Raw genomic sequence first — 446,451 nt, 5'->3', positions numbered from 1 at the left:
GTCCTGCTGGCCAGCGCGGACGGGCCCTTCGCCTTCAACGAGCGCGACAGCTGGCTGCTGTTCCACTCCATCTCCTTCGACTTCTCCGTCTGGGAGATCTGGGGACCGCTGTCCACCGGCGCCCGCTGCGTGGTGCTGCCCGCCGGCGTCGCCCGCTCGCCCGAGGCCACCCTGCGCTTCGTCGAGCAGGAGGGCATCACCGTCCTGAACCAGACACCGACCGCCTTCGGCGCGCTCACCACCATCGTGCTGCGCGAGGACACCGCCCTGCCCGCCCTGCGCTACGTCATCTTCGGCGGCGAGAAGCTCACCCCCGAGACGGTCCGTCCCTGGTCCAAGCGGTTCGGGCTGTCCCAGCCGGCCCTGGTCAACATGTACGGGGTCACCGAGGCCGCCGTCCTCAGCACCTACCACCCGGTCACCGAGGAGGACCTCGACCGCGACGACCTGCCCGTGGGCATCCTGCTCTCCGGCAGCGCCCGCGTGGTCACCGAGGACGGCCGCGACGCCGCCCCCGGCGAGGAGGGCGAGCTGTGGCTGGCCGGGCCGCAGGTCGCCGACGGCTACCTCGGCCGCCCCGAGCTGACCGCCGAACGCTTCCCGACGGTGGACGGCGTCCGCTACTACCGCAGCGGCGACCTCGTCAGCCGCCGCCACGACGACCGGTTCGTCTACCGCGGCCGCGCCGACCTCCAGGTCAAGCTGCGCGGCCACCGGATCGAACTCAGCGACATCGAACTCGCCGTCCAGGCCCACCCCGCCGTCACCGACGCCGTGGTCTGGGTGCACGCCTTCAAGCCCGGCGACGACCGGCTCGCCTGCGCCTACCTCGTCGCCGAGGGCGCCGAGGACCCCCGGGCCCGCACCCTGCGCGCCCACGTCCGCGACCTGCTGCCGTCGTACATGCACCCGTCCGTCTACCAGGCGCTGCCGCTGGCCTACCTGCCGCGCACCGTCAACGGAAAGGTCAACCGGGCCGAGGTGGCCCGCATCTGGGAAGAGCAGAGGAGCCAGTCCGCATGAGCATCCCCCAGCACCACACGACCGCCGCCGCACTGCCCGAGGAGGTCCGCGAGGCCACCCGCGCCTGGGTGGCCGAGCTGCTCGAAGAGCCCGACGTCACCCTGGAGGACACCTTCCTCGAACTGGGCGGCCACTCCGCCCTCGCCCTCCAGCTCGGCCGGTACGCCCACGAGCGCTTCGGCATCGAGTACGACCTGCTGGTCCTCTTCGAGCGCCCGCTCGGCGAGGCCGCCGACGAGCTGACCGAGCGGATCGCCCGGATCACCGCCGCCGACGCGGAAGCCGCCTGAGGCCGCCGTGACCGACATCGGCATCGTCTCCTTCGGCTACGCGTTCGGGGAGGACCAGAGTGTCGCGAGCGCCGCCGCGGACTACGTCAGCGACCCCGAGCGGGTCGTGAAGTGGGGCTACCACACCTTCCACCGCGCACCCGACGGCGTCACCGGCACCGACCTCTCGCGCGACGCCGCCGAACAGGCCCTCTCCCGCGCCGGGATCAGCGCCGACGCCCTCGACCTGGTCGTCGTCGCGATCACCGACATGCCCGAGTACTCCTACTGGGACAGCGCCTCCGCACTGGCCCGCGAACTGAAGATCGGCCGCACCCAGACCCTGCTGCTGCAGGAAGGGTGCGGGTCCGGGGTCAACGGCCTCTTCTACGTCGCCTCCACCTTCGCCCTGCAACCCGAGGCGGAGTACGCCCTGTTCGTCGTCGTCAACCGGGTCAGCGAGTTCCACCGCAACCGGATGAACGTCATCAACACCGTGCTGTCCGACGCCGCCGTCGCCGTCGTCGTGCGGCGCGGCCACACCGCCAACCGGTGGCTGGCGAGCGAGCAGTTCACCGACCCCGAGTACAGCGACCTGCTGCGCCTGGACTTCGGCGGCGCGGTGACCCCGCTGCCCCCCGTCGGCTGGACCAGCGCCGACGCGCCCTCCGCCTACGACCAGGTGCGCGAGCAGTTCGGAGGCAACCCCGCCGCCCTGCGCACCTTCATCGGGGAGCGCTACACCCGCCTGGTGGAGGTCGTCGAGGGCGCCTGCCGCCGGGCCGGCGTCGCCCGCACCGACATCGACCACGTCATCTACCTCAACGACGTCCCCTCCAGCATCGCCGCCGTCGCCGGACCGCTCGGCATCCCGCTGGAACGCACCAACGCGGCCATCGCCCCCGGCCACGGCCACATGGGCGGCGCCGACCAGCTGATCTCGCTCGGTCTCCAGGTGGAGAGCGGCGAACTGAACCCCGGCGACCTGGTGGCCCTCTGCGGGATCTCCACCGGCCGCTGGTGCGCCACCTTGATCCGCGTCTAGCCGCGTCCTGCACCAGCACGCCCGGTCACCCGGGCCACCAGACCAGCGCGTACGCCGGCGGGGCCGTCCATTCCCCCGTGCCGGGCCCCGCCGGCGTACCCGCTGCCCTGCCCGAAGGAGACCACCGTGCCCGCGCCCGCCCACCCGATCCTGGACCTTCCGTACGACGTGACGCCCGATCCGGACGAGTTCCTCCAGGCCGCGATGGAATGGCACTTCAATCCGGAGACCGGATCGCCGTTCTGGCTGCGGCGGGCCGAGACCCTCGACTTCGACCCGCGCCGCGACATCAAGTCCCACGCGGACCTGAGCCTCTTCCCCAACGTCACCGGCGAGCTGCGCCACGTGCGCGCCGAGGACCTCATCCCGCGCGGCTACGGCTCCGACGCCGACGTCGTCGGCGTCTTCGAGAGCGGCGGCACCACCGGCGCCCCCAAGCGGGTGGTCCTGACCCGCGACTGGCTGGAGCGCATGGTGGCGTGGTCCAACGCCAACATCGACGCCCACGGCTTCCCGCGCGGCGCGAACTGGCTCGGCCTGGTCCCCACCGGCCCGCACATCGTCGGCGAGTTCTTCCACCGCTCCGCCACCACCCACGGCGCCCGCGGCTTCACCATCGACCTCGACCCCCGCTGGGTGAAGAAGCTCATCGCCCAGGGCCGCGGCGCCGACGCCGGGGCCTACGCCCTGCACCTGCTGGAACAGGCCGAGTTCGTCCTGCGCTCCCAGGACATCGGCGTCCTGACCATCACCCCGTCCGTCCTGGAACGGCTGGCCGGCCGCGAGGACCTCGTCGAACTGGTGAACCACAAGGTCAAGGCGATCCGCTGGGGCGGCACCCAGCTCGACCCCGACTCCCGCCACCTCTACAAGACGGAGATCTTCCCCGACGTCGCGTTCTGCGGGAACTACGGCAGCACCATGATCCTCGGCTTCGCGGGCGAGCGGGCCGGCCTGCCCGACGACGAACCCTGCGTCTTCGACCCGCTCAGCCCCTACGTCACCTTCTCCGTCGTCGACCCCGGCACCCGCGAACCCGTCCCCTACGGCGAGCGCGGCCAGGTCCTGGTCAGCCACGTCAGCAAGGGCTTCCTGCTCCCCAACAACCTGGAGCGCGACCTCGCCACCCGCCTCCCCGCGGCCGGCGCCCTCGTCGGGGACGCCGTCGCCGACATCGCCCCCGTCGCCACCTTCGAGGACGAGCCCGTCATCGAAGGGGTGTACTAGTGAGCACCGTCCCGCGCCTCGACGCGCTCGGCCCGCGCGGCCCCTTCCGCGCCCGCAAGCGGCTCTCCGTCACCGACGTCTCGGGCGCCCCGGCCGCCGAACTCAGCCTGGTCCCGGCCCTGTTCGTCGACCGCGCCGCCAAAGCCCTGCACCGGGCCCGGCCCCTCGACGCCGACGCCCGCGTCGCCGCCGTGCTGCGCGCCGCCCACCTCTTCGCCACCGCCGAACTCGACGGCCGGACCATCGACGCCCACGAGCGCGCCGTCAGCCGCGTCGGCGGCGTCCCGCTCCCCGTCGTACGGGCCACCACCACCGCCATCGCCGCCCGCCTCACCCGCGTCTACGACAGCCTCGCCCAGGCCCGCCCGGCCGGCGCCGCCGAGGACTGGCGCTCCCCGCTCACCCGCACCGGCCGCGCCGTGTGGACCCGCCGCGGCGAGACCTTCGGGGTCCTCGCCGCCGGGAACCACCCCGGCACCCACAGCCTGTGGCCCGAGGCCCTGGCCCTGGGCTACCGGGTCGCCGTCCGCCCCTCCCGCCGCGAACCCTTCACCCCGCACCGGCTGGTCACCGCCCTGCGCGCGGCCGGCTTCGGCGACGACCACATCGTGCTGCTGCCCACCGACCACGCCGAGGCCGACACCCTCGTACAGGCCGTGGACCGCGCCCTGGTCTACGGCGGCGAGGACGTCATCCGCAAGTACGCCGGAAACCCGGCCGTCCACCTCCAGGGCCCCGGCCGCAGCAAGATCCTCATCACCGCCGACACCGACTGGAGCGAGCACCTCGACACCGTCGTCGCCTCCGTCGCCGGACACGGCGGCACCGGCTGCGTCAACACCACCACCGTCCTGGTCGAAGGCGCGGACGCCGCCACCGCGCTGGCCGAGCAGCTCGCCGAGCGCCTCGCCGTCCTCCCCGCCCTGCCCCCCGAGGACGACAAGGCGGTGCTGCCCGTCCAGCCGCTCGACAGCGCCCTCGCGATCGAGCGCTACCTGCTCTCCCACACCGGGGGCGCCAGGGCCTGGCTCGGCGGCGACGGCATCGCCGAGGAACTGGGCGACGGCAGCGCCGCCCTGCGCCCCGCCGTCCACCAGCTGGAGCGCGCCGACGCCCCGCAGGCCGGCATCGAACTCCCCTTCCCCTGCGTGTGGGTGGCCCCCTGGGACCCCGCCGACGGCATCGGACCCCTGCGCGGCAGCCTCGTCGTCACCGCGCTCACCCGCGACGAACGCCTCCTCGACGACCTCGTCGCGGAGCCCTCCATCGGCAATGTCCACGCCGGCGACCACCCCACGTACTGGATGGGCCCCGGCCTCCCGCACGACGGCTACCTCGCCGAATTCCTCATGCGCAGCAAGACCGTCATCCGCGACTGAAAGGAGCGGCCATGTGTACCAGGTGCGGACTCTCCGACGTCGGCTGGAACATCCCCTCCGCGTGATCCGCGGCCCGAACAGAAGGATCAGCCATGCAGCACAGCCACGCCCAGATCTGCATTGTCGGGGCAGGCCCCCGCGGCCTGTCCGTCCTGGAGCGGATCTGCGCACAGGAGCGCAAGTCCCCGGCGCACGACGCCCTGACCGTCCACATCGTCGACCCCGCCCCGCCCGGCGCCGGGAACGTGTGGCGCACCGCCCAGCCCCGCCACCTGCTCATGAACACGGTCGCCTCGCAGATCACCCTCTTCACCGACGACAGCGTGCGCATCGAGGGCCCCATCGAGGAGGGCCCCAGCCTCTACGCGTGGGCCCGTCGCCTGGACCCCTCCGACCCCGGGCACGAGGAGCGCTACGGCGCCCAGACCCTCGCCGAGGCCCGCGAGCTGGGCCCCGACACCTACCCCACCCGCGCCTTCTACGGCCACTACCTCCAGTGGGCCTTCGAGGAGGCCCTCGACGCGGCCCCCGCCCACGTGGACATCCAGGTCCACCGCACCCGCGCCATCGCCCTCCACGACTCCGAGACCCCCGGCGGCGCCCAGTCCGTCGAACTCGCCGACGGGGTCCGCCTGTCGGGCCTGTCCGCGGTCGTCCTCGCCCAGGGCCACCTGCCCGCCAAGCTCACCCCCGAGGAACAGCGGCTCTCCGACTTCGCCACCGAGTACGGACTCTCGTACACCGGCCCGTCCAACCCCGCCGACACCGACCTGACCGCGATCACCCCCGGCCGTCCCGTCCTGATGCGCGGCCTCGGCCTCAACTTCTTCGACTACATGGCGCTGTTCACCCTCGGCCGCGGCGGCTTCTTCGAGCGCAGAGCGGACGGCCGCCTCGTCTACCGGCCCTCCGGCCTGGAGCCCAAGATGTACGCCGGGTCCCGCCGGGGCATCCCCTACCAGGCGCGCGGCGAGAACGAGAAGGGCCCCGACGGCCGCTACGCCCCCCGCCTGCTGACCGTCGCCCGCGTCGACGCGATGCGCGCGGCCGCCAAGGACGGCGACTGGATCCACTTCGGCATCCACATCTGGCCGCTGATCCAGAAGGAGGTCCAGAGCGTCTACTACGAGCGCCTGCTGGCCAACCGCGGCGAGGAACCCGCCGCCGTCGCCTCCTTCATCGACCGCTACCTCGCCGCACCCGACGAGGACGCCGAAGACCTCCTGTTGCTCGAAGCGGGCGTCGAGGAGGGCCAGCGCTGGAACTGGGAGACGCTCTCGCGCCCCTACGGCGACCTGCGCTTCACCGGCCGCGACGACTTCCGCCGCTGGATGCTCGCCTACCTGCTGCGCGACGCCCACGAAGCGCGCCAGGGCAACGTCAGCGGCCCCCTCAAGGCGGCCCTGGACGTGCTGCGCGACCTGCGCAACGAGATCCGCATCGCCGTCGACCACGGCGGCCTCGAAGCCACCTCGCACCGCGACGAGCTCGAAGGCTGGTACACCCCGCTCAACGGCTTCCTCTCCATCGGCCCGCCCGTCTCCCGCATCGACGAGCTGATCGCGCTGGCCTCCGCGGGCATCGTCGAGTTCACCGGCCCCGGCCTGCGCGTCACGGCCGACCCCGACGGCCCCGACGGCCCCGCCTTCGTGGCCACCGCCACCGGCGTCGACGCCCCCGACATCCGGACGACCGCCCTCATCGAGGCCCGGCTGCCCCACCCCGACCTGCGCCGCACCACCGACGCGCTGCTCGTCCAGCTGCTGGAGAGCGGCCAGTGCCGCCCCTACCAGATCCGCGGCGCCTGCGGCATCGAGTACGAGACCGGCGGCCTGGCCGTCTCCGAGCGGCCCTACCGCCTCGTCGACGCAGAAGGCCGCGAACACCCGCGCCGCTTCGCCTACGGCGTCCCCACCGAATCCGTGCACTGGGTCACCGCCGCCGGCATCCGCCCCGGGGTCGGCTCCGTCACCCTGGAGGACTCCGACGCCATCGCCCACGCGGCCCTGGCCCTGCCGGCCGTCACCGCGCCGCTCGCGAACGCCTCCGGCGGCTCCGGAGCGGAGGCCCGGCCGTGACCCCGCCCCGCCCGGGAGCCGCCACCGGGGCCGACACCGACGTCGGACTGCTCTCCCCGGTACGGGCCGGCACCCCCGCCGAAGCCACCACCTCGGACACCGCCTGGCTCCAGGCCATGCTGGACGCCGAAGCCGCCCTCGCCCGGGCGCAGGCCCGCCTCGGCACGGTCCCCCCGGACGCCGCCGCGGCGATCACCGCAGCCGCCCGGGCCGACCGCTTCGACGCCCGCGCCCTGGCCCTGGCCGCCCGGGAGACCGCCAACCCCGTCGTCGGCCTGGTCGCCGCCCTCACCGCACACCTCGACGGCGGGAGCGCCGCCGAGTACGTCCACCGCGGCTCCACCAGCCAGGACATCCTCGACACCGCCATGATGCTGGTCGCCGCCCGCACCCTGGTCCCGCTCCGCGCCGACCTGCTGCGCACCGCCGACGCGCTGGGCCGCCTCGCCGCCGCCCACCGCGACACCGTCATCGCGGGCCGCACCCTGGCCCTGCACGCCGTGCCCACCACCTTCGGGTTGAAAGCGGCGGGCTGGCGGCACGGGCTGCTCGACTCCGTGCGGCGCGTCGACCGGCTGCTCGACGGGGGGCTGCCCGTGTCCCTCGGCGGGGCCGCGGGCACCCTCGGCGGCTACCTGGAGTACGCCCGTACCGCCGCCGCGCACAGCGGCGCCGGCCTCGACACCGAGGCGTTCCACGAGCGCCTCGCCGAGGCCTTCGCCGCCGAGACCGGCCTCGCCGCGCCCCTGCTGCCCTGGCACGCGCTGCGCACGCCCGTCGCCGACCTCGGCGCCGTCCTCGCCCACATCACCGGCACCCTGGGCAAGTTCGCCGCCGACGTGCTGCTGCTCGCCCGCACCGAGACCGCCGAGGCCGCCGAACCCGCCCCCGCGGGCCGCGGCGCCTCCTCCGCCATGCCCCACAAGCGCAACCCCGTCCTGGCCACCCTGATCCGCTCGGCGGCCCTCACCGTCCCCGCCCTGGCCGCCGTCCTCGCCCAGGCGCTCGTCTCGGAGGAAGAGCGCTCCGCCGGCGTCTGGCACAGCGAATGGCACGCCCTGCGCGAATGCCTGCGGCTGGCGGGCGGCGCCGCCCACACCGCCGTCGAGCTCGCCGAGGGCCTCGAACCCGACCCCGCACGGATGCGCGCCAACCTCGCCCTCACCGGCAGCGGCGTCGTCACCGAGCGGCTCGCCGCCGTCCTCGCCCCGCACCTGGGCAAGGCGGCAGCCCGCCGGCTGCTCACCGAGGCCACGGCCTCGGCGCGCGCCACCGGCACCCCCCTGTCCGCCACCCTGTCCGACCTGCTGACCGAGACCCTGTCGGGCACCACCGACCTGACCCCGGAGCACCTGCGCGACCTGCTGGAACCCGCCCAATACACCGGGGTGGCCGGTCCGTTGACCGACCGGGCCCTGAAGCGAGGAGCGAGTACACGATGATCACTGCCCCCAGCGGGACACTCCATTCGGCTCAGCAGCCGGACTGGCCCGACCCCCGGATCCTCGCCACCGTCACCGACCGGCTCGCCGGACTGCCGGCCCTCGTGCCGCTGTCGGAAGCCGACGCCCTGCGCGAGCGGCTGGCCGCCGCCGCCCGCGGGGAGGCACTCCTGCTCCAGGGCGGCCACTGCGCGGAGGAGTTCGGCCCCCGCGCCCTCGGCGAGGCCGAGAGCACGGTCACCACCCTGCGCCAGATGGCGGAGATCGTCTCCTACGGCGCCGCCGTGCCCGTCGTACCGCTCGGCCGGATGGCCGGGCAGTACGCCAAGCCGCGCTCCAGCCCCACCGAGACCCGCGGCGGCGTCGAACTCCCCGCCTACCGCGGCGACTCCGTCAACGGCCTCGGCTTCACCGCCGCCGACCGCGCGCCCGACCCCTGGCGGATGGAGACCGCCTACCGCACCGCCGCCCGCACCCTGGAACGCATCCGGCAGCTGCCCGGCTCCGACGACGACCTCATCGGCCCCGACGGCCTCGCCGAAGGCACCGCCGGAGCGCCCTTCCACGTCAGCCACGAGGCCCTGCTCCTCGACTACGAGACCCCGCTCGTGCGCACCGACCCCGCCAGCGGCCGCCGCTACGCGGGCTCCGGCCACCTCGTGTGGATCGGCGAGCGGACCCGCCAGCTCGACGGCGGCCACGTCGCCTTCGCCGCCTCCGTCGCCAACCCCATCGGGGTCAAGGTCGGTCCGACGGCGAACGCCGACGAACTCCTGGCCCTCACCGACATCATCGACCCCGACCGCGAGCCGGGCCGCCTCACCTTCATCACCCGCATGGGCGCCGACCGCATCCACGACGTCCTGCCCGCCCTGGTGGAGAAGGTCACCGCCTCCGGCGCCGACGTGCTGTGGGTGTGCGACCCGATGCACGGCAACACCCAGGTAGCCCCCGGCGGCCTCAAGACCCGCAGCCTCGGCGACATCACCGCCGAGATCCGGGCGTTCGTCGAGATCCACCGCTCGCTCGGCACGCACCCGGGCGGCCTGCACCTGGAACTCACCGGCAGCCACGTCACCGAATGCGTCGGCGGCACGGACCCGGTCACCCTCGACGACCTCGACCGCAACTACACCACCGCCTGCGACCCGCGCCTCAACCGCGGCCAGGCACTCGACATGGCCTTTCTGGCCGCCGACCTGTGGAGGCCCGCGCGATGAGCACCAACCACGTGAACGAGCACGTCCCGCCGCTGTCGGAAAGACCCGCAGCCTTCCTGCTCACCGGATCCTTCCTGGCCATCTGCCGGGCCCCGCGCTACCTGAGCGAACTCACCGCGCGCGGACTCAAGATCCTCGTCATCACCCCGTCCGCGTGGCGGGAGCAGGCCCTGGCCGGCCTGAGCGAGCCCGGTCACCCCGCCGCCGACATCGCCGCCATCGCCTTCGTGGACGGCTCCGTCGACCGCGAGGGGTCCTTCACCCCCGGGGTCATCGCCGCCGTCCGCGCCTGGGAGTCCACGTACGAGATCATCGGCGCCTACGCGGCGGGCGAGACCCTCGTCGAGCCCACCGGCCTGATCGCCGACGCCCTCGACCTGCCGGGACCTGGCCTGCGCGCCACCCGGGTCTGCCGCAGCAAGTACCTCCAGCGGTTCCACCTGGGTGAGTTCAACCCGGCATCCGTGGTCCTGCCGCCCGGCGCCCGGGAAGGCTTCGACCCCTCGTCCCTGCCTTTCCCCGTCGTGGTCAAGCCCGCCACCCGGCACTCCAGCTCCGGCGTCGCGACCGCCGCCGACGCGGCGCAGCTCACCGAACTGCTCGCCGGGTACCCGGAACACGAGACGATCCTGGTCGAGGAGCGGGTCTCCGGGCAGGAGTTCTCCGTCGAGGCCCTGGTCCAGCACGGCAAGATCGTCTTCGAGTCGGTCACCGTCAAGCGGACCACCGACTCCCACGCCGACACCTTCGTCGAGCTGTCCCACACCGTCTCCAGCGCCGTCGGCCTGGAACGCAGCACCCTCCTCAAGGCCAACCGCTGCACCATGAAGCTGCTGGACTTCAAGGACGGCATGACCCACTCCGAATGGCGCCTGGACGCCAACGGCCGCCCCAAGCTGATGGAGGTCGCCGCCCGCACCCCCGGCGACGGCCTGACCGTTCTCTACCACCTGGCCACCGGCCGCCCGCTGGAGCCGGAGATCATCAAGATCGCCCTCGGTGAGCCCGCCGAATACCCCAAGCCCATCCGGCACGCCCGCCAGGTCTACCTCGAACACGACCCCGGCATCCTCGACGAGATCAGCGTCGACTGGCCCGGCACCGTCGTCGAATGGGCGGGCGAGGGCGACCTGTGGCCCGAGGTGCCGGTCGGCCGCCCGAACGACCCGCCGACCCTGCGCGCGGTCTTCGCCCAGAAGGAGAAGGGCGCCGAGGTCGGCCCGCTGCTCAGTTCCGAGGACCGGGTCGCGAACTTCTTCATCGACGCCCCCACCGGCGTCGCCCTCGACGCCCTGGAGGCCCGCGTCCGGGCCGCCATCACCATCCGCACCTCGCCCGCCGGGCCCGCGCCGGAGGCGGTGGCCGGGGCGTGACGCACACCGCACCAGGGCCGGACACCGGGACCCCCGACGCCCCGGACACGGCCACCGGACCCCGCGCGGCCGTGCCCCCGGCCGCGCGGGCCTCGGTACGCGCGACCTTCACCGAAGCACCGCTCGCCGTGAAGACCCTGCTCGCCGGGGTGTTCATCAACAGGCTCGGCGGGTTCCTCAACATCTTCCTCGTCCTCTACCTGACCTCGCTCGGGCACGCCCCGGGCCGGGCCACCCTCGCGCTCGGTGCCTACGGCGCGGGCACCGTCCTCGGCGTGCTCATCGGCGGTTCGCTCTCCGCGCGCCTCGGCGCCCGCAACACCACCGCCGTCAGCATGGCCGGCTCGGCCGCGCTCACCGCGGCCCTGCTCTACCTCACCGACTACGGCGCCCTGCTGGCCGTGGTCGTCCTCGCCGGTCTGGCCGGGCAGATGTTCCGGCCGGCCTCGGCGGCCCTGCTCTCCGAACTCGCGGGCCCCGAGCGCCAGGTCATGGTCTTCGCCATGTACCGCTTCGGGCTGAACCTCGGCGCGATGGCCGCGCCGCTCGTCGGCTTCGGCCTCTTCCGGCTCGGCCACGACTCCTACGACCTGCTGTTCTGGGGCGAGGCGCTGATCGCCCTGGCCTTCGCCGTACTGGCCTGGCGCACCCTGCCCGCGGGCAGGGCGGCGGCCCAGGACCCCTCGGCGCAGGACTCCTTGGCCAAGGACTCCTTGGCCAAGGACCCGGCCGGGGGCTACCTGGCGGTCCTGCGCGACCGCCGCTTCACCCTCTACCTGCTCGCCACCGTCCTGCACACCGCCGTCTACGCCCAGTACCTGTCCACGCTGCCGCTCGACGTGGACGCCGCCGGACTGGGCCTCATCTGGTACACCGCCGCCGTGTCCCTCAACGGCCTGCTCGTCATCGCCTTCGAGCTGCTGCTCACCAAGGTCACCCAGGACTGGCCGGTACGGGTCACCATCGGCCTGGCCTTCGCCCTGCTGGGCGCCGGAGTCGCGCTGTACGGGCTCCCGATGGGCCCGGCCGTCATCGTCATCGCCACCCTCGTCTGGACCCTGGGCGAGATCATCGGCGGGCCCGCGATCTTCTCGTACCCGGCGGTGATCGCACCCGCACCCCTCAAGAGCCACTACCTCGGCAGCTTCCACTTCGCCTTCGGCCTGGGCTCCGCCCTCGGCCCGGTGGCGGGCGGATGGCTGTTCGCCGCCCTCGGCCACTCCTTCTGGTACGCCGTCGGCGCGATCTCCCTCCTGGCCACCGTGCTGGCGCTGCTCGCGCTGCGCGGCGCCCCGGCGACACCGGGGCCGGGGGAGGAGTGAGCACGGACGCACCACGGGCCGCGCGGGGATGCTGCATCCCCGCGCGGCCCTGCCCGTATGTCCCGGCGCCCCACCCGCCCGCCCCTCCGTCAAGCGACCCGTCACGAAAGTCATCACAAAAGTCATCACGAGAGCCATCACGAGAGGCCACGCCATGAACACCACCCAGGGAGCCACCTCCACCATCGACCCGCTCGACACCCTGCTGCGGATGGCCGACACCCTCGGCAGCCTCTCCCGGTACGCCGCCGAGAGCGCCGAACACGCCACGGCCACCGGCATCCTCCCGCCGCTCCCCGCCGCCGCCCCCGGCATCGAGTACCTGCACGGCGGCGACGACATCACCCGCGCCATCCACGAGGCGCTGCGCGGGGCCCGCCACGAGATACTCACGGCGCAGCCCGACGGGCCGCGCCCCGACGCCACCCTCGACGAGGCCTACGAAGCCGTCCGCGGCCACCTGGACCGCGGCGTCGCCATGCGCACGCTCTACCAGCACAGCTCCCGCTTCCACGAGGCCACCAAGCGGTACGTGGGCTGCGTACAGGCCCGCGGCGCGCAGGTCCGCACCCTCCCGGAGTTCTTCAACCGGATGATCGTCATCGACGGCGAGGTGGCGTTCATCCCCGCCGACGACGCGCGCAGCTCCGCCGTCCTGGTCCGCGACCCCGCCGTCAGCCGCTTCCTCGTCGACGTCTTCGAGAAGGCCTGGGACCGCGCCGAGCCCTACCCCTTCCGCCCGGTCCGCGCCGCGGACGCCGCCTGCGAGGTCATCCCCGACATGCGGCGCGCCATCCGCAAGCTGCTCATCGAGGGCCGCTCCGACAAGGCCATCGCCCGCCGGCTCGGCATCAGCCTGCGCTCGGTCCAGGGCCACGTGTCCAGCCTGCGCGACGAGTTCGGCGCCGAGCACCGCTTCCAGCTCGGCTACCTGATGGGCCTCGCCGAACGCGACGGGTCCTGAGCGCGCTCCCGCCCCCGCCCGCATCCCGCGTCCCGCACCACCGCACCCCTTCCCGAAAGGACCCCGCCGTGTACCTGCTCGCCGCCAACGAGAACCCCTACCCGCCGCTGCCCTCGGTCGCCGAGGCGCTCGCCGAAGCCGCCGGCCGGGTCAACCGCTACCCCGACCGCTTCTCCACCGAGCTCACCGACCGCCTCGCGGACCGCCTCGGCGTCCCCACCGGGCAGCTCGCCCTCGGCGCGGGCTCGGTCGGGGTGCTCCAGCACCTCCTCCAGTCCTTCGTGCGCGAGGACGGCGACGAAGTCCTCTTCGCCTGGCCGTCGTTCGAGGCCTACCCGCACCTCACGGAGCTCGCCCGCGGCGTCGCCGTGCGCGTCCCGCTCGGCCCCGGCGCCGTCCACGACCTCGACGCGATGGCCGCCGCCGTCGGCGAGCACACCCGCGTGGTCCTCGTCTGCAACCCGAACAACCCGACCGGTACCACCGTCCCCGGCGCGGACCTGGAACGGTTCCTGGACCGGATACCGGCCGGCGTGCTCGTCGTCCTGGACGAGGCCTACCGCGAGTTCGTCACCGACCCGCTCTCGGCCGACGGGGTGGCGCTGCTGCCCGGCCGCCCCGACCTGGTCGTCGTCCGCACCTTCTCCAAGGCCTACGGCCTGGCGGGCCTGCGCATCGGGTACGCCGTCGCCCACGAGCCGGTGGCCGCGCGGATCCGGGCGGCCGTCGTGCCCTTCGGGGTGAACAGCGCCGCCCAGGCCGGGGCGGTGGCCTCGCTGGACGCGGAGGCCGAGCTGCTCGCGCGGGTCGAGACGCTGGTCAAGGAGCGGGAGCGGACCGCGCTCGCGCTCACCGACCTCGGGCTCGCCCCCGCCCGCAGCGAGGCGAACTTCCTGTGGCTCGGACTCGGCGCCCGCGCCGCCGCGTTCGGCGCCGCATGCGCGGAAGCCGGGGTGGCCGTTCGGGCCTTCCCCGGCGAGGGGGTCCGGATCACGATCGGTGACCCGGAGGCCAACGACACCGCTCTCGCGGTGGCCGCCGCCTTCGCGCCCCGGCCCTGATCCGGCCCCCGTTCCGCTCTGCCGCCGCCCTGTCCCGGTCCGCCCCTCGCCGGGCCGGGACAGGGCCGTCCCATGTGGTTGCGCTCAGCCCGCCGCCGCGAGCGTCTTGCCGGTACCGGCCCGGAGGTAGCTGCCGAGGTCGGCGTACTTCTCGCGCAGCTTGCGCTTGAGCACCTTGCCGGTGACACCGACCGGGAAGTCGGCCTCGTGCGCGGCGACTTCGAGCAGGCGCAGCGTCGGGTGACCGGCCGCGGCCAGCGCCTCGTTCGCGCGGATCAGCAGCTTCTCGACGTCGTCGGCGCCCTCCTTCGTGGTCACCACGGCGACCGGGACGATGTCCTGGCCCTCGCCGCCCGCGACCACCGCGACGTCCTCGAAGGCCGGCACGTCGTTCAGCAGGACCTCCTCCATGAGCACCGAGTACGCGGGCCCCTGGGCGGTCTGGATCTGGTCGGCGGCGCGGTCCACGAGGTAGAAGTCGCCGTTCGCGTCCTTGTACGCCATGTCGCCCGGCAGCCAGTGCCCCGCCAGCTTGTAGCGGTAGGTGGTGGCCGAGTCGCCCCAGTAGCCGGGGGTGATCGCCGGGCCGCGCGCGGCCAGGAAGCCGACCTCGCCGACGTCCGCGTGGCTGCCGTCCTTGCGCAGGATCGCCACCTCGGCGACGCCCACCGGCTGGCCGGCGCAGCGGTCGTTGCGCTCGGAGTCCCGGGTCCGGATCTTCAGCAGGACGCCCCAGCCGAGCTCGGTGGTGCCGAGCCGGTCGAAGAACTGCGCCGAGTCCAGCTCCGCCGAGCGCAGCGAGAGCACCTTGTTGATGTGCGCCTGGTGCACCGCGTCGCCGATGGACACCCAGGAGTTGACGCTGTCCAGGGCGCCGTCCGCGCTGTCCAGGGAGGCGAGTTCGGCGTAGGAGTGCGCGAAGGCCATCACCGCGGTGGGCCGGTGCGCGGCCACCGTCGCCGCCAGGTCGGCGCCGTCGCGGTCGCTGTGCGCGACGACCGGGGTCCCGGCCAGCACCGCGTACACGGTGAAGGCGATGCAGCCCAGGTGGGACTGGGGAAGCGCGGTCAGCATCAGCGCGCCCGGGTTCTCCTTGAAGTCCACCAGGCGGAACTGCGGGCCCGCCACGATGGTCTTGTGCGTGTGGATCGTCGGCTTGGGGCGGCCGGTGGTCCCGGAGGAGTGCAGGATCACCACCGGGTCCTCGCCCACGTGCCGCCAGTACGCGTCCTCGGGCAGTTCCGCCGCCGGCGGCGCGGGCAGCGCCTCCTCGGTCTCGGTCCAGACCAGCCCGTCCAGGGCGGAGCCGGTCGCGGCGAGCCCGTCCAGCCGCGCCCGGTCGGCGTACAGGCCCACCGGGGCGGTCTGCTCGATCAGGGACTCGGCGATCGCCGGGGTGGCCTTGCTGTTGATGAGGACGGCGATCGCGCCGATCTGGGCGATCGCGTAGAAGTGCACCGAGTAGGCGAAGGAGTCCTCGAACCACACGGCCACCCGGTCACCCGGCTGCACGCCGCGGCTCAGGTACCAGGCGGACCAGGACTGGGCGAGGCGGTCGATCTCCGTCAGGCTGTAGTCGTACTGCTCCACCCCGTCCAGGTTCGTGATCGGCCGGGTGGAGTGGACGAAGGGGGTCGTCGGGCTCGGGCTGGCGGCGAGCGCGGAGCGCAGCAGGTTTCCGCCGCCGACGCTCTCGTCGGCCGCGAGCGCGGCGCGCTGGGCGGGGTTGAGGACGGTGTCGGCGAAGCCCGGGCGGGAGTCGGTCATGTCTCTCGTGCCTCTCAGTCGGTGGCTGTACGGGGGTACGGCGGACCGGGACGGCGCCGTACGGGGTGCGGGGTCCGGGGTCAGACCGAAGCGAAGATCCGCGCGCAGAGCTCGCGGTAGTTGTCGAGTTCGGCGCCGAGGGCGCCGCGGACCGTGGCCATCAGGGCCGCGAAGTCGGCCTCGTCGCCGTCCTTGACGGTGTCGGCGAGCCGCCGGGCCGCCTCGGCGAGCGCCGTACGGGCGCCCGCCGCCTGCGGGTTGGCCGCCTGGACGTCCCAGTACACCTCCGGGGTGCCGGAGGAGACCCGGGCGAGCAGCGAGGCGAGGGTCTTGTGCGGCGGCGGGGCGATCCGGCCGACCTCGACGCTGTCGGTGCCGAGCCCGTGCAGGGCCAGCCCGAAGGAGAGGACGGTCGCGTGGGTCAGCGCCTGGGAGACGGCGGTCAGCCGGTCGTGCTCGACGGCGTCGACCCGGACGACCCGGGCCCCCCAGGACTCCACCAGCCCCAGCAGTTCGGTGGTCAGCGGCCCGTCGTAGGTCACCGACGCGGCTACCACCCGGCCCTCGAAGCCAAGGGCGGGGGCGAACATGGGGTTCAGGCCGAGGCCCTCCACCCCATCGAGGTGCGCGCTCAGTTCCTCGGCGATGCGCTGCTTCACCGAGAGGGTGTCGACGAGCAGGGTGCCCGGCCGCATCACGGCCGCCACCCCCTTGATGGAGGCGAGCGCCACCGGTTCGGGCACCGCCAGCATCACCACGTCGGCGAGCCGCAGCTCCTTCTCCAGGGCCGGCGAGATGTCGGTGATGTCGCCGTGGATGCGGCGCGCACCGCCCGCGGCGGGTTCCCCGGCGCCGGCCGGGTCCACCACGCAGATCATGATCCCGCTGCCGAACAGCTTCTCGGTGAAGAGCCTGCCGACCGCGCCCTGCCCGCCGACGATGACCGCGCGGCGGATCACGCCGCGCTCCCGGAGCTCCGGGCGGCCGAGGAGGCCGCGGGCGGGGCGGCGGCGGGCGGGGCGGTGCCGGCGGGAGCCGCGACCGGGTGCAGGGCGGTGCCCACCACGGCCTGGACCATGGCCCGGGACTTCACCACCGTCTCCTCGAACTCCTCGTCGGCGTCCGAGAGCGCGATGACGGCGCCGCCGACACCGAAGGTGACCCGGTCCTCCGTCGCCACCAGGGTGCGGATGACGATGTTCAGGTCGGCGGCGCCGGAGAGCGCGAACCAGCCGAGCGAGCCGGAGTACACCCCGCGGGCGCCCTCCTCCAGCCGGTCGATGATCTCCATCGTGCGCACCTTGGGCGCGCCGGTCATCGAACCGCCGGGGAAAGCGGCCCGGACCGCGGTCACCGCGGACTCGCCGTCGCGCAGCGTGCCGCGCACGGTGGAGACCAGCTGGTGCACGGGCGCGTACGTCTCCACGTGGAACAGCTTGGGCACGTGGACCGAACCCACCTCGGAGACGATGTTGAGGTCGTTGCGGATCAGGTCGACGATCATCAGGTTCTCCGCCTGGTCCTTCTCGTTGCCGAGCAGGTCCTGGCGCAGCGCCTCGTCCTCGGCCGGCGTGGCACCGCGCGGCCGGGTGCCCTTGATCGGCTTGGACTCGGCGGTGCGGTCGGTGCCGATGGTCATGAACCGCTCGGGGGAGCCGCTCAGCACCGACACCCCGGGGAAGTCCAGGAGCGCGCCGTAGGGGACGGGACTGATCCGGCGCAGCGCCGCGTAGGTCTCCAGCGGGTCGATCCGCGCCTTGATGCCGACCTGGTTGGTCAGGCACACCTCGTAGCTCTCGCCGTCGGTGATCTCCTGGTGGATCTCCGCGATCCGGTCCAGGTAGCCGGTCCGGTCGTGCCGCATCCGGATGATGCCGGCGAGCGCGGGGTCGGTCATCCCGGTGGTGGCGAAGCGGCGCGGGGCGCCGCCGGCGGCGGCGGCCGGGGCCGGGCCCAGCGCCATCAGGCGGGCCGCCGTGCGGTCGAGCCAGTCGGCGGCGTCGCTCTCGGTGGCCGCGCCACGGGTCAGGGCGAGCAGGTAGGTGGCGCCCTCGGCGTGGTCGAAGGCGACCATGCGGTCCGCGAAGAGCAGGGCCGCGTCCGGGGTGTCGGCCTTGTGGGCCCGGTGACCGCCGGTGTCCGCCTTCAGCTCGTAGCCCAGGTAGCCGACGTAACCGAGATTGAACTCGAAGGGCAGCCCCTCCGGCACCTCGATCCGGCGCCCGGCCAGCTGCTTCTCCAGGTAGTCGAAGACGCTCTCCTCGACGAGTTCGTCGCGGCCGTCCCGGCGCTGGACCCGGACGGTGCGCTCCAGCACCTGGTAGGTGAGGTATTCGGCGAGGGGGCCGGTGCCGTCGCCCATGAAGGAGAACCGCGACAGGCCCTCGGTGACGTTGCTGCTGTCCAGCCAGAAGCCGTGGTCGTTCCCGGCGAACAGCTCCCGGTAGGCCTCCTCGGTGTCGGGCAGCATCGTCACCTTGCGGACCTGGACGGCGTACGCCGCCGCGCCCGGAGCCGCGGTGCGGCGGGCGCCCTCGGCCAGCGCCAGGTCGCGGAAGTTCGCGAGGAGTTCGCGGCCGTACCCGCTGCTGATCGACTCGGGGTGGAACTGCACCCCCCACACGGGCAGGCTGCGGTGGCGCACGGCCATCACCACGCCGTCCGACGTCCAGGCGGTCGGCTCCAGCTCCTCGGGCAGCCGGATCGCCGCCAGCGAGTGGTAGCGCACCACCGGGTAGGGGGAGGGGATGCCCGCGAAGATCTCCCCGCCGGTGTGGGTGATCTCGGAGACCCGGCCGTGCATGGGCTGCGGCGCGTGGCCGACCTCGCCACCGAAGAGGTGGCAGATGCCCTGGTGGCCGAGGCAGACGCCGAGGACGGGCAGCCCGCTCTCCAAGATGGCGCGGGCGCTGATGCCGAAGTCGCGGGCGCGCTCGGGGCGGCCGGGGCCGGGGGAGATCACGATCGCGTCGTAGTCGTCCATCGACAGCGTCGACCACTCGGTCTCGTTGGTGACGACGACCGGCGGGCGGCCGTTGACCTCACCGAGCAGCTGGTAGAGGTTGTAGGTGAACGAGTCGTGATTGTCTATCAGGAGCGTCCGGAGGGTCCGCGGGGCGAGGGGCGTCCGCGGGGCGGGTGCAGTGTTCATGATCCGATCACCAAGTCCTCGACCCGGCAGGTCTCCTCGATCACCAGGTCATAGAGTGCGCGAAGGAAGTCCCGGTCGATTCCGTGGGCGGTCCCGAAGGCCGCGGCACGTTCCTGGACCAGCCCGATGCGGTGCGGCTGCATCATCGGAATGCCCTGGTCCTTCTTCACGAGGGCGATCTCGACACACACGCCGATGCGCGCCCGTAAGTCCTCTAGGAGCCGCTCGTCGATCCGGTCGAGCTTCGCGCGCAACTCGTCTATGCCGGCAGTGGCTTGCGCCGTGCCCTTCATGACTACCTCCCGGTCGATCCGCGTCACGGATATCGCTTCATGCACTCAGCGTGACGCGCCGGGACGGGCGGTGAAAGGGAGGCCAAGGCTCAGGTCTGCGCACTGCGCATGAGGGAACGTTCCGCCGCGCGGAGCCCGTGCAGGCCCCGGACCGCGCCGAAGGCCCCCGGGACGGCGGGGGGCCGTCGGCGGGCACGAGGGCCTCGCCCTCGCTGCCGCCACCGTGCGTTGCGCAGTTCCCGGGGTCGATCGGTCCGCACCCGCCCGGCACGGGGGTATGGAAGCAGTCCCCCAAGGCGGTGTGTGTGCGCACCTGTTGGTCAGCGGGGCCCGAGGACGATGACGCTGAAGATGCCGATGACGATCAGGACGTACAGGGCCTGGCGCACCCACTCGTTCACCGGGCTTGTTCCTGTGCCTGCCGTGCGCTGCGGCGGGCTTGGCGCCGGTCTTCTTCGGCGAGCAGGTCGTGGATCGCTTCGGCGAGGGCGACGGCCTTCGGCCAGCCGTCCGGGAGACGGGTCGCGATATGCCATGCGGCCAAGGCGGCCGCGGCCTCCATGGTCCGGAGTCCGTCCCTCTGGAAGTGGACGCACCGGACGCCGTGGGCTACGAGCCTACCGGCGTCGCTCAGGTACGCCAGGCAGTCCGCGGTGATCGCGCTGTCAGGTGGCCGGTCCGCGTGAGCGAGTACATACGCCGCCTCCTGGGCCAGCCGTGACTCCCGGCTCACCGCGCGAGCCGCCGGACCGGCTTGCACGATGGGTCCCGCAGGTCGTGCGCCCAGTCCGAGGGGCGAGCACCGGATGCCGAGTGGCGGATGAACTCCCGCCCGCCGGTGCGGATCGGGCGGTCGCAGACGGCACAGATCCGCACCGGGGTCGTGCTCACAGCCGCTCCAGGGTGTCCGGCGCCGCGGTGAACTCCAGGCCGCTCGCCGCCCGGACGTACGCGGTCCGGGTGTGCTTCGCGGCCCCGGCGACCGTGCCGAGGTACTCCTCCACCACGGCCATCAACTCGCCCTCGCGGCCGGATTTGGGGTCGCGGACTCGCTGGTGCAGGAGGGGGTGGTCGACGTGTCCGAAGGTTTCGACCGGCCTGTGCTCGCGTACTTCCATCGCAGCGCTCCCTAGCGTCATCAGCGGGTGGTGGCTTCAGCCTCCCTTCAGTGGACAAGTCCATCGAGGACGCAGAGCGGAAGTTCAGCGGCAGTTCGGCGGCATTGGGCACCCGGACCGGAAGGGAATTGCCGCACAGAACGCATCTGCCGATTCACTCCGGATACGTTGTGTCACGTCCCTACGGCAGGAGCAGAGTCATGCGGACCCCCGCCAACGAGAGGCTGTTCGCGGCCAGGACCGCGAAGGGCTGGTTTTCCCAGGAGCAGGCCGCCGAGGAAATCTCGAAGGCCGGAGCCGCAGCACTCGGCCGGCCCGGGTACGCGATCAGCGTGCGAACCTACCGCGCCTGGGAGTCGAAGAACCCCCCATGGCCACGCCCCGATCAGGCGACCGCGCTCCGGGCCGCGTTCGGCCGCGGACCGGAGGTGCTCGGCTTTCCCGGCCTCCAGGAGGGCATGTTTGACAGCCCGGCGGGCCTGCGGGAGATGATCCCGCCTGTGGACCGACGAACAGCAATGGGTGCTGGCGTGGCCGTGATCGGCCTGCCCTGGCTCAATCCCTCATCCGCCCGTGCGGCCACCGAGCTACGCATCGGCCGCGAAGAAATCGATCTCCTCACCGAGACCGCCACGGACCTCGACGCCATCGACCAGCGATTCGGCGGGGACCGGCTGTGGCGCACGGCCAAGATGCACCTGTCATGGGTGCATCACGTGATAGATCACGGCGTCTACAGCGACGACATCGGCCAGGAACTCCACACCATCGCCGGGCAGCTCACAACGTCGCTGGGGTGGTTCTGCTACGACGCAGAGCAGCAGACCGAAGCACGGGTGTACTTCTCCGAGGCCCTGAACACCGCGATGATCTCGGGTGACGACCAGTTGGCGACCCGGACCCTGTCGAACATGGCCCGCCAATCGGTGGATCTCGGCAAGCCGCGCGAGGCGATCCGCTTCGCCCGTACCGCCGAGCGTCATGCGGTGCGGTGGAATGCCCCGGCCCGGGTGGGTGCGCTCCTCGCGATCAGGCTGGCCCAGGGCTACGCACGGCTCGGTGACGAGATGAACACCTCGTATTCGGTCAAGCGGGCCTGGCAGGCCTTCGACCGGGGCATCAGCGATTGTGATCCGGAGTGGACCAGCTTCCTCAACGAAGCCGAACTGGTCTGTCTGGAAGGCATGTGCCGCTCCGATCTCGGACAGCACAAGAGGGCCGTTCGGCTCCTCGACCGGTCCGCTGCCCTGCAGGACATCCAGCACTCCCGCAACCGGGGCATGTGCCTTGCCCGGCTGGCCGATGCCGCCGTCCAGGCCCACGAGCTGGACCGCACCGCCGAGGCCGCGCGGGAGTCGCTGCGGCTCATCCGGGGTGGGCAGTCCTCCATGCGCAACCGGAGGCAGCTCACCTTGGTCAAGGACAGGCTTCACGGCAATCCGAGCCCTTCGGCCCGGGAGACGGCTGATTTGATCGCCACGCAGATCGCCTAGCGCGAGCACGGAAGGAACCCACCACATGACCCATCGCACCACGCCTCGGCTCGTCTTCACCCGCCATGCTCCCGAGGCGGCGCGCGCCCTCATCGGCGAGTTCCTCGCTGTGTACAGCGAGGTGTACGACGTACCTCCGTACATCGGTGACCCGTTCTTCTCCGTGACGACGTACGGCGAGCGGCTGACTGCCGCCTTCGACATGGAGGGCTTCGAGGTCGTCACCGCCCACCTCGATGACGGCACCCTGGCCGGATACGTTCACGGCGTCACGCTCACACCGGACCGGGCTTGGTGGGCGTCCCTCGTCGACGAGCTTCCTGCCGACGTTACCGATGCGGCCGAGGCCGGGAAGGTGTTCTGGCTGCGGGAATTGATGGTTCTGCCGAAGCACACGGGACAGGGGATCGGCCGGGCCCTGCACGATGAGATGGTGGCCGGGCGCGGCGAGCCGTGGACCACGCTGACGTGCATCACCGACAACGAACCCGCCCGCTCCGCATACCCGCGCTGGGGCTACGAGGTCTTCGGCCAGATCAAGCACGCCGCCGAATCCCCGGTCTATGACGCCATGCTCCTGCGACCTTCGTCCTAGCTCTGGAAGTTGTACTGCATCACGTAGGAACCGGCGTCGAGAAGCATGTGGTTGACCTCTACCGGGTTTCCCTCGGCCGTGAGGGCCGTCCGGTAGATCTCCACGACCGGAGTACCAGGCAGCAGGTCGAGGGCCTCGGACTCCTCCGGACTGGGCATCCGGGCCCGCAGCTCCTCCACGAAGTCGACCGGCCCGTGGCCGATGTCGGCGAGCCGGGCGTAGACCCCGCCGGGGCCGGGGTTCGGTTCGGCGATCGGGGTGGTCCGCACCAGGTCCGCAGCGAGATACGACGTGGCCTTCTGCACCGCCGAGCCCTCCATCAGGTAGCGGCGACTACGCACCAGCACCGCCGCGCCTTCCTCCAGGGCGAGGGCGCGCGCCACCCAGCGCGGCGCGACGGACTCGTAGACCTCGATGTCCACGACGTCCATCGGACGGCCGCTCACATCGGCGGACCAGACCGAGTTCCCGGAAGACCACTGCGACCGGGCCAGCCGCTCGGCCGCCACCCGGCGGACCGGCGTGAACTCGCGAACGTACGTCCCGGCACCCGGGCGTGCGTAAGCGGCGCCTTCGCCGATGAGGAGCTTCAAGGCGTTGGCCGCCGTCATCTTGGCCACGCCGTACTGCTTGACCAGTGCTGGTTCGCCGGGCAGCCGAGCACCGGGACCGAACTCGCCGGAGTCGATCCGTGCCCGCAAGTCGTCGGCGATCTGTCGCGCCGTCTCGGGCATGATCGACCTCGATTTCTCCCTAGGGTGGCACCACGTTAGCCAACGTCCTGCGCGTTCGCTAAGCAGCTGCCCGGGACGGGTCGGACACGCCCGGGGAGCCAGGGATGGCCGGCGTCAGCGGGCGACCGCCGACAAGTGCATGCCGCGGCGCTCGGTGCGGGCCGCGTGGGACCCGTACAGCGTGATCGAGACGACGCCCGCCACCGCGAGCAGTGCGATCCCGGCCGTGGCCCCCCAGCCCGCCCAGTGGTAGGCGAGCGCGCCGAGCGTGCCGCCCGCGCTGCTGCCCAGGTAGTACGCCGACTGGTACAGCGCGGAGGCCTGCGCGCGGCCGGACTTCGCGGTCCGGCTCACCGAGGACGAGGCCACGGCGTGCCCCGCGAAGAAGCCCGCAGTGATCAGCACCAGCCCCGCCAGGATCGCGGCCAGCGCGTCGGACAGCGACAGCAGCAGCCCGAGCGCGGTCGTGGTCACCGCCAGGTACAGCGCGCCCCGGCGCCCGGTCCGGGCCACCAGCTGCCCGGCGGCCGCGGAGGAGACGGTACCCACCAGGTACACCAGGAAGACCGAGCCGATCACGCCCTGCCCGAGCGCGTACGGCTCCTCCGCCAGCCGGTAGCCGATCACCGTGTACACCGCCCCGAAGACGGTCATGAACAGCGCGCCGATCCCGTACAGCCGCACCAGCAGCGGATCGCGCAGGTGCCCGGCGACGGTACGTCCGACCGCGCGCGGGTTCAGCGACGCCGGACGGAAGAACCGCGCCCGGGGCAGCAGCACCAGGAAGGCCACCGCGCAGAGCAGCGACATCACGCCGACCGTGAGCAGCCCGCTGCGCCAGCCCCACGCCTGCGCCGCCCAGCCGGTGACCAGACGGCCGCTCATCCCGCCGATGGAATTGCCCGCGACGAACAGCCCGATCGCCCCGACCAGCGCCTTCGGCTTGACCTCCTCGGCGAGGTAGGCCATCGCCGAGGCCGGGATCCCGGCGATCGCCGCGCCCTGCACCGCGCGCAGCGCGACCAGCCATTCCAGGTTCGGCGCGAAGGGCACCAGCAGGCCCACCGCGACCGCCGTCACCATCGACCAGGTCATCATCCGGGTCCGCCCGAACCGCTCCGACAGCGCGCTGAGCGGCAGGACGAAGAGGGCGAGCGCGCCGGTGGCGGCGGAGACCGTCCAGCTGGCCTGACCCGCCGTCACCCCGAAGCCGTCGGAGATCGCGGGCAGCAGCGCCTGCGTGGAGTAGAGGAGGGCGAAGGTGGCGAGCCCGGCGGCGAAGAGCGCGAAGCTCATCCGGCGGTAGCCGGGGCGGCCGGGGGAGCGGGGCTCCGGAGCGGGGAACGACGGGGTGGAGGCGGCCACGGTGGTGGACGCCCCGGTATGAGCGGGAGGCATACCCCGAAAGTAGGCCCGTTCTTTTTATGCGTCCAATGCGCGGAATGGCGATAATCGATACATCCACGCATGAGTGCAGCTCAGGGGAGCGCCTGTCAATGACTCGTTACGAAGAAGACATGAGCGTGACAAGTTCGCTGGCCCCGCGCCTCGCGTACTTCGCCGCCGTCGCGCGGCACGAGCACGTCACCCGCGCCGCCCAGGAACTCGGCGTGCCGCAGCCCACCCTCTCGCGGGCCATCGTGCGCCTCGAACAGGACCTCGGCGTCGCCCTGTTCGCCCGCCGGGGCCGCACCGTCGCCCTCACCACCGCGGGGCGCACCTTCCTCGCCTCCACCGAGAAGGCCCTCGACTCCATCGCCCGCGCCGCCGCGTCCCTCCAGCGCGACGCCGACCCCGAGGCCGGCAAGGTCGCCTTCGGCTTCCTCCACACCCTCGGCTCCGAAACCGTCCCCGGCCTCATCCGCGCCTTCCGCGCCGACCACCCCAAGGTCCGCTTCTCCCTCGTCCAGAACTACGGCGAGGCCATGCTGGAACGGCTGCGCGCCGGCGAACTCGACCTCTGCCTGACCTCCCCGCTGCCCGTCGCCCCCGACCTGGTCGCCCGCCGGCTGGACGAACAGCGGCTGCGCCTGGTGGTGCCGGACGACCACCGGCTCGCCGGCCGCAAGCGGATCCGGCTCGCCGAGGCCGCCGAGGAAACCTTCGTCACCCTCGAATCCGGCTACGGGCTGCGCCGGATCACCGACGACCTGTGCGCCGAGGCGGGCTTCACCCCGCGGGTCGCCTTCGAGGGCGAGGAGGCCGAAACCCTGCGCGGCCTGGTCGCCGCGGGCCTCGGCGTCGCCCTGCTGCCCCCGCCCGCCGTGCCGCGGCCCGGCGTGGTCGAACTGACCGTCACCGCCCCGCGCGCGGTGCGCGAGATCGGCCTCGCCTGGCTGGACGGCCACCCGGACACCCCGCCGGTGGCCGAGTTCAAACGCTTCCTGCTCTCGCGCCGCGGCCGCCTGATCCCCGAACTCTGACCTACGCCCCGCCGGCGGTCTCCCCTTCCGCCCCTTCCGCCCCGTCCGCCTCGGCCCCGTCCGCCCCCGCTTCCTCCGCGCCCGCGGTGGCCAGCAGGTACCCCGCGTGGAACCGGGACTTCGCCCCCACCGCCCGCATGACCTCCGCGATGTGCCGCTGGCACGTCCGCTCCGACATGCCCAGGCGCCGTGCGATCACCTTGTCCTCCAGCCCCTCCGCCAGCATCCGCACGATCATCCGGCGCAGTTGGTCCGACAGCAGCCGCGCCTGGTCCGGCCCGACGCTCGACGCGAAGGGCTCCGCCTGCACCCACGCCCGCTCGAACGCCTCCCGCATGAAGTGCACGACCGCCGGTTCGCGCACGAGCAGTGCCGCCCCCGCCGCGTCCGGGACCGCCATCAGCGCCGTACGCCCGTCGATCACGATCATCCGCATCAGCCCGTCACCGAGGGTGCGGACCTGCGCCCCGCGCGCCGTCACCCGGTCGACGTATGCCGCGGTCGGCCGGGAGTAGCGCGCCGTGTGCTGGTAGAGCGTCCGCATCCGCACGCCGCGCGCCAGCACCGATTCGTCCCGCCCGATCGCCTCCTCCAGCGCCTCGGCCGGGCGCCCGCCGCCGGGCTGCGAGGTCAGCACCTCCCGCTCGCAGGACGCGACCAGCTCCCCGATCAGCCCCCGTACGGCGCCCAGGTCCGTCACCAGCTCCAGCGGGGCCGGCCCGCCCAGGTCCCGCCGGGCGATCCCCGCCTCGTACTCCGGCACCAGCGCGTCCAGCCGCCGGCGCACCCGGTCCATCTCGTCGTGCGTCTCGCGCACCCGCAGCGCCAGCGGGGCCAGCGCCCGCGCCACCGCCGCCCGCGGCGACACCACGCTCCAGCGGGGCGCGCCGTCCTCGCCGGGCCCCGCCGGATCGGGCTGCAGCAGCCGGGCGGCCACCAGCTCCGTGACCGCGGCGGCCGCCCGCACGCCCAGGGCCGCGGAGGCCTCGGCCGCGCCGAAGGCGTGCCGCTCGACGGCGTAGGCGTACAGGCGCCGGGCGGCCGGACTCAGGCCATCCGCATCGTCATCGGCAGGCATATGCGTATTCGTCCCGGAAACGAAGGGGTTGTAAACCCCTCGGGTTCTCGCAGGGCGCCAAGACGAGGCCTGGCAGCGGCCCCGCGGCATATGCCGAACCGGCAGGCTGAACCCACGGCCCCGGCCCTCCGGCCGGCGGCGCGAGCAGGACCCGGGGGTGGACACGGTGCACAGCGAAAGCCCCAGACCCGTCGCCCTCCTGCTGAGCCCGCGCCCCGCCGTGGTCGCCGCCGCCCGCCGGGCGGGCGCGCGTCCCGTGGTGGTCGCGCCGGCCGCGTCCGTACCGTCCGTCCGTGAGGGGGCGGAACGGCCGGTACGGACGGACTGGCGCGACCACCGCTCCCTGACCGCGGACCTCGCCCGGCTGGCGGCGGTCCGCGACCGGCGGGCCGCCGTCTTCGGGTTCGACGCGGCCGGCTCCCTCGCCGCCGCCCGCGCCAACGAGGCCCTGGGCCTGCCCGGCACCTCCAGCGACGCCGTCACCGCCCTCATGGACAAGGCCGCCCTGCGCGCCCGTACCAACACCGTCCTGCACCCCGGCCACCCCGTCTCCTTCGCCCGCTGCGGACGCGCCGCCCTGCTCCCCTTCATCGCCGATCTCATCGGCTACCCGTGCGTGGTCAAACCACGGGCGGGCGCCGACGGCGAGGGCGTGCGCGAACTCACCGGCCCCGCGGACGCGCGGGCCGCCTCCCGCTTCTACCCCGAGATCACCGACCTGCTCGTGGAGGAGCTCCTCGAAGGCCCCGAACTCACCGTCGAAGCCCTCTCGCGCGGCGGCCGCCACCGCATCCTCGGCTGGACCCGCCGCTTCCCCGGCCCCCGGCTCACCACCGCGGGCCACCAGTTCCCGGTGCCGCTCGCACCCCGGCCGGCCGCGTCCGTACGGGCCTACGTGCGCCGGCTCCTCGACCTGGCCGGGCACCGCGACGGCCCCTCCCACACGGAGGTCATCCTCACGCCCCGCGGCCCGCGCCTGGTGGAGGCCCACGCCCGCCCCGGCGTCATGGAACCCGACCTGCTCCGGCTCGCCACCGGCATCGACGTCCTCGCCCTCGCGGTCGCCGCGGCCCTGGCCCTCCCGCCGCCGCCCCTGCACCCCCGCGCGGCCCACGCGGGGGTGCGCTACGTCGACGTCCCCCCGGCCCCGCCCCGCCCCACCGCCCTGGCCGCCGCCCGCGCCGTCCCGGGCGTCATCCGCATCCACCTGTCCACCCCCCGCCCCTACATCCTGGCCACAGCCCCCACCGCCCAAGCCCTCACCACCACCCTCACCCAAGCCACCACCCTCCTGAACTGACGCCCAGCCACATCAGCCCCGCCCAGCAAAATCAGCCCCGCCGGCGTTTGAGGCGCGGGGCCCGGGGCGGAGCCCCGCAACGAACCCGCACCCACCCGGAGGCCGTCCCGCACAGGGCAGAGGGAACCTCCGGGTCCGGGACGAGACGCCCCGCCCCTACCCCCGCCCGAAGCCGGAACCCAACGGCATGCGCAACCCCAAAGGCGGCGGAGCCGCAAGCGCATCCACCACCGGCCGCGCATACCGCCCCGCCCCCACCGTCCCGAGGACGAAGTCCACGCCCAGCGCCACCACTTCCGCCCGGTGCTCCCGCAGCCCGTGCCCGTCCGAGTGCACCTCGAACCGGCAGGTGGCCCGGTTCGCCTTCTTCGCCCGCGCCGCCAGCCGGAACGACGCCTCCGGATCACAGCGCGCGTCATCGGTGCCGTGCACGATCAGGACGTGCCGCCCCGACAGCTGCTTCACCGGTTCGGGCGCCCCGCCCGCGTCCGCCTCCGGCAGCCGCGGCGCCAGCGCCACCACGCAGGTGACGGCCTCGTGCCCGGCCGCCGCCAGCGCCGCCCGGCCGCCCGCGTCGTAGCCGACCAGGCACACCGGCACGTCGCCGTAGCGGCGTAACGCCTCCTCCACGGCCCACCGCGCGGCCTCCTCCCGCCCGTCCGCGCCGTGCCGGACGGTGTGCGTGACCAGCCCCTCGGCCCCGCCCGCCCGGGCCAGCGCCCGCGCGAGCGGCCGCACCGGGCCGGAGGAGAACCAGGACGCCCCGGGAAGCAGGAGCGCCACACCATTGACTGTCGAGCCCGGCCCGTTCGCGCCGGCCGCCCGCCCCAGGCGGGCCCCGCGCGCCGGCGGCGCATGCTGTGCCATGGCGGAACATTCTCAGACCGTCGGGTGTACGCCACCCGTCCGCACGGTCACTGTTACGTATCGACCCCGTCGGCCTGTCCCGCGCTCTACGCGCGTAGGAGCTAGAGTGCCCAGATGACGAGCGAGACCCCCAACCTGCCCACCCCGGATCAGATCCGCCGCTCCCCGAAGGTGCTGCTCCACGACCACCTCGACGGTGGCCTGCGCCCCGGGACCATCATCGAGCTGGCGGACAAGGCCGGTTACGAGAACCTCCCCGAGACCGACGCCGCCAAGCTGGGCGTCTGGTTCCGGGAAGCGGCCGATTCCGGCTCCCTGCCGCGCTACCTGGAGACGTTCGCGCACACCTGCGCCGTCATGCAGACGAAGGAGGCCCTCTTCCGGGTCGCCTCCGAGTGCGCCCAGGACCTGGCCGAGGACGGCGTCGTGTACGCCGAGATCCGGTACGCCCCCGAGCAGCACCTCGAAGCCGGCCTGACCCTCGAAGAGGTCGTCGAGGCGGTCAACGAGGGCTTCCGCGAGGGCGAGCGCCGCGCGCGGACCAACGGCAACCGCATCCGCATCGGCGCCCTGCTCACCGCGATGCGCCACGCGGCCCGCGCGCTGGAGATCGCCGAGCTGGCGAACCGCTACCGCGACAAGGGCGTCGTCGGCTTCGACATCGCCGGCGCCGAGGCCGGGTTCCCTCCCACCCGCCACCTCGACGCCTTCGAGTACCTCAAGCGCGAGAACAACCACTTCACCATCCACGCGGGCGAGGCCTTCGGCCTGCCGTCGATCTGGCAGGCCCTGCAGTGGTGCGGCGCGGACCGCCTGGGTCACGGCGTGAAGATCATCGACGACATCGAGGTCGCCGCCGACGGCTCGGTCACGCTGGGCCGCCTGGCCTCGTACGTCCGGGACAAGCGCATCCCCCTGGAGATGTGCCCGACGTCGAACCTGCAGACGGGTGCGGCGCTCTCCTACGCCGAGCACCCCATCGGCCTGCTGCGCAAGCTCCACTTCCGGCTCACGGTCAACACCGACAACCGGCTGATGAGCGGGACCAGTATGAGCCGGGAGTTCGAGCACCTGGTCGACACCTTCGGGTACTCGCTCGACGACATGCAGTGGTTCACGGTCAATGCGATGAAGTCCGCGTTCATTCCTTTCGATGAACGGCTGGCCATGATCAACGACGTGATCAAGCCGGGCTATGCGGAGCTGAAGTCGGAGTGGCTGTTCCAGCAGACCGCTTCCACCAGCGGTTCCGTCTCGGCATAGGCCATGGCTTGACGTACTGAAAGCGCCCGGGAGGAGCAATTCCCGGGTGCTTTCTCATATTTACGGATGTTTGCGGGAGGGGGTTTGAAGTGACTAGTTTGCGGAGCCGCTCAATTCCCCGTCGCAAGGACTCTTCATGAAGAAGTCAGCCAAGACTCTCGGTGTCGCCGTCATCGGTGCCGCCTTCGCCGCGGCCGCCGCCGGTACCGCCTCCGCCGCCGTGCCCGCGATCGGTGTCACCGACGCGCTCGGCACCGTGACCGCCGCCGCCCAGGGCATCACCAGCCAGCAGAAGGTCGCCGCCGGCGAGGAGGGCCAGAGCCAGTCGAGCGACCCGGCGGAGGCCCTCAAGCCCGTCACCGGCCTGCTCGGCGGCCTGCCGACCAGCAACCTCCCCGGCGGCCTCGGCGGCTGACCCCGCCGCAGGGCGGGTCCGCACATCGCACAGGGATTCGCGCGTACACACGCGGGGCGCACACCCCTTCGAGGGGGTGGGCGCCCCGCCGCCGCCTGTGCCACGATCACCCCGAACTGCTCACCGCCGCACCGGGTACGAGGTCGAGGACATGCGCATGAAGGCACGAGCGGCCGCGGTCGCATCGCTGGCACCCTTACTCCTGGCCGCCGCCGGCTGCACCTCCGCGGGCGGCCCGGCAGCGGACGGGACCCCGGACCCGAAGGGCTCCGCGGCCACGCGGGCCGCCGGCGCGCCCGGTTCGGCAGGCGCCACCGCGGGAGCCTCCGCGGGCGCCTCCGCCGCGCCGCGCACCGGCACCGTGCTGGAGAAGTCCGCCCTGGAACAGGGCGACCTCGTCGGCTACCAGATCTCCGCCCAGGGCAAGAACCCCAACGCCCCCGACGGCCAGCCGCAGGCCGACAAGAAGCCCTGCCAGCCCCTCGCCGACGTCATGGGCGACAAGCCGGACCCGGCCGCGCGGGAGATCGTGAACCGGGGCGTCGGGTCCCAGACCCAGATGGGCCTCGCCATCTCGGACACGCTCAGCGCCTACGGCGAGAGCGACGCGAAGCGGCTCATGGCCCGGCTGAAGACGGCCGTCGCCGCCTGCGGCGGGGGATTCAACGCCACCGTCGAGAAGCAGACCGGCAGCTACCGCCAGGTCAAGGCCGTTCCGTACAGGACCGGGGGCGACGACAGCGTCAGCTGGACGGTCGTCGCGGCCGCCCAGGGCGTTTCGGCCCACGTCCACCTGGTCCTCGTACGCCAGGGTTCGACGATCGTGCGGCTGATGGCGCTCAACGTCGCGGACGCCCGGCGCGGGACGGAAGTGCCGCACGACCTCACGGACAAGCAGGTCCAGAAGATCAAGCAGACGATGCGCTGAGCCGGCCGTCGGCGGCCGAAGGCGGCGCTACCAGGAACCGGTTCCGGCGGCGCCGGTCCTGTCGTTCGGCAGGACCACCCACAGGGCCAGGTAGATCAGGAACTGCGGGCCCGGCAGGAGGCAGGAGACGGCGAATATGAGACGCATCGTGTTCGCGGACATACCGAAGCGTCGCGCCAGACCGGCACAGACTCCGCCGATCCATCGTCCGTCACGGGGGCGGGCAAGGGCGCTCATGGTTTCTCCTTCGTAGGGATCGCTTTCTCGCGATGCCTCAATACTCCCGGGGAATCGCCGACAGCACCTCGGTCCACGGGCCGATACCGACCCTGGCAACTCTCGGGGTCGGCCCCTGAGAACGCACCGGAGAGGCGGCCGGAGAAGAAGCGGGGGACGAGACCGGGGACGGCGAGACCGGGGACGCGGGCCGCGAGGCGACCCGCCGCACCGAGCGCCGCAGCCGCGCGCGCAGGGCCGGTACGACGGCCAGGTGCGCCAGCACCACGCCCGCCACGTTCAGCAGCACCGCGTCGACGTCGACCACCCGCCCCGGCACCGCCGTCTGGAGCATCCCGATGCTGACGGAAATCAGCGCACCCGCGGCGACGGTCCGGCTCAGCGAGGCCCACGCCGCCAGCGGCGACGGCGCCAGGCGGCCGCTGACCAGGGGGAAGAGCACCCCGAGCGGCGCGAGCAGCACCAGCGAGGACCCGATCCGGCGCGCCGCCTCCAGCGGCCCGTAGGCCAGGTCGGCTCTGATCCCCTCGAAGAGGGTCAGATTGGCGGAGGCGGCCCATGGCACGTCCAGGGGTCGCAGGGTCACCCAGGCGACGAGCAGGAGGTGGGCGGCCAGCAGACCGCTGCCCACGAGCCGGAGCCGGAGTTGAATGGCGGCGCTGCCGCCGGCTTCATGACGCTGCACAGCTGCGAAGACGCGACAGACGGTAGCCGCGGTTCCGGCCGGTTCAGCGTGTGGCGAGGAGCACGATCAGAGCGACCGCTCCGATCACCGCCGGCGCGATGATCTCGTACGACCAGCGCACCGTCACGCTGCCCTGCGCCCCGGCCCGGGAGGTCCCGCGCTCGGCCAGCTCCGACAGCTCGCTCACGGCTTTGTCCGCCCCGGCCTGAACCGGATCCTTCGCGGCCGCCGCGTCCGCACCGGCGGCGCGCCCGGCCCGGCGGTTGGCCTTCTTCCGCTCGCGCAGCGAGACCGGGATCGACCACAGCTGGTACTTGGTCCCCTCGGCCAGCGCCTCCGCCGAGTAACCGGCGCGCACCGCGTCCACGGCAGCCCAGGGCAGCTCGATGGTGCGGAAGGGGTTCCGTACGCGCATCCGGTTGTCGTTCGCGAAGACCGCGGGCCGCAGCGTGAACGCGACGATCAGCGGCACCCCGCACACCAGCACGGCCCCGGCGATCCACCGCGCCGACCCGGACCCCTGGAACAGGGCGTCCCCGCACAGCCAGGCGATCAGCGCCAGCAGCAGCACCCCGGTGACCATGGCCATGGGGGAGCGGTAGACCCGGTCGTCGTAGACCGGCTCGTCGGCAGCGGGGGGCACGGGGCTCGTCATGCCCCTGATTCTGCCGCACGGCGGTTCGGCGCGGGTGTCCCGGCCCGGCTGCGCCGAGGAGCGGCTTCGCCGCTCGTGGGTAGGTTTCGAGCTTCGGGGTCGGGTTGGTTCCGGGGGCTGCCCGTCAGTTCAACTGTCTCTCCGGGGTGGGCCGTGCCCTCAAGGGCGCTCCTTCGTCGCGTCGCTGCGCGATGGCCTGCGGCCACCCTTGACCGCCCAGCCCACCCCGGAAAGCCAAGAACTGTCGGGCCGCCCCCGGGGGAGGCAGGGGGGAGGCTGCCCATTGCCTGAGGCCCGTCGCCCGGCCGAAGGCCGAGTGGGCCTGATGCCCCGCCCTTCGGGCGGAAAGAACACCACTAATCGCTACGCGCTCCCCCGAGAGAAGCGTCTGCGAGCTGCGTGGGGCTGAGACTTCGGTCAGATGGGTGTTGGTCCGGGTCTGGTGCCCGGCCGCCCCAAAAGTCGAGATCAAAGCATTACAAAAGGGACGCATTGAGCGGCTGTTGAGCGTCGACGGCTGCTTGACCCTCGTGAACTCTCGTCTGGCCGAGCTTTGAGTCCCGCCGCGCCCCTCACCAGCCCAAAACAATCCGCAGACGCCTCTCTCGGAGGAGCGCGTAGCGATTAGGGGCGCTCTTGTCGCCCGAAGGGCGGGGCATCGGCCCCACTCGGCCTGCGGCCGGGCGCGGACCGCCAGGCAGCGGGCACCCTCCCCCATGCCTCCCCCCGGGGGCGGCCCGACAGTTCTTGGCTTTCCGGGACGGGGTGGCATGTCAAGAGTGGCCGCAGGCCATCGCGCAGCGACGCGACCGCAGGGAGCGCTCTTGACGGGACGCCCCGGCGCGGGAAGACAGTGGAACTGACGGGCAGCCCCCGGAACCACCCCGACCCCGAAGCGCGAAACCCAGCCCCCTCGCGGCGAAGCCGCTCCCCACCACCTCAACCCACCAGATCCGCGTACAAGATGATGTTGTCCGGGCGGTGGCCCGCGGTGAGTTCGCCGCCGCAGGTGATCAGGCGCAGCTCCGGGCGCGCGGTGTTCCCGTAGACCTTCGCGGTGGGGAAGGTCTTCTTGTCCACCTGCTCCAGTGCGCGCACCCGGAAGACCGCGGTGGTGCCGTCCGCGCGGTCAACCGTGATCTCGTCGCCGGTGTGGACCTTCGCGACGTCCTTGAGCACGGCCGGGCCCCGCGCGGTGTCGAAGTGGCCGATCAGCACGGCGGGACCGGTCTCGCCGGGGGTGACGCCCTTGGTGTACCAGCCGATCTTGTTCCCGTCGGCCACGGACGGCACCTCGACGGTGCCGTCGGCGGCCAGCCCGAGCTTCAGCACCGGGGAGGTGTCGACCCCGGCCGCCGGCACGCGGATCCGTACGGGCTCGGAGGCGGCCATCGGCGCGGCGGTCGCGGCGGCCGGCCCCGGGGCGGGGGGAGCGGTGGCCGCGGCCACGTGCGGGGGCTGGGTCACCGCCGGGGCGGCGGTCGGGGCGGCACCCGTACAGCCGGTGAGGACGGCCAGGGCGAGCGGCGCGAGCAGCGTGGCGGTGCGGCGGGCGGCACGGGACATCGGGGAACTCCAGGACGGGGACCGGCGGGCCACCACGAAGGTGGCCCGCCGAAGGAGGGTGTGGGGCGGGGAGGCCGCGTCAGCCCTGGCTGCGGCGGCGGCGCAGGGCGACCGTGCCGAGCGCGGCGAAGAGCGCGAGGAGACCGGCACCCGCCGCCAGGGTGGCGGTGTCGCCGGTGTCCGCGACCGTCGCGACCGGGATCTCGGCGCCCGCCGCGACCGCACCCTGCGGAACCACGGTGGTCTGGCCCTTGGTCTGGGGGGAGATGTTCGCGGGGGTGACGGGCTTCGGGGTCGCGGCCGGGGTGGTGGCCGGGGCGGGCTTCGGCGCGGCGTCGTCGTGGACCTCGTACGCGGCCTTGCAGCCCTTGGGGAGCGCGGGGAAGGAGCTCTTGAGGACGGGGGAGTCGCCGCCCTGGGTCTTCCACTCCAGGACCGGCGCGGCACCGCTCGGGTTCGCGATGTGGAGGTAGTACGCGCGGGTTCCGGTCGGGCTGGTGCGGGTCAGCGTGACCGACCACGGGTCCGCCTGCGGGTCGGTGACGTGCACGTAGGCCTTCGGGCCCTGGGGGGACATCGTCAGGTCGGCGAAGTGGTAGCCGCCGAGCTGGACCTGCTTGACCTCGGAGACGCACGGCTCGGTGGGCTCGGCCGGGACGGCCTTGCCCTTCGGCAGCGGGTAGGAGGCCGTGGTGCCGTTCTCCGTGACCGTGAGCACCGGGACGGCCTGGTCCGCGTGCGTCAGCTTCAGCTGGAGGACGTCCACCGTGGCGCGGAGGTGGGTGCGGTCCAGCTTCTCCACCACGCGGACCATGTAGGTGTCGCCCGGCTTCCAGCCCGCGCCGACGAAGCGGATCCAGGCCTCCGGACCCTCGGCCCCGTTGCGCAGCACCGCGACCAGGCCCTGGCCTATGTAGACCGGCTTGCCCTCGTAGCGGGAGTCGTCCGACGCCGTGCCCGCCGCCGACACCGCCGATGCCGCGACCTGCGGCGCGGTAGCGGCCGCGAACGCCGAGGTGGCGGCCGGTGCGAGCAGGGTCCCCGCGACGGCGGCGGTGACGAGGGAGGTGCGGAGGGCGAGGGCGGAACGCATAACGACTCCTGAAGCATGGTGAAGCGGATGGAGGAGAGTCGCATGCCTCGTTGAGTCTGTTCGGTGTGTCTTCCACCGGGTCAGGTGTGGCGGGCTGCTGAAGAGAAACCTACGGATCTTGTGCGTGTGGATCATCTGCTTCCTGTCACCAAGGTGTCACAGCGGACCCGTGTGCGACAGCGGTGGAGTTTCGGGCGATTTCAGCCCAGGGGGGTGACAGGCCGCTACGCGCGTAGATATGCTCATCTGGTGACCATGCCCACCACACTCCCCGCATTCGCTGACGTGACGACGTCCGACAGCGCGCTGCGCCGCTTCCTGCACGGGCTGCCCGGCGTAGACGCCGTCGGCCTGGAAGCGCGCGCCGCCGCCCTCGGCACCCGTTCGATCAAGACGACGGCCAAGGCGTTCGCCATCGACCTGGCCATCTCGATGATCGACCTGACCACGCTCGAGGGCGCGGACACCCCGGGCAAGGTCCGGGCGCTCTGCGCCAAGGGCGCGAACCCCGACCCGACCGACCGGACGACCCCGCGCACGGCGGCCATCTGCGTCTATCCCGACATGGCCGGCATCGCGCACGAGGCCCTGGCCGGGACCGGCATCAAGGTGGCCTCCGTGGCGACGGCGTTCCCCGCCGGCCGCGCCGCCCTGCCGGTCAAGCTCGCGGACACGCGTGACGCCGTGGCGGCGGGTGCGGACGAGATCGACATGGTCATCGACCGTGGCGCCTTCCTCGCGGGCCGCTACCTCGACACCTTCGAGCTGATCAAGGCCGTCAAGGAAGCGTGCGTGCGCCCCGACGGCACCGCCGCCCGCCTCAAGGTCATCTTCGAGACCGGCGAGCTGTCGACGTACGACAACATCCGCCGCGCCTCCTGGATCGGCATGATGGCCGGCGCCGACTTCATCAAGACCTCCACCGGCAAGGTGGGGGTGAACGCCACTCCCGCCAACACCCTGCTGATGCTGGAGGCCGTCCGCGACTTCCGCGCGCAGACGGGCGTGCAGATCGGCGTGAAGCCCGCGGGCGGCATCCGCACGACCAAGGACGCGCTCAAGTTCCTGGTCCTGGTCAACGAGACCGTGGGCGAGGACTGGCTGTCCAACGAGTGGTTCCGCTTCGGCGCCTCCAGCCTGCTGAACGACCTGCTCATGCAGCGCCAGAAGCTGAGCACCGGGCGATACTCCGGTCCCGACTACGTGACGGTGGACTGAGACCATCATGAACAAGCCTTCCCTTTTCGAGTACGCCCCGGCCCCCGAGTCCCGCTCGGTCGTCGACATCGCCCCGTCCTACGGGCTCTTCATCGACGGAGAGTTCACCGAGGCCGCCGACGGCAAGGTCTTCAAGACCGTCTCGCCGTCCTCCGAGGAAGTCCTCGCGGAGGTCGCCCAGGCGGGCGCCGCCGACGTCGACCGCGCCGTGAAGGCCGCCCGCAAGGCCTTCGAGAAGTGGTCCGCGCTGCCCGGTTCCGAGCGCGCCAAGTACCTCTTCCGGATCGCCCGGATCATCCAGGAGCGCAGCCGCGAGCTGGCCGTCCTGGAGACCCTGGACAACGGCAAGCCGATCAAGGAGACCCGCGACGCGGACCTCCCGCTGGTCGCGGCGCACTTCTTCTACTACGCGGGCTGGGCCGACAAGCTCGACCACGCGGGCTACGGCGCCAACCCGCGCCCCCTCGGCGTGGCCGGCCAGGTCATCCCCTGGAACTTCCCCCTCCTGATGCTGGCGTGGAAGATCGCCCCGGCGCTCGCCACCGGCAACACGGTGGTGCTGAAGCCGGCCGAGACCACCCCCCTCTCGGCGCTGTTCTTCGCAGACATCTGCCGCCAGGCGGGCCTGCCCAAGGGCGTCGTCAACATCCTCACCGGCTACGGCGACGCGGGCGCGGCCCTCGTCGAGCACCCGGACGTGAACAAGGTCGCCTTCACCGGCTCCACCGCCGTCGGCAAGGCCATCGCGCGCTCGGTCGCCGGTACGGACAAGAAGGTCACCCTGGAGCTGGGCGGCAAGGGCGCCAACATCGTCTTCGACGACGCCCCCATCGACCAGGCCGTCGAGGGCATCGTCACCGGCATCTTCTTCAACCAGGGCCAGGTCTGCTGCGCGGGCTCGCGCCTGCTGGTCCAGGAGTCGATCCACGACGAGCTGCTCGACTCGCTCAAGCGCCGCCTGTCCACGCTGCGCCTCGGCGACCCGCTGGACAAGAACACCGACATCGGCGCGATCAACTCCGCGGCCCAGCTGGCCCGGATCACCGCGCTCGCCGAGACCGGCGAGGCCGAGGGCGCCGAGCGCTGGTCCCCGGCGTGCGAGCTGCCGTCCGCCGGTTACTGGTTCGCCCCGACGCTCTTCACCAACGTCACCCAGGCGCACACCGTGGCCCGCGACGAGATCTTCGGACCGGTGCTGTCCGTGCTGTCGTTCCGTACCCCGGACGAGGCCGTCGCCAAGGCGAACAACAGCCAGTACGGCCTCTCCGCCGGCATCTGGACGGAGAAGGGCTCCCGCATCCTCGCGGTCGCCAACAAGCTCCGCGCGGGCGTCGTCTGGGCCAACACGTTCAACAAGTTCGACCCGACCTCGCCCTTCGGCGGCTACAAGGAGTCGGGCTTCGGGCGCGAAGGCGGCCGCCACGGCCTGGAGGGCTACCTCGATGTCTGACCAGCAGCGCAGTACCGACAAGGGCGGCTCCGCCGCCGGGCGTCTGAGCGTCTTCAAGACCTACAAGCTGTACGTCGGGGGGAAGTTCCCCCGCTCCGAGAGCGGCCGGGTGTACGAGGTGACCGACAGCAAGGGCACGTGGCTGGCCAACGCACCGCTGTCCTCCCGCAAGGACGCCCGCGACGCGGTCGTCGCCGCCCGCAAGGCCTTCGGCGGCTGGTCGGGCGCGACCGCGTACAACCGCGGCCAGATCCTCTACCGCGTCGCCGAGATGCTGGAGGGCCGCAGGGACCAGTTCGTCCGCGAGGTCGGCGAGGCCGAGGGGCTGTCCAAGTCCAAGGCGGCCGCCGTCGTGGACGCGGCCATCGACCGCTGGGTCTGGTACGCGGGCTGGACCGACAAGATCGCGCAGCTCGTGGGCGGGGCCAACCCGGTCGCGGGGCCGTTCTTCAACCTCTCGACGCCCGAGCCCACCGGTGTGGTCACGGTCGTGGCCCCGCAGGACTCGTCCTTCCTGGGCCTGGTCTCGGTGATCGCCCCGGTGATCGCCACGGGCAACACGGCCGTCGTCATCGCGAGCGAGACGTCCCCGCTCCCGGCCCTCTCGCTCGGGGAGGTGCTCGCCACCTCCGACCTGCCGGGCGGCGTGGTCAACATCCTGTCCGGCAAGGCCGCCGAGATGGGCCCGCACCTGGCCGCGCACCAGGACGTCAACGCGATCGACCTGGCCGGCGCGGACGAGGCGCTCGCCAAGGAGCTGGAGATCGCGGCGGCGGACAACCTCAAGCGCGTGCTGCGCCGGTCGTCCGCCGACGACTGGACCGCCGACCCGGGAACGAAGCGGATGACGGCGTTCCTGGAGACCAAGACGGTCTGGCACCCCACGGGCTCCCTGGGCGCCTCCGGGTCGGCGTACTAGCCGGACCCGCCCCCCTGACCGGCCCCGACAGCGACCCCCGTGCTGTCGGGGCCTTCCCGTACCCGCTCCCGGCGGCCCGCCCGCTTCCGCGCCCCTACTTCACCGCGCCCGGGAGCAGCGGCCCGAGCAGCGAGGAGGCCGCCGCGGCGGGGAGTTCGCCGACCTTGGCGCCCTTGGTCACGCTGTCGGTGACCATGGTCGTGCCGACCGCCGGGAAGTCGGCGACCTTCGTGCCGACGCCGTTGTTCAGCGGGTCCACGCCGGTGTTGGCCAGTGGGTTGACCTGGAGGTTCGCGATCGGGTTGGTGACCCCGGCCAGCGCGGCCGGTACGTCCAGCTCGCCCGCCTGGGCCCCGCCCGTGGCCAGGGTGAGGGCCGCACCGGCCATGGTCAGGGTGAGGCCTGCGGTGCGCAGGACCGACGAGGGGGCTGCGTGACGTGCCATGGAGTTCCACCTGTGGTTGCGTCTGCGGTCGTAGTCGTGTGCGCACGCAGCGTAGTTGAGGTGTGATCCTGGATACCAACCGGCCACCGGGAGGACCCCCTGCGCGGGTTAATGGTTCACACTGGTGTCCCGTGAGCTGTTCCTCTCCCTCCCCGACCCGAGTCGTCCTGCTGACCGGTCCGTCGGGCTCCGGAAAATCTTCGCTGGCCGCGCGCTCCGGGCTGCCCGTGCTGCGCCTCGACGACTTCTACAAAGAGGGCGACGACCCGAGCCTGCCGCTGGTGGAGGGCAGCTCCGACATCGACTGGGACTCCCCGCTGTCCTGGGACGCGGACGCGGCCGTCGAGGCCGTCGCCGCCCTGTGCGCGGGCGGCCGGACCGACGTGCCGGTCTACGACATCGCCACCAGCTCGCGGACCGGGTCCGAGACCCTGGACATCGCGCGCACCCCGCTGTTCATCGCGGAGGGCATCTTCGCGGCGGACATCGTGGCGCGGTGCCAGGAGCTGGGGCTGCTGGCCGACGCGATCTGCCTGCGCGGGCGCCCGGCGACCACCTTCCGGCGCCGCCTCGCGCGCGATCTGCGCGAGGGCCGCAAGTCGGTGCCGTTCCTGCTGCGCAGGGGCTGGCGGCTGATGCGGGCCGAGCGCGGGATCGTGGCGCGGCACACCGCGCTGGGCGCGCACGCCTGTGCCCGGGACGAGGCCCTGGGCCGGCTGGCGGCCGCCGCGGCCGGGCGCCACCGTACGACGCGCAGCGGCGCCCCGGCCTGATCCGGCCGCGCCGCATCCTCGGGGCGGGCACGCCCCGCACGCACGCAAAACGCACGCACGCAAAAACGAGCGGGATCAAGCGGACCCCCGGCCGCCTGATCCCGCTCGTTCCCCCTCCGTGGCCGCCGTCCCACCCCCGTAGGACGGTCCCCCCGGCCGTGTGGTCTCCGTGGCGTTACGCCACCAGCTCCTTGAAGGACTCCGCCTCGTCCGCGCCGAAGCTCAGGGCCTGGTCCTCGCGCAGGCGGCGCAGGGAGCGCCAGATGCTCGACTTGACCGTGCCGACGCTGATGTCCAGGATCTCGGCGATCTCCGGGTCCGTGCGGCCCTCGTAGTAGCGCAGCACCAGCATCGTGCGCTGCGGCTCCGGAAGGCGGGTCAGGGCCTGCCACAGGACCGCGCGCAGCTCGGTGCCGCGCATCGCGTCCGTGTCGGAGGCCGTCTCCGGCAGCTCCTCGGTCGGGTATTCGTTCAGCTTCCGCCGGCGCCAGGCGCTGATGTGCAGGTTCGTCATGGTGCGGCGCAGGTAGCCGCCGACGGCCGCCTTGTCGCTGATCCGGTCCCAGGCGCGGTAGGTGGAGAACAGCGCGCTCTGGAGCAGGTCCTCCGCCTCGTGGCGGTCACCGGTGAGGTGGAAGGCCGTCGCGTAGAGCGAGGCCCGGCGCTGCTGGACGTACGCCGTGAACTCGGCTTCCGCCGACGCGGACGGTGCGGTGACGGCCGCGGGAGCCGCGGCGGGGGCGGCGTACTGCTGTGCGTCGATGGCTGCCGTGTGTGCCGGCCGCTGCCGGGCGACGCTGACCTGACGGACACCCGCCCGTCGGTTCACATCGTGCAGCCGCGTGACAACCGCGCTGGTCGTGGTGCCGTACAGCGTGTTCATCTCGCGCCCCCCGTCGTGGAGTGTGTCTGCTTCGGTTCTCCGAAGGTTCTTCTTCCGTGCGTTGGTAGAAGACTGCCCCGGGCAGATAACCGGGGTGTCCTTCGACTGTCACAGGCCTGTCACAGGCGCCTGTGGACGGGCCGCGGCGGGAGTTCGCCGCACGACGGTCGTACGCCCGACGGCCGATGGGACAGAATGAGCCCGTGCCTTTCCTGTTGCTGATCGAGGACGACGACGCCATCCGCACGGCCCTCGAACTCTCCCTGTCACGCCAGGGCCACCGTGTGGCCACCGCGGCGACGGGTGAGGACGGCCTGAAACTGCTGCGCGAGCAGCGGCCGGACCTGATCGTGCTGGACGTGATGCTGCCCGGGATCGACGGTTTCGAGGTGTGCCGCCGGATCCGGCGCACCGACCAGCTGCCGATCATTCTGCTGACCGCGCGCAACGACGACATCGATGTCGTCGTCGGCCTGGAGTCGGGGGCCGACGACTACGTCGTCAAACCCGTCCAGGGCCGGGTGCTCGACGCCCGGATCCGGGCCGTGCTGCGCCGCGGCGAGCGCGAGGCGACCGATTCGGCGGTCTTCGGGTCGCTGGTCATCGACCGCGCCGCGATGACGGTGACCAAGAACGGCGAGGACCTCCAGCTCACGCCGACCGAGCTGCGGCTGCTCCTGGAGCTGAGCCGGCGACCGGGCCAGGCCCTCTCGCGCCAGCAGTTGCTGCGGCTGGTCTGGGAGCACGACTACCTCGGCGACTCCCGGCTGGTCGACGCGTGCGTCCAGCGGCTGCGCGCCAAGGTGGAGGAGATCCCTTCCTCGCCGACGCTCATCCGTACCGTGCGCGGCGTCGGCTACCGCCTGGACTCTCCGCAGTGATCCGTACGGCACTGGGCCCGCTGCTCTCGGGCCGCCGTTGGACGAGCCTGCGGCTGCGGCTGCTCCTGGTCTTCGCGCTCGTCGCGCTGACGGCCGCGGTCTCGGCGTCGGGCATCGCGTACTGGCTCAACCGCGAGGCGGTCCTCACCCGCACCCAGGACGCGGCGCTGGGCGACTTCCGGCAGGAGATGCAGAACCGGGCGGCGGCGCTGCCGGCCGACCCCTCGCAGGAGGAACTCCAGCGCACCGCCGAGCTGATGGCGGGCAGCAGCCCCGGCTACAGCGTGCTGCTGGTGCGCGAGGGCAAGGACGGGCGCAAGGTGTTCGGCACCGCGGGCCCCGAGTCCTTCGGGCTGGACGACGTACCGAAGTCCCTCCAGCAGGCGGTCGGCGACCGGCAGAAGACCACCTCGGCCAACAACGCCGAGTACCACATGTACTGGCAGCGCACGAAGCCGCGCGGCAACCCCTACCTGGTCGGCGGGACGCGGATCGTGGGCGGCGGGCCGACGGGGTACATGTACAAGTCGCTCGCCCAGGAGCGGGACGACCTGAACGCGCTGGCCTGGTCGCTGTGCATCGCGACCGGGCTCGCCCTGCTGGGCTCGGCGCTGCTCGCGCAGGCGGCGGCGCGCACCGTGCTCAAGCCCGTGCAGCGGCTCGGGGACGCGGCGCGCAAGCTCGGCGAGGGGGAGCTGGACACCCGGCTGGAGGTGTCAGGGACCGACGAACTGGCCGATCTGGCGCACACCTTCAACAAGACCGCCGAGGCACTGGAGAAGAAGGTCGCCGACATGAGCGCGCGGGAGGAGTCGAGCCGGCGGTTCGTCGCCGACATGTCCCACGAACTGCGCACGCCCCTGACGGCGCTGACGGCCGTGGCCGAGGTGCTCGAAGAGGAGACCGACACCCTCGATCCGATGATCGCACCGGCGGTCGCGCTGGTCGTGAGCGAGACGCGGCGGCTCAACGACCTGGTCGAGAACCTGATGGAGGTCACCCGCTTCGACGCCGGAACGGCCCGGCTGGTGCTGGACGACGTCGACGTCGCCGACCAGGTCACGGCCTGCATCGACGCGCGCGCCTGGCTGGACGCGGTGGAACTGGACGCGGACCGCGGCATCGTGGCGCGCCTCGACCCGCGCCGCCTCGACGTGATCCTCGCGAACCTGATCGGCAACGCCCTCAAGCACGGCGGCTCGCCGGTCCGGGTCTCGGTGCGCGTCAGCGACCCGTCCGAAGACCGCGAGGAGGGCGTGTCGTGGCTGGTCATCGAGGTCAAGGACAACGGGCCGGGGATCCCCGAGGAAGTGCTGCCGCACGTCTTCGACCGGTTCTACAAGGCGAGCGCCTCGCGGCCGCGTTCGGACGGCAGCGGACTGGGCCTGTCCATCGCGGTGGAGAACGCCCACATCCAGGGCGGTGAGATCACCGCCGCCAACGGCGAGGGCGGCGGCGCGGTGTTCACGCTGCGGCTGCCGGTGGACCTGGGAGGAGGTGTGGGCGGATGAGGAGCACGAAGCGGATGACGCGGCTGCGGGACGGTCTGCTCCTCGGCGCGGCCGTCGCGGGGCTGGTGGCCGGCACGGCCGGCTGCGGGATCCGGGCCACGACGGTCCCGGTCGACGTCGGGGCGGCGCCCTCGCGGGTGTCCTGCGACACGCCGGCCGCCGGGTCGGTCACCGAGGGCCAGTCCTTCCGGGCCAGCGTGCAGCTGGTGTGCGGATCGCAGCTGGTGGGCGTGGACCGGCTGGTGCCGCTGCCGGAGAAGCGCACGGCGCGCGACCCGGCGGCCCTGGTCGCGCAGGCCCTGCTGGAGACGCTGGAACGGGCGCCGTCCGCGCAGGAGGCCGACGCCGGGTTCAGCACCGGAGTGCCCCAGGGCCTCTCGGCGGCCGCGCCGCGCCCGGGCGACCCCAAGGGCGCGCTGCGCCTGAGCCGCAAGCCGGAGGACCTGCCGCCGATCGCCCTGTCGCAGATCGTGTGCACCCTGGTGGGCACCGAAGCGGTGGGCCTGTCCTCGGGCCCGGTGGTCCTGGGCGGCCCGGACGCGGACCCGCCGCGCGCGTGGGAGTGCACGGACGCCGTCCGCGCCCGCCCGGAATCCGTCCCGACCCTGGGCGACGTGGTCCGCCAGTCCCCTTCCCCCACCCCGACCGCCTCTTCCTGACGCCCCGCTCGCGCGCCTCGGCGCGGGGGCGCCGCCCCGGCCGCGCGGAGCCGAGGCGCCCGTCCTCAGCGGACGACGGGCCCCCGACCGGCCCTCCAGTCGGTGATGCGTTTGCGGATGCTGGGCACCATGGGGAGGGCGTCGGTGGCGTCCGGCGCGAACCACGCCACCTCGAACGACTCGTCGGACGTCCGGAGCGTGCCCCCGGTGGGGCGGGCGAGCAGGCAGATCGAGAACTCCTGTCGGACCTCGCCGTCGTCGTACGCGAAGACGTGGCCGGGGTCGGTGTACGTCCCGACGATGCCGGTGATCTCGACCGTCATGCCCGTCTCTTCGAGCGTCTCCCGGACCGCGCAGTCCGCGAGGGACTCCCCGAGCTCCATCGTGCCGCCGGGCAGGGCCCACATGCCGTTGTCCGTACGGCGCTGCAAGAGCACCCGCCCCTGGCCGTCGACCACGACCGCCGACGCGGCGGGCACCAGACTGTTCGCGCGGGGCGCGTCGGGATCGTCCTCGTAGTCACGCCTGCCCATCTCGCGTTCCCTCCCTGATGTCACGCCCTCTGCTCCACAGCTCTTCGACGTGAGCGGCGAACCGGTCGAACATCCCGTCCGCCTGCCGACGTCGTAGGTGCATCATCGGCGAATCGTGACCGACTCTGCGGGCCAGGATCGGCGTGACGATCATCTCGCTGTCGAACCGGAAGACGGACAGGTTGACGTGGCCGGTCTCGAACCGGCCCTCGATGTTGCTGACATCGCGCAGCTGCTCCAGCTCGTTCAGCGTCACGGCGATACGGGTGGACAACGTGAGCGGTACGCCTTCCTCGGCTTCCCGTGCCGCGGTGACGGGGCTGTCCGGGTCACCGATCAGGAACCTGACCCTGCATCCGTCCTGGGCCTTTCGGCGCAAGGCGCCCGCGAGGTTGGCTTGTTCCAGCCACAGGAAGTAGTTGGTGTACCCGGCGAAGACGAGATCTCGTCGGGCCTTTGTCACCAGGGATCGCCAGAGACTCGCCGGTGCGGATGAGCGATATGGGTAGACCTGGACGATCTCTCTGTCCGGGCCGGTGGTGAGTGCCGATCGGATGGCGTTGGGCCACAAGGCAGTTTCCTCCTCGCCTAAGGCTTCACAGGCTGCCCATCGGTGGCGGGCATGAGGGATGCGGCTCGACTCGGTGATCCAACGGCCAATCGTCTTCGCGTCGACGCCGCAAGCGTCTGCGAGCTGCTTCTCGGTCATCTTGGCATTTGCCATCGCACGGCGCAGTGCGTGATTCACAGTTCGCCTCCGTGGGCCGTTGCGGACGGAACGAACGGTAAGGGCGAGACGTCCCAAACGTCCTGCAAACGCGGTAGCAACGCTCTGACGTGCGATGGAGCATCGGTGCATGCCCGGCTCATTTCGCCCATCGGTGTCGTAGGACCGGGACTCGACATCACATCCGTGGACAGGGAGAGCTGTGGTGCGAACTCAGACAGTCGCGGGCCGACGCATGAGTGGCCCGCGTGCGTGGATCGGCGATCTCGTCGAGGACGAAGACGGTCAGCCGGCCGTCGTCCAGACGCGCGCCGATCGCCTGCGTCTCCACCGTCCGGTGGCCGCTGCGTCGGGAACGCGGCTGTGATCCGGGGCTCGGGTGACCGCGAACCACGCGTGCTGATGACCGTGCGGGTGTCCAGGGATTCGGGTCGGACCTGGGGGCGCGTGGTCGAGGTGCGCGAGGGGGACTCGGTGGTGGTCCTGTCGGACCCGGGCCGGTACCCGCCGTGCGAGTGCCCGCGGTGTGCGGGGCGGCGCTCGGTGTCGGCCAGGTCGCTGCGGCCCGCCTCGTGAACGTCCTGAAGGATCAGAACAAGTCGGAGGAGACTGCGATGGGTTGGGGAACAGGAAAGGGCGGCGGCGGTGGCGACGGCAAGCACGCGGGGAAGAAGGACCCCGGCACGGCCAAGCCGTCGTCGGACACCGCGCAGCCGAAGCAGGAACCGAAGCACAAGGGAAAGTAGGCCGCGGGTATGCCATTGATCGGAGCGACCGAGCGGGCCGCCATGCGCGGCCTGCTCGGCTCGGTGAACGAGAGTCTCGGGGCCCCGCTGGCCCCTGCTTGGGAAGCCGCGTTCTGGGCCGTGCCCCGGCATGCCTTCCTGCCCGAGACGGTCTGGCTCGACGGTGACTTGGCGGAGTGCTCGCGGGGGACGGCGCCGGAGGTCTGGCTGCGCCATGCGTACGCGGACAGGCCCGTGGTCACGCAGGTCAACGACGGGCAGCCCGCGGAACCGGAGGACCGCTTCGCTTCCTGTTCCGCCTCGGCCCCCTCCATCGTCTTCCGCATGCTCGACATGCTGGACGTGACCCCAGAGCAGAGCGTCCTGGAGATCGGCACCGGGACGGGGTGGAACGCGGGCCTGCTCGCACACCGCCTCGCGCCGGAGCGCGTCACCACGATCGAGGTGGATCCGGAGCTGGCCGCTCAGGCTGCCGTGCGCCTCGGGAACCTGGGCCTGGAACCGCGGGTGATCTGTGGTGACGGTGCCTTCGGGTACGAGGAGGGCGGCCGGTACGACCGGGTGATCGCCACGTGCTCGGTGCGATCGATCCCGTCGGCATGGAGAGAACAGACCAGGCCGGGCGGCGTGATCCTGGCGCCGTGGGAGTCACCGTGGTTCTGCTACGGGCTCGTGCGGTTGACCGTGGACGGCTACGGCGGCGCCTCGGGCTCCTTCTCTCCGCACTCGGCCTTCATGCTGATGCGCGGTCAGCGCACGGACCTGAGGATCTACCGGGACGTGCTGCGCGACGAGCACGTCCCGGCGGAGTCGTCCACGCGACTGTCCCCGTGGGCGGTGTCCGGGGACGACTGGGCGGCGCAGTTCGCGGTCGGTCTCCAGCTCGGCGACCTCTGGCGGACCTGGCACGACGACCCCGACGTCGAGGGCGTTGCCTCACGACTGTGGCTGGCCACGACTGATGCGACGTCCTGGGCGGCGGTGGACTGGGACGGGAAGAACCCGGAGAACTCGAACCGCTTCACCGTGTGGGAACACGGCCCCCGGCGCTTGTGGAAGTCGGTGGAGGCCGCCTACGGCTGGTGGAGCGGTGCGGGCCGACCCGGACCGGAGCGGTTCGGGCTGACGGTCACTCCCGAGGGCCGTCACGTGCCGTGGCTCGACAGCCCGGACAACCCGGTTCCTCGCCCGGCCTGACGCCCGTACGGCCCCCGTACGCCGACGGCCCCCTCGGGGAGCCGAGGAGGCCGTCAGGTGTCCGCGTCGAAGGGCTAAATGCCCGCCGCCTCGGCCAGGTCCTTCTTGATCGCGTCCAGGACCTCCTGGCCGCGGGTGCGGGCCGGGGTGAGGTCGGCGGGGTCCGCCACCGGGACGACGACCTCCAGGTAGCACTTGAGCTTGGGCTCCGTGCCGGAAGGGCGGACGATGACCCGGGCCTTGTAGGCGCCGTCCAGGTAGTAGCGCAGGCCGTCCGTGGGCGGCAGCGACGCCGTGCCCTCGTTCAGGTCCTCCGCCGAGACGACCGGCAGGCCCGCCAGCGAGACCGGCGGGCGGGCGCGCAGCGCCGCCATCGCCGAGGCGATGACGGAGAGGTCCTCGACGCGGACCGACAGCTGGTCGGTGGCGTGCAGGCCGTGGGCCAGCGCCAGGTCGTCCAGCAGGTCCGTGAGGGTGCGGCCCTCCTCCTTGAGGACGGACGCCAGCTCGGCGACCAGCAGGGCGGCGCTCACGCCGTCCTTGTCGCGGACGCCCTCGGGGTCCACGCAGTAGCCGAGCGCCTCCTCGTAGCCGTAGCGCAGGCCCTCGACGCGGGAGATCCACTTGAAGCCGGTCAGGGTCTCCTCGTAGCCGACGCCGGCCGCTTCCGCGATCCGGCCCAGCAGGCTGGAGGAGACGATCGACTCCGCGAAGACGCCCCGCGCGCCCTTGGCCACCAGGTGCGCCGCCAGCAGCGCGCCGACCTCGTCGCCGCGCAGCATCCGCCAGCCCGACGCCGAGGCGGCGTCCGGGACGGCGACGGCGCAGCGGTCCGCGTCCGGGTCGTTCGCGATCACGATGTCCGGGTTCACCCGGGCGGCCGTCGCGAAGGACAGGTCCATCGCCCCCGGCTCCTCCGGGTTGGGGAAGGCCACCGTCGGGAAGGCCGGGTCCGGCTCGGCCTGCTCGGCGACGAGCACCGGCGCCGGGAAGCCGTGCCGGGCGAAGGCCGCCGTCACGACGTCCTTGCCGACGCCGTGCATGGCCGTGTAGACGGTCCGCACGGTCCGCGGGGACCCGGGGGTCAGGACCGCGTCCGTACGCGCCAGGTAGGCCTCCAGGACCTCGTCACCGAGCTCCTCCCAGCCGCTCTCCGGGCGCGGTACGTCGGCCAGCGCGCCGATCGCGCCGATCCGCGCCGCGATCTCCGCGTCCGCCGGGGACACGATCTGGGAGCCGTCGCCGAGGTAGACCTTGTAGCCGTTGTCCCGGGGAGGGTTGTGGCTCGCGGTCACCTCGACGCCGGCGACGGCGCCCAGGTGCCGTATGGCGAAGGCGAGGACGGGCGTCGGCAGCGGGCGGGGCAGGACGGCCGCGCGCAGACCGGCGCCGGTCATCACGGCCGCGGTGTCCCGGGCGAAGTCCGCCGACTTGTAGCGCGCGTCGTAGCCGACGACCACCAGGCCGCCCGCGTGCCCCTGGGCCAACAGGTAGGCCGCGAGGCCCGCCGCGGCGCGGATGACCACGTTGCGGTTCATCCGCATCGGGCCCGCGCCCAGCTCGCCGCGGAGCCCGGCGGTGCCGAACTGGAGGAGGCCGGAGAACCGGTCCGCCAGCTCGTCCAGGTCCCGCTTCTCGATGAGCCGGGCCAGCTCCCCGGCGGTCTCCGGGTCGGGGTCCTCCGCCAGCCAGGCCTGCGCCCGGGCGATCAGGTCGTCCTGTTCCTGCACTGCTTGCGCCTGCACTGCTTCCGCCTTACCTCTCGTGACCTCACGTACCGCCGGTTCGGATGGGCTCAGATCCTGGCGAGGACCCGGGTGAGCAGCTGGCCCATGCGGGCGGCCGAGTCGCGGCCGGCCTGGAGGACCTCTTCGTGGTTGAGCGGCTCGCCCGACAGGCCCGCCGCCAGGTTGGTGACCAGGGAGATCCCGAGGACCTCGGCGCCGGCCTCGCGGGCCGCGATGGCCTCCAGCACGGTGGACATGCCGACCAGGTCCGCGCCCATGACGCGGATCATGTTGATCTCGGCCGGGGTCTCGTAGTGCGGGCCGGGGAACTGGACGTAGACGCCCTCTTCCAGCGACGGGTCGATCTCCTTGCACATCGCGCGCAGGCGCGGCGAGTACAGGTCCGTCAGGTCCACGAAGTTCGCGCCGATGATGGGCGAGGTGGCCGTCAGGTTCAGGTGGTCGCTGATCAGGACCGGCTGGCCGGGGCGCATGCCCGCGCGCAGGCCGCCGCAGCCGTTGGTGAGGACGATGGTCTTGCAGCCGGCGGCGACGGCGGTACGGACGCCGTGCGCGACGGCGGCGACGCCGCGGCCCTCGTAGTAGTGGGTCCGGCCGAGGAAGAGCAGCGCGCGCTTGTCGCCGATCTTGTACGAGCGGATCTTGCCGCCGTGTCCTTCGACGGCGGGCGGGGGGAAGCCCGGGAGTTCGGTGACCGGGAACTCGGCCTCGGGAGCGCCGAGCGCCTCGGCGGCGGGCGCCCAGCCGGAGCCCATCACGAGGGCGACGTCGTGGGATTCGGCGCCGGTGAGCTCACGCAGACGCGCGGCCGCGGCGTCGGCGGCGGCGTGGGGATCGGTAACAGATGCGTTCACGCGGACGAGCGTAACCGCTCCGCCCCTACGCGCGTAGATGGCACAGCTCACGGTGTTCGGATCGTTGCCTTGTCGTTTCCGACCAAATGTCCCGCCGGGGCCGCCTGGCCCCGGCGGCGGGGGTCAGCAGGGCCGCTTGCGCAGTTCCATCACGTAGTCGTGCGGCGCGCCCGCGGATTCGGCGGCGTCCGCCAGTTCTCCGAGGTACCGCGCGGAGGGCAGCCCGCCCTCGTAGCCGTTCAGGACGTACACCCAGGCGGCCTCCTCGCCGTCCAGGGTGTGCACCCGCACGCGCATCCGGCGGTAGATGTCGAGACCGACGCCCTCCCACCGGTCCATGGACTCCTCGTCCGGCGGCGCGATGTCGTACAGGGCGACGAATACCTGGTGGCGGGGTGCTTCCACGATCGTGGCGAGCGCGCCTTCCCAGCCCATCTGTTCCCCGCCGAAGGTCAGCCGCCAGTCGTTCAGCCACCCCGTTCCGCGCAGCGGGGAATGCGGAGCGCGGCGCGTCATCAGCCGCGGGTCGAGGTTGCCGGCGTACGCGGCGTAGAGCGACATGAGGTCGAGGGTACGGGAGGGACGGGCCCGTGCGCGTGCCCGGATGGCGGACCGGGCGCGAAGCACCGGGAAGCGTGCGGGACAATGGGGCACGGAATGCATCCCCCGGGGAGGACCCCCGGAACCCCCGGCCGGGGGGCAGCCGGCCGGGTAGACGTGAGGCGGACTTTTCGTGACCCGGATCGTGATCATCGGCGGCGGCCCCGGCGGCTATGAGGCGGCCCTGGTAGGCGCCCAGCTCGGCGCGGAGGTGACCGTCGTGGACTGCGACGGTCTGGGCGGGGCGTCGGTCCTGACCGACTGCGTGCCCTCCAAGACCCTGATCGCCACCGCCGAGGTGATGACGACCTTCGACTCGTCCTACGAGGAGCTGGGCATCGTCGTCGCCGACGACACCCCACCGCTGGAGCAGGCGGCCCGGGTGGTCGGCGTGGACCTCGGCAAGGTGAACCGACGGGTCAAGCGCCTCGCGCTGGCCCAGTCCCACGACATCACCGCCTCCGTGACCCGGGCCGGCGCCCGCGTGCTGCGCGGCCGCGGCAAGCTCGGCGGCCCGCAGGGCATCGACGGCACCCGGGACGTCATCGTGACGGCCGCGGACGGCACGGAGACGATCCTGACCGCCGACGCCGTCCTGATCGCCACCGGCGGGCACCCGCGCGAGATCCCGGACGCGATGCCCGACGGCGAGCGGATCCTGAACTGGACCCAGGTCTACGACCTGGAGGAGCTGCCCGAGGAACTGATCGTGGTCGGCTCGGGCGTCACCGGCGCCGAGTTCGCCGGCGCCTACCAGGCGCTCGGCTCCCGGGTCACCCTCGTCTCCTCCCGCGACCGCGTGCTGCCGGGCGAGGACCCGGACGCCGCGGCCGTCCTGGAGGACGTGTTCCGCCGCCGCGGCATGAACGTCGTCGGCCGCTCCCGCGCCGAGTCCGCCAAGCGCGTCGGCGACCGCGTCGAGGTCACCCTCTCCGACGGCCGCGTCATCACCGGCTCGCACTGCCTGATGGCGGTCGGCGCGATCCCCAACACCCGGAACATGAACCTGGAGGAGTCCGGGGTCCGGCTCACCGACTCCGGGCACATCTGGACCGACAAGGTCTCGCGGACCTCCTCCCCGGGCGTGTACGCCGCCGGCGACGTCACCGGGATCTTCGCGCTGGCGTCCGTCGCGGCCATGCAGGGCCGGATCGCGATGTACCACTTCCTGGGCGACGCGGTGACCCCGCTGAACCTCAAGACGGTCTCCTCGAACGTCTTCACCGACCCCGAGATCGCCACCGTCGGCTACACGCAGGCCGACGTGGACTCCGGCAGGATCGACGCCCGCTGCGTGAAGCTGCCGCTGCTGCGCAACCCGCGCGCCAAGATGCAGGGCATCCGCGACGGCTTCGTGAAGATGTTCTGCCGCCCCGGCACCGGGATCGTGGTGGGCGGCGTGGTCGTGGCCCCGCGCGCGAGCGAGCTGATCCACCCCATCTCGATCGCCGTCGACAACAATCTGACCGTCGAGCAGATCGCAAACGCGTTCACCGTGTACCCCTCGCTGTCCGGGTCGATCGCCGAAGTGGCCCGCCAGCTGCACACCCGCAAGGCCGCCGGAGAGGCGTAACGCCGGTCCCCCTTCCGGCGCTTCCGGCTACGGCCGGTCGCGCCGGAAGCGCGCATATCACACCGGTGCCCGATCTGTTCTCGTCTTCTGCATTTCGGTGCCGAGGACTGAAAGGAACGGACTGGTTGCGTTACTGTCAGTTTCGTGTTCGCTGCAGAACGTCGTCAATTGATCCTCGAAATGGTGCGCGCCAACGGAGCGGTTTCGCTGCGTGAGCTCGCCCGCGTCGTCCAGACCTCCGAAGTGACCGTACGGCGGGACGTGCGGGCACTGGAGGCAGAAGGACTCCTCGACCGCCGGCACGGCGGTGCGGTTTTGCCGGGCGGCTTCACGCGGGAGTCCGGCTTTCCGCAAAAGTCCCATCTCGCGACGGCGGAGAAGACCGCCATTGCCGATGTCGCGGCGAGCCTCGTCGAAGAAGGCGAGGCCATCGTCGTCGGCGCGGGCACCACGACCCAGGAGCTGGCCCGCCGGCTCGCCCGGGTGCCCGGTCTGACCGTCGTCACCAATTCACTGCTCGTCGCCCAGGCACTGGCGCACGCCAACCGGGTCGAGGTCGTGATGACCGGCGGCACCCTGCGCGGCTCCAACTACGCGCTGGTAGGCAGCGGGGCCGAGCAGTCCCTCCAAGGGCTGCGCGTCTCCCGGGCCTTCCTGTCCGGCAGCGGCCTGACCGCCGAACGCGGGCTGTCCACGTCGAACATGCTCTCCGCGAGCGTGGACCGGGCGCTCGTCCAGGCGGCCGCCGAGGTCGTGGTCCTGGCCGACCACACCAAGCTCGGTACGGACACCATGTTCCAGACGGTGCCCACGGACGTCATCACCCGGCTGGTGACGGACGAACCGCAGCCGCACGACGAGCGGGCCGGCACCGAACTCCAGGCGCTGGCCGACCAGGGCGTGCAGATCACGGTCGCGGGGGCCGGCGCCCCGGCCGCCGACGGCATGCAGGGCCGGCGGCCGCGCCGCGACTCCCCGCTGCCCGTACAACGCCGTGGCGGCCCCACCGCCCAACTGCGCAGCGCCCCCGCGGGGATGCTGGAGCAGCAGGCAGGGGAGCGCGCCAGGGTCGCGGACATGCGCCGCCGCTAGGGCGCGTGAACGCGTGGGAACGCCGACGGGGCCGGAGTGATCCGGCCCCGTCGGCGTGCGGTGCTGTGCGGCGCGATCGTGCGGTCGGGGACCGCGCGGTCCCCGGACCTCAGTCCTTGATCTCGCAGATGGTGGCGCCGGAGGTGACCGAGCCGCCGACGGCGGCGGCGAGGCCGACGACGGTGCCGGAGCGGTGGGCGTTGAGGGGCTGTTCCATCTTCATGGCTTCGAGTACGACGACCAGGTCGCCCTCGTTGACCTGCTGGCCCTCTTCGACCGCGACCTTGACGATGGTGCCCTGCATCGGCGACGCGAGGGTGTCGCCGGAGGCGGCCGGGCCGGACTTCTTCGCGGCGCGCCGCTTGGGCTTGGCGCCGCCGGCAGCCGCGGTGCGGGCCAGGGTCATGCCCAGGCTGGAGGGCAGCGAGACCTCCAGGCGCTTGCCGCCGACCTCGACCACGACGGTCTCGCGGCCCGGCTCGTCCTGCTCCTCGTCGGCCGCGGGGACCACGAACGCGGGGATCTCGTTGACGAACTCGGTCTCGATCCACCGGGTGTGGACCGTGAACGGAGCGCCGCCGGCGGGTGCGAACGCGGGGTCGGTGACGACCGCGCGGTGGAAGGGAACGGCGGTGGCCATGCCCTCGATCTCGAACTCCGCGAGCGCGCGGGCCGCGCGCTGCAGGGCCTGCTCACGGGTGGCGCCGGTGACGATCAGCTTGGCCAGGAGCGAGTCCCAGGCCGGGCCGATGACGCTGCCGGACTCCACGCCCGCGTCCAGGCGCACGCCCGGGCCCGAGGGCGGGGCGAACTTGGTGACGGTGCCGGGGGCGGGCAGGAAACCGCGGCCCGGGTCCTCGCCGTTGATGCGGAACTCGATGGAGTGCCCGCGCAGGACCGGGTCGCCGTAGCCGAGTTCCTCGCCGTCGGCGATCCGGAACATCTCGCGGACCAGGTCGATCCCGGAGACTTCCTCGGTGACGGGGTGCTCGACCTGCAGGCGGGTGTTGACCTCCAGGAAGGAGATCAGGCCGTCGGCGGAGACGAGGAACTCCACCGTGCCGGCGCCGACGTAGCCGGCTTCCTTCAGGATCGCCTTCGACGCCGCGTACAGCTGCGCGTTCTGCGCCTCGCTCAGGAACGGGGCGGGCGCCTCCTCGACCAGCTTCTGGTGGCGGCGCTGGAGCGAGCAGTCACGGGTGGAGACGACGACCACGTTGCCGTGGGTGTCGGCCAGGCACTGGGTCTCCACGTGGCGCGGCTTGTCGAGGTACTGCTCGACGAAGCACTCGCCGCGTCCGAAGGCCGCGACGGCCTCGCGGACCGCCGAGTCGTAGAGCTCGGGGATCTCCTCCAGGGTGCGGGCGACCTTCAGGCCGCGGCCGCCGCCGCCGAAGGCGGCCTTGATCGCGATGGGCAGCCCGTGTTCGGCGGCGAAGGCGACGACCTCGTCGCTGCCGGAGACCGGGTCGGGGGTGCCCGCGACGAGCGGGGCCCCGGCGCGCAGCGCGATGTGCCGGGCGGCGACCTTGTCGCCCAGGTCGCGGATGGCCTGCGGGGGCGGGCCGATCCAGGTCAGGCCCGCGTCGATGACGGCCTGCGCGAAGTCGGCGTTCTCCGACAGGAAGCCGTATCCGGGATGGATGGCGTCCGCGCCCGAATCGGCTGCCGCCTGGAGGACCTTCGCGATGTCCAGGTAGCTGGCGGCCGGGGTGTCACCGCCCAACGCGAAAGCCTCGTCGGCCGCGCGGACGTGCAGAGCGTCCCGGTCCGGATCCGCGTACACGGATACGCTGGCGATCCCGGCGTCCCGGCAAGCCCGAGCAACGCGGACAGCGATTTCGCCACGGTTGGCGATGAGCACCTTGCGCACGATGACTCCCTCCTTGAAAAACAAGCTGAGTTTAGGGACAGCCGACACGGCCTTTCGACCCGTCCCCAGAGGTGAGCTTGCCCACACGGAGCGTTAATCGAGGCTTCCTAGAGCGTCGACACCCCTTGTGGCGCCCCAGGTCAGCGGGATCCCCGACTGCACCCTAGCCGGGCCGTGTGTCCAAGGTCTCTGCGTTCGGGGTCAGCGGGTCACCGGGTTTCTTTGTGGACTCCCTACCAACGGGTACGGCTTTCTTTGCCCGCAACCCGGCCGCCCCCACCCCTTGTCCGCGGGTTTACCCGTGAGTAGCCTCCAGGAGTCGAACGCTTTTGTGGACGCATGCGGATCGGGTGGGGGCGCCGTGCTGCGCAGACTCGTGGCCTCGGTGGCCGCGATCGTGCTTGTGGTGGAAGCGGCGGTGCTGGTGCTCGTGCACATCGTGCTGGGCGCCACCACGCACAACCAGGCCATGTCGATAGCGGGCATGGACCCGGACGTCATGTCCGCTGCCACCTACGCCATGGGCGCGGGCATCGGGGTGTTCCTGCTGGCCGGGGCCGTGCTCCTGGCCATTACCGCGATCCGTGACCGGCCGCCGGGCCGCTTCGCGCGGGTGCTGTTCGTCGTCACGGCCGTCACGCACGTCGTGCTCGGCGCCCTGGCCGCCGCGCTGGTCGGCTGGGGCGCCTTCGCCGCCACGATGGTGATCTTCTGCCTGCTCGTGCTGGTCCTGACGCTCTACGCCCGGGCCGTCGGGGAGAGCCCCCGCGAGGGCGCCGGGGAGATGAAGGTCACGTCCACAAGTCCGTGATGGACACGCCGAGTTCGCCCAGCAACGAGCGGAGCAGCGGAAGCGACAGCCCGATCACGTTGCCCGGGTCGCCGTCGATGCCGTCGATGAAGGGCGCCGAGCGCCCGTCCAGGGTGAACGCCCCGGCCACGTGCAGCGGCTCGCCGCTCGCCACGTACGCCGCGACCTCCGCGTCGCTCGGCTCGCCGAAGCGGACCGTCGTGGACGCCGTGGCCGACACCCGGGCCCCGCTCGCGGTGTCGATCACGCAGTGCCCGGTGCGCAGCACGCCCACCCGTCCGCGCATCGACTTCCAGCGGGCCGTGGCCTCCTCGGCGTCGGCGGGCTTGCCCAGTGCCTCCCCGTCCAGCTCCAGCACGGAGTCGCAGCCGACCACCAGGGCCCCCGCGGCCTCCGGCAGGGCCGCCACCACGGCGGCCTTGGCCTCGGCCAGGACGAGGGCCAGCTCGGCCGGTGTGTCGGCGTCCAGGGCGTCCTCGTCGACCCCGCTGACGATCACGTGCGGGGCGAGGCCGGCCTGGCGCAGCAGGTTCAGCCGGGCGGGCGAGGCGGAGGCGAGGACGAGGGCGCGCGGCTGCGCGGGCGTGGCGGTCATGGGAGCCATCGTAGGAGCCGCGGGGGCGCCCGTCGGCACGCTCTAGCGCAGACCGTGCACGCCGAGGACGTAGACGACCACCACCATCGCCAGCGCCAGGACCACGCCCATCCGGCGGAGCATCGACTGCGCCTCGCGCATGTCCCGCGGCGGCTCGTTCTTCGGATCGGACCAGAGCATTCCACGATCGTGCTCCGCGGACGCCGGTGGCGCCTGAGTACGGGTACTCAGGCGCCACCGTCCGTTCACTCGGTCCGCGGGTCAGGAGGGCCAGTACGTACGCCCCCACGCCCGCGGTCCCGGCTGCGGCAGCCGCCGCCGGGCCACCCGCGAGGGCGCCGCCCACTCGTCCTCGACCCGGGGCGCGGCCGGCGCCGCCGCTGCCAGCGCCGCCGCGCGCGCCTGGACCACCGCCAGAGCGGCGGCCAGCTCCTCGGCGGTCGGATTGCCCTTGACGACCTTGATCACCACAGAGACCTCCAGGGTCCGGTCCGGGGTCCTACAGGGGAATGTTGCCGTGCTTCTTCGGCGGCAGCGACTCGCGCTTGGTGCGCAGCTGCCGCAGCCCCTTCACGATGTGCGCCCGCGTCTCGGACGGCATGGTCACCGCGTCGATGTAACCGCGCTCGGCGGCCGTGTACGGGTTGAGCAGGGTGTCCTCGTAGTCGGCGATCAGCTCGGCCCGCTTGGCCTCGCGCGCCGCGTCGTCCGGGGCGGCCGCGATGGTCCGCCGGTGCAGGATGTTCACCGCGCCCTGCGCGCCCATGACGGCGATCTGCGCGGTCGGCCAGGCCAGGTTCAGGTCCGCGCCGAGGTGCTTGGAGCCCATGACGTCGTAGGCGCCGCCGAAGGCCTTGCGGGTGATCACGGTGATGAGCGGCACGGTGGCCTCGGCGTACGCGTAGATCAGCTTCGCGCCGCGCCGGATGATGCCGTTGTACTCCTGGTCCGTGCCCGGCAGGAAGCCCGGGACGTCGACGAAGGTCAGCACCGGCACGTTGAAGGCGTCGCAGGTCCGCACGAACCGGGCCGCCTTCTCGCTCGCGTCGATGTCGAGGCAGCCCGCGAACTGCATCGGCTGGTTCGCCACGATGCCCACCGGGTGGCCCTCGACCCGGCCGAAGCCGGTGAGGATGTTCGGCGCGAAGAGCGCCTGGGTCTCCAGGAACTCGCCCTCGTCCAGGACGTGCTCGATCACGGTGTGCATGTCGTAGGGCTGGTTGGCGCTGTCCGGGATCAGCGTGTCCAGCTCGCGGTCCTCGGCCGAGATTTCCGTGTCCGCCTCCTCGGGGAAGGCGGGCGGCTCGGAGAGGTTGTTCGACGGCAGGTAGGCGAGGAGCGACTTCACGTACTCGATCGCGTCCTTCTCGTCCCCGGCCATGTGGTGGGCCACGCCCGAGACGCTGTTGTGCGTGCGGGCGCCGCCCAGCTCCTCGAAGCCGACGTCCTCGCCGGTGACCGTCTTGATGACGTCCGGGCCGGTGATGAACATGTGCGAGGTCTGGTCCACCATCACCGTGAAGTCGGTGATCGCGGGGGAGTACACGGCGCCGCCCGCGCAGGGCCCGACGACCAGGCTGATCTGCGGGATCACCCCGGAGGCGTGCACGTTGCGGCGGAAGATCTCGCCGTACATGCCGAGCGCGCTCACGCCCTCCTGGATCCGGGCGCCGCCGGAGTCGTTGATGCCGACCAGCGGGCAGCCGGTCTTCAGGGCGAAGTCCATGACCTTCATGATCTTCTGCCCGTAGACCTCGCCCAGGGCGCCGCCGAAGACGGTGAAGTCCTGCGAGAACACGGCGACCGGACGTCCGTCGACCGTGCCGTAGCCGGTCACCACGCCGTCGCCGTAGGGCTTGGTCTGCTCCAGCCCGAAGTTCGTCGAACGGTGCCGGGCGAAACCGTCCAGCTCCACGAACGAACCCTCGTCCAGCAGCAGCGCCACCCGCTCACGAGCCGTCAGCTTGCCCTTGGCGTGCTGCTTCTCCACGGCGCGTGCGGAACCGGCATGGGTGGCTTCGTCGATCCGGCGCTGCAGATCCGCGAGCTTGCCCGCGGTGGTGTGGATGTCGATGGGCTCTGAGGGTTGAGACATCGGGGTCGCGGCTCCCTGGGTGGTCAACTGCCGTGGTCAATGGGGTGACTGCTGCTGGCTACTGGTTGGCTACTGGTGCGTAGCGTATCGGCGGGCATGGCGCTCGGCAGTGCGGCGTTTGCCACACCTACTGTGGGTTGCATGACGCCATCAGATGCCTCATCCGGAGCCTTCGCCGGCCGCTGGTCCAGCCTGGACCGGCCGCCGCTGTCCGCCGCCGCGCTGCGCAAGGCCCTCGTGGTCCCCGGCGGGCTGTGGACCTCCGTCGAGGTGACCGGATCCACCGGCTCCACCAACACCGACCTCGCCGCGCGGGCCGCGGGGCTGCCCGAGGGGGCCGTGCTGGTCGCCGAGGAGCAGACCGCCGGGCGCGGGCGCCTGGACCGCAGCTGGACGGCTCCGGCCCGGTCGGGGCTGTTCTTCTCCGTCCTGCTGAAGCCCGGGCCGCAGGTCCCGCAGGAGCGCTGGGGGTGGCTGACCCTGCTCGCCGGGGTGGCCACCGCGACCGGGCTGTCCCGGGGGGCCGGGGTGGACACCGCACTCAAGTGGCCCAACGACCTGCTGGTCACCGTGGACGGCGACGAGCGCAAGGCAGGCGGCATCCTCGCCGAGCGCACCGGCGACGGGGTGGTCGTGGGCATCGGGCTGAACGTCTCCCTCACCGAGGACGAGCTGCCCGTACCCACCGCCGGTTCGCTGCTGCTCGCCCGGGCCACCGTGACCGACCGCGAACCGCTGCTGAAAGCCGTACTGCGCTCCCTGGAGCAGTGGTACGAGCGCTGGCGGGCGGCCGGCGGCGATCCGGCGGCCAGCGGCCTGCAGGAGACGTACGCGGCGGGCTGCGCGACGCTGGGCAAGCACGTACGGGCGGAGCTGCCCGGCGGGCGGCAGCTGACCGGAACGGCCGAAGCGGTCGACGCGGACGGCCGGCTGGTCATCCGGACGGCGCAGGACGCCCACGAGGCGGTGGGCGCGGGCGACGTCGTCCACCTGCGGTCGGTGCACTAGGGGCTCCGGCCGGTTCCTGCGGCCCCCGGTTGCCGTCGGCGGCGACCGGCGGGTGGAGTGGGGAGTGAGCTACGGCACACCTGCCGTATGGTTTAGGCGATCCCGGTGCTCCCGGTGATCACCCGGTTCGGCAGGGCAGTGCGCACGGAATGGACAGGAGGCGGCCCTTGACCGTCGACGACCCTACGTCCAGCGCGTCCGGCTCCCAGGGTGCCGGGCCGGTGAGCGGTCCGGGCACGCCGATCGGGCGTGATCAGCACACTCCCCATCACGAGGTCGACCACACGGCCCAGCCGACCGCGGATCCGCTCGCGATCCGGCTGGAGCAGCTCATCCTGGGCGCCGAGCGCCGGTACACGCCCTTCCAGGCGGCCCGCAGCGCCGGCGTCTCCATGGAGCTGGCGTCCCGTTTCTGGCGGGCCATGGGCTTCGCCGACATCGGCCAGGCCAAGGCGCTCACGGAGGCCGACGTACTGGCCCTGCGCCGGCTCGCCGGTCTGGTGGAGGCCGGACTGCTGAGCGAGCCGATGGCGGTCCAGGTGGCCCGTTCCACCGGGCAGACCACGGCGCGGCTGGCGGAGTGGCAGATCGACTCCTTCCTGGAGGGGCTGACGGAGCCGCCGGAGCCGGGGATGACCCGTACCGAGGTCACGTACCCGCTGGTGGAGCTGCTGCTGCCGGAGCTGGAGGAGTTCCTCGTCTACGTGTGGCGGCGCCAGCTGGCGGCGGCCACCGGGCGGGTGGTGCAGGTCGCCGACGACGAGGAGATGGTCGACCGGCGGCTCGCGGTGGGCTTCGCGGACCTGGTCGGCTTCACCCGGCTGACCCGGCGCCTGGAGGAGGAGGAGCTGGGCGAGCTGGTCGAGGCCTTCGAGACCACGGCGGCGGACCTGGTGGCCGCGCACGGCGGCCGGCTGATCAAGACGCTCGGCGACGAGGTGCTGTACGCCGCCGACGACGCGGCGACGGCGGCGGAGATCGCGCTGCGGCTGATCGAGACGATGGAGGAGGACCCGCAGATGCCCGAGCTGCGGGTGGGCATCGCCTTCGGCACGGTGACGACCCGGATGGGCGACGTCTTCGGGACCACGGTGAACCTGGCCTCGCGGCTGACCTCGATAGCGCCGAAGGACGCGGTGCTCGTGGACGGGGCGATGGCCCTGGAACTGGGGCGCACCGGGGCCGCGCCGGTCTCCGAGAAGGAGGCGGCCGAGGCGCGGGCGGAGGCGGGAGAGGGCGCGGACGGGGAGACGTACCGCTTCGCGCTCCAGCCGATGTGGCAGCGGCCGGTGCGCGGACTGGGGGTCGTGGAGCCCTGGTTGCTGACGCGCCGGACACCTAAGATCCCCGGGTAACGTTCGTTAACCAGGAGGGTGTGGGCGCTGTGGGCACTGGCGGCGGGGCGGAAGTCCGGTTCGGGGAGTTCGTCGCGGTACGGCGGCACGGGGCCGGCGTTGAGGTGGCGGAGCTGGTCCTGGACCGCCCCAAGGCCATGAACGCCGTCTCCGACGCGCTGGCGCGCGCGCTGGGCGAGGCCTGTGCGGCGCTCGCCGCCGACGCGGGGGTGCGGGTGACCGTCCTGACCTCGACGCACGAGCGGGCCTTCTGCGTGGGCGCCGACCTCAAGGAGCGCAACTCCCTGACCGACGCGGAACTGGCCGCCCGGCGGCCCGCCTCGCGCGGCGCCTACGGGGGCGTGCTCGCCCTCCCGATGCCGACGATCGCGGCGGTGCACGGCTTCGCGCTCGGCGGGGGCTTCGAGCTGGCCCTGTCCTGCGACGTGATCGTGGCCGACACCACCGCGGTGGTGGGCCTGCCGGAGGTGTCGGTCGGCGTGATCCCCGGCGGCGGCGGTACGCAGCTGCTGCCGCGGCGCGTCGGGGCGGCGCGGGCCGCCGAGCTGATCTTCACGGCGCGGCGGGTGGAGGCGGCGGAGGCGCTGTCGCTGGGCCTGGTGGAGTCGGTGGTCCCCGCGGGGACGGACCGGGAGGCCGCCCTGGAGCTGGCCGGGCGGATGGCGGCGAACTCGCCGGTGGGGCTGCGGGCGGCCAAGCGGGCGCTGCGGCTGTCGCAGGGGCTCGACCTGGCGGCCGGGCTGGACGTCGAGGACGCCGCCTGGTGGGGCGTGGCCTTCTCCGCGGACCGTGCGGAGGGCGTGGCCGCCTTCAACGAAAAGCGCCCCCCGAACTGGCCGGCAGCCAGGTCCTGACCCCGGGGTCCGCAAGCCCGCCCCGGGGCCTGGCCTGGCGTCCCCGAGCCCGCCCAGGCCCGGCACCCCGGGTCCCCGGCTTCCTGCGTCGGCCCTCCGGGCCAGGGGAGTCAGCCTCGCTGGCGGCCTCCGGGCCAGGAATTTCAGCCTCGCCGGCGTTTGAGGCGCGGGGTCTGGGGCGGAGCCCCAAGGGTCGCCTGCGGGTCCGCTTCTCAGGGCTCCGCCCCGAACCCCGCGCCTCAAACGCCGGCGGGGCTGGATGGGGCTCCGCCCCGAAGCCTGCGCCTCAAACGCCGGCGGGGCTGGATTTGGCTCGGCCATGCTGGATTCGTCCCCGGCGGGGGCTGGGGTGGCCGCCCGGCGGGGGACGAAAAGGGGGAAAGGTCCCTAATCTGGGGGGATGGGAGTTGACGGGCGGCTGCGGGCCGTGGTGGGACTCGCGCAGGCCATGGCGGCTGCGCACATGCCGCGCGACAGCGTCCGCGCGGCCGCCCGCGGAGCGAGGCTGGCACTGGACGGGTCCTTCGCCGCCATCTCCGCCTGGGAGCGCGAGCACGGCCGCCTGCGCGTCCTCGTCAACGAGGGCGAGCGCCGCGCCGGCGAGGAGGAGTTCCCCGAGGACGAGTCCTACCCCGTCCACGACTTCCCCGAGATCACCGAGTTCCTGCACGAACGCTGGGCCGGCGGCGGCTGCCCGCACGCGTGGGTCGAGAGCGCGGCCGGCGCCCGCCCCGGCCGCCGGGGCGAGGTGCTGCGCCGCCGGGGCCGCGGCACCTGCGTCGTGGCCCCCGTCGTGCTCAGCGGCCGCGCCTGGGGCGAGCTGTACGTCGCCCGCGACGAGGGGCTCCCGGACTTCGACGAGGACGACGCCGAGTTCGCGACCGTACTGGCGGCCGTGGTCGCCGCCGGGCTCGCCCAGAACGAACGCCTCGAAGAGGCCCGCAGGCTCGCCTTCACCGACCCCCTGACCGGCCTCGCCAACCGCCGGGCCGTCGACATGCGCCTCGACGAGGCGCTGGAGGAGCACCGCACCAAGGGCGCCGTGGTCAGCCTGGTGGTCTGCGACCTCAACGGCCTCAAGCGGGTCAACGACACCCTGGGGCACGCCATGGGCGACCGGCTGCTGGAGCGGTTCGGGTCGGTGCTGAGCCTGTGCGGGGCGATGCTGCCCGGCGCGCTGGTGGCGCGGCTCGGCGGGGACGAGTTCTGCCTGGTGAGCGTGGGTCCGACGGCCGACGAGGTGGTGCGGGTCACCGAGGAGCTGTGCCTGCGGGCCGCCGAGCTGGAGCTGGGCGAGGGGGTGGCCTGCGGGGTCGCCTCGACCGGCGACGACATCGGGGTGGTGCAGTCCTCGCGGCGGCTGTTCCGGCTGGCCGACGCGGCCCAGTACAAGGCGAAGGCGGCCGGGCTGCCCAAGCCGGTGGTGGCGGGGCGGGACACGGCCGTGCTGCGGCTGGCCGACGCGCCGCCCGCGGGGTCCGGCGAACGCCGCCGGTTCAGGGGCCGGTGAGACCCGGGAAAGCCGCCTAGTGACATGTTGGGATTCAGTCCGTAGGGTGCTGAATATGGATATGCACACTGTCGTGATGGGGACGTCCGGGACCACCGCCGAGGACGTCATCGCCGTCGCCCGCCAGGGCGCTCGCGTCGAGCTGTCCGCCGAGGCGGTCGACGCCCTCGCGCGTGCCCGCGCGATCGTGGACGCCCTCGCCGCCAAGCCCGAGCCCGTCTACGGGGTGTCCACGGGCTTCGGCGCACTCGCCTCCCGGCACATCAGCCCCGAGCTGCGCGCCCAGCTCCAGCGCAACATCGTCCGCTCGCACGCCGCGGGCATGGGCCCCCGCGTCGAGCGCGAGGTCGTCCGCGCCCTGATGTTCCTGCGGCTCAAGACCGTCGCCTCCGGGCACACCGGGGTCCGCCCCGAGGTCGCCCAGACCATGGCCGACGTCCTGAACGCCGGGATCACCCCGGTCGTCCACGAGTACGGCTCGCTCGGCTGCTCCGGTGACCTCGCGCCGCTCTCGCACTGCGCCCTCACCCTGATGGGCGAAGGCGACGCGGAAGGTCCCGACGGGGTCGTGCGCCCCGCCGGCGAGCTGCTCGCCGAAGCCGGGATCACCCCCGTCGAGCTGCGCGAGAAGGAGGGCCTGGCCCTCCTCAACGGCACCGACGGCATGCTCGGCATGCTCGTCATGGCCATCGCCGACCTGAACAAGCTGTACACCTCGGCCGACATCACCGCCGCCCTCACGCTGGAGGCGCTGCTCGGCACCGAGAAGGTCCTCGCGCCCGAGCTGCACGCCATCCGCCCGCACCCCGGGCAGGGGGCCTCCGCCGCGAACATGGCCGCCGTGCTCAAGGGCTCCGGGCTCACCGGGCACTTCCAGGAGGAGTCGGCCCCGCGCGTGCAGGACGCGTACTCCGTGCGCTGCGCCCCGCAGGTCGCCGGCGCGGGCCGGGACACGATCGCGCACGCCGCCCTGGTCGCCTCGCGCGAGCTGGCCGCCGCCGTCGACAACCCGGTCGTCCTGCCCGACGGACGCGTGGAGTCCAACGGCAACTTCCACGGGGCGCCCGTCGCCTACGTCCTGGACTTCCTCGCCATCGTCGCCGCCGACCTCGGCTCGATCGCCGAGCGCCGCACCGACCGGCTGCTCGACAAGAACCGCTCGCACGGCCTGCCGCCGTTCCTCGCGGACGACGCCGGCGTCGACTCCGGTCTGATGATCGCCCAGTACACCCAGGCCGCCCTGGTCAGCGAGATGAAGCGGCTGGCCGTACCGGCCTCCGCCGACTCGATCCCGTCCTCCGCGATGCAGGAGGACCACGTCTCCATGGGCTGGTCCGCCGCCCGCAAGCTGCGCACCTCGATCGACAACCTGACCCGGATCGTCGCCATCGAGCTGTACGCCGCCACCCGGGCCATCGAGCTGCGCCACGGGCTGACCCCCGCGCCGGCCAGCCGGGCCGCGATCGCCGCCGCGCGGGCGGCGGGTGTCGAGGGCCCCGGCCCGGACCGCTTCCTGGCGCCCGACCTGGCCGCCGCGGACGCGTTCATCCGTTCGGGTGCTCTCCTGGAGGCCGTGGAGCCGGTCACCGGCCCGCTCGCCTGACCTGCGCGTTCTCCCGCAAGGGCCGCCCCTCGGGGCGGCCCTTGCGGCTGTCCGCGCCCCGGGTCAGCGTTCGGAGCGGGCCCGGCGGGCCGAGAAGGCGACGAACCCGGCCCCGACCCCGAGGCAGAGCGTGCCGCCCAGCACGTACGGGCCGGTGTCCACCCCGCCGGTGTCGGCGAGCAGCAGCCGCGGATCCTGGCCGCGCTCCTCGGCGAGGTCCCGGGACTGATCGGCGCGCACGCCGGTGACCTGGGTGTTCGCGCTCACGGGCGCGCCCGGGGCGGCGTCCTGCGGCGAGACGGAAGTGGCGCCCGCGTTGGGGACGAACCAGAGGGCACCGAGCAGCGTGGTCGCCCCGAGAGCGGTGAGCAGCGGTCGACGTGCGGACACAGTTCGATCCCCCTTGTGGCAGCAGCGAATTGGCCGTGTGGGCAGATGCTAGTTAAAGGGGCGGGTCGTGGGAAACCCGGGGGTTCGCGAGCCTTACCCTCCGTCGTATGAACGCTTCTGAAGAATCACGTTACGTACGGCTTCGCGTCGATTTGGTGCTGGAGGTCCCGGAACCGGACGCCCTGACCGGAGCCGCCCTCGCGCACATCAAGGCCGACGAGTTCATGCCCGAGGAGGAGCGCGGCCACGCGGAGGCGGCCGTGCGCGAGGACGCCGCCGAGGCGCTCGCGTACCTCATCGACCCCACCGACCTGGTCGCCGAGATCCCCGGGGTCGAGCTGGCGCAGGCCTCCTGGAGCACCGAGCCGGTCGAATACGACCCCGAGTCGATGGAGTGGGACCTCGACGAGGAAGATGGGGTATTCGACGAAGAGGACGACAACGCCTGACCGTGCGGTGGCCCACATTCGGAACGGATGTGGAACCGGCCCGGCACGTTGACGCGTTGTCCGTACGAGGCAGGGATCGACGCAGGGGAGCCAGCTCCCCTGCCCTGCTGATGCTCGGTGATCCGGCAACGATGGAGTGGCGTGTGAGGACGGACAGCAAGCGGCGCAGGCGGGGCCTGGCGGCCGCAGCGGCGGTGCTCGGTGGGGTACTGGTGCTCTCGGCGTGCAACGGCGGCGATGACAAGGCCGGGGGCGGCAGCGGAGACAAGACCGCCAAGTCCCAGGCGGACGTCGACGCGGCGGCGGCCAAGGACACGTCCAAGGCCCGAATAGTCATCGCGCCGAAGGACGGCGCCACCAACGTCGGTCTGAACAACGCGGCCGTGACGGTGACCGACGGCACCCTCACCAAGGTGGAGCTGAAGACCTCCGAGGGCACCGCGGTCGAGGGCAAGATAGCCGCCGACGGCAAGAGCTGGAAGCCCGAGGCCGCGCTCAAGCGCTCGCAGAAGTACTCCCTGTCCGCGTCCGCGAAGGACGACGGCGGCAAGGAGGCGCACGAGAACGCCTCCTTCACCACCGTCTCGCCGGAGAACAGCTTCATCGGCTCGTTCACGCCGGAGGACGGCTCCAAGGTCGGCGTGGGCATGCCGGTCTCGATCGACTTCAACAAGCCGATCAAGGACAAGAAGGCGGTCCAGGCCGCCATCAACGTCACCTCCAGCAGCGGCCAGGAAGTCGTCGGCCACTGGTTCGGTGACCAGCGCCTGGACTTCCGCCCCGACCAGTACTGGGCCGCGAACTCCACCGTCACGATGAAGATGAAGCTGGACGGGGTCCAGGGCGCCCCCGGCGTCGTCGGCGTGCAGGACCGCACGGCCACCTTCCAGATCGGCCGCAGCCAGGTCTCCACGGTCGACGCGAAGACGAAGAAGATGACCGTCACGCGCGACGGCCAGGTCGTCAAGACCATCCCGATCTCGGCGGGCTCCCCGGCGAACCCCACGTACAACGGCCAGATGGTGATCTCCGAGAAGTTCAAGGAGACCCGGATGGACGGCGCCACCGTCGGCTTCAAGGACGGTGACGGCAAGGGCGAGTACGACATCAAGGACGTCCCGCACGCGATGCGGCTGTCCAACTCGGGCACCTTCATCCACGGCAACTACTGGGGCGACGACTCCATCTTCGGCAGCGCCAACACCAGCCACGGCTGTGTCGGCCTGAACGACGCCAAGGGTGCGAACGACCCGAACCAGCCCGGTGCATGGTTCTTCGACAACTCGCTCATCGGCGACGTCGTCACCGTGGTCAACTCCCCGGACAAGACCATCAAGCCGGACAACGGCCTGAACGGCTGGAACCTCAGCTGGGCGGACTGGAAGGCCGGTTCGGCCGTCTGAGACGCCTGATCCGAGTCACCGCGACGGCGGGGAAGCCCTGGGGGCCTCCCCGCCGTCCGTGTTCTCGTCCGACGTTCTCATCCGACGTTTATCCGCCGCTTATGCCGCCATCACGGCCGGTGCCTAGCGTCGCCGCATGTTCTTCACCTACCTCCGGCGCGAGCTGCGCCGCCGCAGGAAGGCGGCGTTCGTCGTCGCCTCCGGGCTCGCGCTGGGCATCGCCCTCGTCATCGTCGTGACCTCCGTGTCCGCGGGCATGGGGCAGGCGCAGGCCAGGGTCCTCCAGTCCCTCTACGGCCTCGGCACGGACATGACCGTCACCAAGGCCCAGACCCCGCCGGGCGAGGGCGGCGCGCCGCAGCGCCCCCGCTTCCGGTTCGACGCCGAGGACGGCGCCACCGGCGCGGCCGGCGCCGAGCAGAGCCGCGACATCGTGATGCCGCAGGGCTTCCAGACCCTGGACGCGGCCACCGTCACCGAGGTCTCCGGCCAGCACGGGGTCGCCGACGCCGTCGGCGGCCTCAGCCTCCAGGTGATGAAGGTCAACGGGCAGTTCAGCCGGGGCGAGTTCCGGCGCGCCGAGGGCTCCGGCCAGGGCGGCGCACCGGGCGGCCGCAGCGGCGGCGGCCAGGGCGCGGGCGGCGCGGGCGGCTCCGTACAGGGCGGCGGCGCCGACTTCGACGTCAACTCCTTCACCGTCTACGGCACCGATGTCACCAAGCCGGAACTCGGCCCGCTGACCACCTCCAAGGTCACCTCCGGGCGCACGTTCCAGAAGGGTGAGACCGACGCGGCGGTGGCCGTCGCCGACAGTGCCTACGCCACGAAGAACAAGCTGGCCGTCGGGTCCGACGTCACCGTCAAGGGCGCCGCGTTCAAAGTCATCGGCATCGCGACCGCCGACAGCGGCGACGCGGCCGCCAACCTCTACGTCCCGCTCAGGCGGGCCCAGGTGCTCGCCGAGGCCCCGGACAAGATCACCACGGTCTACGTCCGGGCCGAGGACTCGCAGGCCATCGGCCCGCTCAAGACGGCCATCCAGGCGAACGTCCCCGACACCACGGTCACCACCTCCGCGGACCTCGCCGACACCGTGTCCGGCTCGCTCTCCACGGCCTCCTCGCTGGCCTCGACCGTCGGCACCTGGCTCTCGTACACGGTCCTGGCAGCGGCGTTCCTCGTCGCGGGCCTGCTCACCTCCTCGGCCGTCAGCCGCCGGGTGCGCGAATTCGGCACGCTGAAGGCGCTCGGCTGGAAGAGCGGCCGGGTCACCGGCCAGGTCGCCGGTGAAGCCCTGGTCAACGGCCTCATGGGCGGCGCCCTCGGCATCGGGCTCGGGCTCGGCGCCGCCTACCTGATCACCGCCGTCAGCCCCACCCTCACCGCGCAGCTCGCGGGCGGCGGCGCGCGCGGCGGCGGCCGGGCGGGCGGCTTCGGGGGCGGGGGCGTGGGCGGCGGCTTCGGCGGCGCCCGCCGCACCGCGGCCAAGGCCCTGGACGTCGCGCTCACCGCGCCCGTCTCCCTGTCCACCATCGGCCTCGCCGTCGCCCTCGCGGTGGCGGGCGGCCTGATCGCGGGCGGCTTCGGCGGCTGGCGCGCCTCCCGGCTGCGCCCGGCGGACGCCCTGCGCCGCGTCGAGTAGGCCCGGATCGCGGCCCGCCACGCACCGTCGCACGCACCGTCGCACGCGCCGCCGACCGCCGCCGACCGCCGCCGAACGCGCCGCACCGGCGCACGTACGAGAGGAACCCCCGCACGATGTACCACCTCACGGGTGTCACCAAGAACTACCGGCGCGCCAAGGACACCGTCACCGCGCTCGCCGGGATCGACCTGACCATCGAGGACGGCGGCCGGCTCGTCATCCAGGGCCCCACCGGCGGCGGCAAGTCCACGCTGCTCCAGATGCTCGGCGGGCTCGACCGCCCCACCGCCGGTTCCGTCGTCCTCGACGGCCTGGACCTCGCGACGCTCCCGGAGGCCCGGCTGACCCGGGTCCGTGCCGAGAACATCGGATTCGTCTTCCAGTCCTTCAACCTCATCCCCACCCTCACCGCGCAGGAGAACGTCGAGACGGCGCTCGTCCCGCTCGGCCTCAAGGCGAAGGTCCGCCGGGAGCGGGCGGCCGAGGCCCTCGACTCGGTCGGCCTGGCCGAGCGCGCGGGCCACCTGCCCGGCGAGCTGTCCGGCGGGCAGCAGCAGCGCGTCGCCATCGCCCGTGCGCTGGTGAAGAAGCCGAAGGTGCTGCTGGCCGACGAGCCGACCGGCAACCTCGACGAGTCCACGCGGGACGAGGTGATGGACCTGCTGGAGGGGCTGTGGAGGGAACACGGCCTGACCTTCGTGATGGTGACCCACGACAGCGCGCTCGCGAAGCGGGCGCCCCGGGTGGCGACGATCCGGCGCGGCCGGGTCACGGTGACCGAGAACGCCTGAGGCGGGGGGCGCGGCGAACTGGTACGAGCGGGAAAAGCCTTGGCGGCGCGCCGCGGGCCGCGGTTACGGTCGCCTGATGACCGAACCCGCGCCCACCGCGCCCGCCCGTCCGCTCGCCCCGGCTCCCGCCGTGGTTCCGCTCTCCGTACCGCCCACCGATGCCGAAGTCGACTCCTGGACCCGCCTGTTGGGCGCCGTCCGCGCGGCGGACCTGCCCGCGGTGCCCGCGCCGGGCCGCGTGGAGGTCTGCGGCCGGCTCAGGGTCTCCTCGATCCGGGGGCGCTCCGTGCACTGGGCGGTGCCGGGGGAGGGCGGCGAGCTGGACGGTGTCGCCGCCCTGCTGCTCTTCACCGACGAGGGCAACACGCACGGCGCCTTCCTGAACGACCTCGCGGTGCGTCCCGCCGCCCGCCGCCGGGGCCTCGGCCGCGCCCTGTGGGAGGCGGTCCTGGCCGAACTGCGGGCGCAGCAGCGGACCTCGCTCGCCGTCCTGGTGGAAACCGGCACCCCCGCGCAGGTCTTCGCGGAGCGCCTCGGTTTCGAGAACGTCCTGCCGATGGGCTGGCACGTGCAGCGGGTCCCGGCCGGACCGGTCGAGGCGCCCGAGGCCCCCTCCGGCTACCGGCTCGTGAGCTGGAGCGGGGAGGTTCCCGACGCGTGGGCGGACGCTTCGGCCGTCGCGCACGGGTCGATGGAGGACGCGCCCACGGGCGACCTGGACGAGCGCGCCCCGGCCTGGACCGGGGAGCGGGTGCGCCTGGCGCAGCGGCTGGTCGTGGACCGGGGCGGGGTGATCCTCTCGGTGGCCGCGCTGACCGCCTCCGGCGAGATGGCGGCGTACACGGAGCTGGTCCTCGCCGATCCGGCGGACACCCGGGCCCTGCAGTACGACACGGTCGTCGTCCCCGCCCACCGGGGCCGGGGCCTTGGCCGGCTGGTCAAGCGGCGGATGCTGGCCGAGGTGGTGACGGCGTACCCGGCGCTGCGGGAGATCGCGACGACCGTCGCGGACGAGAACGCGCCGATGCTCGGCGTGAACGAGGCCCTGGGCTACCGGCACGAGCGCGACGTCGCCCTGTTCCAGCTCAAGCTGTAGGGATCAGCCCGAGGACGAGGGAGCGGACGGGGCGGACGACGACGGCGCCGGGGCGGCCCAGGAGCCGAGCATGCGCAGGGCGTCCGCCGACGCCGATCCCGGCTCCGCGTGGTAGGTGACCAGGGACTGCTCCGGGTTGTCCGGGAAGGTCAGCGTCTCGAAGGACAGGGTGAGCGGACCCACCAGCGGGTGGCGCAGCTCCTTGGTGCCGTGCGACTTGTTGTGGACGGTGTGCTCGGCCCACAGGGTGCGGAACTCGGCGTTCTTCACGGACAGTTCGCCGACCAGCGCGGACAGCTGCGCGTCGTCGGGGTACTGGCCGGCGTAGAGCCGCAGGTTGCTGACCACCTCGCAGGCCCGGCACTCCCACTCGCCGTACAGCTCGGCGGTCGCGGGGTCCAGGAACACCATCCGCACCAGGTTGCGCTCCTGCGGCGGCAGCGCGCCGAAGTCACCGAAGACGGCAGCCGCCATCCGGTTCCAGCCGACCACGTCCTGGCGCCGCCCCACGATGTAGGCGGGTACGCCGTCCAGCGCGTCCAGCAGCCGCAGCAGCTCGGGGCGGACCTTCTCGGGGCGGTGGCTCTGGCTCTGGCGGCGCTTGCGGCCCTTGGGCTGGGCCAGGTGCGTCAGGTGCGTGTACTGGGTGTCGTCCAGGCGCAGGGCGCGGGCGAGCGAGTCCAGGACCTCCGCCGACACGTTCTGCCCCTGCCCCTGCTCCAGGCGCGTGTAGTACGCGACCGAGACCCCGGCCAGCTGGGCCAGCTCCTCGCGGCGCAGCCCCGGGACGCGGCGGTGGCGACCGTAATCGGGCAGCCCGACGTCCTCCGGGCGCAGCCGCGCCCGGCAGGAGCGCAGGAACTCGCCGAGCTCGCTGCGCGGGTCGAGCGGGTCGATGCGGGCGGCGGGACGGTCCGCCGCGCGCGCGGCGGGCCGCTGGTCGGTGCGCTGGTCGTCGGCCTGGTCCATCCGTCCAGTATCCCCGGGCCGGGGGGCCGGGGACGGCCGTGAGCCTGACCCCGCCAGGGGTAGGTTCGCCAGTCCTAGCCCCGACAGGGGTCTGGGTGCGGGGCCGGGAGCCGGGCATCGTGTCCTCATCACCACACGTGCACCACACCCGTACCACCTGCGCGGCACACGCCCCGCGCGCACTTCCCAAGGAGCACCCCCCGTGCCGAACCCCACCGCCGCCGTGTCCGTCCCCACCCGGGTCGCCGCCTACGCTGCCCCCGCGCCGAAGGCCCCGCTGGAGCGCACCACCGTGCCGCGCCGCCCGGTCGGCGAGCACGACGTCCTGATCGAGATCAAGTACTCCGGCATCTGCCACTCGGACATCCACCAGGCCCGCGACGGCTGGGGCGAGGGCATCTTCCCGATGGTCCCGGGCCACGAGATCGCGGGCATCGTGACCGCGACCGGTCCCGGCGTGACCAAGTTCGCCGTCGGCGACCGGGTGGGCGTGGGCTGCTTCGTCGACTCCTGCGGCGAGTGCGCGAACTGCGTGGCGGGCCAGGACCAGTTCTGCGTCCGGGGCGCGACGGGCACGTACAACGCGACCGGAACCGACGGCGAGCCCACGTACGGCGGCTACTCCACGCACATCGTGGTCGCCGAGAGCCACACCCTGCGCATCCCGGACGGCATCGCCCTTGACGTGGCGGCGCCGCTGCTGTGCGCGGGCATCACCCTCTACTCGCCGCTCAAGCGCTGGGGCGCGGGCCCCGGCAAGAAGGTCGCCATCGTCGGCCTGGGCGGTCTCGGGCACATGGGCGTCAAGATCGCCGCGGCCCTCGGCGCCGAGGTGACCGTCCTGTCGCAGACCCTGCGCAAGAAGGCGGACGGCCTGGAGCTGGGCGCCGCGCACTTCCACGCCACGAACGACCCGGCGACCTTCACGGAGCTGGCCGGCACCTTCGACCTCATCGTCTCGACGGTCTCGGCCCCGCTGGACCTGGGCGCCTACCTCGGCCTGCTGAAGGTGGAGGGCGCGCTGGTGAACGTCGGCGCCCCCGAGGAGCCGGTCTCGCTGAACCTGTTCTCTGTCATCGGCGGCAACAAGACGCTGGCCGGTTCGATGATCGGCGGCATACCGCAGACGCAGGAGATGCTGGACTTCTGCGCCGCGCACGGGCTGGGCGCGGAGATCGAACTGATCGGTGCCGACCAGATCAACGAGGCGTACGGCCGGGTCGAGGCGAGCGACGTCCGCTACCGCTTCGTCATCGACGCGTCGACGATCTGAGGCGGGCCCGGCCCCCGGCCGGTGCACGCGGCTCGACGGGCGGGGCGGCGGAAGCTGGGGGAGGATGTCCTCAATGCCCCATCCTGTCGGGGCAGTCGAGGATGTGAGTGACCGTGGTACTGCAGTGGATCGACGCGGGGGACGGCCTTCCGGAGAACGGCGCCGGGGTACTGGGGGCGGTCGCCGGCCGCTACGCCGAGGGTCCGGGATCGGACTTCTGGGTGGTGCTGCCGATGCGGTTCCTCGCACGGCACGTGAGCGGGCCGGACGGCCGAGAGTTCCACGACTGCTTCGTGGACGGCGGGGCCGCCGTCCGCCTCCCGTACACCGCCGGGGCCCGCGGGCCGGAGGGCGTCACCCACTGGGCCTACCTCCCCGAGCTCCCGGGCGCGGCCCGCAATCACCTCGTCGGCCACACGGTGGCCCCGGCCCTCCAGGCGGCCTTCGGCCTGCTGTGAGCCCGGCCGCCCCGCGGGCCCGCCGACGCCTGACGCGGCGGGCCTGCGGGCCCCCGGTCAGGCGTCCGGGGACGCGGGCTTCGCCACGCCGATGGGGCAGGAGACGCCCGTGCCGCCGATGCCGCAGTAGCCCGTGGGGTTCTTGTCCAGGTACTGCTGGTGGTACGGCTCCGCCGGCCAGAACGGGCGGTCCGCGGCCGGGAGGACGGCCGTGGTGATCGCGCCGTAGCGGGCCGCGGTCAGGACCTGCTGGTAGGCGTCGCGCGAGGCCTCGGCGACGGCCTGGTGGGCGGGGGAGTGGGTGTAGGCCGCGGAGCGGTACTGGGTGCCCACGTCATTGCCCTGGCGGAAGCCCTGCGTGGGGTCGTGGTTCTCCCAGAACACCGTCAGCAGCTCCTCGTACGGCAGGACGGCCGGGTCGAAGACGACGCGGACGGCCTCCGTGTGGCCCGTGCCGCCCGAGCAGACCTCCTCGTACGACGGGTTCTCGGTGAAGCCGCCCTGGTAGCCGACCAGGGTGGTCCACACGCCCGGGGTCTGCCAGAAGATGCGCTCCGCGCCCCAGAAACAGCCCATCCCGAAGTCCGCGACCTCCAGGTGCGCCGGGTAGGGACCGGCCAGCGGGTTGCCGAGCACCGTGTGGCGCGGCGGCAGGTCGAACTGCGGGGTGGGGCGGCCCTTGAGGGCCTGCTCCGGGGTGGGGAGTTCGGGGGAACGGCGGTAAGTGAACACAGGGTGCCTCCTCGGCGGCGGTCGCACAGGCGTCAACCGGACGGGGCGGTCCGGGATTCCCCCGCGGAGAGATCCCGGACCGCCCCGTGGGCCGTCGCGCGTCAGGCGCCCCGGGTCACCCGTCCCACGCTGTAGTCGCGCGCCTTCAGGTAGCGGGACGCGGGGTCGGAGACGTAGGTCCACGGCGCCGTGCCGATGTACCCGTCGATGTGGCGGAACTGCTCGACCGCCTCCGGGTAGCGGTCCTGCCAGTACAGGACCCACGCCAGCATGTGCCGCAGCCGCACCGCGCGCCGGTCGCCCGGGGCGGCCGCCGCGAGGTCCGCCAGGGCCGCCGTCGCGGCCGCGACGATCTCCGGCTGCTTGTAGTAGGTGTCCGGGTCCAGGTCGGCCTCGTGCGTCTCGTGCTCGAAGTACGCGTACAGCGGCAGCAGCGAGAGCAGGTCGCCGGGGCCGCCCAGCGCCGCGGCCTCCTTCGCGTAGGTCAGTGCCTGCGCGTGCGAGCCGTGCCACTTGTGGCACCAGTACTGCAGCGCCCGCACGTGCGCCGACAGGTTCTTCGGGTCCCGCTCCACGATCTCCCGCGACAGTGCGCGGAAGCGCTCGTGCGGGTAGCTCAGCCCGAGCGCGATCGGCTGCTCCAGGACGTACGGGGTGGAGTCCGCCGGGTCGGCCAGTGCCTGCGCCTCTTCGACGAGGGCCTGCGCCTTCGCCTGGAGCTCGTGGAAGACCCGGAACTGCTCCCGCGAGGTCTGGCTCGCCCGCAGCGCGCCCCGTACGTTCGAGGCGACGGTGAGCGCCGAGTCCGCGTCGACGGCGGCCGCGGCCGCGTCGTCGGGGCGGGCCGCGCGCCAGGCGCGCAGCCAGGTGTCGTCCTGCGCGGCCTCGTCGCCGAGGACGTAGACGCGCGTGTAGCGCTCCTCCCAGTCCCGGCCCGCCGCCTCGACCCAGGCGGCGCCCGCCCGCCAGTCGCCGGAGCGGACGGCGGCCAGAACGGCGCCGTGCTCCTCGGGTACGGGCCCCGCGCGCCCGGTGTCGAGCCGGTCGCCCGGCAGGAAGCCCCGGGCGACGGACAGCTCCGCGGCCCGGGCGCCGACGGCCTCGGCCTCGGCGGTCAGCCGCCCGGCCTTGCGGATGTGGTGGACGCCGCGCAGTACGTACGCGGCCACAGCCAGCAGGGCAAGGCCCAGCACGCCCAGGAAGATCAGCACGCCCGCACCAGCTTGCGCAGCGGCCCGGTGTCGCCCCGGTCGGCCACGGCCGCGTCCAGGGCGGCGTTCAGCTCGGTCCCGAAGCCGCCGGTGCGGTACTCCAGCGACGCCGAGTCCGCCCACGACAGCTGCCAGCGGGCCTCCCCGCGGCCCGTCAGCTCCACCGTGACCAGCTGGTTCAGCGCGCGGCGCAGCCCCGGCCGGGCGAACTCGCGGGCCGCGCGACCGGTGGCCGCCGCGGCCTCCGGGGACTTCGGCAGCCGGTCCGCGACCCGCCACAGGGCGGCCGGGTCGGCGTCGATCAGGTCCAGGAACGCGTCCAGGTCCCCCTGGCCGCCCGGGCGCTCGGCGGCCACGGCCGCACGGATGTCCTCGGCGCCCCGGGCGACGTACGCGCTCATGCTCTCGTGGACCAGGTCCGACCAGTCGGCGCGCCGCAGCCCCAGCGCCTCGGGCGTGAGCACCTCCTGCTCCAGCGCGGCGAAGGCACCGGCCGCGGAGACCAGCAGGTCCAGCGCGGGACGGGCGGCGCCGGCGCCGCGGCCGTCGTCCGGCAGCGCCTCGATCCGGGCCACCCGGTCGGCGATGGGCGGGTGCGTGTCGTACGGGGAGGCGGGGCGCTCCGGCAGCTCCTCGCGCAGCCCCGCCAGCTCCTCCTCGCGGGCGCGCAGCAGCTCGCCGAAGCCGCCGAAGACCTGGCCGGGGGCGGGCAGCAGGCCCGCGCCGACGCCGAGGGTGGCATAGGAGCCCATGTAGAAGTCGTGGGCGGACACCAGCGCGGGCAGCTCGCGCAGCGCGGAGGCGTAGGCGTCGCGCCCGGCGATCCGGGCGGCGGCCAGGTCGGCGGCGTACTCCTGGCGGCGGAAACCGGAGAGGGTGGCGCGCATGAAGAAGGACCCGTAGGCCGTGTAGATCCCGGCCATCACGCGGTACAGGACGCCCGAACCGGTGGTGTTGACCTCCTTCGCCTTCTTGCCCTTGGCGATCCGCTTGCCGGCCTGCTTCTCCTGCTTGGCGCGCTCCTTGGCGACGGTGTGGTCCGCCCGCTCGTGGAAGTGGGCGATGGTCCGGGCGATCTGGGCCCGGCCGCGCACGATCAGCGGGGTGAAGCGGGTGTCGGCGTTGCCGTAGTGGCCCAGCTCGTGCGCCAGGACCGCGCGCAGCTGCATCTCGTCGAGACCGGTCATCAGCGGCAGGCCGATGTACATGCGGCGCGGTCCGGGCAGCAGGCCCAGCAGCCGGGAGTCCTCGCTGACGGCCGCGTTGACCTCGTCGGTCAGGACGATCTCGTCCGGCGCGCGGGTGCCGACGGCGGCCGCCAGCTCGCGGACGGTCGCCCACAGGTGCGGTTCCTGCCGCTCGGTGGGGCGCAGCCCCGCCATCGGCTCGCTCTTGGGCGTGCGGAGCATGAACATGCCGCGCACGACCGGGAAGGCGAGGATCAGGCTGACGAAGACGAGCTTGGCGACCACCGGTCCGTGCCCGCCCGAGGCGATCACGGCGTAGTCGATGCCGGCGAGGGCGCCGAGCAGCACGAAGCCGAGCAGATAGAAGCCGGACAGGAGTACGAGCGCGCGCACGGCGCGCAGCGAAGCGCCCATTTGGAAGGATCCCCCCACGGGATGTGATGCGAGGCGGCACGGCGCGCAGCGCAGCGCGGCGCCTCGGAAAGAGTGTGACGAGTATGCCGGTCCCGCCCCCGGGCGGCGGAACGGGGTCGCCGTCCACCGCGGCGCCGGGTGCCGTCAGCCGCGCGCGCCGTACGCGGCGCGGCCGCGCGCGTGGTCGAAGGCTGCGACGGCGCCCGCCGGGTCCTCGTTCCAGGGGCGCGCACCGCAGTACGGGCCGATGCGGCGGAACTGCTCCAGCGCCTCCGGGTACAGGCCCGCCGCCAGCAGGTGGTGGGCGAGGCGGTGGCGCAGCCGCGGCAGGGCGTCGTGGTCCGCCGCGAGGGTGTCCAGCCGTACGGCCACGTCCCGCAGCCGCGCCTTGACGGTGAGGTCGGCGCGGCTGCCGCGGAAGCCGTCCCGGCGGGCGACCTCGTCGAGGGCCTGGAGGTAGAGGCCGGGCAGCGGGCTGCCCGCCGGGGCCCCGGCGACGGCGCGCACCGCGAAGTCGAACATCGAGGCGTCGGAGCCGCTCCACTTGGCGCACCAGTACTGCAGGGCCTGGGTGTGGGCGGCCATGTGGTGCGGGGCGCGCGCCTGAAGGTTGCGCCACAGGTCGCAGAACTGGCTGTGCGAGTACCCCATCGCGCGCGCCGCCGTCAGCATCACGACCCACGGGCCCGGGTCGTGCGGGGCGAGGTCGGCCGTCCGCTGGGCCGCGGCCATCGCCGAGGGCAGCATGGCCAGGAACCGGCGCATGTCCGCTTCGGGGACCTTGTGGGCGTACTCCGCCCCGCGGACCGCCCAGGCGCGGCTCACCAGCAGCATCGCGTGCACGGTGCCCGCGTCGCCGTTGCCGGGCTGGGCGGCGCGCCAGTCGGTCAGCCAGCGGTCGTCGTTCCCCGCCACGTGGACCAGCAGCTCGATCCGCGACCACCGCTCGTCCCAGTCGCTCCCGGCGGCCTCGCAGTAGGCGGCGGCCGCCCGCCAGTCGCCCTCGCGGGCGGCTTCGGCCGTCCGCAGGGCCTCGGCCCGCCGCGCCGGGTCCGGCTCCGGGCCCGCGCGGCGGGGGTCCAGGGCGGCGGTCGGGGGAAGGCCGAGGGCGGCGGGGTCGAAGCGCGTGCGGATCCAGCGCGAGGCGAGCGGGCCGCCCCGGACGGCGCCGGCGGGCCGGTTCGCGCGCAGGCGGCTCCTGACGACGATCCCGCAGAGGAAGATGACGAGGCCTATGAGGAGGCAGGTGGCGATCACCACGGGATCATGCGGCCGCGGCCTCGCTTACGGCAACCTTATTCACCGAGGTGAGGACGTGCGCGAGGCGCCTGTCCGGCGACCTCGGCACGCCCCCGGTCCGGGGCCTGGCACCGGCGCGCGCTCAGTGCGGCAGCGTCGCCGGCGAGCCGCCGTTCGCCTCGTAGCCCGCCACCGCCAGCGCCCGGTACACCGCGTAGTGCGCCGCCGGGTCCGCGCTGTGCGACCAGGGCAGCGCGCCGACGTAGCCGTCGACGTGCCGCAGCTGCTCCATCGCCTCGGCCCACCGCTCGCCGTTGACCAGGAAGAGGATCAGCAGGTGCCGTACGTGCGCGAGCATCGGATCGTCCGCGCGCGCCGAATGCACGGCGTACAGCGCGCCCTCCACGGCGCGGGTGACCACCGCGCTCCGGTAGAAGCTCTGCACGGTCGTGAACTCCGGCAGGTGCTCGTACACCGCGAACAGCGGCAGCGCGGCGAGCAGCGAACCGCGCGGGGCGCGGGCGGCCGCGTGGTGCGTGAAGGCGTCGGCCTTCTCGCGGGAGCCGTGCCACTTCTCGCACCAGTAGTGCAGCGCCGCCAGGTGCGCGCCCATGTGCTCCGGCGCGCGGTCGATGACCTTTGCCCACAGGGCGTCGAACTCGGCCTCGGAGTAGCCCAGTCCACGGGCGACGGCCAGCTCGGTGATGTACGGGACGGGGTCGCCGGGAGCCAGCAGCGCGGCCCCGGCGCACGCCGTACGGGCCTCCTCCAGGATGATCCGGTGGTCCGTCGTGCCCACGCCGCCCGACTGCCGCCACGCCTGCTGGACCAGCAGCTCGGCGTGCACCTGCGCGCCGCCCGCGTCCTTGGGGGCCTCCAGCCGCCACGCCTTCAGCCACGGCGCCCCGACCCCGGGCCGCTGCGCCAGGTCCAGCGCCGCCGCCCCCGCGAAGGCCTGCACGCGCTGCCAGCGCACCTCGCCGTCCCGCGGGGTGCCGGCCAGCAGCATCGACGCGGCCTGCCACTGGCCGCTGCGCTCGACGTTGCCGAGGGCGTCCATCAGGTCCGGGTCCGGGCCGGGGACCCGGATGTCGAGCTGTTCCTGCCGGGCGAAACCGTAGTTCTCGGGGTCGGCGGCGTCGGGGCTGCCGGGCGCCACCAGGCGCAGCCCGGAACGCCGGCGCCGGACGTACGGCGCGACGACGGCGGCGAGCATGCCCACCGCGAGCAGGAACCACAGAATCTCCATGCGCCCAAGCGAACCAGACGCGGCCCCCCGGACGCGAACGAGGGTGCCACCGGCGCCCCGGACCGGCGCCGGCGGACTCCGCCCGGGCCGCCCCGCGCACCCACCGCCCCCGCCACCAGCCGCTCACCGCGGACACCCCCCGGCAGCCCTTAGGCTCTGTCCATGAGCGACGACAGCCACGAGCACCAGAGCTTCGAGACCCGTGCCATCCACGCGGGCAACAAGGCGGACCCGCTGACCGGCGCGGTCGTACCGCCGATCTACCAGGTCTCCACGTACAAGCAGGACGGCGTCGGCGGCCTGCGCGGCGGCTACGAGTACAGCCGCAGCGCGAACCCGACCCGCACCGCCCTGGAAGAGAACCTGGCGGCGCTGGAAGGCGGCCGCCGCGGGCTCGCCTTCGCCTCGGGCCTGGCGGCCGAGGACTGCCTGCTGCGCACGCTGCTCTCCCCGGGCGACCACGTGGTCATCCCGAACGACGCGTACGGCGGCACCTTCCGCCTCTTCGCGAAGGTCGTCTCCCGCTGGGGCGTGGAGTGGTCGGTGGCCGACACCTCCGACGCTGCGGCGGTCCAGGCGGCCATCACGCCCAAGACCAAGGTCATCTGGGTGGAGACCCCCTCCAACCCGCTCCTCGGCATCACGGACATCGCCGTGATCGCCGACATCGCGCGGACGGCGGGCGCCAAGCTCGTCGTGGACAACACCTTCGCGTCCCCCTACCTCCAGCAGCCGCTGGCGCTGGGCGCGGACGTGGTGCTGCACTCCCTCACCAAGTACATGGGCGGGCACTCGGACGTCGTCGGCGGCGCGCTGATCACGGCCGACGCCGCCCTCGGCGAGGAGCTGGCCTACCACCAGAACGCGATGGGCGCCGTCGCCGGCCCCTTCGACTCCTGGATCGTGCTGCGCGGCATCAAGACCCTGGCCGTCCGCATGGACCGGCACTCGGAGAACGCCACGCGCGTCGCCGACATGCTGACCCGCCACGCGAAGGTCACCCGCGTCCTGTACCCGGGCCTGCCGGACCACCCGGGCCACGAGATCGCCGCGAAGCAGATGAAGTCCTTCGGCGGCATGATCTCCTTCCAGGTCGCCGGCGGCGAGGAGGCGGCGGTCGAGGTCTGCAACCGCGCCAAGCTCTTCACCCTGGGCGAGTCCCTGGGCGGCGTCGAGTCCCTGATCGAGCACCCGGGCCGGATGACCCACGCCTCCGTGGCGGGCTCCGCCCTGGAGGTCCCCGGTGACCTCGTCCGCCTGTCGGTGGGCATCGAGGCCGCCGACGACCTGATCGCGGACCTCACCCAGGCCCTGGGCTAGACAGTTCCGAAAGCGCCGGTCCGTCCGGTGGACGTGGTCCTACCAGCCCCGCAGGGGCGGGGCCACGTCCGTCGGCGGGACCTCCCACGGGTGGGCGAGCGAGGCCCACACCGTGAAGGCGACCGCCGCCGCGAACACCAGGGCCCACCCGAGCCTGCGCAGCGCCCGGCGGCGCCGCAGCAGCCGCGCACCCCGGGCCGCGGCGACGGCCGCGAGGTCCACGGGCACCACCGGGTGCGGGCCCTCCAGCAGCCGCCGCACCTCCGCCTCCCTGCGGTCGGGGGCGCCCATCACGCCGCCCGCCCGGTCGGCGCCGGACCCGGCGCACCCGCCCCCGTGCCACCGGCGGCCCCCGTGTCCCCGCCGCCCGCCGCCGCGGCGGCCCGCAAGGCGGTCATCGCCCGGTGGCACACCGCCCGGACCCGGACCGCGGGGATCCCGAGCAGCGCGGCCGCCTGCTCCTCCGCCACCCCCTCGTACACCCGCAGCACGATGACGAGACGTTCCTGCGGACTCAGCCTCGCCAGCACCCCCGCCTCCGCGCCCGGCCGGGGCCGCGCGTGGTGGCGCCAGGCGGAGCGGGCGAAGGCCGCGCACAGTTCGGCGCGGGTCGCGGCGTAGGGGTCGTCGCCGCGCAGCCGCCGCCAGTCGGCGAACGTACGCGCCAGCGCGCCCGAGAGCAGCCGCCGGGCGGCGGGCGCAGCCCGCTCGGGCTCGGCGGTCAGCAGGACGGCGACGTGCAGGAGCCGGCCCGCCGCACCCGCGACGAAGGCCTCGAACTCCGCGTAGGGAAGCGTGCGGGAACCGGGGAGTCCGCTGAACTCCCCCTGTCCGTACGCCGGTCGGTGGTCCACAACCCACATAGTGCGGGCAGCCGGACCACCCGGGTCAAGAGGTCGGACCGCCCTCGGCGACCGCCGCCATCAGTTCCGACAGCGACAGGTTGAAGCGCGTGAGGAGTGCGGTGAACACCTCGCGCTCCTCCTGCGTCCAGCCCTCCGTCACCCGCGACATCAGCTCGCGCCGCGAGGAGCGGACCTCCTCCAGCCGCGCCAGCCCGCGCGGGGACAGCGCGAGGACCACCGCGCGCCCGTCCTCCGGGTGCGAGGTGCGCTTGACCAGCCCCGTGTCGACCAGCGGCGCGACCTGGCGGGTCACGGTCGAGGAGTCGATGCCCATGCCGCCCGCGAGCGCCTTGACGCCCATCGGACCCTCCAGGTCGAGGCGGTTCAGCAGCAGGTACGCGGCGCGGTCCATCGAGTTGCGGGCCTGGCCGACCCCGCCGAGGCGGGTCTGCTCCGCCCGCCGGGCGAAGACCGCCACCTGGTGCTGGAGCGCGTCGAGGAGACCCGCCCCGGCGGGCGCGTCCGGCGCCGCCGGGAGGTCGGAACTGGCCGGAGTGGAAGGCATGGCCGTGGGCTCTCTTCACATGGGGGCCGACAAGGATGGGGGACAGAGTACGCGGCCGCGCTGCGGCTCGTACGCCTCGTGCGAGAACTGGTGCGGCCGTTCCGGGGCGGACATCCGCCGCCCTCCGCCCCGGTCTCGGATGGCGAGATTTCGCCCCCCGCCCCGAGGGGGCGTCCGGTCCGCCCCCCCGGACGCACCGGGCCGGGTCCGCGCGCAGCTGCCAGACTTGGCGCCATGAACTACCGCGTGCCGGAGCCCGTTCCCCAGGTCATCCTCGACGACGTCCGGGGGGCCCAGAAGATGCTGTCCGGCGTCTCGCGGGTGACCGCCATGGAGGGCAGCCGGTACCTCACCTCGCTCGTCGGCGCCCCCGTCCACTTCAAGTGCGAGAACCTCCAGCGCACCGGCTCCTTCAAGCTGCGCGGCGCCTACGTACGGATCTCCGGGCTGCGGCCCGAGCAGCGCGCCGCCGGGGTCGTCGCCGCCAGCGCCGGGAACCACGCCCAGGGCGTCGCCCTGGCCTCCTCGCTGCTCGGCGTCCGCTCCACCGTGTTCATGCCGGTCGGCGCCCCGCTGCCCAAGGTCGCCGCCACCCGCGACTACGGCGCGGAGGTCCGCATGCACGGCCAGGTCGTCGACGAGACCCTCGCCGCCGCCCAGGACTACGCGGACCGCACCGGCGCGGTGTTCATCCACCCCTTCGACCACCGCGACATCATCGCGGGCCAGGGCACGGTGGGCCTGGAGATCCTGGAGCAGTGCCCCGAGGTCCGCACGATCGTCGTCGGCATCGGCGGCGGCGGCCTGGCGGCCGGCATCGCGGTCGCGGTCAAGGCGCTGCGCCCGGACGTGCGGGTCGTCGGCGTGCAGGCGGCCGGCGCGGCCGCCTATCCGCCCTCGCTCAAGGTCGGCCACCCGGTCTCCATCGAGGCGCCGCAGACGATGGCCGACGGCATCAAGGTGGGGCGTCCCGGCGACGTTCCCTTCAAAATCATCGGCGAACTCCTCGACGACGTGCGTACGGTGTCCGAGGACGCGCTCTCCCGGGCGCTGCTGCTCTGCATGGAGCGGGCCAAGCTCGTCGTGGAACCGGCGGGCTGCAGTCCCGTCGCCGCGCTGATGAGCGAGCCCGAGCGGTACGGCGACGGCCCGGTCGTCGCCGTCCTGTCCGGCGGCAACGTGGATCCGCTGCTGCTCCAGCGGATCCTGCGGCACGGCATGGCCGCCGCAGGCCGCTACCTGTCGCTGCGGCTGCGGGTGACGGACCGGCCGGGCGCGCTGGCCGGGCTGCTGGCGGTGCTGTCGGGAGTGGACGCGAACGTGCTGGACGTGAGTCACGTGCGGACCGATCCGCGGCTCGGGCTCACCGAGGTGGAGGTGGAACTGCACCTGGAGACCAAGGGCCAGGAGCACTGCGCGGAGGTCGCGCGGTCGCTGCACAGCGCCGGGTACAAGGTGATGGGGTAACCCGTCCCGCCCGGCCCGACCCACCCCGGCCCGCTCAACCAAGAGATTTGCGCAGGAAAGATCCTTTTCGCTAGGAGATATCCATATGCCAGGCGCCATCTACGCCGAAGGTCTGGTGAAGACCTTCGGTGACGTACGGGCTCTGGACGGGGTGGACCTCGATGTCCCCGAAGGCACCGTCCTCGGTCTGCTCGGCCCCAACGGGGCGGGCAAGACCACTGCCGTGCGCGTCCTGACCACGCTGCTCCAGCCCGACAGCGGCAAGGCCGTCGTCGCCGGGATCGACGTCCTCAAGCACCCCAACGAGGTGCGCCGGGCGATCGGCCTGTCCGGCCAGTTCGCGGCCGTCGACGAGTACCTGACCGGCCGCGAGAACCTCCGGATGGTGGGACAGCTCTACCAGATGAAGGCCAAGGCGGCGAAGGTCCGCGCGGACGAGCTCCTCGAACGCTTCAACCTCGGCGACGCCGCCGACCGCACGGCCAAGACCTACTCCGGCGGCATGCGCCGCCGCCTCGACCTCGCGGCCGCCCTCGTCGTCAGCCCACCCGTGATGTTCATGGACGAGCCGACCACCGGCCTCGACCCCCGCAACCGCCAGCAGCTGTGGGGGATCATCCAGGAACTCGTGGCCGGCGGCACCACCCTGCTGCTCACCACCCAGTACCTCGAAGAGGCCGACCACCTGGCCCACGACATCTGCGTCGTCGACCACGGCAAGGTCATCGCCCGCGGCACCTCCGACCAGCTCAAGGCCCGCACCGGCGGCGAGCGCGTCGAGGTGGTCGTGCACGAACGCGAGCACATCGCCACCGCCCGCGAGGTCCTCGCCGCGTTCGGCAAGGGCGAGACGACCGTCGAGGAGCACACCCGCAAGCTCACCGTGCCCGTGACGGGGGGCGCCAAGCTGCTCGCCGAGGTCATCCGCGAACTGGACGGCCGGGGCATAGAGATCGACGACATCGGCCTGCGCCGCCCGACACTGGACGACGTGTTCATCTCCCTGACCGGCCACGCGGCCGAACTGGCGGACGAGGAGGAAGCCAAGTGAGCATCACCTCCCGCACTCCGGAGCTGACCGCCCCGCGCCCGCGCGGCGGCATCGTCCAGGGGGTCAACGACTCACTGGTGATCGCCAAGCGGAACCTGATCCGGATGTCCCGCATCCCCGAGATGATCATCTTCGGGGTCATCCAGCCGGTCATGTTCGTCGTGCTGTTCAGCTACGTCTTCGGCGGCTCCATCAGCGTCGGCGGCAACACCTCGCCCGCCGCCTACCGCGAGTTCCTGATGGCGGGCATCTTCGCCCAGACCGTCACCTTCGCCACCGCCGGAGCCGGCGCGGGCATCGCGGACGACATGCACAAGGGCCTCATCGACCGCTTCCGCTCGCTGCCCATGGCGCGCGGTGCGGTCCTGACCGGGCGCACCCTGGCGGACCTGGTCCAGACGGCCCTGACCATCGTGGTCCTGGCGGTCGTCGCGCTGATCGTCGGCTGGCGCACCCACGAGAACCTGGGCAAGGTGCTGGCGGGCTTCGCCCTGCTGCTCCTGCTCGGGTACGCCTTCTCGTGGATCGGGGCGCTGATCGGGCTCTCGGTGCGCACGCCGGAGGCGGCGACCTCGGGCGGGCTGATCTGGCTCTTCCCGCTGACCTTCATCTCCAACGCGTTCGTCCCGTCCGACAACATGCCGGCCTTCCTGCGGCACATCGCGGAGTGGAACCCCTTCAGCGCGACCGTCCAGGCCGCCCGGGAGCTCTTCGGAAACCTGCCGCCCGGCTACGAGGCCCCGGCCGCCTGGCCCATGCAGCACCCGGTCCTGGCGTCCGTGATCTGGTCCGTGGTGATCATCGTGGTCTTCCGGACCCTGGCGGTCCGCAAGTACCGCTCGGCGACCGCGTAGCGCCGGTCCGCCCGTACGCCCGTACGTCCGTACGCGAGAGCCCCCGCCGGAGCGCGTCCGGCGGGGGCTCTGCTGTGCGCACGGCATCGGCCGCGGCGTGGTCTCAGCCGTTGAACGGCGTCACGGCCAGGATCTTGACCTGGGCCTTCTTGCCGTTCGGCAGCTCGTACTCGGCGTCCTCGCCGACCGACTTGCCCATCACGCCGGAGCCCAGCGGGGACTGCGGCGAGTAGGTCTCGAAGTCCGAGGAGGCGTACTCGCGGGAGGCCAGCAGGAACTCCAGCGTGTCGTCCTCGTCTCCGTCGAAGGCGATGGTCACGAGGGTGCCGGGCGCGACCACGCCGTCGGAGGCGGGCGCGGTGCCGACCTTGGCCTTCTCCAGGAGCTGCGTCAGCTGGCGGACGCGCAGCTCCATCTTGCCCTGCTCCTCCTTGGCCGCGTGGTAACCGCCGTTCTCCCGCAGGTCGCCCTCTTCGCGGGCGGCTGCGATCTTGACCGCGATCTCCGTGCGTGCGGGACCAGAGAGGTAGTCCAGCTCGGCCTTCAGCTGGTCGTACGCCGCCTGGGTCAGCCAGGTGACGCTCTCGCTCGTCTGGGTCACAGGTGCTCCTCGTCGGTACAGGGGGACTCGGGGGGACAACAATGTCGCCGGCAACGGGCGAAACCACGAGCCTAACAATTCGGGAAGAAAAGGGGGAGGACACCGAGCGTGTGAAGTGTGTCAGGCCCCGGGAGCGCGGCCCCCGGGCACTTCATGATCACCCGTACGGCGGCCCGCGGGACGGCCCCGGGCTCACGGTACGGCGGCCCCGGACCGGACCGGCTAGCGCGCGGAGCCCTCGGACTGCTGGCAGCCGACCAGCTCGATCATCACGGCGCGGCCGGTGGTCTTCAGCGAGACCAGCTCGTCGACCCGGTCCGTCTCCTGGGCGAAGGTGTAGTCCGCCCGGCCGACCTCGCCGTGCCCCTTGTCCTGCGAGCTGAGCGTGCACACGCCGGTGATCGAGGCCTCCTTGCGGACCTCCAGGTGCACCCGCACCTCGGAGTCCGAGACCACCTGGAACTTGATGATCTCGCCGCTGACGCTCTGGCCGCCGACGTAGCCCCAGCCGATCCAGCCGATCACACCCAGCAGCACGACCCCCAGCAGCGAGCCGACGATCTTGAGCCTGCGGTCGGTCCGCTCCTCCGCCGACCGGCCGTACCGGCCCTCGGGGAGTCCCTCGCGCACCGTGCTCATGATCGTTCCTCTCCGGAGGGCCCGGAACCTTCCGGTGCCGCGATTCGGTCGCCTCACCGGAGGATCCCATGCCCCTCAGGCGGGAGCGGAATCGGGGTTCCCGCGCGACGGCCGCGCAGGGCGCCCGGGATCCACCCCGGGGCCCTCGGCACCGAGGGAGCCCTCCAGGAGGTAGACGAGATCGGCGTTGAGTGACCGCCTCTCGCACTTCGCGTGAGCGGCCAGGCGGGCGTGCAGGTCTGCTGGGAGCCGGAGAGTGACGCGCACTTCGGAATTCATGCCTGCATGATGACATAAGAGTGTTATTTTGACACCATGGCGACACCAGATGGAGAGGAAGCCGGGTACGCCCGGTACACCTATCGGCTGCGCGTGTCGTCCACTGCATCGGTGGCGTTGCTGTCGGAGTGGGATCGGTGCCGCTGGGTCTGGAACCAGTGCGTCGAGCAGTCCAGGGCGGCACACAAGGCCGGGGACGCTTGCGGGCCGGGCGGGCTGGACAAGCGGCTGACGGGCTGGCGAGCCGAGCATGAATGGCTACGTGACGGCGGGTCCGTGCCCCAGCAGCAGACCATTCGTGACTTTGCGAAGTCACGCAGCAAGGCGCTGAAGGACATCAAGGAACGGCTGCCGGTCGGCCGACGGGCCGGGATGCCGCGGTTCAAGAAGAAGGTCGGGGCGAAACCGACGCTCAACTACACCCGTCGCGGTTTTCGTCTGAAGGGTGGCCGTCTGTACTTGGCCGGAGGCCTCACCCTGACCGTTGTGTGGTCGCGCGCTCTGCCCGCCGCGCCGTCCAGTGTCCGGGTCTACCGGGACAGTCTTGGCCATTGGTATGCCTCGTTCGTAGTTCCCGCCGAAGTCCAGGTGCTTCCCGAAGTCGGGCGGGCGATCGGTATCGACTGGGGTGTGAAGCAGACTGCGACCACCACCAGTGAGGCGCACGACCTGCCCCACCCCGAATACGGGAAGAGGGCATCTGGCCGGTTGGCCCGCTATCAGCGGATGATGGCCCGCCGGAAGCCGAAGCGGGGGCAGGCCGCCTCAAGGGGCTACCGCAGAGCGCGCGCGCAGGCCGCGAAGGTGTACAAGAAGGCCGCCCGACAGCGTCAGGACACGGCCCGCAAGTGGGCCAAACGGGTAACGACCGACTTCGACCGAATCGCGGTGGAGGACTTCCGTCCGAAGTTCCTCGCCAAGTCGACCATGGCCCGCAAGGCGGCCGACGCGGCGATCTCGGCCGCGAAGCGCGAGTTGATCAACATGGCGCGCAAGCACGGGCGGACGGTCCGGCTGGTGCGTCCCGCCTACACCACCATGGACTGCGGGCAGTGCGGAGCGAGAGCCAAGCACGCACTACCGTTGTCGGAGCGCACGTACACCTGCGACGCGTGCGGATGGTCCTCCCCCAGGGACCGGAATTCCGCGCGCGTGATGCTGGTCCGGGCTGGTCTCGACCCGGCTGGCGCCGAGCACGTAAGACCCGGGGGACCGCCGGTCCGTCGGGCAGTGTGAGCCAGGAATACCCCTCACAGGACTCTTGCTGAGGGGGAGGAGTCAATATAGAAGGCCCCGCCCGACCCGAACGAGGATCCTGTCTTGACCGAGCAGCTTCGACTGATGGCCGTCCACGCCCACCCCGACGACGAGTCGAGCAAGGGCGCGGCCACCATGGCCAAGTACGTGTCCGAGGGGGTGCCCGTACTGGTCGTCACCTGCACCGGCGGCGAGCGCGGCTCGATCCTGAACCCCAAGCTCCAGGGCGACACGTACATCGAGGAGCACATCCACGAGGTGCGCGCCAAGGAGATGGACGAGGCCCGCGAGATCCTCGGCGTCGAGCAGGAATGGCTCGGTTACGTGGACTCCGGCCTCCCCGAGGGCGACCCGCTGCCGCCGCTGCCCGAGGGCTGCTTCGCCCTCGCGGACGTCGACGAGGCCGCCGGCGAGCTGGTGAAGAAGATCCGCGCGTTCCGCCCGCAGGTCATCACCACCTACGACGAGAACGGCGGCTACCCGCACCCCGACCACATCATGACCCACCAGATCTCCATGGTGGCCTTCGAGGGCGCGGCCGACACCGAGAAGTACCCCGAGGACGAGTTCGGACCGGCGTACCAGCCGCTCAAGCTCTACTACAACCAGGGCTTCAACAAGCCGCGCACCGTCGCCCTGCACGAGGCGCTCCTCGCGCGCGGCATGGAATCCCCCTACGGGGAGTGGCTGGAGCGCTGGAAGGAGTTCGAGCGCAAGGAGCGGACCCTGACCACGCACGTCCCCTGCGCCGAGTTCTTCGAGATCCGCGACAAGGCCCTCATCGCGCACGCCACCCAGATCGACCCGGACGGCGGCTGGTTCCGCGTGCCCATGGACGTCCAGAAGGAGGTCTGGCCCACGGAGGAGTACGAGCTGGCGAAGTCGCTCGTCGATACGTCCCTCCCCGAGTCCGACCTCTTCGCGGGCATCCGGGAGAATGCGTAGCTATGAGCGCTACGCACGCAGCACTGACCCAGCTCCTTCCGCTGGCGGGTGACACCTTCGACAAGAACAAGGTGACCCCCGGCCTCCTCGGCTTCATCGTGTTCGCGGCCCTCGCCGTCGGCGTGTGGTTCCTGATGAAGTCGATGAACCGCCACATGGGCCGGGTCGCCTTCGAGGAGGCACCCGACCCGGCCGCCACCGACCCCGCCGCGACCGAGGCCCCGCGGGCCCCGTAGGCCCCCGCGACCCGCCGCTCCGGCCCCGTCCACGGGGGCGGAGCGGCGGGTTTCGCCTGCCCGAGCCGGCCGTCGAGGGGGCCGCCCGCGCCTACGCCGACGGGGCCGCCACCGGGACGCCCATGATCTCCCGCGAGTGCCGGTCCGGGACCATCGACAGCCGCCACCCCTGCCAGCCCTCCGCCGGGTCCACGCCGCGCGCCAGGATCACCCCGTACGGCTCCAGGCAGTCCTCCAGCTTCCCGTCCCGCGCCGGGTGCGCGTCGGCGAGCAGGGCTTCGAGCTCCGCGCGGGCCGCCGCCAGACCCTCGGGGCCCGGGACCGCGTAGGCCAGCATCGTGCAGCGCAGGAAGCGCGCCCAGTCCGCGCCCCGCAGGTCCCCGTACGAGGCGAACAGCCGCCCCGCCTCCTCGCACAGCCCCACCGCCTGGGCCAGCCGCCCGTTGCCCGCGTCCACCACCGCCAGCTCCAGGCACGTCCAGCCCTCGCCGTGGGCCAGCCCGATCCGCCGGAAGTCCGCCCGCGCGTCCACCAGCAGCTGCCGCGCGAAGCCGGAATTGCGCAGGTTGCCGGTCTGCGCCGCCCGCTGGTCCCGGGTCACCCGCCCCGAATGGTGGCGCGCGCACGCCAGCCCGTACACGTCCCGCATCCGCGAGAACATCGCCCGCGCGCGCTCCAGCTCCCGCACCGCCGGATCCCGCTCCCCGCTCTCCTCCAGCGCCTGCCCGAGGTAGTACAGCGTCCATGCCTCGCCGCGCGCGTCCTCCGCCTCCCGGTGCAGCGCGAGCGCCTCCCGCAACTGCTCCACCGCCGGCTCCGGATCCCCGTCCACCACCCGGGCCCGCCCCAGCTGCGTCAGCGCCCACGCCCTTCCGCGGCCGTCGTGCGTGCGCCCGTACAGCTCCAGCGCGAGCCGCAGCTCCGCCTCCGCGCGCGGCACGTCGTCCATCCGCAGACACACCTGCCCCAGCTGGAAGTGCGCCCACGCCTCGCCGTGCACGCTCTCGTTCTCCCGGTGCAGCGCCAGCGACCGCTCCAGCAGCGTCAGCGCCTCCGCCAGGTGCGCCCGGTCCCGCTCCACCGCCGCCAGCGCGTGCAGCGCCCACGCCCGGTCACCCGCCAGCTCCGGCGGCTCCTGGAGCGCGATCGCCTCCCGGATCCGCGCCGCCGCCTCCGGCAGGTTCCCCTGGTGGTGCAGCGTGATCCCCAGCGACACCAGCGCCATCGCCGCGCCCGCCTCCTGGTGCGCCTCCATGTACTGGTCCACCACCGACGTCAGCGTGGTGCGCGCCCGGTCCAGCTCACCCAGCTGGCGCGCCGCGATCCCTGTGCGCCACTGCACCGAACGCACCAGCAGCCCCTGGTCGACCGCCTGCGCCAGCTCGTTGATCTCCCCGAGCCGGTACAGGTCCCCGCGCAGCAGACAGAAATCGCACAGCGCCCCCAGCAGCTCCAGCACCGCCTGCTGGTCCACGCCCTCCGACTGCCGCAGCGCCGAGGTGATGAAGCTCGACTCCTCCTCCAGCCAGCTCAGCGCCGCGTCCAGCGAGGCGAAACCGTGCCCGTCGAAATGGTTCGCCCGCGTCGAGGTCTTCCCGTCGACCATCCGGATCACCGAGTCCGCCAGCTGCGCGTAGTTCCGTATCAGCCGCTCGTGCGCCGCCGTCGCCTCGGCCCGCTCCTCGTCCGCCGCCAGCCGCGCCGCCGCGAACGCGCGCACCGCGTCGTGCATCCGGTACCGCTCCCCGCGCACGTGGTCCAGCAGCCCCGCCTTCGCCAGCTCCCGCAGCAGCCGCGCAGCCTCCGCCCGGTCCGCCCCGATCAGCGCCCCCGCCGCGGCCGCCCCCAGCGAGGCCCGTCCCGCGAGCGCGAGCCGCCGCAGCAGCCGCCGCCGGTCCTCGGGCAGCCGTACGTACGCCAGCTCCAGCGCCCGCTCCAGCAGGCCCCCCTCACCGGCCCGTACGCCGCCCAGCGGAGCCAGTACCCGCAGCGCCAGCGGCAGCCCCGCGCCCAGCGCCAGCAGCCCCGCGGTCACCTCGTCCGCGTACGGGCCCGTGCCCGCCGCCTGCGCGCCCGCCCGCACCACCTCCGCGGACTCCGCCGCCCCCAGCCGCTCCACCGCCAGGTGGTGCACCCACGCCGGAGTGTCCGCGGGCAGCTCCAGCGCCGTCCGCGCCGTCACCAGCACCAGGCCGTCCGAACGCTCCGGCACCAGCGTGCGCACCTGCGCCGCGTCCACCGCGTCGTCCAGCACCACCGTCACCGGCATCCCCCGCAGATGCTGGTGGTACAGCTCCGCCAGCCTGCGCACCTGCTGGTCCGCCGACGCCCGCTCCCGGAACAGCAACTGCTCGCGCGGCGCGCCCAGCCGGTTCAGCAGGTGCAGCAGCGCCTCCCGCGTCGGCAGCGGCGCCTCGCCGCTCCCGCCGCTCCCGCTCAGCGCCACCACGCACGCGCCCCGGAACTGGTCCCGCAGCTCGTGCGCCGCCCGCACCGCCAGCGCGGTGCGCCCCACCCCCGGTTCGCCGTGCAGGACGACCACCACCGGGCGGGTCTGCGTGCTCGCCCGCGCCGCCTGCACCCACTGCGCGATCTGCCCGAGCTCCGCCCGCCGCCCCGCGAACGGCCCGGCGGGCTCCGGCAGTTGCCCGAACGACTGCTCCAGCATCCTGCGCTGCCGCGCCTGCGCACTGCGGTCCACCCCGCGCAACTGCGGGGCCCGCGCGGGGCGCTGGGGCTGGGCCGCCACCGTCACCTGCCGCTGCCGCTCCAGGAACGGCCGGATGCCGCGCACCTCCAGCGCCGACAGCCACTGCAACTTCAGCTGCTCCGGGCCCCCGGGCTGCCCCAGCGCACCGGCCCGGCGGCTCGCCGCGGGCAGATGGGTGCCCGTCACCTTGGCGACCGTCGCCAAGGCGCCCGCGAGCAGGGCCGCGGCCCCCGTGGCCGCCGCCGTCGCCGGAGCCGCGTCGAGCGCCAGGTCCGTCCCGAAGGCGGCCACCGCCGCCACCGCGCAGGCCAGCATCGCCGTGGACGCGCTCTGCCGCCGGAAGGCCTCGCGCAGCGAGTACTCCCCGGCCGCGGCCTCGTCCAGGGCCGCCACGTACGCCGCGTACTCCTCGGCGGCGCTGGCGGCCAGCGCGTCGAGCGCCTCCCGCCCCCGCGCGAGCAGCGCGGCCTTGTCCCCGGCCGCCCCCGACCGCAACAGCTCCTCGTCGACGGCCCGCACCAGCAGGCGCTCGGCCTCACCACGATGACTGACCCGCATGCGCATCCTCCTCGAAGAGCCCGCCGCGAAGCCCCAAGTGTCCTGCGCCCGCCCCGGGAGCGCGAGCGGATCTGAGCGAGTTCAGAGGTACCGGCCTTGTGGGGCACGCCAATTGACGCTCCGTCGCGCCGCTGGGTGACCGACAATCACCTCATGGGGCGACGCGGACGAGGCGGACGATTCGGAAGACGACTACGGACGCTGAGCGCGACGGCGGTCCTGGCGGGCCTGGCGCTGCCGGCCGGCTGCACCGCCGGACGCGTCGAAGGCCCGCCCGCCCGCGGCGCCTTCCGCGTCCACTACGAACCCGCCGCCGCGCCCGACCGTGCGGAGGCGGACCGGCTGCGGGCGGGGCGCGGCGCCGAGGAGGCGGCCGACCGCCTGAACGCGTTCCTCGTCCTGCCGTACGACGTGACCGTCGTGGCCAGGTCCTGCGCGGGCGAGGGCTCGGGCTACGACCCCGCGACCCACCGCATCGAGCTCTGCTACGACGACGCCGTCGACGACCGGGCCCTGTTCGAACGGGCCGGTGACCGCCCGGCCGACGAGGCGGTCGGCGCGGTGTGGACCGAGACCCTCTTCCACGAGGCGGGCCACGCGGTCGCCGACGCCCTGGACCTGCCGGCCGAGGACCGGGCGGAGGAGGACGCGGCGGACCGCTTCGCCGCACTGATGCTGCTGCGCCAGGGCCCACCGGGCGAACGCGCCCTGCGCCTGGCGGCCCGGGAGTACGAACTGGCCGCCGCCACCGGCTCCGGCCCGCACGCGGACGACCAGGACGAGCACGCCCCCGACGCGGCCCGCGCCGCCGCCCACCTGTGCCACCTGTACGGCGCGGCCCCCACCCGCCACCCGGACCTGGCCCCCCGTTTCCCGCACTGCCCCTCCACCTGGACCACCACCCGCACGTCCTGGCTGGCAGACCTGACCCCCCTGCTCCGCGACTGAGCACGGAGTCGATGCGCACCCTGCTGCCCGAGGTGTCGTAGGTCTGCCTGGCGACCCCTGGGGCTACCGCTCCGTACGACGTAGAAACTGCCAGCCCAGCACGGCCAAGGCGAGCGTCTGCCCGAGAGAAGCGAGCACGAGCAGGGGCCGAACGACGGGAGAGCACCAGAACGCGGTCGTGCAGACCATGGGCAGGACCAGGTACGTGAACAGGTCCACCGCAGTCTGAAGCCGCTTGCGCATGGTGCGGCCCGCAACGTTGCGGTGGTAGACCTCCCAGCCGAACACCGTGCCGCGTGCGGAGGTGAGTTCCCCCAGGCGGGGTCCTAGCCGGTCGCGGACGTAGCAGCCGATCGCTGAAATCTTCTCGTCATTGACCAGGTAGGTCCAGCCCAGGATCAGACAGATCACCGGGACACTGAGCAGCAGCCGGGACTGGCCGCTCTGGACTGTGATCGCCACGACCGCAGTAGCTGCGGCGAGCGTGAAGTAGAGCAAGTTGTCGCGGAACCCTATGCGGGTCTTCTGTTCCTCCTTGAGACGGTCATACTCGGCCAGCAGGATTGTGCTCTCGGTGACGGCATCCGTGGGTGTCACAGGCGCTCCTAGTCGAGTTCCGGATCAGCCGGCGACCTGGAAGGGCGCCAGGCCGTGGGTGCCGTGCCGTTCGATCCAGCTCTTCCCGTCCGCTGCTACCCCCTCGAGGAGGCGGAAAGTGTGGGCGGAGCCGGCCGCGCTGAGATTGATCTGGGAGATTTCCTCGGCATTCTCGGTCGGTGCCAGTTGGTGGGCGTCGGCGTCCATGACGCGGATCTTCCTGGCCGGTCCGTTGGTCAGGACGAGTTCCAGGTCGTAGCCGACATCGGCGTTCTCCGTCACCTGCACGGAGGTCAACGCGTCGAACCGGTAGTTGCTCCGCTGCTCGTTCCTACGCGTTGCGTCGGAGAAGTTGAACTCGGAGCTGATCTCGCGGATGCCGTCCTGGGTGAACAGGAACAGGCGGAAGACATAGTGCGAATACCGCCATGGGCCGCCTCGGACGCGGCCCCGTTTGTAGGAAGCAGCCGGGGCCACCAGGATGGTGTGAGTGATCAGGTCGCGCCAGGAGAGCCGGTGGTGCCGGAGTGCTTCATCGACGAACGAAGTCTTATCGCAAGTGAGCCAGGTCTCCATCTCCAGTTCGCTGGGGCGCGTAGCGTCCAAAAAGGACCGCCAGCGCTGATAGGCGATCTGGCGTGCAGCCAGTTGTTCCTGGTACTCCTGAGCCTCCCGGTCCAGCCGGAACTCTTCACGCCGCACCTCCAGCCATCGGGAGGCGGTCGCGTGTCCGGACCAAGCCGCACCGAGCACGGCCAGGAACGCCCACAGGGGCCGCGGTGGGGCGGCACCTGAGACCGCCGTGCTGAACGCGGCCAGAGCCGCCGCGCCGAGAACAGCGAGGGCCACCATGGTCAGGGCCTTCGTCCTGCGTGGAGTCTGGTCCTGGAGGTGCCGATCGAGCGGGATGCCGTTGTTGTGGCGATTTCGAGCGTCTTCCGCGAGGTGCCGGATCAGCCAGTCGACCCGCTCCACACCGATTCGGTTCTCCCGGTACAGGTCCGCGATCTCAGCGGAGAGGGAACTGCGGATCTGAACCGTGTGGGCGAGCCAGGTATCCGAGGTGAACTCATGGGGCCTGCGAACGCTGAAGTAGTGATCGAATGAATGGCGGACCCGCTTGGTGAACCCGTCCTCGGCGGTGGTGGGGTCGCGCGGGTGTGGGAGGCGGGTTCCGGCCGCGAGGCCCGGCCCGGGCACCCGTCCCCACCATCGGACGGCGAAGCGGGCCGCGGTCAGGCCCGCGCCGAGTGCCACCGGTAACTCGACGATCGCCCGGGCTGGATCCGCGATCAGTGCCAGGGCCCAGAGGAGCCCACTGCTGACGACGAACAGGGCCGCCCGGACAGGGAGCGCTGCCTTTGCGGCAGCGGCAGTGCTCGGGCGGGGTGGAACGGCCCTCGGCCCGATGGGAGGGGGAGCGAAGTAGGCCCAGACCCGCCTGCTTCGGTCATTGCTGAAGCGTTCTGCCCTGGCCTGTGCGAGGGTCTCCGCCCACAGGTCGTCCTTCAGCCCTCCGGTGAGCATGAGGTCGAGGTGGCGGAGGATCGCGTCGTGTTGGCGGCGGGGCAGGTCCTGCAGCTGCTTCAGCACGGGGCCGGTCTCGCTGCCGGTGGTGCTGAGTACCGCCAACAGGTCGAAAGTGACGCGCAGGGCTTCCTTCCACGCGTCCTCTGCGAAGGTCCGTATGAGCCTGGAGGTGTAGCGCAGCTGCTGGACCTCTTCGGTGCTGAGGTCGTGGTGAGTGCGTGCGCTGAGCATGGCGAGCACCCAATGGAAACGGACCTCCGTGCCGTCGTGGCCTCGGGCGATCGCATCAGTGATCATTTCTCGGGCTCGGCTGGGAACGCCGTCCTCCAAGAGCTGTAGGCCGACCCGGTACTTCTCCGACGGTGAGGCGTCCGGGTGGACGATGTAGATGTTGGAGTCGTGTACGGTCTCGGCCTGGATCCCGATGGTGGAGTTATAGGCGGCCGAGCTGTACGCGGCACCGTCATCGTGGCTCATGTCAGGTCACCGGCCGCAGCAACCATGGGGGCCAATGTGGCCACCAGCGCGGGGCAGTCCGCGACCAGTCCACGCAGCCTCTTGAGCGTCATGACCGTCCGCTTCGACGATTCGGGGTAGCGCTCTCCGGCCGACCGGAGGGCGGATTGCAAATCGGTCAAGGCTTCCCGGTAGCTGTCCTCGTCGAGGGCGCCCTCAGTACGGTGCCACTCCAGCTGAGCGCGGAAGCCACTGAGTTCTGCGATCAAGTCCGTCGGGCCGGATGCCTTCGGGGCCGTGTTCATATGGACGCTGCTGCCCGTGACTGAGCTGGCCATGATGCCGACGGTGCTGTTGTGGGCGGTGTTGCTGACGCGCCGGTCGAACCGGCCGACCGAACGGGCGTGGTCGTCCTGCGGCATTGCGGTCTCCTCCTGCTCGCCCACTAGTTCCACTGCTAGCCGGATGGCGAACGCCGCTGCGTTGGCCGCGGCCCGCGGTTGCCAGGTGCGGTCGTCCGAACTGTTCTTCGTGCCGTCCGCCCGGTCGCTGATCCCCCGGATGATGGCCACCGGCGCTCCGCTGAGGTGGCCTGCCTGGGCCACACCGGCCGCCTCCATCTCGATGGCGAGCGCGTCGTTGTAGTGCTGTCGGATCCACTTCGCCTCGGCCGAGATCCTTGAGTTCTGGACGATCTCACCGGCGGCGATCGCCCCGAAACGCACCTGCGGTCCATCCCCGGGAACGGGTGTGGGGTCCGCCCAGTCGTTCAAACGGGCCAGGTGCGAAGCGAGCTGGCTGATGCCGTGCGGCGCTTCCCACGCCCGGGGACGGGCTTTGAGCCCGTCGTCCTCGCTGGTCCCGCCGTGATAGGCGTACACGTGTGACGCCATTACCACGTCACCCAGCTTGGTGGCGTCCCACAAGGCGCCGGCGACTCCGACGAACAGCACGGCCACCGGCGAGAACTCCTGGATGGCGCGTTCGGCGATCACCGCAGCGGAATGGTTCCCCTTGTTCGTCAGGCCGAGCGCGATACGGCACGATGTGCCCCGTGCGGTGCCCACTTCGAACCGGGTACCGCGCTGATGGCGATGCACCTGCACCTCTGCCAGCCTCTGGCGCACGGACTGATATTCAAGATTCAGGGCGGTGAGAATCACCACCGGGCCTTTCGGCATCTACTCCTCTTCCCCTGTCGTGGTCTCTTCCGTCACAGACGGCGCAGGTCGGATCAGCGGTGGGAACAGCACGGTGTTCGGACCAGCCCGATACAGCCGTGCAGGCCGTCCTCCCGTGGTCCTGCGGTCAGTGCCGGCGGGGACGATGAACCCCTTCGCGGCCTGGACCTTCCGATAGAAATTGCGGGTGTCGAGTGCGGTGCCCCAGACGGCCTCGTACACCTGTTGCAGCTCTGCGATGGTGAAGCTCTCCCCGCAGAACGCAGTGGCCAGTGCCGAGAATTCAATCTTGGTGCGTGCGCGTTCGATCCCGTCCTCGGCGATTCGACGGTGGTCGAAGGCGAGGGGAGTTTCGCCGGACAGGACGGCTTCTGCGGCTACCCACGCGGCGTCGGTGGCATCCGTTCCCGCCACAGGGTTGGGCAGCCCCGGTGCGATCGCCAGGTGCGCTACGGAGACGACTCGGCCCCGCGGGTCGCGACCCGAGCGTCCGTACACGGCCAGCTGTTCAAGGTGCACCCAGCCGGAAGTCAGGGCGGTTTCCTCACTCAGTTCGCGGTGGGCGGCATCCAGAATCTCCTCGCCATCGTGGCTCAAGAATCCTCCGGGCAGCGCGAGCATCCCCTGAAAGGGATCTTCGCCTCGCTCCACCAAGAGAACGTGCAGACGGCTCTCCCGCAGCGTAAGGATCACCAGATCGACCGTCAGCAGGACAGAAGGTGGTGACCAGGCATCATCTTGCATGTACAGCAAGGTACTTCAGTTATTGTCACTCACACAAGAAGGGGGATGCTGGGATCGCAGTGCTGCTCGTCAGCAGGTGCTCGAACATGTGGCCTCGTACCTGCTCACAACACTCCGCTCCAGCTGGCGGCCGTGAATCAGTCCCTGACCGGGCGCGGCTGAACGAGGGCGTGCCGGCTGCCATGGCATGACATCCGCTGGGTGGGTGCACCCGGCTGGAGGGCGGAGACCAAATCGCTCGCCAACAACGACTATTCGAGCGCTATCGGTCGGATCTCGAAAGCGAGACCTCTCCGTCCTTATAGGACCCCGAGGTCGACCATGAAAGAAAAGGGTGCGGTGGCCTTCACCGTGCCGGTGAACATCTCGCCGTCCCTGTACGCCTTGGTGGCGGGGTCCAGGACGTAGGTGTAGACGATCGGGACGCCGGTGGCGGCCTGCTCGATGCGCCAGTAGAAGGGGATGCCGGCCTTGGCGTACTGGTCCACCTTCACGATCCGGTCGGTGGTCTCCGAACCGGGTGATACGACCTCGACGACCAGGAGGACGTGTTCGGGGCGGGTGGGTGTGAGGTCGATCGTCTCTGCCCGGTAGACGATGACGTCAGGGCGGCGGTTGGTGAGCGGAACGTCCTGCAGGCGGACGTCGAAGTCCGTGTCTGCGTTCCAGTCGGGGCCTGCGGTTGCGTCCAGAGCATTGGCCAGAATCCGAGCCAGCCGGTTGTGCTGCTTCGAGGCGGTCGGGCTCAGGACGACCATTCCGTCCACGATCTCGATGCCGGCGCACTGGTCCTCGGACCAGGAGTCGTACTGTTCCGCGCTGATCTGCGTGTGCATCCACGTGGGCACCGCGATGTCGGGGGGCATGGTGTCCCTTCTTCGAGGAGCCTCGGCAGGTCCAGCGCTGCCGTCCCCAGCCTATTGTTCCGAGCAGAAGGGGCTGCCCCGGATGTAGTGGGCCCACAGGTGTAATTCGGCCAAGCGGAGTGCCCACGTGAGGGTTTCGCCGCTCGTGGCAGGCGCTGTGAGAGGCTGGGGCGTATGAACCGGCTGGCTGGCATGACCTCCCCTTATCTGCTTCAGCACGCTGACAACCCGGTCGACTGGTGGCCCTGGGGGCCCGAGGCGTTCGAGGAAGCGAAGCGGCGCAATGTACCCGTTCTGCTTTCGGTCGGTTACTCCGCGTGCCACTGGTGCCATGTCATGGCGCACGAGTCCTTCGAGGACGATCCGACCGCCGCCTACATGAACGAGCACTTCGTCAACGTCAAGGTCGACCGCGAGGAGCGGCCCGACGTCGACGCCGTCTACATGGAGGCCGTCCAGGCGGCCACGGGTCAGGGGGGCTGGCCCATGACCGTCTTCCTCGACGCCGACGCGCAGCCCTTCTACTTCGGGACCTACTTCCCGCCCGAGCCCCGCCACGGGATGCCCTCCTTCACGCAGGTGCTGGAAGGCGTGCAGGCGGCCTGGACCGGGCGCCGCGACGAGGTGGGCGAGGTCGCGGAGCGGATCACGCGCGACCTGGCCGGGCGGCAGCTGGAGTACGGCAAGGCCGGGCTGCCGGGGGCCGACGTGCCGGCGCAGGCGCTGCTCGGGCTGACCCGGGAGTACGACGAGGCGCGCGGCGGGTTCGGCGGCGCACCCAAGTTCCCGCCGTCCATGGTCATCGAGTTCCTGCTGCGCCACCACGCGCGCACCGGGGCCGAGGGCGCGCTCCAGATGGCCGAGCGGACCTGCGGGGCGATGGCCCGGGGCGGGATCTACGACCAGCTCGGCGGCGGCTTCGCCCGTTACTCGGTGGACCGTGAGTGGGTGGTCCCGCACTTCGAGAAGATGCTCTACGACAACGCGCTGCTGTGCCGGGCGTACGCGCACCTGTGGCGGGCCACCGGCTCCGCGCTGGCCCGGCGGGTGGCCCTGGAGACCGCAGACTTCATGGTCCGGGAGCTGCGGACCCGCGAGGGCGGTTACGCCTCGGCGCTGGACGCGGACAGCGAGGACCCGGCGACGGGCAAGCACGTCGAGGGCGCGTACTACGCCTGGACGCCGGAGCAGTTGACGGCGGTGCTGGGGGAGGCGGACGGCACGTTCGCCGCGGCGCTGTTCGGGGTGACCGAGGAGGGCACCTTCGAGCACGGGACGTCCGTCCTCCAGCTCCCGGCGCGCCACCCCCACGGCGAGGACGACCGCGACGGCGCCGACGGCGAGGACGGCCGTGACGACGACGGCCGCGACGACGACGGTTACGGCGCCGACGCCGAGCGGGCCGCCGGCATCAGGGCGCGGCTGCTCGCCGCACGCGCCGAGCGGCCCGCGCCCGGGCGGGACGACAAGATCGTGGCCGCCTGGAACGGGCTGGCCATCGCCGCCCTCGCCGAGTGCGGGGCGTACTTCGAGCGGCCCGACCTGGTCGAGCGGGCCACCGAGGCCGCGGACCTGCTGGTCCGCGTGCACATGGACGGCCGCGCCCGCCTCGCCCGGACCAGCAAGGACGGCCGGGTCGGCGTCAACGCCGGGGTGCTGGAGGACTACGGCGACGTCGCGGAGGGGTTCCTGGCGCTGGCGTCGGTCACCGGGGAGGGGGTCTGGCTGGAGTTCGCCGGCTTCTTGCTGGACCTGGTCCTGGACCGGTTCACCGCGCAGGACGGCTCGCTGTACGACACCGCGCACGACGCGGAGCAGCTGATCCGGCGCCCGCAGGACCCGACCGACACCGCCGCGCCCTCGGGGTGGACCGCGGCCGCCGGGGCGCTCCTGTCGTACGCCGCGCACACCGGCTCGCAGGCGCACCGGACGGCGGCGGAGCGGGCGCTCGGCGTGGTGGGGGCGCTCGGGCCGCGCGCCCCGCGCTTCATCGGGCAGGGGCTGGCGGTGGTCGAGGCGCTGCTGGACGGGCCGCGCGAGGTGGCGGTGGCCGGGCCCCCGGAGGACCCGGCGACGGCCGCGCTGCACCGGACCGCGCTGCTGGCGACGGCTCCGGGCGCGGTGGTGGCGGCGGGGACGCCGGGCACGGCGGACGGCGGTGTGGGGGAGTTCCCGCTGCTGGCGGGCCGGGACCTGGTGGGCGGCCGGCCGACGGCGTACGTGTGCCGGCATTTCGTCTGCGCGCTGCCGGCGACGGACCCGGCGGAGCTGGTCGCGCAGTTGGCCGCGGACCGCTCCTGACCTGCGTCACGCCGACGGTCCGCCCCCGAGTCCTCAAGGCCGGTGGCGGGCCGTTCGCATGCGGCCGGGCGTGCTAAGCGACCCGGGCGGCCGCCATCGCGATGCCCACGAAGTGGGTGACGAAGGCGACCAGGGTCAGCGAGTGGAAGACCTCGTGGAAGCCGAAGTAGCGGACCGAGGGGTTGGGGCGCTTCATCCCGTAGATGACCCCGCCCGCGCTGTAGAGGAGTCCGCCGACGATCACCAGGACGAGGACGGCGATCCCGCCCGTCCGCATGAAGTCGGGGAGGAAGAAGACGGCGGCCCAGCCCATCGCGATGTAGCAGGGCGTGTAGAGCCAGCGCGGGGCGCCGACCCAGAAGACGCGGAAGGCGATGCCGGCCGCCGCGGCGATCCAGACCGCCCACAGGAGCGTCCGTCCGGAGGAGGCCGGGAGCAGAAGCACCGTCAGCGGGGTATAGGTCCCTGCGATGATCAGAAAGATGTTGGCGTGGTCGAGGCGGCGCAGGATGGCTTCGCCGCGCGGCCCCCAGGTGCCCCGGTGGTAGACCGCGCTGACTCCGAAGAGCAGGCAGGCCGTGAGGACGTACACCCCGACGGCCACGCGGGCCTTGGTCGAGTCGGTGAAGGCCATGAGCGCCACGCCCGCGACGACCACGGCGGGGAACATCCCGGTGTGCAGCCAGCCGCGCATCAGCGGCTTGATCTCGGCGTCGGCCTGCGGTGCGGTCATGGGTCCGGCCTGGGGCCCGATCATGGGTCCGGCCACGTCGGCGGCGTCAGAAGTCATGGTCCTCATGCTATCTACGGGTCCGTAGGTTTCGGTTAGCGGCCTTTGCCGAAGATTGACACGAGTGGTGATGCTCACGTGAGAGGCCCCCTGGACATATGCGCAGAGGCACCCGATGATCAGATGAGTGCGGTCGGCACCGGATGAGCGGAGCGCGAAGCGTCCGGGTCGCAGCCCCCACGGGGCAAACACCAAACAAACCCCTCAACAAGGAGCAATCGTGGCGCGCGACAACGCGGCTCCCACCACCCACCCGACGGTCCTCCCCACCGATCACGCCGAACTGATCGCCTGGGTCGACGAGATCGCGGCGATCACCGAGCCGGACCGGATCGTCTGGTGCGACGGATCCGAGGCCGAGTACGAGCGCCTGTGCGAGGAGCTCGTGGCCCGGGGCACGTTCAAGAAGCTCGACCCCGCCAAGCGCCCGAACTCGTACTACGCCGCCTCCGACCCCTCCGACGTCGCGCGCGTCGAGGACCGGACCTTCATCTGCTCCGAGAAGGCCGAGGACGCGGGCCCCACGAACCACTGGAAGGCTCCTTCGGAAATGAAGGAGGTCTTCGCGGGCGAGAAGGGGATCTTCCGCGGCGCCATGAAGGGCCGCACGATGTACGTCGTCCCCTTCTGCATGGGCCCGCTCGGCTCCGAACTGTCCGCGATCGGCGTCGAGATCACCGACTCCGCCTACGTCGCCGTCGCCATGCGCACCATGACCCGCATGGGAGCCCCCGTCCTCGCCGAACTCGGCACCGACGGCTTCTTCGTCAAGGCCGTCCACACCCTCGGTGCGCCGCTCGCCGAGGGCCAGGCCGACGTGCCGTGGCCGTGCAACACCACCAAGTACATCTCGCACTTCCCCGAGACGCGCGAGATCTGGTCCTTCGGCTCGGGCTACGGCGGCAACGCCCTGCTCGGCAAGAAGTGCTACGCCCTGCGCATCGCGTCCGTCATGGCCCGCGACGAGGGCTGGCTGGCCGAGCACATGCTGATCCTCAAGCTGACGCCGCCGCAGGGCGAGGCGAAGTACATCGCCGCCGCCTTCCCGTCCGCCTGCGGCAAGACCAACCTCGCCATGCTGGAGCCCACGATCCCCGGCTGGACCGTCGAGACGGTCGGCGACGACATCGCCTGGATGCGCTTCGGCGCCGACGGGCGGCTGTACGCGATCAACCCGGAGGCCGGGTTCTTCGGCGTCGCCCCCGGCACCGGTGAGCACACCAACGCCAACGCCATGAAGACGATGTACGCGAACACCGTCTTCACCAACGTCGCGCTCACCCCGGACGGCTCCGACGTCTGGTGGGAGGGCATGACCGAGGAGGCGCCGGCGCGCCTGATCGACTGGAAGGGCAACGACTGGACTCCGGAATCGGACACTCCGGCGGCCCACCCCAACGCCCGCTTCGCGGTTCCCGCCTCGCAGTGCCCGACGATCGCCCCGGAGTGGGAGGACCCCAAGGGCGTCCCGATCTCCGCGATCCTCTTCGGCGGCCGCCGTGCCTCGGCCGTGCCGCTGGTCACCGAGTCCTTCGACTGGAACCACGGCGTCTTCATCGGTTCGAACATCGCCTCCGAGAAGACCGCCGCCGCCGAGGGCAAGGTCGGCGAGCTGCGCCGCGACCCCTTCGCCATGCTGCCGTTCTGCGGTTACAACATGGGCGACTACATGGGCCACTGGGTCAACGTCGGCGCGACGGCGACGGCCCGCGGGGACGAGGCCAAGCTCCCGAAGATCTACTACGTGAACTGGTTCCGCAAGAACGACGCGGGCAAGTTCGTGTGGCCGGGCTTCGGCGAGAACAGCCGCGTCCTGAAGTGGATCGTCGAGCGCCTCGACGGCACCGCCGAGGGCGTGGAGACCCCCATCGGCATCCTGCCGACCGTGGCTTCCCTCGACACCGACGGCCTGGACCTCCCCGCCGAGGACCTCGACTTCCTGCTCACGGTCGACAAGGAGATCTGGCGCGACGAGGCCGCACTGGTCCCCGAGCACCTGAACACCTACGGCGACCACACCCCCAAGGAGCTGTGGGACCAGTACCACGCGCTGGTCGAGCGCCTCGGCTAGTCACCTCGGCTCAGCCCACCTCCCGCCGGCCCTCGCGGCCGGCCCCCCGGGCCACCACGCGGTGGCCCGCCCCGGCCACCACGCGGTGGCCGCCCCCTGAACCGCGGCCGGCTGTCCCCGGCCGAGGACCGACGCGGGATGTCCCGACCAGGACTCTCCGCGGCCTTCCCCGGAAGACCGTGTGCGTCTGCCGACGGCGGGCCTCTGCTCTGGCGGAGGCCCGCCGTCCGGCGTTTCCCGGCGGGCCTTGCACGATCTTCAGGGGCCCGGTTTCGCCGCGCGGTTGAGTGAACGTCGCCCGAGCGGGTGGTCGCCGTGGGGCCGCGGGTGAATCATCGGTGCCATGAGGCAAGGCTCAGGCATGGATGCGCGTCCCGTGAGGCGGTCATGAGGCAAGTGAGCGGGTGGCTGGCCGCGCTGGTGATGGTGGCCGCGGGAATGGTCTTCGTCCCGTTCGGCCTGTACGTGTGGGCGAGCAGCGGTCCCGGCCCCTCCGGGGCGGCGGGCGCGGCGGCGCGGCCGGTGGCCGAGGACGTGGCGGTGACGGGCTGCCGAATCGATCCGGCAAGCCGTCGGGTGCTGGCCCGGGTGGAGGCGGTGAGCCGGACCGCGCGGGCGGGCGCGTACGTCGTGACCGTGGAGTTCCGCCGGGGCGGTGACGCGCGCGGGTCCGCGGCTCCGGTCACGCCGGACCAGGGGGACGACGTGCCGGTGCGGGCGCAGGTCACCGTGGCCGCCGGGGCGCCGGGCGAGGTCGGCCGGGCGGAGGCCGCCGGTCCGGTGTGGCCCGCGGGCGTGGTGCCGTGGTGCGGGGTGGCGGGGGTGGAACTGTCCGCGACGCCGACCGCGGGCTGAGGCGTACGCGGGCACGGGCGCCGGCGGCGCGACGCGCCGGGCGGAGCGGAACGCGCGGGGGAACATGGCACCCGGTCCGAGGCCTCCGCGGCCCCGGACCGGGGCCGTCTAGAGGGCGCCTGCCGGGTCGGCGGCGGCGGAGTGCGCGTCCATGCGCTCGGCGGCGAGGATCGCCACGGCGGTGTCGGCGCGCGAGGCGGCGACCACGAGCGCGCGGGCGGCGAGGTCGTGGGCGCGCTGGTGCAGGGCCCCGCGGTCGGCGTCCCCGGCGGCGGCGGGCCTGCCCTTGATGCGGGCGGGCACGCGGCCGCGCAGCCGGGCGACCTGGCCGGAGATCCGCTCGGCGGCCTCCTCCAGTCCCAGCTCGTCGGTGACGGCGAGCAGGGCGGCCAGGTGTGCGGCGAGCTGGGTGTCCAGCGCTTCGCCGCGGCTGCTGTGCGGGTAATCGGCGCGGCCGCCGCTCATGCGGTGGACCGACTTGGTGCGGATCGGCTCGTACACGAGGGGGCCTCCTGCGGGGTCAGGAGACCATCCTACATTGGATTCGTTCTAAAGTTGAGTTGAATCCGGCTGTGCCTGGCGGGCGGTGCTAATGCTGCCCGTAGCCGTCCAGGAAGGTGCCGATCCGGGTCACCGCGTCGGCCAGGTCCTTGGCGTTGGGCAGGGTGACGATGCGGAAGTGGTCGGGCTCGGGCCAGTTGAAGCCCGTACCGTGCACGACCATGATCTTCTCGGCCCGGAGCAGGTCAAGGACCATCTGCCGGTCGTCCTTGATCTTGTAGACCGTGGGGTCCAGCTTCGGGAAGAGGTACAGCGCGCCCTTGGGCTTCACACAGGTGATCCCGGGGATCTGGGTGAGCAGGTCGTACGCCGTGTCGCGCTGCTCCAGCAGCCGCCCGCCCGGCAGCACCAGGTCCACGATCGACTGGCGGCCGCCGAGGGCGGTGGCCACGGCGTGCTGCGAGGGCATGTTCGCGCACAGGCGCATGTTGGCCAGGATCGTCAGGCCCTCGATGTAGGAGGACGCGTGCTGCTTGGGGCCGCAGACCGCCATCCAGCCCGACCGGTACCCGGCGACGCGGTAGTTCTTGGACAGCCCGTTGAAGGTCAGGGTCAGCAGGTCCGGCGCGATGGCGGCGGTCGGCGTGTGCGTGGCGCCGTCGAAGAGGATCCGGTCGTAGATCTCGTCCGAGCACACCACGAGGCCGTGGCGGCGGGCGATGTCCGTCAGCCCGCGCAGCATCTCGTCGTCGTAGACCGCGCCGGTCGGGTTGTTCGGGTTGATGATCACCAGGGCGCGGGTGCGGTCGGTGATCTTCCGCTCGATGTCGGCGAGGTCCGGCATCCAGTCGGACTGCTCGTCGCACCGGTAGTGCACGGCGGTGCCGCCCGCGAGCGACACGGAGGCCGTCCACAGCGGGTAGTCGGGCGCCGGGACGAGCACCTCGTCGCCGTCGTCCAGCAGCGCCTGCATGGACATCTGGATCAGCTCGGAGACCCCGTTGCCGATGTAGACGTCCTCGACGTCCAGGTCGATGCCCTTGGTCTGGTAGTGCTGCATCACGGCGCGGCGCGCGGACAGCAGCCCCTTCGCGTCCCCGTACCCGTGGGCCGTGCCCAGGTTGCGGAGGATGTCCTCAAGGATCTCCGGCGGGCACTCGAAGCCGAAGGCCGCCGGGTTGCCCGTGTTGAGCTTGAGGATGCGATGACCTGCCGCTTCGAGCCGCATGGCCTCTTCGAGCACGGGCCCGCGGATCTCGTAGCAGACATTGGCGAGTTTCGTTGACTGGATCACCTGCATGGCGGGAGCTTACGGCGCCGGGCGCCGCGGCGCCGGGGGATTGCGCCCGTCGGGTGAGGGGCGAATTGCCCCGGTTCGCGGGATCGGCGGGTACGGGCGCTCCCCGCCCTTGGAAACGGGGGCGCGCCCGTGCTCCCGCCTGTGGAATCGGTGGGGGACACCGGGCTCCGAGGAAACGGGTGTTGCGCTCGTCACGCGGGTGCGGCCGCCCCGCTACAGCACGGCGTACGTCGTCTGCATGAACCCGGCGTCCAGCACCTTCGCGGCGGTGAGCTGGAGGTCGACGTCCCGGTCGAGCGCGCCGAAGAGGGGCAGGCCCTCGCCGATCAGGACCGGCGCCGTGGTGATGACCAGCTCGTCCAGGAGGCCCTCGCGCAGGAAGGTCTGGATCATCTTGCCGCCGTCCACGTACACCTTGCGCGCGCCCTGCTCGGCCAGCCCGGCCAGCAGCTCCGCCAGCGAGCGGTAGACCGTGACGCGCGGATCGTCCGTGGTCAGCCCGGTGCTGAGGACGGCGACGCGCTTGTCCCCGTACGGCCAGAAGCCGAAGGTCAGCACCTTCTCGTAGGTGTTGCGGCCGAGCGCCAGGGTGTCGATCCCGGCCATGAACTCCTCGTAGCCCGTGTCCCCGGCCTGCGCGCCCCGCATCGTGAGCCACTCGATGTCGCCGTCGGGGCGGGCGATGAACCCGTCGAGGCTCACCCCGATGGTCACGGCGGTCCGGAACGGCCGGCCGCCGCGCGGCACCCGCGGGGACCGCTCGGCGGGGTCGATGCGGTAGCTGGTGGGATCGCCGTCGCCGTTGCCGGCGTCGCTGACATCGCTGCCGCTCATGAGGGGTCCTCCCCGGATCGTGGACGGCCCGCCCGCCGCACTGCCGGGGGGCCGGAGACGGGCTCCACCGTCTCATGCGCGCGCGAAGCGCAGGCGCGGGGGCCCGGGCGGGGGCCCTGGCGAAGGGTCAGCGCTGGATGATCACCAGGGGGACCTCGCGGCCGGTGCGGGGCTGGTCGTCCTCGAAGGGGGGCCACAGGGCCGTCAGGGCCGGCCAGTAGGCCTCGCGTTCCGCGCGGGTGGCGGGGCGGGCTTTGGCCTGGAAGGGGGCCGGGCCCCGCTGGACGCGGACTTCGGGGTCGGCCTCGACGTTCTTGTACCAGTGCGGGTGGTCCGGCCGGTCCGGGGAGCCCGACGCCGTCGCGGCGACGATCAGGCGGTCCTCGTCCTCGGCGTAGATCAGCGGGGTGCGGACCGGGCGGCCGGTGACGCGGCCGAGGGTGGTGAGCAGCAGGGTGGGGACGCCGTGCCAGAGGTGCCCGTCGGCGCCGCCGGTGGCGGCGTACGCGCGTACGTGCGCCCGCTCCCGCTCGCCCGGGGGGTCCGCCGGGTGGTCCCAGTCGACGTCCGTCTGCTGCATGGGGTCCTGCCCTTCGTACGGCGGCGGTGTGCGCGGCTAACGAGGGGCCGCCGGGTCGCGTCACGGCGGGCGGCCCGGCGGTGCCGCGCCGGGCGGACGGAAGGCCCCGGGGCCGGGGCCCCGGGGCCGTCGGAGCTACGGGAGGTAGCGCTCGATGACCTCCGGCCCCTCCTTCTCCATCAGCTCGCGCGCCTTGCGGAGCCGCTCCGGAGTCGGCTCCTGCCCGCGCGCCATCACGAGGTCCTCGGGGTCGTACGGCCGTTCCCCGCCGGTGTAGAGGTGGGCCGGCCGTTCGGGCTGCTGGTCCGCTTCGCTGTCCATCGCGTACCTCCTCCAGTGTTCCCTGGCCCCATCCTCCGGCGGTCCGGCCTTGAACGCATGTCGGCCCCGCGGCGGCCCGGCGCCGCCCCGCCGCGGCCGGACCCCGGGCGTCCTACACCGAGGCCAGCGTCAGCAGCGCGCCGCCCACGACCAGGGCCCCGCAGAGGGCCAGGTTGACCACCTTGTGCTCCATGAACACCGCCGCGAACTCGCGGATCGTCGCGCTCGGCCAGAAGTACGCGGCCGTCGGCGAGCCCAGCACCTGGCCGTTGACCCGCGCCTTGCGCGCCATCATCGCGGCCCGGAAGGCGTGGAAGTTGTTCGTGACCACCACGCACCGGTACCCCGGCACGGCCTCGGCCATGATCCGCTCGCTGAACCGGAGGTTCTCCTCCGTGGTCCGGGACCGGTCCTCCAGCCGTACGTGCTCGGCCGCCGCGCCCCGCGCGATCAGCCAGTCCGCCATCGCCCGGGCCTCGGCGACCTGCTCGTCCGAACCCTTGCCGCCGGAGGTCAGCAGGACGGGCGCCGCGCCGCCGCGGGCCCGCTGGGCCTCGTAGATCCGCAGGCCCTTGCGCAGCCGGGAGGCCAGCAGCGGCGGCACCTGGTCCCCGCCGACCAGGCCCGAGCCCAGCATCACCACGAAGTCGACGTCGCCGCGCACCCTGATCCGGCCGTACAGGAAGGCGTAGCCGAGGAAGCAGAGGAAGAGGAAGGAGACGTAGAGCGCGACCAGGACGACCGTGACCACCGGCCCGGTGAAGCCGGTCGAACCGACGGAGAGGGCCAGCCCGGTCAGCACGAGCAGCGCCACGATCGCCAGCCCGGCCAGCAGCGACAGCAGGTTGCCCAGCGCGCGGCCCTCCTTGCGCGCCATCGTCACCCCGTTGGCGATCAGGAAGAACGCCAGCGCGACCACCCCGAGCGCCGGGAGCGCGAGCACCGCCACGGCCACCACCTCGGCGGTCCCGGCCGGCAGGTGCCTGATCTGCGCGAGCAGCGCCACGGAGACGCTGATGCAGGTCAGGCCCAGGTAGACCGCGTTGCGAAAGCGCCTGCGGTCCTCCCGCACGCTGATCCAGAAGAGTGCGAACAGCAGGACGGCCGGAGCGAAGACGAGCATGCGGTCATCGTAGGCGGCGGGGGTGGCCGGGGCGGCCGGGGCGGTGGCGGGCGCGGGCGGTCCGCGGGCGTGCGCGGCTCAGGGTGTGCGCGGATCAGGGCGTGCGCGGCTCAGAAGAAGGTCCGGACGAACTCGCCGACCGTGCCGTCCGCCTCCACGACCGGGATCAGCTGCCACTTCTCGAAGATCGTGCACGGGTGGGACATGGCGAGCCCCACCAGGTCGCCGACCTCCAGGTCCGCGGCGGCGTCGCTCTCCAGCCAGGCGTGCTGGTCGGAGAGCTTCACCAGGCGCACGCCGTCGGCCGGGCGCTCCGCCCCGTCGCGGGCGCCGCGCACCCGCTCGGGCACCGGCAGCCCGAGGTCGTACGCCACGTCCCGCTTGCCCGCGTTCAGGAAGGCCTGCGTGGGGGAGGGCCGGGAGACGACCTGGGCCCACAGCCGGAAGGCGGGCAGCAGCCGGCCCTCCTCGGGCACCCGGTTGAAGGGGGTCAGCTTGCCGTACCAGTCGTGGTCGTGGGAGACGTAGGCGCCGGAGCGCAGCAGCTTGAGGACGGGCGCCGACAGCGGCGGCAGCTCGGCGAAGACCTCGGCGACGCTGTCGAACCAGGCGCTCCCGCCCGCGCTCAGCACGATCTCCTCGCCGGGGGCGAGGGCGCCGAACCGGCCCTCCGCGTCCAGCGCGACGGTCAGGGCGCTCAGCCGCCGCAGCCAGGCGGTGACCTTCGCGGCGTCGGCGCCGGGGACCTCGGCCTCGTAGCCCGCGACGCCGACCAGGCGCAGGGTGGCGGTTCGGGCGACCGCCGCCGCCAGCGCGTGGCACTCCTCCTCGGTCCGGGCGCCGGTACGGGCCCCCTCGCCCGCGCCGAGTTCGATGACGACGTCGACCGGGCGGGTGCCGACCGGCTGCGCGCCCGGTGCCTGAGCCGCCCCCGCACCGGCTGCCGCTTCGGTCAGCGCCTGGTCCATCAGCTCGATGCCGCGCAGGGAGTCGACGTAGCAGACGAACCGGAACTCGGGGTCGGCGGCCAGCTCGGCGGCGACCCAGCGCAGGGCGGCCGGGTCGACGAGCTGGTTGGCCAGGAAGATCCGCTGGATGCCGAAGGCGCGGTAGACGCGGGCCTGGTGCGGCATCGCGGCGGTGATGCCCCAGGCGCCGTGGGCCAGCTGGCGCTCGAAGAGCTGCGGGGACATGCACGTCTTGCCGTGCGGGGCGAAGGCGAGGCCGTGGCGGGCGGCGTAGTGGCCGAGGAGGGCGAGGTTGTGCGCGAGGGCGTCGGCGTCCAGGGTCAGGACGGGGGTGGTGAACCCGCCGGTGTGCAGGTCGCGGCGCTGGGCGGCCAGCTGGCCCACGGTGAGGCCGGCTGCTTCGGCGTCCGGGGGGAGGCCCTTGAAGCGGTGGTCGACCGGTTCGTCGGCGAGGCGGGTGACGGCGTCGGCGGTGGGCCTGGCGGCGGCTGCGGGGGCGTGGGGCATGGTGCCTCCTCGCGTTGCGTGAGCGGCAACGGTCGTTGCGGGTGGTGGCTCCCGCTGTCTAACATCCCTGGTGACGGCGGGTCAACGTGGCCCGTCCGGGCCGGGGCCGGGCCGGTGGTCCGGGTGTGGTGTGGTGTGCGGGTGCGGGCCTTGCCCGTTCCCTCCGGGGGCGCCTCAAACGCCGGCGGGGCTGGATGTGGCTTCGCTGGGGTGCCTGGCGCGCGGCCGGCGGGGCTGGATGTGGTTCCGCTGGGGTGCCTGGCGCGCGGCCGGCGGGGCTGGACGTGCTGGACGAAAGGACGCCGTATGAGCCAGTCGGTCGACCGGGCGCTCGGCATTCTGCCGTTGCTCGCGCGGGGGGCGGCGGACCTGGGGGAGGTCGCGCGGGAGCTGGACGTGCACAAGAGCACCGCGCTGCGCCTGCTGCGCACCCTGCACGCGCACGGGCTCGTCTACCGGCAGCCCGACGGGCGCTACCGGCTCGGCGCGCACCTCTTCGCGCTCGCCGCCGAGGCCGTCGAGAACCTGGACGTGCGCGAGATCGCCCACCCCCACCTCGCCGAACTCGGCGCCCGGACCGGGCACACGGTGCACCTGGCCGTCCACCAGGACGACGAGGTCGTCTACATCGACAAGGTCGACAGCCGCTACCCGGTCCGCATGTACTCGCGCATCGGCAAACCCGTCCCGCTGACCGTCGCCGCCGTCTCCAAGGTGCTGCTCGCCGACCTGCCGGAGGCGGAGCGCCGCGCGCTGGCCGCGCGCATCGAGTACCCCCGCTACACGGCCCGGTCGGTGCCGGACGCCGATGCCTTCCTGCGCGAGCTGGCGCTCGTACGGGACCAGGGATGGGCCGCCGATCTCGGCGGGCACGAGGATTCGATCAACTGCGTGGGCGCGCCCGTGCGCGGGGCCGACGGGCGGGTCGTGGCCGCGATGTCGGTGTCCGCGCCCAATGTGGTCGTCTCCGCCGAGGAACTGCTCGACCTGCTGCCGCTGGTGCGGCGCAGCGCCGAGGTCATCGGCCGGGAGTACGCGGGTTCCGGGTCCCCACCGGTCGACGAGGAGCGCTGACGCGGGCGGGGCGCCCCTCCCGTGGTGGAGGGGCGCCCCGTGCGGACGTGCGGACGCGTGGGTGCGCGGGCCGTGATCGTTACGCCTACGGGCAGTACTGCGCCGCCTTGCCGATCGAGCGGTACATGCAGTCGGCGTTCTCCAGGAGCTGGAGCACCGCGTCCTTGTTGCGCGCGGTCTCGCGGTCGATGACCTCGTCGGGCGGGTAGAACCCGCCGCCGCTGCCGGACTCGCCGGGGTACATCTCGAAGGTATAGGTGAAGATCTTCTGCGCGCCCCACAGGTAGTCGTCGATCGTGCCGTCCGTGATGTACAGGTCGCTCGACTGCTCGGGGGTGTAGCCGTTGCTCGCGGCCATGCTGGTGCCGATCTTCTTGTAGACCGCGAGGTCGTCCGCCGTCAGGCCGGGGGCGGTGTCGTTGTAGGTCCAGCCGTAGGGCCACAGGACCAGCTGGCTGTAGGTGTGGAAGTCGATGGACGCCTTGATCTGCTGCTTGCCGCCGATGACCCGGCTGCGGGCGAAGTCCGCGACGACCTTGACCTCGGGGGCCGACTCGGCCGCCGCGCCGCGGTAGGTCTCCGAGCTCTTGCTGCTGCTGGAACCGCCGCAGCAGCCCCACTTGTAGTTCCAGTTGCGGTTCAGGTCGGTGCCGACGTACGAGGAACCGGAGTTGGGCTGCCGGTTCTTGCGCCAGGACCGGTAGGAGCCGGAGGCGATGTCGTACTCGCCGCCGTCGGGGTTGAGGTCGGGAACCACCCAGATCTCGCGGCCGTTGACCATGTTGGTGATCCGGGAGTCGCTGCCGTACTTGGAGCCGAACTCCTTGAGCAGGTACAGGGCCATCTCGACGGTGAGGTGCTCGCGCGCGTGCTGGTGCGCGGTGAAGAGCACCTCGGGCTCGTTCTCGTCGGTCGCGACGTTGTCGCTGATCTTGATGGCGACGATGTCGCGGCCCTGGTAGGACTTCCCGATCACCTGCTTGCTCATGATGCCGGGATAGGCCGCGATGTCCTGGTCGATCTCGGCGTTCGCCTCGGCGTAGTTGTGGTACTTCGAGTCGGCCGAGGGGAAGTCGAAGGGGAGGGCGGCGATGCCGGGCATCGAGCGGTCCGGCGGGCCGGCCAGCGCGGTCAGTTCGTAGCCGCGGGCGCGCAGGGTCTTGGCCTGCATGGTGTCGGCGCTGACCACGACGGTGTGGTCGTCGACCTCGTCGATCGAGACGCCGGTCGCGAGCAGCGCCGTCCGGTCGACGGCGGAAGAGGGGCCGTGGATGCGGTACTGGACGATCGCCTCGTCCTGGGTCTGGGTGGACGGCGTGGGCGGGGGCGAGGCCGTGGCCGCGCTCATGCCGTAGGCGGGTGCACCGAGCGCGAGCGCGAGCAGGGCCGCCGTGACGGCGGCCCTTCGGCGGGCGTGGAGCCGCATGCGTTCTCCTGGGTGGGGAGTGTGGGGGTAGCCGTGCGGACGCATGCAGCGTCCGCCCGTGGCATGTCCCGGTCAAGAGTCGGAAACCGGTCACGGGCCGGGATTCGGCCACCCCCACAGGTACCCGCTACGGCAGGGCGTGGACGTGCGGACCCACCGCGTTGGACCAAGCGCTACCCGCTTTGGCGTCCCAGTTCGTCGACCAGGTCATCGCGCCGCGCAGCCCCGGGTAGGTCTTGGACGGCTTGAAGGAACCGCAGTTCGTGCCCTTGGCCAGGCAGTCCAGCGCGTTGTTCACGACGGTCGGCGAGACGTAGCCGCTGCCCGCGCCGCTCGGCGAGGCCGGGACGCCCAGGCCCACCTGCGAGGGGGCGAGGCCGCCCTCCAGCTGGATGCAGGCCAGCGCGGTGAGGAAGTCCACCGTGCCCTGGGAGTAGACCTTGCCGTCGCAGCCGTTCATCGAGCCGCTGTTGTAGTACTGCATGTTGACGACGGTGAGGATGTCCTTGACCGCCAGCGCCGTCTTGAAGTAGGCGCCCTGCGTCGACTGCATGTCGATGGTCTGCGGGGCCATGGTCAGGACGAAGGACGGGCCGGCCTTCTGGGCCAGGGAGTGCAGCGCCTGCGTCATGTAGGTCGGGTTGAGGCCGTTCTCCAGGTCGATGTCGATCCCGCTGAAGCCGTACTCCTGCATCAGGGCGTAGGCCGAGTTCGCCAGGTTGTTGGCCGAGGCGGAGTCGTTGACCGAGATGGTGCCCTTCTCGCCGCCGATCGAGAGGACGACCGACTTCCCGGCCGCCTTCTTCGCCGCGACGTCCGCCTTGAACTGGGCGACCGTGTAGCCGCCGAGCCCGGCCGAGTCGAGGTTGAAGGCGATGGCGCCGGGCGTGGAGGTCGCGTCGGCGAAGGAGACCGCGATGATGTCGTACTGCGCCTGCACGTCGGAGAGCTTCTGGACGGTCGCGCCGTTGTTGAAGTTCTGCCAGTAGCCGGTCAGCGCGTGCTTGGGCACGGACGGGTTCGGGTTAGGGTCGCCCCCGCCGCCGGTGGTGGTGGCGCTGACGGGCGCCGAGCGCGGGCCCTCGCCCGCCTGGTTGTACGCGCTCACCTGGAGCGAGTACGTCGTGGACGCGGCCAGGTTCTGGAGCTGGGCGGAGGTGGCTCCGGTGACCGTCTTGACCCGGACGCCGTCCTGGTAGACGTAGTAGCCGCTCGCGCCGCTGACCGCGCCCCACGAAAGGGTGAGCGCGTTCTGGCTCTGGCCGGAAACCGCGAGCCCGGCCGGGGCGCCGGGGACCGAGGGGCCGGGGTCGGTGCCGCCGCCCCCGTCGGGCCCGAAGACGCTGAAGTCGTCGGCGTAGTAAGCGGGCTGGCCGTACCAGCCGTGCGTCCAGACGGTCACCTGGGTGGTGTTCGGGCCGGTGCTGAAGGTGGTGGAGAGCTTCTGCCAGCCGGAGCCCGAGCCGGGCGTCCAGGTGGAGACGTCCTGGGTGCCGGTGCCGGTCGCGCCGAGGTAGACGTAGGAGCCCTGGACCTGGGTGCTCAGGGTGTAGGTCGAGTTCGGCTTGACCGTGACGCTCTGGCTGCACTGCGCGTTGTCCTGGCCCGCCGGGGTCGCCTTGAGGGCGCCGGAGCCGGCGAAGACGGGGGAGGCGACGGCCGCGCCGGTGGAGCCGGTACAGCTCCAGCCGGAGAGACCGGACTCGAAGCCTCCGTTGCGGGCGACATTGACGTCGGCGGCCTGTGCGGTGCCGGTGGCCAGGGCGGTCAGGCCGGCGGCGGTGAGGGTGGTGGCGCCCAGCAGGGCGAGCGTGCGGATCCGGTTCACGGACGACTCCGGTGGGGGGGAGTGGGATGGCGGGGAAGGGGAAAGCGGTGGGGAGTTGGCGGGTGCGGGACACGTGGGGCGTCCCGCAGCCAAGTTGGTCCAGACCAATCTTGGTGTCAAGGGTCTGCGCGATCTGGCTGGAATTGATGCGCCGCGGGTTCCTTGTTGTTCGGGTTTTTGGCCACCTGTGACACGTGCCCGTGGCACGGGAATCGGCAAGGCCCTGCCCCGCCGGGGAGGACGCGGATATGGTGCTCGGGCAAGGGGGAAGCGCGTCGTCACGTGCGGTCGCGCGGCACGGGGGCGGACGCGAGGGCCGCGGCGACGCCCGGGGCGTACGGGGTGAACAGGGGGACTCGGATGCCGACCGCCATCGCTGTCACCAGTGCCGATCTGATGCTGCCCGCCCCCGACCGGCACACCCCCGCCGCGGCCGTCTTACGCCCGCCGGCGCAGCTGGACCTGGAGGGCTCGCTCGCCGAGACCGCGGCCCTGCTGGAGCGGCACGGGCACGTGGTGGCCGTCGTACCGTCCTGGCTGCCGGTCGCCACCGTCCGCCGGCTGCACACCGTACGGGCCATCCTGGAAAGCGACCGGATCGCGCTCGTCGGCACCGATCTGCCGCCGCTCGGCGCGGCCCTGCTGGTGCGTCAGCTGCGCCAGCTCAGCGTGTGCGACTTCAGCCCCGGGGTCATCGCCTCCGCGGCCCGGCTGCTCTCCCACTACATCTACGCGGGCGCCCTGCTGGGGAGCGTGGCCAAGCTCGACCGGATCCCCGTCGGCCTCAAGGCGCACGCAAAGTCCTGGAGCCCCGGAGCCCAGTTCGCCGTACTCGCCCACCCCGAACCCCACCTGGTCAGACTCGGCTCCTCCGGCGGGGGCGGCGGGGCGCACGGCGCGGGAGCGGCCGCCCTGCCGCCCGGACCCGGCTTCGCCACCCACCTCCTCTTCGCCCGGGGCCAGCTCGCCTCCGACTGGGTCACCGCCGAACTCGCCCCGGCCTGGCAGGTGCAGGGGGTGCTGGAGAACCCGCTGCCCGCCGACTCGCCCGCCTGGTGGGCCACCGGCAAGCTCGTCGAGTTCGCCGCGGCCATCCCCGACATCGCCATGCTCTACCAGCTGGTCGCCTCCGTCCGCCGCGAGCAGTGCCGCTGGTGCGGGGCCGAACTCATCGGCGACCGCTGCGGATTCTGCGCCGCCCCGCTCGTCGCCCCACCCGCCGCCGTCCCCGGAGCCCGCTCCGGGAACGGCCCCGCGTCCCGTCCCAGATCCTGACCGGCCCGAACGACGAACGACGAGGTAGTCCCGGCCATGAACTCACGCCAGCGCCGCGGCGTCATCCTGCTGCTCCTCTCGGTCCTGTGCGCCCTCGGCGCCATCGCCGGGGTGCTGATGGTGATCGGCGACGTCAACTCGAAGGTCGGCCCCGAGGTGGTGGCGTACCGGGCCAAGGGCGACATAGCGCCCTACAGCCCCTTGAACGCGGGCCAGTTCGAGGAGATCAAGGTGCCCAGGCGCTGGCTCTCCACCACCGCCGTCACCGACCTGGGCGCGGTCCGGGACAAGATCGCGCTCACCACCCTACGCAAGGGCTCGCTGCTCCAGAGCGACATGGTGGTCGACAAGCCGCAGCTCCAGCCCGGGGAGCAGGAGATCGCCATCATGATCGACGCGGCGACGGGAGTGGCCGGAAAGATCTACTCCGGCGCCAAGGTCAACATCATCGCCACCTTCAAGGGCGCCAAGGAAGCCGACCCCGCCCGCTCGGTGATCATCGTCGCCAGCGCCCGCGTCATCAACGTCGGCAAACTGACCTCCCTCGACAAGGACGGCACCCGCACCGGACCGGCCGAGGTCGTCCCGATCACCTTCGCCCTGAACACCAAGGACACCCAGCGCGTCGCCTACGCCGAGTCCTTCGCGGCGCACGTCCGCCTGGCCCTCGTGGCCCCCGGCACCGAATCGGTGCCCGCCCCGAGCGACCGCACGTACACCCTCGACGGGGACAAGTGAGGCCCGGATGACCACCCGAATCCTCCCCGCGGTCAGCGACCCGGACGCCGCCCGCTCCATCATCACCCTGCTCAGCCAGCTCCCCGAGGCCGAGCCGGCCGCTCCCGTGCCCGACTCCACCTCGCTCCTGGACACCCTCGCCCGGCTGGCCGCCGAGTCGCTGGACGAGCTGCCCGAGGTGGTGCTCGTCCACGAACGGATCGGCCCCGTCCCCGCCCTGGAACTGATCCGCGAAGTGGCCCTGCGCTTCCCCGCGGTCGGCGTCATCCTGGTCAGCTCCGGCGCGGGCCCCGGCCTCTTCTCCGCCGCCATGGACTCCGGCGCGCGCGGACTGATCGGGCTGCCGCTGGCCTACGAGGAACTCGCCGCCCGGGTCCAGGCCGCCGCCCAGTGGTCCGTCGGCGTACGCCGCCACCTGGGCCGCGGACCGGACGTGCTGCCCGGCCCCGGCGGCCGGGTGGTCACGGTCACCGGAGCCAAGGGCGGGGTGGGCACCACCTTCACCGCCGTCCAGTTCGCGCTGGCCGCGGCCGCCTCCGGGCGGCGCACCGCGCTGGTCGACATGGACCTCCAGGCGGGTGACGTGGGCTCCTACCTGGACGTGCAGTTCCGGCGCTCGATCGCCGACCTCGCCGGGATCCAGGACATCTCGCCGCGGGTGCTCCAGGACGCGGTGTACGACGACCGCTCCGGCCTCGCCCTGCTGCTGGCCCCCGGCGAGGGCGAGCGCGGCGAGGAGGTCGACGAACGGGCCACGCGCCAGATCGTCGGCGCCCTGCGCGGCCGCTACGACCTCGTCGTCATCGACTGCGGCAGCCAGCTGACCGGAGCGAGCGCCACCGCGGTGGAGGGCGCGGACGTGGCGGTCCTGGTCACCACCCCGGACGTGGTCGCCGTACGCGGCGCCAAGCGGATGGTGCGGATGTGGGAACGGCTCCAGATCCGCAAGGCGGAGGAGACCTCCCTGGTCGTCAACCGCTGGACCCGGCACACCGAGATCCAGCCCCCGCTCATCCAGAAGATCACCAAGACCAGGCCCACCCGTACCCCGGTCCCCGCGGCCTTCAAGGAACTCCAGGCCGTCGTCGACGCGGGCCGCGTCCAGGACCTCGACAACCGCTCCACCGTCAAGCAGGCCCTGTGGACCCTGGCCGGGGAACTGGGCCTGCTGACCGCCGCCGACGCCGAGGAGCCCGCGGCCGCCCCCGGCGGCGCCCTCGCGGTGCGCGGGGGCGCCGGGGTGGCCCGGCTCCGCGGCGGCGACCGGGGCGCGCTGGGACCGTGGCGGCGCCGGGGCGGGGAGGGCTGAGGCGTGCGCGCCGGGGGGCGCGGGCCGGGCGGACGGTTCGAGCGGGGCGACCGGGGGCAGGTGGCCATCGAGTTCCTGGGGACGGTCCCGCTGATCCTGCTGCTGGTGGTCGCGGCGTGGGAGTGCGTGCTGATCGGCTACGCCTTCTCGCTCGCGGGCAACGCGGCGGACGAGGCGGCCCGCGCGGGCGCGGCCCGCGGCGACGGCGCGTGCGCGGCCGCGGCCGGCCGGCACATCGGCGGCGCCTGGGGGATGAAGGCCGACTGCGGGACCTCCGGCGACATCTACAAGGCGACCGTCACCCTCAAGCTCCCGGTGCTCATCCCGGGGCTGAACATCGACGTCCCCCTCGTCGGCGAGGGCGGCTCGGCCAGGGAGAGCGCGAGGTGAGGAGGGCGATGAAGGGGTACCGGATCAGGGGCCGCGCCGACCGGGGCCAAGTGGCCCTCGAATACATCGGGTTCGTGCCCATCGTGCTGTTCGTCGGGCTCTGCGGCATCCAGCTGGGCTGGATCGGCTACGTCCACGAGCAGGCCGACACCGCCGCCCGGACGGCCGCCCGCGTGGAGGCCCGTACCGGCGGGGGCGGCGAGGCGGCGGGCCGGGCGGCCATCAGCGGCGGCCTCGCCTCCCGGGCGGCGATCACGGTCTCCAAGAACGCCGACGCGGTGACGGTGACGGTGACGATCTCCGTGAACTCCATCGTGCCCGGGCTCGACGTCCCCGACGCCACCCGCACCGCGGTCATGCCCAACGACGACCCGAAGGTGACCGCACCATGAGCCTGCGATCCCGGGTCAACACCCCCGACGACAGCCGCGGTCCCCGCGAGGACGGCCGCCTGGTCTCCGCGTACCGCGCCAAACTGCTGGAGGAGATCGACCTCGCCGAGATGTCCGCGCTCGCGCCCGCCGAGCGCCGGGCGCGCCTGGAGCGCGTGCTCGGGCACATCATCAGCCGCGAGGGACCCGTCCTGTCCACCGTCGAGCGCGCCCAGCTGATCCGCCGGGTCGTCGACGAGGCCCTCGGACTCGGCGTGCTCGAACCGCTCCTCGAAGACCCCTCGATCTCGGAAATCATGGTCAACGGACCCGACCAGATCTTCGTGGAGCGCGGCGGCCGGGTCGAGCGGCTCCCGCTGCGCTTCGCCTCCCACGAGCAGCTGATGCAGACCATCGAGCGGATCGTCTCCACCGTCAACCGCCGTGTGGACGAGGCGAATCCGATGGTCGACGCCCGGCTGCCGAGCGGCGAGCGCGTCAACGTCATCATCCCGCCGCTCTCCCTGACCGGCGCCACGCTCACCATCCGCCGCTTTCCGCGCGCCTTCACCCTGCACGAGATGATCGGCCTCGGTTCGCTCGACGAGCAGATGCTGCTCCTGCTGTCGGGGCTGGTCCAGGCGAAGATGAACGTGATCGTCTCCGGGGCCACCGGCACCGGCAAGACCACGCTCCTCAACGCCCTCTCCGGGCTGATCCCCGAGGGCGAACGGATCATCACCATCGAGGACTCCGCCGAACTCCAGCTCCAGCAGCCGCACGTGATCCGCCTCGAATCGCGCCCGGCGAACGTCGAGGGCAAGGGCCGCATCACCATCCGCGACCTCGTCCGCAACTCCCTGCGCATGCGCCCCGACCGCATCATCGTCGGCGAGGTCCGCGGCGGCGAGACCCTCGACATGCTCCAGGCCATGTCCACCGGCCACGACGGCTCCCTCGCCACCGTCCACGCGAACAGCTCCGAGGACGCCCTGATGCGCCTCCAGACCCTCGCGTCCATGTCGGAGGTGGAGATCCCCTTCGAGGCGCTCCAAGACCAGATCAACAGCGCCGTCAACATCATCGTCCAGCTGACCCGCTTCGCCGACGGCTCCCGCCGGATCACCGAGATCTCCGTCCTCGACTCGCACGGCCGCGAACCCTTCCGGATCACCACGGTGTGCCGGTACGCCGCCCAGCCGCCGGGGCCGGACGGCCGCGTCCTCGGGTACTTCGAGTACCGCCCGCTGCCCCGCCGGGTCGCGGACCGGCTGTACATGAACAACCAGCCGGTGCCGCAGGCCTTCGGTGTGGCGGAGAGCGCCGGCGGCCCGGCGCCGTACGGGGCGCGTGCGTCCCACCCGTCCCAAGCACGCCCCGCTCCGCACGAGTTGACGTACCCGCACGATCCGCACGATCCGCTCGACCCCCGGACGATCCTGTGAACACTCTCGTGCTCCTGACCCTCGGAGCCACCCTGCTGGCCGGCCTGCTGGTCGTCCTCGGCGCGCACGCGTACGCCGCCGGACGCGCCCAGCGCGCGGCCCTCGTCGAACGGCTCTCGGCGAGCGGCGAACCCCCGCCCACCGGGCGCCGACGCCGCTTCCGCGCCGTCGACCGCAGGCTGCGCACGACCTCGCTCGGCCGCCGCATCGAGCGGAAGCTCGCCACGACCGGGCTCGACCTGACCCCCGGCGAGTTCTTCGTCGCCGTCCTGGCCGGCGTCGCGGGCGTCTGGCTGCTCTCCGCCGCCTTCCTCGCCCCCTTCTTCGGCCCCGTGGCCGGCCTGACCGGCCTCTGGGCGGCCAACGCCTTCCTGAACTGGCAGCGCGCCCGGCGCACCGAGCGCTTCATCAACCAACTCCCCGAACTGGCCCGGATCCTGGCCAACGCCACCCAGGCGGGCCTGGCCCTGCGCACCGCCATCGGCCTCGCCGCCGAAGAGCTGGAGGCGCCCGCGGGCGAGGAGCTCTCCCGGGTCGCGGACCGGCTGGCCGTCGGGCACTCCATCGAGGAGGCCCTGGGGGAGATCGCCGAACGGCTGCCCTCGCGCGAGCTGATCGTCCTGGTGTCCACGCTGGTGCTGTCCGCGCGGGCGGGCGGCGCCATCGTCGGCAGCCTGCGCAACCTGACGGTGACCCTGGAGCAGCGCAAGGAGACGCGGCGCGAGATCCGCACCCAGCTCTCGCAGGTCACGGTGACCGCCTACCTGGTGCCCGCGATCGGGCTGGCGTCGCTGCTGCTGGTGGACGCGATGATGCCGGGCGCGCTGGACCGCATGACCGGCGCGTTCATCGGGCAGAGCGCGGTGCTCGTCGCGCTCGGCCTCTTCGCCCTGGGCTTCGTCCTCATCCGCCGCCTGTCCAAGATCGACGTGTGAGGGCCGCCGGATGACTTCCCCCACGAGTGTCACGCTGTCCGCCGCGGTGGCGGCCACCGGGTGGATCGGGCCCGTACTGGCCCTGGTCGTCGGCCTGTGCGTCTTCGGCGCCTTCCACGGCCTGCGGCTCTACCGCGCCGACACCGCGCTCCCCACCGACCTGGCCCTCGCCCTGGAGGTCGGCGCCTCCCGCACCACCGCCGTCGGCTCCCTCGTCGACCGGCTGGGCATCCGCTGGGCGCCGCTGGTGCTGCGCCTGATGGGCCGGGAGCGGGTGGCCCGCAAGCGCCGCCAGATCGACATGGCGGGCAACCCGGCCGGCCTGACCATCGACCGCTACGCGGCGCGCCGCGCGGTGTACGGGGCCCTCGGCGCCCTCGGCGCCTTCGCGATGCTGATCAACGGCCAGCTGGTCGCCGCGCTGCTGATGGTCGCGTTCGGGCTTTTCTGGATCGAGGTCGGCCTGTGGTCGGCGATCCGGGTCCGGCGCGACCACATCGAACGGATCCTGCCCGACTTCCTCGACGTCCTCGCCGTCGTGGTCAGCGCCGGACTCGGCTTCCGGCAGGCGCTGGAACGCGTCGCGGACAAGTACGAGGGCCCGTGGGCCGACGAGGTGTGCATCACCCTCCAGCAGATGAACATGGGCGTCAGCCGCCGCCAGGCCTTCGACGAACTGCGCCGGCGCAACGACTCCGAACAGGTCGCGCAGTTCGTCACCGCGCTCCAGCAGGGCGAGGAACTCGGCTCGCCGATCGTCGACACGCTGATCGCGATCGCCGAGGACATGCGCCGAACCGATGCCCAGAACGCCCGCCGCCGGGCCGCCCGCGCGGTGCCCAAGGCGACCTTCGCCGTCACGATGTTCATGCTGCCCGGCACGCTGATCCTGCTGGTCTGCGGCTTCGTCTACGGGGCGAACGTCGACTTCGGCGCGATCCTGGGGGGCGGGTGAGGGCCATGGCCGCACTGTCGTTCACGGGGCCGCCGCCGCGGTCCGGCGCGGCGGGCGCGCGCGGGCGGTACGGGGCCGCCCGCGGGCCCGGGGGCGGCCCGCCCCCGCCCGTCCCGCTCCCCCTCCAGGTGAACGCGCTCCAGGCCCTGTGCCGCCAGGTCTTCGCCTTCCGGCTGGTGATGATCGCCCTCGGCGCCCCGCTCGCGCTCGCCCGCACCGCGCCCGGGCTGCCGCTGTGGCTGGTCTCGGGGGCGCTGCTGAGCGTGTTCATGTTCTCGTACGGCCTGTTCCGCGACTGGGAGCGCTTCGGTCCGTTGCTGCTGCGCCACCCCTGGCTGCTCGCGGTGGACATGACCGTCAGCGCGCTGCTGCTGATCACCGCCGGGCCCGAATCCCCGGTCGGCTTCGTCGCGGTGTGCACCCCGCTGCTCGCCGGGCTGGTGCACGGGTGGCGCGGCTCGGCCCTGTACGCGGCCTTCCAGGCGGTGGCCGTGGCCGCTCTGGCCCACCACCTGTCCGCCGCCTCGGCCCTGGCCACCCTGTGCCTGCTGGCGGGCGCGGCCGGATCCGGCCTGCGCGGCCTGCTGCTGCGCGTCGGCGAGGCGGGGCGCGCCCTGACCGAGACCCGGGCCCGGCTGGCGGTGGCGGAGGCGGTCCGCGACGAACGCGCCCGGCTGGCACGGGAGATGCACGACTCGGTGGCCAAGACCCTGCACGGCCTGGCCCTGGCGGCGGACGCCCTGGGCCGGACCACCGACCCGGAGGCGGTCCGCGGCCAGGCCGCCCTGATCGCCCACGCCGCCCGGCGCGCGGCGGCGGAATCCCGCGAGCTGCTGTGCGACCTGCGCGCGGCGGACACCGCGCCCGGAGTGCCGCTGGGCAGGGAACTGGCCGCCTGCGCGGCGGAGTTCGAGGCGGTGTCCGTGGCCGTGGCGCCGGACCTGCTGCCGGACTGCCCCGCGCGGGTACGCCGTCACCTGCTGGCCATCACCGCGGAGGCCCTGGAGAACAGCCGCCGGCACGCGGGGGCGACCCGGACCACGCTGACCGCGTCCGTCACCGGGGGCCTGCTCACGCTCGCGGTCAGGGACGACGGCCGCGGCCCCGCCGCGGACACGACCCCGGCGGTACTGCGCTCGGCCGGCCACTTCGGTCTGCTGGGCATGCGGGAACGCGCGGCGGCGATCGGCGCGGACCTCGTCATCGCCCGCGCCGCCCCGGCGGGCACGGAGGTCCGGGTGACGCTGGCGGTGCCGGGGGCCTGGGCGGGGGCGGGGGCCTGGCCGGTGGCGGGCGCGGGCGCGGGCGCGGCGTCGGCGTCGGCGTCGGGGGAGGACCCGGTATGACACGCCCCGCGACCCCCCTGCGGGTCCTGATCGCGGACGACAACGCGGTCGTCCGGGCGGGCCTGGCCGCGCTGCTGGCCACGCACGAGGACCTCCACGTGGTGGCGGAAGCGGCCGACGGCCGCGGCGCCCTGCACCTCACCCGCCTCCACCGCCCGGACGTGGTCCTGCTGGACGTCCGGATGCCGGGCGTGGACGGCATCTCCGCCCTTCCCCACCTGGTCCGGCTGGCGCCGGTGCTGATGCTGACGTACAGCCGGGAGTCCGACGTCATCCGCGAATCCCTCCTGCTGGGAGCGGCGGGCTACCTGGTCCACGGCGAATTCACCCCGGACCAGCTGACCTCGGCGGTCCGCGACGCCCACGGCGGCCGGGCGAACTTCACCTCGACCCCGTCGAGCATCCTGCTCGCGGACCTCCGGGGGTCTTCGCAACAGCAACGAACTATGGCACAGTCTTCGATACAGCCCCACAACCACAGCACGCACGGCCTGAGTTCGAGGGAGGTGGAGGTCATGGACCTGATCGCATCCGGGATGAGCAACCAGCAGATCGCCGCCACCTGCTTCATCAGCGAGAAGACCGTCAAGAACCACATCAACCGCATCTTCGCGAAGCTCCACAGCACCACCCGCAGCGAAGCCATAGCCCGCTGGCTGGGAACCGCCCGTCCAGGAGTGACCGGCCATGGGTAGACGCCGAGCGCATTGGGCCCGTAATTGGGCCCCGGGACCCTTGGGTTCCCCCACCCCCACGCCGTACGGTCCGCAAATCGACAGCGGCACCGGACCGGGAGGGAACGCCCATGCCGAACAGCATGCTGCTCAAAATGTGGATCGAGGCGAGGCTTCGGATGACGGACAGGAGCGAGGGGGACCGGGGACAGACGGCCTTCGAGTACCTGGGCATCATCCTGGTGGTCGTAGTGATCATCGGCGCGATCATCGGCACGGGTATTGGGCAGTTGATCACTGCGAAGATCGCAGGCTTGGTGGGAACGATCTCGGCTGGCAAGTGACGGGGCGTAGCGCCGCGCACGATCGAGGGCAGGCCTTCCCCATCTATATCGTGGTGGTGGTGGGTCTGCTCTTCGTTGCATTCGCCTTCTTCGTTATTGCGCAAGCGGCCGTCACTCGCAGCAACGCGCAAGGTGCGGCAGATGCGGCGGCGTTGGGTGCGGCTCGAGAGGCGAGGGACACGCTGTTGCCCGGCCTGGATCTGGCAAAGCTCAAGCCGGAGGATTGGCGGAACGTACTTGACGGCAACCTGCTCGATGCCGGGCGGGCCTGCGGTACCGCTCGGGACTTCGCCGCCCGGAACGATGCGACGGCGGCAACGTGTACTCACGGTGCGCTCCGATTCACTGTTGCGGTGCGAACGACCGGCACAGTGGGGCGTTCGGTTGTCCCTGGCACGGAGAGCGTCCATGGAACCGCCGAGGCTACGGCCCAGATCGAACCGCGTTGCCATCTAGGAACGTTGCCCGGCCAACCGAGCGGTGAGCCCCAGCCCCGACCTTCGAACGATGCTGCGGAGAAAGGGGGTCCGATCAAGATCGAATGCGACAGCGGTGCTGACATCACCTTCGACCCTCTGCATCCCGAGCAATGGAGCATGCTGGCCAGAGGTCTGTTCAGCGTGCGCCTAGTCGACTGACGGCGAACAAGAGACAAGGAAACGGCGTACATGAGCATGCGGCACATGGCAAAGGTCCGCGGGGGATCGGTCGTGGTGGTGGCCACGACCTTGGCCCTTGCACTGGCCGGGTGCGGGGGTGACGCCAAGGAGAAAGCGAAAGAGCCGCAGAAGTCACCCGTCAGCCAGCCGCAGGGTGGCGTCACGCAGGCGCCTCCCAGTAGTGGTGACCCGAAGCCCACTCAGGTCCTCGCGACTTCGAACGGCGAGGACGGCATGGTCATGACGATCAACTCGGCTACCAGGGATGCCGGTGGATTTCTGACCGTGAGCGGCCAGTTCAAGAATGGCGGCGCCGCGGACTATACGAAGACGCCGCTTTGGAGGGGCAACGAACTCACGCAAAGCGGCACATCGATCGCCGGCGTAACCGTCATCGACAAGGCTGGCAAGAAGCGGTACTACGTGCTTCGCGACACGGATGGCCGATGCCTCTGCACGACGGGAATCGTGATCATCCAACGCGGGGCGACCACGCCGTTCTTCGCCCAGTTCCCCGCACCCCCCGCCAACACCACGGAGGTCGACTTCAACCTCCCCACCTTCGCCACGGCCACCATCAAAATCTCCGGGTGACCCCATGACCACACGCGCACGCACACGCACAGGCCACCGCGCGGCCGCCGCCACCACCCTGACGGTGGTGATCATCGCCGGGGCGCACCTCCTCGGCGCGACGAGCGCCCACGCCGACGACAAGCCGAGCCCCCCGCCCGCGACCACCGCACCCCCCGGCACCGCGCCCAGCGGCACCACCCCGCCCAGCGGCACCACCCCGCCCGGCACCGCCCCACCCGGCTCCACCCCCACCGGCACCGTGCCCCCCGGCACAGAGGCGTCCAGTGCCGCGCCCGTGCCCATCGACTCCAACTCGCCCGGGCTCAAGATTCCGCAGGGCGGCACCCTCGCGCCCGCCAAAGTGCTCGACATCGCCGAGGTGGTGGAAGACCTCGGCGGGGAGCAGCGGCGTCAGGAGACCAACCAGAACGTCATGATGGCGCTCCAGTCGGAGGTGCTCTTCCCCGAGAACAGCGCCGTCTTCAACGCCCAGGCCGCGGCCCGCATCCTGGCCATCGCCAACGAGATCAACCAGCAGAAGGCCACCCGCGTCCGCGTCTTCGGCTTCACCGACGACCAGGGCAGCTACGAGCACGGCCAGGAGCTCTCCAAGCAGCGCGCCGACGCCGTGCACGCCGAGCTGGCCAAGACGGTCACCAACCCGGCCGTCGTCTTCGACATCCGCGGGTACAGCGAGGACTACCCGATCGCCGACAACGGCACCGAGGAAGGCCGGAAGAAGAACCGCCGCGTGGAGATCACCTTCCCCCGCGGCAGCGACAAGTAGCGGCCCGGGACCGGACCCGGACCCCGCCCCGGCTCCCGGCCCCGCCCGCCCCTACTGGTGCTGGTGCGCCCGCGTGATCAGGTCCGTGGCGACCTCCAGGGCGGCCAGCCGGGTCTCCTCCGGATCGGCCTCCACGTGCTGGAGGAACATCATCCCCGCGTGCAGGGTGAAGATCGCGCTGACGCAGCGCACCTGGTCCGGGAGCGGGGCGTCCTCCGTGCGCAGCAGTTCGACCATCGTCAGCATCCGCTTCTTGACGATCTCGCCGATGCTCAGCTCGCGCATCGTCGCCTGGTTCTCCTGCATGAAGCGGTACAGCTGCGCGCCCGAGCACATCGCCTCGCTGTAGCGGCGCAGCATCTCCTGCTTCGTCGCCAGGGTGCGGGGCTGCTCCCCGGCCCAGGCGATCAGCTCGTCGATCGGGCGCGTCGTGTCCTCGAAGATGCTGATCAGGATCTCTTCCTTGGTCTTGAAGTGGTAGTACAGCGCCGCCTTCGTGACCTCGAGCCGCTCCGCGATCTCCCGCAGCGACGTCTTCTCGTACCCCTGCTCGGCGAAGAGCTCCAGTGCGACGTCCTGGATGAGCTGGCGCGTGTTGCCACGGCGCGGCTGCGGACTGCTGCTGGACATGGGGCACGCTCCAATTACTTACTTGACGCCCGGCTAGTTACGGGTCTACTTTCCCCAGTGTAGTGAACTAGTCGGGCGGCAAGTAAGTGCCCGGGCACCATGGGGAGTGGGACGGACATGAGCAAGACATCGCAGGCAGAGCCCGGAGCGGAGGCGGCGGTGACCCCGGACGGGCCCAAGCCGCGCAGTGTGCGCGTCGTACTGCTCGCGCTGATGATCGCCATGCTGTTGGCGATGCTGGACAACATGATCATCGGTACGGCCATGCCGACCATCGTCGGCGAGCTGGGCGGGCTGGAGCACCTCTCCTGGGTGGTCACGGCCTACACCCTCGCCACCGCCGCCTCGACCCCGATCTGGGGCAAGATCGGCGACATGTACGGACGCAAGGGCTCGTTCCTCACGTCCATCGTGATCTTCCTGATCGGCTCCGTGCTCAGCGGCATGGCTCAGAACATGGGCGAGCTGATCGGCTTCCGCGCGATCCAGGGCCTCGGCGCCGGCGGTCTGATGGTCGGCGTCATGGCCATCATCGGTGACCTCATCCCGCCCCGCGAGCGCGGCAAGTACCAGGGCATGATGGCCGGCGTGATGGCCCTGGCCATGATCGGCGGTCCGCTGATCGGCGGCACCATCACCGACCACTGGGGCTGGCGCTGGTCCTTCTACATCAACCTGCCGCTGGGCGTGATCGCCCTCGCGATGGTCACCGCCGTCCTGCACCTGCCCAAGAAGAAGACGCAGGGCAAGATCGACTACCTGGGCGCGGCGCTGCTCACCCTCGCGATCACCTCCACCGTGCTGGTCACCACCTGGGGCGGCACCGAGTACGGCTGGGGCTCCGCCGAGATCATCGGCCTGATCGCCGTCGGCGTCGTCTCCATCGCCGCCTTCCTCTACGTCGAGACCCGCGCCGCCGAGCCGGTCATGCCGCTGCACATCTTCCGCAACCGCAACTTCACCCTCATGTCGGTGATCGGCTTCCTGACCGGCTTCGCGATGTTCGGCGGCGTGCTCTACCTGCCGCTCTTCCAGCAGTCCGTGCAGGGCGCCTCGGCCACCAACTCGGGCCTGCTGCTGCTGCCCATGCTGCTGTCCATGATGGTCGTCTCGCTCATCGCGGGCCGCATCACCACCAGCAGCGGCAAGTACAAGATGTTCCCGATCGCGGGCGGCGCCCTGATGGTCGTCGGGCTGTTCCTGCTCTCGCAGATGGACACCGGCACCAGCCGCCTGGTCTCCGGCGTCTACATGGCGGTCCTCGGCGCCGGCCTCGGCTTCCTGATGCAGATCACCATGCTCGTCGCGCAGAACAGCGTCGAGATGAAGGACATGGGCGTCGCGTCCTCCTCGGCGACCCTCTTCCGGACGCTCGGCGGCTCCTTCGGCGTGGCCCTGATGGGCTCGCTCTTCACCAGCCAGGTCACGCAGACCATGACCGACCGGCTCGGCCCCGCCGCCGCCGCGAAGTCCGGTTCCGCGCAGCTCGACGCGGCGCACCTGGCGCAGCTCCAGCCGGTGGTCCGCGAGGCGTACCAGCACGCGGTGGCCGCCGGTACGCACTCCGCGTTCCTGCTCGGCGCGGCCATCGCGCTGATCGGCTTCGTCGCGGCCTGGTTCGTCAAGGAGGTGCCGCTGCGCGGCGCCGGCCCCGCGACGGGCGGCTCCAAGGACGGCGACGCGGACCAGGGCGCCGCGGCCGCGGCCGCGCAGGCCTCCCTGGCCCACTGACACCCGCAGCACGGCAGAAGGCCCGGCTCCGCGGAGGGAAACCTCCGCGGGGCCGGGCCTTTCGCCGTGCCCCCGCGGCCCGTCCCTGACACGCCGTCGGGTGGCGAACGGGTGAGGGTCGGCCCCCGCCCGGCGCCCCCGGTGTTCCCTGGTCGCGCGGGTAGGCGCACACCGGTGGACCGTGCGCACGCGGACCGTCCGTACGCCCACCCGCAGCCGTGTCACAGCCGTGCCGCGGCCGTGCCCGTGTCCGTACCCGCGCCCGTGTCCGTACGCCGACCAGGAGGCCCCCCGTGACCATCGCCCCCGAGCAGCTGACCGACCCAACCGTCCGCGCCTTCGTCACCGCCGTGAACGCGGGTGACAAGGAGGCGGTCCTCGCGCTCCTCACCCCCGACGCGACCATGTCCGACGACGACGCGGAGCGCGACCTGCGGCAGTGGACCGACAAGGAGATCTTCGACTCGAACGGCCACATGGACGTCGAGTCCGAGTCCGCCAACGGACACAACATCGTCGTCGACTACCGCAACTCCACCTGGGGCGAGATGCGGACCTCCTGGCGGTTCGAGATCACGCCCGAGGGCCGGATCCGCCGCTTCGAGACCCGTCAGGCCTGAGCCGCGGCCCGGGCCGCCTCCAGCACCGCCGCCGTCAGCGGCCCGTTCTCCGCGCCCAGGCCGCCCGGGAAGCCGAAACGGCGGCGCGTGTACCCGTACGCCACCCCGGTCACCGGATCGGCGAAGCCCAGCCCGCCCGAGGCCCCGCAGTGGCCGAAGGCCTGCGGCCCCACCTGCGGCTGCCGCTCGAAGCCCAGACCGAAGTGGTCCTTCTCCGCGGTCACCCGGTCCTCGCCCGGGGTGTGCAGCCGCGCGAACTCCGCCGCGGTCTCCGGCGTCAGCAGCGCGGGCCGCCCGGCCTGCTCGCCGATCGCCGCCGCGTACATCCCCGCGACGCCGCGCGCCGAGCCGACGCCGCCCGCCGACGCGGGTCCCCGCGACTTCACCGCGGGGTGGTTCGCGTAGGCCACCAGGTCCATCGGCGGCTTGACGTGCCAGTTGAACGCGGTCTCCATCAGCTCCGGCGGCAGCGGGCTGCCCGCCAGCGCCGCGATCCCCTCGGCCGTCGGCACCTGCCGCAGCACCGGCTTCCAGCGCGGCTCCAGCTCCGCCGGGAAGCCGATGTAGAGGTCCAGCCCGTAGGGCGCGCGGATCCGCTCCTCGTAGATCTGCGCCAGCGTCCTGCCGGTCGCCCGGCGCACGACCTCACCGGTCAGCGCGCCGATCACGAAGGCGTGGTAGCCGTACGCCGTTCCCGGCTCCCAGTACGGCTCCTGCGCCGCGAGCCGGGCCGCGATCAGCGCGTCGTCGGCGACCTCGTCCAGGGTGAAGCCCTCCGGCGTGTTGATCAGACCGGCCTGGTGCGAGACCAGCTGGCGCAGCGTGAGGCGCTCCTTGCCGTATCCGGTGAACTCCGGCCAGTACCCCGACACCGGCCGCTCCAGGTCCAGTACGCCGTCCTGCACGAGCAGGGCCACCACCAGGTGCGCCGCGCCCTTGGTGATCGAGTAGACGCCGGTCAGGGTGTCCGCCCCGGTGTCCTCGCCCGCCCACAGGTCCACCACGCGGCGGCCCCGGTGGTGCACCGCCAGCTGCGCCTCGGGGGAGACGGCGGTACCCGTCGTGAAGGCCGCGAACGCCTCCCGCACCCGCTCCCAGCCCGCCGCCACCGTTCCGTGCACCTCTACCGCCATGCCGTCCCCCTGTGTGGTCCGCGGGCCGTGGCCCGTGGTGCGTCGGTCCGCCGGTTCGCCCGCCGGTCCTTCAGCAGCGCAACGGGGTCCGGTGGGGTCATATTCCTGGCGCGCCGCGATGCGTCACCTCGGCGCGCTCCCGTACGGGTGAACGCGCGCCCGGCGTCGTTCCGGCGCGGCGCGGGGGCCCGTTGGGCAGCGCATGAAGCGCACCCGTATCGCCGCTCTCGCCCTGGCCACCGCCGCCGCGGCCCTCGCGCCCGTCCTCGTGGAGGCCTCCGCGGCCGAGGGCACGTCCTTCCTCCAGGACCCGGCCGGCGGCGAAAAGACGATGAAGACCCGGTGGACCAAGGACGAGATGCACAAGCTGGAGGCGCAGTTCCGCTTCCACCCCGGGATCCAGTACAAGACGACGGCCGCCCCCGGGCCCGCCGGCGCTCCGGAGTGGGAGACGAAGAAGGCCGACCCCAAGACGCTGGCCTGGCAGCCGAAGTTCGAGTTCGCCTGGGCGGTGTCGGACTCCACGCTGGTGAAGAAGGCGGTCACCACCAAGAACGGCAAGCACCCCATCACCCTGTACGCGGTGGTGCGCCGGGCCGACGGCACCACGGCGGCGCAGGTGACGAGCGACTCCAAGAGCCGCCCGGCCACCGGCCGCGCCACGGTCGAGGGGAACCAGCGCATCGCCTGTGACACGGGCGAGTACACGGTCGAGTGGAAGGCCACCCGCTCCGGCTACGGCACCCTCGGCGGCAGCCTGCGCTGGGACTCCAGCTGCGAGCAGTACCGCACGGCCTTCGCCGGCAACAACGGGCGGCACTAGCCGGTCGTCGTCGCCCTCAGCGCTGCTTCGAGGACTCGCGGGCCTTTTGCGCGATGGCCTCCAGGACGCCCTTCGGGTCGCCGGACGGGTCCACGGCGTGGCCGATGTTGCGCTTGATGGTGTCGCTGACCGTCACCCAGGAGGGGTCGTTGACCGGGTAGAGCTGCGCACCGCGCAGGGCGGTCAGGAACTGCTCGTCGCCCTTGTCGAGGCCGCCGCCGGCCGGGGTGCGGGAGGCGGAGATGGTGGACGGCAGCAGGTGGTAGCGGTTCGCGAAGTCGCTCAGGTTCTTGTCCTGGTAGACGAAGTCCAGGAACCGGCCGATCTGCTCGCGGTGGCCGTTCTGCTTGAAGGCCATCATCCAGTCGGCGACACCGACCGCCGGCGGCGTCTCGCCGTTGCCCAGGGTGTCGTTGACGGGCATCGTCACCGTGCCGACGCTCATGCCCTTGGCCCGCGCCTCGTGCAGCAGCGACGGGTAGCCGTTGAGCATGCCGACCTCGCCGCGCACGAACGCGTCGAAGGCGTCCTGCCGGTTGAGCTGGGCGGGCGGCACCGGGCCGAGCAGGCCCGGGGTGACCAGGTTGTCCTTGATCCAGCGGAAGGTCTGGACGTTCTGGTCGGAGGCGAGGCTGTAGTTGCCGCTGCTGTCGGCGTAGCCGCCGCCGTTGCTCAGCTCCCAGATCATCGCCTCCGCGTGGGCCTCCTCGGGGCCCAGCGGCAGCGCGTACGGGAACTTGACGCCCTTGTCCTTGAGCGCCTTGGCCGCGCTCTTGAGGTCCGACCAGGTCCGCGGGGCGCCGACACCCGCCTTGGTGAACAGGCTCTGGTTGTAGAAGAGCAGGCGGCTGCTCGCCACGAAGGGCAGCCCGTAGAGCGTGTTGCCGACCGAACCCGCCTCGGCCAGCGGAGCCAGGAAGTTCGCCTCCGCGTTCACCGACAGCAGTTCCTCGGCCGAGTAGAGCTTGCCGTCGGCCGCGAAGTCGGAGTAGGCGCCCATGAGTGCCATGTCGGGCGCCTTGTCCGCCTTCACCATTTTGCTGACCTCGCGGTCGATGTCGGCCCACGGCAGCAGGGTGACCTCGACCTTGACGCCGGGGTTCTGGGCGGCGAAATCGCCGGACATCTTGTCCCAGAAGGCCTTGGAGCCGGTACCCGGGGCGTCCCCGTATTCGGCGGCGACCAGCCGCAGCGTCGTACCGTCGGCACCCGCACCGGAACCGCATCCGGCCAGCGGCACGAGCAGACCGAGCACGGCCGCACCGGCGGCCGTTGCGCACATTCTTCGTCGCACGAGACAATTCCCCGAGTTTCTTTTGTAGCCCGACGTTACTTATGGGTTGCTCCGGTCGGGGTGTTCCCGCGCGGCCCGTTGGCCGGAATTCTCTCCTGGGGAAGGGGGATTGATTCCGTTGGGGCGGCACTTGTGGGCAATGCTCCAAGCAATGCTTTTCGGACTGGTGTTTTCCCATATGTGATCGGCAATTCCGACGCGCGTAGACGTGCGAAAAGCCCGTTTCCGGTGGGGAAACGGGCTCGGGCCCGGAGCGGAGCGCGGCGGCGCGAAACGGCCGAACGGCCGGCCGTCAGTCGGCGAAGTCGCCCGCGTACGGGTCCGGCTCGCCCGTCTCGGGGTTGCGGCCCTCCTGCCAGCGCCGCTGCGCCTTGCGCCAGTGCACGAAGCCGAGCTGCTCGCCGTCCCAGAAGGTGATCCCGACGGGGCTCATGTCGAACTCGTCCGAGCACATCCGCAGCAGGAACTCCGCCATGCCGTACGGGTACACCGCGAAGACGTCGGCGGTGTGCCGCCCGCAGACCAGCACCGGCCAGCGGTCCGGATCGGGGTCGGTGGTCAGCCAGCACAGGATGTCGGCGCCGCCCACCACGCCCCACGCCAGGATCGCTTCCGGGTCGACGTCGAAGGCGGCCCGGCCGCCCTCCGCCGCCCACAGCGCGCGGGCGTTCGCGGTCTCCTCGGCCATCTCGGCCGGGTCCCACTGCGGTCCGGACGCGGGCAGGGGCAGCAGGACCGTCGCCTCGCCGTTGATGGTGCCCGCGCCGAACCGGCCCATGAACGCGACGTAGTCGGCGGGGAAGCGCGTGCCCCAGACCGCCTCGGCGGCCTGCCAGTCGATGTCCTCGTCAGCGCCGTGTGTCGCGGACATGATCTGTTCCAACGCCTTGACCTGCGCGTTCTCTGCCACAGCCGCTCCCCGACGATCCCGCACCCCGCCTGATGCCCAACCGTCCCAACCTACCGTGCGCCGGGGGCCGGTCCCAGTGCCGCGGTCACCCCGTCCCCGCCCCCGCTCACCGTCACCGTCACGCCCGGCCGCAGCCCCCAGCCCGCCATCGCCCCCGCCGCCGCCTCCAGCACGTGCCGCGAGCGCGCCCGCGGCAGCCCGAGCCGGCCCGGGACCATCGTGCGCACCGCCAGCACCCGCAGCCGCCGGTCCAGGTAGGCCACGTCGATGGCGAACCGCATCCCGAAGGTGTGCACGCTCCCGGCCGGGGTCAGCAGCAGCGCCTCGGCCGCCGAAACCCCGGACGCCGTGGCCCCCGCAACCCCGCCCGAGGCGTCCCCCGCCCCCGCGCCCCCCGCCCCGATCCCGTCCCGCCCCAGCAGCCCCCGGGTCCGCGCGCGGTACGAGGCCGCGATCTCCAGGGCCACCTCGCCGCCCCCCGGGAGGCCCAGCGTGCCCGGTCCGTCCTGCCAGCGCCGTGCCATCCGCGTCCCTCGCTCCCGGCCGGCGGGGGTGCCGGCCCGGGGACCAGTCTCCGCCGGGGGCGGGCGGCCCGGCCATGGGTCCCCGGGCCCATGACCCCCGCCGCACGGGGGCCTACGGTCGGCGGGATGGGCGTGGTCGTGATCATCCTTGCCGCCGGGTACGGCGTGGCCGCCGGGCTGCTCCTGCCGCGGGCCGCCTACCGGCTCGGGGTCGAGCCGGGGGAGCCGTGGCGGGCGAGCTGCCCCCGGGGGCACCCGCTGGGCCGCGGGCCGCGCGGCTGGCTGGGCCCCGCACGGTGCTCCGGCCGCCCCTACGGACCGCGCGCCACCCGTACGGCCGTACTCACCGCCCTGGTCTGCGCGGCGCTGGCGGCGGCCGCCGGGGTCCGGCCCGAGACCGCGGTCTTCGTCGCGCTGGCGCCCGTACCGGTGCTGCTCGCCCTGGTGGACCTGGCCGTGCACCGGCTGCCCGACGTGCTGACCCTGCCGCTGGCCGCCGCGGTGGCCGCCCTGCTCGGGCTGGCGGCCCTCGCCCCCGGGGCCGCCGGGTCCTGGCGGCTCGCGCTGCTGGGCGGGGGCGCGCTCGGGGCGGCGTACCTGGTCCTCTTCGCGGTCAACCCGGCCGGGCTCGGCTTCGGGGACGTCAAGCTCGCGCTCCCCCTCGGGGTCGCTCTTGGGTGGTACGGGTGGGGGGTATGGATGGCGGGTGCGTTCCTGGGCTTCCTCTACGGCGCCCTGTACGGCCTCGCCCTGCTCCTGCGGGGCCGCGCCCGAGGCCGCGACCCCTTTCCCTTCGGCCCCTTCATGGCGGCCGGCGCGCTCACCGGAATGTTCCTCGGCGGTCCCGGAGCGTAGTCGTGGCGCGGCAATGCACGCATCAGGCTTTACGAAGGGTTATGGTGGAACCCCCCCCTCGGGCCGGTCCGTATCCCCCCCACGGACCGGCCCGTTTTTCGTCTCCGGCCCCCCGCCCCCGGCGGGACGGGGAACCGCAGGTCATCCCCGCTGGGCCCAGATGTTGGCCCCGGGCGTCGAGACCGCGAAGGAATCGATCTCCTTCAGCTCCTGCTCCGAGAGCGGAGCGCCCGCCAGCGCGGCCACGTTCTCCTCCAGCTGCCGCACGCTGGAGGCGCCGATCAGCGCCGAGGTCATCCGCTCGTCGCGCAGCACCCAGTTCAGTGCCAGCTGCGACAGCGACTGCCCGCGCCGGGCCGCGATGCCGTTCAGCCCGTTCAGGCGCCGGACCACGTCCTCGGAGAGCAGGTCCGGGCTCAGGGACTTGCCCTGGGTGGCCCGTGAGCCCTCCGGGATGCCGTTGAGGTACTTGCCGGTCAGCAGGCCCTGGGCGAGCGGCGCGAAGGAGATGCAGCCCATCCCCGCGTCCTCCAGGGCGTCCAGCAGGCCGTCCTCCTCTGTCCAGCGGTTGATCATGGAGTACGAGGGCTGGTGGATCAGCGGGCGCACGCCCAGCTCGCGCAGGATCCGCACCGCCTCCGCCGTCTGCTCCGCCGTGTAGGAGGAGACGCCGACGTACAGCGCCTTGCCCTGCTGCACCGCGGACGCCAGCGCGCCCATGGTCTCCTCCAGCGGGGTGTGCGGGTCGAAGCGGTGCGAGTAGAAGATGTCGACGTAGTCCACGCCCATCCGCTTCAGGGACGCGTCGAGGGAGCCGAGCAGGTACTTGCGGCTGCCCCATTCGCCGTAGGGGCCGGCGTGCATGAGGTAGCCGGCCTTGGTGGAGAGCACCAGTTCCTCGCGGTGGGGCGCGAAGTCCTGGGCGAAGAGCTTGCCGAAGTTCAGCTCGGCGGAGCCCGGCGGAGGGCCGTAGTTGTTGGCCAGGTCGAAGTGGGTCACGCCCAGGTCGAAGGCCCGGCGCAGGATCGAGCGCTGGGACGCCAGGGACGTGTCGTCGCCGAAGTTGTGCCAGAGTCCGAGCGAGATCGCGGGGAGCTTCAGGCCGCTGCGGCCCGAGCGCCGGTACTCCATGGAGTCGTAGCGCGAGGGCTCTGCCCGATAGGGATTGGTATCAGTCACGATGTCCTCCCTATCACGGACTTGTGACGGACCGAGTTGGGTGAGCCCCGCGCGGGCGCAGTAATGTTGCGGCCCTGAGGGGGACCGCAATTCGCACGGGGGCATTGCACGGAGGGGCTGGAAGATCGTGAATCTGCGCGACCTGGTGTACAGGCTCTACGCACGCCGGGTGGAAGGCCGCATCGACCATGACGCGGCGCCCAAGCACATCGGCGTCATCCTGGACGGCAACCGGCGCTGGGCCAAGGCCTCCGGCGGCACCACGGAACAGGGCCACCAGGCCGGAGCCGAGAAGATCTCCGAGCTGCTCGGCTGGTGCGACGAGTCGGACGTCGAGGTCGTCACGCTGTGGATGCTCTCCACCGACAACCTCGACCGGCCCGAGAACGAACTCGGCCCGCTGCTGACGATCATCGAGAACACCGTGCGGGGCCTCGCCGCCGACGGGCGCTGGCGGGTGCACCACGTCGGCAACATGGACCTGCTGCCCGCCCGCACCCAGTCCGTGCTCAAGGAGGCCGAGCAGGCCACCCTCGACCGCGGCGGAATACTGGTCAACGTCGCGGTGGGCTACGGCGGCCGCCAGGAGATCGCGGACGCGGTGCGCTCGCTGCTCCTGGAGCACGCCTCGAAGGGCACCTCCTTCGAGGAGCTCGCCGAGATCCTCGACATCGACCACATCGCCGAGCACCTCTACACGCGCGGCCAGCCCGACCCGGACCTCGTGATCCGCACCAGCGGCGAACAGCGGCTGTCCGGATTCATGCTCTGGCAGAGCGCCCACTCCGAGTACTACTTCTGCGAAGTGTTCTGGCCGGCCTTCCGGAAGGTGGACTTCCTGCGGGCCCTGCGCGACTACGCGGCACGTCACCGGCGCTACGGGACCTGACCCCCCCCGCTCCTGTCGGCCCCTCGCCGCCCCGACCCGCACCCGGGCCCCGGACTCCTGTCCGGGGCCCGCTGCGCGTCCGCACCCGCCCCCGCGCTCCCCGGCCGCACCCGTCCGCGCGAGGCCTTCACCAGGGATTCACTCAGCGTCCGTCATATGCCGTGGCATGGCAGCGCGTGTTCGAGGGCATACCCCATGCAGGTCGACGTCCGGTCCACGGGTGTCGAGTCTCAGCGGACGGCACAGAGCCGTTCGCCCGGGAGGCCCTTTGCACCAGGACGCGCGTGCGGTTCGCACGGACGGATTGGAGGGCCGGAAATCGGCCCTGGCACGGGGGCCGATGACCGGTCCGGTCTTCATGGCCCGACCTCTTCCGAGGGGGTACGTCCTTCCGTGGTGACCAGCACCAAGCGCCGCCTGCCCGACAGGCGGACCTACGTCCTCGACACCAGCGTCCTGCTGGCAGACCCCAACGCGGTCTCCCGATTCGACGAGCACGAGGTCGTGCTCCCGATCGTGGTGATCACCGAGTTGGAGGCCAAGAGGCACCATCCCGAACTCGGCTACTTCGCCCGGCAGGCGCTGCGCCTGCTCGACGACTTCCGCGTTCGCTACGGTCGCCTCGACGCCCCCATCCCGTTGGGCGACCTCGGCGGCACCCTGCGTGTCGAACTGAACCACTCCGATCCGGGCATCCTGCCCGCGGGCTTCCGGCTGGGGGACAACGATTCGCGCATCCTCGCGGTCGCCCGCAACCTGCAGGCCGAGGGGTACGACGTCACGGTCGTGTCGAAGGACCTCCCGCTGCGCATCAAGGCCTCCTCCGTGGGGCTGATCGCCGAGGAGTACCGGGCGGAACTCGCCATCACCGACGCCGGATGGACCGGCATGAGCGAGATCGCCCTCTCCGGCGAGCAGGTGGACCTCCTCTACTCCGAGGACCGGCTGTACGTCCCCGAGGTCGCGGAACTGCCCGTGCACACCGGCCTGGTCATCCAGTCCGAGCGCGGCAAGGCGCTGGGCCGGGTCACCGCGGACGGCAACGTACGGCTCGTGAAGGGGGACCGCGAGGCCTTCGGGCTGCACGGCCGCAGCGCCGAGCAGCGCATCGCGCTGGACCTGCTGCTCGACCCGGAGATCGGCATCCTCTCCATGGGCGGCCGGGCCGGCACCGGCAAGTCGGCGCTCGCGCTCTGCGCGGGCTTGGAAGCGGTACTGGAACGCAGGCAGCACCAGAAGGTGATGGTCTTCCGGCCGCTGTACGCGGTCGGCGGCCAGGACCTCGGCTACCTGCCCGGTGACGCCTCCGAGAAGATGAGCCCCTGGGCCCAGGCGGTGTTCGACACCCTCTCGGCGGTCGCCGGCCGCGAGGTCATCGAAGAGGTCCTGGGCCGCGGGATGCTGGAGGTGCTCCCGCTCACCCACATCCGGGGCCGCTCGCTGCACGACGCCTTCGTGATCGTGGACGAGGCCCAGTCGCTGGAGCGCAACGTCCTGCTGACCGTGCTCTCCCGGATCGGGGCGAACAGCCGGGTCGTCCTGACCCACGACGTCGCCCAGCGGGACAACCTGCGGGTCGGCCGGTACGACGGAGTGGTGGCCGTGGTCGAGAAGTTGAAGGGTCATCCGCTCTTCGCCCACATCACGCTCAGCCGCTCCGAGCGGTCGCCCATCGCCGCCCTCGTGACGGAGATGCTGGAAACCATCTGAAAGGACCCATAGCGGTACGGAAGTTGGCGCCGTCCGGCAAAGGCGAACGAGCCTAGTCGGGCGGCGCACCGCTGCACAGGGCTTCGGCGAAATCGGCGCGGTCGCAGCAGGTGTGACCTTTCCCACGCAACGGAGAATTGCCTCGCGGCGTCACGGTCCGGCAGAGTCTGCTTTCCGTAAGGCCCCGCATACGGCACACGTGTATCCCTCGTGGCTGCACAGCTCGGCAACAACTCCACAAACGACCGCCGTATGCCGCCCGCAAGCACCACGCGGCACTCCCGCAAGGGAGTTGCCCACGGGCCCGCGCCTCCCGTGACCACAGCACCATGGAGGCCAGCGTCAGGGGCATTCCTGCGTCCGCGGGGTCACCGTTGTGGACGCTGCTGGAAGGACACCGTGTGAGCCGCATCTCGGTACGGGGATTCGCCGTGGCATCAGCCACCGCGGTCACCACCGTCGGCGCCGTCGTGGGTGTTGCCACAGGCGACCCCCAGAACTCGAACAGCCTCGAGACGACCGCGTCGGGAGCGACTCTCCTCGCAGACATTCCCGCGGGCGAGCAGGCCCGCGTGCAGAACGCCTCGCTGACGGAGCAGGCCGACGCCATCTCCCACGCCGCCGACACCGATGCCAAGCGCTCGGTCGAGGAAGCGGCGCGGATCCAGGCCGCCAAGGACGCGAAGGACAAGAAGTCCGCGGCCGAGGCCAAGGAGAAGGCCGACCTCGAGGCGAAGGCCGCGAAGGAGCGCGAGGCCAAGGAAGAGGTCGCCAGCCGGTCCTCCGCCCGCGACGCGTCCTCCTTCACCCCGAAGAGCTCCTACACGGTGGCCGAGGTCAAGGCGATCGCGCGGCAGATCGTGCCCGCGAGCCAGTTCCAGTGCTTCTCCAACATCGTCGACGCGGAGTCGACCTGGAACTACTTGGCCGTCAACTCGTCCTCGGGCGCCTACGGCCTGGTCCAGGCGCTCCCGGGATCGAAGATGAGCTCGGTGGCCTCCGACTGGCGCACCAACCCGGCCACGCAGATCCAGTGGGGTCTGAACTACATGAACGAGACGTACCACAGCCCCTGTGGCGCCTGGACGTTCCACCAGGCCAACGACTGGTACTAGTCGCCGGCCCCCCGCACCACCGCGAGGAGCCCCGCACCGTTCTACGGTGCGGGGCTCCTCGCGTGTACCGTCGTCCCAGGCGCGCGTAGGGACGGGCGGGGGGAAAGGGACGACATGTCGAAGTGGTCAGCCTTGCTGGGCAGGATCGGACGAGGGCTGAGCCAGGTCGAGGCGAAGCTGGACGAGCGGCGGGCCGAGGTCGAGGCCGAGAACGCGGACCCGGCCCTCGGCGGGCCCGCTGCGGCCCGCACCGCCGCCGTGCACCGCGCCGAAGAGGCCGGGGCCGCGGCCGAGCCGTATCCGGCGCGGCCGCGGCCCGACCCGGTCGCGGTGGTGCCCTGGGGCATGCGGGTGGCCGCCGAGGTCAGCTGGCGGCTGCTGCTGGTCGCCGGGATGCTGTGGGTCGTGATGAAGGTGATCAGCGAAGTCCGGCTGGTCGTCCTCGCCTTCGCCGCCGCGCTGCTCGTCACCGCGCTGCTCCAGCCCTTCGTGGTGCGGCTGCGCCGGCTGGGCCTGCCGCGCGGGCTGGCCACCGCCGTCACCGCCATCCTCGGCTTCGTGGTCATCGGGCTGGTCGGCTGGTTCGTGGTCTGGCAGGTCATGGAGAACCTCGACCAGCTCTCCGCCCGGGTCCGCGACGGCATCGAAGAGCTGAAGCGGTGGGCCCTCAACAGCCCGTTCCACGTGACCGAGCAGCAGATCAACGACATCGCCAAGAACCTCAGCGACACCATCGGCACCAACACCCAGGAGATCACCTCCGCCGGGCTCCAGGGCGTCACGGTGATGGTCGAGGTGCTGACCGGCATCCTGCTCGCCATGTTCTCCACCCTCTTCCTGCTGTACGACGGCGCGAAGATCTGGCACTGGGTGCTGGGCCTGGTGCCCACCGCCGCGCGCGCCGGAGTGGCGGGCGCCGGACCGCGCGCCTGGCGCACCCTGACCGCCTACGTCCGGGGCACGGTCCTCGTGGCGCTCATCGACGCCATCTTCATCGGCCTCGGCCTGTGGTTCCTCGACGTGACGATGGCGGTGCCGCTGGCCGTCTTCATCTTCCTGTTCGCCTTCATCCCGCTGGTCGGCGCGGTGGTCTCGGGCGCCCTCGCGGTGGTCGTGGCGCTGGTCACCCAGGGGCCGTTCACCGGCCTGATGGTGCTGGCCGTCGTCCTCGCCGTCCAGCAGATCGAGGGGCACGTGCTGCAGCCCTTCATCCTGGGGCGCGCGGTACGGGTGCACCCGCTGGCAGTGGTGCTCTCGGTGGCCGCGGGCGGCATGATCGCGGGCATCGGGGGCGCGGTGGTCGCCGTACCCCTGGTGGCCGTCACCAACACCGTCGTCGGCTACCTGCGGGTGTATTCGCGGGAGCAGTACGCGCAGTTCGGCCCCGGCCCGCACGGGGCGACGGCCTTGGAACCGGCGGCGGCCGAACCGGGGGAGTAGAGCGGTGATATCCGAGCCCGAAGCCGATTCCGGCTGGACGACCGAGCTGTCGGGTCCCCCGGAGCCGCCCGCGCAGGCCGCTTCCGGGGCGGAGCCGGGCGGCGGCGCCCGGCGCGGCGGCCGCTGGGCGTGGGCCCTGGGCGGGGCGGCGCTGGCCTCGGCCCTGTGGGCGGGCGGCCTGTACGCCTTCGGGGACCGACTGGACGCGCCCCCCGTGGCCTACGGCATGCCGGAGAAGCTGTGCGACAGCCTGAAGGCCACGGCGCTCACCGCCGCCCTCGGGGACCTGCGCAAGGACGCCCCGATCAGCCAGCGGTCCGATCACCCCGCGGTGGACTGGGCGATGTGCACGCTGAGCACCGCGGAGCGCAACGACGGCAGTAGGAACAGGTACGGCAGCTTCAACGTGTGGGCGACCGCCGAGCTGCACAAGAAGACCGACCCGGAGCCGGAGTTCGGCGTCGAGGACCCCTGGGAGCGGGGCGGGAACCCGGTGGAGCGGGCGGCCGTACCGGACCTCGGCGAGCGCGCGGTGATGACCCCGGCGGACGACGGACAGGGGCCCCGGCTGAAGGTGCTGGACGGCGGAGCGGTCTTCACCCTCATGGTCATGCCGTTCGGTACCGCCGACCCGATGCGGCCCCCCGGGACGGGCCCGGTCGACTACGTCCCGATCGAGGCGGCGATGATCGCCGACATGCGCGAGCTGCTGGCGGCCCTGAAGAAGTAGCGCGCCTCCGGACGCGGCGCGGACGCGCCACACGAACGCACACGGGGCCCCGCGGCCGTGGATGACGGCGGCGGGGCCCCGTGCTGTGCACGCGCTGTTCGCGCGGGTCCGGCGGTGGAGCTGCGCGGCGGCGCCGCGCGGTGGTGCCAGGTGGTGGTGCTAAGCGGTGGCGGTGGCCTCGGTGAGGGCCGCCTCCGCGTCGAGGGTGACGGCGACGGCCTGGATCACCGAAGCGATCTTGAAGGCCTCCTGGACCGTCTCGCGGTCGACGCCGGCCTTGCGCAGGACCTGCTCGTGCGAGTCCAGGCACTGGCCGCAGCCGTTGACCGCGGAGACCGCGAGCGACCACAGCTCGAAGTCGACCTTCTCGACGCCCGGGTTGCCGATGACGTTCATCCGCAGGCCCGCGCGCAGCGTCCCGTACTCCGGGTCGGAGAGCAGGTGGCGGGTGCGGTAGAAGACGTTGTTCATCGCCATGATCGCGGCGGCGGACTTGGCGGCGGTGTAGGCCTCCGCGGACAGGTTCGCCTTCGCCTCGGGCTCCAGCTCACGCAGGACGCGCGGGGAGCGGGCGGCGATCGCGCAGGCGAGGACGGTGCCCCACAGCTGCTGCTGCGAGAGCTTGTCCTGGTTGCCGATGACCGAACCGAGGTTCAGCTTCAGGTCCTTGGCGAAGTCCGGGACGGACGCCTTCAGCGTGTCGAGGGACACGGGTCACTCACCGGCCAGCAGCGCGCCGGCGTCGAGGGTGCCCTCGCCCTTGTTCCAGTTGCAGGGGCACAGCTCGTCGGTCTGCAGGGCGTCGAGGACCCGCAGGACCTCCTTGGGGTTACGGCCCACGGAACCGGCGGTCACCATCGTGAACTGGATCTCGTTGTTCTGGTCGACGATGAAGACGGCGCGCTGCGCGAAGCCGTCCTCGCCCTGCACGCCGCAGGCCTGCATCAGCTCGCGCTTGGAGTCGGCCAGCATCGGGAAGGGCAGGTCGCGCAGGTCGGCGTGGTCCTTGCGCCAGGCGTGGTGGACGAACTCGGAGTCGCCGGAGACGCCGAGGACCTGGGCGTCGCGGTCGAGGAACTCGTCGTTCAGCTTGCCGAAGGCGGCGATCTCGGTCGGGCAGACGAAGGTGAAGTCCTTCGGCCAGAAGAACACCACGCGCCACTTGCCTTCGTAGGCCTTGTGGTCGATCTGGGCGAACTCGTTGCCCGGCTCCAGGGAGACGCAAGCGGTCAGATCGTACGAGGGGAACTTGTCACCGACAGTGAGCACGTGCACTCCAAGCGGACGGGAAAGTTGCCTTTTTGGGGGCTTTCCGAGGGGGTTGGACGGATCCCACATGCTGGCACACCTGGATTGATTACAGAAATAGCTACTCTTGTGGCGGGTGATCGGAGCTGCCTATCAGTGGCAGCCGGTAAGAGGGGAGCGCAGGGCGGCGTGAAGATCAACACCAAGGGCGGCGTGAAGACCGTGGTCAAGGGTGGCTCGAAACAGCCCACGCTCGCCCAGCTGCGGGCGTTCGCGGCCGTCGCCGAGCACCTGCACTTCCGGGACGCCGCCGCCGCCATCGGCATGAGCCAGCCCGCCCTGTCCGGCGCGGTCTCCGCGCTGGAGGAGGCCGTCGGCGTGCAACTGCTGGAGCGGACCACCCGCAAGGTGCTGCTCTCCCCGGCGGGCGAGCGGATCGCGGCCCGCGCCAAGGTGGTGCTGGAGTCCATGGGCGCGCTGATGGAGGAGGCCGAAGCCGTACGGGCCCCCTTCACCGGAGCGCTGCGGCTCGGCGTGATCCCCACCGTGGCCCCCTACCTGCTGCCGACCGTCCTCGGGCTCTTCCAGCGGCGCTACCCGCTGATGGACCTCCAGGTGCACGAGGAGCAGACCTCCTCGCTGCTCGACGGACTCACCGGCGGCCGGCTCGACCTGCTCCTCCTCGCGGTTCCGCTCGGGGTGCCCGGCGTCACCGAACTGCCCCTCTTCGACGAGGAGTTCGTCCTGCTGGCACCCCGCGAGCACCCGCTCGCCGGGCGCCGGGACATCCCGCGCGAGGAACTGCGCGGCCTCCAGCTGCTCCTGCTCGACGAGGGGCACTGCCTGCGCGACCAGGCCCTGGACATCTGCCGCGAGGCCGGCCGCGGCGAGGGCGCGGACGTCACCACGACCGCCGCCGGGCTCTCCACCCTCGTCCAGCTCGTCGCCGGCGGCCTCGGCGTCACCCTGCTGCCGCGCACCGCCCTGCGCGTGGAGACCACCCGCAACGAGTACCTCGCCACCGGGTACTTCGCCGAGCCCGCGCCCACCCGCCGGATCGCGCTCGCGATGCGGACGGGCACGGCCCGCGCCCAGGAGTTCGCGGCGATCGCCCACTCCCTGCGCCAGGCCGTGCGCCCCCTGCCGGTCTGGCCGGCCGACCACTGACCCCGGCTACTCGGTGCGCAGGCCGTCCGGGCGCATCATGCGCAGCAGCGCGGGCATGCTGAGCAGCGTCACCAGGAGGACCAGCGCGCCGCCCGCCCCGGCCATCGCGAGGACCACGTTCCACTCGATCACCACCGGCAGTTCGGTCATCCGCAGCAGGACCGAGCCGAGGGCCAGGCCCACTGCCGAGGCCAGGACCAGGGCCAGCGCGATCGGCAGCGCCGTCTGCCACAGGACCGACAGGCACAGCGTGCCGCGCGGGGTGCCGAAGGCCACCAGCGAGGACAGCAGCCGCTTGCGCTCCCGCAGTTGCTCCAGCTGCGCGACCAGCAGGCTGAGCCCGATCAGCACCAGCACCAGGACCGCCCCGATGTACAGCCCGGCCCGGATCGTGCCGTACTGGCCGTCGGGCCGGGAGAACTGGAGGGTCTGCACCTCGGCGAGCGGATCCGCCCGGTAGGCGGCGGTGCGGACGTTCTCCACCGCCTCCGCCTCCGCCACCGCGGGGTCGAGCAGGACGTAGACGCTCGCGTTGACCTGCGCGTCGGGGACCGGGGGCGCCGCGGACGGGGTGGCGAGCAGGCCCGTGGCCAGGTCCCCGTCCGGGCCCGGGCGGGCGGCCACCGTGCGGGCCCCGGCCGGGACCGTCCACCGGACCGGGGGCTCGTCCCCGGGGTTGCCGAACACGGAGCCGGCGAAGAGCTGGTCACCGGCCCGGGCGGTGTTCCCGTACGGGGCCGCCTCCGGGCTCGTACCGCCCGTCAGGACGAAGGAGTCGCCGTCCGCGCAGGATTCGATCACCGCGATCTCGCGCAGCGCGTCGCAGGCGCCCACGGTGACCTGGATCATCCCGTCCTCCGCGGGCACCGTGGCGGCGGCGGTCGTCCTGGTCAGGGCCACGGCCTTGGTCACGCCCCGCGCGCCCGCGACCTTCGCGCCGATGTCCTCGATGCGCTGGTCGGACCCCGGCTGCCGGTGGGCGGTCACCGCCATCTGGGCCCGCGCCGGATCGACGCCGATGAGGGTGGTGTAGGCGGATTCGGTGCCCGCGAAGAGGATCTGCAGGGCGATGGCCCCGGCGACCGCGACCGCGACGCCGTTGACCAGCCGCGCCGCCGTACCGCTGCCGACCTGTAGGCGGCGTACGGCGAGTTGCCAGGACACGGGGCCCCGGGACAGCCCGGAGACGCTCCGTTCGACCAGCCAGGGCAGGACGGCGGTGATGCCCAGGAGCAGCAGCACGACGCCGGCCCCCACCCGCACCTGGTTGTACGTCGCCGCGTCGGAGTCACGGGTCGCCAGCGGCGCCAGCAGGGCGATCCCGCCGAGCGGCGGCAGCAGCCGCCACCAGATCCGGCGCCCGGCCGGGCGGGCGGTGCGTACGATCCCCAGCGGTTCGATGACCACCCCGCGCAGGGTGAAGAGGGTGACCGCGACCGCGAGCAGCGGCACGGCGGCGGCGACGAGCGCTGCCAGCCAGGGGCTCGGATCGAGGTCGGCGGGGAAGACGCTGCGCCGGCCCAGGGCGGCGCTGGCGACGAGCCGCCGGGAGACCAGGAAGAAGAGGGTGCCGAGGAGCAGCCCGAACACGGCCCCGGCCAGTGCCTCGCCCGCGGCGATCCGCCGGACCATCCTGGCGTCGGCACCGACGAGGCGCAGCGCGGCGAGCCGGCGGTCGCGCTGCTCGCCGCCGAAGCGGATGGCGGCCGCGATGAAGACGGTGACCGGCATCAGGAGGGCGACGAAGGTGAGCAGGACCATCAGGGCGAGGACCGGGTCCAGCCGGTCGGGTTCGTCGTCGGCGCCGAAGGCGTTGAAGCGCTGGACCGCGCCGTAGCGGGTGCCGTCGCTGCGGAGGCTGTCGCTGCCCGCGTAGAAGAAGAGTTCGCCGGGGCCGATCAGGCCCGCGTCGCCGATGAGGGCCACGACCTTGCCGTCGAAGCGCTCGCGCAGCGGTGCGCCCTCGTCGGACTTCAGCAGGGCGTCCAGCGCGGGGGAGAGGGCGAGTTCGCCCGGGCCGGGCAGCCGCGCGAGGCCGGGCGGGGCGGGGGCGCGGGGGCCTTCGGCCCGGACGTAGGCACCATCGATCGACTTGTGGTGGAAGTCCCGGCTGGCGCGGGTGATCAGGAAGGTGTCCGCGGCGGCCCGTTCCGGACCGGTCAGGGACATGCGGGAGCGGGCGTCGCCCCGGTCGGTGCGGGCCGTCAGCGCGCTCGGCAGCGCAGCCGTGACCAGCAGCAGGGCGACGCCGAGCCCGACGCCGACGGCGGTGAGCGCCGTACGGGTCCAGCCCTGGCGGCCGCCGGTGACGGCGAACCGGGCCCCCATGAGCAGCTCGCGGAGCCAGCCGCGGACGGCGCTCATACGATGCGTTCCATGTCGCGGGACTTGCCGTCGCGCACGACGATCTCGCGGTCGGAGTAGGCGGCGACCCGCGTCTCGTGCGTGACCAGCACCACGGCGGTACTGGCGGCCCGCGCGGCCTCGGTGAGCAGCTGCATGACCAGTTCGCCGTTGAGGGAGTCCAGGGCGCCGGTCGGTTCGTCGGCGAAGACCACGCGGGGGCTGGTGACCAGGGCGCGGGAGACGGCGACGCGCTGGCCCTGGCCGCCGCTGACCTCGCCGGGGCGCCGGGCGGCCGTGTCCTCGACTTCCAGGCGGGTCATCCAGTGCAGGGCGGTGGCCTCGGCCTGTTTGCGCCGGACCCCGTTCAGGCGCAGCGGCAGGGCCACGTTCTCCACGCAGGTCAGCTCCGGCACGAGCTGCCCGAACTGGAACACGAAGCCGAACTCGCTGCGGCGCAGGGCGCTGCGCTGGGCGTCGTTGAGGGCGGACAGGTCCCGCCCGGCGTAGGTGACGGTGCCCGCGTCGGGCGTGAGGATCCCGGCGAGGCAGTGCAGCAGGGTCGACTTGCCGGAGCCGGAGGGCCCCATGACGGCGACGACCTCGCCGGGGTGGATGGAGAACTCGGCGCCGGTCAGGGCGGCGTTGGAGCCGTAGGACTTGTAGAGGCCCTCGGCGCTCAGGAGCGAACCGTCCGGGATCACCGGCGGACCTCCCGGGCGAGCTGGTCCAGCCGGGCCGCGGCCAGCTCCAGCCAGCGCAGGTCGGCTTCCAGGTGGAACAGGGCGTGGTCGCAGATCAGCTGGTCGGCGAGGTCGCCCTTGCGCTTTCGGGTGGTCAGCAGGCGCATCGTCCGCAGGTGTTCGGCGCGCTGGGTGTCGAGGAGCCGCTCGGCGCTGCGGCAGGTGAGCAGGGCCAGGACGACCTTGGTGTAGAGGGTCGAGTGGAGGTACGGCTCGGGCTTCTCGGGGGAGCCCAGCCAGACCTCGACGTCGGTGATCCCGGCGTCGGTGATGGCGTACCGCTTGCGCTCCGGCCCGCCGCCGCTCTCGACGCCGTCGACCTCGACGAGGCCGTTCTTCAGGAGCCGGGACATGGTCGAGTAGACCTGCCCGTAGGCGAGCGGCCGGTCGTGGCCGAACGTCTCGTCGAAGGCACGCTTGAGGTCGTACCCGTGCCGCGGACCGGCCTCCAGGAGGCCGAGCAGTGTGTGACCGATGGACATGGCCGCGACTGTACACACGGTGTATAGCCGCGGCGTATGGGGGGCGGGCGTCCGCCCAAGCACGGGCCGGACCGTCATCCAGTGGACTTCGGCGGGCGGCCGCGGCGGGGGAGGGGGCCCGGGGAGGAGGGGAGGCGGCCGGACTCCGCGAGGGCGCGGCGCAGCAGGAACTCGATCTGGGCGTTGGCGCTGCGCAGTTCGTCGCCCGCCCAGCGGGCGAGCGCGTCGTACACCTGCGGGTCGAGCCGCAGCAGCACCTGCTTGCGCGGCGCGCGCCGGGCCGGGCCCCCGGCCGCGCCGGCGGCGGGGGCGCTCCCCTCCTCCTCGCCCGGCCCCCCGGGGGCCGTCGGCTCGCCTCCCGGCATCACTGGTAGAGGGTGCCGGTGTTCACGACGGGCTGGGCGGCGCGGTCACCGCAGAGGACGACCATGAGGTTGGAGACCATGGCGGCCCTGCGGTCGGGGTCCAGATCCACGACGTCCTCTTCCTGAAGGCGGGTCAGGGCGAGCTCGACCATACCCACCGCGCCCTCGACGATCAGGCGACGGGCCGCGACGACCGCGCCGGCCTGCTGGCGCTGGAGCATGGCCGAGGCGATCTCGGGGGCGTACGCGAGGTGCGTGAAGCGGGACTCGATGATGTGGACGCCGGCCGCCTCGACCCGGGCGTGCAGTTCGACCGCGAGCTTCTCGGTGATCTCCTCGGCGTTGCCGCGCAGGGAGAGGCCGCCCTCGTCGTGGGCGTCGTAGGGGTACTCGATGGCGATGTGCCGGACGGCGGCCTCGGTCTGGGTCTCGACGAACTCGGTGAAGTCGTCCACCTCGAAGGAGGCCCGTGCGGTGTCCTCCACCTTCCAGACCACGACCGCGGCCAGTTCGATCGGGTTGCCGTAGGCGTCGTTGACCTTCAGGACGGCCGTCTCGTGGTTGCGGACGCGGGTGGAGATCTTCTCGCGGGAGGTCAGCGGGTTGACCCAGCGCAGGCCGTCGGTGCGGATCGTGCCCTTGTAGCGGCCGAAGAGCTGGACCACGCGGGCCTCGCCCGGGGCGACCGTGTTGAGCCCGCACATCGCGTAGAGGGAGCCGAGGATGACGACGACCCCGAAGGCGATCAGGCCCGCCTTGGCGCCCACGGCGGTGAGGACGGCGCCGGTGGCGATCAGTCCGCCGCCGAGCACCAGCCCCAGCAGTCCGAGCAGCAGGGCCAGCCCGCCGCCCACGCTCTGCGCCGGGTACTCCCGTACCTGCGGTTCCGGCATATCGGTGTTGTTTGTCATGGTTCGCCCCGTTTCGGTCCGTCGGAGTCGGTCCGACTCCTTAGCAAATTGATATCACTTTTTTGGCGCACCGCAACTCTTCTGGTCTGCTAGGCGTCGGTTCGTTGAGCGTGGGTGCTGATTCTCACGTCCGGATTGACCTTTTTTGATCAGGATTGTGCAGCCCTTGTCACAGCCGCCGGTGTTAGCTTTCTGAGCTGACGTCGGGGGTTATTGAGCGGAGCGGGAGCGATGGGCCGAGCAGAAGCGCGACGGGCGCAGCAGCAGCGCGGGACACGGCGTGCGCCGCGCGGACGCGCGCCGAAGAGCGGCCGCGGGAAGAGCGGTGCGGGAGCCGGCACCGGCAAACGGACCGGCATACGCAGGTTCTTCACCTGGAAGAAGATCCTCGGCGCGTTCTTCGGCATGATCCTGCTCGGCATGGCCGCGGCGGTCGGCCTCTACTTCTACGTCGACGCGCCCAAGCCCAACGAAGAGGCGACGCTCCAGAGCAACGTCTACCAGTGGTCCGACGGCTCCGTCATGACCCGCACGGGCAAGTACAACCGCGAGATCCTCCCCTTCGACAAGGTCCCGGAGGACGTGCGCACCACGTTCATCGCGATCGAGAACAAGAACTTCTACAAGGACCAGGGCATCGACTTCAAGGGCCTGGTGCGCGGCTTCCTCTCCACGGTGACCGGCAAGGGCAAGGCCGGTGGTTCGACGATCACCCAGCAGTACGTCAAGAACTACTACCTGAACCAGGACCAGACGGCGACGCGCAAGCTGAAGGAGATGGTGATCTCCCTCAAGACCGACCAGAAGCTGGGGAAGAACGAGATCCTCGAGGGTTACATGAACACCAGCTACTTCGGTCGCGGTGCTTATGGGATCCAGGCGGCCGCGCAGGCCTACTACGGCGTCGACGCCCAGAAGCTGACCCTGGAGCAGGGCGCCTACCTGGCGGCCGTCCTGCAGGCCCCCAGCTCCTACGACTGGGCGACCGCGGGCCCCAACGGCAAGCGCCTCGTCATGGTCCGCTTCAACGCGACCCTCGACAACATGGTCGGCATGGGCAAGCTCGACGAGGCCAAGCGCAAGACCCTGCACTTCCAGGAGCCCATCAAGCCCAAGCCGGCCCCCGGCCGCGAGGGCCAGAAGGGCTACCTGATGGAGGCCGCCGACGCCGAGCTGAACCGGCAGGGCGTGCCCAAGGCCGCGATCGACGCCGGCGGCTGGACGATCAAGCTCAACATCGACAAGAAGAAGCAGGCCGCCCTGGAGAAGGCCGTCAACGACGAGCTGGAATCCAAGCTGGAGCGCAAGAACACCGCGGAGCGCCCCATCGACCAGAACGTGCAGGCGGGCGCCACCTCGGTGGACCCCAAGACCGGCGCGATCGTCGCGATGTACGGCGGCACCGGCCAGGGCGAGAAGTGGTCCAGCAACGCCCTGCGCACCGACTTCCAGCCCGGCTCGACCTTCAAGCCGGTCGTCCTCGCCACCGCCCTGCAGAACGGCGCCAAGACGCAGGACGGCAAGCCGATCACGCCGAGCACCCTCTACGACGGCACCAGCGGCCGCCCGGTCGTCGGCAGCGACACCCCGTTCTCCCCGGAGAACCAGGACCAGCAGAACTACTGGGACATCGGCCACAACGTCACCGTGCAGAAGGCGACCAACTCCTCCGTCAACTCCGTCTACGCGCAGATGACCGTCGACGCGAAGCCGGAGAAGGTCAAGGAGATGGGCCTCAACCTCGGCATGAGGGACCGCGACGGCTGGCCCGCCGACAAGCCCGCCATGGCGCTGGGCACGATGAGCGCGAGCACCGTCGAGATGGCCGGGGTCTACGCGACCTTCGACCACCACGGCAAGAAGGTCACCCCGTCGATCATCAAGAGCGCCCAGAACCACGCGCGCACCTACAGGCCGGTGCAGACCATCGGCGACCAGGTGATCGACACCTCCACCGCCGACACCGTCACCAAGGTGCTCACCGGCGTCGTCACCGACGGTTCCGGCAACAAGGTCTACAGCGACGCCTACCAGGCCGCGGGCAAGACCGGTACGACCGAGTCCAACGTCGCCGCCTGGTTCACCGGCTACACCCCGGAACTGGTCACGGTCGTCGCGATGTTCGGTGAAGAGGTCGGCACCGGCAAACAGGTCACCCTGACCGGTACCGCCGGTCTCGGCCGCGCGGGCGGTTCCAGCTTCCCCGCCGCCATCTGGAAGGCGTACACGCTGGCCGCGCTCTCGGGCGTGGACACGGTGAAGTTCGAGCTGCCGGACGCGGACATGGGCACGCCGCCCCCGAGCCCGACGCCGACCCAGACGGCCTCGGCCAGCCGCACCCCGTCGCCGAGCAGCACCCGTAGCGCGTCCGCGCCGGTCACGCCGAGCCCGACCGCCACCAGCTCGCGCAGCGTGAACCCGAACCCGGGCACCTCCTCGCCGAACCCGGGCCACTCCTCGCCCAACCCGGGCCACTCGTCGCCCAACCCGACGCGCACCAACCCGTTCCCGCCGTTCCCGTAGGGGAGGCCCAGGACACGAAAGCGCCGCCCGGCAGCATCCCCGCTGCCGGGCGGCGCTTTCGCGTACGGACGGACGGCCGGCCGGAGCCGGACGCCGGTCAGCGCCGGTCGGGCGCCCCCGGCAGCGCGAGCTCGAACCACACGACCTTGCCGCTGCTCAGCCGGGTCGCACCCCAGCGCCGTGCCATCCGGTTGACCAGGAACAGGCCGCGGCCGCCCTCGTCGGTGTCCCGGGCCCGGCGCTGGCGCGGCAGCTGCGGGGAGTCGTCGCCGACCTCGCAGCGCAGGACGTCCGTACGCAGCAGGCGCAGCGTGACGGGCCGCTCCGCGTACCGCACGGCGTTGGTGACCACCTCGCTGACCAGCAGCTCCAGCGAGTCGCTCAGCTCCTCCAGGCCCCAGCGGGACAGGGCGCGGCGGGCGAAGCGCCGGGCGCGGCCCGGAGCGGTCTCCTCCGGGTCCAGGAACCAGTAGGCGACGTCGCTGGGCGCGATCCCGTCGAAGCGGGCCGCCAGCAGCGCGATGTCGTCGTCCCGGTCACCCGGCCCGAGCATGTCCAGGACGTCGTCGCAGAGCGCTTCCAGCGGCGGCGGGTGGTCCAGCCCGGTCAGCTGCGCGGTCGTGGCGAGCCGCTCGCGCAGCTGCTCGATGCCGGTCCAGACGTCCCGCAGCCGGGACTCCACCAGGCCGTCGGTGTAGAGCAGCAGGGTGGCTCCGGCGGGCGCGTCCAGCTCGACGGCCTCGAAATCCACGCCGCCGACCCCGATCGGGGCGCCGGGCGGCACCCGCAGCACCTCGGCGCGGCCGCCCAGGTGCAGCAGGACGGGCGGCGGGTGGCCGGCGTTGGCGATGGTGATCCGGTGCGAGACGGGGTCGTAGACGGCGTACAGACAGGTCGCCATCCGGTCCGAGCCCAGCCGCTGGGCCTGCTCGTCCAGGTGGTGCAGCACCTCGGCGGGCGGCAGGTCCAGCTGGGCCAGGGTCTGCGCCGTGGTGCGCAGCTGGCCCATGATCGCGGCGGAGGTCATGGAGTGGCCCATGACGTCGCCCACGACCAGGGCGACCCGGCTGCCGGGCAGCGGTATGGCGTCGTACCAGTCCCCGCCGACCCGGGCCGTCTCGGCGGCCGGCAGGTAGCGGCTGGCCAGGCGGACCCCGGTGGGCTGGGGGAGGCTGTCCGGGAGCATGGTGCGCTGGAGCTCGTCGGCGATGTAGGCCTCGCGGCCGTACAGGACGGCCTTGTCGATGCCGAGCGCGGTGTGCGTGGCCAGCTGGGCGGCGACCAGCAGGTCGTTCTGCTCGAAGGCGGGCCGCTCGGGGGTGCGCAGGAACACCGCCGCGCCGATCACCCGGCGGCGGCCGCGCAGCGGCGCCAGGATCGCCCGCTGGCCGCGCGGTACGGGGTGCTCCGCGCCCAGCAGCTCGGGCAGCGCGGCGCGGGCCGCCGCGGAGGACCCGAAGACGGGCCGTACGCCGCGCAGCACCTCGGCCAGGGCTCCGCCGGAGCGGATCTCGCACAGCTCGGCCGCGGGCAGGTCGCCCTGCGGACCGACGAGCGCCAGCTGGCTGAAGTCCAGCTCGCCCCCGGCTCCGGTGACCGCGGAGAGGTCGAGCCCGGCGCCGGTGGTGTCGCCGCCGCGCACGGCGTCGGTGAGGTCGTCGATCGGGCGCAGCCGGTCCGTCCGGCGCAGCCTTAAGACGACGGGGCCGACCGGGCGCTCGTCGCCGACGGGGAGCGGATCGCGCAGGTACACGAGGATCGCGTCGGAGAAGGTGGGCACGGTGGCCCGGCACAGGCCGAGGACGATCTCGTCGAGGTCGATGCCGCGGGCGATCCTGCGGGTGGCGGCGCCGACGAAGCGGAGCCGGTCGCCCTCGCGGCGCGCGGCGCTCATGTCCGGGACACCGGTCAGTCCGCCGTGGTCGCCGGAACCGGAGCCCGTTGCGGAACCCGTACCGGAATCCGGCGCGGAGGGCGCCGCCGGGTCGTGGCCGAGCGGTACGGCGGTCCCGGCGGGTACGGCGCTCCCCGGCCCGGGAGCCGGCGCGGCGCCGTCGGGGCCGCCGGGGGACGCGTCCGGGGCCGCGCCGGCGTTGCGGGCGGCGCCCACGTCCCGGGCGCTCCCGTCCCGCCCCGGGCCGGCGTCACCGCGGCGGGCGGCGGGGATCCCGGAAGCGGACCCGGACCCCGAGGCGGACCCGGAGCCAGAACCGGAACCCGCATCGGAAGCGGAGTCCGGCGGGCCGGGCCGGGTGTCCTGGGCGGCCGGGGCGGGCGCCTTGCCGTGGCCCTGGTCATCGGATCGGGAAGGGGAACCGGCGCGGGGGCCGGCGGGGGAACCGGCGCGGGGACCGGGTCCGGTGTCCGCACCGGCAGCGGTCGCACCCCGCCGGACCGGGCGGGGCCCGGGCAGGTCGGAGCCGCCCGGCGCCGGTGTCGCGGCCGCCGCGGCAGGCTGCGGGCCCTCGTAAGAGGTGGGGTACTCCGTCACGCGTGGAATTCCGTCCGTTTGCGCTGGATGTGCGCTGCACTCAACTCGGTCAGTCGCGGTATACCCGTTCAGCGGCCGGGGCACCGTCGCCCGCGGTACCTCCCCCGCCTCGTCCGGGGGCCCCGCGCCTCTCGTTCCCTCTCGCCTCGCGTTGACCTCCGGTCAAGTCCCGCGCACAGCACGTCAATTACGGGTGTACACCCTCGCAGGAGGCCCTGTCTGCACGCTTGCGGAGGACGATCCTACGTTTGGAACCCGTGGGCGCACCAAGGGTCTCATGAGGTCATATGGGCCGGAGTGCGGTCCCAGTCCCCGGGCAGTACCGGAACCTTCCAGCCCGGGTCGGGGCGCCAGTTCTCCCAGCCGTCCGAGAACGGTGCCCCCCACTCCTCGATCAGTGCCACCGCCGCGCGCCCGGCCTCCCGCACCCGGTCCGCCGTCGCGTCGTCCATCAGCCCGCACCGCACCGCCTGCGCGAACTCGTCCTCGTCCCGCCACGTCCAGGTGCGGTCGGGGTACACCGAGATGTCGAGGAAGTGGTCCACGGAGTCGATGCCGCCGGACCACCGGGTCCTGGGCTCCTCAAGGTTCACGTACCAGCTCTTGAAACGCCAGCCGTGGTCCCAGAACAGCCACACCGACCACGGATCGCCTGGCCGGGCCAGCTTGAGCACGCCCGTGCCGAACCACCGCGAGCGCACGGTGGTGCGCGGGGCGGTGTAGCGGGTGGCCAGCGGCTCCTCGTGGACCGGCGTCCCGTCGGTCAGCACCGGCCGGACGAGTTCGGTGTCCGGGGCCATCCACACGGCCAGCACCTCGGGCGTGTCCCGCACGACGGTCACCGGGCGGCAGATGTGGACCGGCCCCTTCAGGCCGGGGGCGTTGTCCCGGTAGCGCCACAGGATGTGCTCCCCGGGCGCCCAGCGCGGGCCCCGGCCGCCGTACGCCCCGGCGCCGTCCGTGCCGTCGTACGGGCCGTCGTATGCGCCGTCGTACGCGCCGCCCCCGCGGCCTCCGGTACCTGTCATGCGCAGATCTTAGGGCGGAGCCCCCCGGGCCCGCTGCGTTGCAGGTCACGGAGGGGTTGGGGGACGGCATTCGACCGAAATCCGGCCCTCGTCCGGGGAACTCAGGGGCGGGTCATGCGCAGCACGTCGAGGGCCTCGTCGAGCTGTTCGAGGGTGAGCGAGCCGCGTTCCACATAGCCGGACTCCAGGACGACCTCGCGGATCGTCCTGCGCTCCGCGAGCGCCTTCTTGGCGACCTTGGCCGCCTCCTCGTAGCCGATGTAGCGGTTCAGCGGGGTCACCACGGAGGGCGAGGACTCCGCGTACTCCCTGGCCCGGGCCGCGTTGGCAGTGATTCCGTCGACCGTGCGGTCGGCCAGCAGCCGGCTCACGTTGCCCAGCAGCCGCACCGACTCCAGGAGGTTGCGGGCCATCACCGGCAGCATCACGTTCAGCTCGAAATTGCCCGCCGCGCCCGCCACCGCGACCGTGGTGTCGTTTCCGGTCACCTGGGCGGCCACCATGAGGACGGCCTCCGCGACGACCGGATTGACCTTTCCGGGCATGATCGAAGAGCCCGGCTGGAGATCCGGGAGATTGATTTCGGCCAATCCGGTGCGCGGTCCCGAGGCCATCCAGCGCAGATCGTTGGCGATCTTCGTGAGCGAGACGGCGATCGTACGGAGCATGCCGGAGGTCTCCACCAGCGCGTCCCGCGCCCCCTGGGCCTCGAAGTGGTTGCGCGCCTCGGTGAGCGGCAGCCCGGTCGCGGCGGCCACCTCGGCGATCACCGCGGCGGAGAACCCGGGCGGGGTGTTGATCCCGGTGCCGACCGCGGTGCCGCCCAGCGGCAGTTCGGCGAGCCGGGGCAGCGCCGCCCGGAGCCGCTCGACGCCGTAGCGCACCTGGGCCGCGTAGCCGCCGAACTCCTGTCCCAGCGTCACCGGGGTGGCGTCCATCAGGTGGGTGCGGCCCGCCTTGACCACCTCGGCGAAGGCCTCGGCCTTGCGCTCCAGGGCGGCCGCGAGGTGCTCCAGGGAGGGGATCAGCTCGCCGGTGACGGCGGCGGTGGCGGCGATGTGGATCGAGGACGGGAAGACGTCGTTGGAACTCTGCGAGGCGTTGACGTGGTCGTTGGGGTGCACGTCGCGGCCGAGCCGCTCGGTGGCCAGCGTCGCGATCACCTCGTTGGCGTTCATGTTGGACGAGGTCCCGGACCCGGTCTGGAAGACGTCCACCGGGAAGTGCGCGTCCCAGCGGCCCTCGGCCACCTCGGCGGCGGCCGACCGGATGGCCCCGGCGATGTCCGCGTCCAGGACGCCCAGCTCCGCGTTGACCTTCGCGGCCGCGGACTTGACCCGGGCGAGGGCGGCGATGTGCGCGCGCTCCAGGCGCTGCCCCGAGACGGGGAAGTTCTCCACGGCGCGCTGCGTCTGGGCGCGCCACTTGGCGTCGGCGGGAACCCTCACCTCGCCCATCGAATCGTGCTCCACGCGGAATCCGGCGTCCTCGCGGCCCTGCTGGTTCTCGGTCATGTTCGTGGCCTCCTCAAAAAGTTGAGCAATTGTCGTGTTCGAAGTGTTCCCAACTCCCCTACCGGCCAGTAAATACCGGGGGTAACACCTGACACCGGGGAGACATCCATGGCCCGCACCACACCCAGGCTCAGATCTACCTTCGCCGCGGCCGCCGCGATCGCGGCCGCCCTCGGCGGCGTCACCGCCATCACCCCCATGGCCCAGGCGGCCACCGCCGCCCCGGCCGCGGCGACGGCCCTCCCGCCCGAACTGGAGGCGATCCGCGCCGCGGAGGCCACCAGGATCTACGGGGACCCGGCGATCCGCCCGGTGGCCGACCGCAAGACCGGTCTCATCTCGCTCGGCGACAGCGAGATCTCCGGCGAGGGGGTGGGCGCGTACGACCCCGCGACCAACACCTCCTCCAACCAGTGCCACCGCTCGCCCGACTCGGCCATCCACCGCACCGGCATCCCCGCCGACCTCACCTTCAACGTGGCCTGCTCCGGCGGCTACACCGGCAACATCCGGATCGGCGGCAGCAAGCAGTACGCCGACGAGCTGGTCCAGAGCGACAACCTCGCCATCAAGGCCCGCAACACCCGGATCAAGATGGTCCTGCTGGTCGCCGGGGCCAACGACGACCTCCAGTTCGGCCCCGTCATGACCGACTGCGTCACCCGCTGGGTGCTCAGCCAGGGCACCTGCGAGCCCAAGTACGGTCCCGGCTGGCAGGCCCGGGTGGACGGCCTGCGGCCCAAGGTCGAAGCGACCGTCGCCGACCTCAAGACCGTCATGCGCGGCGCCGGTTACGCCGACACCGACTACAAGCTCGTCGTGATGGGCTACCCGAGCCCGATCGGCCCCGACTTCAACGACAACCCGAACTTCCCCGGCAAGCTCCCCGGCGGCTGCGCGGGTTACGACTCGGACGCCTCGTGGGGCCGCAACCACGCGGTACCCGCCTTCGAGAAGGGCATGCGCGCCGCCGCCCTCGCCTCCGGCGCCACCTACCTGGACAACTCGCGGCTCTTCAACGGCCACGAGGTCTGCATGGAGGACGCCTGGGCCCGCGGCCTCTACCTGGACCTCGGCGACCACTTCCCGTGGGACGAGAACACCGCCCGCCAGTCCTTCCACCCCAACGCCCGCGGCCACGCCGCCTTCGCGTCCTGCCTGACCCAGCTCTACGGCTCGGGCCTGCGCGAAGCCTCCTGCGCCGACCCGGCGAGCACCGGCACCCCCGTCCTGCAGGCCGGGGCCTGGGACGACCTCTACAAGCCGCTGAAGAACGCCGGGACCGGCACCTGCGTCGACACCAACGCCGGCTCCAGCGCCAACGGCACCGCGCTCCTCGGCTGGGACTGCCACGGCGGCCGCAACCAGGGCTGGTGGTACGACGCCCCCCGCAAGTCGCTCCACGTCGAGCTGACCCAGGACCGCTGCCTGGACGCCCCCGGCGGCAACTACGGCGCGGGCACCGCCCTCGTCCTCTGGAACTGCCACGGCGGCGCGAACCAGCAGTTCGTCCGTGACGGAGCCACCCTCCACCCGCAGGCGGCCCCCGGCATGTGCCTCACCGTGGCCGCCGCCCACGACCCGGTCCGCCTCCAGCCCTGCAACGGCTCGGCGAACCAGCGCTTCGCGTAACCACCCCGGCGGGCCGACACCCCCGTAGGCCCGCCAGCACCCCCGCACCCCCACCCGGCCGGCGCACCCCGGCCGGGTGTTTCCGTACCGCCGGGGCGGTAAGGGCTACGCCAGGCCCGGGCCGCGGACCGGGATGTGGGTGAAGGTGGGCTCCGGGGCCGGGTTCTGGAAGAAGTCGTTGCCCTTGTCGTCGACCACGATGAAGGCGGGGAAGTCCTCGACCTCGATCCGCCAGACCGCCTCCATGCCCAACTCCTCGTACTCCAGGACCTCGACCTTCTTGATGCAGTCCTGCGCGAGGCGGGCCGCCGGGCCGCCGATCGAGCCGAGGTAGAAGCCGCCGTGCGCGGCGCACGCGTCGGTCACCTGCTGCGAGCGGTTGCCCTTGGCCAGCATGACCTTCGAGCCGCCGGCCGCCTGGAACTGCTCGACGTAGGAGTCCATCCGGCCGGCCGTGGTCGGGCCGAAGGAGCCGGACGCGTAGCCCTCGGGGGTCTTCGCCGGGCCCGCGTAGTACACCGGGTGGTCCTTCAGGTACTGCGGCATCGGCGCGCCCGAGTCCAGCAGCTCCTTGATCTTGGCGTGCGCGATGTCGCGCGCCACGACCAGCGGGCCGGTCAGGGACAGGCGGGTCTTGACCGGGTGCCGGGTGAGGGTGGCGAGGATGTCGTCCATCGGCTGGTTCAGGTCGATGGAGACGACGTCCGCGGACTCGTTCAGGTGCTCGTCGGTGGTCTCGGGGAGGAACCGGGCCGGGTCGCGCTCCAGCTGCTCCAGGAAGACGCCCTCCGCGGTGATCTTCGCGGTGGCCTGGCGGTCGGCCGAGCAGGACACGGCGATCGCGACGGGCAGCGAGGCGCCGTGGCGCGGCAGGCGCACCACGCGTACGTCGTGGCAGAAGTACTTGCCGCCGAACTGGGCGCCGATGCCGATCTTCTGCGTCAGCTCGAAGACCTGCTGCTCCAGGGCCTCGTCGCGGAAGCCGTGGCCCAGCGCCGAGCCCTCGGTGGGCAGTTCGTCCAAGTAGTGCGCCGAGGCGTACTTCGCGGTTTTGAGCGCGTGCTCCGCCGAGGTGCCGCCGACCACGATCGCCAGGTGGTAGGGCGGGCAGGCCGCCGTACCGAGCGAGCGGATCTTCTCCTCCAGGAACTTCATCATGGAGGCCTCGTTGAGGACCGCCTTGGTCTCCTGGTAGAGGAAGGACTTGTTGGCCGAGCCGCCGCCCTTGGCCATGAAGAGGAACTTGTACGCGCCGCCGTCGGTGGCGTACAGCTCGATCTGCGCGGGCAGGTTCGAGCCGGTGTTCTTCTCCTCCCACATGGTCAGCGGGGCCATCTGCGAGTACCGCAGGTTCAGCCGGGTGTAGGCGTCGTAGATGCCGCGCGAGAGCGCCGCCTCGTCGCCGCCCGAGGTCAGCACGTTCTGGCCGCGCTTGCCCATCACGATCGCGGTGCCGGTGTCCTGGCACATCGGCAGCACGCCCGCCGCCGCGATGTTCGCGTTCTTCAGCAGGTCGAGGGCGACGAACTTGTCGTTCGCCGACGCCTCGGGGTCGTCGATGATCCGGCGCAGCTGCGCGAGGTGCGCGGGGCGCAGGAAATGCTGGATGTCGTGGATGGCCTCTTCGGCGAGCAGGCGCAGCGCCTCGGGCTCGACCTTGAGGAACGTACGGCCGTCGGCCTCGAAGGTGGAGACGCCCTCCGCGGTCACCAGCCGGTAGGGGGTGGTGTCCTCGCCCAGGGGCAGCAGGTCGGTGTACGCGAACTCCGGCATCGTGTGGCCATTCCTCACTCGGCAGACAGCGCGCTGACGCCCGATTGGCAGCGCGCCCACCAGCCTAGGACCTCTTTCCCCGGCTTCCTCTGTGAGGTAAGGCTCACTCGCCAGTATCGCGATCTATCGTGTCTCGCTATGCTGGCGGACGTGGACCTCGAAAAGCACCCCGCCGCGCCCGTGCCCGTCGCCGCGCCCGCGCCCGCGGCCGACTCCGCGTCCGTCGCGCTGCGCGCCTCCGACGCCGACCGCGACCGCATCGCGGGGATCATCGGCGACGCCCTCGCCGAGGGCCGGCTGACCGCCGAGGAGCACGCGGAGCGCCTCGACTCCCTCTACGCCGTCAAGACGGTGGCCGAACTGGAGGTGCTGGTGCGCGACCTCCCGGCGGCCCCGGGAGCCGCTCACGCCCCGCCCGCGCCCGCAGCCGGTCCGGCCTGGCCGGTTTCCGGCCCGCCCGCTGGCGCGTACGCCGAGAACGTGGTGGCGGTCTTCAGCAGCTCGGCCCGCAAGGGCCGCTGGCGCCCGGCGGCCCGCACCCGGGCCGTCTCGGTCTTCGGCGACATCACCCTCGACCTCAGCGAGGCCGTCTTCGAGCAGCAGGTCACCGAGATCAACGTGACCTGCGTCCTCGGCAACGTCGAGGTCCGCGTCCCGGAGAACGTGACCCTGCGGGGCTACGGCAGCGGCGTGCTCGGGAACTTCGAGGTCCGCGGCGAGGGGGAGTCCGCCACCGACCCGCAGGCGCCCGTCGTGATCGTCCGCGGCTTCACCGTCCTCGGCAACATCGAGGCGCGCCGCAAGCGGGGGGCCCGGCTCGTCGACCTCGCGGACCGGTTCCGCAAGCGGCTGGGCTGACGGCGGATGGCCGGGCGCGTCCGGTGGTGCCGGGGGCGCCGGCGGTCGCGGGCGCGGCCGAAATGGTTCCGTTTGGCTTCCGCATACGGCGGATTCCGGTCGAACTTCCGCCGGGTGGCACACAGTGCATAGGGGCGCGTACAGCGGGTAGGGACAGGTGCATCGTCTCTCGCTCGCGAATACGTCGTCAGGAGTAGACCGTGCAGCATCCGCCGCATCAGTCCCTGCAGGTAGCCACCGTGCAGAGCGTCCGGGGTATTCCGGGCCCACGGACGCCCGCGAGGGAAGAGGACGGCCCATGGCACGCGGAGGCGGTGTGCCGCAGGGATGAGGCGGGGCTCTTCTTCGCCCCCTCGAAGGAACCGACCGCGGCGCGGCTCGCGCGCGAGGAGGCGGCCAAGCGGGTCTGCGCCCGCTGCCCCGTGATGGTGGCCTGCCGGGAGCACGCGCTGCTCCAGCCGGAGCCGTACGGGGTGTGGGGCGGGCTCACCGCCGCCGAGCGGCGCGTGGTGCTGGCTCGGCGGCGGCGGCGGGCCGCCGAGCTTCGGCAGGGGCCGGGGTCCGAGCCGGTCGCTGCCGCGGGCTGAGCGGGTCGCCGGCCGCGGGCCGAGCCGGTCGCTGCCGCGGGGTCGCCGGTGCGGCGCCGTTGCCGGGGGCTCCGCCCCCGGACCCCCGCGCCTCAAACGCCGGCGGGGCTGGATGTGCCGCGCGGGGGCCGTGGACGCGAAGGAGGGGCGGTCCCCGCCGCACGCGGGGGCCGCCCCTCCTTGTCCTGCCGGTCGCAGGCCTACTGCGCGCGGTCGAAGTCGATCGCGCTGTACGCCCGCAGCTTGGACAGGCGGTGGGTGGAGTCGATCTGCCGGATCGTGCCCGACTTCGAGCGCATGACCAGCGACGAGGTGGTCGCCGTCTCCGAGCGGTAGTGGACGCCGCGCAGCAGCTCGCCGTCCGTGATGCCGGTCGCGACGAAGAAGACGTTGTCGCCGGAGACCAGGTCGTTGGTGTGCAGGACGCGGTCCAGGTCGTGGCCCGCGTCGATGGCCTTCTGGCGCTCGGCCTCGTCCTTCGGCCACAGCTTGCCCTGGATGGTGCCGCCGAGGCACTTGATCGCGCAGGCCGAGATGATGCCCTCGGGGGTGCCGCCGATGCCCAGGAGCAGGTCCACGCCGGTGCCCTCGCGCACCGCCATGACCGAGCCCGCGACGTCGCCGTCCGAGATGAACTTGATGCGGGCGCCGGTCTCGCGGATCTCCTTGACGATGCCCTCGTGGCGGGGGCGGTCCAGGATGACCACGGTGACGTCCTCGACGGCCATGTTCTTGGCCTTGGCGACGCGCCGGATGTTCACCGAAACGGGTGCGTTGATGTCGACGAAGTCGGCGGCCTCGGGGCCGGTGACCAGCTTCTCCATGTAGAACACCGCGGACGGGTCGAACATGGTCCCGCGGTCGGCGGCCGCCAGGACGGCGATCGCGTTCGGCATGCCCTTGGCGTTCAGGGTGGTGCCGTCGATCGGGTCGACGGCGATGTCGACCTCGGCGCCGGTGCCGTCGCCGACCCGCTCGCCGTTGAAGAGCATGGGGGCCTCGTCCTTCTCCCCCTCGCCGATGACGACGACGCCGTTCATCGAAACGGTGGAGATCAGGGTGCGCATGGCGTTGACCGCGGCGCCGTCGGCGCCGAGCTTGTCACCGCGCCCGACCCACCGGCCCGCGGCCATGGCGGCGGCCTCGGTGACCCGGACGAGCTCCAGGGCGAGGTTGCGGTCGGGTGCCTCCGGAGAGACTTCGAGCTGGGGCGGCAGGTTGTGCTCGGTCATCGGAGCGCACCTTTCTGTACGGCGACGGCCGGAAGTGAGGGTGCTGGAACTCTATCGGTACGTCGATAAATTGAGCAGGGCGGGGCACGTATGAGCGGTATATCGGTCAGCGGATTGGCCTGAGCGGACGGTTCGCGCCCGCCGTGCCCCGGGCCGCCCGGCCTCCCGGGGCGACCCTGGTGATGATCGCGTACCGCGATGCGGGACGATGGTGGCGTGGCAGGCATGAAAGGCAAGCAGACGATCTGGGACATGGTCCGGTCGCTGGCGGTCATCGGCGTGGTCGTGGGGGGCATCTACCTGGCCGTCCCGCACGACGACAAGGCCGACCCGACCGTGGTCGTGGACTACCGGATCGAGACCCTCACGGCCCGCCGCGCGGCGCCGTACCCCGTGGGCTCGCCCGTCGGGCTGGGCAAGGAGTGGCGCGCGACCTCGGTGACCTACGACCGCCGCGCCGCGAACGCCTGGCACCTGGGCCTCCTCGACCCGCGCGGCCAGTACGCGGCGGTGGAGCAGTCGAGCGACACCTCGCAGAAGTACGTGGAGAAGGTCACCCAGAAGGCCGGGGCCACCGGGGCGACGCAGCGGGTCGGCGAGCTGACCTACGAGCGCTGGGACGGCCCGAAGTACGACGCCCTGGTGCGCCGGGAGCAGGGGTACGTGACCGTGGTGACCGGCACCGGCTCCTTCGAGGAGCTGGGCGAGCTGGCCGCGGCGCTGGAGTTCAAGCAGGGCGGCTGAGTCGCGGCCGCCTGGGCGGCCGAGCCCACGGTGCGCCGCCCGCGGCCGGGCCCACGACGCGCGTAAGGCCGCCCGCCCCGGGGAAACCGGGGTGGGCGGCCTTCTCGCATTCTGCGGCGCGGGGGCGCGGCGCGGGGCTCAGACGGTCGTGACGACCTGGTCGAACTCCAGGCGCGGGGAGCGCGGGTACCAGGCGTTCTCGCCCGGCTTGCCGATGTTGATGACCATCAGCGGGGTGTGGTCGGCGTCCAGGAACTCCTTCTGGACACCGGCGAAGTCCAGGCCCGTCATCGGACCGGCGGCCAGACCGGCGGCGCGGATGCCGACGATGAAGTACGCGGCCTGGAGGGCCGAGTTCACCAGCGCGGACTGCTCGCGCACCGGGCGCTCGGTGAAGAAGAGGTCCGCGGCCTGCGGGAAGCCGGGGAGCAGGGCCGGCAGCTCCTCGTGGAACTCGTTGTCCGCGGAGAGGATCGCGACCAGCGGGGCGGCCAGGGTCTTGGGCTGGTTGCCCTCGGCCATGTGCTTCACCAGGCGCTGGCGGGCCTCGGGGGAGCGGACCAGCGTGATGCGCAGGGGCGTCTGGTTGAAGGCCGTCGGGCCGAACTTGACGAGGTCGTAGATCGCCTGGACCTGCTCCTCGGTCACCGGCTCGTCGGAGAACGAGTTGGCGGTACGGGCCTCGCGGAACAGGAGGTCCTGGGCGGCGGCGTCAAGAACGAGAGACATCGGAAAGCCTTCTTCCATACGAATACGGGGGTGAAGCGATGACACCGACGGTACGCCCAAGAGATTTAAATTTCAACTACTCGGGTGTCGCGGTGACCGGCCTCACAGCCCCGTCGTCGCCGCCGTGCTAGGCGTCGTCCCCGCCGGACCCGCCCGCCGCGCCGTCCCCCGCGCGCTCCGCCAGCGCCGAGTCCAGCCGGGCGCGGGCGCCCTCCAGCCAGTTCCGGCAGACCTTCGCCAGGTCCTCGCCCCGCTCCCAGAGGGCCAGGGACTCCTCCAGGGAGGTGCCGCCCGCCTCCAGCTTGCGCACGACCTCGATCAGTTCGTCGCGCGCCTGCTCGTACCCCAGCGCCGTACCGGCCTCAGCCATTCCCCGCTCCGATCTTATCTGCGTGACACAACGAAAACATTGCGGGAGCGTGTCGCCTATCCGGCGTCCGCGCCGCCCCCGGCGCCCGCGACGCGGACGGTGAACTCGCCCTCCGCGACCCGCGCGCGCAGCACTTCCTCCGCCCCCAGCCCCTCCGGCGAGCGCACCACGTGCCCGTCCGCCCGCTGGAGCACCGCGTACCCCCGCTCCAGCGTCGCCGCCGGGGACAGCGCAACCACCCGGGCGCGGGTGTGCGAGAGCTCCGACTCGGCGCGGTCCAGCAGGTGGCCCAGGGTCCGCCGGGACCGCGCGAGCAGCGCGTCCAGCTCGTCCTCCCGGGTCTCCACCATCCGCTGCGGGTGGACGAACACCGGCCGGCCCAGCGCGTGCGCGAGCCCCCGCTCCTCCCGGTCGAGCAGCCCCCGCACCGCGCGCAGCCCGCGGCCCTGCAGCTGACGTACCCGCTCCAGCTCCTCGCCGACGTCCGGGACCACCTTCTTCGCGGCGTCGGTCGGCGTCGACGCCCGTACGTCGGCCACCAGGTCCAGCAGCGGCGAGTCCGGCTCGTGCCCGATCGCCGAGACCACCGGAGTGCGGGCCGCGGCCACCGTCCGGACGACCTCCTCGTCGGAGAAGGGCAGCAGGTCCTCCACGCTGCCGCCGCCGCGCGCCACGATGATCACGTCGACCCCGGGCAGCGCGTCCAGCTCCTTGACCGCCTCGATCACCTGCGGCACCGCGTGGACGCCCTGCACCGCGACGTTGCGCACCTCGAAGCGGACGGCCGGCCAGCGGCGGCGCGCGTTCTCCAGAACGTCCCGCTCGGCCGCCGAGGCCCGCCCCACCACCAGCCCGATCAGCTGCGGCAGGAACGGCAGCGGCTTCTTGCGGTCCAGCGCGAGCAGGCCCTCGGAGGCCAGCGACCGCTTGAGCTTCTCCAGCCGCGCCAGCAGCTCGCCGATGCCCACGGGCCGTATCTCCGTGGCCCGCAGCGACAGCTGCCCGCGCGGCGCGTACCACTCGGGCTTGGCCAGGACCACGACCCGCGCGCCCTCGGACACGACGTCCGCCACCTCGTCGAACACCTGCCGGAAGCAGGTCACGCTCAGCGAGATGTCGTGCGACGGGTCGCGCAGCGTCAGGAACACCACCCCGGCCCCCGGCCGCCGCGAGAGCTGGGTGATCTGGCCCTCCACCCACACCTGGCCGAGGCGGTCGATCCAGCCCCCGATCAGGCGGGACACCCGACCGACGGGCAGTGGCGTCTCCGGCGATGAATTCAGACCCATGCACGCAGGCTAGCCGCCGGGACCGACAGAGCCGACGGCTCCGGCGGGTCGTGCGCCGGGTCCGTCAGGTCGGACCGGGTCGGCTCCGTCACGTCGGACCGGGTCGGCTCCGTCGGATCACGCGCCGGGTCCCGCGCCCGTGCGCCGCCCCCGCTGTGCCACCAGCACCACCAGCCCCACGGCGAGCCAGAGCGCGCCCACCCACTGGGCGGTGGGCGACGCCCCGACGATCACCGCGACCGTCACCGCCGCGCCGAGGACCGGCACCACCAGGTGCTGCCACCAGCGCGGGGCGCCCCCGGAGCGGCGTACGACGAACCAGCCGACCACGGAGGCGTGCAGCAGGGTGAAGGCCACCAGCGCCCCGACGTCCACCACGGAGACCAGGTGGTCGAGCCCGTCGTCGCGCCGGGCCGCCCAGACCGCCGCGACCAGCGTCACTGTCGCCGCGACCAGCAGCGCCGGGCGCGGGGTGCCGCCCCACGTCCGGGCGAGGACCCGCGGCAGCCGCCGGTCGCGCGCCATCGCGAACAGCAGCCGACCGGCCGCCGCCTGCCCGGCCAGCGCCGCGAAGGCCGCCCCGATCGCCTTGCTGACCGCGACGAGGTCGTGCAGCCAGGGCCCCACGGCCGACTCGGCGGTGGCGTAGAACGCCGGGCCCTGGAGCGCCGGCTCCGCCGCCAGCTCGGCGGCGGACACCGGGGTCAGCAGCGCCGCCAGATAGGTCTGGGCGATGAAGAGCACGCCGGTCAGGGCCAGGCAGAAGAGCACCGCCCGCGCGACCTTCGCGCTCCCGCCCGTCACCTCCTCCGCGAAGGACGCGATCGCGTCGAACCCCAGGTAGGACAGGACCGCCACCGACACCGCCCCGACCACCGCCCCGAGCGAGAAGCCGAGCGAGCCGTCCCCGGTCAGCGGCGAGAGCCAGCCGCGCCGTGCGCCGTCCTGGACCAGTGCGGTCACGGCGGCGACCAGGAACACCAGCAGGACCAGGATCTCCAGGGCCAGCACGGCGAAGCCGACGCGCGCCGCCGCCCGTACGCCCCACAGGTTCAGCAGCGTGGTGACCACCACGGCCAGCGCCGTCCACACCCAGCGCGACACCTCGGGCACCAGCGCGTTCATCGCGATCCCCGAGAAGAGGTACGCCACCGCCGGGATCAGCAGGTAGTCGAGCATCGCCATCCACCCGGCGATCAGCCCCGCCCCCTCGCCCAGGCCCTTGCGGGCGTAGGTGAAGACCGAACCGGCCTGCGGCGCGACCCGCACCATCTGCGCGTACGAGAAGGCCGTGAAGGCCATCGCGACGGTGGCCGCGAGGTAGACCAGGGCCACGGCGCCGTGCGACTTCGCGTCGAGGGTGCCGAAGATGCCGACCGGGGCCATCGGCGCGATGAAGAGCAGGCCGTAGACGACCAGGTCGCGGAAGCCCAGACTGCGCCGCAGCCGCCCCTCGGGGGCGCCGTCGGGCGCCGGGCCGGCCACCGCGGCGGCATCCGTATCGCTATCCGTACCGGACACCATCCGCCCTCCGAGCGACGCTGTGGACACGCTTTCGGTCCAGTCTCTGCCGAACGGGCGACGTCCGGCCTGTTGGACACCCCCGTACGATGGACGCCATGACTGCTGCCGCTTCCCGCCGTGTCCTCCTCGCCGCCCCGCGCGGCTACTGCGCGGGCGTCGACCGCGCCGTGATCGCCGTCGAGAAGGCGCTGGAGCAGTACGGCGCCCCGGTCTACGTCCGGCACGAGATCGTCCACAACAAGTACGTCGTCCAGACGCTGGAGAAGAAGGGCGCCGTCTTCGTCGAGCGGACCGAGGAGGTCCCCGAGGGCTCCATCGTGATGTTCTCGGCGCACGGCGTGGCCCCCGTCGTCCACGACGAGGCCGCCGAGCGCAAGCTCGCGACGATCGACGCGACCTGCCCCCTGGTCACCAAGGTGCACAAGGAAGCCGTCCGGTACGCGAACGAGGACTTCGACATCCTCCTGATCGGCCACGAGGGCCACGAAGAGGTCATCGGCACCTCCGGCGAGGCCCCGGACCACATCACGATCGTCGACGGCCCCGAGGACGTCGCCAAGGTCACCGTCCGCGACGAGTCCAAGGTCGTCTGGCTGTCGCAGACCACGCTCTCCGTCGACGAGACGATGGAGACGGTCGACGCGCTGAAGACCAAGTTCCCGCTGCTGGTCTCGCCGCCGAGCGACGACATCTGCTACGCGACCTCGAACCGGCAGGCCGCCGTCAAGGTGATGGGCGCCGACTCCGACCTCGTCATCGTCGTCGGCTCGAAGAACTCCTCGAACTCGATCCGGCTGGTCGAGGTCGCCCTGGACGCGGGCGCGGGCGCCGCGCACCTCGTGGACTTCGCGAGCGAGATCGACGAGGCCTGGCTGGAGGGCGTCACCACGGTCGGCCTGACCTCGGGCGCCTCGGTGCCGGAGGTCCTGGTCGAGGAAGTGCTGGAGTGGCTCGCGCAGCGCGGCTACGCCGACGTGGAGATCGTCAAGACGGCCGAGGAGTCGATCGTCTTCTCGCTGCCGAAGGAGCTGCGCCGCGACCTGCGCACCGAGGCCGCGAACCTGCTCGCGGGCGGCTAGCCGCCCCCCTGGGCCGGGTCACCTCACCCCGGCCCGCTGTTTTTCGTACGGTGGGTCCATGCAGATCTTCGGTGTGGACATCGGCGGTTCCGGGATCAAGGGCGCTCCCGTGGACCTTGACCGCGGCGACCTGGCGCAGGAGCGCCACAAAGTACTGACACCGCATCCGGCCACTCCCGACGGGGTGGCCGGCTGCGTCGCGGAGGTCGTACGGCACTTCGACTGGAGCGGCCCGGTCGGCGTCACCTTCCCCGGGGTCGTGACCGGCGGCATCACGCGCTCGGCCGCCAACGTGGACGAGGGCTGGGTCGGCCTGGACGCCGCGAAACTGCTCTCGGAACGCCTGGACGGCCTCCCGGTCACGGTCCTGAACGACGCGGACGCGGCGGGCGTCGCGGAGATGACGTACGGAGCGGGCCGCGGCCGCGGCGGTACGGTCATCCTCCTGACCCTGGGCACGGGCATCGGCAGCGCCCTCTTCACGGACGGCCACCTGGTTCCCAACAGCGAACTGGGCCACCTGGAACTGCGCGGTCACGACGCGGAGAGCCGCGCCTCGGTGAAGGCCAAGGAGGACGGCGACCTCAGCTGGGAACGCTGGGCCCACCGGCTGCAGAGGTACCTGGCCCACGTGGAGATGCTGTTCTCGCCGGACCTCTTCATCCTCGGCGGCGGCGTGAGCCGCAAGCCGGAGAAGTTCCTGCCGCTGATCGAGGGCATCCGCGCGGAGATCGTCCCCGCGACCCTCCAGAACAACGCGGGGATCGTGGGCGCGGCGATGGCGGCGCGGCCCGCCTCGGCGTGAGGGGGCGCGGTCTGCGCACGTGAGGGGGCGGGTCGGGCTACGCGGCGGGGCTTCGTCAGGCGACGCGGCGGGGCGGGGTGCGCCTCCGTCCGATGAGCACGGCCTTGCGCACCACCGCGATCAGAGCGGCGATCAGGGTCCCGGCGTACAGCCACCCGGCGTGCAGGGACAGCGCCGTGACCACGCCCATCAGCTGACCGCCGAAGCCGCCGGAGCCGCCCGCGAGGGGCCATACCCCGGCGGTGAAGGCGATCGGCGCGGCGATCGGCGCGGTGACCAGGTCGGCGGGGCGCACCCAGAGCGCGGTCGCGGCGGCGACGGGCAGGAAGAGCAGCCCGTACCCGAGGAACGACGCGTCGAAGAGCAGCCAGTCGATCCCGGAGGCCAGCACCATCGCGGCGCAGGCGAAGAGCCCGCCGCCGAGCCCGGTCAGCCGGGGCCGCGGCAGCCGCCGGGCCACCCGGGGGCCGGGCCGCGGTCCGGGCCGGGGCCCGCCGGCCTGCGGGGGTACGGCGGCGGGCCGCCGCGCCGCCGCCGGCTGTCGCTGCGGGTGATATGCCGATCGCATCCTGTCTCGCTCCACTGGACCAAGCTAGGCGGCGCGGGCCCCGGACGGGTGCCTGGACACGCGTACATCCACCGGCGCGCATCGGAAAGTAAACTGTCCGATGGCCCGTACCCGGGCCAGCCCCCTCCACTACGGGAAGTCGCCAACGTGTCGCTCACGATCGGAATCGTCGGCCTGCCGAATGTCGGCAAGTCGACCCTTTTCAACGCCCTGACCAAGAACGACGTGCTGGCGGCCAACTACCCGTTCGCCACCATCGAGCCGAACGTCGGCGTCGTCGGCGTCCCGGACGCCCGCCTCGCCGTCCTGGCGGGCATCTTCGGTTCCCAGAAGGTCATCCCGGCGACCGTCGACTTCGTCGACATCGCGGGCATCGTGCGCGGCGCCTCGGAGGGCGAGGGCCTCGGCAACAAGTTCCTCGCGAACATCCGCGAGTCCGACGCGATCTGCCAGGTCATCCGCGCCTTCGCCGACGAGAACGTCGTCCACGTCGACGGCAAGGTCTCGCCGAAGGACGACATCGAGACGATCAACACCGAGCTGATCCTCGCCGACCTCCAGTCGATCGAGAAGGCGGTGCCGCGCCTGACGAAGGAGTCCCGCCTCCAGAAGGAGAAGGTCGCGGTCCTCGGCGCGGTCGAGAAGGCCCAGAAGATCCTGGAAGCGGGCGACACCCTCTTCTCGCACGGCATCACCAAGGGCACGGAGCAGGGCGACCTCCTCCACGAGCTGCACTTGCTGACCGTCAAGCCGTTCCTCTACGTCTTCAACGTGGACGAGGACGAGCTGACGGACGACGCCTTCAAGGCGGAGCAGAGCGCGCTGGTCGCCCCCGCCGAGGCGATCTTCCTGAACGCCAAGCTGGAGGCGGAGCTGATCGAACTGGACGACGAGGAAGCCCTCGAACTCCTCCAGTCGGTCGGCCAGGAAGAGCCGGGCATGGCCACCCTGGGCCGCGTCGGCTTCACGACCCTGGGCCTCCAGACCTACCTGACGGCCGGCCCGAAGGAAACCCGCGCCTGGACGATCAAGAAGGGCGCCACCGCCCCCGAGGCGGCCGGCGTGATCCACACGGACTTCCAGCGCGGCTTCATCAAGGCCGAGGTCATCTCCTTCGCGGACCTGGTCGAATGCGGCTCGGTCGCCGAAGCCCGCGCCAAGGGCAAGGCCCGCATGGAGGGCAAGGACTACGTCATGCAGGACGGCGACGTGGTGGAGTTCCGCTTCAACGTGTAGTGGGTCACATAGCACCACATCGCTGATCTGACAAATGTGCAGGTCAGAAGGGGTCCGACTCTCCAGGGTCGGGCCCCTAGGTTTTTACCGTGCTGGATAGGTGCTGGATAATCTGACACTTCGTCACCCGTCATCACCCCTCATCACCCGCACCGTGCTGGATTGGTGCTGGATATCGATCGGGGGACGGTGCTGACTTCCCGAGACGTATGCCGGCTGCGGCACTAGCCTCTCCGGGCATGGATGACGAGACCGAGTCCAATGCCGTCGTGAACTACGCCAGCCCGCCGCACTATGCCCTGGTGTACGGCGAGATTGTGCCTGTCGGACGGGGGACGGTCATCAGGGTCGACTGGGCGTACGTCAGTGGCCACCAGTCCAGCGAACGGGCCCCCGAAGAACAGAGTCAGTAGGAAGTACCCGAACAGGCTTTTCGTGCTGACAGTCAGGGCAGGTGGCGACCGGACAGGTCAGTAACGGGCTGGCCCGTGAGGGACTGGGCGATCTGCCAGAGCTGGCCGCCGCGCGACGCCTTGACGAGCACCTTGTCCCCTGGCTGAAGGACGGTGTGCAGGAAGGCCGCGGCGGTCCTGTTGTCGCCCACCATGGCCACCTCGGGCACCCCTGCGGCCCCGGCTGCGAGGGCAAGCTGCTTCGCGAGATCTCCGCCAATCGCCAGGACGAGATCGACGCCGACCTCGGCGGCGAACTGCCCGACCGAGCGATGCGCTTCCACCGCCTCCTCGCCCAGCTCCAGCATCTCGCCGAGTACGGCGATCCTTCGGCCGCCTGCGGCCTCGGTCGTGTCGCCGTCCGTATCGGGCATCAGCAGTCTCCGTTGTTGATCAGGGGCGCGAAGGTGATCGCGCGCCCCGTGTAGGAAGCAGACAAGCGGCTGAGGGGAATTCGATCATGTGACTGGCCCCAAGCTGACGGATCTCGGAAGAGGATCACCGGCTCGGGGCCGTCGTCGTAACCGCGCAGAATGACGAGGTGACCGCCCGTGCGGCCGTCGTCGGGGAACTGCTCGGTCACGGACACGATGAGGGGGGCTTCAGCGAGGCGGCCGAGCAGGCTTTCGACGGGGACGGGTTCCGCCTGGGAAGGCACTCCCAGCTCGGTCGCCAGGTTGGCGATCCCCGTGTGAAGCGCTCCACGCGGGGTCAAAACCTCGTGCTTCACGGCGAGCTTCAGGAGTTCCGTCACCGTGGGCGCCTCGCGCCCGTAGGCAAGCAGGATCGCTCTCAACGACGCCAGGCCGCACGCCCGGTTGGACCATTCGATCCTGTCCCCGAGTGCCCATCCGCCATGTAGATCCCATTCGGCGGGGGAGATGAGCTGTCGGCACAGGGGGACATCGTGGACGCGCGGCACAGTGGCGGGCTCCTACAGGGAGACGGCAGCCTCCCGCGTCGCCGTGGTGCTGGAGAACACGGGAGTGGGCAGGGGGACATCGTACGGCGGCCGGGCCAGGGCCTCGTGAAGCATCGCCAGTACGACGTCCGTGTGCGTGAGCCCGACCATCGCCGCCCCGACCGCGAAGTTGCTGTCACGGGACATGCCAGGCGTGCTGTTGACCTCCAGCACATACGCGTCACCGTCCTCGGTGACGATGAAGTCGATGCGTGCCGAGCCACGCAGCCCGATTCCGTCCCACAGAGTCCGGGCGTCCCTGGCGATCCGGTTCAGCGCTACGGGCTCCAGCTCTGCGGCGCGGACGCTTACGGCGCCCTTCGAGTCCACGTCGAGCTTGGTGTCGGCGTCATAGAACTCCGCATCGGTCGCTTCGGTGGTGAGCGGCGGGAAGACGATGACCGAGCCGCCGGGAAGCTCCAGCATGCCTACGGTCACGGGCGTGCCGATCACGTAGTCCTCGACGAGCACCTCTTCGCCGCTTTCACCGGCGGCCTCCGCCAGGGCACGAGGCAGGTCGGCCGCGTCGCGGACGAGGCTCATGCCCACGCTGGAACCGCCGAAGGGCGGCTTCACCATGACGGTCTGGCTCGCCCAGTTCACCGGGCCGCCGGACCAGACACGCCAGCCGGGCGTCGGGACACCGAGGGTCAGCATGACCCGCTTGCAGAGGATCTTGTCCGCGGCCACGGCGGAAGCCGCGACCCCGCTGCCGCAGTACGGCACGCGAAGGTAGTCGAGCAGGCCCTGAAGACGGCCGTCCTCGCCGTAGGGGCCATGCAGATTCGAGAGGGCCACGTCGTACGAGACCAGCTCACTGATGAAGCCGGGCTGGGTGGGGTCCAGCACGTCCCACCGCGCGCCGATCTCTTCGAGCGCCTCGCCCAGGGCCGTAACGGACCGCTGCTCGACAGGGCACTTGGAGTGGTAGAGCCTGTCCTCGGCGGAGACCGGCCCGTAGATGAGGGCGACGCCGAGGCCCCGCCTGCTCTGCCCCCACACGCGGAGTTCCTCGGTGGCCTTGTGAGCCGCCTGCTTCGAGCTGGAGTCGAGAAAGAGGGTCATGCGAGTAGCCCTTCGAAGGTTTGGGTGACCGGCCCGCCAACCCAGGCGGCCCGATTCGGGTGGGCGTCGTGAGGACGGACGGTGAGAGGCTCACCGGCCTCGTTGTGGACGGTGACCTCGCGTTTGGCGACGAGGCCCCGCATGGTGGCGATGACGACGGCGGCGACGGCTCCGCTGCCGCACGAGAGGGTCTCGGCCTCGACGCCCCGTTCGTAGGTGCGGATCTTGAGCGCCTGGCCGCCGAGGTGCTGGACGAAGTTGACGTTCGTACCGAGCGGCGCCACGTTCTTGTGGTGCCGGACGACTCGGCCGACCACTTCGGTGTGGATGGCGTCCACGTTCTCCACGATGGCGACGACGTGTTCCGTGCCGGTGTGCGCGCTGTCGAACCACGTCGGCCTGCCGTTGATGACCGTCTGTAAGACGCGGGGCTGGATGGCGCCCACTTCAGCCGTGACCCAGACAGAGTCGCTGTCGACGGTGGCCTCGTGCATGACGCCGGCCATGCGTAGCTGCATGGTCCGGAACCCCTGGTCGCACTGAGCCGCCCAGGCCGCACAGCGCAGCGCATTACCGCACATGGTTGCGGTCGAGCCGTCCGCGTTGAAGCAGTCCACTTCGAGCACCGTGGAGGCGGGGTTGAAGAAGCGGCTGACGACCAGACCATCCGCACCTACACCGGTCCGTCTGGCGCAGAGGCGTTCCGCCTCCTTGGCCCAGTCCGTACCAGCTCGCGGGCCGGGGTCCGTGAAGAGGATGAAGTCGTTGCCCGCTCCGTGGATCTTGCGAAAGCGCATGGCAAAGCTCCTCGCGTGATGAGATGGGGTGGGTGGTGCGGCGCCGAACGGCCGCTTAGCGCGGTGAGATCGGCCGGCAGACGATCCGGGGCGTGCGCATGATCAGCGGTGCATGTCCGACGAAGTGCAGAACACGGTGGGCCGAGGTGCCCGCGGCCCTCATGTCCCGGACCCGCTGATAGCTGCCGTCGAGGAGGATGAAGTCCCCTATACGGACATCGGTCGGCGTCCTGGTGGCTTTCATGGTTCCGACCGGCGGAGGGGGCTCAGAGGGCTGCTCCTCGCTCCTGGGCTGGTACATCAGCCCCTCCAGATGCCGAGGAGGAGGGAGCCGCCGATGGCGATCAGGCTCAGGACGTAGGAGATCTGCTGGTTTCGAGGGCTCATCCGGTTCCGATCAGGTGGTGCTCCACGCGCCTGCGAACTGACGGGATGCCGATCTCGGGGAGAGGCACCCAGGCCGCCGCACCGGCCTCGATCATCGAGGGGAAGACGGCGCCCGAGTGGGCCCGGAAGAGGTAGCGCATGCCGACGCGAAGGCGGCGTCCGTACCCGTGCTGCCCCGGCCTCGTCACGTCGACCAGGAACGGACCCTCGGCGCCGGGCTCCGTCCATACATCCCAGACGCCGACTTCCTCAGCCAGAAGGCGCAAGGCCGCCTCGCTGAGGGAGTTGTCCTGGTCCTCCGGCTCGGCCTCGGCAAGCGCGTAGCCGCCTTCGTGCCGCAAGCACAGGACGCGAGCCTGTTCATCGACGACGACGGCCCCCGCCATGACGAGAGGACAGCGCTGGCCGTGGGTGCAGCCCCGGCTCCGCGAGTGATCAACGGCCGCGTCATAGACCGGCATCAGCGCCATCTTCTCGTCGGGGTGTTCGTGTAAGTAGTGGGAGAGCTCGCGGATGATCTGGTCTTCTCTGACACTCACGGCGCACCGAGCCCGTTCCGCTCCGTGTAGAGCCACAGCAGCCGGCGCAACAGGTTGGCGACATCGCGAAGGTAGAAGAACGTGCCGAACGTGGGGCTCTCGGCAGTGGGACGGGCCGACAGTTCAACCAGCCGCGTCGCCCTGCGGACGAGTTCCTGAGCGCCGATGTCTTCCTCGGCCCCTAAGTCCTTGCCCAGGAGGCCGTTCAGCTCCTTGGCAAGTCTCGGCACGTAGTGGTCCAACTGCGCGCGCGTCGTGGTTCCCAGCCGGAATCCGAGAACGGTCTCGGTCAGCGAAGTAATCTCCGCGACGCTAACTCCGCCGTTCTCCTCAGATACTTCGGCCAAATTCCTTGCCTTGCCCGTACTTGCCACCTTCATTGGCCCCTCCGGAGCACGCCTTCTGCCGTGCCAACAAAGTTAGAGAGGGGTGCGGCAAGAACTCCAGGAGTGTGCCCGAACTTGCCAGGCGATCACCCTTGAGATTCGATGGCGCGGGTGATGAGTTCACGCGCAGCGCTACCAAGGACGGCATGTTCATGCAGCTCGGTGAACGTCCTGGCATACATGGCAAGTTCGTGCTTCTGTATGACCGTCAGATGCGCCGACACCAGTTCGACCTTGACTGTGTGGTCGTCGAACATGAAGAAGCCCTCGACAGGCATGAGTGGACGGTCGATGTCGCGGGGAATGATGCCGATGCTCACCGTGGGCAAGGCCATAGCGCTGATCAGGTAGCCGAGTTGGCCGGCCATCACGTCCGTCCCGCCAATGCGGTGATAGAGGGCGCTCTCCTCCAGCAGGATGACGAAGGTGCGCGGCGTGTAGACGATCTTCTGCTTCGCTAGGCGGACCTCGACAGCCGCCTCCACATCGTCGATCAAACCGCGACGATTGCGGATGGAGGTCAACAACGCCTTGATGTAGGAAGCAGTTTGCACCGGCCCAGGGATGAGCGACGGCGAGTAGAACCGGAAGTGCTGTGTGCGCTCCCAAAGAGGGAGGGCGGACTCCTGCGCCCGCTTGAGCCCCTCGTCCTCCATCCTGTGCCACTCGATGTACATGCCCTCGATTCCGCGGGCCGTCTTGACGAGATCCTCCGCCGCGCCGTCTGCACCGCAGACTCTGCACCAATCACGAAGGTCGCGCTCCGAGGGCGCGCGTGAGCCGCTCTCGAAGCGCGAAGCCTTCGATTCATGCCAGCCCAGATTTGCGGAAAGGGCTCGCTTAGTGAGACCGGCTGTTTCCCGGATCTCAGCGAGGCGTTTCCCGAGCGCCTTGCGGGCTTCTTGTGCGCTCGAAGATGCTGGCGGTTTCATTTTTGGGTGACGGTCCTATGCGGAGTGTTCAGTACGCTGTGAACTCTGCGTGCGGCGTTGCCCGACTCCATACGGCCTCGAAAGCCGTATCGCAGAGTTTCGCGATCTCCGGGTCTTCGGTGATCTCAGGCTCTGTGGGCTCGCCTTCGCCGTCAAAGTGGTTCAGGTACAGCAGTCGGGAATCGAACAGCCAGAAGTCGTTCCCCGGAAGAAGCAGATCCGAGGCGTTTCGCCGGGGGAGCCATCGCACCTGCTCGCCTGCTGCGACGTTGAGCCCTTCGGTCACCTCGTGCTCGAAGCGGATGTACTCGCTCACGGGGGTCGACACAATGCGGGCCCGGCGCACCTCGACACCTCGCGAGACCGCCTCCGAGACGATGGCGTGCCAGGCGCCCCAGCGCTCGGCCGGGTCGATGGCCTTGCCGGCCTTCCAGTCGACGAAGGCCGAATCCGTCTTGCTGTAGGCGTCGCGGGCTTCCAGGTGAACGGCCGTCCGCTGGCAGTCGCGGAACAGCTCCTTAAACGTCGGGGGACTCGTCAACCTTCTTCACCTCCGGCTCGGCGTCCTTGGCGGTGGCCTCCCTGTCCTCTGCCAGGAAGAACTGCACCATATAGCGGGGGATCTCAACCGCCCCCTCGTGCGCGGGGAGGTTCAACTGCTTGAGCCGCTCCTCGTCCAGAACCTTGTACCCCTGGACGAGGTACCTGTCCGTCTCCTCGTCCACGTAGATGGTGGGCGAGTTGCCGTCAGGGCTGTTCGGGTCCTTACCGAGCATGCGCAGGGCCATGATGTCCTCCTCCGTCGCCGGTGATGCTTCCCATGCCAGAGCTTGCCCGGGGCCTCGCGGAAGGGCGAGGAACTTGCCCAAACTTGCCAGCACGCGTGAGGTGAACTTACGCGCCTGCGATCAAGGTGACGAGGAGCGGGCCAGCCACTGCATTCCGGTTGTGGCCGGATGCGATCGCTGATCTGACCCGCGTCCTCACCTCCTCTTACCCGCTATCACGTTCACCGTCGTGGTCGAGAGAGTCGTAGCCATCTACGTACTCGCGGCCGTTGAGATGCGCCGCGATCTTCCCCACCCCGCGTTCGAGCCGGTAGCGGACGGCTCGGTCCGTCACCCCCTGAAGGGTGCCAGCCTCGGTGTCGGGGAGGTCGGCGCCGTACCGCAGGACGAGTGCCTGGCGCTCACCGACTGTCAGGGGTGCAGTCGCCCAGCCACGCCGTATGTCGGCGAGGTGAGCGAACAGCAGGCTTGCCGTCTTGGGGTCCACGCTGCCCTTTGGCATGTCGGCGTCTGGGGCCTGCAAGTTCCGGATGCCGTACGCCGCCTCGTCGTCCCATACCGCTGGAAGCAGGTGCTCGACCAGGGCACGGTCGTACGCGGTCAACGGCCGCTCCTCTCGGCAGCGGTGCGCGCGGCCTCGTACGACACGTGGGCGGAGCGGTGTTTTGCCTCGGTCAGCCACCGGTCGCGGAGCCTCTGCGAGAGCCAACGGTGCAGCAGTCCGGCCCCGCCGTCAGCAACGAGCTGGCCCACGTACGAGGCGCGCTCGGCGGCAATGATGACGGCCTCCTGCAAGGCGTCCTCGTACTCCAGCGTCAGCGCGTAGTCCCGCGAGAAGCCCCGCGCTACTGCGCGGCACACGCTCTCCACCTGCGGCTCGCCCAGGATGGTCCAGTCGGCCGTGACTGGGTCCCGCGGCTGGTCGATGTTCACGAGCGAGATCGTCATCGGACGACCTCCTTCACCGGGACCTCGCCGTCCTTGGTGACCATGACCATCAGGCCCGGAGCACCTCGGGTGCCGGTGCGGTGCCGCCACCAGGTTGACTCGGATTCCATGGCGGGAATCTGAATGAACGTGCGAGGCCCGTCGGTATCGACGTGTTCGTGATGGAGATGGCCGGCCAGCAGGACATCGGCCTGGTGCATGGCCGAGGTCTTGTCGAAGCTCTGCCCCTTCCACCACTCGAAGTGCTTTCCGCTGCGCCACTGATGGCCATGGGCATGGGCGATCACGGTTCCCGAGCACTCGACGACCACGGTCAGCTCGTCCGAGTCGGGGACGAACACCTCGACGTGCGCGTACTCCTCTCCCGCCAGGCTGAGGGCCTCGGCAACCGAGATCAGGGCGTCGGTGTCGTGGCTGTCGTCGTAGCGGGTGACGCCCCGGCCGTTCGGGCGGACGGCTTCACCGTGGTTGCCGGGGACGGCGACGACCGTCAGCCGGGAGGCGAGCGGGGCGAGCTTCAGCACCGCGTGCGCCATCAGGCGCCGGGTCAGCCGGATCTGCTCGGTGAGGGTGAGCTGTGTCCTCCAGGTGTTCGCTCCGCCCTGGGAGACGAAGCCCTCGACGTGGTCACCCAGCCAGGCCAGGTGAACGTGGTCGATGGTGAAGCGCATGCGGTACTCGGACAGCAGGTCGGCGGCCTTGTCGATGCAGTCCATCGCCCGTCGCAGCGTGCCCTCGGGGCCGTCACCGTCGAGCTTGCCGAGCTGCATGTCCCCCAGAGCGACCACGTAAGTCCACTCGCCCTCGGTGTCCAGCGCGGTGCGGACGGGCGGGGTGTGCCGGTCGAAGACGGCCAGCAGCTCGTCGACGCTGGGCCGCTCGGCCGGCATGCCCTTGCGGCGACTGAAGGAGAACCGGGCGCTCACGCCGGGTTCGCCGTTCGGCATGGTCCACTCGGACGAGCGGAAGCCGGTGACCTCCCAGTCGGCAGGGTCGAGGCGATGGGCACGCAGCACGTCAGCCGCCGAGGAGTCCGGGTCCATCTCGGCAGGGCCGCGCACGGTGACCTCGGCTGCGTCGCCTGAGACTTCGATCTGCCGTGTGTAGTCACGGTCGGGGTCGGCCTGGCGGGCCGGTATCGGGGGAGGGGTTGGCGTGGCCAGAAGGTCGGACAGTAGAGAGGTAGTCACAGGCTTACGCGGTCTCCTGAAGGGATCGGCGGTACGTGCGGATGGTGGATGCGGACACGGTGTGCCCGTGCTTGCGGAGGACGAGGGCGAGGCGTTCGGCGGAGGAGCCGTCGAGGAGGCGGATCATCACGGACTCGCGCTCGTCGGGCTCCAGCTCGTCATAGATGCGCTGAAGGGTGGGGCCGGGGGTTCCGGGCAAAGAAGTGGTCATCGGGGGAGCAGCCTCCTTCGCTCGGCCTCCATCAGGGCGAGGAGCTGCGTGGTTCGCCTCGGCCGAACGTGGCCCACTCCCCGGCGGATCTCGCTCTCCGACCAGACCTGGCCACCGTGCCGGCCGCGCAGGTGCTCGCGGAGCTGCTCGCGGGCTGCTGCCCGGTCCTCGCCGTGAAGCGGCTGCACGTGGTGGCAGCCGCGGCCTTCGAGGAACTCGGGGCAGGGGAGGCTGTAATCGCTCACGCTGCCTCCCGATCGATGGACTCCACGGCCGCCACGGCGAGGGCCGCCAGGCGGACCAGTCCGCCGCGAACGTGCTGGGTGTCTTGCTCGGCGAAGGTGCCGAAGCAGGCGGCCAGGAGCGCCGAGTCCCAGCCGGGGGTGCCGGCCAGTTGGCGGCTCATCTCGATTGACCGCCACCGGTTCGCCTCGCGCTGGTGGTGGGTCCGTCCCTTGGTGGGGCGCTGGCCTCCTGTGAGGGGCATTGGCTCGTCCGCGACGAGCTTGCGTGCTGCCTTCACCTCGGCGAGGATCGCCGTCGCCGGGTCGGGCTTTCGGCCCGGCGACCTTCGCGTGGTCTTGGTCTCGGTCACCTCGGGCTCTCCTCGCTGATCAGGTCGAGAAGGGCCTGAGCGCCCTCCTCCATGTAGGTCTCGGTCACGTCCCCGGCCCGCAGGCGGACGCCTCGGGCGGAACGCAGGGAACGGCAGATGCGCGTCACCAGCTCGGTCCCGGCCTCGTCCGGATCGCCCCACACCCACACCCGCGAGAAACCGGCAAGCATCCGGCGATGGCGCGGACGCCACAGGGCAGCTCCGGGAACGGCCACCGCGTGAAGTCCCATCCGGCGAAGGGTGACGGCGTCGAGCTCGCCCTCCGTCACGTGGATCTCGTCGCCTGCTGTGTGGATCGCGTCGATCCCGTACAGGCGGGGTGGGTCCTCCTTGAGCGAGTTGTACTTGCCGTGCCCGAAGTCCCGGTGGTTGTGTTTTTCGAGGCACCGGAACCGCATGGTCAGGACGCGTCCGTCGTGCCCGAGGTAGGGGATCGCCAGCCGTCCGGCCTGTCGCTCGTGGCCGGGGAAGGGGTCAGTTACGACGCCATGCCGGTACGTAGCCGCCTCGTCTCGCGTTATTCCGCGACCGAGGAGGTACTGAGCGGCGTCCGCCGTAAGCGCTGCCTGATAGGTGGCGGTCGCCTCCTCCAGCATCGCCCGTTGCGAGGGCGAGAGAGGCCGCAAGGGCTCGTGCTCCGACAAAGTCGGTCTTCTCCTTCTTCATGATCAGCGTGTAGCTGTCGCCCCCCTCGCCGCAGGAGTGGCACTTCCACAGGCCGCGATCGAGGTGGTACGAGAACGACGGGGTGTTGTCGTCGTGGAGGGGGCACGGGGCCATGCCCGTCGTGCGCTCAGGGTTGTGATCGACTTCGAAGTGCTCGAGAACGGCCGCGAGAGTGGGCTTCTCGTCCTCCTGGTCCTCGGCGTCGCGCACGCGGCGGAGGTTCACGGGAGCATCCATTCGTCGAGGTCATCCATGGGGACCTCGTAGAACTCCTCGATCTCCATGAGGAGCTGGGCGTCGAACTCGTTGTCGTTGAGGCAGTCGAGGAACGCCTCGAAGCCGCACACTTCCTCGGCCGGCATCACGCGATGCGCTCCCCCCGGAAGCACCGGGCGCGCGGGTCGTAGCCGAGTTCCCCGAGGCCCTGCGGCTCGATGAACTCCTCCATCAGGTCGCCGAGTTCGCGCCGGAGTCGCTCGTGTTCCTCAGTCTCCTCGAACTGCCTCACGGGGCAGCCTCCGAGGGGAGATCGAAGAACTCCTCGACCGTGGTCAGTACGTATGCCTGCCGCCAGTTCGCGCCGCGCTTGCGGACGATGACCACCACGTCTACGTCGCGTGGGTCGAGGCCGCGGTGCACGGCGTAGTTGTCGCGTTCGTGGAGGGCCTCCTTGATGAAGGTTCCCGGCTCGAACTTCGCGTTCTTGGTCTCGATGATCAGGAAGGGGCGGTGCCGCGCCGGGAGTTGGCGAACCACGTGGTCGCCCTCGTCCTCGACGCCGTTCAGCCGCAGCCGCTCGATGTCGAAGCCAGCCTGGCGGAGCTCGTCACGGAGCTCGGCCTCCCAGCGCGCTCCGGCCCGCTTGTTCCTGCGGTTCCGCGCCGCAATGTCGTTCAACTCTTACAATCCTCACTGCTTCAGGGCGTCGAGCGGCGACCACTGCCGTGGCGTTGCCTGGGGGAGGGGGGAGATGCGAGCTTCGGGCTTGGTGAAGCGGGTGTACTCGGGGTGGCACCGCAAGGTCGCGTACCGCTTCGCGGTCGGGTCGCAGGCGCCCATCCGTTGTTTGATCACCGCGATCCGGAACTCCATCGACATGGGGTCCAGCGCTACGGACAGGCTGAGCTCGGGTTTCTCGCTCAGTCCGCCCTTGACTTGATCGCGGGAGGGCGGGGCCCACGGGTCGCTCTTGGCTTCCCAGGACTTGTCGCTCGCGTGGTGCAGGACGATCACCGTGGCACCCGTCGCGCGGGCCAGTTCGGTCAGGCCGGACATGACGGCCATCTGTTCGGTGTAGTCGCTCTCGGCGCCTTCGAAATCCATCAAGTTGTCGAAGACCAGCACGGCCGGATACTCGTCCCACAGCTCCACATAGGCTTCGAGCTCCTCGTCCACCGCCTTCCACGTGATCGGGGAGCCGAAGGAGAAGGTGATACGTAGGTGGGAGAGTGCGGCGAGGTACTCCTCGCGGTACCGGCCGCCAGCCGCCATGCCGGCCTCCACCATCGTCGTGGTGTCGCCGGTCATCATGCTCGCCAGACGCGAGCTCGCCGTGAAGGCGGACATGTCCGCGCTGAAGTAGAGCGTCGGCAGGTTCATCTGCGCGACCCAGAACAGGGCCAGACCGCTCTTCTGGGTGCCCGACCTGCCGGCAATCATGACTACCTCGCCGTGACGCGGGCGGCAGCCGATGTTGTAGAGCGGCTCGAAGGCGTCGATCCGCGGCAGCTCCTTGCCGGACTCGGCATGCAGGGTCAGGGAACGTGCGGGGGTCAGCAAGCGTGGGTTCTCCTCATCACCCGCCAGGCGGGGCGGCCGTCACAGCCGCCCCTGCCCAGCGGAGGTTGGGTGCGGTCAGTCGAAGGACGGGGCGGCGGCCACGGCCGCGTCGACTGCCGCGTCACGCTGCTCGGCGTACGCGATGACCTTGTTCTTGATGCCCAGGTCGGTGACCTGCTTCCACACCCATGCCGGGTGGGCGCCGGGCTTGGAAGCGGGTACCTGGGTGACGGTGACGAGGACGGCATCGCCTACGAGGGACGCCAGGTCCCGGGCCAGGACGGTCTGTTCGATGCGCTGCCCCTTCGAGACCTCGGGCGCGAGCCGATCAAGCTGCTCCGGGGTCTTGAAGGTGGTCACATCGGCCAGGACGCTGTCCTTCGGCCCGTTGGGGGTGGGCCTCTGGCGCTCGAAGTCCTTGACCTCCACGAGGATGGCCACGGCGCTGGCGGCCTCGACCGGCTTGAACCATCCGCCGTTGGCGGTAGGGATGTCCTTGAGGTTCAGGGGCACTACTGATCTCCACTCTGTCGGTGAACGGGGTACGGGGTGCGGCGGACGGGGACGCGGCCCTTGAGGGAGCCCGCCGCGATGGCTACGGCGAGAGCCGCGCCGAGAAGGCGGTTCTTCATCACGAACCCGCCAGGGCCCGGCCTCGGGCCTTCCATGCCTCCATGACCTCCGGGTCGGAGAAGGCGTTCTGGTTGGTGGCCCACAGTCGGCGAAGCTCGTCAGCGGTGGTGCACGCCGCGATCTGTTCGAGGAGCGGGTTCGTCGCGCCCTGCTGGGCCGCCGGGGAGGCGCTGCCCTGGACGCTCTCGCTCCCCTGCTCGCGGTCCGGGACAACGCGGGCGTCGGGGAAGCCGCGCATGATGGTCCAGGTGGCCCGCGCCTGCCGGCTGGCCTCTGCGACGAGCTCATGCAGAGGCAGTCCAGATACACTCTTACGATCGAACTCGAAAGAGTTGACGATGTATTCGTGGATCTCGCCCGGCGCCCCACGGAACTCGAATCGCGGGTCTTCGGGGGTGCCCCACGGGATGACGGTGGTCATGGATCGGCCTTCGCCGGTCACTGGTGAGCCCCTTCTTTCGGTGCGAGAGTCGTACCGCCCTCGCCGTAGGTACACTATATCAATCGTTCCGGCTGAACGGAACCAGCGCGCCCTTGGTCGTCCTCGCGCGGCGGATGTCCAGCGCCAGCCGGGCGGCGTCCCAGCCGATGCGGAGGTCGGCCCAGTAGAGGGTGCAGCGCGCCTCGCCCGCTGGGAGGTGGATGATCACGCCCCACTCCTGGTTCACCCCGGGAATGCGTGAGTAGGCAGCCGCGGCGACGCTCGCCGGCACGTCCCGCTTCTTCCATGCCGCCAGGGCCTTCGCGTCGTCGGGGTTCACGGGGAACGCCGTGTGGTCGTACAGCTCACCGCGCGAGTACACCGCGAGCTGCGAGGCCATCTTCAGGCCGCCGTACTGCACGGAGCCTGTCTTGAGGTCGCCGATGATCAGCCCATCGATCAGGCGTCCATCAGGGCCGGGACCGGTGTAGTGCAGCAGGCGGTCGAAGGTCCCTCCGGTGCCCAGCTCGTCGACCACGACGAACTGCTCCATCGCCACAACGCCGAAGTCCACGGTGGCCGCCTTGTATGCCGCCATGTCTGCGACATCCGAAGCGGGCGTGCCGCACGGCAGCTCCTTCTCCTGGTCCACCAGCTCGGACAGGCTGTGCAGGTGGGTGCCCCGCTCCCGCCGCACGTTGGCCCCAGCGGCGGTGACCGCCCGCTCGGCGAGCTGGTCGAGAGCCGCCTTCCCCTCCCGCGTCTCGGGGTTCAAGTATTGCAATTGGTCCAGCAGAGCGGGCTCACGGGCAGCGCCGAGGAGCGTCATGCGCTTGCCCCAGGCGGTCAACGCGCTCTTGTCTTCGATGGCGTCGATGAACGTGGTGACCCGCGTCAGCCCGCGCGGCCTTCCGCCGCCTCTGGGGACGACCAGCGGGCGCCCCCAGCGGTCACGGGGGACACCCAAGGCGCGAGCTGGCAGATCGACGAGATTGATGGGCAAGCAGAGCTCCAAGGTCAGCAGACGGACTGAAGGTAGAGACGAACCGAGTCGTCGTCGAGGAGGACGGGAACGCAAGCGTCCTGGTCAAGCAGGTCCAGGGCCCGGCTCTCCGCGACCTCCAGGATGCGTCGCAGGTGGCCGGGAGCGTGGTCGGGGGACACGGTGATGTGGTAGTCCCAGGCATCGTGGTCTACGTGCAGAGTGACCCCCGGAAGCGAGACAAGCTCGACCGTCTTGATCGCCTCGTCCTCAGTGGCGGCCACCGGCCAGCCGTGTGCCATGCACCAGCTCCCCTCTCCCCGGACCGGCGCCCCTCGCGCCAGTCGATCGAACGTAAGTGCGAACACTGCCAGGATCTTGCCTGGCGGGCAACAACGGGTCAACCCTTTCAAACCGTATCCGGAGTCACAGCCTCCGCCTGATCGGATTTCACGACGCGAAATGGGCCCCAGGTGGCACCTGAGCTGCGGGTTTCGTTGGACCCCGAAAGATCATTTCGTGGGGTGAAAAGAGGTGAGGAGGGGTGCCCTGAGCGCTCTAAGGTTGTTCACTCCAGCAACCCCACAAGGAATGATCATGCGTGCGATTGTGATAGCCCGGCCCGGCGGGCCGGAGGTACTCCAGGTTCAGGAAGTGCCGGAGCCCGCCCCCATTGCCGGGCACCATGTGGTGAAGGTCTCAAGGGCTGGAGTGAATTACGCAGACGTTCACCTTCGGGAGAACGGCTACCTGGCGCCGGTCGAGTATCCCGTCACGCCCGGCAATGAGGTCATGGGGACCCTCGCGGACGGCCGCAGGGTCGTCGCCCTAAGCCGCGGTGGCGGATACGCCGAACAGACCCTCGTGCACCGCGCGGTGACGTGGGAAGTGCCGGACGAGGTCAGCGACGAACAGGCAGTGGCCCTCGCCCTTCAGGGCAACTCTGCCTGGCACCTCCTGCACACGGTGCTCCAGCTCACCAACGGGGACTCGATCCTCATCCCTGCGGCAGCGGGCGGCGTCGGCTCACTCGCCGTGCAGCTCGCCAAGGCCGCCGGCGCGCGGGTGGTCGCCATGGCCGGCAGCCCGGAGAAGGCAGAGCTCGTCCGCAGCCTGGGCGCCGACACCGTCCTCGACTCGTCTACCACCCAGGACCTGACCGCCCGCATCCTCGACGCCAACGAGGGCCCTGTCTCCGCAGCGCTGGAGATGACCGGTGGCGAGGTGTTCGACGCCACGTTCGCCGCGCTCGCGCCTCGCGGGCGCATGGCTGTCTACGGGTGCGTCTCGGGCGACCGGCGCGAAGTCCCCGTCGAGCAGCTCATGCAGGCATCCAAGACGGTCTCCGGGTTCTGGCTCCCGAACCTCTACGGCGTCCGCTATGCGCTCAGGAACTCGATGAAGGCCCTGTTCGAAGCCACCGCTCGCGGTGATCTTCGTCCGGTCATCGGTCCGTGCTATGCGTTGAGCAATGCGGCGCAGGCTCATGCGGATCTTGAAAGTCGCAGGACCACGGGCAAGGTAACGATCAAGATAACTCGGTAGTAACCTTCCTGTTCGGTCCGCCTGCGGATAAGAGCGCGCGGAGCCAGCCAATTCAGGTTCCCGCCGCGCCGCCGCGTGCGCGTGGCGGACGTTCAGGGAAGTCATGAGCAAAGGGACAGCGCACGGAAAGAAAGTCTTCTTGGTTCAGCGTGCATTCGCTGATCTCGAAGGTGATAGTCACGGCCCCACAGCGATCGCCAAACAAATTGATCTTGATGCAGCGACCGTATACCGCATCCTCCAGGACGGGTTGGCGGACGGCACCTTCGTGCAAGCGGGAGGTGGCCGGTACCGACTCGGGCCGGGAGCCTTCCGCCTGTCCATACAGGCGCTGTCGCAGACGCCCGACCCAGAGGCTACGCAGGCGGTCCTCGACAAGTTGCAGCGCGCGTCGGGCGGCCTGGTCGCCTACTACGCCGTGGTGGGCGCCCGCCGCATCTGCACGGACTACGCGATCGGTGACTTCGACCCGCGCAGTATCGGCATCGACCCCTTCGAGCTGGTCAAGTACAGCCGGTCTCTGCGCACCGGAGCGTCCGGCAGGGTGATCCTTGCCCACATGCCGCCGTCCATCCAGGAGAAGGTTCTCGCCGAACCTGTTCCTGCTGGCGTCGGTCCCGGTGTGATCCGCGACAACGAGGCGCTTATCGAGTCCCTCAAGGACATCCGCACCATGGGATTCGCGGTCGGCCGGCAGGAATGCATGTCTGGCTGGGATTCCGTGGCTGTCCCCGTTATGTGGGATGACACCATCCACGGCTCTCTCCTGCTGTGGATGCGCGTCGACAAGATGCCCGAGGACCCGAGCCAGCTTATTGCTGCAACGATGACTGCTGCGGAAATGCTGAGCCGGTTGGCCTCAATGCCCTGGGCCCCGGAATCTGTGGCCTAACACGCGCGAGCCGCTTCCCATCACTTGGAGGGAAGCGGCTCGCGCGGTATTCGACTGTGGGGGCTTAGCTGGCGCTCTTGGTGCGCGTCGACTTGCTGCGCAGGAGTGCAGGATTGTCCGGAACCCGAATGAGATCCTTGTCCCGCGCTTCGCGGGGGACGGCGAAGAATCCGTCCTCGGTCGCGGGGTCGTAATAGATGACGAGGTTTTCCTCTTCGAGCCACTGCCGCCAGCTCGCCAGCTTCGCGGCTTCCTCTTCCTTCAACTCTTCCCCGGCGCGCTTGCGAGCCTCGCAGCGCAGCATGACGAGGTTGTAGTCCCAGCGGTGTTCCTTCGCGATCTTCCACGGGATGAGATCGGTGTCGCGAACAATGCGGAGGGGGAGTTCAGCGCGATTGGCGTAGGTGGCCCAGTACCCGGTAGTGGTCTCGATCTTGTACTTTTGCTTGTACTTCTCGACCATCCAGGCGTACGACTTGCCTTCAAGGAGCCAGCGCTTGGCTTCGTCGTGATTCTGTACTTTGCTCCTCGGCGGCATGTGTGGCCCTTCCTCGCGTTCGTCCTCCTTGCATGCGTGCAACCCTGTCCTCGCAAGGCGCACGGCTCTACAGTGTCACGTAAGAGTTGAACCAGTCAAGACGATCGAGAGGGTGCAAAGGTTGTGCGAGATGGAACAACTACCGTGTGTGGTGTCTGTCGCCGCGCTGACGTGCCCGTAGTCAGGTACACCATTACAGCGGAGGACGGCCGCGAAGCCGAGGCCGACCGCTGCGCCGACCACGCCGAGCCGTTCGAGACCGCGCTGACCCAGCGGGTGCCCGAACCTTCCAGCGGATCGGCCGGCACGGTGTCACAGGACACGGCCCCCGAGCAGCAGGCCGGGCGGTCGGGAAGCCGACCCCGCAGGCGTACGAAGGTGACGACTGTCGAGGCGATCAACAGCGCGAAGGCGGCCAGCGCAGCTCCCGCGCCAGAGGCCGAGCAGCCGAAGAGCCGGCCCCGCAGGCGCACCAAGACGACGACCGTTGATGCCATCAACAGGTCAAAGGCGGCCGACAAGGCGTGAAACGCCGAAAGCCCCCCGCCGACCACATGGGCCAGCGGGGGGCGGGGGTTACTGCGGCTCCTCGTCGGGGCCGTCCTCGCTCGGAGCGACCACGCCGAGGGCGGTCATGATCTGCACGATCACCGCGACCTCCGGCGAGTCCGCGTAGACGATGGACGCGATGGAGACCACCACACCCAGCGCGGCGAGGAACGCACCCATGCGGGAGCGGTAGCGGACGGGCAGCAGGGCGACGAGGCTGATCGGCTTGAAGCCGGGGGTCTTCATCTTGCTCATCGGCGACCCGCCAGCTTCTGGAGCGCGACGAACCCGGACGGACCGATCTCCGGGTCGTGCGCGACACCCGCCGAGCGGTACCGCGGATTGGCGTCGTGGAAGCGGCTCACCGCCTTCTGCGTCTCCGGGCCGTACAGGTCGGTGACCGAGCCGGGGATCGGCCCGTACCCGGCCTTGATCAGGAGCTGCTGAAGGTCGCGCACCTGGGCGTGCCGGGCGCCCGGCTTCACCCCGGAGGCCAGGGCGACGATCTGGGATGCGGGCTTGGCCGGCGCCTTGTCCTTCCAGGCCGGGTCCGCCGACTCGATGCCCTCGGCGAAGGCCGGGTAGCCGTAGCCGTACACGTAGGCGTCTCGGCGGTTGCGGGTCTTGAGGTAGACGCCGTCGCCCTCGGCCGAGCCGCTCGCGTTGCTGTTGCCCTCCACGCAGGTGATCGTGTCCGCGTCGAAGGCGACGACCAGGCCGGTGTGGTTGCCGCCGCCGGAGCCGTAAAAGACCTGGGCGCCTACGGCCGGGAAGGCCGAGAATCGCTTGCGCTGCTTGAACCAGGCCACGCCGGTCAGGCAGGAAGCGGTGCGCGGGTACAGGTCGGCGAGTCCAGCCTGCATGGCGCACCAGGAGACGAAGGTTGCGCACCACGCCTGGTTCTGGCTCCACTCCAGGCCGGGGACGGCCGGGCTGTAGCGCTGGTGGTTGTTCCAGTGATCACCGGAGCGGCCCTCGTGGTAGCCGATCTCTGCCTTGGCGATCTTGATTATGTTCTGGGCGTCGCCCATGTGTTGGGACTCCTTCGGGGCATGCGAAAGGCCCCGTCCGTGAGGGACAGGGCCTGGGGAGAGGAAGGGGCTTATCGGGTGGGGACAGAAGTGGTGATGTGCGAGTCGAGCCGCTCGGCGACCGCGAGTCGCTCTGTCCGTTCGTGGGCCAGGTCGGCACGCAGGGCCGAGATGTCCCGGGTGTGCTGAACCTGGCCGTCCAGGACGCGATCGAGTCCGTGAATGACCCGGTCGAGGTCATCGCGGAGGTTGGTCGTGTGATCGTTGGAGACCTGCTCCCGGGCCTCCTGGGTGTGCTCGCGGACCTCGGCCAGGGCGGCGCCCTGGCGCCGTACGAGTTCTACAAGGACGCCGACCAGGGCCACGGTGACGGCCCCGCCAGCAGAGACGAAGGCCACCTGCACCGATGGCTCAAGAGTCACGGGACAGCCCCTCGACGAGGGCCTCCAGGCGCTCGATGCGCGCGGCCTGGTCCTGCACGACCGGCAGAAGTGCGACCCCCAGCAGGTCGTACCGCAGGCCGTCGACCTGGCCGTCCAAGTAGTTCACGAGCCAGGGCAGAGACTTCTCGACCTCTTCGGCGATGAGGCCCACCTCGTTCTTGCGAGGGTCAGGCTGCTCCTCGGTCGCCTTGCGGTCGTAGATGACGGGACGCAATGCGAGAACGTCCTCGGGACGGATCTCGATGTCCCGGACGTTCTCCTTGAACCTGATGCTGGAGGTGTTGCGGCAGAATCGGCCGTCGCCCTCCACCCACACCGCGTACCAGGTCCCCGAGCCGGAAGCGCTGTTGTTGTGCGGCTGCTTCGAGCCGTTGGCCCAGGCGATCGTGTCCCCGGCCTCCAGGTAACCCGAGTGGGAGTGGCCCGAGGGTGGGAACGTGGACGGTTTGTCGGAGATGCTGCCCCAGGTGTGCGCATGACTGGCCGGGGGATAGGTCGAAGGCGCCCCCGTGATGTCGGTCCAGGGGTGCTTGTGGGCGGTCGGAGGCATGGATGCTGGCGCGTTGCTGATGTCGGACCACTGGTGCGAGTGCGCCGAGGCCGGGAAGGTGCTCGGCTTACCCGTCAGGCTCGACCAGGACACGGAGGCGACCAGCGGCGTCCATGCCGTGCCGTTCCAGAATTCCCACACGTCGGTGTCGTAGTTGAGGCCCAGCTTGCCCAGGCGCGGCGATGCCGGCCGGGTCGAGGTGACCCACGTGCCGACGGACTGACCGACGAAGCGCCGGTCGCCGCTCACTGCGGCCGACGTGACAGCGGTGATGTTCGCCCCGACCGTGATGGTCGCGAGAGGCAGCTCGTAGATACCCGTGTCGGTCTGCGTGAGCGCGGGGGCGCTGCCGCCCGCAGCACCCTGCAGAACGGTCAATGTGATCTGATTCACAGCCGGATCGAGGCGGAGGATGACGCGGTCGTAGCGTGTGGACGTGCCGGCCGCTGCGATCGTCAGCGTCTCCACGGCAGTGGAGAGCACGGCGTGACCGCGCACGATCGCGAAGCCCGGCTGCACCTTCACCGACATCGCGGTGCCGTCCGCGCTCACCTGGAAGGCGTTGGCCCAGGCGGAGGCTGCGACGCCGCTGTCCGCGAATTCGCGGAAGAGCTGGGAGAACTGGCTTTCGGTGACGGCCTGGCCGTCGAAGGGGTAGGACGTGATCGCCACGTAGGGCGAGCTCCTTTCAGAGGGTGCGGTCCTCGGCGACGCGCAGGGTGGGGAACATCGACTCCATGTCGGCCGGCAGGGCGCCGCGGATTGCGGTGATGGCGGCCTGGAGGATGGCCTCGCGCTCCTGCGGGGTCAGGTCCGGGTAGGAGGCGAACGGCTCGCCGATGGTGACTTCCACCTGGCCGTAGACCTTCTGGTATTCGCCGGTCCGGTGGAACGGGACGCTGGCGGAGATGGCTTTCACTCAGGGCCTTTCGTCATGCCAGGCCAGCCCAGAAGCGGTTGGCACCGTTGAGCATGGAGCTGACGGAGATGGAGGTCGGGGCCGTGGTGCCGCCCGTGGCGTAGTAGCCGAAACGCTTCAGCGTGTTCAGGCCGAAGAAGTTGGGCGGGGCTCCCGCGCTCGACTCGGCGGCCAGGAGCATGGGGCCGTCACCCGTCGAGGTGTTGTACTGCATCCGCCAGGCGACGTAGTAGGTGCCTGCGGCCAGCGTGACGGCGCCGGTCAGAGGCGAGCTGATGGTGGCGCCGCCCCCGGTGTGCACCTCGGCAGGCTCGTACGCGGCCGTGGACAGGTCTCCTGTCGCCCCGACCCGGGCGCCGCTCGCGTCGTAGATCGCGGCCCACGAACCGGAAGTCAGGCCGCCCGCGTAACCGGTCGCATGCCAGACGATGCGGCTCACCTGCGCGGACTGCCGCAGCCGTACGGCCGTGACGCGGATCGGCCCGGAGCCCGGATACAGGCCGGTGGAGTTGGCCACCGCAGGGTCGAAGGCCCACGCCACCAGGCCGTGATCGTCGGGCCCCCACTCGTTGGGCAGGGTCGCCGCGCTCGGGGTGCCGGGGACGATGACGGTTCCGTCCGCCTGGCGGATCTTGAACACGCCGCCCTCGGAGTAGGCGATGACGCCGGGCGAGGTGGTGGTGCTCGTCGTGGGGACGGTGGCCGCGTCACGGATTGCGAGGACCCCGACACCTCCGCCAGTGTCGGCGTAGGCGTCGCCGATCCGGATGTTCTTGTCGGCGTAGACGTTGCCCGTGGCGAAGCGCACGCTGCCGGTCGACCGGATCTCCATGAGGGTGGTGGCCTTGTCGACCGCCTTGACGGTCAGTGGCATCTCGGACGATCCCGCGGGCAGCGTAATGACGGCCGGTCCGGTGGCCGGCACGGCGCCCACATCGACAGGGGCCAGGGCGACGGCCGGTCCGGTCTTGCCGTTGACGGTGTTTACGCCTCCGGTGTCCCCCTTCGGGCCCTGCGGGCCCTGTGGTCCCGTGGGCCCTGCCGGGCCGGTGTCGCCCTTGAGGCCCTGGGCTCCTGCCGGCCCTGTCGGTCCGGCAACGCCCTGGGGGCCCTGCGGTCCGCGCAGGTTGCCGATCGAAGAGCCCCAGCCGCTTGCCCCTCGCTGCCAGATGTCGCCCGTGTCTGTGCGGAGAAGTAAATCGCCGGGCCGGGTGTCGGTACTGGAGGTCGAGGTGTTGTTCACGTACCAGGCCGCGCCGCGCACGTCGCCGGTGATTTTCGACCAGGCCCCTGCCGATTTCGTCCAGTAGGTGACGGTCGTGCTCGTCACGCCGAGGAAGGTCTTGGATTCGAGCTGGGTGTAGACATCGCCGTCCGTGCCGAGTGAGGCGTCCGGCGCGGACTGGCCGGTGAAGACCTTGCTTCCCGCGACCCCGGTGTCGCCGCGAGGGCCTGCCGGTCCAGCCGGTCCGGTATCGCCCTTCGGGCCTTGGGGGCCGGGGGCTCCGGTGGGGCCGACGACGCCCTTGTCTTCGGGTGCGGGCCAGACGGTGAGGCTCATCAGGTCACCTCCACGCCGCTGATGTGCGTATGGGCTTGCGTGCCGGTGCCCTGGACCTCGATGGTGTCGCCTGCGCTGAGGGCTTGGCGGATGTCGAGGGTGAGGACGCCGCCCGGTGCGATGCCGACCCCGGACAGGAGCGGGACGCCGCCGAGGCGGACGGTGACGCTTGCGGCCGTACTCGAGGACGGGTTTGCCGCGACGAGGTTGGTGACGACTGCGACGCCGGAGGCGGGGACGGTGTAGACGGTGGTGAGGGCGGTCGGAAGTGCCGCCCGGAAGAAGGCTTTGGGCGTGTGCGCCACTGCTTAGAAAACTCCCATGAGACTCATGACGGGGTCGGCCCCGCCCTCGGCTGTGCGCTCCAGCGCGGAGACGCGGCGTTCGGTGTTCTGTGAGCGCTGGGCGGCTGCCGCCCGTGGGTCGAAACCCGTGGGGTCGCCGAGGAGGGCCCCGGCCTGGAAGCCGGAGTCGCCTGCCTTGATGACCATGCCGGTGACGGGGGCCGTCAGCTCCTGGCCGCCCGCGATGACGCACACTCGGTCCCCCAGGCCCCAGTCGATACCGAACTCCATCGCGGAGTCGGCGACGGGCACGGCCTGTACGGCGGTCTTGGTGAACCCGTCGTCGGCCAGCAGCTCGTCGCCCGCCTGCTTGAGCTCGGCCTTGTCGTTGGTGTTGCGCTGGTCGACGAACTTCTCGATGCGCCTGCCCCAGTCGCCTTCGGCCTCGACGGAGGCGGCGTTGTCGACGGGCAGGAACGTGCGGGCCTCCTGCTCGCCCTGGCCCGCGACGATGACGCGGGTCGCGCCGGGTGTGGAGACCGCGACGCGCTGTCCGGCGAGGGTGCCGGCCAGTACGTCGAGCCGGACTTCGCGGGTGCGGTCGGCGACCTGGAAGGTCTCGAAGACGAGCTGGCTGCCGCGCTGCACGATCCGGAAGCCGAGGTCGGCCACGGCCGCGATGCCGGTGAGCAGCTCGCCCAGCGTCGGGAAGCGGGCGGACTTCGCCACCACGGGGCCCCGGGCGCCGTTCGGACCCATCACCAGACCGGCGCGGCGCCGTCCCGGCGGAGCGGAGGGGCCGCAGTTGGCGTTGACGTACGCGTGCATCAACGATTCGGCGGGGCCATTACGTTCGTCGTGTCCGACCTTCTGAGTCGTCACGTCTGCGTTGGTCGGCTCGGGCCAGGCGAGCATGTCCACGAGGATCACCGAGTCGGAGACGCCCTCGAAGACGATGGAGCCGAAGCGGTCCTCCGGGCTGGCCGCGTACTCAGAGGAGGTGACCGGCCCGGACATGATCACGTCGCCCGGACCGGTGATGATCAGGCCCGCGCCCGGGGCCCGCAGCGTGTCGGCGAGCGGGTGCTCGCTCGGCAGTGTGGCCTTCCAGGTGCCGACGTTGTTGAACGTGTCCTCCAGCTCCAGCGACAGATCCTCGGGACGGATCAGGCCGACGCGGGTCAGGGTTCTGTCGCGGACTTCGACGGTGAGGTCTTCGAGCTTCAGGTCAGATCACCATCCATCGGCGCGGGCGCCAGGAGCACACGATGCGGGAAGCCGCGGTGGTGTCGAGGAGACGTACGGTCGCCGTCGAGGTGCCGGGCGGAACGGTCCAAAACCGTGGGGCCGAGTCCAGCAGGGCGTACCTGTTGGCCCCCTTGCCGTCCTTCACGGTGCCGTTGCGGGTGTCCACGATCAGCTTCTCCGTGGACGTGAGGGTGCCGGTCCACCGCAGCGTCTCCCCGGTCGGGGAGGTGACGGTCAGGTCCCGGCCCGGCCCGTAGACCTCCCACACGGGGTAGGCCGGCACGTCGCCGGTGTTGTCGAGCTGGATCTCGCCAATGGCCTGCGAGGCCGCGAGCGGCATCTTGACCAGCGAGGAGAGGAACGGCGTGGTGCCGGGGTCGCCCCCGACCCGCTGCGACGAGACGGTGCTCGCCGTGAAGTAGGGGTCAGGGGCGCGGAAGGACAGCACGGTCTGCACGTCGTTCGTCCCGGCGAGGTCGATCTCGCCGCCGCCCGTGCGGTAGACGGGGGTGGACCAGCGCACCCCTACGTCGTCGACCAGGACGAGCGAGCACTCCTGCGCGACGGCTCGCGCGAGGCGCGAGATCAGCGTGCGCAGGTGCGCGCGGTCGCGGCCGACGATGTCGAGGGGCATATCAAGGTCGCGGGACAGAACCCGTTGACCCCTAAAGCGGGAGCCGTCCCCGGCCCCCTCCAGCCACTGCGCGGACACGGAGGGCAGGCCGAAGCCGGTTGCCCCGGCCGTGGCCTGGTATCCGAACCCCGTGCCCGCCACCCCGTTGAGGTCGAGCGAATCACGCTCGGTCTCCAACAGGAGTGCAGTCACTCACTCACCACCCCACCATTCGTGCGCGGTGGGCCGCCGCGAACAGCTCCTCGGTGGAGCTGAGCGAAGAGCCGCTGGCCGCGTAGTAGTTGAGAACCTTCGTCGTGCCACCGCTTCCGGTGCCGAGGCCGCCTTGGACGGCAGCGGAGACAGACCGGGCCGCGCTGGCGTAATCCGCGGCGCCGGGGCGCGCGGTGATGGCGTCGACCGCCTTGGCCACCCGCCCGGACTCGCCCTCGATGCCCTTGGCGAAGCCCTGGCCCACGTAGGAGCCGAGCTGGGCAAAGACGCGGCTGGGCGAGTGGATGCCGAGGCTCTTCTTGATCGCGTCCACCATGGCGTCGGCGATCTTGAGCATCTGGGCCTCGATGGCCTTCTGCCGGGCCTCCAGGCCCTTGACGATGCCCTCGGCCACCGCGATGCCGTTGGCGTACATCGCGTCCGAGGCGGTCTTGCCGGCCTGCTTCGCGTACTTGGCGAGCTCGGCTTGCAGGGCGTTGATCTGGTCGATGCCGTCCTTGTTGGCCGCCGCGATCGACTCGGCCGCAGCGAGCCCGGCCTCGGGCCCGGCGCTGGCGATCTGGTCGATCGCCGTCTGGTTGAGGCCCTTGGCCTTCAACACCGCGAGCGCCTTGGCGAAACGCTTCGCCTGATCCACGGCGGCCGTAAGGTCCGCGACGATCCCGGTGAAGGAGGAGTCCTTCGCCTTGGTCACGTCGCCCGTGTCGATGATCCGGTCAGCGACTCGGCTCGCGTAGTCCTTCGCCTGCTCGCGCAGCTTGTCGAGCTTGTCGCGCGCTGCTTCGAGCTTCTTGGACCCGGCGTCCCACTGGGCGGCGAGCTTCAGGAGCTGGGTGCGGTCCCGGTTGATCCGGTCCTTAAGGCCCTTGGACGCGTTCTTCGGGATCTTCGCCGTGAGGTCGGTAAGCGACTTGCGTACGTTGTCGTACTCCGACTCCAGGCCCTTGATCAGACCCTTGATGATCAGCTTGCCCGCGTCGTAGAGGAGGATCGCGTCCTTCTCCGGCGGACCCTTCCACGACGTGAGCTTGTCGGTCAGGTTGCCGAGCGTCTCCTTGACTCCACCGAACATCGACGTGATGCCCTTGATGAAGCCCTTGATCAGCTCCTTACCTGCGGACAGGAGCGTCGAGCCGAGGTCCGACAGTCCCTCCTTCGCCTTGGAGGGCAGCTCCTTGACGAACTTGATCGACTGATCGACGCCGTCCTTGACGGCCTGCCACAGGCCCTTCGCGCCCTCGACGGCCTTCGTCTTGATCGTGTTCCAGGCGTCGATGAAGAACTGCTTGACCGAGTTCCAGCCGGAGGACCAGATGGAGCGGACGTTGCGCAGGCCGTCGTCGATGTAGCCCTTGATGCCGGTCCACGCGACACCGAGGCCGCCACGGATGGCGTTCCAGATGCCGGTGAAGAACGCCCTGATCCCGGACCAGCCGAACTCCCAGACGCCCTTGACGAGCGCCATGCCCTTCTTCAGGACACCGAAAATGCCGATGTTGATGACGACCTTGAAGAGGCCGACGATGATGTCCCAGATCCCGCCGAAGATCTGCTTGACGCCGTCCCAGGCGCGGGACCAGTCGCCGGTGAAGACGCCGGCGAAGACCTCCCAGACGCCCATAATCACGTCGAGGACGCCGGTGATCACGTCCACGATGCCGTCGAGCGCCATCGCGAGTGCGCCGATGATGAAGTCAGCGACGAACTGCAACGCCGGAACCAGGACCGGCATGATGAAGTTGACGACCTGGATCAGCGCCTGGAGGAAGGGCTGAAGTGCCTCCGAGACGCGGTTGAACGCCTCGACCAGCGGCGGCAGGCAGGCGGAGACGATGTACTCGAACAGCGGGATCAGCGGAGTGATCACCGCCGAGAAGAGCTGCATCAGCAGCGAGACGACCGGCGTGACCGCCGTGACGATCGCCGAGAACGCCGTCGCGACGAGCGGCAGGATCGGCGCCAGGCCCTCGATCAGCGACGCCACCAGCGGCGCGACGGCCGCCATGATCGTCGTGAACAGCTCGGCGACCGGCGGCAGAATCTCCGCCAGCGCGGCGAAGGCGACACCGAGCGCCGCACCGATGACCGGGACGAGCTGAGCGAGGATCGGCGCGAGCTGCTGGAGCGCGCTAGTCAGCGCGCTGCCCAGGAGCTGAATGATCGGAATGACCGCCGGGGCCAGCGCCGTGAACGCCTGCGCAAGCGGGACGAGCGCGGCTGCGATGAGCGGGCCGAGCATCGCCGCGAACGCGCCGATGACGTTCATCAACGCGCCGAGCGCCTGCCCGACCGGGGCCATCGCCGGGGCGAGGGCGGAGACAGCGGCCTCGATGCCGCTGAACATCATCGTCAGGCCGCCGCCCACCTCGGGCTGCGCGAGCGCGGAAGTGATCGCCGCCAGCGCGGTGCCGATGGTCCGGCCGACGATCGGCAGAATCGTTTCTGCGAGATCGCCCAGCTCGATGAAGAAGTTCTTGACCGCCGGACCGGAGATCGTGGCGATCTGGTTCATCGCCGCGTGAGCGGCCATGAAGACGCCGGTCAGGCCCTGCTGGAACCCCGGCGAGTCCACCGTCTTGTGGATTCGCTCCAGGGTGCCGGCCAGCATCCCGAGCGTGGAGCCGCCCGCAGCCTCCGCCGCCCGAGCGACACCCGCGAGAATGCCGCCCGTGTTGTAGAGGACGGAGCCGAGATCCTTCAGGGACTGGATGCCCCCGTCGATCTCCTTCTTGAGGCCGTCCTCGCCCTTCCGCTGGAGGAAGGCGTCGAACTTCTCCGAGATGGAGACGAACCAGCCCGCCAGCGACGGGAGGTAGCTCGTGCCGACCTTGCCGAGGGTGGCGATGATCGACGCGAAGGTGTCCGTACCCTGGGTGGCGACCTCGATGGACCCCGCCAGGTCCTTGAACATCTGGTCAAGGGCCGGGTCGAGGCTCTTACCGAGGTTCGTGGCGAAGGAGCCGAAGAAGCCACCCAGCGCGGTCGCGGTGGACTCAACGCCCGCCCGGAACTTGGGCAGCAGATCCTCGACGAGTTCCTTGATCGGCTCCTTGGCCTTGTCCCAGAAGTTCGCCGAGATCGTGTCCTGAAGGCCGCTGAGCGCCTGCTTGGCCTCTGGGATGACCTTGTTGAAATCCTTGAGCGCGGCAACGGTGACGCCCAGGCCGACCGCTATGCCGCCGAGCAGGCCGGGCAGGAGCAGGCCCGCGTAGCCGATCTGCGCCAGGCTGGACGACAGGGCGGCGAGGTTGGAGGCCGCGGAAAGACCCCACCCGGCCAGGCCGGCAATCGCCAAGGAGAGGGAACCGATGACCGGCACGCTCTTGTCCAGGTTGCGCAGCGTGTTGCCGAGCTTCTCGAAGATATTGTTCAGCACCCGGGCGCCCGAGAGGGCGGCGAGCGCGGCACCGACCTTCGCGACGGCGGTGTTGTCCAGCTCAGGCAGGATCGGCACCGTACGCGGGCGGGTCAGCACCTGGAGCCGCGCAGACATCGCGGCCCCGGAGCCGTTCGCGATGTCGGGCTCGACCTTGATCTTCAGCGGGCTGAGGTCATCGGCCCAGTCCTTGAGCTTGTGCTTCACGCGGTCGGCGGACTGCTGGTCGAGCTCCAGCTCGACCTTGCCCGTGGCCTTGAGGTCGTCGACCTTGAAATCGACCTTCTGGCTGTTGGCCCGCTGCTGGAGCTCGCGAGCGGCGTTGCGAACTGCGGTCGCCATGCCGTCGGTTGAGATGGTGGTGTAGAAGCGGATCTTGCGGGCGTCGATCTGCTTGTTCCGCTTGTTGATCTTCCGTACGGCCTCGATGAAGTCCTTCGAGACGCCGGACATGTCGATCTTCGTCGAGACCTTGACGTTGTCGAGCTGTTGCTCGATGCGGTCGAGCTGGTTCTCGGCGTCCCGCTTGAACTCGCGGGTATCGGGGGAGACCTTGACGGCGACACGACCGATGATCTGGCCCGCTGACAAGGGCTACCTCCGCTGAAAGTGCTTGTAGATCTCGGCCACGGTGGTGGGCCGCTTGCTGGCCTTCTTCTTGGCCTTGGCCTGCGGGCGGGGAAAGGCGGGGATCTTCGGGGCCTTGCCCTTGCCCCACTGCCCGGTCGCCCGGGTGTTGGCGTTGAGCGCGTCGTACAGGTCGGCGCGCAGGTGCCGGTCCTGACCCCAGCCGAAGAACTCCCGGCCGCCTGCCGCTAGGGCGACGGTGAGGGAGGTGTCGGGAAGCCTCTGCACCAGCAAGAGGACGAGGGCGGGGGAGGGTCCGCGGCCTGCAATCACCTCGGCGAGATCAACGCCGTAGTAGTAACGCAGGTCCGCGTACAGGCCCTCGCCGTAGTCGTCGATCAGGCGGCAGAGGCCGAGGCTTCCCCCACCTGCGCGCCCCGGCCGTAGGCGTCGAAGATCTCCGCGAGCACGGCGAGATCACCGCCGATGGCGGTCAGCAGCTTGTCGGCCGCCTTCGGATGCTCGGCCACCAGCCGGATCGCCTCGGACAGCAGCTCCTCCTGGTCGGCGTCCTCGCCGCCCATCAGGTCCTGGAGCTTGGTGAGCTGGTTGCGCGCGGCCTTGGCCAGGCGCAGCGGGTTGAGCAGGCGGATCGTTTCGTCGCCCAGCTCGATGTCGGTGGAGCCGTACTTCGCCTCAGCGGCGGAGCGGATGTCGTCGAGGGAGAAAGAAGCCATGGGGGTGCGGACCTCCGGGTTGAAGAACAGGGGGCGGACCAGGGGAGGGAGAGACCCGGCGCGAGCGGGTCCGCGTGCGCTCGCGCCGGGCGGAGAAGAGGCCGTCAGGTGGCGGTGCCGGCCGCCCAGGCGGTGCCGGACCAGAACGCCTTCGAGCCGTCGCCGAGCACGACGTGCTGGCCGGTGGTCCACTTGGCGGTGGGCGTGGCGATCACGGAGCCGAGGGCGGCGAGGTCGGCGGGGGCGACCGCGCCAGTCGGGGTGAAGGAGCCGGGGTTGCCCGCGCTCGCGCCCGTGGCGACGGTGCCGCCGAGCGGGGTGACGGCGTAGGTCCAGGTGTTGTTGCCGTGCACCATGGGCTTCACGCCCAGCGGCAGACCGGCGAGGCTTTCCGTGTCGGCAATCGCCATGTCGTCCGCGCGGTAGATCTCAGCCTTGGGGGCGTAGAACGCGAAATGCGATTCGCCGTCAATGAAGATGGCGAGAAAGGCCGACTGGGTCGGCTGCGGGTCGGCCGGAACACCAACGGAACCGTCCGGGAGGAGCGGGGCGTTGGCGCCGAAGTAGAGCCGCAGTGCAGCGGTATCGAACTGCTGCAAAGTGAAAGTCATCGTCTCGGTTCGGGCCGAATACTTGGTCCGGAGAGACTTGTTCTGAAGGGTGCCGATCGTGGTGGCCTCGCCGCCCTCGGAGGTAATTCCGAAGACGTCTTCGAGGCTCGTGTGGCCGACGTTCTGCCAGGGGGAAACCGGCACCAGGAGGTCGTCAGGCATGGCGGTACCGACCGGCGCGGTCAGGTAATTGCCACTCCCGACGACAAGGGTTGCATCGTCGTTCAGCGCCAAGGGGCGCACTCCTTACAGGTGGTTCAGGGGAGGGGGAAAGGGCGCGTCCTGGGCTTGCGGATCTGAATGTCGAAGATCGACTCGTAGCGCCACACGCCGGTGGGCAGATCCGCGTATTGCACGGGCCCCGTGGCCGTCGCCCAGTCCGAGGCGCGGCGCGGGGAAGAGTTCATGTCCACGCGCGTGATGTGGCCGCGACCTGGGACGACTTCGTGGTTGAGCCAGGCGTCCCGCAGGACGACGCGCACGGCCTCTGAAAGGATCGCGGCGTCGGAGTCGCCGTCTGGGTCCTCGGCGAAGCAGTTCACAACGACTCGCGCGGAGTCGGTGAACCGTGTATCTGCGGCCCACTGGCCGAATGTGGGATCGCGGCGAATAAGCACCAGGGGGAATTGCTCGTGCCGATCGATGAGAGACTTCACGCGGACGCCGGGAAGACCCTTGCGCAGGATGGCGAGAAGGAGATCTTCAACGGGAGAGAGTTCGGCCAGAGCTTTGATGTGATCGGGTATGCCGGCCACTTAGTCGAGCTTCACCTTGCCCTTCCTCTTCTTGGGCAGGTTCGAGGCGGTGGCGAGAATGTAGAGGCCGTCCATGGCGGGGAGTACGTCGAGGTACTTGTCTCCATGCTTGTCCTCGCGGACGACGATGGATTCCTCACGCCCGTACTCAATGGAGAGAGCGGCCTTCTGGCCCCGGTCGTCGGACAGAATGACGTACCGGTTGTTATCGCCCGCTTCCACGTCGATCTCTGCGTGGCCGTCCGCCCTGTGCTGGACGAGGATCTCCTCGGCCCGCACAGCGATCTCGAAGGCGCGCTTCGTCAGCTCTTCCTGGACGCCGTCGTGGACTGCGATGAACTTGCCGATCTTCCGGCCGTTGACGCTCGGGTAGATCTCAGCCATCAGGGGCGCTCCCGGATGTCGATGCTCCAGTGCCGGGTGCGCCTGTCCCCGTGGTGGTAGGCCGGGGGCGAGACGATGTCCCACTCGCGGCCCGCGTACTCGACGCGCGACCACAGGGAGACGCCTTCGAGGTGGGCGTCGACCACCATCCTCGTCACATTGATCTGCTGCTGGCCCGGGACTTCGGCGCGGGCCGAGCGCTGCGGGATGAACGCGGCCCGGACCTTGATGGGGCCGTTCGGGTCGGCCATGGTGACCGTGTTGCCGCGCGAGTCGGTGACCTCGACGGTTCGCCAGACCCGCGCCTTCTGGCCGCGCCGTCGCTGCACGCTCACCACGGCCCCCCGTCGTTGGAGAACAGGGGGAAGGGGGCGCCGTCGTAGTCGACGGGCACGAGGCCCGCGCGGCTGGGCCGGTCGCGTGAGTCCCAGGCGGAGACGATCACGCTCGTGAGGGTCGGCCGGGTGCCGGCCAGCCCTTCGAGGAGCTTGATCTCCTCGCGGGTGAAGTACACGGACCCGGCGTCGCGGCCGTGGGCATCGCTCCAGGCCAGCGTCTCGTCACCGGCCCGGCTCTGGGTGTAGCCGTGCGGGTTGCGCAGGTAGCGTGCTGCGGCTTTGAGGACGAGGGTGCGTACCAGCCGGGGCGGGCGTTCTTCCGGCCAGTCGCGGCCGTGTGCGGCGGCCAGGTCGGAGGCATCCTCCAGGGCCCCGGCCGCGATGCGCAGCTCATCGTCGTCGAGCTCCCAGTCGAGACGGGCCTTCAGCTCGTCGAGGGTGGCGTACGCCAACCGGCGACCTCCTTTCGCAAAGGCCGGCGGGCCGCGCGCCTGGGTCTCCAGGTCACGCGGCCCGCCGTGTCACGATCAGGCGTTGGCCGGGTCGGTCTCGGCCGCCGGGCCGGTCGGGGTGAAGACCTTCGCGGCGGAGACGCCGGTGATGGTCGCGAGCTCGGAGCCCACCTCGGGGTAGTCGCTCTTGCCGTCGAGCGTCAGCTTGATACCGCGCACGAAGTGCTCCTGCGTGGAGATGACTTCCTTCTCCTTGGCCGGGTCCCAGCCGACGAGCACGTCCTTGACCGAGCGGAAGCCCTGGTAGCAGTTGACGATGCTGCGGTCCTGGAAGTATTCGCTGTCGTAGTCCCGCAGCCAGCGCAGGGCCAGGCCCTCGAAGCTCGTGGTGGCGCCGAAGGGAACGGACTGCGGCACCGAGGGGGCCGCCGAAGCGAAGATGAAGCCGGACTGGGCGAAGGCGAATGCCGAGTCGGCCGGGATGGTCTGGTCCACAATGAACCGGAACCCGTAGCGGTTGCCGAGCGTGGCGTTCACCAGGGCGGATTCCGCCTGCCCATCACCGACGTTGGAGGCAAGGTTCAGGTCCGGGTCGGACAGCAGGACGGTCTCGAAGTCCGATCCGACGACCATGTACCTGTTGCCCTCGGGCACGTTGAACTTGTTCATCACGCGCCGGGCCTCGATGATCGCCTTGCGCATGGACTTCTCGGCGTTGCCGACCGTCACCGCGTAGGGCTGGTCGACCAGGGTCTTCACCGCCCGGCGGGCCAGGCCCCGCGCAATCGCCTTCACCTGCGGGCGCAGGAGCTTGCCCCACTGGTGGATGTCGAAGTCGGCCTGCTCGTCGGTCAGCTTCACACCGTTGTAGACGTTGCCGCCGAAGGTGACGGGAATGGTCCGCTCGGCGTACTCGTCGAACACGACGCGCTGACGGGTGCCCGGCGTGGAGCTGCCCGCCGAACCGGAACGCCACTCGTAGTCATGGAAGGGCAGAACGCCTTCGACGGTGACGTTGATCGTGTCGTTCTTGGCGCCCTTGAAGCGGTCCACTCCCTCCTTGGTGAAGAGGTTCGGCACGAGGAGCTCCTGCTCCAGCATCCCGATAGCGGTGTTGATCAGCTTCTCAGGCTTGACTACCTGATGTTCGGCTGTCACTAAGCCTCCTGGGGCATGAAAAAAGCCCCCGGGAACCGGAGGCATAGCTAATGGGGTGAGGACTTGAGGTCAGCGACGGGTGAGACGCGCGAGCTTGCGCGGGTCCATCTCTCCGTCTCCGTCGTCGGGCGTCAGGCCGCCACCGAGCGACGGGGGAAGCGGGGCTGGGACGTACTTGGCCAGCACCTTCGCGTGCGCCTCGAGCGCGGCCTCGTCCTCGCCGCGCAGCGCGTCGGCAAGGTCGTCGGGGAGCTCATGCCGGCGGGCGACACTGGCCCGCAGAATGGAGCGCTCCAGCTCGGCGTTCTGCGCCTTGAGCTCGGCGACGGCCGCCTCGATTTCCGCCGGGTCCTTGGCCTCGCCGAGCTTGGACTCGGCGTCCCGCAGGCGGGTGCGGTAGTTCGCGGCTTCGCCGCGAACCTTGGCCAGCTCCTTGCGGGCCCACTCCGGAAGGGCATCCTCGGGGGTGGCCTCTGCCGTCTCGGCGGATGCCGGCTGCTCGGCCGGGGGCTGCTCCTGCTCGGGCGCGGTCTCCTCGGCCGGGGCGGGGGTTTCTTCGGTCACGTCTCACGCCTCCGGGGTCGTGCTCGTGGAACGCCGCGCCTCCTGGGCTGCGGCTCGTTGCTTCTGGCGGATGAACCGGCGCCAGACGCTGATCGCGTCCTTGCCGGTGTGGCCCTTGGTGACCTCTGGCCACAGGGCCTCGTACTGCCTTGACAGCGCGGTCAGTTCGCTTGACTGGTACTGATCCCGATTCCAGATCGGCATCGCGTAGCAGTGGCAGTTGTCGTGAAAGCGGTCACCGTCGTTGAACAGGGCAGACGACTGACTCTTGTAGACCGGACCCCGGCTGATCAGCATCGCGCACCAACCACATGGGGTACCCGAGCGCGACAACCGGACGTAGCCGAGGGCCCGCCGGTCGCGGCGCATGTGCGTCCAGTTCGAGGACCGGCCGCCATTCATCGCGACACGGGAAGCCGCGGCTGCCTGCCGGGCACCGGCCTGCCGGTGCGCTTCCGCGCGAGCGGCGTCGGCGTCCTTCGCGGGTTGCTGGTCGTCCACCTCGGCTAGGCGCCGGTTCAGGTTCTGCGTACCGAGGGCTTCAAGGACCGTTCGGAGTTCCTCCTCGGCCTGGCGCTCGACGCGCTCTTCCTCCTCGCGCAGCCCCTCCAGCTCCTCGACGAGGATCTCCTCCCAGTCGTCGGCGTCGCCGTCGAGCTCCTGGCCCTCGCTGTCGCCGGACGCGCGGGAATCGTTCTCCACAGGCTGTGGATCTTCGGTGGGTGCGGACGAGGCTTCCCCGGACTCGCCGGTCGCGGCCTCATCCGCAGGCGTGGAGGCAGGCGGGCTGTACGTGCCGGCCAAGGCGGCGAACTCCCGGCGCAGATCGCCGAGCGTCACATGGGACGGCTCCGGGTGGTACGGGTCCGCGACCGTGCTGCCCGTCTGGAGGGCCCTGGCGAGCCGGTAGTAGGCACGCGCGAGATCGCGGGCCTGCCGCCTGCGGCCCATGACGAGCGTGATCGCCCGCCGCAGCCAGCCGCCAGCAGTGGCGGCGCGCAGGTCGGCCGGCACGTCCGCCCAAAGGGCCAGCGCCTCGGCCGTCGTCTGCACACCGACCTGCGTCAGCGCCACGTGATATGCGGCCGACACCTCGTCCGTCTCGGCCTGCGGCGCGGGGCGCGTCATGCCACCGCCTTCTCGACCGGCGCCTCCGCCTCGGGCGTGGCCCGGGTGAGCGCGCCCGCGAGCTGGGCCACCGAGTCGTCGTCCTCGCGCATCTGCTCCCAGTCCTCCAGCTCGGTCTGGGTGACGCCCGGAACCCGGCGCCACAGGCCGCGCTCGGGAATGCCGAGCTGCTCGCGGAGCTTGCCGAGGGCGTCCGCGGCTTGAGCCAGCGAACGCGACTCCATGTCGCGCCAGACGACTTCGCCCTGGTGGTCCTCGGAGGCGGTGACGTTGCCGGAGAGCTCGGCGGCCAGCCTGAACGCTCTCTCCCAGGACTCGCCAAAGCTCGTCCGGAACTCCGCGATCTTGCGGCTCAGAGCCACCTCCGCCGCCTGGAGGGCCTCCGCTGACAGGTTTGCAATTTGTCCGAGTAGATGATGAGGCGGCACCTGGGCAAGCGCGCTGAGGTGCCTGACGCTCATGTCGATCGACTCGATGAACCCGCCGAGAGGGGTTTCGTCCAGGCTCCCGAACTTGACATCCGGGTCCTCGGCGAACAGAAAACGCCTGCTGTTGTGGTTGATTCGGAGCGGTATGGGGTTGCCCAGCTCGTCGAGCACGGGCTCGCCCGTCTCCGGGTCGCGCTGGATGGGCGGCGCCATGCCGGTGACGGTCCTGACCTTCGTACTGCCGTAGCTTTGCGCTAGCAATAGGTCGAAGACGGTCTGGTTGATTCGGTCTTGCAGGGCGATCATCGGCTCGATGACGCCCAGCGTCCGCCCCTCCAGGTCGACGTACGCCGCGAAGCGGGTCACCGGGCACTCGCTCGCGCCGTGGAGTCGGCCGCCCTGCACGCGCACCGACTTCTCATCGCTCAGGGACCGGAAGGTAACCGCGTACTCGCGCCGGGCGTCCCACAGCCGGGCAACGCCCGGCTGGTCGTCCTGCGGCCAGGCGGTCACGGTCAAGGCCGCGGCCGGCACGTCGTCGTTCGCGGGGTCCTCGTAGATCGCACTGGTCTTGAGCGCGGAGAGGCCCTTGGTGACGACGACGCCGGAGCGGATCTTCTCCGTGACGGTGAAGGCGTGCCCGTAGGCGAGAGCCCCCCTGTAGACGGCGGCCTGGCGAGCATCGAGACGCGAGCGCTGCCAGTGCTCCCACTCCGGCGTCGCCGAGTCTGGCTCGGTCCGTGTCTCGCCGCCCGAGCCCGGCCGGTACCCGTCCACGTACAGGGCCTGAGCGGGCGTCCCGACGAGCAGGGGCATCCAGTTCGACACCGCGCGGCGCGCGAGGAGCCGGTACTCGTCGTCCGCCTGCGGCGGCATGTAGGGGTCGGCATGTCGGCCGTGCAGGTAGGCATCGATGTGAGCCAGCCGGTCGCCGTCCCGGTGCAGGATGGCCAAGAGCTGTCGCGCGAGGGCGACGGGCGAAGCAGCGGCGATCACAGCATCACCGCCTTAGATACACTATGTCGAACGGTTAAAGGAAGTAGCCCCGGCCGGTCCGCTTGCGGGCCTTTCGTCCTCGGGCTCGGAGGTCGAAAAGCGCTTCGTGGGCAAGCATCAATGCCGCGTAAGCGTCCACCTTTCGCGGGGACTCACGCGATTCTTTGCCGAAGCTCAGTCCGTAGTTATTGCTGCGGCGACGCGCATTCAGTACGTGCCGACGTAGCTTTCGGTCGCCGTCGTGGGTGAGTTTCCGGTCGAGGACCGAGCGCACTAGGCGTTCGTGCGCCATTGTGGACGCCTTCAGGCTGGTCCGCATGTCCCAGCCGATCGAATCCTTCCCCGGTGCCTTTACGGCCAGGCCCTCGCCATACGCCTCGGACCACTCGCTGATGTAGCTCTCCCAGAGAGCCACGTCGGCGTAAAAGCCCTGCACGCTAAAGGTGGAGAACGCTTCGTGTACGGCGCTGTCCACCTGGTCTCGGGGGACTTCCCAATCGTTGCCGGCCGGGCCGTCTGGTTTCTCCCACAAGCCAAGGAGACATGAATAGCCGTCGCTGACGCGGATTGCGCACAAGGCAGTCGAGTCGTCGCGGAGGCCGCCATCGAATCCCATTACGATCTCATCGCCGGGCTGGAGAACCTTGGCATCATCACGCAGGACATCCCAGTCAGCCGGGCTGTATAGCGCGTCCTCCGAAGCAACGATTTGGTTCAGCCACATTCTGCGGCTTCGGCTCGGCGCAATCGTCGTGTCCAGGATGGACTGAAGGATTGTTTCGACCCTGAGCCACGTGGCATCCCCGCGAATCTTGGGCAGGACAATCCGGATCGCCTCGGGCGTCAGCGGAGTCGCGGGATGAGCCTCGATGCTGTCGTACATGTAGCCGATGTCAGCCGCGCGACCTTCCAAGATTTTCTCGAAAGCCTCGCGCATCTGCTCCGCGACGGAATCCTCGCCCGGAAGATAGGCATTCGTGATCGCCAGATAGCGGCTGTCGCGTTTCGTCGCGTTGCCGTCGATCGTGGCGTACATTTTGTCGCCGTTATTTCCGAGCACCCAGTGATGGGACTCGTTGAGAACAACAAACGTGGACCGCTAAGGACCGCGCCCCTTCCAGGGCGCGGTAACTACTTGTCACCGCCTCAAGGCGCTGCCGGCCACCGTTTGCGCGCATCAGCTCGGCCCCCGCCTTGATGCCGTACGTCTCAATGAGCTTGTCGCTCATGAGGCTCGGCATCAAGGTCATGGTGTTTCTGGTCTGGTCGCGGCTGACCGCCGCCACCTGAACCCATGCCTGGGGATGCGGAATGCCGACCGGCTGCCCGTTCTCGCCCCAGTGCGAGAAGCGGCTCGGCCCGACGAATTCCACGAGGGAGATCACGGCAAGGAGGGGGTCCTTGCTGGTAAGCCCCAGCCCTTGAGGCGCTGGAGGACGCCTTTTCGGTAAAGGAAGCGGCCGTTCTCGTCGACCGCATACCACCAAAGCGTCCAGCGCAATTGCTCACGAGTGAACTTCCAGGGGCCGCCGTCTTCAGCGCGCAGATATTCCGCGCACCAACCCGCGACCTGCCACCCGAGCGTGCGCTCAGGCAGCAACCAGGTCCCGTCCGGGGCTTTCTGCCACGTGGGGCCGAGGAAGCTCGGCTCCAAGGCGTCAATCTCTTCTGCTGTAAGGGCTGGAATGGGACTCACCTCCCCTCGGTGATCGGTCCGCCCGGCGTAGGCGCCTCACTCCGCGAGTCCGAGATCCTTCTTGTAGTCGGCGATGGCGAGCACGGCCGCGGACTGCTGTTCCGACTCAGGCTCGTGGAGCTCGATCCGGACGCGGCGCCTATCGCCTTCAGTGACAAGGAGGCGCTCGAAGGCGGAGTAGATCGTCTGGAGCATCTGGCCGCTTCGCTTGCCGGCCTTCTTGTAGTACGACAGGTCTTCGCACAGCGAGTAAGCGAAAGCCCAGTCGCTGTTCTGGTAAAAGTCGGCCTGACCCGAGGACTTCAGGGCGTCCCAGAGCCGCTTGGCTATGGGGTGCCAATCGCGGTCGGCGTTCGGGACCTTCACGTCGCGCATGAGGCCCTTGGTGACGGCCTGGACATCGCTCCCCTTACGGGAGCGCGGGCGGGCGAGATCCGCCTCGCGGTTTGGTACGGGGCCCGGGATCTCACACCTCCGTATGTCAGAAGGCCCCCGAGGGAAGGGGCTCCTCGGGGGCCGGCGCGGCTCGACAGGCTAGGGCCTGGAGCTCTGCGCAGTCACAGCAGGCCCGGATGCGTTTCCGTCCGGCGGAACCTGCGATTGTTGCGACGGCGCGCGGCAGCATTGGCCGCAGCACCTTCTCTTGAGCTCTTGACCCGGTGATGCCACCCACAGAGCGATGTCAGGTTGATCTCTCGATGGTCGTCACCGGGCTGAATATGGTCGACATCCGTAGCAGGCTCGGCACATCGCACGCCGTACTGATCTCTGGCAGTGCATCTATGGCCGTCGCGCCGGAGGATGCGAATTCTCAGTTGGGGCCAATTCGACGGAAGCCGGGCCCTTCGGTCCGAAGTGGACCAAGCCATAAGCCTCCAGAGCTGCACCTAAACAAAGACAAATGCAACGGCGAGTGAAGGAGGTAAGTAGCTTCCTTCTTTGGGGCCCCGGAGGGGCCCACTGGAGAAAGCGGAAAGCCTTCAATTCGCAGCGCCTTCTACTTATATATACGGAGCCAGCGAGCGATTCCGGAAAGACGTTCCCTGTGACGCCCGCCACAGCGGCGCCCTGCTGGAGGTGCCAGGTTCAAGTCTTGCGAACAGGTGACACTATGTCGTAGGTTGCGCAGCACAGTACGCAAACGGCCCCGGGTCACAGGTGCGCGAACACCTACCCGGGGCCGTCGACCGAGAGGGGTATCTCTCGATGCGAGTGCATCGTAACCGGCACGACCGCGCCTTCGTGGTCGTCCCCAACGCCGCAGCCCGGCACGACCGGCTGTCGCTCACCGCCGTGGGCCTCCTGGTCCGACTGCTGTCCATGAAGGACGGCACCAAGGCCACCATCGACACGGTCACCGACGAAGTCCCCGAGGGCAGGCGGGCCGTCGCCAAGGCGTTCGCCGCCCTGGAAGAAGCGGGCTACCTGCGCCGCGAGCGCGGCCAGAACCCCGACACCGGCCTGTGGGGCACGCAGACCCACGTCTCCGACCTTCCGATGGACCGCATCCCGGCGGTCGGTGCACCGCGAGGCCGGAACGTCGGTGATCTCCCCAAGGGGGAAAAGAACCAGGAAAAGAACCTCCTCCCTGACCCCTCCGCCGAACCGGCGGCCAGCGAGGCCCCGCGGCCCACCGAGGAGGAGGAAGTCTCCAGCGACAAGACCACCCAGGCCACCCCGGCTGACGCCGGGACCGGCCGGGCCGCTGCGACCCTGGCGCACCTCGGCTCCATCGACAACCGCCTCAAGCTCAGCACGACCGAGGTACTCCGCCTGACGCCGCTCGCCGCCGAGTGGCTCTCCGAGGGCCACAGCACCATGAAGATCACAGCCGTCCTGACCACGCGCCTGCCGGAGCAGATCGACTCGGCCGCCGCCCTTGTGACGTACCGCCTGCGGAACCAGATGCCGGCCAAGCCCATACCCAAGGCACCCCCGGCACCGGACACCCGTGACCGCTGCGAGGTCTGCCGCGCCCCCTTCCCCCAGGGCCGCCGAGGCGACCTCTGCGGAGCCTGCCGAGAAGAACTCGACCGAGCCGCCGCCTTCCTCGCCGCCGACCCGGAGCTGCCAGCCACCGAGCCCGCCCAGACGGACACCCCTGCCACCCGAGGCCGTGCCCTGTGCCGCGCCGTCCTGGCTGCCTGATCGCCACCGCGCTACCGAAGGGAACCCACATGCACATGCCCTGGTACGCCCGCGTGGTCTTCACCGCCGGCCGCCCGTTCGTCCTCGTTGCCGCCCTGGTCATGTCCGTGCCTGGCGAGGTCCGGATGGCAGAGCTGGCAGGCTGGCACGGCTGGATCACCTGGCTCATGCCGGTGTGCGTCTCCGCCTACGCCGCCTGCGCCGCCGTCATCTCCGAGGTTCGCCGCCGTGCCGGTCTGCCCGGCCGCGTCACTGCCACCATCGGCGCTGGCATGGCGCTCGGCCTGGCACTGGCAGCACAAGTTGTGGCACACCTGATCGACCGCGGCTACATGGTGAGCTCTGCCGTGCTCGTCGCCGTCGTGTCAGCCGTGCCTCCGCTCGTCGTGGCACACATGCTCCACATGGCAGCCACCCCGGCTGCCGAGATCACAGCCGCCCAGCAGATCCGCGACCTCGAAGCGACGGCCGCATACCTGGCTGGCGAACTGGCAGACGCCCTCGACCTGGCAGGCCGCTACCTCGTGTCCAAGGGGCACGGCATTGTGAACGAGTACGAGGAGCTGGCCGAGGCTGCCGAGGAGCTGGCAGACGAATGCGACGAGCTGACAGAAGAGATCGACGACGAACTGGCAGAAGCCGAGCAAGCAGAGGGTGAGCCGCACTCCGGCGGCGCTCGTCAGGGCGGTCGCCGCCGCAAGGCGGTACCACTGACTGTCGTGAAGGAAACCGTCGCTGCCATGAAGGCCGAGGGCGCCAAGGTCTCCGGGCCGACGCTGGCAGAGCGCCTTGGCTGCTCGGTGCGATCCGGATACCGGTACCTCGGCGAAGTCCGGCCCGCGTAGGCAGCTCCGCCATGCACGCTGCCTCCGTCCAACGCGGGCGGAGGCGGCTTGCGCGGGGGTAGCCTGCGGCCATGACGAGCGACGAACAGCCCACGGTGCGACCCGCGATGGACCCCGTCGACGAGTTGGTGCTCGCCGTCCGAGGCGACGGCAACGGCGCGTCTCCTGACTACGAGCTGCCTCCAGCGGTCGTGCTCGACAAGGCGTCCGAGGTGCTCGACCTGGACCTTGCCGAAGGGCTGCGCATGGCAGTGGCCGGCACGTACCCCGTGCCCGTGATCAGCGTCGGCGAAGAGGGCTTCCGGGTCGGCACGGCTCACCTCATCAGGGCCGTCGGTCTGGACAGGGTGCGGGGAGCACTCCGCGTTCAGGGATGAATCCGCGGCGGCCCTGCCGGTACGCATTCAGACGGCGCTTCGGAACGCGATGAGGCCAGATAGGTGAAGTCCGGCAAGCGGCCCTGTACCGCCTCGGCAGGGCAATGCAGAATCGTTCACCTGGGCATGGTGGGCTACCGACTGGCAGAGATCCTCGGAGTCGGAGGCGTATACCAGTGGCGGCGAACACCAATCCCACTGTTGGCGATCGGCACTTGGGAGCTGAACTTCGTCGGCTCCGCGAAGCGCGCGGTCTGACCACCGCGCAAGCAGCGGATCGAATCTTGGTATCCCAGAGCAAGATCAGCAATCTGGAGAACGGCCATCGCGGCGCCAACCCCCGCGATGTGCGCGAGTTGTGCGCGATCTACGGAGTGACGGACCAGGAGGTCGTCGACTCCCTGATGCGGGCCGCTGCGAAGACGTGGGGCCGCAGCGCCCGTCATCGCTGGCAGGCTCACTTCGGCCGATGATCCGAACGAGAAGGCTTCATTCATGTGCAGTGCCGGCGGACCCGCTGCAAGCCCTTCCCACCGCCGCTGACCTGCATGGATGTGCAAGAAGGGGCGGCTGCGGGGCCGCCTCGTCGACCTTGGAACCGTGGCGGAATCCGAGCTGCTATGACAGGGCGGTCCGCGCGCGAGGCTACCGGGGGTCATCCCCCACCCCCCATGCCGGGGGGTCGCGCGCGTACGCGTATGCCTGCACCACGCACACCCCCCGCACCCCCCAAGGCAGTACCCCGAAACGGCCCACAAACCGCCTCTGACCTGCGCTTTCACACCAGGGTTTGCAAGAGTTGAACCCGACGGGGTAGCTTTCTGCCTGTCGCCGCAACGGGACGCCAGCCGCAAGGCAGGCAGACCAGAGCGGGGGCGGTCACTCGAAGCGATTGCAAGAGTTGCACCGAACGGCCCAGGCTCGATAGAGTTGGGCCACGCCAGACCGGCAACCGAGAACGGACCGCATGAGCGGTGCCGCCGGAAGTGCAGGTAGGGCGAGGCGCACTAGCGAATGTAAGAGGTGAACCGAATGGCGAAGATCCGCTAGGGTTGGAGCCACAGCCGCCCGGTCTACTGGGCAGGCACACGAACTCCCCGCCTGCTGGCCTACATGCCGCAGCGCGGACAGTACGACCACCGTCCCGATACCGCCGTGAGGCAGGCGTCGGGGGTGAAGGAAGGGCGACCACGGCCCGGAAGTGAGCGCGAACGTAGGTAGGGCATCCTGCCGCTTGATGGGAGCGTAATCGGACGGCACCGAGAACCCCTTCGGGTACAGCCACCCAGGTGTAAGGAACGCTGCCCGTACCGGTCTATCCAACCGGTAGCAGTCGGGCACCGCATTCAACTGGCGCAACTCGCTGTGCCGTTACGCAGGATGCCCTGTGGAGCGGTGGACAGGAGGTCAGGGGAATCGGTCGGCAGGAATGTGACTGGAGTGTGTCAGGGCTCACCGTCCATCGAACGGCCGGAAACGGACCGGGAACCTCGGAAGCGAGGCGAACGGAACGCGGTACGGCGAAACGATGGACGGTGAACGGGGCCGCGAGTGAGCCCCACCCCAATCACTCGAATTGAACATCCGGCCCGTTGGGGTCGGGCCTCCCGGACGCCGCAGGGCGTAGGTGCGAAACCACCGGGAGGCGCCATGATCGCGGTCCGTTTGTAATAGTTGAACTGCAAGCGAACGTGATCTGCCGTTCCGCTACTCGGCGGGCTGGCTTACTGGCAGGCTGCATTGCCCGCCGCAACCCCGAACGGAGAAACATGAACATCAGCATGCAGGGTGTGTCCCTGGCGAAGGTCGCCGACCTGACGGCCGGCCTGTCTGTGGAGGCCCAGCTCCGCAATCTTGAGGAGCGTGTGTGGGTGCTGGCGCGTGAGCTGGACGCCGCGAATGCAGAGCTCGCGGTCCGCCAGGACATCGAGGTGGAGCTGATCCGTCACGCCTTCGAGGCGTCGGTTGAGAACGAGGTGCTGCGCGATGCGGTCGAGGTGCTGGGGCTCGCCGTGTTGTTGCACGCCTGACGCTGGGCCTTTTGTAATAGTGTAACTAGCCGCGAGGATGCACATGCTCGACACCCTTGACGCACCATCTGATGAGACGCTGGCCAAGTACGCGGCCCGGCTCGATGACGACTACCGCGCCTGGCCCTCCTGGCACACCGGCCGGTACTCCGCCAACGACCTCCCCACGCACGTGGAGATGTTCTGGTGGCGGCAGGATGCCGCCGGATGGATCGGCGACAAGTCCAACTTCGAGGTGGCCCGCGACGCTATCCGCTCAGCCGCTGACGCTGGACGCGCGGACACCGAAGTCTCCGACGAGCACGTGTACGAGTGCGGGGGCGGATCAAGCGCCTGGGACGTTGCCCAGCTCTTCATCCAGGTCTACGAGGGCATCTGCCCTCTTGAGTGCCTCGGCACGCACACCGCCGAGTGCAAGCCGAACTGCGACCCGTACGAGGACGAGTGCTACGGCGCCGAATGCGAGGGTGACTGCCACGGTCGCCGTACGTACACCGCAGCCTTCCGCGAAGCCGTCGCCCTGGCTGAGTTCGTCAAGCACGAGCACCCGTTCCTCGACGAGGACGACTACTACGACCAGCGCCGCGAGGTGTTCGAGAAGAACCTCGACGAGGCCCTCGAAGACGTTGCACTGCACTACCCGTACGACAGCCGGGCGGACCACCAGAGCATCGTCGAGCACGCCTCCGAGAAGCTCTGGGACCTGTCGGACTGCGAGCCGGACGGCTACGCGGACTGGGACGACGTGCGTGACGCGTACGACTACGGCCGCACGGAGCACTTCCTGAACCTCGGGCGCGAGTTCATGCGCAACGAGATCCCCGGTCAGCTCGCCCTCATGCCGGCCTGACCCTTTCCCCTGAACTGCCACCCCTCCCTGCCGTCCCCTCCCGGGGAGGGGTGGCTCCCCATGCGAATGCGAGGACACATGCGTACCGCCACCCGTCCCTACGAGGTGCGTGTCTGGAACGAGATCGCCGACCTGCTTGGCCTCTGGGAGATCCAGCAGGACCGAGGCGGCCAGTTCGTCGTCACCCACGACCACCGCGAGGAGACCCGCTTCGAGACCGAGGGGGACGCCTTGTCGTTCGCCCGGTTCGGAGCCGAGGCCCTCGTCGAGACTTCCCGCCGCGACTGCCCCTGTGAGGGCGACCCCGAGTGCGGCGTCTGGGAGCCCCACGGCATTTCGGTCCAAGAGGTCGAGGGAGAGCTCTCCCTGATCACCCCGCCCCTGCTCTGCCTGTAGACACCCACCACCAGGAGCAACACATCATGCGTGCCTTCAAGCGTCTCGACACGGTCTTCACCGCCACCAAGTCTCTGCTGAGCCACATGCCGGCCGTCTGGTCACGGCTGAGCTGCGCCCTGAATCCCTGGGGGGCTCTGCGTGCCGAACGAGAGGCGACCCGCACCCTCCTGGCCCTGGCCACGGAAATCGTTGAGGAGGTGGCCGAAGAGATCACCCGACTCCGGAGGGCTGGGTGCGACCTCGCCGCCCTGTTCAACGACGGGATGCTGGCCGACCACATCGCGGACAAGTTCACCTGCTCGGAGGCCGAAGAACTCGCCGCGTTCTTCCGGGCCATCGATCACCCGAGCGTCGCTGACCTCTGGCTGGAGTGCCACGCCAACGGTGACGACGACGAAGACGACCTCCATTACCAGGGTGAGCGGTCCGAGCCCATCGAGCTCGCCCTCGCGTCCTGACCGGGGGAGACCCATGACCCCCTGCGACTTCTGTGGCACCGTGGCCGCCTCCTGGCTCTACAAGGTGCCCGAGGAGAACATCCCGCTCCTGGTGGCCGCTGGCGACGGCATCGCCGCGCCGCTGCCCGTGGACGACGGGCTCTGGAACGCCTGCTTCATCTGCGCCCCCTACGTGGACGGCCGCGACCTCTCCGCACTGCTGGAGCACATCATCCGCGGGGCCCGCACACAGGGCGTCCCGTTCGCCGACGAGCCGCTGTGGCACTCCCTGCTCATCGGGAAGTACGCGCCGCTGATGCTCGACGGCACACGCAAGCTGCCTCTCCATCCCTGATTGAAATAGTGTATCTAGCGGCCCCTTGGTTCGAGTGATCGAGGGGCCGCGCCCTGAAGAACAGGAGCGCAACATGATCAAGCCGAAGACGCCCGAGGCGGAGAAGGCCGCCCGCGAGGTCGTCAACCGCTACGTCCGCCAGGGCGACATGCGCCGGGCCGACGCCACCCGAATCATGCGCGACGGGCTGCCGATCATCCTGAACGGCTTCGCCCAGGCCCGCATCAAGGGCAAGCCCGAGGAAGCGATCACCGCCGACCTCGAAGCCGCGCTCGCCGAGGCCAAGCAGCGCCAGGCCACCGCCAGGACGGCCACGCGCCGACGCATGGCGCTCTTGGACATCTCCACCGCCGAGTTCGCCATCGCGGCATGGGAGGGCGTCCGGCGCGACCTCGCCAACCACCTCGCCGCCCACGCCTGACCAACAGCCACCGGCCGCCGGGCCGTGCGATTGGTCCGGCGGCCCCTCTCCAGCGAGGAGCAACATGATCACCCTGTCCACTGCCCTCCGACCGCGCGTCTGGATCGGCTGCCTGTCCTGCTACAACGGCGGTCGCCTGACCGGCGACTGGTACGACGCCGACATAGCGAACCTCGTCACCCCGGAAGACCTCCACGGCCGCGCGACGAGTCACGAGGAACTGTGGGTCTTTGACCACGAGAACTTCTGCGGCGCGCTGGAAGGCGAGTGCTCGCCACACGAGGCGGCCGAGATCGCCGAGGCCCTGGCCGACCTGTCCGACGACGAGACCGGCCCCTTCGCCGCCTGGGTCGGGGTGTTCGGCCAGCAGTCCAACCGGGCCCACTGGGTTGACCAGTTCCGTGATGTCTACCGCGGCTTCCACAAGAGCGAGGGCCACTTCGCCCAGGAGTGGGCCGACGACACCTCTGACCCGGAGGACCAGGCACGGATGCGGGTCTGGCCCTTCAACGCCATCGACTGGGACTACGCGGCCCAGGAGCTGTTCACCGGCGGCTTCCACTCCGAGGACGCGCCCGGCGGCATCTACGTCTTCAGCTCGTGCTGAACGCGGAGCCCTGTGTCGAGTGCGGCCACGTGCCCGAGCTGCTCGACGAAGACCTGACCTGTGGCCCCTGCCGCATCCGAATTCACCTGGGAGCAACCGTGCTTGCAATGCAGACCGTGACCGTCCGCTTCGAGATCGAAGAGGTCGTGAGCTGCGATGTCGTCGCCGAGCTGGAAGTGCCGGCCGACATGGTCGACGACGACGAAGCGCTGCTCGCCTGGCTTGAGGAGAACGACGACGCCTGGGTGGACGAGATTGACCCGCTGTCCCAGCAGGTCGCCGAGCGCACCATCACCGCTATGTACGGCGCGGACGCGTGACCGCGATGAACAACAACCTCGACGCCGAGAAGATCAAGGTCGCCGTCACGAAGCTCGACGAGGCCGTGCAGACCTGGCGCAACGAGCCCGAGGACGGGCACGCCTGGTCGTGGGATGACGAGAACGCTGGCAGCCACCTCGCCGACGCAGCCGAAGCGCTGATCCTCGCGCTCCCCGCCGACACCTGGCCGCCCTCCTGGTTCAGGGAGGAGCCGAAGCCCCAGGCAGACCGCGCGCTGAGCGCGTACGAGGAACGGCTCGTAAACGAGCTCCTCACCTATCTCGGCCACGCGCAGGCCGAAGCGCTGTACGAGAAGTGCGCCAAGTGCCACCTGTTCATCGAGAAGAACGACAGCGCGGCGGGCGACGACCTAGCTCCCTATGTCCACCTCGACCGAGGGGACGAGGCCGACGAGGTGGTGACGGGATCGCACGACGCCGAGCCCTCGGGTGAGCGAGCCACCTTGACCCACTGGCGTCAACACGGGCCCGAGGCAATGCGGGCGCGCTTCACCGTCGAGCACGACCTCGATCGCTGACCCCACGCACGACGAAAGCGCCCGGTCCTCCCCGTTGGAGTCGCGGAGGGCCGGGCGCGGCTCGAAAGGATACCCATGAGCGCGATGACCTGCCGGGAGTGCGACCTCGGCGACTACGGAGCCCAGCCGGATGGACTCTTCCGCTGTGACGAGTGCGGCCACCTCCTCGACCTTGACACCGCGTACGTCGACCCCGACGAGGCGCTGCTCGTAGACGAGAACGGCACCCTTCAGCACTTCCTCACCCCTGCGGCCTGCCTGAAGTGGATGGACGAGATCGCCGCCTTCGACACGGGGGACTGGGCGCGGGCGCAAGAGGCGCTGGCGCACTACCGGCGCCTGGGCGCCGAGCTCCGCGCCGCTCTCGATGCCGGCCTGCCCTACGTCACACACGCCTGACCACGAAGAAGAGGACAACATGAAGCACCACGCCGAGTACGAGTTCCCCGAGGGGAAGCTGTACGTCACCATCATCGCGGCCCGCACCAAGAGCGAGGTATGGGGAGGCGAGTCGGTACTCCTGCCTGAGCCCCGGCTCGCCGTCAGTTCCTCGCTCGACGAAAAGGATGCCCCTGGCTTCGTGAAGATCCGGGGCCGGAGGTACCGGGTCGCCTCCCGGCGCACCAGGGCCCACGCCCGGCGCGAGGAGTGGCTGCGCAGCACGGACTGCTCCCTGTGGAGCTGGGAGAGCCCGCTGCGCCGTTGGGAGTTCACCAACGAGCACGACCAGGAGATAGGCGAGTCCACCGCAGCTCGCGGACGGCTGCGCCAAATGGTCGAGGACGCGGCCACGCGGCTCGAAGGAGACCACCCGGACTGGCGGCTCATCAGCGAGCGCCTGGAGCTGGAGGGCGAGCTCGGGGCGGCCGAAGCCGCCGTCGCCACGGTGCGCGACGAGCTGCGCAAGGCCGAGGCACGCGTGACCGACCTGGCCGCCCGGATCGCCGCCTACACCGCCTAGGAACACTGTGATCACCATCGACCCGCCCGCCAACGTCGTGCGGTGCGTCGCCTGCACTGGCCCCATACGCCACATCGAGCGCAAGCCCTACGAGTGCGCCGACTGCGGCCGGCACGTCTACATGAGCGACGGACTGATCCGGCCCGGCTACCACTGGGAGATCGTCACCGGCTGGCTCACCAGTGTCGAGACCGTGGACGTGGACTGATGTCGAACGTCACCCTCGCCACCGACGACTTTCCCTGGCTGGCCGAATCCTGGTCGCAGGAAGACCTCGAAGCCGTCGCGTATCCCTGGCCCGTCCGCTGGCTCTTCCCGCCCGAGGAGGGCGACCCGGAACGCGTGGTCTATCCCTTCAGCGGTCCCGGCGGGCTCGAGGTCGGCATCCGCGATGTCCTCGGCCACAACCTCGACATCATCGGCATCGAGCTCAACAAGGACGCAGCCGCGACCGCCACCGCGGCCGGGTTCCAGCGCATCGTCGCCGACGTACGAACCCTCGACCCGCACCACCCCGCCCTGCGCTGGACGCGCGGCCTCCTGGTCACGGCCCCGTGCCAGTGCTGGACTCCGGCCGGCAAACGGGCCGGACTCGACCCTCGCAACCAGCAGATCTTCCTCGACATGCTCACCTGCGCATGGGAGGCCACCATCGGCGTCTGGGAGGAAGACCAGTGCGCCGAGGACTGCCCGAGCGACTGCCCCGACTGCCCATACGGCTGGTCCGGCCCCATCTACGGCCTCGACGAAGTCCGTGCCATGGCCAAGGACTTGACCGATGAGCGGATCGGCCTCCTTGCGGAAGTCGTGATCTGGGGCCTGGCCCTGTCCGCCGTGGGGGAGGACTTCCGGTGGATCGCAATGGAGCAGTCCAGCGCCCTGCCCGAGGTCATCATCGACGGCATCCGTGACGAGTTCCGGTGCGCCGACTGGCTGAGCGTGGACTTCCAGGTCCTGGACGCGGTCGAGTACGGACTCGCCAGCCGCCGCAAGCGCACCTTCATGCTCGCCGCCCGGCACCGCTACCTCGACACCGCCCGCACGAAGCCCGTCAGCGAAATCCCCTCTACCACCACGGCCGAGGCCCTCGGCTGGCCCGAAGGCATCCGAGTCAACACCAGAGGCGTCCGTAAGACGGCGGGCGGGAACTGCTGGAGCGCCGACAAACCGGCCACGGCCATCACCTCGAAAATCCGCGGCTGGTACTGGGAGCACGACAAGGACCGAAAGTTCTCGCTCGACGAGGCCGCGCTCCTGGTCGGCTTCCGGCCCGGCTATCCGTGGACCGGCTCCCGGTCGAGCTGTACGCAGCAGATCGGCGATGTGGTCGCCCCACCGATGGGCGCCGTCGTGATCGGCAGCCTCCTGTCCCAGCCCTGGGAGGAGCGCCTGCGGCAGTACCTCGCCGACATCTACAACCACACCCCCGCCCAGCCCGAGCACGCGCTCGCCGCCTGACCGACAGAGAGAGAACATGCGCGCGAACCTTCTGCTGATGCACTACGCCCGAAGCCCCCTCGACTGCCCCGAGTGCGAGGCGGACCGGCTCACCTCCATGGCCGACGCCCGCACCGCCATCTGCATAGCGGCCGGCGTGGCGATCGAGGACATCGACCCCGCCACCGGTTACGACCACTCCCGTCGCGGATACGAACGGGTCCGCGCTTCCTGGATCGACTTGATCCGGCAGCACGGCGCCAGCGACTTCCACGAGCTTCGCGACATCGAAGAAGTCCGCGCCCTGTGGGCCGAGAAGCGCCCCCAGTTCGTCGAGGACGACGACTGGCTGACGGAGGCGTTCGACGCCCACAAGGAGTTCATCACCTCACTCGGCCGCCCGTGCCGGCGAACGAGCTGCGTCGTCCACTTCCCCGCACCGACCCTCTGACCTGGAACACAGGATGCTCACCTTCGACCCGACCACGAACAGCGGCGAAGCCCTCGCCGACCTCTTCCGCACCTGGTGCGAACTGCGCGGTGACGACCCTGACGGCGAAGTCAACGGCGGCGACCTGGCCGAGGCACTGGCGGAGAAGTTCACCGCCCTGGGGCTGAACGTCGGCGGCCCCGCGTCCCAGCTCGACATGCCCGCCGATCGCCATGTATCCACCGTCTTCCGACCGGAGATCAGCATGACCGGCAACGACATCGTTGCGACCAGCCACGACGGCCGCTACCGCGTCCGCCTCGTCCCTGACGAAGATGCCCGCAACCCCCGCGAGGACTTCGACCACCTGGCGCACGTCATCACCATCGACACCCACCTCGGCCAGTACGCCCCGGTCGACAAGGACGGCGGCCCACTCGCCGAAGCCTGGGACCGCGTGAGCTGGAACCGCTGGAAGGGCATCGAGACCTTCACCCGCTGGGCCCGGATCTTCCACGGCGCGATCGTCATCGAGTCCCGGCCAGCACGCGGCCCCGTCTCCCTGTGGTATCTGCTGCGGGAGGACGCCGAAGACCTCGGCATACTGCCCGAGGCGTACCTCGACGCCGAGCGCGCCGAGTACGAGGCATGGGCCGAAGGCGACGTGTACGGCTACGTCGTCGAAGAGGCCGTCGACTGGCTGCGCGCCGACGCGGACGACGCCATGACGACCTGGGAAGAGGTCGACTCCTGCTGGGGGCACTACGGCTACGACTGGGCCTTGGCTCAGGCCCGCGCCGCACTCGACGCCCACACGCGCACGGCGATGCTCGCCGCGTAATCAGGACCCATTGCTAGAGTGTATCTAGGAGTGACATGACCGCCAGCCCGACCACCCCTGAGTCAGGCCCGAGGATGAGCAAGATCGCGGACGTGAGGGCAGGGCAGCGCATCAGGGCCACTGGCAAGGACACCAGGGGGTACGTCGTCACCCGTGCCGGTCGCCTGCTGGCTGCCCCCAAGCGCGTGATGGCCCAGGACTGGGACAAGCGCATCAAGAAGTGGCGCTTGCACATCTCCGACGAGCCGGACGCCATGCCCGCGCACCGTAACTCGGTCTCCTTGCCGATGGACGCCGAAGTCGAACTACTTCCCGACGCATGAGGCATCAGCTTCGAAAGCGGCCCGAGCAGCGCCTTCAGTGCCTGCGCTGCCGGGCCGCCTTCACCGACGAAGCCTCCGCCTGCCGGTCGACGTTCCACTGTCCCGGGGAGCCCCTCGTTCACGGTCTCCCCGGAAGCCGCGAGCACATCGTCTACCCGACGTGGGGCCGGGATAGGAGCTGCGAAGGCTGGGGGTGCGAGCAACCCGCGCCCGACCACTGGCACGGCCCCGAGCCCCTCTGCGACGAGATCACCTGCGACACCTGCATGCACGACTGCGACTGCGACGTGTGCGAAGGCCGCGTCCGCGCCCCCGGCCTGTGCCGCCTCGTGGACAGCCGCGAGGGGTAACCCGACATCCCCGCCTCGGAGCGGAACCGACGATCGACGATGGAGAGAGAAGAGTGAGCAACGGACTGGTCGGCCTCTCAGGGCCCGCAGGATCGGGCAAGGATGCTGGTGCGAAGGCCCTTGTCGCCGCCGGATGGCAGCGTAGGGCGTTCGCGGACAAGGTCAGGGACTTCCTGTACGCGGTGAACCCGCCCGCCCCTCAGATCGAGGGCGTGGAGACCTTCTCGCTGGCCGTGGAGGTGGACGCCTTCGGCTGGGACGAGGTCAAGAAGTACCCCGGCGTCCGTGAGCTCCTCCAGCGCTGCGGCACGGAGGCCGGCCGCCGCATCCTCGGCCCCGACGTGTGGGTGAACGCGCTCTTCAGCGACTTCGAGGAGTGGGACCGTCCGACCGTCATCACGGACGTCCGCTTCCCGAACGAGGCCGAAGCGATCAAGTCGCGCGGTGGCCTGCTGATTCGGATCGATAGGCCGGGCCAGGTGCCCATCGCAGAGGCGGGCCACATCAGTGAGCGCGCGCTCGCCGACTGGCCCTTCGACGCCGTGATCATCAACGACGGCACGGAGCTCCAACTCGGCTGCCGCCTGCTCTCTATCGCGAGCGAATGTAAGAGTTGATCCGTCCGATCCATTGAGATAGTGTCACTGTCAACGAGAGGGGAGAACCCGTGACCAGCACGACGACATACCGCATCGGCCACCCGGTGGTCCTCGACGAGCTGCCAGCCGGCACCGAGATACGTGACGCGGACGGCGACGCCGGTACCAAGACACACGACGGAGCCTGGACGGTGATCGGCTTCCCGGTGGCACTGGACCCCGACTGGTTTACCTTCCCCGTCGAGGTCGTCAACCCGACGCCCGAAACCGCACTGCTGGTAGCCGACATCACCGGCCCGCACCGGCTGCCCGACCTCCTGGCCGAGCTCCGCAGCGTTGTCGCCGACATCCGCAGACTGCGCGCCCGCCAGGAAGGCCAGCTCGACGAGCTCCGCGACGAGGACGGCGACGTGCCCAGCGACAACCTCCGACGCTGGGACGAGCTCCGGTACGACATCCACATGGAGCAGGACTCGGACAAGCTCGCGGCCGTCCTGCACCGGCTGGAGCAGCTCGTCGACCCCGAGGGCGGCGAGTGAGGCTCACTCCCCGCAAGGAGGAGATCGAGGCGGTGAAGGCGCTCCTGGAGGACCCCTCCTTCGAGAGCGCCGACCAGATGGCCAAGGCGCTGATCAAGGAGATCGGCGAAGTCCTCCAGATGCGCGACTGGATCGCCCTTGTCCACACATGGAGCGATGGCCACCGCGGGCTGAACTGGGCGCCCTTCGGTAACGAGGCAGAGGCCCGAGCCTTCGCCTCCAAGCTGTCCATCGGCGGCACAGGCCGCCTGGTCAAGCTCAACAGCCCCGGCGGGATGCTCGCCAACATCGACGGCAAGAAGGGCTGGAAGGGGTACTGCCAGGACCCCGAGTGCGGCCACGCCCCCTTCACCCACTCCGCAGCAAGCGCCGCACGGGGCGCCTGCCAGATACCCACCTGCCCGTGCGACCGATTCCGCAAGTAGACCAAGGACACCGGACATGACCATCAGGGCCGTCAAGTTCAGCAGTTGCAAATGTGGCCACGGCCGCGCCTACCAGGACGAGCACACGGCAGCGAAGGCACTCGGCAGGGCTCAGGCGAAGCGCGACCGCGTAGGAGAGCGCAAGGGCCACCGCCGGGGCCTGTACCGGGAGAACCGGTACTACCAGTGCGAGCACGGCCTCTTCCATCTGACCGCGCAGTCTCGCGCCGAACGCGCCGGGGCCGCCGCGTGACGCACAGCGAAAAGGCCCTCGCGAACGGCTGGGGCTGGGTCATGGGCGTCTCAGGCCAGGAATGCCGGGTGTACTCGCGCCCCGCCCAGCAGCCTCCGGCGGAAGATCCGGCGGAGCTGCTCGGACGGGTCACGAAACTCCTCGGCATCACCGACCCGTCCCAGGTGCCGGCCGCCATCCGAACGCTCCAGGACGACCGCAAGAAGGCCCTCGCCTCGGCGGCGACCGCCTGGGAGGCCGTTCACGAGCTCATCCGACGACCGACACCTCCCGGAGGCCCGGCATGAGTCCGGGCGGAAGCAACCGGCTGCTGACGCCGGAAGAGGTGGCCGACTGGCTGAAGGTCAGCGAGATCACCGTCAAGAACAAGTATCGGACGTGGGGGATCAAGGCCCAGAAGGTCGGCCGCCTCCTGCGATTCCGCGAGCGCGACATCGTCGCCTACCTCGAAGACAACTACGGGTAACGGGCGCCTGCCCAGGCCCAGCAAGATAGGGGGCCACATGGCTACCGTTTTCCAGAGATGCAAGACGGACAAGCGAAACAAGAACTACCCGTGCGACAAGGTCCGCTGCGGCCACGAATGGACCGTGCGGTACCGCGAGCCCGGCGGCAGGACCGGCCGGCAGCGCGAGGAGACCTTCCGGACGAAGACCCTGGCCGAGGCCCACGGCACCAAGATGGAGTCCGACAAGGACCAAGGCGTCTACATCGACCCGAACGCAGGGAAGATCAGCCTGCGGGCCTACGCCGAAGACTGGCTGGAGCGCCGCACCGTCGCCGACCAGACGGTCTCGAACTACAGAGGCTTCCTCGACAACCACCTCATACCCCACCTCGGCAGGAAGTCGCTCGCCTCCGTCACCAAGCGGGACATCGAGCACTTCAAGGCGGCGATCCTCAAGGTGCTGGCCGAGAGCACCGTGTACGACCGGATGAAGATGGTGAAGCACATCTTCTGGTCTGCCAAAGAGGAGAAGCTGATCCAGGAAGATCCGGCGAAGGATGTCGTGATCAAGCCGACGAACAACGCCGTCGATGAGGACGAGATCCCCACGCTGGACGAGGTCAACCTCATCCACAAGCACATCTCGCCCCAGTACAAGCTGACCATCCCCCTCCAGGCGGGAGCGGGCCTGCGGATCAGTGAGGCGCTGGCGTTCCACAACGGATGCCTGCGCGGCGACTTCATCAGGGTCCGGTGGCAGATCAGCTCGAAGGCGCATCTGGGCGACAGCAAGACCAGGCTCGTGCCGCTCAAGCACAGGAAGGAAGGGGAGTACCGCGATGTCCCGGTGGCGCCCTTCATCGCCCAGGAGTGCCACGACCACGTAGCGGAGTGGAAGCCTGTGCCTCTCGGGTTCGAGGACAAGAGCGGCCGGAAGCGGGTGGTCGAGGTCTACTTCCCGCCGCGCGAGCGGGGCAAGGGCATCATGCCCACGGCAAACACCTACGGGTACCACTTCCGGAAGGCTTGCAAGGCGGCCGGCCTGGTCAACCCGGACGGGTCAGCGAAGTACACCCCGCACAGCCTCCGCCACTTCTTCGCCTCCACCGCACTGGCCAACGGGGTCCCGATCCATGAGGTCTCCCGGTGGCTCGGCCACAAGAGCATCAAGACCACGGTCGACATCTATGGTCACCTCGTCCCGGAGGCGTGGGACCGATGCCGTGACATCATGCAGAAAGCCATGCGGCCGGAGGCGCCGACAGACCCCTCGGGGTACGACACCGCGGCGTGATGTGCTGGATGTGCTGGATGAATCCCTACCGTGCTGGATCGGTGCTGGATACGATCTTCCGGAGACGCGTTTCCGCAGGTCAGAGCGCTGTGTGTGACGTTCCGCTTCAACGTGTGATCGTGTGAGTGAGCGCCATGTCGTTCACTGGACAAACCCGCAGGTCAGAAGGGCCCGCCTCCTCGGAGGTGGGCCCTTGGCTTTTTCCCGTGCTGGGGTCAACGAGAATCACGAGGCCATCGAGATCGTCTCGAAGCACGGCAACGCCGTGCTCGTCTCGGCCGAGGACTATGCGGCGCTGCGCGAGGGCTCGTACTTGCTGCGCTCACCGGCGAACGCCCGTCGGCCGCTCAAGGCGTACGAGAATGCCCTGGCCAACATCAACGTGTCGGAGCGCGAGCTGATCGATCCGGACTCGGCGGACGCAGGTGCGGGCGCCGCGTGAGGCTTGTCTTCGAGGATCAGGGCTGGGAGGACTACGCGTCCTGGCTGAAGAACGACCGCAAGATGCTCGTCCGGATCAACAAGCTCATCGAGGATGTCAGGCGTGACCCGTTCTCAGGGATCGGCAAGCCGGAACCCTTGAACTACCACCTGCCCGGGGTGTGGTCGCGGCGGATCGACGACGAGCACCGCCTCGTCTACCTGATGACGGACAAGGAAACCGTCATCCTGGCCGCCCGGTACCACTACTGATCGCCGAGGCCGGACTCGGGCATCCGCGAACCAGCCTTCCGCGCGCGGCGGGCGCATCCAGTCGGGCAGTGTGGTCATGGCCGCACGGTAGCGGCCCGCAGCTCACGCTCGGGGCGATCATCGAGCGTTGACCGGACGTTAGGGGAGCGTTAGCAGCGTTCGTCATCGTGGCGCGATGAGAGCAAGAATCGCCATCACTGCGGCCACGGCCGTCCTGGCCGTGGGTTCCGCCGCCCTGGTCACCATCGCCACCGCCTCCGCCTCGGAGGACACCGGCGCCGTCGTTGCCGCGCCGAGTACCACGGGGCAGCCTGTGGAGCCCACCTCCACCGCTTCCGCTTCCGCTTCCGCCTCCGCCTCCGCGGAGGAGACCCGCGCCGTCGTCGCCGCGCCGAGTTCCACGGAGCGGCCCGTGGAGCCCACCTCCACCCCCACCGCACCGCCCGGTTCCACCGTCGCCCCGGACCCCGGCGTCTCGACGACCCCTCCCGCTCCGGGCAAGCCGGTGAGGCCGCCCAAGGGCAACTTCACCGGGATGGCGGGCTGGTTCCAGCCGGACGGCGTCGCCGGGGCGTGCGGGGAGCGCATCGGGGACAACGACATGTCCGTCGCCCTCGACCACAGGGTGTTCGAATCGGGGGGACACGGCCGCAACGCCTACTGCGGGCTGAACGTCGTCGTCACGTACAAGGGCAAGTCGGTGACCGTGCGGGTGGTCGACGCGGCTCCCACCACGCCGAAGAACGGCCTCGACCTGACGCCCCGCGCCTTCTCGGCCCTCGCCCCCAGGGACGGCGGCGACATCAAGGTCACCTGGCACTTCGCGAAGTAGGGGCTCCGGCTGGGAAGCGGGAGCCCCCCCGCGTGAAAGGAAATTGGCGCGCTTCCGAGGGGAGTCGGCTGCGCTCAATGGCTATTCCCTGAACGCCTGGTGGCGGTTTGTGTGCTTCACAGGTGCCCGAGGGGTGAGACGGGGGCGTGGGAAGATGTCAACATCCGAATCAACGGGCGTGGCTTTCACGGGGGATTGGTTTTTATGTCCGAGAAGTCTTGGACATAAGCGAAGGCTCCGTGGCGCCGATCAGTAATGAAGGAGCATGATGACTGCGATTACCCGAGTTGTCGGACGCGAAGTCTTGGACAGCAGGGGCAACCCGACCGTCGAGGTGGATGTCCTCCTGGAGGACGGGTCGGTGGGCCGTGCGGCGGTTCCCTCCGGGGCGTCGACCGGCGCCAACGAGGCCGTCGAACTGCGTGACGGTGACGCTTCCCGCTTCCACGGCAAGGGCGTTCGCACGGCGGTCGAAGCGGTCAACGGCGTCATAGCGGACTCCCTCGTGGGGGTCGAGGCCGAGAACCAGGCGCTGGTCGACGAGGTCATGATCGCGCTCGACGGCACCCCCAACAAGGGGAAACTGGGCGCGAACGCCATCCTCGGCGTCTCGCTCGCCACCGTGAAGGCGGCGGCCGCGGCGCACCGCGTGCCGCTGTACCGCTACGTCGGGGGGTCGGGCGCCCGCCTGCTGCCCGTGCCCATGATGAACATCATCAACGGCGGCGCGCACGCCAACAACGCCCTGGACTTCCAGGAGTTCATGATCGCGCCGATCGGCGCGGAGAACTTCTTCGAGGCCGTGCGGATGGGCTCCGAGGTCTTCCACACCCTGCGCACGTCGCTCTCCGACGCCGGCCACAGCACCGGTGTGGGTGACGAGGGCGGTTTCGCCCCGAACCTGCGCACCTCCGACGAGGCGCTGCAGTTCGTCGTGGACGCCATCGAGAAGTCCGGGTACACGCCCGGCGAGGACATCACCCTGGTCATGGACCCGGCGACGTCCGAGTTCTACAAGGACGGCTTCTACGACTACGCGGGCGAGGGCAAGAAGCGCTCCGTGGAGGAGCACGCGCAGTACCTCGCGGACCTGGTCTCCCGCTACCCGATCTCCTCGATCGAGGACGCCATGGCGGAGGACGACTTCGAGGGCTGGAAGCTGCTGATGCAGGTGCTGGGCGACAAGTGCCAGCTCACCGGCGACGACGTGTTCTGCACCAACGTGGACCGGCTGAACGACGGCATCCGCGACGGGATCGCCAACTCCATCCTGGTGAAGGTGAACCAGATCGGTTCGCTCACCGAGACCCTGACCACCGTGGACACCGCCCACAAGGCGGGCTACACGGTCGTGATGTCGCACCGTTCCGGCGAGACCGAGGACACCACCATCGCGGACCTGGCGGTCGCGACGGGCTGCGGCCAGATCAAGACGGGTTCCCTGTCCCGTTCGGACCGTACGGCCAAGTACAACCAGCTCATCCGTATCGAGGAGGAGCTGGGCGGCCAGGCCCTCTACGCGGGCCGGTCGGCGCTGTACGTCCGTTCCTGAGCCGTTCGAGCAATGCGCCGGGCCCTGCGAAGGGTCCGGCGCATTTCGTTTTGTGCCGTAGGACACGTGTCCGCCGAGGAGATGTCGCCAAGGGTTCATCCTCGTGCAGAGGTGCTGATATTCCACTGAGCGTCAGTTTCCGTTCAGTGTACGGGAGTTGTGTATTCGCGACCCCCGAAAACAACGTTGTCATGATGCGCTTCCTTTCGCCCGGACGGCCCTGCCCGCAAGGAAGTTGAGGGGTTGCAGGGGGAGTCGGTGAGCGGCCTGTTCCCGCCGGTACCCGCTCGGCCGGCGGTCTGGGATGATCCCGGCCCGCTCCGCCCCTGCCCGGCCCGCCCCGGGGGCTCGTGGGCGGCCCCGCCGGGCGGTCCCCTACCCGGCCGTCGCCGAGCCCGCTGCCGCCTTCGCCGCAGGTGGAAGGCGTGCGGGGCGCTGCCGCTCCGCGAAGGAGGCTCGGTGGTGAACACCCCTGTGCGCAAGGCCAACCCGGGGAATTACGGATGGAAAATTACTCGGCGCTCAAACCGCCCCAGAGTGGGAAAATTTTGGTCGCCGCAACCTTCACACATCTCGCCCTTGAATGCCCCTACTTGACAGACTCCGTCCCCAACCTCCGTACACCGGGCCGTCGTTCGACATGGCGCGAACGTGTGGTTAGATTGCGAACGTTCAGCGATCTTGCATGCACTGAAAGCGGACAGGGGGGATAAAAGTTTTGAATGGTTGCGATCAGGGATACATGCTGATCTGCGGAGTCCGGGAGCCGGCCAGACCGATTTTCCCCGCCGCCCGCCCCGGTCAAAGGCGACCGCGTGTGCCGAAAGGGCGTCCCGAGCGGAGATCGTCCGCCATCGGCCCGCAATCCTGAGAGGCCCCGGGCGCAGCTCGGTGCGGAGTTCCTCCTGGTGTGCCCGGCCGCAGCTGTCTTGTCCTCGCGATGCATGGAAAGACAAAGAATGAGCATTCTTATACTCCACACATCCAACGCGAGCCGCCGCACCCACCTGGCACGCGCCGCGAAATATGCGAAAGACCACGGCGAGCGCCTCCTGCTGGTCGTGAAGAACCCCACGTGGGAGTCCGAATTCGCGGATGTCGTCCTGCCGGTGGACACCTCGGACATCGAGGCCACGGTTTCCGCGGTCCGTGAACTCGCCGCATCAGAACCGGAACCGATTCGCGCCGTGGCGGCCTTCGTCGGCCACAGCGTGCCGGCCGCCGCGGCGGTGGCGGCCGAGCTGGGATTGCCCTTCATCAGCGAACGCGCGGCCCGTACGGTGCGCGACAAGTACGCGATGCGCCGGGCCTTCGGCGCGGAGAACGTCCCGCAGCCCGCCTACGGCCTCGCGAGGACCCTGGAAGAGGCGCTGACGGAATCCGCGCGCATCGGCTTCCCCCTCGTGCTGAAACCGCTCGTCGACAACGACACCGGCTACCTGCGCCGGGTGGACGACATCGACGAACTCACCGAGCACTTCGCCACCATCCAGCGGGGCGCGTGGGCCGGAATCGAGAACAATCCGCTCTACGCGTGGGTCGTGAGCGCCTACTCCGGCGCGGTCCTCCTGGAGGAATACCTGCCCGGGGCGGAGATCAGCGTCGAGTCGATCGTCGTGGACGGCCGGGCGCGGGTGATCGCCATCCACGACAAGCCGCTCCCCTCGACCGGCCCCTACTTCGCGGACGTGCACTGCACCACCCCCAGTCGGCTTCCGGCGGAAGTGCAGCAGCGCGTCACCGAACTCGTCGAGGCGGCCCACCGGGCCATCGGCGTGACCACGGGCGCCACGCACACGGAATTCCGGATCCAGGACGACGGCACTCCGAAGATCCTGGAGACCGCGGCGCGCATCGGGGGCGGCCCGGTCTACCAGTCGGTCCTGCTGAGCACCGGTGTCGACCTGGTGTCCGCGGTCCTGGACGTCGCTTCCGGCCGCACGCCGGACCTCACGCCCCGCCCCGAGCCGGTCCCGACCGGGTTCTACCTGTTCTTCGCGGAGAGGGCCGGAAGGATCAGCGCGATCACCGGGGTGCGGGAAGCCGAACTCGACCCCCGTGTGCACGAACTCGCCGTCTACCGCACGGTCGGCGACGCCGTCGACGTGCCCCCGCGGGTCTGGCAGTCGCACGGCCACGTCCTCTTCACCGCCGACAGCGACGACGCGCTCGCGCGGACGTACGACGGACTCGTGAAATCGATCCGCCTCGAACTCGAATAATTTTCCCGCACGTTCCGGCGCGTTCCTGCACGTTCCGCACACCCTGCATATTCCTGCACATTTTCGACGAAGGTCTCGTATGGCCTGAGGAGCACCTGTGAGTATCCGCACCGAGCTGGCACCGTACCTGCGGGGCTACGAGGAAAAGTTCACGAGCAAGGGGGAGATACGCTGGCTTCCGCACCTGCTGTATTTCCACCCGCAGTCCTACAGCTCGGACGTGGTGAACACCGATTCCGTAGGTTTTCGGTACGCCACCCACGGAGACCGCAGCTATTCGGCGGCCGACCACCATGATTCCGAGTCGGTACGCCTCCTGGCGGGCAGTTCGACCGTCTTCGGCATCGGCGCCAGTTCGGACGCCTGGACGCTGCCTTCACGGCTGAACGTCCACGACCCCCGCGACCAGACCTGGCTGAACTTCGGCGGCCGCAGCTTCAACTCCACGCAGGAGCTGCTGCTGCTCACCCTCTACCGCCACCTGCTCCCCAAGGTGGACGAGATCGTGCTGTTCTCCGGTTTCAACAACCTGAGCCTGGCGCGGATGCCGCAGGTCAGGGACGAGGACCACGGCACGTTCTTCCAGTACAACATGTACAACGAAATGCTCGGGCGGCACAAAGAGCCCAAGGCCGCCGGCCCGTCCGTGAAGAACCTGTTCCGCAAGAAGCAGGAACCCGCCGCGGTCGCCGAGCCGGTGGTGCCCGGCATCACCGAGCAGATCGATTACGCCGCCGAACTCACGATCCGGCACCTGGACGCCTGGAAGGCGCTCGCCTCCACCTGGGACGCGAAGATCACCTACATTCTCCAGCCCCTGTCCGGCTGGGTGCGGGACAAGGGCAGCCGGGAAGAGGAACTCATCTTCGACGAGCTCGAACGCATGGGTGGCTTCGCCGCGATGTACGGCGACATCCTGAGCCGCGAAGTGAACGTGGAATACGCGGCGAAGCTGGAGCAGGGGGCGAAGAACCTCGGCATCGACTTCGTCAATTTCAGCCCGGTCATGACGGAATCGGCCGCGGCGGACGACTGGTTGTTCATCGACCGGATCCACCTCACCGACAACGGCCATGACTTCGTGGCCCGCAAGATCCTGGAAAACATCTAGCGAAAGGTTTTCGCATGTCGTTCATCAAGTCCATCATCAGCCGGATCTTCGGGCGGAAGAACAAGCCCAAGAAGACGGACACCTCGATCTATCCCATGTTCTAGGATCGGCCGAACACAGCAAGGGCATTTAATGTGGCGTGAGACGTACCGCCGGTGTGTCGACCCGGAACTGTTTCTGGGCAGCACCACGATTCGCACACTCATGGCCGAGGTCGCATCCGACGATCCCGAGGCCACCCCTCCGAACCTGTCCGACACGCTCGACGCGGTGCGGGCATGGGCGGACGAACAGTCCGGCGCCTACCGGGAACTGGCCGCCACGGCCGGCCGTTCCGGCTCATCGGCGGCCCTGGCGCACGCCGTGCTCAGGCAGTCCGCCCCGTTCGCCTCGACGCTCGGGGCGTGGCTCCAGGGGATGAGCGCACCAGGCGTCTTCGAGGACGAGGTCCACCTGCGGATCCTCGCCCTGTTCGCCGACGACATCGGCGTCGGCGGCCCGCGGTCGTCGCGCTTCGACGCCTTCAAGATGCTCGCGACGCGGTACGGCCGGCCCGAACTGGCCGTGGAAGCGGCCGAACTGGCCGCCGAACGGCAGATCCGGGACCACATGTTCGCCCTGCCCGCGACCGTGTTCGCGCTCACCCGGCGCAGCGACGCGTTCGCGCCGCTGCTCGCGGGGATCGACCTGGTCATGCGCACGGCCGGGGCACTGCCCTGCTGGTCCGTGCTCGGCCCAGACGGCGGCGACGGCAGCGGTGACGGCACCGACGGCAGCGGCAGCCGCGACGCCGGCAGTGACGGCGCGCGCAGCGAACGGGCGCGCCTGGACCTGGCGCGGTCCACCGGCGCGACCGACGTCTGCGAGCCCCTGGAGGTCTCGCGCGGCATCGCCGAGAAGTTCTGCGCGGCGGGACCCGACGCGCACCGCGCGGTGGAGCGCGGCGCGGCCTGGATGCTGAGCGCCCTGCGCGCGTGGGACCGGCTGCTGCTGGACGCGGCCGCGGCCGCGCTGGATCCCCGGCGGGCGATGGAGCAGCTGATCCGGGAGCGCGCCCGGGAGGGCGCCGTCTACCACCAGGACTTCCCGATGGGCGACGGCACGCTCTCCGAGCTGCTGGAGCGCGCGCAGTCCGACCCCGCTCCGCTGCTGCGCGAGCTGGCGGCGACCCGCATGGTCAAGCCCGGGCGCGCGGAGCGCAGTTCGCTGGTGAACGGCCTGATCGGTCCGAAGGGGCCGATGTTCCGGGTCTTCTCGCCCGACGACGTCGAGATCATCTCGAAGTGGATCGACTCGCTCGCCGACACCGAACCGCGGCCCGCGCTGCCCCCGGCCGCCCCGGCCCCGCGGGTCCAGGACCTCGACGCCCTCGAAGCGGCCGGCACCCCCGAGGACGGGGTGGCGCCCGGCGACATCCGCGAGGCGTACTTCGTCCTGCAGGGCCGGGCGCTGGCTCCGGCCACCCGCGCGTTCGCCCTGCGCTACGTGAAGCGCTGGCTGGCCCGGGCGAAGCTGTCGGTGGGGCGTACGGACCGGTCGCTGCCGGAGAGCTGGACGTCGGCCGGTCTGCGGCCCTGGCTGCTGGACAAGCACGACAAGCACGGCGCCGAGTTCGAGACCAGCAGGTCGAACGGGATGCCCAGCCGCGAGGAGGTCATCGACTCCACGCTGCAACTGGCGCCGCTGACGCTGATCGACGGCTCCTGGTTGCAGGGGTTCACCGATGCCGGGCTCGCCACCACACGGTTCGGCTTCCCCCTGTTCGAGACCTACTGGGACGAATTGGGCAACGGCGACATCGAGATCAACCATCCCAAGATCTACCGCGACGTCCTGCGCGAAATGGGCATCGAGCTGGCCCCGACCGGCAGTAGGGAGTTCGCCTACGACACCCGGTTCCGGGAGGAATCGCTCGAAAGGCCGGTCTACTGGCTGTGCCTCGGGAAGCTGCCGCACACGTTCCTGCCGGAAATCCTCGGCATGAACCTGGCCATGGAACTCTCCGGGGTCGGCGGGAGCTACCGCACGGCGCGGACGTTCCTGAAGCACTACGGCTTCTCCACGCATTTCGTCGACCTGCACAACACGATCGACAACGTGTCCACGGGCCATTCGGCCTGGGCCGCCGACGCGATCGACACGCACATGCGCACGGTGGCGAAGCTGTCGGGCCCGGCCGAGTCCGCCGCCGAATGGGAGCGGGTCCGGGTCGGCTACGAGTCACTCGCCCCACTGCCGTCCAGATTCGCCGATCTCATCGGCAACCGATTCCAGAAAACGCTGTGGAAACCTCGATCGCAAGGCCGGTCGCTGTTCCATCACACACCGGTGGGGGTGTCCTGATGTCCGTATATACACTAGGAATTTCGGCCTATTACCACGACAGCGCGGCCGCGCTGGTACGCGACGGCGTCGTCGTGGCCGCCGCGCAGCAGGAACGATTCAGCCGCATCCGGCACGATCCGGCGTTCCCGAGCGCCGCGATCGCCTACTGCCTCGACCACGCCGGCATATCCCTGGCCGACCTCGACGCGGTCGTGTACTACGAGGACCCGTCCCTGAAGTTCGGGCGCGTACTGTCCTCCTTCGCCAGCGCCGGCCCGCGCGGGATCGGCCCGTTCTCGGCCGTGCTCCCCGAGTGGCTGAGCTGGAAGCGCAACGTCCTGGAGCGGGTGAACTCCGAACTGGACGCGCTGGGACGCGGCGCCGCGCCGCGCGCCGTCGCCTCGCAGCACCACCGCTCGCACGCGGCGTCGGCGTTCTACCCCTCGCCGTTCGAGAACGCGGCCGTGCTCACCATCGACGGCGTGGGCGAATGGCAGACCACCACGATCTGGCACGGCCGCGGCAACTCGCTCGAACTGGTCAACTCGGTCTCCTACCCGCATTCCGTGGGCATGCTGTACTCGGCGTTCACCTACTACTGCGGTTTCAAGGTCGACTCCGGCGAGTACAAGCTGATGGGCCTGGCGCCCTACGGCGAGCCGAAGTACGCGGACCTCATCCGCCGCGAGCTGGTGAACCTGCGCCCCGACGGCTCGTTCACGCTGAACATGAAGTACTTCGAGTTCCACCAGGGAACGCGCATGGTGGGACGCGGCTTCGAGGAGCTGTTCGGCGCCCCGATCCGGGACGCGGAGAGCGAACTGGAGCAGCGGCACTGCGACCTGGCGGCCTCCGTGCAGGTGGTCACCGAGGAGATCGTGCTCGGGCTCGCGCGCGCCGCGGTGGAGCAGACCGGCGAGCGCTCGCTCGTCATGGCCGGCGGCGTCGCGCTGAACTGCGTCGCCAACGGGGTGCTGAGCCGCTCCGGCATCGTCGACCGGATGTGGATCCAGCCGGCCGCCGGTGACGCGGGATGCGCGCTGGGCGCCGCACTGGACCACTCGATCGCGACGCACGGCCGGCCGCACCTCGCCGACGGCGGTGACGGCGGTGACGGCATGTCCGGCGCGCTGCTCGGACCGGGCTTCTCCGACGAGGAGATCGAGCGGTTCCTCACGGAGAACGGCTACGTCTTCCGGTCGTACGGGCAGGACAAGCTGTACGACGAGGTCGCCACCCACCTGGCCGACGGCGCCGTGGTGGGCTGGTTCCAGGGGCGCATGGAGTTCGGTCCGCGGGCGCTCGGCGCGCGGTCGATCATCGGTGATCCGCGCGATCTGGAAATGCAGAAGCGGATGAACCTCAAGATCAAGTTCCGCGAGTCCTTCCGCCCGTTCGCGCCCGCCGTGCTGGCCGAGGACGCCGGGGACTACTTCGGCCTCGTCGGCGACAGCCCGTACATGCTGGTCGTCGCCGAAGTCGCGGACCGCATCAAGACCGAGGCGGCGCTGCGGCCCGGCGGCCCCAGCCGCGGACTGGGCAGCCTGGGCGAGATCCGCTCCGAACTGCCCGCGATCACCCACGTGGACCTCTCGGCGCGGGTGCAGACCGTCACCGAGCGCGACAACGCGCCCTTCGCGAAGCTGCTGAGCGCCTTCAAGGCGGCCACCGGCTGCCCGGTCCTGGTGAACACCTCGTTCAACGTGCGCGGCGAACCCATCGTGCACACCCCCGAGGACGCCTACCGCTGCTTCATGCGCACCGGGATGGACGTGCTCGTCCTGGGCGGCCACGTGCTGCACAAGGACGACCAGCCGCCCTTCGCCGAAGCCGTCGACTGGCGCGACGAGATTCCGCTCGACTGAAAAGGACCGGCCCCATGCGCATTGCAGCAGCCCTGGCATTCGTCACGGTATTCGTTCCGATCTCGCTGTATCGGCGCGTCACCGCGTCGAGCCGGTTCGGTTCCCGTTTCCATCACGGTCCCTCGGCGTGGGACCAGCCGAGTACGAGGAAGCAGTAAGCGATTTGTTCTCCAGCAGAGAATCATTGCAGCTCCATTGGATTGCGGTCATGGACCACACCCGTTACGATCGCGCCATAAAGCCGTCGAAATGGGAGACGCGGTGCATCCGCGCAGGCGAGGTCCACGAGTTCATCAACGTGGGACCCGGCCCTGAATTTCCCGTCGATCACGTCGAATATTACGGCTTCGCCGCTTTCGACACATCGGGCGTACTTGCCGTCGGGGACGAACTGATCTGCGCCGGGCGTACGCTCGGCACCATCAGCGGATTCGACGAGACGCACATGCCGAATCATTACAACATCCTTGTCGAGGGACCCGTTCTCCGAAATGGCCACGCGCTCGGGCTGACTGCCGGAACGGCCATCGCCACGCGTCCGCGAGAAGACAAGGGTTCGGGGGAATCTTAATGTTCGACTATCAGAAGCTCTACGCCAACCGCGCGCTGGCCGACGGCCCGCTGCACCTGTGCCTCGACTGCGAGAAGGAAGCGGACGCCCGGACGAACCGGTGTTCCGCGTGCAAGGGCGCGATCGAGGTGCTGTACCCCCTCGACCGCGCGGAGATCCGCCCGTTCGACGAGGACCCCAACCCGCTCCGGCGCTACAAGGACGTCCTCCCCGTCGCGGACGAGGAGAACCTCACCTGGCTGGGCGAGGGCAACACGCCCTGCACCAGCGTGCCCCCGCTCGCCCGGCTGCTGGGCGTCCGGTCCGTGCACATCAAGGACGAGTCGCGCAATCCCACCCGCTCGACCAAGGACCGCATCGCGTCCGCCACGCTGAGCCGCTTCAAGGGCATCGGCGTGGACGAGTTCGTCATGGCGTCCACCGGGAACAGCTCGACCGCCTACGCGAACGCCATGAACCTGGTCCGCGACTTCAAGCTGCACATCTTCGTGGGCGAGCAGTTCGCCTACCGCCTCAACTACGCGGACCACCCGCGCATCACCACGCACGCCGTCGCCGACACCTTCGTCGGCGCGGGCGCGGCGGCCCAGAAGTTCGCCAAGGCGAACGGCTACTACTGGGAGGGCGGCTTCTTCAACTACGCCCGCCGCGAAGGCCTCAAGATGTCCTACATCGAGGCGTACCAGCAGATGCCGACCGCTCCCACGCACGTCTTCCAGGCCATCAGCAGCGGCATGGGCCTGCTGGGCGGCTACAAGGGCGCCGTCGAACTCCACCGCATCGGCCTCATGGACAACCTCCCCGCCTTCATCGGCGTACAGGAGGAGAGCTGCTCCCCGATGGTCAGCGCCTGGAACGCGGGTCGCGCCACGGTCGCCGAGGAGGACATCGTCGCCAACCCCAACGGACTGGCGCACGCCATCCAGCGGGGCGACCCGACGAACACCTACCCCTACATGCGCGCCATGTGCCTGAACACCAACGGCGCCCTGGTCGCGGCCCGCACGACCGACATGCACATGGCCAAGGGCCTCCTGGAGTCGCTCGGCTTCGACGCCTGCTACGCGGCGGCCGCCTGCCTCGCCGGCGCCATGCGCAGCGCCCAGGAAGGGTCGCTCGACGCGGACAGCGACCTGCTGATCGTCCTCACGGGAGCGGAGCGCCCGCTGCTCCCCACCCCCTCGAACATCCTGGCCTCCTGATCATGGTCACTGTTGCGGACGCGATGGCCGCGAGGCTGTCCGAAAACGGCGTCTCCCATGTGTTCGGGTACCCGGGGGAGACGTCCCTCTCCCTCTACGCGGCCTTCCAGCGCAGCGAGTCCCTCTCCCACGTCGTGGGCCGCTGCCCGCGCGGCGCCGCCTACGCCGCCGAGGCGTACGCCCGGATCAGCGGAGAGGTCGCGGTGTGCGACGCGCCCGGCGGCATCGGGTCCCCGTACTGCACCCCGGCGCTGCTGGAGGCGTACAACAGCGGTACCCCCCTCGTGCTGATCACCTCCGGGCCCAGCAAGAGCACGGCGCGCCCGTGGGCGACCGGACAGGTCGAGCACGCGCGGCTCTTCGAGAGCATCACGAAGCGCGTCTACGTGATCCGCGCGCAGGAGGGCGCGCTGGCGACCCTCGACGCCGCGCTGGCCCTCGCGGCGCGACCGCGCCGGGGTCCGGTGGTCATCGAGATCGCCCCGGACGTCCTGGAGGCCGAGGCGGACGAGGCCCTGCTCAACGCACCGGCCCCCGCGGCCGATGCGGAGGTCCCCGCGGACCCGGCCGGCGACCCGCGGGTCGCGGAGCGCGCCCGGGCGGCCGCCCGGGCCATCAGGAACGGCGCGAGCGTCGCCCTCATCGCGGGCGGCGGATCCCACACCGAGGGCACGGCCGAGGTCCTGCGGGACTTCGTCGGCCGCTTCGGGATCCCGGTGTTCACCACGCTCAACGGCAAGGGCGTCCTGTCGGAGACCGGCGACGATGCCCCCCGGGTCGTCGGGTCGAAGGGCGACACCCCCGCCAACGAGTACATCAGCGGCTGCGACGTCGTGCTGTACGCCGGTTCCAAGATGGGCGACAAGTCGACCAACCAGTACGCCTGGCCGTCCGCCGACCAGTTCCTCGTCCGGATCGACCACGATCCCCAGGCCGCGGACATCGCACCGGAGCGCGGCTCGCTGCTGCGCGACGACATCGGCCGCGGATTGCGGCTGCTGGCACAGGAGTTGGGCGACTGGTCGTACGGCGGCGCCCGCCCCCGCGCCGCCTCCGGCAGCTGGTCGCCCTCGGGCACCGCCTCCCTCGTGCGGACGGTCAACGCGGCCATGGCCGGCCAGGACGTCTGCGTGGGCGAGGCCAGCGTCGCCAGCGGCTGGTTCGGCGCCCTCCTGCACCTCGTCACGCCCCAGCGGCTCATCACGCCGCGCGGCACCGGAAGCCTCGGCTACGCGATCCCCGCCTCGGTGGGCGCGGCCGTCGCCCGGCCCGACGCCGCGGTGTGGACGCTCGTCGGGGACGGTGGATTGACCATGTCCATCGGCGAGCTGGAGACCATCGCCCGGCTCGGTCTGAACGTGAAGGTCACGATCCTCGACAACGGCCGCCTCAACCTGATCGACCAGCACGCCATCCACCACCACAAAGCCGCCGCGGTCAGCCGCGACTTCCTCCGGATCGACTGGCCCGGCATCTGCGAGGCCATCGGGCTGCCGGTCATGTCCTGCGACGACCCCGACCGGGACGCGGCGCGGATCAGCTCCTTCTTCGCCGCCAAGGGCCCGGCCGTCCTCGTGCTCGGCACCTCGGTCGACGAAATCTCACCTGACATGGCGATCGCCATCAAGAAAGGTCCACTGATATGACCCTCATGATCCTGCACACCCGCAACGCGAGCCGCCGCAAGCACCTCGCCAAGGCCGCGGAGACCGCCCACGCGCTCGGCCACCGCGCGATCGTCGTCGTCGAGGAGCCCAGCTGGGAGCACGAGTACGTCGACGCGGTCTACTCCGCGCCCACCGGTGACCTCCAGGCGACCGTCGCCCGTTGCGTGGAGATCGCGAAGGAGGAGTCCGAGCCCATCGCCGGTGTGATCGCGTTCGTCGAGCACAGCGTCCCCGCCGCGGCGGCGGTCGCAGCGGAGCTCGGCCTTCCGTACATCTCCCCGGACACGGCCGAGAAGAGCCGCGACAAGCTGAGCATGCGCCAGGCCTTCGAGAAGGTCGGCATCTCGCAGCCGCGCTTCGCGCTCGCTTCCTCCGTCGAGGAGGCGCAGGAGGCGGCGAAGTCGATCTCCTACCCCCTCGTCATGAAGCCGATCATCGGCGGCGGCAGCATGTTCGTCCGCCGCGTCGACAACGCGGAGGAGCTCGCCGAGCACTTCGAGGAGATCCGCGCGGGCGCCTGGGCCGGCTTCGACTACGACCCGCTCTTCTTCCTCAAGTCCCGCTACTCCGAGGGCATCCTGCTGGAGGAGTTCCTCCGCGGCAACGAGATCAGCGTCGAGAGCTACGTGCAGGACGGCGAGACCACGGTCGTCGCCGTGCACGACAAGCCGATGCCGATGGACGGCCCGTTCTTCGAAGAGACCTTCTACGCGACGCCCACCGTGCTGACGGGCGAGACGCTGGCCAAGGTCAAGGAGTTCACGACGCTGGCGCACGAGGGCCTCGGCATCGAGCAGGGCGCCACCCACACCGAGTTCCGGATCTCGCCCGAGGGCGAGCCCTACATCCTGGAGACCGGCGCCCGTCTGGGCGGCGGCCCGGTGTACCAGAGCGTGCTGCTCTCCACCGGGATCGACATGGTCGAGGTCCTCACCAAGGTGTCGCTCGGCCAGGCCGTGGACGTCCTCGTCGACGACCGCAACGTCCGGCACGTCGGTTTCTCCCTGCACTTCGGGGAGCAGCCCGGCGAGCTGGTCGGCGTGGACGGCGTCGAGGCCCTCGAAGCCAGCGAGAGCGTCTCCGAGGTCATGATCTACAGCAAGATCGGCGACCTGATCGACGTCCCGCCGCGGGTGTGGCAGGCGCACGGCCACGTGATCTTCACGGGCAGTTCCCGCGAGGACGTCATGGAGAAGCAGCGCCAGGTCAACGAGACGCTCCGGTTCCGGGTCCGCTAGAGGGGATGTGCGGCCACGGCCCCGTCGGCGCCGTGGCCGCACGTTCCGGCCCACCCGCAGGGGAGGTACGACGACGCATGCGCTGTGACGCGCTGTCCTTCGACCTGGACGGCACCCTCATCGACTACGCCGACAGCTCGCTGCGCGCCCTCGAAGCGATCGGCGGGCACCGCTCGGACCTGCCGCGCTGGTACGAGGTGTCCGCCGGTGTGGAATCCGCCCTGGACCGGGGCCTGCTGCCGGTCGAGGAGTTCGACCACGACCGGATCCGCCGGTTCCACGCAGCGTGCCACGGACGCCGCTTGTCCGCCTCCGAGCTGGACGGCCTCGTCGCCGCCCGGCGCAGCACCGTGCTCGGTGCGGTGCGCCTGTACCCCGACGCCGTCCGGCTGCTCCGGTCCATCGAGGCGCTCGGGGTGCCGTGCATCGCCGTGTCCAACTCGTACGCCGCCCTGCGCGACGACATCGTGGAGCGGCTCGGCCTGGCGGCGTACTTCATGCACGTGCGCTTCTGCGGAGACGGCGTCCACCGCAAGCCCGCCGGGGAGGCGTTCGCCGAGGGGCTCGCCCTGCTCGGCGACGCGCTCGGCACGACGGCGGTGCGCGTGGTCCACATCGGCGACGAGTTCGACGCGGACGTGGTGGGCGCTCTCAATGCCGGCGTCCAGGGTGTCCACGTCAACCGGTCCGGCCGTGCGTGCGCCCACACCGGTGTCTGCGTACCGTCCCTCGACGTCCCGCTGGAACGGCACGCCGACGGCTCTTTCCTGTTCGACGCATCAACCCCCGCAAGGAGTGCCCCCAGTGAGCCCTGAACCCTCCGTCTACCGCGGCGGTGACGCCGTCGCCGAGATGGTCCGCTCCGGTTTCGCCGAGAGCTTCCACCGCGGCTCCGTCGCCGTCGTCGACGCCGCGGGCGCACTGATCGCCTCGGTCGGCGACGCCGCCTCGCCCGTCTTCCCGCGCTCGGCCGTCAAGCCGGTGCTCGCCGTCGCGATGCTGCGCGCCGGGTGGAAGCCCGCCGACCCGGGCGAGCTGGCGATCGCGGCGGCCAGCCACCACGGCGAGCCGATCCACGTCGAGCGGGTCGAGGCGATCCTGGCCGGCGCGGGCCTCACCGAGGACGCGCTCCGGTGCCCGGCGGACCTGCCGGGCGACCCCGACTCCCGCAACGCGGTCGTCCGCGCCGGCGGCGGGCCGCGGCGCGCGTACATGGCCTGCTCCGGCAAGCACGCGGCGATGCTCGCGGCGTGCGTCGCGGCCGGCTGGGACATCGCGAGCTACCGGGAGCCCGGCCACCCGCTCCAGGTCCTGGCCGCCTCGGTGGTCGAGGAGCTGACCGGCGAGCCGGTCGCGGCGACCGGCGTCGACGGCTGCGGCGTACCCGTCTTCGCGGCGAGCCTGACCGGACTGGCGCGGGCGGCGTCGCGCCTGGTCGAGGCCGCCGAAGGCACCGACGAGCGCGCGGTCGCCGACGCGATGCGCGCCCACCCGAGCCTGGTCGAGGGCACCGACCGCACCGACGCGCGGGCGATGGAGGCCCTCCCGGGCCTGCTGGCCAAGCTCGGGGCCGAGGGCGTGCACCTGCTGGCCGCACCGGGAGCCGGGGCCGTCGCGGTGAAGATCGACGACGGCGCGGGCCGGGCCTCGATGCCGGTGGCGCTGCGCGCGTTCACCACCCTCGGCCACCTGCCGGTGCCCGCGGCGGCCGAGCGCGTCGTGGCGGACCTGGTCGCACCGCAGATGTGGGGCGGCCGCCTGCGCACGCTGCTGTAGTTTCCTGTCGTTCAACCGAGTCGGCGCACGAGTCCCACCGATGGAGAGAAGCGAACCTGTGAGTATGTTGCTCCTGCACACGAGGAATCTCGTCGCCGGGGAGGTCCGATGAGGTACCTGGTCCTCAACCGGACTCCGCTCACCGGAATGCGCTTTCCGGACTGGCTCGGCGCCGGCCACGAAGCGGTCCTGCTGACCGACGCGGCGGCCGTCTCCTCCGATCCCGTGGAGCGCGCCTCCCAACTCGCCGGGTACGCGCACGTCGAGGTGGTCCAGGACTACCACTTCAACCCCCTGGTCGAGAGCCAGGCGCTCGCCATGCACGAGAAGTGGGGCTTCGAAGGCGTCATATCCCTCTCGGAGTTCGACCTCCTGCGGGCCGCGCGGCTGCGCGAGGCCTTCGCCGTGCCGGGACAGGACGTCGCGAGCGCGACCGCCTTCCGCGACAAGCTCGTGATGAAGCGCATCCTGTCGGAGGCCGGCGTCCCGGTCGCCCCCTACGCCCCCGTCGCGAACCTGGCCGACCTGCTCCGGTTCATCGACGAGGTCGGCTACCCCGTGGTCGTCAAGCCTCGCAGCGGCGGCGGCTCCATGGACGTCCACGTCCTGGACGACCGCCACGACGTCGACACCCTGCTCGGCGCCCACCGGGCCCTCGGCACCGACGACGGCGCGCACCTGCTCGCCGAGCAGTACATCGAGCACGAACTCCTGCACGTGGACGGCATCGTCGTGGACGGCGAGACCCGGCTCATGTGGCCCTCCACCCAGGGCGACAGCACCTGCCTGGACATCAAGCGGGGCCGGATCCTGCACAGTTGCATGCTGGATGCGGACGACCCCCTGTTCGAGCCGGCCCGGGACCTCACGCGCCGGGCCCTCGCCGCCCTGCCGACCCCGGCCACCTCCCTGTTCCACGCCGAGGTCTTCCGCGCCACGGACGGGCGCCTGGTGTTCAACGAGGTCGCCAGCCGCATGGGCGGCGGGATGATCGAGGACGTCGTCACGCTGGGCTTCGGCCACTTCCTGCTCGAAGTCTTCGTCCGCAGCGTCGGCGGGAACGAACCCCCCGCCCTCCCCGCGGCCCCGGACCGGATCGCCGGTCTCGCGCTGTTCCCGCCGCGGCCCGGCACCCTGGTCGAGATACCCGACGCGTGCCCGGTGCCCGGCATCACCGCCTACCGCAGGCACGCCGAGCCGGGCACCGTGCTCGAACCGGCCCGGATGAGCGTGGAGAAGATCGGTTCCGTACTCGCCACCGGCGCCTCGCGCGCGGAGGTCGAGCGGGCACTGGCCGCCGCCGGGGCCTGGTTCGACGGTGCCACGGTCATCCGGGACGCGGCCGCGGACAACGGGTCCGGCCCCGCGTCGGGCCCCGCGCCGGACCTCGCGTCATGATCGAGACCCTGCGCGTCGCCCGGCGCACGCCCGGCGTCCTCCTGCTGCTGACCGGCAACTTCGCCGTCGCGTTCGGCAGCAACATCGTGATCCCCTACCTCGCCGTCTACCTCACCCGCGAGCAGCACCTCAGCCCCTTCGTGGTCGCCCTGGCCATCACGGTGAAGTTCTGGTCCCAGCAGGGGCTCTCGATGCTCGGCGGCTGGATCGCCGACCGCGTCGGGCCCGTCGGCGCCATGTCCGGCGGGCTCGTGGTCAGGGCCCTGTCGTACCTGCTGCTCCTGGCCGTCTCCGGACCCGTGCCGGTCGTGGCCGCCTGCGCGCTGCTCGGCTTCGGCGGCGCGATCTACGTGCCCGCGGGCAAGTCCGCACTGGTGCGGCTGCTCGGCACGGGGGAGCAGCTGCGGACGGTCTTCGCCCTGCGCAGCACGGCGAACAACGCGGGCTGCGCGCTGGGCCCGCTGGCCGGCAGCCTGCTGCTCTTCCTCGGCGATCCCCGGATCGGCTTCGTCGTCACCAGCGCCACCTACCTGGTCCTGGCCCTGGTCCTGCTGCGGCTGCGCAAGCTCACGGACGTCCAGGACCCGGCGGCACCGGACCCGTCGGCGGCCACGGCCTCCGACGCCGCGGGCCCCTCCCTGGACCGCGCGAAGCTCGCCTGGGTGCTCGCCTGCGCCTTCGCCTTCGGGTTCTGCTACATCCAACTCGAATACGCGCTCCCGGTGTTCACGGGCAGCGTGCAGAGCTCGTCCCTCGTCGGCGTGCTGTTCACCGTCAACGCCATCGCCGTGGTGCTGCTCCAGGTCCCCCTGAACCAGTCCACCGGCAAGATCAGCAGCTCGGCGCTGGTCATCTCCGGCTCGCTGCTGCTGATGACGGCCAGCTTCGCCGCCGCCTCCCTGGCGTCGGTGGGCGGGCTGATCGTGTGCGTGCTGCTCTTCTCCGCCGCGGAGGTACTGATCGACCCGCGGATCGACAGCGAGATCGCCACCACCGTCCCCGCACACCGGCGCGGCATGGCCTTCGGCTTCGTCGGCACGGCGATCGCCGGCGGCGGGGCCTGCGCCAACGGCCTGGCCGCCGCGCTCGCCTCCGACGGCGCCCCGGGGCGCTCGTTCTGGCTGGTCCTGGTCGCGGTGAGCGCCGGATTCGCCGCGCTCCTCTACGCCGTCTCGCTGGCCCTGAAGCCGGCGCGGAAGCCGGAGCCGGAACCGGAGCTGGTGGAGACCTCCACCGGCGCCTGAGCAGACGCGCGTGCGCGGTGGGCCCGGTGCGGACCCCGCGCGGTCGCCGCAGGGGCCGGCTCCCCGAGGGGGCCGGCCCCTGCGGCGTACCCGCCGGCCGGGATCGGCACCCGGGTCAGTCGAGGAGCCCCAGGCGCGGCCCCCCGCCCGCGGCGAGGCGCCGCAGGAATCCGAGGACGCCCGCCGAGCCGTCGGACCAGGTGGCCGAGGACGCGGTCAGGGTGGAGTCCGGGAAGACGGGGCGGGAGCGGGGGCCGCCGCTGCGGGACAGGGCGATCAGGGCGACCGTTTCGGCGGCGGCCCGGAACTCCTCCGCCGCCGCCGCGTCCGCCACGTCCAGCAGGAAGTCGCCGACCCCGGACAGGCCGCAACACTGGCCGACCAGGGGCATCCGGGGGGCCAGCGCGGCGCAGGCGCGGGCCGTGCGTCCGGCGAGGGCGAGGTATCCGGGTTCCGCGAGGCGACCCGCGGCCCGGACCAGGACCGTGCCGATGCCCGCGAGGCCGCGGCACCACGAGCCGTACCGGCGGGTGGCACCCGGAGCCCCGGCCGCCGCGATCAGGTCCGGGGTGCGGGCGGCGAGGCGGGCGCACGCCTGCCGGGCCCGGGCGAGGTCGTCGCGGTCCCCGGTCGCGGCCCCGTATTCCAGCAGGAAGTAGGCGACGCCCGCCTCCCCGTGGGCGATGCCCCGGCCCAGGGCGGCGTCGCCGGGGGTCCCCGATCCCGTGGCCGTCAGACGCGCCTCCCCGGACGCCAGCATGCGCGCACAGGCGGCCGCCGCGGCGAGGTGGTCCGCCGCCGGGAGGTGCCGGGACAGGAGCAGGTGGCCGAGGCCCACCCCGGCCGCGCCGTCGATCAGGTCGGCCTCCGGCGGTCCGCCGCCCGGGGTCCGGGCGGGCAGGGGCAGCACGGGCGGGCCCGGGCGCTGCGCGGAGGCCGCCGCGAGGAAGAGCTCGATGCCGGTGTGGCCCGTGTAGAACCCCGCCGACATGGCCGCCGACCGGGGCCGGGCCGCCGTCCACCGCGCCAGCGCGTCCACCGTCTCGCGCACCCGCGGCAGTTCGCGGTGGTGGAGCAGTTCGAGGCCGAGCCCGGCGGCGCCGCCGTAGACGTCGAGCGGGGCGGGGACCTGCGCACGCGCGGCGCGCTCCGGGTCCATGACGCGCAGCGCCCCGTCCACGCAGGAGGCCGCCGTGTGCCCGATGACCTCCCGCAGCAGGTCGTCTTCGAGCCGGGCGCGGGGGAGCGGCCGGGACGGCGGTTGCGGGGTGCCCGTCCGCAGCCGGCCCGCGGCGCAGTTCCGTACGGCCGGGTCCGGACTCGTCAGGCCCGTCACCATCGACCGGATGCCCTCGTGGGCGCGGCCGGGCAGCACCCACGCCAGGGCGTCGAGGGTCCGTTCCCGGTCGACCGCGGTGTCGGGGCCGATGATCACCGGGTCCAGGCCGGTGGCGGCGAAGGAAAGGGTCGCGCCCAACGCGTGGTAGTCGTCGGCCGGGGCGGCCGGTGCGCCGGGGCGCAGGACCGGCGCGCTGTAGCCGGGGGTCGAGCCGCCCGGGCCGGCGCCGTCGCGTTCGCTGATGCCGAAGTCGATGACGTGGCAGCGGCCCTCGGCGTCCAGGACCACGTTGTCGGGCTTGAGATCGCGGACGACCACCCCACGGGCGTGGATCGCGTCGAGGGTGCGGAGCAGGCGGGCGGCGAGGGCGGTCAGGGCCCGCGGTGCGTAGGGGCCGTTGTCCTGGACGTGCCGGCGCAGGTTCCGGTCGCCGCAGTCGCTCATCACCAGGTACTCGTCCGGCGCGTGCCGGACGTAGTCCAGCCCGCGCGGTACGCCCTCGACGGCGTCGAGCGCGGCGAGGACCCGGTGCTCGTTGCGCAGCCGGTCACGGGTGTCCGTACCGGACGCGTCCTCGGATACGAAGGCACGCGCCTGCTTGACCACCACGGGCCGCCCGGTGGACCGGTCGAGGGCGCGGTAGACGTTCCCCTGGGGTTTGCGGACGATTCCGCCGGTGAGCGCGTAGCGGCCGCCCACGCCGAAGACGGGCGCGGCCGCGGGCGGCCGGGCCGGTGCGAAGGGGTCCTCGGCCCAGGGCGGGCAGCGGTAGGAGCCGCTCGCCAGGCCGTCGAAGAGGCGGCCGTCCGGGCCGGTCATCACCGATTCGAGGCGGCCGCCGCGCCCGGTCCGGTAGTCGCCGGTGAAGGGCCCGTAGCGGTAGTAGACGGGGGCGTCGGGATCGACCCGCCGGTCGCTGACGACCCGGGGCCCCTCCCGCCCGCGCAGGAGGGCGACCAGGTCCGCGGCGAGGGCGACGACGCCGCCGGGCTCGGGGTAGACCGTGATCGCCTTGCCGACGATCCCGGTCCCCGCCGCACCGGAGTTGACGGTGCGCAGGGTCTGCGCGTCCCGGGCGAACTTGGCGTGGCACACGTGCCGTCGCAGCACCGGCAGCACGAGGGCGACCACGGCGTCGAGTTCGCCGGGGCGGGCCGAGACGTGCAGTTTCCAGCCGTGGTCCACCGCCGGCATCCGGGGGTCGTGCAGGTACGACCACGTGTCGTCGGACCATCCGGTGGGGCCGGCGGTGGACCCGGTCACGCTAGGAGTTGTTCTCGCAGGCGAACCGCGTGGTGGCGGTCACCCAGGGGTCGGCGAGACACGCGGTGTGCTCGCGGTCGCCGCGGTCGTCGTCCTCGAACGCGATCGTCTCGTCGTCGATGAGGAGCGGGCCCGCGTCGAGGAACTCGACCGGCCTGGTCAGTTCGGGGGTGGCTGTGGGCATGTGACGCCTCCGTGTCGTGTCGTACGTGCACCGATGGCGCGGGCCGGAGCCGGTCCGACCGGCCGGCCCGCTCAGGCGAAGGCCTGATCCCCCGAACGTAGGCAGCCGCGAGCCGGCCGGACAGGGCCAAAAGCGCAGCCTCCGGGGCAGCGGTGAGATCCCGGTCATTCTTTGCCCCGTTGTGAAACCGGGAGAGGGATTCGGCCATCAGGAGGAGGGGGATGCCAAGCCGTTCTGTCCAGTGGGGCAGCCATGACCGTTCGGAGCGAAGTCCGTGCACCAGTACCCGCAACGCCGGCGGCCCGATGACCAGCCGTACGCCGATCAGCCCTGGGCCCCGCAGCCGTACGCGAACGAGGGCCAGGCGTCCGGGGCCCCGCGCTTCGACCCCTTCGGGCACGAGCCCCGGCAGCAGCCGCCGGCATCCCCGCCCCCGCCCGGTGACCCGGGCCGCGGCTCCGGCCGCGGCGGGCCGCCGAAGCGGTCCCGGCGCGCGGTGTGGATCGGCGGGGCCCTCGCCGCCGCCCTGCTGGCGGGCGGCGGCGGCTTCGCGGCCTGGAAGTCGGACTGGTTCTCCGGGGACGGCGACCCGGTGAGTTTCGGCAAGGCGCAGGTTCCGGTCCCGGCCGCGGGCGCAACCCCGTCCGCGGCCCCGGACGCCGGGCGGTCGGCGTCGCCCAGCGGTGATCCGGACGTGCGCCCGGCGACCGGGCCGAAGGCCGATTTCAAGCAGACCGGCAGCCTCGACGACGGCACGAAGATCGCCAAGACGCGCCTGACCGGGGCGAAGTCCGGCTTCACCGGTGACGTGTGGGTGTGGGCGCCCAAGGAGTACGACGACCCGAAGTACGCGCAGAGCGCCTTCCCGGTGATGATCGCGCTCCCCGGGGGCAACGGCTTCCCCGCCAACTACTGGGCCGACCGCAGCCTCGGCCTCCAGAAGGCCATCAGCGACGGGGTGGCGGCCGGCACCAGCCTGCCCTTCGTGCTGATCATGCCGGTGCTGAACCCGGACGCCAAGAACTACTACGACGGCTCCGACATCCCCGGCCGGCCCAGGATGGGCACCTGGATCGCCGAGGACATACCGGACTTCGCCCGGGCCAACTTCCGTACGTACGCCTCCCGCGACGGATGGGCCTTCATGGGCTCCTCCTCCGGTGCCTTCGTCGGCCTCAAGCAGGTGCTCCAGCACCCGGACCGCTTCAAGGCCGTGATCGCGAGCGGTGGCGAGATCGTTCCCGATTCCCCGCTCTGGAAGGGGGACACCGCGCTCATGGACGAGAACGACCCCCGCAAGCTCGCCCAGAAGCTGATCGACGCCAAGGGCCCGGACGTCTACATCAACTTCCAGCAGGGGACCAAGGAGAAGGACCGGGCCCGGATGGAGAAGTTCCAGTCCGAGTTCGGCAAGGGGCCGGTCAAGGTCACCATCCGCGACATCCAGAACGGCGAGCACAACGGCTGGCACTACGTGCGCGGCATGCGCGAGGGCTCGCTGGAGTGGATCAGCAAGGTCATGAAGGGCCCGAAGCCCGCCGGAGGCTGAGCCGCGAGCCCCGGACGCGTCCTTGACGCACGTCACCGGCCTGCCAGGCAACCCGACACGCCGTTCATCCCTCTCATAGGGGTGTAAGGGGGACCAAATGGTCCTGCCCGCGTCCGCCGCGGGCGCCGGAAAGGAACGGGACGCTTCCGTGCAGCACGACCACGACCACCAGCAGGACCACGACCACGAGCCCGGTCGGCAGCAGTCGCAGAACGACGACGGGCCGGTGCGGAAGCCGCGGCGCCGCCGCCGTCTGATCGCGGGCGCCCTCGCGCTGGCCCTCACCGCCGGCGGCGGAGCGGCGGCGTACGGCTTCGGGCTCTTCTCCGACATAGGCGGGCCCATGTCCTTCGGGGCGGCCCGGGAGACCGCGGGCGACACCACCGGCATCAGCACCGGCGCGGGGACCGGCGTACGGATGCCCACCGGCCCCCGGGCCGTCTTCGAGCGCACCGGCCGGCTTCCGGACGGCACCGAGATCGGCCGGACCACCCTGACGGGGAAGAAGTCCGGCTTCACCGGTGACGTGTGGGTGTGGGCGCCGAAGGAGTACAACGACCCGCGCTACGACCGGAGCGCCTTCCCGGTGCTGATCTCCCTGCCCGGCGGCCGCGGCTACCCCACCAACTACTGGGGCACCGGGCCCGGCCTCGGCCTCCAGCAGGCCGTGGCCGACGGGGCCAAGGCGGGCCGGAGCCTGCCGTTCCTGCTCGTCATGCCGGTGATCAACGCCGACACGAAGCACCACTTCGACGGTTCGGACATCCCCGGCCAGCCCAGGATGGGCACCTGGATGGCCGATGACGTGCCGGATTTCGTGAAGGCCAATTTCCGCACCTTCGCGTCCCGCGACGGCTGGGCCTTCATGGGGTCCTCCTCCGGCGGGTTCGGCGCCTTCAAGCACGTCCTGAAGTACCCCGAGCGGTTCAAGGCGGTGATCGCCAGCGGCACCGACTTCGTGCCCGATTCCCCGCTGTGGAAGGGCGACACCCGGGCCATGGACGAGAACAACCCGCAGAAACTGGCCGAGAAGCTGATCAAGGAAGGCGGCCCCGACGTCTACGTCAACTTCCAGATCGGCACCAAGGAGAGCGGCCGGGACAAGGCCGAGAAGTTCATGCGGGATTACACCAGGGGCCCCGTGCACACCCGCCTCCAGGTGATCCAGGATGGTGAGCACAATGGGAAGTCCTACGTCCGTGGCATGAGGGAGGGTTCGCTGGAGTGGATCAGCAAGGTACTGCTGCCGCCGACACCCGCCCCGAGCGCGGGCGCGAGCACGCGCCCGGCGTCCGGACCTGCGACGACGCCCGGGACGGCGCCCGCGACGACGCCCGCCCCGGCCCGCGCTCCCGTCTCCGTCGTGCGATGAGCAGACCGGTGGTGAAGGGCGTCTTCGCCGCGGCCGCCGCGCTCGTGGCGGTCGTCGCCGTCGCGGTCTTCAAGGCGTCCGGCGCCGACAAGCCCGAGGCGATGCCCTTCCCCACCGTCGGCGTGCTCATGGCCAACGGCGAGCACTGGTGCACGGCGAGCGTGGTCGACAGCCCGCGGGGCAACGTCGTCGCCACCGCCGCGCACTGCGTGGCCCCGGCCGGTGAGAACGGCTCTCCCGGCGAGGTGGCCCACGACGGCCTCGCCATCGGCGAGCTGTCCTTCGCCCCCGCCTTCTCGGGCGGGGGCAGCGGTTCGCAGCCGCTGGGCCGCTGGAAGGTCAGCGCGATCCACGTGGACGAGCGCTGGACGAAGTGGGGCGACGACACCGCCGACTTCGCCTTCCTGACCATCGCGCCGGACAAGAAGGGCCGCACGGTCCAGCAGGCGGTCGGCCACGGCGAGGCGCCGTCGCCCGACTGGGCCTCCGGCTACGAGCGCGACGTCACCGTGGTCGGCTACCCGGACTCCGCGTTCAACCCGAAGAACAGGCCGGTCTCCTGCACCACCCAGACCGCGCACGACACCGACGACCCGACCATGCTCCACATCAGCTGCGCGGGCTTCTGGACGGGCACCAGCGGCAGCCCCTGGATCGCCGACCGCGGCGGCCCCGGCTCGCCCGGCCGCCTCATCGCGGTGCTCAGCGGCGGGGACACGGACGTGGACTCCACGGCCGCCCTCTTCGACGGCCGGGCGAAGGCCCTGTACGACCGGGCCGCCCGCGGCTGACGGCCCGGGCAGCCCGGCCCCCGCCGGGCCGGCCCGCTCCCGATCAGCCCTTGAACAGGGAGTTCACCTCGCCGTAGGAGAGGGAGCCGGCGAGCGCGCCGTACGTGCCGCCCGCGAGCAGCTCCTCGGTCGCGCGCCGGACCACGGCGTACGCGGCCCCCGCGACCCAGGAACCGAGGCTGACCCGGGCCACGCCCAGCTCGCCCAGCTCCGCCACGCTCGGTGCGTCGGGGCCGACCAGGACGTTCAGCGGGGCGTCGATCCCGCGCACCAGCTCGGTGAGGGTCGCCGGGTCGTACACGCCGGGTACGAAGATGCCGCTGGCCCCGGCCTCCAGGTAGGCGGCGGCGCGGCGCAGGGTCTCCTCCAGCCGGGCCGGGCCGGGCTCGCCGAGGCCCATGAGGAAGGTGTCCACGCGGGCGTTGATGTAGAGCGGCACCCCGAGGGCGTCCGCGGCGGCGCGGGCGGCGGCGAGCCGTTCGGCCTGCTCGGCCGGGTCCCGGAAACCGTCCTCGATGTTGACCCCGACCGCGCCGGCGGCCAGCACCCCGGTCACGGTCTCGCCGACCCCGGCCGCGTCGTCGCCGAACCCGCCCTCGATGTCGGCGGTCACCGGCACGTCCACGGCGGCCACCACGCGGGCGATCAGGTCGAGGGCGCGGTCCCGGGCGAGGGAGTCCCCGTCGGGGGAACCGAGCGACCAGGCGACCCCGGCGCTGGTGGTGGCGACGGCGGCGGACCCGGCCGCCTCGACGAGGCGCGCGCTCGCGATGTCCCAGGCGTTGGCGAGGGCGAGCGGGGCGCCGGGGGTGTGCAGGGCGTGGAAGGCGTGGACGCGGGAAAGGTCAATGGTCTTGGTCATGCGGGCATTTCATCAGAGGGCGGTGGCCGGGGCTGGCGAAAATCGGACATCTGCGAAGACCGGAACCATGGCCCGCGGCTCCCGACCCCGCTCGCCGCGCGGGTGGCCTGCCGGCCCGGGGCCACTGCTGCCCGGCGGTCCTCCCGGCCAGCCGCGCCCCTGCCCGGTGCCCCGTCGGCGGGGCTGGGCGGAGCCGGGGCCGCGCAAACCCAGCCCCGCCGGCGTTTGAGGCGCCGCCGGAGGCACGTTGCGGGAGGCGCGAGCGGGGCCAGGCCGTCCGCACCCTGGGGCTGGTTGGACGCTGCCTCGGAGGCCGTCCGCGCCTGCGAGGTCCCTCGCGTGCCTCCGGCGGCGCCTCAAACGCCGGCGAGGCTGGGATGGTGTGGCCTGGCCTGGCCTGGCCTTCGTCTACGGCGAGGCTGGGATGGTGTGGCCTGGGCGTTCGTCTACGTCGGTGCTGGGTTGGTGCGGCCTCCGCGTTCGTCTGCGGCGGGGGCCGGATGGGCGCGGGCTCGGCTTCCGCCTTCGGCGGTGGCCGGCGAGCCCCCCGTCAGGGCGCCAGGCCGGTCTTGGTGCCCGCGCCGCACAGGGGGACGACGGCCGAGCGGCCGGCGAGGGGGTCGGCCGGGGCGTCCGGGGCCACGGCGGCCCAGCACGCGACGCCGGTCGGCTCGACGAACAGGCCGCGCGCCGCCAGATCCCGCTGGGCCGCGCGGATCCGCTCCTCCGGGACCGTCAGGAAGGTGCCGCCCGACGCCCGCACCGCCGCCAGGATCTGCCGGGCCCGCGGCGGCGCCGGGATCGCGATCCCCTCGGCCAGGGTCGCCACCGGGTCCGGGGCGGGGCCGGTCGGCGCGTCCTCGCCGGCGGCGTACGCCCGCGCGAGCGGAGCCATGGCCGCCGCCTGGACGGCGATCAGCGCGGGGGCCCGTACGCCCGCCCGCGCCAGCTCCGCGACCGCCAGCGCCGCGCCCAGCAGCAGCGTGCCGTTGCCCACGGGCAGCACCAGGACCTGGGGCAGCTCGCCGCCGAGCTCCTCCCACAGCTCGTAGACGTACGTCTTGGTGCCGTGCAGGAAGTACGGGTTGAAGACGTGGCTCGCGTAGAAGACGCCGGGCTCGTCGGCCGCCCGCCGGGCGGCCGCGGCCGCCGCCTCTCGGCCGCCCGGCACCACCCGGACCCGCGCCCCGTGCGCCCGCATCTGCTCGGTCTTCTTCGCGGAGGTGCCCTCGGGGACGAACACCTCGCAGGCGAGCCCGGCCCGCGCGCAGTACGCCGCGACCGAGGTACCGGCGTTGCCGCTGCTGTCGGCCACCACCCGCTCGGGACCGAGCCGCCGCGCCAGCTCGGCGAGCATCACGGCGCCCCGGTCCTTGAACGACAGGGTCGGCATCAGGAAGTCGAGTTTGGCGGAGATCCGCCCCGTCAGCGGGACCAGCGGGGTGCGCCCCTCGCCCAGGGTCACCCCCGGCGCTCCCGGTAGCGGCAGGGCGTCGCCGTAGCGCCACAGCGAGTTCGGCGCGGCCGGATCCGGGACGCGCGGCGTCCCGGGGGCGAAGTCCAGGTCCCAGGGGCCCGCGCACACCGGGCAGCACCAGGGCGCGGTGCGCACCCCCGCGCGGGCGCCGTCGGCGGGGCAGACGTATCCGGGGAGGGTGTCCGTCGGGGCGTGCGTCGTGGCGTGCGTCACCGGGAGCGCCTCCGCTTGGTCGGCAGGGGGGTGGATGGCGGGCTTCGGTGACGGATCGTACGCGCGAGATGGCCGTGAGCGGCGGGCTCCGGGGTGATCGCCCCGCCGACCGGTGTCCCTTGCGTACTATTCGCGCAGTCGTTCGCACGCCCCCACGCCCCCCGCCTGATGGAGCAGCTCACGCCGTGAGTACCCCGCCCCCGCCCCAGCCCCCGCCGCACGACCCGTGGGCCGCCCCGCCGACGGGCGCCGCCCACGGGTACGGCCATGGGTACGGCCACCCGGGCGGCCCGGCCTTCGGCGGCCCGCCCGGGATCAACGGCTTCGCCCTGGCCTCGCTGCTGGTCGGCCTGCTCTGCTTCCCGCCGCTCGGGGTGGTCTTCGCGATCGTGGCCCTGGTGCAGATCTCCTCGCGCCGCGAGCGGGGCAAGGGCCTGGCGATCGCCGGGCTGGCGGTGTCGGTGCTGATGTCCGGGGTGCTGGCCCTGCTCGCCGTGGAACTGGTGGGCCCGGTCGGCGAGCGGCTGGCCCGGGTCGCCGACCGCGGCGCCGCGGGTACGGGCGGCGGCGCCGCGGCCCGCGACGTCGAGGGCGATCCGGTGGACCTGGAGGAGGTCCGGGCCGGGGACTGCTTCAACGTGCCGGGCGGGGACCTGCTGGCCGAGGCGCCCTTCGTCTTCAAGGTGGCGTGCGCGCGCCCGCACCACGGCGAGATCACCGCGTCCTACCTCGCGGACCCGGGCGCCTTCCCGGGGGACGAGGCGCTCGCGACGCGCGCCGAGGAGCGGTGCTGGCAGGCGCAGGACGCCTACGCGATGGACACGTGGGCGCTCCCGGAGATCGCCGAGATGTACTTCTTCGCGCCGAACGAGGAGGAGTGGGACGGCGGCCGCCGCAGCGTGCTGTGCGTCCTCGGCACCACCGAGGGCGAGCAGCGGGGCAGCCTGAAGCGGGACGCGACGATGCTGACGCCCGGCCAGGTGACCTTCCTGAGCGCGGCGAACCGGCTGGACTCCGCGCTGACCGCGGCGCCGGTGACCGATCTGAAGACCTCGCTGCCCGAGTACCGCGCCTGGGCGGCCAAGGTGGAACCGGCGCTGGCGGCGGAGGTCGTCGCGCTGCGCGGGTCCGAGGCCGGGCCGCCGGCCGACGCGCTGCGCAAGGAGCTGGAGGCGGCCCGTACGCACTGGCAGGCGGCGGCGCGGGCGCAGCGGCCGGAGGAGTTCCGCGCGGCGTGGAGCCGGGCGGTGGACGCGACGTCCGTCCAGACGGAGCGCACGCTGCGCGGGGCGCTGGGGCTGGCGACGAAGGTGCCCTCGTGGCTGGAGGACTCGGACGGTTCGGACACGGGGTGGCTCGACGGCGAGGGAGCCGGGTCGCAGTCGGTGTAACGCTGGGTAACGGGTTTTAGTGACCTGCCTTCATCACTTCGAGTGAAACTTTGGCCCTTGCTTGCGGTGTTCAACCGTGGGTTGCCAGGCTGTAGCTGTCTGTCAACCTGATGGGAGTGGCTAGTGACTTTCGGTGAGCAGCCGGCCTATCTTCGCGTCGCCGGTGATCTGCGACGGAAGATCGTCGACGGGTCCCTGCCCCCGCACGCGCGGCTCCCCTCGCAGGCCCGCATCCGCGAGGAGTACGGGGTCTCCGACACGGTCGCGCTGGAGGCCCGCAAGGTCCTCATGGCGGAAGGCCTGGTCGAGGGCCGCTCCGGTTCGGGGACGTACGTACGGGAGCAGCCGGTGCCGCGCCGGGTGGCCCGGGCCGGGTACCGCACGGCGGGGGCCTCCACCCCGTTCCGGCAGGAGCAGGCGGACACGGGCAGCCGCGGGACCTGGGAGTCCAGCAGCGAGCAGACCGAGGCCCCGGCGGAGATCGCCGCGCGGCTGGGCATCGAGCCGGGGGACCGGGTGATGCGCACGCGCTACGTCTTCCGCGACGCGGGCGAGGCCATGATGCTCTCCACCTCGTGGGAGCCGCTGGCCGTGACCGGCCGGACGCCGGTGATGCTGCCGGAGGAGGGCCCGCTCGGCGGGAGCGGGGTGGTCGAGCGGATGGCCGCCATCGACGTCGTCGTGGACAACGTGGTGGAGGAGGTCGGCGCCCGCCCGGGGCTGGCCGAGGAGATCCTCGCCCTCGGCGGGGTGCCGGGGCACGTGGTGCTGGTGATCGGCCGGACGTACTTCGCCTCCGGCCGCGCCGTCGAGACGGCCGACGTGGTCATCCCCGCGGACCGCTACCGCCTGGCCTACCACCTGCCGGTCCGCTAGCGGGTGCCGCAGGTCCCGCCCGGCTCCACCAGGGGTCCGACCGGACCGCTCCCGCCCCCGCGCCCGAGTCCCCTGCTGTCCGTGCGGGGTGACGGGCCGTCATGCCACCGCCTCCGCCGCCCCTCCCGCCTCCGCCGCCCCGCCTTGCTCCGCTGTCCAGCGCGCCGTCCGGTGCGCCGGTTCCGTACCGGCGCGCGCGGTCTCGTACGCGTGGCCGGATGCGTACGCCTCCGGGGTACCTCTTCGTGAAAAACCGTATCCGCTGAGTAAAGGTCGGGCGTAAGCTCCGGCATATGCGCAATGCGGTTTCCTGGGCGGGTACATCGGCGGAGGGTGAAGCGCGATGAACGACGGCGGTGCCCTGCTCCCATGGCTGGTCATACGGCAGGACGACAACGGCAACCGCTATCGGGTGGGCCGTTACTCCACGCGCGCCGAGGCACAGAAGGTCGTCGACAGCCTCGACGACCGGGGGCACAAGCAGCTCTACTGGGTCGAGCGGATCGGTCAGAGCGCCACCAGTCTCAACTGACATAGGCTCGACCCATGACGGAACGCGTGGTCGTGGGCGGAGCCCTGTGTCGTGACGGGCGTTTGCTGGCGGCCCGGCGCAGTGCCCCGCCCGAACTCGCCGGCCGCTGGGAGCTGCCCGGCGGGAAGGCCGAACCGGGTGAATCCGTCCCCGAGGCCCTCGTCCGGGAGCTGCGCGAAGAGCTGGGCGTGGAGAGCGAGGCCCTGGAACGGATCCCGGGAGAATGGCCCCTGAAGCCCGGTCTGGTACTGCACGTGTGGACCGCGCGGCTGCTCTCCGGCGAGCCCCGGCCCCTGGAGGACCACGACGAGCTGCGCTGGCTCGGGCCGGACGAGCTGGACTCCGTCGACTGGCTCGACCAGGACCGCCCGGCGGTCGCCGAGGCCGGCCGGCGGCTGCGCGCCGCGATCACCCGCGCGTAGTCGGCGGGGGCGCGGGGGGCGCATACGGCTCACGGCGTAGGCCAGGTGTACCACAGTGCGCCGGTGCCCGGCGGGCGGATGGTACGACGCCGCGAATATCGGGTATGTCGCAGTTAGTCCCTATCTCGTCCCTCCTCGTCGCTGACGAACCGGACTGGGGTCCGCTGCTGGCCCGGGAAGTGATCGGCGTGATCGACACAGACGGTGAATGTGCCGCTTGGGACTTCCCCGCGGAGCCCGGCGCCGTCCGCACCGCCCGCCACGCCGTGCGCGGCGCGCTCCGCGCCTGGGGCCTGGAGTCCGTCGGCGACGTCACCGTCCTGCTGGTCAGCGAACTGGTCACCAACTCCCTGCGGTACGCTTCCGGCCCCATCGGGGTGCGATTGGTACGGCGCGATTCCGCCACCGGCAACGCCTCGACGGGTCCGGCGCTTCTCGTGGAAGTTTCCGATCCGCTTCCGGATCCGCCCCGCGAGCGGATCGCCGCCCCCGACGACGAGGGCGGTCGCGGCCTGCACCTGGTGGCCGTGTCGGCGCAGCGCTGGGGAACCCGGCACGGGAAGTCGGGCAAGACAGTGTGGTTCGAATTGGCCCTGCCTGGTGAGTAACAAGGTGAAGGGTCTCTGACGATCACCTGGCGTGGCTCGAAACGAACGAGACCGTGCTGTGATCGTGAACGCCGTGCCGAGCGTGCCCGTGGTGCTGAATACTGCGGACATGGCCGGTCCGGTTGCGGTGAGCTGGAGGGGACGGTCGCGTGAGCGAAATACCTGCGCAGGCACATCAGGCCCGTGTGGCGGGGGAGGCATGGCACGACTCCCTGTGGCACAGCAGCCCGCCTGGCTCGATATATGACTACATAAAGGTCGCATCCTTCTCGATCGGGCCAGACGGCCTGATCGACCAGTGGAGCCTGCGCGCGGAGGAACTCTTCGGGCTGACCGCCGCCGAAGCGGTGGGACGCGATCCGGTCGACGCCTTCATGCCGCCGGAACTACGCCCCGGCGCGCACCGCCGGGTGGCCGAGATCCTCGACGGCAAGGAGTGGAGCGGCCTGATTCCGTTCCGCCTCCCCGACGGGGACGGCGAACACGGCGTGGCCGAGATCTACGTGATGCCCACCGAGACCCGCACCGCCGAGCGGGCCGCGCTCTGCGTCGTGGTCGACGTACGCGCGCTGCGCCGGATCGAATCCGATCTGGCGGCCTCGCAGGCCATATTCGGTCAATCTCCCTTCGGCTTCCTGCTCTTCGGTACGGACCTCACCGTGCAGCGGGCCAACCGCCGCTTCGCCACCGTCTTCGGCGGCGGCGTCGAGGAACACCGCGGCCGCACCGTCCACGACTACCTGCCCGCGCACGAGGCCGACCGGATGGCCGACGCCCTGCGCCGCGTCCTGGAAACCGGCGAATCCGTCACCGACCTGCGCATCACCGGCGCCGCCCCCGGCAGCCGCGACAACCGCCACTGGTCCATCAACCTCTACCGCGTGCACGGCGGCAACGGGCAGCCCATCGGCGTCGCCGGGCTCGGCACCGACGTCACCCGCCGCCACCTCGCCGCCCGCGAGGCCGCGGGCGTCCGCCGCAACCTCGCCCTCCTCAACGAGGCGGGCCACCGGATCGGGAACTCCCTCGACCTGGAGACCACCGCCCGCGAACTCCTCGACGTGACCGTCCCCGGCTTCTGCGACCTGGCCGCGGTCGACCTCTACCAGGGGCTCCTGCTCGGCGACGACGACCGCGACCGCCCCGCCCGGCCGCACGGCCCCGGCGTTCCCTCGCTCCCCGGGGGCGGCCCCGGGCGCGCGCCGTCCGCGCCGCTGCGCCGGGTCGCCTTCGCCTCCGCCGTCTCCGACGTCCCGCTCGCCGGGCCCGGCCCCGCCGCGCTGGTCTCCGTCGGAGAGGTCCACCGCTACCCGCCCGGCTCGCCCGGCGCCCTGGCCCTGCGCACCGCCCGCCCCCGGCTGCTGGAGGGCACCGGACCCGAAGAGCCCGTCCAGTCCACCCTCGTCGTTCCGCTCGTCGCCCACGACACGGTGGTCGGCCTGGCCCAGTTCTCCCGTACCAAGGGCAGCGAGCCCTTCGGCGAACGCGACCGGGCCGTCGCCGTCGAACTCGCCGCGCGGGCCGCCGTGTGCATCGACAACGCGCGGCTCTACCGGCGCGAACACGAGCGCGCGCTGATACTCCAGCGCAGCCTGCTGCCCCCCGGCGACCCGGCCGCGGCGGGGCTGGACATCGCCTGCCGCTACCTGCCCGGCAACGCGGCGACCGAGGTCGGCGGCGACTGGTTCGACGTCATCGAACTGCCGGGCCACCGCACCGCGCTCGTCGTCGGCGACGTCATGGGCCGCGGCCTGCGGGCCGCCGTCGCCATGGGCGAACTGCGCACCGCCGTACGGACGCTGGCCCTGCTCGACCTGGAACCGGCGGAGGTGCTCACCGCTCTGGACGAGGTCGCCCGCGGCCTCGGCACCCCCGGCGGCTCCCAGCAGACCTCGCGGGCGGCCCTGCAGTCCCGGGACGCCGACCTGTCCGAGGTCTACCTCGCGACCTGCGTCTACGCCGTCTACGACCCGGTGACCAGGCGCTGCACCATCGCCAACGCGGGCCACATGCCGCCCGTCCTGGTCGAACCCGCCGAACCCGGCGGCCCGCCCCGGCCCGCGCTGCTGCTGGAGGTGCCGCCCGGCATGCCGCTCGGGGTCGGCGGCGAACCCTTCGAGGAGGTCGAGGTGGAGCTCCCGGAGGGCGCGCTGCTCGCCCTGTACACCGACGGGCTCGTCGAATCCCGCGACCACCCGCTGGAGGAGGGGCTGCGCGGACTGCGCGAGGCACTGGCCGACCCGGTCCGGCCGCTGGAGGACGTCTGCGACCACGTCCTGGCCACCCTGCACACCCGGCACGGCGAGGACGACATCGCGCTGCTGATGGCCCGGGTCCAGGGCCTGCCGCTCGACGCGGTGGGCGACTGGCAACTGCCGCGCGAGGCCCGCTCGGTGGGGCGGGCGCGGGAACTCGCCCGCGCGAAGCTGCCCGCGTGGGGGCTGGAAGGCCTGCTCGACACGACGGAACTGCTGGTCAGCGAGCTGGTGACGAACGCCCTGCGGTACGGGGAGGGCGAGATCAGGCTGCGGCTGCTGCTGGACCGCACGCTGGTGTGCGAGGTGTGGGACGCGAACCTCGTGCAGCCGAGGCGGCGCCGGGCGCGGGAGACGGACGAGGGCGGGCGCGGTCTGCAACTGGTCGGGCTGCTGTCGGCCGGGTGGGGGACGCGGCGGACGCACCGGGGGAAGACGGTGTGGTTCGAGCTGCCGTTGCCGATGGCGGGGGTGGTGGGGGAGGGGGCCGCCGAGCTGTCGGCGGAGCAGTTGCTCAGCATGTACGGGTGATTCCGGGGCGGGCGGGGGTCCGTGCGGGGGTGCGGGTGGTATTCCCGGGGCTCCGCCCCGGACCCCGCGCCTCAAACGCCGGCGGGGCTGGAAGGGTCGCCTCAAACGCCGGCGGGGCTGACATTGCCCGCCGAGGTCAGGCCGAGCGGGACTTCAGGGCGGCCAGGCGGGCTTCGATCTCCGACTGTTCGGCGAGGTCGTCCAGGGACTCGAACTGGGCGTCCAGTGTGGAGGCGGCGAGTTCCTGCCTGCCCAGGGCCATCGCCTCCTCGCGGCGGACCTTGTCCTCGAAGCGGTGCAGGTCGCTCGTCGGGTCCATCACGTCGATGTTCTTGACCGCGTCCGTCATCGTGTTCTGTGCCTGCGCCGTCTTCGCCCGCGCCACCAGTTCGTCGCGCTTCGCCTGGAGTTCCGTCAGCTTCGTCTTCATCGCGTTGAGCCCGGACTTGAGCTTCTCCACGACCTCCGTCTGCGCGGCGATCGTCGGCTCCGCCGTCTTCGCCTCCTTCTCCGACTGCATCTGGCGGCCCAGCGCGACCTTCGCCAGGTTGTCGAACCTGTCCGCGTCCGCCACGGTGCCGGCCGTGCGGAGTTCGTCGGCCTTGCGGCTGGCGGCGAGGGCCTTGGCGCCCCATTCGGCGGCCGCGTCCACGTCCTGCGCGTGGTCAGCCTCCAGCATCCGCAGGTTGCCGATCGTGGTGGCGACCGCCTGCTCCGCCTCGGAGATGTTGTTCGAGTAGTCCCGGATCAACTGGTCCAGCATCTTCTGCGGGTCTTCCGCCTGGTCCAGCAGCGCGTTGACGTTGGCCTTCGCGAGCTGGGTGACGCGGCCGAGGATGGTCTGCTTGCTCATGGGTGTCCGCTCCTTGTGAGGAAGGTGAGGTCAGCGTCAGAAGCGGCCGCCGCCGCCCATGCGGCCCCGGGTGCCCCCGCCGCCGAAGGAGCCCGGGCCCCGGCCGCCCCCGCCGCCGCCGAAGCCGCCGCTCCCGCCGCGGCCGCCGCCGAGGATCTCGCCGAGGATGATCCCGCCGAGCACCGCGCCGCCCGTGCCGCCCCGCCGGGTGCGGCCGACGTCGCCGAACGGCTCCCGGTACGCCCGTACGTCCGCCTCCGCCAGCTGCTGCGCCTGCCGGGCGAGGGAATCCGCCCGCTGCGCCTCGGCTAGAGCCGCCGACGGGTCGGTGGCCGCGGCCGCCACCGCCCCCTCCAGGTGCCGGTGCGCCTCCGCGAGCCGGGTGCGGGCCCGGCTGCCGACGGCCCCGCGGCTGGTGGTGACGTAGTCCGTGGCCGCGCCGATCGCGCTGCGGGCCGACAGCAGGGCCTGGTCCAGCAGGGCCGCGGCCCGCCGGCCGCCCCTCTCGCGCTCGCGCGCCCCGGTGAGCGCCTCGTCCAGGGCCGCGTCGGCCTCCTCGATCCGGCGCAGGGCGTCGATCGGGTCGTACCGGCCCGCGGCCTGCTCCGCCCGTACGCCGGCCAGTACGGACTCCGCCCGCCCGATCCGGCCCCGCAGGTCCGCCGTGGGGACGCCCTCCGGGGTCCCGCTCAGCAGGCCGCGGGCGTCCGCGAGGTCGCTCTCGGTCTCGTTCAGCGCGCCGGTCAGTTTGCCCGCCGCCTCCGCCAGTTCCCGGGCGCGCCGCTCCACCGCGTCCACGAGCGTGGCCGCCTGGTCGACGGCGCCCTCGGCGGCCCGCACGTGCACCGCCGCCGTGCCGTTGTCCCCGGCGTCGATGGCGGCGCGCGCCTCGCCGAGGCTGGTGGTCGCGAACAGCAGCCGGTCCTCTGCCTCTTCGGCGTTGGCGGCCACCGGGGCGGACGCGGAGTCGGCGTAGCGCCCGGCCAGCGCGGTCAGGGTGGCCTCCGCCGTCGAGGTCCGGCCGGTCAGCGCGCGGACGTGCGCCTCCACGGTCTCCAGCGCCTGCGGGGCGTTCTTCTCCAGGTCCCGAAGCCGGTCGAAGCCGGCCGACTCGGCGTCGAGGCGCCGCCCGGCCTCCGTGCAGCGGGCCACGATCTCGTCCAGCATCCGACGGCGGGTCGCGTCGTCCTCGGGGTGGGCGTCGTCGAGCTGCTGGCGCAGCCGGAAGGCCTGTGTCAGCTCGCCCTTGGCGTAGGCCACGGCCTCGGTGAAGGGGACCGCCGCCGCCTCGCCGAACTGGGCGGTGGCGAAGCCGAGTTCCTCCGTGCTGGTGCGGACCGCGTCGTCGGTCTCCACCAGCAGCGACCTGGACCGCGCGTCGAGGTCGGCGAGCGGGAGCCGGGGCGGGCCCTGCTCGCCCAGCCCGAGCGGGCCGTCGTACCGCGCCCGGGCGCGCCCGTGCCCTTGCGGCGGCGGTAGGCGTAGGCGCCGAGCGCGCCCGCCGCGCCGACCGCGATCACCGGGAGCACGAAGTCGCCGGCGCCGTGCTCGCCGCTCGCCCCGTCCCCGCCGGGATTGGGCACGCCCGGGGTGATCGCGGGGACGGGGACCGGCCGCCCGGCGAGCACGGCGCCGTACCCGTCGGCCGCGCCGATCGCCGCGCCCGCCCAGTCGTTCTCCCGCAAAGCGGGCTCGACGGCGGTCCGGGCGACCTCCGCGAGCTGCTCCTTGGTGAAGCCGGAGTCGACGTCGGCCGAGTAGGCGTACTGCCGGGCACCGGTCGCCACCGCGAGCAGGACGTCGTTCTGCCCCAGGCCGCTGCGCTGCGCGGTGGCGTCGGCCCAGCTCTGGGCGGAGCGGCCGGAGAAGTCGCGCACGTACGCCACGAACAGCTGGATGCGGTGGTCGGCGTAGAGCCGGTCGAGGGCGGCGGCCACGGCGGGTTCGCGATCGCCCAGAGCGCCCACCCGGTCGGTGATCTGGCCCTGCTGCGACAGGGTGACCGGGTCGTCGGCCCGCGCGGCCGGGGCCCCGGCCGCGCCCGCGCAGCCGAGCGCGAGCAGCGCGGCGGCCAGGGCGTGCGCGGCCCGCAGGCGCGCCCGGCAGCGGGTGCCCGGTGCCGTCCTGCTGCGGGGCCTGCGCGTTGACGGGATCACATTCGGGAGGTTATGGGGGGTTCGTCCCCCACGCACCCCGAGCCCCGCCCTCCCGAGCCCGGGCCCGCACCCGGCCCGGCGGCCTCACTCCTTCCGGCGTCCGATCTTCGAGCCCAGCCAGACCAGCGGGTCGTACCTGCGGTCGACCACCCGCTCCTTCAGCGGGATCAGCGCGTTGTCGGTGATCTTGATGCCCTCGGGGCAGACCTCCGAACAGCACTTGGTGATGTTGCAGTAGCCCAGCCCGTGCTCCTCCTGGGCCGCCCGCTTGCGGTCCAGCCCCTGCTCGGCCGCCGCGTCCAGCGGATGCATGTCCAGCTCCGCCACCCGCATCAGGAACCGCGGCCCCGCGAAGGCGGCCTTGTTCTCCTCGTGGTCGCGCACCACGTGACAGGTGTCCTGGCACAGGAAGCACTCGATGCACTTGCGGAACTCCTGCGAGCGCTCCACGTCCACCTGCTGCATCCGGTACGCGCCCGGCGCCACCCCGGGCGGCGGCACGAAGGCCGGGACCTCGCGCGCCTTCGCGTAGTTGAAGGACACGTCCGTCACCAGGTCCCGGACCACCGGGAAGGCCCGCAGCGGAGTGACGGTGATCGTCTCCTCGCGGGAGAAGGTCGACATGCGCGTCATGCACATCAGCCGCGGCCGGCCGTTGACCTCCGCGCTGCACGAGCCGCACTTGCCCGCCTTGCAGTTCCAGCGGACGGCGAGGTCGGAGGCCTGGGTGGCCTGGAGGCGGTGGATGATGTCGAGGACCACCTCGCCGTCGTTCACCTCGACGGTGAAGTCCCGCAGTTCGCCGCCCTCGGCGTCGCCCCGCCAGATCCGGAAACCGGCGTCGTAGCTGCTCACTCGTAGAGCTCCTCTTCGGCGAGGTACTTGACCAGCTCTTCCTTCTCGAAGAGCGCGAGCAGGTCCGGGCGGACGGGCTCGGTCCGGACGCGTTCCAGCACGATCCGGTCGGCCGCCGGGTCGGCGGGCCCCGCCGGGTCCACCGGCACCGGACGGCACAGCAGGTTCACCGGGCGCCAGGCCCGGTCCATGGCCGGGCAGTCCTCCCGGGTGTGGCCGCCGCGGCTCTCGGTCCGCTCCAGGGCGGCCCGGGCCACGCACTCGCTGACCAGCAGCATGTTGCGCAGGTCCAGGGCCAGGTGCCAGCCCGGGTTGAACTGGCGGTGCCCCTCGACCCCGGCGCGGGCCGCCCGTACGCGCAGGCCCGCCAGCCGCTCCAGCGCCTCGGCCATCTCGCCCGCACGCCGGATGATGCCGACCAGGTCGTTCATCGTCTGCTGGAGTTCCTGGTGGAGCGTGTACGGGTTCTCCGCGCCCTCCTCGGCGTGGAAGGGTGCCAGCGCCTCCGCGGCCGCCGCGTCGATCTCGCGCTGTGCCACGGCGGGCGGGGCGGCGGCGAGCCCGGCGGCGTACTCGGCCGCGTGCAGCCCGGCCCGGCGGCCGAAGACCAGCAGGTCGGACAGGGAGTTCCCGCCGAGCCGGTTCGAACCGTGCATCCCGCCCGCGACCTCACCGGCCGCGAAGAGGCCCGGCACGCCCACCGTGGCGGCCGTGTCCGACTCGACGGCGATGCCGCCCATCACGTAGTGACAGGTCGGGCCCACCTCCATCGGCTCGGCGGTGATGTCCACGTCCGCCAGCTCCTTGAACTGGTGGTACATCGACGGCAGCCGCCGCCGGATCCGCTCCGCGGGCATCCGGGTCGACACGTCCAGGAAGACCCCGCCGTGCGGGGAGCCGCGGCCCGCCTTGACCTCGGAGTTGATCGCCCGGGCCACTTCGTCGCGGGGGAGCAGCTCGGGCGGGCGCCGGTTGCGGTCCGGGTCCTCGTACCAGCGGTCGCCCTCCTCCTCCGATTCCGCGTACTTCTCTTTGAAGACGTCCGGGACGTAGTCGAACATGAACCGCTTGCCCTCGCTGTTGCGCAGCACCCCGCCGTCACCGCGCACCGACTCGGTGACGAGGATGCCCTTGACCGAGGGCGGCCAGACCATGCCGGTCGGGTGGAACTGCACGAACTCCATGTTCAGCAGCGGCGCCCCGGCGAGCAGCGCCAGCGCGTGGCCGTCGCCCGTGTACTCCCAGGAGTTGGAGGTCGTCTTGAAGGACTTGCCGATCCCGCCCGTGGCGAGCACCACCGCGGGGGCCTCCAGGACGAAGAAGCGGCCCGACTCGCGCTCGTAGCAGAAGGCGCCGCTGACGCGGGCGCCCTCCTTGAGGACCCGGGTGACCGTGCACTCCTGGAAGACCTTGAGCCGGGCCTCGTGGTCCCCGTACTCCGTGAAGTCCTGCTGCTGGAGCTGGACGATCTTCTGCTGGAGGGTGCGGATCAGCTCCAGGCCGGTCCGGTCGCCCACGTGCGCGAGGCGCGGGTACTCGTGGCCGCCGAAGTTGCGCTGGGAGATCTTCCCGTCGGGCGTCCGGTCGAACAGCGCGCCCCAGGTCTCCAGCTCCCAGACCCGGTCCGGCGCCTCCTTGGCGTGCAGCTCCGCCATCCGCCACTGGTTCAGGAACTTCCCGCCGCGCATCGTGTCGCGGAAGTGGACCTGCCAGTTGTCGCCCTCGTTCACGTTGCCCATGGAGGCGGCGATGCCGCCCTCGGCCATCACCGTGTGGGCCTTGCCGAAGAGCGACTTGCAGATCACGGCGGTACGGGCGCCCCGTTCGCGGGCCTCGATCGCGGCCCGCAGTCCGGCGCCGCCCGCGCCGACCACGACCACGTCCCACTGCTGCCGGTCGACTTGAGCCATGTCAGAAGATCCTCGGGTCGTCGAAGGCACCGCTCGCCAGCAGGTACACGTAGAAGTCGCAGAGCGCGACGCTGACCAGGGAGGCCCAGGCCAGCTGCATGTGACGGGCGTTGAGCCGGCTCACCCAGCCCCACAGCCGGTAGCGCACGGGATGCCGGGAGAAGTGCTTGAGCTTGCCGCCCATGATGTGGCGGCAGGAATGGCAGGACAGCGTGTAGGCCCAGATCAGCGCGATGTTGACGAGGAACAGCAGCGTGCCGAGGCCCATGTGGCCCCACGCGTACCGCTCGTCGCGGAAGGTCAGCACGGTGTCGTAGGTGAGGATGCCCGCGACCGGCACCGCCGCGTAGAAGAAGTAGCGGTGCGCGTTCTGGAGGACCAGCGGGAAGCGGGTCTCGCCGGAGTACGCCGCGTGCGGTTCGGCGACCGCGCAGGCCGGGGGCGAGGCCCAGAAGCCCCGGTAGTAGGCCTTGCGGTAGTAGTAGCAGGTGAGCCGGAAGCCGAGCGGGAAGACCAGGACCAGCAGCGCGGGGGACAGGCCCCACCAGCTTCCGAAGAGGTCCCAGTTGGGACCGCCGCGCATCTCCCGGCAGTTCTCCGCCAGGCACGGCGAGTAGAACGGCGAGACGTACGGGGCGGCGTAGTAGTCGGCGTTGGCGAAGGCCCGCCACGTCGAGTAGACGATGAAGGCGAGCAGCCCGCCCGCGGTGCCGGCGGGGGCCAGCCACCACCGGTCGGTGCGCAGGTGCCGGGCGGCGATCGCGGCGCGCGTGGCGCCGTGCACGCCGCTCGGGGGTCGGGAGGGTTCCGTGCCTGTGGCCAAGGAGGACTCCGGGAGGAGTGGAGGGGTGGCCCGGGAGACCGGCCGCCGGGGGGCGGCGGGCCTGAGGGGGAGTGCCGGGGCGCCGTGCGGCTCAGGGGGCCCGGCGGTCGCGGGAGCCGAGGCCCTCGTCGTCGGAGTCCGTCCACAGCGCGCTGTCGTACGGCGTGTCCGGCACGAACACCGTCCCGTCCTCGCCCGGTGGCTTCGGGGCCGCGGGCGCCTGGCGCGCGACGTCCCGCTCCAGCCGCTCGACCGAGCGGACCAGCTCGTTCAGATTGCGTCGTACGGCGGTCAAATCGTCTTGCAGGGACATGACTTGCCCTCACTTCCGCAGGGTGCGGTGGCAACGCCCATGTGCGCCTGCGAGTGTCGCGCCTGGGGTCGCCGGTTGTGAAGGGACGTGACGGGATTGCGGGCGCGAGGGCCGAAACCGTGCGCCCCCTCTCCGCCGCCCGCGTCCCCCGGCCGGGTGAGCGCACGCCGGTTCCGGGCCCGGGATTGGTCCGCACGGGTGGGGTTCGCGGCGTGGCGCGGGCCGGCTGCGAAAGCTCCGGTGGGTGGTCGATTTCAGTGGGTTCATCACCAGTGTGATCAGCTCCATATACGGCCAAACGTGATCACGTCACCCACCGCGTCCCGCCCCGCTCAGCCCCGCCCCGGAGGTACCACCCATGTCCCAGAGAAGGCGCAGGTCCTTGGCGCTCCTGACCTCGGGAGTCCTCGCACTGCCGCTGCTGACGGGCTGCGGGGCCGATGACGAGGGCGGCCCGGCCGCCGCCGGTCAGGACATCTCGGCCACCACCCGCGACCTGGTGGCCGACGGCGGCTCCGCCCGCTGGGCCGTCGACGCGCTGCCCGAGACGCTCAACGCCTTCCAGGCCGACGCCGACGCCACCACCGCCCGGATCGCCGGCGCCGTCCTGCCGCAGCTCTTCGTGATGGACGCCAAGGGACGCCCCGTCGCCAACCCGGACTTCCTGGAGAAGGCCGAGGTCATCCAGCGCGAGCCCAAGCAGGTCGTGCTGTACAAGCTCAACCAGCAGGCGGTGTGGAGCGACGGCCGGGAGGTCGGCGCACCCGACTTCGTGGCGCAGTGGCGGGCCCTGAACGGCAAGGACTCCGCGTACTGGACGGCCCGCAACGCCGGGTACGACCGGATCGAGAAGATCGAGCGGGGCGCCAACGACCTGGAGGTCAAGGTCACCTTCGCCAAGACCTACGCCGACTGGCGCTCCCTGTTCAGCCCGCTCTACCCCAAGCAGGTCACCGGCAGCCCCGAGGCCTTCAACGAAGGCGCGCGCGGCACCCTCAAGGTCACCGCGGGCCCCTTCAACCTGGGCGCCATCGACAAGAAGACCGGCACCGCGGCCCTCTCCCGCAACCCGCGCTGGTGGGGCCGCCCCGCCAAGCTCGACTCCCTCGTGCTGACCGCCGTCCCCCGCGCCGAGCGGGCCGCCGCGCTCGCCGCCGGGAAGCTGGACCTGGCCGACATCGACCGCGCGGGCGCTGACCGCATCGCCCTCGCGCACCGCGACGCCCCGCCGAAGGGCGGCGGCGGCGCACCCGCCCACGGCCCCGGCGCCGCGGTCACCGCCGCCCAGGCCACGCTCTCCTGGGCGCTCGCCTACGGCGCCGACGAGGGCAAGGCCAAGGACGAGCAGGAGACGCGCCGCAAGAACGCCGAGGCGGCCGCCGACTACGCAGCCCAGCAGAAGGCCCTGCGCTCCTTCACCGTGCGCAAGTCCCTGGAGCCCGCCTACACGCAGCTCGCGCTCAACGGGGCCTCCGGACCGCTGGCCGACGAGCGGGTCCGGCGCGCCGTGGCCCGCGCCCTGGACCGCCAGGCCCTCACCGACATCGTGCTCAAGCCGCTGGGCCTGCCCGCCAAGCCCGTCGGCAGCCACCTGGCCCTGGCCGGGCAGCGGGCGTACGCCGACAACAGCGACGCGCTCGGCGGCCAGGACACCCAGGCCGCCCAGGCCCTCCTCGCCGACGCGGGCTGGCGCAAGGGCGGCAAGCTGACGGAACCCGCGGGCGCCAAGGCCGGCTCCGAGAACGCCAGGAAGGACGACGGGAAGACCCCCGGCCGCCCGGCTGCCCCCGCCGCGGCCCCCCAGGGGGACGGCACCGGCTACGAGGGCGCCTACATCGTCGGCGAGGACGAGCGCAACGGGGCCCGCCCGCCCGCCGCCCTGAACCCCGCCCTGCGCCCGGCGCCGCTGCCGGGCCTGCGGCCCGCCGACCGCCCGGCCCGCCCGGCCGACGAGAGCGCCCACCGGCCCGAGGGCCCGGTCGAACCGCACGAGGGCGGGGTCCCCGAGGGCGAGTACCGCTACGCCCCCGACGGGGAGATCGTCGACGCCGACCGCTTCGCCGCCGGCGCGGAGCGGCCCTCCCCGGTGCTGGCGGCCGTACCGCTCGCCGAACAGCAGGAGAGCGCGCTCCTCGCGCAGGCCGCCGCGGTCGACGACGGCAAGCGCAACCCGTCCCTGGACGCCGAGTCGGCCCCCACCGAGGAGCAGGGCGAGACCAAGGGCAGCCCCGCGCCCGCGCCCGCCAAGCACTCCGTCCGCACCTCCGGCCCCATGCTCGCCAAGGACGGCAAGCCGCTCTCGCTGCGCTTCGTGCTCCCCTCCGGCCCCGGCTCCGAGGCCCTGCGCACGGTCGGCGAGCGGATCTCCCAGATGCTCCAGAAGATCGGCGTCCAGACCGAGCTGACCAAGGTCGCCGACGAGAGCTTCTTCAAGGACCACATCGCCTCGGGCCAGTACGACCTGGCCCTGTACTCCTGGCCCACGACCGCCTTCCCCGCCACGGACGCCCGGCCGATCTTCGCCAAGCCCGCGCCCGCGGCCGACGGCTCGCTGCTCGTCGAGCAGAACTACACCCGGGTCGGCACCGACCGGATCGACCAGCTGTTCGACCAGGCGCTCGGCGAGCTGGACGAGGAGCAGTCCCGCGAGCTGATGCGCAAGGCGGACGCCCGGATCTGGGCCGCCGCCGGCTCCATCCCGCTCTACCAGCGCCCCGAACTGGTGGCCGCCAAGCCGACCCTGGTCAACGCGGGAGCCTTCGGCCTCGGCGCGCCGCGCTTCCAGGACATCGGCTGGCTGAAGCCGGCGAACGGACCGGGCGCGGCGAAGGAAAAGAGCGGGAAGAAGAGCTGACCCGGCCCCGAAGGCCGGGTGAACAAGCTCAGAAGTGACTCAAGTCCCTTGCCCGCCGGTGCACCGGCGGGCAAGGTCGTACGTACCCATTGACCCGCACGAATACCGGCCGGGACCCCCCACCCCATCCCCGGCCGGGCACCGCCCGCGGGGCCGCCGTGCTCAGCCCTCCGGCCCCTTGACAGACCCCCCGGCATGCGTTTCCCGCTGCGCAACGTACGATGGGGTAAGGCCGTGGCAGGTTTTCCGCCCGGCGGGCGCGCGTGCCGGACCGTACGCGACGCCATCCACGATTCCGGGAGAAGCGCCGCCAGTATGACCACGCGCCACGACATTCGTAATGTAGCCATCGTCGCCCACGTCGACCATGGCAAGACGACCCTCGTCGACGCCATGCTGAAGCAGGCAGGTGCCTTCGCCGCCCACCAGCACCTCGACGACCGCATGATGGACTCGAACGACCTGGAGCGCGAGAAGGGCATCACCATTCTCGCGAAGAACACGGCCGTCAAGTACCACCCGAAGGAGGGTGGCGCGCCGATCACGATCAACATCATCGACACCCCGGGCCACGCCGACTTCGGTGGCGAGGTCGAGCGCGGTCTGTCGATGGTGGACGCGGTCGTCCTCCTCGTCGACGCCTCCGAGGGCCCGCTGCCGCAGACGCGCTTCGTGCTCCGCAAGGCGCTGCAGGCGAAGATGCCCGTCATCCTCTGCATCAACAAGACCGACCGCCCCGACTCGCGGATCGACGAGGTCGTCAACGAGACGTACGACCTCTTCCTCGACCTCGACGCGGACGAGGAGCAGATCGAGTTCCCGATCGTCTACGCCTGCGCCCGTGACGGCGTCGCCTCGCTGACCAAGCCGGAGGACGGCACCGTCCCGGCCGACAGCGAGAACCTGGAGCCGTTCTTCTCGACGATCCTGGCGCACGTGCCGGCCCCCGAGTACGACGAGGCCGCCCCGCTCCAGGCCCACGTCACCAACCTGGACGCCGACAACTTCCTGGGCCGCATCGCCCTGGTCCGCGTCGAGCAGGGCGAGCTGCGCAAGGGCCAGACCGTCACCTGGATCAAGCGCGACGGCACGCAGTCCAACGTCCGCATCACCGAGCTCCTCATGACCGAGGCGCTCACCCGCAAGCCCGCCGAGGTGGCGGGCCCGGGTGACATCTGCGCGGTCGCCGGTTTCCCCGACATCATGATCGGCGAGACCCTGGCCGACCCGGAGAACCCGATCGCGCTCCCGCTGATCACGGTCGACGAGCCCGCGATCTCCATGACCATCGGTACGAACACCTCCCCGATGGTCGGCCGCGGCGGCAGCGGCAAGGGCGCGGACGCCAAGTCCGCCGTCAAGGACCGCAAGGTCACCGCCCGTCAGGTCAAGGACCGTCTGGACCGCGAGCTGATCGGCAACGTCTCGCTCCGCGTCCTGGACACCGAGCGCCCCGACGCCTGGGAGGTGCAGGGCCGCGGTGAGCTGGCGCTGGCCATCCTGGTCGAGCAGATGCGCCGCGAGGGCTTCGAGCTGACCATCGGCAAGCCGCAGGTCGTCACGCAGGTCGTCGACGGCAAGGTGCACGAGCCGGTCGAGCGCATGACCATCGACGTCCCCGAGGAGCACATGGGCGCCGTCACGCAGCTCATGGGCGTCCGCAAGGGCCGCATGGACAACATGTCGAACCACGGCTCCGGCTGGGTCCGCATGGAGTTCGTCGTCCCGTCGCGCGGCCTCATCGGCTTCCGTACGGAGTTCCTCACCAACACCCGCGGCACCGGCATCGCGCACTCGATCCACGAGGGCCTGGAGCCGTGGTTCGGCGAGTTGAAGACCCGTAACAACGGTTCGCTGGTCGCCGACCGCGCCGGTTCGGTCACGCCGTTCGCGATGATCAACCTGCAGGAGCGCGGCGTCCTGTTCACCGAGCCCGGCACCGAGGTGTACGAGGGCATGATCATCGGCGAGAACTCGCGCGCCGACGACATGGACGTGAACATCACCAAGGAGAAGAAGCTCACCAACATGCGTGCGGCTTCCGCGGACAACACGGAGAACGTGGTGCCCCCGCGCAGGCTGTCGCTGGAGCAGTCCCTGGAGTTCTGCCGCGACGACGAATGCGTCGAGGTGACCCCGGAGGCCGTCCGCATCCGTAAGGTCGTCCTGGACCAGAAGGAGCGCGGTCGTACGTCCTCGCGCGCCAAGCGCTAGCCGTCGCGAGCGTCGCGATGTGTGATGCGGCCCCTTCTCCACGGTCTCCGTGGTGGAGGGGCCGTTTGCCTTTGTCAAGCGGATTGTCTCGTTCTGGTGTCCGCATATCGGGCATCACACTCCGGAAGGTGTACTAACCGTCCGTTTCGCGGGTGTCTGTCTAGACTCAGTTTGTCCGTATATCGGGCTACTGACCTGTACTGATGTTGTCAAAACGAGACCCTTTAGGTGTGGTTTACGGGTCGGCAGTACTTAATAGTTGGCACCAAGCTCGGGTCAATGGGTCACGCACTGTGGGGAGTGTCGACTCACGAGCACACTGTGGGTAACTCATCGCGTCATCGCTGTCAGGGGTGTCAGCGTGCGACCGGGTGCCCCGTCTTGTTGTGACAAGTGGACTCATGAGGAGGAAACCCATGCGTGGTGCCAAGAGCGCCAAGTGGGTCGCGGGCGCGGCAATCATTGCCCTCGCCGCGACTGCCTGTGGTGGTAGCGGGGACAAGAAGGACGATGCGGGCAAGGGTGGCGGCACGTTCCGCCTCGGTATCACCGAGCCCACCGCGATCGACCCGTACAACACGCAGGAGTCTGAGGGCGCACTGGTCGCGCACAACCTCTTCACCGGCCTGTACAGCGCGACGCCGGACGGCAAGCTGAAGCCGGCCCTGGCCGAGTCGTTCAACACGAGCGACGACGGCAAGATCTGGACCTTCAAGATCAAGGCCGGCACCAAGTTCACCAACGGTGAAGTGGTCGACGCCGAGGCGTTCATCCGCGGCTGGACCCGCACCGTCGCGAAGGCCTCGGCCTCCGACGTGGCGTACCCGATGGACGGAATCGTCGGCTACAAGGAGCTCAACGGCGGCACCAGCGAGAAGTTCGCCGGTCTGTCGGCTCCGGACGCCAACACCCTGAAGGTCGAGCTGTCCGCGCCCGACTTCGAGTTCGACAAGAAGACCGTTCACACGGCCTTCAGCCCCGTTCCGAAGGCCGCCGGCGCCGCCACCAACAAGGCGTACAACGACGCTCCCATCGGCAACGGCCCCTTCAAGATGGAGGGTTCGTGGCAGCACAACAAGTCCATCACCATGGTCCGTAACGACGACTACGGCCTGGAGAAGGCGAAGCTCGACAAGGTCGAGATCTCGATCCTCAACTCGGCCAACGCCGCGACCCTGGAGTACCAGGGCTACCAGTCCGGCACCTTCGACTGGGCCCGTATGCCCACGCCGCAGATGCCGGTCGCCAAGGCCAAGTACCAGGCCAAGAAGCAGTGGATCGAAGCCGACACCTCGGGTATCAACTACCTGGTCGCCTTCAACCAGACCGCTCCGCTGAACAACGCCGACGCGCGCAAGGCGATCTCGTACGCGATCGACCGGGAAGCCATCGCCAAGGGCGTCTTCCAGGGCATGCAGAAGCCCGCCACCTCGGTCCTGCCGCCGTCCTTCGCGGACACGTACCAGGACGGTGTCTGCACCTCCTGCGTCAAGCAGGACAAGGACAAGGCCAAGGAGTACGCGGCCAAGGGCAACCTGAAGCCGGGCACCGTCCTGGACTTCGGCTACAACACCGGTGGCGGCCACGAAGAGTGGGTCCAGGCCGTCGCGCAGCAGCTGAAGGACGTCCTCGGCCTCGAGGTCAAGCTGAACGGCAAGCCGTTCAAGGAGGCCCTGGCCCAGCAGCAGGACAAGGCGACGGGCGGCATCTGGCGCTCGGCGTGGGGCGCGGACTACCCGACCCCGGACAACTTCCTGTTCCCGCTGCTCGACACCGGCTCGATCAACGAGGACCCGGCGACGGGCAAGGCCCAGGGTGACAACCGCGGCCGCTACAGCAACCCGAAGTTCGACGAGCTGATCACCAAGGCCCGCGGCACCAAGGACCCGGCCGCTCGCGCCGCGGTCTACAAGGAAGCCGAGAAGATCGCGGTGAACGACGACCAGGCGCTCATCCCGCTCTGGAAGCGCACGCAGTACCGTCTCGCCAACATGGACAAGTTCACCAACGTGAACCTGGACTTCTTCGAGGACCCGAACCTCGCGGAGATCGCCGCCAAGTAGGCGCACTTCTTCACCAGTAGGTAGGCGAGGGCCGTGGGGGTCGGAGTTACTACTTCGGTCTCCACGGCCTTTGCTCAGTCCCGGGCGCACCCCTCATCTCTCCCGTTCCGCGCCCGGATGCGGCCAATCTCCCGATCGGATGATGCCGCCAACCCCCACGCTCAGTATGTGAAGGAGGCATCGTGGGCAGATATGTGATCCGGCGGCTCGGACAGATGGTGGTCGTCCTCTTCGGTGCGACGATTATTCTCTTTGGCTGTCTCTTCGTGCTTCCGGGCGACCCGGTGGGCTCGCTCGGCGGTGACAAGGCCCGCGACCCGGCAGTGGTGGAAGCGCTCCGTGAACGCTACGGACTCAACGACCCCCTGCCGGTCCAGTACGGCAACTTCGTCAAGAACCTCGCGCAGGGCGACCTCGGTGAGGACTTCACCCAGCGGCGCCCCGTGACCGAGGTCCTGCAGCCCAAGCTCGTGAACACCGCGGAGCTCGCGCTGGCGGCCATCGTCCTCGACATCGCGATCGGCCTGTTCGCCGGCCTGATCGCCGCGCTGTTCAGATACTCCTTCTGGGACGTACTGATCACGCTCCTCACCACCATGGCCGTCGGTTTCCCGTCCTTCGTGATCGGAATGGTGTTCCAGAAGGTCTTCGTGATCCAGCTCGAATGGGTCCCGCTGATCTCGGACGGCACGATGAAGTCGCTCATCCTGCCTGCCCTCACGCTCGCGATCCTCGACGCGGCGCTCGTGGCGAGGCTCATGCGCGGCACCATGCTCGAGGTGCTGCGGGCCGACTACGTCAAGACGGCCATCGCCAAGGGTCTGCCGCGGCGGACCGTGCTCTTCAAGCACGTCATGCGGAACTCGATCATCCCGGTCATCACGTACCTGGGTATCTCCTTCGGCTCGCTGCTCGGTGGCGCACTCATCACCGAGGCGATCTTCAACTGGGACGGCATCGGGCTCGCCCTGGTGCAGGCGGTTCAGCAGCAGAACAACCCGATCATCATCGGTGTGGTGTCCTTCGGCGTCGCCGTGTTCGTTCTGCTGAACCTCATCGTCGACCTCTTGTACGCGGTCCTCGACCCCCGCATCCGTCTCGCCTGATCCCAGGCAGCCCGTTCTAGGAGTCATACCCATGACCGAGCTCACCAAGAGCACATCGGTGGCGGGGGACGCGACCGCCGCGGCAGGGGGAGCGAAGGCCGTCGAGGCCGAACCCGCCATCGCGCGCGTCACCCAGTGGGGCGAGATCCGCCACCGCTTCCTCGCCAACAAGCTGGCCATCGTCGGTCTCGGCCTCGTCCTCGCGCTGTTCGCGGTCGCGCTGTTCGCACCGCTGATCGCGCCGCACGACCCGTACCACCAGGACCTGACCAACACCCTGCAGAACCCGGGCGGCGCACACCTGCTCGGTACGGACGCGCTCGGCCGCGACCAGCTCTCGCGCCTGATCTACGGCAGCCGCATCGCGGTCATCGTCGGTCTCGCGTCGATCTTCCTGGCCTGTGCGATCGGCATCCTCATCGGCGCCGTGGCCGGTTACTTCGGCCGCGCCACCGACTCGGTCCTGATGCGCATCGCCGACGTGTTCTTCGCGTTCCCGCTGCTCATCGGCGCCATCGTGATCATCATCGTGATGGGCCGTGGCGTCATGCCGGTGATCATCTCGCTGGCCGTCTTCTCGTGGCCGACGGTCTCCCGTCTGCTGCGCAGCTCGATCCTGTCGGTCCGCGAGGCCGACTACGTGCTGGCCGCGCGCGCCCTCGGCGCGGGCACCCGCCGGGTCATCATGCGCCACATCCTGCCCAACTCCATCGCCGCCGTGATGGCGTACGCCGCCTTCAGCGTCGGCGGAGCCATCGTGGCCGAGGCGTCGCTGTCCTTCCTGGGCGTCGGCGTCAGCCCGGAGGTCCCGGAGTGGGGCAACATGCTGGCCGGCGCCAAGGACTTCATGGGTGTCAAGGACTACCTGTGGACCTACCCCAGCATCGCGATCGTGCTGACGGTTCTTGGCTTCGTTTTCGTCGGCGACGGGCTCCGCGACGCCCTCGACCCGAAGCTGCGCTAGAAGGGCGGCCCCACAATGACTACTTCAAGCGTCACAGCAGAAGTGCCCCAGCAGAGGGCATCCGACGCCGATGCGCCCGTCCTCGAAGTGCGTGACCTGCACGTCGAGTTCAAGACCCGCGAAGGCGTGGTCAAGGCCGTCAACGGCGTCAACTACAGCGTCTCCTCAGGCGAGACGCTGGCCGTGCTCGGTGAGTCCGGTTCCGGCAAGTCCGTGACCGCACAGGCCATCATGGGCATCCTCGACTCGCCCCCCGGGCGGGTCTCCCAGGGCGAGATCCTCTTCAAGGGCCAGGACATCCTGCAGCTCCCGGAGAGCGAGCGGCGCAAGCTGCGCGGCCCGAAGATGGCGATGATCTTCCAGGACGCGCTCTCCGCGCTGAACCCGGTGTTCTCCGTCGGCAACCAGCTGGGCGAGATGTTCCGCGTCCACCAGGGCATGTCGAAGAAGGACGCCAAGGCGAAGTCCATCGAGCTGATGGAGCGGGTGAAGATCCCGGCTGCCCGCAGCCGCGTCAACGACTACCCGCACCAGTTCTCCGGCGGCATGCGCCAGCGCATCATGATCGCGATGGCGCTCGCCCTGGAGCCCGACCTGATCATCGCGGACGAGCCCACCACGGCGCTCGACGTGACGGTCCAGGCCCAGGTCATGGACCTGCTCGCGGACCTGCAGCGCGAGTACAACATGGGTCTGATCCTGATCACCCACGACCTCGGCGTCGTCGCCGACGTCGCGGACAAGATCGCCGTGATGTACGCCGGCCGCATCGTCGAGCAGGCTCCGGTCCACGAGCTGTACGGGCGCCCCGCGCACCCCTACACCCGTGGTCTGCTGGACTCGATCCCGCGTCTGGACCAAAAGGGCGAAGAGCTCTACGCGATCAAGGGGCTGCCGCCCAACCTGCTCAAGATCCCGTCGGGCTGCGCCTTCAACCCGCGCTGCCCGAAGGCGCAGGACATCTGTCGCACGGAGTCCCCGGCCCTCATGCCGGTGACCGAGCGCGACGGCATCGAACTGGTCGGCCGCGGCAGCGCCTGCCACTTCTGGGAGGAGCAGCTCCATGGCTGAGCTGGGCAAGAAGGACGCCGCCGTGGAAGACGCCACCCCGAGCCTGGCCGAGGTCGACGTCGTCGACATCGCGTCCGAGGACGCGGCCCTGGAGGCCATCGAGGCGCCCGTGGACCGCGGCGAGCCGATCCTTCAGGTGCGCAACCTGGTCAAGCACTTCCCGCTGACCCAGGGCATCCTCTTCAAGAAGCAGATCGGCGCGGTCCGCGCGGTGGACGGGGTCTCCTTCGACCTCCACCAGGGCGAGACCCTCGGCATCGTCGGCGAGTCGGGCTGCGGCAAGTCGACCGTCGCCAAGCTGCTGATGCTGCTGGAGACGGCCACGTCCGGCGAGGTGTTCTACAAGGGCACGGACATCACCAAGCTGTCGGGGAAGGCCCTCAAGGCCGTCCGCCGCAACATCCAGATGGTGTTCCAGGACCCGTACACCTCGCTGAACCCGCGCATGACGGTCGGCGACATCATCGGCGAGCCCTTCGAGATCCACCCCGAGGTGGCTCCCAAGGGCGACCGGCGCCGCAAGGTCCAGGAACTCCTGGACGTCGTGGGCCTGAACCCCGAGTACATCAACCGCTACCCGCACCAGTTCTCCGGCGGCCAGCGCCAGCGCATCGGCATCGCCCGCGGCCTCGCGCTCAACCCGGAGATCATCATCTGCGACGAGCCCGTCTCGGCGCTCGACGTGTCGGTGCAGGCGCAGGTCATCAACCTGATGGCGAAGCTGCAGGACGAGTTCAACCTCTCCTACATCTTCATCGCGCACGACCTCTCCATCGTCCGGCACATCTCCGACCGCGTCGGCGTGATGTACCTGGGCAAGATGGCCGAGATCGGCAGCGACCGCCAGATCTACGACCACCCGACCCACCCGTACACGCAGGCACTGCTCTCCGCCGTGCCCGTGCCGGACCCGACGGCCCGCGAGGGTCGCGACCGGATCATCCTGTCGGGCGAGATCCCCTCCCCGGCCAACCCGCCCTCGGGCTGCCGCTTCCGCACCCGCTGCTGGAAGGCCGAGGACAAGTGCGCCAGCGAGGAGCCCCTGCTCGCGATCCCGGAGCGCTTCAAGGGCCAGGACTCCCCGGCCGCGCACGAGTCCGCGTGCCACTTCGCCGAGGAGAAGGCCGTCCTGGCCGTCTGACCTCCGCGCGACCGAGCGCCCGGTACCGGATCACCTCCGGTACCGGGCGCTTCCGCGTTCCCGACCGCTCGGAAGACCGGCCCCCTGATAGGGGAAACCCGCGTTGCGTCCGCGTCACCGCCCCCCGAGAGTGGAGCGATGCTGACCGTACGCCCCGCGGGGCCCGGAGACGCCGGTGACATCTGCGCCCTGCTGAACACCGTCGACCGGATCGAGACCGGCGGGCCGCAGACCGACCTCCGCACGGTCGAGACCGACCTCCACCACCGCGACGTGGACCTGGCCGCCGACTCCTGGCTCGCCTTCGACGGCGGGCGGCCCGTCGCCTACGCCCTGCTGCGGGCGGACTCCGGGCCGGGCCTGATCGACGCCGACCACTACGTCCTGCCCGACCGGCAGGCCGCCGGCGCCCGGCTGCTGGAGCTGATGGAGGCCCGCGCCCGGGACATGGCCGCCGCGGTGCCCGGCGCCCGGCTGCGGCTCCAGCTGAACGTCCGGCCCACCCTGGACCTCGACCTGATCACCGGCTACGGCTGGCGCGCCGTCCGCCGCCACCAGGTGATGACCCTCGACGTCGCCACCGGCCCGCGCAGCCTCCCGGCGCCGCCCGCGGGCCTCCCGGGCCTGACCCTGCGCCACTGCGCCGCCGACCCGGCCGACCCCCGCCGGGCCCACGCCCTCGTCGAGGACACCTTCGCCGCGCACTTCGGGCACGTGGAGCGCGCGTACGGACCCTGGCTGGACCACCTCGACGCCCGCGACCTGGACTGGTCCCTGGTGTGGATCGCGAGCCTGCCCGCCGCGGGCGACGTCGGCGTCCTGCTCACGCGCGACGACCGGACGTCCATGGGCTGGCTCAGCCACATCGGCGTACGGGCGGACCAGCGCGGCCGGGGGATCGGCGGCCACCTGCTGCGCCACGGCTTCGCCGTCTACGCGGCGCGCGGCCGCAGCACGGTCGGCCTCGGCGTCGACACCGCCAACGAGAGCGGCGCCCTCGGCCTCTACGAGCGCCACGGCATGGCGGTGCACTACGCCGTGGACACCTGGGAACTGCCCCTGGGAGAGCCCCGCGAACCGCCCGTCCACCCGCAGGAGTGACAGGCGTCCCCCGGGCGTGCCCAATCGGGCGCGCTCGGCGTGCGCGTGCCTGCGCAGGGGGTGACATTGGGTCTCCAGTGAGTCTCGGTGAGTCTCGGGAGCCCAAGGAGGCACTCCATGCGCGGAGCCACCCACGCCAAGTGGGCCGCTTGTGCGGTCGCCGTCGCCCTCACGGCGACGGCCTGCGGCGGCGGGAGCGACAGCGGCGGGGGCGGTGGCGCCGGCATCATCAGCTCCTCCTGGGGAGACCCGCAGAACCCGCTGGAGCCCGCCAACACCAACGAGGTGCAGGGCGGCAAGGTCCTCGACATGCTCTTCCGGGGCCTCAAGCGCTACGACCCGAAGACCGGTGAGGCCAAGAACATGGTCGCCGAGAAGATCGAGACGACCGACAGCCAGAACTTCACGATCACGCTGAAGGACGGCTGGAAGTTCAGCAACGACGAGCCGGTCACGGCCCAGTCCTTCGTCGACGCCTGGAACTACGCGGCGGACGTGCGCAACAAGCAGAACAACTCGCCCTTCTTCTCGGACATCGTCGGCTACGCCGACCTGCACCCCGAGTCCGGCGAACCCAAGGGCAAGACGATGTCGGGCCTGGTCGTCAAGGACGCCAAGACCTTCACGGTCGCCCTCAAGGAGAAGTTCTCCACCTGGCCCGACACCCTCGGCTACCAGGCGTTCTCCCCGCTGCCCAAGGCCTTCTTCACCGACCACGCGGGCTGGCTGGGCAAGCCGGTCGGCAACGGCCCGTACACGGTGGACTCCTACACCAAGGGCACCGCGATCAAGATGCGCACGTGGGACGGGTACACGGGCCCGGACAAGGCGCAGAACGGCGGCGTGGACCTCAAGGTCTACACGGACAACAACACCGCCTACACGGACCTGATCTCCGGCAACCTCGACCTCGTCGACGACGTCCCGGCGCAGCAGCTGAAGAACGTCAAGAAGGACCTGGGCGACCGGTACATCAACCAGCCCGCCCTGATCCTCCAGACGGTGACCTTCCCGCTGTACGACCCCGCCTGGGGCAAGCCCGGCATGGAGAAGGTCCGCCGCGGCGTCTCGATGGCGATCAACCGCGACGAGATCACCAAGCAGATCTTCCAGGGCACCCGCACCCCCGCCAAGGACTGGACCTCCGCGGCCCTCGGCGCCAAGGGCGGCTACTCCGCCACCGCGTGCGGCGACGCCTGCACCTTCGACCCGGCGCAGGCCAAGAAGCTCATCGAGGAGGGCGGCGGCCTTCCCGGCGGGAAGATCACGCTCACCTCGAACGTCGACACCGGCTCGCACCGCGAGTGGATGGACGCCGTCTGCAACAGCATCAACAACGCGCTGGGCAAGGGCGCGGTCTGCACGGTCAACCCCGTCGGCACCTTCGCGGACTTCCGCAACCAGCAGAGCGCCTTCAAGCTGACCGGCCCCTTCCGCTCCGGCTGGCAGGCCGACTACCCGCTGATCCAGAACTTCCTGGAGCCGCTGTACTACACGGGCGCCTCCTCGAACTACGGGAAGTTCGACAACAAGGACTTCGACAAGCTCATCGACGAGGCGAACCAGGAGAGCGACACGGCCAAGGCGACGGCGAAGTTCCAGGACGCGGAGAAGATCCTCGCCGAGCAGATGCCGTCCATTCCGCTCTGGTACCAGAACGGCAGCGCGGGCTTCTCGGAGCGCGTCTCGAACGTCGCCCTCAACCAGTTCAGCGTGCCCGTCTACGACCAGATCAAGGTCGGCTGACCGTCCCGCCAGACCCCGGGCCCGCCGCCACCGTCACCTCGGGTGACCCGGTGGCGGCAAACCCGCCGACACCCTGGAGGCCTCCATGGGACGGTACGTGATCCGGCGGCTGCTCCAGATGATCCCGGTGTTCATCGGCAGTACGTTCCTGATCTTCTTCATGGTCTACGCGCTCGGCGACCCGGTCGCGGCGCTCTTCGGCGACAAGGCCCCCGACCCGGCCACCGCCGCCCGCATCCGCAAGGACCTCTTCCTCGACCAGCCCCTGTGGAGGCAGTACCTCCACTACATGGGCCAGATCTTCCGGGGCGACTTCGGCACCGCCTTCAACGGGCAGAAGGTCACCTCCCTGATGTCCACGGCCTTCCCGGTCACCCTGCGCCTGACCATCGTCGCGATCGTCATCGAGGTCCTGGTCGGCATCACCCTCGGCGTGGTCAGCGGGCTGCGCCGGGGCAAGGCCGTCGACCACACCCTGCTGGTGCTGACCCTCGTCGTCATCTCGGTGCCGACCTTCGTGACCGGGTACCTGCTCCAGTTCCTGCTCGGCGTGAAGTGGGGCTGGGTCCGGCCCACCGTCTCCCCGGACGCCCCCTTCGACGAGCTGATCCTGCCCGGCATCGTGCTCGCGCTGGTCTCCCTCGCCTACGTCACCCGGCTCTCGCGCACCTCCATCGCCGAGAACGTCAAGGCCGACTACGTGCGCACCGCCATCGCCAAGGGCCTGCCGCGGCGCCGGGTCGTCACCCGCCACCTGCTGCGCAACTCCCTCATCCCCGTGGTCACCTTCATCGGCACCGACATCGGCGCCCTGATGGGCGGCGCGATCGTCACCGAGCGCATCTTCAACATCCACGGCGTCGGCTACCAGCTCTACCAGGGCATCCTGCGCAACAACGCCCCCACGGTCGTCGGCTTCGTGACCATCCTCGTCATCGTCTTCCTGCTGGCGAACCTGCTCGTCGACCTGCTCTACGCGGTCCTGGACCCGAGGATCCGTTATGCCTGAGCCCGAGCGCCGGCCCGAGCGCCACGACCCGCTGCGACCCGGAAAGGGGGAGGCCATCGCTCCCACCGGACAGGGCGGGGCCATGGACCTCGCGCTGGAGGAGGCCGAGAGCCTGGAGAAGCCGCTGGGCGGCGGCCCCGGGGCCACCGGACCCCGGGAGAAGGCGCGTTCGCTGTGGTCCGACGCCTGGCAGCAGCTGCGCCGCAACCCCGTCTTCCTCGTCTCCGCCCTCCTCATCGCCTTCCTCGTCCTCATCGCCCTGTGGCCGCAGCTGATCGCGAGCGGCGACCCGCTGCGGTGCGACCTGTCCAAGTCCCAGCAGGGCCCGGCCTCCGGACACCCCTTCGGCTTCGACACCCAGGGCTGCGACGTCTACACGCGCACGGTTTACGGCGCGCGCGCCTCCATCACCGTCGGCGTCTGCGCCACCGTCGGCGCCGCGCTCCTCGGCTCGCTCCTCGGCGGCCTGGCCGGCTTCTTCGGCGGCTGGGGCGACGCGCTGCTCTCCCGGGTCGCCGACATCTTCTTCGGCATCCCGGTGGTCCTCGGCGGGCTGGTCTTCCTGTCGGTGGTCACCAGCACCACGGTCTGGCCGGTGGTCGGCTTCATCGTGCTCCTCGGCTGGCCGCAGATCGCCCGCATCGCCCGCGGCTCGGTCATCACCGCCAAGCAGAACGACTACGTCCAGGCCGCCCGCGCGCTCGGCGCGAGCAACAGCCGGATGATGCTGCGGCACGTCGCGCCCAACGCGGTCGCGCCGGTCATCGTCGTCGCGACCATCGCGCTCGGCACCTACATCGCCCTGGAAGCCACCCTGTCCTTCCTCGGCGTGGGCCTGCGCCCGCCGACGGTCTCCTGGGGCATCGACATCTCCAACGCCGCCTCCCAGATCCGCAACGCCCCGCACATGCTGCTCTACCCGGCGGGCGCGCTGAGCCTGACCGTGCTCGCCTTCATCATGCTCGGCGACGCGGTGCGCGACGCCCTCGACCCCAAGCTGCGCTGAGGAGTGGGCACCATGCTGCTCGAAGTCCGCGACCTCCACGTGGAGTTCCGTACCCGGGAGGGGGTCGCCAAGGCGGTCAACGGCGTCACCTACTCGGTGGCGGAGGGCGAGACCCTCGCCGTGCTCGGCGAGTCCGGCTCCGGCAAGTCCGTCACCGCGCAGGCCGTCATGGGCATCCTGGACGTGCCGCCGGGCCGGATCGCGGGCGGCGAGATCCTCTTCAAGGGCCAGGACCTGCTGACCATGAAGGAGGACGCCCGCCGCAAGATCCGCGGCGCCGAGATGGCGATGATCTTCCAGGACGCGCTGTCCTCGCTGAACCCGGTCCTCAGCGTCGGCGCCCAGCTCGGCGAGATGTACGAGGTGCACCGCGGGATGTCCCGCAAGGACGCCCGCGCCAAAGCGGTGGAACTCATGGACCGGGTCAAGATCCCGGCCGCCAAGCAGCGGGTGGGGGACTACCCGCACCAGTTCTCCGGCGGCATGCGCCAGCGCATCATGATCGCGATGGCGATGGCCCTGGAGCCCTCGCTGATCATCGCGGACGAACCGACCACCGCCCTCGACGTCACCGTCCAGGCCCAGGTCATGGACCTGCTCGCGGAACTCCAGCGCGAGCTGAACATGGGCCTGATCCTGATCACCCACGACCTGGGCGTGGTCGCGGACGTCGCCGACAAGATCGCCGTGATGTACGCGGGCCGGATCGTCGAAGCCGCCCCGGTGCACGAGATCTACCGGAACCCCGCGCACCCCTACACCCGCGGCCTGCTCGACTCCATCCCGCGCCTGGACCAGAAGGGCCAGGAGCTGTACGCGATCAAGGGCCTGCCGCCCAACCTGCTGGCGATCCCGCCCGGCTGCGCCTTCAACCCGCGCTGCCCCATGGCGCGGCCCGTCTGCCGCGGCGAGGTGCCGCCGCTGGCGCCGGTCGCGGAGGACCGCGCGAGCGCGTGCTTCTTCTGGAAGGAGTGCCTCGGTGCCTGAAGCGATCCTCGAAGTCACCGACCTGGTCAAGCACTACCCGCTGACCCGCGGCGTCCTCTTCAAGAAGCACGTCGGCGCGGTCAAGGCGGTCGACGGGGTGTCCTTCGCGCTCGCCAAGGGCGAAACCCTGGGCATCGTCGGCGAATCCGGCTGCGGCAAGTCCACGGTCGCCAGGATGCTGGTCAACCTGGAACGGCCGACGGCGGGCGCGATCACGTACAAGGGCGAGGACCTCACGAAGTTGTCGGGCAAGGCCCTCAAGGCCGTCCGCCGCAACATCCAGATGGTCTTCCAGGACCCCTACACCTCGCTGAACCCGCGCATGACGGTCGGCGACATCATCGGCGAGCCGTACGAGATCCACCCCGAGGTGGCCCCGAAGGGCGACCGGCGCCGCAAGGTCCAGGACCTGCTGGACGTGGTCGGCCTGAACCCCGAGTACATCAACCGCTACCCGCACCAGTTCTCCGGCGGCCAGCGCCAGCGCATCGGCATCGCCCGCGGGCTGGCCCTGCGGCCCGAGATCATCGTCGCGGACGAGCCGGTCTCCGCGCTGGACGTCTCGGTGCAGGCGCAGGTGGTCAACCTGCTGGAGCGGCTCCAGGACGAGTTCGACCTGTCGTACGTCTTCATCGCGCACGACCTCTCGATCGTCCGGCACATCTCCGACCGGGTGGGGGTCATGTACCTCGGCCGGGTGGTCGAGATCGGCACCGACACCGAGATCTACGACCACCCCACGCACCCCTACACGCAGGCGCTGCTCTCCGCCGTCCCCGTCCCGGACCCCGAGGCCCGCAAGCACCGCGAGCGGATCATCCTCTCCGGGGACGTCCCCTCGCCGGCCGACCCGCCCTCGGGCTGCCGCTTCCGCACCCGCTGCTGGAAGGCGGAGAACCGGTGCGCGCAGGAAGTGCCGCTGCTCGCGGTCCCCTTGGAGTTCCGCGCCGCGGGCGGCCCGGCGGCCCACCCCTCGGCGTGCCACTTCGCGGCGGAGAAGCCGCTGACCCGGCCCGCCGCGCCGCGGCCGGACGCCTCCGCGCCCCCCGGCGCGCCCCCTTCCCCGGCGGCTCCCCGAGCGGCCGGGGCGGCGCCGCCCCCGGCGCGCGAGGAGTGAGCCGCGACGCGCCGGAGAAGATCGCGTCCGCCGCGCAACGGGCTTAACATGGAGGCAACTTGACCGTCTCGGCGACGAGATCCGGACAGGGGAACATGATCGCCGTACGGTCCGTGCGGGTGCCGTCAGCCGTCCGGTGGGGTGCGAGCCCCGCCGGACGGTCGCGCGTGGTGCCCGTGCTCCTCCGTATGCGCGGTGTGCGCCCCTCGTGCTGCCGGTTCTCGATCGATGCGCTGGTACGGATAGTTATGATCCGTAGCGCACGGTGGGTATGTGTCCGCCGAGTATGCAATCGATTCGATGTCCGCTCGACGTGGAGGTGAACCGCCGTGGCACTCTCGATCTCGGCCGTGGTGCTACTGGGGATCGTCGTCTTCCTGCTGGTCCGGAAGTCGGGTCTGAAGGCGGGACACGCGGTCGTCTGCGTGCTGCTGGGCTTCTACCTCTCCAGTTCTTCGATCGCGCCCACCCTCAGCCAGCTGACCACGAACGTCGCGGGCATGATCGGTGGCCTCAAGTTGTAGGGGCGCCTCGTAGGGTGGCCCCATGAACGGTCTTCCCGCCCGTCGTCTCCTCCTCGTGCACGCGCACCCGGACGACGAGTCGATCAACAACGGCGTCACCATGGCCAAGTACGCGGCCGAGGGGGCGCACGTCGCCCTGGTGACCTGCACGCTGGGCGAGGAGGGCGAGGTCATCCCGCCCGGCCTCGCCCACCTGACGGCCGACCGGGACGACGCCCTCGGTGCCCACCGGGTCGGTGAGCTGGCCTGCGCCATGCGGGAGCTGGGCGTCACCGACCACGGGTTCCTGGGCGGGCCCGGCCGGTTCCGGGACTCCGGGATGATGGGCGCCCCGCAGAACGACCGGCCCGGCTCCTTCTGGTCCGCCGACCTCGACGAGGCCGCCGGGTACCTGGTCGAGGTCGTCCGCCGGGTGCGGCCCCAGGTGCTCGTCACCTACGACCCCGACGGCGGCTACGGCCACCCCGACCACATCCAGGCCCACCGGGTCGCCACCCGCGCCGCCGAACTGGCCGCGGACCCGGCGTACGGAGCGCACCTCGGCGCGCCCCACACGATCGCCAAGGTCTACTGGAACCGGGTCCCGCGCTCGGTCGTCGAGGAGGGCTTCGCCCGGCTGCGCGCCGCCGGGACGGACCCCTTCCCCGGCGCCGCCCGGCCCGGCGACGTCCCCGGGGTGGTCGCCGACGAGCGGGTCACCGCCGAGATCGGCGCCGCGGACGGGGAGCCGTACGCGGCGGCCAAGGCGGCCGCGATGCGGGCCCACGCCACCCAGATCGCCGTCGAGGGGCCCTTCTTCGCGCTCTCCAACGACCTGGCGCAGCCGCTGTTCACGCGGGAGTACTACGAGTTGGCGGCGGGCCGCAGCGGCGCCCCGGCCGGGCAGCGCGAGGGCGACCTCTTCGCGGGCGTCCCCGACGCGGCGGGGGCGGACGCGTGAGCCTCACCTCGGTCCCGGCCCGGATCGCCGCCCTCGCGGGGCTGCTGGCCCTCGGCGCGCTGACCGGTGCGGCGGGCTGGCTCGTCGTCGACCTCTGGTTCCCCGGCGGCCTGCTGCTGGCTCTCGCGGCCCTGCTGGGGCTCTTCCTGGCGGGCCGTCTGGTCATCGGCAGCGGACTCGGCGTGGGCGCGCCCGTCATCGGATGGTTCCTCGCCTACGTGCTGCTCGGCGTCCCGCGCGCCGAAGGCGACTTCGTGCTCGGTTCGTCCGGAATCGGAATGTATGCGTACCTTCTCGGGGGCATCGTGCTCGCTGTGATGTGTGCCACCCTGCGCGACCCCGCCGACCGGCCGGTTTCGGCCGGGAGGCCCGGTCGGTGACGTGCCGTTGGGTGCTACACCGGGACGCGCGCCCGGTGTTGTGAAACCGCCCGGCACGCCCCCTTTGCCCCATGCGCCCGTCCCCCGGAGGCATGCCGCCGCCCCCGGTGGTCGGTTGCGCCCCGGCGGCGGCCAGTATGGTGGACGGGCCGCCGAGCTGCCCGCGCACGGCACGCGGGCGGCGGAGCCAACCGGGAGATCCTGCCTTGAGTCGTGAAACTGACAGTTCGTCCTCCGGGCCCCAGGGCCGCGGTGGAGCCGCCTACCCGTCGGGTACGCCGCCGTACGGAACCGGCCAGTATCCGTCTACGGACGCCGCGGGTAACGCCCCGGAGGAGAAGCCTGTGACCTCGAAGCCGCCCACCCCCGCCGGAGACCCGGACGGACCCAAGACCGAGACGACGCTGACGACGCGGATCCGGATCAACATCCCGGGTTCGCGGCCGATCCCGCCCGTGGTCGTCCGCAAGCCGGTCGGCCCCGCCGCCGACCCGGACGGGACCCCGGACGCGCCGCCGGCGCCCACCGGTCCCCGCGGGTCCGGTGCGCCGGCCGGACGCGCTCCGGGAGCGTCCGAGCCCCCGGCGCCGCGCCCCTCCGCGCCCGAGCAGGCCGCGGAGCCGGCCAGCAACTGGTTCGCCCCGCGCAAGGCCGGTCCGGGCGACGCCCCGGACACCGGCAAGGGACCGGCCGCCGGCCAGGCACCCGGCCCGGCCCAAGGGCCCGGCCAAGGGCGGCCCGGCCCGGCCGCCCGTACGAGCGGCCCCGGCGGCGGCTTCCCGCCCGCCCCGCCCGGCCCGCAGGCGAACGGCGCCTCCCGGGGCCCGTCCACCGGCAGGCCGAACGGCCCGGCGGGTACCCCGGCGGGCACCCCGGCCGGCGGCCCCGGATACGGCGGCCAGCGCCCGCCCGGCCCGCCCGCACCGCAGGGCCCGTCCTCCAACGGGGCCGGTTTCGACGCCCGGCACCCCTCCGGACCGCCCGCGCCCCCGGCCCCCGGCCCCGGCTTCGGCGGCGGCTACCCGGGCGGCGCGCCCGGCGGCGCCCCCGACCCCGCGCCCGGCTACGGCGCGGGTCCCGCCGCGCCCCCGGCCGGCCCGACGACGGGTCCCGCCCACGGCACCGTGCCGGTCGGCGGCCCGCCGCGGATGGACGACGACACCGCCAACTTCGCCGCCCCGCGCTGGCCCGGCCCCGAGCTGAACGGCACCGGGTCCGCGGCCACCAGCGCCTTCCCGGCGGTCGACCCGCAGTCCGCGCCCGGCTTCAGCCCGCCGCCCCCGCCGCCCGCGTCCGGAGAGCCGCAGGGCAAGAAGGGCAAGAAGGGCAAGCAGCCCCAGGCCGCGGCCCGGCCCGCCGCGCCCGCGGGCTCCGGCGCGAACGCCAAGAAGGCCAAGAAGGGCCGCTCCAAGGTGGTCCTGCTCGGCGGCGCCCTCTTCACCCTGGTCGGTCTCGCCTACGGCGCCGGACTGCTGCTCAACCACTCCGACGTGCCCAAGGGCACCACCGTCTTCGGCGTGGACATCAGCGGCAGCCGCGACGGCGCCGTGGCCAAGCTCCAGAGCGCCTTCGGCCCCCGCGTCAACGCCCCGGTCAAGCTCACCGTCGGCGGCAAGCAGGTCGAGCTGAAGCCCGAGAAGGCCGGGCTCTCCCTCGACAGCCAGACCACCGTGCGCAACGCCGCGGGCAGCGACTACAACCCGGTCACGGTCATCGGCTCGCTGCTGGGACAGCAGCGGGTGGCCGAGCCGGTCATGCCGGTCGACGAGGAGAAGCTGCAGGTCGCCCTGGAGGAACTGGCGGGCACCGCGGGCTCCTCCAGCGAGGGCACGATCAAGTTCGAGCCGAACAAGGTCGTGGCGGTCCCCGGCAAGGCGGGCACCACCCTCGACGTGAACGCCTCGGTGACCAAGGTGGTGGCCGCGTACCGCGCCCAGGTCGCCTCGGGCAAGGCCGCACCTGTCGAACTGCCCACCACCACCCGGGCCCCGGTCATCAACCAGGCCGAACTGGACCGGGCGATGAAGGAGTTCGCCGAGCCCGCGATGTCCGGGAACGTGACCGTCAAGGCGGGCGGCAAGACGATCCTCTACGGCCCCGGCCGGTCCTTGCCCAGGATCCTGAGCATGACGGCCGTCGACGGCAAGCTGGTCGACAAGTACGACCTGGAAGCGATCAAGGAACTCACCGGGACCAACTTCGACGGGGTCCTGATCATGCGGGGCACCGGCGAGAAGACCGCCGTCACCCCGCAGGACATCGTCGGCGCCCTCCGCAAGGGCCTGCGCGGCAAGACCCCGGCCGAGCGCACCGTCACGATCGACACCGACCCCAGCTGACCCGTCGGCCCCGCGGCCGCCGCCACGGCTCGGAGCCCCCGTCCGGAGATCCGGACGGGGGCTCCGCCGTACCCGGACCGGCAGAACACGGGCTGCCCGTACCCGGGCCCCGCCGCCCCGGCCTGCGCTGTCATGCCGGGAGCATGACATCTGTCAGTTCCCACGCACGACAGGGGACACTGCCGCCGCCACCTCCCTCCGGGGGAGTCTTTCCCCATGACGACGACCACTGCGAAGACCACCGGGACCCCGGTGGTGAGCTTCGAGAACGTGACCAAGAGCTACGGCCCGGTCCGCGCGGTCGACGGCCTCTCGCTGGAGCTGCACCCCGGCGAGACCGTCGCACTGCTCGGCCCGAACGGCGCGGGAAAGTCCTCCACCCTCGACCTCCTGCTGGGCCTGCGCCCCGCGGACACCGGCTCGGTCACGGTCTTCGGCGGCACCCCCGGGCAGGCCATCGCCGCCGGCCGGGTGGGCGCGATGCTCCAGAGCGGCGGCCTGATGGAGGAGGTCACCGTCCGCGAGCTGGTCACCCTCGGCTGCGCGCTGCACCCCCGGGCCTACCCGGTCGAGGACGTGATGACCCGGGCCGGCGTCACCGCGATCGCCGACCGCAAGGTCAACAAGCTCTCCGGCGGCCAGGAGCAGCGGGTCCGCTTCGCCCTCGCGACGGCCGGCGCCAACGACCTGATCGTGCTCGACGAGCCGACCACCGGCATGGACGTCACCGCCCGCCAGTCCTTCTGGGCCACCATGCGCGAACAGGCCGACCAGGGACGTACGGTCCTCTTCGCCACCCACTACCTGGAGGAGGCCGACGCGATCGCCGACCGCGTCATCGTCCTCCACCGCGGCCGGATCCTCGCCGACGGCTCCGCCGCCGAGATCAAGGCCAAGGCCGGCGCCCGCAAGGTCTCCTTCGACCTCACCGAGCCCTTCGACGAGGCGCGGCTGCGCGAACTGCCGTTCCTGACCCGGCTCGACGTGCACGGGTCCACCGTCAAGCTCCAGTCGCGCGACGCCGACGCCACCGTGCACGCCGTCTACGGCCTGGGCCTCTACCCGCGCAACCTGGAGGTCGCCGGACTGGGCCTGGAGCAGGCATTCATCGCCCTCACCGAGGCCGAGGAGGCCGCCGCATCATGAACACCCTCGTCAAGCTCGAAATCACCCGTGCCCTGCGCAACAAGAAGTACCTGTTCTTCACCGTCATCTACCCCGCCGCCCTCTTCCTGATGATCGGCGGCACCCAGAGCGGCACCACGAAGGTCTTCGGCACCGACCTGACGATGCCCGCCTTCTACATGGTCGCCATGGCCTCCTTCGGCGCCCTGACCGCCGTGCTCGTCGGCCAGAGCGAGCAGATCGCCAAGGAGCGCGAGAAGGGCTGGGTCCGGCAGCTGCGCCTGACCGCCCTCCCCGGACACGGCTACGTCCTCGGCAAGATCGCCAGCGCCGCGATCCTCTCCCTGCCCTCGATCGTGGTCGTCTTCCTGGTCGCCGCGATCCTCAAGGGCGTCCGGTTCGACGCCTGGCAGTGGGCCGCGCTCACCGCGTCCATCTGGGCCGGCAGCCTCGTCTTCGCCGCGCTCGGCGTGGCCATCGGCTACCTGGTCAGCGGCGACACCGCCCGCCCCGTCGTGATGATCATCTACTTCGCCCTGTCGATCCTCGGCGGCCTGTGGATGCCCACCACGGTCTACCCGCAGTGGCTCCAGGACATCACCCAGTGGCTCCCCACCCACGCCTACGCCGGGCTCGGCCAGGCCATCGAGCTGGGAGGCGCGCCGCACGCCAAGGACGTGGCGATCCTCGCCGTCTACTTCGTACTCTTCGCGGGCGGTGCCGCCTGGCTCTACCGCAAGGACACACTGAAGGCGTGAACATGGCACGCGTGCAGCCGGACCGGGCCGCCGCTCCGGAGAGCGACGGCTTCGTCCGCATGGGACGTCCCCCCGAGAACCGCCGCCAGACGGTCGTGAAGTCCCTCTGGGTCGGCATCTGGCTGTTCTACCTCAGCGCCCCCGTGACCGACCTGATCCGCGGCGGCCACACCTGGCCCGCGGTGGTCCTCGGCTCGCTGGGCCTCGCCACCTTCGTGGGCTGGTACCTGACCCTGGTCTTCCGCACGGTCCGCCAGTTCGCGCGGCGGCGGGTGCTCGTCTCGCTCGCCGTCATGTCCGCGCAGGCGGCCGTCCTGTCCCTGTGCCTGGGCCGGGAATGGCTCGTCCTCTTCGTGTACGTGTCGGTGTCCGCCGGGGCCGCCCTGCCCGGGCAGCTCTCGCGGTGGGCGGTGCCCGCCGCCACCGCGCTGCTCACCCTGACCTCGCTGGCCGTGTCCGGCGGCGGCGACTTCCTGGTCGGGCTCCTCGTGCCGGCCTTCCTCGGCGGCTTCGCCATGGTCGGCATCCGGCAGATGATCGCCACCACCGTCGAACTGCGCCAGGCGCGGGCCACGGTGGCGCAGCTCGCCGCCAACGAGGAACGCCTGCGGATGGCGCGCGACCTGCACGACCTGCTCGGGCACTCGCTCTCCCTGATCACGCTGAAGAGCGAACTGGCCGGACGGATGCTGCCGGACCACCCCGACCGGGCCGCCCAGCAGATCGCCGACATCGAGCAGGTCAGCCGGCAGGCGCTGACGGACGTGCGCGAGGCGGTCAGCGGCTACCGGCGGCCCACCCTGCCCGGGGAACTCGCCGGGGCGCGCACCGCGCTCACGGCCGCGGGCGTGGTCGCCGACCTGCCGGCCGCCGAGCCGGAGGGGGACCTCCCCGAGGAGATCGAATCGGCGCTGGCCTACGCGCTGCGCGAGGCGGTCACCAACGTGGTCCGGCACAGCGGGGCCGGGCGGTGCGCCGTCGCACTGACGGTCCACCAGACGCTGGCCGGACCGGTGATGGAACTGACGGTCACCGACAACGGAACGGGCGGCTCCGGCGCGCCCGGCAACGGCCTGACCGGCCTCACCGAACGGCTGGAGGCGGTGGGCGGCACGCTGACGGCCGGCCCGGTCTCGCCGACCGGCAACCGCGGGTTCCGGCTGACCGCGCAGGTCCCTCTAGGATCGCCGTCATGACCCCCGCCCCGATCCGGATCCTGCTCGCCGAAGACCAGTCGATGGTGCGGGAGGCGCTCGCGGCGCTGCTCGGCCTGGAGCCGGACATCGAGGTCATCGCCCAAGTCGCCCGCGGGGACGAGGTGCTGGCCGCGGCGCGGGCGCACGACGTGAACGTCGCCCTGCTGGACATCGAGATGCCGGGCCTGACGGGCATCGAGGCGGCGGCGCTCCTGCGGGACGGGGTGCCGGGCCTCAAGATCGTGATCCTGACGACCTTCGGGCGGCCCGGCTACCTGCGCGGTGCGATGGAGGCGGGGGCCTCGGCGTTCCTGGTCAAGGACGCGCCGGCCGCGCAACTGGCCGAGGCGGTACGGAAGGTGCTCGCCGGGGACCGGGTCATCGACCCCACGCTCGCGGCGGCGGCCCTCGCGGAGGGGGCGAACCCGCTGACGGATCGCGAGCGGGAGGTGCTCCGCGCCGCGGAGGACGGCGCGACCAACGCCGACCTCGCGGCCCGCCTCCACCTGTCCCAGGGCACGGTCCGCAACTACCTCTCCACGTCGATCCAGAAACTGGCGGCCCGCAACCGCCAGGAGGCGGTAAGCATCGCCCGCCAAAAGGGCTGGCTCTAACCTCCGTCCTCAGCCCCGCCGGCGTTCGAGGCGCCCCCGGAGGGCAGTCGGGGCGGAGGGCCGCGTACGGCCTGCGGCTGCCGATGGCCTCCGGCGGGCCCTCAATCGCCGGGCGGGCTAGGGGTGGCCCCCGGCTCTCAATCGCCGGGCAGGCTTGATCGTGGCGCCGCCACCCCCAGCCCCGCCGGCGTTTGAGGCGCCCCCGGAGGGGAGCCCGGGCGGAAGACCGAGTACGGCCTGCGGCTACCAATCGCCTCCGGCGGGCCCTCAATCGCCGGGCGGGCTCAGGGTGGTTCGCCCGGCGGGGTTGGGTGTGGCCCCTGGCCGGGCGAAACTCAGCCCCGCCGGCGTTTGAGGCGCCGCCGGAGGCACCCCCGCCAGGGGCGGCGGGGAGGTGGGGGCGGGCCCCGCCAGGGGGAGGGGGAGGCGGCGCCGGGCCGTCAGTTCAGGCGGGCGCGGGCGGCAAGGGCCTCGGCCCGGATCCGCGCCGAAGCCGCCTTGTCCATCGCGTCCACGACCACCGCGTACCCCTCCAACTCCACCGCACCCTCCGTGTAGGAGCCCCGTTCCACCAGCAGCCGCCCCCGCTCGTACCGCAGCGCCGCCGGATGCGACGGCAGCAGCAGCGCAAGGTCCAGCGCCCACAGCGCCACCCCGGAGTGCTCCGGCCGGGTAGACGCCCAGGCCCGGATGTTGTTCAGGATCCGCAGGACGATGTCCAGCGTCCGGGCCGCCACCCGCGGCCCCTCCGCCAGCTCCGCCGGCCCCGCCCCGAGCGCGGCCCCGCTCGCGAAGGGGTCCACCACGACCCCCTCCTCGGGATCCCCGAAGCCGACCACGAAGTGCCCCGGCAGAGCCAGCCCGTACACCGGCGCACCGGCCCGCCGGGCCACCTCCAGCCACACCACCGACAGCAGGATCGGCAGCCCGCGCCGCCGCCGCAGCACCTCGTGCAGCAGCGAGGACGACAGCCGGTCGTAGTCGGCGGGGGTGCCGTGGAAGGCCATCCGCCCGCCCAGCAGCTCCGTCACCGCCGACGCCCAGGCCCGCGCCCCGCGCAGCCCGTACGGCAGCAGCCCCGCCAGCCGGTCCAGCTCGATCTGCGCCTCGTCCACGGCCCGCTGGTCCAGCGCCGGATCCGCCTCGGCCGCCAGGTACAGGCACAGCAGCGCGAGGTCGGGCCGCTCCGCCCGCGCCTCCGCCGCGAACTCCTCACGGAACCCCATCACGCCGCCCGGAAGTGGTGGTAGGCGTGGTGCGCCGCGAAACCCAGCCGGTCGTACAGCGCCAGCGCCCCGGGATTCTCACTTTCCACCTGGAGCCACGCCGCCGACGCGCCCTCGTCCAGCGCGCGCCGGGCCAGCGCCGTCATCACGGCCGTGGCCAGCCCCTCCCGCCGGTGCGCCGGATCGACCTCGACCGCCGCGAAGGAGGCCCAGCGGCCGTCGACCACGCACCGCCCGATCGCCCGGCCCGGGACCTGGGCGAACCACACCGAGGGGCCCGCCGACAGCACCTGCCGGGCCACCGGCGCGAGGGCGCCCGTACGCCCGTACCGGCCCAGCCACTCCTCGTCGCAGGTGCGGCTCAGCTCGACCGTGCGGACGTCCGAGTCCAGGTCGCCGAGCGGGGCGAGCGAGGCCGTCCGCACCTCCGCGGAGACCTCACGGGTCCAGCCGAGCCGCTCCAGCTCCGCGCAGAGCAGCTCCTGCGTGCCGAGGGCGCCGGTCGCGGCCTGGACGTACGCCGGAAGTCCGCGCTCCGCGTACCAGGCCTTCACTCGCGCGAGTGCTTCCTCGACCGGCATTCCCGGATCGCCGAGCGGCAGCGCCGAGTTGGCCCGCCGGGTGAATCCGGCGGCCGCCCGCAGCGTCCAGCCGCCCAGCGCCTCGCTCTCCAGCGGCTGCCAGGCCCGCGCACCGGCCCGGGCCAGCTCCTCGAAGGTGGCCGAAGGGCCCCTGCGGCGGGCCGGGGCGGGGGGCACCACCTTGCCCGCGACCAGCGACGATTCCGCGATGCGGACGCTCTTGCCATTCTTTTGTGTGATCAGCAGCACACCGTCGGTCCACGATGTGAGCACCCCCAGGGTGTCCGTGAAGGTGACGGACCGGCCCGAGGCACTCTCCACCCGTCGTACAGATACCCGTTTCCCCACGTCAGCCGCGGTGATACGGATTTCCATCAGTGCGCCGGCAGTGATTTCCACAGCTGTCTCCGCCCCTCCTGTTCGGATCGTGCCCGGGAACGGAGATACTAGAGCCGGGCATCGACGACGCCGCGCTCCCGCGCGATATGGAAAGCCCTACCGAGGAGGAACGAGAGCGTGACCTACGTCATCGCGGAGCCTTGTGTCGACGTCAAGGACAAGGCATGCATCGAAGAGTGCCCCGTCGACTGCATCTACGAGGGCCAGCGGTCCTTGTACATCCACCCGGACGAGTGCGTCGACTGTGGTGCGTGTGAGCCGGTCTGCCCGGTCGAGGCCATCTTCTACGAGGACGACACTCCGGAAGAGTGGAAGGACTACTACAAGGCGAACGTCGAGTTCTTCGACGATCTCGGTTCGCCCGGTGGTGCTTCCAAGCTCGGCCTGATCGAGCGCGACCACCCGTTCATCGCCGCGCTGCCGCCCATGAACGGCGACCACTGACCGTCTTAGGCGCAGTCCCGGGCGCGCGCGTCCCTCGGTCCCGTACGGCGAACGCGCCGCACGGGACCGAGGTGTTTTCCGAATCCGGTACGCAGAACCCATCCGGTACGCCGAGCACGCAGAGAGAGAGCAGAGACCACCGTGGCCGCAGTATCCGCTCGTCTTCCCGCCTTCCCCTGGGACAAGCTGGAGCCGTACAAGGCAACCGCCTCCGCCCACGCGGACGGCATCGTCGACCTGTCCGTCGGGACCCCGGTGGACCCGGTGCCGGAGCTGATCCGGCGCGCGCTGGTGGCGGCGGCCGACTCGCCGGGCTACCCGACGGTGTGGGGCACGGCCGCGTACCGCGACGCGATCACGGGCTGGGTGCGCGGGCGCCTCGGCGCGAGCAACGCGGAGCACCGCAACGTGCTGCCGGTGGTCGGCTCCAAGGAACTGGTGGCCTGGCTGCCGACCCAGCTGGGCCTGGGCGCCGGTGACAAGGTCGCCTACCCGCGGCTCGCGTACCCGACGTACGAGGTCGGCGCGCGGCTGTGCGGCGCCGAGCCGGTGGTCTACGACGACCCCACCGAGCTGGACCCGGCCGGGCTCAGGCTGCTGTGGCTGAACTCCCCGTCCAACCCGACCGGGAAGGTCCTCTCCAAGGAGGAGCTGATCCGGATCGTGGCCTGGGCGCGCGAGCACGGGATCCTGGTCTTCAGCGACGAGTGCTACCTGGAGCTGGGCTGGGAGGCCGAGCCCGTCTCCGTACTGCACGACGACGTGTGCGGCGGCTCGTACGAGGGCCTGGTGGCCGTCCACTCCCTCTCCAAGCGCTCCAACCTGGCGGGATACCGCGCGGCCTTCGCCGCCGGTGACGCCGACGTGCTCGCCGAGCTGCTGGAGATCCGCAAGCACGGCGGCATGATGACGCCCTCGCCGGTCCAGGCCGCGGCCGCGGTCGCGCTGGGCGACGACGCGCACGTCCAGGAGCAGCGCGGCCGCTACGCCGCCCGCCGCGAGGCGCTGAGCGCGGCGCTGCGCGGGCACGGCTTCCGGATCGAGCACAGCGAGGCGAGCCTGTACCTGTGGGCGACCCGCGACGAGCCCTGCTGGGAGACGGTCGCCTACCTCGCGGGTCTGGGCATCCTGGTCTGCCCCGGCGACTTCTACGGCGAGGCGGGCGCGGACTTCGTCCGGGTCGCGTTCACGGCGACGGACGAGCGGGTGGCGGCGGCGGTCAAGCGCCTCGGCTGAGCCCTCGCGGGCGAACGAGCCCGAAGGGGCCGGGAGTTCGTGCTCCCGGCCCCTTCGGCGTTCGTGCGTGCTGCGTGCCGCGGGCGCCGCGTGCGGCTCCCGCGTACGGGCGTCAGCCGCCCAGCGGCAGCGAACCGAGCGGAAGCGAGCCGACCGGCAGCGACTGGACGGGGGCGAGGGCCGCGGCCCCGGGGACCCCGTCCGTCGGCAGCGTGGACGTCGGCAGCGACGCGGGCAGCGTGGTGGCGGGGGCCGCAGCGTCGGGCAGACCGGCGGTGGGCAGCGGGCTCGCGGCGGCGGGGGCACCGGCCACGGGCAGGCCGCCCATCAGGTTCCCGGTGAGCCCGTCCGTCGGCAGGCCGCTCTTGCCCGCCGCACCGGCGGTGTCGCCGGCCACCGAGCCCGCCGCGCCGGCCAGGCCGGTCGCGCTCTCGTGGGCGGTCGGCAGGCCCTTGGCGGCCGCGTTGCCGCTCACCGCGCCCACCGCCGGGACGGCGGACTCCACGGCCTTGCCGCCGGTGGCGCCGGCCATGTCGGCGCCCTGGCGGGCGGTGCTGTCCACGGCGTGTCCGAGGCTCGCGCTGTCCAGGGCGGTCAGCGAACCCAGCTGGGGTGCGGACTCCAGGCCCACGGCACTCGCCGAGCCGGCCGCGCCGACCACGGGCGCCGCTCCGGCTGCGAGCAGCAGTGCGGCACGGGCGATCCGGCGGGTCAGGGGGAGGGACATGGTGCTCCTAAGCGTCGTCGTGCGGGCTGAGTACGCCGTGCACAACACCCCCGGGGCCCTCCCGAGTTGCGGAGCGGACGGGTAAAGGCTTGGTAACGCGTCGTTTTATCGGCTTCGGTGACAAGCGCACCGGACACGCCGTGAGCTGGGGTTCTGCCCCGCGCGCGCACCGGCGCACGCCGCAGGGCGCGAACCCGTACGGATGACGGCCCGCACTGGTGCCCGGGCGGTGGCGGAACGGTTCAGCGGGGGCGGCCCGTAGGGGCGGCGGGTCAGCGGTTCAGCGGCGCGACGAAGATCCGTACGTCGTCCGGGCCCGCGTTGCGCCCGTCGCCGTCACCGGACTTGCCCGGGGGCTTGTCGATCCACCGCCCCTTGTTCTTGCCCGCGATCCACGCCTTGTTGTCGTACGAGACCCGCTGGACCCCGAGATCGGCGGCGTGCGCCACCGCCCAGCTCGCCAGCTCCCAGCCGCGCCGCCGGTCCACCGGAGCCCCCCGGTCCGTCCCCGCGACCGCGACCGTGACCTCGGAGCCGTCGGCGGCCACCGGTGCCGTACGGACCGGCGAGGCGGGCGGCCCCGCCTTCGGCGCCACCCCGGCCCCGAACACCTTCACCAGCTCCGCCGTGACCCGCGCGGCGTCCCCCGTCTCCTGCGGGAGCGGACCGGAACAGCTAAGGGAACCCGGGGCGCGCCCCGTGAACGCCGCCGCGAGGAGGGCGGCGTCCGGCTCGTGCTTCGCGTACGCCTCCGGGAAGCCGCTGCGCTGCACCTTCTGCGCGGCCACCGTCAGCGGGAGGTCCGCGTAGTCCGGCACCTCGTCGAGGAGGTGGTCGTAGAAGATCCCGGCCGAGTACACCGGATCCATGATCTGCGCCGGGGTGCCCCAGCCCTGGGAGGGCCGCTGCTGGAAGAGGCCCAGCGAATCCCGGTCGCCGTGGTCCAGGTTGCGCAGCGCGGACTCCTGCATGGCCGTGGCCATCGCGATCGTCACCGCCCGCTCCGGCACCTTCCTCGCCGAGCCGACCGCCGCGATGGTCGCCGCGTACCGGGCCTGTTCGAGGTTCATCGAGTACGAGGCGCCCCCGCCCCGGCCCCCGGCGCCGGCCGGCGCCGCCACCACGGTGCAGTGCGGGGCGCCGTCACCGCCCGTCGACTCGTTCTGGACTATGTAGTAACCGGCGAGCCCGAGCAGCACGAGCAGCGCCGCGGCCAGCCGGAACGGGCGTCGGCGACGGCCCGGGCGGGGCGTCTTCAGGGGAGTCTCGGACACGCGGCCCACCGTACTTGAGCCACCCGGCCGTCCATCGGCCGGACGTCCCGGCCTCCCGGACGGGCCGGGGCATTAGGGTCGGAGCCATGTCCGAATCCGAGCTGGACCTCACCCTGGACGCTGCCGAGCTGACCGCCCGGCTCGTCGACATCCCGTCCGTGAGCGGCGACGAGAAGGTCCTCGCGGACCTCGTGGAGCTGGCGCTGCGGGGTCTGCCGCACCTCACCGTCGACCGCTTCGGCAACAACGTCGTGGCCCGCACCCACCTCGGCCGGGCGGAGCGCGTCGTCCTCGCCGGGCACCTCGACACCGTGCCGATCGCGGACAACGTGCCCTCGCGGCTCGACGCGGACGGCGTCCTGTGGGGCTGCGGCACCACCGACATGAAGTCCGGCGTCGCCGTCCAGCTGCGGATCGCGGCGACCGTGCCCGAGCCCAACCGGGACCTCACCTTCGTCTTCTACGACCAGGAGGAGGTCGCCTCCCACCTCAACGGCCTGGGCAAGGTCGCCGAGGCCCACCCGGACTGGCTGACCGGTGACTTCGCGGTCCTGCTGGAGCCCTCCGACGCGGAGGTCGAGGGCGGCTGCCAGGGCACCCTGCGGGTGATCCTGCGCACCGCCGGCGAACGCGCCCACTCCGCGCGCAGCTGGATGGGCTCCAACGCGATCCACGCGGCCGGACCGATCCTGGCGAAGCTGGCGGCGTACGAGCCGCGCCGCCCCGTCATCGACGGCCTGGAGTACCACGAGGGCCTGAACGCGGTACGGATCGAGGGCGGCGTCGCCAACAACGTGATCCCCGACGCCTGCGCCGTGACGGTCAACTTCCGCTACGCCCCCGACCGCAGCGAGGCGGATGCGCTCGCGCACGTCCGCGAGGTCTTCGCGGACTGCGCCGTCGGGGAGTTCGTGGTCGACGACAGCTCCGGCGGAGCGCTGCCCGGCCTCTCCCACCCGGCGGCGGCCGCGTTCATGGCGGCGGTCGGCGGGCGCGCCATGCCGAAGTTCGGCTGGACGGACGTGTCGCGCTTCAGCGCGCTCGGCGTACCGGCCGTCAACTACGGCCCGGGGAACGCCCTGCTGGCCCACAAGGTCGACGAACGGGTGGAGACGAAGGCGATCCTGCACTGCGAGGAACGACTCCGCGCCTGGCTGACCTCCTGAATTCCGCTGCTCGTCACCTCCGTGCGCCTACCCTGAGGCGAACGATCAGCAGGAGGGAGCACATCATGGGCAACCCTGAGAGCGGCCGGAGGAAGCCGGCCGAGCAGCAGCTGGGTCCCGTACTGCGCCGGCGGGACCAGGTCCAGGCGGGCAGTACGACCGACCAGCGGCTGCTGGACTCCGCCGGGCCCTCCGAGTGGGTGCACACCGACCCCTGGCGGGTCCTGCGCATCCAGTCGGAGTTCATCGAGGGCTTCGGCACCCTCGCGGAGCTGCCGCCCGCGATCAGCGTGTTCGGTTCGGCGCGCACCCCGGTGGACTCGCCGGAGTACGAGGCGGGCGTGGCCATCGGCCGGGCCCTCGTCGACGCGGGCTTCGCGGTCATCACCGGCGGCGGCCCGGGCGCGATGGAGGCTGCCAACAAGGGCGCCCGCGAGGGCAACGGGCTCTCGGTCGGCCTCGGCATCGAGCTGCCCTTCGAGCAGGGGCTCAACCAGCACGTCGACCTCGGGCTGAACTTCCGGTACTTCTTCGTCCGCAAGACGATGTTCGTCAAGTACAGCCAGGGCTTCGTGGTGCTGCCGGGCGGCCTGGGCACGCTGGACGAGCTGTTCGAGGCGCTGACTCTGGTCCAGACGCAGAAAATCACCCGCTTCCCGATCGTGCTGTTCGGCACGGCGTACTGGAGCGGGCTGACCGACTGGCTGAAGAACACCGTGATCGCCCAGGGCAAGGCCTCGGAACGGGACCTCTACCTCTTCCACGTCACGGACGACGTGGACGAGGCGATCGCGCTGGTGACCAAGGAAGTCGGCAAGTAACCCCGGACCCGCCGGGGACCGGCCTCCTCAGGCGAGGCCCCGGCGGGCGACGGCGGGCGGGCGGTGGCCCTGGATGGACGCCACCATCTCCAGCACCTGCCGTGTCTCCGCGACCTCGTGGACCCGGTACACCTGCGCGCCCAGCCAGGCCGAGACGGCCGTCGTGGCCAGGGTGCCCAGCAGGCGCTCCTTGACCGGCCTGTCGAGGGTCTCGCCCACGAAGTCCTTGTTGGACAGGGACACCAGCACCGGCCAGCCGGTCTCCGCCATCTCCCCGAGGCGGCGCGTGGCCTCCAGCGAGTGCCGGGTGTTCTTGCCGAAGTCGTGGCCCGGGTCGATCATGATCGACTCGCGAGGCACGCCCAGCGCGGCCGCCCGTTCCGCGAGGCCGACCGTCACCCGCAGGATGTCCGCCATCACGTCCTCGTACGCCGTGCGGTGCGGCCGGGTCCTGGGCTCCACGCCCCCCGCGTGCGTGCAGACCAGCCCCGCGCCGAAGCGGGCCGCGACCTCCGCGAGCTTCGGGTCCACCCCGCCCCACGCGTCGTTCAGCAGGTCCGCCCCGGCCGCGCAGACGGCCTCGCCGACCTCGTGCCGCCAGGTGTCCACACTGATCACCACGTCCGGGTGGCGGCGCCGTACCTCGGCGACGAAGCCCACCGTGCGACGGGCCTCCTCGGCCGCGTCCACGTGCTCACCGGGGCCCGCCTTGACCCCGCCGATGTCGATGATGGCCGCGCCCTCGGCGACCGCGCGCTCCACCCGGTCCAGCGCCGGCTCGTCGCGGAAGGTGGCGCCCTGGTCGTAGAACGAGTCCGGGGTCCGGTTCACGATCGCCATGATCACCGGCTCGTGGGTGTCGAACTCGCGCCTGCCCAGTCGCAGCATCCCGTGTTTCCTCCTCCGGCGGCCCTCGCCGCCCCGCCAGCGACCTTAGCCGCCGCGCGCGCGTGGCCGCGGCGCGCGCATGGCACGATCGGGTCCGTGGCCGCAGTCTCTCAGGGGAGTTGATCGTGTTCTGGTTCTTGCTGATCGCGCTGGTCGTGGTGGTCGCCGGGGTCACCCTCGCGGTGGTCGGCGGCGGCAGCGACGCGGTGCTGCCCGAGGTGGACCCCGAGATCGTGGCCGACGGCCTGCCGGAGACCCGGCCGGTGGTCCGGGCGGACATCGACGCGCTGCGGCTGCCGGTGGCTCCTCGGGGGTACCGCATGGCCGAGGTGGACGACGTACTGACGCGCCTCGGCGCGGAACTGGCCGAGCGGGACGCGCGGATCGCGGAGCTGGAGGCGGCGCGGGCCCGCCCGGCCGCGGCGGCCGGGCCCGACCTCACCAAGGACGAACGGTGACCCCGGCGCCGGGGGCGGCCCTGCCGGGGCCGGACGGGCGGCTGCGGTGCCCGTGGGCCCTGTCGACCGAGGACTACGTCGCCTACCACGACACGGAGTGGGGGCGTCCGGTCCACGGGGACGACGCGCTGTACGAGCGGCTCTGCCTGGAGGCCTTCCAGTCCGGGCTGTCCTGGCTGACGATCCTGCGGCGGCGGGAGGGCTTCCGCGCGGCCTTCGCGCACTTCGAGATCGCCAAGGTCGCGGAGTTCGGCGAGGCGGACGCGGAGCGGCTGATGGCGGACCAGGGGATCATCCGCAACCGGGCGAAGATCGCGGCGACGCTGGCGAACGCGAAGGTCCTTGCCGGGTGGGCGCCGGGTGACCTGGACGCCCTGATCTGGTCCCACGCCCCGGCCCGCCCGGGGCCCGCCCCGCTGAGCACCACCCAGGTCCCGGCGGTGACCCCGGAGTCGACCGCCCTGGCGAAGTCCCTCAAAGCCGCCGGCATCCGCTTCGTCGGCCCCACCACGGCCTACGCCCTGATGCAGGCCTGCGGCCTGGTCGACGACCACCTGGCGACCTGCGTCTCCCGCACGGCGGCCCGCTAGCCGACCCGGGCCCCGGGGCCAGTCGCGCGGGCCCGCACCCTCCGGCAGACCCTGCCCCCCACCCGCCCGCGACCATCCCCTCCGGGGGCGCCTCAAACGCCGGCGGGGCTGGATGTGCCGATGTCTGCCCCTGCCGGGCGGCGCCGCTGCGCCCGGGGTCCCGTGCCGTCCCCTCCGGGAGCGCCTCAAACGCCGGCGAGGCTGGAATTGCTCCGCCACTGCCGGACGCGCAGGCGCTGTCATTCCTGCCCGGGTCCGGGGGCCATCCCAGCCTCGCCGGCGTTTGAGGCGCCTCCGGAGGACGGACTGCCTGCGGGCGGCTGTCGGGCGTTGTCGGTACGGCCTCCGTCGGCGCGGCCGCGGGGCCATCCCAGCCTCGCCGGCGTTTGAGGCGCCCCCGGAGGGCGGACTGCCCGCGGGCGGTCGTCGGGCGTTGTCGGTACGGCCTCCGTCGGCGCGGCCGGGGGCCATCCCAGCCTCGCCGGCGTTTGAGGCGCCCCCGGAGGGCGGACCGGCCGCGGGCGGTCGTCGGGCGTCGTTGGTACGGGCCCCACCCGGGGGCCGCGGCTGCGGCGGGCCCGCGGGGGGCCCGGAGGGTATGGGCGGCCCCCGGGCCGGGGGTCAGCGGCCCAGGTAGGTGGGGGGCTGCTTCGCGAGGAAGGCGGCGACCGCGATGCCGTGGTCGGCGGAGGCACCGGCACGGGTCTGGAGGGCGTCCTCCTTCTCCAAGGCCTCGGCCAGCCCGTGGGAGGCCCCGTACGCCAGGGACTCCTTCAGCGCCGCGTAGGCCACCGTCGGCCCCGCCGCCAGCGCCCGCGCCACCGCGACCGCCTCGGCGGCCAGGGACTCCGCCGGGACGATCCGGTTCGCGATCCCCAGCTCGTACGCCTCCCGGGCCGGCACCGAACGGGGGAACAGCAGCAGGTCGGCCGCGCGCGACTGCCCGATCAGCCGGGGCAGGGTCCAGGAGACCCCGGAATCGGCGGTCAGCGCGACCCCGGCGAAGGAGGTGTTGAAGGACGCGGTGTCGGCCACGATCCGGAAGTCGGCCGCCAGCGCGAAGCCGAAGCCCGCCCCGGCCGCCACCCCGTTCACCCCGGCCACCACCGGCTTCGCCATGGTGGTCAGCGCCCGCACGATCGGGTTGTAGTGCTCCGAGACGGTGCTCATCGTCAGCGAGGAGCCGTTCTCGCGGTCCGCCGCCAGGTACCCGACGTGCTCCTTCAGGTCCTGGCCGACGCAGAACGCCCGCCCCCCGGCCGCCGTCAGCAGGACGGCCCGTACCCCGGAGTCCTCCGCGGCGGCGAGAACGGCGTCCCGCAGCGCGACCTTCGCCTCGGTGTTCATGGCGTTCATCGCGTCGGGACGGTTGATCGTGATCGTCGCGAGTCCGTCGGTCACTTCGTAGAGCACGCTGTCGGACATGGCGGGGGTCCCCCTTCGTCGCGGGCAGAAGTCCCCAGCATGGCGGACCGCGGGGGGCGCCGGGTATGTGATGTAGGTCAAACAAACCGGGTGCCCGGGGGGCCGGGCGGGGGCGAAGTATCGCAGGCGGATCTCCGAAATGAGTGGTTTTGGCCGAGCGCGTTGCACAAGCGTTCCCGGCTGATGTTGGTCATCGGGTCCTGACATGCGGGATAATGGCGGGAAGCAATGTGTTCGATGCCGGGTATTAGGCGCCTGAATGGGGCCGTCGGCTGACGATGAGCTGGATTCAGGAAGGGGAACGAGCATGGCGGCCATGAAGCCGCGGACGGGCGACGGCCCGCTCGAGGTCACCAAGGAGGGGCGGGGCATTGTCATGCGCGTTCCGCTTGAAGGCGGCGGTCGGCTTGTCGTCGAGCTGACCCCGGACGAGGCCGGCGCCCTCGGTGACGCCCTCAAGAAGGTCGTCGGCTGACGCGCCCGCGTTGTCTGTAGTTCTGTTTTTCCTGATGTCGCCGCTGCCCCGCCCGTGATCATGACGGGTGGGGCAGCGGCATGTCCGGGCGCGCGCCGGACATGCCGCGGGGCCGCTCCGGTCAGCGGCGCACGGCGCACAGCAGGCCGTCGCCCACCGGCAGCAGCGCGGACTCCAGGGCGGGGCTCTCGCGGACCGTGCGCAGCAGCTCGCGCACCCGCAGCACCTCCACCGGCTGGGCCGCGGAGTCGACCGTACGGCCGTCCGAGAAGACGCCCTCGAAGCACACGAGCCCACCCGGACGCAGCAGGCGCAACGATTCAGCGAGGTAGTCGAGGGACTCGGCCGGATCCCCGTCGCAGAAGACCAGGTCGTACCCGCCGTCGGCGAGCCGCGGCAGGACGTCCAGGGCCCGGCCGGGGATGAAGCGCGCCCGGTTGCCAGCGAAGCCCGCGGCCCGGAAGGCCTGGCGGGCGAAGGCCTGCCGGTCGGGTTCGGGGTCGACGGTGGTCAGCACCCCGTCGGGGCGCAGGCCGTGGAGGAGGTGGATGCCAGAGACACCGGTGCCGGTGCCGATCTCCGCGACCGCCTTGGCGTCCGCGGTGGCGGCCAGCAGGCGCAGCGCGGCCCCGGTGCCGGGGGAAACCGAGCGCAGGCCCGCTTCCCTCGCCCGGTCGCGGGCCCACCGCAGAGCGTCGTCCTCGGCGACAAACGCGTCGGCGAACGCCCAGCTCGTCTGCCGGTTGCCGCTAATGACCCTCTCCTGTCCCCATAGTTGGCGCAACGGTGACTGTATCCGCTGACGTCGGGAACCCGCAGATGGGACCGGGCGTTGTGAGGGGAAGAGGCGGGATAGAGGGGACGGCGCCGGGCAGATCGGCGGTCAAGGACCACCGACCCGTGCAAAGTTACTGCAAAAATGCTTATCCAGAGCTGACGGGAGGGGTGGCTATGGTAGGGGCTCCACTGGACACCACCAGAGCCGACAGGGGAGGTGCGGCTGCGCCTGTGGATCGTGGAGGCGTCCTGAAACGTCTCCTCTGGTCGGCGGGTGAGCCGAAATCCGTGATCAACACTGCTGACCGTTTCCACACCGCTGCCACCGCAACCACCGCGACCTTTTCCGCCGATGCGGGCTCGCAGGCGTGGACCCCTCCCTCCTGGGAGGAGATCGTCAGCACGCACAGTGCGCGGGTCTACCGGCTGGCGTACCGACTGACGGGCAACCAGCACGATGCCGAGGACCTCACCCAGGAAGTCTTCGTCCGCGTGTTCCGTTCGCTGTCGACGTACACGCCCGGCACCTTCGAGGGCTGGCTGCACCGGATCACCACCAACCTCTTCCTGGACATGGTGCGCCGCAAGCAGCGGATCCGCTTCGACGCGCTCGGGGACGACGCCGCCGAGCGGCTGCCGAGCCGCGAGCCGAATCCGCAGCAGGTGCTCCACGACACGCACTTCGACGCCGACGTCCAGCAGGCGCTGGACACCCTCGCGCCGGAGTTCCGCGCCGCCGTGGTCCTGTGCGACATCGAAGGCCTGTCGTACGAGGAGATCGCCGCCACCCTCGGCGTGAAGCTCGGCACCGTCCGCAGCCGGATCCACCGTGGCCGCTCGCACCTGCGCAAGGCGCTCAAGCACCGCTCTCCCGAGGCGCGGGCGGAGCAGCGTGCGCTGGCAGGAGCGGCCGTGGGCGCCCCGTTCGTGGGGGGAGAGGGCGGAAGCGAGTGAGCGGCGTCAGTCCGTCCGCAGCGGAACACCACCTGGGCGACCGGCTCGCCGCGCTGGTGGACGGTGAGCTGAGCCATGACGTGCGCGAGCGCGTCCTCGCCCACCTGGCGACCTGCCCGCGGTGCAAGGCCGAGGCCGATGCGCAGCGCCGTCTCAAGACCCTCTTCGTCGAGAGCGCGCCGCCGCCGCTCTCCGCCGGGCTGCTGGCCCGGCTCCAGGGCCTGCCGGGAGGCGGATCCGACGGTTCCGCCGCTCCGTCCGGCCCGCCGGGCGCGTCCGCGCGGACCGACGCCCCCGATCCCTTCGCCACCTTCGGGTACGCGTTCCAGGGCCCCCGTCCGCACGAGGGCTTCCGGATACACGAGGTGGGCAGACAGCCCCGCCGCCGGTTCGCCTTCGTGGCCGCGGGAGCCGTCTCGCTCGCCGCGATCGCGCTCGGTGGCACGCTGCCGCTGGACCAGGTCGAGCCGAACGCCCGGGGGGAGGGCGGTGCGAGCGTCACCCCGGCCGTTCGGCCCGGAGCGAGTGGCGGTGCGCTGTCCGTCGTGGACGCGGTCATCCGGGACCGCCCCCGGTCGCCGGCCGGGACCGCGACCCTGGGCCCCGAGCTGATGGCCGCCCTGAGCCCCTCGGCATCGACCGCGCCGCCCCTGCCGCCGGTGGCGCCGAACCTGTCGCCCCGCCCGGTGTCCCTGACGCGCTGACGCGCTGACGCCCTGACGCGGGCGCTGGGCCTGTGGAGATGCCCGGTGCGGCGGGCCGCCGGGCGGGTACGGGTTCCCGAGGTGTGCCGGGTGCCGGGTGCTGACGTGCCTCGGTCTTCGCGTGCCGTGCCCGTGCCCTTGCCCGCCGTGCTGCCGGGTGCGCCGCCGCCCGGTGGGGCGCGGCGTACGGGGGTGACAGGGCCGCCCGCCTCTGCCGTGCCGTGGGGCGACCTGGTTGAATCCTCGTCAGGTGCGCCCGGCGGGGCGCGCGCCGAGGCACGCGGGGAGCGCCCATGTCCGACACCCACCCTCCGACCGATCCGGCTCCGGTGCGGAGGGCCCCGCGGTGGTGGAGCCGCCGCGGCCGGACCGGTGCGGAGGACCTCCGCGTACCTGCTCCCCGCGCCGCCGCCGCGTGGCCGACGTCGGAGGAAGCCGTCACCGCCGCCGCGTGGCCGACGTCGGAGGAAGCCGTCACCGCCGCCGCCGATGCACGGACCGACGTACCCGGCCCCGAGGCACCGCATCCCGATGCGCCTGGCCCCGAGACACCGCGCCCTGAGGCCCTCGGCTCCCGAGCTCCCGACCCCGATGCACCCCGCGCCCATGCGCCCGTCCCCGACGTACCCCGTTTCGAGGCCCTCGGCTCCGACGTACCCCGTCCCGAGGCCCCCGGCTCCCACGCTCCCGGCCCTTCGGCAGAAGGCGCGGAGGGCGCAGAGGGCCTCGAAGCCCCCGCCCCCACGCCCACCCCCGAGTGGGAGGCCCGGACCGTACCCGAACCCGTGGCCCCCGCCCCCCGCTACGACCCCTGGGGCACCCCCGCCGCGCCCTTGCAGATGCTGGACGTCGGGCCGCGGCGGGGCGGGATCCGGATGCGGCAGCTGGTGGCCGTGGCCGTGGCGAGTGCGCTGCTCGCCGGGGGCGTCGGGGCCTGGGCCGGGGTGTGGGCCGAGCGGCGCAGCAGTACGCGGCTGGAGCTGCCGCAGGCGGCGGCCCAGCCCCAGGGCCGGGCCCCCGGAAGCGTGGCCGGGATCGCCGCGACCGCCCTGCCGGGCGTGGTCACCCTGCACGTCGCGGGCGGCGCGGGCAACGGCACCGGTACCGGCTTCGTCCTGGACGGCCAGGGACACATCCTCACCAACAACCACGTGGTCGCGGACGCCCGGCGGATAACGGTCACCTTCAGCACCGGCGAGAGCGTCGGCGCCGAGGTGGTCGGCCGGGACGGCGGCTACGACCTGGCCGTGGTGAAGGTCGACGGCGTGCGCGGCCTGCACCCGCTGGCCCTGGGCAACTCCGAGAACGTCAAGGTGGGGGACCCGGTGGTGGCCATCGGGGCCCCCTTCGACCTGTCCAACACGGTCACCGCGGGCATCATCAGCGCCACCGGGCGGCCCATCACCGCGGGCGGGGACAAGGGGGACGGCAGCGACGTCAGCTATGTCGACGCCCTCCAGACCGACGCGCCCATCAACCCCGGCAACTCCGGCGGCCCGCTGCTCGACGGCCAGGGCCGGGTGATCGGCATCAACAGCGCCATCCGTGGAGCGGACCAGGAGCAGGGCGACAAGGACCCCGCCCGCCAGAGCGGCAGCATCGGCCTCGGCTTCGCCATCCCCGTCAACCAGGCCAAGCGGGTGGCGGAGGAGATCATGCGCACGGGCCGCGCGACCCACCCGGTCATCGGCGTCACCCTGGACATGCAGTACACGGGCGACGGAGCCCGGGTCGGGGACAAGGGGGCCGAGGGCAAGCCGGCCGTCCCGCCGGGCAGCCCGGCGGCCCGCGCCGGGATCAGGCCCGGCGACGTGATCACCAAGGTCGACGGACGGCGGGTGCACGGCGGCGACGAGCTGATCATCAAGGTCAGGGCCCACCGGCCGGGTGATCCGCTCGGCCTGACCGTGCTGCGCGACGGCAGGGAGCGCACGCTGGAACTCGTACTGGGTTCGGCGAACAGTGGATGACCGGCGGACGAAACCGGGAGCGAGGTGTCGGCCCGCGCAGGCGGCCGGGTACCGTTGTCCAGGCCCGCAGGATGACAGCCGAGGAGCGGCAACGTGTTCAACGACATAGGCGCACTCGAGCTGGTCACGATCGTGGTCCTGGCCATCCTCATCTTCGGTCCGGAGAAGCTCCCGAAGGTGATCCAGGACGTGTCCGGGGTGATCCGGAAGATCCGCGCGTTCTCGGACAGCGCCAAGCAGGACATCCGCTCCGAACTCGGCCCGGAATTCAAGGACTTCGAGTTCGAGGACCTGAACCCGAAGACCTTCATCCGCAAGCAGCTGGCCGAGAACGAGGACCTCAAGGAGATCCGGAGCAGCTTCGACCTGCGCAAGGAGCTCAACGACGTCACGGACGCCGTCAACGGCAAGGAGCCGGAGCCCGTCCCCGGCGTGGAGCCGGCCGGTCCGGCCACCGGCAGCGTGCCTCCGGCCGGCAAGACCGACCTGGTGAAGCGGGTCGTGCCGCCCGCGCCGGACCAGCGCGCGCCCTTCGACGCCGACGCCACCTGACCCGCCTGAGACCGCTGCCTGCCGGGTGTCGCGGGGTCGGATGGCTATCCTCTCCATCTGTCCGGACGCAGGACGCCCGAGGGGGGCGGGCCGTTCCGGGTCCCACGGAACGAGAGGCCGCACGATGGAGACGACGAGCAGTAGCCGGGTAGGGGCGCAGCCCGCCGAGGCGCCGACCGCGCCCGCACCGGCCGCCCCGGAATCCGACGCCGAGGCCGCCGCGCAGGCTGCCGAGGCCGCACAGGGCCCCGAGGCCGCACAGGCCCCGCAGGACCCCTCCGCGCCCCCCACGCCCGTCCCCGGCGCCCGCCGGACCGCCGAGGGCTACCGGCGGGCCTCCTTCCCCTGGTACGGGCTGGACGCCGCCTTCACCGGCCCCCGCTGGCTCATGCAGGTGGGTACGGCCGCCGACGGCACCGTGGAGCACGGCTCCACCGGCCACGGCGACGAGCCCTCGGTGCGCGGCGAGATCGCGACCGGCGAGAAGGAACGCTTCGCGGTGGTCGTCACCGTCGCGAGCAACCCGCTGCGCCGCAGCGCCGACGGCACCGGGGTGCTGGAGGCCACCTCGGTCTCCTCCGCCGCCTGGCTGGCCGGTTCGGGGCTGCTGGCCTTCACCTGGCCCGGCCAGATGGACCACAGCCTGCGCAGCGACTGGCTGGACCAGCAGACCGAGGCCGCCTGGGAGCTGGCCGACGACCTCGGCGGCGAGGACTGGTCCACGCTGTCGCTGCCGGTCGACGGGGAGCCGACGCCCTTCCACTACCGCGAGTCCGAGTTCGGCTGGGTGCTGGCCGGCTCCACCCCCGGCGGCGTCCATCTGGGCGCGTACGGACGGGGGATGAGCGCCTACGGCCTCGGCTTCTCGGTCATCGGGGACCTGGGCACGTACGAGTAGCCCCGCAGCGCACACCCCGCCGCGTGACCCGTACGCATGAGCGTGGCCCGTACGCGTAGTCCGCACGAGTGGTCCGCGCGCGACGCGCGAAGGGCGCCACCGGACCGGTGGCGCCCTTCGCGCGTGCCCCTGCGGGCGACTAGAACTTGTTCCGCGGAGTGATCCCCAGGGACATCCCCGCCAGGCCGCGCGCCCGGCCGCCGAGCTTGCCCGCGATCGAGCGCAGCGCCGCGCCCGCGGCCGAGTCCGGGTCGGACAGGACCACCGGCGTGCCGTTGTCGCCGCCCTCGCGCAGGCGCACGTCGATCGGGATCTGGCCCAGCACCGGCACCGTGGAGCCGACCGTCTTCGTCAGTCCGTCGGCGACCAGCTGGCCACCGCCCGTGCCGAACACGTCGACCATCTCGTCGCAGTGCGGGCAGGGCAGCCCGGACATGTTCTCGACGACGCCGACGATCTTCTGGTGGGTCTGCACGGCGATCGAGCCGGCCCGCTCGGCCACCTCGGCGGCGGCCTGCTGCGGGGTGGTGACGACCAGGATCTCGGCGTTCGGCACCAGCTGCGCCACCGAGATCGCGATGTCACCGGTGCCCGGCGGCAGGTCGAGCAGCAGCACGTCCAGGTCGCCCCAGTACACGTCCGCCAGGAACTGCTGGAGCGCCCGGTGCAGCATCGGGCCGCGCCACACCACGGGCGCGTTGCCCGGGGTGAACATGCCGATGGAGATCACCTTCACGCCGTGCGAGGACGGCGGCATGATCATGTTCTCGACCTGGGTCGGCTTGCCCTCGACGCCCAGCATGCGCGGCACGCTGTGGCCGTAGATGTCCGCGTCCACGACGCCGACCTTCAGGCCGTCGGCCGCCATCGCCGCGGCGAGGTTGACCGTGACGGAGGACTTGCCGACGCCGCCCTTGCCGGACGCGACCGCGTAGACGCGGGTCAGCGAGCCGGGCTGGGCGAAGGGCACCTCGCGCTCGGCGGTGCCGCCGCGCAGGCTGCTCGCCAGGTCCTTGCGCTGCTCGTCGCTCATCACGTCCAGCGTGACGGCGACCGAGGTGACGCCCGCGACCCGCTCGACGGCCTCGGTGACGTTCTTGGTGATGGTCTCGCGCATGGGGCAGCCCGACACCGTGAGGTAGACGGTGACGGCGACCGCTCCTCCGTCGCCGACCTCCACCGATTTGACCATGCCGAGTTCGGTGATCGGCCGGTGGATCTCGGGGTCGTTCACCGTCGCCAGCGCGTCCAGGATCGCGTCCTGCCCGGGCACGGCGGCGTCGGCGGCGGAGCTTGTGTCGGTAGCCATGCCCCGATGGTACGGCGCGCCGGCACGCCCCCGGTAAGCCCGTCAGCGGTCGCCTTCGTCACGTTCGGCGGGGAAGAGCCTGCGCTCGTCCATCTCCTTGATCAGATCCTGGAACTCCGACCTGATCCAGTCGCGCGTCGCGACCTCCCCGAGGCCCATCCGCAGCGCCGCGATCTCCCGCGTCAGGTACTCCGTGTCCGCGATGGAACGCTCGTTCTGCTTGCGGTCCTGCTCCAGGTTGACCCGGTCGCGGTCGTCCTGCCGGTTCTGCGCGAGCAGGATCAGCGGAGCGGCGTACGAGGCCTGGAGGGACAGCATCAGGGTCAGGAAGATGAACGGGTACTGGTCGAACCGCCACGGGTCGGGCGCGAAGATGTTCCACAGCACCCAGGCGATGATGACGATCGTCATCCAGACGATGAACCGGCCCGTGCCGAGGAAGCGCGCCACCCGCTCCGACAGCCGCCCGAACGCCTCCGGGTCGTACTCGGGGAGCAGCCGCCGCCGGGCCGGCCGCGGCAGGTCCAGGCGCACGCGCGAGCGCGTCAGCGCGCTCGAACCGGTCGACTGGCCGGCCTTCACCCGCTCGGCGCGGCCCTCGCGCGCCTCGCGCTCGGCCCGGTCGTGCCGGTCCGCCCGCTCCGCGCGCACCCGCCCCGCGACCTCGTCCAGCCGGTCCGACAACCCGTGCTCCCGCCCCTGTTCGCGCCCCTGCGCCCTGGCCTGGTCCCGGCGCTCCCGCTGCCGCTCGCGGCGGCGCTCCCGCCCCGGCTCGCGCCCTCGTTCAGCGCCCACGGCCGGCCTCCTCGGAGTGGAAGTCCGTCTCGCGCCAGTCGTCCGGCAGCAGGTGGTCCAGTACGTCGTCCACCGTCACCGCGCCGAGCAGCGACCCGCTCTCGTCCACCACCGGCACCGCGACCATGTTGTAGGCGGCGAGGTAACTGGTGACCACCGGCAGCGAGGCGTCCGGCCGCAGCGGCGGCAGGTCCGTGTCCACCAGGGAGCTGACCAGGGTGAACGGCGGGTCGCGCAGCAGCCGCTGGAAGTGCACCGTGCCCAGGTACTTGCCGGTCGGCGTCTCGTCCGGCGGCCGGCACACGTACACCTGCGCGGCCAGTGCCGGGGACAGGTCCGACTGCCGTACGCGCGCCAGCGCGTCCGCGACGGTGGCGTCCGGCCGCAGCACGATCGGCTCGGTGGTCATCAGACCGCCCGCCGTGCGCTCCTCGTAGGACAGCAGGCGCCGCACGTCGGCCGCGTCGTCCGGCCGCATCAGGGTCAGCAGCCGCTCCTTGTCGTCCTCCGGCAGCTCGGAGAGCAGGTCGGCCGCGTCGTCCGGGTCCATCGCCTCCAGCACGTCCGCGGCGCGCTCCTCCTTGAGCTTGCCGAGGATCTCCACCTGGTCGTCCTCGGGCAGCTCCTCCAGCACGTCCGCGAGCCGGTCGTCGTCGAGGGCGTTGGCCACCTCGGCGCGCCGTTTGGGCGTCAGGTGGTGCAGCACGTTCGCCAGGTCGGCGGGGCGCATCGTCTCGAAGGTGGCGACCAGGTTCTCGGCGCCCTGCCCGTCCTCCTCCAGTGAGAAGCCGGTGACCGCCGACCAGTCCACGGTCAGCGTCTCGCCGCGGCGGCGCAGCGCGCCCACCTTGCCCTTGCGCACGAAGATCTTGTTGATCTCCCAGTCGCGGCGCGCCGGGAGCTGCTGGATGGCCACGTCCAGCACGGTGACCTCCTCGCCGTCCTGCACGAGCCGCACCCGGCGGTCCAGCAGTTCGCCGAGGACGAGCCGCTCGGTGGGGCGCTGCTCGAAGCGCCGCATGTTGATGACGCCGGTCGTGATGACCTGCCCGGACTCCACACCGGTGACCCGGGTCATCGGCAGGAAGATGCGGCGGCGGCTCACCACCTCGACGACCAGACCCAGCAGCCGGGGCGGGCGTCCGCCCACGCGCAGCATCGCCACCAGGTCGCGGACCCGGCCGACCTGGTCGCCGTTGGGGTCGAAGACGGGTACGCCCGACAGGTGCGACACAAAGATCCGTGGGGCGCCTGCCGCCATCCGAGCGCCTCCTAGAGCGTCGATCAAGAGTCCTGCCGCCCCTCAGGCTAGCCCGTGCCGCCACAAACCGCCCTGGTGGGGCGGTCCGCCCGGACCGGGGCCGCGGACGGGGTGCGGGTACGCTGCCTGCTGCTCGCAGACGACCGACGAGAGGCACCTGCCCGTGACCGCCACCTTCCCTGCCGCACGGCTGCGCCGGGCCTCCGCCATCGGGGTCATCTGCGCGGGTCTGGCCATCGCCGCCACGGGCTGCGGGGAGGACCCCGACAAGGGCACCAACGGGGTCGGCAAACTGTCCGCGGCGGCCATCGAGTCCAAGGCCCGCGCGGCCGCCACCGCGGCGGCTTCGGTGCACCTGTCCGGGACCCTGGTCACCGGCGGCAAGTCCTTCACGCTCGACATGCGGCTGAAGTCGGACGGCGGCTCCGGTGAGGTGAAGTCGAAGGACAACACCTTCCGGCTGCTGCGCGTGGGCGAGCAGCTCTACCTGAAGGCCGACGCGGCCTTCTGGGGGCAGTCGGAGGCGGCCGGGAAGCTCGGCGACAAGTTCGTGAAGGTGCCCGCGGCGGACCCCTCGTACAAGCAGTTCCGCGGGTTCACCGACATGCACGTCCTGCTGGACGGCCTGCTCGGCCTGGACGGCAAGCTCGCCAAGGGCGCCGACTACACGAAGGTCGGCGCTGCCCGGGCGGTCCTCGTCACCTCGGACGGCGGCAAGGGAGGCAAGCTCACCGTCTCCCTGGAGGGCACCCCGTACCCGCTGCGGATGGAACGCGCGGGCGGTGCGGGGCGCGTGGAACTGACCGAGTGGGGACAGCAGTTCCCGCTGGCCGCCCCGGCCCAGGACCAGATCGTGGACTACGGGTCCCAGCTGCCGACCACCAAGGGCACCGGCACCGGCACCGGCTCCGGCAAGAGCCCGGGCCCGAGCCCGAGCAGGAGCGGCGGCGGGGACGACGGCGGCAGCGACTCGGGCGGCCAGGGAGCGGACCCCGGCAGCGGCTGAGCCCGGGAGCGCCGGCCTGCCCGTTAGCCCCGCGCCTTCTTGCGCTTGAGCAGCAGCCTCGGCAGCGCCGCCGGGGCGGGCTCGCGGGTGATGGCCGGGGTCGGCAGCGGGCGCGCGGCCAGCGAGCCGTCCGGCAGCCCGGTCGTGGTCGCCGCCACCGGCTCCAGCCGCAGCAGCCGGCACTCGCGCGCCCAGCGCTCGGTCATCCGCTCCGCGTCGGGCGCGTTGAGCCGCTTGCCCTTCAGCTCGGCCACCGCCGCCTCCCAGGGCGCGCCGTGCGGCGCCAGCTCGGTGACCCGGGCCGTCCAGGCGACCAGCCGGCCCCCCTTGTCCTTGCTGCGTACGGTCACCTCGGCGGCCGCGCCGTCCACGAGCCCGGGGAAGGGCTGCTCGCCGGGGCCGTCCCCCAGCACGTGGGCCGCCCCGTCCACCCAGGCGTGCCACAGCGCCCGGTCGGGCCCGGTGCCCCGGACCCAGATGAGACCGGACTTCTTGGTGGCCTCCTCGACGAGGGCCAGGTCGAGCGTGCTGAGAGTCATGCGCACAGGGTAGCCAGGCGTACCCGAGGGGCCCACAGCCAGCCGTATCCGGACCTACAGCCAGCCGTTGCGGCGCAGGGCCCGGTGGATGGTGAAGCAGCTCGCGGCGATGGCGGCCATCACCATGGGGTAGCCGTAGCGCCAGTGCAGCTCCGGCATGTGCTCGAAGTTCATGCCGTACACCCCGCAGATCATCGTCGGCACCGCGATGATCGCCGCCCACGAGGTGATCTTGCGCATGTCCTCGTTCTGCGCGACCGTCGCCTGCGCCAGGTTCGCCTGGAGGATCGAGTTCAGCAGTTCGTCGAAGCCGATGACCTGCTCGTGCACCCGCGCCAGGTGGTCGGCCACGTCGCGGAAGTACTTCTGGATGTCCGGGTCCACCAGCCGCATCGGCCGCTCGCTGAGCAGTTCCATCGGCCGCAGCAGCGGCGACACCGCCCGCTTGAACTCCAGCACCTCGCGCTTGAGCTGGTAGATCCGCCCCGCGTCCGCGCCCCGCGGACTGCCCTTGGCGGGCGCCGCGAAGACCTCGCTCTCCACCTCGTCGATGTCGTCCTGCACCGCCGAGGCCACCGCGATGTAGCCGTCCACCACGTGGTCCGCGAGGGAGTGCAGCACCGCCGAGGGGCCCTTGGCCAGCAGCTCGGGGTCGGCCTGGAGGCGGTGGCGCAGGCCCTTGAGGGAACCCTGGCCGCCGTGCCGGACGGTGATGACGAAGTCCGGGCCGGTGAAGCACATCACCTCGCCGGTCTCCACGACCTCGCTGGTAGCGGTCAGTTCGGCGTGCTCGACGTAGTGGATGGTCTTGAAGACGGTGAAGAGGGTGTCGTCGTAGCGCTCCAGCTTCGGCCGCTGGTGGGCGTGGACCGCGTCCTCCACGGCCAGCGGGTGCAGACCGAAGGTCGCCGCGATCCCCGCGAACTCGGCCTCGGTCGGCTCGTGCAGGCCGATCCAGGCGAAACCGCCGTCCTCGCGGACCCGGCGCATCGCCTCGCGCGGGGTCAGGCAGGCGGGGCCCCGGTCGCGGTGGCCCGCGCGGTACACGGCGCAGTCGACGACCGCGCTGCTCGCGGTGTGATCGCGGGTGGTGTCGTAGCCCGACTGGGCCGGAGTGGACCTGCGCAGCGCGGGACGTACGGCCGCGCGGAGGTAGGGCAGCATCGACATGGCAGGCTCCTTCGCGCGGCTGCGGGCCACGCGGACGGGAGACCCTCCGCCTCTGCGGGCAGGCGGAAGGAAGCAGGACGGGAGGAAAGTTTCTGCCGTCGCTCTTCAGCTCAAAGGGGGCGGGAGGCGCCCGTGGAAGAGCGGTTGGTACTGCACGATCGACTTCGATCCATTGCAGCCCCACCTCCTCCGGCCGGTCCCCCTTGGGGGAAGTCCTGTCACCGGGCATGCATCCACGCTTCTGCGTGTGGCCCCGGCCAGCGGTCCACAGTAACAGCCGACGGATGGTCAAGAGCCTGCCTTTACCCCTGCGATAGGAGTTCTATGCTCGCTCCATGGCAGATCTTCTGGCACTTGTCGAAGCGCGGCTGCGCACCGCGCTGGGTGAGCCCGACGCCCGCGCCGCCGTCACCTTCCTCGGCACCGACCGCATCGAAGTGCTCCGCTTCGCCGACGGCGACCTGGTGCGCTACGCGACCCTCGGCATGTCGGCGCAGCCGATGGGCGACCCGACCGTGGTGGTCTCGGACCCGGTCCGCGGGCCGCGTGCCGAACTGGTCCTGACCGTGCGGGCGGGGGTGGTCCCGACCGACCAGGTGCTCCGGCCGCTCGCGGTGCTCGGGGCCTCCCCGCAGGTCGAGGGGCTCGTGGTGTCGCCGGGGGCCTCGCTGGACGTGGGCGAACCGCTCTGGGCCGGGGCGCCGTTCACCTCCGTCCTGGTCGCCGAGCCCGGCGGGCTGGTGGAGGACCTGGAGCTGGCGGAGCCGATGGATCCGGTGCGGTTCCTGCCGCTGCTGCCGATGACCTCGAACGAGGCCGCCTGGAAGCGGGTGCACGGCGCGGCCGCGCTCCAGGAGCGCTGGCTCGCGCGCGGCACGGATCTGCGGGATCCTCGGCGTACCTCGGTGCCGCTCGACTGAACGCGCCCGACTCCGTGGACTGGGAGCGGCCACCGGGGGTAGGGATGGACTCCGGACGGGTGATCGTCCCTTGACGCGGCGGCGGACGGGGAGGAGCGTGGCTCTGTATGAGGGGCGAACCGAGTTGCCCGAAATGCGGTGCCCGGGTCAGGGCGCCCGGTCTTTTCGCCGACTCCTGGCAGTGCTCGGTGCACGGCGCCGTCCACCCCCTGCAGCCCGTCATCCCGCCCAGCGTCGAGGGTCTCGGCGTCGTGGTGCACCGCACGCACGTGCCGGTGTGGATGCCGTGGCCGCTGCCGGTCGGCTGGCTGTTCACCGGGGTCGCGGCGGCGGGGGACGACCGTAGCGGAGGGCGGGCCAGCGCGGTCGCGTGCTCCGGGCCGGGCCCGCTGGGCGGCATGGGCGAGCTGCTGCTGGTCGCCGAGGAGCTGGGCGTGGGCCTGGGCGCGCGGTACGCGGGCATCGACGGGCCCGACCCGGGCCCCTTCATGAACGTATCGGCTCCGCCGCACGCCAAGGTGGTGGCCGCGGGGCGGCCGACCCCGATGTGGCACGTCACCGGCGCGCCGGACGACCGGGCCGTCTTCGCGGGCGAGGCGCGCGGACTGTGGCTGTGGGCCATCGTGTGGCCCGAGCAGTCCGGACTGCTGATGTACGACGAACTGGTGCTGACCGACCTGCGCGACGCGGGCGCCGAGGTGGAACTCGTGCCCTGCGGGGCGCTGAGCCCCCGGATCCTGGGCGGCGCGGGCGGGACCGCCGGAGCGACGGGAGCCGGCTGAGCTGCCCGGCCCGTCGGCGCGCGCCCGTCCTGCGCCGCGCGCCGCGCCCGTGCGTACGCCCGTCAAGCCTTGGCCAGAACAGGACCCCCGGCCCGGTTATCCTGGGGTGCCCCCCCGTCCGTCCGATCCCTGGAGCCCTGCCGTGCGCATCGACCTGCACGCCCACTCCGCGGCATCCGACGGTACGGACACCCCCGCCGAGCTGGTCCGCAACGCGGCCGCCGCCGGGCTGGACGTCGTCGCGCTGACCGACCACGACACCGTCGGCGGCTACGCCGAGGCGATCGCGGCGGTGCCGGCCGGGCTCACCCTGGTCACCGGCGCCGAGCTGTCCTGCCGGCTCGACGGCGTAGGGCTGCACATGCTGGCGTACCTCTTCGACCCGGCCGAGCCCGAGCTCTTCCGCGAGCGGGAACTCGTCCGGGACGACCGGGTGCCGCGCGCGCGGACGATGGTCGGCAAGCTCCAGGACCTCGGGGTCCCCATCAGCTGGGACCAGGTGGCCCGGATCGCGGGCGACGGCTCGGTCGGCCGCCCGCACATCGCCGCGGCGATGGTGGAGGCGGGCGTCGTGGCCAGTGTCTCGGACGCCTTCACCCCGCAGTGGCTGGCCGACGGCGGCCGCGCGTACGCCGGGAAGCACGAGCTGGACCCCTTCGAGGCGGTCCGGCTGGTCAAGGCGGCCGGCGGGGTCACCGTCCTCGCCCACCCGCTCGCCGTCAAGCGCGGCCGGTGCGTGCCGGAGAGCGCGATAGCCGAGCTGGCGGCCGCGGGCCTGGACGGCGTCGAGGTCGACCACATGGACCACGATCCCGCCACGCGCGCCCGGCTGCGCGGCCTCGCGGGCGAGCTGGGCCTGCTGACGACGGGCTCCAGTGACTACCACGGCAGCCGCAAGACCTGCGGTCTCGGGGAGTACACGACGGACCCCGAGGTCTACGGCGAGATCACCCGCCGGGCGACCGGGGCGTTCCCCGTGCCCGGCGCGGGCGGACGCGGCCGCACCGGCGCGTAAGCGCCCCCGTACGCCTGCCGCGCGTTCCTCCGCTCCTCCGGACCTCCCCGGCCGCGAGACCGGTCCCGCGCGCCCGCGTACGCCCCACCCCCCCTCACACCCCTCTTCTCCTGCAAGGCGCAAGGCATCACTGTGTTCGATCTCGCCGTCTTCGGCTCCCTCTTCCTCACCCTCTTCGTCATCATGGACCCCCCCGGGATCACGCCGATCTTCCTGGCGCTGACCTCCGGCCGCCCCGCCAAGGTGCAGCGCCGGATGGCCTGGCAGGCGGTGTGCGTCGCCTTCGGCGTGATCGCCGTCTTCGGCATCTGCGGTCAGCAGATCCTCGACTACCTGCACGTGTCGGTGCCCGCGCTGATGATCGCGGGCGGTCTGCTGCTCCTGCTGATCGCCCTCGACCTGCTGACCGGCAAGACCGACGAGCCGAAGCAGACCAAGGACGTCAACGTCGCCCTGGTGCCGCTGGGCATGCCGCTGCTGGCCGGGCCGGGCGCGATCGTCTCGGTGATCCTGGCGGTGCAGAAGGCCGACGGGTTCAGCGGGCAGGTGTCCGTCTGGTCCGCGATCATCGCGATGCACGTGGTGCTGTGGATCACCATGCGCTACTCGCTGGTGATCATCCGCGTCATCAAGGACGGCGGCGTGGTGCTGGTGACCCGGCTGGCGGGCATGATGCTCTCCGCGATCGCGGTCCAGCAGATCATCAACGGCGTGCTCCAGGTGGTCCACAACGCCTGAGCCGCGGTGCGGGCGCCCGCCCGCTCGCGCACCGCACATGCGAACGCCCCCGGACCGGTCACGGTGCGGGGGCGTCGTGCGGGTGCGGCGGTGTGTTCGCCGTCAGGAGGCCGCGGACTCGAACGGCCGGATGAGGATGCGCTGGCCGATGGACGCGGCCTGCTGCACGATCCGGTTGACGGAGGCCGCGTCCACGACGGTGCTGTCCACGGCACTTCCGTAGACGTCGTCCAGGCGCAGAATCTCGAAGCGCATCGGCTTCTCCCTTCGTCGGTGATCTCCTTGCATGTGTTCCAACGAAGTGTAGGAGGCAAACATTCCCTACGCTAAGGAAATTTTTTCACTTGCTAAGGATTGACCCGTCGAACTCTGCCCAGAAGGCGCTCAGCGCCCGGGCGGTGGCCGCCGGATCCTCCGCGGCGGGGGAGTGCTCGGTCCCCGCGATCACCGCCCGCCGGGCCGCCAGCCGCACGGCCATCGCGTCCAGCCACGGCACCGGCCAGGCGTAGTCCACGGCCCCCGACAGCACCAGCTTCGGCAGCGCCACCGCGGCCAGCTCCGCCACCCGGTCGGGCTCGGAGATCAGGATCCGCCCGGTCGCGATGAGCTGCTCCGGCACGGTCGCCAGCCAGCGCTCCCGCAGGAACTCCGTCAGCTCGACGGCGTCCGGCGCGGCGCCTTCGGGGTCCTGGGCGCGCATGGCCGCCCATACGGCGGGCATGTCGTCCCGCAGCATCTCCAGCGCCGCCACGAGCAGCTTCGTACGGTCCTGCTGGACGGGGTCGATGGCGGCGGGCCCGCTGCTCATCAAGGTGAGCGAGGCGAAGGGGGAGGCGTCGCGCAGCACGGCCTCGCGCGCGATCAGCCCGCCCAGCGAATGGCCGACCAGGTGCACCGGGCGCTCGGCGGCGCCCAGGGCGGCCGCCTGGGCCAGCAGGTCCCGTCCCAGCTCGGACAGGGTGTAGGCGGCCTCGTCGCGCGGCCCGGCGCTCTCGTACTGCCCGCGCCCGTCCACCGCGACGACCCGGTACCCGGCGCTCGCGAGCGGGTCCAGCACCCCGATGAAGTCCTCCTTGCTCCCGGTGAACCCGGGGACCAGCAGGGCGGTGCCGCGCAGCGGCTCACCCGCCTCGTGCACGGCGAAGGCGCCGCGGCCGGTGCTCAGGGACCGGGCGCGGGCGCGGGGCGGCAGGGTGAGGCGCGGCGGCTTGCTCATGGCCAGAGGTTACCGGCCCGTACCCGCCCCCGCCCGGCCGCTCGCCCGGCTGCTCGCCCGGCCGCCCGGGGTCGTCGGGCCGCGGGGGGCCCGGATACGGGAACGGCCCCGTCCCCCCTGGAGCGGGGGACGGGGCCGGCCGGTGGAGCGGGTGCCTTACGCCTCGGGGGCGGCGGCGGCCTTGCGGGTCCGGGTGCGCTTCGGCTTGACCGGAGCGTCCTCGGGGGCCGGCACGGCGGCGTCGGCGGCCGGAGCGGCCTCGGCGGCCTTGCGGGTCCGGGTGCGCTTCGGCTTCACGGGAGCCTCCTCGGCCACCGCGACCGCGTCCGGGGCCGCGACGACGGCTTCGGCGGCCGGAGCGGCTTCCGCGGTCTTGCGGGTCCGGGTGCGCTTCGGCTTGACCGGAGCCTCTTCGGCCACCGCGACGGCCACGGGGACGTCGACCGGGGCGGCGGGCGCCTCGACCACGGCGGCCTTGGCGACGGTCCTCGACGCCGACCTGGCGGGCGTACGGGACGCCGGCGCCGAGCTGCGCGGCGGGCGGGCCCGGCGGACCGGGGCCGGCTCGACGAGCGGGGCCATCTGGAAGTCCGGCTCCGGCGCGGCCGGGACGAACGGCGCGAGCGGTTCGAGACCGGCCACGGTGGACGACGTGGGCGCGGCGGCGGGCGCCGAGCCACGGGTCCGGCGGCGGCGCGGCCTGCGCGGCTCGTCGGCGGCCGGGGCCTGCGGGGCCTCGGCGACGGGAGCGGCCACGGCGGCCGGAGCCGCCTCGGCGACCGGAGCCGCCACGGCCCCGGACTCCACGGCCACGGCGCCCTCGGCGTGCTCGGCACCGCCGCGGGTGCGGCGGCGCTGACGCGGCGTACGGGTCCGCTCGGGACGCTCCTCGGCCACCGGAGCGGCGGTCGCGGCCGGGCCGCGGCCGCCTCGGCCACCGCGGCCGCCGGTCTCGCCCAGGTCCTCGACGTTCTCGGCCTTCAGGCCGGCCCGCACGCGCTCGGAGCGCGGCAGGACGCCCGTCGTGCCGGCGGGGATGTTCATCTCCTCGAACAGGTGCGGAGACGTGGAGTACGTCTCGACCGGGTCGTGGAAGTCCAGCTCCAGCGCCTTGTTGATCAGCTGCCAGCGCGGGATGTCGTCCCAGTCGACCAGGGTGACGGCGATGCCCTTCTTGCCCGCGCGGCCGGTGCGGCCGACGCGGTGGAGGAAGGTCTTCTCGTCCTCGGGCGTCTGGTAGTTGATGACGTGGGTGACGCCCTCGACGTCGATGCCGCGAGCGGCGACGTCGGTGCAGACCAGGACGTCGACCTTGCCGTTGCGGAACGCGCGCAGCGCCTGCTCGCGCGCGCCCTGGCCCAGGTCGCCGTGGACGGCGCCGGAGGCGAAGCCGCGCTTCTCCAGCTGCTCGGCGATGTCGGCCGCGGTGCGCTTGGTGCGGCAGAAGATCATCGCGAGCCCGCGGCCCTCGGCCTGCAGGATGCGGGAGACCAGCTCCGGCTTGTCCATGTTGTGCGCGCGGAAGACGTGCTGCGCGGTGTTGGCGACGGTCGCGCCCTCACCGTCCTCGGAGACGGCGCGGATGTGCGTCGGCTGCGTCATGTACCGGCGGGCCAGGCCGATGACCGCGCCCGGCATGGTCGCCGAGAACAGCATGGTCTGGCGCTTCGGCGGCAGGTAGCTCATGATCCGCTCGACGTCGGGCAGGAAGCCCAGGTCGAGCATCTCGTCGGCCTCGTCCAGGACGAGCGCCTTGATGTGCGACAGGTCGAGCTTCTTCTGCCCGGCCAGGTCCAGCAGGCGGCCCGGGGTGCCGACGATGATGTCGACGCCCTTCTTGAGCGCCTCGACCTGCGGCTCGTACGCGCGACCGCCGTATATGGCGAGGACGCGGACGTTGCGGACCTTGCCCGCGGTCAGCAGGTCGTTGGTCACCTGGGTGCACAGCTCGCGGGTCGGAACCACCACGAGGGCCTGCGGCGCGTCGGTCAGCTCGTCCGGCCTGGACCGGCCGACCTCGACGTCGGCGGGAACGACGACCCGCTCCAGCAGGGGAAGGCCGAAACCGAGCGTCTTGCCGGTACCGGTCTTGGCCTGGCCGATGACGTCCGTGCCGGTGAGGGCGACGGGGAGGGTCATCTCCTGGATCGGGAAGGGGGACACAATGCCGACGGCCTCAAGGGCTTCGGCCGTCTCGGGGAAGATCCCGAGGTCTCGGAACGTAGTCAGGGTGCTGCCTCTTCTGTGAGACGCGGCCCGAGGCGGCGAAGGGGGTCGTACCGTGCCAGGCTTGCAGTACTGCTGTGTACGGAAGCTGCGCGGGACCACGGGCCTTCGCTCAAGCGCTCATGCCGCTGAGGGGGCCCCTCGTGGGCGATGCGCATGAACGCACACACCACGCCGAGGGTGGTCGGGGTTGGAGCCGATCGGGCCACCGACCGGGCATCCTCATTGGGACGGCCCGCCGAGTGTTCGGCAGGCGCAATACCACTGTACCCCGGAATCGCGCAGCTGTGTCGGGTGAATTCACCAGGTCGACACCGACCCGCAGGTGGCGGGCGCGCCGCGGGGGCCGGTTCCCGTGCGGCGGCCACGTGGTTCCGGCGGGGTCCGAGCGGGCTATTGTGCGGTGCATGTCGACCGTAGAAAACGCATCGCCCGCCGGAGCCGACGGCCCCGGCGCGTCCGCCGGGATCGCCGCCCAGAACTGGTCCGAGGCCGCCGCCTCGCCGCAGTACCGGGCGGCCGTCGTGGACCTCCTCGGCGCCCTCGCGTACGGAGAACTCGCCGCTTTCGAGCGACTCGCGGAGGACGCGAAGCTCGCGCCCACCCTCGACGACAAGGCCGAGCTGGCGAAGATGGCGTCCGCCGAATTCCACCACTTCGAGCGGCTGCGGAACCGGCTCGCGCAGATCGACGTCGAGCCGACCGGTGCCATGGAACCCTTCGCGAAGGGCGTCGACGACTTCCACCGCCAGACTGCGCCGTCGGACTGGCTGGAGGGCCTGGTCAAGGCCTACGTCGGCGATTCCATCGCCAGTGACTTCTACCGCGAGGTCGCCACCCACCTGGACACTGACACCCGCGCCCTGGTGCTCGCGGTGCTCGACGACACCGGCCACGGCGGTTTCGCGGTGGAGAAGGTGCGCGCGGCGATCGAGGCCGACCCGCGCTGCGGCGGCCGGCTCGCGCTGTGGGCCCGGCGACTGATGGGCGAGGCGCTGTCGCAGGCGCAGCGCGTGGTCGCCGAGCGCGACGCGCTCTCGACCATGCTCGTCGGCGGCGTCGACGGGATGGCGGCGGGCTTCGACCTCGCGGCCGTCGGCGAGATGTTCGCCCGGATCACCAAGGCGCACACCAAGCGCATGGCGGCCCTGGGCCTCGCGGCCTGACCGCCGCGCCACGCCGTACGACCGGTGGCCCCGGAGCGCGATCGCGCTCCGGGGCCACCGTCACGAGCGCCGCCGCTCAGCCCGTCGGAACCGAAAACGGAGTCCGGCGGGACCGCCTGCCGGGCCGGCCGGCGGGCCGGAGCAGCAGGGACAGGACGACCGCCGACACCAGCACGCCACCGAGGAAGGTCGCGGTCGGCGTGGAGTGTCCCGGGCCCAGCGCGTAGTGCGTGAGGTACGAGCCGAACAGCGCCCCCAGTATCCCGCTGACCAGCACGGACCGGGACGAGGGCAGGCGCCTCGGGAGCAGTCTGAGAGCGCCCGCGGCCAAGGCGAGACCGAGCAGAGCCGAGCCGAGCGCTTCCAGCAGCATGATGAGGTCCCTCCCACAGGTCAGGGCAAACCGGGTCACAGCCCTCCTACCCGAAGCGGAAGACACAGAAACGGCCCGGTGGGGTCAACCACCGGGCCGTTCCGTTCGGTTCTCTTCGCTCCTCAGAGCGCGCCGAAGCCCACCTTGCGGCTGCTGGGCTCGCCCAGGTCGACGTACGACAGGCGGTCGGCCGGCACCAGGACCTTGCGGCCCTTGACGTCGGTGAGGCTGAGCAGCTGCGTCTTGCCGGACAGTGCGTCGGCGACGATGCTCTCGAGCTCGTCAGCGCTCAGGCCGCTCTCCAGCACGATCTCCCGGGGTGCGTGCTGCACGCCGATCTTGACCTCCACGGCTATGTCCCTCCGACGATCCGGTTAGCGCGATCACCGCGCCGTACTCGCCCCCACCCTAGCCCGCGGACGCGACGCGAATGGCGTACACCGGACACGCTGGCAGCGAACAGTGCCCCGGAGCGCGGCCCGCGGTCTCAGTGGCCGTCGGCGGCGTGCAGGGGGAAGCCCGCGATGCCCCGCCAGGCCAGCGAGGTCAGCAGGCCGACCGCGGTGTCCCGCTCGACCGGGCTGGAACTGGACAGCCAGTACCGGGCCACGACCTGCGAGACGCCGCCCAGCCCCACCGCCAGCAGCATCGACTCGTCCGTCGACAGGCCGGTGTCCTCGGCGATGACCTCCGAGATCGCCTCGGCGCACTGGAGGGAGACCCGGTCGACCCGTTCGCGCACGGACGGCTCGTTGGTCAGGTCGGACTCGAAGACCAGCCGGAAGGCGCCGCCCTCGTCCTCGACGTACGCGAAGTACGCGTCCATCGTCGCGGCCACGCGCAGCTTGTTGTCGGTCGTGGACGCGAGCGCGGTGCGCACCGCCAGGAGCAGCGACTCGCAGTGCTGGTCCAGGAGGGCCAGGTAGAGGTCCAGCTTCCCGGGGAAGTGCTGGTAGAGCACCGGCTTGCTGACGCCCGCACGCTCGGCGATGTCGTCCATCGCCGCGGCGTGGTAGCCCTGGGCGACGAACACTTCCTGGGCCGCGCCCAGGAGCTGGTTGCGTCGGGCTCGGCGCGGCAGGCGGGTGCCCCGCGGGCGCGCCGCCTCGGTCTGCTCGATGGCTGTCACGCCGCCTCCCACTTTCTCTCGGAACCCTGCGACGCCGTGCGCCGCGCCCGCCATCGTACTTTTCGGTAACCGATAGCGGGGGGTCCCGGCCGAGTTTTCTCGCGGTACGGACGGCCGGGAGCGCCGCTGGTCAGCCCGGGTCGGCCGGCGCCGGCCCGGTCAGCGGTAGTCGTCCTCGTCCAGGGCCACGACCCGCGCCTGCTCCGCGGCGTCACCGTCGGCTGCCTCGGCGGGGTCCGCCGCGATGACCGGGTCGTCGTCGAGGGGGGCCAGTTCGGTGCGCTGCTCCGCGGCGTCCGCCTCCGGGGCCTCGGGGCCGGGCGCCTCCCCCAGCTGCTCCTGGAAGGTGTCCGGTTCCGAAGGGTCGACCGTCATCTCAGTCTCCTTGTGTGGGCGTCCGTTGCTCCTGCGCCGTCTACCCCGTCGCGTCGGGCCCATGACCTCCTCCATCGAGCGTAGAAGCCCGCGGGTCCCGGCGCTATGCGGGTCTGTGACGGCGAACACACGATTCCGGACGTGATCCTCTCGTAACATTGCGCCCATGTCTTCGACCGAGCTGCCAGGTGTACGGTCCACCGCCGAGCCGTCGCCCCTGGCGGGGGCCGTCCGTGTGGCCGAGGGGGAGCAGCTGCGCAGCGCCGCGCTGCCCGGGCTGACCCTGACGGTCAGGTCCCGGCCACCGGCGCGCGAAGGACTCCCGCCCGCCCTCTTCGTGCACGGGCTCGGCGGCTCCTCGCAGAACTGGTCCGCGCTGATGGCGCTGCTGGAGGACACCGTCGACGGCGAGGCCCTCGACCTCCCCGGCTTCGGGACCTCGCCGCCGCCCGCCGACCGCAACTATTCGGTCACCGCGCTGGCCCGCGCGGTCATCCGCCACCTCGACGCCGCGGGGCGGGGGCCCGTCCACCTCGTCGGGAACTCGCTCGGCGGCGCCGTCAGCACCCGGGTCGCCGCGGTGCGGCCCGACCTGGTCCGCACGCTGACGCTGATCTCGCCCGCCCTGCCCGAACTGCGGGTGCAGCGCTCCGCGGTGCCGACCGCGCTGCTCGCCGTACCGGGAGCGGCGTCCCTGATCGCGCGCCTCACACGGGACCTGACGGCGCAGCAGCGCACCCGCGGGGTGATGGGACTCTGTTACGGAGACCCCGCGCGGGTGACGGCCGAGGGGTTCCGGCACGCGGTCGAGGAGACGGAGCGGCGGATGCGGCTCCCCTATTTCTGGGAGGCGCTGGCCCGTTCCTCGCGCGGAATCGTGGACGCCTACACGCTCGGCGGACAGCACGGGCTGTGGCGTCAGGCCGAGCGGGTGCTCGCACCGACGCTGCTGGTCTACGGTGGCAGGGACCAACTGGTCTCGTACCGCATGGCGCACAAGGCGGCGGCCTCCTTCCGGGGCTCGCGGCTGCTGTGCCTGCCCGAGGCCGGGCACGTGGCGATGATGGAGCACCCCGAGGTCGTGGCAACGGCCTTCCGGGATCTGCTGCGTGACGCCGGGCAGAGCGAAGAACGAGACGAAGACGGCAGAGGCTGAGCACCGGTGGGACGACATAGTCGCAAGGACTCCGCTCCTCCCCGCCCGGTCCACGGGGACCCGGGCCGCCCGGAGCAGCCCGCACGCCCGGACGCCACGGCCGCGGCCGTCGCCGCCGGGCCCGGCCGGCGGCACCGGCCCGAGCCGACGGCCACCCATCAGGGGTACGTGAACCAGAGCGCGCCCGGTGCGCGCGCGGGCCACCCCGAGATCCGCGAACCCGGCGGAGCGTACGGCGACTGGCGCGCCGCACCCCGCAGCCATCCCGCGCAGGGCCACGCCCCGGCGCAGGGCCACGCCCCGGTGTCGGGCCAGGCCCCCGAGCAGGGTCACACCCCCGCGCAGGGCCACGCCCACGCGCCGGGGAACGCCTCCGCGCCGGATTCCGGTTATGCGTCGGCCGACCCGGCCTCCGGGTACGCGCCCGCGGACGCCGGATCCGGCTGCGCGCCCCCCGTCCCCGACGCCGCCGCGGCGTACGAGGCCGCCGTGGCGATGGCCGCCGCCGTGTTCCCCGGGGACGCGCCGCCCATCGAGGAGGTGCCCCTGCGGGCGACGGCCCCGGCAGCAGACGCTCCCGTCACCTCCACCGGCTCGCACCGCCGGGTGCCCCCGCCCCGCCGCGGTCCGCTCGCGCCCCGCGGGGGGCGGCCCGGAGCGACCCGGGGCCGCAGGGTCCGTACGTACACGGGCATCGCGGCCGCCGCCGTCACCACCGTGCTCGCCGTCGTCGTGGCGGGCCAGGTCGCCGGCGACGACACGGCCGACCGCATCGGCGTGCGCGCCACCGGGGAGGCCGGGCACGACCGCGCCGCCCCCGGCCAGTCCGCGGCCTCCCGCTCCGACGGCCGCGCGACGCCCGACGCGCCCGCGGTGGGCGCCGGGCAGCCGGTGGTGGTCAAGACGTACGACCAGAAGATGGCCGAGGTCCACCCGATCGCCGCGAACCTCGCCGGCCCGGGCACCTTCGACACGGTCGGGACCGCCGCCCCGGCCCCCGGCAAGGGCCGCCTCATCCGCTACCGGGTCGAGGTGGAGCAGGGCCTCGGGCTGGACGCCGATCTCTTCGCCGAGGCCGTCCACCGCACCCTGAACGACCCGCGCAGCTGGGCCCACGACGGCGCCATGACCTTCGAGCGGGTCCCGTCGGGCGGGGCCGGGTTCGTCATCACCCTGGCCAGCCCGGGCACCACCGGGGTCTGGTGCAAGAAGTCCGGGCTCGACACCACCCAGGACAACGTGTCCTGCGATTCCGCTTCCACCGAGCGGGTGATGATCAACGCCTTCCGCTGGGCGCAGGGTTCGCCGACGTACGGGCAGGACCAGATGTTCGCCTACCGCCAGATGCTCATCAACCACGAGGTCGGGCACCGGCTCGGACACGACCACGAGAGCTGCGGGACCCCCGGCGCGCTCGCGCCGATCATGCAGCAGCAGACCAAGTCCCTCGACATCGACGGCATCTCCTGCAAGCCCAACCCCTGGGTGTACCCAACCGGTTGAGCCTTCCGGCGGCGCACCGCCGCACGCCTCCCCGACGGTCCTAGCGCGGTCGAACGCGAACCGTACGGGAAAGTTACGACTCTTCACCCCTTCCGGTGGCGCGATGGACAACCGTCCGTCGCGCCTTCGGCATATCCGCTTGAGTTCTCGCGGCGGGTCACCGGACCGACGGAGGCCGCCTGAACGGGAGATCGGGGGTGGCACTCGTGCGGATCGCACTGCTCACGGAAGGCGGTTATCCGTATGCGACGGGCGAAGCGAGGCTGTGGTGCGACCGGCTGGTGCGCGGGCTCCCGCAGCACGAGTTCGAGCTGTACGCGCTGAGCCGCAGCGCCGGGCAGGAGGAGAGCGGCCGGGTGCCGCTGCCCGACCACGTCACCCGCGTGCGGACGGCGCCCCTGTGGGCCCCCGGGGACGACGGCCGGACGTACTCGCGGCGCGAACGCCGCCGGTTCGCGGCCTGTTTCACGGACCTGGTGCGCGGGATCTGCGCCGCCGGTGACGAGGACTTCGCCGCCGGGCTGTACGGGCTCGCCGAACTCGCCCGGGACCAGGGCGGCCTGTACGCGGCCGTCCGCTCCGAGACCGCGGTCCGGGCCGTCGAGTCCGCCTGCCGGGCGCCGGGCGCGAGCAGTGCCGTCCAGGGCGCCCGGGTGCCCGACCTGCTCGCCTTCGTCGACGAACTGGAGCGCGCGCTGCGCCCGCTCAGCCTGGACTGGTACGAGGAGCTCGGCGCCGTCGACATCTGCCACGCCGCTGCGGGCGGGTCGGCCGCCCTGCCCGGACTGGTGGCCAAACGCTTCTTCGGGGTGCCGCTCCTGGTCACGGAGTACGGCGTGCAGCTGCGGGCGCACTACCTGGAGCACACCGCGGAGCGCCCGGCGCTGCGGGCCCTGCTCGGTGCCTTCCAGGTCCGCCTCGCCACCGAGATCTACGCCCGCGCGGACCTGCTCACCCCCGGCAACGCGCACGCCCGGCGCTGGCAGGAGCGCTGCGGCGCCGGCCGCGAGCGGCTGCGGACGGTCTACCCGGGGATGGAGGCGGACCGATTCGCCACCGTCGGCGAGGCCGCCGACCACGGCGACCCGGCCACGCTGGTGTGGGTGGGCCGGATAGAACCGGCCAAGGACCTCATCGCGCTGCTGCACGCCTTCGCGGAGGTGCGGCGGGCCGAACCGGGCACCCGGCTGCGCGTCTTCGCGACCGCGGCGGCGCCGGGGTACCTGGCCGACTGCCGCTCCCTGGCGGCCCAGCTCTTCCCGGACGAGGCGGCGAACGCGCTGACGGTCGGCGAGAGCCCCGTCACCTTCGAGGAGATCGGCGGCCCGGAGGCACCCGCCCTGGCCGACGCCTACGGCTGCGCCCCCGTCACCGTGCTCTCCTCGGTGGTCGAGGGCTTCCCGATCCGGCTCGTGGAGGCCATGTTCTGCGGCCGGGCCACGGTCTCCACCGACGTGGGCGCGGTGTGCGAGGTCATCGGCGGCACCGGACTCGTGGTCCCGCCGCGCAACCCGCGCGCCCTCGCGGACGCCTGCCTGACGCTGCTGCGCGACCCGGAACGGGCGCGGCGGCTGGGGGCGGCGGCCCGGGCGCGGGCCCTGGAACTGTTCACCGTCGAGCAGAACGTGGCCGCCTTCCAGCAGATCTACCTCCAGCTGATCGCCGGCGGCGCGGCCTGCCCGCCCGCGGACGCCCCCTTCACCCATCCGCCGGAGGCCCGCGTGCCGGGCCACTGGACCACCCCGACGTGGGCCCCCTCCCCGGAGGCGACGGTATGACGACCCACCCGGACACCTCGCCCTCCCTCTTCGACCTGGCCCGGCGCCCGGTCCTGGTTCCGGCACCCGGCTCCGGCCCGCTCGCGGACGGCCCGGACCGGGAAGCGCCCGCTCCGTCGGCCGAGACCACCCTCGTGCTCCGGCTCGCGCCCGCCCCGGCGGACGAGGTGCAGGAGGCATCGCGGGAGGTACCGCGCGAGCCGTCGAGTGAGCCCTCGCCGCCCGCCGCCGTCCGGACCGGCGCCCCGGCCGTCACCGGCCGGCGCCGGGGGAGCGGGGACCCCGTCAAGGCGCTCATGCACCGCCACCGGGAGCTGTGCGAGCGGGCCGTCGACCCGCTGGAGATCGCCGCCGGTCTGGAGGCCCACGGGATCACCGACCGGACCGCCGCGCGGTTCCGCCACCGTGACGTGTTCTCCCTGGCCGAGGAGCTGTACGCCCGGGTCCCGCGCGACGAACCGGCCGCCGCCGCCCGGGCCGCGGCTCCCGCCGGGACCGGCGCGGCCGACCTGCGGGGGGCGGCGTACGCGCTGGTCCCCGGCGCGCTCGCGCTCGGCGCCGCCCTGCTCGCCGGCCCCGCCCCCTGGGTGGCCGCCCTCGCCGTGGTGCTGACCGTCGCGGGCCTGGCCCGGCCGCGGACCGCCGGGCGCCGCCCGTCCCGGGTCGCGCCGCTGCTCGCCGCCGCGGCCACCGGCTACGCCGTGTACCGCCTCGGCGCGCCGCTGGGGATCGGGCTCGCCCTGGCGGCCGCCCCCGCGCACTGGTGCGACGCGGCCTTCGCGGCCCGCGCGCGCCGCCGCCTCGCCGGGAGCCGGGCGCTGGACGACTTCGCGACGGGGGCCCGGCCGCTGCTGGTCGCGGCGGTGGCCTGCTTCACCGCGCTGGCGGCCGTCCCGCTCGTCCTCGCCGGAGCCCCGCTCGCGGTGGCCCTGCCCCTCGCGGTGCTCCTCTTCCTCACCCGGCTGCTGGTCCGCCACACGCCGCACCGGGTCCCGGCGGCCCTCGCACTCGCGGTGGCGCTGATCCCGTACCCGCTCGCCGCGGCGGCCGCCGCCGCCGGGCTGCTCGTCCACGCCACGGTCGCGCTCTCCCGGGCGTCCGCCCACGCGCGCGCCTGACCGCGCCACCAGACCTGACCGCGCCAACAAGGAGAAACAGACATGACCGGCCAGCCTAACGACCACGGGGCCGCGCGATGAGGGTGCTGCTGATCGGAGCCAACGGCTACCTCGGCCGCTACGTCGCGGACCGGCTGCTCGCCGACCCCGCGGTCCAGCTCACCGCGCTCGGCCGCGGCGACGACGCGGACGTCCGCTTCGACCTCGCCACCGGCAGCCCGGGCGCGCTCACCCGGTTCCTCGACGCCGTCCACCCGGGCGTCGTCATCAACTGCGCGGGCGCCACCCGCGGCGGTGCCCGCGAGCTGACCCGGCACAACACCGTCGCCGTCGCGACGGTCTGCGAATCGCTGCGCCGCAGCGGCTGCGGGGCCCGGCTGGTGCAGCTCGGCTGCGCGGCCGAGTACGGGCCCAGCCAGCCCGGATCGTCCACGGCCGAGGACGCCGTGCCGAGACCCGGCGGGCCGTACGGCGTCAGCAAGCTCGCCGCCACCGAACTCGTCCTCGGCTCCGGCCTGGACGCGGTCGTGCTGCGGGTGTTCTCGCCCGTCGGGCCCGGCACCCCCGCCGGCTCGCCCCTCGGCCGGCTCGCCGAGGCGATGCGCCGCGCGATGCAGGCCGGGGACTCGGAGCTGAAGCTCAGCGGGCTCGGCGTACAGCGCGACTTCGTCGACGTGCGGGACGTGGCGCGGGCCGTGCACGCGGCCTCGCTCTCCGCCGCGCAGGGCGTCGTCAACATCGGCACCGGCCGCGCGGTCCGGCTGCGTGACGCGGCCGCCGTACTGGCCCGGGTCGCGGGCTACGGCGGCGCCATCCACGAACTCGACGGGCCCCAGCAGCCGCACGCGCACCCCGGCCGCCCCCCGGGCCTGGCCGCGATCGGCTCGCCGCGCGCCGAGGCCACGGCCGAGCAGCTGGCCGCCGCCCCGCCGCCGTACCCGTACCCGGACGGCTGCGGCACCTGGCAGCAGGCCGACGTCCGCACCGCCCGCGACCGGCTCGGCTGGCGCCCCCGGATCAACCTGGAGGAGTCGCTGGCGGACATCTGGATGGAGGCGGCGTGCCGCATCTGACCACGCCGCCCGGGGCGCGGCGGGCCGCCACCGGGTCCGGCCGCCTCGGCCTCGGGGTCCCCGGGTACGGGCACCCGCTGGTCGCGCCCGCCGAGTGGGCCGAGCTGTCCCGGCCCGGCACCCCGCTGCACTGGGCCGTCCTCAACGTGGCGGGCGGCCCCGGCCAGCGGCCCGACCCGCACTGCTCGCAGGCGGCCGTCCGGTTACGGGAGGCCGGCGGCACGGTCCTCGGGCACCTGGCCCTGCGCGGCGGTGAGCGCTCCTTCGGCGAGCTGATCTCCGATGCCCACCGCTTCGTCGACTGGTACCGGGTCGGCGGTTTCTACCTGGCCGACGCCCCCGCCGGCCGGGCCGGGCTGGCCGCCGTGCGCAAGGTGACGGACACCCTGCGCACGCTCGGGACCGGCGGGAACGTCCCGCACCTGGTGCTCGGGCACGGCACGCACCCCTGCGAGGGCTACACCGAGACCGCCGACCAGCTGGTCACCTTCTCCGGGAGCTGGGCCGACTACCGCTGGTCGCAGGTGGCGGAGTGGACGGCGGACCACCCGCCGGAGCGGTTCTGCCACTTCGTGCACGGGGTCCCGCGCTCGCACCTGGAGGAGGCCGTGCGGGTCGCGCGCTGGCAGGGCGCGGGCACGATCTGGCTCACGGACCGGCTCGGAACGCGTGCCGGAAGCGACCCCTGGGCCTCGATGCCCGGGTACTGGGACGAAATCGTCTCGCGCATCGGGACGAGTGTCTCGGAATGAAGTGGGCCGTGGCAGTGTTGCGGAACAGAACAACACGTCAATGCTCCCCGCCGGTGCGGGGATGACCCGCCTGGAGTGCCCGTGTCGCTGCCACCCCTGGTAGAGCCAGCTGCTGAGCTCACCGTTGACGAGGTCCGTCGGTACTCCCGCCACCTGATCATCCCGGACGTCGGGATGGACGGGCAGAAGCGCCTGAAGAACGCCAAGGTGCTCGCGGTGGGCGCCGGCGGCCTCGGTTCCCCCGCCCTGATGTACCTGGCCGCGGCCGGCGTCGGCACGCTCGGCATCGTGGAGTTCGACGAGGTCGACGAGTCGAACCTGCAGCGCCAGATCATCCACAGCCAGGCGGACATCGGCCGCTCCAAGGCGGAGTCGGCGCGCGACAGCGTGCTCGGCATCAACCCGTACGTGAACGTCGTCCTGCACGAAGAGCGGCTCGAAGCCGAGAACGTGATGGAGATCTTCAGCCAGTACGACCTGATCGTCGACGGCACGGACAACTTCGCCACCCGCTACCTGGTCAACGACGCCTGCGTGCTGCTCAACAAGCCGTACGTCTGGGGCTCGATCTACCGCTTCGACGGCCAGGCCTCGGTCTTCTGGTCCGAGCACGGCCCGTGCTACCGCTGCCTCTACCCGGAGCCGCCCCCGCCGGGCATGGTCCCCTCCTGCGCCGAGGGCGGCGTGCTGGGCGTGCTCTGCGCGTCCATCGGCTCCATCCAGGTCACCGAGGCCATCAAGGTCCTGACCGGCGTCGGCGAGTCGCTGGTCGGCCGCCTGATGATCTACGACGCCCTGGAGATGCAGTACCGCCAGGTCAAGGTCCGCAAGGACCCCGACTGCGCGGTGTGCGGGCCGAACGCGACCGTCACCGAACTCATCGACTACGAGGCCTTCTGCGGCGTCGTGTCCGAGGAGGCCCAGGAGGCGGCGGCCGGTTCGACGATCACTCCCAAGCAGCTCAAGGAGTGGATCGACAACGACGAGCCGATCGAGATCATCGACGTCCGCGAGGTCAACGAGTACGAGATCGTCTCGATCCCCGGCGCGAAGCTGATCCCGAAGGGCGAGTTCCTGATGGGCACCGCCCTCCAGGACCTGCCCCAGGACAAGCGGATCGTCTTGCACTGCAAGACGGGTGTCCGCAGTGCGGAAGTCCTCGCGGTCCTGAAGTCCGCGGGCTTCGCGGACGCGGTGCACGTCGGCGGCGGCGTCATCGGCTGGGTCCACCAGATCGAGCCGGAGAAGCCCGTCTACTAAGCACGACACGACCGGGCACGACGCGAAAGGGGCTCCGCCGCATGCGGCGGAGCCCCTTTCGCGCGGTTCAGGCCGCCGTGCACACGGCCTTGGCCGCCGGGACCTTCCCGTCCAGCAGGTAGGCGTCCACCGCCTTCTGCACGCACGCGTCGCCGCTGTTGTAGGCGCCGTGCCCCTCGCCCTTGTAGGTCAGCTCCACGCCGACCCCCGGGCCGAGCCGCTCCACCATCTTGCGGGCGCCCTCGTACGGGGTCGCCGGGTCGCCCGTGTTGCCGATCACCACGATCGGCGCGGCGCCCGGAGCGCTCACGTCCGGGGTGTCGAAGGCGCCCTTGACCGGCCAGTCCGTACAGCCGAGCAGGCCCCAGCCGAGGAAGTCGCCGAAGACGGCGGACGCGGAGCGGAAGGCGGGGAGCTTCGCCTTCGTCTGCGCCAGGGTGTAGCGCTCCTTGGAGTCCGCGCAGTTGATCGCCGTGTTGGCCGAGCCGATGTTGTTGTACGTGCCCTTGGGGTCACGGCCGTTGAGCGCGTCCGACATCACGAGCAGCAGCTGCCCCTGGCCGCCCTCGGCCTCGTCCAGACCCTGCTCCAGCAGCGGCCACCCCTCCTTCGAATAGAGGGCGTAGGCGATCCCGTTGGTCGCGGCCGAGGCGGTGAGGGGGCGGCCGCCGACGCCCTCGATGGGCCGGGCGTCCAGCGCCTTCTGGAGCTTCACGATGTTCGCGTCGATCTCCTTGGCGGTGCTGCCCTGAAGACGGCATGCGTCCCCCCGGTCCACGCAGTCCTGCTCGAAGTTGCCGAGGGCCAGCTGGAAGCCCTTCGCCTGGCCCAGCGAGCCCTCCTCCGAGGTCTTCGTCGGGTCGACGACCGCGTCGAAGACGGCCCGGCCGACGTTCTTCGGGAAGAGGTGGGCGTAGACCCCGCCCAGCTCGGTGCCGTAGGAGATGCCGAAGTAGTGGAGCTTCTCGTCGCCCAGCGCCTGGCGGATCCGGTCGAGGTCGCGGGCCGCGTTCTCGGTGCCGACGTGGGGGAGGAGCTTGCCGGAGTTGCGGACGCAGCCGTCGCGGTACGTCCTGATCCCCGCCAGGTACGCCTGCTCCTCGGCCGGGGTCTCGGGGGTGTTGTCGGCCGCGTAGTAGCGGTCCAGCTGGGCGTCGCTCTCGCAGAGCACCGGGGCGCTGCGGCCGACCCCGCGCGGGTCGAAGCTGACCAGGTCGTAGCGGGCGCGCAGGGCCGCGTACTCCTTGGCCGCGCCCGGCAGGGCGGCGACGCCGGAGCCGCCGGGGCCGCCGAAGTTGAAGACGAGCGAGCCGATGCGGGAGCCCTGGGGGCCGGTGGCCTTGGCGCGGATCAGAGCGAGGGGGAGGGTCTCGCCACCGGGCTTCGCGTAGTCGAGCGGGACGTCGAGAGTGGCGCACTCCCAGTCCTTGCCGGGCGGCTGCCCGACGCCCTGGGCGGCGGAGGGGGCGGGGCAGGCGGCCCAGGCGGGGGCCGCCTGGGCCCCCGGGGCGTTCTCCTTGCCCCTGGTGCTCTGCTCGCTCCCGCCGCCGGAGCAGGCGCCGGTGGCGAGCAGCGCGACGGCGAGGGCGGTGGCGGCGGTGACCCGCGGGGCATTGGGCATGCCACCATCCTGACCCGCCCGCTCACCCCCCGCCCGCGCCGTGGTCCGTTCGGGTTCCGCCCGGGCCCCGCCCGGGGCGGGAACTAGATCGCTTCTTTGCGCGTGAGGTAGTTGAACGAGATCCACCCCGGCAGCACCGGCAGCCAGAAGGTGCACAGCCGGAACAGCAGCACCGCCGAGATGGCGATCTCCTTCTCCAGACCGGCGGCGATCAGACCGAGGGTCAGCGTCGTCTCGACCGCGCCCACACCGCCCGGCGTCGGCGCCGCCGAACCCAGCGCGTTGCCCGCGAGGAAGACCACCGCGATGCTCGCCAGGCTCAGCGCCTCGCCGCCCCCGAAGGCACGGACCGAGGCGTCCAGGCACATCACGAAACAGGCCGTCAGCAGCAGCATCCCGCCGATGCCCGTGACCAGCTTCTGCGGCCGCTGGAGGATGTCCAGCATGCGCGGCACCACCCCGGCGAACAGCGCCCGTACCCGGGTCGCCACGAACTTCCGCAGGAACGGGATCGCGGTCACCACCAGCACCAGCACCGCGACCGTCAGCAGTCCCGCGATGACCGCCCGGGAGGGGGTCATCTGCGTGGTGTTCTCGGTCCCGGTCAGATAGCCGAACGACAGCAGCAGCAGGACGTGGCTCGCCAGCCCGAACAGCTGTGACGCGCCCACGCTCGCCACCGCCAGCCCGGGCCGCACCCCCGAACGCTGGAGGAACCGCGTGTTCAGCGCGACCCCGCCGACCGCCGCCGGAGCGACCAGCTTCACGAAGGAACCGGCCAGCTGCGCGCACACGGTCCGCAGGAACGGCACCCGCTCGGGGACGAACCCCAGCAGGCTCATCGCCGCCGCGAAATAGGTCAGCCCCGAGAAGGCGAGGACCACCCCGACCCAGCCCCACCGCGCCGACCCGAAGGTGGTCGCGAAGTCGACCTGGGTCAGCTGCGAGAGCAGGAAGTACGCCGCCACCGCGCCCGCGATGAAGGACACCAGCGTGCGCGGCCTGATCCGCTCCAGCCGGGCGGGCTCGACCGGCGCCTGCGGACGGATCAGCAGCACCTGCCGGCGGATCTGGCTGAGCAGGTCCTCCTCGCGCGCCTCGTCGAGGGCCTCGTCCAGCGCCCGCTTCTCGGCCTTGCGCTCCGCCTTCGACTCGGCCTTGGACTCCGCCTTGGAGGAGCGCCGCGCGGCCGCGTCGGCCTCGCGCTCCGCCTCGCGCTGGGCCTTCGCGAGCCGCGAGCTCTCCAGGACGGCCTCCCGCTCGCGGGTCGAGCGCTCCCGCGCCAGCCGGCGCAGCGTGGCCCGGGTGGAACGGCTCAGCGCGATCGGCTGGAGCAGCGGCAGGCAGTCCGCCACCGCGTCCGGGCCCAGGACCTCCAGTGCCGAGGCCACCGACCGCTGCGCACCGACCCGCAGGCCGATGGTGGTCAGGAGCTGCGCGATGTCCATCCGCAGCACCAGGTCGCCGGCCGCGATCTCACCGCCGCGCAGGTCGGTGAGGATGACATTGCCAAAACGATCCACCACGAGGGCGTCCCCGGTCAGCCGCCGGTGCGCGATCCGGCGCGACTGCAGGGCCCGTACCTGCTCCCAGGCGTTGCGGCTCAGCTCGTCGGTGATCTCCTCGTCCGCGAGTGAGTCCAGGGTCCGGCCGCCCAGGTGCTCGTACACGAGCATCACGGCGTCCGGGCCCAGCTCGGAGGTGGCGATCAGCCGGGGCGCGTTCGCCCCGGCGGCGATCGCCGCGTACGCGAGCAGGGCCTCCTGCTCCAGCGCCTGCCGCAGCGACTGCAGGCTGCGCCGGGTGGTGATCCCGCGCAGGGTGAGCCGCCGCCAGACCCGGTAGAAGAAGCCCTGGGCCTGCTGCTCGCGGTCCACGACGGTGACGTCCAGCGGCGGCCCGTCCGCCAGGGTGACGTGGTAGCGGCGCCCGCGGTCGCTCTGCTCCGCGGAATCCTTGCCCTCGGGGGCCTCCGGTACCTCGGCGCGCGTCGCGCTGACCGGCTGGAAGCCGACCCGGCGCAGGCCCGCGAGGAGGTTCTGGCCGGTGGGCCGGACGTTGGGGGAGCCGACGGCGTAGAGCGTGCCGTAGGCGACCGTCCAGCCGATGAGCACGGTGAGGATGATCGAGAAGGGGGTGGTGTAGCCGCCGACGAGCATCGCGAAGGCGTCGAGGAGCAGGACCGCCCACAGCGCCACGCGCCAGCGGGGTCTGCGGGTCATCCCGACGGCGGTCATGTACGCGATGACGGGCGCGAGGTAGCCGTGGACCGGATCGGTGAGCACCTCGCCGATGCCGGTGGGGCGGGTCAGGGCCTCCTGGATGGTGCCCGAGGCGGCGCGCGAGACCCAGAGGTCGATGGCGAGGGTCACGCCGTGGGCGAGGACGGCGGCGAGCACGCCGTCGGCGATGCGCAGGCCGTCGCGCTTGATCAGCCGCTCGATGGCGAAGGCGACCGGCACCAGCAGGATGGCGATGCTCGACACCAGCCCGGCGACCTTGATCAGCAGGTCCGGGGCCTGGCCGGTGCCCTTGTTGATGTCCGCTTCGAGACCCACGGTGGTGCCGTGGGCGAAGGCCGCGATGCCGAGGACGACGGCGATGCCGAGGATGCCGACGAGCAGCCGGACCAGGTCGGAGGGGCGGTGCACGCGGGCGGCGAGCAGCGGCTCGTCGACCTCGACCCGGTCGGCGTCGGGCCCGGGACCGGTGGGGTGCGGAGCGGGACCGGCGGCGTCCGGAGCGGCGGCGTCCGGTACGGGGGCGTGCGGTACGGGGGCGTGCGGAACGGTGGCATCCGGTGCGGGAGCGTCCGGTGCTGGGCCCTCCGGTGCGGGGGCGTGCGGGCGCGCGGAACCGGCGGCGCCGTCCGCTCGCGCCGTGCCGTCCGCCGTCGTGCGCCCGACGCCGGAGCCGGCGGCCGGGTCGCCGCCGGGGAAGCCCGCGCCCGGGGAACCGGGGACTCCCGGGGGCCCCGGGGCGCCTTCCGGACTGCTCTCGGGAGGGCTCACACCCTGCTCCTTCGCCGTCACGTCCGTCTCTTCTTGATCACGTATCACCTGTCACCGCCCGGAAGATGGTGGCACGGCGGAGCGGGGGCGCGGGGCAGCAGGGTGCGCGTCCCGCCGGACCCGACCGTTCCGCGAGGGCCGGGCCGGGGTGCGGCACGATGTGCCGCATGACCGATGAACCGGAGCTGCCGGAGTACGCGGAACGAGTCCTCGCGGTCGCCGAGGAGATTCCCCCCGGCCGGGTGATGACGTACGGGGACGTCGCCGAATGGCTCGGCGACGGCGGCCCGCGCCAGGTCGGGCGCGTCATGGCGCTCTACGGCGGCCCGGTCCCGTGGTGGCGGGTGGTCCGCTCGGACGGGACCCTGCTGCCCGGCAGCGAACTGCGGGCCCTGGCGCGCTACCGGGACGAGGGCACACCGCTGCGCGAGGCCTCCCGCGCCGCCGCCGGGCACGTACCGCGCCTCGACATGAAACGCGCGCGCTGGGACGGACACCGGACGGCGGACGGTTGACGTCCGGCCGGGCCGGGCCGTCGGCGCCGCCGCCGGCCGGATCCCGGGCCTCGGCCCGGGCGTGTGCAGGGTCACACCTGCCAGCTTCCGCCATCGGACGCCCGGGCGGGCGCTCGCAGGCCCGTACGGGGGACGCGGGGCCTCCGGGGCGACTGCGCGCGTCCCCCCGCTTGCCGTAGCGTTGAGCCTTCGCCTCCGCCGCGGAACCCGCCCCGCGCACCCACGACCCCAGACCCACCAGGACCGGCACCCCACGTGATCAGCTCTCCTTCGGACCGTCGTACGCGGGCCCCGCACGCGTACCGGCTGGTCCGCGGCGGACCGGCGCAGGCGGATCCCCCTGTCCTGGACGCAGCGCAGCGGGCCGTGGTTGACCACGCGGCGGGACCGCTGCTCGTGCTGGCCGGACCGGGCACAGGCAAGACGACGACGCTGGTCGAGGCGGTCGCCGCCCGGGTCGAGGCCGGCGCGGACCCCGCCCGCATCCTCGTCCTCACCTTCAGCCGCAAGGCGGCGGTGGAACTGCGCGACCGGGCCGCGCTGCGCCTCGGCGGGGCGCGCGCCCCGCAGGCCACCACCTTCCACTCCTTCTGCTACGGCCTGGTCCGCGCCCACCAGGACAGCGAACTCTTCACGGAACCGCTGCGGCTGCTGTCCGGACCCGAGCAGGACGTGACCGTACGGGCCCTGCTGGAGGGCCAGCGCACCCTGAAGTCGATCCACTGGCCCGACGACCTGCGGGCCGCGCTCACCACGCGCGGATTCGCCGACGAGGTACGGGCCGTGCTCGCCCGCAGCCGCGAGCTGGGCCTGGGGCCCGAGGCGCTCGACGCCTTCGCGTCCCGGACCGGGCGGCCCGACTGGAAGGCCGCCGCCGCCTTCCTCTCCGAGTACCTGGACGTCCTGGACATGCAGGGGACGCTGGACTACGCCGAGCTCCTGCACCGTGCGGTGCTCCTGGCCGAGCGCACCCCGGAACTGTCCGCGGCGTACGACGCGATCTACGTCGACGAGTACCAGGACACCGACGCCTCGCAGGTCCGGCTGCTGCGCGCGCTGAACGGGCCCGCGGGCACGCTGGTCGCCTTCGGCGACCCGGACCAGTCGATCTACGCGTTCCGCGGCGGTGACGTCAACGGCATCCTGGACTTCGCCTCGGCCTTTCCCGGGGCCGGGATCCGGTCCCTGACCGTGTCCCGCCGCTCCGGGGCCGCCCTCCTCGCGGCCACCCGGCTGCTCACCACCCGGATGCCGATGACGCGGCTCCCGGCCGCCGCGGTCCGGGCGCACCGGGGGCTGCGGGCCACGCGGGAGGGCGGGCGGGTGGAGGTCCACACCTACCCGACCTCCGCCACCGAGGTGGAGAACATCGCCGACATCCTGCGCCGGGCGCACCTCGAAGACGGGGTGCCGTGGCAGGACATGGCCGTCCTGGTCCGCTCGGGGGGCCGCACCCTGCCGCAGATGCGGCGTGCCCTGGTGGCCGCGGGCGTCCCCGCCGAAACCGACGGCGGCGACGCCCCCCTCCGCCACGAACCGGCCGTAACCCCCCTCCTCACCGCCCTCCGCACAGCGGCGACCCCTTCGGCTGCGCCGCTGTCAGCCCCGGGGGCAAATTCAGCCTCGCCGACCCAGGGTGCAAATTCAGCCCCGCCGGCGTTTGAGGCGCCGCCGGAGGCAACGGTGCCTCCGGCGGCGCCTCAAACGCCGGCGAGGCTGGAGATGGCTGCGCCCGAGCCGGAGTTGGCTGCGCCCGAGCCGGAGATGGCCGCGCCCGAGCCCGGGGTGGCCGCGCCCGAGCCGGGCATGGCTGCGCCCGAGGCGAACGAGACCCCCGGCGGCGACACGGACGCGCCCCGCGGCGACGGGTCCGGTGGGCCGTCGGCAGACGCCGGGTGGATCGGGGTGGAGGCGGCCATGACCCTGCTCACCTCCCCCCTCGGCGGCATGGACGCCACCGACCTGCGCCGCCTCGGCCGGGCCCTGCGCGACGAGGAGCGGGCCGCGGGCATCGCGGTGCCCGCACCCTCCGACGTCCTGCTGGCCCGCGCCCTCGCGGAGCCGGAGCGGCTCGTCGCCCACGACCCGGCGTACGCCCGCGGCGCCCAGCGCCTCGGCACGCTCCTGCGCAAGGCCCGCGAGCTGCTCCAGGGCGGCGGCACCGCCGAGGAGGCCCTGTGGGTCCTCTGGGACGGCACCCCCTGGCCGCAGCGCCTGGAGCGCGGCGCCCGCCGCGGCGGCGCCGCCGGCCGCAACGCCGACCGCGACCTGGACGCGGTGTGCGCCCTCTTCGACACCGCCGCCCGCGCGGAGGAACGTACCGGCGGCCGCGGCGCGCTCAACTTCCTCGAACAGCTGGAGGCCGAGGACATCGCGGCCGACACGCTCAGCCACCGCGCCGCCCGCCCGGAGGCGGTCCGGCTCATGACCGTGCACCGCTCCAAGGGCCTGGAGTGGGGCCTCGTCGTCGTCGCCGGGGTCCAGGAGGGCCTGTGGCCCGACCTGCGCCGCCGCGGCTCGCTCCTGGAGGCGGACCGGATCGGCCGCGACGGCCTCGCCGAACCGCTGACCCCCGGCGCCCTCCTCGCCGAGGAGCGCCGCCTCTTCTACGTCGCCGCCACCCGCGCCCGCGACCGCCTCGTCGTCACCGCCGTCAAGGCCCCCGCCGAGGACGGCGACCAGCCCTCCCGCTTCCTCACCGAACTCGGCGTACCGGTCAAGGACGTCACCGGCCGCCCCCGCCGCCCCCTCGCCGTCCCCGCGCTGGTCGCCGAGCTGCGCGCCACCACCGTCGACCCGGACGCCTCCGAGGCGCTGCGCGACGCCGCCGCCCGGCGCCTCGCCCGGCTCGCCGCGCTCACCGACGACGAGGACCGCCCGCTCGTACCGGCCGCGCACCCGCAGCGCTGGTGGGGCCTGTACGAACCGACCCGGGCCGCGGCCCCGCTGCGCGACCGGGACCGGCCCGTCGCCCTGTCCGGCAGCGCCCTGGACCAGCTGGCCAACACCTGCTCCCTCCAGTGGTTCCTGGGGCGCGAGGTCAAGGCGGACGCCCCGTCCACCGCCGCCCAGGGCTTCGGCAACGTCGTCCACGTCCTCGCCGACGAGGTCGCGTCCGGACGTACGCCCGCCGACCTCGCCGTCCTCATGGAACGGCTCGACTCGGTGTGGGACGCGCTCGCCTTCGACGCGCCCTGGAAGTCCCGCCAGGAGAAGGAGAACGCCCGGGCCGCCCTGGAGCGCTTCATCCGCTGGCACAACTCGGACCGCGGCGGCCGCACCTCCGTGGCCACCGAGCACGACTTCGACGTCACCCTCGGGGCGGGCGCGTACGAGGTCCGCGTGCGCGGCTCCATGGACCGCGTCGAGACCGACCCGCAGGGCCGGGCGTACGTCGTCGACTTCAAGACCGGCAAGGCCACCCCCACCCGCGACGAGGTCGCCCGCCACCCGCAGCTCGCCGTCTACCAGCTCGCCGTGCGCGAGGGCGCCCTCGACGAGGTCTTCGACGGCCGCCGCCCCGAGCCCGGCGGCGCCGAGCTCGTCCAGCTCCGCCAGGGCGCCGCCAAGAAGGACGGCGGCGACGAGGTGCCCAAGGTGCAGGCCCAGCAGCCGCTCGGCGCCGGCCCCTCGGGGGACTGGGTCGGCGACCTGCTGGCCACCGCCGCGGGCCGGGTGCTGGACGAACGGTTCGCCCCGGCCGCCGGCGACCACTGCGGCCGCTGCTCCTTCCGCTCCGCGTGCAGCGCCCGGCCCGAGGGCCGCCAGACCGTCGAGTGACGCCGGCCGCCGGGGTCACTGCCGCAGGGAGGCCGGCCGCGGGGCCCCTGCCGCCGGGCCCCGGCCGCCGGCCGGTCGGGGCTGTCGGTGCGGGCCGCTAGCCTTTTCACGTGTCCGCCCGCCAGCCCGTCCTCACCGACCCCGAGCAGCTCAAGCAGCTCCTCGGCATCCCCTTCACACCCGAACAGCTGGCCTGCGTCACCGCGCCGCCCGCCCCCCAGGTGATCGTCGCGGGCGCCGGTTCCGGCAAGACGACGGTGATGGCCGCGCGCGTGGTCTGGCTGGTCGGCACGGGCACGGTCGCGCCCGAGCAGGTCCTCGGCCTGACATTCACCAACAAGGCCGCGGGCGAGCTGGCCGAGCGGGTACGGACGGCCCTCGCGCGGGCCGGCATCAGCGACCCCGACCCCTCCCCGGCCGACGACACCGCCGGGGGCGAACCCCGGATCTCCACCTACCACTCCTTCGCGGGGCAGCTCCTCAAGGACCACGGGCTGCGCATCGGCCTGGAGCCCAGCTCGCGGCTGCTGGCCGACGCCACCCGCTTCCAGCTCGCCGCCCGCGTCCTGCGCGAGGCCCCCGGCCCCTACCCCTCGCTGACGAAATCGCTTCCCGACCTGGTCAGCGACCTGCTCGCACTGGACAGCGAACTGTCCGAGCACCTGGTCACCCCGGCGCAGCTGCGCGCGTACGACACCGCCCTCCTGGACGCCCTCGCCGAGGTGAAGCTCGGCAACGAAGACCTCCGCAAGGTCCCCGAGGCCGCCCGCGGCCGCCTCGAACTGCTGGAACTGGTCGGCCGCTACCGCGCCGCCAAGGCTTCCCGCGACCTCCTCGACTTCAGCGACCAGATAGCCCGCTCCGCGGAGCTGGCCACGACCCGGCCCGAGGTCGGCGCCCTGCTGCGCGAGGAGTTCCGCGTCGTCCTGCTCGACGAGTACCAGGACACCTCGGTCGCCCAGCGGCTGCTGCTGTCCGGCCTCTTCGGCGGGGGCACCGGGCACGCCGTGACCGCCGTGGGCGACCCCTGCCAGGCGATCTACGGCTGGCGCGGCGCGTCCGTCGCCAACCTCGACGACTTCCCCGAGCACTTCCCGCACGCCGACGGCGCCCCCGCCGACCGCCTCTCCCTGAGCGAGAACCGGCGCAGCGGCGGCCGCCTCCTCGACCTGGCCAACGGCCTGGCCGCGCCCCTGCGCGCCCTGCACGCGGGCGTCGAGGCGCTGCGCCCGGCGCCGGGGGCCGAGCGCGACGGCTTCGTCCGCTGCGCGCTGCTGGAGACCCACGCCCAGGAACTGGAGTGGCTCGCCGACTCGATCGCCCACCTGGTGCGCACCGGCAAGGAGCCGGGGGAGATCGCCGTCCTGTGCCGCTCCGCCGGTGACTTCGCCGCGATCCAGGGCGCGCTGGTGGCCCGGGACGTCCCCGTCGAGGTCGTGGGCCTGTCCGGGCTGCTGCACCTGCCCGAGGTCGCCGACCTGGTCTCCGTCTGCGAGGTCCTCCAGGACCCGGGGGCCAACGCCGCCCTCGTCCGGTTGCTGATCGGCCCCCGCTGGCGGATCGGCGCCCGTGACCTGGCCCTGCTCGGCCGGCGGGCCCGGCTGCTGGTGGCCCGCGCCCCGGCCGCGGGCGACGACCCCGATCGCCGGCTCGCCGCGGCCGTCGAGGGGGTCGACCCGGCGGAGATCGTCTCGCTGGCGGACGCGCTGGAGACCTTCCTCGGCGACTCCCCGCAGCAGGACGGCCTGCCCTTCTCCGCCGAGGCCCGGGTCCGCTTCGCCCACCTCGCGCAGGAGCTGCGCGACTTGCGCCGGTCCCTGTCCGACCCGCTGATGGACGTCCTGCACCGGGTGCTGGCCGCCACCGGCCTCGACGTCGAACTGTCCGCGTCCCCGCACGCGCTGGCGGCCCGCCGCCGGGAGACCCTGTCCGGCTTCCTGGACGTGGCGGCCGGTTTCGCCGCCCTGGACGGCGAGGCCACGCTCCTCGCGTTCCTCGCCTTCCTGCGCACCGCCGCCCAGTACGAGAAGGGCCTCGACCACGCCCTGCCCGGCGGGGAGAACACCGTGAAGGTGCTGACCGCCCACAAGTCCAAGGGCCTGGAGTGGGACGTCGTCGCGGTGCCCGGGCTGTACGCGGGAGCCTTCCCGAGCGAACGGGCCCGCGAGTCCTGGACCTCGTACGCCAAGGTCCTCCCGCACGCCCTGCGCGGGGACGCCGAGACGCTGCCGGCCGACCCGGAGTGGACCGCCGCCGGGCTGAAGAACTTCAAGGCACAGCTGCGCACCCATCAGGCGACCGAAGAGCTGCGCCTGGGCTACGTCACCTTCACCCGCCCCCGCTCCCTGCTGCTGGCCTCCGGCCACTGGTGGGGCCCGACCCAGAAGAAGCGCCGCGGCCCCTCCTCCTTCCTGACGGCGCTGTACGAGCACTGCGCGGCCGGGTTCGGCGAGATCGAGGCATGGGCCGAGGAGCCCGAGCCGGACGCCGTGAACCCCGCGCTGGCGACCGGCGACACCCCGGACCACTCCTGGCCGCTCCCCCTGGACCCGGCCTCCCTCGCCCTGCGCCGCCGCGCCGCCGCCCTGGTCACCGCCCACCTGGCATCCCCTCCACCCCCGGAGCCCGCTCCCCAGCCCGAGGACGACGACTACCTCTGGCCGGACGAAGAAGAAGCCCCCTGGCCGGACGACCCCGAGGAGGAGCCATATCCAGCCCCGCCGACCGCCGAGCCACATCCAGCCTCGCCGGCGTTTGAGGCGCGGGGTCCGGGGCGGAGCCCCGAAGCCCCGCAGGTCCCACCCCCCGCACCCGGAACCACACCCGCCCCCGCCCCCGCCCCCACTCCGGAGGAGTCCCGCACGCTGGCCTCCTGGGACCGTGACCTGGACGCCCTGGAGGGCGAACTGCGCCGTTCGCGGGCCGCCGTCCGCGACGTCGTCCTGCCCCCCACCCTCTCGGCGAGCCAACTGCTCCGCCTGGCCGCCGACGAGGACGGCTTCGTCCGCGACCTCGCCCGCCCCATGCCCAAGCCCCCCCAGCCCGCCGCCCGCCAGGGCACCCGTTTCCACGCCTGGGTGGAGTCCCGGTTCGACGACCTGCCGCTCCCGTTGCTCGACGTCCTGGACCCCGTCACCGAGCTGCCCGGCTCCGACCAGGAGGTGGCCGACGAGCGGGATCTGGACGCGTTGAAGGAGGCCTTCGAGCGCAGCCCGTACGCCGAGCGCACCCCGTACCGCATGGAGGTGCCCGTCCAGTTCACCCTGGCGGGCCGGGTGATCCGCGGCCGGATCGACGCCGTCTACCGCAATGACGACGGCTCCTTCGAGATCGTCGACTGGAAGACCGGCCGCTCCGCCGAAGCGGACCCGCTCCAGCTCGCCGTCTACCGCCTGGCCTGGGCGGAAGCCACCGGCACCCCGCTCGACCGGATCACCGTCGCCTTCCTGCACGTCCGCAGCGGCCGCGTGATCCGCCCCGCGAACCTGCCGTCCAGAGCCCGGCTTGAGCGGATCCTCCAAGGCGAAACGGTCGCGGACGGTGACCCACAGGGGGAAGGTTAGGCTCGTGGGTATGAGCCAGACCCCGGACAGCGCCGTCCGCGCCTACATCGACACGCACCGCGCCGCCTTCCTCGACGACCTCGCCGACTGGCTGCGCATTCCCTCCGTCTCGGCCCAGCCCGAGCACGCGGACGACGTGGAGCGCAGCGCGCACTGGCTCGCCTCGGCGCTGAAGGAGACCGGCTTCCCGGTCGCCGAGGTCTGGCCCACCCCCGGCGCCCCCGCCGTCTTCGCCGAGTGGCCCAGCGAGGACCCGGCCGCCCCGGTCGTCCTGGTCTACGGCCACCACGACGTACAGCCCGCCGCGCTCGCCGACGGCTGGCACACCGAGCCGTTCGAGCCGGTGATCAAGGACAACCGGATGTACGCGCGGGGCGCCGCCGACGACAAGGGCCAGGTGTTCTTCCACACCCTCGGCGTGCGGGCGCACCTGGCCGCGACCGGCGCCGCCGCGCCCGCCGTCCACCTCAAGCTGCTGATCGAGGGCGAGGAGGAGTCCGGGTCCACGCACTTCCGCGCCCTCGTCGAGGCCGAGGCCGCCCGCCTCGCGGCGGACGTCGTGATCGTCTCCGACACCGGCATGTGGTCCGAGACCACGCCGACCGTCTGCACCGGCATGCGCGGCATCGCCGACTGCGAGATCGAGCTGAGCGGGCCGGACCAGGACATCCACTCCGGGGCCTTCGGCGGCGCCGTGCCCAACCCGGCGACCGTGGCCGCCCGCCTGGTGGCGGCGCTGCACGACGCCGACGAGCGGGTCACCATCCCCGGGTTCTACGACAACGTCGCCGTCCTCACCGACGCCGAGCGCGCGCTGATCGCCGAACTGCCCTTCGACGAGGACGAATGGCTGCGCACGGCCAAGTCCCACGCGGCCGCGGGGGAGGCGGGGTACTCCACCCTGGAGCGGGTCTGGGCCCGCCCCACGGCCGAGGTCAACGGCATCGGCGGCGGCTACCAGGGGCCCGGCGGGAAGACCATCGTCCCCGCCTCCGCCCAGCTGAAGCTGTCGTTCCGGCTGGTGTCCGGGCAGGATCCGTACGAGGTCGAGAAGTCCGTCACGGACTGGGTCGCGGCCCGGATCCCCGCCGGGATCCGCCACTCCATCGTCTTCGGCGCCCCCACCCGCCCCTGCCTGACCCCGCTGGACCACCCCGCGCTGCGGTCGGTCGTACGGGCCATGGGGCGCGCGTTCGGCGAGAAGATCCGTTTCACCCGCGAGGGGGGCTCGGGCCCGGCGGCGGACCTCCAGGACGTGCTGGGCGCGCCCGTGCTCTTCCTCGGGATCTCCGTACCCTCCGACGGCTGGCACGCGCCGAACGAGAAGGTGGAGCTGGACCTGCTGCTCAAGGGCGTCGAAACGACCGCCTACCTGTGGTCCGACCTCGCCGAGACCTGGAACCCCGCGTCCACCGCCGTCTGATCCCGTCCGTCCCACCACTCCGGGGGAGTTGGAAGTACCAGTGAGCATCTCGACCGAGCACGCCGCGACCGAGCCGACCGCGACCGGGCCCGCCGCGACCGCGCCCGCCGCGGCCGCCGCCGACGGCCCGGCCGCCGACCGGCCCGTCTCGCTGACCGCGCCCAGCGGCATCGACCGCGCCGCGCACCACCGCCTCGACGAGGCCTGGCTCGCGGCGGCCTGGAGCCACCCCTCGACCCGCGTCTTCGTGGTCTCCGGCGGCCAGGTGCTGATCGACGACACCCCGGACGGAGGCACGGAGATCGTCATGACCCCGGCCTTCGAGGCCCCGGCCACCGAGACCCACCGCTACTTCCTGGGCACCGGCGAGGACGGCGTACGGTACTTCGCGCTCCAGAAGGACTCGCTGCCCGGCCGCATGGACCAGTCGGCCCGCCCGGCCGGCCTGCGCGAGGCGGGCACGCTGCTGTCCCCGCGGGACGCCGGCCTGATGGTGCACGCGGTGGCCCTGGAGAACTGGCAGCGGATGCACCGCTTCTGCTCCCGCTGCGGCGAGCGCACGGTGGTCGCCGCCGCGGGCCACATCCGGCGCTGCCCGGGCTGCGGCGCGGAGCACTACCCGCGCACCGACCCGGCCGTGATCATGCTGGTCACCGACGCGCAGGACCGCGCGCTGCTCGGCCGCCAGGTGCACTGGCCGGAGGGGCGCTTCTCGACCCTGGCCGGTTTCGTGGAGCCGGGCGAGGCCATCGAGCAGTCGGTGATCCGCGAGGTGTGGGAGGAGGCGGGCGTCAAGGTCGGCGCGGTCGAGTACGTCGCCAGCCAGCCCTGGCCCTTCCCGTACAGCCTGATGCTGGGCTTCACCGCCCGCGCGCTCACCTCGGAGATCACCGTGGACGGCGAGGAGATCCAGGAGGCCCGCTGGTTCTCCCGCGAGGACCTGCGCCGCGCCATCGAGACCGGCGAGGTGCTCCCCCCGGCGGGCATCTCCATCGCGGCCCGCCTGGTCGAACTCTGGTACGGCGCCCCCCTCCCCAAGCCGACCCCCTGACCCCCCCGGGCCCGGCCCGGCCCCGCCTTTCAGGCGGCCTTCCCCGTCGGGGCCCGGCATGCCGCCGCCCCCTGCCGGCCGGGGCCGGAGGGGGCGGTGCGCGGAGCGGGCGGGCGCCGGGCCGTCAGACCGCGAGGGCCTGCTTGACCTGGGCCAGGCTCGGGTTCGTCATCACGGACTCGGTGCCCGTGGGTGCCACGACGAGGAGGGTCGGGACGGTCTGGTTGCCGCCGTTGGCCTTCTCCACGAAGGCGGCCGACGCCGGGTCCTGCTCGATGTTGATCTCGGTGTAGGCGATGCCTTCCCGGTCCAGCTGGCTCTTCAGCCGGCGGCAGTAGCCGCACCACGTGGTGCTGTACATCGTCACGGAACCCTTGTCCTGCATGGCGTGAACTCTCCTCTGGGGGTCGGGGCGGGAGGCCTCGGAACGTCCGAGTACTCGAACGTACGAGGGCGCCCGCCCATTCCCGGCAGGTGCCCCCAGGTGGCGCGGCGCATTCGTACGACCGGTGCCCACCGCCTGTGGACAGGTTTCCCGTCCGGCCCGGCGGACCTGGCAGCATGGCGGGGTGACAGCAGCAACGCACTCCTCATCCTTCCCGGCCGACCCGGAGTCGGCCGACGCGGTGCTCCTGGGCCTGGACCCGGAGCAGCGCGAGGTCGCCACGACCCTCAAGGGGCCGGTGTGCGTCCTGGCGGGCGCCGGCACGGGCAAGACGCGGGCCATCACCCACCGCATCGCCTACGGGGTGCGTTCCGGCCAGCTGATGCCGGCGAGCGTGCTGGCCGTCACCTTCACCAACCGCGCCGCGGGCGAGATGCGCGGGCGGCTGCGCACCCTCGGCGCGGGCGGCGTGCAGGCGCGCACCTTCCACTCCGCCGCCCTGCGCCAGCTCCAGTACTTCTGGCCGAAAGCCATCGGCGGCGAGGTTCCGCGCCTGGTCGAACGCAAGATCCAGCTGGTGGCCGAGGCCGGGGCGCGCTGCCGGATCCGGCTCGACCGCAATGAGCTGCGCGATGTCACCGGTGAGATCGAGTGGGCGAAGGTCACCCAGACCGTCCCCGCCGACTATCCCGCGGCCGCCCTCAAGACGGGCCGCGAGGCCCCCCGGGACATGGCCGAAATCGCACAGATCTACGGCACGTACGAACAGCTCAAGCGCGACCGGTCGATGATCGACTTCGAGGACGTGCTGCTGCTCACCGTCGGCATCCTGCAGGACCGCCACGACATCGCCGACCAGATCCGCACGCAGTACCAGCACTTCGTGGTCGACGAGTACCAGGACGTCAGCCCCCTCCAGCAGCGCCTGCTGGAACTGTGGCTCGGCGACCGCGACAGCCTGTGCGTCGTCGGCGACGCCAGCCAGACGATCTACTCCTTCACCGGCGCCACCCCCGACCACCTGCTCTCCTTCCGCACCCGGTACCCGCAGGCCACCCTGGTGAAGCTGGTCCGCGACTACCGCTCCACCCCCCAGGTGGTGCACCTCGCCAACGGCCTGCTGAACCAGGCCCGGGGCCGGGCCGCCGAGCACCGGCTGGAGCTGGTCTCCCAGCGCGAGACGGGCCCCGACCCGGTCTACGCCGAGTACCCGGACGAGCCCGCCGAGGCCGAGGGCGTCGCGGGCCGGATCCGGGACCTGATCGCCGCCGGCGTCCCGGCGGGCGAGATCGCCGTGCTCTACCGCATCAACGCCCAGTCCGAGGTGTACGAGCAGGCCCTGGCCGACGCCGGCGTGCCCTACCAGCTGCGCGGTGCGGAGCGCTTCTTCGAGCGCCCCGAGGTCAAGAAGGCGATGCTCACCCTCAAGGGCGCCGCGCGCTCCGGCGGGAACGACCCGCTGGTCGACGATGCCGTCGGGCTGGCCTCCCAGGTCCGCGCCGTGCTCAGCTCCAACGGCTGGACCACCGAGCCGCCCGCCGGCTCCGGGGCCGTCCGCGACCAGTGGGAATCCCTGGCCGCGCTGGTCCGGCTCGCCGAGGACTTCGCCCGCGGCCGGCCCGGGGCCACCCTGGCCGACCTCGCGGTCGAGCTGGACGAGCGGATGGCCGCCCAGCACGCACCGACCGTCCAGGGCGTCACCCTCGCCTCGCTGCACGCCGCCAAGGGCCTGGAGTGGGACGCGGTCTTCCTGGTCGGCCTCACCGACGGCATGATGCCGATCACCTACGCCAAGACCGACGAGCAGGTGGAGGAGGAGCGCCGGCTGCTGTACGTCGGCGTCACCCGGGCCCGGGTGCACCTGACGCTCTCCTGGTCCCTCTCGCGCGCTCCGGGCGGCCGGGCCTCCCGCAAGCCCAGCCGCTTCCTGAACGGGCTGCGGCCGGGCTCCGCGGCCGCGGGGAGCCGGGCGGCGGGCGCCGTCACCGAGCGCGCGGCCCGCAAGCGGGGCCGCCGCGGGCCCGTCCTGTGCCGGGTCTGCGGCAAGACCCTGACCGAGGCGGGCGAGCTGAAACTGATGCGGTGCGAGGACTGCCCGTCCGACATGGACGAGGGCCTCTACGAACGGCTGCGGGACTGGCGCGCGGGCCAGGCGAAGGAGCTCGGCCAGCCCGCCTACTGCGTCTTCACGGACAAGACGCTGATGGCGATCGCGGAGGCCGTCCCGACCGAGGCGGGCGAGCTGTCGATGATCTCGGGTGTGGGTGGTCGCAAGCTCGACCGCTACGGAGCCGATGTGCTGGCCATCTGCGCAGGTGAGGAGCCCGGGAGCGGTGCCGCTGACGACGCGTAGAAACTCGTCGGAAAAATAGTTTGCACATGCCCTGCGAAGCCCCATAGGTTCTTAGCAACGGAAACGGTGGCTTCTCCGAAGCCCCGGATCCGTGCTGTACTTATCCGAATACGCATGGGACAGGCCCTCGGGCCGGGTCCCCGAGACGCCGAGAGGAGGCGAAACCCGTGACCACGTTGATGACCACCACCAAACTGACCGATCGCTCGGCTGCCGCCTCCTCCTGCCTGCTTCTCGCCCCCTCTGCGCTCTCCGTCCGGGGTACCGGTCTGTCCGCGATCGCCGCTGTCAGCCCCGCCGCCCTGATCACCTCCATGGTGAGTGAGCGCAATGAACGACCGATGCAGGCACCGGTGGCAGTAGCAGCTGGCCAGGCCAAGGCGCATGCCTATGGCGGCTTTGCGGCGGCGGCCGGTGCCGGACACCAGAAGAAGACGACGACGCAGCACCACCTGATGTGGGCCTTCCGTGGGCTCGAACCCTGGAGTGATCCAGTCTGATCGCATGATCAGGCCGGCGCCTTCAGGGCCGCGGAACCCCACCCGGGATCCGCGGCCCTTTTGTTTGTCCCCGACCGGGGACGGCAGCGCGAAGGGCCTCGGGACTGGCAACAGGTACCAGCCGATTCCGGCCGACCGGCCGGAACGACTTGACGAACAAGACGAGGAAAAAACCACCGTGCAACTCGAAGCGCACGCCCCGTCCGTACCGCAGACCCAGACGATCTCCCCGCCCGCAGTCCCGGAGGACTCCACCTTGACTCCCCTCACCGCGCTCACCGCGCTCGACGACGCCATCGAGAACCTCGGCGTACCCGTTGCCTGCCGCACCTACGACCCGGAGGTCTTCTTCGCCGAGTCCCCGGCCGACGTCGAGTACGCCAAGTCGCTCTGCCGCACCTGCCCGCTGGTCGAGGCCTGCCTCGCCGGAGCGGTCGAGCGCCGCGAGCCCTGGGGCGTCTGGGGTGGCGAGCTGTTCGTCCAGGGTGTCGTCGTCGCCCGCAAGCGGCCGCGCGGCCGCCCGCGCAAGAACCCGGTCGTCGCTGCATGAACACCACCGGAACCATCGACCGCCCCCTGACGCGCGATCCCCTGAAGCAGGCCCTCATGACCCCGCAGCACACGAGCGAGCAGCCGTCCGGCTCCGCCATCGAAGACTTCATCACCACCGGCGCGAACACCTCGCGTCAGAACAGGACCCGCGAGATGCAACTCATTCCAGAAGCCCTGGCCCGTGCCCATATGGCCGACCGCATGCGTGAGGTGGAAGGCGAACGCCGCGCCCTGCGCGTGGTCGCCGCCCGCCGCATGCAGCGGCGAGCCGAGCGCGTGTCGCTGCGCGCCCGTCGCGCACTGGCCATGGCCGTCATGAACTGAACGGCCGTCACGGACCAGGACGACCTCACCCGGCACGTCCGGGAGTGACACCGACCGACCCCCGGGGGGCCGCTCCGTTCGGAGCGGCCCCCCGGGGCGTGGGAAGCGGCCCCCGGTGCGTCCCGACCGCCGCCCGGGGTGGGCGGCGGTATCGTCGGGAGGTGGACCAGCCGACCCCCCGCCCCGCATCCCCGGGACCCGAGGCCCCGCCCGTCATCTGCGCCCGCTGCGGCGCGCGGCCGCCCGCGGGTGCCCCGCCCACCTGGACCTGCTCCAAGGAGAACGGCAGCAGGCAGTACTTCTGCCACGACTGCGCCCGGGCCAACATCCGCGCGATCGAAGGCCGGCTCGACTCCTCCTGGTGGTGACCGCGGCCCCGGACGGGCCGCCCCGGATCAGGACTCCGGCAGGAATCCCGGGAGCCAGGCCTCCAGTTCTTCGCGCAACCGCACCGTCGCGCCCAGCTGGCACAGCACCCCGATCGTGCTCAGGGTCACCCGGTGGATCAGCAGATAGGACGGCGGAAGGTTGATCTGGCGGCCCAACTGGTGCGCGGGGGAGCGCGGATCGGCGATCCGGGCCGCCTGACTGCGCATCCACGTCCGGGTGAAGGTGAACTCGTCCGCCTTCGCCGGCTCGATGATCGGGAGCAGATAGTCCAGCACAGCGTCCGGATCCAGCTCGATGGACTCCTTCACGAAGCCCTCGGCGCGCAGGTGCCCGTAGACACCCTCGGCATCGTCGTCCAGGGTCATCCGCAGGGACCTGCCCACCGGCGTGGGCAGCCCGCCCGGCAGCCGGTCGACCGTACCGAAGTCCAGGACCCCCAGCCGGAGCCGGCCGTCGGCACCCTCCATCAGCCGGAAGTTGCCCGGGTGCGGGTCGGCGTGCAGCAGGCCCGTGCGCGCGGGACCGGAGAAGAGGAACCGGGCCAGCAGCTGCCCGGCGCGGTCGCGCTCCTCCTGGGTGCCGTCGGCGATGATCTCCGACAGCGGTGTCCCCTCGATCCACTCCGTCACCAGGACCTCGTCGCCCTGGTGCACGACGTCCGGCACGACCACGTCGGGATCGCCCGCGAAGGCCTCCGCGTGGATCCGCTGGGCCTCCGCCTCCAGCTCGTAGTCCAGCTCCTCCGCCACCCGGTCGCGCAACTCCGTGATCAGCGGCTTGATGTCCATGCCCGGGATCAGCGGCCCCAGCAGCCCCGCGAAGCGGCCGAGCTGCTTCAGGTCGGAGAGCAGCGCCTCCCCGGCCCCGGGGTACTGCACCTTCACCGCGACCTGCCGCCCGTCGTGCCACACGGCCCGGTGCACCTGACCGATCGACGCGGCCGCCGCCGGCTTGTCCTCGAACTCCTCGAACAGCTCCCGCCAGTCCGGGCCGAGGCGCTCCGCCAGCACCTGGTGCACCCGCGCGGCGGGCAGCGGCGGGGCGGCCTCCTGGAGCTTGGTGAGCGCGGCCCGGTAGGGCCCGGCGACCTCCTCGGGCAGCGCCGCCTCGAAGACCGACATGGCCTGCCCGAACTTCATCGCACCGCCCTTCAGCTCGCCCAGGGTGCGGAAGAGCTGCTCGGCGGTGCGCTGCTGCAGCTCGCGCGCCACGATCTCCGCCGACTTGCCCCCGATCCGCTTCCCCAGCCCCCAGGTGGCCCGGCCCGCTATGCCGAGTGGAAGCGCGGCCAGCTTGACGGTACGAGTGACCGCCTTCCGGGGAAGATCAGACATGCGCCCCTCCAGTTCCCAGACAGCGGTGCCGCGAGCGGCGGCGGTTACCCGGCCATTGTGTCCTGTCCCTCTCGGGCGCCGGAGGAGTCCCCCTCTCCCACGCCCGCCGCCCCGCACCCGCACTCGGGATGCGCTCTCACCCGCGTCCGCTCCCAGTGCAGTCCGGGCAGCGCCGCCTCCCACCGAGCCCCCGCCGAAGCGGGCAGCTCCCCGTCGAGGAAGGCCAGTGAGTGCGCCGCGGCCAGCCCCGCCACCGCCATGGCGAGCCCCAGGTCACAGGCACCGGGGCCGCGGCGCCGGTGAGCCCCCCGCCACTGCACCAGCATCCGCGCCCACGCCCGGTCCCGCTCCACCCGCACCCGCTCCATGCACCCCGCGCACCCGGTGCTCCCCGGCAGCACCAGCGGCCCCACCAGCCCGGTCCCCTCCAGCACCCCGGCGTACAGATGCGGGATCCCCGCCGCCACCCAGTCCGCGGCGGTGTCCGGATCCGGGGCCCACGCCTGGAGCCCGTCCCGCGGCGCGACCACCACCAGCGCCAGCGCCGGCTCGGGCCCCTCCCGCTCCTGGTCCCGCGGCGCCTTACCGGGAGCGGACGCCCGCACCAGCGCCCCCGCCGCCTCCGCCCGCAGCCGGCCCACGCTCTGCGGCCCGAGCCCGCCGGGCGCGACGTCCCCCGGCTCCACCCGCCCGCCGTCCAGCACCTCGACCCGGCCCACCCCCGCCCCCGCCAGCACCGCCGCGATCAGCGCGCCCACCCGCCCGCTGCCCCGCACCTGGACCCGTACCGCCCGCCGCGCCGCGAGCCCGCGCAGATCGCCCCCGGGCTCCCGGCGCACCAGGGAGAGCGAGCCCCGGTCGGGCCCCAGCCGCTCCAGCACCTCCGGGCGCCGCAGCAACGACTGGGCCCGCGCCCCGCCGGCCGTGGCGTCATCGATCACCCCCGCATGCGCCAGCCGTCGCACCAGCTCGTCCACCTGGCCGTCCGGCAGCCCCAGGGCGGCGGCTTCCTTGCGCAGCAGCTCCATCCCCCGGGTCCCGTCGAGCCGGTCGAGCAGGGTCCCCGTCGCCGTGTCCAACGGTCCGAACACCACCGCGTGCGCGGGCGTCACCCCGAACTGCACGGTCTCCAGATCCCGCCACGCCCGCGCCAAAGCGGGCTTCACCTTCGGATACATCGCCCTGCCCCCTCTTCCCACTCTCCCCACGCAGCGGCCACGACGCCGCCCTCGCAGCATGACCGCCCCCCGCCCCCGGCGTGTGAAGTTATCCACAGGCGCACCCCGTCAGGCATATGAGACGACGAACGGATGGGCCCCGTGGGGCGGCCGGGCGGGGACGGAACCGCGAACCGATCGCGTCCGCAGCCCCGCCGGGCGGGACTTCCGCCCTGGCCACCGGGTACGGTCGTGCCGTGTCCGCCGATCCAGCGCCCCGCGCCGTCGAAGTCCGCCGCAGCGCGCGCCGCCGAAGGACCGTCTCCGCCTATCGCGAGGGCGACCGGACGGTCGTGCTCATCCCTGCCCGGATGTCCGAGGCCGAGGAGCGGCGCTGGGTGGGCGTGATGCTCGACAAGCTCGCCGCGCAGGAGAGCAAGCGGACCCTCGGGGACGCGGAACTCACCGAGCGTGCCGAGCGTTTGTCCGAGCAGTACTTCGGCGGCCGCGCACGCCCCACCTCGGTCCGCTGGGTCACCAACCAGAACACCCGTTGGGGCTCCTGCACCCCCGCCGAGGGCAGCATCCGGCTGTCCCACCGCCTCCAGGGCATGCCGGAGTACGTGCTCGACTACGTGCTCCTGCACGAGCTGGCCCACCTGCTCGTCCCGGGGCACGGGCCGGGCTTCTGGCAGCTGCTGGAGGCGTATCCCCGGACCGAGCGGGCGCGCGGTTACCTCGAAGGAGTGGTGGCCGCCGAGCGGCTGCCCCAGGTACCGGCCGCGCGCGAGGAGTGAGCGCCCGCGCCGTGATGCGTCCGTGATGTGTACCGGCTCGGTACCGACCCGGGTCGATGTCGGCGGAAGCCGTTAGCCTGACGGGCACGCATTCATCGTCGGGACGGGGGACGGTCGTTTCGTATGGCCAGGGAATTCCAGCGCGGCCACAAGGCCAAGATCAGTGATCTCACCGCGGGCACCGATCTGTACGTGGGTGTGCAGATTGCCGGGCCCGGGCTGACCTTCGACATCAGCTGTTTCGGTCTCGACGCACAGGAGCGGCTGTCGGACGACCGCTACTTCGTCTTCTTCAACCAGCCCAAGTCGCCGGAGGAGTCCATTCAGCTGCTCGGCGCGCAGGCCGGCGACAGCGAATCCTTCCGGGTGACCCTGGACCGCGTTCCGGCGAACATCCACCGGCTGTCCTTCACGGCGACGATCGACGGCGCGGGCCAGATGTCGCAGGTCGGCCCCGGCTACATCCGGGTCGTCGCGGGCGGTGAGGAAGTGGTCCGCTACTCCTTCACCGGAGCCGAGTTCAGCACCGAACGCGCCGTGATGCTGGGCGACTTCTACCTCAAGGACGTGTGGCGCTTCGCCGCCGTCGGCCAGGGTTTCGACGGCGGCCTGGAAGCGCTGCTGAAGAACTTCGGCGGTGAGGTCGCCGAAGAGGAGCCTGCGGCTCCGCAGCAGCAGGTCCCGCAGCAGGCCGCCGCCGCACCCTCGTTCGCGGCCCCGGCCTTCGCCGCGCCCCCGGGCGCGCCCGCGGCCGCCGCCCCGCAGCAGCCGCAGTACCAGCAGCCGCAGCCCGCGCAGCACACCCCGCCGCCGGCGCCCCCGGCCCCCGCTCCGTACGCCGCACCGCAGCAGCCCGCCGCCTCCCTGCACGCCGCGCCGACGATGGTGGGCCCGCTCGCGCCGCCCGCTCCGGCCGCCCCCGGCCCGTACGGCCAGCCCGTGCACCCGCCGCAGCCGCCGCCGAGCCCCTCCTACGGGCACCAGGTCCCGGGCCAGGCCCCCGGCGGATACCCGCCCCCGCCGCCCCCGGCCGGTCCCTACGGCCAGCCGCCGCAGCCCTCGTACGGTCACCAGGTCCCGGGCCAGGTCCCGGCCGGCTACCCGCCGCCCGGCGCGCCCGGAGCTCCGTACGGCCAGCAGCCCGGCATGCCCGCGCAGACGGCCGCCGCCCCCGGTCTCACCTCGGCCCTCCAGATCTACAAGGAGGCCCCGACCGGCGCGCGCTGGACCCCGCAGAACGCCCAGCTCATGCGCGTCGACCTGGGCATCGGCGGCCAGCCCGTCCTCGCCCGTCAGGGCAGCATGGTGCTCTACCAGGGCAAAGTGGACTTCAGCTACAAGGGTGCGGGCTTCGCCGGCCGCATCGTCGGCAACGCCACCGGTCAGGAGATGCAGCTCATGCGCTGCAGCGGCCGCGGCCAGGTCTTCCTCGCCGAGAACGGCACGCACCTGCACGCCATCGAGCTGCAGGGCGACGGAATCTGCGTCTCCGCCGAGAGCGTGCTCGCCTTCGACGAATCGCTCCAGCACGAGGTGCGCCGGATCGAGGGCCACGGCATCCCCGGCGGCGCCCTGTTCACCATGCAGTTCCAGGGCTCCGGCACCGTCGTCGTCAAGACGCACGGCACCCCCGTCGTCCTGCCGGTCACCCCGACGACCTTCGTCGACAGCAACGCGATCGTCGCCTGGTCCGCGGGCGCGCAGGTGGTCATTTCCAGCCAGGTCCGGCTCCGGCGCAACGCCTACCCCGGCCACAGCGGGGAGACCGTGAACCTCCAGTTCCGGGGCGCCCCCGGAAACTTCGTCATCGTCCAGCCCTACGAGGTCTGAGGGAGCCCGCCATGAACGCAATGAACGCCATGAACCCGCAGCTCGCGGGCTACGCCCCGACCCCGGTCGCCGCCCGCATGGAGAACCACGGGCGCGCGATGCTCAAGGTCGCCATGCAGAGCGGCCACGACCTCTTCGCGCGCACCGGCTCGATGGTCGCCTACGAGGGCTTCGTCCAGTACGAGCCCAACCCGCCCGCCGTGCGCCAGATGGCCTCGCAGTGGCTGACGGGCGAGGGCGCGCCGCTGATGAAGTGCACCGGCGACGGCCTGCTCTACCTCGCCGACTACGGCGCGGACGTCGTCGTCATCAACCTCGACAACGACGCCCTCTCCGTCAACGGCACCAACCTGCTCGCCTTCGACGCCCACCTCACCTGGGGCGTCGAGCGGGTCAAGGGACTGGCCAAGTTCGCCGGCCAGGGCCTGTTCAACGTACAGATCTCCGGCACCGGCTGGGTCGCCCTGACCTCGCGCGGCACCCCGATCGTGGTCGACTGCGGCCGCGGCGAGGACGAGACGTACGTCGACCCGGACGCGCTCGTCGCCTGGTCGCCGAACCTCAAGGTCAAGGGCAAGCGCAGCTTCAAGGCCTCGTCGATGATCGGCCGCGGCAGCGGGGAGGCCTTCCAGATGGCCTTCTCCGGCCAGGGCATCGTCGTCGTACAGCCGAGCGAGGACAGCACCGACCGGCTCCGGGCCCGGGGCTGAGGGGGAGCGGACACATCATGCAGAGCGCACTTTTCGGCCACGCCGAAGCACAGTCCCAGGAGCGGTACGTCGTCCAGAACCCGCAGATGCTGCGGGTCTCCCTCACCGGGCAGGACGACGTCCTCGCCCGCAAGGGCTCGATGGTCGCCTACCAGGGACTGATCGACTTCGACGGCGAGTACCGGAGCACCAACCAGCGCACCGCGCGCGCCCGCACCGGCGAGGGCCTCGACCTCATGCGCTGCTCCGGGCAGGGGACGGTGTACTTCGCCAACCTCGCCCAGGACGTGCACGTCGTGGACGTCGACCAGGACGGCCTGACCGTGGACAGCAGTTACGTCCTCGCCCTCGACTCCACCCTGCACACCGAGGCCATCGCGGTGGACAGCCAGTACGGAATCTCCGGCTCGGGCAAGTACCAGCTCAACATCACCGGCCGCGGCAAGGTCGCCCTGATGACCTCGGGGCAGCCGCTCATGCTGCAGATCACGCCCGACAAGTACGTCAACGTCGACGCGGACGCCATCGTCGCCTGGTCCACCTCGCTGCGCGTGCAGATGCAGGCCCAGACCCACTCCACCGGCGTGTGGCGGCGCCGCGGGAACACCGGCGAGGGCTGGGAGCTGAGCTTCCTCGGCCAGGGCTTCGCGCTGGTGCAGCCCAGTGAGCTGCTCCCGCCGCAGAACGCGCAGCTGGGTCAGGGCCTCGCCGCGCAGTACGGCGTGGGCCAGCAGGGCGCCCACGCGCAGAACCAGAACAACGCCTGGAACTGACGCCGCACACGAACGGCCCGGGCGGGCGGAAACCTTCCGGTTTCCGCCCCCCCCGTCGCTCGCGCGCCCCGCAGCTTCCGCGCCTCGGCGTCAGAGCCGCGCCCGGGCCGCCTCCAGCAGCCTCACCACCGAGGCGTCCGCGACAGCGGCCACCTCGTCGTACGCGAACCAGCGCACGTCCAGGGACTCGTCGCTGATCACCGCCTGCGCCCCGGCCGGGGCCAGCGCCGCGTACTGCACGTCGAGGTGCCAGTTGCAGGGCGCCGGAATGGGGTGCCGGTCCAGCCGCACGGGGCCGCCCGGCAGCAGCGACAGCCCCGTCTCGATGCCGGACTCCTCACGGGCCTCGCGCAGCGCCACCTCGGCGAGCGTCCCGTCCCCGGCCTCGCAGTGACCGCCCATCTGCAGCCACATGCCGAGCTTCTTGTGCAGGGTCAGCAGCACGCGGCCGCGCTCCGGGTCGATCACCAGCGCGCTTCCGGTGAGGTGCCCCGCCTCGCACGGCTTCCACATCCCGTCCGGGTGGGCGGCCAGGTGCTCCAGGTACACCTCCCGCAGCGCGCTCTGGTCGTCCGGGGTGCTCTGGTCCCCGTAACCCTTGAGGACGAGGACCGCGTCGTCGTACAGGCTCACTTGGTGTCGTCGCCGTCCTGCTCGCGGCCGTCCCGCTCAGGGGCGTCCTGTCCGGGCTTGCCCGCGGCGGCCTCGCCGAGCATCTTGTCGATCTCGGAGAAGTCCGGCTGCTCGTGGTGCACGAAGCCGTCCGGGTCGTCCAGGTCGGAGGCCGTCGGCAGCATGTCCGGGTGCTCCCAGAGCCCGTCGCGCCCGTCCACGCCGCGCGCGTCGGTGAGCGAGGCCCACAGCCGCGAGGCGTCCCGCAGGCGCCGCGGACGCAGCTCCAGCCCGATCAGGGTCGCGAAGGTCTGCTCCGCCGGACCACCCGAGGCGCGACGCCGGCGCAGGGTCTCGCGCAGCGCGTCCGCCGAGGTCAGACGGGGCTTCGCGGCCTCGTGCACCACCGCGTCCACCCAGCCCTCGACGAGCGCGAGCGCCGTCTCCAGCCGGGCCAGCGCGGCCTTCTGCTCCGGGGTGTCCTGCGGCTGGAACATACCGCCCTGGAGCGCTTCCTGGAGCTGCTCCGGGTTCGACGGGTCGAGCTGGCCGACCACGTCCTCCAGCTTCGAGGTGTCGACCTTGATCCCGCGCGCGTACCCCTCGACCGCGCCGAAGAGGTGCGAGCGCAGCCACGGCACGTGGGCGAAGAGCCGCTGGTGGGCGGCCTCGCGCAGGGCCAGGTAGAGGCGAACCTCGTCCGAGGGGACGCCCAGGTCCTTGCCGAAGGCCTCCATGTTCAGCGGCAGCAGCGCGGCCTTGCCCGCCGGGCCCAGCGGCAGCCCGATGTCGGTGGAACCGACGACCTCGCCCGCGAGGGTGCCCACGGCCTGACCGATCTGCTGGCCGAACATGGCGCCGCCCATGGAGCGCATCATGCCGAGCAGCGGGCCCGCCATCGCCTGCATCTCCTCGGGCAGGACGTCGCCCATCGCCGCGCCGACGCGCTCGGCGACCGGGTCGACCAGTTCCTTCCACACCGGCAGGGTCGCCTCGACCCACTCGGCGCGGCTCCAGGCCACGGCCGTACCGGCGCCCGACGGCAGCGACGTGACGGAGTCCAGCCAGTGGTCCGCCAGCCGCACGGCCTCCTCGACGGCCGACTTCTCGGCCGGTCCGACGCTCGCGTCCTTCACGCCGTCGGCGGTGCCCTGCGCGACGGTCTGGCGGGCGATGTCCTTGGCCATGTCCCAGTTCACGGGACCGCCCTCGTAGCTGAGCATCTGCCCGAGCTGCTGGAAGGCGGCGCCGAGGTCGTTCGGGTTCATCGCACCGAACATCGCGGCGAAGGGATTGTCCGCGCCCCCGGGGCCGCCGGCGCCCGGCAGACCTCCGGGCAGTCCGGCCCCGGGGAACCCGAACGGATTCGCCGGGCCGCCCTGACCGCCCGGTTGGCCCTTCTTCCGGCCCTCGTCGCCGTCCTCCGGCTCCTCCGGCGGAAGGCCGAATCCGAATGGGGTGTCGCTCACGGGTTTCCTCGGCTCGTAGGGCCGCCGGCGGGAGCCGACGGGCAATGGTCCGACAACACCACCAGCGTAGACACCACAGCCGCATCCGGGCTCGGTGCTCCGCCTACTCCTGGGCTGCGGCAGGATGGACATCACCTGGTAGGGACGCGTCAGGACGCGCACCTACTGAAGACAACCGCTGGAGACGCCCGGTGAGTTCCCCAGATCCGCAGGTTCGAGAGCCGCACGGCGACGAAAACCGCCCTGACCACGGCGACAGCCCCGACGGCGTTCGCCAGCCGCGAAACCCGTCGGTACGGGGCCCCGTCGTCGCCGTGACCGGCGCCGCGGCGGGGGTCGGCGCCGCCCTGGTCGCCCGGCTCGCCGCCTCGGACGAGGTCAAGCAGGTCGTCGCGATCGACGAGCGGCGCGGAGAGTGCGCCGAGGCGCAGTGGCACGTCCTGGACGTACGGGACCCCGCCATCGCCGAGAAGCTGCGCGGCGCGGACGTCGTGGTCCACCTCGCGCTCGACCTGGACCTGGAGACGGACCCGGCGGCCCGTACGGCGTACAACGTGCGCGGGACCCAGACCGTCCTCACCGCCGCCGCGGCGGCCGGGGTGCACCGGGTCGTGCTGTGCACCTCCGCCATGGTCTACGGCGCCCTCCCGGACAACGACATCCCGCTGACCGAGGACTCCGAACTGCGGGCCACCGCCGAGGCCACCGGCGTCGGCGACCTGCTGGAGATCGAACGCCTCGGCCGCCGGGCGCCGCGGGCGCACCCCGGGCTCAACGTCACGGTGGTGCGGCCCGCCGTGCTGGTCGGCGGTACGGACACGGCCCTGACCCGCTACTTCGAGTCGCCGCGGCTGCTCGTGGTCGCCGGCTCCCGGCCGACCTGGCAGTTCTGCCACGTGGAGGACCTGGTCAGCGCGCTGGAGTACGCGGCGCTGGAGAAGGTGGAGGGCGAGCTGGCCGTCGGCTGCGAGGGCTGGCTGGAGCAGGAGGAGGTCGAGGAGCTGAGCGGGATCCGCCGCATGGAGCTGCCGTCCGCCGTCGCGCTCGGGGCCGCCGCGCGGCTGCACCGCATCGGGCTCACGCCGTCCCCGGCCGGGGACCTGGCGTACACGATGCACCCGTGGGTGGTCAGCGTCAGCCGGCTGCACGCGGCGGGGTGGCGGCCGCGCTGGACGAACGAGGAGGTGCTGGCCGAGCTGCTGCAGGAAGTGGCGGGGCGGCACACGGTCGTCGGGCGGCGGCTGGGGCGCAAGGACGCCACCGCTGCGGGGGCTGCCGGGGCGACGGTCGCGCTGCTGGGTGCGGCGGCCGTGGTCCGCGCCGCGCGTCGCCGCCGCGGGCTGTAGCCGGTAAGGGCCCGCCGGGGCGCGGCGCCCCTCGCTCCCCGCTGCCCGCGTGCAGGCGCCCCTCGCTCCTCGCTGACCGGGTGCAGGCGTCCGCCGGCCGCAGCTGCCTCCGGCGGCGCCTCAAACGCCGGCGGGGCTGGGTGTGGCTGCGGATGCGCCGGGTCCTGGGGGCAGGCACATTCAGCCTGCCCGGCGTTTGAGGGCCCGCCGGACGCAACCTCGGGCTGGGCGGCCGGCAGCGTCCCTCCTCGCCCGGGTGCAGGCGTCCGTCGGCGGGGGTTGCCTCCGGCGGCGCCTCAAACGCCGGCGGGGCTGGATGTGGCTGCGGATGCCCCCGGAGCCTGCAGCCGGCGGGGCTGGATGTGGTTGCGGATGCCCCCGGGGCCCGCAGCCGGCGGGGCTGGATTTGGCCGCGGAAGCGCCCTCGGCCTAGGGCTGGAGGTGGCTGCGGATGCGCCGCGTCCTCGGGGCAGGCACATTCAGCCTGCCCGGCGTTTGAGGGCCCGCCGGAGGCAGCGTCCGGGTCCCGGGATCCGCCGCCCCGGCTGTAGGAGGCTCCATACGGGAGGGGGCCGCTGCCGGTGGAAAGGGGAGTTCCGGGGGCGGGGGCGGGTGGTGCACGATGGGGGCATGGCTCCGCACTTCGACCACCCCGGCGAGCAGGCCGCCCCGGACCCGATCCGGCTGCTCGCGATCCGCGACACCCCCCTCTCGCTCGACGAGGTCTTCCGCGCCGTCGGCGACGACGCCACCGGCGGCACCGCGCTCTTCGTCGGCACCGTGCGCGACCACGACGGCGGAGCGGACGTCGACGCCCTCGGCTACTCCTGCCACCCGACGGCCGAGGCCGAGATGCGCCGCATCGCCGAGCGCGTCGTGGCCAAGTACCCGGTGCGCGCCCTGGCCGCCGTCCACCGCGTCGGGGACCTCCGCGTCGGCGACCTCGCCGTGGTGGTCGCCGTCTCGTGCCCGCACCGCGGCGAGGCCTTCGAGGCCTGCCGGATGCTGATCGACGACCTCAAGCACGAGGTGCCGATCTGGAAGCATCAGACCTTCTCGGACGGCACCGAGGAGTGGGTCGGCGCCTGCTGAGCCGCGGCCGTCCGCACCCGAACGGCCGCGCAACACGCCCTCGATTTGCGTAACTCCGCCCCGGGCACGAGCGTTGGAGCAACACACAGCTCAATCTCGGGGTAGGGAGCACGCACATGGGTTCTTTGGCGTGGTTGCTGATTCCGTTCTTCGCCGCCATCGGCGCGGCGATATGGGGAAGCTGGGCGGCCCGCGACCGCACATCCGGCGACATATCCGAGCTCGCCGGCTACGCACGATTCCGCGAGGTCATGGACACAGGCCAGGCCGACAGGGCCAAGGCGCATTCCGGTTCCGACGCCGTCTGACGCGTCCCGCGAGTGCCCCGCCGGGCGTCCGACCCGCCTCCCCGCCGGGAGCCCCCGGGCGCCCGCCGCGCACCGCCCCGTACGGACCGGCCCCACGGGCCGCCCCACAGGGCCGTCACGTACTGTCGATCCATGCCACGCCGCACTGCGACGATGCTCGCGTCCACCCTCATGCTGTTCGCGCTGCTCTGCGCCGGAGTGTTCATCAAAGTGCCGTATTCCGAGATGAGCCCCGGACCGACCGTGAACACCCTCGGTGACTCGCGCGGCGAACCGGTCCTGAGCATCTCGGGCCGCAAGACCTACCCGACCAGTGGCCACCTGAACATGACCACGGTCCGGGTGACCGGCGCGGACTACGACATGAACCTGCTGGAAGCGGTCTACGGCTGGGCGGCCCACGACAACATCGTGGTGCCCCACGAGAACCTCTACCCGCACGGCAAGACGGACAAGGAATCCACGCAGGAGAACGCGGAGGAGTTCAGCCAGTCGCAGGAGAGCGCCAAGGTGGCCGCCCTCAAGCAGCTCGGCATCCCCGTCAGCGCCCGCGTGAACGTCGCGACCGTGGTCAAGGGCAGCCCTGCGGAGGGCAAACTGCACGCCGGTGACGTGATCGTCGCCGTCGACGGCACCCCCGTGAAGGAACCGGGGGACGTCGCCAAACTCGTCACCAAGCACGCGGCCGGCGAGAAGGTCGAGTTCACCGTCATCGCGGCCACCGAGGCCGCCGAAGCCAAGAAGGCCGGCCGCGAGCCGGCCGGCTCCCGGAAGGTCGAGGTCACCACCGCGAAGGCGCCGGACGACGGTCACGCCCTCGTCGGCATCCGGGCCGGGACCGACCACACCTTCCCGTTCCGCATCGACATCAACCTCGCCGACGTCGGCGGCCCGAGCGCGGGCCTGATGTTCTCCCTCGGCATCGTCGACAAGCTGACGCCCCAGGACCTGACCGGCGGCGCGTTCGTCGCGGGCACGGGAACCATCGACGACGCCGGTACGGTCGGCCCGATCGGCGGCATCGAGATGAAGACCATCGGCGCCCGCCAGGCCGGAGCCCGGTACTTCCTCACCCCGGCCCAGAACTGCGCCGCGGCGGCCAAGGACGTACCGGACGGCCTCACCCTCGTGAAGGTCTCCACCATCGGCGACGCGGTGCAGGCACTGGAGAAGATCAGCAAGGGGGACAAGGCCGGACTGCCGCGCTGCGGCGCCTGACCCCGTCCCCGCCACGTCCCCGCGAAGCCCTCAGGAGAAGGTCGCGGCCAGCGCCTCGGCCAGGCCCGGCACCAGACTGGCCCCGGTCAGCACCTCGCTCGCCGCGTCCTTCTCGCGCAGCCGTACGGCCGACTCGCGCGAACCGTCGCGCAGCACGCCCACCGTCAGGCGCACCTCCTGCCGCTCCGCGTGCCCGGCGACCCACTTGGCCAGCTGCTTGTCGGTCAGGTCGGACGGTACGGCGGCCTCCGCGGAGGGCGGCAGCATCAGCCGCTCCACCGTCAGCGCGCAGCCGACGACCGAGTCGGGCCAGGCGACCGTGCCCAGGAACTTGTCGAGGGCCATGCCCTTCGGCAGCTCGTCCTGCTCGATCGGCGTGAGCTGGACCTTGCCGGCGTCGTCCTGGTCGAGGCCGAGCTGGCGGGCGAGGCGGGGCTCCTGCTTGCGCAGGCGGGCGGTGTCGACGAGGGCGAAGAGCCGGGCGGGCCGGTCCCAGCCCAGGCCGGCGGCGTACTCGTCGATCTCCAGCACGGCGCGGGTGAGCGGGCTGGCCGCCATCGGGGTACCGGGGGAGGGGGAAAGGTTGGACATGGGCAACATCCTGCCTCCTTTCGGTGCGATACCGGGAACTGACTAAAGCCTCAGTAAGTTGCATGAGTGGGCCCTACCATCGGGGGCCCCTGCTTTTGAAAACTTTTCCGTTACACACGACACACAGCGACTTTCGAGGTGCGCACCTTGGCTTTCCAGATGCCGGACCGCGGCGGAGGCCCCTCGGGGCCACGGATGAGAGTCGGCCGCCCCTCCCGGCGGGCCCGCACTCTCCTGATGACCCTGGGCGTCCTGGCCGTCCTGGCCATGGTCTTCATCATGTTCGCGGGCTTCTGGACGGACTGGCTCTGGTTCCGTTCCGTCCACTACTCGACCGTCTTCACCACCACGCTCTGGACCAAGATCGGCCTCTTCGCCGTCTTCGGCCTGGTCATGGCGGGCGCCGTCGGGTTCAACATCTGGCTGGCGCACCGGCTGCGGCCGCCGCTCAGCGCGATGTCGATGGAGCAACAGAGCCTCGACCGCTACCGGATGAGCGTCGCGCCGTTCAAGAAGTGGCTGCTCCTGGGCATCGCGGTGCTCGTAGGGCTGATCGCGGGCGCCTCGGCGGCGGGCCAGTGGAAGACCTGGCTGATGTACGTGAACGGGGTGCCCTTCGGGCAGAAGGACCCCCAGTTCCACATGGACGTGTCGTTCTACACCTTCGACCTGCCCTGGTACCGCTTCCTGCTCGGCTTCGGCTTCGCCGCCGCCGTGCTGTCGCTGATCGCGGCGGCCCTCGTGCACTACCTGTACGGCGGCCTGCGCGTCACCAGCCCGGGCGCCCGCGCCACCGCCGCGGCCACCGGCCACCTGTCGGTGCTGCTCGGCATCTTCGTCTCGCTCAAGGCGGTGGCGTACTGGCTCGACCGGTACGGCCTCGCGGTGAAGTCCAGCGACTTCAAGGCCGCGGACAACTGGACCGGCCTGCGCTACGTCGACGCCAACGCCTACCTGCCGGCCAAGACCATCCTCTTCTGCATCGCCGCGATCTGCGCCGCGCTGTTCTTCGCGACGCTGTGGCGCCGCACCTGGCAGCTCCCGGTGATCGGCTTCGGTCTGATGGTGCTCTCCGCCATCCTGATCGGCGGGCTCTACCCGGCGATCGTGCAGAAGTTCCAGGTCCAGCCGAACGAGCAGGCGAAGGAGTCGCCCTACGTCGAGAAGAACATCAAGGCGACGCGCGACGCCTACGGGATCGCCGGGTCCGACGTCAAGGACTACCCGGGCGTGCCCGCGGCCGGCACCGACAAGGCGAAGCTGCGCCAGGCGGCCGACACCACGGCGAGCATCCGCCTGCTGGACCCGAACATCGTCTCCCCGGCCTTCCAGCAGCTCCAGCAGGTCAAGGGCTACTACGCCTTCCCGTCCACGCTCGCCGTGGACCGGTACAAGGGCCAGGACACGGTCATCGGCCTGCGCGAGCTGAACATCGGCGGCATCCCGAAGAACAACTGGATCAACGACCACTTCAAGTACACCCACGGCTACGGCGTGGTCGCGGCCAAGGGCACGGCCGCCGGTGACCAGGGCGCTCCCGACTTCACCCAGTCCGACCTGCCCTCCAAGGGGATGTTCGGCACGGACTTCGAGCAGCGCATCTACTACGGCGAGCAGACGAAGCAGTACTCGATCGTCGGCGGGCCGCAGAAGGAGCTGGACTACTCCGACGACAAGGGCGAGAAGGAGACCAGCTACCAGGGCGACTCCGGCGTCAACCTCGACAACCCGGTCAACCGGGCGGCGTACGCACTCGCCTTCAGCGAGCCGCAGATCATGTACTCCGGCGCCATCGGCAAGGGCTCGCGGATCCTGTACAACCGCACGCCCAAGGAGCGCGTCGAGGCCGTCGCGCCCTGGCTGACCATCGACGGCGCGCCCTACCCGGCGGTCGTGAACGGCCGGGTCGTCTGGATCGTCGACGCCTACACGACGACCAACGGCTACCCCTACGCCTCGCGCACCACGCTGGGCGACACCACCGCCGACTCCCTGACGAACAGTCAGCGCGCGGTCGTGGCCCAGGAGAACCAGGTCAACTACATCCGGAACTCGGTGAAGGCCACCGTCGACGCCTACGACGGCAAGGTCAGCCTGTTCCAGTGGGACACCGAGGACCCCGTCCTCAAGACCTGGATGAAGGCGTTCCCGGGGACGGTCAAGGCCAAGAGCGAGATCTCCAAGGACCTGATGGCGCACCTGCGCTACCCGCAGGACCTCTTCAAGGTCCAGCGCGAGCTGCTGACCCGCTACCACGTCACGGACCCGCAGACCTTCCTCAGCGGCAGCGAGGCCTGGGCCGTCCCGGACGACCCGACGACCAAGGGCACGGCGGTCCCGCCGTACTACCTGTCGATGAAGATGCCGGACCAGCCGGAGAAGGACCAGGTCTTCTCGCTCACGACGACGTTCACGCCGAACGAGCGGGACAACCTGAGCGCCTTCATGGCGGTCAACGCCGACCCGGGCACCGCGGACTACGGCAAGATCAGAATCCTGAAGATGCCGACGAGCAAGCCCGTCGACGGCCCCAAGCAGGTGCAGAGCAAGTTCAACTCCGAACCCAAGATCGCCGAGTCCATCCGGCTGCTGCGCGGCGGCGACTCGGAGGTCGAGTACGGGAACCTGCTCGCGGTGCCGCTCGACGGCGGCATGCTCTACGTCGAGCCGGTGTACGTGCGCAGTGCCGGGCTGAAGTACCCGCTGCTGCGCAAGGTCCTGGTGACCTACGGCGGCCAGACGGCCTTCGAGGACACCCTGGACAAGGCGCTCGGCGTGGTCTTCGGCGCGGAGACGGCGACCCCGCCGACGACGCCGAACCAGCCGCCGCCGGGCGACGGCACCACCAAGCCGCCCACCAGCCAGGACCCGACGGTCAAGGCGGCCCTCGCGGACGCCTCGAAGGCCTTCGACGACGCCGACAAGGCGATGAAGGCCGGCGACTGGGCGGCGTACGGCAAGGCGCAGGCCGACCTGTCGGCGGCGCTCAAGCGTGCGGTCGAGGCCGAGAACAAGCTGACGACCCCGGCGAATCCGGGCGGCTAGCCGCCCGGCGATCAAGGATGAGGGGTTCCGTTCCGCGTCGTGGTACTGTGGTTTCACCGACGCGGGGTGGAGCAGCTCGGTAGCTCGCTGGGCTCATAACCCAGAGGTCGCAGGTTCAAATCCTGTCCCCGCTACTGAAGACGAAGGCCCGGATCCATGGGATCCGGGCCTTCGTCGTGCCCGATCCGGGACCACGTCGCGACGACCCGTGCCCCCGGCATACGCGGGACACGCCACGAGGTAGCTGAGGTGGGTGAGTTGGGGCCCGGGCGTGTTTGACTTGCCGTAATGGGGGCAAGTCGACAAAGCGCTGTAGTGACCTCCTAGTGACCTCACTGGCTGCGACATACCAGGTGTACGCGGGTAGCAGGTGATGCGACGATGGGATATATGGGGGACAGGTCAACTCTGCTGGAGACAGGGCGGTTTGTGAGGGGGGAGGCCGAAACGGGCACAGGAGCCGGTGAACCGGCCGCTGTCGTGAGCGCGGAACCCGCACGGACCGGTGCGGACCGACGCCCCGCGTACCGCACCGACGAGGTCTTCGACGGAGCCGAGGCCGACGCCGCGAGCGATGCCGAGCTGGAAGCACGGCACCGCAGCGCCGCCGACAAGGGCGACCCGGGCGCCATGAGCGTGCTCGGGGCCCTGCTGCTGCGCCGCGGCGACCTCGCCGGGGCCGAGCCGTACCTGCGCGGCGCCACCGCGGCGGGCGACCGCGCGGCCGCCAACAACCTCGGCGTCCTGCTGCACCAGCGCGGGTACCCGGACGACGCGGCCGGCTGGTGGCGGGTCGCCGCCGTGGCCGGATCCGCACCCGCCGCCCACGCGCTCGGCCGGCACTACCGCGAGCGCGGCGACGAGCCGGCCGCCGAGTACTGGCTGCGCCAGGCGGCGGAATCCGGCCACGCCCTGGGCGCCTACGGCCTCGCCGACCTGCTGGAGCACCGCGGCGACGGCGGAGCCGAGCGGTGGCTGCGCGCTGCCGCCGAACAGGGCCACCGCGAGGCCGCCTACCGGCTCGCCCGGCACCTGAGGCGCCGCCGGCCGCAGGAGGCCGAGCAGTGGTACCGGCAGGCCGCCGCGCGCGGGCACCGGCGCGCCGCGCTGCACCTGGGCGCCCTGCTGGAGGCGCGCGGGGAGCTGAAGGAGGCCGGCCGCTGGTACCTCAGCTCGGCCAAGCAGGGCGAGGCGCGGGCCGCCTGCGCCCTCGGCTTCCTGCTGCGCGACGCCGGGGACGAGGACAGCGCGGTCACCTGGTGGCTGCGGGCCGCCCAGGACGGCGACGGCAACGCCGCCAACGCGCTGGGCGCGCTGCACGCCGCCCGCGGAGAGACCCAGACCGCGGAGCGCTGGTACCGGGCCGCCATGGACGCGGGCGACCAGAACGGGGCGTACAACCTCGCCCTGCTGTGCGCCGCACAGGACCGCACCGCGCAGGCCGAGCAGTGGTACCGCCGCGCGGCCTACGCCGGGCACCGCGAGGCGGCCAACGCGCTCGCGATCCTGCTGCTCCAGGGCGGGGACGCGGCCGGCGCCGAGCCGTGGTTCTCCAAGGCCGCGGAGGCGGGCAGCGTGGACGCGGCCTTCAACCTGGGCATCCTCTTCGCCAGCCGCGACGACGACCGTACGGCGCTCAAGTGGTACGAGCGTGCGGCCTCGGCCGGTCACACCGACGCGGCCCTCCAGGTCGGCATCGCACTGGTGCGCGACGGCGAGGAGCGCGCGGCCGAACGGCACCTGCGCTGCGCCGCGGGCGGCGGCAGCGCCGAGGCCGCGTTCCGGCTGGCCGCGCTGCTGGAGTCGCTGGCTCCGCCGCCCGAGCCGGTGGCGCTGGGCGAACCGGTCGCCGGCGCGCCGAAGTCGGAGAGCGAGGAGTGGTACGAGCGGGCGGCCGAGGAGGGCCACCGCCGGGCGCAGGTCCGCGTGGGCATGCTGGCCGCCGGGCGCGGTGACACGGCGGCCGCGGCGCGCTGGTACCGGGAGGCGGCGGAGGCCGGTTCCCGCAACGGGGCCTTCAACCTCGGGGTGCTGCTGGCCCGCGAGGGCAGCGAGCCGGAGGCCGCCCTGTGGTGGACCCGGGCCGCGGTGGCGGGCCACGGGCGGGCGGCGCTGCGGCTCGGGCTGTTCGCCGCGCGCCACGGCGACCTGGCCGAGGGCCAGAAGTGGTGCGCGCGGGCCATGGAGCTCGGACCGGCGGAGGTCTCGGAGCGGGCGGCGCGCCTGCGGGAGGCGCTGGCCGAGGAGCTCTCGGCCTGACCTCCCGCGCGGGGCCCGGACCATCGATTTGCTCCCGCAGTCGACCTTCGCGTAGAGTCAGGTTTACCGACGCGGGGTGGAGCAGCTCGGTAGCTCGCTGGGCTCATAACCCAGAGGTCGCAGGTTCAAATCCTGTCCCCGCTACTGCATCATCGAAGGCCCGGATCCCCTGGATCCGGGCCTTCGGTCGTTTCCGGCTGCGCAGTGCGCAAAGAACGGCAGTGCGCGCAGAACGTACGGCGGAGGGCCGGGGTCGCGACCCCGGCCCTCCTCGTCGCAGTGGTGACGGCACGGCCGTCGCCGGCGCGCTACGCGCCCGCGCAGTTCGGGCAGATCCCGCGGTAGGTCACTTCGACGTCCGAGACGGCGAAGCCGAAGCGCTCGCTGTCGGGCAGGTCGGCCAGCGGGTTGCCCGCCGGGAAGACGTCGCGGATCGCACCGCACTGGGCGCAGACCAGGTGCTGGTGGGGCCGGTGGGCGTTGGGGTCGTACCGCTTGGCGCGCCGGTGGTCCGTCGAGACCTCCAGGACTTCACCCAGGGTGACGAGTTCGCCGAGCGTGTTGTAGACCGTCGCCCGGGAGATCTCCGGGAGCTTGGCCACGGCGCGCGAATGCACCTCGTCGGCCGTCAGGTGAACGTGGTCACCATCGAGCACCTCGGCCACGACGCGCCGCTGGGCCGTCATGCGCCAGCCGCGTCCACGAAGTCTCTCCAGCAGGTCACTCATAGAAGCCAGCCTAACAGCGCGGTGACTCGGTGTAGATCCCGAATCAGTGTGGACTTGGATTCTTGCTTGACTTAGACAAAGTCCATCGTAGGATCGGTTACGGCAAACGCCAAGGACAGGACTTGCAGGAATGACGCAGGAGGCGCACGTGACGCAGGGACCGCTCACCACGGAGGCCGGGGCTCCGGTCGCCGACAACCAGAACAGTGAGACCGCGGGCGTCGGCGGCCCCGTCCTCGTCCAGGACCAGCTCCTGCTCGAGAAGCTCGCGCACTTCAACCGCGAGCGGATCCCGGAGCGCGTGGTGCACGCCCGCGGCGCCGGTGCCTACGGCACCTTCACGCTCACCCGCGACGTCTCCCAGTGGACCCGGGCGAAGTTCCTGTCCGAGGTCGGCAAGCAGACCGAGACGTTCCTGCGCTTCTCCACCGTCGCGGGCAACCTCGGCAGCGCGGACGCGGTGCGCGACCCCCGCGGCTGGGCGCTGAAGTTCTACACCGAAGAGGGCAACTACGACCTCGTCGGCAACAACACCCCGGTGTTCTTCATCAAGGACGCCATCAAGTTCCCGGACTTCATCCACACCCAGAAGCGCGACCCGTACACGGGCTCGCAGGAGGCCGACAACGTCTGGGACTTCTGGGGCCTGTCGCCCGAGTCGACCCACCAGGTGACCTGGCTCTTCGGTGACCGCGGCATCCCGGCGTCCTACCGCCACATGAACGGCTTCGGCTCGCACACGTTCCAGTGGAACAACGAGGCCGGCGAGGTCTTCTGGGTCAAGTACCACTTCAAGACCGACCAGGGCATCAAGAACCTCACCCAGGCCGAGGCCAACAAGCTCGCCGGCGAGGACCCCGACTCGCACCAGCGCGACCTGCGCGAGGCCATCGAGCGCGGCGACTTCCCGAGCTGGACCGTCCAGGTGCAGATCATGCCCGAGGCCGAGGCGGCGACCTACCGCTTCAACCCGTTCGACCTCACCAAGGTGTGGCCGCACGCGGACTACCCGCCGATCGAGATCGGCAAGCTGGAGCTCAACCGCAACCCGGAGAACGTCTTCGCCGAGGTCGAGCAGTCCATCTTCTCCCCGGCGCACTTCGTCCCCGGCATCGGTCCGTCCCCGGACAAGATGCTCCAGGGCCGCCTCTTCGGCTACGGCGACGCCCACCGCTACCGCGTCGGCATCAACGCCGACCACCTGCCGGTGAACCGCCCGCACGCCACCGAGGCGCGCACCCACTCCCGCGACGGCTACCTGTACGACGGCCGCCACGCGGGCGCGAAGAACTACGAGCCGAACAGCTTCGGCGGCCCGCACCAGACGGACCGCCCGCTGTGGCAGCCGGTCTCCCTCACCGGCGGCACCGGCAACCACGCGGCCGCCGTGCACCGCGAGGACAACGACTTCGTCCAGGCGGGCAACCTCTACCGGCTGTACTCGGAGGACGAGAAGGCCCGTCTGATCGAGAACCTCTCCGGCTTCATCGCCAAGGTCTCCCGCGACGACATCGTCGAGCGTGCGATCAACAACTTCCGCCAGGCGGACGGCGACTTCGGCAAGCGGCTCGACGCCGCGGTCCAGGCCCTTCGCGGCTGACCCGACCGCTTGTCGTGAGGCGACGGGCCGCAACCCCCACCGGGGTTGCGGCCCGTCGGCTTTCCCCCGGCGGCCGGGGGCGGCTCAGCGCAGGGGGGACGGGGCGGGCAGGACCGTGCGCCGCTGCGGCAGCCAGCACCGGATGATGTCGCGCACGGACACGATGCCCACCGGACCGCCGTCCTCCAGCACGATCAGATGCCGGAAGCCGCCGCGGACCATCGCCTCGGCGGCTTCGTTCAAGGTGGCGTCGGGCGAGCAGAACACCACGTCGGTGGTGGCGTGCGCGCTGAGGATCTCGCGGTCGGGGTCGTGCCCCGCGCCGATCGAGTTGAGGATGTCACGTTCGGTGAGGATGCCGATGCCGCTGTGTTCCGGATCGAGCACGACGGCCGCGCCGACGTGCCGCCCGGACATCAGGCACGCGGCCTGCCGGAGGGTGTGGGTGGGACCGAGGGTGAGGATCAGGGTGCTCATGGCGTCACGGACAAGCATCATGAAGACAGCCACCTCCTAGGGGTGAGACCCCCCGCCCGGTTCACAAACCCACAAGCGGAGGAGCCCCAGATTCCCACGGACACGGAGTGTCATCAAGAGGGCGCACTCAGTCGCGCGGGCGCAAGTACCCGAGCAGCTCATCGTGCAGGATGCCGTTGGACGCCGCCGCGTTCCCGCCGTGTACGCCGTCCACACCGTCCAGGCCGGTGAACCGGCCCCCCGCCTCCTGGACCACGATCGCGTTCGCCGCCATGTCCCACAGGGACAGCTCCGGCTCCGCACAGATGTCCACGGCGCCCTCGGCCACGAGCATGTACGGCCAGAAGTCGCCGTACGCCCGGGTCCGCCACACCGCGCGGGTCAGGTCCAGGAACCCGGGCAGCAGTCCGCGCTCCTCCCAGCCGCCCAGCGAGGCGTAGGAGAAGGACGCGTCCGCCAGGGAGCCCACTCGGGAGACCCCGATCCGGGTGCCGTCCGCCGGGCCGCTGCCCGTGTACGCCCCGCCGCCCTCGGCAGCCCACCAGCGGCGGCCCAGCGCGGGCGCGGACACCACGCCGACCACCGGCCGCCATGCGCCGTCCGCGCCCTCCACCATCAGGGAGATCAGCGTGGCCCACACCGGGACCCCGCGCACGTAGTTCTTCGTGCCGTCGATCGGGTCGACGACCCAGCGCCGCGGGCCCGTCCCCTCGACCCCGTACTCCTCGCCGAGGACCGCGTCGTGCGGCCGCGCGGCCGCGATGCCGGCGCGGATCAGCTCCTCCGCGGCCCGGTCGGCCTCGCTCACCGGCGTCATGTCGGGCTTGGTCTCGACCTTGAGGTCGAGTGCCTGGAAGCGGGCCATCGTGGCCGCGTCGGCGGCGTCGGCCAGCTCGTGGGCGAGGCGCAGATCATCGTCATACTCGGACATGGCCGAACAGTACCGAGATCGGATCGGCCGGACCAACGGTGTCCACTGCCGCCCCGCGACCGGCCCGGCGGGCGGCCGACGGCGGCCCTTGACAGCTCTTCCGCACGCGTCAACGCTGACGGACAGACGAGCGGAGGCGAAGATGCCGGCAGCGCGGGAGTCCTTGCTGGAGGCGGCGGGAGCGGCGCTCGCGGCGCGCCCGTGGCCCGTCGTGCGGATGGTCGAGGTGGCCGCCGCGGCCGGGGTGTCCCGGCAGACCCTCTACAACGAGTTCGGCGGCAAGGACGGCCTGGGCCGCGCGCTGGTCCGCCGCGAGACCGACCGCTACCTCGCCGGGGTCGACCGGGTGCTCGGCGCCGGGGCGGGCGACCGGGAGCGGATGGCGGAGCTGGCGGACTGGACCGTGCGCTCCGCCGGCGCGCGCCCGCTGTTACGGGCCCTGCTCACGGGGTGCTGGGACGCCCGGCTCCCGCTGCTCGTGCCCGGCCCGCGGCCGGAGGAACTCGCCCGGGCCGTGCGGGACCGGGCGGCCGCCGCGCTGGCGCCGGGGGAGTGGAGCGCGTACCGCTGCGAGCTGGTCGTGCGCCTGGCCCTGTCCTACGTGATCGCGCCCGCCGGGGACGCCCCGATGGCGGACCTGCTGGGGCTGGGCGCCGGGTTCAGTGCGTGGAGCCGGACAGCTGGAGACCGATGACGCCGAGGATGACCAGCGAGATCGAGACCAGCTTGAGGGTGGACACCAGGTCGCCGAGGAAGACCATGCCGTAGATGGCGGTGCCCGCCGCGCCGATGCCCGTCCAGACCGCGTAGGCCGGGCCGACGTCGAGCTTCTTCAACGCCAGGGTGAGCAGGCCGAAGCTGCCGAGCGCGAAGCACGCGAAGGCGATGGTCGGCCACAGCCGGGTGAATCCGTGGGACAGCTTGAGGCAGACCGCGAAACCGGTCTCCAGGATTCCCGCGACCACGACGAGCAGCCACGCCATGTCGAATGCCTCCCCGCGCTGGTGCGGCCCGGCTCGCGCCGTCGCCACTTGGTGCGATTATGCATTTACCGGACACGGCGTCCGGCAAACCCCGGCGGACGATCAACCACCGTCCGCGGACGGCAGGCCGGCCGCCCCCGCCGCCCGGTCAGTCGCCTTCGCGGCGCTCCCGGGTCTCCAGCAGCCGCCGCAGCGAATACAGCCGCGCCGGATCCGCGTGGCCGTCCTCCACCCACTGGTCCAGCGCGCAGTCCGCCTCGTCGTGACTGCAGGCGCGCGGGCAGCCCTCGGTGCCCGGGACCAGCTCCGGGAAGGCCAGGATCACCCGGGACGGATCCACGTGGTGCAGGCCGAAGGAGCGCACGCCCGGGGTGTCGATGACCCAGCCGTCGCCGCCCGGCAGCGGCAGCGCGAGCGCCGAGGTGGTGGTGTGCCGGCCGCGGCCGGTCACCGCGTTCACGACACCGGTGGCGCGCTGGCGGCCCTCGGCGACCAGCGAGTTCACCAGCGTGGTCTTGCCGACGCCCGAATGGCCGACGAAGGCGGTGATCCGCCCGTTCAGCCGCTCGCGGACCCGCTCGGCCGCGTCCCCGGTCGCCAGCTCCTCGCGGTTGGTGACGACGTAGTTCAGGCCGAAGGTCGAGTAGATCTCCAGGATCTTGTCCGCGGAGGTCAGGTCGGACTTGGTGAGCACCAGCAGCGGTTCGAGCCCCGCGTCGTACGCCGCCACCAGGCAGCGGTCGATCATCCGGGGCCGCGGCTCCGGATCCGCCAGGGCGGTCACGATGGCCAGCTGGTCGGCATTGGCCACGACCACGCGCTCGTAGGGATCGTCGTCGTCGGCGGTGCGGCGCAGCACCGACTTGCGCTCCTCGATCCGCACGATCCGGGCCAGCGTGTCCTTCTTGCCCGTCAGGTCGCCGACGATCCAGACCCGGTCGCCGACCACCGCCGCCTTGCGGCCCAGCTCGCGGGACTTCATGGCGTGGATCGTGCGGCCGTCGACCAGGCAGGTCAGCCGGCCCCGGTCCACGGTCAGGACGAAACCCTCGGCGGCGTCCTCGTGCTTGGGGCGGATGTTGGTCCGCGGCCGGTTGCCCTTGGGATTGGGCCGCTGGCGGATGTCGTCCTCGTCGGTGTTCTTGCCGTACCTGCGCATGACGGTCCCTACGCTCCCGCTCCCGACAGCATCTCTGCCCACATCTTCGGGAAGTCCGGCAGCGTCTTGGCCGTGGTGGCGACGTTCTCGATCAGCACGCCGGGCACCGCCAGGCCGATCACCGCGCCGGCGGTGGCCATCCGGTGGTCGTCGTAGGTGTGGAAGGTCCCGCCGCGCAGCGGGCGCGGGCGGATGTGCAGGCCGTCGGCGGTCTCGGTGACGTCGCCGCCCAGCGCGTTGATCTCCGCGGTGAGGGCCGCCAGCCGGTCCGTCTCGTGCATCCGCAGGTGCTGCACCCCGCGCAGCACGGACTCGGAGTCCGCCAGCGCGGCCACCGCGGCGACGCCCGGGGTCAGCTCGCCGACGTCACCGAGGTCCACGTCGATGCCGTGGATCTTGCCGGTGCCGGTGAACACCAGGCCCGCGTCGGTCAGCTCGCACGAGCCGCCCATCTCGGTGAAGATCGCGCGCAGCGCGTCGCCCGGCTGGGTGGTGCGCCGGGGCCAGTCGGGGATCGTCACCGTGCCGCCGGTGATCAGCGCGGCCGCCATGAAGGGCTGCGCGTTGGACAGGTCCGGCTCGACGACCATGTCGCGGCCCAGCAGCGCGCCGGGCGTCACCCGCCACACGTTCTTCTCGCCGCCCGACTCGGGGGTGTCCACCTGGGCGCCGGCCGCGCGCAGCATCTCCACCGTCATCCGGATGTGCGGCATCGACGGCAGGTTGCCGCCCACGTGCCGGACCTCGACGCCCTGGTTGAAGCGCGGGGCGGAGAGCAGCAGGGCCGAGACGAACTGCGAGGAGTTGGAGGCGTCGATCTCGACCGTGCCGCCCTCCAGGGCGCCCGTGCCGTGGACCGTGAGGGGCAGCGCGCCGCGGTTGTCGTCGTCGATCCGGGCACCCAGGGTGCGCAGCGCGGTGATGACCTCGCCGAGCGGGCGCTCGTAGGAGCGCGGGTCCCCGTCGAAGCGGATGTCGCCCGCGGCCAGGGCGGCGACGGGCGGCAGGAAGCGCATGACCGTGCCCGCGTTGCCGACGTCCACGGTCGCCGGGCCGTGCAGGCCGGCCGGGATGACCCGCCAGGCCTCGCCGGTCTCGCCCTCACCGGCGGAGCTGGAGGAGACCGTCTCCTCGATGCCCACGCCCATGGCCCGCAGCGAGTCCGCCATGAGCTGGGAATCCCGAGAGCGCAGCGGCCTGCGCACCCAGCCGGGCTCGGAGGACAGGGCGGCCAGCACCAGGGCCCGGTTCGTGACCGATTTGGACCCGGGAACGGTGACGGTGGCCAGGACGGGCCCCTCGGCGAGGGGGGCGGGCCAGAGGGCGGACGGCGCGGGGGTGTCGGTCATGGCCCTCACTTTAGTTGGTCGGGCGCGACCCGGATCTTGATCGGCGGGCGGGTCTCAGCGGGTGGGCACCGGACGGGCGCGCGGGCGGGCGGCGCGCGCGCCCGGCGGCCCCGGCGCGCGCCGGGCTCACAGGCCCAGCAGCCAGCGCCCGCCGCCGATCAGCGAGCAGAGCGAGACGGCGTGGAAGAGCAGCAGCCACATCACCGGGTGCACGTGGGTGAGCCGTCCGAGCTGGTCCGCGTCCGAGTCCGGCGCCCCGCCCCCGCGCCGCTTGCGCTGGAGCTCGAAGACCGGACGCACCCCGCCCAGCAGCAGGAACCACACCACCCCGTACGCGAACGCCGCCTGCACCTCCGCCGGGGCCAGCCAGGACACCAGAAGGAACGCACCGCCGCTGAGGAAGACCGTCAGCACCCCGTACGCGTTGCGGATCATCGCCAGCATGGCCAGCAGCAGCGCGGTGGCCACCCACAGCAGCAGCGTGATCCGGTGCGCCGCCAGCAGCCAGGCGCCGCCCAGCCCCAGCAGGGACGGCGCGGTGTACCCGGCGGCGGCCGTGAGGATCATGCCGATCCCGCTCGGCCTGCCCCGGCTCACGGTGAGCCCGCTGGTGTCCGAGTGCAGCCGGATCCCGTCCAGCCTGCGCCCGGTCAGCACCGCCACCAGCCCGTGGCCGCCCTCGTGCGCGATGGTCACGGCGTTGCGCGAGACCAGCCAGAGCGGGCGCGGCGCCACCACGGCCAGCGCCACGACGGCCGCGGCGATCACCAGCCAGGTCGCGGGCGCGGGCTGCAGGCCGGTGAGCCGGTCCCACAGGCCGGCCGCCGATATGGTGCTGTGCGTGTCTTCCACGGCGGTGCCGGCTCCCTTGCGGTGGCGATCGGGTGTCATGGCAGTCTGGCAGCCATGTGCGGACGGTTTGCAGCGAGTCGTGAGCCAGAGGAGCTGGCGGGTGTCTTCGGCGTCGAGCGGTGGGAGCCCGCGGAGGCCCTGGCGCCCGACTGGAACGTCGCGCCGACGAAAGAGGTCCTCGTCGTCCTCGACCGTCCGCTGAAAGACGCGCCCGAGCAGCGTCCGGTTCGCCAGCTGCGCGTCCTGAAGTGGGGACTGGTCCCTTCCTGGGCGAAGAGCCCCGAGGGCGCCGCCCGGATGATCAACGCCCGGTCCGAGACCCTGCACGAGAAGCCCTCCTTCCGGCGCCCCTTCGCGCGGCAGCGCTGCATCGTCCCCGCCGACGGCTACTACGAGTGGGTCACCGCCCACGACGAACGGGAGCTGGAGGTCGAGGGCAAGAAGAAGCGGGCCCGCAAACAGCCCTACTTCGTGCTCCCCGCCGACGGCTCGGTCTTCGCGATGGCCGGCATATACGAGTTCTGGCGCGACCGGACGCTGCCCGACGACCACCCGCTGGCCTGGTGGGCCACCTGCTCGGTGATCACCGCCGAGGCCGAGACCGCCCCGCTGGCGGCGCCGCCCGCCGAGGGGCCCCGCTCGCTCTCCGACATCCACCCCCGGATGCCCCTCATGCTGACCCCGGACCGCTGGGACGCCTGGCTCGACCCGGCGCGCACCGACGAGGCCGAACTGCGCGCCCTGCTGGAACCGCCGCCGGGCGGCCTGATGCGGGCCTACCCGGTCTCGACCTCGGTCAGCAGCGTCCGCAACAACGGCCCCGAGCTGCTGACGGAGCTGGAAGCGCCCGAGGAAGCCACGCTCTTCTAGCCGCGCCCGCTGCCGCACCCCCCGCCCCCGCCCCGGCAGGATGGGGGCATGACCACGCGCACGCAGCACGTCCGAAGCGTCGCCACCCCGGCGGGCGAGGCCCGGATCACCTGGCACCCGGCCGCGCGGCCGCGGCTGGTGCTCGCCGTCGGCCACGGCGCGGGCGGCGGGATCGAGGCCCGGGACCTGGTCGCGCTGGCGGCCGCGCTGCCCCCGCGGGGGATCACCGTCGCCCTGGTGGAGCAGCCCTGGCGGGTGGCCGGCAAGAAGGTGGCGGCCGCGCCGAAGGTCCTGGACGCCGGGTGGCGGGCCCTGTGGCCCGCGCTGGCGGAGCCGGGGCTGCCGGTGGTGGCGGGCGGGCGCAGCGCGGGGGCCCGGGTCGCCTGCCGGACCGCCGGGGAGCTGGGGGCGGCCGGGGTGCTGGCGCTGGCCTTCCCGCTGCATCCGCCGGGCCGGCCCGAGAAGACCCGGCTGGCGGAACTGCAGGGCGCCGGACGGCCGACGCTGGTGGTACAAGGCGGCCGGGATCCCTTCGGAAACCCCGCGGAGTTCCCGGTCCCGGGCGCGGGGGACACGTACCGGCTCGTGGAGGTGGCGTACGGGGACCACGGTTTCGCGGTGCCCAAGCGGGCGGAGGTCACCCAGGAGGAGGCGCTCGCGGTGATCACGGACGCGGTCGCGGGCTGGCTCGACGGGCTGCCCCTGTGAATTTTCCGGGACCGCCGTGAATGCGATCGGGTAAGGACCTGACACATTTCCCGGGCTTGTGACCCACCTCGCATTCAAGCCGTTTCCGCGCTCCCCGGAAACTGCGCGGGCGCCGGGGAATGCCGTGCCCCGGCCCCGCTGTTGAGCGGGATGTCGGAACGTACGGGATCTCGCCTTGGAGAGGGAGCGCATGAGCCAGGTCATCAGTCAGAACCGTCCGCAGGCCGCGGCCGGCCTGGAGTGGACGGTGCTGCCCGGGTCCAGGCACGGCGCCCTCCGGGCGGCGGATGGCCGGGAAGGTCGACTATTCTCCGATTCGAGCGGGTCCGCTTTCGGAGCCGCCACGCTGTCGGAGGAGGTGGGTCCTGTCGCTGGGACCGACGAAGGCCAGGCGGAGGAGACGACCCCGGAGCGCAACGCGCGCTTCGAGCGGGACGCCCTCGGCTACCTCGACCAGATGTACTCGGCCGCGCTGCGCATGACGCGCAATCCGGCCGACGCCGAGGACCTGGTCCAGGAGACGTACGCGAAGGCGTACGCGTCCTTCCACCAGTTCCGCGAGGGCACCAACCTCAAGGCGTGGCTCTACCGCATTCTGACGAACACCTTCATCAACTCCTACCGCAAGAAGCAGCGCGAACCCCAGCGCAGCGCGGCGGAGGAGATCGAGGACTGGCAGCTGGCGCGCGCCGAGTCGCACATGTCGACCGGTTTGCGTTCCGCCGAGTCGCAGGCGCTCGACCACCTGCCCGATTCGGACGTGAAGGAAGCGCTCCAGGCCATTCCGGAGGAGTTCCGCATCGCCGTCTATCTCGCCGACGTAGAGGGCTTTGCGTACAAGGAGATTGCGGACATCATGGGTACACCCATCGGTACGGTCATGTCGCGACTGCACCGTGGACGCCGCCAACTCCGCGGAATGCTGGAGGACTACGCCCGTGAGCGCGGGCTCGTCCCCGCCGGCGCGGGAGAGTCGAACGACCGGAAAGGCTCGGACTCATGAGCTGCGGAGATCCGCACGAGACGGAATGCTCTGAGGTCCTGGACCACCTGTACGAGTTCCTGGACCGGGAAATGCCGGACAGCGACTGCACCAAGTTCGAGGCGCACTTCGGCGAGTGCAATCCCTGCCTGGAGAAGTACGGGCTGGAACAGGCCGTGAAGAAGCTGGTCAAGCGCTGCTGCGGTTCGGACGACGTGCCGCAGGACCTGCGCTCCAAGGTGATGGGCCGCATCGAGCTGATCCGCTCGGGGCAGGCCGTACCCGACCACGACGTCACCGCCGGTCCGACGGCCGCCGCCGGGCCCACGGCCACCTCCGGTCCGGCCGGTCCCGCGGCGGGCTGATCCCGCTCGTCCCCTCCTGAACGGCCACCCCCGGAAAGAGCCTTCGTTCACCCGAAGGTGCTAATCCGGGGGCGCCCGGACAGCCCAACGGGACAATCCGGCCCCCTCCGCACGGGCCCCCGCCTATTCTCCCCTTCCGGTACGGGTGCGATCCCGTACCCGGTTCGAAGGCACCGGGGAGGAGGGCGCCATGCGGGTACTTCCGCCGGCGGCGCGCGTCTACCTCCTCTGCGCCGTCCTCGGGGCCCTCGCCTGCCTCCTGCCCGCGCCGCCGCGCTCCGGCGCGCCGTGGGCGACCGTCGCCGCGCTCGGCGGGCTCTACCTCGCCTGCGAGCTGGCGCAGCTGCGCCCCGGGCCCGGGGGGCGGACGTCCGCGGGCATCGGGTCCTTCTTCCCCGTCGTCCTCGCCGCCGTCTTCCTGCTGCCGCCCCCGGCCGCCGCCCTGGTCGCCGTACCGGGCGCGCTCGCCGGCAGGGTGCTCCAGCGGCCCGCCGCGGTGCGCCGCGTGTGGCACGCGGCCCAGCAGGCACTGGCCGCCCGCGCCGCGGGCGAGGTGTACGGGCTGCTGGGCGGCCACGCGGCGCCGGGCGGCGCGGGACCCGCGGGCCGGGTGGCGGACTTCCCCCACGTGCTCCTGCCGGCGGCCGCCGCGGCCGTCGTGTTCTGCCTCGTGCTCACGGCCCTCGAAGCGGGCGTCCTGGCCGCCGCCGAGCGGCGGCCCGCGGCGAGCGCCTGGCGCGGGCCGCTCGCCCGCTCGCTCGGCCCGCACTGCGTGCACGGCCTGGCCGGGCTGATGATGGCCGTCATGTGGTGCAGCCCGTACGGCCCGCCCGCCGCGCTGCTGGTGCTGCTGCCGATGTACATCTCCTGCTGGGTCTTCGCCCAGTACCACCGCGAACGCGCGGCCCACCAGGCCACCATCCGCGCCCTCGTCCAGGCCGTCGACATCAAGGACCGCTACACGCGCGGCCACAGCGAGCGGGTCGGCCAGGCCTCCGCGATGATCGCCCGCGAACTGGGCATGGCCGAGGACCGCATGGAAGTGCTGCGGATCGCCGGGATCCTGCACGACGTCGGCAAACTCGGCGTGCCCACCCGGCTGCTGCGCAAGGACGGACCGCTGACCCCGGAGGAGCGCCGGATCATCGAACTCCACCCGGAGTACGGCCACGAGATGGTGCGCGGCATCGGCTTCCTCGGGGAGGCCCGGGCCGCGATCCTGCACCACCACGAGCGGGTGGACGGCTCCGGCTACCCCTACGGCCTGACCGGTGAGCAGATTCCGGTGCCCGCCCGGGTGGTGGCGGTGGCCGACGCCTTCGACGCGATGACGTCCACCCGCTCCTACAGCCGGGCCCGGCCGGTGCCGACCGCGCTGGGCGAGCTGGAGCGCTGCGCCGGCGCCCAGTTCGACCCGGTCATGGTGGGGGCCCTGGTCCGCGCGATCGGACGGCACGGCTGGCACCCGGTGGTCACCTCCGACGACCACCTCCAGGTCATCCCGCGGACCCCGCCGGCGCCGGTGCCCGCGCCCGGTCCGCCCACCGCCCCCGAGCTGCGCGACGGCCCGCCCGGCCTGTCGGGGCTGCCCGCCCAGGGCGAGCCCCGCGGCCGGTCCGGTGCCACGGGACCTGCGGCCCGCGGCGCCGGCCCGGCCGGGAGCACGGGACCGGCCGGGGGCCGGGGGTGAGGGTCCGGGGGGCCGGGGCCCTCCGCGCGGCCGCCGCCGCGCTGACCCTTGCCGCGCTCGGGGACACCCTGTGGCACGGCGTGCGCGACCCCGGCACCGCCCTCTGCTTCGGCATCCTCATCACCCTCGGCGAACTGGCCCGCCGGGACTCCGGCGATCCCCGCGGCCCCCGCGAGCCGCGCGGTTCCCGGGACCTCCCGGGCCCGGGGGAGGTCCACGCCCCCCACGGCCCCGGCGGGCACCCGCGCGCCGGGGACCGCCATCCCGCCCCCCTGGGCTCCGCCGGAGCCCTCGCCTACGCGCTGCTCGGGCAGAGCGCCGGGGCGCCCACCCACCACGGCGTGCTCCAGACCGTCGCGGTCGTCGTCGCGGCCGCCCTCGCCGGGATCGCCGTCCACGTCGCCCGCGGCCGCGGGCCCGCCCTCGACCACGTGGCCCGCCGGGTCCTGACCGTCGGCTTCGCCGCCGCCTGCTTCCAGCCCCTCTACAACTCCGGGCGGCTGGAGCAGCTGGTCGGCCAGGGCCCGTACCTGGTCCTCTTCCTGCTCCTCCTGCTCGGCCTCACCGCCCTGTGCGACGCGGTCCTCGCCGCCGCGCTGGTGGGACTGCGCACCGGGTGGCCGTACGGGCCGCTGCTGCGGGACGAGCTGCGGGCGCTGCCCGGCGCCGGGTCCGCGATCTGCGCCACCGGCGTCGTGATGTCCCTCGGGGTGGCGGTCGCCGGGCTGTGGGCGCTACCCGTCCTGAGCGTGCCCCTGCTGCTCACCCAGATGTCCTTCCGCCGGATCGACGCCGTCCGCACCACCTACCGGCAGACGATCACCTCCCTGGCCCGGGCCACCGAGATCGCCGGGTACACCCGGCCCGGGCACGCCCGCCGGGTCGCCGGCCTCAGCTGCGCCGTCGGCCGCGAGCTGGGCCTCTCCGAGCGGGAGCTGACCGTGCTGGAGTACGCGGCCCTGATGCACGACATCGGGCAGCTCTCCCTGGTCGACCCCGTCCCGGCCGGTGCCACCGCCGCGCTGCCCGCCGCCGAGGCCCGCCGGATCGCCGCGCTGGGCGGGGAGGTGGCCCGCCAGACCGGGGTGCCCGCCGAGGTCGCGGTCGTCGTCGAACGCCAGGCCGATCCCTACCGCGACCAGCCGGTCCTGGCCCGCATCGTGCGGACCGCCAACGCCTACGACGACCTGGTGGGCGGGGACCGTCACCCGGGCGGCTCACTGGCCGCCCTGGAGCGGCTGCGCCTCGGCACGGCCCGCGACCACCATCCCGAGGTCGTCGAGTGCCTCGCGCGGGTGCTGCGGCGGAGCGCTTCGAGGCGCGATGGTGCGCGCCTGGAGCGGCCGGAACGGGATGCGCGGGGGCGCGGCGGACGTGCCAGAGTTGTACCTGGCCGACCTGGGTAACCCATGGGTAATGAGCGCCCGTATCCGTGGACATGGTTGGATGCGAAGTGAGAGTGTCCGCAAGGCTGCACTGTTGCATCGTTGGACCGGCAGGCGGGAATCGTGAGGATCTTCGGGAAGGTACGGCATCGGCCGTCCGCCTCGTGGCGGCAGGCCACCGACCGCGCGTTCACGCTGATCGGCGACGGGCGGTACGAGGACGCGGGTGCGCTGCTCACCAGAGCGGCGGACCTGGAGCCCTGGCTGTCCGAGTCCTGGTTCAACCTGGCCCTGCTGCACAAGTTCCGGCACGACTGGGAGCAGGCGCGGGCCGCCGGGCTGCGCGCCGTGGCCCTGCTGGACCGCGAGTCGGGCGCTCCCGACTGGTGGAACGTGGGCATCGCCGCCACGGCCCTGCAGGACTGGCCGCTGGCCCGCCGCGCCTGGCAGGCGTACGGGCTGAAGGTGCCCGGTGAGGCCACCGGCTCCGGTGAGCCCGTCGGCATGGAGCTCGGCAGCGCCGCGGTGCGGCTCTCGCCCGAGGGCGAGGCCGAGGTGGTCTGGGGCCGCAGGCTGGACCCGGCCCGGATGGAAGTCCTCTCGATCCCGCTGCCCTCCTCCGGGCGGCGCTGGGGCGAGGTCGTCCTGCACGACGGGGTTCCGCACGGCGAGCGCGTGACCGCCGCCGGCCCCTCCTTCCCGGTGTTCGACGAGATCGAGCTGTGGGCGCCCTCGCCGGTGCCGACCTGGGTGGTGCTGCTGGAAGCGGCCACCGAGGCCGACCGCGACGCCCTGGAGCAGCTCGCCTCGGACGCGGGCTTCGCCGCCGAGGACTGGTCCTCCTCGGTCCGGCTGCTGTGCCGGACCTGTTCGGAGAGCGAGATGCCGAGCGGCGAGGGCGACGGGGACCAGCTCGATCCGCACGACCACAGCGAGCCCGGGCACCCCGGTCCGCTGGGCCACCGCACGACGGGATCGGGCTCCCTGTGGGTGCCCGAGCGCGAGTGCGGGATCGCGGCCCCGCCCGGACTGGTGCGCGGACTGCTCGACGGATGGGTCGCGGACAGTCCGGACAGCCGCGAGTGGCGCGATCTCGAAGAAGTCTGCTGACCGGGGGCCGTAGGCTGTACCGGCACATCGGTGACTTAGGGAAGGCGTACGGCGGACATGGCGCAGCAGGAGAACGAGGTCGTCGAGATCGTGAACGACGGGTACGTCGTGGACACCGAGGACTGTGCGGAGCGTGAGCTGGCCCACCGCGAGCGCGGGACCGCCCGTCCGATCACCGTGGTCGGCAACCCGGTCCTGCACCGCGAGTGCAAGGACGTCACCGAGTTCGGCGACGAGCTGGCGCGGCTGATCGACGACATGTTCGCCAGCCAGAAGGCCGCCGAGGGCGTGGGCCTGGCCGCGAACCAGATCGGCGTGGACGCCAAGGTCTTCGTCTACGACTGCCCGGACGACGACGGCAACCGCCACACCGGTGTCGTGGTGAACCCGAAGCTGGTCGAACTGCCCGCCGCATCGCGCGTGCTGGACGACTCGAACGAGGGCTGCCTGTCGGTCCCGACCGCCTACGCCTCCCTCGCCCGCCCCGACTACGCCGAGGTCGAGGGCCAGGACGCCCAGGGCAACCCGATCAAGGTGCGCGGCACCGGCTACTTCGCGCGCTGCCTCCAGCACGAGACGGACCACCTGTACGGGTACCTGTACATCGACCGGCTGTCCAAGCGCGACCGCAAGGACGCGCTGCGCCAGATGGAAGAGGGCACCCCGCGCTACGAGACGGTGCCCAACCCGTAGGACCCGTAAGGCAGTACGACGCAACCGCGCGAGGCCCCGCTCCGGGAAGAGGAGCGGGGCCTTCGCACGTGCGGCGGACGGGTCAGCCGCGCGACCCGTGGCCGATGATCGTCCAGCCGGTGTCCGTGGCGGAGGCGGTGGCCGCCGTACCGCCGAGCATCAGGGCGGTGAAGGCGAGGGCCGTGAGCATGCGGAGCGTACGAGACATGGAAACCCCTGTGGGTCGACTGCGGGGCCGGCCGGAGCGCTGTGCGGCGGGCTCTGGCCGGGTGGCCCCCACCGTACGTCAGCCTGCGTTGACGGGTGGGGGTGGAACGGGCCAAACGACCGGCGGAATCCGGTCAGGCCCCGCGGGGTGCGGGGCCCGGCCGGAGCCGCGGGCGGCGGACCGGGCGTCCTCGTCCTAGAAGTCCTCGTCCAGGTCGACGGTGCCCTCGACCGCGACCTGGTAGGCCGACGGGCGGCGCTCGAAGAAGTTGGTCAGCTCCTGGACGCCCTGGAGCTCCATGAAGGAGAACGGGTTCTGGGAGCCGTAGACCGGCGCGAAGCCGAGGCGGACCAGGCGCTGGTCCGCGACGCACTCCAGGTACGCGCGCATCGACTCGGTGTTCATGCCCGGCAGGCCGTCGCCGCACAGGTCGCGGCCGAACTGCAGCTCGGCGTCGACGGCCTCCTTCAGCATGTCGACGACCTGCTGCTGGAGCGCGTCGTCGAACAGCTCCGGCTCCTCCTTGCGGACCGTGTCCACGACCTCGAAGGCGAAGTTCATGTGCATGGTCTCGTCCCGGAACACCCAGTTGGTGCCGGTCGCCAGACCGTGCAGCAGACCGCGCGAGCGGAACCAGTAGACGTAGGCGAAGGCGCCGTAGAAGAACAGGCCCTCGATGCACGCCGCGAAGCAGATCAGGTTCAGCAGGAAGCGGCGGCGGTCGGCCTGCGTCTCCAGCCGCTCCAGCTTCTCGACCTCGTTGATCCACTTGAAGCAGAACTGCGCCTTCTCGCGGATCGAGGGGATCTCCTCGACCGCGTCGAAGGCCGCCGCGCGGTCGTCCGGGTCGGGGAGGTAGGTGTCGAGCAGCGTCAGATAGAACTGGACGTGCACGGCCTCCTCGAACAGCTGGCGCGACAGGTACAGCCGCGCCTCGGGCGAGTTGATGTGCTTGTACAGGGTCAGCACGAGGTTGTTCGAGACGATCGAGTCACCCGTCGCGAAGAACGCGACGAGGCGGCCGATCATGTGCTGCTCACCGGGCGTCAGCTTCGCCAGGTCGGCGACGTCCGAGTGGAGGTCGACCTCCTCGACGGTCCAGGTGTTCTTGATCGCGTCCCGGTAGCGCTCGTAGAAGTCCGGGTAGCGCATGGGACGCAGGGTCAGCTCGAAGCCCGGATCGAGCAGGTTCTTCTCGGCCGCGCTCTTGTGGGGGGAACTCATTACTGGCAGGCCTCGCAGGACTCGGGGTTCTCAAGGGAGCAGGCCAGCGCCTCGGCGTCGGCGTCGGCCTGCGGGAGCGCCACCGGGGTGGCGGCCTGCGCGGCGCGGGCGATCTTCGTCGCCGGGCGCGAGCGCAGGTAGTACGTGGTCTTCAGGCCCTGCTTCCAGGCGTACGCGTACATCGAGGACAGCTTCCCGATGGTCGGCGTCTCCAGGAACAGGTTCAGCGACTGCGACTGGTCGAGGTACGGCGTACGGGCCGCCGCCATGTCGATCAGGGCGCGCTGCGGGATCTCCCACGCCGTGCGGTACAGCGCGCGCACTTCGGCGGGGATCCAGCCGAAGCCCTGCACCGAACCGCTGGCCTCGCGCAGCGCCTCGCGGGTCTGCGCGTCCCAGACGCCGAGCTTCTTCAGCTCGGCCACCAGGTAGGCGTTGACCTGGAGGAACTCGCCGCTGAGGGTCTCGCGCTTGAAGAGGTTGGAGACCTGCGGCTCGATGCACTCGTACACGCCCGCGATCGAGGCGATCGTCGCGGTCGGGGCGATCGCGAGGAGCAGCGAGTTGCGCATGCCGGTCTCGGCGATCCGGGCGCGCAGCGCGTCCCAGCGCTCCGGCCAGTTCAGCTCGGTCGCGTAGTGGTCCGGGTGCAGGACGCCGCGGGCGGTGCGGGTCTGCTCCCAGGCCGGCAGCGGGCCGCTGCGCTCGGCGAGGTCGCAGGAGGCCTCGTACGCGGCCAGCATGATGCGCTCGGAGAGCTTGGTGGACAGCGCCTTCGCCTCGGGGGAGTCGAAGGGCAGCTTCAGCTTGAAGAAGACGTCCTGGAGGCCCATCGCGCCCAGACCCACCGGACGCCAGCGGGCGTTGGAACGCCCGGCCTGCTCGGTCGGGTAGAAGTTGATGTCCACCACGCGGTCGAGGAAGGTCACGGCGGTGCGGACGGTCTCGTCCAGCCGCTCCCAGTCGATCTCACCGGTCTCGGCGAGGACGAACGCGCCGAGGTTGACCGAGCCGAGGTTGCAGACGGCGGTCTCGCCGTCGTTGGTGACCTCGATGATCTCGGTGCACAGGTTCGAGGAGTGGACGACGGTGCCCGGCTCGGCGGTCTGGTTGGCCGTGCGGTTGGAGGCGTCCTTGAAGGTCATCCAGCCCTGGCCGGTCTGCGCGAGGGTGCGCATCATCCGGCCGTACAGGTCGCGGGCGGGCATGGTCTTGCGGGCCAGGCCGTCCGCCTCGGCCTTGCGGTAGGCGGCGTCGAAGTCGTCGCCCCACAGGTCGACCAGCTCCGGCACGTCGGCCGGGGAGAACAGCGACCAGTCGGCGTCGGCGTTCACGCGGCGCATGAACTCGTCCGGCACCCAGTGGGCGAGGTTCAGGTTGTGGGTGCGGCGCTGGTCCTCACCGGTGTTGTCGCGCAGCTCCAGGAACTCCTCGATGTCCGCGTGCCAGGTCTCCAGGTAGACGGCGGCGGCGCCCTTGCGGCGGCCGCCCTGGTTCACGGCGGCGACGGAGGCGTCGAGGGTCTTGAGGAACGGCACGATGCCGTTGGAGTGCCCGTTGGTGCCGCGGATCAGCGAACCGCGGGCGCGGATGCGGGAGTACGAGAGGCCGATGCCGCCGGCGTGCTTGGAGAGGCGCGCGACCTGGTGGTAGCGGTCGTAGATCGAGTCCAGCTCGTCGAGCGGAGAGTCCAGCAGGTAGCAGGAGGACATCTGCGGGTGCCGGGTGCCGGAGTTGAAGAGCGTGGGGGAGGAGGGCAGGTAGTCGAGGCGGCTCATCAGCCGGTACAGCGAGGCCACTTCCTCGACGGCCTGGACGCTCTCGTCCGCGGCGAGGCCGCAGGCCACGCGCAGCATGAAGTACTGCGGGGTCTCCACGACCTGGCGGGTGATCGGGTGGCGCAGCAGGTAGCGGCTGTGCAGGGTGCGCAGACCGAAGAAGCCGAAGCGGTCGTCGGCGCCTTCGGCGGCCGCGTGCTCGACGAGCGCGTCCAGCCGGGTCGCGTGCGTGGCGACGAACGCGGCGGTGCGCTCCGCGATCAGGCCCTCGCGGTGACCGACCGCGACGGACGCCGAGAAGGAGGTGGCCCCCTGGCCCGCGGCCTCTTCCGCGATCGTCAGCGTCAGCAGACGGGCGGCCAGCCGGGAGTACGCCGGGTCCTCCGAGATCAGGCCGGCGGCCGCCTCGGTGGCCAGGCCGCGCAGTTCGGCCTCGTCGGCCACGGAGCTGCGGCCCCGCAGCGCGGCGGCGGCGACCCGGCCGGGGTCGGTGTCGGCCAGGTCGGCGGTGAGGTCGGTGAGGGTGCGCAGCAGCGCGGCGCCGGGACCCTCGGTGGCCTCGGGCTGGGCGGACTCGGCGCGCGGTGCGGCAGGCGCGATGGTCACGTGGGGGGCTCTCCCTCGCTCGGCTCCGGACGACTCACGGGGCGGGGCGAGGGGGCTGCCGGGCGGGCACGGACGTGCGGGCCCGGGGCAGGGCTCGGCGCGTCTCCACACGGCGTCCACCGGCCCAACCGCGAGGCCCGGACGTATCGGCGTCCGGACCGGTCGGTCCGGGCGCACTGTCGGCAGGTCCTCGGACTTGCGGCAGCACCAATGGGTGGTTGGGTGCAGTTCATACCGTTGCGGGACAGTTCCGGATTCGCACCGGATTCCCCTGCGGCGACAGCGAGCACGAGCATACATGTGGGGGCCGCTCGTTGCGCGACCCCCACATGTTGTGTCGGCGCGGCTACAACTCCACCCGATGCGGCGGCGCGAGGACGGCCGGTACGGGCGTTCCGGCGCCCTCCGGGGCCCGGGTGGTCCGGCGGCTCCCGCAGGCCCCGTGGCCCCCGGCAGGGCCCCTCGGCGGTCCCTCCGGCGGGCTCGGGCAGGTCCCCCGGCGAGGCCGTGGGGGCGGCCGGCGACCGGCGACCGGGACCCCGCCGCCGACGGCCCGTCCCACGCGAGAGGCCGCCGGGTTCCCGGTCGGGGAATCCGGCGGCCTCCGGTTCGCGGTGGCTCCTCAGCAGCAGCGGAAGCCCTCGCGGGGGTCCGCCTCGCGGGCGTCGGTGCGGGCCCGCTCGAAGGCCCTGCGGGTGGGCACCTCGGCGTGCGGGTCGTGGGAGCGCGCGTGGGCGACGTACCGCTCGTAGGCGCTCTCGCCCGAGAACTCGCGGACGTAGAACCGGATCCGGCCCAGCGCCGCCCGGACGGCGCTCACGCCACCGGTTCCTTGACCCGGCCGCCGCCCGAGTCCAGACCCGCGGCGGCCAGTTCCGCCTTCTCGGCGGCCGTCGGGATCAGGCCGGCCGGAGCGATGATCTTCGACTCCGACCACGGGACCTCGGAGAGCTCCGCGCTCCCCGGGTCGCGGACGGCCTTCAGGCAGGTCCGCAGCGCGTCCAGCAGGACGATGACGATCAGGAGGGCGAAGACCGCGGAGAGGACCCCGTCGACCGTGGCGTTGGTGACCACGGTGTGCATCTGGTCCATGGTCTTGGCGGGCTTGAGCACCTTGCCCGCCTCGATCCCGGCCAGGTATTTGTCGCGCTGGGCGAAGAAGCCGATCGTCGCGTCGTCGGAGAAGATCTTCTGGTAGCTGGCGGTGAGCGTCACGGCCACGTCCCAGGCCAGCGGGACCGCGGTCACCCAGGCCCACTTGAGCCGGCCCGACTTCACCAGCAGCGTGGTGCAGACGGCGAGGGCGACGGCGGCGAGCAGCTGGTTCGCGATGCCGAAGAGCGGGAAGAGCTGGTTGATGCCGCCCAGCGGGTCCTTCACGCCGACCCACAGGAAGTAGCCCCAGCCGCCGACGACGACCGCGCTGGCGAACCAGACGCCCGGCTTCCAGCTGACGTCCTTGAAGGACTTGTGCAGGTTGCCCAGGGTGTCCTGGAGCATGAACCGGCCGACCCGGGTGCCCGCGTCGACCGTGGTCAGGATGAAGAGGGCCTCGAACATGATGGCGAAGTGGTACCAGAACGCCTTCATCGCGGTCCCGCCGACCACGGACGAGAAGATCTCCGACATCCCGAGTGCGAAGGTCGGCGCGCCACCCGTGCGGGAGAGCAGGCTGGTCTCGCCGATGTCCTTGGCCGCCTGGGTCAGCGCGTCCGGGGTGATCGAGAAGCCGAGGCCGCCGATCGCCTGGGAGGCCTCCAGGGCGGTGGTGCCGATCCGGCCGCTGGGGGCGTTCACCGCGAAGAAGAGGCCCGGCTCGATGATGCAGGCGGCGATGACCGCCATGATCGCGACGAAGGACTCGGTCAGCATGGCGCCGTAGCCGATGACCCGGACCTGGGTCTCCTTCTGGATCATCTTCGGGGTGGTGCCGGAGGAGACCAGCGCGTGGAAGCCGGACAGCGCCCCGCACGCGATGGTGATGAAGACGAAGGGGAACATCGAGCCGGCGAAGACCGGTCCGTCGCCGCGGGTGGCGAAGTCGGTGACGGCGGGCATCTTCAGCGTCGGCAGGGCGATGACCACGCCCACGGCCATCAGCGCGATGGTGCCGACCTTCATGAAGGTGGAGAGGTAGTCGCGCGGGGCGAGCAGCATCCACACCGGCAGCACCGAGGCGAGGAAGCCGTACCCGACCATCCAGATGACCAGCGTCTCCTTGTCGAGCGTGAAGACGTCGGCGAGGGAGGAGTCGGCGACCCAGCCGCCCGCGACGATGGCGAGCAGCAGCAGGGCGACGCCGATGAGCGAGACCTCGGTGATCCGGCCCGGGCGCAGCACCCGCAGGTAGAAGCCCATGAAGAGGGCGATCGGGATGGTCATGCCGATGGAGAAGACGCCCCAGGGGGAGTCCGCCAGCGCGTTGACGATGACCAGGGCGAGGACCGCCAGCAGGATGATCATGATCATGAAGACCGCGACCAGCGCGGCCGCGCCGCCGACGGGACCGATCTCGTCCCGGGCCATCTGGCCGAGCGAACGGCCGTTGCGCCGGGTGGAGAAGAACAGGGTCACCATGTCCTGGACCGCGCCCGCGAAGATCACGCCCGCGACGATCCAGATGGTGCCCGGCAGGTACCCCATCTGCGAGGCGAGCACCGGGCCGACCAGCGGGCCGGCGCCTGCGACGGCCGCGAAGTGGTGGCCGAAGAGCACCCGGCGGTCGGTCGGGTGGAAGTCGACACCGTTGTCGAGGCGTTCGGCCGGGGTGGCGCGGGTCTTGTCGACCTTCAGCACCCGGTCCGCGATGAAGCGCGCGTAGAAGCGGTAGCCGATGGCGTACGAGCCGAGCGCGGCGGCGAGCAGCCAGGCGGCGGAGATCTCCTCGCCGCGGGAGAGGGCGAGCACGCCCCAGCCGACGGCGCCGACGAGGGCGACGGCGGCCCAGACGGCGATGGACACGGGGGTGAGCCCCCCGCCTCCCGACCGCCCGGCGGTTGCTTCGGGTCCAGCTTCCGGCATGATCCTCGTCCCCTCGTCGATCATCTGCGCGCGCGCAGGGAATCTACGGGGACCACCCGGTGAACGAAAGCCCCCGTCCGCATAGCGGTACGTGAGTCAACTACGGTTCGCGGGGCGGGTCGACGCCGCGGGGCCTCGAACGTATAACGATGGCCGGCGGCATGGCGGGGGCCTGGCCGGAGGGCGTGGACGTGCGGCGGAGCGCGGACCGGGAACGCGCGGGAGAGCCGCGTTCCCGGCCGGGATCAGACCGCCGGCCGCTTGAGGCGGGCCACGAACTTGTAGCGGTCGCCGCGGTACACCGAGCGCACCCACTCGACGGGTTCGCCGTCGGCGTCCAGGGAGTGCCGGGAGAGCATCAGCATCGGCAGGCCCACGTCCGTACCCAGCAGCCCCGCCTCGCGCGGCGTGGCCAGGGAGGTCTCGATGGTCTCCTCGGCCTCGGCGAGCCGGACGTCGTACACCTCCGCGAGGGCGGTGTAGAGCGAGGTGTACTTGACCAGCGAGCGGCGCAGCGCGGGGAAGCGCTTGGCCGAAAGGTGCGTGGTTTCGATGGCCATCGGCTCGCCGCTCGCCAGGCGCAGCCGCTCGATGCGCAGCACCCGGCCACCAGTGGTGATCTTGAGCAGTCCGGCGAGGGTGTCGTCCGCCGTCACGTAGCCGATGTCGAGGAGCTGGGACGTGGGCTCCAGGCCCTGCGCCCGCATGTCCTCGGTGTACGAGGAGAGTTGGAGCGGCTGGGAGACCTTGGGCTTGGCCACGAAGGTGCCCTTGCCCTGGATGCGCTCCAGCCGTCCCTCGACCACCAGCTCCTGGAGGGCCTGGCGGACCGTGGTCCTGGAGGTGTCGAATTCGGCCGCCAGGGTGCGCTCCGGGGGTACCGGGGTGCCGGGCGGCAGGGTCTCCGTCATGTCCAGCAAGTGCCGCTTGAGCCGGTAGTACTTGGGCACCCGCGCCGTGCGAGTGGCTGCCCCGCCTTCCGGCTCCGTGGTCGCCCCTTCGGTGGCCATCGCCGCCCGCCTTCCCGACTCCAGTTTCGCTGCCGTCACCGGCTCCTCCGATATGTGCGGTCACATCGTGACACGGGCCGCGGGGCGGGCCTCGCCCCCACCTGAGGTGTCGGTCCGGTAACGGACCGAGCACCCGCTCATTAGACCCTTGACACCCCTAAAGGTCTAGGCCAAGCTCCGACTACTGGTCTAAACCAATATGGATCAGATCCCGGCCCCACGTGCAGTACTTCGCGTATGTCGCCGCGGCGGGCAAGGGGAAGTGCAGGCAGCATCCCTGAGGAGGGTGGCGTGAAGCGCAAGCTCATCGCGGCGGTTGGAGTCGCGGGCATGGTTATCGGCCTGGCGGCGTGCGGTGGCTCCGACAGCAAGGGGGGCACCGAGACCGACAAGGCTTCGGGTGCCAAGGAGCTCACCGTCTGGCTGACGGTCGACGCCCAGAACAACTGGCCCGAGCTGGTGAAGGCGGCCGACGACGCGATAGTCGCGAAGCACCCGGGTCTCACGGTCAAGCACGAGTACTACGGCTGGCCGGACAAGAACGCCAAGCTGGACGCCGTGCTCGCCACGGACAAGGCCCCGGACGTTGTCGAAATGGGCAACTCCGAGATGATCGGCTACATGGCGACCGGCGCCTTCTCCGAACTCGACGCGTCGAAGTTCGAGAACTCCGCCGCCTGGCTGGACGCCCTGAAGGAATCCGTCACGTACGACGGCAAGAACTACGGCGTCCCCTACTACGCCGGTGGCCGCGTCGGCACCTGGCGCAAGGACCTGGCCGCCGAGGCCGGCGTCACCGCCGCGCCGAAGACCTGGGCCGAACTGACCGGTGCGCTGGACAAGATCCAGACCGCGAAGGGCGACAAGTTCAGCGCCCTGTACCAGCCCTCGCCGGACTGGTACGCCGCGATGTCCTTCGTCTACGACGCGAACGGCACCATCGCCAAGAAGGACGGCGACAAGTGGAAGGCGACCCTGTCCTCCCCCGAGTCGCTGAAGGGTCTCAAGCAGTACAAGGAGCTCCTCGACAAGTACATGCACGCCGACAAGACCAAGGACGAGTCCGACCGTCCGGTCGTGTTCGGCCAGGGCAACGCCGCCGCGATCTTCTCCGCCGGCTGGGAGGGCGCCGACGCCGCCACCCCGAAGAACGACAAGGTCGGCGGCCTGAAGGACAAGGTCGAGACCTTCGTGATGCCCGGCCCGAACGGCAAGGCCCTCCCGGTCTTCCTGGGCGGTTCGGACCTCGCGGTGCCGTCCAAGTCCAAGGCCAAGGACATCGCCGCCGAGTGGATCAACGTCTTCACCGGCTCGCAGGGCCAGAAGGGCCTGATCGCCAAGGGCAACCTGCCCAACAACAAGACGGACCTCGCCCCGCTCAAGGCCGACCCGAAGACCCAGGTCTCCGCCACCGCCGCCGAGTCCTCCTGGTTCGTCCCGACCGCTCCGGGCTGGGGCCAGGTCGAGAAGGGCAAGCTCCTGCAGACCATGCTCCAGGAGATCGGTACCGGCAAGAAGACGGTCGAGGCCGCGGCGAAGGACGCCGACGCCGCGATCGACAAGGTCATCAACACCAAGTGACCTGAAGGAGGGCCCCGCCGCGACGGCGGGGCCCTGCTGCCCGTCAAGAGAGGGACCCCCGAGGAGCACGCGATGAGTGCCGCACAGACAACCACCGCCGATCTGCCGCCCGCGGGGCAGAAGCCTTCGACCGCGGCGAAGACAGGGAACGCGGGCACGCCGGGGAAGACGGGCAGGACGGGCCCCCGCAAGGGCCCCGGCGCCACCCCCTGGCTGCTGCTCGCCCCGTGCCTGCTGGTCATCGCGCTCGTCATGGGATACCCGCTCTACAGGCTGGTGTCCCTCTCCTTCCAGAACTTCGGCAAGTCCGAACTCTGGGGGTTCAAGGAAGCCGAGTTCGTCGGCTTCGACAACTTCTCGAAGTTCCTCGGTGACGGGGTCTTCTGGACCGTGGTCCTGCGCACCGTGATCTTCGCGGTCGGCGCCGTCATCCTGACGATGGTCATCGGCATGCTGATCGCGCTGCTGCTGCAGAAGGTCTCCGGCTGGGTCAAGGCCCTCGTCAACATCGCGCTCGTGGCGAGCTGGGGCATGCCGATCATCGTCGCCACGGCCGTCTTCAAGTGGCTCTTCGACTCCGGCTACGGCGTCCTCAACTACCTGCTGAGCAAGCTCCCCGGCGTGGACATGATCGGCCACAACTGGTTCGCGAGCGGCCCCGAGGGCCTCGCGGTGATCATGCTCCTGGTGGTCTGGGGCGCGGTGCCCTTCGTGGTCATCACCCTCAGCGCGGGCCTGACGCAGGTGCCCAAGGAGCTGGAGGAGGCCGCGCGCCTCGACGGCGCCGGCGCCTGGGGCGTCTTCCGGCACGTCACCCTCCCCATCCTGAAGCCGATCCTCGTCATGCTGACGACGCTCTCGGTGATCTGGGACATGGGCGTCTTCCCGCAGGTCTTCGTCATGCGCAACGGCAACCCCGAGGCCGAGTTCCAGCTGCTGACGACCTACTCCTACCAGCAGGCCTTCGTGGTCAACGACTACTCGGGCGGCTCCGCCATCGCCCTGGTGACCGTCCTGCTGCTGCTCGGAGTGGTCGCCGTCTACATGCGCCAGATGCTCAAGATCGGAGAGGTGGAATGACCGCCGCCACCGCGCCCGCCGCGACCCCGTCCGCCGCACCCCGCACGCCGAAGCCGAAGCGGAACCGGAAGAAGTCCAGGCTCGGCTGGAACCTGGGCGGCCTGCTGGTCTTCGTCGTCATGGGCTTCCCGGTCTACTGGATGCTCAACACGGCCTTCAAGCCGGACAAGGACGCGATCGACCCGCACCCCAAGTTCTTCCCGACCACCTTCACGCTGGAGAACTTCAAGCGCGCCCTGGAGATCTCCGACTTCTGGGGCCCGGTCGGCCGCAGCCTGATCGTCTCCTGCGTCGTGGTCGTCATCGGGATCGTGGTCGGCATGCTGGCGGCCCTCGCCATCTCCCGGTTCGCCTTCCGCGGGCGCAAGGCCGTCATCGTCGGCATCCTCGCCGTGCAGATGATCCCGCTGGTCGCGATGATCATCCCGGTCTTCCTGCTGCTCAACGACCTGGGTCAGTACGACAAGCTCACCGGCCTGATCATCACCTACCTGACCTTCATCCTCCCCTTCACCGTCTGGACGTTGCGCGGCTTCATCGTCAACATCCCGAAGGAGCTGGAAGAAGCGGCGATGGTCGACGGCTGCACGCCGACCGGCGCCTTCATCCGGGTGGTCTTCCCGCTGCTCGCCCCGGGCATGGTCGCCACCTCCGTCTACGCCTTCATCCAGGCGTGGAACGAGTACCTCTACGCGCTGATGCTGATGAGCCAGCAGAATCAGACGGCCACCGTCTGGCTCGGCAACTTCACCACCAAGCACGGCACCGAGTTCGCCCCGATGATGGCCGGCTCCACCATGATGGCGCTGCCGATCGTCGTGCTGTTCCTCGTCGTCCAGCGGAAGATGGCCGCGGGTCTCACCGCCGGCGCTGTGAAGGGATAACGGCCCATGACTGTCCTCGCGCACCGCACCGACACGCTCACCCGTGACGCGCTCGCGGTCCTCCAGCCCGGCTTCGAAGGCACCAGCGCCCCCGCCTGGGTGCTGCGCCTGGTCGGCGAAGGGCTCACCGCCGTCGGCCTCTTCGGCCGCAACATCGGCTCGGCCGAGCAGCTCACCGCACTCACCGCCCAGCTGCGGGCCGTGCGGGACGACGTCCTCGTCGCGATCGACGAGGAGGGCGGCGACGTCACGCGCCTGGAGGTCCGCGGCGGCTCCTCCTTCCCGGGCAACCTGGCCCTCGGCGCCGTCGACGACACCGGGCTGACCCGCGGCGTCGCCCACGAGCTGGGCCGCCGCCTGGCCGAGTGCGGGGTCGACCTCAACTGGGCCCCCTCCGCGGACGTCAACTCCAACCCGGACAACCCGGTCATCGGCGTACGGTCCTTCGGCGCCGAGACCGGTCTCGCGGCCCGGCACACCGCGGCCTACGTCGAGGGGCTCCAGGCCGCCGGAGTCGCCGCCTGCACCAAGCACTTCCCGGGGCACGGCGACACCAACGTCGACTCGCACCACGCGATGCCCCGCATCGACGCGGACCTGGACACCCTCTACGCCCGCGAACTGGTGCCCTTCAAGGCCGCCATCGCCGCCGGGACCAAGGCCGTGATGAGCGCGCACATCCTGGTGCCCGCGCTCGACCCGGCCCGGCCCGCGACCCTCAGCCCGCAGATCCTCACCGGCCTGCTGCGCAAGGAACTCGGCTACGAGGGCCTGATCATCACCGACGGCATGGAGATGCAGGCCATCGCCGGGACCTACGGCATCGAGCGCGGCACGGTGCTCGCCATCGCGGCGGGCGCCGACGCGATCTGCGTCGGCGGCGGCCTCTGCGACGAGGCGACCGTGCTCTCCCTGCGGGACGCGCTCGTCGACGCCGTCCGCGAGGGCACCCTCCCCGAGGAGCGGCTCGCCGACGCCGCCGCCCGGGTCCGTGCGCTGGCCACCTGGACCCGGCAGGCCCGGGAGGCCCGGCGGGCCGCCCGGCCGGGCGCGCCCGAGGAGGGGAGCGCGCCCGGCATCGGCCTCGAAGCGGCCCGCCGCGCCCTGCGGGTCACCGGCACCCGGGCGCCCGTGACCGCGCCGTACGTCGCCACGCTCGCCCCGGCCCCGAACATGGCCGTGGGCGACGAGACCCCCTGGGGCGTGGCGGCGGCCCTGGCCGAACTGGACCCCGGCACCGCCTCGGGCGAATACGGCGAGGACGCCCCGGCCGGGGAGATCCTGGCCGCGGCGGGCGCCCGTACGGTCGTCGCCGTGGTCCGCGACGCCCACCGGCACCCGTGGATGGCCGCGGCCCTGGACGCGCTCGTCGCGGCCCGGCCCGACACGGTCGTCGTCGAGATGGGCCTGCCGCGGGAGCGTGCGCGCGGCGCCCTGTACATCGAGACGCACGGCGCGGCGCGGGTCTGCGGGCGGGCCGCGGCGGAAGTCATCGCGGGGGCCTGACCCGGCACACCCTCCCCGCGTACGCGAAAGGCCGGGCTCCCGTCACGGGAGCCCGGCCTTTCCGGTGCGCGGGAAGGTGTCGTGCCGCTTACAGGCCCTGCCAGGCGGGCTTGTTGACGAAGGCGTGGCGGAAGTAGTCGGCCAGCTTCAGCTTGGAGGCGGCGGCCTCGTCCACGACGACGGTCGCGTGGCGGTGCAGCTGGAGCGCGGACGCGGGGACCAGCGCCGACAGCGGGCCCTCGACGGTCTGCGCGACGGCCTCGGCCTTGCCCTCGCCGGTGGCCAGCAGGACCAGGTGGCGGGCGTCCAGGATGGTGCCGATGCCCTGGGTGATGACGTGGTGGGGGACCTGGTCTATGTCGTTGTCGAAGAAGCGCGCGTTGTCGACGCGGGTCTGCTCGGTCAGCGTCTTGATCCGGGTGCGGGAGGCGAGGGAGGAGCAGGGCTCGTTGAAGCCGATGTGACCGTCCGTGCCGATGCCGAGCAGCTGGAGGTCCACGCCGCCGGCCTCGGCGAGCGCGCGGTCGTACGCCTCGCACGCGGCCACGACGTCCTCGGCGGAGCCGTCGGGGCCCATGAAGGAGGCCTCGGACAGGCCCAGCGGCTCGACGACCTCGCGCAGCACCACGGCGCGGTAGGACTCCGGGTGCCCGGCGGGCAGGCCCACGTACTCGTCCAGCTGGCAGATCCGGGCGCGGGAGGCGTCGACCTCACCGGCCCTGACCTTGGCCGCGAGGGCCTCGTAGATCGGCAGCGGGGTGGAGCCGGTCGCCACGCCGAGCAGCGCGTCGGCCTTGCGGCGGACGAGGGCCGCCATGGCCTCCGCGATGAGTTCTCCGCCTGCCTTGGCGTTCGGGACGATGACAACTTCCACGCGGGGCCTGCCGATCTGAGAAGGGTCGTAAGTGTGGTATAGACCAATCTAGCAGAGTTGCACCCTGCCGCCCCCTCCCATGGTGAGCCGTTTTCCCCCACCCGTCCTGCGGAACGGGGCCGCCCCGATGCGCCTCCGGCGGCGCCTCAATCGCCGGCGGGGCTGGGGGTGGCCGCGGGTCCGCCGTCCGGCTGCGCAGGGAGCCCCTGGGGCGAATTCAGCCCCGCCTGGTGCTGACCTCACGCTGACCCTGGCAAATTCAGCCTCGCCGGCGTTTGAGGCGCCGCCGGAGGCACGTCAGCCGGCCGGCGCTTGAGGGCGATCACGGGTGCGGCCCCTCTCGGCCCCTGCTGCCTCCGGCGGCGCCTCAATCGCCGGCGAGGCTGAGGTGGCCGCCGACCGCGGAGCCGGCGAGGCTGGGGTGGCCGCTGGCGTGCAGCCGGCGAGGCTGGGGCTGGACCTGACGGAAAATGGGCCGGAGTGTTCCTCGACGGCCCCGCACGCACGGTTCCTCTGGGCCACGGTGCCGGGACGGGACCCTCAGCCCGTCCGGCACCGCAGCCCGGAGTACTTACGGCCGGTCGGGTGTGCGGTGCCCGGCGGCCGGTGGGAGGTGCCGACGCGGTCAGGGCAGAACGCGCGGTTACCTCGATCCGTCCTCCTGTGCGGGGAGGGCGGAAGTCTTGTGGCAATTGTGGACTAGACCATTCTGTTCTGTCCATCCAATGGCGGGCCGCACGGGCCCGTCACTTCCTCCAACATTACGCGGAGTCCGCGGCTCCTGGATACTCCTGGGTACGTCCGGTGCGGAAAGTCGTGGCCCACGCCCGGGGTACCCTCGCAGCGTGCCCTCCATGAACGACCTCGTACGCCAGCACACCGCTCTCAGTGAAACCGACCTGGAGTGGCTCCACCTGCTGGTCTCGGAGTGGCAGCTGCTCTCCGACCTCTCCTTCGCGGACCTGGTGCTGTGGGTGCCCACGCTCGACGGGGCCCGGTACGTCTCGGTCGCCCAGATGCGCCCGAACACCGGCCCCACGTCCTACCAGGACGACATGGTGGGCCACCTGGTGCCCCGCGGCCGCCGCCCGCTGCTGGACGCGGCGCTCGACGAGGGCCGGATCGTGCGCGAGGGCGACCCCGAGTGGCGCGAGGAGGTGCCCGTCCGGGTCGAGTCGATCCCGGTGCGGCGCGAGGGCCGGGTGCTGGGCGTGATCGCCCGCAACACCAACCTGCTCACGGTGCGCACCCCCAGCAGGCTGGAGCTGACCTACCTGCAGTCCGCCTCCGACCTCGCACAGATGATCGCGGCCGGCTCCTTCCCCTTCCCCGGCCAGCAGGTCGACATGGACGCCTCGCCCCGGGTCGGCGATGGCCTGATCCGGCTCGACGCCGAGGGCGTGGTGACCTACGCGTCGCCCAACGCCCTCTCGGCCTACCACCGCCTCGGCCTCGCCTCCGACCTGGTGGGCCAGCACCTGGGCAACACCACGGCCGAACTCGCGCCCTCCCGGGGCCCGGTGGACGAGGCGCTCGTCAAACTCGCCAGCGGCTGGGCCCCGCGCGAGACCGAGGTCGAGGGCAGCACCGGGGTGATCCAGCTGCGGGCCATCCCGCTCAAGCCCAAGGGGACCCGGATCGGCTCGCTGGTCCTGTGCCGCGACGTCACCGAACTGCGCCGCCGCGAACGGGAATTGATCACGAAGGACGCGACCATCCGGGAGATCCACCACCGGGTGAAGAACAACCTCCAGACGGTGGCCGCGCTGCTGCGGCTCCAGGCCCGGCGCATGGATTCGGCGCAGGGCCGGGAGGCGCTCAACGAGGCGGTCCGCCGGGTCGGTTCGATCGCGATCGTCCACGAGACGCTGTCTCAGAACCTGGACGAGCGGGTCGAGTTCGACGAGATCGCCGACCGGGTGATCGCGATGGTCGCCGAGATCTCCCCGGGCAACGTGGCCTGCCGGCGCACCGGCCGGTTCGGGATCCTGGACGCCGAGGTGGCGACGCCGCTGTCGATGGTGCTGACGGAGATCCTGCAGAACGCCCTCGAACACGCGTTCGTCCAGGGCGAGGGCGGCACGGTCGAGGTGTCCGCGACCCGCACCGGCAGCCGCCGCGACGACATGCGGCTGCTGATCACCGTCCTCGACGACGGATGCGGTCTGCCCCCGGGCTTCGATCCCCAGCGGGCCGGCAACCTCGGCCTCCAGATCGTACGGACCCTGGTCGAGGGCGAGCTCGGCGGCAGCTTCGACATGGTGCCGGGGGAGTCGCGCGGCACGAAGGTCGTCCTCGACGTGCCGGCCACCCCGCAGAAGTAACCGTAAGTAACGGCTGGGGGACACGGCCCCCCGAAAGGTGCCGGGCACAGCACTGAGCCCCGGACCGAATGGTTGTCGGTCCGGGGCTCAAGAGCATGTTGCTGAGCGCTGATGCGGTACTACGCGCTGCGGCTCGAGGCTCGAAAAGTCGAAATCAGGCGGTGGCGTTGCGCGCCCGGTTGCGAGCGGCGCGGCGCTTCATGGCGCGGCGCTCGTCTTCGCTGAGACCGCCCCAAACGCCGGAGTCCTGACCGGACTCGAGCGCCCACTGCAGGCACTGCTCCATGACGGGGCAACGGCGGCAGACGGCCTTGGCTTCCTCGATCTGCAGCAGCGCAGGACCGGTGTTGCCGATGGGGAAGAAGAGCTCGGGGTCTTCTTCGCGGCAAACGGCGTTGTGACGCCAGTCCATGGCTGCTCCATCTCCTTGTATTGCGGGCAGGTTGCTTGTGAATGTGAACGCTTTCACGAATCCCCGGATGGGGGAAGGGCCGACGCCCAGTTACCTGGTGTGGTCCGTGTTTCGTGGAGGGGTTCTGGCGGTCTGTGTGGGTGCCGGGTTGTGCGGGCTGTCCCGATCGCCATGTAGAGATTCGCAAACCTCGGACGGGGATACAACCCCTTCCGGAAACTTTTTTTGGATTCGTCGGTGTCTAGTAGGTCACAGCCGTACTTCCTAGGGGTGGACCGACGTTAAAACGTTCGAGTGAAAGGACTTTCGTCCCTTCCACTCACACAATCACACGCAGTGCACGGCGTACGCCTGTGAACCGAACGCTGGTGCGCAGACCCAGGTGGTCGCCGTCCATCTGGAAGGGGAGCGGCACCTTCGAATGCAAGGTGAAGTCGGTCAGATCGTGCAGGGACACCGCGTGCTTGCCGTGCGGGCCCCGCTCAGGAGTCGAGGTCAGGAGCTGTGTCGCGTACCGGGCGACCGCCGGAGTTGACAAACGGTCGAGCGCCAGTACGTCAAGGGCGGTGTCGAAGGACGCCTCCGGGGACGCGTACAGGGGCTTATTGCCCAGGTACGTCCAGGGCGAGGTATTGCAGACTATCGACAGCACCAGGTCCGTGACGGGATCCGCGCCGGGGCGTTCCAGCGTGACCGTGCCGTGCCGCCGGTTCGGCTCCTCGAAGAATTGGCGCAGCAGCTGTCGTACGTACAGGGCATGCGTCGAACGCTTGCCGCGCTCCCGCTGCTGTTCCACCCGGCCGACCACGCCCGCGTCGAAGCCGAATCCCGCGCAGAAGGTGAACCAGCGCGCCGGCACCGATTCGTCCTCCGTGCCCGGCGTGCCCTCCGCCAGGCCGAGGCCCACCGTCCGCTCCCGGCGTTCCCGCAGCGCGTCGAGCAGCGCGCCGGTCGCCTCGACCGCGTCGTTGGGCAGTCCGAGGGCGCGCGCGAAGACGTTCGTGGAGCCGCCCGGCACCACCGCGAGGCGGGGGAGGGAGTCCGGATCCGGACCGTCGTGCAGCAGTCCGTTGACCACCTCGTTGACCGTGCCGTCGCCGCCCAGGGCCACCACGAGGTCGATGTCGTCGCTGTCCGCCGCCCGGCGTCCGAGGTCCCGGGCGTGCCCGCGGTATTCGGTGGTGATCGCCTCCAGCTTCATCTCGCTGGCGAGGGCGTGGGTCAGGACGTCACGCGTGCGCGCACTGGTGGTCGTCGCTGCTGGGTTGGCCACGAGAAGTGCACGCATGAGCAGCAGACTACCCACCCCCCGTAATGCTCACCGCACTGCCCGGTCGGGGACCGCCTGGTCCGGGGCCCGGGGCGGACCGTCACGCCGGTCCCACCGGGCGCGCGGCTACCCTGCTGGAGTGAGTACGAAGCAGACCCCCGCCGCCGAGCCGCCCGCCGCCACCCCGTCCGGCCGGCTGACCGCCGCCGCCGCGCTCACCGCGCTGGAGGGCCTGGCCCTGGCCGGGCTGGGCGTCTACATGCTGTTCGTGGGCATCGCCGGAGACCCGGACTCCCCGCAGCAGGCCGAGACCGGCGGGGTGACCCTGCTCGCCCTCGCGGCGCTCCCGCTGATCGCCGCCCGCGGGCTGCGCCTGGGCCGCCGCTGGAGCCGCGGCCCGGCGCTGATCACCCAGCTGATGGCGCTGCCGGTGGCGTGGACGCTGTTCAACACCGGGGGCGCCATGACGGGCGCCGGGGTGGCGCTGGCGACGACGGCGGTGGCCGTCGTCGCATTGCTGGTGCACCCGGCGACGACGCAGGCCCTGGGCATCGGGCCGCGCGACGCCGCCTGAGCGGCACGCCGGCGGCCCGGCGGCGGGCCCGCTCCCCGGCCTACTCCTCGACGAGGAGCTTCTCGCGGAGCTGGGTCAGGGTGCGGGCCAGCAGCCGCGACACGTGCATCTGGGAGATGCCGACCTCCTGCGCGATCTGCGACTGGGTCATGTTGCCGAAGAACCGCAGCAGCAGGATCCGCTTCTCGCGCGGCGGCAGGCCCTCCAGCAGCGGCTTGAGGGACTCCCGGTACTCGACCCCCTCCAGCGCCTCGTCCTCCGAGCCCAGCGTGTCCGCGACCGCGGGGGACTCGTCGTCCGTGTCCGGGACGTCGAGCGAGAGCGTGCTGTAGGCGTTGGCGGACTCCAGCCCCTCCAGCACGTCCTCCTCGGAGATCCCGAGGCGCTCCGCCAGTTCGTGCACGGTGGGCGAGCGCTGGTGCTGCTGGGACAGCTCCGCGGTGGCCGTGGTCAGGGCCAGGCGCAGTTCCTGGAGGCGCCGGGGGACCCGTACCGCCCAGCCCTTGTCGCGGAAGTGCCGCTTGATCTCGCCGACGACGGTCGGGGTGGCGTACGTCGAGAACTCGACCCCGCGGTCCGGGTCGAACCGGTCCACCGACTTGATCAGGCCGATCGTCGCCACCTGGGTCAGGTCGTCCAGCGGCTCGCCGCGGTTGCGGAAGCGCCGCGCCAGGTGCTCGACCAGCGGCAGGTGCATCCGGACCAGCCGGTTGCGCAGCTCCGCCCGCTCCGGGGAACCCTCGGGGAGGGTGCGGAGTTGGACGAAGAGGGCCCGGGCGGCGCTGCGGTCGCGCGGGTCGCGCGTGTCGCGGACCTCCCGCACCTCTTCGGGCTCCGTGATGATGTCGGCCGCCAGGATGTCGGCGGCCACCTCGGCCACGGCGCTGTCGTCCGTCGAACCACCGTCCGCGGTACCGAGGGCCGCGGGGCCGGGGCCCGCCGCGGCGCCGTCCGCCGTGGTGGCGTCCGTCGCCGCGACGGCCTGCGGCGGCCCGCCCTCGTGCGGCCGGGCCACGCGTGGCCCGTCGTGCTGTGGCTCGTCCTGCTGGGTCTCGCTCATGGGGCCCGCCCGTCGCTCCGCCGAGTCCGAAAAGCCGTCTTCCGCATCCGCCTCGGCCGGGTGTGGCCGGGCGTTCTGCTGCTCCGGGATGCCGCCGTCGACCTCATGCCGTACTCGGGGCCGTTCCCCGCCCCGTACCGGGGTCTCCCCGCCGCTCACGCCGGGCCTGGTCCCGCGCCGCGCTGTTTGTAAAGGCTGATGCTGACCGTGCGGTCCTCCTCGACCGTGGCCTCGACCTTGCCGGCCAGGGCCGACAGCACCGTCCACGCGAACGTGTCGCGCTCCGGCGCACGTCCGTCCGTGGTCGGCGCCGAGACGGTCACCTCCAGCGAGCCTTCCACCAGGCGGAAGACGCAGCTGAGGACGGATCCTGGCACGGCCTGCTGGAGCAGGATCGCGCAGGCTTCGTCCACCGCGATGCGGAGGTCCTCGATCTCGTCGAGGGTGAAGTCCAAGCGTGCCGCGAGTCCGGCCGTGGCCGTTCGCAGCACGGACAGGTAGGCACCCGCGGCCGGCAGCCGGACTTCCACGAAGTCCTGGGTCCCGGGCTCGCCTGCGATCTGGGACACCCTCACCTCCAAGGTGGTACGAGCTGTGTTCGCCGGTGACGCTATCGCGATCCGGGTGATCGTGTCGCGGCACCCCTCGCGGACCGACAGCGATGCACTCTCGGAACACCCCCGCCCACGGCCAGTGACTGATGGTAGGCCAATAGGTACGCACAGTGGCTAGGGGTCTGCGGGCCCAAATCGGGGGAACCGGCGGAGGGTTGACCTACCCCTCCTCAGACGATCGAACCGTCGACGAAACACCAGCGCCAGGACTCTCCCGGCTCGAAGCTCCGCATGACGGGGTGGCCGGTCTTCTCGTGGTGCGCCGTCGCGTGCCGGTGCGGGGAGGAATCGCAGCAGCCCACGTTCCCGCACTCCAGGCACAGCCGCAGCTGTACGGGATGACTGCCCAGCACCTCGCATTCCGGGCAGGTCAGGGCATGCGGGACAGGCTCGGGGCGCGGCAGTTCGGCAACATGCGTGCACTCGCTCATGATGGCCAGCGTACGACGACGGTACGGGTGCGCGACGAGTCAGAATGGATCTTTGATGGAGGTATTGCCCCTGGTGGCACTGGTGGCGGGCAGCGCCGCCGTGGCCGGGCTGGCCCGCCGGACCCCGGTTCCGGCGCCGCTGCTGCTGGTCGCGGCCGGGCTGATCGCCGCCTACGTCCCGGGCGTGCCGTCGTACGCCCTGGACCCGCACATCGTGCTGCCGCTGCTGCTCCCGCCGCTGCTGCACACCGCGGCGGTGGACAGTTCGTACCTGGACCTGCGCGCCAACATGCGGCCGATCGCGCTGCTCTCGGTCGGGTACGTGCTCTTCGCGACGGTGGCGGTCGGCTACGCCGCCTACCTGGCCGTTCCGGGCCTCTCGCTGCCCGTGGCGCTGGTGCTGGGCGCGGTGATCGCACCGCCGGACGCGGTGGCCGCCACCGCGATCGCGCGGCGGCTCGGGCTGCCCAGCCGGATGACGACCATCCTCCAGGGCGAGTCCCTGGTCAACGACGCCACCGCGATCACCGCCTACAAGGTCGCCCTGGCGGCGGCGGTGGGCGTCGGCGCGGGCTGGACGGACGGCATCACGGAGTTCCTGCTGGCCTCGGTGGGCGGGGTCGGCGTCGGCCTGGTGCTGATGGTGCCGATCCACGCGCTGCGCACCCGGCTGCGGGAGCCGCTGCTGCAGAACACGCTCTCCCTGCTGATCCCCTTCGTGGCGTACGCGGCGGCCGAGCGGGTGCACGCCTCCGGGGTGCTGGCCGTGGTGGTCGTCGCCCTGTACCTGGGCCACCGGAACTGGCAGGTCGACTTCGCCACCCGGCTCCAGGAGGAAGCCGTGTGGAAGGTCGTGGCCTTCGTGCTGGAGTCGGTGGTCTTCGCGCTGATCGGGCTCCAGCTGCCGGTGGTCCTCAAGGGGCTCGCGGAGTACGAGGGACCGGCCGTGGCCTGGTACGCGGTCTTCGTGTTCCTGGTGGTGGTGGTGGCGCGGTTCGCGTGGGTCTTCCCGGCGACGTTCCTGCCGCGCACCCTGTCCTCGCGGATCCGCGGGCGCGAACCGGATACGAACTGGAAGGCGCCGGTGGTCGTGGGGTGGGCCGGGATGCGGGGGGTGGTGTCGCTGGCGATCGCGTTCTCCGTGCCGATCTCGGTGCCGCACCGGAACCTGATCCTCTTCCTGACCTTCACGACGGTGATCGGCACCCTGGTGGTGCAGGGCCTGACGCTGCCGCCGCTGATCCGCCTGCTGCGGCTGCCGCCGCGGGACCCGCACGCCGAGACGCTCGCCGAGGCGCAGGCCCAGAGCGAGGCCTCGCGGGCGGCCGAGGACCGGCTGACCGAGCTCCTGGCCTCCCCGGCGAACGTGCTGCCGCAGCCGCTCGCCGAGCGGCTGAGGACGGTGCTGGAGCGGCGCCGCAACGCGGTGTGGGAGCGGCTGGGGGAGGTCAACGCGGTGACGGGCGAGTCGGCGGACGACGTCTACCGGCGGCTGGCGCGCGAAATGATCGAGGCCGAGCGGGAGGTCTTCGTGACCCTGCGGGACCGGCGCCGCATCGACGACGAGATGCTGAGGGCGCTGCTGCGGCGCCTGGACCTGGAAGAGGCGGCGGCCTACCGCGAGGACCCGGCGTAGCCGCGGGGGACCACTGTCCTCAATCGCCGGACGGGCTGTAGCTCCCGCGGGGGCGCATTCAGCCCGTCCGGCGTTTGAGGACCCGCCGGAGGCCCCCACAGGGCGGCCACGGCGCTACCGTCCGCCGCCGGCGTGTGGGCCCGAGTCCGGCCCGGGATGCCTCGCGGGTCCTCAAACGCCGGACGGGCTGGAACGGTCCCCGGGGACCCGCCGGAGGCACGGGCAGCGGACCCGCGCCGGGTCACGGGTGGCCCGTGATGATGGCCGTCAGGCGGGTGCTCGGGGGGTAGGCGCCGCGGCGGGTCAGGGCCGCCAGGGCCCAGAGGAGCTTGGCCACGTACACCCGCTCCACCGGGATCCCGTGCCGCTCCTCGAAGCCGGCCGCGAAGGCCTCCAGCTCCGCCGGGACCTTCGCGTAGCCCCCGTGGTGGAAGTCCTCGGCCAGGCTCCACGCCCCCCGGGCGCCCCCGTACGCCGCCGCCTGGAGGGAACGTATCTCCGCCTCCAGGAACCCGCCCCGCAGCACCGGCACGCCCACCGCCCGCTGCCCGGGGCCGAGCCCGGCGGCCAAGCCGGCCAGGGTCCCACCCGTCCCGCACGCCACGGCCGCCACATCGGTCAGCCCCCGCAGCTCGCGGCCCAGCTCCTCGCAGCCCGCCAGCGCGAGCGCGTTGCTGCCGCCCTCCGGGACCACGTACGCCCCCACCGCCCCGGCCTCGGCCAGCAGCCCGGCCAGCACCTGCGGCTCCGCCTTGCGCCGGTAGGCCGACCGGGTCACGAAGTGCAGCCGCATGCCGTCCGCGGCGCACCGGGCCAGGGACGGGTTCAGCGGCCGGCCGGCCAGTTCGTCGCCGCGGACCACCCCGACCGTCGCCAGCCCGACGAGCCGCCCGGCGGCGGCGGTGGCCCGCAGGTGGTTCGAGTAGGCCCCGCCGAAGGTGACGAGGGTCCCGTACCCCCCGGCCACCGCGGCCCGCAGGTTCGGTGCGAGCTTGCGCCACTTGTTGCCCGGCAGCTCGGGATGGACGAGGTCGTCCCGCTTCAGCAGCAGGCGGACGCCGTACCGCTCGAACCCGTCGTCACGGATCTCCTGCAGCGGGGACGGCGGCCGTGGCTGCAGGAGCGCGTCAACGTGCGCGGGGCGGTTCACCCGCCCATTGTGTGCCGGGCCGGGGCGCGGGCGGACCGGCCCGTGCCCCCGGGGCGCTACTTCAGGAGTTCCGCGATGCGGTCCCGCATCGACCGCATGGTGAAGCCCTTGGGGTCGATCTTGCCCGGCTGCCATTCCAGGTGGCCGATCACCGATCGGGCGGTCCAGCCGTGCGCCCGGCAGACGGCCGCCGCCGCGCGGGCGATGGCGACCAGCTGTACTTCCGGCCACGGATCGTCGCCGTCGCCGAGGTTCTCGCACTCGAAGCCGTAGAAGTGGCGGTTGCCGTCGGTGTTCGCCTCGTTGTCCGGCGGCAGGGCCTTCTCGGCCACCACCGCGGCGAGGACGTCACCGTCGCCGGAGCCCGCGTGGTTGGCGCGTCCGTAGCCGACGAGGTGGACCCGGCCGTCCTTGGCGATGACCCCGTGGCACAGGGGGCCGGGGAGTTCGCTGTAGCCGTCGCGGCAGATCGCGACGGTGCGGTCCGTGCCGTGGGTGACGGTGTGGTGGATCATCACGCCGTTGACGGGCCCCCAGGGGCCCTTGTGGTTGCGGTTGTGGGTGCGCCAGGCGCCGACTTCGACGACGGTCAGCCCCTCGTGGCGCAGGGCGGTGAGGAACCGGTCCGCGGACATGGGTGCGGCCATGGCCGCCTCCTTTGCGGTGCGTGACGGTCACCTTGCGTGTCCGTCTCGTGACGCAACGGGTTGTAGCGGAGGGGGTCGTTCCGTGGCCAGGGCGTTCGTACGGCGTGCGAACCGTGTGCGAGCGGATCCGGACATTCGGACACGGGCCCCGCCGGCCCCGGCGGCCTCGGGAGCCCCGTCCGAACCGTGCGGCACAGCGGTGGCCGGAACGCGTGGGGTCGACGGGCCGCGGGGGCTCGGGCGGACCCAAGAGAGTGCCCATGCCCCGGACGGAGTAGTCCCACCCTTTTGTGTAATGGTCCCACCACGCACTGTGCTGCAAGGCTGCCTCCGCAGACCCATGGAGTGATCGAAAGGGAAATACATGTCGGTCCAGGCAGGTTCCGAGTCCGAGGCCCAGCCTCAGCCGCAGCGCAGTCTCGCGACAGCAGCCGCGCGGAACTTGGCAACCACCACCAAGTCCAAGCCGCAGATGCAGGAGATCACCTCGCGGTGGCTGCTGAAGATGCTGCCGTGGGTGTCGGTGCAGGGCGGCACCTACCGGGTGAACCGCCGCCTCAGCTACTCCGTCGGCGACGGCCGGGTGGAGTTCATCAAGACCGGGACCCAGGTCCAGGTGATCCCGGCCGAGCTGGGCGAACTGCCCCTGCTGCGCGAGTACGAGGACGTCGACGTCCTCACCGAACTCGCCCAGCGCTGCAACCAGATCGACTTCGAGGCCGGCCAGGAGCTGACCTCCTTCGGCAACCCCGCCGACAAGGTGTTCCTGCTCGCGCACGGACGGATCGACCAGATCGGCCCGGGCCCCTACGGCGAGGACGCCGTCCTGCGGACGGTGGCCGACGGCGCCTACTTCGGCGAGAGCGCCCTCACCGACGAGGAGGCGATCTGGGAGTACACCGCCCGCGCCGCCACCTCCGGCACCGCGCTCGTCCTGTCCCGGCAGGACTTCCAGCTGCTCGCCGACCGGGTGGACTCGCTCCGCGCCCACGTGGAGTACGTACGCACCCGGCCCGAGCAGCACACCAACAAGCACGGCGAGGCCGCCATCGACCTCTCCGCCGGCCACACCGGCGAGGCCGTCCTGCCCGGCACCTTCGTGGACTACGAGGCCAGGCCGCGCGAGTACGAACTCAGCATCGCCCAGACCGTCCTGCGCGTGCACACCCGCGTCGCGGACCTGTACAACCAGCCGATGAACCAGACCGAGGAGCAGTTGCGGCTCACGGTCGAGGCGCTGCGCGAGCGCCAGGAATTCGAGATGCTCAACAACCGCGACTTCGGCCTGCTCCACAACGCCGAGTACGACCAGCGGATCCAGCCCCACGACGGCGCGCCCAGCCCCGACGACATGGACCAGCTGCTCAGCATGCGGCGCGGGTCCAAGATGTTCCTCGCCCACCCCAAGGCCATCGCCGCCTTCGGCCGCGAGTGCAACAGGCGCGGCCTGTACCCCGAGTCGATCGACATCGGCGGCCACCGGGTGCCGTCCTGGCGCGGGGTGCCGATCTTCCCGAGCAGCAAGATCCCGATCAGTGACGCCCGTACGACGTCCATCCTGTGCATGCGCACCGGCGAGGACGACGGCGGTGTGATCGGCCTGCACCAGCCCGGGATCCCGGACGAGATCGAGCCGAGCATGTCGGTGCGCTTCATGGGGATCAGCGAGCAGGCGATCATCTCCTACCTCGTCACCGCCTACTTCTCGGCCGCCGTGCTGGTGCCGGACGCGCTCGGCGTCCTGGAGAACGTCGAGATCGGGCGCTGGCGCTGAGCGGGCGGCCGGGGGAGACGAGGGCATGACGGCCACCGAGGAGCGGCCGGTCGGCGAAGGGGCGCCGGCCGGAGACGACCCGGCGCCCGCCGACGGGCAGGAGGCCGCGGTCCTGCTGGCCAGGACCAGGGAAACGGTCAACCCGCGGCTGCGCAGTACGGTCGAGGGCCTGCCCGGGCCCATGCGCCGGGTGGCCATGTACCACTTCGGCTGGGAGCAGGCCGACGGGACCCCGGCCGCGGGCCAGGCGGGCAAGGCCATCCGGCCCGCCCTGGTCCTCGCGTCCGCCGAGGCGCTCGGCGGGCGCGCGGTGGACGCCGTGCCCCCGGCGGTCGCGGTGGAGCTGGCGCACAACTTCACGCTGCTGCACGACGACGTCATCGACGAGGACGTGCGCAGACGCGGCAGGGCGACGGCCTGGGCGGTGTTCGGGATACCGGAGGCGATCATCTCCGGTGACGCGATGATGGCGCTGGCGCTCCAGCAGCTCGCGCAGGACCCGCACCCCGCCGCGGCGCGGGCCTCGGCCCGGCTCGCGGCCTGCGTGATCGAGCTGTGCGGCGGGCAGCAGGCGGACATCGCCTTCGAGCGCCGCGAGCACGTCTCGCTGGAGGAGTGCCTGTCCATGGCGATGGCCAAGACCGGCGCGCTGCTGGGCTGCGCGTGCGCGCTGGGAGCGCTGTACGCCGGGGCCGGGCCCGAGGAGGTCGAGGCGATGGACGCGTTCGGCCGGGAGGCCGGACTGGCCTTCCAGCTGATCGACGACCTGATCGGCATCTGGGGGGATCCGGACCACACCGGGAAGCCGGCGGGGGCCGATCTGCGGGCGCGCAAGAAGTCCCTGCCGGTCGTCGCGGCCCTCACGTCGGGCACCGGGGCGGGCGAGGAACTGGCCGCCCTGTACGCGGGCCCGATGGAGGCCGGTGACGTGCGCCGGGCGGCGGACGCCGTCGAGCGGGCCGGCGGGCGGGACTGGGCGCAGGCCCATGCCGCCGACCGGATGGGCCGCGCCGTGCAGCAGCTGGCGCGGGCCGTGCCGGATCCGGGGGCGGCGGACGGGCTGCTGGCCCTGGCGGAGTTCGTGACCCGCAGGACGCGCTGAGCGTCCACGTACGCGTCGAGGCCGGTTCTGGTGCCGCACGGTGCCGGAACCGGCCTTTCCGCACGTCCGGGCCAACTCTAGGATCGCGCAAGGCTGTTACGCGCGAGGAAAGGTGAGGGCATGGGTACGCTGGAGATACGTTCCGCCGGACCGGCGGACCGGGACGAGGTGGCGGGGCTGCTCGACGCCGCCTTCTTCGACGACCCGGTCAGCACCTGGGTCTTCCCCGATCCGGAGCACCGCCGCGCGGTCCACGCGGACTTCCTGGGCGTCTTCGTCGACGTGGCCCTGGCCGAGGGCCGGATCGACCGCGCGGCCGACGGCTCGGCCGCCGCGCTGTGGCTGCGGGTCCCGGCCGGGGAGCCGGAGGGCGAGGACGAGGTGCCGGCGCGCATGCGGGAGGCTGCCGATCCGGACAACGAGCGCTGCGAGCTCGTGGGGCGGCTCATGGGCGAGGTGCACCCGACGGCCGAGGAGCACGAGTACCTGCTGATGATCGCGGTCGCGCCAGGCCGGCAGGGCGAGGGCCTGGGCAGCGAGCTGATCCGCCCGGTGCTGGAGCGCTGCGACCGCGACGGCGTACCGGCGTACCTGGAGGCCAGCAGCGAGCGGAGCATGCGCCTCTACGAGCGGCTCGGCTGGGAGTTCACCGGCACGCCGGTGAGGCTGCCGGACGGCCCGCTGATGTGGCCGATGTGGCGCAAGCCGCGCTGAGGCGACTCCGCTTCCGGTACGGGCGCGCCGACCGGACCGGCCGCGCCGCGGGTCGGGCGGTGGCCGGGCCGGTCCGCCGGTCGTGCCACGGGAAGGCCGCGGACGGCCCGGGTCCCTCGCGGGAGCCCGGGCCGCCCCCCGTGCGGCCGGGTGCGGTCAGCCCTTGGTGTCGAGGCCCGAGGCGGCGAAGCCGTTGGCCCACAGCTGGTTCACGCGGGAGCGCTCGGCCGAGTTGGGGTTGGCGTTCTGGCACGAGGTGCCGGGGCCGCCGCCCGACATCAGCTCGCTGCACGGACCCGAGTAGTGGTCCGGCAGGCCGAGGACGTGCCCGGTCTCGTGGGCGGTGACGCGGGTGGAGTTGTACTGCTGGTTCTGCGCGTAGTCGAGGAAGATGTACCCCCGGCCGTGCCCATCGGTGCTCGCGTACGAGCCGCGCGAGTCGTTGCCCTCGTAGTAGGCGAAGTTGCCGCCCGAGGACACCTCCTGGAGCTTGACGTTGGAGACGGAGGAGTTCCAGATCTGCGTGGAACGGGATATCTGGCTGCGGAAGGTGGGTGCGCTGCGGGTGTTGTAGGTGACCGTGACGGCCTGCAGGCCGGGGTTGGCGGCGCGCTGCTCGGCGACCGAGCGCTGCACGGCCTCGAAGAAGGCGCGGTTGGCGGCGGCGTTCTCCGCCGAACGCTCGTAGGCGGCGTACGAGGCGGGGCTGCCGGTGGGGGCGGCGGCCGGGGCGGCGCTGGCGGTGGTCGCGGGGAGGACGCCGAGGGCGGTGGCGAGGCCGAGTCCGACGACGGAGGCGAGCGCGGTCCTGCGGGAGTGGCGCATGGGGGGCTCCTGCTCATTCGGTGCGGTGGGGGGTGGATGGGTCGTCCGGTACCGGAGTCTGCGGGAGGCGGAGCGGGCGGCGGATGATGTCAGCGCCCGATAGCCCGGCGCTATCGGCAAGTTTTCGGAAGGGCAACTTCCGCGAGAATGGCGGGATTCGGGGGGCTATCAGTGGCTGGTGCGGCCCAGGTGGGCCGCCCTACTCTCGGGGCATGGAGCTCGAGGTGAGGCACTTGCGCGCGCTGTGCGCCATCGCCGACGCCGGCAGCCTGCACAAGGCGGCCCGGCTGCTCGGGGTGAGCCAGCCCTCCCTGACCACCCAGCTGCGCCGGATCGAACGGGCCCTGGACGGCGAGCTGTTCCTGCGCGAACGCACAGGGTGCCGCCCCACTCCCTTCGGCCGGACCGTCCTCGGCCGGGCCCGCCCGCTGCTGGAGGACATGGCCGCTCTGGTGGCCGAGGCGCGCGAACTCGCGCACGGGCCGCGGCTGCGGATCGGCTCCACCGCGAGCCGCGCGCTGCCCGGCTGGCTGCGCAGGCTGCACCGGCGGATGCCGGACACCGAGACCTCGCTCGTGGTGGACGTCTCGGCCAACGCGCTGCTGCGGATGGTGGCTTCGGGGCAGCTTGACGTGGCCTTCGTGCACGAGGTGGAGGGCTGCCCGCTGCGGGTGCCGCCGGGGCTGGAGGTCCACGTGCTGATGGAGCGCGAACCGCAGTTCGTCTCCATGGCGCGCGACCATCCGGCGGCGCGCCGACCGGTCGTGGACTTACGGGAGTTCGCCGCCGACCGGTGGACGGTCGACCCCTCGGTCGACGGCGAGTGGGACGGGCTGCGCCGCGTCCTCGCGGGCGCCGGCCTGCGCCCCGCCGTGCTCCACGCCGACTACCACACCGCCGCCTCGCTGATCGTCTCCGGCGAGGCCGTCGCCCCCTGCCAGCCGACCTCCGGGGTGCGCGAGGACATGGCGATCCGGCCGCTGTACGGGGACCCGCTGGCCGTGCGCCTCCTGCTGGCCACCCTCCCCGGGACGCACGCCGAGGTGTACGAGGACCTGCGCGCCGCCTACCGCGAGGCGGCCCTCGGCACCCCGCCCTACCGCGCCTGGCTGCGCCACCACGCGAGCCCGCTGCTGGACGCGGACCCCGAGGCGGACGCCGCCGCGGACCTCGACACCGGCAGGAAGATGGACGCGGACATGGGCATGGACATGGACGCCGACCCGGAGGCCGAGGCGGCGTAACGCCCCCTGCCCCGAATCGCGGAGCGACCCGGCCGCCGGGCCCGCGCCCCGCCCTGACCCGCGCCCCGCGCCCGCCCCAGCCCCCTCACACCGCCTTGCCGCGCCGGGTTCCGCCGTGCCCGGGGACGCTTGACTTCCGGCAACCGCGATATATCGTGTTCCTCAGAAGACGCGATATGTTGCGTCACGCCGAACCCGGCACCCGCGCGTCCGCCCGAGGAGGATCAGCACCATGGCACACCAGACGACCTGGTCCATCGCCGAACCCCAGCAGCTCACCTTCGACGAGCCGGTCGCGGAGATCCGCGTCCGCGTCGTGGGCGGCACGGTGAACGTCGTCGCGGCCGAGGGCCCGGGCCGGCTCCAGGTCACCGAGGTCAGCGGCCCGCCCCTGCACGTGGTGCGGGAGGGCGACTGCCTCACCGTGTCCTACGAGGACCTGCCCTGGAACGGCTCGCAGAACCTGCGCGAGTGGTTCGACTCCAAGCCGTGGAAGTCCTGGACGGGCTCCGGCAGGCGCTCCGCCGCCGACGGGGGCCGCAAGGCCTGGGAGCGCAGCGCCGTCATCTCGCTGACCGTGCCCGCCGCCACCCGCGTGCAGGTCGTCACGATCAGCGCCGCCGCCTTCGTCTCCGGCATCGCGGGCGCCACCGACGTCAACGGCGTCTCCGGGGACGCCACCCTGGTGGGGCTCTCCGGGGCCGTCAAGGCGCACACCGTCTCGGGCAGCGTGGAGGCCCAGGCCCTCAGCGGGACCCTCGGCTTCCACTCCGTCTCCGGCGGGCTGACCGTGGTCGAGGGAGCGGGCGGCAGCGTCCGGGCCGACTCGGTCAGCGGTGACATGCTCCTGGACCTGGATCCGGACCAGGCGTCCGCGCAGCCGGTGGACATCGCGCTCAACTCGGTCTCCGGCCAGGTCGCGATCCGCCTCCCGCACCCCACCGACGCCCGCGTCGAGGCCAACACCGCCACCGGCGGGGTCTCCAACGCCTTCGAGGACCTGCGGGTCTCCGGCCAGCTGGGCGCCAAGCGGATCACCGGGACCCTCGGGTCCGGGACCGGCACCCTGCGGGCCACGACCGTCTCCGGCTCGATCGCGCTGCTGCGCCGCGAACCGGCCGACACCGCCGCCTCCGCCACCCCCCTCGCGCTCGACAAGAAGGTGCTCTGAGATGCCGCCCGTCTTCGCCCACGGCCGCCTGCGGCTCTACCTGCTGAAGCTGCTCGACGAGGCGCCGCGCCACGGGTACGAGGTGATCCGCCTGCTGGAGGAGCGCTTCGAGGGTCTCTACGCGCCCTCCGCGGGCACCGTGTACCCGCGGCTGGCCAAGCTGGAGGCCGAGGGGCTCGTCACGCACGCCACCGAGGGCGGGCGCAAGGTGTACTCGATCACCGAGGCGGGCCGCGCCGAACTGGCCGACCGCGGCGGTGAACTGGCCGACCTGGAGCTGGAGATCCGCGATTCGGTCTCCGAACTGGCCGCCGAGATGCGCGACGACGTGCGGGGCGCCGCCGGCGACCTGCGCCGCGAGATGCGGGAGGCGGCCGCGGCCTCCGCCTCCGGCACCCGGGTCGAGGACGAGACCTGGCGGCTGGCCAAGGAGGAACTGCGCCGGGCCCGCCAGGAGTGGAAGGAGCAGGCCCGCCGGGCGAAGGACGAGAGCCGCCGGGCCCGCGAGGAGGCCCAGCAGGCGCGCCGCCAGGCGAAGGAGGCGCAGGACCGGGCCCGCGAGGAGGTCCAGCGCATCGCGAGCCAGCTCCAGGACCACTTCACGAAGTCCGGCGTCCGCGAAGGGCTGTCGGAGTTCACCGAAAGGATCGGCGGCCTGGCGGGCATCTGGCTGGGCTCCGCCGCGACCCACGACGGGACCGGGGCGCGGCCCGCGGCGTCCGGCTGGGCCGAGGACCTGCGCCCCACCGAGGACCCGGCGCGCGACCTGGACCGGCTGCTGGACCGCTTCCGCGACGACGTGCGCGACGCGGCCCGCGACCACGGGGTGAGCGCCGCCCAGCTGGAGGAGATCCGCGCCGACCTGGCGACCGCCGCGTCCCGCATCGCGGGCACGGTCCGCGCTCCGCGCTGAGCGCACGGGCCCCGCTGAGCGCACGCCCCGCGACGCGCTCGGGCAGCCGCGGCGCCCTCGCTCAGGCGGCCGGGCCTGCGGCCTCCACGCGCGCGTAGGTCACGCCCTGCGCGGCCAGTACGTCGGCCACCGGGCCCGGCGCGGCGAGCAGGGCCAGCAGCAGGTGGGTGCGCGTGATGGTCTTCGCGCGGTGGCCCAGCGCGATCCGGAGCGACTGCTCCAGGGTCTTCTTCGCGCCGGGCCCGAAGCGGACGTGCCGGCGGTCCTCGCGCGGGCGCGCCGCGGGGCGGCCCAGCACCGAGCGGAGCGAGGAGCCGAGCGACGGCCCCCGGGACGACGGCGCGCCGGGACCGCGCGGCGGCCGGGCGCCCGCCGTGGCCAGCGCGCCCTCGCCGTGGCTCTCCTCGACGCGGGCGATGATCTCGGAGAGGTCGATCCCGAGGCCGGCCAGGGCCTCCTCGTCCGCCTGGGACAGGCCGCCCCGGCGCCGGGCCTCGGCCAGGGCGGCCGCGGCCGCTTCCCGGTCCACGCCCAGCGGATCGAGCGTGCCCAGCTCCAGCAGGGCGAGCAGCAGGTGTTCCTCGGTGACCGCGGCGGCTCCGGCCCGCCGGGCGGCGGTGACCGCGCCCGTGACCGTGTCGCGCGCCCCGGCCGTGAAGCGTTCGAACATCAGACCCTCCCGTGCTTCTTGTGTACGGCCTGCCGGCTGACGCCCAGCTCGGCCGCGATGTCCTGCCAGGACCAGCCCTGGTTGCGGGCGCTGCGCACCTGTACGGCCTCCAGCTGCTCCAGCAGCCTGCGGAGGGCGGCCACGGCCCGCAGGCCCACGCGCGGGTCACGGTCACCGGCCCGCTCGGCGAGATCGGTTGCTTCCGTCATGCCGTCAATCTAGGTTGACGAGGGAGGAGTGTCAACCCGCATTGACAGCGGCGCGCGGGCCCGGGTCGCCGGGCGGCAGGAGGGGGCGGACGGTCAGACGGTCAGCACCACCTTGCCGAACAGGTCGCCCGACTCCAGCTTGGCGAACCCCTCGCGCGCCCGGTCCAGCGGCAGTACCTCGTCGATGACCGGCCGCACCCCCGTCGCCGCGCAGAACGACAGCAGGTCCTCCAGCTCGTCCTTCGATCCCATCGTCGAGCCGACGACCTTCAGCTCCAGGAAGAAGATCCGGGTCAGTTCCGCGTGCGCGGGCCGGTCGCCGCTGGTCGCGCCGGAGATCACCAGCGTGCCGCCCGGGCGCAGGGACTTCACCGAGTGCGACCAGGTCGCCGCGCCCACCGTCTCGATCACGGCGTCCACGCGCCGGGGCAGCCGGGCCCCGGGCTCGTACGCCTCCTCCGCGCCCAGCTCCACCGCGCGCTCGCGCTTGGCGGCGTCCCGGCTCGTCGCGTACACCCGCAGTCCGGCGGCCTTGCCGAGGACGATCGCGGCGGTCGCGACCCCGCCGCCCGCGCCCTGCACCAGCACCGAGTCCCCGGGCCGCACACCGGCGTTGGTGAACAGCATGCGGTAGGCGGTCAGCCAGGCCGTCGGCAGGCAGGCGGCCTCCTCGAAGGACAGCTCCGCCGGCTTGCGCAGGACGTTCCAGGCCGGGACGCTCACCTGCTCGGCGAAGGTGCCCTGGTAGCGCTCGGTCAGGATCGAGCGCGGCTCGTCCGGCCCCACCCCGTGGCCGCTCTGGCCGATCACGGAGTGCAGGACGACCTCGTTGCCGTCCTGGTCGATCCCGGCCGCGTCGCAGCCGAGGATCATCGGGAGTTTCTCCTCGCCGAGGCCCACCCCGCGCAGCGACCACAGGTCGTGGTGGTTGAGGGAGGCGGCCTTGACGTTCACGGTCACCCAGCCGGGACGGGCCTCGGGCGCCGGGCGCTCGCCCAGTTCGAGGCCGCTCAGCGGCTGGTCACGGTCGATTCGGGCGGCGTAGGCAGCGAACATGCGGCCAGACGCTACCGCCCGGTAGGGCGCCGCCGCCAGGGTTCCCGGTCCTCCGGCGCTGTCATTCGGATCACGTCGGCGGCGGCCGGGGATCCGCTCGGCGGACGGGTGGGGTGCCCCCGGCGGGCGGCTGCGGAAACCCTTGACCGGAACCTTTGTTCGCGCCTCAACTACCCGTGTGAGCAGCCACCTTGGGTGGTTGCCCGAGCGAACCGGAACGTCGGGAGCAAGCCATGGGGCAGGGTACGATTCTGGCCAGGCGCCACCAGTGGGCGCCGCCGCCGGGCAGCCCTCCCGGCACGGGGGCCGGGAGGGACGTACGCAGAGGGGCCCGGCCGCATGACGCGGCCGGGCCCCTCTGCGCGTGGACCGGAAGGGTCCGCGTGATCACCTGGGTGATCAGGCGGCCTTGGTCTCCCAGAAGATGCGGTCGATCTCGGCGATCAGGTCCAGGGCCTTCTGGCCCGTCGCCGGGTCGTTGGACGCCTTGGCGGCCGAGAGGGCCTTCAGGGTGTCGTTGACCAGGCCGTGCAGCTGCGGGTACTTCTCGAAGTGCGGCGGCTTGAAGTAGTCGCTCCAGAGCACCGACACGTGGTGCTTCGCGAGCTCGGCGCGCTGCTCCTTGATGGTGATGGCGCGCGCGCGGAAGTCCGCGTCGTCGTTGGCCTGGTACTTCTCCTGCACGGCCTTGACGGACTCGGCCTCGATGCGGGCCTGGGCGGGGTCGTAGACGCCGCACGGCAGGTCGCAGTGCGCGCTGACCTTGACCTTGGGAGCGAAGAAGCGGGAAAGCATGGGGGTGGGTCCTCCTCGTGATCGTCTTCTCAAGGGCGAGATTACTCCGTGAGAAAGCGGATTTCGCGGGCGGCCCCATGGGCTTGGGACAAAAGTCCAGCGTCAGGATGGAGCCGATGAGCGAACGTACGGACGGAAGCGGAAGGTGTCACATGCACGTGCCGATCGGGATCGTAGAGGTGTACGGGCCCTCGATGGCCCCCACCCTGGCCTCGGGGGACCGCCTGCTCGTCCACTACGGGGCCCGTGTGCGCCCCGGTGACGTCGTGGTGCTGCGCCATCCGCTCCAGCAGGACCTGCTGGTCGTCAAGCGCGCCGCCGGCCGCCGCGCGGGCGGCTGGTGGGTGCTCGGTGACAACGGGTTCAACGAGGGCGGGGACAGCGAGGACTACGGCGCCGTGCCCGACGAACTGGTGCTGGGCGTCGCCCGGCTGCGCCTGCGGCCGCCCGCGCCCGGTCAGACCTCGCTGACGGCCCGGGCGTCCTGGCTGGCGGGCGCGGTGCGCCCGCTCTTCGCGGACCCCTCCGCCTCCTCGCGCTTGCGCGCCCGGTAGGCGGCCACGTTGGCGCGGGTGGCGCAGCGGTCCGAGCAGTAGCGCCGGGACCGGTTGGTGGAGGTGTCGAGGTAGGCGTTGCGGCACGGCGGCGCCTGGCACAGGCCCAGCCGGTCGGCGCCGTACTCCGTCAGGTGGAAGGCCAGGCCCATGGAGGCGATCGCCGCGTAGCCGGCGGACGCGTTGGAGGGGTGGTCGGCGAGGTGCATGTGCCAGTTCGGCGCGCCGTCCGTGCCGAGCGTCTCGTGCCCGGAGATCTGCGGGCTGACCGGGAACTCCATCAGCAGCGAGTTCAGCAGGTCCACCGCCAGGACGTGGTCCCCGGTGTCGGCCGCCTCGAAGACCGAGCGCAGCCGGCCGCGGACGTTGCGGAAGCGGGTGACGTCCGCGTCGGTGACCCGGCGGGCGGCCTGCGTGCTGGCACCGAAGAGCGCCCGCGCCGCGTCCACGGAGGTCAGCGCGTCCGTGTTGCGGGCCGGCTCCTCGGTGTTGACCAGGCGCACGGCGTAGTCCGAGTAATGGGCCAGTTCCACTTGTAGTCCTTACGGCTGCGGATTAGGGTGCGGGAGTGCCGTTCGGGTAACGGCTGCTGCACCTTCGAGGGTATTACGGATGGAGGAGTTCGGGATGACGGACGCGGTGACCGGAACGGACTGGCAGGCCTGGCAGGACAGCTGGGACCGCCAGCAGGAGTGGTACCTCCCGGACCGCGAGGAACGCTTCCGGGTGATGCTGGACATGGTCGAGGCGGTCGTCGGCACGGCGCCCCGGGTGCTGGATCTGGCGTGCGGTACGGGAAGTATCACGGACCGCGTCCTCAAACGGTTCCCGGACGCCACCAGTACCGGTGTCGACCTCGACCCCGCGCTGCTGACCATCGCGCGCGGCCACTTCGCGGGCGACGAACGGGTCGCCTTCGTCACCGCCGACCTCAAGGACCCCGACTGGACCGCCCGGCTCCCGCACGAGGGCTACGACGCGGTCCTGACCGCCACCGCCCTGCACTGGCTGTTCAGCCCGCAGCTCGCCGTGCTCTACGGGCAGCTGGCGCCCCTGGTGCGCACCGGCGGCGTCTTCATGAACGCCGACCACATGCCCGACCCGGCGACCCCGCTCCTGAACGCCGCCGAGCACGCTCATCGGCACGCGGCCATGGACCGGGCCCGCGGCGAGGGCGTGCTCGACTGGGCCGAGTGGTGGGCCGTGGCGGCCGCCGACCCGGTGCTCGCCGAGCCCACGAAGAAGCGCTACGAGATCTACGGCGAGCACGCCGACGGGGACGCCCCGGACGAGGCGTGGCACGTGCGCACCCTGCTCGCGGCGGGCTTCCGCGAGGCCCGTACGGTCTGGCGCTCCCCCTCGGACGCCCTGGTCCTCGGCCTCAAGTAGGACGTGCCCGGACATGCGCGGAGGGGCGGTACGGGATCCCCGTACTGCCCCTCCGCGTGCAAGCCGCGCACCGTGCGCCGGTTACAGCACCTTGGACAGGAACGCCTTCGTCCGGTCGTGCTGCGGGTTGCCCAGGACGTCGCGCGGGTTGCCCGCCTCGACGACCACACCGCCGTCCATGAACACCAGGCTGTCGCCGACCTCGCGGGCGAAGCCCATCTCGTGCGTGACCACGATCATGGTCATGCCCGATTCGGCCAGGTCCCGCATGACGTCGAGGACGTCGCCGACGAGCTCCGGGTCGAGCGCCGAGGTGGGCTCGTCGAAGAGCATCAGCTTCGGCTCCATGGCCAGCGCGCGGGCGATCGCCACGCGCTGCTGCTGGCCGCCGGAGAGCTGCGAGGGGTAGTTCCCGCCCTTGTCGCCCAGGCCGACCCGGTCGAGCAGCTTGACGGCGCGCGCCCGCGCGACCGCCTTGCTCTCGCCCTTGACCATGACCGGGGCCTCCATGACGTTCTCTATGGCCGTCATGTGCGGGAACAGGTTGAACCGCTGGAAGACCATGCCGATGTCCCGGCGCTGGGCCGCGACCTCGCTGTCCTTCAGCTCGTAGAGCTTGTCGCCCTTCTGGCGGTACCCGACCAGCTGGCCGTCCACGTAGAGCCGGCCGGCGTTGACCTGCTCCAGGTGGTTGATGCACCGCAGGAACGTGGACTTGCCGGAGCCGGACGGGCCGACCAGGCAGAACACCTCCCGCGGCGCGACCTCCAGGTCGATGCCCCGCAGGATGTGGGCGGCGCCGTAGGACTTGTGCACGGCCTCGGCTTTGACCATCGGCTGGGCGGTCACTTCGCCACCTCCGTACGGCGGAACATGTTCAGGTTGGAACGCAGCCGCTGGAACGGCGTCGGCGGCAGGCTGCGCAGCGAGCCGCGCGCGAAACGGCGCTCCAGGTAGTACTGGCCGACGCTGAACACGCTGGTCAGGGCGAGGTACCAGATCGACGCGACGATGAACATCTCCATCACCGCGAAGGAGGTGGCGGCGATGTCCTGCGCCGCCCGCAGCAGGTCGGCGTACTGCACGGCGACGACCAGCGACGAGGTCTTGAGCATGTTGATGAACTCGTTGCCCGTCGGCGGCACGATCACGCGCATCGCCTGCGGCAGCACGACCCGGCGCATGGTCTGCGTACGGGTCATGCCCAGCGCGTGCGAGGCCTCCGACTGACCCTCGTCGACCGACTGGATGCCGGCCCGGACGATCTCCGCCATGTACGCGCCCTCGTTGAGGCCGAGACCCAGCAGGGCGGCCAGGAAGGGGGTCATGACCTGGGTCATCTCGTCCTTGTAGAACCCCAGGTTCAGGACCGGGAAGATCAGGGCGAGGTTGAACCAGATGAGCAGCTGGACGTAGACCGGGGTGCCGCGGAAGAACCAGATGTAGAACCAGGAGATGGTGCTGGTCACCGGGTTCTTCGACAGCCGCATCACCGCGAAGGCGACGCCCAGGACCAGGCCGAGGAGCATGGCCGCGACGCTGATCAGGACCGTGTGCCACAGGCCGCTGAGGATGCTCGCGTCGAACAGCTTCTCGGGGACGGTCTGCCAGCGCACGTTCCCCTGGGAGAACGCGTAGATGATCGCGCCGAAGAGGACGAGGGCGATGACACCGCTGACCCAGCGTCCGTAATGCCGGACGGGGATGGCGCGGATCATCTCGGGAGGGACGGACCCGGCCGGCGGGGTGTCCGCCGGTCCGGGAACCTTTTCGAGCTTGTCAGTCACAGTGACTGCCCTTCAGTGCTGCGTGGGGGTCACTGACCTGCGTTGACCTGGGCCTTGGTGACGGCGCCGGAGGCCGCGTTCCACTTGTCCAGGGCGGCCTTGTAGCTGCCGTCCTTGATCGTCGCGTCGATGGCCGCGGACAGGGCGTCGCGCAGCTCGGTGTTCTTCTTGTCGATGGCGATGCCGAAGAGGCCGGCGTCACCGGGGTTGGCGACGGCCTCGAAGTCGTTGCCGCCGCCCGCGGTCTGCGCGATGTACGCGGCGACCGGGGAGTCGTTCAGGTCGGCGACGGCGCCGCCGGCCTTCACACGGGTCTGCGCCTCGGCGTCGGTGTCGAAGGCCTCGATGGCGATCTTCGCCTTGCCGTCCTTCTCGCACTTGGCGCTCTGGTCCTTGGCGGACTGCTCGTACGTGGTGCCGCGCTGGACGGCGAGCTTCTTGCCGCACAGGTCGTCGAGGGTCTTGATGCCCTCGGGGTTGCCCTTCTTGACCAGGATGCCGGTCGAGGCGGTGAAGTAGTCGACGAAGTCGACGCCGTTACCGGTCTTCTGGCCCTTGTCGTCGAGGCCCTCCTGACGGGCCTTGGTGTCGCTCATGGAGGACATGACCACGTCGGTGCGGCCCGTGGGCAGGCCGCCCAGCAGGGTGGCGAAGGTGCCCGAGGTGAACTCGAACCGCACACCGAGCTGCTTGCCGAGGGCGGCGGCGATGTCGGGGTCGACACCGACGATCTTCTCGCCCTGCTTGAACTCCATCGGCGCGTAGGTGGCGTCCGTGCCCACCTTGATCACGCCGGCGTCCTGGATCTTCTTCGGGAGCTTGGAGAACAGCGGGGCGCTGCTCGTCTTGCCGCCCGTGTCCGAGCCCTTGTCCGTCTGGTCGCCACACCCGGTGAGGATCAGGGCGCCGGCGACCGCGATCGCGCCGACCGCGGCGATCCGGGACCGGGCGGCAGTCGTACGGCGGGTGGTGCTTGCGGTCATGAGCTGGTTCCTCCGACAGGGGTGGAAAGCATCCGTGGCGGTCCGGCACGCACCTTCGAGTGTCGCGACCTTGTGTGATGACGGCATCTTGCCATTCGGACTGACGCATTCAGGCAGCTCATCAGGTCAAAATCCCATAACGGGCGACCCCGGGAACCCCACATCGCTGCGGGCAAGGGCTGTTGCGGCGGGAGTATGCGCCGTCCGGGGGCGTCTTTACCGGAGTTTTTGCGGCCCGTCTCGGGTACTGGACACAGACTCTTGGACTTTTCGCCGAAACCGGGACAAGAGGCTTATGGTCGAGCGGGATTCGACTCGTCTGGGTGAGCGTTCTTCGGGTAGAACAGATCCTTACACCCCTCATCCGGGGCTCAGGGCGCGCGTGCGGCGCGCCCGCGCGTACGAACCTCCCCCTTCGCGGAGACGGGCCAACCGTCGATGCGGAGTACGGACGCGGTGCCCGCCCACCCCTTAACCAGGAGTGGTCACCCTCAACGATTCAAAGACTTAAGGGGTCAAGAAAGTGGCAGCGGAGATCGTCAATCCTCGCAGCGACAGCGTTACGGACAACAACCCGGATGCGGTGTTCGCGCTCCACCGGGGCGGAAAGATGGCCATCGTGGCCACCGTTCCCGTCCGGGACAAGGACGACCTGTCCCTCGCATACACGCCCGGCGTGGCCAAGGTGTGCACCGCCATCGCCGAGCAGCCCGACCTGGTGAACGAGTACACCTGGAAGTCCAACGTGGTCGCCGTCGTCACCGACGGCACGGCGGTGCTCGGACTCGGTGACATCGGTCCGGAAGCCTCCCTCCCCGTGATGGAGGGCAAGGCGATCCTCTTCAAGCAGTTCGGCGGTGTCGACGCGGTTCCGATCGCGCTCGCCACCAAGGACACGGACGAGATCATCGACACCATCGTCCGGCTCGCCCCGTCCTTCGGCGGGGTGAACCTGGAGGACATCTCGGCGCCCCGCTGCTTCGAGATCGAGCGCCGCCTCCAGGAGCGCGTGGACATCCCGGTCTTCCACGACGACCAGCACGGCACCGCCATCGTGACGCTGGCCGCCCTGCGCAACTCCGCCAAGCTCACCGGGCGCACCCTCGCGGACCTGCGCGCGGTGATCTCGGGCTCGGGCGCGGCGGGCATCGCCATCGCCAAGATCCTGGTCGACGCGGGCATCGGCGACGTCTGCGTCACCGACCGCAAGGGCGTCGTCTCCGCCGACCGTTCCGACCTCACGGACGTCAAGGCGGAGATCGCGGGCCTCACCAACAAGACCGGCCGGACCGGCTCCCTGGAGTCCGCCCTCGTCGGCGCCGACGTCTTCATCGGCGTCTCCGGCGGTACGGTCCCCGAGGCCGCGGTGGCGACGATGGCGAAGGACTGCTTCGTCTTCGCCATGGCCAACCCGAACCCGGAGGTCCACCCCGACGTCGCGCACAAGTACGCGGCGGTCGTGGCCACGGGCCGCTCGGACTTCCCGAACCAGATCAACAACGTGCTGGCCTTCCCCGGCATCTTCGCGGGCGCCCTCAAGGTCCGGGCCTCCCGGATCACCGAGAACATGAAGATCGCCGCCGCCGACGCCATCGCCGGTGTCGTCGGTGACGAGCTGGCCGCGGAGTACGTGATCCCCTCGCCGTTCGACGAGCGCGTCGCGGAGGCCGTCACCGCGGCCGTCGCCGCCGCCGCCCGCGCGGACGGCGTGGCGCGCCTCGCCTGACCGCGGAGCGCATCGCGCAGGAAACGCAGTACGCCGAAGGCCCCGCCGGATCGTTCCGGCGGGGCCTTCGGCGTACTGGGGGGACCTGCGGCGGGGTCGGGGACTACTCGTCGTCCTCGTCCTCGTCGTCGAGCCGGGCCAGCCAGGTGGCCAGCCGCTCGACCGGGACCTCGAAGTCCGGGTTGAGGTCCACGAAGGTGCGGAGCTGCTCGGCGAGCCACTCGAAGGTGACCTCCTCGGCGCCGCGCCGCTTCTCCAGCTCCTCGATGCCGCGATCGGTGAAGTACAAGACAGGCTCCGTGCGTGAGGGGGGCGTTTCCCGGCCAGGATAATCCGCACCGGCCGGACACCTCCCGCGGGGCGACGGCCGGGGATAACCTGGATGACCTCAACACGCTCGGCGGACGCGGTCGTCGGCCGCCGGCGGGTGCTGATTCACCGGGACCGGGGGCGGGGGATGGCGGACGGGCGCACGGACGGCTCCGCGCGCGCCTTCGAGCTTCTGGAACCCCTCGTCCAGGCCGCGACCGTACGCGTCCACGCCCCGCCGAACGGGTATGAGGACCCTGGGACCGGTGCCACCTGGGGGAGCGGTTTCTTCATCGCTCCGGGCTGGGTCCTGACGTGCGCGCACGTGGTGGGCGAAGGGGGCGGCGGGATGCGGCTGACGGGGCGGGAGGTCGGCATCACCTTTTCCTCCGGCGGGGCCGGCGCCACCGGAACCGTCGCCGGGCGCGTGGAATGCGTCCTGCCCGAGCGCCTGGAGCAGCGGCGCCCGGCCGGGCCGGGCTTCTGGGAGCTGCCGGACCTGGCGCTCGTCCGGGTCCTGGCCCCCGTCTCGCACGCCTGCGTGTGGCTCACCGACCGGGCCCGCCCCCGCTTCGACGAGGTCGCCTACTTCGGCTGCACCGAGGACCTCGGCGCCCCCGAGATCACCGGCCGCACCACCCGGCTGCGCGGCACCGCGGGCCACGGCGCCGCCGTCCGGCTCGGCGCCGAGGACGACATCGAGCACGGCATGTCGGGGGGCCCCGTCGTGGACCTGGCCCGCGGCGAGGTCGTCGGCGTGCTCAAGGCCCGCGCCCGCGGCGGCGGCGGGCTCGCCGTCTCCGTCGTCCAGTTACGCACCCTGCCGATGTCGGCGAAGAGCCGGATCGGGCTCTACCGCCGGGTCATGCAGGCCCACGACCTGCACCACTACGACCAGCACCTGAGCGACGTCGACAACCGCCGCACCTGGACCGACGCGCACGACGAACTCCCGCGCCCCGAGCCAGACCCCTTCGGCGGCCGCCGGCGACTGACCCCCGGCGAGCGGACCACCCTGTGCGGGCTGCTGGCCGAGCTGCCGCCGCCCGGCTCCTGCGAGGCCGTACGGCTGCTGGTCGAGGCGGCCCGCGGCGAGGAACCCGATCCCGGCCCGCTGGCGCCGCTCAGCTGGCGCGACGGGCTCGGCCTGCTCTACGACCCGCCCGGCGGGATCAGCGAGGCCGCCGCCATGCTCCGCTACGCCACCGACGTCAGCGTCGCCGAACACCGCGAGCCGCCCGCCCCCGGCGCCGACGAGGAGCTCTGGGACTGGGTGCGCGCCACCGCCGAGCGGCTGTGGCGGCCCCTGCGCCGGGAACTGGGCGAGCGGCACGAGCGGGGCCTGGCCGCGCGCGAGGCCGACCGGGAACGGCGCCGCCTGGCCGCCGCCGGTCAGGCCGTCCGGCCCGGGCCCGCCCGCGCCGCCGACGTCCTGCCGGCCGGGCCCTCGGTCCTGCTGGAGGTGTGGGCGCACTCCTGGGAGGCCGTCTACGACTGGCGGGTCTCCGTCCTCCTCGGCCCCGAGCACCTCACCCCGGTCGACGCGGGGGAGCGGGCCCTCCTCGGGGCACTGCCGGAGGTCCTGCGCGCCCCGCTCGCCGAGGCCTTCCGGCGCTGCGACACGCACGAGGGGGCCGCGCTGCTGGAGGCCGCCGTCGCCCCGGAACTCTTCACCCTGCCGGTCGACGCGTGGGTGGTGACGGGCACGGCCCCGCTGGGCACCCAGCGGCCCGTGGTCTTCCGCCACCCCCCGGACGACGGGCCGCCCGACGCGCAGGCCCGCCACCGCAGGGCCGACCGCTGGGCGCGGGTCCTGGCCGGGCCCCTGATCGACGAACGGGCCGACTGCGACCGGGGGCGGGGGCGCACGCCGACGTACGCCTGGTTCGACGCGCAGCCCGACAACACCGTCCCGGTGCACTGCCGGCCCGCGGACACCGAGCCCACGCTCGGCTCGCTGCACGCCGCCCACCGCGCCGGGTACGGGGTGGTGCTGTGCCGGCGGCCCCCGCCGGACCCGGCGCTGCCGTGCGCGCCCTTCCACCGCGCGCTGCGCGAGGAGTTCGCCGACGCGGGGCACGGCGGGGCGCTGGCGCTGCGGCTCCAGTCCCTGCGGGGGCGGGCGCACGGCCGGGACCCCGACGCGTACTGGGCCGCCGGGCTGGGACTGGTCTGGGACGACCCCGGCCGGCCGCTGCCCGACGACGAGCCGTTGCAGGGGGACCTGTGAGCGGGGCGGCCCCCGGGGCCGGGGCGGCCGCGCGGGCGGGCCGGGAGCCGGGGCCCGGGGCCGGGCCGGACGGCGGGAACACGGGAGCGGGGAGCGGGAGCGACCATGACTGACGAGTGGCTCATCTACCGGGGGGTCGGCGAGCCCCACGACGGGATCGACGCGCTGCCCGACCCGCCGCCCTGGCGGGACTTCGACGGCGGACCCGTCATCGAACCGGGCGAGGCCGCGGCCGCGGCCGACAGCGCGGCCACCCGGCGGCTCGGCGCCCACCGGCACGCCGCCGCGCTGCACCGGCCCGAACCGGAGGAACTCGAAGCGATCAACGCCGCGCTCTACCTGCGGCGCCCGCTGCTCGTCACCGGATATCCCGGAACCGGCAAGTCCACGCTCGCCCACGCCGTCGCCCACGAGCTGAAGCTCGGCCGCGTCCTGCGCTGGCCCGTGGTCTCGCGGACCGTGCTCCAGGAGGGCCTCTACCGCTACGACGCCATCGCCCGGCTGCAGGACGTGCAGATCGCCGCCGGGGGCGGGGCGGGCGGCGCGGCGCCGGGGATCGGCACGTACATCCGGCTCGGTCCGCTCGGGACCGCGCTGCTGCCCACCGACCGGCCGCGGGTCCTGCTCATCGACGAGCTCGACAAGAGCGACATCGACCTGCCCAACGACCTGCTGAACGTCCTGGAGGAGGGCGAGTTCGCGCTGCCCGAGCTGGAGCGGGTCGCCGACCGCGAACCCGAGGTGCGGGTCCTGACCGACGACGGCGCGAAGGTGAGCGTCCGGGACGGCCGGATCCGCTGCCGGGCCTTCCCCTTCATCATCCTGACCAGCAACGGCGAGCGGGACTTCCCCGCCGCCCTGCTGCGCCGCTGCATCCAGCTCAAGCTGGGCCAGCCCGGGGAGAAGCGGCTCGCCACCATGGTCAGGGCCCACCTGGGCGAGGAGGCGGCCGCGCTCGGCGCCGACCTGATCCGGGAGTTCCTCAGCCGTTCGCAGAGCGAACTCGTCGCCGCCGACCAGCTCCTGAACGCCATCTACCTCACCCACTACGCGGCGCCCCCCACCCGGGAGGACCTCGCCGACCTGCTCATCCAGCGGCTCGACCGTTCGAGGTGAGGGGCCAGTGACCGCCGCCGCCCCCGGTCCCCCCGGCCCGCCCGGTCCCCCCGGCCCGCCCGGTCCGGCGCGGCCCGGCATCCGCGAGCTGGCCGCCCTGCTGCGCGCCGCCGGACTCGACCCCTCCGCCGAGGAGGTGGCCGACGCGCTCTGGCTGGCCGGCAGGACCCGGGCCGCGAACCGGGCCGCGGCCCGCGCGCGGGACGGCGGGGCCGGGGCGGACGCGGTGGACGAGGACGGCGACCGCGCGGCCGAGCAGCCGGGCGGACCGGGCGCCGGGCCCGCGGACACCGGCGCGGGGGAGCCCGCGCGGCGGCCGGACCCGGAGCCGCTGTCCGCGCCGCCGGCCGAGGAGGATCCCGTCGACCTGTACGTGCCCGGGCGCCCGGGGCCGAACGGCCCCGGCGGCCGGGGAACCGGACCGGAAGCGGAACCGGACCCGGCGGTCGGCAACGGCATCCCGGTCCGGGTGCCGACGGCGGCCGCGCTGCCCCGGATCCTGGACATCCAGCGGGCCCTGCGCGCCCTCCAGCGCCGTCGGCCGCCCGCTCCCCGCGCCCGTACCGTGCTGGACGAAACCGCCACCGCCGAGGCCAGCGCCCGGGCCCTCGGACTGATCATCCCCGTGATGCGGGCCGAGACCCGGCGCGAGAGCACGATGCAGCTCGTCCTGGACGCGTCCCCCTCGATGGCCGTCTGGCAGGACATGTTCGACGAACTCAGGGCGGTGTGCGAGCGGCTCGGGGCCTTCCGCGACGTCCAGGTGCACTCCCTGCACCGGCTGCCCGACGGCACCCCGGCGCTCGGAACCGGAGCGCGACCGGAACCGGGAGCTCCGCTGCGGTCCGGTGACCTCCTGCGCGATCCGACCGGGCGCGGGCTGACCATGGTGGTCTCCGACTGCGCCGGACCGCTGTGGCGCGAGGGCGAGGCGCAACGGCTGCTCCACCGGTGGGCGCTGTGCACCCCCTGCGTGGTCGTCCAGCCGCTGCCGCAGCGGCTGTGGGGGCGCAGCTGGCTCCCCACCGAGCGGGGCACGCTGGCGCGGGGCGACGGCCGTGCACCGGACCTGGAGTTCCGCGCCGACCGGCCGCCGCGGCCGGGGCGGCCGGTCGGGGGGATCGCCGTCCCGGTGCTGCCGCCCAGCGCCCCCGCGCTCGGGGCGTGGGCCCGGCTGGTGGCCGGGCTGGGCAGCGGCGCCGTACCGGCCGAGGTGGGGCGGGTCCTGGCCGATCATCCCGCCGCGCCCCCGCCGCCGCCACGGGCCGTGCGGCCGCCGCGCGAACTGGTCCGCCGCTTCCGCTCCTCCGCCTCGCCGCGCGCCGTGCAGCTCGCCGTGTACCTGTCGGCGACCCCGCTCGCGCTGCCGGTGATGCGGCTGGTGCAGCGCACGATGCTGCCCGACTCCGAGCCCTCCGACCTGGCGGAGGTGCTGCTCAGCGGCCTGCTGCGGCGGGGCGGTCCGGCGCCGGGGCAGTGGTACGAGTTCGTGCCGGGCGTGCAGGACGTGCTGCTCGGGCCGCTGGCGCGGGACGACGCCGCGCTGGTGCTCAAGCACTGCTCGGAGTACGTACTGGCCCACTTCGGGCGGGGCGTGCGCAACTTCCCCGCGCTCGCGGTCTCCCAGCTCACCGGGGCCCCGGCGGTCGGGGCCCCGGCGGGCGCGGAGCCGGAGGCCGACGGGGCCGCCGGGGCCGGGGCCGGGACCGAGGCCGGGGAGGAGCCGGGGCGGATCCCGGGCCCGCGGCTGCCGCAGGCCTTCGCCCAGGTGTCCGCCAAGGTCGTACGGCGCTACCTGCCCGGACCGCCGGACGCGCCGCCCGGAGCCGGGGAACCGCCCCCCGGCGGCCCGGCGCCCGCGCCCGGGCGCGCCTGGGCGGTGCGCACCGCCCGGACCCGCCTCGCCGCCTTCGACCGCGACCGGGACGGCGGCCAGCGCCCCCTGTACGAGGCCGTCGCCGTGCTGCGGCGGGCCGTGACCGTGCCGCCGGGGCCCGCGGACCGGCCGGGCGAGGCCGAGTGCGAACTGGCCGGGGCGCTGCTGCGGCTCTGGGAGGTCCAGCGGGACGCCGAACTGCTCACGGAGGCCGAGCGGACGGCGCGCGCGGTGAGCGCGCTGCCCGGCATGGCACCGGCCCGCGCGCTGCTGGGCCGGGCCCTGTACGAACGGGCCGTCGCCGCCGCGCAGCTCTCCGGGCCGCTCCCGGGACCGGAGGCGGCGGAGCTGCTGACGGCCGCCGAGCGGGAGTTCGCGGCCGTGGAGGCCGAGCCCGGAGCGCCGCGGGCGCTGCGCCTGGACTGCGCGGTCCGGCGGGCCCGGGCCCTGATGCGGCTGTGCGAACTGAACGACGACCCGGCCGCGCTGCGGGAGGCGCTCGCCGCGCTGGAGGTCTTCGACCACCCGGAGCGCACACCGGCCGGCCCGCCGGACGGCGCCCTCCCGCAGGCCCTGGGCCGGGTCCTGCTGGCCCTCGCCGAACGGGAGCCGGACCCGGCCGAGCGGACCGCCTTGGCCGAGCGCGCCGCCGCCTGCCTCGCGACGGCCCTCGCGTCCCTCCTCGGCGAACCGGACCCGCGGCCCGCGGACTCCGCCCCCGGGCCGGCGGAGGCGAGCGCGTCCGGGTCGGAGGCCGGGGTCGAAGATCCGGGGGTTCCGGGACGTGCGGCTGCGGGCCCCGGGCCGTCCGCGCCGGGCGCCGCCGCCGAGCGGGGGTGGGTGCGGGTGGAGCTGGGGCGGGCGCTGCGGTACGTGCCCGCGCGGCTCGACGAGGCGCCCGGGGTGCTGGCCGCGGTGCTGGGGGACGCGGCCGGTGAGCCCGAGCTGCGGCTGGCCGCGCTGGTGTGCCTGGCCCGGGTGCACCGCGCCCGGTACGCCCGGGACGGCGGCTCCGGGGACCCGGCGGACCTCGACGCGGCGGCCGACGCGTACGCCCGGGCCCGCCGGCTGATCCCCCGGGACGGGGAGGCCTACGGGGAACTGCTGCCGGAGTGGGGCGACGTACTCCTGGAGCGGGCCCGTACCGCCGAGGGGCACGGCTTCGTCTCCGCGGCGGTCCGGGTGCTGCGGGACAGCCGGGCGGCCGTGCCGCAGAACGATCCGCGCGCCCCCCACCGGCTGCGGCGGCTCGCCGCGGGCCTGCGGCTGCGCCATTCCTACGAGGGCGACCTGGTCGACCTGCGCGAGGCCGAGTACCTGCTGGAGCTGGTCGTCCGGCACGGCCGCGGCCCCCTGGAGCAGGCGCGGGCCTGGCGCGAGCACGGTGACGTGCAGCAGGAGATCCACGCCCACACGCGGGCCGCCGACCGCCTCGACCGTGCGGCCGACTCCTACCGGCGGGCCTGGCGGGCCGCGATGGAGGCGGACCACGGCGCGGAACGGGAGGACGCCGCCGTCCAGCTGGCCGCCCGGGTCCAGGAGTTGCGCGGCGAGGTGCTGGAGCGCCTCGCGCGGCCGCGCGCCGCGCTGGACGCCTACCGGGCGGCCCTGGAGCTGTGGCAGCGGCTGGAAGGGTCCGGACCGGGGAGCGGGCCGGACGGGCCGGGGGCCGGGTCCGGGGCGGACGGGGCCGGGGCCGCGGACCGGCGTGCGGCGGTGCGCGCGCGGGTGCGCGCGCTGGAGGCGTCCCTCTGACGCGCCCCGGGGCGCCCCTCCCGTGACTGTTTCCCCGTCCCGGGCGGCGGGAAAGGGGAGTGGACCCATCGCACACGCGACGCAACAGGGGGAGCCGAAGCTCATGGTGACAAAGCATCAGGAAGTGGTCGTGCGCCGGTGTCCGGGACGGTTGCCGGACCTCTCCGGGCTCGATCTGGCCGCGCTGCGGCGTATCGACCATCCGGTGCTGGCCGATGTGGTCGAGGGCATGGTGGAGCGCGTCACGCACCCCGCGGAGATACTGAACGCCTTCGACTCCGGGGTCGACTGACCGCCGGCCGTCGGACCCCGTCGCCGGGGTCCGAACCGGCAGGAACCGCCCCTTGGTTGACCACTTTCCGCCGTTAGCCGTACACATCCACCGGGCAGGGATGGACCGTCCGCAGCGGGAGGAACAGTCGAATGAGGCAGACGACCACGCGCCACGCCGTGCTGCCCGCGCACCGCGTCCACGCGCCCTGGCCCTACACCCGGCTCGACGTCCCCGCGCTCCGCGCCGCGGGCCACCATCCCTATCCCGTGCGTCAGTTCGTCCTGAAGACCCGCAGCCGCTGCAACCTCGCCTGCACCTACTGCTACGTCTACGCGATGGCCGACCAGGGCTGGCGCACCCAGCCCGTGGTGATGGCCCCGGCCACCGCCGCCCGCGCCGCCGACCGGATCGCCGAACACGCCGCCGCCCACGCCCTGACCCGGGTAGACCTCGTCCTGCACGGCGGCGAGCCGCTGCTGGCGCCGCCCGCCGACCTCGCCGCGCCCGTCGACGCGGTACGGGCCGCCCTCGCCCGCCGCTCCCCGCGCACCCGGGTCACCGCCACCGTGCAGACCAACGCCACCCTGCTGACCCGGGGCAGGCTGGAGGCGCTGGCCGCCGCCGGGATCCGGGTCGGCGTCAGCCTCGACGGGGGGCTCGCGGAGCACAACGCCCGGCGCGTGGACCACGCCGGGCGCCCCGGCTTCGCCGCCGCCGCGCGCGGGCTGCGCCTGCTGGCCCGGTACCCGGAGAGCTACGCCGGGGTGCTGTGCGTGGTGGACGTGGCCCAGGACCCGGTGGAGACGTACGCCTCGCTGCTCGCCTTCGCGCCGCCCACCATCGGACTGCTGCTGCCCCTGGCCAACTGGGCCGAGCCGCCGCCCGGTTCGGCCCCCGGCACCACCCCGTACGCCGACTGGCTGACCGCCGTCTTCGAACGCTGGTGGCACGACGGTGTGCGCCGGACCCGGATCCGGCTCTTCGAGGAGATCATCGCCCTGCTGCTCGGACTGCCCGCCGCCAACGAATCGCTGGGCCTGGCCCCGGTCACCACAGCCGTCATCGAGACCGACGGCAGCATCGAGCAGGCCGACTCCCTGAAATCCGCCTACGAGGGCGCGGCCGCCACCGGGATGACCCTGGAGCGCCACAGCTTCGACGAACTCCTCGAACACCCCGGGCTGGCCGCCCGCCAGCTCGGCCGGGCCGCCCTCCCCGCGGGCTGCCGCTCCTGCGAACTCGTCGAGGTGTGCGGCGGCGGCCACTACCCGCACCGCTACCGGCCCGGCCGGGGCTTCCGGCACCCCTCCGTGTACTGCGAGGACCTCCAAGTGCTCATCCGGCACATCGCGGCGGCCCTGCACCACGCCGCGACCACGGCCACCGCCGGGGCGGCCCCGCCGGCCGCCCCGGCCGCTGCGGGCCTTGCGGCCGCTCCCGCGGCTACCGCCACCGCCACCGCCACCGCCCCTCCGGCCCCGGTGGCCGCGGCCGGCGCCGCCCGCGCCCCCGGGCGGGCCGCCTCGTGACCCGCCCCGCCGCCCACCCCGCTCCCGGCACCGCGCGCGTGCCCGCCCAGGGCGCCGCGCCCGGCCCCGGACCGCTCCCCGGCTTCTCCGTCACCTCGCCCCTGCTGCGCGCCCTCGCCTCCACCGAACCCGGCGCCGACGCCACCCGGCTGGTCCGCGACGTCCGCCGCTCCAAACGCCTGGTCCTGCTGCGGGGGGTGCTGGACGCCGCCCCCGGCGGAACCGAGGGGGAGACCGGCCAGCACTGGGCCCTGCTGGAAGAGGCCGAGCGCGCCGCCCCCGGCGCGGTGCGCGACGTACTGCACTACCCGGCCACCGGCGTCTGGGCCGAGGAGACCCTGCGGCGCCTGCACGCGCCCGACGGCCCCGCTCCCGACCTCGCGCACCTCGGCGCACTCGCCGCCGCCGCGGCCCTGCGCGCCGGAGTCGACTTCAAGCTCACCCTGCGCCCGCTGCACGGCCGCCTCGCCCTGCCCACCCTCGGCCTGCTGCGCCCCGCCCGCCCCGGGCCCGTCGCCCTCACCGAGCGGTCCTGGGACCCCGCGGACCCCGCCGTCCTGGCCCTGCACAGCCTCCCGGGCGGCCGGACCGCCCTGGACGACCTCGACCCGTACCGGGCGCTGGGCCACCCGGCGTCCGTACGCCCCGCCCGCCGGCTCACCCCCAAGGGCCACAAGCGCTGGGACATCCAGTGGACCGGCGCCCTCACCCTGCTGGAGCGCTACGACTCCACCCGCGCCGGCGAGGTCGGCGACCTCCTGCGGACCCTGGTCCCGCTGGCCGGCGGCGCCCGCTCCACCGGCGCCACGCTGCCCGCCGCCGCCGGATCCGTCCTGGTCCGTGGCCAGACCCCGCCCGCCCTCGCCGCCACCCTGGTGCACGAGGTCCAGCACGGGAAGCTGACCGCCCTCGCCGACGTGCTGACCCTGCACACCGCCGACCGCACCCCCTGCTACTGGGCCCCCTGGCGCGCCGACCCCCGGCCGCTGGAGGGACTCCTGCACGGCGCGTACGCCCACCTGGCCCTGGCCGGCTACTGGCAGCGCGCCGCCCTGTACGGCGCCCGCGGCGCCTGGGCCCGGCACGCCCGCTGCCGGGCCCAGGTGGCCGCCGTGCTGCCCGTACTCCAAGCCGCGGAGCAACTGACGCTCGCCGGACGGGAGTTCATTTCGGGCATGGCCGCAGCGGAGCGGGCGATGGACGACCTGCCGCCGCCCGGCGACCAGCACGCCACCGCCCGCCGGGCCGTCGAGCGCGAACGCCGGGACTGGTGCGGCGCGCACCCCGAACTCGCCGCATTCGCCGCGACCTGACACGGGCTGAGCACCCGTCACCTGCGGTACCTTTTCAACCCCGTCCACCGCCCGGATTCCAGGGAGACGGCCGCATGACCACCGGTAGTCGCCACGACCGCGACACAGCGGCGCAGCCACAGCGCTTCGTCATCAGCTTCGCGGGGTTCAACCGCCCCTGGGCCGTGTGGATCGCCCACCGGCTGGAGGAACACGGCCACCGCGTCGCCCTCCAGCGCTGGGACCCGCAGAACAGCCCCGGACTGGCCGAGGCCCTCGACGACCTCGCCCGCGGCGGCCGGGTCCTGATGGTCCTCAGCGAGCGGTACTTCTCCGCGGGCACCCACACCGACGAGGAGTGGAACGCGGCGCTGCGCACCGTCACCGACGCCCACCCCGACCGGTTCGCCGCCGTCTGCCTGACCGACGCGCCGCTGCCCAGCGCCGTCGCCGCGCTGGAGAAGACCGACCTGTGGGGCCTGGACGCCTACGAGGCCGAGTACCGGGTGCTGCGCAGGCTGGAACTGCCCACCGAGCGGATCGGCGCCGAGACCGGCCGCCGCGGCCCCCGCTTCCCCAACGACCCGCCCGAGATCTGGGGCCGCGTCCCGCGCCGCAACCCCCGCTTCACCGGCCGCAACGACGTCATCGGCAAGCTGCGCGCCGCCCTGACCGAGGCGCCGCCGGGCGCCGCGACCGTCACCCTGCTCGGTCTCTCCGGCGTCGGCAAGACACAGGTCGCCACCGAGTACGCCTACCGCTTCGCCTCCGAGTACGACGTCGTGTGGTGGGTGCCCGCCGAGGACCGGCCCACCCTGCGCGAACGGCTCGCCGACCTCGCGCCCGCCCTCGGCCTGCCGCTCGGCGCGGGCAGTTACGGCGAGCAGATCCGGGCCGTCCTCGAATCGCTGCGCCGCGGGGCGCCGTTCGCCCGCTGGCTGATGATCTTCGACGGCTGCGACAACCCCGACGACCTGACCGACCTGCTGCCCGGCGGCGCGGGCGACGTCATCATCACCTCGCGCAACCGTGAATGGGGCAACCGGCACACGAGCCTGGTCGAAGTCCCGCTCTACGCCCGCCCCGAGTCCATCACCTTCATCCGCCGCCGGGCCCGGCGCCTCACCGGCGACGAGGCCGACCAGCTCGCCGAGGCCCTGGAGGACTACCCGCTCGCCCTCGACCAGACCGCGGGCTGGCTCGCCGACTCGCCGCTGAGCGTGGGCGACTACCTCGCGCTGCTGCGGCGCAGACTGGACTCCCGGGAAGCGGTCGCCGTCTCCGACGACTACCCGCTGCCCTTCCCGACCGCGCTCGCCATACTCCTGAACAACGTCCGGGAGAACTTCCCCGACGCCCTGGCCCTGCTGCGGCTGTTCGTGTTCTTCGCGCCCGGCCCGGTCCCGCTGCGGCTGCTCGGCGAGTTCCCCGCCGACGACGTGCCCGAACAGCTCGCCGGGCTGATCAACGACCAGGTCCGGTGGAACGCGGCCCTGAACAAGCTCGTGCAGTTCTCCGTCGTCCGCCTGGAGTACTCCGACCTGCCCGTCGAGGAGGGCGGCGGCGGGATGGAGACCGTCCAGCTGCACCGGATGGTGCACGGCATCGTCCGCGAGAACCTCTCCGAGGACGAGGCCGAACCGCTCGCCCGCGCCGTCCGCCAGGTGCTGGCCGCGGCCGACCCCGGGCGGCCCTCCGACTCGCGGCTCTGGCCGAGGTACGCCGAGCTGATCCCGCACCTCGAAACCGCCGGCGTGCTCTCCAGCACCAACCCGCGCATCCAGTCCTTCCTGCTGCGCTGCCTGCGCTACCTCATCCTGGCCGGGGAGTACCGCACCTGCCTGAGGCTGTGCGAACAGACCGACCAGGCCTGGCGGGCCATGCTCGGCGAGGACCACGACCGGGTGCGCGAGCTGAGCTACCAGTACGGCGGAGCGCTGCGCAACCTCGGCCTCTTCCGGCGCGCCGAGACCCTCACCAAGGCCGTCGCCGACCGGCTCGTCGCCGAACGCGGCGAGCGCGACCTGGAGACGCTGCGGGCCACCAGCGCCTACGGCGGGGTCCTGCTGTGCATCGCCAAGTTCGAACCGGCCCGAGACCTCTTCGAACACTGCCTGGCCACCTACCGCGAGCTGCTCGGCGAGGACGACTCCACCACGCTCAACGCGCAGAACAACCTCGCCGCCACCTACCGGCTGCTCGGCCGCTACCAGGAGGCGTACGAGCTCGACCTGGACACCCTGCGCCGCCGCGAGCGGGTGCTGCGCCCGCACCACATCTCCACCCTCTCCTCCGGCATCGCCTGCGCCATGGGCCTGCGGCTGATGGGCCGCTACCGGGAGGCCCAGACCCGCCAGGAGCAGGGCGTCAAGCTCAACAACCAGATCCTCGGCGTCAACCACCCGCAGACCCTGCGCGCCGAGCACAACCTCGGCCTGTGCCTGCGGCGTTCCGGGGACATCCCCGGGGCCGGGACCCGGCTGCGGACCGTGTGGGAACGCGCCACCCGGGTCTTCGGCGCGGACTACCCGTGGACGCTGATGGTCGCCTCCGACTACGCCACCTACCTGCGCGAGTACGGGGACATCGAGGAGGCCCGGCGGATCTCCGAGGCGGTGGTCCGCGGCTACCAGTCCCAGCTGGGGCTGGCCCACCCGTACAGCATCGGCACGGTCGGCAACCTCGGGCTGGTGCTGCGGGCGCAGGGGGAGCGGGAGGAGGCCCTGAGCCTGTGCGAACAGGCCCTCGTCGGGATGCGGAACGCGCTCGGGGAGCGGCACCCCTGGACGCTGGGCAGCGCCCTCAACGCGGCGGGCTGCCGCAACATCACCGGGCGGCTCGACGACGCCGTCCGGCTGAGCCGGGACACGCTGCGCGGGGCGGAGCAGGTGCTGGGGCCCGACCACCCCATGGCGCTCAGCGCGCAGATCGCGCTGGCGGCCGATCTGCGGGCGCTCCAGCAGACCGACGAGTCGCGCAAGACGGAGGACGAGGCGCTGAAGGCGTTGACGCGGACGCTGGGCACGCAGCACGTCCACACGGTCTCGGCCCGCCAACGAGTCCGCCCGTACTGGGACTTCGAACCCCAACCGTAGCCCGCGGCCGGGACCTTTCAGCCTCGCCGGCGTTTGAGGCGCGGGGTCTGGGGCGGAGCCCCAGGAGCCCCGCAGGGGACAACGGCCCTGGCGGGCCGCCCCGGGCTCCGCCCG

At 72.0% G+C, this 446,451-nt stretch carries 442 protein-coding genes, 2 tRNA genes, 1 pseudogene and 1 riboswitch (1 of these 446 only partly in view); of the genes and pseudogenes, 245 read left to right on the top strand and 200 right to left on the bottom strand.

The genetic code is table 11. The features are described 5' to 3' along the window. The 12 genes from AC0693_RS02225 to AC0693_RS02170 form a co-directional block, all read left to right on the top strand. A protein-coding gene (locus AC0693_RS02225; RefSeq protein ID WP_468462973.1) for an amino acid adenylation domain-containing protein crosses the window boundary here: on the top strand, positions 1-1,023 show its 3' portion. The gene continues 555 nt to the left of window position 1, outside the view; 1,023 of the gene's 1,578 nt are visible here — the last part of the coding sequence; the start codon falls outside the window, past its left edge; its stop codon occupies positions 1,021-1,023. Beyond that, positions 1,020-1,313, top strand: a complete 294-nt coding sequence (locus AC0693_RS02220) for a phosphopantetheine-binding protein (RefSeq protein WP_356404130.1) — start codon at positions 1,020-1,022, stop codon at positions 1,311-1,313. Before AC0693_RS02225 ends, AC0693_RS02220 begins: the two co-directional genes overlap by 4 nt. A gap of 7 nt (positions 1,314-1,320) precedes the next feature. Next, positions 1,321-2,337 carry a 3-oxoacyl-ACP synthase III family protein gene (locus AC0693_RS02215; RefSeq protein WP_469319951.1) on the top strand — a complete coding sequence of 339 codons (1,017 nt, stop codon included), beginning with the start codon at positions 1,321-1,323 and terminating at the stop codon, positions 2,335-2,337. A gap of 126 nt (positions 2,338-2,463) precedes the next feature. After that, positions 2,464-3,564 carry an AMP-binding protein gene (locus tag AC0693_RS02210; protein ID WP_469338871.1) on the top strand — a complete coding sequence of 367 codons (1,101 nt, stop codon included), beginning with the start codon at positions 2,464-2,466 and terminating at the stop codon, positions 3,562-3,564. Then, a complete protein-coding gene (locus AC0693_RS02205) occupies positions 3,564-4,943 on the top strand; it encodes an aldehyde dehydrogenase family protein (RefSeq protein ID WP_478800766.1) in 1,380 nt (459 codons plus the stop codon). The genes AC0693_RS02210 and AC0693_RS02205 overlap by 1 nt, the downstream gene beginning before the upstream one ends. A gap of 92 nt (positions 4,944-5,035) precedes the next feature. After that, positions 5,036-7,021: an FAD/NAD(P)-binding protein gene (locus AC0693_RS02200; protein ID WP_468462970.1), complete on the top strand. Its 1,986-nt coding sequence runs from the start codon at positions 5,036-5,038 to the stop codon at positions 7,019-7,021. After that, entirely contained in the window at positions 7,018-8,463 is a 1,446-nt protein-coding gene (locus tag AC0693_RS02195; protein ID WP_478800765.1) for a nitrosuccinate lyase, read from the top strand. The genes AC0693_RS02200 and AC0693_RS02195 overlap by 4 nt, the downstream gene beginning before the upstream one ends. Beyond that, positions 8,460-9,683, top strand: a complete 1,224-nt coding sequence (locus AC0693_RS02190) for a 3-deoxy-7-phosphoheptulonate synthase class II (protein WP_356404142.1) — start codon at positions 8,460-8,462, stop codon at positions 9,681-9,683. Before AC0693_RS02195 ends, AC0693_RS02190 begins: the two co-directional genes overlap by 4 nt. Further along, complete coding sequence (locus tag AC0693_RS02185; RefSeq protein WP_478800764.1) at positions 9,680-11,056, top strand: ATP-grasp domain-containing protein; 1,377 nt, start codon at positions 9,680-9,682, stop codon at positions 11,054-11,056. Before AC0693_RS02190 ends, AC0693_RS02185 begins: the two co-directional genes overlap by 4 nt. Then, positions 11,053-12,378, top strand: a complete 1,326-nt coding sequence (locus AC0693_RS02180; RefSeq protein ID WP_478800763.1) for an MFS transporter — start codon at positions 11,053-11,055, stop codon at positions 12,376-12,378. The genes AC0693_RS02185 and AC0693_RS02180 overlap by 4 nt, the downstream gene beginning before the upstream one ends. 154 nt (positions 12,379-12,532) lie before the next feature. After that, entirely contained in the window at positions 12,533-13,342 is an 810-nt protein-coding gene (locus tag AC0693_RS02175; RefSeq protein ID WP_469338852.1) for a LuxR C-terminal-related transcriptional regulator, read from the top strand. Next, the gene (locus AC0693_RS02170) at positions 13,339-14,403 is read left to right on the top strand and encodes a histidinol-phosphate transaminase (RefSeq protein WP_478800987.1); all 1,065 of its coding nucleotides are present in this window, start codon (positions 13,339-13,341) and stop codon (positions 14,401-14,403) included. Before AC0693_RS02175 ends, AC0693_RS02170 begins: the two co-directional genes overlap by 4 nt. A gap of 84 nt (positions 14,404-14,487) precedes the next feature. Here AC0693_RS02170 and AC0693_RS02165 read toward each other — a convergent pair whose 3' ends face one another. The 7 genes from AC0693_RS02165 to AC0693_RS02135 form a co-directional block, all read right to left on the bottom strand. Beyond that, on the bottom strand, positions 14,488-16,170 hold the full coding sequence (locus AC0693_RS02165) for a class I adenylate-forming enzyme family protein (protein WP_478800762.1): 1,683 nt from the start codon (positions 16,168-16,170) through the stop codon (positions 14,488-14,490). 80 nt (positions 16,171-16,250) lie between these two features. Next, the gene (locus tag AC0693_RS02160) at positions 16,251-17,129 is read right to left on the bottom strand and encodes a prephenate dehydrogenase (RefSeq protein WP_356404151.1); all 879 of its coding nucleotides are present in this window, start codon (positions 17,127-17,129) and stop codon (positions 16,251-16,253) included. Next, the gene (gene pabB / locus AC0693_RS02155) at positions 17,126-19,321 is read right to left on the bottom strand and encodes an aminodeoxychorismate synthase component I (RefSeq protein ID WP_478800761.1); all 2,196 of its coding nucleotides are present in this window, start codon (positions 19,319-19,321) and stop codon (positions 17,126-17,128) included. Before pabB ends, AC0693_RS02160 begins: the two co-directional genes overlap by 4 nt. Continuing rightward, entirely contained in the window at positions 19,318-19,641 is a 324-nt protein-coding gene (locus tag AC0693_RS02150; RefSeq protein ID WP_356404155.1) for a chorismate mutase family protein, read from the bottom strand. Before AC0693_RS02150 ends, pabB begins: the two co-directional genes overlap by 4 nt. A 370-nt stretch (positions 19,642-20,011) precedes the next feature. Beyond that, positions 20,012-20,158 (bottom strand): hypothetical protein, encoded by a 147-nt coding sequence (locus AC0693_RS02145; protein ID WP_478800760.1) that lies wholly within the window; start codon positions 20,156-20,158, stop codon positions 20,012-20,014. A gap of 185 nt (positions 20,159-20,343) precedes the next feature. Beyond that, positions 20,344-20,505, bottom strand: coding sequence for a hypothetical protein (locus AC0693_RS02140; protein ID WP_478742922.1), 162 nt, complete (start codon positions 20,503-20,505; stop codon positions 20,344-20,346). Beyond that, positions 20,502-20,732 (bottom strand): hypothetical protein, encoded by a 231-nt coding sequence (locus tag AC0693_RS02135; RefSeq protein WP_478800759.1) that lies wholly within the window; start codon positions 20,730-20,732, stop codon positions 20,502-20,504. Before AC0693_RS02135 ends, AC0693_RS02140 begins: the two co-directional genes overlap by 4 nt. 200 nt (positions 20,733-20,932) lie before the next feature. Between AC0693_RS02135 and AC0693_RS02130 the strand changes: the two genes are divergently transcribed. Then, positions 20,933-22,225: a helix-turn-helix domain-containing protein gene (locus AC0693_RS02130; protein WP_478800758.1), complete on the top strand. Its 1,293-nt coding sequence runs from the start codon at positions 20,933-20,935 to the stop codon at positions 22,223-22,225. A gap of 25 nt (positions 22,226-22,250) precedes the next feature. Further along, on the top strand, positions 22,251-22,820 hold the full coding sequence (locus tag AC0693_RS02125) for a GNAT family N-acetyltransferase (RefSeq protein ID WP_478742926.1): 570 nt from the start codon (positions 22,251-22,253) through the stop codon (positions 22,818-22,820). Here the strand turns inward: AC0693_RS02125 and AC0693_RS02120 are convergent. Further along, entirely contained in the window at positions 22,817-23,554 is a 738-nt protein-coding gene (locus tag AC0693_RS02120; RefSeq protein WP_478800757.1) for a GntR family transcriptional regulator, read from the bottom strand. The two genes, AC0693_RS02125 and AC0693_RS02120, sit on opposite strands and share 4 nt — an antisense overlap. Positions 23,555-23,668: 114 nt before the next feature. Further along, positions 23,669-24,952: an MFS transporter gene (locus AC0693_RS02115; RefSeq protein ID WP_478800756.1), complete on the bottom strand. Its 1,284-nt coding sequence runs from the start codon at positions 24,950-24,952 to the stop codon at positions 23,669-23,671. 98 nt (positions 24,953-25,050) lie between these two features. Between AC0693_RS02115 and AC0693_RS02110 the strand changes: the two genes are divergently transcribed. Continuing rightward, the gene (locus tag AC0693_RS02110; protein ID WP_469319935.1) at positions 25,051-25,977 is read left to right on the top strand and encodes a LysR family transcriptional regulator; all 927 of its coding nucleotides are present in this window, start codon (positions 25,051-25,053) and stop codon (positions 25,975-25,977) included. 1 nt (position 25,978) lies between these two features. Here AC0693_RS02110 and AC0693_RS02105 read toward each other — a convergent pair whose 3' ends face one another. After that, positions 25,979-27,055, bottom strand: a complete 1,077-nt coding sequence (locus AC0693_RS02105; protein WP_478800755.1) for a LuxR C-terminal-related transcriptional regulator — start codon at positions 27,053-27,055, stop codon at positions 25,979-25,981. Positions 27,056-27,212: 157 nt separating this feature from the next. On the opposite strand from AC0693_RS02105, the gene AC0693_RS02100 reads away from it, so the two are divergent. Continuing rightward, positions 27,213-28,355 (top strand): ATP-grasp domain-containing protein, encoded by a 1,143-nt coding sequence (locus AC0693_RS02100; protein ID WP_469319933.1) that lies wholly within the window; start codon positions 27,213-27,215, stop codon positions 28,353-28,355. Between the two features lie 156 nt (positions 28,356-28,511). On the opposite strand, the gene AC0693_RS02095 is transcribed toward AC0693_RS02100, so the two are convergent. Next, positions 28,512-29,222: a prolyl oligopeptidase family serine peptidase gene (locus tag AC0693_RS02095; protein WP_356404167.1), complete on the bottom strand. Its 711-nt coding sequence runs from the start codon at positions 29,220-29,222 to the stop codon at positions 28,512-28,514. A gap of 114 nt (positions 29,223-29,336) precedes the next feature. Here AC0693_RS02095 and AC0693_RS02090 point away from each other — a divergent pair, with 114 nt between their 5' ends. The 3 genes from AC0693_RS02090 (at position 29,337) to AC0693_RS02080 (ending at position 31,828) form a co-directional block, all read left to right on the top strand. Then, a complete protein-coding gene (locus tag AC0693_RS02090; RefSeq protein ID WP_356404169.1) occupies positions 29,337-30,485 on the top strand; it encodes an adenosine deaminase in 1,149 nt (382 codons plus the stop codon). 136 nt (positions 30,486-30,621) lie between these two features. Then, complete coding sequence (locus tag AC0693_RS02085) at positions 30,622-30,900, top strand: hypothetical protein (RefSeq protein ID WP_356404171.1); 279 nt, start codon at positions 30,622-30,624, stop codon at positions 30,898-30,900. Between the two features lie 157 nt (positions 30,901-31,057). After that, positions 31,058-31,828 (top strand): hypothetical protein, encoded by a 771-nt coding sequence (locus tag AC0693_RS02080; RefSeq protein ID WP_356404173.1) that lies wholly within the window; start codon positions 31,058-31,060, stop codon positions 31,826-31,828. 27 nt (positions 31,829-31,855) lie between these two features. Here the strand turns inward: AC0693_RS02080 and AC0693_RS02075 are convergent, their stop codons facing one another. The 5 genes from AC0693_RS02075 to AC0693_RS02055 all read right to left on the bottom strand — a co-directional run bounded on the left by AC0693_RS02075 (position 31,856) and on the right by AC0693_RS02055 (position 36,064). Then, a complete protein-coding gene (locus tag AC0693_RS02075; RefSeq protein WP_356404175.1) occupies positions 31,856-32,065 on the bottom strand; it encodes a PspC domain-containing protein in 210 nt (69 codons plus the stop codon). A 37-nt stretch (positions 32,066-32,102) separates the two neighbouring features. Continuing rightward, positions 32,103-32,750 carry a VanZ family protein gene (locus AC0693_RS02070; RefSeq protein ID WP_478800754.1) on the bottom strand — a complete coding sequence of 216 codons (648 nt, stop codon included), beginning with the start codon at positions 32,748-32,750 and terminating at the stop codon, positions 32,103-32,105. Between the two features lie 43 nt (positions 32,751-32,793). After that, a complete protein-coding gene (locus AC0693_RS02065; protein ID WP_469338816.1) occupies positions 32,794-33,405 on the bottom strand; it encodes a PH domain-containing protein in 612 nt (203 codons plus the stop codon). A gap of 939 nt (positions 33,406-34,344) precedes the next feature. Beyond that, positions 34,345-34,971, bottom strand: a complete 627-nt coding sequence (locus AC0693_RS02060) for a class F sortase (RefSeq protein WP_478800753.1) — start codon at positions 34,969-34,971, stop codon at positions 34,345-34,347. 79 nt (positions 34,972-35,050) lie between these two features. Further along, positions 35,051-36,064: a hypothetical protein gene (locus tag AC0693_RS02055; RefSeq protein WP_478800752.1), complete on the bottom strand. Its 1,014-nt coding sequence runs from the start codon at positions 36,062-36,064 to the stop codon at positions 35,051-35,053. Between the two features lie 255 nt (positions 36,065-36,319). Here AC0693_RS02055 and deoC point away from each other — a divergent pair, with 255 nt between their 5' ends. The 3 genes from deoC to AC0693_RS02040 are packed head-to-tail and all read left to right on the top strand — an operon-like array spanning position 36,320 to position 39,651. Next, the gene (gene deoC, locus AC0693_RS02050; RefSeq protein ID WP_356404417.1) at positions 36,320-37,282 is read left to right on the top strand and encodes a deoxyribose-phosphate aldolase; all 963 of its coding nucleotides are present in this window, start codon (positions 36,320-36,322) and stop codon (positions 37,280-37,282) included. A 7-nt stretch (positions 37,283-37,289) separates the two neighbouring features. Beyond that, the gene (locus tag AC0693_RS02045) at positions 37,290-38,732 is read left to right on the top strand and encodes an aldehyde dehydrogenase family protein (protein ID WP_356404183.1); all 1,443 of its coding nucleotides are present in this window, start codon (positions 37,290-37,292) and stop codon (positions 38,730-38,732) included. Continuing rightward, positions 38,725-39,651 (top strand): aldehyde dehydrogenase family protein, encoded by a 927-nt coding sequence (locus AC0693_RS02040; RefSeq protein WP_469319928.1) that lies wholly within the window; start codon positions 38,725-38,727, stop codon positions 39,649-39,651. The genes AC0693_RS02045 and AC0693_RS02040 overlap by 8 nt, the downstream gene beginning before the upstream one ends. 94 nt (positions 39,652-39,745) lie before the next feature. Here the strand turns inward: AC0693_RS02040 and AC0693_RS02035 are convergent, their stop codons facing one another. Then, entirely contained in the window at positions 39,746-40,096 is a 351-nt protein-coding gene (locus tag AC0693_RS02035; RefSeq protein WP_356404187.1) for a hypothetical protein, read from the bottom strand. A 65-nt stretch (positions 40,097-40,161) separates the two neighbouring features. Here AC0693_RS02035 and AC0693_RS02030 point away from each other — a divergent pair, with 65 nt between their 5' ends. Next, entirely contained in the window at positions 40,162-40,869 is a 708-nt protein-coding gene (locus AC0693_RS02030) for a uridine kinase family protein (protein ID WP_468463111.1), read from the top strand. A 175-nt stretch (positions 40,870-41,044) separates the two neighbouring features. Here AC0693_RS02030 and AC0693_RS02025 read toward each other — a convergent pair whose 3' ends face one another. Further along, positions 41,045-41,752: a SigE family RNA polymerase sigma factor gene (locus AC0693_RS02025; protein ID WP_469338806.1), complete on the bottom strand. Its 708-nt coding sequence runs from the start codon at positions 41,750-41,752 to the stop codon at positions 41,045-41,047. 203 nt (positions 41,753-41,955) lie between these two features. On the opposite strand from AC0693_RS02025, the gene afsQ1 reads away from it, so the two are divergent. From afsQ1 to AC0693_RS02010, 3 genes are read left to right on the top strand one after another with little or no spacing between them, the layout of a single operon-like run. Next, the gene (gene afsQ1 / locus AC0693_RS02020; RefSeq protein ID WP_283460500.1) at positions 41,956-42,633 is read left to right on the top strand and encodes a two-component system response regulator AfsQ1; all 678 of its coding nucleotides are present in this window, start codon (positions 41,956-41,958) and stop codon (positions 42,631-42,633) included. Beyond that, entirely contained in the window at positions 42,531-44,144 is a 1,614-nt protein-coding gene (locus tag AC0693_RS02015) for a sensor histidine kinase (protein ID WP_478800751.1), read from the top strand. The genes afsQ1 and AC0693_RS02015 overlap by 103 nt, the downstream gene beginning before the upstream one ends. Beyond that, complete coding sequence (locus tag AC0693_RS02010) at positions 44,141-44,803, top strand: hypothetical protein (protein WP_478800750.1); 663 nt, start codon at positions 44,141-44,143, stop codon at positions 44,801-44,803. Before AC0693_RS02015 ends, AC0693_RS02010 begins: the two co-directional genes overlap by 4 nt. A 65-nt stretch (positions 44,804-44,868) precedes the next feature. Here AC0693_RS02010 and AC0693_RS02005 read toward each other — a convergent pair whose 3' ends face one another. Next, a complete protein-coding gene (locus tag AC0693_RS02005; RefSeq protein ID WP_356404195.1) occupies positions 44,869-45,336 on the bottom strand; it encodes an NUDIX domain-containing protein in 468 nt (155 codons plus the stop codon). Next, positions 45,323-46,084, bottom strand: a complete 762-nt coding sequence (locus AC0693_RS02000) for an XRE family transcriptional regulator (protein ID WP_356404197.1) — start codon at positions 46,082-46,084, stop codon at positions 45,323-45,325. Before AC0693_RS02000 ends, AC0693_RS02005 begins: the two co-directional genes overlap by 14 nt. A 488-nt stretch (positions 46,085-46,572) precedes the next feature. Here AC0693_RS02000 and AC0693_RS01995 point away from each other — a divergent pair, with 488 nt between their 5' ends. Continuing rightward, on the top strand, positions 46,573-46,809 hold the full coding sequence (locus AC0693_RS01995) for a hypothetical protein (RefSeq protein WP_478743267.1): 237 nt from the start codon (positions 46,573-46,575) through the stop codon (positions 46,807-46,809). A 9-nt stretch (positions 46,810-46,818) separates the two neighbouring features. Then, the gene (locus AC0693_RS01990) at positions 46,819-48,006 is read left to right on the top strand and encodes a methyltransferase domain-containing protein (RefSeq protein ID WP_478800749.1); all 1,188 of its coding nucleotides are present in this window, start codon (positions 46,819-46,821) and stop codon (positions 48,004-48,006) included. Between the two features lie 74 nt (positions 48,007-48,080). On the opposite strand, the gene AC0693_RS01985 is transcribed toward AC0693_RS01990, so the two are convergent. The 3 genes from AC0693_RS01985 to AC0693_RS01975 form a co-directional block, all read right to left on the bottom strand. Further along, the gene (locus AC0693_RS01985) at positions 48,081-49,736 is read right to left on the bottom strand and encodes a phospho-sugar mutase (RefSeq protein ID WP_478800986.1); all 1,656 of its coding nucleotides are present in this window, start codon (positions 49,734-49,736) and stop codon (positions 48,081-48,083) included. Positions 49,737-49,801: 65 nt separating this feature from the next. Further along, on the bottom strand, positions 49,802-50,608 hold the full coding sequence (locus AC0693_RS01980) for a purine-nucleoside phosphorylase (RefSeq protein WP_356404204.1): 807 nt from the start codon (positions 50,606-50,608) through the stop codon (positions 49,802-49,804). Between the two features lie 123 nt (positions 50,609-50,731). After that, complete coding sequence (locus AC0693_RS01975; RefSeq protein ID WP_356404206.1) at positions 50,732-51,169, bottom strand: gamma-glutamylcyclotransferase family protein; 438 nt, start codon at positions 51,167-51,169, stop codon at positions 50,732-50,734. Positions 51,170-51,341: 172 nt separating this feature from the next. On the opposite strand from AC0693_RS01975, the gene AC0693_RS01970 reads away from it, so the two are divergent. Then, positions 51,342-52,781, top strand: coding sequence for an NAD(P)H-quinone dehydrogenase (locus AC0693_RS01970; RefSeq protein WP_469319922.1), 1,440 nt, complete (start codon positions 51,342-51,344; stop codon positions 52,779-52,781). Between the two features lie 144 nt (positions 52,782-52,925). After that, a complete protein-coding gene (locus tag AC0693_RS01965; protein ID WP_356404209.1) occupies positions 52,926-53,873 on the top strand; it encodes a DeoR/GlpR family DNA-binding transcription regulator in 948 nt (315 codons plus the stop codon). 109 nt (positions 53,874-53,982) lie between these two features. Here AC0693_RS01965 and AC0693_RS01960 read toward each other — a convergent pair whose 3' ends face one another. Further along, entirely contained in the window at positions 53,983-55,746 is a 1,764-nt protein-coding gene (locus AC0693_RS01960) for an acetyl/propionyl/methylcrotonyl-CoA carboxylase subunit alpha (protein WP_478800748.1), read from the bottom strand. A 361-nt stretch (positions 55,747-56,107) separates the two neighbouring features. Here AC0693_RS01960 and AC0693_RS01955 point away from each other — a divergent pair, with 361 nt between their 5' ends. Then, positions 56,108-56,557: a hypothetical protein gene (locus AC0693_RS01955; RefSeq protein WP_356404213.1), complete on the top strand. Its 450-nt coding sequence runs from the start codon at positions 56,108-56,110 to the stop codon at positions 56,555-56,557. Here the strand turns inward: AC0693_RS01955 and AC0693_RS01950 are convergent. From AC0693_RS01950 to AC0693_RS01935, 4 genes are all read right to left on the bottom strand, one after another. Next, positions 56,538-57,161 carry a nucleoside triphosphate pyrophosphatase gene (locus tag AC0693_RS01950; protein WP_356404215.1) on the bottom strand — a complete coding sequence of 208 codons (624 nt, stop codon included), beginning with the start codon at positions 57,159-57,161 and terminating at the stop codon, positions 56,538-56,540. The two genes, AC0693_RS01955 and AC0693_RS01950, sit on opposite strands and share 20 nt — an antisense overlap. 33 nt (positions 57,162-57,194) lie before the next feature. After that, positions 57,195-57,332, bottom strand: coding sequence for a morphogenic membrane protein MmpB (gene mmpB / locus AC0693_RS01945; protein ID WP_356404217.1), 138 nt, complete (start codon positions 57,330-57,332; stop codon positions 57,195-57,197). A gap of 81 nt (positions 57,333-57,413) precedes the next feature. Beyond that, entirely contained in the window at positions 57,414-57,623 is a 210-nt protein-coding gene (locus AC0693_RS01940) for an acyl-CoA carboxylase epsilon subunit (RefSeq protein ID WP_356404219.1), read from the bottom strand. A gap of 28 nt (positions 57,624-57,651) precedes the next feature. Further along, positions 57,652-59,247 (bottom strand): acyl-CoA carboxylase subunit beta, encoded by a 1,596-nt coding sequence (locus AC0693_RS01935; RefSeq protein ID WP_356404221.1) that lies wholly within the window; start codon positions 59,245-59,247, stop codon positions 57,652-57,654. Positions 59,248-59,388: 141 nt separating this feature from the next. Between AC0693_RS01935 and AC0693_RS01930 the strand changes: the two genes are divergently transcribed. From AC0693_RS01930 to hutH, 5 genes are all read left to right on the top strand, one after another. Beyond that, positions 59,389-60,255: a biotin--[acetyl-CoA-carboxylase] ligase gene (locus AC0693_RS01930; RefSeq protein WP_478800747.1), complete on the top strand. Its 867-nt coding sequence runs from the start codon at positions 59,389-59,391 to the stop codon at positions 60,253-60,255. A gap of 167 nt (positions 60,256-60,422) precedes the next feature. Then, the gene (locus tag AC0693_RS01925; protein ID WP_356404225.1) at positions 60,423-61,610 is read left to right on the top strand and encodes an adenylate/guanylate cyclase domain-containing protein; all 1,188 of its coding nucleotides are present in this window, start codon (positions 60,423-60,425) and stop codon (positions 61,608-61,610) included. Positions 61,611-61,639: 29 nt separating this feature from the next. Beyond that, on the top strand, positions 61,640-62,464 hold the full coding sequence (locus tag AC0693_RS01920) for an enoyl-CoA hydratase/isomerase family protein (protein WP_478800746.1): 825 nt from the start codon (positions 61,640-61,642) through the stop codon (positions 62,462-62,464). A gap of 400 nt (positions 62,465-62,864) precedes the next feature. Next, positions 62,865-63,974 (top strand): GGDEF domain-containing protein, encoded by a 1,110-nt coding sequence (locus tag AC0693_RS01915; RefSeq protein ID WP_478800745.1) that lies wholly within the window; start codon positions 62,865-62,867, stop codon positions 63,972-63,974. Between the two features lie 61 nt (positions 63,975-64,035). Further along, the gene (gene hutH, locus AC0693_RS01910; RefSeq protein WP_356404422.1) at positions 64,036-65,577 is read left to right on the top strand and encodes a histidine ammonia-lyase; all 1,542 of its coding nucleotides are present in this window, start codon (positions 64,036-64,038) and stop codon (positions 65,575-65,577) included. A gap of 63 nt (positions 65,578-65,640) precedes the next feature. Here hutH and AC0693_RS01905 read toward each other — a convergent pair whose 3' ends face one another. Next, a complete protein-coding gene (locus AC0693_RS01905) occupies positions 65,641-65,967 on the bottom strand; it encodes a hypothetical protein (protein ID WP_469317639.1) in 327 nt (108 codons plus the stop codon). A 107-nt stretch (positions 65,968-66,074) separates the two neighbouring features. Between AC0693_RS01905 and AC0693_RS01900 the strand changes: the two genes are divergently transcribed. The 5 genes from AC0693_RS01900 to AC0693_RS01880 all read left to right on the top strand — a co-directional run bounded on the left by AC0693_RS01900 (position 66,075) and on the right by AC0693_RS01880 (position 71,351). Further along, positions 66,075-66,416, top strand: coding sequence for a hypothetical protein (locus AC0693_RS01900; protein ID WP_356404233.1), 342 nt, complete (start codon positions 66,075-66,077; stop codon positions 66,414-66,416). Between the two features lie 131 nt (positions 66,417-66,547). Then, on the top strand, positions 66,548-67,819 hold the full coding sequence (locus tag AC0693_RS01895) for a L,D-transpeptidase (RefSeq protein ID WP_356404235.1): 1,272 nt from the start codon (positions 66,548-66,550) through the stop codon (positions 67,817-67,819). Between the two features lie 136 nt (positions 67,820-67,955). Further along, positions 67,956-69,461 (top strand): ABC transporter permease, encoded by a 1,506-nt coding sequence (locus AC0693_RS01890; RefSeq protein WP_478800744.1) that lies wholly within the window; start codon positions 67,956-67,958, stop codon positions 69,459-69,461. Between the two features lie 116 nt (positions 69,462-69,577). Next, complete coding sequence (locus AC0693_RS01885; RefSeq protein WP_356404239.1) at positions 69,578-70,255, top strand: ABC transporter ATP-binding protein; 678 nt, start codon at positions 69,578-69,580, stop codon at positions 70,253-70,255. A 76-nt stretch (positions 70,256-70,331) separates the two neighbouring features. Then, the gene (locus AC0693_RS01880) at positions 70,332-71,351 is read left to right on the top strand and encodes a GNAT family N-acetyltransferase (RefSeq protein ID WP_478800743.1); all 1,020 of its coding nucleotides are present in this window, start codon (positions 70,332-70,334) and stop codon (positions 71,349-71,351) included. A gap of 3 nt (positions 71,352-71,354) precedes the next feature. Here the strand turns inward: AC0693_RS01880 and AC0693_RS01875 are convergent, their stop codons facing one another. Continuing rightward, positions 71,355-72,320 carry a helix-turn-helix transcriptional regulator gene (locus tag AC0693_RS01875; RefSeq protein WP_468462949.1) on the bottom strand — a complete coding sequence of 322 codons (966 nt, stop codon included), beginning with the start codon at positions 72,318-72,320 and terminating at the stop codon, positions 71,355-71,357. 202 nt (positions 72,321-72,522) lie between these two features. On the opposite strand from AC0693_RS01875, the gene AC0693_RS01870 reads away from it, so the two are divergent. Both AC0693_RS01870 and AC0693_RS01865 read left to right on the top strand, forming a co-directional pair. After that, positions 72,523-73,593: an NAD(P)-dependent alcohol dehydrogenase gene (locus tag AC0693_RS01870; protein ID WP_468462948.1), complete on the top strand. Its 1,071-nt coding sequence runs from the start codon at positions 72,523-72,525 to the stop codon at positions 73,591-73,593. 107 nt (positions 73,594-73,700) lie between these two features. Further along, entirely contained in the window at positions 73,701-74,051 is a 351-nt protein-coding gene (locus AC0693_RS01865; protein ID WP_469336047.1) for an AQJ64_40280 family protein, read from the top strand. Between the two features lie 57 nt (positions 74,052-74,108). Here the strand turns inward: AC0693_RS01865 and msrA are convergent, their stop codons facing one another. The 5 genes from msrA to AC0693_RS01840 all read right to left on the bottom strand — a co-directional run bounded on the left by msrA (position 74,109) and on the right by AC0693_RS01840 (position 80,083). Then, a complete protein-coding gene (msrA, locus tag AC0693_RS01860; protein WP_356404248.1) occupies positions 74,109-74,783 on the bottom strand; it encodes a peptide-methionine (S)-S-oxide reductase MsrA in 675 nt (224 codons plus the stop codon). A 101-nt stretch (positions 74,784-74,884) separates the two neighbouring features. Then, positions 74,885-75,994 carry a hypothetical protein gene (locus AC0693_RS01855; RefSeq protein ID WP_478800742.1) on the bottom strand — a complete coding sequence of 370 codons (1,110 nt, stop codon included), beginning with the start codon at positions 75,992-75,994 and terminating at the stop codon, positions 74,885-74,887. After that, complete coding sequence (locus tag AC0693_RS01850; RefSeq protein ID WP_478800741.1) at positions 75,988-77,595, bottom strand: M48 family metalloprotease; 1,608 nt, start codon at positions 77,593-77,595, stop codon at positions 75,988-75,990. The genes AC0693_RS01855 and AC0693_RS01850 overlap by 7 nt, the downstream gene beginning before the upstream one ends. Positions 77,596-77,739: 144 nt before the next feature. Continuing rightward, entirely contained in the window at positions 77,740-78,852 is a 1,113-nt protein-coding gene (locus AC0693_RS01845) for a hypothetical protein (RefSeq protein WP_478741151.1), read from the bottom strand. A gap of 124 nt (positions 78,853-78,976) precedes the next feature. Continuing rightward, entirely contained in the window at positions 78,977-80,083 is a 1,107-nt protein-coding gene (locus AC0693_RS01840) for a hypothetical protein (RefSeq protein ID WP_356404255.1), read from the bottom strand. 162 nt (positions 80,084-80,245) lie between these two features. Between AC0693_RS01840 and AC0693_RS01835 the strand changes: the two genes are divergently transcribed. Then, on the top strand, positions 80,246-81,403 hold the full coding sequence (locus tag AC0693_RS01835; protein WP_356404257.1) for a cystathionine gamma-synthase: 1,158 nt from the start codon (positions 80,246-80,248) through the stop codon (positions 81,401-81,403). A 39-nt stretch (positions 81,404-81,442) separates the two neighbouring features. Here AC0693_RS01835 and AC0693_RS01830 read toward each other — a convergent pair whose 3' ends face one another. The 3 genes from AC0693_RS01830 to AC0693_RS01820 are packed head-to-tail and all read right to left on the bottom strand — an operon-like array spanning position 81,443 to position 82,813. Then, complete coding sequence (locus AC0693_RS01830) at positions 81,443-81,694, bottom strand: hypothetical protein (RefSeq protein ID WP_356404259.1); 252 nt, start codon at positions 81,692-81,694, stop codon at positions 81,443-81,445. After that, a complete protein-coding gene (locus AC0693_RS01825) occupies positions 81,694-82,257 on the bottom strand; it encodes a sigma factor-like helix-turn-helix DNA-binding protein (RefSeq protein ID WP_478800740.1) in 564 nt (187 codons plus the stop codon). The genes AC0693_RS01830 and AC0693_RS01825 overlap by 1 nt, the downstream gene beginning before the upstream one ends. Positions 82,258-82,291: 34 nt before the next feature. Next, a complete protein-coding gene (locus AC0693_RS01820; protein ID WP_356404261.1) occupies positions 82,292-82,813 on the bottom strand; it encodes a MarR family winged helix-turn-helix transcriptional regulator in 522 nt (173 codons plus the stop codon). 234 nt (positions 82,814-83,047) lie between these two features. On the opposite strand from AC0693_RS01820, the gene ilvA reads away from it, so the two are divergent. From ilvA to AC0693_RS01805, 3 genes are all read left to right on the top strand, one after another. Then, positions 83,048-84,280 carry a threonine ammonia-lyase gene (gene ilvA, locus AC0693_RS01815; RefSeq protein ID WP_356404263.1) on the top strand — a complete coding sequence of 411 codons (1,233 nt, stop codon included), beginning with the start codon at positions 83,048-83,050 and terminating at the stop codon, positions 84,278-84,280. 85 nt (positions 84,281-84,365) lie between these two features. Next, positions 84,366-85,331 (top strand): ATP-binding cassette domain-containing protein, encoded by a 966-nt coding sequence (locus AC0693_RS01810; protein WP_478800739.1) that lies wholly within the window; start codon positions 84,366-84,368, stop codon positions 85,329-85,331. A 2-nt stretch (positions 85,332-85,333) separates the two neighbouring features. Continuing rightward, positions 85,334-86,185: an ABC transporter permease gene (locus tag AC0693_RS01805; RefSeq protein WP_468463109.1), complete on the top strand. Its 852-nt coding sequence runs from the start codon at positions 85,334-85,336 to the stop codon at positions 86,183-86,185. Between the two features lie 103 nt (positions 86,186-86,288). Here AC0693_RS01805 and greA read toward each other — a convergent pair whose 3' ends face one another. The 3 genes from greA to AC0693_RS01790 form a co-directional block, all read right to left on the bottom strand. After that, entirely contained in the window at positions 86,289-86,786 is a 498-nt protein-coding gene (gene greA, locus AC0693_RS01800; RefSeq protein ID WP_356404269.1) for a transcription elongation factor GreA, read from the bottom strand. Positions 86,787-87,008: 222 nt separating this feature from the next. Then, positions 87,009-87,425, bottom strand: coding sequence for a DUF4307 domain-containing protein (locus tag AC0693_RS01795; protein ID WP_478800738.1), 417 nt, complete (start codon positions 87,423-87,425; stop codon positions 87,009-87,011). 75 nt (positions 87,426-87,500) lie between these two features. Then, a complete protein-coding gene (locus AC0693_RS01790; protein ID WP_469317652.1) occupies positions 87,501-87,704 on the bottom strand; it encodes a toxin-antitoxin system HicB family antitoxin in 204 nt (67 codons plus the stop codon). Positions 87,705-87,740: 36 nt separating this feature from the next. Between AC0693_RS01790 and AC0693_RS01785 the strand changes: the two genes are divergently transcribed. The 3 genes from AC0693_RS01785 to AC0693_RS01775 all read left to right on the top strand — a co-directional run bounded on the left by AC0693_RS01785 (position 87,741) and on the right by AC0693_RS01775 (position 90,142). After that, a complete protein-coding gene (locus AC0693_RS01785; protein ID WP_469317653.1) occupies positions 87,741-88,940 on the top strand; it encodes an RNA-guided endonuclease InsQ/TnpB family protein in 1,200 nt (399 codons plus the stop codon). An 84-nt stretch (positions 88,941-89,024) separates the two neighbouring features. Further along, on the top strand, positions 89,025-89,906 hold the full coding sequence (mca, locus tag AC0693_RS01780) for a mycothiol conjugate amidase Mca (protein WP_469317654.1): 882 nt from the start codon (positions 89,025-89,027) through the stop codon (positions 89,904-89,906). 2 nt (positions 89,907-89,908) lie between these two features. After that, positions 89,909-90,142, top strand: coding sequence for a hypothetical protein (locus tag AC0693_RS01775; RefSeq protein WP_478800737.1), 234 nt, complete (start codon positions 89,909-89,911; stop codon positions 90,140-90,142). A 91-nt stretch (positions 90,143-90,233) separates the two neighbouring features. Here AC0693_RS01775 and AC0693_RS01770 read toward each other — a convergent pair whose 3' ends face one another. After that, positions 90,234-93,410 carry a tetratricopeptide repeat protein gene (locus tag AC0693_RS01770; protein ID WP_469317656.1) on the bottom strand — a complete coding sequence of 1,059 codons (3,177 nt, stop codon included), beginning with the start codon at positions 93,408-93,410 and terminating at the stop codon, positions 90,234-90,236. Positions 93,411-93,563: 153 nt separating this feature from the next. On the opposite strand from AC0693_RS01770, the gene AC0693_RS01765 reads away from it, so the two are divergent. Continuing rightward, complete coding sequence (locus tag AC0693_RS01765; protein ID WP_478800736.1) at positions 93,564-94,358, top strand: DUF4344 domain-containing metallopeptidase; 795 nt, start codon at positions 93,564-93,566, stop codon at positions 94,356-94,358. A 63-nt stretch (positions 94,359-94,421) separates the two neighbouring features. Here the strand turns inward: AC0693_RS01765 and AC0693_RS01760 are convergent, their stop codons facing one another. From AC0693_RS01760 to AC0693_RS01740, 5 genes are all read right to left on the bottom strand, one after another. Continuing rightward, positions 94,422-94,955, bottom strand: coding sequence for a hypothetical protein (locus AC0693_RS01760; protein WP_478800735.1), 534 nt, complete (start codon positions 94,953-94,955; stop codon positions 94,422-94,424). Between the two features lie 24 nt (positions 94,956-94,979). Further along, a complete protein-coding gene (locus AC0693_RS01755) occupies positions 94,980-96,962 on the bottom strand; it encodes a hypothetical protein (protein WP_478800734.1) in 1,983 nt (660 codons plus the stop codon). After that, on the bottom strand, positions 96,959-98,122 hold the full coding sequence (locus tag AC0693_RS01750; protein WP_478800733.1) for a 5'-methylthioadenosine/S-adenosylhomocysteine nucleosidase family protein: 1,164 nt from the start codon (positions 98,120-98,122) through the stop codon (positions 96,959-96,961). Before AC0693_RS01750 ends, AC0693_RS01755 begins: the two co-directional genes overlap by 4 nt. After that, positions 98,123-98,866 carry an NUDIX hydrolase gene (locus AC0693_RS01745; RefSeq protein WP_478800732.1) on the bottom strand — a complete coding sequence of 248 codons (744 nt, stop codon included), beginning with the start codon at positions 98,864-98,866 and terminating at the stop codon, positions 98,123-98,125. A 299-nt stretch (positions 98,867-99,165) separates the two neighbouring features. Then, complete coding sequence (locus AC0693_RS01740; RefSeq protein WP_478800731.1) at positions 99,166-99,732, bottom strand: Uma2 family endonuclease; 567 nt, start codon at positions 99,730-99,732, stop codon at positions 99,166-99,168. A 174-nt stretch (positions 99,733-99,906) separates the two neighbouring features. Here AC0693_RS01740 and AC0693_RS01735 point away from each other — a divergent pair, with 174 nt between their 5' ends. Next, positions 99,907-102,033 (top strand): thioredoxin domain-containing protein, encoded by a 2,127-nt coding sequence (locus AC0693_RS01735; protein WP_478800730.1) that lies wholly within the window; start codon positions 99,907-99,909, stop codon positions 102,031-102,033. A 73-nt stretch (positions 102,034-102,106) separates the two neighbouring features. On the opposite strand, the gene trhA is transcribed toward AC0693_RS01735, so the two are convergent. Then, positions 102,107-102,790, bottom strand: a complete 684-nt coding sequence (trhA, locus tag AC0693_RS01730) for a PAQR family membrane homeostasis protein TrhA (RefSeq protein WP_356404426.1) — start codon at positions 102,788-102,790, stop codon at positions 102,107-102,109. Positions 102,791-103,043: 253 nt separating this feature from the next. Here trhA and AC0693_RS01725 point away from each other — a divergent pair, with 253 nt between their 5' ends. Then, positions 103,044-104,894 (top strand): phosphoenolpyruvate carboxykinase (GTP), encoded by a 1,851-nt coding sequence (locus AC0693_RS01725; protein WP_469317661.1) that lies wholly within the window; start codon positions 103,044-103,046, stop codon positions 104,892-104,894. 387 nt (positions 104,895-105,281) lie between these two features. Then, the gene (locus AC0693_RS01720; protein ID WP_469317662.1) at positions 105,282-105,749 is read left to right on the top strand and encodes a hypothetical protein; all 468 of its coding nucleotides are present in this window, start codon (positions 105,282-105,284) and stop codon (positions 105,747-105,749) included. Between the two features lie 108 nt (positions 105,750-105,857). On the opposite strand, the gene AC0693_RS01715 is transcribed toward AC0693_RS01720, so the two are convergent. From AC0693_RS01715 to AC0693_RS01685, 7 genes are all read right to left on the bottom strand, one after another. After that, the gene (locus tag AC0693_RS01715) at positions 105,858-106,250 is read right to left on the bottom strand and encodes an SCO4983 family protein (RefSeq protein WP_469317663.1); all 393 of its coding nucleotides are present in this window, start codon (positions 106,248-106,250) and stop codon (positions 105,858-105,860) included. A gap of 88 nt (positions 106,251-106,338) precedes the next feature. Further along, on the bottom strand, positions 106,339-107,550 hold the full coding sequence (locus AC0693_RS01710; RefSeq protein ID WP_356404291.1) for a pyridoxal phosphate-dependent aminotransferase: 1,212 nt from the start codon (positions 107,548-107,550) through the stop codon (positions 106,339-106,341). Between the two features lie 213 nt (positions 107,551-107,763). Then, a complete protein-coding gene (locus AC0693_RS01705) occupies positions 107,764-108,384 on the bottom strand; it encodes a dihydrofolate reductase family protein (RefSeq protein ID WP_478741138.1) in 621 nt (206 codons plus the stop codon). Between the two features lie 127 nt (positions 108,385-108,511). Beyond that, complete coding sequence (locus tag AC0693_RS01700; protein WP_478800729.1) at positions 108,512-108,964, bottom strand: nitroreductase family deazaflavin-dependent oxidoreductase; 453 nt, start codon at positions 108,962-108,964, stop codon at positions 108,512-108,514. Between the two features lie 135 nt (positions 108,965-109,099). Further along, on the bottom strand, positions 109,100-109,285 hold the full coding sequence (locus AC0693_RS01695; RefSeq protein ID WP_469317667.1) for a hypothetical protein: 186 nt from the start codon (positions 109,283-109,285) through the stop codon (positions 109,100-109,102). Between the two features lie 112 nt (positions 109,286-109,397). Further along, positions 109,398-110,408 (bottom strand): YdcF family protein, encoded by a 1,011-nt coding sequence (locus AC0693_RS01690; RefSeq protein ID WP_478800728.1) that lies wholly within the window; start codon positions 110,406-110,408, stop codon positions 109,398-109,400. A gap of 110 nt (positions 110,409-110,518) precedes the next feature. Beyond that, entirely contained in the window at positions 110,519-111,883 is a 1,365-nt protein-coding gene (locus AC0693_RS01685; protein WP_478800727.1) for an alanine racemase, read from the bottom strand. 306 nt (positions 111,884-112,189) lie between these two features. Between AC0693_RS01685 and AC0693_RS01680 the strand changes: the two genes are divergently transcribed. Continuing rightward, complete coding sequence (locus tag AC0693_RS01680) at positions 112,190-112,957, top strand: IclR family transcriptional regulator (RefSeq protein WP_468462935.1); 768 nt, start codon at positions 112,190-112,192, stop codon at positions 112,955-112,957. An 85-nt stretch (positions 112,958-113,042) separates the two neighbouring features. On the opposite strand, the gene AC0693_RS01675 is transcribed toward AC0693_RS01680, so the two are convergent. Both AC0693_RS01675 and AC0693_RS01670 read right to left on the bottom strand, forming a co-directional pair. After that, entirely contained in the window at positions 113,043-114,383 is a 1,341-nt protein-coding gene (locus tag AC0693_RS01675; protein ID WP_356404305.1) for a M14 family metallopeptidase, read from the bottom strand. A gap of 127 nt (positions 114,384-114,510) precedes the next feature. Beyond that, entirely contained in the window at positions 114,511-116,211 is a 1,701-nt protein-coding gene (locus tag AC0693_RS01670; protein WP_478800726.1) for a chitinase, read from the bottom strand. Positions 116,212-116,571: 360 nt separating this feature from the next. Between AC0693_RS01670 and AC0693_RS01665 the strand changes: the two genes are divergently transcribed. The 14 genes from AC0693_RS01665 to AC0693_RS01600 all read left to right on the top strand — a co-directional run bounded on the left by AC0693_RS01665 (position 116,572) and on the right by AC0693_RS01600 (position 128,015). Continuing rightward, positions 116,572-117,486: a hypothetical protein gene (locus AC0693_RS01665; protein ID WP_469336004.1), complete on the top strand. Its 915-nt coding sequence runs from the start codon at positions 116,572-116,574 to the stop codon at positions 117,484-117,486. Between the two features lie 36 nt (positions 117,487-117,522). Next, positions 117,523-118,224: a Flp pilus assembly protein CpaB gene (gene cpaB / locus AC0693_RS01660; protein ID WP_469317672.1), complete on the top strand. Its 702-nt coding sequence runs from the start codon at positions 117,523-117,525 to the stop codon at positions 118,222-118,224. A 7-nt stretch (positions 118,225-118,231) separates the two neighbouring features. Continuing rightward, positions 118,232-119,533: an AAA family ATPase gene (locus AC0693_RS01655; RefSeq protein ID WP_469336002.1), complete on the top strand. Its 1,302-nt coding sequence runs from the start codon at positions 118,232-118,234 to the stop codon at positions 119,531-119,533. 3 nt (positions 119,534-119,536) lie between these two features. Beyond that, entirely contained in the window at positions 119,537-119,923 is a 387-nt protein-coding gene (locus tag AC0693_RS01650) for a TadE/TadG family type IV pilus assembly protein (protein WP_478800725.1), read from the top strand. Between the two features lie 8 nt (positions 119,924-119,931). Further along, entirely contained in the window at positions 119,932-120,315 is a 384-nt protein-coding gene (locus AC0693_RS01645) for a TadE/TadG family type IV pilus assembly protein (RefSeq protein ID WP_478741128.1), read from the top strand. Beyond that, positions 120,312-121,739, top strand: coding sequence for a CpaF family protein (locus AC0693_RS01640; RefSeq protein WP_478800724.1), 1,428 nt, complete (start codon positions 120,312-120,314; stop codon positions 121,737-121,739). Before AC0693_RS01645 ends, AC0693_RS01640 begins: the two co-directional genes overlap by 4 nt. Then, positions 121,736-122,674: a type II secretion system F family protein gene (locus AC0693_RS01635; RefSeq protein ID WP_356404319.1), complete on the top strand. Its 939-nt coding sequence runs from the start codon at positions 121,736-121,738 to the stop codon at positions 122,672-122,674. The genes AC0693_RS01640 and AC0693_RS01635 overlap by 4 nt, the downstream gene beginning before the upstream one ends. A 64-nt stretch (positions 122,675-122,738) precedes the next feature. After that, positions 122,739-123,629, top strand: a complete 891-nt coding sequence (locus AC0693_RS01630; protein ID WP_478800985.1) for a DUF5936 domain-containing protein — start codon at positions 122,739-122,741, stop codon at positions 123,627-123,629. Positions 123,630-123,634: 5 nt separating this feature from the next. Next, on the top strand, positions 123,635-124,975 hold the full coding sequence (locus AC0693_RS01625) for a sensor histidine kinase (protein ID WP_478800723.1): 1,341 nt from the start codon (positions 123,635-123,637) through the stop codon (positions 124,973-124,975). After that, on the top strand, positions 124,972-125,670 hold the full coding sequence (locus AC0693_RS01620) for a response regulator (RefSeq protein WP_478800722.1): 699 nt from the start codon (positions 124,972-124,974) through the stop codon (positions 125,668-125,670). The genes AC0693_RS01625 and AC0693_RS01620 overlap by 4 nt, the downstream gene beginning before the upstream one ends. Before the next feature lie 122 nt (positions 125,671-125,792). Continuing rightward, positions 125,793-125,993, top strand: a complete 201-nt coding sequence (locus AC0693_RS01615; protein ID WP_478800984.1) for a hypothetical protein — start codon at positions 125,793-125,795, stop codon at positions 125,991-125,993. Continuing rightward, entirely contained in the window at positions 125,990-126,631 is a 642-nt protein-coding gene (locus AC0693_RS01610; protein ID WP_478800721.1) for a pilus assembly protein TadG-related protein, read from the top strand. Before AC0693_RS01615 ends, AC0693_RS01610 begins: the two co-directional genes overlap by 4 nt. A gap of 30 nt (positions 126,632-126,661) precedes the next feature. Next, positions 126,662-127,246 carry a hypothetical protein gene (locus AC0693_RS01605; protein WP_478800720.1) on the top strand — a complete coding sequence of 195 codons (585 nt, stop codon included), beginning with the start codon at positions 126,662-126,664 and terminating at the stop codon, positions 127,244-127,246. 4 nt (positions 127,247-127,250) lie between these two features. After that, entirely contained in the window at positions 127,251-128,015 is a 765-nt protein-coding gene (locus tag AC0693_RS01600; protein ID WP_478800719.1) for an OmpA family protein, read from the top strand. A 51-nt stretch (positions 128,016-128,066) separates the two neighbouring features. Here the strand turns inward: AC0693_RS01600 and AC0693_RS01595 are convergent, their stop codons facing one another. Next, the gene (locus tag AC0693_RS01595; RefSeq protein ID WP_356404330.1) at positions 128,067-128,645 is read right to left on the bottom strand and encodes a TetR/AcrR family transcriptional regulator; all 579 of its coding nucleotides are present in this window, start codon (positions 128,643-128,645) and stop codon (positions 128,067-128,069) included. 117 nt (positions 128,646-128,762) lie between these two features. Between AC0693_RS01595 and AC0693_RS01590 the strand changes: the two genes are divergently transcribed. Both AC0693_RS01590 and AC0693_RS01585 read left to right on the top strand, forming a co-directional pair. Then, positions 128,763-130,376, top strand: a complete 1,614-nt coding sequence (locus AC0693_RS01590) for an MDR family MFS transporter (protein WP_356404332.1) — start codon at positions 128,763-128,765, stop codon at positions 130,374-130,376. Between the two features lie 293 nt (positions 130,377-130,669). Continuing rightward, a complete protein-coding gene (locus AC0693_RS01585) occupies positions 130,670-130,996 on the top strand; it encodes a nuclear transport factor 2 family protein (RefSeq protein WP_356404334.1) in 327 nt (108 codons plus the stop codon). Here AC0693_RS01585 and AC0693_RS01580 read toward each other — a convergent pair. Continuing rightward, positions 130,987-132,129, bottom strand: coding sequence for a serine hydrolase domain-containing protein (locus AC0693_RS01580; protein ID WP_478800718.1), 1,143 nt, complete (start codon positions 132,127-132,129; stop codon positions 130,987-130,989). The genes AC0693_RS01585 and AC0693_RS01580 overlap by 10 nt on opposite strands. A gap of 202 nt (positions 132,130-132,331) precedes the next feature. On the opposite strand from AC0693_RS01580, the gene AC0693_RS01575 reads away from it, so the two are divergent. Then, entirely contained in the window at positions 132,332-132,952 is a 621-nt protein-coding gene (locus tag AC0693_RS01575; RefSeq protein WP_356404338.1) for a hypothetical protein, read from the top strand. A gap of 16 nt (positions 132,953-132,968) precedes the next feature. On the opposite strand, the gene AC0693_RS01570 is transcribed toward AC0693_RS01575, so the two are convergent. The 3 genes from AC0693_RS01570 to AC0693_RS01560 form a co-directional block, all read right to left on the bottom strand. After that, positions 132,969-134,246 carry an extracellular solute-binding protein gene (locus AC0693_RS01570; RefSeq protein WP_478800717.1) on the bottom strand — a complete coding sequence of 426 codons (1,278 nt, stop codon included), beginning with the start codon at positions 134,244-134,246 and terminating at the stop codon, positions 132,969-132,971. Between the two features lie 292 nt (positions 134,247-134,538). Further along, the gene (locus AC0693_RS01565; RefSeq protein ID WP_469317685.1) at positions 134,539-135,156 is read right to left on the bottom strand and encodes an SMI1/KNR4 family protein; all 618 of its coding nucleotides are present in this window, start codon (positions 135,154-135,156) and stop codon (positions 134,539-134,541) included. A gap of 50 nt (positions 135,157-135,206) precedes the next feature. After that, a complete protein-coding gene (locus AC0693_RS01560; protein ID WP_478800716.1) occupies positions 135,207-135,680 on the bottom strand; it encodes a DUF192 domain-containing protein in 474 nt (157 codons plus the stop codon). A 126-nt stretch (positions 135,681-135,806) separates the two neighbouring features. Between AC0693_RS01560 and AC0693_RS01555 the strand changes: the two genes are divergently transcribed. Continuing rightward, a complete protein-coding gene (locus AC0693_RS01555; RefSeq protein ID WP_478800715.1) occupies positions 135,807-136,535 on the top strand; it encodes a prepilin peptidase in 729 nt (242 codons plus the stop codon). A gap of 141 nt (positions 136,536-136,676) precedes the next feature. Here AC0693_RS01555 and mgrA read toward each other — a convergent pair whose 3' ends face one another. After that, on the bottom strand, positions 136,677-137,714 hold the full coding sequence (gene mgrA / locus AC0693_RS01550) for an L-glyceraldehyde 3-phosphate reductase (RefSeq protein ID WP_469317688.1): 1,038 nt from the start codon (positions 137,712-137,714) through the stop codon (positions 136,677-136,679). A gap of 127 nt (positions 137,715-137,841) precedes the next feature. Here mgrA and AC0693_RS01545 point away from each other — a divergent pair, with 127 nt between their 5' ends. The 5 genes from AC0693_RS01545 (at position 137,842) to AC0693_RS01525 (ending at position 143,598) form a co-directional block, all read left to right on the top strand. Next, complete coding sequence (locus tag AC0693_RS01545) at positions 137,842-138,603, top strand: isoprenyl transferase (protein WP_356404349.1); 762 nt, start codon at positions 137,842-137,844, stop codon at positions 138,601-138,603. Between the two features lie 393 nt (positions 138,604-138,996). Then, positions 138,997-140,313, top strand: a complete 1,317-nt coding sequence (locus AC0693_RS01540; protein WP_356404351.1) for a PhoH family protein — start codon at positions 138,997-138,999, stop codon at positions 140,311-140,313. A 401-nt stretch (positions 140,314-140,714) separates the two neighbouring features. Further along, the gene (locus AC0693_RS01535) at positions 140,715-141,428 is read left to right on the top strand and encodes an aggregation-promoting factor C-terminal-like domain-containing protein (protein WP_356404353.1); all 714 of its coding nucleotides are present in this window, start codon (positions 140,715-140,717) and stop codon (positions 141,426-141,428) included. Positions 141,429-141,542: 114 nt separating this feature from the next. After that, a complete protein-coding gene (locus AC0693_RS01530) occupies positions 141,543-142,868 on the top strand; it encodes an AI-2E family transporter (RefSeq protein ID WP_469317689.1) in 1,326 nt (441 codons plus the stop codon). A gap of 4 nt (positions 142,869-142,872) precedes the next feature. Beyond that, positions 142,873-143,598, top strand: a complete 726-nt coding sequence (locus AC0693_RS01525; RefSeq protein WP_478800714.1) for a hypothetical protein — start codon at positions 142,873-142,875, stop codon at positions 143,596-143,598. A gap of 159 nt (positions 143,599-143,757) precedes the next feature. Here AC0693_RS01525 and AC0693_RS01520 read toward each other — a convergent pair whose 3' ends face one another. Beyond that, complete coding sequence (locus AC0693_RS01520) at positions 143,758-144,309, bottom strand: alkyl hydroperoxide reductase (RefSeq protein WP_469317691.1); 552 nt, start codon at positions 144,307-144,309, stop codon at positions 143,758-143,760. Between the two features lie 3 nt (positions 144,310-144,312). Beyond that, positions 144,313-144,867, bottom strand: a complete 555-nt coding sequence (locus tag AC0693_RS01515) for a peroxiredoxin (protein ID WP_356404361.1) — start codon at positions 144,865-144,867, stop codon at positions 144,313-144,315. Between the two features lie 168 nt (positions 144,868-145,035). Here AC0693_RS01515 and AC0693_RS01510 point away from each other — a divergent pair, with 168 nt between their 5' ends. Further along, a complete protein-coding gene (locus tag AC0693_RS01510) occupies positions 145,036-146,013 on the top strand; it encodes a hydrogen peroxide-inducible genes activator (RefSeq protein WP_469317692.1) in 978 nt (325 codons plus the stop codon). A gap of 6 nt (positions 146,014-146,019) precedes the next feature. Here the strand turns inward: AC0693_RS01510 and AC0693_RS01505 are convergent, their stop codons facing one another. The 5 genes from AC0693_RS01505 to AC0693_RS01485 form a co-directional block, all read right to left on the bottom strand. Next, positions 146,020-148,377, bottom strand: a complete 2,358-nt coding sequence (locus tag AC0693_RS01505; protein ID WP_478800713.1) for an FtsX-like permease family protein — start codon at positions 148,375-148,377, stop codon at positions 146,020-146,022. Next, positions 148,374-149,060: an ABC transporter ATP-binding protein gene (locus AC0693_RS01500; protein WP_478800712.1), complete on the bottom strand. Its 687-nt coding sequence runs from the start codon at positions 149,058-149,060 to the stop codon at positions 148,374-148,376. The genes AC0693_RS01505 and AC0693_RS01500 overlap by 4 nt, the downstream gene beginning before the upstream one ends. Further along, a complete protein-coding gene (locus AC0693_RS01495) occupies positions 149,057-149,581 on the bottom strand; it encodes a PadR family transcriptional regulator (protein WP_478800711.1) in 525 nt (174 codons plus the stop codon). Before AC0693_RS01495 ends, AC0693_RS01500 begins: the two co-directional genes overlap by 4 nt. Before the next feature lie 74 nt (positions 149,582-149,655). Then, positions 149,656-149,946, bottom strand: a complete 291-nt coding sequence (locus tag AC0693_RS01490) for a type II toxin-antitoxin system antitoxin (RefSeq protein ID WP_478741104.1) — start codon at positions 149,944-149,946, stop codon at positions 149,656-149,658. Continuing rightward, positions 149,946-150,857 (bottom strand): SPFH domain-containing protein, encoded by a 912-nt coding sequence (locus AC0693_RS01485; RefSeq protein ID WP_469317697.1) that lies wholly within the window; start codon positions 150,855-150,857, stop codon positions 149,946-149,948. The genes AC0693_RS01490 and AC0693_RS01485 overlap by 1 nt, the downstream gene beginning before the upstream one ends. A gap of 231 nt (positions 150,858-151,088) precedes the next feature. Here AC0693_RS01485 and AC0693_RS01480 point away from each other — a divergent pair, with 231 nt between their 5' ends. Continuing rightward, entirely contained in the window at positions 151,089-153,380 is a 2,292-nt protein-coding gene (locus tag AC0693_RS01480) for a transglycosylase domain-containing protein (RefSeq protein WP_469317698.1), read from the top strand. Between the two features lie 97 nt (positions 153,381-153,477). Here the strand turns inward: AC0693_RS01480 and AC0693_RS01475 are convergent, their stop codons facing one another. From AC0693_RS01475 to AC0693_RS01465, 3 genes are all read right to left on the bottom strand, one after another. Next, entirely contained in the window at positions 153,478-155,793 is a 2,316-nt protein-coding gene (locus AC0693_RS01475) for a SpoIIE family protein phosphatase (RefSeq protein WP_478800983.1), read from the bottom strand. Between the two features lie 353 nt (positions 155,794-156,146). Continuing rightward, entirely contained in the window at positions 156,147-156,899 is a 753-nt protein-coding gene (gene fomD, locus AC0693_RS01470; RefSeq protein WP_478800710.1) for a cytidylyl-2-hydroxypropylphosphonate hydrolase, read from the bottom strand. A 101-nt stretch (positions 156,900-157,000) separates the two neighbouring features. Next, on the bottom strand, positions 157,001-158,413 hold the full coding sequence (locus tag AC0693_RS01465) for a class II fumarate hydratase (protein ID WP_356404380.1): 1,413 nt from the start codon (positions 158,411-158,413) through the stop codon (positions 157,001-157,003). 108 nt (positions 158,414-158,521) lie between these two features. Here AC0693_RS01465 and AC0693_RS01460 point away from each other — a divergent pair, with 108 nt between their 5' ends. Further along, positions 158,522-160,045: a ricin-type beta-trefoil lectin domain protein gene (locus AC0693_RS01460; protein WP_478800709.1), complete on the top strand. Its 1,524-nt coding sequence runs from the start codon at positions 158,522-158,524 to the stop codon at positions 160,043-160,045. A gap of 105 nt (positions 160,046-160,150) precedes the next feature. Here AC0693_RS01460 and AC0693_RS01455 read toward each other — a convergent pair whose 3' ends face one another. Further along, positions 160,151-161,818, bottom strand: coding sequence for a fumarate hydratase (locus AC0693_RS01455; protein WP_356404388.1), 1,668 nt, complete (start codon positions 161,816-161,818; stop codon positions 160,151-160,153). 150 nt (positions 161,819-161,968) lie between these two features. Here AC0693_RS01455 and AC0693_RS01450 point away from each other — a divergent pair, with 150 nt between their 5' ends. After that, positions 161,969-162,676 carry a DUF1707 SHOCT-like domain-containing protein gene (locus tag AC0693_RS01450; protein ID WP_356404390.1) on the top strand — a complete coding sequence of 236 codons (708 nt, stop codon included), beginning with the start codon at positions 161,969-161,971 and terminating at the stop codon, positions 162,674-162,676. A gap of 200 nt (positions 162,677-162,876) precedes the next feature. Then, a complete protein-coding gene (locus AC0693_RS01445) occupies positions 162,877-163,263 on the top strand; it encodes a WhiB family transcriptional regulator (protein WP_356404392.1) in 387 nt (128 codons plus the stop codon). Positions 163,264-163,463: 200 nt separating this feature from the next. Here AC0693_RS01445 and glpX read toward each other — a convergent pair whose 3' ends face one another. After that, positions 163,464-164,495 (bottom strand): class II fructose-bisphosphatase, encoded by a 1,032-nt coding sequence (gene glpX, locus AC0693_RS01440; protein ID WP_354379662.1) that lies wholly within the window; start codon positions 164,493-164,495, stop codon positions 163,464-163,466. Between the two features lie 225 nt (positions 164,496-164,720). Between glpX and AC0693_RS01435 the strand changes: the two genes are divergently transcribed. Continuing rightward, positions 164,721-165,239 carry a DUF4245 domain-containing protein gene (locus tag AC0693_RS01435; RefSeq protein ID WP_356408988.1) on the top strand — a complete coding sequence of 173 codons (519 nt, stop codon included), beginning with the start codon at positions 164,721-164,723 and terminating at the stop codon, positions 165,237-165,239. A gap of 138 nt (positions 165,240-165,377) precedes the next feature. On the opposite strand, the gene AC0693_RS01430 is transcribed toward AC0693_RS01435, so the two are convergent. The 4 genes from AC0693_RS01430 to AC0693_RS01415 form a co-directional block, all read right to left on the bottom strand. After that, a complete protein-coding gene (locus tag AC0693_RS01430; RefSeq protein ID WP_356408961.1) occupies positions 165,378-165,968 on the bottom strand; it encodes a malonic semialdehyde reductase in 591 nt (196 codons plus the stop codon). 127 nt (positions 165,969-166,095) lie between these two features. After that, positions 166,096-166,338 carry an exodeoxyribonuclease VII small subunit gene (locus AC0693_RS01425; RefSeq protein WP_469317702.1) on the bottom strand — a complete coding sequence of 81 codons (243 nt, stop codon included), beginning with the start codon at positions 166,336-166,338 and terminating at the stop codon, positions 166,096-166,098. Positions 166,339-166,394: 56 nt separating this feature from the next. After that, positions 166,395-167,627 carry an exodeoxyribonuclease VII large subunit gene (xseA, locus tag AC0693_RS01420; protein WP_478800708.1) on the bottom strand — a complete coding sequence of 411 codons (1,233 nt, stop codon included), beginning with the start codon at positions 167,625-167,627 and terminating at the stop codon, positions 166,395-166,397. 117 nt (positions 167,628-167,744) lie between these two features. After that, positions 167,745-169,151, bottom strand: a complete 1,407-nt coding sequence (locus AC0693_RS01415; RefSeq protein WP_478800982.1) for an APC family permease — start codon at positions 169,149-169,151, stop codon at positions 167,745-167,747. An 86-nt stretch (positions 169,152-169,237) separates the two neighbouring features. Here AC0693_RS01415 and AC0693_RS01410 point away from each other — a divergent pair, with 86 nt between their 5' ends. Together AC0693_RS01410 and ppgK are read left to right on the top strand one after the other, a co-directional pair. Beyond that, entirely contained in the window at positions 169,238-170,230 is a 993-nt protein-coding gene (locus tag AC0693_RS01410) for a 4-hydroxy-3-methylbut-2-enyl diphosphate reductase (RefSeq protein WP_356408949.1), read from the top strand. 58 nt (positions 170,231-170,288) lie between these two features. Further along, positions 170,289-171,035 carry a polyphosphate--glucose phosphotransferase gene (gene ppgK / locus AC0693_RS01405; protein WP_478741095.1) on the top strand — a complete coding sequence of 249 codons (747 nt, stop codon included), beginning with the start codon at positions 170,289-170,291 and terminating at the stop codon, positions 171,033-171,035. A 55-nt stretch (positions 171,036-171,090) separates the two neighbouring features. Here ppgK and AC0693_RS01400 read toward each other — a convergent pair whose 3' ends face one another. Continuing rightward, positions 171,091-171,603: a DUF6542 domain-containing protein gene (locus AC0693_RS01400; protein WP_356408944.1), complete on the bottom strand. Its 513-nt coding sequence runs from the start codon at positions 171,601-171,603 to the stop codon at positions 171,091-171,093. Between the two features lie 147 nt (positions 171,604-171,750). Between AC0693_RS01400 and ychF the strand changes: the two genes are divergently transcribed. Together ychF and AC0693_RS01390 are read left to right on the top strand one after the other, a co-directional pair. Then, on the top strand, positions 171,751-172,839 hold the full coding sequence (gene ychF / locus AC0693_RS01395) for a redox-regulated ATPase YchF (protein WP_356408941.1): 1,089 nt from the start codon (positions 171,751-171,753) through the stop codon (positions 172,837-172,839). Positions 172,840-173,078: 239 nt separating this feature from the next. Continuing rightward, complete coding sequence (locus AC0693_RS01390; protein ID WP_469317705.1) at positions 173,079-173,252, top strand: hypothetical protein; 174 nt, start codon at positions 173,079-173,081, stop codon at positions 173,250-173,252. Positions 173,253-173,284: 32 nt separating this feature from the next. Here AC0693_RS01390 and AC0693_RS01385 read toward each other — a convergent pair whose 3' ends face one another. The 26 genes from AC0693_RS01385 to AC0693_RS01260 form a co-directional block, all read right to left on the bottom strand. Beyond that, positions 173,285-173,665 carry a glutamate ligase domain-containing protein gene (locus AC0693_RS01385; protein ID WP_469317706.1) on the bottom strand — a complete coding sequence of 127 codons (381 nt, stop codon included), beginning with the start codon at positions 173,663-173,665 and terminating at the stop codon, positions 173,285-173,287. Beyond that, positions 173,665-174,213 carry a C39 family peptidase gene (locus AC0693_RS01380; RefSeq protein ID WP_469317707.1) on the bottom strand — a complete coding sequence of 183 codons (549 nt, stop codon included), beginning with the start codon at positions 174,211-174,213 and terminating at the stop codon, positions 173,665-173,667. Before AC0693_RS01380 ends, AC0693_RS01385 begins: the two co-directional genes overlap by 1 nt. 12 nt (positions 174,214-174,225) lie before the next feature. Further along, positions 174,226-175,317: a D-alanine--D-alanine ligase family protein gene (locus tag AC0693_RS01375; protein ID WP_469317708.1), complete on the bottom strand. Its 1,092-nt coding sequence runs from the start codon at positions 175,315-175,317 to the stop codon at positions 174,226-174,228. After that, entirely contained in the window at positions 175,314-176,114 is an 801-nt protein-coding gene (gene dapF, locus AC0693_RS01370) for a diaminopimelate epimerase (protein WP_469317709.1), read from the bottom strand. Before dapF ends, AC0693_RS01375 begins: the two co-directional genes overlap by 4 nt. A 55-nt stretch (positions 176,115-176,169) precedes the next feature. Beyond that, positions 176,170-176,358, bottom strand: coding sequence for a hypothetical protein (locus tag AC0693_RS01365; RefSeq protein ID WP_469317710.1), 189 nt, complete (start codon positions 176,356-176,358; stop codon positions 176,170-176,172). Between the two features lie 139 nt (positions 176,359-176,497). Then, complete coding sequence (locus tag AC0693_RS01360) at positions 176,498-177,040, bottom strand: NUDIX hydrolase (protein WP_469317711.1); 543 nt, start codon at positions 177,038-177,040, stop codon at positions 176,498-176,500. Then, entirely contained in the window at positions 177,037-177,420 is a 384-nt protein-coding gene (locus AC0693_RS01355; protein WP_469317712.1) for a hypothetical protein, read from the bottom strand. Before AC0693_RS01355 ends, AC0693_RS01360 begins: the two co-directional genes overlap by 4 nt. A 92-nt stretch (positions 177,421-177,512) precedes the next feature. Continuing rightward, complete coding sequence (locus AC0693_RS01350; RefSeq protein ID WP_478800707.1) at positions 177,513-178,358, bottom strand: helix-turn-helix domain-containing protein; 846 nt, start codon at positions 178,356-178,358, stop codon at positions 177,513-177,515. Between the two features lie 28 nt (positions 178,359-178,386). Continuing rightward, entirely contained in the window at positions 178,387-178,899 is a 513-nt protein-coding gene (locus AC0693_RS01345) for a DUF6879 family protein (RefSeq protein WP_469317714.1), read from the bottom strand. Next, entirely contained in the window at positions 178,877-179,146 is a 270-nt protein-coding gene (locus AC0693_RS01340) for a hypothetical protein (RefSeq protein WP_469317715.1), read from the bottom strand. Before AC0693_RS01340 ends, AC0693_RS01345 begins: the two co-directional genes overlap by 23 nt. Before the next feature lie 205 nt (positions 179,147-179,351). Then, the gene (locus AC0693_RS01335; protein WP_469317716.1) at positions 179,352-179,750 is read right to left on the bottom strand and encodes an RNA polymerase sigma factor; all 399 of its coding nucleotides are present in this window, start codon (positions 179,748-179,750) and stop codon (positions 179,352-179,354) included. After that, positions 179,747-180,094, bottom strand: coding sequence for a hypothetical protein (locus AC0693_RS01330; RefSeq protein WP_469317717.1), 348 nt, complete (start codon positions 180,092-180,094; stop codon positions 179,747-179,749). Before AC0693_RS01330 ends, AC0693_RS01335 begins: the two co-directional genes overlap by 4 nt. Continuing rightward, complete coding sequence (locus AC0693_RS01325) at positions 180,091-181,284, bottom strand: hypothetical protein (protein WP_469317718.1); 1,194 nt, start codon at positions 181,282-181,284, stop codon at positions 180,091-180,093. The genes AC0693_RS01330 and AC0693_RS01325 overlap by 4 nt, the downstream gene beginning before the upstream one ends. A gap of 4 nt (positions 181,285-181,288) precedes the next feature. Beyond that, on the bottom strand, positions 181,289-181,495 hold the full coding sequence (locus tag AC0693_RS01320; protein ID WP_469317719.1) for a hypothetical protein: 207 nt from the start codon (positions 181,493-181,495) through the stop codon (positions 181,289-181,291). Beyond that, the gene (locus tag AC0693_RS01315; protein WP_469317720.1) at positions 181,492-181,740 is read right to left on the bottom strand and encodes a hypothetical protein; all 249 of its coding nucleotides are present in this window, start codon (positions 181,738-181,740) and stop codon (positions 181,492-181,494) included. Before AC0693_RS01315 ends, AC0693_RS01320 begins: the two co-directional genes overlap by 4 nt. Then, positions 181,737-182,090, bottom strand: a complete 354-nt coding sequence (locus AC0693_RS01310; RefSeq protein WP_469317721.1) for a hypothetical protein — start codon at positions 182,088-182,090, stop codon at positions 181,737-181,739. Before AC0693_RS01310 ends, AC0693_RS01315 begins: the two co-directional genes overlap by 4 nt. Continuing rightward, on the bottom strand, positions 182,087-182,509 hold the full coding sequence (locus AC0693_RS01305; RefSeq protein ID WP_469317722.1) for a toprim domain-containing protein: 423 nt from the start codon (positions 182,507-182,509) through the stop codon (positions 182,087-182,089). The genes AC0693_RS01310 and AC0693_RS01305 overlap by 4 nt, the downstream gene beginning before the upstream one ends. A gap of 76 nt (positions 182,510-182,585) precedes the next feature. Then, positions 182,586-182,987, bottom strand: coding sequence for a CHC2 zinc finger domain-containing protein (locus AC0693_RS01300; protein ID WP_469317723.1), 402 nt, complete (start codon positions 182,985-182,987; stop codon positions 182,586-182,588). Between the two features lie 11 nt (positions 182,988-182,998). Continuing rightward, the gene (locus AC0693_RS01295; protein ID WP_469317724.1) at positions 182,999-183,139 is read right to left on the bottom strand and encodes a hypothetical protein; all 141 of its coding nucleotides are present in this window, start codon (positions 183,137-183,139) and stop codon (positions 182,999-183,001) included. Next, positions 183,139-183,285 (bottom strand): hypothetical protein, encoded by a 147-nt coding sequence (locus tag AC0693_RS01290; RefSeq protein ID WP_469317725.1) that lies wholly within the window; start codon positions 183,283-183,285, stop codon positions 183,139-183,141. The genes AC0693_RS01295 and AC0693_RS01290 overlap by 1 nt, the downstream gene beginning before the upstream one ends. Next, entirely contained in the window at positions 183,282-183,674 is a 393-nt protein-coding gene (locus AC0693_RS01285; protein ID WP_469317726.1) for a hypothetical protein, read from the bottom strand. The genes AC0693_RS01290 and AC0693_RS01285 overlap by 4 nt, the downstream gene beginning before the upstream one ends. Before the next feature lie 12 nt (positions 183,675-183,686). Next, the gene (locus AC0693_RS01280) at positions 183,687-184,556 is read right to left on the bottom strand and encodes an AAA family ATPase (protein WP_469317727.1); all 870 of its coding nucleotides are present in this window, start codon (positions 184,554-184,556) and stop codon (positions 183,687-183,689) included. A gap of 75 nt (positions 184,557-184,631) precedes the next feature. After that, positions 184,632-185,069 carry a hypothetical protein gene (locus AC0693_RS01275; RefSeq protein WP_469317728.1) on the bottom strand — a complete coding sequence of 146 codons (438 nt, stop codon included), beginning with the start codon at positions 185,067-185,069 and terminating at the stop codon, positions 184,632-184,634. A gap of 118 nt (positions 185,070-185,187) precedes the next feature. After that, complete coding sequence (locus tag AC0693_RS01270; RefSeq protein WP_469317729.1) at positions 185,188-185,610, bottom strand: hypothetical protein; 423 nt, start codon at positions 185,608-185,610, stop codon at positions 185,188-185,190. A 79-nt stretch (positions 185,611-185,689) separates the two neighbouring features. After that, positions 185,690-186,613 (bottom strand): hypothetical protein, encoded by a 924-nt coding sequence (locus tag AC0693_RS01265; protein WP_469317730.1) that lies wholly within the window; start codon positions 186,611-186,613, stop codon positions 185,690-185,692. Between the two features lie 14 nt (positions 186,614-186,627). After that, entirely contained in the window at positions 186,628-186,894 is a 267-nt protein-coding gene (locus AC0693_RS01260) for a hypothetical protein (protein ID WP_478800706.1), read from the bottom strand. Between the two features lie 295 nt (positions 186,895-187,189). Between AC0693_RS01260 and AC0693_RS01255 the strand changes: the two genes are divergently transcribed. After that, positions 187,190-188,137 carry a quinone oxidoreductase family protein gene (locus AC0693_RS01255; RefSeq protein ID WP_469317732.1) on the top strand — a complete coding sequence of 316 codons (948 nt, stop codon included), beginning with the start codon at positions 187,190-187,192 and terminating at the stop codon, positions 188,135-188,137. 103 nt (positions 188,138-188,240) lie between these two features. After that, on the top strand, positions 188,241-189,029 hold the full coding sequence (locus AC0693_RS01250) for an IclR family transcriptional regulator (protein ID WP_469317733.1): 789 nt from the start codon (positions 188,241-188,243) through the stop codon (positions 189,027-189,029). 64 nt (positions 189,030-189,093) lie between these two features. On the opposite strand, the gene AC0693_RS01245 is transcribed toward AC0693_RS01250, so the two are convergent. After that, positions 189,094-189,567 carry a hypothetical protein gene (locus tag AC0693_RS01245; RefSeq protein ID WP_469317734.1) on the bottom strand — a complete coding sequence of 158 codons (474 nt, stop codon included), beginning with the start codon at positions 189,565-189,567 and terminating at the stop codon, positions 189,094-189,096. 171 nt (positions 189,568-189,738) lie between these two features. Between AC0693_RS01245 and AC0693_RS01240 the strand changes: the two genes are divergently transcribed. After that, entirely contained in the window at positions 189,739-190,095 is a 357-nt protein-coding gene (locus AC0693_RS01240; RefSeq protein WP_469317735.1) for a hypothetical protein, read from the top strand. 48 nt (positions 190,096-190,143) lie between these two features. On the opposite strand, the gene AC0693_RS01235 is transcribed toward AC0693_RS01240, so the two are convergent. The 25 genes from AC0693_RS01235 to AC0693_RS01115 all read right to left on the bottom strand — a co-directional run bounded on the left by AC0693_RS01235 (position 190,144) and on the right by AC0693_RS01115 (position 210,654). After that, positions 190,144-190,371: a DUF7439 family protein gene (locus AC0693_RS01235; protein WP_469317736.1), complete on the bottom strand. Its 228-nt coding sequence runs from the start codon at positions 190,369-190,371 to the stop codon at positions 190,144-190,146. Continuing rightward, complete coding sequence (locus AC0693_RS01230) at positions 190,368-191,147, bottom strand: C40 family peptidase (protein WP_469317737.1); 780 nt, start codon at positions 191,145-191,147, stop codon at positions 190,368-190,370. Before AC0693_RS01230 ends, AC0693_RS01235 begins: the two co-directional genes overlap by 4 nt. A 71-nt stretch (positions 191,148-191,218) precedes the next feature. Further along, positions 191,219-191,569, bottom strand: coding sequence for a DUF2746 domain-containing protein (locus AC0693_RS01225; protein ID WP_469317738.1), 351 nt, complete (start codon positions 191,567-191,569; stop codon positions 191,219-191,221). Then, positions 191,559-192,812: a tail fiber domain-containing protein gene (locus tag AC0693_RS01220; protein WP_469317739.1), complete on the bottom strand. Its 1,254-nt coding sequence runs from the start codon at positions 192,810-192,812 to the stop codon at positions 191,559-191,561. The genes AC0693_RS01225 and AC0693_RS01220 overlap by 11 nt, the downstream gene beginning before the upstream one ends. A 16-nt stretch (positions 192,813-192,828) precedes the next feature. Beyond that, a complete protein-coding gene (locus tag AC0693_RS01215; RefSeq protein WP_469317740.1) occupies positions 192,829-193,059 on the bottom strand; it encodes a hypothetical protein in 231 nt (76 codons plus the stop codon). Between the two features lie 13 nt (positions 193,060-193,072). Continuing rightward, positions 193,073-194,620, bottom strand: coding sequence for a collagen-like domain-containing protein (locus tag AC0693_RS01210; RefSeq protein ID WP_469317741.1), 1,548 nt, complete (start codon positions 194,618-194,620; stop codon positions 193,073-193,075). Beyond that, entirely contained in the window at positions 194,620-194,925 is a 306-nt protein-coding gene (locus AC0693_RS01205) for a hypothetical protein (RefSeq protein ID WP_469317742.1), read from the bottom strand. Before AC0693_RS01205 ends, AC0693_RS01210 begins: the two co-directional genes overlap by 1 nt. A gap of 3 nt (positions 194,926-194,928) precedes the next feature. Continuing rightward, positions 194,929-196,131 carry a siphovirus ReqiPepy6 Gp37-like family protein gene (locus AC0693_RS01200; protein WP_469317829.1) on the bottom strand — a complete coding sequence of 401 codons (1,203 nt, stop codon included), beginning with the start codon at positions 196,129-196,131 and terminating at the stop codon, positions 194,929-194,931. A gap of 1 nt (position 196,132) precedes the next feature. Continuing rightward, positions 196,133-196,978: a phage distal tail protein gene (locus AC0693_RS01195; RefSeq protein ID WP_469317743.1), complete on the bottom strand. Its 846-nt coding sequence runs from the start codon at positions 196,976-196,978 to the stop codon at positions 196,133-196,135. Positions 196,979-196,982: 4 nt separating this feature from the next. Then, the gene (locus AC0693_RS01190; RefSeq protein ID WP_478800705.1) at positions 196,983-200,966 is read right to left on the bottom strand and encodes a phage tail protein; all 3,984 of its coding nucleotides are present in this window, start codon (positions 200,964-200,966) and stop codon (positions 196,983-196,985) included. 3 nt (positions 200,967-200,969) lie between these two features. Further along, positions 200,970-201,230 carry a hypothetical protein gene (locus tag AC0693_RS01185; protein ID WP_478800704.1) on the bottom strand — a complete coding sequence of 87 codons (261 nt, stop codon included), beginning with the start codon at positions 201,228-201,230 and terminating at the stop codon, positions 200,970-200,972. A 110-nt stretch (positions 201,231-201,340) separates the two neighbouring features. After that, positions 201,341-201,679, bottom strand: a complete 339-nt coding sequence (locus AC0693_RS01180) for a phage tail assembly protein (protein ID WP_469317746.1) — start codon at positions 201,677-201,679, stop codon at positions 201,341-201,343. A 104-nt stretch (positions 201,680-201,783) separates the two neighbouring features. Continuing rightward, positions 201,784-202,524: a phage tail tube protein gene (locus AC0693_RS01175; protein ID WP_469317747.1), complete on the bottom strand. Its 741-nt coding sequence runs from the start codon at positions 202,522-202,524 to the stop codon at positions 201,784-201,786. Between the two features lie 23 nt (positions 202,525-202,547). Continuing rightward, positions 202,548-203,045: a hypothetical protein gene (locus AC0693_RS01170; RefSeq protein WP_469317748.1), complete on the bottom strand. Its 498-nt coding sequence runs from the start codon at positions 203,043-203,045 to the stop codon at positions 202,548-202,550. Next, positions 203,046-203,429 carry a DUF5403 family protein gene (locus AC0693_RS01165; RefSeq protein ID WP_469317749.1) on the bottom strand — a complete coding sequence of 128 codons (384 nt, stop codon included), beginning with the start codon at positions 203,427-203,429 and terminating at the stop codon, positions 203,046-203,048. Then, entirely contained in the window at positions 203,429-203,764 is a 336-nt protein-coding gene (locus AC0693_RS01160) for a phage head completion protein (RefSeq protein ID WP_469317750.1), read from the bottom strand. Before AC0693_RS01160 ends, AC0693_RS01165 begins: the two co-directional genes overlap by 1 nt. Next, complete coding sequence (locus tag AC0693_RS01155) at positions 203,761-204,219, bottom strand: hypothetical protein (RefSeq protein ID WP_469317751.1); 459 nt, start codon at positions 204,217-204,219, stop codon at positions 203,761-203,763. The genes AC0693_RS01160 and AC0693_RS01155 overlap by 4 nt, the downstream gene beginning before the upstream one ends. Before the next feature lie 75 nt (positions 204,220-204,294). Then, positions 204,295-205,377: a hypothetical protein gene (locus AC0693_RS01150; RefSeq protein ID WP_469317752.1), complete on the bottom strand. Its 1,083-nt coding sequence runs from the start codon at positions 205,375-205,377 to the stop codon at positions 204,295-204,297. 69 nt (positions 205,378-205,446) lie between these two features. Beyond that, entirely contained in the window at positions 205,447-205,941 is a 495-nt protein-coding gene (locus AC0693_RS01145; protein WP_469317753.1) for a hypothetical protein, read from the bottom strand. A gap of 3 nt (positions 205,942-205,944) precedes the next feature. After that, positions 205,945-207,069, bottom strand: coding sequence for a VG15 protein (locus tag AC0693_RS01140; RefSeq protein WP_469317754.1), 1,125 nt, complete (start codon positions 207,067-207,069; stop codon positions 205,945-205,947). Then, positions 207,066-208,493 carry a phage portal protein gene (locus tag AC0693_RS01135; protein WP_469317755.1) on the bottom strand — a complete coding sequence of 476 codons (1,428 nt, stop codon included), beginning with the start codon at positions 208,491-208,493 and terminating at the stop codon, positions 207,066-207,068. The genes AC0693_RS01140 and AC0693_RS01135 overlap by 4 nt, the downstream gene beginning before the upstream one ends. Positions 208,494-208,527: 34 nt before the next feature. Beyond that, positions 208,528-209,529, bottom strand: a complete 1,002-nt coding sequence (locus AC0693_RS01130; RefSeq protein ID WP_469317756.1) for a terminase — start codon at positions 209,527-209,529, stop codon at positions 208,528-208,530. A 10-nt stretch (positions 209,530-209,539) separates the two neighbouring features. Beyond that, positions 209,540-209,878, bottom strand: a complete 339-nt coding sequence (locus AC0693_RS01125) for a hypothetical protein (protein WP_469317757.1) — start codon at positions 209,876-209,878, stop codon at positions 209,540-209,542. Beyond that, positions 209,875-210,147 carry a hypothetical protein gene (locus tag AC0693_RS01120; RefSeq protein WP_469317758.1) on the bottom strand — a complete coding sequence of 91 codons (273 nt, stop codon included), beginning with the start codon at positions 210,145-210,147 and terminating at the stop codon, positions 209,875-209,877. Before AC0693_RS01120 ends, AC0693_RS01125 begins: the two co-directional genes overlap by 4 nt. Before the next feature lie 78 nt (positions 210,148-210,225). Further along, entirely contained in the window at positions 210,226-210,654 is a 429-nt protein-coding gene (locus AC0693_RS01115; RefSeq protein ID WP_478800981.1) for a phage terminase small subunit, read from the bottom strand. A 741-nt stretch (positions 210,655-211,395) separates the two neighbouring features. Here AC0693_RS01115 and AC0693_RS01110 point away from each other — a divergent pair. From AC0693_RS01110 to AC0693_RS00895, 44 genes are all read left to right on the top strand, one after another. After that, positions 211,396-212,337 (top strand): hypothetical protein, encoded by a 942-nt coding sequence (locus tag AC0693_RS01110; protein WP_469317759.1) that lies wholly within the window; start codon positions 211,396-211,398, stop codon positions 212,335-212,337. A gap of 29 nt (positions 212,338-212,366) precedes the next feature. After that, positions 212,367-213,182, top strand: coding sequence for a hypothetical protein (locus AC0693_RS01105; protein ID WP_469317760.1), 816 nt, complete (start codon positions 212,367-212,369; stop codon positions 213,180-213,182). A 71-nt stretch (positions 213,183-213,253) separates the two neighbouring features. Then, positions 213,254-213,559, top strand: a complete 306-nt coding sequence (locus AC0693_RS01100; RefSeq protein ID WP_469317761.1) for a hypothetical protein — start codon at positions 213,254-213,256, stop codon at positions 213,557-213,559. 104 nt (positions 213,560-213,663) lie between these two features. After that, positions 213,664-214,032 (top strand): helix-turn-helix domain-containing protein, encoded by a 369-nt coding sequence (locus AC0693_RS01095; protein WP_478800703.1) that lies wholly within the window; start codon positions 213,664-213,666, stop codon positions 214,030-214,032. A 1,296-nt stretch (positions 214,033-215,328) separates the two neighbouring features. Continuing rightward, on the top strand, positions 215,329-215,589 hold the full coding sequence (locus AC0693_RS01090) for a hypothetical protein (RefSeq protein ID WP_469317763.1): 261 nt from the start codon (positions 215,329-215,331) through the stop codon (positions 215,587-215,589). Positions 215,590-215,632: 43 nt separating this feature from the next. After that, entirely contained in the window at positions 215,633-216,439 is an 807-nt protein-coding gene (locus AC0693_RS01085) for a hypothetical protein (protein ID WP_469317764.1), read from the top strand. A gap of 78 nt (positions 216,440-216,517) precedes the next feature. After that, entirely contained in the window at positions 216,518-216,835 is a 318-nt protein-coding gene (locus AC0693_RS01080) for a hypothetical protein (protein WP_469317765.1), read from the top strand. 26 nt (positions 216,836-216,861) lie between these two features. Next, positions 216,862-217,296 (top strand): hypothetical protein, encoded by a 435-nt coding sequence (locus AC0693_RS01075; RefSeq protein WP_469317766.1) that lies wholly within the window; start codon positions 216,862-216,864, stop codon positions 217,294-217,296. Between the two features lie 13 nt (positions 217,297-217,309). Then, positions 217,310-217,630 carry a hypothetical protein gene (locus AC0693_RS01070; protein WP_469317767.1) on the top strand — a complete coding sequence of 107 codons (321 nt, stop codon included), beginning with the start codon at positions 217,310-217,312 and terminating at the stop codon, positions 217,628-217,630. Between the two features lie 73 nt (positions 217,631-217,703). Further along, positions 217,704-218,051 (top strand): hypothetical protein, encoded by a 348-nt coding sequence (locus AC0693_RS01065; protein ID WP_469317768.1) that lies wholly within the window; start codon positions 217,704-217,706, stop codon positions 218,049-218,051. Positions 218,052-218,115: 64 nt separating this feature from the next. Beyond that, positions 218,116-218,658, top strand: a complete 543-nt coding sequence (locus AC0693_RS01060) for an antirestriction protein ArdA (RefSeq protein ID WP_469317769.1) — start codon at positions 218,116-218,118, stop codon at positions 218,656-218,658. A 107-nt stretch (positions 218,659-218,765) separates the two neighbouring features. Then, positions 218,766-218,978: a hypothetical protein gene (locus tag AC0693_RS01055; protein WP_469317770.1), complete on the top strand. Its 213-nt coding sequence runs from the start codon at positions 218,766-218,768 to the stop codon at positions 218,976-218,978. Further along, complete coding sequence (locus AC0693_RS01050) at positions 218,975-219,517, top strand: hypothetical protein (RefSeq protein ID WP_469317771.1); 543 nt, start codon at positions 218,975-218,977, stop codon at positions 219,515-219,517. The genes AC0693_RS01055 and AC0693_RS01050 overlap by 4 nt, the downstream gene beginning before the upstream one ends. A 75-nt stretch (positions 219,518-219,592) precedes the next feature. Then, the gene (locus AC0693_RS01045; protein ID WP_469317772.1) at positions 219,593-219,916 is read left to right on the top strand and encodes a hypothetical protein; all 324 of its coding nucleotides are present in this window, start codon (positions 219,593-219,595) and stop codon (positions 219,914-219,916) included. A gap of 19 nt (positions 219,917-219,935) precedes the next feature. Further along, positions 219,936-220,478, top strand: coding sequence for a hypothetical protein (locus tag AC0693_RS01040; protein WP_469317773.1), 543 nt, complete (start codon positions 219,936-219,938; stop codon positions 220,476-220,478). Between the two features lie 7 nt (positions 220,479-220,485). Then, on the top strand, positions 220,486-220,686 hold the full coding sequence (locus AC0693_RS01035) for a hypothetical protein (RefSeq protein ID WP_469317774.1): 201 nt from the start codon (positions 220,486-220,488) through the stop codon (positions 220,684-220,686). Further along, a complete protein-coding gene (locus tag AC0693_RS01030) occupies positions 220,686-221,936 on the top strand; it encodes a DNA cytosine methyltransferase (RefSeq protein WP_469317775.1) in 1,251 nt (416 codons plus the stop codon). Before AC0693_RS01035 ends, AC0693_RS01030 begins: the two co-directional genes overlap by 1 nt. A gap of 16 nt (positions 221,937-221,952) precedes the next feature. Beyond that, positions 221,953-222,366 (top strand): hypothetical protein, encoded by a 414-nt coding sequence (locus AC0693_RS01025; RefSeq protein WP_469317776.1) that lies wholly within the window; start codon positions 221,953-221,955, stop codon positions 222,364-222,366. 13 nt (positions 222,367-222,379) lie between these two features. Continuing rightward, positions 222,380-223,186 (top strand): hypothetical protein, encoded by an 807-nt coding sequence (locus AC0693_RS01020; protein ID WP_469317777.1) that lies wholly within the window; start codon positions 222,380-222,382, stop codon positions 223,184-223,186. Between the two features lie 74 nt (positions 223,187-223,260). Further along, complete coding sequence (locus AC0693_RS01015; RefSeq protein ID WP_469317778.1) at positions 223,261-223,509, top strand: hypothetical protein; 249 nt, start codon at positions 223,261-223,263, stop codon at positions 223,507-223,509. Continuing rightward, positions 223,506-223,859: a hypothetical protein gene (locus tag AC0693_RS01010; protein ID WP_469317779.1), complete on the top strand. Its 354-nt coding sequence runs from the start codon at positions 223,506-223,508 to the stop codon at positions 223,857-223,859. Before AC0693_RS01015 ends, AC0693_RS01010 begins: the two co-directional genes overlap by 4 nt. 53 nt (positions 223,860-223,912) lie before the next feature. Next, positions 223,913-224,476 carry a deoxynucleotide monophosphate kinase family protein gene (locus AC0693_RS01005; RefSeq protein WP_469317780.1) on the top strand — a complete coding sequence of 188 codons (564 nt, stop codon included), beginning with the start codon at positions 223,913-223,915 and terminating at the stop codon, positions 224,474-224,476. Between the two features lie 50 nt (positions 224,477-224,526). Further along, on the top strand, positions 224,527-224,997 hold the full coding sequence (locus AC0693_RS01000; RefSeq protein WP_469317781.1) for a hypothetical protein: 471 nt from the start codon (positions 224,527-224,529) through the stop codon (positions 224,995-224,997). Continuing rightward, entirely contained in the window at positions 224,994-225,422 is a 429-nt protein-coding gene (locus AC0693_RS00995) for a hypothetical protein (protein WP_469317782.1), read from the top strand. The genes AC0693_RS01000 and AC0693_RS00995 overlap by 4 nt, the downstream gene beginning before the upstream one ends. A 16-nt stretch (positions 225,423-225,438) precedes the next feature. After that, positions 225,439-225,675, top strand: a complete 237-nt coding sequence (locus AC0693_RS00990) for a hypothetical protein (RefSeq protein ID WP_469317783.1) — start codon at positions 225,439-225,441, stop codon at positions 225,673-225,675. Then, a complete protein-coding gene (locus AC0693_RS00985) occupies positions 225,672-225,962 on the top strand; it encodes a hypothetical protein (protein WP_469317784.1) in 291 nt (96 codons plus the stop codon). The genes AC0693_RS00990 and AC0693_RS00985 overlap by 4 nt, the downstream gene beginning before the upstream one ends. Next, the gene (locus AC0693_RS00980; RefSeq protein ID WP_469317785.1) at positions 225,959-226,141 is read left to right on the top strand and encodes a helix-turn-helix domain-containing protein; all 183 of its coding nucleotides are present in this window, start codon (positions 225,959-225,961) and stop codon (positions 226,139-226,141) included. Before AC0693_RS00985 ends, AC0693_RS00980 begins: the two co-directional genes overlap by 4 nt. 37 nt (positions 226,142-226,178) lie before the next feature. Next, a complete protein-coding gene (locus AC0693_RS00975; protein WP_469317786.1) occupies positions 226,179-227,417 on the top strand; it encodes a tyrosine-type recombinase/integrase in 1,239 nt (412 codons plus the stop codon). Positions 227,418-227,610: 193 nt separating this feature from the next. Further along, on the top strand, positions 227,611-227,859 hold the full coding sequence (locus AC0693_RS00970) for a type II toxin-antitoxin system Phd/YefM family antitoxin (protein WP_478800702.1): 249 nt from the start codon (positions 227,611-227,613) through the stop codon (positions 227,857-227,859). Beyond that, positions 227,856-228,110, top strand: a complete 255-nt coding sequence (locus tag AC0693_RS00965) for a Txe/YoeB family addiction module toxin (RefSeq protein ID WP_478800701.1) — start codon at positions 227,856-227,858, stop codon at positions 228,108-228,110. The genes AC0693_RS00970 and AC0693_RS00965 overlap by 4 nt, the downstream gene beginning before the upstream one ends. A 175-nt stretch (positions 228,111-228,285) precedes the next feature. Then, positions 228,286-228,942: an RlpA-like double-psi beta-barrel domain-containing protein gene (locus tag AC0693_RS00960; protein WP_478800700.1), complete on the top strand. Its 657-nt coding sequence runs from the start codon at positions 228,286-228,288 to the stop codon at positions 228,940-228,942. Between the two features lie 268 nt (positions 228,943-229,210). After that, positions 229,211-230,494, top strand: a complete 1,284-nt coding sequence (gene eno / locus AC0693_RS00955) for a phosphopyruvate hydratase (protein WP_356408982.1) — start codon at positions 229,211-229,213, stop codon at positions 230,492-230,494. 959 nt (positions 230,495-231,453) lie between these two features. Then, positions 231,454-232,716 (top strand): ATP-grasp domain-containing protein, encoded by a 1,263-nt coding sequence (locus AC0693_RS00950; RefSeq protein WP_478800699.1) that lies wholly within the window; start codon positions 231,454-231,456, stop codon positions 232,714-232,716. Between the two features lie 97 nt (positions 232,717-232,813). Beyond that, positions 232,814-233,827 carry an SGNH/GDSL hydrolase family protein gene (locus AC0693_RS00945; protein WP_469317792.1) on the top strand — a complete coding sequence of 338 codons (1,014 nt, stop codon included), beginning with the start codon at positions 232,814-232,816 and terminating at the stop codon, positions 233,825-233,827. A gap of 204 nt (positions 233,828-234,031) precedes the next feature. After that, positions 234,032-236,170, top strand: coding sequence for an iron-containing redox enzyme family protein (locus AC0693_RS00940; RefSeq protein ID WP_478800698.1), 2,139 nt, complete (start codon positions 234,032-234,034; stop codon positions 236,168-236,170). Then, on the top strand, positions 236,170-238,017 hold the full coding sequence (locus AC0693_RS00935) for a carbamoyltransferase family protein (RefSeq protein ID WP_469317794.1): 1,848 nt from the start codon (positions 236,170-236,172) through the stop codon (positions 238,015-238,017). Before AC0693_RS00940 ends, AC0693_RS00935 begins: the two co-directional genes overlap by 1 nt. A gap of 127 nt (positions 238,018-238,144) precedes the next feature. Beyond that, complete coding sequence (locus AC0693_RS00930) at positions 238,145-238,588, top strand: DUF6917 domain-containing protein (protein ID WP_468462895.1); 444 nt, start codon at positions 238,145-238,147, stop codon at positions 238,586-238,588. After that, positions 238,588-239,790 (top strand): threonine synthase, encoded by a 1,203-nt coding sequence (locus tag AC0693_RS00925; RefSeq protein WP_356408919.1) that lies wholly within the window; start codon positions 238,588-238,590, stop codon positions 239,788-239,790. Before AC0693_RS00930 ends, AC0693_RS00925 begins: the two co-directional genes overlap by 1 nt. A gap of 2 nt (positions 239,791-239,792) precedes the next feature. After that, positions 239,793-241,436: a thiamine pyrophosphate-binding protein gene (locus AC0693_RS00920; protein WP_478800697.1), complete on the top strand. Its 1,644-nt coding sequence runs from the start codon at positions 239,793-239,795 to the stop codon at positions 241,434-241,436. Beyond that, on the top strand, positions 241,433-242,695 hold the full coding sequence (locus AC0693_RS00915; RefSeq protein WP_478800696.1) for an ATP-grasp domain-containing protein: 1,263 nt from the start codon (positions 241,433-241,435) through the stop codon (positions 242,693-242,695). The genes AC0693_RS00920 and AC0693_RS00915 overlap by 4 nt, the downstream gene beginning before the upstream one ends. 77 nt (positions 242,696-242,772) lie before the next feature. Further along, positions 242,773-243,510, top strand: coding sequence for an HAD family hydrolase (locus AC0693_RS00910; protein ID WP_478800695.1), 738 nt, complete (start codon positions 242,773-242,775; stop codon positions 243,508-243,510). Next, entirely contained in the window at positions 243,500-244,471 is a 972-nt protein-coding gene (locus AC0693_RS00905) for an asparaginase (RefSeq protein WP_478800694.1), read from the top strand. The genes AC0693_RS00910 and AC0693_RS00905 overlap by 11 nt, the downstream gene beginning before the upstream one ends. A 108-nt stretch (positions 244,472-244,579) precedes the next feature. Next, complete coding sequence (locus AC0693_RS00900) at positions 244,580-245,869, top strand: ATP-grasp domain-containing protein (RefSeq protein ID WP_478800693.1); 1,290 nt, start codon at positions 244,580-244,582, stop codon at positions 245,867-245,869. Beyond that, positions 245,866-247,113 (top strand): MFS transporter, encoded by a 1,248-nt coding sequence (locus AC0693_RS00895; RefSeq protein ID WP_356408901.1) that lies wholly within the window; start codon positions 245,866-245,868, stop codon positions 247,111-247,113. The genes AC0693_RS00900 and AC0693_RS00895 overlap by 4 nt, the downstream gene beginning before the upstream one ends. Before the next feature lie 115 nt (positions 247,114-247,228). Here the strand turns inward: AC0693_RS00895 and lanL are convergent, their stop codons facing one another. Together lanL and AC0693_RS00885 are read right to left on the bottom strand one after the other, a co-directional pair. Continuing rightward, a complete protein-coding gene (gene lanL / locus AC0693_RS00890; RefSeq protein WP_478800692.1) occupies positions 247,229-249,715 on the bottom strand; it encodes a class IV lanthionine synthetase LanL in 2,487 nt (828 codons plus the stop codon). Position 249,716: 1 nt separating this feature from the next. Beyond that, complete coding sequence (locus AC0693_RS00885) at positions 249,717-249,899, bottom strand: SflA family class IV lanthipeptide (RefSeq protein ID WP_356408895.1); 183 nt, start codon at positions 249,897-249,899, stop codon at positions 249,717-249,719. Positions 249,900-250,173: 274 nt separating this feature from the next. Between AC0693_RS00885 and AC0693_RS00880 the strand changes: the two genes are divergently transcribed. From AC0693_RS00880 to AC0693_RS00870, 3 genes are all read left to right on the top strand, one after another. Continuing rightward, positions 250,174-251,448, top strand: coding sequence for an alpha/beta hydrolase (locus tag AC0693_RS00880; protein ID WP_469317803.1), 1,275 nt, complete (start codon positions 250,174-250,176; stop codon positions 251,446-251,448). A 97-nt stretch (positions 251,449-251,545) separates the two neighbouring features. Next, positions 251,546-252,820 (top strand): alpha/beta hydrolase, encoded by a 1,275-nt coding sequence (locus tag AC0693_RS00875; RefSeq protein WP_478800691.1) that lies wholly within the window; start codon positions 251,546-251,548, stop codon positions 252,818-252,820. Then, entirely contained in the window at positions 252,817-253,611 is a 795-nt protein-coding gene (locus tag AC0693_RS00870; protein WP_469335927.1) for a trypsin-like serine peptidase, read from the top strand. Before AC0693_RS00875 ends, AC0693_RS00870 begins: the two co-directional genes overlap by 4 nt. Before the next feature lie 43 nt (positions 253,612-253,654). Here the strand turns inward: AC0693_RS00870 and AC0693_RS00865 are convergent, their stop codons facing one another. Further along, positions 253,655-254,473 (bottom strand): isocitrate lyase/PEP mutase family protein, encoded by an 819-nt coding sequence (locus tag AC0693_RS00865; RefSeq protein ID WP_478800690.1) that lies wholly within the window; start codon positions 254,471-254,473, stop codon positions 253,655-253,657. A 550-nt stretch (positions 254,474-255,023) separates the two neighbouring features. Next, complete coding sequence (locus tag AC0693_RS00860) at positions 255,024-256,163, bottom strand: pyridoxal-phosphate dependent enzyme (RefSeq protein WP_478743116.1); 1,140 nt, start codon at positions 256,161-256,163, stop codon at positions 255,024-255,026. 185 nt (positions 256,164-256,348) lie between these two features. On the opposite strand from AC0693_RS00860, the gene AC0693_RS00855 reads away from it, so the two are divergent. From AC0693_RS00855 to AC0693_RS00830, 6 genes are all read left to right on the top strand, one after another. Next, the gene (locus AC0693_RS00855) at positions 256,349-257,554 is read left to right on the top strand and encodes a DUF4190 domain-containing protein (protein WP_478743118.1); all 1,206 of its coding nucleotides are present in this window, start codon (positions 256,349-256,351) and stop codon (positions 257,552-257,554) included. 123 nt (positions 257,555-257,677) lie between these two features. After that, complete coding sequence (locus AC0693_RS00850; RefSeq protein ID WP_468462884.1) at positions 257,678-258,430, top strand: GntR family transcriptional regulator; 753 nt, start codon at positions 257,678-257,680, stop codon at positions 258,428-258,430. Between the two features lie 343 nt (positions 258,431-258,773). Then, the gene (locus AC0693_RS00845) at positions 258,774-258,962 is read left to right on the top strand and encodes an SPOR domain-containing protein (protein ID WP_356408875.1); all 189 of its coding nucleotides are present in this window, start codon (positions 258,774-258,776) and stop codon (positions 258,960-258,962) included. A 14-nt stretch (positions 258,963-258,976) separates the two neighbouring features. Further along, on the top strand, positions 258,977-259,384 hold the full coding sequence (locus AC0693_RS00840) for a (deoxy)nucleoside triphosphate pyrophosphohydrolase (RefSeq protein WP_356408873.1): 408 nt from the start codon (positions 258,977-258,979) through the stop codon (positions 259,382-259,384). 179 nt (positions 259,385-259,563) lie between these two features. Continuing rightward, complete coding sequence (locus AC0693_RS00835) at positions 259,564-259,992, top strand: ATP-binding protein (protein ID WP_356408976.1); 429 nt, start codon at positions 259,564-259,566, stop codon at positions 259,990-259,992. A 149-nt stretch (positions 259,993-260,141) separates the two neighbouring features. Beyond that, positions 260,142-262,778 carry a SpoIIE family protein phosphatase gene (locus AC0693_RS00830; RefSeq protein WP_478800689.1) on the top strand — a complete coding sequence of 879 codons (2,637 nt, stop codon included), beginning with the start codon at positions 260,142-260,144 and terminating at the stop codon, positions 262,776-262,778. Positions 262,779-262,914: 136 nt separating this feature from the next. Here AC0693_RS00830 and AC0693_RS00825 read toward each other — a convergent pair whose 3' ends face one another. The 6 genes and pseudogenes from AC0693_RS00825 to AC0693_RS00800 form a co-directional block, all read right to left on the bottom strand. After that, on the bottom strand, positions 262,915-263,631 hold the full coding sequence (locus AC0693_RS00825) for a PspA/IM30 family protein (RefSeq protein ID WP_469317808.1): 717 nt from the start codon (positions 263,629-263,631) through the stop codon (positions 262,915-262,917). A gap of 36 nt (positions 263,632-263,667) precedes the next feature. Beyond that, positions 263,668-265,706: pseudogene (locus AC0693_RS00820) on the bottom strand (TPM domain-containing protein). Positions 265,707-265,871: 165 nt separating this feature from the next. Continuing rightward, positions 265,872-266,642 (bottom strand): succinate dehydrogenase/fumarate reductase iron-sulfur subunit, encoded by a 771-nt coding sequence (locus tag AC0693_RS00815; protein WP_469317809.1) that lies wholly within the window; start codon positions 266,640-266,642, stop codon positions 265,872-265,874. After that, a complete protein-coding gene (locus AC0693_RS00810; RefSeq protein WP_469317810.1) occupies positions 266,639-268,552 on the bottom strand; it encodes a fumarate reductase/succinate dehydrogenase flavoprotein subunit in 1,914 nt (637 codons plus the stop codon). Before AC0693_RS00810 ends, AC0693_RS00815 begins: the two co-directional genes overlap by 4 nt. Before the next feature lies 1 nt (position 268,553). Then, positions 268,554-269,375 (bottom strand): hypothetical protein, encoded by an 822-nt coding sequence (locus tag AC0693_RS00805; protein ID WP_468462879.1) that lies wholly within the window; start codon positions 269,373-269,375, stop codon positions 268,554-268,556. A gap of 91 nt (positions 269,376-269,466) precedes the next feature. Further along, positions 269,467-269,688 carry a hypothetical protein gene (locus AC0693_RS00800; RefSeq protein WP_356408859.1) on the bottom strand — a complete coding sequence of 74 codons (222 nt, stop codon included), beginning with the start codon at positions 269,686-269,688 and terminating at the stop codon, positions 269,467-269,469. 358 nt (positions 269,689-270,046) lie between these two features. Between AC0693_RS00800 and AC0693_RS00795 the strand changes: the two genes are divergently transcribed. From AC0693_RS00795 to AC0693_RS00695, 21 genes are all read left to right on the top strand, one after another. Then, positions 270,047-272,542 carry an ABC transporter family substrate-binding protein gene (locus tag AC0693_RS00795; protein WP_478800688.1) on the top strand — a complete coding sequence of 832 codons (2,496 nt, stop codon included), beginning with the start codon at positions 270,047-270,049 and terminating at the stop codon, positions 272,540-272,542. Positions 272,543-272,857: 315 nt separating this feature from the next. After that, the gene (typA, locus tag AC0693_RS00790; RefSeq protein WP_469339042.1) at positions 272,858-274,756 is read left to right on the top strand and encodes a translational GTPase TypA; all 1,899 of its coding nucleotides are present in this window, start codon (positions 272,858-272,860) and stop codon (positions 274,754-274,756) included. 416 nt (positions 274,757-275,172) lie between these two features. After that, positions 275,173-276,819, top strand: a complete 1,647-nt coding sequence (locus AC0693_RS00785; protein WP_356408851.1) for a peptide ABC transporter substrate-binding protein — start codon at positions 275,173-275,175, stop codon at positions 276,817-276,819. A gap of 182 nt (positions 276,820-277,001) precedes the next feature. Then, positions 277,002-277,925, top strand: coding sequence for an ABC transporter permease (locus tag AC0693_RS00780; protein WP_356408849.1), 924 nt, complete (start codon positions 277,002-277,004; stop codon positions 277,923-277,925). 31 nt (positions 277,926-277,956) lie between these two features. After that, positions 277,957-278,889, top strand: a complete 933-nt coding sequence (locus AC0693_RS00775) for an ABC transporter permease (RefSeq protein ID WP_356408846.1) — start codon at positions 277,957-277,959, stop codon at positions 278,887-278,889. A gap of 15 nt (positions 278,890-278,904) precedes the next feature. After that, complete coding sequence (locus AC0693_RS00770) at positions 278,905-279,960, top strand: ABC transporter ATP-binding protein (RefSeq protein ID WP_469317812.1); 1,056 nt, start codon at positions 278,905-278,907, stop codon at positions 279,958-279,960. Continuing rightward, the gene (locus AC0693_RS00765; RefSeq protein ID WP_356408841.1) at positions 279,953-281,101 is read left to right on the top strand and encodes an ABC transporter ATP-binding protein; all 1,149 of its coding nucleotides are present in this window, start codon (positions 279,953-279,955) and stop codon (positions 281,099-281,101) included. Before AC0693_RS00770 ends, AC0693_RS00765 begins: the two co-directional genes overlap by 8 nt. 138 nt (positions 281,102-281,239) lie before the next feature. Beyond that, positions 281,240-282,202 (top strand): GNAT family N-acetyltransferase, encoded by a 963-nt coding sequence (locus AC0693_RS00760; protein WP_478800687.1) that lies wholly within the window; start codon positions 281,240-281,242, stop codon positions 282,200-282,202. Positions 282,203-282,319: 117 nt separating this feature from the next. Then, positions 282,320-283,948, top strand: a complete 1,629-nt coding sequence (locus tag AC0693_RS00755; protein WP_468462877.1) for a peptide ABC transporter substrate-binding protein — start codon at positions 282,320-282,322, stop codon at positions 283,946-283,948. Between the two features lie 85 nt (positions 283,949-284,033). After that, positions 284,034-284,957 carry an ABC transporter permease gene (locus AC0693_RS00750; RefSeq protein ID WP_356408832.1) on the top strand — a complete coding sequence of 308 codons (924 nt, stop codon included), beginning with the start codon at positions 284,034-284,036 and terminating at the stop codon, positions 284,955-284,957. Further along, positions 284,950-285,963, top strand: coding sequence for an ABC transporter permease (locus AC0693_RS00745; RefSeq protein ID WP_356408829.1), 1,014 nt, complete (start codon positions 284,950-284,952; stop codon positions 285,961-285,963). Before AC0693_RS00750 ends, AC0693_RS00745 begins: the two co-directional genes overlap by 8 nt. A gap of 12 nt (positions 285,964-285,975) precedes the next feature. Beyond that, positions 285,976-286,950, top strand: a complete 975-nt coding sequence (locus AC0693_RS00740) for an ABC transporter ATP-binding protein (RefSeq protein ID WP_356408826.1) — start codon at positions 285,976-285,978, stop codon at positions 286,948-286,950. After that, the gene (locus AC0693_RS00735) at positions 286,943-288,067 is read left to right on the top strand and encodes an ABC transporter ATP-binding protein (protein ID WP_356408823.1); all 1,125 of its coding nucleotides are present in this window, start codon (positions 286,943-286,945) and stop codon (positions 288,065-288,067) included. The genes AC0693_RS00740 and AC0693_RS00735 overlap by 8 nt, the downstream gene beginning before the upstream one ends. 329 nt (positions 288,068-288,396) lie before the next feature. Then, positions 288,397-288,591: a hypothetical protein gene (locus tag AC0693_RS00730; protein ID WP_283459796.1), complete on the top strand. Its 195-nt coding sequence runs from the start codon at positions 288,397-288,399 to the stop codon at positions 288,589-288,591. A gap of 22 nt (positions 288,592-288,613) precedes the next feature. After that, positions 288,614-289,531, top strand: coding sequence for an N-acetyl-1-D-myo-inositol-2-amino-2-deoxy-alpha-D-glucopyranoside deacetylase (mshB, locus tag AC0693_RS00725; protein WP_478800686.1), 918 nt, complete (start codon positions 288,614-288,616; stop codon positions 289,529-289,531). Beyond that, entirely contained in the window at positions 289,528-289,911 is a 384-nt protein-coding gene (locus tag AC0693_RS00720; protein ID WP_356408818.1) for a DUF6113 family protein, read from the top strand. The genes mshB and AC0693_RS00720 overlap by 4 nt, the downstream gene beginning before the upstream one ends. A gap of 206 nt (positions 289,912-290,117) precedes the next feature. Next, entirely contained in the window at positions 290,118-292,250 is a 2,133-nt protein-coding gene (locus AC0693_RS00715; RefSeq protein WP_478800685.1) for a peptidoglycan binding domain-containing protein, read from the top strand. A 216-nt stretch (positions 292,251-292,466) separates the two neighbouring features. Then, positions 292,467-293,396, top strand: coding sequence for an ABC transporter ATP-binding protein (locus AC0693_RS00710; protein ID WP_356408812.1), 930 nt, complete (start codon positions 292,467-292,469; stop codon positions 293,394-293,396). Beyond that, a complete protein-coding gene (locus AC0693_RS00705) occupies positions 293,393-294,133 on the top strand; it encodes an ABC transporter permease (protein ID WP_356408809.1) in 741 nt (246 codons plus the stop codon). The genes AC0693_RS00710 and AC0693_RS00705 overlap by 4 nt, the downstream gene beginning before the upstream one ends. A 2-nt stretch (positions 294,134-294,135) precedes the next feature. Further along, the gene (locus AC0693_RS00700) at positions 294,136-295,329 is read left to right on the top strand and encodes a sensor histidine kinase (RefSeq protein ID WP_469317833.1); all 1,194 of its coding nucleotides are present in this window, start codon (positions 294,136-294,138) and stop codon (positions 295,327-295,329) included. Then, the gene (locus AC0693_RS00695; RefSeq protein ID WP_469317818.1) at positions 295,326-295,943 is read left to right on the top strand and encodes a response regulator; all 618 of its coding nucleotides are present in this window, start codon (positions 295,326-295,328) and stop codon (positions 295,941-295,943) included. The genes AC0693_RS00700 and AC0693_RS00695 overlap by 4 nt, the downstream gene beginning before the upstream one ends. Before the next feature lie 440 nt (positions 295,944-296,383). Here the strand turns inward: AC0693_RS00695 and AC0693_RS00690 are convergent, their stop codons facing one another. Further along, the gene (locus tag AC0693_RS00690) at positions 296,384-297,169 is read right to left on the bottom strand and encodes a transglutaminase-like domain-containing protein (protein WP_356408803.1); all 786 of its coding nucleotides are present in this window, start codon (positions 297,167-297,169) and stop codon (positions 296,384-296,386) included. Beyond that, the gene (locus tag AC0693_RS00685; RefSeq protein WP_478800684.1) at positions 297,169-298,149 is read right to left on the bottom strand and encodes a GNAT family N-acetyltransferase; all 981 of its coding nucleotides are present in this window, start codon (positions 298,147-298,149) and stop codon (positions 297,169-297,171) included. Before AC0693_RS00685 ends, AC0693_RS00690 begins: the two co-directional genes overlap by 1 nt. Before the next feature lie 117 nt (positions 298,150-298,266). Here AC0693_RS00685 and fdxA point away from each other — a divergent pair, with 117 nt between their 5' ends. Together fdxA and dapC are read left to right on the top strand one after the other, a co-directional pair. After that, positions 298,267-298,593, top strand: a complete 327-nt coding sequence (gene fdxA / locus AC0693_RS00680) for a ferredoxin (RefSeq protein WP_356408797.1) — start codon at positions 298,267-298,269, stop codon at positions 298,591-298,593. Between the two features lie 141 nt (positions 298,594-298,734). Further along, the gene (dapC, locus tag AC0693_RS00675; protein ID WP_356408794.1) at positions 298,735-299,829 is read left to right on the top strand and encodes a succinyldiaminopimelate transaminase; all 1,095 of its coding nucleotides are present in this window, start codon (positions 298,735-298,737) and stop codon (positions 299,827-299,829) included. 112 nt (positions 299,830-299,941) lie between these two features. On the opposite strand, the gene AC0693_RS00670 is transcribed toward dapC, so the two are convergent. Next, positions 299,942-300,556, bottom strand: a complete 615-nt coding sequence (locus AC0693_RS00670; protein ID WP_356408791.1) for an ATP-binding protein — start codon at positions 300,554-300,556, stop codon at positions 299,942-299,944. 272 nt (positions 300,557-300,828) lie between these two features. Then, positions 300,829-301,839 carry a hypothetical protein gene (locus AC0693_RS00665; protein ID WP_469317820.1) on the bottom strand — a complete coding sequence of 337 codons (1,011 nt, stop codon included), beginning with the start codon at positions 301,837-301,839 and terminating at the stop codon, positions 300,829-300,831. A 77-nt stretch (positions 301,840-301,916) separates the two neighbouring features. Between AC0693_RS00665 and dapE the strand changes: the two genes are divergently transcribed. Both dapE and AC0693_RS00655 read left to right on the top strand, forming a co-directional pair. Further along, on the top strand, positions 301,917-302,996 hold the full coding sequence (gene dapE / locus AC0693_RS00660; RefSeq protein ID WP_478800683.1) for a succinyl-diaminopimelate desuccinylase: 1,080 nt from the start codon (positions 301,917-301,919) through the stop codon (positions 302,994-302,996). Positions 302,997-303,061: 65 nt separating this feature from the next. Then, positions 303,062-303,817 carry an LOG family protein gene (locus AC0693_RS00655; protein WP_356408783.1) on the top strand — a complete coding sequence of 252 codons (756 nt, stop codon included), beginning with the start codon at positions 303,062-303,064 and terminating at the stop codon, positions 303,815-303,817. 27 nt (positions 303,818-303,844) lie between these two features. Here AC0693_RS00655 and folP read toward each other — a convergent pair whose 3' ends face one another. Beyond that, a complete protein-coding gene (gene folP / locus AC0693_RS00650; RefSeq protein ID WP_356408780.1) occupies positions 303,845-304,705 on the bottom strand; it encodes a dihydropteroate synthase in 861 nt (286 codons plus the stop codon). A gap of 119 nt (positions 304,706-304,824) precedes the next feature. Here folP and AC0693_RS00645 point away from each other — a divergent pair, with 119 nt between their 5' ends. Both AC0693_RS00645 and AC0693_RS00640 read left to right on the top strand, forming a co-directional pair. Continuing rightward, positions 304,825-305,163, top strand: a complete 339-nt coding sequence (locus tag AC0693_RS00645) for a DivIVA domain-containing protein (protein WP_469317823.1) — start codon at positions 304,825-304,827, stop codon at positions 305,161-305,163. Beyond that, positions 305,160-305,753: a DNA-3-methyladenine glycosylase I gene (locus AC0693_RS00640; RefSeq protein WP_478800682.1), complete on the top strand. Its 594-nt coding sequence runs from the start codon at positions 305,160-305,162 to the stop codon at positions 305,751-305,753. Before AC0693_RS00645 ends, AC0693_RS00640 begins: the two co-directional genes overlap by 4 nt. A gap of 621 nt (positions 305,754-306,374) precedes the next feature. Here AC0693_RS00640 and chcB read toward each other — a convergent pair. Then, a complete protein-coding gene (gene chcB, locus AC0693_RS00635) occupies positions 306,375-307,178 on the bottom strand; it encodes a 2-cyclohexenylcarbonyl CoA isomerase (RefSeq protein ID WP_478800681.1) in 804 nt (267 codons plus the stop codon). 307 nt (positions 307,179-307,485) lie between these two features. Here chcB and AC0693_RS00630 point away from each other — a divergent pair, with 307 nt between their 5' ends. Next, a complete protein-coding gene (locus AC0693_RS00630; protein ID WP_069086806.1) occupies positions 307,486-307,653 on the top strand; it encodes a DUF3117 domain-containing protein in 168 nt (55 codons plus the stop codon). A gap of 121 nt (positions 307,654-307,774) precedes the next feature. Here the strand turns inward: AC0693_RS00630 and AC0693_RS00625 are convergent, their stop codons facing one another. After that, entirely contained in the window at positions 307,775-308,437 is a 663-nt protein-coding gene (locus tag AC0693_RS00625) for an O-methyltransferase (protein WP_351050844.1), read from the bottom strand. Between the two features lie 167 nt (positions 308,438-308,604). Between AC0693_RS00625 and sigE the strand changes: the two genes are divergently transcribed. The 5 genes from sigE to AC0693_RS00600 all read left to right on the top strand — a co-directional run bounded on the left by sigE (position 308,605) and on the right by AC0693_RS00600 (position 313,508). Next, positions 308,605-309,384, top strand: coding sequence for an RNA polymerase sigma factor SigE (gene sigE / locus AC0693_RS00620; RefSeq protein WP_356408769.1), 780 nt, complete (start codon positions 308,605-308,607; stop codon positions 309,382-309,384). Beyond that, on the top strand, positions 309,381-310,088 hold the full coding sequence (locus AC0693_RS00615; RefSeq protein WP_478743082.1) for a zf-HC2 domain-containing protein: 708 nt from the start codon (positions 309,381-309,383) through the stop codon (positions 310,086-310,088). Before sigE ends, AC0693_RS00615 begins: the two co-directional genes overlap by 4 nt. Before the next feature lie 293 nt (positions 310,089-310,381). After that, positions 310,382-312,058 (top strand): S1C family serine protease, encoded by a 1,677-nt coding sequence (locus AC0693_RS00610; protein WP_478800680.1) that lies wholly within the window; start codon positions 310,382-310,384, stop codon positions 312,056-312,058. A 93-nt stretch (positions 312,059-312,151) separates the two neighbouring features. Then, on the top strand, positions 312,152-312,610 hold the full coding sequence (locus AC0693_RS00605; protein WP_469339076.1) for a sec-independent translocase: 459 nt from the start codon (positions 312,152-312,154) through the stop codon (positions 312,608-312,610). 124 nt (positions 312,611-312,734) lie between these two features. After that, on the top strand, positions 312,735-313,508 hold the full coding sequence (locus AC0693_RS00600) for a hypothetical protein (protein ID WP_469339078.1): 774 nt from the start codon (positions 312,735-312,737) through the stop codon (positions 313,506-313,508). A gap of 139 nt (positions 313,509-313,647) precedes the next feature. Here the strand turns inward: AC0693_RS00600 and AC0693_RS00595 are convergent, their stop codons facing one another. From AC0693_RS00595 to AC0693_RS00585, 3 genes are all read right to left on the bottom strand, one after another. Then, entirely contained in the window at positions 313,648-314,817 is a 1,170-nt protein-coding gene (locus AC0693_RS00595; RefSeq protein ID WP_478800679.1) for an Mrp/NBP35 family ATP-binding protein, read from the bottom strand. Between the two features lie 42 nt (positions 314,818-314,859). Then, positions 314,860-315,399, bottom strand: a complete 540-nt coding sequence (locus AC0693_RS00590; RefSeq protein ID WP_356408963.1) for a DUF1003 domain-containing protein — start codon at positions 315,397-315,399, stop codon at positions 314,860-314,862. Between the two features lie 202 nt (positions 315,400-315,601). Beyond that, entirely contained in the window at positions 315,602-316,873 is a 1,272-nt protein-coding gene (locus AC0693_RS00585) for a magnesium transporter MgtE N-terminal domain-containing protein (protein ID WP_356408755.1), read from the bottom strand. 163 nt (positions 316,874-317,036) lie between these two features. Here AC0693_RS00585 and AC0693_RS00580 point away from each other — a divergent pair, with 163 nt between their 5' ends. Further along, positions 317,037-317,879, top strand: a complete 843-nt coding sequence (locus tag AC0693_RS00580; RefSeq protein ID WP_478800678.1) for a hypothetical protein — start codon at positions 317,037-317,039, stop codon at positions 317,877-317,879. Between the two features lie 23 nt (positions 317,880-317,902). Here AC0693_RS00580 and AC0693_RS00575 read toward each other — a convergent pair whose 3' ends face one another. Then, complete coding sequence (locus AC0693_RS00575) at positions 317,903-318,418, bottom strand: hypothetical protein (RefSeq protein WP_478743076.1); 516 nt, start codon at positions 318,416-318,418, stop codon at positions 317,903-317,905. A 54-nt stretch (positions 318,419-318,472) separates the two neighbouring features. Continuing rightward, positions 318,473-319,588, bottom strand: a complete 1,116-nt coding sequence (locus AC0693_RS00570) for a magnesium and cobalt transport protein CorA (RefSeq protein WP_356408747.1) — start codon at positions 319,586-319,588, stop codon at positions 318,473-318,475. A gap of 335 nt (positions 319,589-319,923) precedes the next feature. On the opposite strand from AC0693_RS00570, the gene AC0693_RS00565 reads away from it, so the two are divergent. From AC0693_RS00565 to AC0693_RS00550, 4 genes are all read left to right on the top strand, one after another. Beyond that, positions 319,924-320,508, top strand: coding sequence for a suppressor of fused domain protein (locus tag AC0693_RS00565; RefSeq protein ID WP_356408744.1), 585 nt, complete (start codon positions 319,924-319,926; stop codon positions 320,506-320,508). A gap of 107 nt (positions 320,509-320,615) precedes the next feature. Beyond that, on the top strand, positions 320,616-321,290 hold the full coding sequence (locus tag AC0693_RS00560; protein ID WP_469320956.1) for a DUF6758 family protein: 675 nt from the start codon (positions 320,616-320,618) through the stop codon (positions 321,288-321,290). Positions 321,291-321,432: 142 nt separating this feature from the next. Beyond that, the gene (locus tag AC0693_RS00555) at positions 321,433-322,305 is read left to right on the top strand and encodes a PHP domain-containing protein (protein ID WP_478800677.1); all 873 of its coding nucleotides are present in this window, start codon (positions 321,433-321,435) and stop codon (positions 322,303-322,305) included. Between the two features lie 132 nt (positions 322,306-322,437). Next, positions 322,438-323,043 carry a MarC family protein gene (locus AC0693_RS00550; protein ID WP_356408737.1) on the top strand — a complete coding sequence of 202 codons (606 nt, stop codon included), beginning with the start codon at positions 322,438-322,440 and terminating at the stop codon, positions 323,041-323,043. Positions 323,044-323,145: 102 nt separating this feature from the next. Here the strand turns inward: AC0693_RS00550 and AC0693_RS00545 are convergent, their stop codons facing one another. The 3 genes from AC0693_RS00545 to AC0693_RS00535 form a co-directional block, all read right to left on the bottom strand. After that, entirely contained in the window at positions 323,146-323,298 is a 153-nt protein-coding gene (locus tag AC0693_RS00545) for a hypothetical protein (RefSeq protein ID WP_356408734.1), read from the bottom strand. 85 nt (positions 323,299-323,383) lie between these two features. Beyond that, the gene (locus AC0693_RS00540) at positions 323,384-324,259 is read right to left on the bottom strand and encodes an alpha/beta fold hydrolase (RefSeq protein WP_468462865.1); all 876 of its coding nucleotides are present in this window, start codon (positions 324,257-324,259) and stop codon (positions 323,384-323,386) included. Between the two features lie 156 nt (positions 324,260-324,415). Beyond that, positions 324,416-326,398, bottom strand: a complete 1,983-nt coding sequence (locus tag AC0693_RS00535; protein WP_478800676.1) for a DEAD/DEAH box helicase — start codon at positions 326,396-326,398, stop codon at positions 324,416-324,418. A 494-nt stretch (positions 326,399-326,892) separates the two neighbouring features. On the opposite strand from AC0693_RS00535, the gene AC0693_RS00530 reads away from it, so the two are divergent. Next, the gene (locus AC0693_RS00530) at positions 326,893-327,651 is read left to right on the top strand and encodes a ferritin-like fold-containing protein (RefSeq protein ID WP_356408725.1); all 759 of its coding nucleotides are present in this window, start codon (positions 326,893-326,895) and stop codon (positions 327,649-327,651) included. Positions 327,652-327,727: 76 nt separating this feature from the next. Here AC0693_RS00530 and AC0693_RS00525 read toward each other — a convergent pair whose 3' ends face one another. The 4 genes from AC0693_RS00525 to AC0693_RS00510 all read right to left on the bottom strand — a co-directional run bounded on the left by AC0693_RS00525 (position 327,728) and on the right by AC0693_RS00510 (position 329,528). Next, positions 327,728-328,024, bottom strand: a complete 297-nt coding sequence (locus AC0693_RS00525) for a hypothetical protein (protein WP_478800675.1) — start codon at positions 328,022-328,024, stop codon at positions 327,728-327,730. 122 nt (positions 328,025-328,146) lie between these two features. Further along, positions 328,147-328,374, bottom strand: coding sequence for a DUF3107 domain-containing protein (locus AC0693_RS00520; protein ID WP_356408719.1), 228 nt, complete (start codon positions 328,372-328,374; stop codon positions 328,147-328,149). Positions 328,375-328,511: 137 nt separating this feature from the next. Then, on the bottom strand, positions 328,512-329,153 hold the full coding sequence (locus AC0693_RS00515; protein ID WP_356408716.1) for a TetR/AcrR family transcriptional regulator: 642 nt from the start codon (positions 329,151-329,153) through the stop codon (positions 328,512-328,514). A gap of 159 nt (positions 329,154-329,312) precedes the next feature. Then, positions 329,313-329,528: a hypothetical protein gene (locus AC0693_RS00510; protein WP_356408713.1), complete on the bottom strand. Its 216-nt coding sequence runs from the start codon at positions 329,526-329,528 to the stop codon at positions 329,313-329,315. 166 nt (positions 329,529-329,694) lie between these two features. Between AC0693_RS00510 and AC0693_RS00505 the strand changes: the two genes are divergently transcribed. From AC0693_RS00505 to moeZ, 7 genes are all read left to right on the top strand, one after another. Next, positions 329,695-330,684: an alpha/beta fold hydrolase gene (locus AC0693_RS00505; protein WP_469319064.1), complete on the top strand. Its 990-nt coding sequence runs from the start codon at positions 329,695-329,697 to the stop codon at positions 330,682-330,684. Positions 330,685-330,690: 6 nt separating this feature from the next. Beyond that, on the top strand, positions 330,691-332,187 hold the full coding sequence (locus AC0693_RS00500; RefSeq protein WP_478800674.1) for a DUF3152 domain-containing protein: 1,497 nt from the start codon (positions 330,691-330,693) through the stop codon (positions 332,185-332,187). A gap of 206 nt (positions 332,188-332,393) precedes the next feature. Next, positions 332,394-333,965, top strand: a complete 1,572-nt coding sequence (locus AC0693_RS00495; RefSeq protein WP_468462864.1) for a DUF3492 domain-containing protein — start codon at positions 332,394-332,396, stop codon at positions 333,963-333,965. Further along, positions 333,962-335,083: a hypothetical protein gene (locus AC0693_RS00490; RefSeq protein WP_478800673.1), complete on the top strand. Its 1,122-nt coding sequence runs from the start codon at positions 333,962-333,964 to the stop codon at positions 335,081-335,083. The genes AC0693_RS00495 and AC0693_RS00490 overlap by 4 nt, the downstream gene beginning before the upstream one ends. A gap of 77 nt (positions 335,084-335,160) precedes the next feature. Next, positions 335,161-336,156: an NAD-dependent epimerase/dehydratase gene (locus AC0693_RS00485; protein ID WP_356408700.1), complete on the top strand. Its 996-nt coding sequence runs from the start codon at positions 335,161-335,163 to the stop codon at positions 336,154-336,156. Further along, on the top strand, positions 336,144-336,908 hold the full coding sequence (locus AC0693_RS00480) for a spherulation-specific family 4 protein (protein WP_469319061.1): 765 nt from the start codon (positions 336,144-336,146) through the stop codon (positions 336,906-336,908). The genes AC0693_RS00485 and AC0693_RS00480 overlap by 13 nt, the downstream gene beginning before the upstream one ends. Before the next feature lie 81 nt (positions 336,909-336,989). Next, positions 336,990-338,168: an adenylyltransferase/sulfurtransferase MoeZ gene (moeZ, locus tag AC0693_RS00475; protein ID WP_356408694.1), complete on the top strand. Its 1,179-nt coding sequence runs from the start codon at positions 336,990-336,992 to the stop codon at positions 338,166-338,168. A gap of 67 nt (positions 338,169-338,235) precedes the next feature. On the opposite strand, the gene AC0693_RS00470 is transcribed toward moeZ, so the two are convergent. Further along, on the bottom strand, positions 338,236-339,789 hold the full coding sequence (locus AC0693_RS00470; protein WP_356408691.1) for an alpha/beta hydrolase: 1,554 nt from the start codon (positions 339,787-339,789) through the stop codon (positions 338,236-338,238). Positions 339,790-339,872: 83 nt separating this feature from the next. After that, complete coding sequence (locus tag AC0693_RS00465) at positions 339,873-342,848, bottom strand: lysylphosphatidylglycerol synthase transmembrane domain-containing protein (RefSeq protein ID WP_478800672.1); 2,976 nt, start codon at positions 342,846-342,848, stop codon at positions 339,873-339,875. Positions 342,849-342,967: 119 nt separating this feature from the next. Here AC0693_RS00465 and AC0693_RS00460 point away from each other — a divergent pair, with 119 nt between their 5' ends. The 5 genes from AC0693_RS00460 to nudC all read left to right on the top strand — a co-directional run bounded on the left by AC0693_RS00460 (position 342,968) and on the right by nudC (position 353,132). Further along, positions 342,968-343,315: an MGMT family protein gene (locus AC0693_RS00460; RefSeq protein WP_356408685.1), complete on the top strand. Its 348-nt coding sequence runs from the start codon at positions 342,968-342,970 to the stop codon at positions 343,313-343,315. A gap of 255 nt (positions 343,316-343,570) precedes the next feature. Next, positions 343,571-347,095 carry an ATP-dependent helicase gene (locus AC0693_RS00455; RefSeq protein WP_478800671.1) on the top strand — a complete coding sequence of 1,175 codons (3,525 nt, stop codon included), beginning with the start codon at positions 343,571-343,573 and terminating at the stop codon, positions 347,093-347,095. A gap of 110 nt (positions 347,096-347,205) precedes the next feature. Continuing rightward, the gene (locus AC0693_RS00450; protein WP_469319058.1) at positions 347,206-350,658 is read left to right on the top strand and encodes an ATP-dependent DNA helicase; all 3,453 of its coding nucleotides are present in this window, start codon (positions 347,206-347,208) and stop codon (positions 350,656-350,658) included. A 10-nt stretch (positions 350,659-350,668) separates the two neighbouring features. Then, positions 350,669-352,081: a dipeptidase gene (locus AC0693_RS00445; protein ID WP_469337277.1), complete on the top strand. Its 1,413-nt coding sequence runs from the start codon at positions 350,669-350,671 to the stop codon at positions 352,079-352,081. Between the two features lie 151 nt (positions 352,082-352,232). After that, positions 352,233-353,132 carry an NAD(+) diphosphatase gene (nudC, locus tag AC0693_RS00440; RefSeq protein ID WP_356414065.1) on the top strand — a complete coding sequence of 300 codons (900 nt, stop codon included), beginning with the start codon at positions 352,233-352,235 and terminating at the stop codon, positions 353,130-353,132. Between the two features lie 124 nt (positions 353,133-353,256). Here nudC and AC0693_RS00435 read toward each other — a convergent pair whose 3' ends face one another. Further along, on the bottom strand, positions 353,257-353,517 hold the full coding sequence (locus tag AC0693_RS00435; RefSeq protein WP_356414042.1) for a mycoredoxin: 261 nt from the start codon (positions 353,515-353,517) through the stop codon (positions 353,257-353,259). Positions 353,518-353,701: 184 nt separating this feature from the next. Here AC0693_RS00435 and AC0693_RS00430 point away from each other — a divergent pair, with 184 nt between their 5' ends. The 5 genes from AC0693_RS00430 (at position 353,702) to AC0693_RS00410 (ending at position 357,614) form a co-directional block, all read left to right on the top strand. Beyond that, entirely contained in the window at positions 353,702-355,870 is a 2,169-nt protein-coding gene (locus tag AC0693_RS00430) for an ATP-dependent DNA helicase UvrD2 (protein ID WP_469319056.1), read from the top strand. 167 nt (positions 355,871-356,037) lie between these two features. After that, entirely contained in the window at positions 356,038-356,370 is a 333-nt protein-coding gene (locus AC0693_RS00425) for a hypothetical protein (protein ID WP_478800670.1), read from the top strand. Between the two features lie 178 nt (positions 356,371-356,548). Beyond that, a complete protein-coding gene (locus AC0693_RS00420) occupies positions 356,549-356,920 on the top strand; it encodes a WhiB family transcriptional regulator (RefSeq protein WP_330332501.1) in 372 nt (123 codons plus the stop codon). Further along, positions 356,917-357,246, top strand: coding sequence for a hypothetical protein (locus AC0693_RS00415; RefSeq protein WP_356414034.1), 330 nt, complete (start codon positions 356,917-356,919; stop codon positions 357,244-357,246). The genes AC0693_RS00420 and AC0693_RS00415 overlap by 4 nt, the downstream gene beginning before the upstream one ends. A gap of 161 nt (positions 357,247-357,407) precedes the next feature. Next, the gene (locus tag AC0693_RS00410) at positions 357,408-357,614 is read left to right on the top strand and encodes a hypothetical protein (protein ID WP_356414032.1); all 207 of its coding nucleotides are present in this window, start codon (positions 357,408-357,410) and stop codon (positions 357,612-357,614) included. A 27-nt stretch (positions 357,615-357,641) separates the two neighbouring features. On the opposite strand, the gene AC0693_RS00405 is transcribed toward AC0693_RS00410, so the two are convergent. Together AC0693_RS00405 and AC0693_RS00400 are read right to left on the bottom strand one after the other, a co-directional pair. After that, on the bottom strand, positions 357,642-358,970 hold the full coding sequence (locus tag AC0693_RS00405; RefSeq protein WP_478800669.1) for an ABC1 kinase family protein: 1,329 nt from the start codon (positions 358,968-358,970) through the stop codon (positions 357,642-357,644). A 44-nt stretch (positions 358,971-359,014) separates the two neighbouring features. Beyond that, complete coding sequence (locus AC0693_RS00400) at positions 359,015-360,148, bottom strand: ThiF family adenylyltransferase (RefSeq protein WP_356414026.1); 1,134 nt, start codon at positions 360,146-360,148, stop codon at positions 359,015-359,017. A gap of 116 nt (positions 360,149-360,264) precedes the next feature. Here AC0693_RS00400 and AC0693_RS00395 point away from each other — a divergent pair, with 116 nt between their 5' ends. From AC0693_RS00395 to AC0693_RS00380, 4 genes are all read left to right on the top strand, one after another. Beyond that, positions 360,265-360,924 carry a M48 metallopeptidase family protein gene (locus AC0693_RS00395; RefSeq protein ID WP_478736846.1) on the top strand — a complete coding sequence of 220 codons (660 nt, stop codon included), beginning with the start codon at positions 360,265-360,267 and terminating at the stop codon, positions 360,922-360,924. A gap of 123 nt (positions 360,925-361,047) precedes the next feature. Then, a complete protein-coding gene (locus tag AC0693_RS00390) occupies positions 361,048-362,754 on the top strand; it encodes a TerD family protein (RefSeq protein WP_478736848.1) in 1,707 nt (568 codons plus the stop codon). A gap of 29 nt (positions 362,755-362,783) precedes the next feature. Next, complete coding sequence (locus AC0693_RS00385; RefSeq protein ID WP_478737228.1) at positions 362,784-363,464, top strand: AIM24 family protein; 681 nt, start codon at positions 362,784-362,786, stop codon at positions 363,462-363,464. 17 nt (positions 363,465-363,481) lie between these two features. Next, positions 363,482-364,237 (top strand): AIM24 family protein, encoded by a 756-nt coding sequence (locus AC0693_RS00380; protein ID WP_468462854.1) that lies wholly within the window; start codon positions 363,482-363,484, stop codon positions 364,235-364,237. Between the two features lie 90 nt (positions 364,238-364,327). Here AC0693_RS00380 and AC0693_RS00375 read toward each other — a convergent pair whose 3' ends face one another. Then, a complete protein-coding gene (locus AC0693_RS00375; protein WP_478800668.1) occupies positions 364,328-364,870 on the bottom strand; it encodes an NUDIX hydrolase in 543 nt (180 codons plus the stop codon). Beyond that, the gene (locus tag AC0693_RS00370) at positions 364,867-366,318 is read right to left on the bottom strand and encodes a zinc-dependent metalloprotease (protein WP_356414014.1); all 1,452 of its coding nucleotides are present in this window, start codon (positions 366,316-366,318) and stop codon (positions 364,867-364,869) included. The genes AC0693_RS00375 and AC0693_RS00370 overlap by 4 nt, the downstream gene beginning before the upstream one ends. 191 nt (positions 366,319-366,509) lie before the next feature. Between AC0693_RS00370 and AC0693_RS00365 the strand changes: the two genes are divergently transcribed. The 4 genes from AC0693_RS00365 to AC0693_RS00350 all read left to right on the top strand — a co-directional run bounded on the left by AC0693_RS00365 (position 366,510) and on the right by AC0693_RS00350 (position 370,282). Continuing rightward, a complete protein-coding gene (locus tag AC0693_RS00365; RefSeq protein ID WP_478736852.1) occupies positions 366,510-367,664 on the top strand; it encodes an SDR family oxidoreductase in 1,155 nt (384 codons plus the stop codon). A gap of 630 nt (positions 367,665-368,294) precedes the next feature. After that, on the top strand, positions 368,295-368,756 hold the full coding sequence (locus AC0693_RS00360) for a molybdenum cofactor biosynthesis protein MoaE (RefSeq protein ID WP_356414009.1): 462 nt from the start codon (positions 368,295-368,297) through the stop codon (positions 368,754-368,756). A 116-nt stretch (positions 368,757-368,872) separates the two neighbouring features. Beyond that, positions 368,873-369,064: a hypothetical protein gene (locus AC0693_RS00355; RefSeq protein WP_356414006.1), complete on the top strand. Its 192-nt coding sequence runs from the start codon at positions 368,873-368,875 to the stop codon at positions 369,062-369,064. A gap of 132 nt (positions 369,065-369,196) precedes the next feature. Beyond that, the gene (locus AC0693_RS00350; protein WP_468472029.1) at positions 369,197-370,282 is read left to right on the top strand and encodes a YlbL family protein; all 1,086 of its coding nucleotides are present in this window, start codon (positions 369,197-369,199) and stop codon (positions 370,280-370,282) included. Between the two features lie 30 nt (positions 370,283-370,312). Here the strand turns inward: AC0693_RS00350 and AC0693_RS00345 are convergent, their stop codons facing one another. Continuing rightward, positions 370,313-370,882 carry a PPA1309 family protein gene (locus tag AC0693_RS00345; RefSeq protein WP_469337288.1) on the bottom strand — a complete coding sequence of 190 codons (570 nt, stop codon included), beginning with the start codon at positions 370,880-370,882 and terminating at the stop codon, positions 370,313-370,315. A 150-nt stretch (positions 370,883-371,032) separates the two neighbouring features. Here AC0693_RS00345 and AC0693_RS00340 point away from each other — a divergent pair, with 150 nt between their 5' ends. From AC0693_RS00340 to AC0693_RS00325, 4 genes are all read left to right on the top strand, one after another. Further along, positions 371,033-373,918 (top strand): UPF0182 family membrane protein, encoded by a 2,886-nt coding sequence (locus tag AC0693_RS00340; protein WP_469319066.1) that lies wholly within the window; start codon positions 371,033-371,035, stop codon positions 373,916-373,918. Positions 373,919-373,978: 60 nt separating this feature from the next. After that, positions 373,979-374,052 (top strand) — tRNA-Met (locus tag AC0693_RS00335). Positions 374,053-374,308: 256 nt separating this feature from the next. Further along, positions 374,309-376,177 (top strand): tetratricopeptide repeat protein, encoded by a 1,869-nt coding sequence (locus AC0693_RS00330; RefSeq protein ID WP_468472025.1) that lies wholly within the window; start codon positions 374,309-374,311, stop codon positions 376,175-376,177. A 70-nt stretch (positions 376,178-376,247) separates the two neighbouring features. Then, positions 376,248-376,321: transfer RNA gene (locus AC0693_RS00325), tRNA-Met, on the top strand. A gap of 164 nt (positions 376,322-376,485) precedes the next feature. Here AC0693_RS00325 and AC0693_RS00320 read toward each other — a convergent pair. Further along, positions 376,486-376,905, bottom strand: a complete 420-nt coding sequence (locus AC0693_RS00320; protein ID WP_356413995.1) for a Fur family transcriptional regulator — start codon at positions 376,903-376,905, stop codon at positions 376,486-376,488. Positions 376,906-377,035: 130 nt separating this feature from the next. Between AC0693_RS00320 and AC0693_RS00315 the strand changes: the two genes are divergently transcribed. Continuing rightward, positions 377,036-378,505, top strand: coding sequence for a catalase (locus tag AC0693_RS00315; RefSeq protein ID WP_469337290.1), 1,470 nt, complete (start codon positions 377,036-377,038; stop codon positions 378,503-378,505). 84 nt (positions 378,506-378,589) lie between these two features. Here the strand turns inward: AC0693_RS00315 and AC0693_RS00310 are convergent, their stop codons facing one another. Both AC0693_RS00310 and hisN read right to left on the bottom strand, forming a co-directional pair. After that, complete coding sequence (locus AC0693_RS00310; protein ID WP_356414056.1) at positions 378,590-379,000, bottom strand: CBS domain-containing protein; 411 nt, start codon at positions 378,998-379,000, stop codon at positions 378,590-378,592. Between the two features lie 109 nt (positions 379,001-379,109). Beyond that, positions 379,110-379,913 carry a histidinol-phosphatase gene (gene hisN / locus AC0693_RS00305; protein WP_356413990.1) on the bottom strand — a complete coding sequence of 268 codons (804 nt, stop codon included), beginning with the start codon at positions 379,911-379,913 and terminating at the stop codon, positions 379,110-379,112. A 142-nt stretch (positions 379,914-380,055) separates the two neighbouring features. Between hisN and AC0693_RS00300 the strand changes: the two genes are divergently transcribed. Then, on the top strand, positions 380,056-380,607 hold the full coding sequence (locus AC0693_RS00300; protein WP_356413987.1) for a TetR/AcrR family transcriptional regulator: 552 nt from the start codon (positions 380,056-380,058) through the stop codon (positions 380,605-380,607). Here AC0693_RS00300 and AC0693_RS00295 read toward each other — a convergent pair. From AC0693_RS00295 to AC0693_RS00280, 4 genes are all read right to left on the bottom strand, one after another. Then, positions 380,573-380,896: a DMT family transporter gene (locus tag AC0693_RS00295; protein ID WP_330298490.1), complete on the bottom strand. Its 324-nt coding sequence runs from the start codon at positions 380,894-380,896 to the stop codon at positions 380,573-380,575. The genes AC0693_RS00300 and AC0693_RS00295 overlap by 35 nt on opposite strands. A 148-nt stretch (positions 380,897-381,044) precedes the next feature. Continuing rightward, complete coding sequence (gene rsgA / locus AC0693_RS00290) at positions 381,045-382,055, bottom strand: ribosome small subunit-dependent GTPase A (protein WP_356413984.1); 1,011 nt, start codon at positions 382,053-382,055, stop codon at positions 381,045-381,047. 8 nt (positions 382,056-382,063) lie between these two features. Further along, complete coding sequence (gene aroA / locus AC0693_RS00285) at positions 382,064-383,404, bottom strand: 3-phosphoshikimate 1-carboxyvinyltransferase (protein WP_356413982.1); 1,341 nt, start codon at positions 383,402-383,404, stop codon at positions 382,064-382,066. A 126-nt stretch (positions 383,405-383,530) separates the two neighbouring features. Then, the gene (locus AC0693_RS00280) at positions 383,531-384,256 is read right to left on the bottom strand and encodes a M50 family metallopeptidase (RefSeq protein WP_468472019.1); all 726 of its coding nucleotides are present in this window, start codon (positions 384,254-384,256) and stop codon (positions 383,531-383,533) included. A gap of 54 nt (positions 384,257-384,310) precedes the next feature. Between AC0693_RS00280 and AC0693_RS00275 the strand changes: the two genes are divergently transcribed. The 8 genes from AC0693_RS00275 (at position 384,311) to def (ending at position 392,059) form a co-directional block, all read left to right on the top strand. After that, the gene (locus AC0693_RS00275) at positions 384,311-385,126 is read left to right on the top strand and encodes an SOS response-associated peptidase (RefSeq protein WP_478800667.1); all 816 of its coding nucleotides are present in this window, start codon (positions 384,311-384,313) and stop codon (positions 385,124-385,126) included. A gap of 48 nt (positions 385,127-385,174) precedes the next feature. Then, positions 385,175-385,834 (top strand): alpha/beta hydrolase family protein, encoded by a 660-nt coding sequence (locus tag AC0693_RS00270; RefSeq protein WP_478800666.1) that lies wholly within the window; start codon positions 385,175-385,177, stop codon positions 385,832-385,834. Positions 385,835-386,192: 358 nt separating this feature from the next. Continuing rightward, complete coding sequence (locus tag AC0693_RS00265) at positions 386,193-386,837, top strand: sigma-70 family RNA polymerase sigma factor (protein WP_356413973.1); 645 nt, start codon at positions 386,193-386,195, stop codon at positions 386,835-386,837. Beyond that, positions 386,834-387,181, top strand: coding sequence for a mycothiol system anti-sigma-R factor (gene rsrA / locus AC0693_RS00260; protein ID WP_478800665.1), 348 nt, complete (start codon positions 386,834-386,836; stop codon positions 387,179-387,181). The genes AC0693_RS00265 and rsrA overlap by 4 nt, the downstream gene beginning before the upstream one ends. Before the next feature lie 190 nt (positions 387,182-387,371). Beyond that, positions 387,372-388,871, top strand: a complete 1,500-nt coding sequence (locus AC0693_RS00255) for an HD-GYP domain-containing protein (protein WP_478800664.1) — start codon at positions 387,372-387,374, stop codon at positions 388,869-388,871. Then, the gene (locus tag AC0693_RS00250; protein WP_478800663.1) at positions 388,868-390,277 is read left to right on the top strand and encodes an HD domain-containing protein; all 1,410 of its coding nucleotides are present in this window, start codon (positions 388,868-388,870) and stop codon (positions 390,275-390,277) included. The genes AC0693_RS00255 and AC0693_RS00250 overlap by 4 nt, the downstream gene beginning before the upstream one ends. Before the next feature lie 102 nt (positions 390,278-390,379). Continuing rightward, positions 390,380-391,366 (top strand): tetratricopeptide repeat protein, encoded by a 987-nt coding sequence (locus tag AC0693_RS00245; RefSeq protein WP_469319044.1) that lies wholly within the window; start codon positions 390,380-390,382, stop codon positions 391,364-391,366. Between the two features lie 57 nt (positions 391,367-391,423). Next, a complete protein-coding gene (gene def, locus AC0693_RS00240; RefSeq protein ID WP_469319043.1) occupies positions 391,424-392,059 on the top strand; it encodes a peptide deformylase in 636 nt (211 codons plus the stop codon). An 82-nt stretch (positions 392,060-392,141) separates the two neighbouring features. Here def and AC0693_RS00235 read toward each other — a convergent pair whose 3' ends face one another. From AC0693_RS00235 to AC0693_RS00210, 6 genes are all read right to left on the bottom strand, one after another. Further along, complete coding sequence (locus tag AC0693_RS00235) at positions 392,142-392,267, bottom strand: hypothetical protein (protein WP_356413955.1); 126 nt, start codon at positions 392,265-392,267, stop codon at positions 392,142-392,144. Positions 392,268-392,462: 195 nt separating this feature from the next. Further along, positions 392,463-393,491: a ribonucleotide-diphosphate reductase subunit beta gene (locus AC0693_RS00230; RefSeq protein ID WP_468472004.1), complete on the bottom strand. Its 1,029-nt coding sequence runs from the start codon at positions 393,489-393,491 to the stop codon at positions 392,463-392,465. Then, positions 393,491-395,875 carry a ribonucleoside-diphosphate reductase subunit alpha gene (locus tag AC0693_RS00225; RefSeq protein WP_356413949.1) on the bottom strand — a complete coding sequence of 795 codons (2,385 nt, stop codon included), beginning with the start codon at positions 395,873-395,875 and terminating at the stop codon, positions 393,491-393,493. Before AC0693_RS00225 ends, AC0693_RS00230 begins: the two co-directional genes overlap by 1 nt. A 164-nt stretch (positions 395,876-396,039) precedes the next feature. Beyond that, positions 396,040-396,171: riboswitch (cobalamin riboswitch) on the bottom strand. 326 nt (positions 396,172-396,497) lie between these two features. Beyond that, a complete protein-coding gene (locus AC0693_RS00220) occupies positions 396,498-396,695 on the bottom strand; it encodes a YbdD/YjiX family protein (RefSeq protein WP_356413946.1) in 198 nt (65 codons plus the stop codon). Further along, complete coding sequence (locus AC0693_RS00215) at positions 396,692-398,896, bottom strand: carbon starvation CstA family protein (protein WP_478800662.1); 2,205 nt, start codon at positions 398,894-398,896, stop codon at positions 396,692-396,694. The genes AC0693_RS00220 and AC0693_RS00215 overlap by 4 nt, the downstream gene beginning before the upstream one ends. A gap of 245 nt (positions 398,897-399,141) precedes the next feature. Continuing rightward, entirely contained in the window at positions 399,142-399,906 is a 765-nt protein-coding gene (locus AC0693_RS00210; protein ID WP_330332537.1) for a GntR family transcriptional regulator, read from the bottom strand. A 291-nt stretch (positions 399,907-400,197) separates the two neighbouring features. Between AC0693_RS00210 and AC0693_RS00205 the strand changes: the two genes are divergently transcribed. The 4 genes from AC0693_RS00205 to AC0693_RS00190 all read left to right on the top strand — a co-directional run bounded on the left by AC0693_RS00205 (position 400,198) and on the right by AC0693_RS00190 (position 404,957). After that, positions 400,198-401,487 carry an extracellular solute-binding protein gene (locus AC0693_RS00205; protein ID WP_356413940.1) on the top strand — a complete coding sequence of 430 codons (1,290 nt, stop codon included), beginning with the start codon at positions 400,198-400,200 and terminating at the stop codon, positions 401,485-401,487. A 72-nt stretch (positions 401,488-401,559) separates the two neighbouring features. Then, entirely contained in the window at positions 401,560-402,567 is a 1,008-nt protein-coding gene (locus AC0693_RS00200) for a carbohydrate ABC transporter permease (RefSeq protein WP_469319040.1), read from the top strand. Continuing rightward, complete coding sequence (locus AC0693_RS00195; protein ID WP_478736869.1) at positions 402,564-403,451, top strand: carbohydrate ABC transporter permease; 888 nt, start codon at positions 402,564-402,566, stop codon at positions 403,449-403,451. The genes AC0693_RS00200 and AC0693_RS00195 overlap by 4 nt, the downstream gene beginning before the upstream one ends. A gap of 6 nt (positions 403,452-403,457) precedes the next feature. Then, positions 403,458-404,957: a glycoside hydrolase family 3 protein gene (locus AC0693_RS00190; RefSeq protein ID WP_478800661.1), complete on the top strand. Its 1,500-nt coding sequence runs from the start codon at positions 403,458-403,460 to the stop codon at positions 404,955-404,957. A gap of 88 nt (positions 404,958-405,045) precedes the next feature. Here AC0693_RS00190 and nagB read toward each other — a convergent pair whose 3' ends face one another. Next, complete coding sequence (gene nagB / locus AC0693_RS00185; protein ID WP_468471996.1) at positions 405,046-405,831, bottom strand: glucosamine-6-phosphate deaminase; 786 nt, start codon at positions 405,829-405,831, stop codon at positions 405,046-405,048. A gap of 854 nt (positions 405,832-406,685) precedes the next feature. On the opposite strand from nagB, the gene AC0693_RS00180 reads away from it, so the two are divergent. Continuing rightward, positions 406,686-408,155 carry a sensor histidine kinase gene (locus AC0693_RS00180; protein WP_356415239.1) on the top strand — a complete coding sequence of 490 codons (1,470 nt, stop codon included), beginning with the start codon at positions 406,686-406,688 and terminating at the stop codon, positions 408,153-408,155. 154 nt (positions 408,156-408,309) lie between these two features. On the opposite strand, the gene AC0693_RS00175 is transcribed toward AC0693_RS00180, so the two are convergent. After that, positions 408,310-408,567, bottom strand: coding sequence for a WhiB family transcriptional regulator (locus AC0693_RS00175; protein WP_004937597.1), 258 nt, complete (start codon positions 408,565-408,567; stop codon positions 408,310-408,312). A gap of 319 nt (positions 408,568-408,886) precedes the next feature. Beyond that, positions 408,887-409,855 (bottom strand): diacylglycerol/lipid kinase family protein, encoded by a 969-nt coding sequence (locus tag AC0693_RS00170; protein WP_356415155.1) that lies wholly within the window; start codon positions 409,853-409,855, stop codon positions 408,887-408,889. A 121-nt stretch (positions 409,856-409,976) separates the two neighbouring features. Here AC0693_RS00170 and AC0693_RS00165 point away from each other — a divergent pair, with 121 nt between their 5' ends. Further along, positions 409,977-410,411, top strand: coding sequence for a hypothetical protein (locus AC0693_RS00165; RefSeq protein ID WP_478800660.1), 435 nt, complete (start codon positions 409,977-409,979; stop codon positions 410,409-410,411). A 40-nt stretch (positions 410,412-410,451) separates the two neighbouring features. On the opposite strand, the gene AC0693_RS00160 is transcribed toward AC0693_RS00165, so the two are convergent. The 3 genes from AC0693_RS00160 to AC0693_RS00150 all read right to left on the bottom strand — a co-directional run bounded on the left by AC0693_RS00160 (position 410,452) and on the right by AC0693_RS00150 (position 412,516). Continuing rightward, entirely contained in the window at positions 410,452-411,630 is a 1,179-nt protein-coding gene (locus AC0693_RS00160; RefSeq protein WP_478800659.1) for an RNA polymerase sigma factor SigF, read from the bottom strand. Continuing rightward, complete coding sequence (locus tag AC0693_RS00155) at positions 411,627-412,040, bottom strand: ATP-binding protein (RefSeq protein WP_283448400.1); 414 nt, start codon at positions 412,038-412,040, stop codon at positions 411,627-411,629. Before AC0693_RS00155 ends, AC0693_RS00160 begins: the two co-directional genes overlap by 4 nt. Positions 412,041-412,255: 215 nt before the next feature. Then, on the bottom strand, positions 412,256-412,516 hold the full coding sequence (locus tag AC0693_RS00150) for a UBP-type zinc finger domain-containing protein (protein WP_356415162.1): 261 nt from the start codon (positions 412,514-412,516) through the stop codon (positions 412,256-412,258). Positions 412,517-412,571: 55 nt separating this feature from the next. Here AC0693_RS00150 and AC0693_RS00145 point away from each other — a divergent pair, with 55 nt between their 5' ends. After that, positions 412,572-414,152 carry a Na+/H+ antiporter gene (locus tag AC0693_RS00145; protein WP_356415164.1) on the top strand — a complete coding sequence of 527 codons (1,581 nt, stop codon included), beginning with the start codon at positions 412,572-412,574 and terminating at the stop codon, positions 414,150-414,152. Between the two features lie 241 nt (positions 414,153-414,393). Here AC0693_RS00145 and AC0693_RS00140 read toward each other — a convergent pair whose 3' ends face one another. Together AC0693_RS00140 and AC0693_RS00135 are read right to left on the bottom strand one after the other, a co-directional pair. Then, the gene (locus AC0693_RS00140; RefSeq protein WP_469319035.1) at positions 414,394-415,302 is read right to left on the bottom strand and encodes a 1-aminocyclopropane-1-carboxylate deaminase/D-cysteine desulfhydrase; all 909 of its coding nucleotides are present in this window, start codon (positions 415,300-415,302) and stop codon (positions 414,394-414,396) included. Between the two features lie 56 nt (positions 415,303-415,358). Continuing rightward, positions 415,359-415,949 carry an N-acetylmuramoyl-L-alanine amidase gene (locus AC0693_RS00135; RefSeq protein WP_478800658.1) on the bottom strand — a complete coding sequence of 197 codons (591 nt, stop codon included), beginning with the start codon at positions 415,947-415,949 and terminating at the stop codon, positions 415,359-415,361. Positions 415,950-416,313: 364 nt separating this feature from the next. Here AC0693_RS00135 and AC0693_RS00130 point away from each other — a divergent pair, with 364 nt between their 5' ends. The 3 genes from AC0693_RS00130 (at position 416,314) to AC0693_RS00120 (ending at position 419,539) form a co-directional block, all read left to right on the top strand. Continuing rightward, positions 416,314-417,723, top strand: a complete 1,410-nt coding sequence (locus tag AC0693_RS00130; protein ID WP_469319033.1) for a family 2B encapsulin nanocompartment shell protein — start codon at positions 416,314-416,316, stop codon at positions 417,721-417,723. Positions 417,724-417,748: 25 nt separating this feature from the next. After that, a complete protein-coding gene (locus tag AC0693_RS00125; protein WP_356415171.1) occupies positions 417,749-418,825 on the top strand; it encodes a family 2 encapsulin nanocompartment cargo protein polyprenyl transferase in 1,077 nt (358 codons plus the stop codon). 120 nt (positions 418,826-418,945) lie between these two features. Continuing rightward, entirely contained in the window at positions 418,946-419,539 is a 594-nt protein-coding gene (locus AC0693_RS00120) for a GNAT family N-acetyltransferase (protein ID WP_356415174.1), read from the top strand. A gap of 156 nt (positions 419,540-419,695) precedes the next feature. On the opposite strand, the gene snpA is transcribed toward AC0693_RS00120, so the two are convergent. Next, complete coding sequence (gene snpA, locus AC0693_RS00115; protein ID WP_469319032.1) at positions 419,696-420,364, bottom strand: snapalysin; 669 nt, start codon at positions 420,362-420,364, stop codon at positions 419,696-419,698. Positions 420,365-420,576: 212 nt separating this feature from the next. Between snpA and AC0693_RS00110 the strand changes: the two genes are divergently transcribed. The 3 genes from AC0693_RS00110 (at position 420,577) to AC0693_RS00100 (ending at position 423,692) form a co-directional block, all read left to right on the top strand. Continuing rightward, entirely contained in the window at positions 420,577-421,608 is a 1,032-nt protein-coding gene (locus AC0693_RS00110; protein WP_356415180.1) for a LysR family transcriptional regulator, read from the top strand. Positions 421,609-421,840: 232 nt separating this feature from the next. Next, the gene (locus tag AC0693_RS00105; protein ID WP_469319030.1) at positions 421,841-422,779 is read left to right on the top strand and encodes a DUF4097 family beta strand repeat-containing protein; all 939 of its coding nucleotides are present in this window, start codon (positions 421,841-421,843) and stop codon (positions 422,777-422,779) included. Between the two features lies 1 nt (position 422,780). Then, positions 422,781-423,692, top strand: a complete 912-nt coding sequence (locus tag AC0693_RS00100) for a PadR family transcriptional regulator (RefSeq protein ID WP_356415186.1) — start codon at positions 422,781-422,783, stop codon at positions 423,690-423,692. A 61-nt stretch (positions 423,693-423,753) separates the two neighbouring features. Here the strand turns inward: AC0693_RS00100 and AC0693_RS00095 are convergent, their stop codons facing one another. From AC0693_RS00095 to sodN, 4 genes are all read right to left on the bottom strand, one after another. Continuing rightward, positions 423,754-424,362 carry a Clp protease N-terminal domain-containing protein gene (locus AC0693_RS00095; protein WP_469319028.1) on the bottom strand — a complete coding sequence of 203 codons (609 nt, stop codon included), beginning with the start codon at positions 424,360-424,362 and terminating at the stop codon, positions 423,754-423,756. Next, positions 424,362-424,571, bottom strand: a complete 210-nt coding sequence (locus AC0693_RS00090; protein ID WP_356415192.1) for a helix-turn-helix domain-containing protein — start codon at positions 424,569-424,571, stop codon at positions 424,362-424,364. Before AC0693_RS00090 ends, AC0693_RS00095 begins: the two co-directional genes overlap by 1 nt. Positions 424,572-424,664: 93 nt before the next feature. Next, positions 424,665-425,627 carry a zinc-binding dehydrogenase gene (locus tag AC0693_RS00085; protein WP_356415195.1) on the bottom strand — a complete coding sequence of 321 codons (963 nt, stop codon included), beginning with the start codon at positions 425,625-425,627 and terminating at the stop codon, positions 424,665-424,667. Positions 425,628-426,026: 399 nt separating this feature from the next. After that, a complete protein-coding gene (gene sodN, locus AC0693_RS00080; protein ID WP_356415198.1) occupies positions 426,027-426,422 on the bottom strand; it encodes a superoxide dismutase, Ni in 396 nt (131 codons plus the stop codon). Between the two features lie 152 nt (positions 426,423-426,574). Between sodN and sodX the strand changes: the two genes are divergently transcribed. Next, positions 426,575-426,976 carry a nickel-type superoxide dismutase maturation protease gene (gene sodX, locus AC0693_RS00075; protein ID WP_469319027.1) on the top strand — a complete coding sequence of 134 codons (402 nt, stop codon included), beginning with the start codon at positions 426,575-426,577 and terminating at the stop codon, positions 426,974-426,976. Here sodX and AC0693_RS00070 read toward each other — a convergent pair. Continuing rightward, positions 426,880-427,509 carry a CGNR zinc finger domain-containing protein gene (locus tag AC0693_RS00070; protein ID WP_356415204.1) on the bottom strand — a complete coding sequence of 210 codons (630 nt, stop codon included), beginning with the start codon at positions 427,507-427,509 and terminating at the stop codon, positions 426,880-426,882. The two genes, sodX and AC0693_RS00070, sit on opposite strands and share 97 nt — an antisense overlap. Before the next feature lie 94 nt (positions 427,510-427,603). Between AC0693_RS00070 and AC0693_RS00065 the strand changes: the two genes are divergently transcribed. Next, a complete protein-coding gene (locus tag AC0693_RS00065) occupies positions 427,604-428,365 on the top strand; it encodes a class I SAM-dependent methyltransferase (RefSeq protein WP_478800657.1) in 762 nt (253 codons plus the stop codon). 81 nt (positions 428,366-428,446) lie between these two features. On the opposite strand, the gene AC0693_RS00060 is transcribed toward AC0693_RS00065, so the two are convergent. From AC0693_RS00060 to AC0693_RS00050, 3 genes are read right to left on the bottom strand one after another with little or no spacing between them, the layout of a single operon-like run. Beyond that, a complete protein-coding gene (locus AC0693_RS00060; protein ID WP_330335186.1) occupies positions 428,447-429,199 on the bottom strand; it encodes an amino acid ABC transporter ATP-binding protein in 753 nt (250 codons plus the stop codon). An 11-nt stretch (positions 429,200-429,210) separates the two neighbouring features. Continuing rightward, positions 429,211-430,152 carry an amino acid ABC transporter permease gene (locus AC0693_RS00055; protein ID WP_468471984.1) on the bottom strand — a complete coding sequence of 314 codons (942 nt, stop codon included), beginning with the start codon at positions 430,150-430,152 and terminating at the stop codon, positions 429,211-429,213. Between the two features lie 29 nt (positions 430,153-430,181). Further along, positions 430,182-431,135 carry an ABC transporter substrate-binding protein gene (locus AC0693_RS00050; protein ID WP_356415210.1) on the bottom strand — a complete coding sequence of 318 codons (954 nt, stop codon included), beginning with the start codon at positions 431,133-431,135 and terminating at the stop codon, positions 430,182-430,184. Positions 431,136-431,658: 523 nt separating this feature from the next. On the opposite strand from AC0693_RS00050, the gene AC0693_RS00045 reads away from it, so the two are divergent. Beyond that, positions 431,659-432,861: an NAD(P)-dependent malic enzyme gene (locus tag AC0693_RS00045; RefSeq protein WP_478800656.1), complete on the top strand. Its 1,203-nt coding sequence runs from the start codon at positions 431,659-431,661 to the stop codon at positions 432,859-432,861. Between the two features lie 103 nt (positions 432,862-432,964). Here AC0693_RS00045 and AC0693_RS00040 read toward each other — a convergent pair whose 3' ends face one another. Then, positions 432,965-433,150 (bottom strand): DUF6104 family protein, encoded by a 186-nt coding sequence (locus AC0693_RS00040; protein WP_356415216.1) that lies wholly within the window; start codon positions 433,148-433,150, stop codon positions 432,965-432,967. 93 nt (positions 433,151-433,243) lie between these two features. Between AC0693_RS00040 and AC0693_RS00035 the strand changes: the two genes are divergently transcribed. The 7 genes from AC0693_RS00035 to fxsT all read left to right on the top strand — a co-directional run bounded on the left by AC0693_RS00035 (position 433,244) and on the right by fxsT (position 446,337). Further along, positions 433,244-435,400, top strand: a complete 2,157-nt coding sequence (locus AC0693_RS00035) for a VMAP-C domain-containing protein (protein ID WP_356415219.1) — start codon at positions 433,244-433,246, stop codon at positions 435,398-435,400. A 105-nt stretch (positions 435,401-435,505) separates the two neighbouring features. Then, a complete protein-coding gene (locus AC0693_RS00030; RefSeq protein WP_356415222.1) occupies positions 435,506-436,516 on the top strand; it encodes an AAA family ATPase in 1,011 nt (336 codons plus the stop codon). A 7-nt stretch (positions 436,517-436,523) separates the two neighbouring features. After that, positions 436,524-440,147: an SAV_2336 N-terminal domain-related protein gene (locus tag AC0693_RS00025; RefSeq protein ID WP_478800655.1), complete on the top strand. Its 3,624-nt coding sequence runs from the start codon at positions 436,524-436,526 to the stop codon at positions 440,145-440,147. A gap of 103 nt (positions 440,148-440,250) precedes the next feature. Beyond that, positions 440,251-440,439 carry an FxSxx-COOH cyclophane-containing RiPP peptide gene (gene fxsA, locus AC0693_RS00020; protein WP_356415228.1) on the top strand — a complete coding sequence of 63 codons (189 nt, stop codon included), beginning with the start codon at positions 440,251-440,253 and terminating at the stop codon, positions 440,437-440,439. Between the two features lie 131 nt (positions 440,440-440,570). Continuing rightward, a complete protein-coding gene (locus tag AC0693_RS00015) occupies positions 440,571-441,950 on the top strand; it encodes an FxsB family cyclophane-forming radical SAM/SPASM peptide maturase (RefSeq protein WP_478800654.1) in 1,380 nt (459 codons plus the stop codon). After that, entirely contained in the window at positions 441,947-443,263 is a 1,317-nt protein-coding gene (locus AC0693_RS00010; RefSeq protein WP_469319019.1) for an HEXXH motif domain-containing protein, read from the top strand. Before AC0693_RS00015 ends, AC0693_RS00010 begins: the two co-directional genes overlap by 4 nt. A 74-nt stretch (positions 443,264-443,337) precedes the next feature. After that, positions 443,338-446,337, top strand: a complete 3,000-nt coding sequence (gene fxsT, locus AC0693_RS00005; RefSeq protein ID WP_478800653.1) for an FxSxx-COOH system tetratricopeptide repeat protein — start codon at positions 443,338-443,340, stop codon at positions 446,335-446,337. The last annotated feature ends 114 nt before the right edge of the window (positions 446,338-446,451 follow it).

Source organism: Streptomyces sp. NPDC043876, from assembly GCF_056435825.1.
The sequence above is the reverse complement of the archived record's forward strand: the minus strand, read 5'-3'. Positions and strand labels throughout refer to the sequence as shown.

What these genes read in the sequence shown, in the direction of transcription:
- AC0693_RS02220 (WP_356404130.1), top strand. Translation starts at nt 1,020, where the DNA reads ATGAGCATCCCCCAGCACCACACGACCGCCGCCGCACTGCCCGAGGAG.
- AC0693_RS02200 (WP_468462970.1), top strand. Translation starts at nt 5,036, where the DNA reads ATGCAGCACAGCCACGCCCAGATCTGCATTGTCGGGGCAGGCCCCCGC.
- AC0693_RS02190 (WP_356404142.1), top strand. Translation starts at nt 8,460, where the DNA reads ATGATCACTGCCCCCAGCGGGACACTCCATTCGGCTCAGCAGCCGGAC.
- AC0693_RS02185 (WP_478800764.1), top strand. Translation starts at nt 9,680, where the DNA reads ATGAGCACCAACCACGTGAACGAGCACGTCCCGCCGCTGTCGGAAAGA.
- AC0693_RS02175 (WP_469338852.1), top strand. Translation starts at nt 12,533, where the DNA reads ATGAACACCACCCAGGGAGCCACCTCCACCATCGACCCGCTCGACACC.
- AC0693_RS02165 (WP_478800762.1), bottom strand. Translation starts at nt 16,170, where the DNA reads ATGACCGACTCCCGCCCGGGCTTCGCCGACACCGTCCTCAACCCCGCC.
- pabB (WP_478800761.1), bottom strand. Translation starts at nt 19,321, where the DNA reads ATGAACACTGCACCCGCCCCGCGGACGCCCCTCGCCCCGCGGACCCTC.
- AC0693_RS02135 (WP_478800759.1), bottom strand. Translation starts at nt 20,732, where the DNA reads ATGGAAGTACGCGAGCACAGGCCGGTCGAAACCTTCGGACACGTCGAC.
- AC0693_RS02130 (WP_478800758.1), top strand. Translation starts at nt 20,933, where the DNA reads ATGCGGACCCCCGCCAACGAGAGGCTGTTCGCGGCCAGGACCGCGAAG.
- AC0693_RS02125 (WP_478742926.1), top strand. Translation starts at nt 22,251, where the DNA reads ATGACCCATCGCACCACGCCTCGGCTCGTCTTCACCCGCCATGCTCCC.
- AC0693_RS02120 (WP_478800757.1), bottom strand. Translation starts at nt 23,554, where the DNA reads ATGCCCGAGACGGCGCGACAGATCGCCGACGACTTGCGGGCACGGATC.
- AC0693_RS02115 (WP_478800756.1), bottom strand. Translation starts at nt 24,952, where the DNA reads ATGCCTCCCGCTCATACCGGGGCGTCCACCACCGTGGCCGCCTCCACC.
- AC0693_RS02110 (WP_469319935.1), top strand. Translation starts at nt 25,051, where the DNA reads ATGACTCGTTACGAAGAAGACATGAGCGTGACAAGTTCGCTGGCCCCG.
- AC0693_RS02105 (WP_478800755.1), bottom strand. Translation starts at nt 27,055, where the DNA reads ATGCCTGCCGATGACGATGCGGATGGCCTGAGTCCGGCCGCCCGGCGC.
- AC0693_RS02095 (WP_356404167.1), bottom strand. Translation starts at nt 29,222, where the DNA reads ATGGCACAGCATGCGCCGCCGGCGCGCGGGGCCCGCCTGGGGCGGGCG.
- AC0693_RS02090 (WP_356404169.1), top strand. Translation starts at nt 29,337, where the DNA reads ATGACGAGCGAGACCCCCAACCTGCCCACCCCGGATCAGATCCGCCGC.
- AC0693_RS02085 (WP_356404171.1), top strand. Translation starts at nt 30,622, where the DNA reads ATGAAGAAGTCAGCCAAGACTCTCGGTGTCGCCGTCATCGGTGCCGCC.
- AC0693_RS02080 (WP_356404173.1), top strand. Translation starts at nt 31,058, where the DNA reads ATGAAGGCACGAGCGGCCGCGGTCGCATCGCTGGCACCCTTACTCCTG.
- AC0693_RS02075 (WP_356404175.1), bottom strand. Translation starts at nt 32,065, where the DNA reads ATGAGCGCCCTTGCCCGCCCCCGTGACGGACGATGGATCGGCGGAGTC.
- AC0693_RS02065 (WP_469338816.1), bottom strand. Translation starts at nt 33,405, where the DNA reads ATGACGAGCCCCGTGCCCCCCGCTGCCGACGAGCCGGTCTACGACGAC.
- AC0693_RS02060 (WP_478800753.1), bottom strand. Translation starts at nt 34,971, where the DNA reads ATGTCCCGTGCCGCCCGCCGCACCGCCACGCTGCTCGCGCCGCTCGCC.
- AC0693_RS02055 (WP_478800752.1), bottom strand. Translation starts at nt 36,064, where the DNA reads ATGCGTTCCGCCCTCGCCCTCCGCACCTCCCTCGTCACCGCCGCCGTC.
- deoC (WP_356404417.1), top strand. Translation starts at nt 36,320, where the DNA reads ATGCCCACCACACTCCCCGCATTCGCTGACGTGACGACGTCCGACAGC.
- AC0693_RS02045 (WP_356404183.1), top strand. Translation starts at nt 37,290, where the DNA reads ATGAACAAGCCTTCCCTTTTCGAGTACGCCCCGGCCCCCGAGTCCCGC.
- AC0693_RS02040 (WP_469319928.1), top strand. Translation starts at nt 38,725, where the DNA reads ATGTCTGACCAGCAGCGCAGTACCGACAAGGGCGGCTCCGCCGCCGGG.
- AC0693_RS02035 (WP_356404187.1), bottom strand. Translation starts at nt 40,096, where the DNA reads ATGGCACGTCACGCAGCCCCCTCGTCGGTCCTGCGCACCGCAGGCCTC.
- AC0693_RS02025 (WP_469338806.1), bottom strand. Translation starts at nt 41,752, where the DNA reads ATGAACACGCTGTACGGCACCACGACCAGCGCGGTTGTCACGCGGCTG.
- AC0693_RS02010 (WP_478800750.1), top strand. Translation starts at nt 44,141, where the DNA reads ATGAGGAGCACGAAGCGGATGACGCGGCTGCGGGACGGTCTGCTCCTC.
- AC0693_RS02005 (WP_356404195.1), bottom strand. Translation starts at nt 45,336, where the DNA reads ATGGGCAGGCGTGACTACGAGGACGATCCCGACGCGCCCCGCGCGAAC.
- AC0693_RS01990 (WP_478800749.1), top strand. Translation starts at nt 46,819, where the DNA reads ATGCCATTGATCGGAGCGACCGAGCGGGCCGCCATGCGCGGCCTGCTC.
- AC0693_RS01975 (WP_356404206.1), bottom strand. Translation starts at nt 51,169, where the DNA reads ATGTCGCTCTACGCCGCGTACGCCGGCAACCTCGACCCGCGGCTGATG.
- AC0693_RS01950 (WP_356404215.1), bottom strand. Translation starts at nt 57,161, where the DNA reads ATGGCTCCCATGACCGCCACGCCCGCGCAGCCGCGCGCCCTCGTCCTC.
- mmpB (WP_356404217.1), bottom strand. Translation starts at nt 57,332, where the DNA reads ATGCTCTGGTCCGATCCGAAGAACGAGCCGCCGCGGGACATGCGCGAG.
- AC0693_RS01935 (WP_356404221.1), bottom strand. Translation starts at nt 59,247, where the DNA reads ATGTCTCAACCCTCAGAGCCCATCGACATCCACACCACCGCGGGCAAG.
- AC0693_RS01930 (WP_478800747.1), top strand. Translation starts at nt 59,389, where the DNA reads ATGACGCCATCAGATGCCTCATCCGGAGCCTTCGCCGGCCGCTGGTCC.
- AC0693_RS01915 (WP_478800745.1), top strand. Translation starts at nt 62,865, where the DNA reads ATGGGAGTTGACGGGCGGCTGCGGGCCGTGGTGGGACTCGCGCAGGCC.
- hutH (WP_356404422.1), top strand. Translation starts at nt 64,036, where the DNA reads ATGCACACTGTCGTGATGGGGACGTCCGGGACCACCGCCGAGGACGTC.
- AC0693_RS01900 (WP_356404233.1), top strand. Translation starts at nt 66,075, where the DNA reads ATGAACGCTTCTGAAGAATCACGTTACGTACGGCTTCGCGTCGATTTG.
- AC0693_RS01895 (WP_356404235.1), top strand. Translation starts at nt 66,548, where the DNA reads ATGGAGTGGCGTGTGAGGACGGACAGCAAGCGGCGCAGGCGGGGCCTG.
- AC0693_RS01890 (WP_478800744.1), top strand. Translation starts at nt 67,956, where the DNA reads ATGTTCTTCACCTACCTCCGGCGCGAGCTGCGCCGCCGCAGGAAGGCG.
- AC0693_RS01885 (WP_356404239.1), top strand. Translation starts at nt 69,578, where the DNA reads ATGTACCACCTCACGGGTGTCACCAAGAACTACCGGCGCGCCAAGGAC.
- AC0693_RS01880 (WP_478800743.1), top strand. Translation starts at nt 70,332, where the DNA reads ATGACCGAACCCGCGCCCACCGCGCCCGCCCGTCCGCTCGCCCCGGCT.
- AC0693_RS01875 (WP_468462949.1), bottom strand. Translation starts at nt 72,320, where the DNA reads ATGGACCAGGCCGACGACCAGCGCACCGACCAGCGGCCCGCCGCGCGC.
- AC0693_RS01850 (WP_478800741.1), bottom strand. Translation starts at nt 77,595, where the DNA reads ATGGGCGCTTCGCTGCGCGCCGTGCGCGCGCTCGTACTCCTGTCCGGC.
- AC0693_RS01840 (WP_356404255.1), bottom strand. Translation starts at nt 80,083, where the DNA reads ATGGAGATTCTGTGGTTCCTGCTCGCGGTGGGCATGCTCGCCGCCGTC.
- AC0693_RS01835 (WP_356404257.1), top strand. Translation starts at nt 80,246, where the DNA reads ATGAGCGACGACAGCCACGAGCACCAGAGCTTCGAGACCCGTGCCATC.
- AC0693_RS01830 (WP_356404259.1), bottom strand. Translation starts at nt 81,694, where the DNA reads ATGGGCGCCCCCGACCGCAGGGAGGCGGAGGTGCGGCGGCTGCTGGAG.
- AC0693_RS01820 (WP_356404261.1), bottom strand. Translation starts at nt 82,813, where the DNA reads ATGCCTTCCACTCCGGCCAGTTCCGACCTCCCGGCGGCGCCGGACGCG.
- ilvA (WP_356404263.1), top strand. Translation starts at nt 83,048, where the DNA reads ATGAACTACCGCGTGCCGGAGCCCGTTCCCCAGGTCATCCTCGACGAC.
- AC0693_RS01810 (WP_478800739.1), top strand. Translation starts at nt 84,366, where the DNA reads ATGCCAGGCGCCATCTACGCCGAAGGTCTGGTGAAGACCTTCGGTGAC.
- AC0693_RS01795 (WP_478800738.1), bottom strand. Translation starts at nt 87,425, where the DNA reads ATGAGCACGGTGCGCGAGGGACTCCCCGAGGGCCGGTACGGCCGGTCG.
- AC0693_RS01790 (WP_469317652.1), bottom strand. Translation starts at nt 87,704, where the DNA reads ATGAATTCCGAAGTGCGCGTCACTCTCCGGCTCCCAGCAGACCTGCAC.
- AC0693_RS01785 (WP_469317653.1), top strand. Translation starts at nt 87,741, where the DNA reads ATGGCGACACCAGATGGAGAGGAAGCCGGGTACGCCCGGTACACCTAT.
- AC0693_RS01775 (WP_478800737.1), top strand. Translation starts at nt 89,909, where the DNA reads ATGAGCGCTACGCACGCAGCACTGACCCAGCTCCTTCCGCTGGCGGGT.
- AC0693_RS01770 (WP_469317656.1), bottom strand. Translation starts at nt 93,410, where the DNA reads ATGCGGGTCAGTCATCGTGGTGAGGCCGAGCGCCTGCTGGTGCGGGCC.
- AC0693_RS01765 (WP_478800736.1), top strand. Translation starts at nt 93,564, where the DNA reads ATGGGGCGACGCGGACGAGGCGGACGATTCGGAAGACGACTACGGACG.
- AC0693_RS01755 (WP_478800734.1), bottom strand. Translation starts at nt 96,962, where the DNA reads ATGAGCCACGATGACGGTGCCGCGTACAGCTCGGCCGCCTATAACTCC.
- AC0693_RS01750 (WP_478800733.1), bottom strand. Translation starts at nt 98,122, where the DNA reads ATGCCGAAAGGCCCGGTGGTGATTCTCACCGCCCTGAATCTTGAATAT.
- AC0693_RS01745 (WP_478800732.1), bottom strand. Translation starts at nt 98,866, where the DNA reads ATGCAAGATGATGCCTGGTCACCACCTTCTGTCCTGCTGACGGTCGAT.
- AC0693_RS01740 (WP_478800731.1), bottom strand. Translation starts at nt 99,732, where the DNA reads ATGCCCCCCGACATCGCGGTGCCCACGTGGATGCACACGCAGATCAGC.
- AC0693_RS01735 (WP_478800730.1), top strand. Translation starts at nt 99,907, where the DNA reads ATGAACCGGCTGGCTGGCATGACCTCCCCTTATCTGCTTCAGCACGCT.
- trhA (WP_356404426.1), bottom strand. Translation starts at nt 102,790, where the DNA reads ATGATCGGGCCCCAGGCCGGACCCATGACCGCACCGCAGGCCGACGCC.
- AC0693_RS01720 (WP_469317662.1), top strand. Translation starts at nt 105,282, where the DNA reads ATGAGGCAAGTGAGCGGGTGGCTGGCCGCGCTGGTGATGGTGGCCGCG.
- AC0693_RS01710 (WP_356404291.1), bottom strand. Translation starts at nt 107,550, where the DNA reads ATGCAGGTGATCCAGTCAACGAAACTCGCCAATGTCTGCTACGAGATC.
- AC0693_RS01705 (WP_478741138.1), bottom strand. Translation starts at nt 108,384, where the DNA reads ATGAGCGGCAGCGATGTCAGCGACGCCGGCAACGGCGACGGCGATCCC.
- AC0693_RS01700 (WP_478800729.1), bottom strand. Translation starts at nt 108,964, where the DNA reads ATGCAGCAGACGGACGTCGACTGGGACCACCCGGCGGACCCCCCGGGC.
- AC0693_RS01695 (WP_469317667.1), bottom strand. Translation starts at nt 109,285, where the DNA reads ATGGACAGCGAAGCGGACCAGCAGCCCGAACGGCCGGCCCACCTCTAC.
- AC0693_RS01690 (WP_478800728.1), bottom strand. Translation starts at nt 110,408, where the DNA reads ATGCTCGTCTTCGCTCCGGCCGTCCTGCTGTTCGCACTCTTCTGGATC.
- AC0693_RS01685 (WP_478800727.1), bottom strand. Translation starts at nt 111,883, where the DNA reads ATGCCCCACGCCCCCGCAGCCGCCGCCAGGCCCACCGCCGACGCCGTC.
- AC0693_RS01680 (WP_468462935.1), top strand. Translation starts at nt 112,190, where the DNA reads ATGAGCCAGTCGGTCGACCGGGCGCTCGGCATTCTGCCGTTGCTCGCG.
- AC0693_RS01675 (WP_356404305.1), bottom strand. Translation starts at nt 114,383, where the DNA reads ATGCGGCTCCACGCCCGCCGAAGGGCCGCCGTCACGGCGGCCCTGCTC.
- AC0693_RS01665 (WP_469336004.1), top strand. Translation starts at nt 116,572, where the DNA reads ATGCCGACCGCCATCGCTGTCACCAGTGCCGATCTGATGCTGCCCGCC.
- cpaB (WP_469317672.1), top strand. Translation starts at nt 117,523, where the DNA reads ATGAACTCACGCCAGCGCCGCGGCGTCATCCTGCTGCTCCTCTCGGTC.
- AC0693_RS01655 (WP_469336002.1), top strand. Translation starts at nt 118,232, where the DNA reads ATGACCACCCGAATCCTCCCCGCGGTCAGCGACCCGGACGCCGCCCGC.
- AC0693_RS01645 (WP_478741128.1), top strand. Translation starts at nt 119,932, where the DNA reads ATGAAGGGGTACCGGATCAGGGGCCGCGCCGACCGGGGCCAAGTGGCC.
- AC0693_RS01640 (WP_478800724.1), top strand. Translation starts at nt 120,312, where the DNA reads ATGAGCCTGCGATCCCGGGTCAACACCCCCGACGACAGCCGCGGTCCC.
- AC0693_RS01625 (WP_478800723.1), top strand. Translation starts at nt 123,635, where the DNA reads ATGGCCGCACTGTCGTTCACGGGGCCGCCGCCGCGGTCCGGCGCGGCG.
- AC0693_RS01620 (WP_478800722.1), top strand. Translation starts at nt 124,972, where the DNA reads ATGACACGCCCCGCGACCCCCCTGCGGGTCCTGATCGCGGACGACAAC.
- AC0693_RS01615 (WP_478800984.1), top strand. Translation starts at nt 125,793, where the DNA reads ATGCTGCTCAAAATGTGGATCGAGGCGAGGCTTCGGATGACGGACAGG.
- AC0693_RS01605 (WP_478800720.1), top strand. Translation starts at nt 126,662, where the DNA reads ATGAGCATGCGGCACATGGCAAAGGTCCGCGGGGGATCGGTCGTGGTG.
- AC0693_RS01600 (WP_478800719.1), top strand. Translation starts at nt 127,251, where the DNA reads ATGACCACACGCGCACGCACACGCACAGGCCACCGCGCGGCCGCCGCC.
- AC0693_RS01595 (WP_356404330.1), bottom strand. Translation starts at nt 128,645, where the DNA reads ATGTCCAGCAGCAGTCCGCAGCCGCGCCGTGGCAACACGCGCCAGCTC.
- AC0693_RS01590 (WP_356404332.1), top strand. Translation starts at nt 128,763, where the DNA reads ATGAGCAAGACATCGCAGGCAGAGCCCGGAGCGGAGGCGGCGGTGACC.
- AC0693_RS01580 (WP_478800718.1), bottom strand. Translation starts at nt 132,129, where the DNA reads ATGGCGGTAGAGGTGCACGGAACGGTGGCGGCGGGCTGGGAGCGGGTG.
- AC0693_RS01575 (WP_356404338.1), top strand. Translation starts at nt 132,332, where the DNA reads ATGAAGCGCACCCGTATCGCCGCTCTCGCCCTGGCCACCGCCGCCGCG.
- AC0693_RS01560 (WP_478800716.1), bottom strand. Translation starts at nt 135,680, where the DNA reads ATGGCACGGCGCTGGCAGGACGGACCGGGCACGCTGGGCCTCCCGGGG.
- AC0693_RS01555 (WP_478800715.1), top strand. Translation starts at nt 135,807, where the DNA reads ATGGGCGTGGTCGTGATCATCCTTGCCGCCGGGTACGGCGTGGCCGCC.
- AC0693_RS01530 (WP_469317689.1), top strand. Translation starts at nt 141,543, where the DNA reads ATGTCGAAGTGGTCAGCCTTGCTGGGCAGGATCGGACGAGGGCTGAGC.
- AC0693_RS01505 (WP_478800713.1), bottom strand. Translation starts at nt 148,377, where the DNA reads ATGAGCGCCGTCCGCGGCTGGCTCCGCGAGCTGCTCATGGGGGCCCGG.
- AC0693_RS01495 (WP_478800711.1), bottom strand. Translation starts at nt 149,581, where the DNA reads ATGTCCATCGGTCACACACTGCTCGGCCTCCTGGAGGCCGGTCCGCGG.
- AC0693_RS01490 (WP_478741104.1), bottom strand. Translation starts at nt 149,946, where the DNA reads ATGCCGGGAGGCGAGCCGACGGCCCCCGGGGGGCCGGGCGAGGAGGAG.
- AC0693_RS01485 (WP_469317697.1), bottom strand. Translation starts at nt 150,857, where the DNA reads ATGACAAACAACACCGATATGCCGGAACCGCAGGTACGGGAGTACCCG.
- AC0693_RS01480 (WP_469317698.1), top strand. Translation starts at nt 151,089, where the DNA reads ATGGGCCGAGCAGAAGCGCGACGGGCGCAGCAGCAGCGCGGGACACGG.
- fomD (WP_478800710.1), bottom strand. Translation starts at nt 156,899, where the DNA reads ATGACAGGTACCGGAGGCCGCGGGGGCGGCGCGTACGACGGCGCATAC.
- AC0693_RS01465 (WP_356404380.1), bottom strand. Translation starts at nt 158,413, where the DNA reads ATGACCGAGAACCAGCAGGGCCGCGAGGACGCCGGATTCCGCGTGGAG.
- AC0693_RS01460 (WP_478800709.1), top strand. Translation starts at nt 158,522, where the DNA reads ATGGCCCGCACCACACCCAGGCTCAGATCTACCTTCGCCGCGGCCGCC.
- AC0693_RS01455 (WP_356404388.1), bottom strand. Translation starts at nt 161,818, where the DNA reads ATGCCGGAGTTCGCGTACACCGACCTGCTGCCCCTGGGCGAGGACACC.
- glpX (WP_354379662.1), bottom strand. Translation starts at nt 164,495, where the DNA reads ATGACCGAGCACAACCTGCCGCCCCAGCTCGAAGTCTCTCCGGAGGCA.
- AC0693_RS01435 (WP_356408988.1), top strand. Translation starts at nt 164,721, where the DNA reads ATGAAAGGCAAGCAGACGATCTGGGACATGGTCCGGTCGCTGGCGGTC.
- AC0693_RS01430 (WP_356408961.1), bottom strand. Translation starts at nt 165,968, where the DNA reads ATGTCTCTCGTTCTTGACGCCGCCGCCCAGGACCTCCTGTTCCGCGAG.
- AC0693_RS01425 (WP_469317702.1), bottom strand. Translation starts at nt 166,338, where the DNA reads ATGGCTGAGGCCGGTACGGCGCTGGGGTACGAGCAGGCGCGCGACGAA.
- xseA (WP_478800708.1), bottom strand. Translation starts at nt 167,627, where the DNA reads ATGGGTCTGAATTCATCGCCGGAGACGCCACTGCCCGTCGGTCGGGTG.
- AC0693_RS01415 (WP_478800982.1), bottom strand. Translation starts at nt 169,151, where the DNA reads ATGGTGTCCGGTACGGATAGCGATACGGATGCCGCCGCGGTGGCCGGC.
- AC0693_RS01410 (WP_356408949.1), top strand. Translation starts at nt 169,238, where the DNA reads ATGGACGCCATGACTGCTGCCGCTTCCCGCCGTGTCCTCCTCGCCGCC.
- ppgK (WP_478741095.1), top strand. Translation starts at nt 170,289, where the DNA reads ATGCAGATCTTCGGTGTGGACATCGGCGGTTCCGGGATCAAGGGCGCT.
- AC0693_RS01400 (WP_356408944.1), bottom strand. Translation starts at nt 171,603, where the DNA reads ATGCGATCGGCATATCACCCGCAGCGACAGCCGGCGGCGGCGCGGCGG.
- AC0693_RS01390 (WP_469317705.1), top strand. Translation starts at nt 173,079, where the DNA reads ATGGATGACGAGACCGAGTCCAATGCCGTCGTGAACTACGCCAGCCCG.
- AC0693_RS01385 (WP_469317706.1), bottom strand. Translation starts at nt 173,665, where the DNA reads ATGCCCGATACGGACGGCGACACGACCGAGGCCGCAGGCGGCCGAAGG.
- AC0693_RS01375 (WP_469317708.1), bottom strand. Translation starts at nt 175,317, where the DNA reads ATGACCCTCTTTCTCGACTCCAGCTCGAAGCAGGCGGCTCACAAGGCC.
- dapF (WP_469317709.1), bottom strand. Translation starts at nt 176,114, where the DNA reads ATGCGCTTTCGCAAGATCCACGGAGCGGGCAACGACTTCATCCTCTTC.
- AC0693_RS01365 (WP_469317710.1), bottom strand. Translation starts at nt 176,358, where the DNA reads ATGAAAGCCACCAGGACGCCGACCGATGTCCGTATAGGGGACTTCATC.
- AC0693_RS01355 (WP_469317712.1), bottom strand. Translation starts at nt 177,420, where the DNA reads ATGAAGGTGGCAAGTACGGGCAAGGCAAGGAATTTGGCCGAAGTATCT.
- AC0693_RS01350 (WP_478800707.1), bottom strand. Translation starts at nt 178,358, where the DNA reads ATGAAACCGCCAGCATCTTCGAGCGCACAAGAAGCCCGCAAGGCGCTC.
- AC0693_RS01340 (WP_469317715.1), bottom strand. Translation starts at nt 179,146, where the DNA reads ATGGCCCTGCGCATGCTCGGTAAGGACCCGAACAGCCCTGACGGCAAC.
- AC0693_RS01330 (WP_469317717.1), bottom strand. Translation starts at nt 180,094, where the DNA reads ATGACGATCTCGCTCGTGAACATCGACCAGCCGCGGGACCCAGTCACG.
- AC0693_RS01320 (WP_469317719.1), bottom strand. Translation starts at nt 181,495, where the DNA reads ATGACCACTTCTTTGCCCGGAACCCCCGGCCCCACCCTTCAGCGCATC.
- AC0693_RS01305 (WP_469317722.1), bottom strand. Translation starts at nt 182,509, where the DNA reads ATGCGGTTCCGGTGCCTCGAAAAACACAACCACCGGGACTTCGGGCAC.
- AC0693_RS01295 (WP_469317724.1), bottom strand. Translation starts at nt 183,139, where the DNA reads ATGCCGGCCGAGGAAGTGTGCGGCTTCGAGGCGTTCCTCGACTGCCTC.
- AC0693_RS01270 (WP_469317729.1), bottom strand. Translation starts at nt 185,610, where the DNA reads ATGACCACCGTCATCCCGTGGGGCACCCCCGAAGACCCGCGATTCGAG.
- AC0693_RS01260 (WP_478800706.1), bottom strand. Translation starts at nt 186,894, where the DNA reads ATGGCACACGGCTGGCCGGTGGCCGCCACTGAGGACGAGGCGATCAAG.
- AC0693_RS01255 (WP_469317732.1), top strand. Translation starts at nt 187,190, where the DNA reads ATGCGTGCGATTGTGATAGCCCGGCCCGGCGGGCCGGAGGTACTCCAG.
- AC0693_RS01250 (WP_469317733.1), top strand. Translation starts at nt 188,241, where the DNA reads ATGAGCAAAGGGACAGCGCACGGAAAGAAAGTCTTCTTGGTTCAGCGT.
- AC0693_RS01245 (WP_469317734.1), bottom strand. Translation starts at nt 189,567, where the DNA reads ATGCCGCCGAGGAGCAAAGTACAGAATCACGACGAAGCCAAGCGCTGG.
- AC0693_RS01235 (WP_469317736.1), bottom strand. Translation starts at nt 190,371, where the DNA reads ATGAGCAAGATGAAGACCCCCGGCTTCAAGCCGATCAGCCTCGTCGCC.
- AC0693_RS01230 (WP_469317737.1), bottom strand. Translation starts at nt 191,147, where the DNA reads ATGGGCGACGCCCAGAACATAATCAAGATCGCCAAGGCAGAGATCGGC.
- AC0693_RS01210 (WP_469317741.1), bottom strand. Translation starts at nt 194,620, where the DNA reads ATGAGCCTCACCGTCTGGCCCGCACCCGAAGACAAGGGCGTCGTCGGC.
- AC0693_RS01180 (WP_469317746.1), bottom strand. Translation starts at nt 201,679, where the DNA reads ATGGCTTCTTTCTCCCTCGACGACATCCGCTCCGCCGCTGAGGCGAAG.
- AC0693_RS01165 (WP_469317749.1), bottom strand. Translation starts at nt 203,429, where the DNA reads ATGGCTGAGATCTACCCGAGCGTCAACGGCCGGAAGATCGGCAAGTTC.
- AC0693_RS01140 (WP_469317754.1), bottom strand. Translation starts at nt 207,069, where the DNA reads ATGACGCGCCCCGCGCCGCAGGCCGAGACGGACGAGGTGTCGGCCGCA.
- AC0693_RS01130 (WP_469317756.1), bottom strand. Translation starts at nt 209,529, where the DNA reads ATGTACGCCACGATCGACGGCAACGCGACGAAACGCGACAGCCGCTAT.
- AC0693_RS01110 (WP_469317759.1), top strand. Translation starts at nt 211,396, where the DNA reads ATGCGAGTGCATCGTAACCGGCACGACCGCGCCTTCGTGGTCGTCCCC.
- AC0693_RS01105 (WP_469317760.1), top strand. Translation starts at nt 212,367, where the DNA reads ATGCACATGCCCTGGTACGCCCGCGTGGTCTTCACCGCCGGCCGCCCG.
- AC0693_RS01100 (WP_469317761.1), top strand. Translation starts at nt 213,254, where the DNA reads ATGACGAGCGACGAACAGCCCACGGTGCGACCCGCGATGGACCCCGTC.
- AC0693_RS01095 (WP_478800703.1), top strand. Translation starts at nt 213,664, where the DNA reads ATGCAGAATCGTTCACCTGGGCATGGTGGGCTACCGACTGGCAGAGAT.
- AC0693_RS01090 (WP_469317763.1), top strand. Translation starts at nt 215,329, where the DNA reads ATGAACATCAGCATGCAGGGTGTGTCCCTGGCGAAGGTCGCCGACCTG.
- AC0693_RS01085 (WP_469317764.1), top strand. Translation starts at nt 215,633, where the DNA reads ATGCTCGACACCCTTGACGCACCATCTGATGAGACGCTGGCCAAGTAC.
- AC0693_RS01080 (WP_469317765.1), top strand. Translation starts at nt 216,518, where the DNA reads ATGCGTACCGCCACCCGTCCCTACGAGGTGCGTGTCTGGAACGAGATC.
- AC0693_RS01075 (WP_469317766.1), top strand. Translation starts at nt 216,862, where the DNA reads ATGCGTGCCTTCAAGCGTCTCGACACGGTCTTCACCGCCACCAAGTCT.
- AC0693_RS01070 (WP_469317767.1), top strand. Translation starts at nt 217,310, where the DNA reads ATGACCCCCTGCGACTTCTGTGGCACCGTGGCCGCCTCCTGGCTCTAC.
- AC0693_RS01065 (WP_469317768.1), top strand. Translation starts at nt 217,704, where the DNA reads ATGATCAAGCCGAAGACGCCCGAGGCGGAGAAGGCCGCCCGCGAGGTC.
- AC0693_RS01060 (WP_469317769.1), top strand. Translation starts at nt 218,116, where the DNA reads ATGATCACCCTGTCCACTGCCCTCCGACCGCGCGTCTGGATCGGCTGC.
- AC0693_RS01055 (WP_469317770.1), top strand. Translation starts at nt 218,766, where the DNA reads ATGCAGACCGTGACCGTCCGCTTCGAGATCGAAGAGGTCGTGAGCTGC.
- AC0693_RS01045 (WP_469317772.1), top strand. Translation starts at nt 219,593, where the DNA reads ATGAGCGCGATGACCTGCCGGGAGTGCGACCTCGGCGACTACGGAGCC.
- AC0693_RS01040 (WP_469317773.1), top strand. Translation starts at nt 219,936, where the DNA reads ATGAAGCACCACGCCGAGTACGAGTTCCCCGAGGGGAAGCTGTACGTC.
- AC0693_RS01030 (WP_469317775.1), top strand. Translation starts at nt 220,686, where the DNA reads ATGTCGAACGTCACCCTCGCCACCGACGACTTTCCCTGGCTGGCCGAA.
- AC0693_RS01025 (WP_469317776.1), top strand. Translation starts at nt 221,953, where the DNA reads ATGCGCGCGAACCTTCTGCTGATGCACTACGCCCGAAGCCCCCTCGAC.
- AC0693_RS01020 (WP_469317777.1), top strand. Translation starts at nt 222,380, where the DNA reads ATGCTCACCTTCGACCCGACCACGAACAGCGGCGAAGCCCTCGCCGAC.
- AC0693_RS01015 (WP_469317778.1), top strand. Translation starts at nt 223,261, where the DNA reads ATGAGCAAGATCGCGGACGTGAGGGCAGGGCAGCGCATCAGGGCCACT.
- AC0693_RS01010 (WP_469317779.1), top strand. Translation starts at nt 223,506, where the DNA reads ATGAGGCATCAGCTTCGAAAGCGGCCCGAGCAGCGCCTTCAGTGCCTG.
- AC0693_RS00990 (WP_469317783.1), top strand. Translation starts at nt 225,439, where the DNA reads ATGACCATCAGGGCCGTCAAGTTCAGCAGTTGCAAATGTGGCCACGGC.
- AC0693_RS00980 (WP_469317785.1), top strand. Translation starts at nt 225,959, where the DNA reads ATGAGTCCGGGCGGAAGCAACCGGCTGCTGACGCCGGAAGAGGTGGCC.
- AC0693_RS00975 (WP_469317786.1), top strand. Translation starts at nt 226,179, where the DNA reads ATGGCTACCGTTTTCCAGAGATGCAAGACGGACAAGCGAAACAAGAAC.
- AC0693_RS00960 (WP_478800700.1), top strand. Translation starts at nt 228,286, where the DNA reads ATGAGAGCAAGAATCGCCATCACTGCGGCCACGGCCGTCCTGGCCGTG.
- eno (WP_356408982.1), top strand. Translation starts at nt 229,211, where the DNA reads ATGACTGCGATTACCCGAGTTGTCGGACGCGAAGTCTTGGACAGCAGG.
- AC0693_RS00950 (WP_478800699.1), top strand. Translation starts at nt 231,454, where the DNA reads ATGAGCATTCTTATACTCCACACATCCAACGCGAGCCGCCGCACCCAC.
- AC0693_RS00940 (WP_478800698.1), top strand. Translation starts at nt 234,032, where the DNA reads ATGGCCGAGGTCGCATCCGACGATCCCGAGGCCACCCCTCCGAACCTG.
- AC0693_RS00935 (WP_469317794.1), top strand. Translation starts at nt 236,170, where the DNA reads ATGTCCGTATATACACTAGGAATTTCGGCCTATTACCACGACAGCGCG.
- AC0693_RS00925 (WP_356408919.1), top strand. Translation starts at nt 238,588, where the DNA reads ATGTTCGACTATCAGAAGCTCTACGCCAACCGCGCGCTGGCCGACGGC.
- AC0693_RS00920 (WP_478800697.1), top strand. Translation starts at nt 239,793, where the DNA reads ATGGTCACTGTTGCGGACGCGATGGCCGCGAGGCTGTCCGAAAACGGC.
- AC0693_RS00915 (WP_478800696.1), top strand. Translation starts at nt 241,433, where the DNA reads ATGACCCTCATGATCCTGCACACCCGCAACGCGAGCCGCCGCAAGCAC.
- AC0693_RS00910 (WP_478800695.1), top strand. Translation starts at nt 242,773, where the DNA reads ATGCGCTGTGACGCGCTGTCCTTCGACCTGGACGGCACCCTCATCGAC.
- AC0693_RS00900 (WP_478800693.1), top strand. Translation starts at nt 244,580, where the DNA reads ATGAGGTACCTGGTCCTCAACCGGACTCCGCTCACCGGAATGCGCTTT.
- AC0693_RS00895 (WP_356408901.1), top strand. Translation starts at nt 245,866, where the DNA reads ATGATCGAGACCCTGCGCGTCGCCCGGCGCACGCCCGGCGTCCTCCTG.
- AC0693_RS00885 (WP_356408895.1), bottom strand. Translation starts at nt 249,899, where the DNA reads ATGCCCACAGCCACCCCCGAACTGACCAGGCCGGTCGAGTTCCTCGAC.
- AC0693_RS00875 (WP_478800691.1), top strand. Translation starts at nt 251,546, where the DNA reads ATGGTCCTGCCCGCGTCCGCCGCGGGCGCCGGAAAGGAACGGGACGCT.
- AC0693_RS00870 (WP_469335927.1), top strand. Translation starts at nt 252,817, where the DNA reads ATGAGCAGACCGGTGGTGAAGGGCGTCTTCGCCGCGGCCGCCGCGCTC.
- AC0693_RS00865 (WP_478800690.1), bottom strand. Translation starts at nt 254,473, where the DNA reads ATGACCAAGACCATTGACCTTTCCCGCGTCCACGCCTTCCACGCCCTG.
- AC0693_RS00845 (WP_356408875.1), top strand. Translation starts at nt 258,774, where the DNA reads ATGAACGACGGCGGTGCCCTGCTCCCATGGCTGGTCATACGGCAGGAC.
- AC0693_RS00840 (WP_356408873.1), top strand. Translation starts at nt 258,977, where the DNA reads ATGACGGAACGCGTGGTCGTGGGCGGAGCCCTGTGTCGTGACGGGCGT.
- AC0693_RS00825 (WP_469317808.1), bottom strand. Translation starts at nt 263,631, where the DNA reads ATGAGCAAGCAGACCATCCTCGGCCGCGTCACCCAGCTCGCGAAGGCC.
- AC0693_RS00810 (WP_469317810.1), bottom strand. Translation starts at nt 268,552, where the DNA reads ATGGCTCAAGTCGACCGGCAGCAGTGGGACGTGGTCGTGGTCGGCGCG.
- AC0693_RS00800 (WP_356408859.1), bottom strand. Translation starts at nt 269,688, where the DNA reads ATGTCCCTGCAAGACGATTTGACCGCCGTACGACGCAATCTGAACGAG.
- AC0693_RS00795 (WP_478800688.1), top strand. Translation starts at nt 270,047, where the DNA reads ATGTCCCAGAGAAGGCGCAGGTCCTTGGCGCTCCTGACCTCGGGAGTC.
- typA (WP_469339042.1), top strand. Translation starts at nt 272,858, where the DNA reads ATGACCACGCGCCACGACATTCGTAATGTAGCCATCGTCGCCCACGTC.
- AC0693_RS00785 (WP_356408851.1), top strand. Translation starts at nt 275,173, where the DNA reads ATGCGTGGTGCCAAGAGCGCCAAGTGGGTCGCGGGCGCGGCAATCATT.
- AC0693_RS00775 (WP_356408846.1), top strand. Translation starts at nt 277,957, where the DNA reads ATGACCGAGCTCACCAAGAGCACATCGGTGGCGGGGGACGCGACCGCC.
- AC0693_RS00770 (WP_469317812.1), top strand. Translation starts at nt 278,905, where the DNA reads ATGACTACTTCAAGCGTCACAGCAGAAGTGCCCCAGCAGAGGGCATCC.
- AC0693_RS00765 (WP_356408841.1), top strand. Translation starts at nt 279,953, where the DNA reads ATGGCTGAGCTGGGCAAGAAGGACGCCGCCGTGGAAGACGCCACCCCG.
- AC0693_RS00760 (WP_478800687.1), top strand. Translation starts at nt 281,240, where the DNA reads ATGCTGACCGTACGCCCCGCGGGGCCCGGAGACGCCGGTGACATCTGC.
- AC0693_RS00755 (WP_468462877.1), top strand. Translation starts at nt 282,320, where the DNA reads ATGCGCGGAGCCACCCACGCCAAGTGGGCCGCTTGTGCGGTCGCCGTC.
- AC0693_RS00750 (WP_356408832.1), top strand. Translation starts at nt 284,034, where the DNA reads ATGGGACGGTACGTGATCCGGCGGCTGCTCCAGATGATCCCGGTGTTC.
- AC0693_RS00745 (WP_356408829.1), top strand. Translation starts at nt 284,950, where the DNA reads ATGCCTGAGCCCGAGCGCCGGCCCGAGCGCCACGACCCGCTGCGACCC.
- AC0693_RS00740 (WP_356408826.1), top strand. Translation starts at nt 285,976, where the DNA reads ATGCTGCTCGAAGTCCGCGACCTCCACGTGGAGTTCCGTACCCGGGAG.
- mshB (WP_478800686.1), top strand. Translation starts at nt 288,614, where the DNA reads ATGAACGGTCTTCCCGCCCGTCGTCTCCTCCTCGTGCACGCGCACCCG.
- AC0693_RS00710 (WP_356408812.1), top strand. Translation starts at nt 292,467, where the DNA reads ATGACGACGACCACTGCGAAGACCACCGGGACCCCGGTGGTGAGCTTC.
- AC0693_RS00705 (WP_356408809.1), top strand. Translation starts at nt 293,393, where the DNA reads ATGAACACCCTCGTCAAGCTCGAAATCACCCGTGCCCTGCGCAACAAG.
- AC0693_RS00700 (WP_469317833.1), top strand. Translation starts at nt 294,136, where the DNA reads ATGGCACGCGTGCAGCCGGACCGGGCCGCCGCTCCGGAGAGCGACGGC.
- AC0693_RS00695 (WP_469317818.1), top strand. Translation starts at nt 295,326, where the DNA reads ATGACCCCCGCCCCGATCCGGATCCTGCTCGCCGAAGACCAGTCGATG.
- AC0693_RS00690 (WP_356408803.1), bottom strand. Translation starts at nt 297,169, where the DNA reads ATGGGGTTCCGTGAGGAGTTCGCGGCGGAGGCGCGGGCGGAGCGGCCC.
- AC0693_RS00670 (WP_356408791.1), bottom strand. Translation starts at nt 300,556, where the DNA reads ATGTCCCTCCCCCTGACCCGCCGGATCGCCCGTGCCGCACTGCTGCTC.
- dapE (WP_478800683.1), top strand. Translation starts at nt 301,917, where the DNA reads ATGTCCGAATCCGAGCTGGACCTCACCCTGGACGCTGCCGAGCTGACC.
- AC0693_RS00655 (WP_356408783.1), top strand. Translation starts at nt 303,062, where the DNA reads ATGGGCAACCCTGAGAGCGGCCGGAGGAAGCCGGCCGAGCAGCAGCTG.
- folP (WP_356408780.1), bottom strand. Translation starts at nt 304,705, where the DNA reads ATGCTGCGACTGGGCAGGCGCGAGTTCGACACCCACGAGCCGGTGATC.
- chcB (WP_478800681.1), bottom strand. Translation starts at nt 307,178, where the DNA reads ATGTCCGACAGCGTGCTCTACGAAGTGACCGACGGACTCGCGACGATC.
- AC0693_RS00630 (WP_069086806.1), top strand. Translation starts at nt 307,486, where the DNA reads ATGGCGGCCATGAAGCCGCGGACGGGCGACGGCCCGCTCGAGGTCACC.
- sigE (WP_356408769.1), top strand. Translation starts at nt 308,605, where the DNA reads ATGGTAGGGGCTCCACTGGACACCACCAGAGCCGACAGGGGAGGTGCG.
- AC0693_RS00610 (WP_478800680.1), top strand. Translation starts at nt 310,382, where the DNA reads ATGTCCGACACCCACCCTCCGACCGATCCGGCTCCGGTGCGGAGGGCC.
- AC0693_RS00600 (WP_469339078.1), top strand. Translation starts at nt 312,735, where the DNA reads ATGGAGACGACGAGCAGTAGCCGGGTAGGGGCGCAGCCCGCCGAGGCG.
- AC0693_RS00595 (WP_478800679.1), bottom strand. Translation starts at nt 314,817, where the DNA reads ATGGCTACCGACACAAGCTCCGCCGCCGACGCCGCCGTGCCCGGGCAG.
- AC0693_RS00585 (WP_356408755.1), bottom strand. Translation starts at nt 316,873, where the DNA reads ATGGCGGCAGGCGCCCCACGGATCTTTGTGTCGCACCTGTCGGGCGTA.
- AC0693_RS00575 (WP_478743076.1), bottom strand. Translation starts at nt 318,418, where the DNA reads ATGACTCTCAGCACGCTCGACCTGGCCCTCGTCGAGGAGGCCACCAAG.
- AC0693_RS00570 (WP_356408747.1), bottom strand. Translation starts at nt 319,588, where the DNA reads ATGTCGATGCTGCCCTACCTCCGCGCGGCCGTACGTCCCGCGCTGCGC.
- AC0693_RS00565 (WP_356408744.1), top strand. Translation starts at nt 319,924, where the DNA reads ATGGCAGATCTTCTGGCACTTGTCGAAGCGCGGCTGCGCACCGCGCTG.
- AC0693_RS00560 (WP_469320956.1), top strand. Translation starts at nt 320,616, where the DNA reads ATGAGGGGCGAACCGAGTTGCCCGAAATGCGGTGCCCGGGTCAGGGCG.
- AC0693_RS00545 (WP_356408734.1), bottom strand. Translation starts at nt 323,298, where the DNA reads ATGCGCTTCGAGATTCTGCGCCTGGACGACGTCTACGGAAGTGCCGTG.
- AC0693_RS00540 (WP_468462865.1), bottom strand. Translation starts at nt 324,259, where the DNA reads ATGAGCAAGCCGCCGCGCCTCACCCTGCCGCCCCGCGCCCGCGCCCGG.
- AC0693_RS00535 (WP_478800676.1), bottom strand. Translation starts at nt 326,398, where the DNA reads ATGACCCTCCCCGTCGCCCTCACCGGCACGGACGTCATCGGCCAGGCC.
- AC0693_RS00530 (WP_356408725.1), top strand. Translation starts at nt 326,893, where the DNA reads ATGTCGACCGTAGAAAACGCATCGCCCGCCGGAGCCGACGGCCCCGGC.
- AC0693_RS00525 (WP_478800675.1), bottom strand. Translation starts at nt 328,024, where the DNA reads ATGCTGCTGGAAGCGCTCGGCTCGGCTCTGCTCGGTCTCGCCTTGGCC.
- AC0693_RS00510 (WP_356408713.1), bottom strand. Translation starts at nt 329,528, where the DNA reads ATGACGGTCGACCCTTCGGAACCGGACACCTTCCAGGAGCAGCTGGGG.
- AC0693_RS00505 (WP_469319064.1), top strand. Translation starts at nt 329,695, where the DNA reads ATGTCTTCGACCGAGCTGCCAGGTGTACGGTCCACCGCCGAGCCGTCG.
- AC0693_RS00490 (WP_478800673.1), top strand. Translation starts at nt 333,962, where the DNA reads ATGACGACCCACCCGGACACCTCGCCCTCCCTCTTCGACCTGGCCCGG.
- AC0693_RS00485 (WP_356408700.1), top strand. Translation starts at nt 335,161, where the DNA reads ATGAGGGTGCTGCTGATCGGAGCCAACGGCTACCTCGGCCGCTACGTC.
- AC0693_RS00470 (WP_356408691.1), bottom strand. Translation starts at nt 339,789, where the DNA reads ATGCCCAATGCCCCGCGGGTCACCGCCGCCACCGCCCTCGCCGTCGCG.
- AC0693_RS00460 (WP_356408685.1), top strand. Translation starts at nt 342,968, where the DNA reads ATGACCGATGAACCGGAGCTGCCGGAGTACGCGGAACGAGTCCTCGCG.
- AC0693_RS00445 (WP_469337277.1), top strand. Translation starts at nt 350,669, where the DNA reads ATGAGCCAGACCCCGGACAGCGCCGTCCGCGCCTACATCGACACGCAC.
- AC0693_RS00435 (WP_356414042.1), bottom strand. Translation starts at nt 353,517, where the DNA reads ATGCAGGACAAGGGTTCCGTGACGATGTACAGCACCACGTGGTGCGGC.
- AC0693_RS00415 (WP_356414034.1), top strand. Translation starts at nt 356,917, where the DNA reads ATGAACACCACCGGAACCATCGACCGCCCCCTGACGCGCGATCCCCTG.
- AC0693_RS00405 (WP_478800669.1), bottom strand. Translation starts at nt 358,970, where the DNA reads ATGTCTGATCTTCCCCGGAAGGCGGTCACTCGTACCGTCAAGCTGGCC.
- AC0693_RS00400 (WP_356414026.1), bottom strand. Translation starts at nt 360,148, where the DNA reads ATGTATCCGAAGGTGAAGCCCGCTTTGGCGCGGGCGTGGCGGGATCTG.
- AC0693_RS00395 (WP_478736846.1), top strand. Translation starts at nt 360,265, where the DNA reads ATGAGACGACGAACGGATGGGCCCCGTGGGGCGGCCGGGCGGGGACGG.
- AC0693_RS00390 (WP_478736848.1), top strand. Translation starts at nt 361,048, where the DNA reads ATGGCCAGGGAATTCCAGCGCGGCCACAAGGCCAAGATCAGTGATCTC.
- AC0693_RS00385 (WP_478737228.1), top strand. Translation starts at nt 362,784, where the DNA reads ATGAACCCGCAGCTCGCGGGCTACGCCCCGACCCCGGTCGCCGCCCGC.
- AC0693_RS00380 (WP_468462854.1), top strand. Translation starts at nt 363,482, where the DNA reads ATGCAGAGCGCACTTTTCGGCCACGCCGAAGCACAGTCCCAGGAGCGG.
- AC0693_RS00360 (WP_356414009.1), top strand. Translation starts at nt 368,295, where the DNA reads ATGGCTCCGCACTTCGACCACCCCGGCGAGCAGGCCGCCCCGGACCCG.
- AC0693_RS00355 (WP_356414006.1), top strand. Translation starts at nt 368,873, where the DNA reads ATGGGTTCTTTGGCGTGGTTGCTGATTCCGTTCTTCGCCGCCATCGGC.
- AC0693_RS00350 (WP_468472029.1), top strand. Translation starts at nt 369,197, where the DNA reads ATGCCACGCCGCACTGCGACGATGCTCGCGTCCACCCTCATGCTGTTC.
- AC0693_RS00345 (WP_469337288.1), bottom strand. Translation starts at nt 370,882, where the DNA reads ATGTTGCCCATGTCCAACCTTTCCCCCTCCCCCGGTACCCCGATGGCG.
- AC0693_RS00340 (WP_469319066.1), top strand. Translation starts at nt 371,033, where the DNA reads ATGCCGGACCGCGGCGGAGGCCCCTCGGGGCCACGGATGAGAGTCGGC.
- AC0693_RS00330 (WP_468472025.1), top strand. Translation starts at nt 374,309, where the DNA reads ATGGGGGACAGGTCAACTCTGCTGGAGACAGGGCGGTTTGTGAGGGGG.
- AC0693_RS00320 (WP_356413995.1), bottom strand. Translation starts at nt 376,905, where the DNA reads ATGAGTGACCTGCTGGAGAGACTTCGTGGACGCGGCTGGCGCATGACG.
- AC0693_RS00315 (WP_469337290.1), top strand. Translation starts at nt 377,036, where the DNA reads ATGACGCAGGAGGCGCACGTGACGCAGGGACCGCTCACCACGGAGGCC.
- AC0693_RS00310 (WP_356414056.1), bottom strand. Translation starts at nt 379,000, where the DNA reads ATGCTTGTCCGTGACGCCATGAGCACCCTGATCCTCACCCTCGGTCCC.
- hisN (WP_356413990.1), bottom strand. Translation starts at nt 379,913, where the DNA reads ATGTCCGAGTATGACGATGATCTGCGCCTCGCCCACGAGCTGGCCGAC.
- AC0693_RS00300 (WP_356413987.1), top strand. Translation starts at nt 380,056, where the DNA reads ATGCCGGCAGCGCGGGAGTCCTTGCTGGAGGCGGCGGGAGCGGCGCTC.
- AC0693_RS00295 (WP_330298490.1), bottom strand. Translation starts at nt 380,896, where the DNA reads ATGGCGTGGCTGCTCGTCGTGGTCGCGGGAATCCTGGAGACCGGTTTC.
- rsgA (WP_356413984.1), bottom strand. Translation starts at nt 382,055, where the DNA reads ATGCGCAGGTACGGCAAGAACACCGACGAGGACGACATCCGCCAGCGG.
- aroA (WP_356413982.1), bottom strand. Translation starts at nt 383,404, where the DNA reads ATGACCGACACCCCCGCGCCGTCCGCCCTCTGGCCCGCCCCCCTCGCC.
- AC0693_RS00275 (WP_478800667.1), top strand. Translation starts at nt 384,311, where the DNA reads ATGTGCGGACGGTTTGCAGCGAGTCGTGAGCCAGAGGAGCTGGCGGGT.
- AC0693_RS00270 (WP_478800666.1), top strand. Translation starts at nt 385,175, where the DNA reads ATGACCACGCGCACGCAGCACGTCCGAAGCGTCGCCACCCCGGCGGGC.
- rsrA (WP_478800665.1), top strand. Translation starts at nt 386,834, where the DNA reads ATGAGCTGCGGAGATCCGCACGAGACGGAATGCTCTGAGGTCCTGGAC.
- AC0693_RS00255 (WP_478800664.1), top strand. Translation starts at nt 387,372, where the DNA reads ATGCGGGTACTTCCGCCGGCGGCGCGCGTCTACCTCCTCTGCGCCGTC.
- def (WP_469319043.1), top strand. Translation starts at nt 391,424, where the DNA reads ATGGCGCAGCAGGAGAACGAGGTCGTCGAGATCGTGAACGACGGGTAC.
- AC0693_RS00235 (WP_356413955.1), bottom strand. Translation starts at nt 392,267, where the DNA reads ATGTCTCGTACGCTCCGCATGCTCACGGCCCTCGCCTTCACCGCCCTG.
- AC0693_RS00230 (WP_468472004.1), bottom strand. Translation starts at nt 393,491, where the DNA reads ATGAGTTCCCCCCACAAGAGCGCGGCCGAGAAGAACCTGCTCGATCCG.
- AC0693_RS00215 (WP_478800662.1), bottom strand. Translation starts at nt 398,896, where the DNA reads ATGCCGGAAGCTGGACCCGAAGCAACCGCCGGGCGGTCGGGAGGCGGG.
- AC0693_RS00210 (WP_330332537.1), bottom strand. Translation starts at nt 399,906, where the DNA reads ATGGCCACCGAAGGGGCGACCACGGAGCCGGAAGGCGGGGCAGCCACT.
- AC0693_RS00200 (WP_469319040.1), top strand. Translation starts at nt 401,560, where the DNA reads ATGAGTGCCGCACAGACAACCACCGCCGATCTGCCGCCCGCGGGGCAG.
- AC0693_RS00195 (WP_478736869.1), top strand. Translation starts at nt 402,564, where the DNA reads ATGACCGCCGCCACCGCGCCCGCCGCGACCCCGTCCGCCGCACCCCGC.
- AC0693_RS00190 (WP_478800661.1), top strand. Translation starts at nt 403,458, where the DNA reads ATGACTGTCCTCGCGCACCGCACCGACACGCTCACCCGTGACGCGCTC.
- AC0693_RS00180 (WP_356415239.1), top strand. Translation starts at nt 406,686, where the DNA reads ATGAACGACCTCGTACGCCAGCACACCGCTCTCAGTGAAACCGACCTG.
- AC0693_RS00175 (WP_004937597.1), bottom strand. Translation starts at nt 408,567, where the DNA reads ATGGACTGGCGTCACAACGCCGTTTGCCGCGAAGAAGACCCCGAGCTC.
- AC0693_RS00170 (WP_356415155.1), bottom strand. Translation starts at nt 409,855, where the DNA reads ATGCGTGCACTTCTCGTGGCCAACCCAGCAGCGACGACCACCAGTGCG.
- AC0693_RS00150 (WP_356415162.1), bottom strand. Translation starts at nt 412,516, where the DNA reads ATGAGCGAGTGCACGCATGTTGCCGAACTGCCGCGCCCCGAGCCTGTC.
- AC0693_RS00145 (WP_356415164.1), top strand. Translation starts at nt 412,572, where the DNA reads ATGGAGGTATTGCCCCTGGTGGCACTGGTGGCGGGCAGCGCCGCCGTG.
- AC0693_RS00135 (WP_478800658.1), bottom strand. Translation starts at nt 415,949, where the DNA reads ATGGCCGCACCCATGTCCGCGGACCGGTTCCTCACCGCCCTGCGCCAC.
- AC0693_RS00130 (WP_469319033.1), top strand. Translation starts at nt 416,314, where the DNA reads ATGTCGGTCCAGGCAGGTTCCGAGTCCGAGGCCCAGCCTCAGCCGCAG.
- AC0693_RS00125 (WP_356415171.1), top strand. Translation starts at nt 417,749, where the DNA reads ATGACGGCCACCGAGGAGCGGCCGGTCGGCGAAGGGGCGCCGGCCGGA.
- AC0693_RS00120 (WP_356415174.1), top strand. Translation starts at nt 418,946, where the DNA reads ATGGGTACGCTGGAGATACGTTCCGCCGGACCGGCGGACCGGGACGAG.
- snpA (WP_469319032.1), bottom strand. Translation starts at nt 420,364, where the DNA reads ATGCGCCACTCCCGCAGGACCGCGCTCGCCTCCGTCGTCGGACTCGGC.
- AC0693_RS00110 (WP_356415180.1), top strand. Translation starts at nt 420,577, where the DNA reads ATGGAGCTCGAGGTGAGGCACTTGCGCGCGCTGTGCGCCATCGCCGAC.
- AC0693_RS00105 (WP_469319030.1), top strand. Translation starts at nt 421,841, where the DNA reads ATGGCACACCAGACGACCTGGTCCATCGCCGAACCCCAGCAGCTCACC.
- AC0693_RS00100 (WP_356415186.1), top strand. Translation starts at nt 422,781, where the DNA reads ATGCCGCCCGTCTTCGCCCACGGCCGCCTGCGGCTCTACCTGCTGAAG.
- AC0693_RS00095 (WP_469319028.1), bottom strand. Translation starts at nt 424,362, where the DNA reads ATGTTCGAACGCTTCACGGCCGGGGCGCGCGACACGGTCACGGGCGCG.
- AC0693_RS00090 (WP_356415192.1), bottom strand. Translation starts at nt 424,571, where the DNA reads ATGACGGAAGCAACCGATCTCGCCGAGCGGGCCGGTGACCGTGACCCG.
- AC0693_RS00085 (WP_356415195.1), bottom strand. Translation starts at nt 425,627, where the DNA reads ATGTTCGCTGCCTACGCCGCCCGAATCGACCGTGACCAGCCGCTGAGC.
- sodN (WP_356415198.1), bottom strand. Translation starts at nt 426,422, where the DNA reads ATGCTTTCCCGCTTCTTCGCTCCCAAGGTCAAGGTCAGCGCGCACTGC.
- sodX (WP_469319027.1), top strand. Translation starts at nt 426,575, where the DNA reads ATGCACGTGCCGATCGGGATCGTAGAGGTGTACGGGCCCTCGATGGCC.
- AC0693_RS00065 (WP_478800657.1), top strand. Translation starts at nt 427,604, where the DNA reads ATGACGGACGCGGTGACCGGAACGGACTGGCAGGCCTGGCAGGACAGC.
- AC0693_RS00060 (WP_330335186.1), bottom strand. Translation starts at nt 429,199, where the DNA reads ATGGTCAAAGCCGAGGCCGTGCACAAGTCCTACGGCGCCGCCCACATC.
- AC0693_RS00050 (WP_356415210.1), bottom strand. Translation starts at nt 431,135, where the DNA reads ATGACCGCAAGCACCACCCGCCGTACGACTGCCGCCCGGTCCCGGATC.
- AC0693_RS00035 (WP_356415219.1), top strand. Translation starts at nt 433,244, where the DNA reads ATGACCTCAACACGCTCGGCGGACGCGGTCGTCGGCCGCCGGCGGGTG.
- AC0693_RS00030 (WP_356415222.1), top strand. Translation starts at nt 435,506, where the DNA reads ATGACTGACGAGTGGCTCATCTACCGGGGGGTCGGCGAGCCCCACGAC.
- fxsA (WP_356415228.1), top strand. Translation starts at nt 440,251, where the DNA reads ATGGTGACAAAGCATCAGGAAGTGGTCGTGCGCCGGTGTCCGGGACGG.
- AC0693_RS00015 (WP_478800654.1), top strand. Translation starts at nt 440,571, where the DNA reads ATGAGGCAGACGACCACGCGCCACGCCGTGCTGCCCGCGCACCGCGTC.
- fxsT (WP_478800653.1), top strand. Translation starts at nt 443,338, where the DNA reads ATGACCACCGGTAGTCGCCACGACCGCGACACAGCGGCGCAGCCACAG.